Raw genomic sequence first — 453109 nt, forward strand, 5'->3', positions numbered from 1 at the left:
GAAGTCGGTGTGCCAGGCGATCGGCCCGGAGGCCGATTGGTCGGGGTCGTAGCTCGCGATCCAGTGCAGATGCAGAGCCGAGAGCTCCCACACCAGTTCGGGGTGCCGGTGCCAGAACGGAGGCACGACCGATGCAGGCAGACCGTAGGTGCGGCGGAGCCAGTCAACCCACTGGTTCAGCGCCAACCATTCCGCTTCGGCATCGCCCGAGGAGAGGAGATTCCAATTGATCGGGCGCGGCGGCTCCGGGAGCGCCGTACCGGCCATGAGCTGGTCGTACAGGTCGTCTTCCTCGATCTCGGAATCGAACTCTGCCTCGGGCTCATCGCTGGGCGTCGGAGGCAACGGGATCTCACTCACGCTGGTCACCGCCCCAGCACTATCGCGGCCGGCGCACGAAATTCGACCGCCGCCGACGGGGACGATGCAGGCAGCGTAGGCGCGGCGTCGACGGGGCGAGGGCTTCGCGTTACCGTGTAGCGCGGATGCGAGGTATCGAAGAGAAGCTTGTCGGCGCGGAACTGGATCTGTTCGACGCTCTCTCCGCGACGCTCGAACGTCCGCGAGTGGAACTCGCCGAGCGCGACCACATCGTCGCCCTCGGTGAACAACTCGAAGGCGGTCTCGGCTCGGTCACCCAGGACGGTGAGTCCGACATAGGCGGTTCCCGTGAGCGTGAAGGTGCCGTCGTCCTGGCGCTGATACTGCTTCTGCCCGAGCTGGGTCACGAACAGCAGTAGCCCGTTCTGCAGCCGCTTCAACTGCGGGGTTCGGGCGAGATACCCAGCCGCTGAGGTCTTGGATCGCATGTCCAACGCACTTCTCCTACCTGCACCGCGCCGGTCGCGGCTCTACTCCGTAGGTGCGCCGCCGTCACCCACGGCCCCGCGGTAGTGCAGCTGCGCTTCGACTTCGGTACGGTCTGCGATGAGCTGCGCCCTGTCGGTGCGCTCGGTCCAGCGGCGGAGCCGAGTGACGATCGGTGGCGCCGCGCGGAGGAGCACGAGGCCGGTGCCGAACGGGAGGCGGCGGATCGTGTCGGGCGGCATGATCGGAACCCGTCGGATGGAGCGTTGTGCGGAGCGGGAGCCGTGGTCGCCGACGGTCGTGGAGTCGGTGATCTCGTCGCGTTCCCCGATGAGGGTGGAGAGGTCTTGGAGGTCGCGGCTGTTGGAGGCGCCGCCGAGGATGATCTTCACGATCGCGGCATCCCAAATCGCGTGCGCCGCGTTCTCGGACCACCGTTCGCGGGCTTGGGCGAGGGACTGCAGGACGGGCATGGTCGTGATCCCGGTGCCGCCGCCCTCGGCCATGAGCGTCGGCAACGACGGCAGCGGGGACAGGTTCGCGACCTCGTCGAGCGCGAGCAGTAACGGTGGGTCGAGCCGGGCCCCGGAGCTTCGGGCTGCGAGTCGGCGCGCAGCTTCCACCACGTCTTCGATGAGTGCCGCGACCAGGGGTGCGCTGTTGTTCGCCCCCGCAGCCGTCGCGAGGAGATACAGCGTGCCCCGCTGCTCCAGAAACGCTTGGGGGTCAAAGGTCTCGTCTGGGTCGGGTGTCACGGCGTCGAGCACGCGCGGGTCCGCGAGGGCAGCAAGTGCGAGAGAGACGCCCTGCCAGATCGAATCCCGGGTTCGCGGGTCGGCGTCGATCATCGCTTGCAGTGCTTCCGCCCAGCCGCCGGCCGCATCGGGGTGTGCGGCGAGGATCGACACGGCGTCACCGGCGGCGGCGGGGTCGAGTGTCCACCGGAACAGGTCGGCTGGCTGTCTATGGTCGAGGGCGGCGGCATGGAGGAGGCACTGGAGCGCGACCCGGGTCTTCGCTTCCCAGAAGTCGCCCCCTTCCACGCCGCCTTTCCCGAGCCCGGTCGCAGACGCGAGCCCGGACGCGCGGATCATTGCCGTCAACGGGTCCGCGCAGCCGCGAACGGGCGACCAGCGTAGCCCTGCAGGGATGCCATCGGCGAGATGCTGCGGATCGAACACCGCGACCGGCCCGACCTTCTGGCGGGCGCGGATCGTCGCGGTCACATTGTCGGGCCGGGTGCTGGTGGTGATGACCGCGCCGGGCGCGTCGAGGATCGTGTTGATGACGATGTGGACGCCTTTCCCGCTCCGAGGCGGCCCGATCAGCAGGATCGAGTCCTCGACCGATGCCCACACCTCGACCCCGCGGGAGGCCCCGATCCGATATCCGACATCCGCCGGCTCCGGGTGGTCGAGGGAGGGGCGCAGGTTCCCGGCCCGGGCGCGCAGTGCCCGCGGCGAGCCGGCGTGGGCGACTTCGGTGCGGGTCGCGATCCCGGCGATCCGGTACGGGTCCATCGCCTGCCGCCGCAAGTGAAGGCGGAACAGCACCCAGACCCGCCACGCAGCAGCCCCGGCGCCGAAGATCAGCACCCCGGCGATCAGCCAATACACGACCGGGTTGAGACCGGGAGCGCCGAGCACACTTGCGGGATCGCCCGGCCGCAACAGCACCCCGGCCCCGGCCCCAAGTCCAGCCACTGGTTGCGGAATCCCGGTGACGAACGCGGCGATGCTGCCCGCGGCGCGGAGGAGCACGGCGATCATTCCGAGGGCGGCGAGGAGGACGAGGGCGGCGTTGGTGAGTTCGTCGCCGAGCGTCCCGGTTGGACGGATCGGACTGCTCATGTGGGTTGGCCGATGCAGATGGTGCCGGAGATTCGGCCGAGCAGGACCACTTCTCGTGTTGGCGCGTGATCGAGGTAGCGGGCATCGATCAGCGTGCGCGAGATCCCGTCCGGTCCGGTCTCGGTGTGCGCAATCACAATCGCCACGGCCACGTCTTCACCAGGAACGAACCCCGACCCCGCGAACTCTGCCAGTCTCGGTCGCACCGGCTCGGGCTGGGGCTGTACGGTCTCGACGGTCTGGCTGACGTGCTGTTGCGCCGGCGCGGGGGCCGGCGCTGGTGCCGGAGCCGTACGTCGCGGTTTGGATGGGACGCGGTAGTCGGTGATGACCCTGCCGTCGGTCTCGACCACGTCGACGCGGAGCGTCTGCCCGGGCCGCTGATCGCTGATCGCATCCACGATGTGCGGGAAGGAGGCGCGCCGCCACGGTGGCGCGAACTCCACCGGAAGATACGGGGCGCCGTCGACGGTGACGTGCAGGGTGCCGTCATCTTGGACGGCCATTCGCACCATCACCACCACGGACGAATCAGTTTTCGCTCGGGCACGCTTCGACATACGGTTCTCCTTCGAGATCACAGAGGGGCGCCGCCCGCCGCGCGGTCACTGGCGGGCCGCAGGGGGTGGTTCAGAGGGCGGTGCGCCTCGCGGCCTTGCCGGCATCCGGGGCCGCGCGGCGGGCGACTTCCTGGATGGCGGGGCTGAGGAACGATGCCGGGGCGGGGTCGAGGAGTTCGGTGATGTCGCCGGCATGGGTGATGACCTCGGCGAGGCCTTCTCGCAGCAGCCGGTGACAGCCGGATGACGCGGCGGAGGTGATGGGGCCGGGGACGGCGCCGACGGGGCGTCCGAGCTCGGTCGCGCGGGCGGCAACCAACAGCGACCCGGACCGATACCCGGCCTCCGGGATGACGGTCGCGCCGCCGAGTGCAGCGAGGAGGCGGGCGCGGGCGATGAACCGCCACCGGGTGAGCACCGTCTCCGGCGGTGCCTCACTGATCTGGACTCCACCAGCATCGACAACGTCCTGGAACAGTTCCGCGTGCCCGGACGGGTACGGGCGATCCAGGCCGCCGACGGCGACGGCGATCGTGGATGCGGGGCGCGCACCGAGAGCCGCACGGTGCGCGGCCGCATCGATCCCATACGAGCCGCCCGCGACGACGATCCGCGGCTCCCGGGCGAGATCCGAGACGATTTCCCTGGTGACGTGCTCGCCGTATGCGGAGGAGGCGCGCGCCCCGGTGAACGTCACCCGCGACGCCAGCGACGAGGTGAGCAGCTCGGGATTCCCTTTCGCCCACAGCATCACCGGGGCCCGATCGCCGAGATCCGCGAACGAGACAGGCCACCCGAGACTGCCGGGCGTGAGGACGCGAAGCTGATGCTGGTCAGTGAGACGGGCCACCCGGTCGGCGAGACCATCAACCAGCCGGGCCGCGGTCGCCTCACGCCACTGAGTCCCCAGCACCGGGTCAATCTGTGAAGGCAACGGAATGCGCGGGTTCTGGAGCAGATCAAGCGTCTCGGCCAGGCCGATGATCCGGAGCAGTTGCCCGGTGACGGTATGCCCGGGTTCGGTGAGCGCGGCGATCTCCATCCGCGCCCGCACGTCGTAGCTGTCCAGCATGCTCTCTGCCCTCCCAGTGGTTGTTGCTCAGAGGTCAGGTGCGCCAGGCGGACATAAGACAACGGGCGGAACCATGCCGGCCCTCGGGGGAAGGGGCGGCGCGGTTCCGCCCGTCGTATGGGGGTGCGCTTACTCGTTCATCAGGTCATCGAGACCGGTCTCCTCCTCTCTGACGTCTCCGTTGCGCTCCCGGTAGAGCGCGAGCCTGCGCCCGAACCAGAGCGTGCCACCGGTCGCGAGCAGCGCAACTGCGATCCCACCCCAAACGAGGCTCATCCACCCGTCACTACCCGTCTCCGCCAGGGACGTCGGCGGCTTCGGCAGCGGCGGCCGCGTGCTCGGCGGCGTGGGTGGGGTGCCCGGAGGGCGCTCGGTCACAACCGTCGTCTCACCCGGCGCACCGCACTTCCCAGCGGCGAGCACCTTCCCGTCCTTGTCGTACAGGGTCTCGACCCAGTACACGTTCCCCGGCTTGTTCACGGTCGTCTCGCCGGAGCGGTAGTGGCCGGCCTGCGTGACCGGAACCTTCGCCGAGGTGAAGAACGGCACCTCGCACACCGGGGCATCGCCAGCGGGCTGGGGGCCGTAGGCGCGGAACACCAGGTAGGCGCCCTTCGGGATGTCCGTGCCCTGCACGAGCGCGGTGTCCGAGAACGGGTCGCCCACGAACGCGGACTCCTGCGCCTGCGTCACCACCGACACCGGCTGCTCCAGTCCGGGGACGAAGAACCGCTCCCAGATATCCGCCGGCGAGCTCACGAACGGCTGCACCCGATCATCGCCCTCGAACGAGGTGATTGTTGCGTAATAGCCGGGCTTCGCAGGCCGGATCGCATCCTCATCGGTGTAGCCGATGTCATAGATCCCGTTCTTCGCGGGCGTCGTGATCCGCGTCAGCACCGGAGCATCCTCGAGCGGCAGATCCTCGGTCAGTTCCGTGTCGGTGGCGAAGGGGCCGTAGACGGTGTGCGTCAGCTCCTTCGCGTCGGGGCCCCAGTAGCCGTCCCCGGTGAAGTCGGGATGGTTGTCGGGGTACCCGGTGACGGTGATGCGGTCGAACGCCCGCCCGCCCTCGTGCACGTTGTACTCGCGCACCTCCGACATGATCGTGACCGGCCACCGCACGGAGTGGGTTTCGACGTTGATGCCGTAGGTGTCGCGCCAGTCGGTGGCGAGGAACGGGCGCACCCATTCCGGCTGCGACGCCTTCTTCACCTCCCACACCCACGTCACGAACCCCGCATCCGGCAACGTCACCGCCGGCGACGTATACGTGCCGGGGCCTTCAGCGACGACCTGCACCGACCCCACCGGCACCGCGCCAGCGGGGACCTCCGAACCCTGGACGGGAGGAAGCGTGTCGGGCACTTGATAGGCGATGCCCTCGAACACGACCGGGATCGGAGCCCCGTTCTGCTTCAGCCACGCCCCGTTCGTCGACGACACCGTGATCGTATCCGTGACGGCATCGCCGGGCTTCACGAGCCTGCCGTTCGCCTTCGATACCGCCTCCGGCTGGAACGGCGCCACGCTGGTTTCCGCGACCCTGCCGAAACGGTCGGTGAACGAATCGGTGAGGTACCTCGCGTTCTCGCCCTGCTTCTGCTTGTCGATGCTCCACACCCACGTGTAGAACCCCGACGACGGGGCCACGAGTGTCCCCAGCGACACATAGGTCCTGGAATGCGTGAGCGTCAGCGACTCCGTGCCGAGCACGGGCGCGCCGGACGGGGCGCGTTCGCTTCGGCGGGTTGCGCGTCGAACGGCCCGTACAAGATGCCCTCAGCGAGCACCGGCACCGGGCTCCCGTTCACCTTGATCCACGAATGCTTCGTCACCGTCACCGCGAGCTGGTCGACGAACGGGGCGCCGGCCTGCACGAACTTCGACGACACCTGCGTTTCGATGACCGGCTGGAAGTCCAACGGGATCACCGGCGACTCAGCCTGCGCCAACAACGGCTTGAACGAAGCCGCGGCGAGGATGCGCTGCGAACCGGGCGTGTAGAACAGGTCCACACCGGCACCCAGCCCGGTCGAGGATGCGGTGAACGTGGCACGCACTCGGTAGTCGGGTGCTCCCTCTGCCGGGGTGCCGAGGATCTGATGCGTGCACGCACCCAGCGTCGCCGACGTGGAACCGTCCGTGAACGTCGCATTCGACAAGCTCACCGTGCCGGACAGGGACGCCGGGTCCGGGGCGATCGTGAGGGTCCCGTGGTACTGGTCGGTCATCGCGATCGACAGTGAGACTGCGGGGTCTTTGACCGCGCTGGATGCGCCGGCATCGTGCATCGCTGCCAGGTGCGACAGAACCGTGGCCTGATCACCAGCGGGGACGCGGGTGATCAGCCCACCATCACCGCCCTTGCTCAGGTACACGTCGTGGTCGGCGACGTCCCAGACGAACATCGCGACCGCGGAGGTGATGTTCGGATCACGGGATTCGCCCCACCGGCCCATCACGTAGTTGAGCTGTGCGAGCTGCGCACGGGAGAGCGCGTCGAGCGTGGTCTTCAGCTCGGGCGGCTCCGTCGTCCCCCCACGGGCCGACCGCATCGAGATCCATGCAGTACGTCTGCCGACCGTGCGAGGAGAACGCACCGATGAACAGATTCTCATCTCCGTACCCGGTGCCGAGCGTCGCAGCCTGCGCCGGCGACGGGAAGAACACCCCGCCGAACAGTAGAAGCAGCGCCGTGAGGAACACCGCGATCCGTGCCGCGGCACGGGCAGGCGGTGGAGGTGAGGTATCTGGTGGAACGCGAGAGGTGCTGGACATGCGCAGGGCCTTCCTGACGAGATCGGAGACCATCGCCGGGACGGCGACGGCCACCAGTCAGGTGCGCTCGCTGCGACTCTGAGGCGCTAGACGGTTCGCCAGCCTTGGGCGTCGAGAGCGGCCAAGACCCGCCCAGGGTCTGTTACGAGCCGCACAAGTCCGAGTACTCGTGCCGGGAAACCGCTGGGATCAGAAGCGAAGGTTTCTTCATCGATCTCCAGACCGAACCGGTCTCGTAAGTTCACCGGCAACTCTGCTCCAGCCTCCTTCACCAGTTGACGTCCTTCGGTCGCCAACGCTGGTATCGTCCGAGGCCGAAATCGTTGGAGCGTGGAGGTCATGGGCTCGGGCGGTCGCGCGCTCGCACAGTGTAGGCGTGCCGTTGCATCGGTAATCCAAGGGTCGCTTGTGTCGATGGGGAGCGGTATCGGGATGCTTTGTACAGCATCGATCGCGTCGACGTCGAGGGCGAGGGAGATTCGGGAGGCGTCCTCGTGGACATTCACGTAGCGGAGCACGTTCACGCCCGGGGCGCAAACTTCGGTGAGGTATGCGTTGCCAACGAAATCGGTAGGCTCAGGGTGCACGCCCGGCTCGATCATGCAGTCCTGGCGGAGCCGCACTCGGTGGAGAAAGAACTGATCTGCTGGCCCGCCTTCGTCGTCGATGCGGCGGAACATGTTCTCGATCGCGGCCTCGTAGGTACCGACGTGCACGGCTTTCGACTTCTGGCGTGCGGCCCATCGTTCAACGGCGCCGGGGCGCGCACTCATCGATTCCATGCGCTGCCTGGTCTCTTCCGTCAGATCAGCGGCTGGGTCGAAGTCGCGGTCAGGCCATATCGGGTGCGTCGATGAGTGATACCAGGCCAGGTCGCGAGTTGCGGCCTCGTCGTGTGCCTGATCATCCGGAGCGGCGGTGAAATCGGGACGGTCTTCGCCTCGGCAGTCCGTGCCGCATGCCGGGCAGCCCTCCTTGCCTTGGTCGAAGCGGTCCAGCCAGTCGGCAGTCGCATCCCATTCGTGAGGGCAGGCGCCACACCTCATTCGCCTCGGGCGAGCGAAGTCAACTGGTCGTTCGGACACGGCGCCAGCATCTCACGAGCTACCGACATGTCCAGCTGACCGCACCCGGCAAAGTGAACCTTCAGCAAACACCGGCCTGAAAGCACCGGGTCAGCTTGCAGCATGATTCGATGTTCGTCAATATAGATACATGTCGAATCAAGAGGTTGAGTTGGTCATCGTCGGGTCCGGTCCCGCGGGGTACACCGCGGCTGTCTACGCTGCCCGTGCGGGTCTTGCTCCGATCGTGATCGCGGGCTCGGTCACCGCGGGTGGTGCGTTGATGACGACGACCGAGGTGGAGAACTTCCCGGGCTTCGTCGATGGCGTGCAGGGGCCGGAGTTGATGGAGTCGATGCGGGCTCAGGCTGAGCGGTTCGGCGCTCGGATCGTTTACGACGACGCGATCCGCCTCGATCTCCACGGCGACGTGAAGACCATCGAGACCCCCGCCGAGGTGACGTATCGGGCGCGGGCGGTGATCCTGACGATGGGTTCCGCGTACCGCAAGCTCGGCCTCACCGAGGAAGAGCGCCTGTCGGGGCACGGAGTGTCCTGGTGCGCGACCTGCGACGGGTTCTTCTTCCGGGATCAGGAGATCATCGTGGTCGGCGGCGGGGACTCCGCGATGGAGGAGGCCCTCTTCCTCACCCGGTTCGCGTCGAAGGTGACCGTGGTGCACCGCAGGGACGAGTTCCGGGCGTCGAGGATTATGGCACAGCGCGTGCTGGACGATCCGAAGATCGAGGTGGCCTGGAACAGCGAGGTCGCTGCGATCCTCGGCGACGAGCAGGTCACCGGGCTCACGCTGCGCGACAGGATTACCGGGGCCGAGCGGAGGCTCGACGCGACGGGGGTGTTCGTCGCGATCGGGCACGACCCGCGCTCCGAGCTCGTGACCGGGCAGGTCGACACCGACGCGGACGGGTACGTGCGGGTCGCGCACCCGTCAACAAAGACGAACCTGGCCGGGGTGTTCGCGGCCGGGGATCTCGTTGATCACACGTACCGGCAGGCGATCACCGCCGCGGGCACCGGTTGCGCGGCCGCGCAGGACGCCCAGCACTACCTGTCGAACCTCGCACCCGCCACCGTTTCCGAGCCTGTTCTGGAGGTCTCCGCATGAGCACCGTCACCCCTGTCACTGACGCCACCTTCCAGGCGGAGGTGCTCGAGTCCGAGCTGCCCGTCGTGGTCGACATCTGGGCGACCTGGTGCGGCCCGTGCAGGGCGATCGCCCCGATCCTGGACCAGCTCGCCAGTGAGTACGCGGGCCGGGTGAAGATCGTGAAGGTCGACGCCGACCAGAACCCCGAGACCATCACCGCGGCCGGCGTGACCTCGATCCCGACCCTCGGCTTCTACCGGAACGGGGAACGTGTAGACGTGCTGATCGGCGCGCACCCGAAGCCCGTCTACACGGCAAAGATCGAGGAGCTGCTCGCATGACCGACACCCTGACCCGCACCGCCCCGAAGCGGCTCTCCACGCTCGACAAGTGGCTGCCCCTCTGGATCGGCCTCGCCATGGTCGCGGGCCTCCTCCTCGGCCGTTTCGTGCCCGCGCTCTCGGACGCACTGTCTGCGTTGGAGGTCGGCGGGATCTCGATCCCGATCGGCCTGGGTTTGTTGGTGATGATGTATCCGGTGCTCGCGAAGGTCCGCTACGACAAGGTCGCCGCCGTCACCGGTGATAAGAAGCTCCTCGTCTCCTCGCTAGTGCTGAACTGGCTCGTGGGGCCCGCGGTCATGTTCGCGCTCGCGTGGATCTTCCTGCCGGATCTACCGGAGTACCGGACCGGGCTGATCATCGTGGGTCTCGCCCGCTGCATCGCGATGGTCGTGATCTGGAACGATCTCGCCTGCGGCGACCGCGAGGCGACCGCGGTGCTGGTCGCGATCAACTCGGTATTCCAGGTGGTCGCTTTCTCCCTACTGGGCTGGTTCTACCTCACCGTGCTGCCCGGCTGGCTCGGACTGGATGCGCAGGGGCTGGAGATCTCGGTCGCGCAGATCGCGCTCAACGTGCTCGTGTTCCTCGGCATCCCGCTCATCGCGGGCTTCGCGTCCCGCTTCATCGGCGAGAAGCGCAAGGGGCGCGACTGGTACGAGGAGAAGATCCTCCCGAAGATCGGACCGTGGGCGCTCTACGGGCTGCTCTTCACGATCCTGCTGCTGTTCGCACTGCAGGGCAAGCAGGTCACCTCCCACCCGATGGACGTCGCCCGCATCGCGCTGCCGCTGCTCGTCTACTTCGCGCTGATGTGGTTCGCCGGCATCCTGCTCGGCAAGGCTCTCGGCCTGGGCTATGCCCGGTCGACGACGCTCGCGTTCACCGCCGCGGGAAACAACTTCGAGCTCGCCATCGCGGTCGCGATCGGCACCTTCGGCGCCGCCTCCGGGCAAGCCCTCGCCGGAGTCGTCGGCCCCCTCATCGAAGTACCCGTGCTCGTGGGCCTCGTCTACGTCTCGCTCTGGGCTGCACGAGCCTGGTTCCGCACCGACCCCTACGCCACCGCGACTGAATCGAGGATGTCATGACCGACACCACCGTCATCTCCGACGCCGACGCGTGCGCACCGTCCACGGCGCACGCCATCGGGACCGAGGCCGCGACCACCGTGGCCGGAGCATTGAAGGCGCTCGCTGACCCGCTGCGGCTGCGGATGCTGTCCGCGATCGCGACCGACCCGCGGGGCGAGTCCTGCGTGTGCGATCTCGCCGAACTCGCTAACGTGTCCCAGCCGACCGTCTCGCACCATCTGAGGGTGTTGAAGGAGACCGGGATGCTGTTGTCCGAGCGACGCGGCACCTGGGTGTACTACCGCATCGCCCCGGGCAAGCAGCGCGCCGTCGCGGCCCTCCTCGACGCGTTCGCTCCCGCCGCTGCCGCAGCGGACGAGCCCGAAGACACCGCAGCACGGGCCGAGGTCTTGCAGCAGATGGACGCCCGGGTGACCCGTCTCGCCGAGGAGCTCGCGGACGAGCTGACCGGGCTGAACCGGGATCTCGTGATCGCGATCGTGCGCGAGTCCTACGCCGGCCTGGTGCGATCGGCGAAGCTGACGGCGCACATGATTCCGCTGACCGAGCGGTTCGCCCGGCAGCGCCTGGCCGATCTGACCCGTGATCGGTCGGCCGGGGTGCCGCAGGTGCTGTTCGTATGCGTGCAGAACGCGGGCCGCTCCCAGCTCGCCGCCGCGGTCGTCAACCAGCTCGCCGACGGCCGCGTCGTCGCCCGCTCCGCAGGATCCACCCCTGCGTCGGACGTGCACCCGCACGTGCGTTCTCTGCTCACCGAGATCGAGGGCGAGCAGGAGGCCGAGACGGCATTCCCGAAGCCCCTCACCGACGATGCCGTGCGCGCGGCCGACGTGGTGATCACGATGGGCTGCGGGGACGTGTGCCCGATCATCCCTGGCGTCCGCTACGAAGACTGGGCCGTCGGCGACCCGGCCCTCGCTTCCCCTGAAGGGGTCGACGCGATCCGCCACGATATCGAGGGCCGCGTCCGCGGCCTCCTCGCCACCCTCACCAGCAAGGCTTGAAGGAGCCCGTCATGACCGAAACTCAGAAGCCGTCCGTCCTGTTCGTCTGCGTCCACAACGCCGGCCGCTCCCAGATGGCCGCCGGCTATCTCCGCGAGCTCGCGGGCGACCGCGTCGAGGTCCGCTCCGCCGGGTCCATGCCCGCGGACCAGATCAACCCGGTCGCCGTCGAGGCCATGCGTGAAGAGGGCATCGACATCACCGCCGAGCAGCCCAAGGTGCTCACCACCGAGGCCGTCCAAGACTCCGACGTCGTGATCACCATGGGCTGCGGGGACGCCTGCCCGTTCTTCCCGGGCAAGCGATACGAGGACTGGAAGCTCGACGACCCCGCCGGGCAGGGCATCGAATCGGTCCGTCCGATCCGAGACGAGATCAAGGGCCGCATTGAAACGCTGTTGACGGAACTGCTGGGCTGAGCAGCACCGCACGCGCGAAGGGGCAGGAACCGCCTGGTTCCTGCCCCTTCTTCGTGTGTTGTTCGCGACTCAGCGAGCGGCGGGGGCCATTCCAAGCTGGATGAGCTGCGGTGCAGGGGCGCAGCAGGACTCGGCCGCGGACTGCTCGTCGGGCGCATCGAAGAGCCCCGAGCCGCCGCACACGCCGGTGTCCGGCAGAACAAGGTCCACGCGCTCGGCCGCCTCGCGGTCCCCGGCGATCGCGGCGACGACGCTGCGCACCTGCTCGAAGCCGGTTAGAGCGAGGAATGTCGGCGCACGGCCGTAGGACTTCGCTCCCACGATGAAGAACCCCGGCTCAGGCTGCTCAAGATCCGCCGCACCGGTGGCCCGGACGGAGCCGCAGGAGTGCAGGTTTGGGTTGACCTCCGCAGCGATCCTCGACGGGGCTTGCAGGCGCACGTCGAGATCGAGCCGGATCTCGGACAGGAATGACAGGTCGGGGCGGAACCCGGTGGCGACAAAGACCCGAGCGGCCGGCTCCAGCCGGCGTCCGTCCTCCGCAATGAGTACCGCTCGCCCGTCCTCGTGGGCGACTTGCTCGGTGCGGAACCCGGTCACGAGGCCCACGAGCCCGTCCTCGACAGCCTTCTTGGCCCGCTGACCCAGCGCGCCGCGCTCGGGCAGCTCGTCCGCGCTGCCGCCACCGAAGGTGTTACCGACCGCGCCGCGGCGCAGCACCCACGTGATCCGCGTCCCCGGCTCGCGCTTCGCCACCCTGGACAGGATCCCGATCGTCGTCGCCGCCGAATGCCCGTTGCCGACCACCACGACGTGCTGACCCGCAAGCGCGCTCGCCTCCTCGATCGCGGGCATACGGTAATCCAAGAGACCCGCCTCAACTGCCGCACGCTCACCGAGCGCGGAGAGCCCGTCAGCCCCGGCGGGGCTGGGCGTTCGCCATGTGCCCGAGGCGTCAATCACGGCGCGCGCTTCGATCCGCTCCTCGCTACCGTCCGCACGCTCGACGTGCACGACGAAGGGCTGCTCGGCGCGCCCTGCATCGACCGAGAGATCGCGACCCTTGCGCCCCACGCCGACCACCCGCGCCCCATAACGGATGCGATCACCGAGCGTCTCCGCGAGCGGCGCGAGGTACTGCTCGATCCACTGCGCCCCGGTCGGATACCCCTGGATCGGTGCCACCCAGCCGGTTGGCTCAAGCAAGCGACACGACGCCGCATCGGTGAGCTCCGTCCACGGCGAGAACAGCCGCACATGCCCCCACTCGGCCACCCCCGAGGCTGGCCCAGTGCCGGCTTCCAGGACCAGCGGGTTCAGGCCACGCTCCAGCAGGTGCGCAGCCGCTGCGAGTCCCTGCGGGCCCGCACCGACGACGACGACGGAATCCATACCAACCTCCACACATCGACGTTCTTCGATATGTCAAGCCTGCCCAACGCATCGACATCTGTCAATACGTGAGGCAGAATGGAGGCATGACAGTTGTCCCCGTGACGATCGACGCGACACCCGCGGGAGTATCGTGCTGCGACCCTGCGGGTGATGCGATGGTTGATGACGCGACCGCGCAGCAGCTCGCGAAGGTGTTCAAAGCGCTCGGCGACCCGAACCGGATCAAGCTGTTCTCGCTTATCACCGCGAGTGCGAGCGGGGAGATGTGCGTGTGCGATCTCACCGAACCCGTCGGGCTGTCGCAGCCGACCGTGTCGCACCATATGAAGCTCCTCGTCGAGGCTGGGCTCGTCACCCGTGAGCAGCGCGGCAAATGGGCGTACTACCAGCCCACGACCGGCACCCTCGCCGACGCAGCCCGAGCATTCACGGCCTGATGGAGTCGCTCCGCTTCCGGCCGATGGTCGAGGCTGACTGGCCCGAGGTCGAGAACATCTACCGGGCCGGAATCGCCACCGGACACGCCACCTTCGAAACCGCTCCACCCGAAACCTGGGCCGCATTCGCCACCGGCAAACGCCCGAATCTCAGCCTCGTCGCTGTTAGCTCCGAAGAGCAGGTTCTCGGGTGGGCCGCGGCCTCACCCGTCTCGGCGCGGGCCGTGTACGCGGGCGTCGTCGAGCACTCGATCTACATCCACTCGGATGCTGCAGGGCACGGAGTCGGCTCGGCTCTCCTGACCGCGTTCCTCGACCTCACGGACCAGGCCGGGGTCTGGACGGTCCAATCGTCGATCTTCCCCGAGAACACCGCGAGCCTGCGCCTCCATGAACGGGCCGGGTTCCGCGTCGTCGGCAGGCGAGAACGCATCGCCCGCATGGAGGCCGGCCCATATGCCGGACGCTGGCGCGACACCCTCCTCGTGGAACGCCGCACCGCAACAGACTCCGCAGAAAAGTGAGGTGGGGGTGCATCTTCCGTGATCATGCACCCGCACCCGCACTCCAGCGACCTGTCGACCCGCATCTTCACGCTGAATCGCCTTCAGAAATCCTGAACTTACGGGGAACTGTCTCTACTGCTACGGGTTCGTCACGCGTTCTCATGCCGTGTAGGTACGCCGCGCCCGCCCGCTTGATGGGTTCCCGGTGCTGTCGGGATCGAGTGACGGTGCTTCGGGATTTCCGAAGGTTTTGCTGTAATCTCGAAGAGTGACCGGGATTCCTGAAGTGGCATGCTCATGGCGGTGAGTCAGTTGCGGATCGTGTCGGGGTCGCAGGTCGCCGTGCTGGCCTCGCCGCAGGCGCTGGAGGACTTCGAGCAGGAGCTGATCGACCAGTACGCGCTCGCCCTGGCGGCGGCGGGTGTCTCGGACGGCTTCGTCACGAGTTCGCGGTCGGTGGTGTTCGAGTTCGCCCGGTCGCTGACGGGTCCTATCTGGACGGCTGGCTACGCGGACGGCGACAGGTTCCTCGCCGAGCAGCGCCGCCTGGGCCGGGCGCAGACGACCCGGGCGGGGAAGGCCGGCGCGATCGCGCAGTTCTACGACTTCCTCATCTCCCGCTACCTCGGCGACATCCGGGCCACGACTGGGGTGGTTGTCGAGCAGCCGATCGACGAGTGGAACCGCCCGTCGGGGGTGTCGCTCGGCAAGGTGCGGGTGCCGCCGTCGGATGCCGAGGTGGCCGGGTTCTTCGACGGGTGGCGGGAGTCGGTGGCGGACTCGCGGAAGTATCTGCCCGCGGCCCGCGACTACTTCGCCGCGTCGCTCTGGCGGAGGCTTGGGCTGCGGATCAGCGAATCGGTGATGCTCGACATCCGCGACTGGCGGCCGGACCTCGGGCAGATCGGAAAGCTGCACGTCCGGTTCGGGAAGGGCTCGCGCGGCCGCGGCTACAAGCCCCGGCTGATCCCGGCGATCAACGGCGCTGCCGAGCTGATCGACTGGTGGCTGGCCGAGGTGCGCCCGCAGTTCGGATCAGACTGGAGCGACCCGGACGCGCCGCTGCTGCCGAGCGAGCGCCTGGATCGAGAGCGGGACCGGCCGTTGCGGGTCGGCCCGAACGCGCTGCGCCGGGCGCTGGCCGAGCAGACGACGCTCTGGCTGCCGTCGTGGGCGGGTCGGATGACTCCGCACGTCCTGCGGCACTACTGCGCGTCGTCGCTCTACGGCGCGGGGATGGACCTAAAGGCGTTGCAGGAGTTGCTGGGCCACAACTGGCTCTCGACCACGAGCCAGTACATCCACGTCCGCAGCGAGCACATCGAGAACGCCTGGCAGCAGGCCAACGCTCGCATCGAACGACGCCTGGGAGGAGAAGGCTGACATGCTCTGGAACCTGCGGTTGAAGGCCGCCGAACGCGGCATCTGGAAGTCCGCCGAGCTGCGGCGGATGCTCGCCGACGCCGGGCTGGAACTGAGCCTGGGCAAGATGTCGGCTCTGTGGACGGGCACGCCGACCACGGTCCGGCTGGACGACCTCGACGTGATCTGCGTCGTGCTGTCCTGCCAGCCCAGCGACCTGCTCGTGCCGGAGCCCGACAAGGTTGCGGCCCGCAAGCCCGCCCGAGAGATGACAGCCGGCGCCGACACTCCGCCGATTGTACGGCCGCGGCCCGGGAACCCGCGCTCGACGCCGCCGCTGTGAGCACCAAGCCGGGGATCACGTCACGATTCCGGCCTCCGAAGTCCTGCTTCGCCTGCGGGGTGAACCGCGCGGCCTGGCGCTGGCCGAGCGTCGACTACTGCTACGGCTGCCTGCCCGGCGGACCGTTCACGCCGCCGCCTTGTGAGCGGTGCGGCTCGAGCTCCTACTTCAGCCAAGGGCTCTGCGAACGCTGCCATCCCGGCAGCCCCGACTATCTCGGCACCTGCAAGGACTGCCTCGCCTGGGGCGTCTATCGTCGCCACAACTGGCTCTGCTGGACCTGCCGCTGGTGGCGCCAGCACAACCCGGTCGGCGACTGCTCCTACTGCGGCCGCCACGTCACGATCGGAGTGCAGGGAGCCTGCCGGCTCTGCCTCGAATCCGCCCGCCGCGTCACCGAGCCCGGCACGGCTCCCGACCCGGCAGACGGCATCCGATACGGACTGCAGCTGTTCTTCGCCAACATGCCCGCGCCCCGCAAGCCGAAGCCACCGAAGCGCCCGACCCGCGCGTCCCGAATCGTCCTCGACGCCGCAGCGGTCGAGGCCTCGCAGTGGGAACAGCCCGAGCTGTTCCACCTCGACCCCGACCCGGAGCTGCTGCGCCGGGCCACCACCGCCGGGGCGCGGGACTGGGCCGACCTGACCGACGGGATCGTGTTCGAGCACGCCGAACGTTTCGGCTGGTCGACCCGGCAGACCAATCAGGTCCGCCGCTCGCTGAAGATGATCCAGTTGATCCGGCCGGTCGGCTCCACGTCGATCCGCGCCAGCGAGGTCCTGCGGCTGCGTCGCTACGACAACAACACGAACCGCGTATCCACCCTTGACGTCCTTGCCGCCGCAGGCCTGCTGGTGGATGACCGAGTGCCGGCCATCGAACGCTACTTCGCCGCTAAGACCGCCAGGCTCCCGCCGGCGGTCGCCGAGCAGATCGCCGTCTGGTTTGACGTCATGCGGCACGGCTCCGCGACCCCGCCGCGCCGCAAGCCTCGCGATGACGAGACGACCCGCACCTTGATCCTCGGGATCGCGCCGATCCTGCACGCCTGGGCCGACGCGGGCATCGAGTCTCTCGCGCAGGTCACCCCGCGCATGGTCGACGACGCTCTCCCGGTCGCCCCCTCCCAGCGGCACTGGGCCGACCGGGGCCTGCGCTCGGTCTTCCTGGTCCTCAAGGCCCGTAAGCTCGTCTTCGCCGACCCGATGCGGAGGCTGCCCGCCGTCGGCACGCGCTCCTCGATCCCGCTGCCGCTGGACCCGGCCGCAGTTCGCGCAGCACTGGACCATCCCGACCCGGCCACCGCGCTCGGCGTCGCACTCGTCGCTTTCCATGGTCTCACCAATGGGCAGACCCGTAGTCTCCAGCTCACCGACATCGCCGACGGCCGCCTCACCCTGCCCGACGGGCGCGTGATCCCGCTGGCTGGCCCCGTGCGGGTCCGGCTCGCCGCCTGGCTCGACCACCGCGCGGAGAAGTGGCCGCGCACTCTCAACACGCACCTGTTCGTCACCCAGTTCACGGCGCCCCGGCTCGGCGCGCCCGGCGCAACCTTCCCCTGGAGCAAGGCCGGCATCAACCCCAGATCGCTGCGCACTGACCGCATCCTCGCCGAGATCCACGCCACCGGCGGCGACGTCCGCCGCATCTGCGACCTGTTCGGCATCGGCATCGAGGCCGCGATGCGATACGCGGCAACACTTGGCCAACCGACCTTCCGTGAGGAGACACCGCCTGGTCGCTCTCTCCTTTCGGACCAGCCGTGAACACGGCCCCGCTTCTGCAGCGCTGTTGGCGTAGGCTTGCGCACGGCGCGTCGGGAAGTCTGGTCGACATCGACGCCGGCCTGTTTGGTCGGCGGTGCGACCAGAGGAGAACCATGACTTGTCAGGATCCTGCCGAGGCGCGGCGCGTCCGATCTTCTTCCGGGGCGTGGGCGGAGACCCCGGTAGCTCGGCGCTTCGTGGAGAAGCAGCGTGGCTGAGGCATCGGTCGAGGGTGGGCCGATGCGCGTTCTCTTGGCGACGGCTGGCAGCCGTGGTGATGTGGAGCCCTTCTTCTCGCTGGCGGTGGTGCTCCGTGAGGCGGGGCACGTCGTTCGGGTCGCGGCTCCCGACGATCCGGATGCCGGGGGCGGCGTGGATGCGGTGAGTCTGGGGGTGAGCTTCGCCGACCTCGCTCAGGCCGTTGCTGCTGCCGGTGGGGTGCGGGCGTTCCGTGAGCACATCCGGCCGGCGATGAGCACGATCCTGGGGCGCGTGGTGGAGGAGGCTGTGCGGTGGCAGCCGGATGTGATCGTCGCGCATCCCAAGCTCCTGACCGTGCCCGTCGTTGCCGCGCATCTGGGAGTCCCGTATCTCACGGTAGAGCTGACTCCGGTGCTGACGCCGACGAGTGAGTTCCCGGCCGCCGGTGTGCTGAATCGCTCCTTCGGCCCTGTGATCAACCGGCTCAGCTATCGGGCTGCAGCTGTGGGCGCGCGCATGTTCGCCGCGGATATCCGTGCGGCGAAGGAACGTCTCGGCGTCCCGGGCTCGCAACAACTCCCGTCCCCGGCGGGGTCGCTGGTCGCGGTGAGCCCGACGCTGCTGCCGCGCCCCGCGGACTGGCCGTCCACCGCCCACCTCACGGGCGACTGGCCGCGGCCACCGGACCGCGAGAGCACGCTGGATGAGACGGTGCGGGATTTCCTCGCCGACGATGCTCCGTTCCTGTATGCGGGGTTCGGGTCGATGCGTGGCGGCGACGCGGCGACCCGGGCCGAGGCGATCGTCGACGGCGCCCGCCGGGCGGGCCTGCGGGCGCTGCTGTCGACGGGGTGGGGTGGTCTGGAACCTCCGCACCGGTGTCTCGGGGGCGACGTGCTAGTCGTCTCGTCGGTGCCGCACACCGTGGTGTTCCCTCGCGCGGCGGTCGCGATCCATCACGGCGGAGCCGGCACCGTCCATGCCGCCGCCCGCGCGGGCACCCCGTCGGTCCTGGTCCCGTTCCTCGCGGACCAGCCGTTCTGGGCGCGGCTGCTTCGCCGGACCGGGCTGACCGGTGCGCCGCTGCACCGTGACCGTCTCACCGCGACCGGCGTTCAGGCGGCGGTCGCGGACGCGGCCGATCGGCGTGCCGCCGTTGAGCGGGTTGCCGAGCGGATGCGTGCCGAGAACGGCGCGGCAACCGCAGCCGCCGTCATCGTCAAGGTCGCCGTGGGCGCGAGCGCGTCATGACCGGTGCGGTCCTGTTCCTGGGCGACCTGCTCGTGCCGCAGCCGACCCGCAAGCCCGCGCAGCCGGAGCCGGCGCGAACGATCCTGTGGACGAGCGATCTCCGCGACACGACCGGCGGACGCGCAACTCGGCTGGCGTTGAAGGCCGCAGCTCACGCGGCGTTCGAGGTCTGCCGCACTCGTCCCGGTATCCGCCATCTGGTGCTGGCGTATCGTGCGGACTCGGCGGTGATCCCGGCGCTGCATCGGCGGGCGCCAGCGGTCGCGATCCGCCTGCACGCGGAGATCGAACAGCAAGCCGGCCGTGATGTTGATGTCGTCCTCCTCGACATCTCCGATCTCGACGACCCGGGACTCCTGCACGAACGGCTGGAGGAGCTGTCCCGGCAGCCGGCCGGGCTCGCCGGGGCGGCCGCGCTCGACTGGCGGGAGATTCGGGAGGAGAGCATCCGCCACGCCGCGAACAGCGACTACATCTGAGCGGCCACATCCCCGGCCGCACAGGTGGCGCGCGGTAGGCTGGGCGTGGCGCGTCGGGAAGTCTGGTCGACACATTCTGCCCTCTGTCGACCCTGATCGGACTTGCCTATGACTTCTCGCCCTGGCCCTCGCACGCCCTCGACCTTCCCTGCCCGTGGCACGTACTCCGAGGCGCGGCGCATCGGCTCCCTGCTGCGGAAGGAGACCGTCGGCGGCGCGCTGCTCGTGCTCATGGCGGCGATCGGCATCGTGTGGGCGAACTCGCCCTGGGCCGAGGGGTACTTCGCGCTGCGGGACTTCGAGATCGGGTACGAGCCCTGGCACCTGCAACTGAGCCTGGGCGCGTGGGCGGCCGACGGGCTGCTGGCGATCTTCTTCTTCCTGATCGGTCTCGAGCTCAAACGCGAGTTCGTCGCCGGGGACCTGCGCCGCTTCTCCACCGCGATCGTCCCCGTCGCCGCGGCCGCGGGAGGCGTGGCGGTGCCGGCGCTGTTCTACGTCGCGATCGTCGCCCAGGACCCGGAACTGCTGCGCGGGTGGGCGATCCCCACCGCCACCGACATCGCCTTCGCCGTCGCGGTGCTCGCCCTGATCGGCTCCCACCTGCCGAGCCCGCTACGGATCTTCCTGCTCACCCTCGCCGTCGTCGACGATCTCATCGCGATCACCATCATCGCGGTCTTCTACACCGACACGATCGACATCGTCCCGCTGCTGCTGGGCCTGGGCACGATCGCCGTGTACGCGGTGCTCGCGCAGCGGTACCGGCAGTTCTTCAACCTCAAGCCCGCCGCGGCGTGGCTGATCCTGCTGCCCATCGGCATCGTCGCCTGGGGGTTCGTGCACGCCGCGGGCATCCACGCGACCATCGCCGGGGTCCTGCTCGGCTTCACCATCCCCGTCCTGCACCGCCGCCGCGACCACGTCCCCGAAACCGAGCCGGGACTGGCGGAGGTGTTCGAGCACCGGTTCCGGCCGCTGTCGGCCGGGTTCGCTGTCCCGGTGTTCGCGTTCTTCTCCGCCGGGGTCGCCCTCGGCGGCGTCGACGGGTTCCTCTCCGCACTCACCGACCCGGTGACCATCGGCATCGTCGTCGCGCTGGTGGTCGGCAAACCGGTCGGCATCGTCGCGACCACCTGGCTCACCACCCGTATCCGCGGCATCCGGCTCGACCCGGCGCTGAAGTGGGTCGACCTGGTCGGTGTCGGGCTGCTCGCCGGCATCGGGTTCACGGTGTCGTTGCTGGTCACCGAGCTCAGCTTCACCGCGACCGATCCGCACCATGACCACAGCAAGGTCGCGATCCTGCTCGCCTCCGTGATCGCCGCGGCGATCGCGTCCGTCCTGCTCACCAGCCGCAACCGCCGCTACCGCCGGATCGCACTGGCCGAAGCCGTCGATGAGGACGGTGACGGCATCCCCGACGTCTACCAGCAGTCCTAGCCGGGCCCGCTCTGGGGCGTCAGCGGACGAGCTGGAGACGCGACCAGCTGAGGCACACCAGCCCAGCGAACACGAGGGCGAAGGCGACCGGAAGGGCGAGCTGGAGGGTGTTGACGGCGGTGCCGTCTGACATGGCCCACAGTGCGGGCGCGGCCAGCGGCATCCAGCCCCCGGCCCCCGCCAGTGCGCCGATCTGCGCGATCACGACCAGCGCGATCGTGCCGCTGACCGCGGCGAGCAGGGAGCGGGTGAGGGTCGCGATCCACGCGACCGGGACGGCGATGCCCGCCGACAGCACCGTCAGCACCCACAGTCTGCCCAGCGACGCCCATGCCTCGGCGGTCGGCGTCCCGTATCCGGCCAGGAGCCCCAGCACGAGCACGCCGAGCGTGACGGCGGCGCCGGCCAGCGCTGCCCACACCGCGTAGACCACGAGCTTGCCCAACGCGATCGTACGGCGCGGGATGGGGAGGGCGAACAGTGCGGTGATCGTGCCGTCGGCGAACTCCCGGCCGAACATCCACGCCAGCACGATCCCGAACCCCAGGAGCGAGGCGACGGCGGCGATCTGCGCCGCCCCCGCGAGCAACCCACCCCAGTCCAGGGTCGCCGCGGGCCCGGCCTGGGCGATCAGCTCGGCGTTTCCGGCGGCGACGCCCGTGGTGATACCGGCGAGCAGGGCGAACACTCCGACGACGATCGCGAGCGTGGAGATCACCCCGACCGGGGAACACACCAGCTTGAGCGCCTCCACCCGCACCACCGCCCTCACCGCGAGGCCTCCTCGTCAGTGCGACGGTGTTCGTCGTCGGCGCGGATGCGCTCGAAGAATGCGCGTTCGAGGTCGTGTCCGGTGGTGTCGAGCTGCCCGATCAGCCGGCCCGCGTTTATCAGCAGCACCCGGTCGGCGATCCGGGCCACCTCATCCAGGTGATGGCTGCTGATTAGCACCGCGGCGCCGGCCTGCGCCCGCCGGGTCACCTGTTCTCGCAGCAGGATCGCCGATGCCGGATCGAGGGCGTTGCTCGGCTCGTCCAGCACGATCAGCCGGGGGTCGTGCTGGAGCGCTGCGGCCAGGCCGACACGCTGCCGGTTCCCCAGCGACAGCTGGCGGAACCGGCGATCCGCGACCGGCCCGAGCCGCCACGCGTCGACAGCGCCCTCCACGATCCCCGGCGTGCTGCCGCGGAGCAGGCTGGAGATGCGCAGGTTCTCCCGCACGGTCAGCTCCGGGTACGCCAACGGCATCTCGACCAGCGCACCAACCTGTCCCCACGCACCCGCGGGCAGATCGTCCAGCGGCTCCCCGAACACGCGCACCATCCCCTGCTGCGGGCGGAGCATCCCCAGCGCGAGGCGCATCAGCGTCGTCTTGCCCGCCCCGTTCAACCCGATCAACGCCACGATCTCACCAGGCTCGACCTGGAAGGAGAGGCCGGTCACACCGTCGCCGCCCCGGAACCGGCGTGTGACGTCCTCGAACGCGAGCACGTCACACGCCTCCCAGCACATCGAGGGCCGAACCCAGCGCGGCATCCACTGCCGTCTCCTCGGATCGAGCCCAGCCCAGCAGCGCCGCGCTCAGCCCGGCGATCACCGCCGAGGCCGCGACCCGCGCCTGTCCCACACTCACACCGCGCTCCACCAGCGCACCGGTGAGGGCAGCCACGGTCTCTTCGCTGCCCCGTTCAACCGCCCCGCGCAACGACGGCGTCAGCGCGACGATCCGCAGCCGCTCCCGCAACGCCTCAACACTCGCCGCGTCCACCTGCGCCCACGCCTGCCGGATACCTTCTGTCAGAGCCCGCATCGCCGTCTCCCGCGCCGGGCGGGTCCGCACCCGCTCCGCCATCAGCGGATCGAACGGATCGGCCAGCAGCAACGCCTCCTTGGTCGGGAAGTGCCGGAACAGGGTCATCTCACTTACCCCCGCACGCGCCGCGATCTGCGCTGTGCCCGTCGCCTCATATCCACGCACCGCGAACAACTCCAACGCCGCCCGGCTCAGCGCCTCATGCGTCCGACCCCACCGCTCCACAGCATAATGTTAGTCACTAACAGAACTGCCGGAGGATTCGTCTGCCGCGAACCCCCAGGAGCACCATCAACATCGCCGATGCGCCGGCGCGACCCGCGACGGGATGCGGGTTCCACGAACCCGCGCGCTCAACTAGCCTGAAACCGGTCGTGAGCACTCAGGTTCCCGAGATTCCCGAACGAGAACCGCGGAACCCGTTACCTTCCTAGATCATGCGGGTGGTGGTGTCGAAGAGGGCGAACTCGTCGGGGTGCATCTGGTGCTGCACGACGAAAGAGCGCTCCTTGATGCGCCACAGGCCCTGCCCGGTGCCGAGCCCGGGCAGGAGGCGTTGTTCGGTGCCGGTCAGGCCGAGAGCGTTCGCGGTAGTGGAGAGCTGGTCAGATTCCTGCCGGTAGATCACCCGCGTTTCCGCGTTGGCGAGCAGACTGTTCGCCAGAGACCGCATGGCCGAGCCCTGATCGCCGACGTTGTCCAGGTCGGAGAGCTTGTGGAAGATGAGCATGTTTGCCAGCCCGTAGTGCCGGGCGAGTCTCCACTGTGCGTCCATCCGGCGTAGGAGGGCGGGGTGGGCCATGAGGCGCCAGGCTTCGTCGTAGATCATCCAGCGTTTTCCGCCGGCGGGGTCCATGAGCGCGGCTTCCATCCACGCGGACGCGCAGGTCATCAGCACTGACAGGAGCGCGGCGTTCTCGGCAACGCGGCTGAGGTCGAGACTCACCATCGGCAGCGACGGGTCGAACCGCACCGTTGAGGGTCCGTCGAAGAGCCCGGCGAGGTCGCCGCCGACGAGACGGCGCAGCGCGTGGGCGACGAGTCGGCCATCTTCCGCGAGACGATCGTCGGCGTGGGCAGGCGGGGCGAAGAGGCGGTCAACGATCATCGGCACGATCGGCACCTCCGCGTCCTGGACGGCGGCGGTGAGGGCGGTGTCGATCGCGGTGTGCTCCACGGGTGAGAGGTCGCGGCCGAGGACTGTTTCCGCGAGCGCTCCGAGCAATTCACGGCGACGCGAGGCGAGGGTGCTGGCCCATTCCTGGTTCGAGAGCCCGGAAGGGCGGTGTCCTTCATCGAGCGGGTTGAGTCGCGCCGCGAGTCCGTGCCCGAGGATGATCGCTTTCCCGCCGACCGCTTCCGCGACCGCGCTGTGCTCACCTTTGGGGTCGCACGGCACGTACACGCGACGCCCAAACGGCAGGGATCGCGTGTAGAGCGACTTCGCGAGGCTCGACTTCCCGGAGCCGACGATGCCAGCCAAGATCATGTTCGGCGCGGTGATGACGCCTCGCCGGTAAAGTTCCCACGGGTCGTAGACGAAGCTGCCGCCGGAGTACATGTCTTGTCCGACGAACACGCCCTGACTGCCCAGGCCGCCTTCGGCGAGGAACGGGTACTGCGCCGCGAGCACGGCGCTGGTGTCCTGATGCCTCGGCAGCCGCAGTCCGCCCGGTGAACGCAGAGACGCCGGCCCCGCCTCGCCCGCCTTTGGGAGATAGGTGACTGAGCGTCGTTCGGCCTGTTCGGCTGCGGCTTTTGCTTTCGCTGTGTCCCTGTCGATGCGGTGTTGCTCCGCAATCAGTCGGGCGGCGGCCTCGCGACGCTGTTTGCGGTACTTGCGGCGCTCCGAGGCTGGCTCCACCAGCACCGCGGTGTGCAGCTTCTCCCGCTCGGTACTCATCGCGTCAGGCCTCGCGCCTGCTTGACCGCGGTGATCGCAGCAGGCTCGAACCACGACCTATCCCGCTTCGCAGGCTGAACTGATGCCCGCTTCGGTGCGTCAGACGACGAGTACGACGCCAGCAGTTCGGAACCATCCATCGCCGGTGGCGCGAGCGTCTCGACTTCTTCAGCCTCCGGGGCGGGCTCGGTCCGGCGGAGAAGTGAGACGTATCCCACGTGCGGATTGATGACCAACGCATAGTCGCCCGAGGTGACCACTTGGTCGTTGGTGCCGGCTCCGGGTTCGTCGTAGACGTACCCGTTCTCGAGCGCGGCCTGGGTGGTCTCGTCGCCGTAGTCCCACTGGGCGAGGTAGTCCACTGCGTCGACGTGGCCCAGCTCGCCGAGGAGGCGCAGCGGCCGGTCAGCTTCCTCGCCCTGGAGGAACACGACCGTGATCCACTGCTCGGCCGGGGCCGGGCTCGGGTGCCAGACGATCCGGCCCGACTCGGCGAACGCGGCGGAGAGCTGGTCGTCGGCCTGATCGATCAGCGCCGCCGCCTGCTGGAACCCGGCGGCAGCAGCGGCCGCGGCCTGCGCGCCGGATGCGCGGTCGCCGTCGTCGGCACTCACGTGGTCCCGGCGGGCGGTGTGGACGGTGGCGAGCTGGCCGAGTATCTGATGCAGAGACCGGATGCCGGCGGCGAGTTCGCCGATGACCCCGTAGGTGTCGGCGGGGTCGTTCCAGGTCCGGGTCGCGTGGGCCAGGCCACGGAGCGCTTCGGAGGCTTCAGCAGCGTCGGCGAGGGGGTTCTCATAGCTGGGCATGGCACGCCTCCATGGCTCGTATCGGAAGTGCTGATCAGGTGCACGCGCCCGATTGGTGTCGGTCATCCTCCGTAGGCTTGGAGGTATGCCGTATGTCGCCACCGTGCTCCGCGTGATGATTGCCTCACCGTCCGATGTGCCTGAAGCGCGCGACGCGGTGGAGAAGGCGGTATATGGCTGGAACGACGCCAATGCAAAGACGAAGGGCGTGATCCTGCAGCCGTGGCGTTGGGAGACATCCGCGGTTCCTGTCATGGGCGCCCATCCGCAGAAGCTCATCAACGCCCAGGGCGTCGATGATTCAGACATCGTGTTCGCACTGTTCGGCGGTCGACTAGGTTCGCCAACCCCCGATGCAATCTCCGGGACTGTGGAAGAAGTGGACCGCGCCGTGGAACTGGGGCGGCCGGTGCATATGTACTTCTCGACCGCACCGCTTCCTCATGACGTTGACACCAGTCAGCTCGATGCAGTGCGCGCCTTCAAGAAGGGCATGCAGGATCGTGGCCTGCTCGGCGAGTTCAGCAACGTCGAACAGCTCAATCACGAGGTCTGGAAGGCGATTGAACACGACATCGCAGCAATGTCACTTCAGAGCGTCACAGCGCCTTCGTCCGAGCCAGTCGGCGTCGACTTCTTTGTCCAGCCTCGGCAGGAGCGCGAGATGTCTGGTCTGAACTCCAAAGGGGCTCCTCGCTACAGCACCAAGCATTGGGCGGAGGTCACGAATACGGGAGATCGAGATGCCGAGAGCGTCACGTTCGAGAGTCCCGCGGAGAATGGCGGCATGTTCGTCGCCGGAGCCGACGAACCCACGATCATCCATCGCGGCCAGATGCGGCGGGTGCCACTGATGTTCACGTGGGGCGGGTCCAGTGATCCCATCCTCCGGATTCACTGGATCGAGGATGGCGAGAGCCGGCACCGGGACTTCCACGTCGGCTAGTTTGTGCCCATCAAACCGAGCGGCACAGTGGGAGTGCGGCGGCGGTGAACGCGGCGGCCTGCTGGCCGACCAGCCGCCTGGTTTCGCAGGAACTCTGGATCGCAGCCTGGGTGATCGCTGCAACCGCGGCTTCCAGCTCGTCGACGGTAGGCGCGGACACGCTGATCAGGGCGGTCACGCGCAGGACTCCGTGGCCCGCGGTGAGGTCCGCTTCCTGTTGCAGCACGTCTTGGAACCCCGCGGTTTGGGCGGCGTCTTCGATCTGCCCGAGTCTGGAACGCTGGGCGGCGTCGCTGATGTACTCGACCTTCTTGCGGCGGATGTCGCGGGCGGCCCGGTCGGAGCGCATCGGGGTGTAGATCAGCGACACGGCTCGCTGGATGCCGGTGGACAGCAGGATGGGGGCGGTGAATCCGGGGTAGACGAGGCTGCGGGGCCATTCGGAGACCCAGAGCACGGCGTGGTGGGCGGAGTCGGTGCGCAGGTTCCCCCAGGTCTCGGTGACCGCCACCGGGCCGGCGGTGGCGAGGTCGCGGCCGATCTTGCCGTGCCGTTCCAGCGCGGACGCGACGGCCGGGTCGTAGGCGGAGCGGAGGATGACGGCGATCTGCCCGGCGTCGAGCCACTCGGACGGGGCAAGGTCGGCCGACCGCAGCGCCGATGTGAGGGTGGACATCTCCTGCCGCAGTACCCCGGCGGCGCCCTTGATCCCTCCGCCGGCGGTTCTGATCTGCCGGGCTGCGGCCTTCATGTCCAGGCTCAGGCTGATCGTGGTGGCGTGCCGTTCTCCGGCGGGGCCAGCGCGTTCGATCAGCTCGGCGTAGGTGTCGGCGGCCCAGGAACCGTCCGGCGTGCCATGCGTGGCCCACCACTCCACGAGTCCTGTGCCTGAGTCGGGCAGGGTGCGTTCGAGGACTTGCAGGGTCGCGATCCGCCCGGACCGGCACACCGTCGCCAACGCGCGACCCCAGGTGGTGACGCGGCGTTCCTGCTCGCCAGGATCGAGGAGCACGAACGCGGGATGCGTCACCTCACAGACCACGGTCAAGGTGGCGGCGTGGGGGTCGTGGATCATGCACGCCCCGGTCTCCGGATCGCTGTATTCGCGGAGCCGGGCCATGTCGCCGGGCAGGGCGAGGGTGCCGGCTGGGCGGGGCTTCACGATCCGACGGCGGTAGAGCAGTTGCCCGCCCGTCACCTGCCACAGCCACCAGAACGCGACCGGCAGCCACTCAACCACCGGGCGCCCGCCGACAGGGATCCACGTCAGTGCGGCGCTGAGAACCCAGATCGGGGCCGTGTAGGCGAGCAGCATCCCGCCGCCGGCGTAGAACGCGGCGATCAGGGTGAGGCCGCCGATGCCGAGGGTGATGAGCTGAGCGACCGACAACCCCAACAGCACGCCCCGGCGCGTGAGGCGGGAGAACTTCACCGGCACGAGCTCGCCCGGTGCGGACTCTTTCGCATGACTGACCATCGGTCACTCCTTCGTCGCCTTGGGCGGGGTTTGGGGTGCCGGTCGCGGGCTTGCGGTCGGTGCCGGTGCCGAAGGCGGCGGCGGGGCGCTGGCTTGTCCGGCGCCGGCGCCGGTGGCGGCCGTCTCGCCCTGCCCGGCCAATGCCGCACCGGCCCTCGGTCCCGCGGTGGCCGCGGCTTTCACGGCCTGCGCGCCGGCGACGACGGCCGCCGCTGGGCCGGCCGCCGCGGCGCCAGCACCCGCCACTCCTGCTCCTGCTCCCGCACTTGCGCCTGCCCCGGCGCTTCCGCTCGCCCCAGCGCCCGATCCCGCAGCGGTCGCCCCTGCTGAGGCGCCGCCCGTCGGGGCGGGCTTCGGCGCCGCCGCACCACCGCCTCCAGAGCCACTATCACTGCGGCTGCCGGATTGACCGTCGAGTACCTTCTTCGGCCCGTCACCGGACGGCTTCGACGGGATCGGGATGGGCCGGTTCAGGGCGCGTTTCGCGTCGTCCTCGGCGCCGGCCTGCCCGTAGTAGTCGGTGCCCACGAACGCGAGGAACCGATACGTCAGGTACGGGGCGAACCCCGCCAACGCCATCAGCACGATCCCTGCGAGCGGATCGGACACGGAGGCCAGGTCGAGGTCGATGGGGGCGGCGACCTGGGTGATCGCGACGAGGAAGATCACGACGAGCACGAGCTTGGACAGGATCAGGGCGATCACGAACATGGCCCACTTGCTCACCCAGCCGCGGGCCGCGTCCCACGACGACCCCGAGAATGCGAGCGGGGCCAGAGCGACCGCGACCAGCAGCAGCGATTTGCGGATCAGCAGCGACAGCCAGACGATCGCCGCCGATGCGATCGCGAGCCCGGCGAGGAAGATCATGATGATCGCCCCCACCCCGGGCGCGGGGATGGACAGCGCGGAGAGCCCAACGACGAGGGCGGCGATCTTGTCGCCCATGGTCTTGGCGGTCTCGCCGGCGGCTTGGATGATGCCGACGCAGAGCTGGTCGGTGATCTCCAGCAGCAACGCCACCAGGGTGACGACCACGAAGGAGCCGATCACGGCTTTCCCGAGGCCGAGCGCTGCCCGGGTGAGGGCTGTGGGGTCGCGGCGAATCATGCCGGTGATCAGTTGCAGGCAGAAGAACAGCAGCATCACGAACACGGCGATGCCGAACACGAGGTTGAACACGGACAGGAACCCTGGCCGCTGCACGTTCACCAACGTGGTGGTGTCGAACACGGTCCAGACGGCGGTGAACAGCCAGCTTGCCGCGCCGCCCATCGCTTGGGCGAGCCAGTCGAATGGCGCCGCTACCAGCGATGCGGCCGCCTCACCGGCAGTGTCGCAGACGGTGGAGATGACGGGGACATCGCATATGCCCATCACAAGACCTGCTTTCTGACGGACCGGGTTCTAGACGCTCTGGCCGACGCCCCAGAAGAAGTTCACGAGCGCGACGCTCGCGCCGCAGACGATGGCGGCACCGCAGGAAACGAGGACGCCGACCTTGCCCCGACCGGCCAGATGCGGGTTGCTGGAGTTCGCGCCATAGGCCCATACGACGGCAGAGACGATCAAGGCCAGGACGGCCAGGATCAGGCCGACTGTCATCACCGCACCGACGACGGTGCGGAGGGCCGCGATCCCAGGAAGACCGGAGCTGTTGGGGGGAATGTCGATCACGATGGTGTCTCCTTCAGGCGAGAGGTGGCTTCTGCCCACAGGTGCACCTCGCCTGCCACCGTGTCCTCGCCCGCCGCATCCCCAGGCACGCCTCCACGGGTGAGTCCGGGAGGTGCGTCAGAGTCGTTGGCCGAGAGCGATGAGCCAGTTCATCCACGCCACCCCGCCACCGGCGAGCACGGTGGCGCCGAGCGCGACGAGCACCCCGGCCCGACCTTTCGTGGCGGCGGAGTAGTTGCCGTGCGCGGCGGCGATCGCCCAGCAGATGACCGAGACGATCAGCATGAGCACGGCGATGACGAGCACGAACATGAATAGTGCGCCGACGACCTGCTTCAGATCACCGCTCCCGGCCAGGCCGCCGAAGTTCGGAAACACGCCCATCACGCGCCCCTGCGAGAAACGGGTGCCGTGATCGGGCCTGCCTGCACCGGCCAAGCCACAGCTGTAGTCCCGTGGGCCTCACATCCGGTCGTGGGGCCGGTGGTCGCGGTGGGGAGGTTCGCGGCGCCGTGCTGAGTGAGCCAGGCGGCGGCGTCGATCGCGGTGCCGTTGGTGCCGCCGGGGCGGACCTCGAAGTGCAGATGCGGGCCGGTGGACATGCCGTCGGAGCCGACGTCGCCGATGTGCTGGCCGGCGGTCACCCGGTCTCCGACCTGGACGAGGATGCCGGTGTCCCACATGTGCCCGTACGCGGTCGCGACCGTCCGCCCGTCGATGCGATGCTCGATGACGATCAGGTTCCCGTATCCGGCGACCGGCCCTGCGACGGTCACGACACCGTCCGCGGCGGCGAGGATCGGGGTCCCCGCAGGGGCGGCGAAGTCGGTGCCCGTATGGAACGACACTTCCCCCGTGATCGGGTGGATACGCGCGCCGAACGGCGACGCCAACACCCAACTCCCCGCAGGCAGCGGGAACACCATATGCGACGAGCCGTCCGCAAAGGTCGGTCCGACGGTGGCGGAGTCAGCCCGCGAGACAGTGGTGCTGATCAGGGCATTGAGGATCGCATCCGCGACGGGTGCGTTGTTGCGGTAGCGGTCGGGGAACGCGGACACCTCGACGGACTGGGCGGCTTCCCCAGGGTCCATCGTCTGCCAGCCGAGAATGTCGAGGAGCCCCTGGGGGGAGCCATGATTCGGGCCGGTCGGCCCACCGAAGAACGCGCGGGCTTGGTAGGCCGGATCCATGAGGTCGGCGACGGTGCCCCACCCGGATTGCGGGCGCATCTGGAACAGGCCGAGGGAATCGTGGTCGCCGCCGTTGCCGTCGTTGGGGTAGTCTCCCGACTCAGGGTAGGTGCCGGTGTTCGCGAGCATCCGCAGCGTGGACTCGGTGAGCGCCGCCATCAGCGCGATCTTCACCCCGGGACGGCCAACCCCGTCGATCTTGTCGCCGACCGTGATGATCGTCGCCGCGTGCGTGAGCTGCGCCTTGCTCAGGGTGAAGGTACTGCCGTCCGCAGTGGTGACCCGGAGGTTGTCGGGCACGGTGCCTACCGAGAGCGACCCGGTGGTCGAGCATGCGGCATTAGCGGCCGGGTTCATCAGCACCCCAACCGACAGCAGCAGAGTCGCCGGCGCGAAGAAGAGCACGGCGAGCGCGAGAACGGCGAGCTTGCGGAACACGAGAGCCTGCTCTCAGCGCAGCGGGTTGTCGACCTGAGACAGCCGCAGCAGATGGCAGGTCGGGTGGGTCGGTGCGCAGACGATAAACACGGTGAACGACACTGCGTGCTCGCTGGACACAGGCTCCCCGTTCCACACGCCATCGCGGTGCCGGATGCCCTCGATCGTGTACGCCCTGGTGCCCGGTGTGATCTGACCGGGCTGGGCCTGTGCCACGGCGTCGGCCCACGCCGCGGGCACGAACACTCGATCGATCACGAGGCGTTGCCGGGTTTCGTGCTTGCGCAGCTCGATCCACGCGTCTCGCGTCGGCAGATACGCCGAGACATCGGAGGCCAGACCGGCCTGTTCGCTGCCGGTCGGGTCACCGGCGTCGAGGATGATGGACGTGTAGTCCAGAGGCATCAGCCCGCTCGTGGTGTCCCACGCGAAGATCGCCTTCGCGACATTGCGGGCGAACGTCTCCGGGTCAGCGGATCGCACCACAACCGGCAACCGCGGTGACGCCGGTCCCGGCATGGAGGGTGCGGACGGCGGGGACGCTGAAAGCTCCGGGTGCGGGGCGCTGGCGCTGCGCGGGCCGGCGATGAGGCCGTAGATGCCGACCCCGGCAAGGAGCAGCAGCACAACCCCCGCGGCAATCAGCGCGATCAGGCGGCCACGCGAAGGCGACGGAGAACGAGAGGTCTTCATGCCCCTCAGGTGCACCCCGACCGCCACAGGCCACGGCTTCACACGGCGCGCAGGTGCGGAATTCCAGCCTGCTCGCGCGCGGCGCGGAGGTCGCTGGCGAACCGTCGGGTGCCTTCCGCGGTCGCGTAGAATGCCTCGGCTTGCTCGTCGGTGAGCTGCGCGGCGAGTTCGTCGAGGTCGTAGTGCAGCCACCACGAGTCGAGCTCGGCCCAGGTCAGCGCGAAAGCCCGCACCGCGTACCGCGCCTCCGGTCCGGCCTGCGTCGGCGCCTTGGGTCTTTTCGTCTTCTTCGAGCGGTTCTTCGGCTCGGCGCCCACCCGTGCGAGGGCCTGTTCGGCCAGATCGTGCAGATGAGCATCGCGGGCGGCGCCGCCGGTCCGTTCGAGGTCGCGAGCACGCTGATACGCCGGATCGACCGGACCACCGGCCTCGATGGCCGCCATCCCGGCTCGTGCTTCGGCACGTACCGCATCGGGCGTTTCAGGGTCCGCGACAAGGCGTTCGAGGTAGCCGATCTGCTCCAGCCGCGTATAGGACGCGGCTCCGGTGACCATCTCCGCTGCCTGCCTGCGCGCATCCCCAGCCGGTGTGGTCAACGGCTCCGCCGATTCGGCGGAGCCGTTCGACCACCGCGGCTGATAGTCACTCGTGAACTGCCCGGCGACCTCGCGACGTTTCGCGTCCTCGGCCATCAGCGTCTTGATCTCCCGATACAGGCCGGCGGCCTCCAGCGGGGTGAGGGTCTTGTGGAGCTGGTTGTCGTCCTGCTCGGCCAACAGGTGTCCCAACCGGTCCGAGATGGCGGATCGCACCCAGACGTTGACGGTCCGCCAGCCGAGGTTCTTGATCGCCGCGAGCCGACGCACCCCGCACACCAGCAGCCCGTCCGGGGTGATCGTGATGGGTTGCAGCAGCCCGTCCCGATCGATAGACGCCGCGAGGGCGTCCAGGTCACCGAGGTCCTGCCGGTGTCGATGGCCGACCTGGATCGACTCGACCGTCCGGTCGAGTTCAATGTGCCCGGTCGCCGTGGACATCACGCACCCCGCCCGGTCCCCGTACGAGGTGCGGCCTGGCTGATGGTCGCCACGAGCCCGTCATCGCCCAACAGGCTCGGCAGGCCTTCGCCGATCAGGAGGCGCAGCAGGATGCCGCGTCCTTCACCTGTCGCCGCGTAGCCCGGAGTGGTGCGTCCCAGCAGTATCCGCAGCAACACGGTCCACGACACGGCCGGGACATCGAGCAGGGCGCGGGCGTGCCGGTCGCGGCGGAGCGCCTCATACGTGGCGGTGCGTGATCCGATCCGGGCGAGGGCTTCGCAGATGTGCTCGATCGCTGGGCGGGCGGTGCCCTCCGGCCAGCCCAGCAGTAGGAACAACAGAATCGTGTCCTCCACCGCGCCTGTCACCGACGCAGGCTCGCCCGCATCCGCATCCACCTCGTCGCCGTCGTGAGGGTCGGTGATGTGGAACGCCGGGTGGTAGTCCGACAGGTTGTTCTCGCGCTCGGAGAGGCGTTCGGGGTCGTGGAAGCAGGAGACGTGCGGGCGCCTTGCTTGATGCACCGAGCACAGCAGCCCTTGGCCGCGTTCTTCGGCGATGCAGGTGATCCGCACCGCATGGGTGACGACAGCCCAGGGATCGTCGGCTTCGCGGGCGGCGCGGGTGCGCATCACGTCGAACGCTGCCGACGCGGCCTCCCACGGGTCCAGGCCGTGCTTGCGCGCGAGCGGCGCGTACTTGTCCGCGGCGTAGGTCATCAACGCGGCGGCTACCGGGTCGTGCTCCCATGCGCCGGGGCCGGCGTCGTGGAGCCTGCGCAGCAGGGCGCGCAGGCCCTCCCCGTTGGTGTAGTCCTCACCGGCAGGATCGATCGCCGTCGTTGTCGTGGTGGTCATGGTCAGGGCACCTCCTGGCAGGCAGGTGCGCCGGTCGCTCCTGGCGACCGTCACCCCGCCGTCCTGGGTGTCCATGACCCATCACCACCCCGGGCTACCTCATCCCGACCCCGGACCGTGCCGGGCCTTCGACGTGCTGACCGCGACGACCGAACGCCGACACGGGCGGCAACCGCTTCGCACGCTCCGACACCGACCGTGCCCCCATCGCGAGGGTCGAACGGAAACGGCGGCCCTGCACGGCTTGGAACTCGATCCCGCGCCCCGCGAGATTTCCGCTCGAGCGGACGAACAGATCGGTCGGGCGCACCCAGTCCACGCCCCTGCCGCGTACCCGATTCAGGCGCTCCTGCAGCGCATCGCGGCGGGCGGACTTCTGCTTGATCGCATCAGGCGTCCCCGCCTCCAAGGCCTCGGCTTCAGGCTTGGACTGGTCGTGCTCAGGGATGCCCTTCGGTGACCGTTCGCGCATCAGGTGGTCGGTGCTCATGCTGTCGCTCCCTCCGGCAACGGCGCAGAGTCCCGTTGCGCTGGTTCATCGGATTGGTGCGCGTCGGCGAACCAACGCCCAACGGTCGAAGGATGCACATCCAGGGCGCGCGCGATCTTCTTGTTCGACAGCCCCGACTCCCGCAGTTCCACCGCCCTCTCGCGTCGGCCTGCCGCACGCTCGGACATTGACGGGGTGATCGCGACCGTGTCGGCTTGCATGGTGGTCAACGGCGCCAAAGCAACCGATACGGCCCCCGCGGTCTTTGCGGTCTGGTCGGCTGGCTCGCTGGGACGGGCGCGGGTGAGGATGACGGTGAGGTGCGTGATCGCGAGCAGCACGACCGGTGGCACCGCCGCGACGGAAGCGGCCAGCCCTGCGGGGACGTCCGCGTCGGCCGAGACGACCGCGTGCAGCGAGTTCGCCGTCACCGACACCGCCGCCGAGCCAGCGAGCAGCGTCCACGGATACCAGGCGACCCGCTCTCCGCCGAGCGCGACGACCGCGACCGTGGACACCACGATCACGCCGTCCACGATCAGCGGCCACGCCCAGGCTTGTCCGTCGTCGATCCCGGACCGGCGCGCCAAATCCGCGAGCGAGGTGAACGACAGCCAGAACGCGCCCGCGGCGATGAAAACCGTGCCCGCCGCCGAGGTGATGACCGCCCACTGGCGGCCTGGCCACGCCCTCACGAGAGCCCCCGCGCCGACACCCGCTGCCGAGCGGCGCTAGGCGCAGCAGGAGCTGCGCGGTCGTCTCGGATCGCGACCGCGTGAACGCGGCGATAGGCGCTGTCGACAGTCCGGACGATCTCACGCTCCTCGAAGCCAGGCTGCACCGCAGCCGCCACCAGCACCTCCCGTGCGTCCGCGAGGGAGACATCGTTCTCCGCCAAGCGGCACGCCGCCCAGAACAATGAACGATTCCGTTCACCCTCGCCCTGCCGGCCGACCCACGACGCCAACCGCTCGACCTCCGCGACATTGATGCTTCGCGCCGAGACCGCAAACCTCATCGATGCCGTTCGGGGAGGAGTGAGGAAGTCGCGCAGACGCACAGCATCCACCGGCACACGCTCGTTCTGTTCGGCGATGACGTGGTAGCGGGTCGGGGCTCCATCGATCGTGCGGATCGAGGGCGGAGCGACGATGTAGCCGCCGTCGCCACGGAAATCGATACCGGCGCCGGCCGACTGCCACGACCGCTGCTCAACGCCCGAGGTCGCCGAGAAGTAGACGTGCAGACCGCCGGTCGGCGTGCGCACCATCAGCCCCCACCCCTCGACCAGCCCCGCGGCGTCGACGCGGGCGAACGCGGCGGGCCCGTCGACCGGACCGTGCACATCGACATCGACCACGACCAGGCCCGACGCACCACCTGTCGGGATGCCGATGTTCGCCGCCGGGACCGCACGCCACCACGCGCGAACCTGTGTCGCGTCCGTCGTCGCGTCCAGGAACCCGCGCCCGTCCCGGATCAGCGGTGTCTTGCCGCCAGGTGCACAGGGGAACACCGGCACCCCTGCCAGCACGAGAGCCAACGCCGCACCGGGCAACCGCCACCCACGGCTGACCGCGGCCAGTACGGTGAGCGCATCGTCGCCGACCATCACAGCCCCCGCCCGACCATGACCGGTTCCGTCACCGTCTGGCGTTCCGGCATCGGTGCTGATGCACGAGACGATCGCTCGGGCGCTGCGGTTTCCCGGATAAGGCCTGGCGGTGTTCCGTTCGCGATCTGAACGGTGTCGAGTCCGTCGAGGATGCCCAGGGCGGTCTTCCGCACCCGTTCCCCGGTGGCCTGCACGACCTGCACCGGGTCTCTCCCGTCGACGCGGGCGGCCCAGGTCGAGACATACGGGATCGTGTATCCGGTGGTGTCCATGCCGTGCGCGGCACCGATCATCAACGCGACGGACTCGGCCTCGACCTCGCCGATACCGCGATGCTGCCGGGCGTCCTCGTCGTCGGGATCGTGCATCAGCACATGCGCCAGCTCGTGCGCGAGCGTCTTGACCTGCGCGGCCGGGTCTATGTTCTCCCGCACCGCGACCTGACGCGCACCCCAGCCCGTCATGCCGTTCGCGCCGTGGATCATGCCCTCATGCGGCACCCGCAACAGCGTGAACCCCGCCGCCGCGACCTGCGCGGCCAGGCCATCCCACAACCCGGAGGGCGCTTCGCCTTCCAGCAGCGTCGGAGCGGGTGGCTCCGGGATCGGATCGCCGGCGGTCTGGGACACGTCCCACACATAGGCGGGTCGGGCACCGACCATTCTCGAGCGCACGACCTCACCAGGGTGCGGCTTCTCCCGCGGATCGAGCCGACGCCATGAGCTCGCATCCGCGGGCGTCGAGGACGCGAACCGCCCGGTGACCGGGGCGAAGATCATGTAGCCCGACTGGCCCTTCTCCACCTGCCGGCCGAGCTGCTGCCACTGCCGGTAGCCGGCGACATATGACGGCATCGGCTCGGGCACACGTCCGGCCCCGAATGCGGCCTCGTGCTGAATCCAGATCAGCAGCATGTTGTTGAACGAGCGCGACCGGAACCTGGCCGCGAACGCCAGCGCCCGTGCCCAGTCCTGCCCGGTCACCAGCATCTCGACGGCGCCGGTCAACCGTTCGTGTAGTTCATCGAGCTTCGCATCCCGCGCCGCCCGCACTTCCTCCGTCACAGCCATCGTCAGACCTCCCTCCGCGAAGACCACGCGAAGTGGTCGTGCGACTGCGAGGTACGCCGAGAGGATCAGGAAGACAGCACGGACAAGAACCGAGACGGCGACCAGCAGGCTCCGTGACGAACCCGACGAGTCCTTACCGGCCTACAGGACAGGGACAGACTTTGACGACGATGGGCGTCGATCTTGCGGCTATCGCCAGGGCGGATGCGTGTTTCACCCGGTCGCTTGCGGAGCCTGCACGCGATTCAACGCCCGATAGCCACTGGGGCTGACACCAACACTACGGCGGAACTGTCGGGCGGCGAAGTCAGGATCGCCCCAGCCCACCTCCTCGGCGATCACGGTGATTGGTGCATCCGTGGTGCGCAGGAGTGCCGCCATCCGCTCCGTCCTGAGCATCGTTAAGTAGGCGATCGGTGACTTGCCGAAAGCTTCCACGAACAAGCGCCCAACCTGCGACTTTGACAGGTGCACCTCGTCGGCCAGCTCGGTTACAGACCAGCGCCGATCCAACTCGGATCGCAGCAGGTCAGCGACGTGGTGTGCCTCTGCGCGCAGCGGGCCGAACCGTCGAATCCGCGGCGAAGTCGGACACGTGGTGGCCCGTTGCGTCGGGGAGGTTCGGACTTGTGAGGTCTTGATGAACGGCGCGATCACATGCGCGATGCTGAACCACAGCGCTTGCATCCGATAGAAGTTGGCTACCGGCTCGTGCTCGATACTCAGCGCCACCAACTCGTCCAGCCATGGCATCAACGTTCTGACGCGGTCCTCACCCAGCCGGAGAATTTGAGCAGGCTCGGTGTAGACGGCGGCTGCGAAGTCCTGCGCATCGAGGCGGTCCCCGAGGTACCCGACGTACTGCCAGAAGACTTGGTCGACCAAGTAGTCGGTGTCGGCGTAGATCGTGGTCACGGTGATACGACGTTCAGGCTCGCTGCCGCAGAGGGTGTTAGCACCGAGGAGCACCACATCGCCGATCTTGACGGGTTGTTGCCCGAACTCGCTAAACAAGATCGCACTGCCATCACGAACAACGATCACCTTCACACAGTCGTACGTGAGCGGACCCACGGGCGTCTTGATGGTCGTCGTGCGCGCAAGAAGCGGAGAGAACCTGGCCATGCTAGAGCGGCTATCCGGTGACGGAGTTGTCCCGTGGAGGAGTTCGGCCCTTCAACGAGTTCTGTCGCCGTAGGCGAGGTCAACCGATGTGTTGGGCGAGAGAAACGATGAGGCCTTCGGGGCCGCGGACATAGGCCATGCGCCACGTGTTCTCGTATTCGCCGATGCCGCCGACGAGTCCGTATCCGTCGGCGGCAAGCCGGTCGACGAGGGCGTGGAGGTCGTCGACCACGAACGCGACGTTGCGGATGCCGAGTTCGTTCGCCATCGCTGAGGGGGAACCCGGTTCGTGGTCGGGGCGGACGAAGCTGGAGAGCTCTACAGTTGTGCCGCCGTCGGGCGCGTGGAGCATGGCAATTTCGGTGCGGGAGTCGGGGATACCGCAGACAGTGTCGAGGAACTCGCCCTCGACGAACATACGGCCGTCCACCTCTAGGCCGAGGCCGACGAAGAAGTTGATCGCGGTGTCGAGGTCAGCGACGGTGATGCCGACGTGGTCGAAGCGCTGTATCTGGGCCATGATGCGCCACTCCTTCTACGAGACAGGTGTTGTCATGCTCAGCCTTGCCGTTTCGTCTCGCACCATGTAGTGCCTGGTGCAGGACACGACCATGCAATCTGCACATCGTGCTCCGTCGGCCCGCGAGGGTCGGAAGCTATTCGAGCCAGCCATTCTCTCGGGCGATGAGCGCAGCGTGGGTGCGGTTGCGGGCACCGAGCTTGTCGGTGGCAGCGGCGAGATAGTTGCGAACGGTGCCGTAGGAAAGGAACAGCTCAGCAGCCGTCTCCCGGGGGTCGAGTCCTCGCGCATGCAAGCGGAGCACATCGATCTCACGGTCCGTGAGCGGGTTCGGCCGGGCCTCGATGGCCGCGAGCGCCACGGACGGATCTACGACGCGGCGCCCGTCGGCGATCGCTCGGATGGCGTCGATGAGCTCGGAGGCGGAGGCGTCCTTGGGGAGGAACCCGGCGACATGAGCGTCGAGGGCCGCCCGCAGGTTGGCGGGTTGGGCGTGCGCGGTGAGGATGAGCACCCGGCAGTCCGGGACGTCGGTCGCGAGCACTGCGGCTGCTTGGATGCCGGTGATCTCGGGGAGGTCGAGGTCGAGAACGGCGACGTCGGGGTGGGTGTCGCGGGCGGCGGGCAGGATCTGCCCTCCGGTGGCCACGGCGGCGGCGACGTCGATGTCGTCTTGCAGGTCGAGGACGGCGACGAGGGTGTCGCGGAGGATGGTGGAGTCTTCGGCGAGGAGTACGCGGATCATCGGACCTCCACATGATCAGGTTCGCCGGGGGCGGCGACTAAGGTGCGTGGGACGGATGCGGTGAGTGTGAACACATCGTCTCTTCGCTTGACGTCGAGTTCTCCTCCGAGCGCTGCGATCCTGGAGCGGATGTTCGCCAGACCGTGGCCGCCTTCCCGTTCCGTCGCGGGCTCTCTGGCGGCGTTGTTGGTCACCGCGATGCTGAACGAATCGGCGGTTCCGTACAGCCGGATCGTGCAGGCGCTGGCGTCGCTGTGCCGGAGTACGTTGGCGATCGTCTCCCGCAGGACTGCGGCGAGGGCGGCATCTGCCCGCGTTGGGATGCCGCCCAAGTCTGCCTGGACGAGCAGGGTCGTGCCTGCAGCACGCAGGGCATCCCGAGCTGTGGTCAGCTCGGTAGAGAGGCTGAGCCTCAGCGTCCCGGTCACGATCGAGTCGGCGTCGGTGGCGACGGTCTGCGCGAGGTGCAGCGCCTGCACGATCTCTCGGCGGGCGCGGACCGGATTCCCGTCGAGCAGCGCCTCGGCGAGATCGGTCTTCAGGGCGATCGTGGACAGCGTCAGTCCGAGCGTGTCGTGGGTGTCGCGGATGAGGCGGACGCGTTCGCGGGTGGTGGCGGCGTCCACGAGACTGCGGCGCGCTTCTGCGAGCCGTGTGGCCGTCGCGGGGAGCCGGCCGAGTCCGAAGAATAGGAGTCCTGCCGCAGCCATGGTCGCTGCGGCGTAGATCGACCATTGCCAGAGGATCTCGGGGGCAAGGTCGGCCGGTTCACGCAAGGCGAGTAGCGGCACGCTTGCCACCGTGGCCCCGTACACCAGCCAGCGGGCCGAGCCGGTGATCAGTAGGAGTGCGCTGCCTCCGACGAAGGCGAGCAGTCCCATGCTCACGACTCCGAACACGGGGTACAACGCGAAGCACAGCACGGCCTGAAGTGCCAGCGTCCACGCCCATCCCGCCGGGCGACGATCGACGTTCGGTCGGGAGTGCCGCAGTTGCAGGACGACCATGACGACGGCGATTGTGATCGCGGCGAGGGTGGTCGCGAAGGTCGGCTCTCCGCCGCCGGGTACGGGCATGATCGTGTTGACGAGGTATTGCGCGGCGAGGAGGACGACGACTGCAGCGACGATCCGGAACGCGATTCGCGGGGAGAGATCTCTTCCGGCTTCGCTGGCCGGCGTCGATGCTGGAGTCGCGGGAACCATCCGACGTGCGGAGACGGCGGCTGCACGCGCGGCGAGACCGACCTGGGTCAGGAACCTGCGGGCGTCGTCGATCCCTGGCGTGGCGAGAGCAGATTCCGCGTTCCGGCGGATGTCGTCGAGGCGTCGGGTGATCGTGACCTGGAGTTCCTGTGCGACGGTAAGGCGCTGCCGGTCCACGGCGGCGTCCGCGAGCAGCTCCGCGGTCGATTCGAGGCGCTCCAGCAGCACGGGGGCGGTCGCCATCCCGTACAGGCCGAGGCCGAGGTTGAGGTAGGCGACCAATATCCAGGTCGTCGCGTTCACCGCTGGCGCGTACGGCAGCCCGACCAAGAACCACGCGACCACCTCGATGACGGCGAGGCCTGCGAACAGCCACCACCGAGTAGGGGAACGGAGCAGCAGGAGCACGAGGGCGCCGAGGAGCCCATCGACACCGCCGACCCACCCGGAGCCGAACAGGACCAACGGGAGATAGCTCACGATTGCCTGCGCCATCAGGAGCGCCCACGGCGCGCGTTCCCATGGTTCGCGTTGCCATCCGCTGAGCCACCAGATGGGGAGCGCATAGCAGGCGAGCACCCAGGGAACGTGCCAAAGATCGGGGTGGGCGTTCGCGTCGGCGACCTTGCTGACCAGGGTGAGCGCCAGGTAGACCCACAGCAGGATGCGGGCGGCGCGGCTGGACGCTGCTCCTCGAAGCAGGTCACCACCGTCGGTCACGCTCATACGACAACCCTATGGCGCCCTGTCGCCGGCATCCCGGGGATCTGCGCGCGGGTGCGCGACCCACCGGGAAGACATGCAGAATGCACGATCCGATCGCGCCGTCTCGCACTACCGGGAGCCGTCCGCAGCGACTGACGATGGTGGGCGAGGGCATCAGACGTCCGCGTTCGGCGCGGATCGGCCGGCGAGAGGAGCGAAACATGTTGAACCTGGACGAGTTCCGTGCGTCGCTCGACGGCGCCCTCTACGAACCCGGATCGGCCAGTTACGAGGCAGCCCAGATGTGCGACGGTGCAGGGGTTGTGGGTATCCGTCCCCGGCTTGTGGTGGCGTGCGGCTCCGAGGCAGACGTCACCTCTGCTATCGCCTACGCGGCCGGGGCGGGCCTGCGTCTGGTGCCGCGCGGCGGCGGACACGGCTTCGCCGGACGGTCATCCACCGATGGCATCCTCCTCGATGTCTCCGCACTGAACGACATCGCCGTCGATGTCTCAGGCACCGTGCGGATCGGCGCCGGTGCCCGGCTTGGCGACGTCTACCGATCCCTCCACGCCCACGGTCGCAGCCTGCCCGCCGGATGCGGGGCAACCGTCGGGATCGCTGGGCTCGCCCTCGGCGGTGGGATCGGGCTGCTGGGCCGCCGATTCGGACTCACGTGCGATCGCCTGCTCAGCGCGCGCGTGGTCCTCGCCGACGGCGAGATCGCAGAGTGCGACGAACGACGGGAACCGGATCTGTTCTGGGCGTTGCGCGGTGCTGGCGGAGGCCAGTTCGGCGTCGTCACCGCACTCCGGTTCGCGACCGTCCCCGAGCCTGACGTCGTACGCATCGACGCCCGCTGGGCAGACACCGACATCGCGGAGCTGATGACCGCCTGGCAGGGCTGGGCACCCGACGTGCCCGACGGACTCACCCTGAATCTGGCCATCGAGAAGCACCCGCACGAACCTCGGCTTCACGCCCAGGCGTTCGGCGTCTCGGCGCTATCCCGCCTCGAAACGACCACCTTGCTGCGCAGGTTCCTCATCGACCGTGCCGTGCCGGACGAGCTGCGGCTCAGCGAGCCGATGCCGTACTCGGCGGTGAAGGAGACGCTGGCGGACGAATCCCGCTCATCGTCCGTCGGGCCCATCCGGCTGCGGTCGGAGTTCTTCGAGAACACCATCACCCAGCACACGCTCTCGACTGTCCTGGCGCTTCTCCAGGAACCAGGTCCCGTCGCCGGGGAGGGCGTGCGAAGGCTCGCGTTCACGGCGATGGGCGGAGCATACAACCAGGTTTCCGAGGAGGCGACAGCGTTCGCACACCGCGACACGCGCTTCATGCTGGAACATGTCGGCGACCCCGACAACCCATGGATCAACGCGTCCTGGGAGGCCGCCCACGCGGACGGGTCCGGGCGGGTGTACCCGAACTTCCCCGACCCGCTCCTGGACGACCCGCTGCACGCCTACCACGGCGTGAACACGCCGCGCCTGGCCAGGGTCAAACGGAGCTACGACCCCGGACAGTTCTTCGACTTCCCACAGGCCATCCGGCCCACACCATCGGCCGGCGTCTCCCGCGCCGGCAGCAGAAGAAATGAGGTTCCATCATGAGCAAGGTCATCTGCGGTCTGTCGGTTTCCGTCGACGGCTACATCACCGGACGCGACCCCGGCCCCGGACGGGGGCTCGGCGACGGCGGGACGCTGTTCGACTGGTACGGCAGCGGGAACGTCCCCAGCAGAGTGTTCAGCGGGTTCCGGCTCAGCGCGCCCAGCGCCCGGATCTTCGACGAACTCGCCTCCCGCGTCGGGGCGAGCCTAGCCGGGCACGCCACCTACACCGACTCGAACGACTTCGCCGACGGCGCCCCCCACCCCACCGCGCCGCTGGTCGTGCTGTCCCACACATCGTTCCCGCCCGCGAACGACCGGCAGACGATCGTCAGCACCGGCATCGCTGACGCCGTCCAGACGGCGAAAGACCGCGCGGGAGGCAAGGATGTCGGACTGATGGGTGGAGTGCTCGTCACAGAGGCGCTGAAGGCCGGCCTCGTGAACGAGCTGATCCTGCACCAGATCCCGATCCTCTTGGGCGGTGGACGGCCGTTCTTCCACGAGTTGCCCCACCACATCCGGCTCAGCATCCTCGAAGTGGTCGCAGCCCCCGATGTGACGCACCTGCACTACCAGGTTGAGGGCGCCACCGAGACCGCGGAGGCGGCACGATGATCCTCGTCACCGGCGGCCTCGGCATGATCGGCGCGAACACCGCCGCCGCACTCGCTGACCTCGGCGAAAACGTGCTCATCACCGGACATCGCCGCTCCGAGGTGCCGTCCTTCCTGGCAGACAGAGTCGCCGTAGAGACCCTGGACCTCACCGACACGGCCGCCTTCCTGGCACTCGGCGATCGCTACGACATCGACGGCATCGTGCACCTCGCCGGCAGCATCCCGGAGCCTGACCCGATGGACTTCTTCCGCCGCGACACCGCTGCACTGTTCAACGCGCTCAATGCGGCCCGGCAATGGCGCGTCCGCCGATTCGCGGTCGCGAGCAGCATCAGCGTTTACGAGGGCCGCTCCGAGATCCCCTACAGCGAAGACCTCGCGCTGCCACTCGCCGACATCCCGCACGCGATCGGCGCGTTCAAGAAGGCCCTCGAACCCCTCGTCCAATTCGCCCTCGCCGACACCAACGTGCAGCCCGTGCTGCTGCGCATCGGCTCCACCTGGGGGCCGCTGATGGACCCCGAATCACCGTTCAATCCCATCCCGCGGACCGTGAGCGCCCTGCTACGCGGGGAGCGTCCCCCCGCCATGCACGCGGACGACGGCGGCGACTTCGGCTACGCCCGCGACACCGGCCGCGCCATCGCCCTCCTCGCGACCGCGCCAACCCTCCGCCACACCGCCTACAACGTCGGCGGCGGCTTCCGATACACGAACCGCGAACTCGCGGACGCGCTCAACGCCGCGCTGCCCGGCCAAGGCATCGAGGTGGTCAACGGTCGATCGACAGGTCCCGGCGAAGACCCGTACCTGGACACCTCACGCCTGACGACCGAGACCGGCTTCGCACCGCGCTTCGACCTGGCCGGCGCCATCACCGACTACGTGGCATGGCGCAGGAAGAACCCGCGCTGAGCGACGCAACGGGGCGAACTGTCGGGAAGGCTTGCGTAAATTACTTGAGTAAGTAAATATGGACGTATGACACCAGCTACCCGCAGCTACCGATCCACCGAGGAGCGCCGAGGTGAGATCGTCGACGCGACCATCCGGGTGCTGGCCGAGCAGGGTTTCACCGCCACATCGTTCGCTCGGATCCGCGAGGCCGCAGGGCTCAGCAGCACCCGGATGATCTCGTACCACTTCGCCGACAAGGCAGCACTCATGCAGGCCGTCGTTGAACGGGTCGTCCAGCAGGCCGCCGCGGTGATGGTGCCTGCCATGGAGGCCGAGAGCACATGGCGCGGCAAGCTCGCGGCCTACATCGGCACCAACCTGCACTATCTCGCGAACAACCGGCTCGCAGCGCGCGCCGTCATCGCCGTCATTCAGAACGCGCCTCACGCTGACAACTCTTTGCGTGAGGACACCTCAGCGCTGCTGCTCTCGCTGCTGCTGACCCAGGGGCAGCAAGCTGGGGAATTCCGTGCATTCGACTCGCTCGTCGTCGCACGCTCGATCCGGGCCACGATCGATGCATTCGCCGTCGCCATGCCCACAGACGCTTACACCACCGAAGCGGCGATCACGGAGATCGTCGCGCTGTATCACCGAGCCACCCGCCCCGAAGGAGCATCATGACGCTGATCGCCAACCACACGGAGCAGACCCGCTCCACCTTTAGAAGTGTCGCCCGATTGTGGTGGCTGTGCGCCGCCGTCTCCGTCCTTGCGCTGGTCGCCGCCGCGATCCTCGCGATCGTCGATCCCGCAGAGGTCAACTGGGTCGTCTGGCTTCGCGGATCCGTCGTCGCGGTTGCGAGCGTGATCTTCGTCTTCGTCACCAAAGCCGCTGCCCGAGGCAGTTACCGCGCCTACACCCGGATGCGATGGATCTCGATCCTCGCCCCAGTGGGGATCGTGCTCATCCTCGTTGCGCCCGACACCGGTTACCCGATCTGGATGAAGGTCGAGCAGGGTGTTGTCGGCATTACTATCGCGGCCGTCGCAGTACTCCTCAACCGGCCCTCGACGCGCCGAGCCTTCCCGAAGAGCCGCTGATAGACCCGAAGACGGCCGCTTGCCAGCAAGAGGCTATGGCGATGTCGGAAGAGTTCTTGCCGATCCAGTACTTCGGTGATTCGGCGGCAGAACCGGGACGAAGGCGATGCACAGATGGACTGGACATTATGTGAGCTGCCGGAGTGCAACCGCTGCCTGCAAGGGAAGGACACCGTTGCCGAGTGCTGCGGTCAGCTGGTTCGCCGTCAGTCCGTGCGCGGGGTCGGTCACCCAGCCGGTTGGAAGGCCCATGAGCCATTCCACGAATGCCGGTTCCGGCCGTGGACCCGCTTGATCGCTTAGGAGGGCCGGGGCGGGTGCGGCGCAACCGGTGATGTGTTCCCACTGGGCGATGGCGTCGGCGTAGCGTCCCCAGCGTCGAAGATGTTCTCGATCAGCGACCACAGCGTCTCCGACTCGCTGCGCTTGTTCCGCGAGCCAGTCGGTCCGTTGAGCGCGAGGTCGATGATCTGGTGTGAGAGTGCGATCGTTCCTCGTCTGGCCCGCACTTGATCCAGGGATTCGCCGCCACGGGTCGAGTCCGTGGCCAGCGGAGTCCGGAATTGTGCGCCGGGCGAGGATGAAGATGCGAAGCCGTTGGTGAGGAGCGCCGACAAGGGACGCTGGTAGGCCGATCCATTGCGCGTCGTACCGCAGGTCGGCCAGATCGCCGAGTACGGCGCCGGCCGCCCGGAGAGGTCGAGCTGCGCTGTCTCCCAGACTCCACAGGTCGGGTTCCAGGTCGCGAAGGGTTGCAGGGGCGGGGGTTGCATCGTCGGGGTTGCGTTGCTCATCGTCGTCTCCTTCCAAGGGTGAGCGGATCGCCGGTGAGGAGAGGAGGCCGCGTACGTTCTCGATGACGACGAGGGCGGGTTGTAGTGCGTCGATGGCGGCGGCCATGTGCGACCAGAGTCCGGAGCGGGTGCCGGGTGCGAGGCCGGCCCGTTTGCCCACGGTCGATACGTCTTGGCAGGGGAACCCGCCGCACAGCACATCGATCGGTGGCACTGCCTGCCAGTCGATGGCGGTGATGTCGCCAAGGTTTGGGATCTCGGGCCAGTGGTGGGCGAAGACGCGGGACACGTGCGGGTTGTTCTCGGAGAACCAGATGGTCTCAGAGTTGAGGGTGTGTTCGACGGCGAGGTCGAGTCCGCCGTAGCCGGAGAACAGCGACCCGACTCTGAGCGGGCGGTCGCGCTGGGTGGGGTCGTGCATGAGGGCTCCGGCCGATGGGTGATCCCCGGCCGGACTTCATGAGCGATGTCGTTGCCGGGCTGGTCACCGGGCAGGTGCACGAGCACTCCGAAATCGCGATCCGTCGATCCGTGGCGCGCCGAGGCGATCCGCGCCCCGCGCACCTTCGAGCACCGCGACGTTGACGAACTGCCGACCGCGTCCCACCGGACCCGCCCAGCCCCATCTGAGCCACCACACGTCTTTCTGTAGAGGCGCGACCGCGCATTATCGCGGTCGGCAGCGGCGGCTTCCGGCCCACCTTGCGGGCACGGGAAGGAGGCTGCTGATGACGGTTTCGATGCGCGTGATGACGGCTGGTGATGGTTACAAGTACCTGCTCCGCTCGGTCGCGGCCGGCGACGGTGATCGCTCCCTCTCGACGCCGTTGACGCGCTACTACGCCGAGGCGGGGAACCCGCCGGGGTTCTGGATCGGCCAGGGCCTCGCTGCTCTTGGGCACGGCGAGTTGACGGCCGGTTCGGAAGTGTCTGAGGCACAACTTGAGCTGCTGATCGGGTCGGGTCGTGATCCGATCACCGGTGACCCGCTCGGCAAGGCGTACCCGACGTTCGCGCCCGTGGCCGAGCGGATCGAACGCCGCGTCAAGGCCCTCGACGCCGGTTTGGGGCCGGCGGCGCGGGCGGTCGAGACGGCGCGGATCGAGGCCGAGGAAACCGAGCGTGGCACCCGGCGTGCGGTGGCGGGGTTCGACTTCACCTTCTCGGTTCCCAAGAGCGTGTCGGCGTTGTGGGCGGTCGCTGACGCTGGGACGCAAGCGTTGATCGCGGACGCGCATCATGCGGCGGTTGCAGAGCTGGTTGTGTTCATTGAAGGCGAGGTTGCAGTCACCCGTGTCGGCGCGGACGGCCCCGAGGGCACGGTTGCACACGTCGATGTCCTCGGCGTCGCCGCAACCGCGTTCGACCACTACGACTCCCGGGCGGGCGATCCGCAGTTGCACACCCACGTCGTCATCAGCAACAAGGTCAAGACCGCGCAAGACGGCAAATGGCGCGCGCTCGCGGGGCGTCCGATGCACGCCGCGGTCGTCGCGGTTTCCGAGCTCTACAACGCCGCCCTGGCCGACCAGCTCACCCGCACAATCGGCATCGAGTGGGAGACCCGCGACCGAGGCCGGGACCGCAACCCCGCCTGGGAACTCGTCGGCGTCACCGAATCGCTGATCTCTGAGTTCTCCACCCGGTCACGGCACATCGAGGCCGAGAAAGACCGCCTCATCGCTGAGTACGTCGCCACGCACGGCCGGCAGCCCTCCGCCCGGATCGTGTTGAAGCTCCGCGCCCAGGCCACCCTGGCGACCCGGCCGGAGAAGCACATCCACTCGCTCGCAGACCTGACCCGCCAATGGCGAGAGCGCGCCGGCCGGGTGCTCGGACAGGATGCGACCGGCTGGGCACGGACCCTCACCCATCAGGTAACGGACGCACCGGCTCGGGTGTTGCGGGCCGATGACGTGCCGCTGGATGTCGTGCGCGAGGTCGGTCTGTCGGTGATGGCGGTCGCGAGTGAGAAGCGGTCGACGTGGACGCGCTGGAACCTGCACGCCGAAGCCTCCCGGCAGTTGATGGGCTGGCGGTTCGCCTCGATGCTGGATCGGGAGGCGATCACCGGGCTCGTGGTCGATGCCGCCGAACAAGCCTCGCTCCGCCTGACTCCGCCCGAACTCGCGTCCAGCCCGGTGCAGTTCCGCCGGCCCGATGGCACCTCACGGTTCCGGCCGCACGCCGCGGTGCTGTTCTCGTCCGAAGCTCTGCTCGCCGCCGAAGACCGGCTCCTTGCCCGCGCCGGCTCTCTCGCTGGGCCGGTGGTGGGGTTGGAGACGGTCGAGCAGATCACGAGCCGCCCCGACCCGCGAGGTCGGATGCTCGGCGAGGATCAAGCCGCAGCCCTGGCCGCGATCGCCGTCTCCGGCCGTACCCTCGACGTGCTGGTCGGCCCCGCCGGCGCAGGCAAGACCACCGCCATGAACGCGCTCCGCTGCGCATGGGAGAAGGAGCACGGACCCGGCTCCGTCGTCGGCCTAGCACCATCCGCCGTCGCGGCGCAGGTCCTCGCGGACGATCTGGGCATCACGACCGAGAGCACGGCGAAGTGGTGGCAGAACCACCTCATGCACGGCACCACGTTCGAGGCCGGCCAGCTCGTCATCATCGACGAGGCATCCCTGGCCGGCACCGCCTCCCTCGACCGAATCACCGCCGAAGCCGAACATGCCGACACGAAAGTCCTGCTGGTCGGTGACTGGGGGCAACTCCAATCGGTCGACGCCGGCGGCGCGTTCTCGATGCTCGTCCACGCCCGCGACGACACCCCCGAACTGCTCGACATCCACCGCTTCACGCACGAGTGGGAGAAGTCCACATCGCTGCAGCTCCGCCACGGCCGGCCCGAGGCAATCGACACCCTCGCAGGCCACGACCGCATCACCGGCGGCGAACAGGAAGCCATGATCGACGCCGCCTACGGCGCGTGGCTGCGCGACCTCGCCGCCGGGCGCGCGTCGATCCTCGTCGCCGAAACCCACGAGACCGTCACCGCCCTCAACACACGGGCACGGGCAGACAGGATCATCGACGGCACCGTGCACGGCACCCGTGAAGTCGGGCTGCATGACGGCACCGCGGTGTCCGAGGGCGATCTGGTCATCACCCGCCACAACGACCGCCGCCTACGCAACGGCCGATCCTGGGTCCGCAACGGCGACCGCTGGACCGTCAGCAGCGTCCACTCGGATGGATCGGTCAGCATCCGCCCCGTCGGCCGCCGGCTCCGTGGCGGGATCGTCCTGCCTGCCGACTACGTGGCCGAACACCTCGACCTCGGCTACGCCATCACCGCCCATAGAGCGCAAGGCGTGACCACCGATACCGCGCACGTCATCGCCACCGCGACGACGACGCGGGAGAACTTCTACGTCGCCATGACCCGCGGCGCGGCCGGGAACTATGCCTATGTCGTCCTGGATCGGCCTGACGACAGCCACGGCGTGCCGCACCCCAGCGACAACCCCGATGCCACCGCCCGGTCGGTGCTCTACGGCGTGATCCAGCACATCGGCGCTGAGCTGTCGGCGCACGAAGCGATCACCGCCGAGCAGGAACGGTGGAGCAACATCGGCCAGCTCGCCGCCGAGTACGAAACCATCGCCCAAGCCGCCCAACACGACCGCTGGGCCACGCTCCTCGCCACCGCCGGACTTACCGGCGGGCAGGTCGATGCCGTGCTCGACTCCGACGCCTACCCAGCCCTGTCAGCCGAACTGCGGCACGCCGAGGCCAACCACCACGACCTTGACGCTCTGCTGCCGCGCCTGATCGCAGCACGCGGACTTGAAGATGCCGACGACATCGCTTCGGTGCTTCATGCTCGTGTCGCTCGCGCGACTGCGCGGCCTGCCGGGTCTGGCCGCACCCGCAGGCAATCTCGGCTCATCGCAGGGCTCATCCCATACGCGGACGGGCCGATGGCCGACGACATGCGCCAAGCCTTGGATGAGCGCCGCCAACTGATCGAAACTCGCGCCGACGCCGTACTCACCGGCGCGCTTATCGACAAGGCTCATTGGACGACCCAGCTCGGCCCGGAACCGCAGGGCGCGAAGTCGGGGGCAGCCTGGCGGAGGGCCGCCCTCATCGTCGCCGCCTACCGGGACCTTTACCAGATCACCGACGATCGAACTCCGCTCGGGTCGGCCCCGCAGAGCACCAGGCAGAAGATTGACCGTGCACGCGCCGAAGCCGCGCTCAGTGCGCTCACCGCGGGCACGTCGTCTGAGCCTGCACGCCAAGTAGCGCAGGTCGCAGACCGCGGCCTGCGCCTCTGAGGACGGTCGGTCCGACTCGCCATGTAGTACGGTGCCGGTGCCGGTGCCGGACCAAGCACATCGGCTAGATCGAGCGAGGCGGCACTTCGGGGACTGAACGATCGACCCGGCGCTCCCAGCCAAGTCCGGAACGGTTCGTCGCGTCGTGAGCTGTCACGTCTGCGTCGAGAAGCGCGATGACGTCGCTGGCCTGGGTGATGACGGACGCGAGCCCCTGCTTGATGAGTTCGTTCGGGCCGGCGCTGACGACGCTGGTCACAGGGCCGGGCACCGCACCGACACCCCGCCCAAGACCTCGGGCATTGCGCACGGTCGTCAGCGAGCCGGATCGTACTCCGGCTTCCGGGACGATGACGGCGCCCGAAAGCGCAGCCATCAGCCGATTGCGAGCCTCGAACCGGTGTTTGGTCGGCGCGGTTCCAGGAGGCAACTCGCTCACCAACAGACCGGCATCCCCGACCCGGTCCAAGAGTTCACTGTGCCCAGCTGGGTACCGTCGATCCAGGCCCGTCGCGAGCACGGCGATCGGCCGGCCCGCTGCTGCGAGAACGGCACGGTGCGCAGCTCCTTCGATGCCGTAAGCGCCGCCTGCAACAACCACCCGCTGCTCATCGGCGAGGCCCGTCGCCAGTTCGCGCGTGACATGCTCCCCGTAGCCGCTGGACGCACGGGCACCGGTGATCGCGACCCGATCACTCAACGCCGCCGTCAGAATTGACGACGCACCCGCTGTCCACATTAGGTAAGGGGCGCGCTCGCCCAGGCCATCCAACCCTGCGGGCCATTCCCGATCCGTCGGGATCAGGATGCCGGACCCTCGTTGCTGCGCCTCAGCGACACGATCCAGCAGATCAGGTGCGATCCGCGCTCGCAGATGCTCGCGCCACAGAAGCAGGTCCGCGCGGGCAAGCCCGGTCACTTCGCGGTCGGACTCGGCGAGGCCCAGCGTGGCAACGCCACCGTGCCGCGCCAGGATGTAGCCCGTGATCGGGTCGTCCGGCTCCGCGATCATCGACAGCACGATCCGCGCCATCCGCTCGCCCTGCACCTGCTCTTCCAACATCGCCATGATCGGTGTCCTTCCGCTCCCAGGTCACCGATGAGGTGCGCTCCGGCGACGCCACCGACAGGGGTTCCGCTCGTCGCAGCCCCGCCGTATCGTTGAAGTCGAGGCAGGTTCTCAACTCTGCGGGTCCTTCGGGACGGCCCCTTACGGGCGCTCATTCATAGCTGCCTCCGCGACGCGAGGTCGTCGCGCTATGACGATGACGAGAGGCCCGCTATGTTTCGCCTGTTCCTGGCCCTGAGCGCACGCGTCTACGGCTTGCTCCGCTACGCTCCCACCAACCTCCTCCTCGACGCGATCCGCACTCGACGAGGCCTGAGATGGGGCGTCCCCGCGATGCTCTTGGCCCTGCCTTACCTCTATGCCGCCGCAATCTGCACCGCGATCATCAACGACGGCGGGCCAGGGTGGCTCTACCTGTTCGTCCTGCTGTTCATCTGGACCGCTCTCAAGTTCATCTGGATCGGTCCGGCGAGCCTCGTCCAGCTCGCCCGTGCCCGCTCGGCAGAGCGGAAACGCCCGTGTCAGGCCCAGTACACCGTGTAGGACTCAGCCGCTGCCAGGACGACCGGCGAGTCCCGCAGGTGCTGTCTGCGGTGGCCGATACGGTTAGAGCGGAGGTTCCGTCGAGAGGAGGCGTTCGTGGTTGTTCGATACATGGGTACGAAGCGCCATATGGCGGACCATGTACGCGACGCCATCGCTGAGCTGGAACCCGCGGGACGTGTGGTTGACCTGTTCTCTGGCATGGGGAGCGTAGCTGAGAGCCTGCAAGAAACAGCGTCAGTTGTTACCAACGATGCGATGAGCTTCACCGCCGCGTTGTCGCGCGCGCGTTTCACGGGTTCAGATCGCGAAACTACCTCGGCGGATGTGATCAAGCGACTCAAGCCGGCATACGAAGCACGGCGTCGGGAGTTGGAATTGGTGTATGCGACTGAGCTGAATAGCGAGGTTACAGCGCTGGAAGGTTCACGTACAGACCTACTCAACTACATGGACAAGGCGCAGCACGTCGGAAACTCCACTGCGCAGCGACGCACCGCGAAGGCTGCCGCGGAGTCGAGCGGATCAGACCACTACGCCCTGGCGAGCCTGTACTTCTCCGCTGGATATCTCAGCCTCCGCCAGGCTGTTCAGTTGGACGCCGCGCGCGCGGCAATCGATGCGGACTCGCACCTGGAAGATCGTGACTGGATGTTGGCAGCCTGGATCGCCGCAACATCCGTTCTCGTCAATGCGCCCGGGCACACTGCTCAATTCCTTCGCCCGAACTCCGATTCGGCACACACTCGAATTGTCCGCACATGGACGCGTTCAATCTGGGACGAGTTCACTCTGGCGCTCGACACGGTTTCCCAGGTTGGCACAGAGTCCTGGCGGCGAGATAACTCCGTCTACGTTGGGGATGCCCTCGACCTTGTAAGCGCGGGGGAGCTTCGCGATATCGGCACGGTGTATGCAGATCCGCCGTACACGAAGGATCAGTACAGCCGGTACTACCACATGTACGAAACGCTTTATCGCTACGATTTTCCGGACTCTAGTGGCGCTGGCCGAAACCGGTCGGATCGATTCACAACCGGCTTTTCGCTGAAGTCTGCTGTTGTTGCCTCATTCCATGACCTCTGCCGTAACGTCTCTCGCATGCGTGTCCCTTTGGTCATCAGCTATCCGTCGAGCGGACTCCTCGATGATGCGGGCGTAACGGTTCCCGAGATAGCCCGTCAGTACTTCGGCAACGTGCAGACTCGGTCATACAACGCGAATCACTCAACGATGGGTGCCTCCACGGGCGCATCCAAGAAGTCGGCAACGGAGAATCTCTATGTCTGTCTCGTCTGAAGCAGAAACGCAAACTACTGCGCCCCAGAATGTCACTGCGGAGCTACGCGAGCTGAACGTCTCCGATGTGGTTCCCAACGCCCAGAACCCGCGCCTTGACTTTCCGCAAGACGAATTGGACAGGCTCACCGACTCCATCGACCTTGAGGGCGTGCTCGTTCCCATCGTCGTCTATCCCAAGGACAACAAGTACGTTCTCGTCGACGGGGAACGCCGCTTCCGCTGTGCCCGTGATCTCGGCCACAGCAAAATCCCTGCTCTCATCACCACCGAACGCAGCGAGCGCGAAGTGCTCCAGCAGATGTTCAACATCCACCTTATTCGGGAGCCCTGGCGCGATATTCCGACGGCGAAAGCCCTCCAAAGGCTTGCCGAGGAGATCAAAGAATCGAGCGGCCAGGAACCCAATGACAACGAGCTGCGCGACCTCACAGGCTTGTCTATCGAACGCGTGCGCCAACTCCGCTATGTCGTTACGTTGCCAGACCAATGGCAGGATTACATCCGCGATGAGACGATCCCTCTCAACTTCTTCTGGGAGTTGAAGAAGAACGTCATCGATGCCCTGCGCAACAATCGACCCGCGATCCTCGACGAGTACGGCGAGGATCGCGTAAGCAGCGCCTTCGTTCAAAAGCGCCTCGATCAGGTGATCACGGACACGGTCAGCCTACGTAAGGTCTCGCCGATCATTAAGTTCGCGGCTCAAGATGCAGAGTCGAATGGCACTGGTAGCTCGACTCTCGACACTTCAATTCGCGACCTAATCGAGAAGCCTGAGGCGACGATCGACGACGCCTACGAAGAGACCGTCCAGATGATGGTAGAGGTCGACAAGCTCGGACGTCGCACTTCGACGATGGTAGCGGTGTTTGCGCGGCTGCTGACGAAGACGGCCGGCACATCGGACCACGACGAGGTACGCCGTCTCGGACGCGAACTCATTCAACAGGTCACGGCGCTGATCGACGCGGATGAGCAGAACGGCTGAGGTAGAGGGCGCGCTCGTGGAAGAGATCGTCGACGAACCATCCCAAGGAAAGCCTGTAGGTGTCGCTGACGTTGAGGCGGCAGCGGCACGGATCTACGCGAACACCAAAGGACAGGACTGGGTCGAAGACACGGAGCTGGACCTCGGAAGCAAACGTTGGAAGCCCAATGCGGTCTCGAATGATGGCACGCGACTCCTGTACGTATTTCTGCAGGATGAACTTCCGCGATACGTGCGCGATCGCCTCGGTCTTGCCGCGGAGCGGGGCATCAGGCCAACTCTGGCATTGAACCTTGCCACCCTGTTCAAGCCGGAGCTTGTGGAACTGCTGGTCGGCGTTGACGCGGATGTGATCGTGCTCGACGACTATGTCACGACTAGGCAACTCGACGCCAAGTCCGTTCTCGTTGCGCTTGCGGACGTCGAGGTGCCAGTTTCGCCGGAGCTCCGGAGGGGCGTCGCCAAGGTCGTTTGGTCGCGCATCGGCGACGGAACGTCACAGGAGAAAGGCCGACGGCTGGAGGCTCTGCTCGCGTTCACCTTCGCTCAGATACGTGATCTGAAGGTGGTCGAGCGCAACTACCGGAACGAGACGGAGGAGATCGATCTGGTTCTCCAGATCGACAACTTTAGTTCCCGAGTCTGGCAGAAGTCCGGAGTCCCGTTCATTCTCGTCGAAGCGAAGAACCGGTCGGACAAGGCATCCCAGCCGATGGTCTCCACGCTGATCACGAAGCTTCAGACCAAACGGGGGACCGCGCGCATCGCGGTGTTGGTGTCACTGGGTGGCTTCACCGATGACGCCCGGATGCAAGAGCTACGGTTCTCGACGCAGGACATCTGCGTTGTGATGATCGATCGCGCTCAACTAGAGAACCTGCTCTCAGCAGATGATGTCGATGCGGAGTTTGAGACCATCGTCCGACAGGCCATGCTTCGGTAGGGGGACCAGAAGGGGACCACAACCATGCAAACCATGCAATCCATGACGCGCGATGAGGGCTCCTGAGCCGCAGAACTACGCGGAAAGCGAGGCCGAGCGGCCTCTTTGGACGCCTGGGGGTCAGGGGGTCGCAGGTTCAAATCCTGTCAGCCCGACAAAAAAGCCCTGATGAGAAGCCATTTTCATCAGGGCTTTGTCATGTCTTCCGACGGGTTTTTGTTGGTCCCCCTTTGGTGGCTCTTCGGAATCAAGGGTGTAGGGAGGGTCTGAAACCTCCGGCCTCGAGCAGGCTCCTGGCTGTGTAGTTCGCGAGGTTGCGGAAGCCGAGCGCGGAGCCGCGGAGATGCTCGAGTCGGCCGTTGATCGCCTCTGTCGGACCGTTGCTCGTGCCGGCCAGGTCGAAGAACGCGAGGACGTCCGCGGCGCGCTGCTTCAACGTCCGACCGAGCCGGCAAATCTCGGCCAGCATCGCGGGGACGCCACTGCTGACGGAATCGATCACCGCCCGCATCATCTCCTTCGCCTTGTTCTTGTCGGGTTCGCGGTAGGCGGCGACGATGCGCTGGTAGATGCCCCAGGTCGCTTCGACCTCGACGTGCTCCTCGGCGGCGAACACCGCGTCGAGCCGCGCGGTCTGCTTCTCGGTGAGGAAGCTCGCGCCGGTGTGGAGGGTGCGGCGGACCCCGTAGAGCGGGTCGCCGGCGTGACCGCGGTGCCCGAGGGTGTCTTGCTGGACGCGCTGCCGGGTCCGGTCGAGCGCGTCGCCGGCCAGGCGGACGACGTGGAACGGGTCCATCACCGGAACCGCGTCGGGGAGCTCTTCGGCCGCGGCCGTCTTGAACCCGGAGAACCCGTCCATCGCGACCACCTCGATCCGGCTCGACCACTCCGCAGGCCGGGCGGCGAGCCACTCCTTGAATACCTGCTTCGACCGGCCCTCGACCATGTCCAGCAGCCGTGCGGGACCTGTCTTGTTGCGGGCGGGCGTGAGGTCGATGATCACGGTCACGTACTTGTCACCGAACCGGGTGTGACGCCAGACGTGCTCGTCGACGCCGATCGTGGTGACGCCGTCGAACCTGGCCGGATCGTCGATCAGCCGCCGCTTGCCCTCGGCGAGGATCGCGGTGTTCGCGGTGTGCCACGACACCCCCAGGCCTGCCGCGGCGCGGGAGACGGTGAGGTGGTCGACCACGATCGCCTTCAGCGCCCACCCGACCCCGCCGCGGGAGATCTTCGCCCGCCGCGCCGCCGCGTTCGTCGTGTCCTGCCGCCAGGTGCGGCGGCAGTGGCCGCACCGGTAGCGGCGCACCCGCACCAGCAGCGTCGTGGGCCGGTGACCGAACGGCTCGTGCGCGAGCGGACGCGTCACGGTGTCGCGCGGCACGCCCTCGGCGCCACACTTCCGACACCACGGGTCATCGTCAACGACGCGGCACTCGAGTACCGCCCGGTCGGGCTCGATCAACTGGCCGATGGCTTCGAGGCCGAGCTCATCGAGACGGCAGAACGTGGTGAGGTCAGGGGTCGCGAACGTAGGGTGGTGCAAGTCGAGGTCTTCCGGCAGATGGGCAGTGTGAGAACTTCCATCCTGGAAGACCTCGACGTCTATCCGCGAACCAGCCGCCGACCCTCGACTACACCCTCAACTGCGAAGAGCCCCTTTGGTCCCCTCGCCAAGGCATTGATGCCGGCTCACAGACGTCGGAGGGCGTATCTGGCTTTCTGGAGGCCGTCGCCTGTGGATAAGGGGACCAAAAGGGGACCAGAGCCTCCGATCGTGGCTCCTGGCTACCCGTCACAGTGACCTCGAGGTCTCGCGCCGGCTCGGTCTGCTGGCTTTGGCGGATCGGGCAAGAAAGGCGTTGGCCTGCTCTGCGGCTGATGCGAGGTGGCGGTCGTCGGGGTGCAGGTATCCGCGTGTGGTCTCCACGGAGGCGTGTCCGAGGATGTCCTGGAGGACGTGAAGCGGGATGCCTGCATCCGCCATCCAGGTCGCGCCGGTGTGCCGGAGGCCGTGCCGGGTGAGATCGGGCAAACCAAGATCGCTGACGATCTGGTCCCAGTTCGTCGCGTCCCGCACCGTCGCGGTCGTGAGCGCGCCGCCCTTCGGGCCGACCAGCAGCCGGTCCTCGGGCTCCTTGCCTTCCGCGAGGCGTTTCAGGATCGGGCGGAGCGGGTCGAGGATCGGGACCCGGCGCTCTCTGCGGCCCTTGGTCTGCTTCGTGATAAGCCCGCCTTTGCCGGGGTAGGTCTGCCGGGCGATCACCACGATGTTCTTGTCGAACCGGACGTCACCGGCCTGGAGGCCCGAGACCTCGGAAGAACGCGCTGCGAGGAGCGCTGCGAGCATGACGAAGTCAGAGTAGGACTGGTGAATCCTCCCGCAGGCTTCAGCGAGTCTCGTCAGCGTGCCCATGTCCGGGATCGCATGGGCACGTGGGGAAGTGTCCTCCGCGGGCTGGAGGCGGAAGGCGTTGCGGTTCAGGCTGCGCTTGGCGCGGTTCTTCGCCGGGTTGATCGCGATCAGCCCGTCCCGAACGGCCTCGTCGAGCACACGCACCAGCGGCGCGATCGAGTTCTTGATGGTCGAGGCCCCGTGGCGTTTCTCCCAGGCGTCGATGGTGCGGTCGATGATCCCGGCGGTGATTTGCGTGACGGGCAGGTGCCCGAGCGCGGGCAGCACGCGGAGCTTGAGCCCGTACCCGTAGGTCTCCCCGGTCGAGGTCGGGTCCAATCCCCGTGCCCATCTGTCGCCGATCGCGGTGACGAACTCGGTCAGGGTCATGGACACGTCCATGCCCTTCGCGACGGACTGCCGCAACGAGTCGAAGAACACATGCGCGGCGGCCTCGTCTGGCACGATCTCCGAACGGATCACGCGGCGCTTGCTGATCGGATCGGTCCACCGGGCGCGGGCGCGAATGCCGTAGGAGCGGCGCTCCAGATCGGTGGAGATCCGCACGCCGACCGGCGGGACAGGCTTCGGCTGTGCCTGGGGAAGCGGTTCAGCCTTCCGGGGCATTGTCGTGCTCCAGGCCGGCCAGCCAGGCATCGACCGCGTCGATGCGGTACCGGGCGATCCCGCCCAGCCGCAGGAACGGCGGCCCCTGACCGGCCGAACGCCACCGGGACAAGGTCGACTCGGACACCTTGAGGTAGGCGGCGATCTCGCGACTGTCCATCAGCGGAGGCACCACGCTTGATCGTTGGCCTCATCCCCGAAGCCACCGGCACCGTGCCTTCCGAGATGCGGCAGGCGCTGACCGAGCGACGTGACCTCATCGAGTCCCGGGCCGATGTCCTCCTCGACACCGCGCTCACCGAGAAGCACGAGTGGATCACGAAGCTCGGCGTGCAGCCGAAGCGGGCACGAGCGGCCCAAGCATGGCGGAACGCCGCGCGCACCATCGCTGCCTACCGCGATCGCTACGGCATCACCGGGTCGGCACCGCTCGGGGCACCCGCTGAAGCCGACACGCAGAAGCTCGACGCTGCCCGTGCCCGCGCCGCGCTCGACCGGGCGCAGAGCCTCGCCCAGACTGAACAACCCGACCAGGAACGCCCGCGCCGCATGGGAGCACAGCGAGTCGGACCGTCGTTGTAGTCGGTGCCGTCCGGGAGGCCGGGGCGCTCAGGCGGTGCGCGGGTAGTCGATGGTCAACAGCGAGTCGTCCTTCAGGCCGCAGAGCACCTGCTCAGTCACCTCGCTGATCGGCACGCCTTTCGCATGCCGGGGAGCCACGTCATCGTCTTGCGGGCTCCATGCCCGCAGAACGGCCAGACGGCTGACGTGCGGAACCTGGGCCGGCAGTTCACGGAGCCAGGTCAGCAGGTGCCGACCGACCCGTCACGGTTGCCGTGAGCCGTCGTTCCTATGCGCTGGCCGCTGGGCCCGTGGAGTCACGGACCAGGAGAGCAGTGCTCAACCTCCGCCGATGCGCATCGACGCTCGTGCCCTCCGATGCCGCGATGGCTTCGACCAGATATTCGGCAGCGAGCCGACCCTTCGAGACGATCGGCTGACGCACCGTGGTGAGTGCGGGGCGCGTCCACCCGGCCTCGATGAGGTCATCGAACCCGGAGACGGACAGCTGAGCCGGAACCGATACGCCCGCCTCGCGGGCGCCGTCCAGCACCCCCACGGCGAGGATGTCGCTGAACGCGACGACGGCGGTCGGTCGGGGGGATGCCCCCCAGGCGCGACGGAACGCCGATGCTCCGCCCGCACGCGTGTTGGGCGCTTCGACGACCTCGATGCCGTCATCGGACAGGTCGATGCCGGCCTTGCGCAGTCCACGCATCGCCCCGTCGAGGCGTTGCCGGACGGCGCCGCGCCAGGACGCGGGGCCGCCCTCGGCATCCGTCTCGAAGGCGACGAACGTGAACCGGCGATGGCCGAGACCGACGAGATAGTCGACGACTTCCTCCATCGCGGCTCCGTCGTCGATGTCCACGCTGGACACGCCGTCATGATCCTCGCTGTCGACGAGGACGAAGGGCACTCCGCGCTGCTGCAACGCCGTCACCTCTCCGCGATCGAACTCGAGTCCGCAGACGATGAAGCCGTCCACAGCCGCGTAGGGGATGGCTCGGAGCATGGATCCCCGCAGCGGCGGTGCCAGCAGCAGAGTGAAGCCCTCCCGCTGACAGACCTGCCCGATGCCCTGCATGAACAGCGTGTAGTACGGGTTCTCCAGGACGCGATCGAGCTGCTGCGGCAGGAGGAGACCGAGACTGTCCGTCCGTCGCCGACGCAGCATGCGCGCGGCCGGATCCTGCGAGTAGCCGAGTTCCGCCGCCGCCGCTCGAATGTTCCCGAGCGTCGTCTCCGAGAGCTTTCGCGGGTCGTTGTACGCCAACGACACGGCCGACTTCGAGACCTTGGCGCGGTCCGCGACGTCCTGCATCGTCGGACGCCGTTTCATGCGGCTGCTCCACGCAGCGCGCGACGCGCCATCACGACACCCTGTGCGGGTACACGCCAGGACGCGGTCGAGACGTCGCTGTCGGCGGTCCAGGCGTCATCTCCACGCAGCTCGGGGTGGACTGTCGTATCGACGACGACCCCCTGCCCGCGATGGACGATCGTCGCCACCTGCTCATCCTCCCAGAGCCGCGACACGAGGACCGTGTCGGCATCCAGCGCCGAGACCTGCTGCGTCCCGCGTCGCAGCGCCGGCCACTCCGCTCGTCGTCGCGCGAGTGCGCCGACGCCCTCGAACAGGACCGTCGACCAACGAGCTCGCTCCCACACCATGCCCGCTCGACATCCCGGGTCGTTCTGCCCACGCATGCCGATCTCGTCGCCGTAGTACAGCATCGGCGCGCCCTCCGCGGAGAACAGGAGGGAGAGAGCGCCGAGTGTCGCTGTCTCGTCACCTGCATGTCGCGTCAACAAGCGCTCGGTGTCGTGGCTGCCGAGCAGGTTGAGCATTCCGCGATGGTATCCCTCCGGGATGCGCGCTCGGAGGCGGTTCATCCCCTCAGCGAACGTGAAGGCGTCGATGCTGCGGTCAGCGGTGAACCCGAGAATCAGATCGCGCAGCGTGTAGTTCATCGTCCCGTCCGTGAGGTCGCCCGTGAGCCACTGCTCCGGCTCGCGCCACTCCTCGGCGACGATGTAGAGGTCGTCGTCCCGTTCCTTCACGACGCGATGGAACTCTCGCCAGAAGCTCGAATTGATGAAGTACGGGACATCAAGCCTCCAGCCGTCGATCCCCTGGTCGATCCAGTACCGCGCGACATCGAAGTGGTGCGCGCGGACCTCGGGGTTGTACGCATTCCACTTCGGCAGGTACCAGCAGCCGGAGCACGTCCGGTAATTGGGACGGTCCGGCTCGACGCGGACCGGGAATCCCTCGACGGAGAACCAGTTCACGTGCGGGGACCCCGCCTCGCGCCGCACGACATCCTGGAAGGCCCAATGGCCGTCGCCGCAGTGGTTGAGCACGGCATCGAGCACCACGCGGATGCCGCGGGCGTGCGCCTCGTCGATGAGCGCACGGAAGGCGTCGAGGTCACCGAGGCGATGGTCGATCCGGAAGTAGTCGACGGCGTCGTAGCGATGGTTGGTGCGCGCTTCGAAGATCGGCGTGAGATAGATCGCGTTCGCCCCGACGGCGACGATGTGGTCCAGGTGCGCACGGATGCCGGCGAGGTCACCGCCGAAGAAGTTGTCGCGGGTCGGCTCCGTCTCCCACGGGACGACGTCGGGCGGGTCGAGAGAAGGATCCCCGTTGGCGAAGCGGTCGGGGAAGATCTGATAGAAGACGGCGTCGGCGAGCCAGTCGGGAGCGGTCATGGTCAGTCCTTGAGTCCTGTGGTGGAGATGCCGCGCACGAGCGCGCGCTGGAAGACGAGGAACACCACGATGGCGGGGATGGTCGCCGTGAGCGTGCCCGCCATGAGGTAGTTCCAGCTGGTGCCGTAGCGGCCGACGAAAGAGGATAGACCGATCTGGATCGTCCGGAACTCGTCGGTGTTTGTGACCAGCAGCGGCCAGAGGAAGTCGTTCCAGGCGAAGAGGAAGCTGAAGATCGCCAACGTGGCGAACGCCGGTGTGGACAGCGGGACGATGATGCGGAAGAAGGTTCCGACGCGACTGCACCCGTCGATGCGCGCCGCATCCTCGAGCTCGACCGGGATCGTCGAGAAGTACTGCCGCAACAGGATGATGCCGAAGACATCCGCCAACCGCGGGACGATCAGCCCCGCGTACGAGTCGATCCATCCCAGATCCGCGACGATCGCGTACGCCGGGATGACGGTGACGAATGTCGGGATCAGCAGCATCGCCAGCAGGAGCACGAAGAGCGTGTTGCGCAGCGGGAAGCGCAGACGGGCGAACGCGTACGCAGCGAGAGCGTCGAGAACGAGGTGCCCGATAACGATCGCTACGGTCATCACGATGCTGTTGAGGTAGTACTGCGCGAAGGGTGCGGCCTGCCAAGCCTTGACGTAGTTCTCCCAATGCCACGACGTCGGCAGGATCGAGGTGTTGGTGTAGGTCTCGGCGCGGCTGAGCAGCGACGTCGTGAACATCCACAGAAAGGGCACGACCACGACGACGGCACCGACGATCAAGACGAGGTGACGGGCCGCGCGTGTACCGAGCGATTGCCTCATCGCGAGTCCTTCCCCGAGCCGCTGACACGCCACTGCACGAGAGTGACGCCGAGGACCAGCAGGAGCGTGACGAACGCGATGGCCGTGCCGTACCCGAAGTCTCCCAACCGGAAGGCCGTGCGGTACATGAACATCCCGAGCACGTCGGTGCCGCCGCGAGGGCCTCCCTCGGTCAGCACGTAGACGAGGTCGAAGGCCTGGAAGCTGGTGATGAGGGCCTGTACGACGACGAAGAACGTCATCGGTGACAGGAGCGGGATGGTGAGGAACCGTAGTCGCTGCCGGGCAGAGGCGCCGTCCAGCTGCGCGGCTTCATAGATGCCGTGAGGAAGCGCCTGCATCGCCGTGAGGTAGAGGACGGCGTTGAACCCGATGTTCTTCCAGACCGTCAGCAGCGTCAGCGCGCCGAGCGCCAGCCACCGGTCCTGAAGCCAGTCGGGCCCGTCGATCCCGACCTGAGCCAGGAGCGCGTTCACGAAGCCGGACGGATCGAGCATGTAGCGCCACACGATCGCCGCGGCGACCGACGATGTGACGGCCGGCAGGAAGTAGATGCCGCGGTAGATGCCACGACCGCGCAGAGGTGCGTCGAGGAGGAGGGCGACCGTCAGACCGGTCACGACGCTCAAGACGCACACCCCCGCGGCATAGAGCACGGTGACCAGCAGACTGTTCCAGAACTCCGGATCTTGAGCCAGTCGGACGTAGTTGCCGAACCCGATGAACTCCTTTACCGGGTCGAAGCCGTTCCAGGCCGTCAGGCTGATGTAGCCCGCGGAGACGATGGGGTAGAGGACGAAGATCGAGAGCACGCAGAGCGCCGGCGTCAGGAACAACGCGGCGGTGAGCACCTGCTCGCGATCATAGCGCCGCCGCGCGCGGCGGCGGGATCCGCCCGGCGCCGTCGGCGCCGGGCGGATCCCTCGGGTCGTAATCGTCACCGGCGCGCTCAACCCTTCGCGATGACGGCGTTGACGGCCTTCTCAGCGGCCGCCAAGGCGTCGGAGACCGATGCCTCGCCAGCGAGCGCCTTCTCGATCTGCTGAGCGAAGGCGAGCGAGATCTGCGGGTAGAGCGGCGTGTTCGGACGTGCGTGGGCGACAGCCATCTGCTCGACGAACGGACGCAGTCGCGGCTGCGTGTTGTCGACCCACGAGAGGTAGTCATCGCCGGTGGCGACCGAGGTCAGCACGGGGAGCATCCCGGTCTTCTCGCTCCACTCGGTGACCTGCGCCGGCTCCAGGAACCACGCAAGGAAATCGGCCGCGGCCTTCGCCTTGGCATCGGAGTTCTGGAAGACCATCGCCTGCTCGCCGCCGAGGTTGGTCGCCGGAGTACCGTCCTTCGGATACGGCACCTGCGCGGTGCCGAACTCGAAGGGCGGATCGGCAGCCCAGATGCCGACCATCCACGAACCCTCCTGTGCCGACCCGCCCTGGCCCTTCTCGAACTCACCCCACCGGGCGTAGGGACTGACCCCGGATGAGATCAGATCGACCCAGTACTGCAGCGCCTTCTGCCCCTGGGGCGTGTTGAACGCCGCCGCGGAGTTGTCCGCCGTGAGGAACTGGCCGCCCGCCTGCCAGAGGTTCACCTGGAAGTTCCACGTGAGTCCTTCGCCGTTGTCACCGGCCTGCGTGTACAGGTCGTATCCCGGCATCCCCGTCGCGTCGAGGATCTTCTTGGCGTCCGCCTTGAGCTCGTCCCACGTCGTGGGCGGCTTGTCGGGGTCGAGGCCGGCCTTCTCGAAAAGGGTCTTGTTGTACATGTACCCGAGATTGTTCGCGGAGACCGGCACCGAGACCTGCGACCCGGCGATCGTGCCGAACCCGGTGAGCGCCGGATTGATGTCGGACACGGTCTCGGCCGGGAGCAGATCCGACAGATTCGCCAGCGAGCCGATCTGAGCGATCTGCGGCACCCACACGAGATCACCGATCGCGACGTCGGGCAGGGTCTTCGACGTCGCGGATGCGCGGAGCTTCGTCAGGAAGTCCGCGTTGGGGACGTTCGTCGTCGTGATCTTCACTCCGGAATGCGACGCGTTGTAGGCATCGACCATCGCGTCGAACGTGTCGGCGTTCGTGCCATCCCAGTAGTGCCAGATGGTGACGGTCGTGGCCTCGCCGGATCCTCCTCCCGACGAGGCGCATCCGGCGAGGGCGAGGGCGCCGGCCATTCCCATGGCGACGGCGGCGAGTTTTCTGCGGTGCATCATTGCTCCTATCGATTGCATTCGGGTGATGTCGGTGCGGAAGAGAAGTCGGTGACGGGGACGGCGTGCCAGGCGGCACTGTCCGCGGCGACGATGCCGATGGATGCCGGCGCCGTCGCCAGGAGTCGCTCCCCCGCCCCCCAGGCCGCGGGCAGTCGGAACTCCGTCGACCCCGTGTTGACGACGCACAGCGTTCGGCCGCGCGTGAAGGCCAGGACGTCGTCGGAGCCGGTGTCGAGCCAGACGAGCAGATCGCTCGGCTCGAAACGCTCCCGACGCAGGCGGATGAGGGTGCGGTAAGTGGAGAGCATCGAGTCCGCGTCGGCGTCCTGGACGGTGCGTGCGTAGCGGCCGAACCACGCCGGCTGCGGCAGCCAGGCCGGGGAGGTTCCCCACCCGAAGCCGAAGTCCGGCGAGCCGTCGTCCCACGGCAGCGGCACGCGGCATCCATCACGGCCCAGCTGCGCCCCTCCGGAGCGCACCCAGATCGGGTCCTGTCGCGACGCGGCCGGGAGCTCGAAGACCTCGGGCAGCCCCAGCTCCTCTCCCTGGTAGAGGTACGCGGTGCCGGGGAGCGCGAGCAGCAGCGCCGCCGCCGCGGCGGCGCGTCGCGTTCCGCGATCGAGATCGACCGGCCCCGTGCGACGTGCCGCGGAGATCATGTCCGACGGATCGACGGGCTCGCCTGCCTGCTCCTGTCCGTAGCGGGTGACGGTGCGGTGCACGTCGTGATTGGACAGCGTCCAGGCCGGGGGATTTTCCGACGACGCGAGGCCGGAGATGATCGCCGCGCGCAGACGCGCGGCGTCCCAGGGTTGGACGAGCAGGTCGAAGCAGAACGCCTGGTGGAGCTCGTCGGCCCGGAGATAGTCGGCCAAGCGGCTCGGCGCCGGCACCCAGACCTCACCGACGAAGTACTTGGGTCCGGGGTAGGCGTCGCCCACGGCCCGCCAGTCTCGGTAGATCTCGTGCACCTCCGGCTGGTCCCACATCGCTGCATTGTGGCCGCCGGTTCCGTCGTCGGCCCCGGGCCAATCGGGCAGACCCAGCGCTTTGACGTGGCCGTGCGCGACGTCGATCCGGAAGCCGTCGACCCCGCGGTCGAACCAGAACCGCATGACGTCGCGGAAGTCCTCGGCGACGTCGGCGTTGCGCCAGTTGAGGTCGGGCTGCGCGGAGTCGAACGAGTGCAGATACCACTCGCCCGGGCGCCCGTCGGCTTCGACGATGCGCGTCCACGCCGCTCCGCCGAACACGCTCAGCCAGTTGTTGGGCGGGATCTCGCCGTCGACGCCGGTACCGGCGGCGAAGTGGAAGCGTCGACGCTCTCGGCTGCCCGGGCCCGCCGCCAGCGCCGCCTGGAACCAGGCGTGCTGGACGGAGCAGTGATTGGCGACCATGTCCATGAGGACACGGATGCGGAGGCGGTGCGCCTCCGCCACGACGGCGTCGAAATCCTCGAGCGTGCCGTAGGCGGGATCGATCGCCCGGTAATCCGCGATGTCATAGCCGTGATCGGCCTGCGGCGAGACGTAGCAGGGGTTGAGCCAGATGGCGTCACAGCCGAGGGCGGCGATGTCGGCGAGACCGGCGAGCAGTCCGCGGAGGTCGCCGATGCCGTCTCCGTCGCTGTCGCGGAACGACCGCAGATACACCTGGTAAACGACGGCGTCCTGCCACCAGGCGGGAGCGGGAGAGGTGGTGTCGGTGACGACGCGTGGTTCGAGAAGAGTCATGCCGATTCCTGAGGTGGTGGTGTCTTCACGGATCATGCGGTGTACTCCTTACGACTTCGCTGTCGGGGTGCGTACCGGCCGCCAGGCCTGCACGTGTTTACTGGATCGATGCAACACCGTCGTAAGCACCGATGTCAAGAGCCAATTCGGACGTGTCAGCGCCGGCGCGGCAACCGCTCGACCGCGTCGAGCAGCACGTCGGCCGACCGCCGCCACGAGAAGCGCGCGATGTGCGCGGCGCCCGCGGCGATCACGGCATCGCGGAGCGCGGGGTCGTCGAGCGCACGGACGGCGGCCGCGAACGCGCCGGCGTCCGTCCCCGCTGCATAGAGTGCGCCGTCCCCGGCGACCTCGCGGAAGATCGGCATGTCGGTGACGACGGCCGGCACGCCGAGTGCGAGCGCCTCGGCGACCGGCAGGCCGTATCCCTCGTCGAGGGATGCCGAGACCAGTACGGCCCGATCGGCCAGCAGCGCCGCGTACTCGGCATCCGTCACACCGTTGTGGAAGCGCACCGCGCCCCCGCCCACATCGATGAGACGCTCGAGCTCGGCGCGACGGACGGGTGAGATGCGCGACAGCAGGTGCAGCACGCGACCCGGCAGCTCGGCCATCGCGCGGATGAGGGCCTCCACGTTCTTGTAGCCCATGAACGAGCCCATGTAGACGAGGTTCTGCGCGCCGGGCTCGACGCGCCCGCCCTCGGGCAGAAGGTCGGCGAGCAGCTGCGGCGCGTTCGGGATCACGACGACGGGTCGCTTCGTCAGCCGGACGCGGGCGAACTCGGCGGCGCTCGTCTCACTGACGGTCGCCACCAGATCGGCGGCGTTCAGCGTCAGCCGCTGCGGAATGTACGACAGATGGAACAGCCGCCAGCCGACGCGCACGTACCAGGGCAGATTCCGCGGCGGCGTGCGATGGCGGTAGTAGATCGTGTCGTGGAGGGTGAGGATCAGCCCGTAACGGCGGCCGAGGGCGCCGATCGTCTGCATCGGGGAGAACACGGCATCCGCTCGGTGCCCGTTCAGCAGCAGCGCCGTGAACGGCTCGCGCACCGACGTGGGGGCGTGAATGCGCAGCACGCGCGCCCTCTCCGGCAGGAAGGCCCGCTGCGCCTCGTCGTGGATCAGGAACGCGACCTCGACGCCTCGAGACGGCGCCGCCGCGGCGACCGCCGCGGCGAGCTCCGCCGAATACCGGCTGATGCCGTCGTGGAAGTCGGTGCGGATGTACCGCGCGTCGAAGAGCAGGCGCATGTCAGCTCTCGAGCGGCTCGCCGCGGTAGAGCTTCTCGAACGTGTCGAGGGTCTTGTCGATGTCGTGGATCTCGACGCCGTCGAGGGAGGCCTGCTGCATGCGGGGACTGTCAGCAAAACGGTGGATCTGGGACTGGCCTGGCCGAAAGGAAGGGCTATGAGCCAGACCATCGAGATGATCGATCCTGTGACGGGAGAGATCATCGATCAGCAACAGATCGCCGAGCAGCTGCTTGCGCAGGCGAAGGAGCAGGGCGTCAGCCTCGTGGGGCCGGGAGGCCTGCTGGGCGGGCTGACGAGGACCGTGCTCGAGACCGCGCTCGAGGCGGAGATGACCGAGCATCTCGGCTATGAGAAGCACGCGTCATCGAACGGCGAGAACGCGCGCAACGGGACCCGGTCCAAGACCGTGCTCACCGAGGTCGGTGCCGTCGAGATCGACGTGCCGAGAGATCGTGACGGGTCGTTCCAGCCGAAGATCGTGCGCAAGCGGCAGCGGCGGTTGGACGGGATCGACGAGATTGTCCTGTCGCTGACCGCGCGCGGGCTGACGACTGGTGAGGTCGCGGCGCACTTCGACGACGTCTACGGGGCGAGTGTCAGCAAGGACACGATCTCGAAGATCACCGACAAGGTGATCGAGGAGATGACCGAGTGGCAGCACCGTCCACTGGACCGGGTCTACCCGGTGGTGTTCATCGACGCGATCGTGGTGAAGGTCCGGGACGGGCAGGTGCGCAACAAGCCGTTCTACGTCGCCGTCGGCGTCACCACGGCCGGGGAGCGCGACATCCTCGGGATCTGGGCCGGCGATGGCGGCGAGGGCGCGAAGTTCTGGCTGGGCGTGCTCACCGAGATCAAGAACCGCGGTGTCGAAGACGTGTGCATCGTGGTCTGCGACGGGCTGAAGGGCTTGCCGGAGTCGATCACCACGACGTGGGAGCTCGCGGTCGTGCAGACGTGCATCATCCACCTGATCCGCAACACGTTCCGCTTCGCGTCGCGCAAGTACTGGGACCAGATCGCCCGTGACCTGCGCCCTGTCTACACCGCGCCGACCGAAGCCGCCGCGAAGGCGAGGTTCGAGGAGTTCGCCGAGAAGTGGTGCACGATGTATCCCGCGATCCGCAAGCTCTGGGAGAACGCCTGGACGGAGTTCATCCCGTTCCTGGACTACGACGTCGAGATCCGCCGCATCATCTGCAGCACCAACGCGATCGAGTCCCTCAACGCCCGCTACCGCCGCGCGGTCAGGGCGCGTGGGCACTTCCCGAACGACGCCGCCGCGTTGAAGTGCCTCTACCTCGTGACTCGGTCGCTTGACCCCACTGGCAGGGGTCGGGCACGCTGGGTGACGAGGTGGAAGCCCGCACTCAACGCCTTCGCGATCACCTTCGAAGGCCGAATCAACTGAAATGCGCCAGGCCAGATCCACCGTTAATCTGACACACCCCGTGCCCCGGCTTCCCGGACGGTCGGGGTTGGGTGGCTGTGATGTCGCTGCGTCTTCGTCGAGAGCATCAGCAGACCCGATCAGAGTCGATTGGGGTAAGAGGCGAAGGCGGTCAGGTCAGGGCGGCCGAAGCCGGCCGGCGGGGTAGCGTCGGACACGTCGAGGTCTTTCGGATGGATGGCGTAGGAACCTCCATCGTCGGGAGACCTCGACGTCTACCTGCGGACCGACGCGCCCGGCCGACCTACACCCTCATCTGGGAAGAGCCAGTATGTTCGCTGGTGAACGGCGGTTCTGTGGTCGAGATCAGGAGGACCAAAAGGGGACCAGAATCATGCAAACCATGCATCTTGTGACGCGCTCCGCATGATCCGACGCGCGGAATCACGCGGAATCTGGCCTCGTCGAGGCTGTCTGGACGCCTGGGGGTCAAGGGGTCGCAGGTTCAAATCCTGTCATCCCGACGGTCAGAAGCCCTGATGAGCCAAAGCTCGTCGGGGCTTCGTCGTTTCCGGGAATGATCACTGGCTGGTCAGCGCGCCGGGTGGGAGACATGATGCGGGGTCAGTCGTAGAACCTCTTAGGTGAGCAGCTGACGCGAATCCCGGGGCCGCGAGAAGCGCGGGTGCTGCGTGGCAACCCGTCTCGGACACTGGACGCGCACACTGCGGGGCTTGGCGCGCCACAAACGTGGCGGCGTGGCCCGGCGCAGGTACGACGGTCCCGGCGGGTTTCGGGCGAGAGGTGCGCGTGATATTGATGACCACCGTATTGAGCGTCGCTCATAGCTTGGTCGATATGTCTTTGAAGCGCCCTGGGTCTGATGGAGACTCGCGCTATTTGATTCCCGGCGCAGCAACCCGTTCGTGTTCTCGTTCGTGCCGCGCTGCCAGGGGGACTGCGGGTCAGCGAAGAACACGGGGATTCCCGTTTCAATGCGGAACTGCGCGTGCGCAGACATTTCCTTCCCTCGGTCCCAGGTCAGCGACCGCGCCAGCTGAGCTGGGAGTGTCGACATCGTGTTCGCGAGAGCGTTCTTCTCGTGAGTGCGCCGTAATCGGCCAATGCGGGCCGGTTCTTCGGGGTGGCTTTGTGTCGGTAGCCCTCCTCGCGGGGGAGATTGAATCGGCCTGACTTTCGTTCCTATCGGAAGCCTTGTCCTGTGATGTGTCAGGACTTCGGTGACGAAAGTGGATCAGGAGATCGGTGATACTCGACGTGTCAGGACATCGGTGACGGTTGAGTCTGCGGGGTTTTCCGGGGACCGCGTGGCCTGCCGTTGCTGACGTAGCGGACGCCGGGCTCGGGCCAGGGGTGTTCGATGAGGAATTCGCCGGTCGTGACGTCGTAGAACGCGATCGTGGCCTCGTCTCGGGCGATGGTGACGAGTGTCCCAGCGAGATGGCTGCCAATCATCTGGAACTCCACGCCTTTGACCTTGACCCCGCCGCTGACAGTGACGCGGCGTGTATTCTCCGGCAGCAGCGCGCCTGCGGCCGTGACCGGCGAAGGAGACGGATAGGCAGGAACGAGCGGTCGGTGCGGCTCGGCCACCGATGTCATGTCCCAGGCCTGCTGCGCGGTGACATGCCCCGGTAGCCCCTGATGGGGACGTTCGGAGTTGTAGATCCGGTCGAACTCATCGACCTGCGTCTGCCGTTCCTCCGACGTCGACGCGATCGGCTGCTTGTCGAGGGACCGAAACAGGGTCTGATGGAAACGTTCGTTCTTGCCCTGCGTGGTCGGCGTGTAGGGCTTCCCGGTGATCGCCGTCACGCCGAGCCGGGTGATGTAGTCGACGAGGTGCCCAACGATCCCGCGACGCGACGGGTTCAACGCAACACCGTTGTCGGTGAGCAGTCGCTGCGGGACGCGTGCGCTGCGATGCCTTTCGCGACAACATGCACTGCGGCGTCGGAGGTCTCACCGGCGGCGACGTGGGATGCGACAGCGAGACGGGAGTGATCGTCGATGAGTTGGAAGATCACGCCCTTGCGGCCGCCGGTGAGGACGTACTCGGTCGCGTGCAGCTGCCAGCACGCGTTCGGCGCCGGGTAGACGAACCGGCGATACGCCGCGCGCGGCTTCTTCTTCGGCTCCACGCGGGCAACGCCAGCCTCTCGGAAGATGCGCGCCAACGACGCCGTCGATGGCACCGGGTCCATGCCCAGCGACCGCATCTTGTCGTGCACGCTCATCGGCCCGTGGTCCAGCCCGGACCGCTCCAACGCGGCCCGCACACCGATCGCCTCCCGCTTCACTTCGTCGCTCAGCTTCGACGGGCTCGACTTCGGGCGACGCGACCTCGGCTCGAGTGCCGCGGCAGGTCCTTCTTCGACGGCTCGCTTGCGGATCGCGTAGAAACGTCTTGCGGGAGATGCCATGCTCGGCGCAGAACGTGCTCACCGCCCCACGCGGGGCATCATCGGGCCACTGCGTGATGGTGAGGCGGACACGAGGATCAACAGGCCCAGACGGGGTCACACAGCCCATCACACCGGCCGATGCGTCACCACCAAGACCCACGCAAGCGTCACCGAAGCTCTGACGCAGAACTGTCACCGATGTCCTGCGAGATGACATCGGGAGCCTTGTCCGGCAGGAGCCTGCTGGCCTGATTCTTGGTGAGCGTAGTACGCGGCCTCGACCTCGATGGGGGTGCGCATATCGAGTTCGCAGTGGAGGCGCGGGTTGTTCCACCACCACACCCATTCGAGCGTCGCGAGCTCGACCTGCTCGACGATCTGGTCGGTGTAGACCATCGCCATGTAGTTCGAGCCGTGGTCCGAATGATGAGTCAGTCCGCTGAGGTCATCGCCGGCGCCCCACGCGGCCATATCCAGCGCCATGGTGCCGTTCCGGCGCGACGTGATCGAATGGCGGCATGTTCATCAGAGGGAACCATGACGGTCGCTGGAATCTGCCGCTCTGCGTGAACTACCGTCGCGACGGGAACGGTGTCTTCCACCTCGTCTTCCCACAGGTCGCCGGGGGGAATCTGAAGGTCGGTCCGGACCACCCGCAGTACCGACAGATCGCCGACCACCTCCTGGGTGCGACGCTGCCGGACGACCCCGCCGAGCCCTGATTCGGGGTCGCGTGTGGTCGCTCCCCGGGGTCTCGTCGGGGTTCGGGGTCGCGTGTGGTCGCGGTGGGAGGTGCGAGGCGACCACCAGCGACCCCGAACCCGATCGGGGCGGGTGCGCGGGCGCGCGGCCGGGCGAGGTCACGGGCATCCCGGCCGGATTGCGGGTTTCAGCGTTCGATTCGTCCCGCGCCGTCGGCGATGCGCGGCATCCGCTTCTCGAATCGGAATGAGCGGTCGGGACCCTGGTGATCGCCGTCGCCTTCCTCTTCGCGCTGGTGGCCGGGGTGGAAGAACTCGACGGCCTGGAAGCCGCACCGGTTGATATAGAAGTGAACGTTGCGCTGGTCGAAGTACGGGGTGTCCGTCTCCCACACGTCGGTGTCGGGGTAGCGGGCTTCGATCGCGGCCCACGCGCGGGCACCGATTCCGCCTCCGTGGCGGCCGGCGTCGATGAAGAACAACTCCAGGCGCCGCCGCCCTGCGTGATTCGCGCCGATCATCGCACCGCCGACGATCTCGTCGTCGCACACGATCTGGAACGTGCTCACGTCGGGGGACCGGAGCTCGGGCTCCATCTCCGCCGCCGTGGGGATCGGCTCCTCGCCGGGCGCGATCCCGGCGTCGTGGAGGCCGGCCGTGAAGGCATCCTCCATGCGCGCCAGCCACTGCGAGCGTTCTGTCGGATCGAGTTCGGCGAGACGGACCGGGGACGGCGTCGAGGTCATGAGTGTCCTTCTTTCGTGAGGGGTGCGCAATCGCGCTCCACCGGGGGCTGGGCGTGCGGGCGGGGCTCGCGCGTGCGGCGGGAGAGGAGCCCCCGACGTCGGAAGATGATCTCCAGGGGGATCGTCGCCAGCGGCGGGATCGCCGCGAGCAGGGCGATCGCGGCGACCCACCACGACCAGCGGAGGACGACCGCCGCCACGACCGCCACGGCGATGTAGATCACGAACATGTAGCCGTGGAGGGGGCCGAAGATCGTCACGCCCCGTTCGGTGGATCTCGTGACGTACTTCAGGAACATGCCCCTGAGAAGTCCCACCCAGGTGACCGCCTCGAGGACGGCTGCCACCGCGAAGACCTTTCCCATCGGCGCCAGCGCCGCGGGGGAGCGCGTGCGCGACCGCGTCGGCGCCGCGTCCGCCGAGCGCGACGGACTCACAGGACCGTCTCCATGATGAGATCGCGGATGCTGTCGCCCGCCAGCCTGCGCGAGGGGATGACGGTGCCGTTGCCGATGTTCGTGGAACGCATCAGGTGCTCACTGACGCGTTCGGCGACCAGCTCGCGGTGCGCGGGATCGTCGAGGACGACACCGAGCGCCGTGACCTCCTTTCCGAGCAGGTTCGTCGAGAGGAACGACGCCTCTTCGACCAGTCCTGACGCGATGCCCATGATCGTGGCGCGATCGTACGATCCGTCGATGACCACCACGAGCAGTCGGGGGCGGTACCTGTTCAGGGCGTCGTGAAGGTCTTCGCGAACGCCGTCGACCCATGCGTGCGAGTGCGTCGGCACGCTCCCGTGCACCCGAAGGGTGACCACGAGCGCGTCACGTCGGTGCTGAGACTGATCTGTGCGCACGAGGATCTCGGTGATCTCCGAAGCGGATCCGATGACGTACATGTCTGCTCTTCCGCTCGAAGCATGTGTGAGCGCCGAGCAGAATTACTATACCTGCTGGACGGTATAGTAATTCGTGAGTGAGTCGAGAGGATTCGGGTCGACGAAGGGGAACGATGGCGCGTCCGAGTAGCAGGAAGAAGATCATTGCGGCGGCGAATGCGGTGATCGAGCGCGACGGTATCGCACACCTCACGCTGGAGTCCGTCGCCGCCGAGGCGGGGCTGACCAAAGGGGGTCTGCAGTACCACTTCGCGTCGAAAGAAGAGCTCTTGGATGCGGTCGAATCTGATGTCTGGACGCAGGTGGATGCCGCTGCGACCCGCGCCCTCGGAAAAGATGTCGATCTGTCCACGCCCGATGAGCGCCTTGCCGCAATGATCCGCAGCTTCGCGCATGCCGACGTACGGACGGCGGAGTTGCAGATCGTCCTCAACGGCGCCGGCGAGGGGCCGGTGCGCGACAATCGAGAGGCGTTGTTCCGGCGGTGGTCCGGCGAGGATGAACGCCCGCTCAGCCCGAGGCAGTGGGTGGCGCTCCTCGCCTCGGACGGGTTGTGGACTCGTGACGCTCTCGGGCGTGGTTTCTCCGAAGGGATGCGTGAACGGATCGTCGCTGCCATGCTCGACCTCGCGGAAGGATGACGCGAGGACTGCGACTGCGCAGCCACCGATGAGACACCGGTCGGCGGTCGATGAGAGCGGCGGGATCGCGCCGATCGGCGTCGGCCGCATCTGATTTTTCGACGACGTCCATCCGTCGGGAGCGATCGGTGCGGCCAAACCCGAACCTGCGTTCTACGAGACCGTCGGACGTGGGCACACGACTGGTGGCAGACGGGGCGGCGCTCTCTGTCGGTCTTCCCTGACGTCGCCGCGATGGCCGGCGATCTACCGGATGCGCTGGTCCAGGCGACGGCGGCGGCGCTCACCCGCCCCGACGTCGAGGAGCTCGACATCTGAGAGGCGTGCGAGCCCTCACGGCGCGTGTGACACGCCCGCATCCGCATCCGCCGCCCACGCCATGCCCAGCGCGAACAGCGTGGACACGCCGTAGTGGGTCATCGCCTGCGCCACGCGCCGCCGACCCGTGCGGGGATTCACCCCGATTTGACGGGATGCGGTGTCGAGGGTCATCCCGGTGCGCATGAGGGAAAGCAGAGGCGTCCACGGCTCCGTGGTCGGCACGCCGGGTGTGGCACGTCGCCAGAGTGAGGCGAAGTATGCCGAGATCATGCCCGCCAGTGCCGCGTTCCGCACGCTGATCACGCTCGTCGGACGCCCCTCGCCCCACTCAAACGGGATGGCGAGCTGCTCGCCGTCCACCCAGAACCAGCTCGGCGGATCGTCGAGGAAGCGGTACTCCATACCGGCCGCGGTGAAGGCGACGAGCAAGGGCTGCACGACGGGGTCCTTCGCGATCGTGGTCGGCAGGATCACGCGGACGGCATCCTTGCGACGGAAAGCCTCGGAGAAGCGGGTGACCCGCTCGTGGGGGCTCGTCAGGAATCGGCTGATGTCGGGCAGGACGGCATCCAGCGTTCCTGCGTCGCGCCGGCCGAACTCGAACCAGACGTCCTCCGATGCGCGCGGCCCGTGGCGGGTCACGACGGGCATCGGGTCTGCCGACGTCTGCCCGATCGACCAATGGTCGATCATCCGAGGGAGGTCCGCGACCACCCGCTCGATCTCGCCGAGCAGGTCGCGCGCGGTGCGGCGGAGGTCGCCGGCGCGCGCGGCGACCGTCTCTGCGGCCCAGTCGCCGGGGTTCACATAGGTGATGTGTCCATCGTGGCCGCCGAGCTGGCCGCGCGCGCGAAGCCGGGTCACCGCGACGCGTGCGTCTGCGAGCGGGAGATGCGACAGCGTGGCCAGTTCGTCGATCGTCGCCGGTCGCCCACGGTAAGCCAGTGCGAGAAGAGACTCGTCATTCACGCGCTCAGACTGTCCTCTTGCGGACACGTCCGCAAGAGGTTCTTGTTCGCGCCCGGCCGTTTCAGGACACTGAGACGAAACGCGATCGACGTGCGGTGACATGCCGTCGACACGCGAGGGGTGCGAATCAGAGGCCGCCCCCGACGAGGAGGAGTGTCATGCCCGATTGCCTCGCCCCCACGGGCGGGGGCGCGTCGAACTCGCTGATCGTCGTCGCCGCTCTCTGCCTTCTCGCCGTCGGGATCGTTCTGATCCTGCGTCGTCGAGAAGGCCGGCGTCGTCGCGGCGGGGGTGCGTGGGGGCTGGTGGCGGCACTCCTGATCGGTGCGGCCGCGAGTGGGGGCGCGGCCGCACCGCCCGCCGCGGCCGTGCCGGCGTGCGGCGCGATCGCGGCCGACACCGACATCGCTTTCGTCAGCGGCGGCGTCACGTATCACGGCAGCTACCGTGGGCCGCGTGAGGCGGACCCCATGGTCGCCGCCCCGTCATCATCGGCGGCACCGGCGACGTGGATCGCGACGGCGACGGCGCGGGGATCTCGATGGGGGAGTATCGCTGGCTGGCGGACCTCCTCGCGGCCGAGGGCATCGCCTCGCTGCGGTTCGACAAGCTCGGCACGGGCGAGACGGGGCTCGGCCCGTACGCCGCCGATCCAGGTCTGCTCCTTCCCCTCACGTACGACGGACTGCGCGTGCAGCCCGTGCGCGACGCCCTCTCGTTCCTTGCGGCGCAACCCGGCGTCGACGCCACACGGCTTCTCCTCGTCGGACACAGCGAGGGCGGTGCGGTGGCGACTGTGGTGGCTTCCGACCCGAGCGGCGCGCCCGCACCGGCGGCGCTGCTGCTCATCGAGCCGGCCTACGGCCGCATCCTCGACATCGTCTCCCACCAGTTCTCCGCACAGATCGACGCTGCGGTCGCGGCATCCGCGATGGCGTCCGCGGATGCCGCGAGCCTGACGACCTGGATCGCGGACGGCGTCGAGGAGATCCGCTCGGCCACGCCGCCGTACCCGGCACCCGGTCCCGCGCCGCTGCGTGACGCGACCGGATACACGGCGGTCATGCAGTCGACGATCCAGAGCAACATCTTCGGCTCAGACCCCGCGCAGATGGTGATCTCGCACGCGTACCGCACGCTCTACGGGCGGCAGTTCGACGAGATCGATCCGGCCGCTCTCGCCCCGCAGGTCACGATCCCTGTGCTCGTGACCTGCGGCACGAAAGACTCCAACACCCCCTGCGGTGACGGCTCTCCGGGCTCCGGTGTGGCGTGGCTGGCGTCGGGATTCGCGGCGGGCGGCACCCGCTTCGTCGAGCTTCCGGGCGTCGTGCACATCCTCCGAGACGTGGGCGCCACCGATGTCCCGGCGCTCGTCGATCAGGTGACGCATCCGTTCTCGACGCAGCTCGCGCGCGAACTCGCCGCGTTCGTCGCCCCGTTCCGTGGTTGATCGACGTTCCGCACCCGAGGGGGAGATGACCGTGCGCCGAATCCGATGGACGATTCTCACGGGCGCCGCGCTGCTCATCGCTGTGCTCGCCGCCTGCACCGCTGTGCCCGCGCCCGTCCCGACCACGACGGAACCGTCCGACGCCGTGTTCGGCGACCGGATGGCAGCCTCGCTGCTGCAGTGGCGCGCATCGCCGTCGACCGGGCCGTTCGCGTACACGATCCCGGGCGTCGCCGTCGCCGCTTCGCGGGGCGACGGAGCCGTGGTGGTCGCGGTGAGCGGCGACGGCGACGCGGGTGTGGCGCTCGACCCGGCCGCGACCTTCCATATCGGGAGCATGACCAAGCTCTTCACCGCGGCGCTGATCATGCAGCTCGATCAGGAGGGCGTGCTCGCGCTCGGTGACACGATCGATCGCTGGTTCCCTGCGGCGCCCGGTGGTGATCTGATCACGGTGCGGATGCTGCTGCAACACGAGAGCGGGCTGAGCGAGCTCGACTTCGCCCGTGTCGGCACGGCGACTCCGCAGCAACTCATCGACGACGTCTTCACCCGCGTGCCGGCGTTCGTACCGGGCACGGCGTACGAGTACCTCAACGCGGGGTACATCGTGCTCGGCCGCATCGCGGAACTCGCAACGGCGACGCCGTACGAGCAGCTGGTGCGTACGCGCTTCATTCAACCGCTCGGTCTCGCGCACACCTACCTCGACGGCGTGGGCACCGGTCCGGAGGCCGTGAACGGATTCGTGCTCACGTGCGCGGACGGCGAGGGCGCCGCGTGCGCCGGCAAAGGCGGCACGGTCGGTGCGCAGTCGCCGTCGCCGCAGTGGCCGGGCGCGTGGGCGGCAGGCAGCATGGTGAGCTCCGCTGCGGATCAGGCGGTCTGGATTCGTGCGCTCGTCGGAGGCGATGTCGTCGACGCGGGCCACCTCGGCGAGATGCTGCAGGTCACGCCGCTGTCTTCGCAGTACTACTCCGCCGCGTACGACACGTCCGGGGTTCCGCACGTGCAGCTCGGGGAGGGTGCCGGGATCGCGACCTGGATGGTGCCGGGCGTCGGCACCTGTCATGGGCACGCGGGGGCGATCCCCGGCTCCAATGGGATCGCGGCGTACTGCCCGGACTCGGACCTCGCGATCGTCATCCTCAACACCATCCAACCCGCGGGGCTGACTCCCGGCTACCCGGGATTGACGCCGCTGACGGCCGGCGTGCTGTGGGCGTTGGGCGGCTGACCGCCGCGATCAGCGACAGCCGGGCGCCGGTCCACGTCTGCCGGAGCGATTCACTGCGCGCCTGAGCGCGGCGATCGCGCCGGTGCGCCCATCCGCTAACCTGGGGCCAACACGTGACACGGGGTGCCCTGCGGGGCTGAGATCACACCCGTCGAACCTGATCTAGTTCGTACTAGCGAAGGGATGTCGCGCATGACGCGCACGCCAGAACACCTGCTCCGTTCCACCGTCGAGGCCTGGGAGGCGGTGCGTTCGCATGCGCCGCTCGTGCAGTGCCTCACCAACTCGGTCGTGACCACCATCACCGCCAACGTCCTGCTCGCCCTCGGCGCCTCGCCCGCGATGGTCGACATCCCGGGCGAGGCGGGACCGTTCGCCCGCGTCGCATCCGGCGTGCTCATCAACCTCGGCACGCCGACCTCCGAGCAGCGCGAGGCGATGCGTGAGGCGGTGTCCGCCGCGGACGACGCCGGTACGCCCTGGGTGCTCGATCCGGTCGCCGTCGGCTCGCTGCCGGTGCGCACGGCGCTCGCCGCCGAGCTGCGCCGGCAGCGTCCCGCCGTCGTGCGGGGCAACGCGTCGGAGATCATCGCGCTCGACGGGTCGGGGGCGGGAGGGCGCGGGGTGGATGCCACCGACGGCGTCGACGATGCGGTCGCCGCCGCACGGCGCATCGCTCGGGCGACCGGCGGCGTCGTCGCCGTTTCGGGGCCGGTGGATGTCGTCACCGACGGTGCCGAGGAGGTCCGCCTCGGCAACGGAGACGCGCTGCTGACCCGCGTCACCGGCGGCGGGTGCGCGCTGGGAGCCGTGATGGCGGCGTTCGCGGGTGTCCATGACGACCGGTTCGAGGCGACGGTCGCCGCCGTGACGGTCTACACCGTCGCCGCGGAGGTCGCGGCGACGCGTGCGGGGGGACCGGGCAGTTTCGCGGTCGCTCTTCTCGACGCACTCGATGGCCTCGATGCCGACACGCTCCGCACGCGGGCGGTGATCGCGTGAGCGTGGACCTGTCGATCTACCTCGTGACGGATACGGGGGTGGCGGCCGCGGCGGGCCACGACGTCGTCGAGGTGGTGCGCGCCGCGACGGCGCAGGGTGTCTCGGGTGCGCAGGGCGTCTCGGCCGTGCAGGTGCGCGAGAAGGATGCCTCGGCGCGCCGGTTCCTCGACACCGTGCTGCGGGTGGCCGATGCGGTGCCGGACGGTGTCGCGGTGCTCGTCAACGACCGGGTCGATGTCTTCCTCGCCGCACGTGATGCGGGCGCGCGGGTCGCGGGCGTGCACGTCGGTCAGTCCGACCTGCCGCCCGAGACCGTTCGGAACCTCATCGATCCGGGCGCCGTGCTGGGGCTGAGTGCATCGACGCCGGAGCAGCTGGCGGCGGCATCCGCGTGCGGCGTCGTCGACTACGTCGGCATCGGGGCGCTGCACGCGACCTCCACGAAGCGAGACGCGCCGCCACCCCTCGGGCACCACGAGTTCGCCCGACTCGTGGCGGTGAGCGCTCTGCCCGCCGTCGCGATCGGCGGCGTGACCGCAGCCGACCTGCCGATGCTGCGCCGTGCCGGTGCTGCGGGTGCCGCGGTCGTCTCGGCCGTCTGCGGCGCGGTCGACCCGGGCCGGGCGGCCGTCGATCTGCGTGCGGCGTGGAGCGTCGCATGAGCGGGCGGACGGCCTCGAGGGTGCCGCGCGTGCTGAGCATTGCGGGGACCGACCCGACCGGCGGAGCAGGCATCCAGGCCGACCTCAAGAGCATCGCCGCGAACGGCGGCTACGGCATGGCCGTCGTCACCGCGCTGGTCGCGCAGAACACGCGCGGGGTGCGGTCGGTGCACGTGCCGCCCGTGGCCTTCCTCGTCGAACAGCTCGACGCGGTCTCGGACGACGTCGAGATCGACGCCGTGAAGATCGGGATGCTGGGGACGGTCGACGTGATCCGGGCGGTCGCCTCATGGCTCGATCGGGTGCGTCCACCGGTCGTCGTGCTCGATCCGGTGATGGTCGCCACCAGTGGCGACCGCCTGCTCGAGGCGGATGCCGAAGAGGCGCTCCGCGACCTTATGTCGCGTGCGGACCTCGTGACCCCGAACCTTCCCGAGCTCGCGATCCTCGCCGGGGAACCCGTCGCGGAGGCGTGGGACGACGCGCTCGCGCAGGCCGGTCGCGTCGCCGGGCGACACGGCGTGCGCGTCCTCGCCAAGGGCGGGCACCTGGCGGGCGAGCGGATGCCGGACGCCCTCGTCGAGCAGGCCGGGGGCGACCTCGCCGTGACCGAGTTCCCCGGAGAGCGGATCGCCACCACGAACACACACGGCACCGGATGCTCGCTGTCGTCGGCCGTCGCCACCCGCGTCGCTCTGACGGGAGAGTGGGAGCGGGCCGCGGCCGAGTCCAAGCGCTGGCTCGCGGAGAGCATCCGGCACGGTGCGAGTCTCGGCGTCGGGTCCGGGCACGGGCCGGTCAGCCACTTCGCCGGGCTCTGGACCCGCGGCGGCACGACGACCGCGCCCACCGTGGCAGAAGTCGAAGAGGACTGGTGGGAGCACGTCGGCGGCATCCGGGCCGAGATCGACGATCTCGCGTTCGTGCGCGGCCTGGGCGACGGGTCCCTCGAGCGCGACGTGTTCCTCGGATATCTCGCGCAGGATGCGTTGTACCTGCGTGACTACGCGCGGGTGCTGGCCGAGGCGGCGCGGCTGGCGCCGACCGGCGACGAGCAGGCGTTCTGGGCCGGGGCCGCCCAGGGGGCGATCGCGGGCGAACTGCAGCTGCACGAGAGCTGGCTCGGGCCCGCGAACAGACACGACACCCGCGCGGACGCGGTCACGACGGCGTATCTCGACCATCTCCTCGCCGCCGGAGCCCGCGGCGACTACCGCGTGCTCATCGCGGCGCTGCTGCCGTGCTTCTGGATCTACCAGGACGTCGGAGACCGCCTGCACCCGCTCTCGCATGCGGAGCATCCGTACCGCTCCTGGCTCGACACGTACGCCGATCCCGCCTTCGCCGCCTCGACTCGGCACGCCATCGACATCGTCACCCGCGCCGCGGCGACGGCGGACGAGAAGGTGCGCACCGCGATGCGCGACGCGTTCCGCCGATCGGCCGTGCACGAAAGGGACTTCTTCGACCGGGGCAGGTGAGCGGCCGCGCCGGCGGCACCCGGCACGCTCTCGTCATCACGAGGCTCCCACCGCGCGCGCGGCGATCGCGTTCGCCGCGCGCGCGACGGCGTCGACGGTCGCCGTGAGTACCGACCCGTCGCGCCCCGCCGTCCAGGCCGGGCCGTCGGGGCCGCGGTACTCGACGATGCTGAGCGCCTCGGCATCCGCGCCCGAGCGGAGCGAACTCTGGTGCAGCGACAGGATCTCGACCTCGATGCCCGCGTCGGCCAGCGCGCGGACGACGGCGTCGACGGGGCCGACGCCCGCGTGCGAGGAGCGGTACTCGTGGCCCTCGACCTGGATCACGACATCCGTCGAGGCCTCATCGACGCGCACGGTGCCGACGCGCACCCGGGCGTCGTTCGTGTCGGGCAGGTAGGCGTCGGCGAAGATCGCCCAGATGTCGTCGGCGGTGACCTCGCCGCCGCTGGCGTCGGTGTGTCGCTGCACATGCCGCGAGAAGTCGATCTGCAGACGCCGCGGCAGCTCGACGCCGTGTTCGGTCTGGAGCAGGTAGGCGACTCCGCCCTTGCCGGACTGCGAGTTCACCCGGATGACTGCGTCGTAGCTGCGGCCGATGTCGGCGGGATCGATCGGCAGGTACGGCACCCGCCACGCGATCTCGCTCTCGTCGCATCCCTCCTCGGCGGCGCGGGCCCGGTGCTCGGCGAACCCTTTCTTGATGGCGTCCTGATGAGTGCCGCTGAACGCGGTGTGCACGAGGTCACCGACGTAGGGGTGACGAGGGTGGACCTCGATCCGGTTGCAGTATTCGACGGTGCGGCGGATCTCGTTGATGTCGGAGAAATCCACCATCGGATCGACGCCCTGCGCGTGCAGGTTCAGTGCGAGCGTGGCGAGATCGACGTTCCCGGTGCGCTCGCCGTTGCCGAAGATGCATCCCTCGACGCGCTGCGCCCCGGCGAGCACGGCCAGCTCGGCGCAGGCGACGCCGGTGCCCCGGTCGTTGTGGGGATGGACCGAAAGGATCACGCCGTCGCGGCGGGCGAGGCGGGTGTGCATGTACTCGATCTGGTCGGCGTACACGTTCGGAGTGGCGATCTCCACGGTCGCGGGGAGGTTCAGGATGACGGGGCGCTCGGGGCTGGCATCCCACAGCGCGGTCATCGCGTCGCAGATCTCGAGCACGTAGTCGGGCTCGGTGAGGGTGAAGACCTCGGGACTGAACTCGAAACGCACGTTCGGCAGGTCACCGGCGAGCTCGAGCACGTCCTGCCCGCCAGCGAGGATCAGCTCGCGCAGTTCGTCTCGACTCTTGCCCAGCACTGTGTTTCGCCACGCCGGCGCGGTCGCCGTGTAGAGGTGGATGACGACGTCGTTGCGGATGCCTCGGATCGACTGCACCGTTCGTTCGATCAGGTCGCGGCGGGCGGGGGTGAACACGACGATCGTGACGTCGTCGGGGGCGATGTCGGTGTCGGCGATGAGCCGGACGAAGTCGTAGTCGGTCTGGGATGCCGAGGGGTAGCCGACCTCGATCTCGGTGTAGCCCATCCGCACCATGAGCTCGAAGAATCGTCGCTTGCGCTCGGGATCCATGGGCTCGGCGAGCGCCTGATTGCCGTCGCGCAGATCGACCGGCACCCATAGCGGTGCTGCGGTGAGCCGGCGACTCGGCCATTGGCGTTCGGTGTCGGTGAGGGGGATCTGCACGCGAGAGTACACGTCGGTGTAGCGGTGCGAGGGCATGCCTGAGGGGCGCTGCCGGTTCCAGGGGGGCGTGGTCATGTCGGTTGTCCTTCGGGGGTCTCTTTACGAGCGAACGACCGGCGCACCGTGCGGCTCCACGTCGGGGAGCCGGTCAGGCTAAGCCCCGCCGTGGCGGCGAAGAAGAAGGAAAGCGAGCGATGACACGGGGATGACAGTAACATAAGTCCTCAGACAAGTAGAGGAGTTTATCGTGACGCGACTCGTGCGGGTCCCGCTGGCCGACCAGGTTGCCGATGTGCTGGCCGAGCGCATCCGCGCCGGGGAGTGGCCCCTGGGGGCGAAGCTCCCCGGCGAGACCACGCTCGCCCTCCAGCTCGGCGTGGGGCGCTCGACCGTCCGCGAGGCGATTCGGCGGCTTGCGGGTCGCGGCGTCCTCGATTCCCGGCACGGGGCGGGTGTCTACGTCACGGCGCTCGACGCCCCCGAGGACTGGGATCAGGTGCTCCGCCGGGCCGATATCGTCACCGTCATCGAGGCGCGCACGGCGATCGAGGTCGAAGCTGCCATGCTCGCAGCCGAACGTCGCACGCCCGCAGATCTGCGGGCGATCCGAGGCGCGCTTCTGGCGCGCGATGAGTCGGGCCGCAGCGTGGAGGACCACGTCGACGCCGACACGGCTCTGCATCGCGCGATCGTCGTGGCTGCGCACAACGAGGTGCTCACCGAGATGTTCGACGGCTTCACCGCGAGGGTTCGCCGCGCGATGGTCAACATGCTCCGCCTCCGCCCCGTGGCGGACGAGAAGATGGACCAGGATGCCCACGCGATGCTCGTCGATGCGATCGTCGCCCGTCGGCCGCACGCCGCCGCGCAGGCCAGCCGCGAGCATCTCTCGGCGCTGAAGGCGGGGTTCGCCTGAGCGCGACGCTCCTCGCCGTTCCCGTCGGTCGCGGCGGCGACGTCTGATCGCGGACCGCGCGGGCTGTGCGTGGTGGCGTCACCGAGGGACAATGTGGCCCATGTCATCTTCCGCCGACGGCACCTCGCCTCGTGATGATCCTCGCCGTCGCGGTCGGCGCCCGTCGCCCGACCTGCCCGCGGGGGAGGTCCGGGAGTGGCTGTCGTCGTACGTCTACGGCAACATCACCCTGCTCAGTGCAGCGATCGCGGTCGGGCCGGAGCAGATCGAGCACGGCGCCGCGGTCTGGGCGGTGCTCGCGACGGGCTTGTTGACCTTCCTCGCGCACGTGCTCGCTCACATCGTCGCGGAGGGATATGGCGAAGCGGGCGTCGCGCGTCGCCCTGCCGCGCGTCGCGCGGCCATGCGCGAGGTGGTGCGCACCGCGCGCCCCATCGCGACCTCGTCGCTGATCCCCGCGGCGCTGTACGTCGTGGCGTGGATCGGGTGGCTGCCGGCGGCGTGGATGCAGACCGCGGCCATCGTCGTGCTCGCCGTTCGTATCGGCTTCGTCGGTCTGTCGATGCAGCGCTTCAGCGGCAAGCCCCTGACCGTCGGGGCGCTCTGGGCCGGCGTGATGCTCGCGCTCGTCAGCTTCGGCATCGGCTTCGCGAAGGTGCTGCTCACGCACTGACGGCCCCTGTGTCGATCGAGCCTGATCACGGTCCGTCGTGTGCACGTGGCCCTCCGTCCGTCCGGTGTGACGCGAGGTCCCGCAGCGCGGATACGAATGCTCGCGTCGCGCCGGGCGAGAGGGCCTCGAAGAAGGCGGTGTCCGCAGTCTCGACGTCGATGGTCGCTCGATTGGCCAGCTCGATTCCGGTGGGGGTGGGCTCAAGCGCGAACGCACGTCCGTCGAAGGGGTGGGGCTCGCGTCGGACGTAGCCCTTCGCCTCGAGAATCCGAATCACCTGTGACGTCATCATGACATCGAGCGCCGCGTGGTCGGCGAGTTCGCGCTGGCTGACGGGGGCGGATCGGTCCATCCAGGTCAGCGAGGCGAGGAGGACGTACTGCGTATGCGTCAGGTCGTGCGGTGACAGGGCGGCGCGCACCTGGCGCTGCCAAGCATTCGTCGTCCGCCACAGCGCCAGGCCGGGGCTGGAGTTTGCGTCAGGATAGCTCGACGCCAGCCGGTCGCTCACCGAGATTCGGCGGCGGCGAGCAACTCTGCCATCGCCACCGGGAAGTCGCCGCTGATCTGCGGGCCGAGGTCGGGTCCCACCTTGTCCGCATCCGTGCCGTCGATGATCAGTGTGTGCGTCACCGCTGTTCCACCCTCGTCGGTTGGCGCGAGGTCGTGCCGGAACGTGAGTGAGAGACCTCCGAACAGCGTGCGGTCGGCGTAGCGGCGTTCGGGAACGAGGTCGACGATTGTGGATTGCATGGGCTCCTGTCCCTGGGGGGTGATCGTGAGCACGGTGCCCACGGCGAACGGGCCGTGCAACTCGAACGAGTCGGACTCCGGTCCGAGCGGTTGTCCCGAGTGGAGGGCTCGCAAGGCATCCCACACCGCCGCGGGAGTCGCTGTCGTCGTCGCTCGGTATTCGGTGATCCACATGGTGTGCTCGCAATCTGATAAGTGTGCTTATTAGTACTGTACATGAACCATGAGTCGCCGTTCCCGCCGGAGCGCAAGCGTGAGGGCGCCGCCGACAAGCACGACCCGGCTCACGCGTCGCGGATGCGCAGCGTGAGGTGTGCGGCCAGCATCGTCCACACGGTGAAGACCGTCATGACGGCGATCCCACTGAGAGGGGAGGAATCGGCGGTGATCGTGTACGACGCCTGCCCGGCGGTCAGCGGCCAGGCGGTGCGGAGGACCTCTCCCACCGTCCCGGGAACCCCGGGCGCGAGCGCGGGGACGAGAAGCGCGATCGCGACCACGACGGACAGGGCGCCCGTGCCGCTCCGGGTGATCGTGCCGAAACCGAGTCCGATGAGGGCGGTCAGCACGAGGTAGAGCGTCGCGCACGCGGCGGCACGCAGGGTGTCGGGATCGCCGATGTCCGCGGACGGGAGGCCTCCCGCGGCGAGTGCGGCCTGCGCGGCGGCGAAGGTCGCGGCGACGGTGACGACGGCGGTGACGAGGGCCACGAGGCCGGTGATCGCGGCCTTCGTCCCCAGGAGCGCGCCGCGTTTCGGGACGACCGTCAGGGTCGACAGGATCTGGCCCGTCGCGTACTCTCCGGTCATCGACTGAGCACCCAGCATGGCTATGAGGATCTGACCCACGAGGATGCCCTTGAATCCGGCTCCCACCGGGTCGAATTCGGCGGGGGAGGCGGCGCCGCTGCCGGCGAGCGCACTCACTCCGAGGAGGCTGACGGACACCGTGACGACGACCGTCGCGGCGGCGAGGACCCAGGTGCTGCGGACGCTGCGGGTCTTGATCCATTCGGAGGCGAAGAGGTTCATCAGGCGGCTTTCTGCCGTAGCGGCGAGACGGGCGCGCCGGGCGAGTCGGGGGACGGCGCGGCCGGGGCGGTGAGAGAGAGGAATGCATCCTCGAGGGAATCGCGGATGAGGGTCAGCTCGGACAGCTCGACGCCGGCGTCCGCGGCGATTCGGCCGATCCGGTCCGTGGTCTCGTGCGGGATCGTGAGGACGGCTCCGTCCGCTCCGACGTCGTCGACCCCGTGCTTCGCGAGCGCACCGCGCAGCAGTGCCGTCTGCGGCGTACGCACCCGCACGCGCGCCGTGGTGTGGTTCGCGACGACGTCCGGGAGCGGGGCGTCCGCGACGAGGCGTCCGCGGTGGATCACGATCAGATGGTCGGCGGTGAGCTCCATCTCGCCCATCAGGTGACTCGAGAACAGCACCGTGCGGCCCTCATCGGCGAGCCGCCGCATGAGCGAGCGGGCCCAGCGGATGCCTTCCGGGTCGAGGCCGTTGAGCGGCTCGTCGAAGATCAGGATGCCGGGGTCTCCGACGAGTGCCGCGGCGATGCCCAGGCGCTGCTTCATGCCCAGGGAGAAATCGCCCGCCGCGCGGTCGCCGGCGCCTCCCAATCCGACGAGGTCGAGCACCTCCGCCGCGCGGGACCTCGGCATGCCGCCGGCGCGCGCCACGGCGGCGAGGTGGTCGATCGCCCTCCGCCGCGGATGGATCGCCCGCGCATCCAGGAGCGCCCCGACGACCCGCATCGGGTGCGGCAGCTCCCGGATCCGGAGCCCGCCGATCGTCGCGGCGCCACCGGTCGGGCGATCGAGTCCGAGGAACATGCGCAGAGTCGTGGACTTGCCCGCTCCGTTGGGGCCAAGGAAGCCGGTCACGGCACCCGGGGGAACCGTGAACGACAGTCCGTCCACGGCCGTGGTGGCGCCATAGCGCTTGATCAGATGGTGGGCCTGCAGCTCCGCCGATGAGACGTTCATGAATGGCACACTACACCGTGCAGTGTAGTCTCCTACACTCTCCGGTGTAGGATCGATGCGCGGGGCCGGGCCGGTCCCGCCCGTTGATCCGGAGGGGGGCGGGATGACCACGGATACCGTGTCGAGACCTCTGCGTCAGGGGCAGGCGCACAAGCGCGCCGCCATCCTCACGGCGGCGCGCGAGCTCTTCGGGGCGGCGGGCGTCGAACGGACGAGCATGGATGCCGTCGCGCAGCGCGCCGGCGTCTCGAAGCGGACGGTTTACGACTACTACGGCGACAAGCGCGGTCTGCTGCTCGGCACGATCGAGGATGCGGGCGAGGCGGCTCTCGCCACGCTGCGCCGACTCATCGCCGAGCACCTCGGAGACGACGCCGACATCCGCGGTTCCGCGGGCCTTGAGCGCGCACTGGGGGCGTTCGCGGCGGATCTGGGCACATCCCTGCTCGCGTCGTCCGACTATCGCGCGGTCGTCACGCTCATCGCCGAGAACGAGCCGCTCCTCCCGGAGCTCGAGGACCATCCCCTCGATGCGGCGCACGCACACGCGCTCACCGAGCGGATCCGCAGCCTCGCCGCCGCTGGGCTCGTCGACGTCGACGACCCGGCGCTCGCGGCGGAGCACTTCGTCGCCCTCACGATCCTGCGGGTGCTCAACGAGCCCCCGTCCCGGCGGAGCGACACCCGTCGCATCCGGCAGATCATGTCCGACGGGACGCGGGCGTTCCTGCGTGCCTACGCCGCACGCCCGGGGGAATCGGCCGCGCCGAGCGGGGCGATCCGTCCTACGATGGAAGATACCCCCTAGGGGTATCCATCGAGGAAAGGTCCACCATGACGACCACGCAGTTCCAGGTCTCCGGGATGACGTGCGCGCACTGCGAGAGCGCCGTCCGCGAGGAAGTGTCCAAGATCGCCGGCGTCGACGCGGTCGACGTGAGCGCCCAGTCGGGCCTGCTCGCCGTCTCCACGGCCGGCCTCGTCGATGAAGCGGCGGTGCTCGCGGCTGTCGAAGAGGCTGGATACGAAGCCGTTCGCGCCTGATGTCGCTGGTGCTCTACGCGTCTCCGGTGGCGTGAGCGAGATGAGCCCCACTCGATCTCGTCCGTGCCGGCGAAGGGCTGTAGCGCGGGGTGTACGCGGCTCGTCACATCGGTCGAGGCCCATGCTGATGGCGACCGGCGTCGGGTGATCCCGCCGAGGCGTCGAAGCGCTCCCGAGCGCCGAGGACGTCCGGCATGTGCTCGCGCGCCCAGTCCTCGACGCTCAGCAGCACAGGGCCGAGCGATGCGCCGGCTGCGGTGAGGCTGTAGACGACTCGGGGTGGGACTTCGGCGTAGGCGCGGCGCTCGATCAGGCCGTCGCGCTCGAGGGCTTTGAGGGTCTGCGAGAGCATTCGCGGCGAGATGCCGCCGACGCGGGTGCTCAGGTCGGTGTAGCGGGCGGGGCCCTCCGAGAGGACGCCGATCACGAGAATGGTCCACCGGTCGCCGATGCGATCCACGAGCTGCCGGCTGGGGCAGTTCGGGCTGTACGGGTCGAACGGCAGGTCCTCGGTCACGGCGTCCCCTTCGGGTTCGGTCAGTAGGCGACGGAGAGACGGGCGCGCGGGTGGGCGGCCTTCTCGATCTCGTCGACGTAGGCGGTGGCGTAGTCGGCGCCGCTGATGCTCGAGTTCCCCTCGGCGTCGGTCAGCAGGATATCGCCGCCCACGCGGAACGTGCCGGTGCGCTCGCCCGGCACCCAGGATCCGAACACGGCGGCGGGGCTGACGTAGAACCAGTCGAGCTTCTCGTCGGTCGTGCGCAGCCAGTCGAGGATCGCGCCGTGCGCGACGGCCTCGGGCTTGTACTCGGCGGGGAACTCCGCGGTGTCGAACAGGCGAGGGCCGCCCTCGCTGACGTTCAGCGATCCGGCGCCGCCGACGAAGCTGAGGCGGGCGCCCTCGCTCTGGGCGACCTCGGCCAGAAGCGGCAGGGCTTCGGCGAGCTGGGGGCCGTCATCGACGTGCGCGTGGAGTGCGACGACGATCTGGTCAGCGCCGTGCGCGACGCGGCGGACGAGCTCGGCGTCGTGGATTGAGCCGGCGACGTATTCGATGCCGTCGCCGTTCTCGGGGACGGTGCGGGCGACGCCGAGAACAGCGTGCCCGCGCGAGACGAGCTCGCGGGCGATGTGGCCACCGGCGTAACCGGTGGCGCCGAAGACGACGATCTGTGCCATGGGATTCTCCTCACTATGGATGATATAGCCACTATACATTCAATAGTTTCTGCAACGCGCCATCCGCCGGAATACGTGCGGGCGGACGGCGGCGGGATGCCGCCGCGTTCGTGCCCTCGCGGATCCGACGAGAACGGCGGTGCCGGGACGAGCCCGACACCGCCGTTCGGACGAGGGCAATCAGCCCATCGCGGTGATGGACTTCACCGAGCCGTCCTCGTTGAGCAGCACGCGCCGCCCGTCATACGCGCCGAAGTCGAACAGCGTCGCGAGCGACGTCGCACCGGCATCCAGCGAATCCGCACCGGTCTGACCTGTGCTCCAGTTGTCCTCGATGAAGCGCAGGATCGAGGGCTGCGACACGAGGTCGTGCGAGACGTTGTTCTCGTGCACGTAGGGCGAGATCACGAGCAGCGGCAGGCGCTGGCTCGGACCGCACCGGTCCTGCAGGCCGCCCAGCGTCGGTGCGCGGGCTGCCGAGCACAGCGCCGTGTCGTTCTTCGCGCTCTGCGAGCCGTTCGTGATGGTCGGCGCGACGTGGTCGTACCAGCCGTCCGAGTCGTCGTACGCGATGACCACGGCCGTGGATGCCCAGTCCTTGGAGCTTTGGATGGCGTTGATCTGGTCGACCAGGAAGTGCTGCTCGTCGATCGGGTCGGAGTACCCGGCGTGTCCGTCCTGATACTCGGGCGCCTTCAGGAAGCTGACGGCGGGCAGGTTGCCGGCGTTCAGGGCATCGGTGAAGTCGGACATGTCGTACTGGTGGTTCGCTTGGTCGGTCTGACCGATCGCCGCAACGGACGTCGGCGGCAGGTGGTGCGGGTTCGACGTCGACGGGTAGTACGCGAACGGGTTGTGATGCGGGCTGTAGTCGACGACCGAGGCACCCGCGATGTTGGTGTGCTTCGCTCCGCAGACGGCGTACGTCGTGTCGCCGCCGGCGGCCGTCGTCGGTCGGAACCCGCCCTGGAACCAGCCCCAGGTCACGCCGTGGGCGTTCAGCAGGTCGCCGATGTTCGTGTTGCCCGCCGCGGCGCCGGCGAGTGTGTTGGTGGCGGTGTGGTTCTTGTCGGAGCAGTCGTCGAAGGCCGGATCGGGATCGTTGATGACGGTGCCGACGCCCTGGGCGTCGGGGTCGGCGAGCGTGTAGGTGTCGGGCGTCGCGACCTGCGCGCCGGTCTTCGAGTCGTACTCGAGGAAGCCGTGCGTCTGGCCGGAGATGAGGTTCAATGCGCCGGGGGTCGACGGGCCGAAACCGGCGTCCCACGCGTTGTCGGACATCGTGTACTGCTGGGCGTAGTTCCACAGGCCCGTGACCGTGTTGCCGTCGAAGTAGCCCATCGCGAGGCCCGGCGCGCCGTAGAGGCCCGTGCAGGTGTCGACGGAGGTGTTCTGGACGAACTGGTCCATCGCGCCGCCGTTCACGGCCTTCTGCTCAGGGGTGTACCCGTGATTCTGGTCGCACGTGGCCGCCTGCGATGGCGTGAGCCGCATCGGCGGGTACTGGTTGGGGTTCGCCGTGAGAAGGTTCGCGCTCGACAGGTTGTCGTTGCTCGGCGTCGTGGCTGAGGCGGTGAACGGGGTGCCGTCGGTGTTGGCGGCCTTGGGGTACGTGCCGAAGTAGTGGTCGTACGAGACGTTCTCGTCGAAGATGACCACGACGTGCTGGATAGGGGTGGTGGTCGCGCCCGACGGGGTCGCGGCATCCGTTCCTCCTGCGCCATGCGAGAGCTGGCTGGCACCGATGCCGACGGCGACGGCCGCGACGGCGACCACCGCTCCGGTGACGATGATCCACCGGCGGGACCTGGGGGCTGCGGATTTCATCGACGATCCTTTTCTGTGGGGAATCAGACGGTCGGATCGAGGGGTGCCGAGACGACCGCGCACACTCTGTGCGTCGTGACGCTACGACCGCGCGGAGCGGTCTGCGTGCCGAGATCGCAAACGCAGACTGAACGGGGCCGAGGGATCTCGGCTGAGGAGCAGATGTGTTCGCTGAGAGTGCGCGGTCGTGCCATCGGCCGCGCGGCAGGTCGGCTCAGGCGAAGATGCCGCGCCCCAGCCAATCGGATGCGTCGCGCACGCCGGGCAGTGCGAAGAAGTACCCGCCGCCGACGGGGGAGATGTAGTCCGCGAGCGGCTCGTCCGCGAGGCGTTTTTGAACCGTGACGAACTGCCGGTCGAGGTCCTGCTGGAAGCAGGTGAAGACGAGGCCCATGTCCAGGTTGCCGTTGACGTCGGTGCCGCCGTCGTAGTTGTACCCGCGACGCAGCAGCCGCGTGTCGTCGGTGTCGGCGCTGCGGGGGTTCGCGCGGCGGATGTGCGCATCGAGCGGGATCGCCGACCCGAGGGGATCGTCGGTGTAGTCGGGCGCATCCGTCTCGGACGATCCCGTGAGAGGGGCGCCGCTGTCGCGGCGGCGCCCGATCATCCGCTCCTGCTCCGAGAGCGTCACGCGATCCCAGAACTCCACGAGCATGCGGATGATCCGGGTCACCTGATAGGAGCCGCCCGTCGCCCACGCCGGCTCGATGCCGCCCGCACCGACCCAGAGAAGGGCGTCGGCCTCTGCCGGTGCCGGGTTCGCGATGCCGTCTTTGAAGCCGAGGAGGTTCCGTGAGGCGCCGCTCGGACGCGACGGCGACTGGAAGCCGTCGACGCGCCAGCGCACCTGCATGCCCCCCCGCGTGTGCCGGGCGATGTCGCGCAGCGCGTGCAGGACGACGTCGGTGCTGTCGGCGCAGATCTGCAGCAGCAGGTCGCCGTCGCAGCGCGCGCGGTCGAGGTCGTCGTTGACGAACGTGTCCATCGGGCGCAGCCGCGTCGGGCGGCGAGCGGCGAGGCCCCACCGGTCGAAGAACGACGAGCCCACGCCGAGGGTCACCGTCAGGCCCGCAGCGGGCAGGTCCGGGCCGAGGATCCCGGAGTCGGAGGGCGGTGCCGAGATGCCGAGGTTCGCGGGGGTGCCGCCCGCGGTGAGCGCCCGTGCACGGTCGGTGATCGTCTGCAGAAGCGCCGCGGTGTCGGCGACGGATCCGGTCGTCAGATCGAAGGCGACGAACGCGGCTGCGGCCTGCGGGGGAGTGAGGATGCCGGCCTGATGGATGCCATGGAAAGGGATCGCGCGACCCGCGTCGGATGCCGGGGCATCCGTCTGCGCATGCGCCGCCGTCGCGAGCGCGCCGCCACCGAAGCCTGCGAGGGCAGCCCCCGTGGCGAGACCCGTGCCGAGCGCTCCGCGCAGAAACCCGCGCCGCCCGACGCCGGAGACGGGGCACGATGCGGGCGGGAGGGGGGTGTTCGTCACTGGTCGACTCGTCTCGGATCGAGGAGGGCTGCCACGGGGGCGAGGTCTTCGGCGAGCTGCGACAGGTCGGCATCGAGCCGCTGTCTCGTCGCCAGAGGCAGCGCACGCAGATCGGACCCGGCGGCCGGCACGTCGGCGCGGGTGCTGTCGAGGTGGGCGCGCATTCGCGAGAAGCCGGGATCGCGCGACGCGAGCAGCGGCGCCAGGATGTCGATCACCGTCGTCGTGCCCTCGAGATTCGCGGAAATCGTCGCGAGGTTCGAGTCGCTGCCGAAATCCGTCGCCGAGGTGAGCTCGAACTGAACGGCGTTCTCGGTGATCTCGTGCGCACGGAGAGAGATCTGGAGTGGATCGATCTGGGCGTGCGCGAACGTGTCGGAAAGATCCGAGACGGCGCTGGCGAGGTCGTCGCCGAGCGGGGCGAGGGTGGATGCCGCCTCGCCGTGCCACAGGCCGAATTCGACGCGGTGGAAGCCCGTCCACGCCGGGTCGGCGGGGCCCCGAGGCAGCCCGTTCGGGAGTCCGTCGATGCGATCGTCGAGGTCGCCGAACGCGCCGTAGGCTGCGCCCAGCGTTTCGTACTCGACATGTGCGGGAAGCCAGTCCGCCCTCGCCGCCTCCAGATCGCCCGCGGCGAGGTCGGCTCGCAGGGTGCTCGTCAGCCGAGCCAGCACGGGGAGGCGATCGGTGACGTACTTCTCGTACTGGAGCGTGGCGGGCACGAGGTCGGCCTGCGAGACCGCGGCGACCGGCGTGGCGGCGTCGGTCGCGGTGCCGACGACGGTGGCGGTCGGGCCGGTGACGGTCCCTTCGTCCTCCATCGCACAGCGGAAGGCATAGGCGCCCGCGGTCAGCGTGATGTCCATCTCGGTCTGCGTACCCGGCCCGATCGGATCGATGTCGGCGTACACCGCACCTGACTGCGCATCGGTGAGATACACCTCGCCCGCGCGTGAATCGACGTTTCTGATCGTCATGCGCTGCGCACCCGCCGTCGGCGTCGTCCACCCTTGCCCGCACGAGTCCACCGACACCAGCACCGTGGGCTCCAACGGGTCGGCGGGCGCCGGCGAGGCTGTGCAGCCGGCCAGCGCCATGATGGTGCAGGTCGCCACGCTCACCGCGGCAACGGGGCCGATCGCGCCGCGGATGGCGGCGCGTCGACGGGGGAGAGACCGGCGCAGCACGGGGGCGAGCATAGGCGGTCGACATCGGCGGGGTCTGAGTCTGGTGTCGGACAATCGCGGTGTTCTCCCGCTGTTCACCGGGGCGTCGCCGTTCACATCTGCCTGATAGCGCGCGCAGAGCCCGACCTGAATGGGCGAGGCTACCTTCTCGATCGTGCGTGAAAAGCCCGTCCTGCCCCGCTGGTGGTCCGAGCCCTGGTGGGCTCGTCTCTCCCTGGCGCTCATTGTCGTCGTGTCGACCTCGCTCACGGCGTGGAACCTGGCCCGTGGCGGTGACTTCTCGTTCTACGAGGCATCCGCCCGCTCCATGTCGGAGTCGTGGCAGGCGCTCTTCTTCGGCGCCTTCGACCCGGGCGCGACGGTCACGCTGGACAAGCTCAGCGGGTTCGCGGTGCCGCAGGCCCTCAGCATCCGCCTGTTCGGGCCGACGACGTCGGCCCTCGCGTTGCCGCAGCTGATCGAGGGCGTCGTCACGACCCTCGCCTGCGCCGTCGTGGGCCTGCGCTGGCTCGGACGTGCGGGCGGTCTCGTCGCCGCCGCGGCCGCCGCCTTCACGCCCATCTTCGTGTCGATGTTCGGCCACCCCATGGAGGACGGCATGCTCACCATGGCGCTCGCCGTTGCGCTCGTGTGGTGGCAGCGCGCGGCGCTCACACAGCGGCTGTGGCCGCTGCTGCTCGCGGGGCTGTTCATCGGCGTCGGGTTCCAGGCGAAGATGATGCAGGCGTGGTTCGTGCTCCCCGCTCTCCTCGTCGGCACCGTGCTCGTGGGCGGTGCGTCCTGGGGTCGCCGGTTCGTCCGCGCGGGCATCCTCGCGGCGGTCGCCGTCGTCTCGTCGATCGCGTGGATACTCGTCATCCAGCTCGTGCCGGCCGCGTCGCGCCCGTTCGTGGACGGGTCGACCGACAACGACGTGTTCGCGATGGTGTTCGGCTACAACGGCATCGATCGACTGGTCCCGAACGCGGTTCCCGGCGCCGTGCAGGCCGGCGGTGGCATGTCCGGCGGGCCGCAGGGCGCCTACCTGAAGCTGCTCGATCCGACGTACGCGACCCAGGTGGGCTGGCTGTACCCGGCGGCGATCGCGGCGATCGCGCTCGGGGTGTGGCGGTGGTGGCCGCGCCGCACGACGGTGGCTGAGGCAGGCGCGTCCTCGCCGAGCGGCGTCGACGGAACAGGTCGTGCCACGTTCGTCGTCCTGACCATCTGGCTTCTGACGGCTGCCGGCGTGCTCAGCGTCGCCCGCATGCCGCACACCGCCTACCTCGCCGCGATCGGCGTGCAGCTGGCACTGCTCACCGCGTTCGCCACGACCGAGGCCCTGCGTCTCGCGCGGTCGACGCGACGCGTGGAGCGCGCGATCCTTCCCGCACTCATCGCCGTGCAGGGCGGCTGGTGGATCCTCCTCGCCGTCGCGGGACGGATGCCCGTCGTGCTGTCGGTGCCGATGTGCGTGCTGCTGGTGGTGGGGTTCGGGGCGAGCATGTTCGTCGCGGCCGGACGCACCATCGGCCGATCGGTGCTGGCCATCGCTGCAGCGGCCGCCCTCGTGGCCGGCCCCGCGCTCTTCAGCGCCCAGGTGCTCGACTCGTCGCGCGACGGATCCGGTGGCGACGCGTCCGTCGGCATCCGCCGCGACGGGCACACCGGCGGGGTGTCCGCCGGATCGCCCGACCCGGCCTTCGCCGTGTCGGCCCCGGCGGTGTGGGGAGGCTCCTCCGCGTTGTCAGGCGCCGATGCCGAACTGCTGACGGCGGTGCTCTCCGCCGGGGGCGGTACCGACGGGCATCCGCTCTTTCTCACCGACACCTGGAACATCGCCGCACCGCTCATCGACGCGACGGGGCGGGAGGTGCTCTCCGACGGCGGGTTCTCAGGTCAGGCGCAGGTGTTCACATCGGCGCAGATCCGTGGCTTGATCGATTCGGGTGAGGTGCACCTGCTCGTCGTGAAGCAGTCCGCGCCGCAGAACGACCCCGTGCGCGCGACAGCGCAGAGCAACGCCTGCACGGAGGTCAGATCGTGGGCGTCCGGCGTCGGTGCATCCGACGCCGGACGCGGCGCCGCCGAAGCGATCGCTCCGTCCGCTCCCGGCCGCGGCTCCGAGAGCGCGCAGAGCGCTGAGAGCGCGCACGGTGCCGAGAGCGCGCATGGCGAGGACGGAACGCATACGGGCGGCGAGTCGGCCCGTGAGGGCGCCGACGCCGGCGGTGCGTCCGCGGGCCCTCGCGGTGGCTACGCGGCCGGCGACGCGCGCGACTCCGGCTTCACTCTGTACTCGTGCAGCTGACCTCGTGCAGCGCGGCGTCCAGGTCGTCGAGGATCCGTCCGCACGCCTCGACGTCCTCCGGTGTGCCGGAGAGCTCGAACTCGAACAGGACGGGGCGCCCCGAGGCGACTGCGAGCTCGCGCGCCGCCGCCTGGTAGTACTCGCCGAAGTTGCGGTTCCCCGAGCCGATGATCCCCACCAGACGGCGTCGGGTCGTCGGCGACCGCAGAAAGGCACGCACGGGAGCGGGGAGAGTCACCTCGTCGGCGTTCCCCGCTTTGTACGAGGGGGTCAGCAGCACCCAGGGGCCGTCGGGCTCGCTGTGGCGCACCGCGGCATCCGCCAGCTGGAATACGGCGCGACCCGTGCGCGCTGCCAGGCTCTCGGCGAACCGTCCCGTGAGGTTCGACACCGACGAGTAGTAGTAGACGGGAATGGATGCCACCCCTCCAGTCTGCGCGCGCGCCGGTGGCCCCGCTCGGGCCCGCGCCGTCGAAACCGCCGTTTCGCGTCGAGACCGCGACTCGTGACCGGGGTCTCGACGCGAGGTGTGGGTCTCGACGAGCCGGGCACTGGCGGGCACGGGCGGCCACGTGCGCGGGCAGACGCGGGTGGGTCCAGGCGAGGACGCCACCCCGCCCAGCAGCGACATACGGATGACGGGCACAATGGGCGCTATGCGCGACCCGATCTGGAAGAACGAGCCCGACGACCACGACTTTCCCGCTGCCGCCGACTATCTCGCCCTCGTCGCCGCCCCGGAACGCGTGAGCTCGATCGTCGCCGCCCTGCACGCCGCCCCCACGGTGCTGAAGAAGGCGAAGGACGTCCTGCGCGCCGCGCGGCTTCCGCTGCTGCCGAAAGACAATCCGCACGTCGCGGCGGATCTGGCGAAGGTGCACGCGGGCACTCCGCTGTCGCCGGTGCTGCTCGTGCGCGGCGAGCTGACGACCGGCACACCGGCGCAGATCGCCGACGGATACCATCGCGTGTGCGCGAGCTGGTACCTCGACGAGAACACCCAGATCCCGTGCCGCATCGTCACCCCCACTGCGTGATGGAATGAGCCTGTCGATCCTCGCCCTCGTCGGGGCGGTCGCCCTCCTCGGGCCGGCGTTGGCCGCCGTGACGAGATGGCGTGTGCCGATCGTCGTCGGCGAACTGGTCGCAGGAGTGCTGATCGGCTCGTCGGGGTTGCGGCTCGTCGACGCGACCGACCCCACCTTCGCCTTCCTGGCGACGCTCGGGTTCGGGCTCACGATGTTCGTCGCGGGAACCCACGTGCCGCTGCGCGACAGTCGGCTGCGCCCGGCCCTCGGGCGCGGCGCGCTGCAAGCGGTCGCCGTCGGCATCGTCGCGGCGTTCGCCGGTGGGGGCCTCGCCACCCTGTTCGGCACGGGGCACGGCGCGGTCTACGCGGTCGTGATGGCCTCGTCGTCGGCGGCCCTCGTCCTGCCGGCCGTGCAGCAGCTGCGGCTGGGCGGGGCGCAACTGCTGACCACGATCGCGCAGGTTGCGATCGCCGACACCGCATGCATCGTGGCGCTGCCTCTCGCGATGGATCCGCAGCACGCCGTCGGATCCGCCCTGGGTGCGCTGGGCATCGCGGCGGTCGCGACAGCGCTCGCGTTCGCGCTGCGGTGGATGCAGCGGCGCGAGCGCGCATCGCGGGTGCGCACGATCAGCAAGACGCACCGGCTCGCGCTCGAGCTGCGCCTCAGTCTCATCCTCGTCTGCGCGCTGGGCGCGCTCGCCCAGGTGTCGCACGTGTCGGTGCTGCTGGCCGGCTTCGCCGCTGGGCTCGCCGTCGCGAGCGTCGGCGAGCCGCGCCGGCTCGCGCGACAGCTGTTCGCCGTGACCGAGGGCTTTCTCTCGCCGCTGTACTTCGTCTGGCTCGGGGCCTCGCTGTCGCTGTCGAGTCTGCGCGACGACCCGGCGTACCTGGGGCTCGGCCTGCTTCTCGGGGTCGGTGCCCTTCTCGCTCACCTGATCGGCGTCGTGTTGCGCCAGCGCTCCCTCTGGTCGGTCATCGCCGCCGCACAGCTCGGGGTGCCGATCGCCGCGGCCACCGTCGGCGCCGAGACCGGACTGCTGTCGCCGGGGGAGCAGGCGGCCCTGGTGCTGGGGGCGCTCCTGACGATCGGCGCCCTCGCGGCATCCGCCGCCCTCGCGTCGCGTCGCGCGGACTTCCGGGATCCCGACCCCGTGGGCCCGGCGCGGCCGGTCGGCGATGCGCCCGGCCCTACCTCGCCATCGCGCTGACCGCGCCCGCGACGTAGGGGATCAGCCACAGCGCCCACACCACGATGCTGAAGCGGTGGAACGCGCGCTTCTCCGTCTCGCGGCCGCGCACCAGCACCACGACCGCCCAGACCAGGTGCACCGCCATGAGGACGATCGCCGCGGTTCCGGTCCAGGTCATGAGCGTCCCGGCGGCGTTCTCGGCGATCCCGTCGGCGCGTCGATCGGCCGCGATCCGCGTCATGAGGATCGTTCCGCCGGTGTCGCATGCGAGACCGAGCGCGAACATGCCGGCGTGCCACCAGCGCAGGGTGCGTTGGATGCGTTCGGCCCAGACGCCGACGCTGTAGAAGACGCTGTAGAAGACGAGTGCTGCGGTGATGATCGCGATCGCGAGGGGGAGCATGTCGTCACTGTACGCCGAAAGCTTCAGCATTACTGAAGGGTGCCCGAACCGGATGCCCGCGCTCGCGGGGTGTGCCGACGGCTGCCGTCCCGCACGCACCGAGACCGCGTTCTCGCGTCGAGACCGTGACTCGGAACGGCGGTCTCGACGCGTGGGGTGGGTCTCGGCATCCGTCGGCGGCGCGGCGCGGCGGCGCGGCGGCGCGGTGCGGGGATGCCTGCGCTCGGGTGGATTCGGGGAGGTGGGCCCCGAATCGAGAGTGCCGCTTGTGTGGTCAGACCACAGGTGGCATACTGGTCTCAGACAGGCCCGAGAGCCCCTCGGACCCGGAAAGCGATGACGCGGACGACGTGTCCGCGCCGGGTAGGAGACCCATCATGTCCACCTCGATCGATGCTCAGGTCGATGTCCTCGTCGATGGCGCGCTCGCCGCTCTCGCGGAGTACGCGTCCTTCACTCAGGAGCAGGTCGACCACATCGTGCGAAAAGCCAGTGTGGCCGCGCTTCACTATCACGGAGAGCTCGCCGTCATGGCGGTCGAAGAGACCGGCCGCGGCCTGTTCGAAGACAAGGCCGTGAAGAACATGTTCGCGTGCGAGCACGTGACGAACTCGATCATCAACCAGAAGACGGTCGGGGTCATCTCGCACGACGAGATCACCGGCATCACCGAGATCGCCGACCCGGTCGGCGTCATCTGCGGTCTGACGCCCGTGACGAACCCGACGTCCACGGCGATCTTCAAGTCGCTCATCGCCCTGAAGACCCGCAACCCCATCGTGTTCGGCTTCCACCCGGCTGCGCAGAAGTGCTCCGTCGCCGCCGCCAAGATCGTCCGTGACGCGGCCATCGCCGCCGGCGCCCCCGAGAACTGCATCCAGTGGATCGAGGAGCCGTCGATGGAGGCATCCGGCGCCCTCATGAACCACCCGGGCGTCGCGCTCATCCTCGCCACGGGTGGCAACGCCATGGTCCGCGCCGCGTACTCCTGCGGCAAGCCCGCCCTCGGCGTCGGCGCCGGTAACGTGCCCGCCTTCATCGAGCGCACGGCGAAGGTCGGACGCGCGGTCAACGACATCGTGCTGTCGAAGTCCTTCGACATGGGCATGGTGTGTGCGAGCGAGCAGGCCGTCATCCTCGACGAGCCGATCGCCGCCGAAGCACTCGCCGAGTTCGCCCGCCTGCACGCCTACCTGGCGACCGCCGACGAGAAGCGGATGCTCGAGGAGTTCATCTTCGGCGTCGCGGCGAACAGTGAGAACTGCGCCGGCGCGAAGCTGAACCCCACCGTCGTCGGTCAGTCCCCGCAGTGGATCGCCGAGCACGCCGGCTTCACCGTGCCGGAGGACACCTCGATCATCCTCGCCGAGGTCTCCGGTGTCGGCCCGCACGAGCCGCTGACGCGCGAGAAGCTCGCCCCGGTGCTCGCCGTGCTCCGCGCCAAGACTCCGGCCGAGGGTATCGACCTGGCGCGCCAGATGGTCGACTTCGACGGTCTCGGCCACTCGGGGGCGATCCACTCCAACGACCAGGAGGTCATCGCCGAGTTCGGCAAGGTCGTCAAGGCCGTCCGCATCATCGAGAACAGCCCGTCGGCTCTCGGCGGCATCGGCGACATCTACAACGCCTTCATGCCGAGCCTGACCCTCGGCTGCGGCTCCTACGGACACAACTCCGTCTCCAACAACGTCTCGGCGGTGAACCTCGTGAACATCAAGCGCATCGGTCGGCGCAACAACAACATGCAGTGGTTCAAGGTGCCCGCCAAGACCTACTTCGAGCCGAACGCGGTCCGCTACCTCACCGACATGCGGGGCGTCGAGCGGGTCTCGATCGTCACCGACGAGACGATGACGAAGCTCGGCTACGTCGACAAGATCATGGACGTGCTGAACCGCCGCGAGAACCGCGTCCAGGTGCAGCTGATCAACACGGTCAAGCCCGAGCCGAAGGTCTCCGAGGTGCGTGCCGGCGCCGAGCTGATGCGCCAGTTCCAGCCCGACACGATCGTCGCCCTCGGCGGCGGTTCGCCGATGGATGCCGCCAAGGTCATGTGGCTGCTCTACGAGCACCCCGACATCGAGTTCTCCGACCTCGGTGAGAAGTTCTTCGACGTGCGCAAGCGTGCGTTCAAGTTCCCCGAGCTCGGCAAGATGGCCAAGCTCGTCTGCATCCCGACCACCTCGGGCACCGGCAGCGAGATGACCCCGTTCGCCGTCATCACCGACGACGAGAGCGGCATGAAGTACCCGCTCGCCGACTACGCGCTGACCCCGTCGGTCGCGATCATCGACCCCGTGCTGACCAAGATGCTGCCCGGGTTCCTGGTCGCCGACGCCGGCTTCGATGCCCTGACCCACGCCACCGAGGCGTTCGTCTCCGTCTACGCCAACGACTACACCGACGGCCTGTGCCTGCACGCGATCAAGCTCATCTTCGAGAACATCGAGCGCAGCACCACGGCGCAGCCGAACTCGACCGACGCCGACGACATCAAGGCGCGCGAGAAGATGCACAACGCGGCATCCATCTCGGGCATGGCCTTCGGCAACGCATTCCTCGGGATCGTGCACGCGATGGCCCACGTCACGGGTGCGACGTACCACCTGGTGCACGGCCGGACGAATGCCGTCTACCTGCCCCACGTGATCCGCTACAACGGCACCGTGCCGACGAAGCTCACCAGCTGGCCGAAGTACGAGCGCTACGTCGCTCCCGAGCGCTTCCAGGAGATCGCGAAGCACCTCGGCCTTCCGGCCTCCACGCCGGAAGAGGGCGTCGAGAGCTACGCTCGGGCCGTCGAGGAGCTGCGCGACCGGGTGGGCATCGAGCGCTCGTTCCAGCAGCAGGGCGTCGACGAGACCACCTTCATCGCGGGTCTGCACGACCTCGCCCTGGCCGCCTACCGCGACCAGTGCGCACCGGCGAACCCCCGCATGCCGATGATCGAGGACATGAAGACCCTCATGGAGGCCGCGTACTACGGCACCTCCTTCGCCGAGGTCCGCGCCGCCCGCAAGGTCGCGCAGGTCGAGAGCGACGCCGTCACCGGCACGGTGCCGACGGTCAAGGCTGCGAAGGGCGCGCGCCGCACGAAGACGACAGCCTGACGCATGGCGCGGTCCCGTTCGCGGGACCGAACGTCGAGTCACATCGACGAGGGGGCCGGGGGAGCATACCCGGCCCCCTTCGCCGTGCGCGTGACGAGTTGCCCGCGGGCTCTGCACCCCCGACGATGAGAGGGTGCATGCTCGTTCCCGACCCACGGCGCCCGCCCCCACTCCGGGGGCGTGGGCGCCGTGGGTCGTCACCGCGCTCGCCCTCGCCGGGATCGCGGTGCTCGGCGTCGGTGTCGCTCTTGTCCCGGTGCCCGATCGCACGGCACCGATCCCGGCGATGCCGCTCGTCGTCGACGAGTCCGTGGCGGATGCCTCGGAGAGTCCCTCGTTCGCCTCGCGGCAGATGCGCGAGTCGGGCGCCGCGGCGAACACCGCCGTCTACGACGTGAGCGCGCTGGCGCAGATCGATGTGTGGAGCGTCGACCCCGCTCTCCCGGTCGACGATGACCCGTTCGGCGCGATGACGGGGGAGCTCGCCCGCCCGCTCTCGACGGCCCCCGTGTTCGCCGATCCCGCCGGCGCACCCATCGGGTACCTGCCGCGCGACGCGGCGTACGGCGGCACGACCGTGCCGGTGGTGGTCCACGACACGCACTGGGTCAAGGTCTTGCTCGCCGGCCGGCAGGGGACTCCTCCCGAGGGGAACCCCGCGCAGAGCACCGGCTGGCTGCGCGTGGCCGATGTCGAGCTGACGCGCGCTGCCTCGTACGTCGAGGTCCATCTCGCGGCGCACACGATCGACATCGTGAGCCGGAGCGGCCGCGAGCGGGTCGCGAACGACTTCGCGTGGGGCAAGCCGTCGACGCCGACGCCGGTCGGGCGCACGTTCGTCATGCTGACGCGTGTGGTCCCCGACTTCGCCTACACCGACGGGCATCCACTCGTCTATCTCGGCGTGCAGTCGCCCACCCTGCCCGGGTTCGATGGCGGCACGGTCGCCGTCACCGCGTTCCACTACTATCGCGAGCGCTCGGGCCCGAACTCCTTCGGCTGCATCTACCTCGACGGGGCGGCCACCGACCGGCTCGCGGCCCTGCCCGAGGGCAGCCCCGTGATCATCCACCCCTGAGGATCGTTTCGACGCGCCCCCGCGCCCGCCGCCTACCATGGCCCCGTGCGAATGGCGTTCGAGGGGCCGATCTTCCGATGGACGGCACGTGAGCAGGAGTGGTACTTCGTCGCGCTGCCCGAGGAGCTGAGCGCGGACATCCGCGAGATCCCGCGACCTCCGCGCGGCTTCGGTTCCGTGCGCGTCGAGGTGCGGATCGGATCGTCGCGATGGCGCACCTCGATCTTTCCGGATGCCTCCCGCGGCGCGTACGTGCTGCCGCTCAAGCGCGCTGTGCGTGAGGCCGAGGGGATCGGCGGCGAGGGGACCGTCTCGGTCCGGCTCGAGGTGCTCGATGGGTGAGTCGCCGTCGATTCTCTGGATCGCCGTGGCCGCACTCGGTGGCGCATCGGTGGGAGGGGCCGCCGGGCACGCCGTGCACGCCGCCATCCGGGGCGTCGGGATCCTCGCGCGGCGACCCGTGGCGGGGGCGGCGACCGCGCTCGTGTGCGCTGCGGCGTCCGCGCTGTGCACCGCGACCGACGCCTACGGCACGGCGTCGCCGGTCTCTCGTCCCCTCGCCTTCGCGCTCGTGCTCGCCGCGTCGCTGTATCTCGCCGCCCTCACGGTGGCGCTCACCGTGATCGACGTGCGGATCCATCGTCTGCCGAACGCGATCGTCCTGCCCGCCTACCCGGTGCTCGCCCTCGCGTTCGCCGCCGCCTGCCTCGCCGGGGCGCCGTGGGGCGGGCTCGTGCGCGCAGCGCTCGCCGGAGCGGTGCTGTTCGCCTTCTTCGCGGCGCTCCGTCTGGTGCGGCCGGGCGCCATGGGCGGCGGCGACGTCAAGCTCGCCGGTGTCGTCGGTGCGGCTCTCGGCTGGATCGGCTGGACGGCGGTCGTGGTCGGCACGCTCGCGGCCTTCGTCGCCGGCGGCCTCGTCGGTGCCGTTCTCATCGGCACCCGCCGCGCGACCGGTGCGACGGCGATTCCGTTCGGCCCGTTCCTGCTGTTCGGCCTGTGGGCGGGGGCCGCACTGTCGCTGATGGCGTGATCCGGCACAGTCCGGCCGAGGCCCGGCGGTTGTCAAGTCCCAGCGCCGATCGCCGCGCGTGCCTATTGTGGGCGGCATGGACATCGCGCGCATCACCGCCTGGGCCCTGTCACTGACTGCTGTCCGGGCGTTCCTGCGCTACAGCGAGCGGCGTGGCGCCATGCTCGCCGACAGCGTCACCTACCGGGCCTTGTTCAGCGTGTTCGCGGCGGTGCTGCTCGGCTTCTCGATCGCGGCGCTGTGGCTGGGCAGCGACCCGGTGGCGTGGCAGGCGCTGATCGACGCCGTCGACCGCGCCGTACCCGGGCTCGTCGGCGAGGGCGGGCTCATCGATCCCGACAAGATCTCGGCTCCCGGTGGGCTCACGGTCGCGGGCGCCATCGCCGCGGTCGGTCTCGTGGGGGCCGCGATCGGGGCGATCGGGTCGCTCCGCACCGCGATGCGGGTCGTCTGCGACCAGGGTGCTGACGACGTCCCCTTCTGGCTCGTGATGCTGCGCAACCTCGCCCTCGCGGTCGGCGCCGGTGGCGCTCTCGCTGCCTCTGCCGCGGTGACGGTGCTCGGCACGGCCGGCCTCGGGACGCTCGCCGGGTGGTGGGGCCTCGCGCCCGATGACCCGCTGATCACGTGGGGCAGTCGTCTGCTGGCGATCCTCGTGACCTTCGCGCTGGATGCCGTCGCGATCGCCGTGCTGTTCCGCGTGCTCTCCGGGGTGCGCGCGGGAGCGAAGGCGCTCTGGACGGGGTCCGTGCTGGGCGCGGTGGGACTCGCCGTGCTCCAGCAGCTGTCGGGTCTGTTCGTCGGCGGCGCCACCTCGAACCCTCTTCTGGCCTCGTTCGCGGCGCTGATCGCGCTGCTGCTGTGGTTCAACCTGTCGGCTCAGGTGATCCTGATCGCGACTGCCTACATCGTCACGCTGGTCCGCGAACGCGACGATCGCGTGCGCGAACGGTTCGGTGCGGCGACGTTCGCGCAGCGCCGCGTGCAGCAGGCCGAGAACGCCGTGGCCCGTGCATCCGCCGAATACGACGCCGCGCGCGCCGCGCTCGCCACGGAGCGTGAGCGCACCCGCGCGTAACGAGGGCGTGAATTCTGCCGTTCTCCCGGCAGGCGTCGGTCACGGGCGCGACGCGCAGTGTGTAGTTTCGACTACGTGACAGCATCCGACACCTCGCCCGCCGCCCCGACGCACCCGCTCGGCGCGACCCATCCGCTCGCCCTCGCCCCGGTCACCGGACCGGCGAGTTCCGTAGACGGATTCGTCCGACAGTTCCTGCGCAATCTCAACTACGAGCGGGGCGTCGCCCTGTCGGTCTCCAGCGCCACCGACCGGTACTACGCGTTCGCGATGACCGTGCGCGACTACCTCATGGCGCGCTGGCTCGAAGACGTCAAGCGCCAGCGCGAGGCGCAGGCCAAGGGTGTCGCCTACCTGTCCGCCGAGTATCTCCTGGGTCGTCAGCTCGACAACAACCTGCTCGCGGGCGGCCTCACGGAGATCGCGACCGAGGCCATGGCCGCGTGCGGCATCGACATCGACGACCTGCGCGCGCAGGAGGTCGAGCCCGGTCTCGGCAACGGCGGCCTCGGTCGTCTCGCCGCCTGCTTCATCGACTCGCTCGCGACCCTCGGCGTGCCCAACACCGGCTACGGCATCCGCTACGAGTACGGCATCTTCCGCCAGACGTTCGTGGGCGGCCAGCAGGTCGAGCAGCCCGACGCGTGGCTCACGCTCGGCTCGCCGTGGGAGTTCCCGCACCCCGAGGCATCCCGCCGCATCTCGTTCGGCGGACACACCGAGACCTACGACGACGAGGGCACGACCCGCACCCGCTGGGTTCCGGGCTGGTACGTGCAGGCGGTGCCGTACAACTACATGGTGCCCGGCTACCTCAACGGCCGTGTCAACACGCTGCGGCTGTGGAGTGCCAAGGCGACCGACTCGTTCGATCTGCGCGTCTTCAACTCCGGCGACTACGAAGAGGCCGTCCGGGCGCAGACCTACGCCGAGAACATCTCCAAGGTGCTCTACCCCGAGGACTCCACGCCGCAGGGCAAGGAGCTGCGACTGCAGCAGCAGTACTTCTTCGTCGCGGCATCCATCGGCGACTTCCTCGAGCACACGCTTCCCGCGGACTTCGACCTCGCGAAGCTGCCCGACCGCGTCATCTTCCAGCTCAACGACACGCACCCGGTCATCGGCGTGCCCGAGCTCATGCGCGTGCTCGTCGACGAGAAGAAGATGGACTGGGATGCCGCGTGGGCGATCACCCAGAAGTGCTTCGCCTACACGTGTCACACGCTGCTGCCCGAAGCGCTCGAGGTGTGGTCGGTCGACCTGCTCGGGCGGCTGCTGCCGCGGCACCTGGAGATCATCTACCGCATCAACGAGGAGTTCCTCGCCGCGGTGCGCGAGCGCTTCGGCGACGACGAGATGCGCATCCGCAACATGTCGATCATCGGCGACTTCCCCGAGCGGAGCGTCCGGATGGCCTTCCTCGCCACCGTCGCCGGTGCGAAGGTCAACGGTGTCGCGGAGCTCCACTCCCAGCTGCTGCGCGACAAGGTGCTGCCCGACTTCAGCGAGTTCTTCCCCGACAAGTTCACGAACGTGACCAACGGCGTGACGCCGCGCCGCTTCGTGAAGCTCGCCAACCCGAAGCTGTCCGATCTCATCACCGAGGCGATCGGCCCCGGCTGGGTCACGGACCTCGAGCGCCTGCGAGAGCTGGAGACCTACGCCGAGGACCCGCAGTTCCGTGCGGCGTTCGCAGCGGTCAAGGCCGCGAACAAGCGACGGCTCGGTCAGGTGCTGCACGCGCGCGACGGCTTCGAGGTCAGCGACGACCACCTGCTCGATGTGATGGTCAAGCGCCTGCACGAGTACAAGCGGCAGATGCTCAAGGTCCTGCACATCGTGACCCAGTACGAGTCGATCGTGTCGGGCCGCGTCGCGGCATCCGACATCCAGCCGCGCACCGTCATCTTCGGTGCGAAGGCCGCGCCCGGCTATGCGATGGCCAAGCGCATCATCCACCTGATCAACGCCGTCGGCTCGGTCGTCAACGACGACCCGCGCGTCGAGGGACGCCTGAAGGTGCTGTTCCCGCCGAACTACAATGTCACCCTCGCCGAGCGCGTGATCCCTGCCGCCGACCTGTCGGAGCAGATCTCGCTCGCCGGCAAGGAGGCGTCGGGCACGGGCAACATGAAGTTCGCCCTCAACGGCGCGCTCACCATCGGCACCGACGATGGGGCCAACGTCGAGATCCGGGAGCTCGTCGGCGACGAGAACTTCTTCCTCTTTGGCATGAGCGAGCCCGAGGTCGAGGCGCTGTGGGCGCGCGGCTACAAGCCGGCGGAGTTCTACCAGGGCGACGACAACCTGCGCCGTGCGATGGACCTCATCGCGTCGGGGGCCTTCTCGGGCGGCGACCGGAGCGTGTTCGAGCCGATCGTGTCGAACCTGCTGTACGACGACCGCTTCATGGTGCTGGCCGACTACTCCTCGTACATCGCCGCGCAGGAGCGCGTCGACGCGGCGTACGCCGACCAAGACGCGTGGACGCACGCCGCCGTCCTGAACGTCGCCCGGACGGGCTTCTTCTCGTCGGATCGATCGATGCGCGACTACATCGACCGGATCTGGCACACGCCGCCGGTGATCTGAACCGCGGACTCCGGCCCGGTGCGCCTCGGCGTGCCGGGCCGGAGTCGTCCGCGTCAGCGCGCGTAGCGCTCGACGAAGGCGCGCAGGATGCCGCCGGTGTGCGGCACCGGCAGGCGACGCACGGCGGCGAGCGTCGGGTCGAGCTCGCCGCCGCCGAAGTAGCCGTGGTGCGCGTACGCACGGATGCGCGTGGAGATCCCCTCGACGTCGCATTCCGGGTGGAACTGGGTGGCGTAGACGTTGTGCCCCACGCGGAACATCTGTACGGGGCACGCCTCTCCCCGTACGAGGAGCGTCGCCGCGGGTGGCAGGACGGTGATCGCCTCTTTGTGGCCGACGAACGCCGTGAACCGATCGGGAAGGCCGCGGAGCAGGGGATCGGCGCGCCCGGCCTCGGTGCGGCAGACCTCCACGACGCTGATCGGCTCCCGATGGGTGCCGTCGATCGTCGCGCCGAGCGCCGTGCCGACCGTCCCGACGCCGTAGCAGGCGCCGAAGAACGGGAAGTCGCGGGCCAGCACGTCGACCAGGAGCGCGGCGATCTCGGATTCGACCCGTTGCTGGACGGCCGACTTCTTCTCGATCGGGTCGGACGCGTTGAAAGGCCCGCCGCCGACGAACACGCCCGAGTAGTCGTCGAGGTCCACCGGGCCGAGCGGCTCGGCCTCCAGTCGCCGGCGGACGAGAGAGCTCTCGTCCAACCCGGTGAAGCGCTGGAAGAGTGCGTACTCCTCGTCGGCGGGCACGTCCTCGGCACGCGTCGCGAGCAGCAGGAACGGCTTCATCGCGCCGCTCCCGGAGAGTGGCGGAGGGAGGGGGAGCGCGGGGTCATCCGGGCAGTGTGCATCACCGCGTCGCAGACGTGCAAATCGGTCCGCGCGGATAGGCTGGGCCTACTTGTCCGCACCCATCGTGGAGGTACCCCATGGCGATCGCAGCACTGCACGGAGGCCCGCTCGACGGGCAGGTCATCCCCCTCGACGACGAGTCCCAGACGCAGCTGATCCTGCCGTACAGCGAGACGCAGATCGTGTACGAGCGTGCGGGAGAGCCGGAGAACACCGGCGAGGGCGACGGGCCGACGACAGCCGCGTTCCACTACGTCGAGGTCGAGGACGACATCGATCCCGACCCCGACGGTCGCGACGAGTGAGCGACGAACCCACCACGTCGCTCGAGATCGAGCTCACCTTCGACGTCGTCGAGGACACACCGCTCCCGCTGCTGATGACGCTTCCGGGCGTCGCGTCGATCACCGGGCCCGAGATCCGCGATCTCGACGCACGGTATCTCGATGTCCCAGACCTCGCGCTCGGGCGGGCCGGGTATGCCGTGCGCCGCAGAACCGGCGGGCCCGACGAGGGGTGGCACATCAAGGGCCCCAAGGACACGGGCGGCGGACGCCTCGAATCGCACTGGCCGCTGGACGAGGGGCCCGCTGGTACGGTCGTCGTCCCCCCGGATGTCGACGCCGCGGTCGCCGCGATCCTGAGCGACGTCGGGGTGACACCGGCCGGCGCACCCGACCTGACGCCTCTCGCCCGCATCCGCAACGAGCGGCATGCCTACGTCCTCCTCGGGCACGACGGGGGAGTGCTGGCCGAGTTCGTGGACGATCACGTCACCGCGACCGATGAGCGCCGCGGCGCGAACACGGCGTGGCGGGAGTGGGAGTTCGAACTCGGCCCGTCCGCGCCCCCACCCGGGCCCGCGCGCGACGCGCTTCTGGGCGCGGTGTCCGCAGCGGTCGCCGATGCCGGCGGGCGCCCGGCGGCATCCGATTCCAAGCTCGCACGCTCGCTCGGCCTCTGAATCGAGCCTTTCCGCCGGACGACTCCGCCCCTGCAGGTGATCACCTGCAGGGGCGGAGTCGTCCGAGCGCGAGAACTCAGAGGTTGATCATGTGGCCCGCGAGGCCGTGGAACGCCTCCTGCAGCGCCTCCGACAGCGTCGGGTGCGTGTGCACGTTGCGGGCCAGTTCGAGCGCCGTGAGGTCCCACTTCTGCGCGAGCGTCAGCTCGGGGAGGAGCTCCGACACGTCGGGGCCGATGAGGTGCCCGCCGACGAGCTCGAGGTGCTCGGCGTCGGCGATGAGCTTGACGAAGCCGACGGGCTCGCCGAGGCCGTGTGCCTTGCCGTTGGCCATGAACGGGAACGTCGCGACCTTGTACTCGCGGCCGGTCTCCTTGTACTGCGCCTCGGTGTAGCCGAACGAGGCGACCTGCGGCGAGCAGAACGTGGCGCGCGGCATCATGCGGTAATCGCCCAGGGTCATCGTCTCCGCGCCGCCGATCGTCTCGGAGGCGACGACGCCCTGCGCCTCGGCCACGTGCGCGAGCTGCAGCTTGGCGGTGACGTCGCCGATCGCGTAGATCCCCGGAACGTTCGTGCGCATGTGGTCGTCGATGTCGATGGCACCGCGCTCGGTGAGCTTCACGCCGGTGTTCTCGAGACCGAAGCCCTCGACGCGGGGGGCGAAGCCGATCGACATGAGGACCTTGTCGGCCTCGATCTGGTTCTTCTCACCGGTCTTGTTGTCGCTGAAGGACACCGTGACCTTGTCGCCCGAGTCGACGACCGACTCGACCTTGGTGCCGACCAGGATGTCGACGCCGAGGTTCTTGTACTGCTTCGCGATCTCCTTGGAGACATCCGCGTCCTCGTTGGGGAGCGCCCGGTCGAGGAATTCGATGATCGTGACCTTCACGCCGTAGTTCGTGAGGACGTAGGCGAACTCCATGCCGATCGCGCCGGCACCGACGATGACGATCGAGCCGGGCAGGTCGCGCGTGAGGATCTGCTCCTCATAGGTCACGACGTTCTTGCTGAGGGTCACACCGGGCAGCAGACGCACGGTCGAACCGGTCGCGATGATGACGTTGTCGAAGGTGACCTCTTCGGTCGACCCGTCGCTCTTGGTCACCGTGAGGGCCTTGGGGCCCGTGAACGAGCCGCGCCCCTCGTACTCGGTGACCTTGTTCTTCTTCATCAGGTAGTGGATGCCCTTGACGCGACCGTCGGCGACGACGCGCGAGCGGTCGAAGGCCTTGCCGAAGTCCAGCGTGAACTCACCCGAGATGCCGAAGAAGTCGGCTCTGTGCGTCAGGGTGTGCGCGATCTCGGCGTTCTTCAGGAGAGCCTTCGAGGGGATGCAGCCGACGTTCAGGCAGACACCGCCCCAGTACTTCTCTTCGATGATGGCGACGGACTGCCCGAGCTGGGCTGCGCGGACCGCCGCGACATAGCCACCGGGGCCGGCACCGAGGACGACGACGTTGTAATGAGGCATGGCTCCCAGCCTAGTCCTCGCGGCGCCCCCTCGACCGCGCGAGCAGCACGGCCACCACGGCGCCGCCGGCACCGACGAGCACGATCGCGACGACAGCGACGGGCCACCCCCACGCGGAGTCGCCGTTCGTCGATGACGGGTCGGGCTGCGCGGTGAGCGAGGCGGTCGGCACGACGGATCCGTCGCCGTAGCTGAACGAGAACTCGTTCGAGATCGGATGCCCGTCGCTCGAGACGACGCGCCAGCGCACCGTCACCGGCCCGGGCCGCGCCGCCTGCGTGTTGAGCGGCTGGGTGAGCCGGGTGCCGCTGAGGACGGCCGGGCCGTCGGTGAGGTCGGTGCCGGAGGCATCCGTCACGACGACCTCGGTCGCTCCGGGCTCGTCCATCAGCACGCCACTGAAGGTGAGGACGAGGTCCGCGGGCAGCTCGGCCACCGCCGTGTCGGCCTTGGGGCTCGTGCCCAGCAGCTCGTCGTGCGCCGCGGCGGGGGAGGCCACGGTGAGCGCGCCGAGTGCGACCAGGGCGGCGGCGGCGGCGGTGGCCGTGCGGAACGAGAGTCGGCGGGGACGGCGGGCGGGAGCGGACTGTGCAGACATCCTCTTCAGCGTAACCGCGGCGTGGACGCGTCGCCCCCGAACCGACGGGACGTGTGACGAGCATGTGAAATGCGGCTGAGCGCGCCGCAGGAGCCGTGACGGCACGGGCGGATCGGGGTAACGTGCCCAGCAGGCGGGTACGTCTCTCGGATTCGAGTCGGTGTCCGCCGCGACAATGACGGCTGGACACGGAACGAGGTACGTGATGGACGCGATGATGATGGGCGCGATGACCGACGACATGATGTCGATGGAGGGCATGCCCGCGATGGACATGGCCATGATGCAGGCGTGCATGGACGCGTGCGCCGCCTGCGAGCAGGCCTGCACCGTCTGCTCGGTGCAGATGATGGACGGTCGGATGATGGACTGCGCTCCGGCCTGCATGAACTGCGCCGACATGTGTCACACGATGATGCGGACGATGCTGCGGATGCAGGGCATGACCCCCGCGGTCATGATGTCCATGCTCGACGCGTGCATCGCGATGTGCCAGATGTGCATGGACGAGTGCATGGCGCACGCCGACATGAGCCCGGTCTGCAAGATGTGCGCGGATGCCTGCACGGCGTGCATGGACGCATGCTCGACCATGCGCGACGCTCTCGCCGCGGCCTGAGGTTACCCGCAGGGACGCGGCTCGGCTCGCTACGGCCAGGCCGTGGCGGGTTCTTCGCGCTCGATCAGACGACGGCGGCGTTGTACAGCCGCCCGCCGGCGGACAGTGCGTGGTAACGCTCGTGCACGGCGACGGGCGTTCCCGGCGTCGTGGTCGTCGCGGCGCCGGCGCTCCACAGCTGGAGGACACGTCCGTCGAGCGTGCGCAGGATGAGTGCGCCGTCGACGTCGTCCACCGCGTGGACGATCGCGTCGACCCACTCGGTCGGCGTCGAGGCGACCAGCCGCGCCTGGATCAGATGCAGAGCGTGTCCCGGTGCGAAGGAGGAGCAGGGCTCGGCGTGCGCGCACATGCAGACCGCGTCCTGACGCACCGGGGTGGTCGTGAAGCGGTTCTGCGGCGTGGACACGGGATCTCCTTCGTGAGTCGGGCCGTCGCGGCGGTGCCGTGCAGCTTGGGATTCAGGCTAGGTCGACGGTGGCGGGGGCGCGCGGTCGCCGACACACGCTGCAACAATCCCGACCCGGTCGCCGCTCCGCGCCGTCCCGAGGTGCGGTGATCGGTCGGGATCGGGGACGCCGGGCCGTGGCCGATCCGTTAGGCTGACACGAAGAGGAGGACAGTGTGAACGAGAACGATCGCGACGCCGGGGCCGGCGCCGGGGACATCCGACGCGGTGCGGATGCCGGGCGTTCCGTCGACACCACCCAGACCTTCGGTCACGACTCCGACCTCTCCTTCGTGCCGTTCGGCAGCGACCTCACCGACGCCGAGCTCGAGTCGATCGCGGCGCTGCCGTCCCGTGCGGCGTTGCTGCTCGTGCGGTCGGGGCCGACCGCCGGTGCCCGCTACCTTCTCGACAGCGATGTGACGACCGTGGGTCGCCACCCCGAGGCGGACATCTTCTTCGACGACGTCACGGTCTCGCGGCGGCACGCGGAGATCACGCGCACCGGCGGATTCTTCGAGCTGATCGACCAGCGCTCCCTCAACGGCTCCTACGTCAACGGCGAGCGGGTCGACCGCGCCGTCCTCGACGACGGCGCCGAGGTGCGCATCGGCAAGTTCCGGCTCAACTTCTTCGTCTCGCCCGCTGACCGCGCGTCGGTGACGGGCGCGTGAGCCCGGCCGCTGCACCCCGCGGACGCCAGGCGTCGGCGGGGTACCTGAGCATCGGCCAGGTGCTGGCGCGGCTGATGCCCGAGTTCCCCGACCTCAGCGCCAGCAAGCTGCGCTACCTCGAGGAACAGGGACTCGTCACGCCGCTGCGCACCGAAGCCGGGTATCGCAAGTTCTCGCCCTCGGACGTCGTGCGCCTGCGCACGGCCCTCGTGCTGCAGCGCGACCACGATTTCAAGCTCGCGCGCATTCGCGAGTACCTCGACGCCCATGACGGCGAGACCGAGATCTCCGTCCCGCCCTCGATCCTCGAGGCTCCGCGTCGGTATCGCCGCGATGAGCTGCTCGGCGCGGCCGGAGCATCGGCGGCCCTGCTCGACCAGGCCGTCAGTGCCGGGCTGGTCGTCGCATCGGATGCTTACGACGAGCGCGCTCTCACGGTGCTTCGGGCTCTCGTCGCCCTCGACGCTCACGGCATCCAGCCTCGTCATGTGCGCGGCATGCGCCAGGCCGCCGAACGCGAGGTCGCGCTCGTCGCCAGCGCTCTCGCGCCCCTGCTGAGGCGCACTGACGTGTCCTCGCGCGCCCGCGCCCATGAGCTCGCTCCCGAACTCTTGCGCCGATTGGACGAGGTGCGCGCGGTGTTCCTCACGTCGGCGCTCGATCGTCTCGCGCCGTGAGAGGTGCGCGACACGCCGGGACGATCGACGCGGATGTCGTTGCCGGTGGGGTCCCCCTGATCTACCGTGGAAGAACACCCGAGTCCGGCTGGAGGCGAGAATGAGCGCGCGAGACGTGCCCCGTGACGCGCAGTTCGCCACAGAGCTGCTGTTCACCGACGGATTGCCCCAGATGGACGACGAGGTCGGCTACCGCGGGGCGGTCGCGGCCCGTGCCGCAGGCATCACCTACCGCCAGCTCGACTACTGGGCTCGCACCGAGCTCGTCCAGCCCACCGTTCGCGGGGCGAGCGGCTCGGGATCGCAGCGTCTCTACGGCTTCCGAGACATCCTCGTCCTGAAGCTCGTGAAGCGACTGCTCGACACCGGGATCTCGCTGCAGCAGATCCGCACCGCCGTCGACCAGCTGCGCGCCTCGGGCATCCGCGATCTCGCCGGCACGACCCTGATGAGCGACGGGGCGTCGGTGTATCTCTGCACGTCCAACGACGAGGTCATCGACCTCGTCAGCCGGGGGCAGGGCGTGTTCGGCATCGCCGTCGGCAAGGTCCTCCACGAAGTCGAGTCGACCCTCGTCGATTTCGACCCGCAGGCGCCGGATCCGGTCGACGAACTCGCCGCGCGCCGATCCGCCAAGTCCGCCTGAGCCTCGCGCTCCGCGCCGGAGCGACGATGCGGGCCCGTCCGGCCTGCGCGCCGCGAAACCGCGCGTATGTCACGTATGCGCCCTTCGGACCGCACACACCGGCAGTCTCGCGGGCGAGCATGCTGCGTGAGACCTCGCTTGTGTACCGCGTACGGCCCTCGAGGCGTACACGCGGGCGGTCTCGCAGGGGAGCGAGGCGAGCACGCGCGGCTGGTAACGAGGGCCGCGCGGGCGATCGCCCCGCTCCTCTCCCGAGGAACGCTGTCAGGCGCGCTGTTCGCCAGCCGTGATACGGCCGGTGCGCATGATGCGATCCAGCAGGGCGTCGAAGTCGCCGGCGAGTTCCTGCGCCGAATCGCCGGGCCAGATGTGCAACGGCTTCGCTGCACCCTGCGCCTGCTGCAGCGATGTGCGCTCGGGCAACTGGGGCGAGAGGACGAGGGGGCCGAACATGTCGCGGAGCTCTTTGATGCGGAACTGGTGCTCGATCGACTGGGGCCGCACGCGGTTGACGACGATGCCGAGCGGCTGCAGGCGCGGAGACAGTCCGCGGCGGATCTCCTCGATCGCGCGGAGCGCCCGGTCGGCGGCGGCCACCGAGAACAGCCCGGGCTCCGTGACGACGACGACGCGATCCGACGCCGCCCATGCGGTGCGCGTCAGGGCATTGAGCGAGGGCGCGCAGTCGATCAGCACGAGGTCGTAGTCGGCCTCGATCGTCGCGAGCGCCTCTTCGAGTTTCCAGACATCGCGCACGCTCGGGTGCGGTCCGTCGAAGTTGATGGCCGACGGGCTGCCGATCATGACGTCGATCGTTCCGGCGTGCACCTTCGCCCAGCCGCTCGAGGTGATCGCCTGGCGGACGACCTTCTCTTTGGGATTGGCGAGGACGTCGGCGATGTTCAGCCGGCCGGCGACCTGGATGTCCAGCCCCGTCGACACGTCGGATTGCGGGTCGAGGTCGACGACGAGGGTCCGGACGCCGCGGGCGAAAGCCGCGGAGGCGAGCCCGAGCGTCACGGTCGTCTTGCCGACCCCCCCCTTGAGTGAGGAGACGGAGAGTACGTGCACGAGGCTCTACGTTACCGTCCCCTAGGCTGTGAGGACACTCAGGCACGTCCGGTCGTGCGACGCCGCGCACCGGTCTCTCCGTAAGAGGTGAGCATGTTCCGAAAGATCCTGGTCGCGAACCGTGGCGAGATCGCCATCCGCGCCTTCCGCGCCGCCGTCGAGCTCGGTGCCCGCACCGTCGCCGTCTTCCCCTGGGAGGACCGCGGGTCGCTGCATCGGCAGAAAGCGGACGAATCCTACGAGATCGGCGAGCAGGGGCATCCCGTCCGTGCCTACCTCGACGTCGACGAGATCATCCGTGTGGCACTGGCCTCGGGAGCCGACGCGATCTACCCGGGCTACGGATTCCTCTCCGAGAATCCCGAGCTCGCGGCCCGCGCCGCCGAGAACGGCATCGTCTTCATCGGGCCGCCCGCCCGGGCACTCGAGATGGCCGGCAACAAGGTGACCGCGAAGCACCACGCGATCGCCGCGGGCGTGCCGGTGCTGCGCTCGACCGAGGCGTCCGACGACGTCGACGCGCTCGTCGCGCAGGCCGAAGAGATCGGATTCCCGATCTTCGTCAAGGCCGTCGCGGGCGGCGGCGGGCGAGGCATGCGACGCGTCGAGACCGCGGGGGAGCTGCCGCCCGCGATCGCGGAGGCCTCTCGTGAGGCCGCGGCCGCCTTCGGCGACGGACGGGTCTTCCTCGAGCAGGCCGTGATCCGTCCCCGCCACATCGAGGTGCAGGTGCTCGCGGATGCCGCGGGCGAGACCGTGCACCTGTTCGAGCGCGACTGCTCCGTCCAGCGACGGCATCAGAAGGTCATCGAGATCGCGCCCGCCCCGAACCTCGATCCTGCGATCCGTGACGCGCTGCACGCGCACGCGGTCGCCTTCGCGCGCTCGATCGGCTACGTGAACGCGGGCACCGTGGAGTTCCTGCTCGAGACCGCCGGCCCGCGCACCGGCGAGGTCGTGTTCATCGAGATGAACCCCCGCATCCAGGTCGAACACACGGTCACCGAAGAGGTCACCGATGTCGATCTGGTGCAGTCCCAGATCCGCATCGCCGCGGGCGAGACCCTCGCCGATCTCGGCCTGCATCAGAACGACATCCACCTGCGCGGCGCGGCCCTGCAGTGCCGCATCACGACGGAGGACCCGTCGCAGGGGTTCCGGCCCGACACGGGGCGGATCACCACCTACCGGTCGCCGGGCGGGGCAGGCATTCGTCTGGACGGCGGCACGACTGCCGCGGGATCGCAGATCAGCCCGCACTTCGATTCGATGCTCGCCAAGCTCACCTGCCGCGGACGCGACTTCCCGGCGGCGGTCGCCCGCGCCCGCAGGGCGCTGGCCGAGTTCCGCATCCGCGGCGTCTCGACGAACATCCCGTTCCTGCGCGCCGTCCTCGACGACGCGGCGTTCACGGCCGGCGATGTGTCGACCTCGTTCATCGACGAGCGCCCCGAGCTGCTGACGCGCAACCCGTCGCGCGACCGGGCGACGAAGCTGCTCAAGTGGCTCGCCGACGTGACGGTGAACCAGCCGTACGGCGAAAAGCCGCTCTCGGTGTCGCCGGGCAGCAAGCTGCCCGCGATCGACCTGTCCTCGCCGCCGCCGCGCGGCGGTCGCGATCTGCTGCGCGAACTCGGCCCGGCCGGCTTCGCTCAGGCTCTGCGAGCCCAGACCGCGCTCGCCGTGACCGAGACGACCTTCCGCGACGCGCATCAGTCGCTGTTGGCGACCCGTGTGCGCACGCGCGACCTCGTCCGGGTCGGTCCGCACGTGGCCCGCATGACGCCGCAGCTGCTGTCGGTCGAGGCCTGGGGTGGAGCGACGTACGACGTCGCGTTGCGTTTCCTCGCCGAGGATCCGTGGGAGCGGCTGGAGGCCCTCCGCGACGCGATGCCGAACATCCCGATCCAGATGCTGCTGCGCGGTCGGAACACGGTCGGCTACACGCCGCGGCCGACGGCTGTCACCGACGCCTTCGTGACGGAGGCGGCGGCGACCGGCGTCGACATCTTCCGCATCTTCGACGCCCTCAACGACATCGATCAGATGGTCCCCGCGATCTCGGCCGTGCTCGAGACCGGCACGGCCGTCGCCGAAGTGGCGCTGTGTTACACCGGCGACCTGCTCGATCCGGCCGAGACCCTGTACACGCTCGACTACTACCTGGGGCTGGCGGAGCGCATCGTCGACAGCGGCGCGCACATCCTCGCGATCAAGGACATGGCGGGGCTGCTGCGGCCCGCCGCGGCGGCGCGCCTGGTCGGAGCGCTCCGCGAGAGGTTCGACCTCCCGGTCCACGTGCACACCCACGACACCGCGGGCGGTCAACTCGCCACGCTGCTCGCCGCCAGCGCGGCCGGTGCCGATGCGGTGGATGCCGCCGCCGCGCCGCTGGCCGGAACGACGAGCCAGCCCTCGCTGTCGAGCCTCGTCGCCGCCCTCGCACACACCGACCGTGACACGGGGCTCGACCTCGACGCCGTCGGCGCGCTGGAGCCCTACTGGGAGGCCGTGCGTCACCTGTACCGGCCGTTCGAGTCGGGACTGCCGGGCCCCACGGGGCGCGTGTACCACCACGAGATCCCCGGTGGACAGCTGTCGAACCTGCGCCAGCAGGCGATCGCCCTGGGGCTTGCCGACGACTTCGAACGCATCGAGGACATGTATGCGGCCGCCGACCGGATCCTCGGGCGGATCCCGAAAGTGACCCCGTCGTCGAAGGTCGTCGGCGACCTGGCGCTCGCCCTCGTCGCCGCGAACGCCGACCCGGCCGACTTCGAGCAGAATCCGCAGGCGTACGACATCCCCGACTCGGTCGTCGGCTTCATGGCGGGCGAGCTCGGCGATCTGCCGGGCGGATGGCCCGAGCCGTTCCGTAGCAAGGTGCTCGCCGGGCGCGAAGTCACGATCGAGATCCCGGCGCTCACACCCGACGAGCGGGAGGGGCTCGCCGGCGATGCGGCGACGCGCCGGCAGACGCTCAACCGGCTGCTGTTCCCGGGGCCGGCCACCGAGTTCGAGGCCATGCGCGCCGCGTACGGCGATCTGTCCGCGCTCGGCACCCCCGACTACTTCTACGGTCTCAAGCCCGGCGAGGAGCACGTCGCCGAGATCGATCCCGGCGTGCAGCTCTACGTCGGCCTCGAGGCGATCGGTGAGCCGGATGCCGCGGGTATGCGCACCGTCATGACGACCCTCAACGGCCAGCTGCGACCCGTGTTCGTGCGTGACCGCAGCATCGCCGTCGAATCCCGCCAGGTCGAGAAGGCCGACACCTCCCGGCCCGGCCAGGTCGCCGCGCCCTTCTCGGGCGTCGTGACCCTCAAGGCGCAGGTCGGTGACCGAGTCCAGGCCGGACACGCGGTGGCATCCATCGAGGCGATGAAGATGGAAGCGGCCATCACGGCACCCGTCGACGGGGTCGTGGAGAGGCTCGCCGTCTCCGCGACGGCATCCGTCGAGGCGGGGGACCTTTTGCTGGTCATCCGACCCGCCGACTAGCCTGGGGCGGGGGCGCTCGGCGTCCCTGAGTCATCAGGAGTGTGGAACGTGGCGCACGAGCGCAATGAGAACAGCGGCGACGACGCCGACAACGGCATCCTCGCAGACCCCGTGGGGGCCGAGACCACAGGTATCGGCATCGTCGACGGCGCGACCGCCCAGATCGACGTCATGATCCCGGCCGTCGTCGACGACGACCTCGTCGACGACGATGTGGTGCTCGACGACGACGCGTCGCTCGTCGAGTGGGGCAGTGCACCTGCGACGCTCGAGCCTCGCGCCGCAGCGACGGTGACGGAGGCAGCCGCCGACGCGAGCCACGCGCCCGAGGAGGAGGTGCCGGAGGTCGAGCAGGTCGAGGACGCCGCGCAACCATCCGCCGCAGACGCGATCGAGGCGCCTGACGCCGACGCGGAGGAGCCGTCGTCGGCGCACGAGATCCCCGCTCACGAGGCGCCTGCGCACGATGACCTCGTCGACGACGATGCCGGGCAGGTCGAGGTCGCCGCGTCCGCGGATGCGGCCGACCAGGTCCCGACGGCGCACGCGGCAGACGCGCGACTCGGGGACGAGGCCGTTCCCGTCGCGCCGCGCGCCTCCGACGCGGTCGCGGAGGCAGGCGCGCCGCTCACGCGCGAACCGGTGGCCGCCGCTGTGGCGGTGCCCGCCCACAACCCCCGTCCGGTGCGCGTCGCCGCCCCTGCAGAGATCGACCATCACGAGCGGATGCGCCCGCGCACGTCCGAGATCGCGCTGCAGTCGCGTCGTGTGGGCGACTTCGAGGCCGACCGCGAGAGTTCGGATCTGCTCACCGCCGATCGCCTGCTCGACCCGGCGCATGTCGTGCGTCCCGAACCCGAAGGCGCCTGGCAGCACCTCGTCTACACCTTGTCGGGCCGCCGCATCCATCTGGGCGACAGTAAGCGCGCGCAGGCGCGCAAGGACCTCGACCGCCGCATCGCCGCACCGCTGTCGGGAGGCGCTCGCTTCGTGCCGGTCCTCTCGCGCAAGGGTGGCGTGGGTAAGACCACGGTCACGACGCTCCTCGGCATGGCCCTCGCGGATGCGCGTGAGGACCGCATCATCGCCGTCGACGCGAACCCCGATCGCGGCACGCTCGCCGAGCGGATCGGTCGGCCGAGCGGCAAGACGGTGCGCGACCTCGTGCGAGCGCGCGCCGACGTGCACGGCTTCAACGACATCTCCCAGATCGTCACGCGCGACGACACGCGGCTGGACGTCCTGGCATCCGATGCCGACCCGCACGTGTCCGAGGCGTTCAGCGACACCGACTACCGCGACGTCGCCGAGGTCGCGGCGCACTACTACTCGGTCGTCCTGACCGACACCGGCACCGGCATCGTCCACTCGGTGATGGCGTCGACCCTCGAGCAGGCGGACGAGCTCGTCATCGTCGCGGGCCTCAGCGTCGACGAGGCGCGGCTCGCGTCCGAGACGCTCACCTGGCTCGAGTCGAACGGCTACGCCGATCGTGTGCGGGCCGCCGTGGTCGTTCTCAACACGGCCCGGCCGGGTGCCCCGCTGGTGCGCGCCGACCAGCTGGAGGCGCACTTCCGCAGCCGCGTCCGCGCGGTCGTCCGACTGCCGTACGACCCGCACATCGCCTCGGGCAGCGCCATCTCGTTCCGCGACCTGCAGCCCGAGACCCGCGCCGCCGCGCGCGAGCTCGCCGCGATCGTCGTCGAGGGGCTGCGTGCGGGGGTCACGGCCTGATGGCGGTCCGTGAGATCCGCCTCTTCGGCGACCCCGTGCTGCGCGCCGTGTGCGCCCCGATCGACACGGTCGACGACGGCACGCGAGCGCTCGTCCAGGACCTCCTCGACACCGTCGAGCTGCCGGGCCGTGCCGGCGTCGCCGCACCCCAGATCGGCGTGGGCGTCCGTGCGTTCAGCTACAACATCGACGGCGACATCGGCTACGTCTTGAATCCCGTGCTCGCCGAGGTGCGCGGTGAGCCGTCGCCGGTGGGGGAGGGATGCCTGTCGGTACCCGGTCTGTGGCACGACGCCATCCGCTACCCATGGGCTCGTGTGACCGGCGTCGACCTCGACGGGAATGACATCGTGCTCGAAGGCGACGGTCTGCTCGCGCAGGCGCTGCAGCACGAGACCGATCACCTCGACGGTATGCTCTATCTCTCCCGGCTGAGTCCGGAGAACCGCCGCGCCGCGATGCGCGAGGTGCGCGAGAGCTCCTGGTTCTGACTCTCGTCTCCGCCGGGGCGCGGCCGTTCCCGGAACGAGACCGCGTCAGCCCAGTGAGACGTTCGTGGTGTTGACCGGCACCGTGTAGATCTCCTCGATGGCATCGGCGAAGTCGTCGAGGATGACGCCCCGCTTGATGCTCATCTTCGGGGTGAGGTGCCCGCTCGCCTCCGTCCATTCGGTGTCGAGGATGGTGAACTTGCGGATGGACTCGGCGCGCGAGACCCCCTTGTTCGCGATGTCGACGGCGCGCTGGACTTCGGCGCGCACCGCGGGGTTTCTCGCGGCATCCGCCAACGACATGTCGCCGGGCAGCGAGTTGTTCGCGAGCCAGGCGGGCAACATCTCGGGGTCGAGAGTGATGAGGGCCGAGATGAACGGGCGCTGATCGCCGACCACGACCACCTGACCGACGATCGGATTGGCGCGGATGGGGTCTTCGAGCGCGGCGGGGGCGACGTTCTTGCCGCCCGCCGTCACGATGATCTCTTTCTTGCGGCCCGTGATGGTGAGGAACCCCTCGTCGTCGAACGATCCGATGTCCCCCGTGCGGAACCACTCGCCGTCGAAGGCGGCGGCGGTCGCCTCGGGGTTGCGCCAGTACTCCTTGAACACGTTGATGCCGCGGACCTCGATCTCGCCGTCGTCGGCGAGACGGACGCCGACGCCCGGAAGCACCGGCCCGACCGTGCCGATCTTCGCCTTCGAAGCCTGGTTCACCGTGGCCGGGGCGGTCGTCTCGGTGAGGCCGTAGCCTTCGAGGATCGTCACACCGAGGCTGTGGAAGAAATGGCCCAGTCGTGGGCCCAGCGGCGCCGAGCCCGACACGGCATAGGTGACGCGTCCGCCCATGGCGGCGCGCAGCTTGCTGTAGACCAGCCGGTCGAACAGGGCGAACTTGATTCTCGTGCCGAGCGGCACCCGCGCGCCCTCCTGGAGCAGTGTGGAGTGCTCGATCGCGGTGCGTGCGGCCGCGCGGAAGATCTTGCCCTTGCCCCCGGCCTCGGCCTTCTGCTCGGCGGAGTTGTAGACCTTCTCGAACACGCGCGGGACCGCGAGCAGGAACGTCGGCTGGAACGAGCCGAGCGCGGGCAGCAGCTGCTTGGTGTCGGGCTGATGCCCGGTCTTCACGCCCGCATGCACGTCGAGGATCGAGATGAAGCGGGCGAAGACGTGCGCTGTGGTGATGAACAGCAGCGTGGACGCGCCCGGCGTGTTGACGACCTCTTCGAGCGCACGCGCCGAGTTGCGGGCGAGCTCCACGAAGTTGCTGTGGGTGAGCACACAGCCCTTGGGGCGGCCCGTCGATCCCGAGGTGTAGATCAGGGTCGCGATGTCGGATCCGACGGCGAGCGAGCGGCGGCGCTCGATCTCGGCGTCCGTGACGCCCGTGCCCTGCGCGCGCAGCGAGTCCAGCGCGCCGGATGCCATGGTCCAGACATCGCGGACGAGGGGGACCTCCGAGCGGATCTCCTCGACCCGCGCGGCGTGCTCCTCCGACTCGGCGATGACGGCGATCGCGCCCGAGTCGGAGAGGATCCACCCGATCTGCGACGCCGAACTCGTCTCGTAGACGGGAACCATGACCGCTCCGGCGAAGAACAGGGCGAAATCGACGAGGGTCCACTCGTAGGTGGTGCGCGCGACGAAGGCGACCTTGTCACCGGGCTCGATGCCGGCGGCGACGAACCCCTTCGCCAGGGCGATGACGTCGCGTTCGAACTCGGCGGCGGTGATATCGCGCCAGCCGGCGCCGTCGGGGACGGCGAACAGGGCGAGCGACGGGGTGGCTCGGACGCGGTCGACCAGCAGATCGGCGATGTTCGCGGACGGGTCGGCGGGGACGATGGCGGGAATGTCGAACTGTGCGGCGCTCATGAGCGGCAACTCCTTCGGTACCGGTTGGCGTCGAATGACGGCGTGAGATCGAGTCTATCTCTTCGTGACACTCAGTCCCACGAGGGCTCGATTCTCCTTTTCCGGCTCAAGAGCCCGTAGGACTTCCCCCTCCACACTAGACTCTCCGATGCCGCGCCGTCCTTCGAGGACCGACCCGGGCCGGCCAGGGAGGAGTGGCGTGCGTAACGTCGGCATCGACATCGGTGGGACGAAGATCGCCGGAGGCGTCGTCGACGCGGACGGGACCATTCTGGAACGCCTGCGCGTCCCCACCCCGACCGACACCGCGGCGCTCGCTGCCGCGGTCGGCGAGATGGTCCTCGAGCTGGCCTCCCGCCACGACATCCACGCCGTCGGTGTCGCCGCGGCCGGCTTCATCGACCGCACGCGCTCGATCATGCTCCACGCCCCCAACATCGACTGGCACGATGAGCCGCTGCGCGCCGAGTTCGAGGCGCGGATCGGCCGACCTGTGACCCTTGAGAACGACGCGAACGCCGCCGGGTGGGGCGAGTACCGCTTCGGCGCGGGTCGAGGCTCCACCGACATGGTCATGATCACCCTCGGCACCGGTGTCGGCGGAGCCGTCGTCGGCGACGGCACCCTGCTCATCGGCGCGAACGGCAGTGCGGCCGAACTCGGTCACATGCGCTTCGTCCGCGGCGGGCGCGCCTGCGGATGCGGTCAGAGCGGATGCCTCGAGCAGTACGCCTCGGGGCGTGCGCTGCAGCGCGAGCTCGGCGACATCGCCGATGCCGGCGGCATCGGCGAGCGACTCGCCGCCCATCGCCGGCCCGACGGCATCGTCCCGGGACGCGATCTCGCGATGCTCCTCGCCGAAGGCGATGCCGGTGCTCTCGAGGCCGTCCGTCGCGTCGCAACGGCTCTCGGCGAGGCCTGCGGCGCGTTCCAAGCCGTGCTCGACCCCGACGTGTTCGTCATCGGCGGCGGTGTCGCAGAGCTCGGCGAGGTGCTGCTGCAGCCCACCCGCATCGCGTACGACACGTCGCTGCCGGGCTTCGGCGACCGGCCGACGGCGCGGTTCGCGATCGCGGAGCTCGGCAACGACGCGGGCCTCGTCGGCGTCGCCGACCTCGCCGGCCTGCGGACGGTGTGAGTCCGGGAGCCTCTGGTGTTCTACTGGGTCATGAAGTACATCGTGATCGGACCGATCGTCAAGGCGATCTTCCGACCATGGATCGTGGGTCGGGCGAACGTCCCGGCATCCGGTGCGGCGATCCTCGCGTCGAACCATCTGTCGGTCAGTGACTCGATCTTCCTGCCCCTCATGATCGACCGGCCGATGAGCTTTCTCGCGAAGAGCGACTACTTCACCGGGACCGGTCTGTCGGGCTGGTCCACGCGCATGTTCATGAAGGCGACCGGCCAGATCCCCATCGACCGCACCGGCGGCAAGGCGTCCGAGGCGTCTCTCAACACAGGACTGCAGGTGCTCGGTCGCGGCGACCTGCTCGGCATCTATCCCGAAGGCACGCGCAGCCCCGACGGCAAGCTGTACCGGGGGCGCACGGGCCTGGCGCGGATGGCGCTCGAGGCGCGCGTTCCGGTCGTGCCGGTCGTGATGGTCGACACCGGCGAGGTCATGCCGATCGGCCGGACGATCCCGCGGATCGGACGTGTCGGGATGGTGATCGGCGAGCCGCTCGACTTCTCGCGCTTCCACGGCATGGAGTCCGACCGCTACGTGCTGCGGTCGGTGACCGACGAGATCATGGTCGCGCTGCAGCGGCTGGGTGAGCAGAAGTACGAGGATGTCTACGCCTCGACGGTCAAGGATCGCCGCCCCGCGTGAGGCGCGGATGACCCCTCCGCTGCGGCGCCGGGTGTTCCCCCGTCACCACTAGACTGAGCCGATGCCCACCCTGCACGCCGACTTGGATCACTGGCGCTCCCTCCCGATCAAGCAGCAGCCCGTCTGGACCGACCTCGACTCCGTTGCGGCCGTCTCGGACGAGATCGCGTCGCTGCCGCCGCTCGTTTTCGCGGGCGAGGTCGACAACCTGCGCGACCGTCTCGCCCGCGCCGCGGCCGGGCAGGCGTTCCTGCTGCAGGGCGGCGACTGTGCGGAGACGTTCGCGGGTGCGACGGCCGAACAGATCCGCAACCGCATCAAGACGGTGCTGCAGATGGCGGTCGTGCTCACGTACGGCGCGTCGATGCCGGTCGTGAAGATGGGGCGGATGGCGGGCCAGTTCGCCAAGCCCCGCTCGAGCGACACCGAGACGCGCGGCGACGTGACGCTGCCGGCGTACCGCGGCGACATCGTCAACGGCTACGACTTCACCGAGGCCTCGCGTCAGCCCGACCCGCAGCGTCTGCTGAAGGGTTACCACACGGCGGCATCGACCATCAACCTGATCCGCGCCTTCACGCAGGGCGGCTTCGCGGACCTCCGCGAGGTGCACAGCTGGAACAAGGGCTTCGCGCAGAACCCCGCCAACCAGCAGTACGAGCGCCTCGCGACCGAGATCGACCGGGCCATCAAGTTCATGGAGGCCGCGGGCGCCGACTTCGACGAGCTCAAGCGCGTCGAGTTCTACACGGGCCACGAGGGTCTGCTCATGGACTACGAGCGCCCGATGACGCGCATCGACTCGCGCACCCACACGCCCTACAACACGTCGGCGCACTTCCTGTGGATCGGGGAGCGCACGCGTGAGCTCGACGGTGCGCACGTCGACTACTTCTCGAAGATCCGGAACCCCATCGGGGTGAAGCTCGGTCCGACGACGTCTCCCGAGACGGCGCTCGAGCTGATCGACAAGCTCGACCCCGAGCGCGAGCCCGGTCGCCTCACGTTCATCACCCGCATGGGCGCCGGAAAGATCCGCGACGCGCTGCCGCCGCTGCTGCAGGCCGTGAAGGATGCCGGCGCGACGCCGCTGTGGGTCACCGACCCCATGCACGGCAACGGCATCACGACGCCGACCGGGTACAAGACGCGCCGCTTCGACGACGTGGTCGACGAGGTACGCGGCTTCTTCGAGGCGCACCGCGCCGTGGGCACCTTCCCGGGTGGCATCCATGTCGAGCTCACCGGCGACGACGTCACCGAGTGCCTGGGCGGCTCGGAGCACATCGACGAGGCGACCCTCGCGACCCGTTACGAGAGCCTCTGCGACCCGCGCCTGAACCACAAGCAGTCGCTCGAGCTGGCCTTCCTGGTGGCCGAGGAGCTCGAGAAGCGCTGACCTCCGCGCCGCCCGGTCTCCGACGTCGGGACATCCGGGTCCCCGCGAGACCTCCCTTATGTACGCCTTTTCGGCCTTTTGCGTGACATAGGCGAGGTTTCGCGGGCGGTTGTGGACGATCGGCGAGGACCCGGCGGGGCGAGCATGATCAGCGCATGCCTCGTGTTCCTCCGCCGCTCCCCGCGCACCTGAGGGGCGCCGCGTTCTCCTTCGCCGACGCGACCGTCGCCGGGGTGGGGCGCCGCCGGCTTCGGGCGAGCGACGTCATCCATCCGCACCGCGGCGTCTACACGTCCGATTCTGCGGACGGTCTGCACGGCGCCTGCGTCGCTGCGGTACCCCTGCTCGGCGACCGCCGGTTCTTCAGCCATCTGACCGCGGCGCGCCTGTGGGGCATACCGACGCCCGGTGAATGGATGCCGGGCGAGCCGCTCCACATCGTGACGCTGGTGGGTGCGGAACCGCTACGGCGCCCCGGCATCCGCGGGTGGGAGAGTGCGACGTCGCCCGGGGTCGCGGTGATCGACGGGCTGCCGGTCGCGGACGCGGCGGATGTCTGGGCGCAGCTGTCGATCCCCGGGTCGGTCGGCACCGACCCGGGGACGGGGGCGCGGCGCGCGTTGTCGCCCGAATGGCTCGTGGCGGCGGGGGACTACCTGCTCACCGGCCCCCGGATCGGCAGTACGCGAACTCCTCTCGTCACCCTCGACCGGCTCGCCGAGGTGACGCGCGGCCATCGCGGCAAGCGGGGATCGAAGGCGCTCGCGTGGGCGTTCGAGCGCGTGCGGCCCGGGCCGCAGTCGCCTCGCGAGAGCCTGCTCAGAGTGGCGCTCGTCGATCGCGGGCTGCCGGAACCCGAGGTGCAGGTGGCCGTCCGCACGGCTGCGGGTCTGCGGCATGCCGACCTGGGGTACGCCGCGGCCCATGTGCTGATCGAGTACCAGGGTGACCACCATCGCACGGACCGACGGCAGTGGCTGGAGGATCTGACCCGGCGTCAGCTGTTCGAAGAAGCGGGCTATCGGGTGATCGAGGTCGGCATGGATGCCTTCGAGGACGGCTGCGTCGTCCTCGCACAGCGCATCCGCCAGGCCCTCCGCTGACCGAGACGCAGCCTTGAGTGGCATCCGGCTCCCCGCGAAACCTCCCGTATGTACCGCAACACGCCGAGAAAGCGTACACAGGCGAGGTTTCGCGGGGAGGGGCGAGTGGCCGGGGCGGGCTCAGCCGGTGGAGCGGACGGTGATCTTCGTACCCGGGAGCTGCATCGTGCCGGCTGCGGGGCTCGTGCTCGACACCGTGAAGATGCTCCAGACGATCTCCGGCAGCGCCGTCCCGGGCTCGAAGCCGGCCTTGCGCAGCGCGTCCATCGCAGCGGCGACGGTCTGACCCGTGACGTCGGGCACCTTGATGGGCGCCGGGCCCTTCGAGACGACGAGGGTCACGGTCTGCCCCGGCTGCAGACGTGCCCCGTCGGAGGTCGGGGCGATGCGGATGACACGGCCGCTGGCGATGTCGTCGTCGTATTCCTCGGTGGTCGTCGCGTTCAGGTCCACCGCAGAGAGTGCGGTGCGCGCCGAGTCGAGGCTGCGACCGGACACGTCGGGAACCGGTCCGGCCGACACCTCGAACGCGACGGTCGCACCTTCGAGCGCGCTGCACCCTTCGGTGCAGTCGACGGCGTCCCCGCCACCGGGCGGTGTGATCATCGCTCGGGTGACGGTGCCCGACGCCGCGTCCTCGAAGTAGCGGACGGGGTCGCCCGACGGTGTGATGTACGCGTCGCCCAGCAGCCGCGTCGCCTGGGTGATGTCCACGCCGGAGAGCGTGCGGATCTCGTGCGTCGCCGGACCGAGCGAGACGATCACGGTGACGGGACTGTCTTTGGCGACCCGCTCGCCGATCGCCGGGTCGGTGCGGATCGTCTGGCCGGTCGGCACCTCGCGGCTGTTGTCTTCGCCCGGGGATGCCACGAGCGAGGCCCCGGCGAGGACGCCTGCCGCTTCGTCGAGTGACATGCCGCTCACGTCGGGAACCGCGACGAGCGATCCCGGTCCCGATCCGAACCACCATCCCGTGCCGCCGGCCGCACCGGTCAGCACGAGCACGAGCACGATCAGCCACCAGCCGCGCCGGGTGCGCGCGCGTGCGCGGCGCCGTAAGAGGGTGGCATTGTCGGTGGCCTCGGTGACGATGGGGGCCGTGAACGTCCCCGGCATGACCTTGGTGACCTCGCCCGAATCGATGCCGTCGTCGACGGCGACGATACCGGGAGCGGGCGCGCGGACGACGTGCGGGAAGACCCCGAGTTCCTTCTCGACCTCTCGAAGCCGGTCGAGCATCGCCCGTGCGTCGGCGGGACGCTCCTCGGGGTCGCGTTCGGTGGCCCACATGACGAGCTCGTCGAGCGACTCGGGAACACCCGGATTCTTCGCGGACGGCCGGGGAACCGAGTCGGTCGCGTGCTGATAGGCGATCTGCATGGGCTGCTCGCCCTTGTAAGGCTGCTCGCCGACGAGCATCTCGTAGAGCATGATGCCGAGCGCGTAGATGTCGCTGCGGGCATCCGCCGTGCCGCGCGTCACGAGCTCGGGCGCGAGGTAGGCGATCGTGCCGAGCAGCATCTGCCCGGTCGCCGTGTTGGCGCTCGTCGCACGGGCCAGGCCGAAGTCGCCGATCTTGATGCGGCCGTCTTCGGCGAGCAGGACGTTCTCGGGCTTCACGTCGCGATGGACGATCCCGGCGCGGTGCGCGGCGGCGAGGCCTGAGAGCACGGCATCCATGATCGTGATCGTCTGCGGGATCGACAGGCGGCGCTGCTCGCGCAGCAGGTCGCGCAGCGTGATGCCCGGCAGGTACTCCATGACGAGATACGCCATCTCGCCGTCCTGCCCCTGGTCGAACACGTTCACGACGTGGGGATCGGCCAGGCGCGCCGCGGCACGGGCCTCTTGGATGAAGCGCCCCTGGAACACGGTGTCGTCCGAGAGGTGGCTGTGCATCACCTTCAGGGCGACGCGGCGCTCGAGTCGCAGGTCGGTGGCGACGTAGACGGTGGCCATGCCGCCGCGGGCGATGCGAGCACGCACGCGGTACCGACCGTCGACCAGACGGCCGATCAGCGGGTCGGTCTGCTGGCTCGTGCTCACGCGACGAGTCTACGGAGCGGATGCCGTGAGACCGCGGAGCGCCTCACCCCTGCGACGCCGCGGCTCGGGTGCGCGGTCGTCGCCGGACAGTGCGATAGTGGAGGGGTGACCGATGCCTCCGCCCCTTCGTACGCCACCGACTGGCTCGCCATGCCCGATCTGGTCGAGGCGCTCGGTGAGCCGCTCGGCCGGGTCCGCCGTCTCATCGATGAGCGTCACCTCATCGGATCGACGCGCACCGGTGTCTTCGCCGTCCCCTCCGTCTTCCTCGTCGACGGCGCGCCGCTGTCGTCGCTGCGCGGCACCGTGAACGTGCTGCAGGATGCCGGGTTCTCCGCCGACGAGGTCATCGACTGGCTCCTGGAAGAAGAGGAGTCGATCGGCGTCGCCCCGATCGAGGCGCTCCTCCGGGGCCGCAAGAGCGAAGTGCGGCGCGTCGCGCAGACGCTCGCCTGATCCGACGGGCGCGCCGGCTCGCGCCGGGATCACGCCGTGCGGGCCGTCGCGTCGCGTGCGAGCGCGCGGAGGGTGTCGATCGTGGTCGCTGCGAGCGGGGCATCCTGCAACGCGGCATCGGCTTCGAGGGTGTAGCCGGCGATCAGCTGCTCGACGCGCTCGAGGGCGCCCGTGTCGATGATCGTCTGCTGCAGGTCGGCGATCTGCGTGTCGTCGAGCCCGGTGTCGCCCAGGAGCGCGTCGAACCCGACGACGGCCGACGCGGTCATCCGCTCGCGCGCGTAGGCGATCAGCACGGTCCGTTTCCCCTCGCGCAGGTCGTCGCCGGAGGGCTTGCCGGTCACCGCGGCGTCGCCGAACACGCCCAGCACGTCGTCGCGCAGCTGGAAGGCCAGCCCCAGCGGATGGCCGAACTCCGACAGCGCCGCGGTCTGCGAGGCGTCCGCTCCGGCAAGTCGAGCGCCGAGGAGCAGCGGGTGCTGGACCGAGTAGCGGGCGGATTTCAGGGATGCCACGCGCAACGCGCGCTCCGCGTGGTCGGCCGCGGGAGCGGTCACGAATGCGGCTTCCTCGGCGATGTCGAGGAACTGGCCGACCGTGACCTCGCGCCGCATCAGCGCGTAGACCTCGCGCGCTCCGGCGGCGTGCGCGGCCTGCGTGAGCCCCTGCTCCAGCAGATCGTCGCTCCACGCGACGAGAAGATCACCGAGCAGGATCGCTCCGGAGCGGCCGAATGCCACCGGATCGCCGGCCCACCCGGCGCCGCGGTGGTGGGCTTCGAGTCCGCGGTGGGCGGCGGGTCGGCCGCGGCGTGTGTCGGAGTTGTCGATCAGATCGTCGTGCACCAGTGCGGCGGCGTGGAAGACCTCGAGCGCCGCCGCCGCCGCGATGACGTCGGCCCCGGGCTGTGCCGACGGGGCCGTCCGGTGCGCGACGGCCTCCCAACCGGCGAGGCAGAAGCGTGCGCGCAGGCGCTTGCCGCCATCCACCGCCGACGCCGCAGCGGTCAGGAAGGATGCCGTCTCTGCGCCCGAGCCCTGCCATCTGGCCGTCTCATCTGCCACGAAGCTTGCCAGACGCTGGGAAACTGCCGCGATCGGGTCGGAGGGGGAGGTCACGGGCCTAGCCTAGTTCGCGAGTGCACGCGTAGAATCGTGGGCACAGACCCGCCAGTAATACCCGTCAGGGGGACGCATGCCGCTCTCAGAACAGGAGCAGCGCCTGCTCGATGAGATGGAACGCCATCTCATGAACAAGGACGCCGACGTCGTGAGCGCCCCGCGTGAAGGGCAGACGCTCAGCTACCGCAACATCGTGTACGGCACGGTGCTCGTCCTTCTCGGCCTCGGTGGGCTGATCGCCGGCGTTTCCAGCAACCTCGTCGTCGTCGGCGTCATCGCGTTCGTCGTGATGGTCGCGGGTGTCGTTCTCGCTGCGACGCCGGCCAAGGGTGTCGCGTCCTCCCTGTCTGACGGGGCAGCGGCTCCCGCCGGTGCGGGACCGGCGCGCAAGGCCTCCGGATCGTCGTCGTCCTCTTTCATGGACCGCATGAACGACCGGTGGGACCGTCGGCAGGGCGACCGCTGATCATCTGACTCCCTCCGCGCTCCGGCGCGGTCGATAAAAGAGCACCGACCTTCGGGTCGGTGCTCTTTTTCGTGCGCCGGGAGCGGCCGCGCGGCGGGGTGTCCCCGGCGCCCGCTCGGCGAACCTCGCGCCCTGACACGCCGTCGCCGAGTCGAGTGGGAGCTCGGGGGAGGGATTCCGCAGCAAACCCCCAGTGAAGTGGAGCGAAGTGGAGTAAAGTGGTGCGCACCGGAGGCGGGGCCGAGTGAGAGGGGGTGGTTGTGGATGCTGTTGGGCACCTACACCCCCAAGCTCGATGACAAGGGCCGAGTGATCCTTCCCGCGAAATTCCGCACCGATCTCGGTGACGGCGTCGTGGTGACCCGCGGGCAGGAGCGCTGCCTCTATGTGTTCAGCACCAAGGAGTTCGAGCGCGTCTACGAGAAGATCCGCGAGGCGCCCCTGACGAACAAGCAGGCGCGCGACTTCCAACGCATGTTCCTGGCCGGCGCCAGCGACGAGAAGCCCGACAGTCAGAGCCGGATCACCATCCCCCCGCATCTGCGCACTTACGCGAACCTCGACCGCGAACTGATCGTCACCGGTGTCGGCGCCCACGCCGAGATCTGGGATGCCGAGGCATGGAACACCTATGCCGAAGGCAACGAAGACGTCTACTCCGACATGGAGCAGGAGGTGATCCCGGGACTGTTCTGATCCGTGGCCGTGACTCCCAGCCGCACGCCCTGGCGCACTTCCCCGGTGCCAGGTCAGGCGGATGGGGATCTCGGCTCCGGATCCCGTTCCGCCGCATCATGACTCACGCCGACATCCACACTCCTGTTCTGCTCGATCGCTGCGTCGAACTGCTCGCTCCCGCCCTCTCGCGGCCGGGTGCGGTCCTCGTCGACGCGACCGAGGGCATGGGCGGGCACTCCGAAGCACTTCTGACGCGCTTCCCGGACATCCGTCTGATCGGCCTCGACCGCGACACCGACGCCTTGCGCATCGCGGGGGAGAGGCTCGCCCCGTTCGGCGACCGCGTCACCCTGGTGCACACCGTCTACGACGGGATCGCACAGGCCGTGGCCTCCGCAGGCGTCTCGCGCATCGACGGCGTCCTCTTCGATCTCGGCGTCTCGTCACTGCAGCTCGACGAGGCCGAGCGCGGCTTCGCCTACGCGCAGGACGCGCCCCTGGACATGCGCATGGACCAGACCTCCGGCGCGACGGCGGCCGATATCGTCGCGACCTACGGCGAAGGAGACCTGCGCCGCATCTTCGAGCGCTACGGCGAAGAGAAGCTCGCCGGTCGATACGCCCGCGCGATCATCGCGGCGCGTGCCGAGGCCCCGATCGAGCGATCGGGTCAGCTCGTCGACATCCTGATCGCCGCGACCCCGGTCGCCGTGCAGCGCGAGGGGCGCGGCCACCCCGCGAAGCGCGTGTTCCAGGCGCTGCGCATCGAGGTGAACGCCGAGCTCGCGGTTCTCGAGCGGGCGGTGCCCGCCGCTCTAAACCTGCTGCGGGTGGGCGGACGCATCGTGGTCATGAGCTATCAGTCGCTGGAGGACCGTCTGGTCAAGCGCGTCTTCGCCGACGCCTCCTCCTCGACCGCACCGGCGGGTCTTCCCGTCGAGCTCCCGGAGCACGCCCCGCGCTTCCGGCTTCTGGTCAGGGGCGCGGAACTGGCATCCGAGGACGAACGTGCACGCAACCCGCGTGCGACACCCGTGCGGCTGCGTGCTGCCGAGAGAGTGGCGGAGGCGGTATGAGCATTCCCGCAGACCTCGATGTGCGGGCGGGCCTGCCCGCGCCGGCAACGCGACCGGGGCACGAACGTCGACTGCATGTCGTCGAGCAGCCCCAGCCGCGGCGGCGTCCGCGTCTCGTGTACGGGATCGTCGCCGTCGCCGGTGCGGTGCTGATCGGCGCCGCGCAGATGGGCCTGTCGATCCTGACGACCCAATCCTCGTATCAGCTGGCCACCCTCACCGAGCAGCAGCGCGCACTCGACTACGACAAGCAGGCGCTCACCGACTCCCTCGCCGGTCTCGACTCGCCCCAGAACCTGGCCGCCAATGCGTCGGCGCTGGGCATGGTCACCGGCCAGGCCCCGTCGTTCCTGCGGCTGAGTGACCACGCGATCATCGGCACGCAGGTCGGATCGACCGGCCCGAGCGCGATCAACGCTCTGACCCACGCCGCCGTCGCCAACGAGCTCATCGCCGGGCATCCGCTCGCGAGCGATCCGTCCGCGAGTCTCGGCGGGGGCGCGAGCACCGCCGACCAGGCCATCGCCGCGGCCGCCACCCCCGCGACCAATGCCTCGACACCCCCGGCGATCGCCGACGGTCTCCCGGCCCCGACCACACACTGAAGCCATGACGACTCGAGTATCCCGCAGCCCTCGGCGGCGCACCGTGGTCGCGCTGGCCGTGGTCCTCGCCGTCCTCGGCGTGTTCGTCGTCCGACTCGTCGACATCCAGGTCGTCAACGCGAACGACCACGTCAACGACGCCGAGGAGTTCGCCACCGGCGCCTCTCAGACCCTCTACGGGGCGCGCGGCGAGATCGTCGACGCGAACGGCTCGGTCCTGGCCTCCAGCACCGTCCTTTACGACGTGCAGATCGACCCCATGCTGGCTGCGCAGGGGATCGACCGGACGGACGCCGACGGCAACACCGTGCTCGATGCCGACGGCAATGCGCTGAAGGTGCCGTGGCCCGAACTCGCCGCGCGCATCGGCGCCGTCACCGGCCAGTCCGCGGCGGACGTGCAGAAGATCGTCGACGACGCGCTCGCCCTCGACCCCAAGAAGCGCTACGCGCTCATCAAGCAGTTCGTCTCGACGCAGGAGTATCAGGCCCTCGCCGCCCTGAAGCTGCCGTTCCTGACCTTTCCGTCGCATCCCTCGCGCACGTATCCGAACGGTGCCGTGGCGGGTAACATCCTGGGATTCGTCGGCTCGGACGGGACGCCCTTGGAGGGCATCGAGGACTTGCAGAACGCCTGTCTCGAGAAGACCGACGGCAAGATTACCTATCAGAGCGGTGCCGACGGCGTGATCATCCCCGGCACCGAGGTCGAGAAGCCCGCCGTGAACGGCGGCACGCTGAAGCTGACGATCGACACCGACCTGCAGTGGTACCTCCAGCAGCTCATCGCCGAGGAGACCGCGCACTACCAGGCCAACTGGGGCGGCATCATCGTCATGGAGGCCAAGACCGGCAAGATCCGGGCGATCGCCGAGACGCCGACCGTCGACCCCAACGACCCCGGTGCGTCCGCACCGGCGGATCGTGGATCGCGTCTGCTGCGCGTCGCGTACGAGCCCGGGTCGACCTTCAAGCCCATCACAGCGGCGACCGCCATCGAGCAGGCCGGACTGACCCCGACCTCGAGCGTCGAGACCCCGGATCGCATCACATTCCCCAACGGCGCGGTGATCAACGACTCCGAGAGCCACCCGACCCAGAACCTCACCCTCACCGGGGGACTCGTCGAGTCGTCGAACGTCGCCATGTCGCAGTTCGGCACGCTCGTTCCGCCGCAGGTGCGTCAGGACTACCTCACCCGCTTCGGCGTGGGCGGCGGCGATGCACTGGGGTGGTCGGGTGCACCCGATGCCGGGTTCAGCTCCAACGCGCCCGACTGGGATCCGCAGACGTACTACACGACGACGTTCGGCCAGGCCTTCACGGTCACCCCGGTGCAGGTCGCGAGCGTCTTCCAGACGATCGCGAACGGCGGTGTGCGGATGCCGGCGCGGCTGGTCGAGTCCTGCACGAAGGCGGACGGAACGGTCGTGACGCCCGACGAGCCGGCGCCGGTCCAGGTCATCAAGCCCGACACCGCGTCGCAGGTGTCGCAGATGCTCGAGAACGTCTACGCGCAGGGCACCCTCGCCGACGACATCAAGATCCCCGGCTACCGCCTCGCCGTCAAGACGGGCACCGCCCAGGTGCCCGACGGTCACGGCGGCTACAAGGACAACCTGTACATGACCTCGCTCGCGGGTTTCGCGCCCGCCGACGATCCGCAGTACGTTGTTCTGACGCTGTTCGACGAGCCGAAGACGAACACGATGTCCTCCGCGAACCGATCCGTCTTCAAGAAGGCGATGATGCAGGTGCTCACCCACTACCGCGTGATGCCCTCGAACTCCGCGACCCCCCTGCTGCCCATCACGAATTGACGCGCTCCGGCGCGTGAGGAACTCCAGCCCATGATCCGAATGACCCTCGGAGATATCGCGGACGCCGTCGGGGGAACCCTCGACCCGTTCGGCGGCGACAGCGCAGACACCCTGGTCTCGGGTGCCGTCGACACCGACTCGCGCCTCATCCAGCCCGGCGATGTGTTCGTCGCCAAGCCCGGCGAGGTCACCGACGGTCACCGCTTCGTCGGAACCGCCGTCACCGCGGGCGCGGCGCTGGCGATCGTCGAACACCGCGTCGACGCGCCCGTGTCGCAGATCGTCGTGGCCGACGCGGTGGACGCTCTGGCCGACCTGGCGCAGACGGTCGTCGCCCGTGTACGGAACCGCGGCGACCTGCGGATCACCGGGATCACCGGCTCCAACGGCAAGACGACGACGAAGAACCTCCTCGCCCGCATCCTGGAGGACGAGGGCGAGACCGTGGCGCCGCGCGGCTCGTTCAACAACGAGGTGGGCGCGCCGCTGACGATGCTGCGCGTGGAGGAGGGCACCCGCTACCTCGTGAGCGAGTTCGGGGCATCCGGTCCGGGCGAGATCGCGCGCCTCGCCGGCCTGGTCACCCCCGACGTCGGCGTCGTCCTCATGGTCGGCCTCGCCCATGCGGGCGGGTTCGGCGGCGTCGAGGCGACGCTGAAGGCGAAGACCGAGCTCGTCGAGGCGATCCGCCCCGGGGGAGTGGCCGTCCTCAACGCCGACGATCCCCGCGTCGTCACCATGGCCGCCGTCGCTGCGGCCCGCGGCGTCGAGGTGCGGTGGTTCGGGCGCGGCCCCGGCGCCGACATCCGCGCCGAAGAGGTCGAGGTCACCGCTGCGGGAACCACCTGCGTCGTCGTGGTCGACGGCGAGCGGATGCCGCTGCGCCTGCAGGTGCTCGGCGAGCACCATGTCATGAACGCGCTCGCGGCGATCACCGCGGCATCCGTGCTCGGCGTGCCGCCTGCCGTCTCGATGGCACGTCTGGAGACAGTGCAGATCGCGGAGCGCTGGCGGATGCAGCCGCTCGGTTCCGACCGGGTGCGCATCATCAACGACGCCTACAACGCGAGCCCCGACTCGATGGCGGCGGCACTTCGCACGCTCGCCCAGATCACCGAGCCGGGACAGCGCAAGGTCGCCGTCCTCGGTGCGATGAGCGAGCTCGGTGAGGCGGCGGGCGAAGAGCACGACCGCATCGGTCTGCTGGCCGTGCGCCTGCGGATCGAACGCATCGTCGTCATCGGGCCGGATGCCCGTCGGCTCTACCTCTCCGCGATCGGAGAAGGGTCGTGGGACGGCGAAGCGGTCTTCTTCGAGACGCCGGACGAGGCGTTCGACTACCTGCTGACCGAGCTGCGCGACGGCGATCGGGTCCTGGTGAAATCGTCCAACTCGGCCGGCCTGCGGCACCTGGGCGATCGTCTGGGAGAATCGTTCTCGTGAGATCCCTGCTGACGTCCGCGACGATCTCGCTCGCCTTCACGCTCTTCCTGACGCCGCTGTTCATCCGGCTGTTCGAGAAGATCGGCTGGGGGCAGGTGATCCGCACCGAGGACGGGCACAACCCGCAGCACGCCGCCAAGCGCGGCACGCCCACGATGGGCGGGGTGGTCTTCATCCTCGCGACCGTCGTCGGCTACCTGATCGGGACGTTCACCGGTGGCTCGCCGCCATCGACCTCGGGGCTTCTGGTCATCTGGATGATGGTGGGGCTCGGTGTGGTCGGCTTCGTCGACGACTTCATGAAGGTGCGCCAGCAGCGCAGCCTCGGGCTCTCCGGCTGGCGGAAGGTCGTCGGCCAGGTGCTGGTCGCCGTGCCGTTCGCGATCTTCGCGCTGAACTTCCCCGACAAGTACCAGCAGACGCCGGCATCCCCCTACATCTCGTTCTTCCGCGACGTTCCGATGCTGTCGTTCATGGCGCTCGGAGCGATCGTCGGATGGATCGCCTATCTCATCTGGGTCTCCTTCCTCTCGGTGGCCTGGTCGAACGCGACGAACCTCACCGACGGACTCGACGGACTCGCGACCGGCGCGGGCATCTTCACCGTGTCGGCCTACAGCCTCGTGACCTTCTGGCAGTTCCAGCAGCGCTGCATGTCCGAGGCTCTCGTCACCGCGTATCAGTCCGCCTGCTACGACACGCGCGATCCGATGGACCTCACGATCGTCGCCGCCGCCTTCGTGGGGGCGCTCGTGGGCTTCCTCTGGTGGAACGCGCCGAAGGCGAAGATCTTCATGGGCGACGTGGGCTCCATGGCCATCGGCGGTGTCATCGTGGCGATGGCGATCCTCTCGCGCACCGAGATCCTGTCGGTCATCATCGCGGGTGTCTTCATCATCGGCCCGGGCTCGGTGATCCTGCAGCGCATCTACTTCAAGGCGACCGGCGGCAAGCGCCTGTTCCTGATGAGCCCGTTCCACCACCACCTCGAGATGCGGGGGTGGCCGGAGATCACGATCGTCGTGCGGATGTGGATCATCTCCGGCATGCTCGCCGTGTCCGGAGTGGGACTCTTCTACGTCGAATGGCTGGCCGCCCAATGAGCGAGGACGTCTCCGCACCCGAGGATCCGCGCCCGGCCGGACGCCCCGACCTCGACGGCCTGCGCAGCTGGAACGCGGACTGGCGCGGCCTGCGGGTCGCCGTCCTGGGCCTGTCCATGACGGGATTCTCCGCGGCCGACACGCTCGCCGAACTCGGTGCGGACGTGCTCGTCGTCACCGAGAAGGCGGACGAGGAGTACGCGCGTCTTCTCCCGGTGATCGGGGTGCCGCTGTGGGCGGGATCGCTCGCCGAGCCGCCCGCCGAGCTCGTGGCTTTCGCCCCGGACGTCATCGTCGCCTCGCCCGGGTTCGCCCCGCACCACCCCGTGATCCAGTGGGCCCGTGGGCGCGGGATCGCCCTCTGGGGCGACATCGAGCTCGCCTGGCGCGTGCGCGACAAGGTTCTCCGCCCCGACGGCACACCGGCGGCGTGGGTGCTCATCACCGGCACGAACGGCAAGACGACGACGACCCGTCTCACCGCCGCCATGCTCGCCGCGGCCGGGCTGCGCGCGGCCCCCGTCGGCAACATCGGTGTGCCGGTGCTCGACGCCGTCCGCGATCCGGCGGGATTCGACGTGCTGGTCGTGGAGGTCTCCAGCCATCAGCTCTGGTACCTCTCCCTCGCGAGCGGCCCCGAGGCGCTCTCGCCCCACGCCGCCGTCTGCCTGAACCTCGCCGACGACCATCTGCAGTGGCATGGCTCGGCGCAGGGGTATCGCGACGCCAAGGCCGTCGTCTACCGGAACACCCGCGTCGCGTGCGTCTACAACAAGTCCGACGTGGCGACCCGTGAGATGGTCGAAGAGGCCGACGTCATCGACGGATGCCGGGCGATCGGCTTCGACCTGGGCGTGCCGGGTCCGAGCGACCTGGGTCTGGTCGACGGCATCCTCGTCGACCGCGCCTTCCTGGCGGAGCGACGCACCAGCGCGCTCGAGCTGACCACGCTCGACGAGCTGGCCGCTCGCGGACTAGGGGCGCCGCACGTCGTGGCCAACATCCTCGCAGCCTCCGCTCTGGCACGCTCTCTCGACGTGGCGCCCGCGGCGATCGCCGCCGCGCTGGCGGACTTCCGGCTCGATCCGCACCGCATCGAGGTCGTCGCGACCGCGTCCGGCATCACCTGGGTCGACGACTCCAAGGCGACGAACCCCCATGCGGCGGCCTCGTCGCTCGCCGCGTTCCCGGGCGCCGTCTGGGTGCTCGGCGGACAGCTCAAGGGCGTGGACATCTCAGAGCTCGTCGCCGCGCGCGGCGCAACCGTGAAGGCCGCGATCGTCATCGGCGTCGAGCGTGCCGAGATCGCACAGGCGTTCGCACGACACGCGCCCGCCATTCCCTTCTTCGAGGTCGACCACGCCCAGACTGAAGACGTCATGGCGCAGGCTGTCGAACTGGCGGCGGGGATCGCCCGTGACGGAGACGTGGTGCTCCTCGCTCCGGCCGCGGCATCCCTCGACCAGTTCGAGTCCTACGCAGATCGCGGGCAGAGGTTCGCGGCGGCGGTCCGGGCACGGGTCGACGGCGCGGGGGGCGCCGGAAACGCGACGACGACACACGACGCAACGAACGATGGGGGAGCCAGTGGCGACGACCACGACGGGACACTCCCGCCCAGCGCCGATCGTCGCTGAGGCGGCCGAAGGCTCGGGCGGTCAGCCGCCGTCCTCGCGCGGGTTCGCGGCGCGTGTATCGCTGGGCAAGGTGTTCGCTCCGGTGTCGAGCGAGTTCCTGTTGATCGCCTCGACGGCGCTGCTGCTCACGGGTTTCGGGCTCGTCATGGTGCTCTCGGCGACGATGGCGGCTTCGCTCGCCGCCGGCGAGGGGCCCTTCGAGACGGTCATGAAGCAGGCGGTGTTCGCCGTTCTCGGCATTCCGCTCATGTTCATCGCGAGCCGGATGCCGGTTGCGTTCTGGAAGAAGATCGCCTGGCCGGCGCTGATCCTCGCGATCGCATTCCAGCTGCTGGTGTTCGTTCCCGGGCTCGGCGTCACCAACGACGGCAATCAGAACTGGATCCAGATCGGGGGACTGCAGGCGCAGCCCTCCGAGTTCCTGAAGCTCACACTCGCCCTGTGGCTGGGGTACGTCATGTTCCGCAAGCAGAGTCTGCTGAGCTCGTGGAAGCACGTCTTCATCCCGGTGGTGCCCGTCGGCGGACTGGTCATCGGCATCGTCGCCGTCGGCAGCGAGGACCTCGGCACCGGCCTCATCCTCATGGCGATCCTTCTCGGATGCCTCTTCTTCTCGGGTGTGAAGCTGCGTCTGTTCCTGATTCCGGCCGCGCTGGTCGTGTTCGCCGCCGCGTACTTCGCTGTGACGAGTCCGAACCGCATGGCCCGCATCATGAGCAGCCTCGTGAACTTCGACTCGATGGCCTGCTACAACGCTGCCGAGGGCGACTGCTACCAGGCGGTGCACGGGGTGTGGGGCCTCGCCGGCGGGGGAGTGTTCGGTCTGGGCCTCGGGAACTCGCGCGAGAAGTACGGATGGCTTCCCGCCAAGGCGAACGACTACATCTTCTCGATTCTCGGCGAGGAGCTCGGGCTCGTCGGTTGCCTCACAGTGCTCGTGCTGTTCACGCTGCTCGCGATCGGCGTGTTCCGGATCATCCGCAAGACCGACGACCCGTTCGTCCGCATCGCCTCGGGCGGCATCATCGTCTGGATCATCGGCCAGGCCATCGTGAACATCGGCGTCGTGCTGCGACTTCTGCCCGTGCTCGGCGTGCCGTTGCCGTTCATGTCGCAAGGCGGTACCTCGCTCATGTCCGTGCTGATCGCCTGCGGTGTGCTGCTGTCGTTCGCGCGGACCCTCCCCGTGGGCGCCATGTCGCCGAGCCCGGCCGACGCCCGTCCCCGCCGCCGCTGACTCGCTGACCGCCGCTCTCGGCCCTCGGGCTCGCCGGTAGGCTCGGAGCGATGACCGAGAACGCTTCGACGACCTATCTCCTCGCCGGTGGCGGCACCGCGGGGCACGTGAATCCGCTCCTGGCCGTCGCCGACGGCCTGCGTGCCCGTGACCCGCGCGACACCGTGCTCGTCCTCGGCACGCGCGAGGGGCTGGAGTCGCGGCTCGTCCCCGACCGCGGCTACGAGCTTCTCATCGTCGCGAAGGTGCCGTTCCCGCGGCGGCCCGACGCCGCGGCGCTGCGGTTCCCGTCCGCCTTCCTGCGGGCGATCGCACAGGTGCGGGCGTACATCCGTGAGCGCGGTGTCGATGTCGTCGTCGGCTTCGGAGGCTACGCATCGGCCCCGGCGTACCTGGCGGCGCGGCGTGAAGGCATCCCGTACGTCGTGCACGAGGCGAACGCCCGCCCGGGCCTGGCGAACGTCCTCGGCGCCCGCCGCGCCGCCGCCGCGGGAGTCGTGTTCGAGGGCACGCCGCTGCGCGGAGCCCGCGTGGTGGGCATGCCGCTGCGCACGGAGATCTCGGAGCTGGATCGCGACGCGACGCATGCGGAGGCGGCCGCGGCGTTCGGGCTGGATGCCGCCCGCCCCGTGCTGCTCGTCTTCGGGGGTTCCCTCGGCGCCCAGCGCCTCAACGCGGCCCTGGCAGAATCCTGGCGGGACATCGTCGATGCCGGATGGCAGATCCTGCACGCTGCGGGGGAGCGGAATGCGATCGTCGATCCGGGGCATCCGGACTATCGCGTCGTGCCCTACCTCGACCGCATGGACCTCGCCTTCGCGCTCGCGGATGCGATCGTCTCGCGATCGGGGGCGGCGACCGTCGCCGAAGTGAGTGCGCTGGGGATTCCCGCCGTCTACGTGCCCTACGCCGTCGGCAACGGCGAGCAGGCGCTGAACGCCGCGTCGGCCGTGCGCGCCGGTGCCGCACGCATCGTCCCGGACGCGGAGCTCACGGGCGACCGCGTCCGCACCGAGATCGTCCCCCTGCTGCGTGATGCCGATGCTCTCCGGGCCATGGGGGCGGCCTCGACGGAGGTCGGCACGCGCGCCGGCACGGCGAACGTCATCGCGCTGATCGACGACGCGCTGCGCCGCTGAGCGGGCGGGCTCACCGCAGCCCCTGCAGCGCGGCGGCGGCGAGCGCCAGAGCCTGCTCGGGGTCGATATGCAGGACGTGCATCTGCGCCGCGAACTCCCGCGCGGCCTGCTGCGCCTGACGCAGAGCTGGGTCTCCCTGCGCGGAGACGAACGTGCCATGGCGGCCGCGGGTCTCGACGAAGCCCGCGGTCTCGAGCTCGCGGTAGGCACGGGCCACCGTGCCGGGGGCGATGCCGAGGTCTTCCGCCAGCCGCCGGACCGTCGGCAGCCGGGTGCCGGCGACGAGGTGTCCGGCGGCGATGTCGTCGACGATCTGCGTGCGCAGCTGTTCGAACGGGGGGAGGGAGGACGCGGGGTCCAGCACGATCATGCGCTCACCGCGGTGCCGCCGGGAGCCCCGTCCGGGTAGAGCGGCCGAGGGAGACGCGCCCCCGTCGTCGGGTAGACGTAGAGCAGGGGCAGCTGGCACCAGACGAACAGGGTGTAGCCCCATCCGATGTCTCCATCCGCGGACGCGGTCACCGCGGCGACGGCCAGGAACAGCGCCACGACGAACAGGACCGCCGAGGTCTGACGGCCCGCGTTCAGCGCCGATGCACGAAGGGCATCGTCCCAGGCGAGCTCGAGTTCCGAGCCGGCCGGCTGGCCGGTGTCGAGGATGCGCCGTTCGAGGCGAGGGAGCGCCGCACCGAGGATGCCGGCCGGCACAGCGGCCGTCAGGGCGGCGACGGCGAACGGGACGGGGGCGATGTCGCCCCGGATGAGGGCGACGGCGACCCACACCGCGCCGACACCGGCGGCGGACGCCAGGACCCAGGTGAGGGCCCGTGGCCCGCGTCCGAGGTAGTCGGACGTGCGGGTGACGCGCAGTCGCGCCAGCCGCGCAGCGCCGGCGGCCGGCGCGAACAGGCGCGCGCGCAGCGCCGACACGGCCGCGATCACCATCATGACGGCGAACAGGATCGGGACCGCGACGAGAACCGGGAAGGCCTGGATCCCCCCGAGCGGAGTGAGCAGGAGCGCACCGCACCCCAGCACGGCGACCGCCAAAGCCCAGCGCTCGACGACGGTGCGGGTGCGCAGGAAAGCCTCCAGGCGCGGCTGCACATCCGCGGACACGCGCAGACCGCTGCGCTCAGCGAAGCGCGAGAGCGCGCGTTCCGTGGGACCGGGGCGGCGTGCGGCGACGATCGCCGACACGGCGCAGACCACGGCGATCGCGGCGAACAGCGCCGCCATGGCGAATCGGAACTCCGGGGTGGTCGTCATCGCTCTTTTGTATCGAACATCGTATCAATGTGTCAATACAGACAGTGGATGACCGCTCCGCGCGCCGCGGGCGGGCGCTCAGCCGCCCTTGCCTAGAATTGACGCGCCATGATTCGACCCGACCTCAGCCTCCCCATCCCCGACGACATCACCGTCGCGCACTTCATCGGCATCGGAGGCTCCGGCATGTCGGGTCTCGCGGGCATGTTCCTCGACCGCGGCATCCGCGTGTCGGGATCGGACCGGGCCGACAGCGCGGCGCTGCGGGCACTCGCGGCGCGCGGTGCCGACGTGCACGTGGGGCACGATGCGGCGAACCTCCCGGACGACGCCGACACCGTCATCCACACCGGTGCGATCTGGCCGGAGAACCCCGAGTTCCTCCTCGCGAAGGAGCGTGGCCTGCACGTGATCCACCGCTCCCAGGCCCTGCACTGGCTCGTCGGAGGGCGCCGCCTCGTGAGCGTCGCCGGAGCGCACGGCAAGACCACTTCGACGGGCATGCTGGTCACGGCGCTGAGCACCCTCGACACCACCCCGACGTTCGTCAGCGGGGGAGTCATCGCCGATCTCGGTGTCTCGAGCGGCACCGGGTCGGACGACCTGTTCGTCATCGAGGCCGACGAGTCGGACGGCACGTTCCTTCTCTACGACACCTCGATCGCCCTGATCACCAACGTCGACCCCGACCACCTCGATCACTGGGGCACCCGCGACGCGTTCTACGACGCGTTCATCCGCTTCGGTGACGATGCCGCGGAGGCCGTCGTCATCAGTGCCGACGACGCCGGCGCGCGTCGAGTGCGTGCGGCGCTCGGGCATCCGCGTGTCGTCACCTTCGGCGAGGATGCGGCGGCGGACGTGCGCGTCTCGGACATCGTGACGCACGGTCCGGTCTCGTTCACGCTGACGTTTGCGGGCGAGTCCGTCACCGGCAGCCTCGCGGTGCCGGGAGCGCACAACGCCATCAACGCCGCCGGTGCGGTGGCGGTCCTGCTGACCCTCGGCCACGAGCTCGAACCCGCCCTCCGTGCGGTCGAGGGATTCGCGGGAACCGTGCGGCGCTTCGAGTTGCACGGGGTGCAGCGCGGTGTGAGCGTCTTCGACGACTACGCCCACCACCCGACCGAGGTCGCGGCTGCCCTGGCCGCCGCGCGCACGGTCGTCGGTGCGGGGCGCATCATCGCCATCCAGCAGCCGCACACCTACTCGCGCACGCAGGAGATGTATCGCGAGTTCGCGGAGGTGCTCGAGTCGCACGCCGATCACACCGTCATGCTCGACGTCTACGGCGCCCGCGAAGACCCGGTGCCGGGCGTCACGGGCGAGCTCGTGAGCGGAGCGTTCGCCGACCCCGACCACGTGCACTTCGTGGCCGACTGGCAGCAGGCCGCGGACTACACGGCGTCGATCGCGCGCGAGGGCGACTACGTCATCACGCTCGGCTGCGGCAACGTCTACCAGATCATCCCGCAGGTGCTCGAGGCCCTCGCCGAGACCGAGGTCTGACCGTGCGGCGTCCGGTTCCGCTGCCGACGGACGGCCAGGCCGCGGATGCCCGCCCCGCGTCCGGGTCGCGCGCGCGGGACACGGCCGCGCCGACCGTCGAGCACACGGATTTCGGTGGACCGGATCTGCTTCCCGCTCCCCGCTCCGGTCGGGCCGCGCGTCCGTCCGAGGGGGCGACCGGAGGATCGCCGACGGATCGCCCGGCTGCGCGGGACGCGTCCGGCAAGGTCACTCCCGGGCGTGCCGCCGAACAGAGCGAGACGGTCGGGGTGCGCGAGGTCTGGGCCGCCGCGCGGGCGCGACGCAAGGCGCTGCGCAGCGAGGTGCGTCGCTTCACGGTCCGTCAGCGTCGCCGCCGCATCCTGTGGCTGAGCGTCGTCGGGGCCCTCGCCCTGCTCATCCTCGGCAGCATCGGCGCCGCGTACAGCCCGCTGTTCGCCGTGCGGCAGATCCGCGTCGTGGGGGCCGCGACGCTCGACCCCGCCACGGTCGAGACGGCTCTCGCCGGTCAACTCGGGACGCCGCTGCCTCTCGTCGATTCGTCGGCCGTCAAGGCGGCCCTCGTCGCGTTCCCGCTCGTGGAGTCCTACACGCTCGAGGCGCGTCCGCCGCACGAGCTCGTCGTGCGGATCGTCGAGCGCACGCCCATCGGCTCGATCTCGTCCCCTGCCGGGTACACGCTCGTGGATGCCGCGGGAGTGGCGCTGTCCACGACGCCGGAACCTCCCGCGGGGCATCCGGTCATCACGGCGGCCGGAGGAATCGGATCACCGGCCTTCGCCGCGATCGGCACGGTGTTCCGCGCCCTCCCGGACGACATCCGTGCCCAGGTGACCGCGATGACGGCGACGACCGGGAACGACGTCGCGCTGACGCTCGGGCCCGGGGGCACGAAGGTCGTCTGGGGCAACGCCGACGAGTCGGCGTACAAGGCCGTCGTCCTCGCGACGGCGATGGCCGCGCGCCCGCCGGGAGAGGTCTCGAGCTACGACGTCTCGGCGCCCGACGCCGTCGTCATGCGCTGAGCGGCGACCGATCTTCGATCCGATTGCGCGACACGCCCGCGGCCTCGAAGGGTTGGGGGATGCCTCCGCATACGTTCAGTCCAGGAATTGCATACTCGGCAATTCTTTAAGCCTCAACTTGAGGGTCAAGGTTTGAGGATCAAGGTTTCGGGCGGTTCGGGACAGATGGAGGTCGGCATGAGCCAGAACCAGAACTACCTCGCGGTGATCAAGGTCGTGGGTGTGGGCGGCGGCGGCGTGAATGCCGTCAATCGGATGATCGAGCTCGGGCTGCGGGGTGTGGAGTTCATCGCGGTGAACACCGACGCCCAGGCACTGCTCATGAGCGACGCGGACGTCAAGCTCGACGTGGGTCGCGAGCTCACGCGAGGGCTCGGCGCCGGTGCCGACCCCGAGGTCGGGCGTCGCGCGGCGGAGGATCACGCGGAAGAGATCGAAGAGGCGCTCGCCGGCGCCGACATGGTCTTCGTCACCGCCGGTGAGGGCGGCGGCACGGGCACGGGTGGCGCACCCGTCGTGGCTCGGATCGCCAAGTCCATCGGCGCCCTCACGATCGGTGTCGTCACCCGTCCGTTCTCCTTCGAGGGCCGCCGCCGCCAGAGCCAGGCCGAGGCGGGCGTCAACAAGCTCAAAGAAGAGGTCGACACCCTCATCGTCGTCCCGAACGACCGTCTGCTGGAGATCAGCGACCGCGGCATCTCGATGATCGAGGCGTTCGCGACCGCCGACCAGGTTCTCCTCGCCGGTGTCCAGGGCATCACCGACCTGATCACGACCCCGGGTCTCATCAACCTCGACTTCGCCGATGTCAAGTCCGTCATGCAGGGCGCAGGCTCGGCGCTCATGGGCATCGGTTCGGCACGCGGCGCCGATCGCGCGATCAAAGCAGCGGAGCTCGCCGTCGAATCTCCGCTGCTCGAGGCGTCGATCGAGGGTGCGCACGGCGTCCTGCTGTCGATCCAGGGCGGGTCGAACCTCGGCATCTTCGAGATCAACGACGCGGCGCAGCTCGTCCGAGAGGCCGCCCACCCCGAGGCGAACATCATCTTCGGAACGGTCATCGACGACACCCTCGGCGACGAGGTGCGCGTGACGGTCATCGCGGCGGGCTTCGACGGCGGCGAGCCCCAGGCGCGCATCGAGCCGATCACCGCGCAGCGCCCCGTGGCCGCGCCTGTGCTGCCGGCGATCCCCGCGGACGAAGCAGCACGCGAGGTCACCGGGGCCGGAGAGCGCGAAGCCGTCGTCGTGCCGGCGTCGACCGACTCGTACGACTCGGTCTACGGCTCCGACGACCTGGACATTCCCGACTTCCTGAAGTGACGGATGACGTGGCGGGGCGGCTCGCCGATCTCGATGCGCGCATCAGCGCCGCGGCGAGAGAGGCGGGCCGCGATCCCGCGACGCTGACGCGAATCGTGGTCACGAAGTTCCACCCGGCCGGGCTCGTGGAGCGCCTGCACGGACTCGGTGTCCGTGACGTCGGAGAGAACCGTCAGCAGGAGCTCACCGCCAAGCGCGCCGAGTTGCCCGACCTCGACGGGCTGCGGTGGCACTTCATCGGACAGGTGCAGACCAAGAAGGCCCGGGCGGTGCGTGCCGCCGCCGACGCGGTGCACTCCGTCGACCGGGACCGACTGGCCGACGCGCTGCACGCCGCCGACCCCGACGGCGTGCCGTTGGAGGTCTTCGTGCAGGTGAACCTCACCGATGACCCGGCGCGCGGCGGGGCGGCGCCCGGCGACGTCGTGCGGCTGGCCGATCACATCGCCACCCGCTGCCCCTCGCTGCGCCTGCGCGGGGTGATGGCCGTCGCGCCGCTGAGCGGCGCACCCGCCGCGGCGTTCGAACGGCTGGCCGCGAGTGCACAAGCCGTGCGGACGGTCGTGCCCGATGCAGCCTGGATCTCCGCCGGAATGTCCGGGGACTTCGCCGACGCCATCGCCGCCGGTGCGACACACCTGCGGATCGGCACGGCAATCACGGGCCCGCGGCCCGCGCACGGTTAACCTCGACACAGACGAGCAAACGGAGGATGCGATGTCGAACCCGCTCAAGAAGACCATGGTGTACCTGGGCCTCGCCGACGAAGAAGAGGTCTACCAAGAGCCTGCCGCCGAGACACCCGTTCGTCGCGAACGGGCCGTCGAAAAGGTGACGGCGCCGGTGACCCCGCTGCACCGCCCCGCCGTGGTGCGCCAGCCGACCGCCGGCGCGGTGAGCGAGATCCTGACCGTCCACCCCAAGCAGTATCGCGACGCGCAGATCATCGCCGAGAACTTCCGCGACGGCATCCCGGTCATCATCAACCTCTCGCAGATGAGCGACGCCGATGCGCGCCGGCTGATCGACTTCGCCAGCGGTCTGTCCCTGGGTCTCTACGGGCGTATCGAGCGGGTCACCAGCAAGGTGTTCCTGCTCTCTCCCGAGAACGTCGCGATTTCGGGTGACGGCACGCTTGCGCCGGCCGACCCCGAGGCGGCGCCCTTCAGCCAGTAGACGTGGAGATCGTGCGTCTGGCGGCATCCGTCGTCAACCTGCTTCTCCTCTTCTATCTCCTCGCGATGATCGCGCGCCTCATCCTCGAGTACATTCCGCTGTTCAACCGGGAATGGCGTCCGCGCGGGTTCGGCCTGGTCCTCGCGGAGGTCGTCTTCACGGTGACGGACCCGCCGTTGCGACTGTTCCGTCGCCTCGTCCCGCCGCTTCGTCTCGGGCCGATCGCGCTCGATCTCGGTTTTCCGCTGACGATGCTGGTCGTGTTCATCCTGCTGTCCGTCACGGGCGCCATCGCGCGTTCGTGACAATCCGCCGATCGGCGGGGCTTCTCGCACCCCGCGGACAGGCGGACTATGCTGTCTCATTACGGGCCCGCTGACCGCGGCCTGCCCCGATCGGTTCGCGTCGTGAGCCCCCGAAAGAGGTAACACCATGGCTTTGACCCCCGAAGACGTCGTCACCAAGCAGTTCCAGCACGTCCGATTCAAAGAGGGTTTCGACCCGGACGAGGTCGACGACTTCCTCGACGAGATCGTCGTCGAGTGGCGCAAGACGATCGCTGAGAACGACGAGCTGAAGGCACGGGTCGCCGAGCTGGAGGCCGGCTCGGCGTCGACGCCCGCCGCCGAGGCCGCACCTGTCGCGCCCGAGCCCGAGGCCGTCGTCGAAGAGGTCGTCGAAGAGACCCCCGCCCCGGCCCCCGTCGCGGCAGCTCCGGCCGTCGGCGGTGCTGCGGCATCCGCCGGCATCATCGAGCTCGCGCAGCGTCTGCACGACGAGCACGTCGCCGAGGGTCAGGCCCAGCGCGACAAGCTCATCTCCGACGCCCAGGCCCAGGCCGCGTCCATCCTCTCCGAGGCCCAGTCCAAGGGCCGCGACGAGATCGCCCGCCTCGAGAGCGAGCGTGCGACCCTCGAGACGCGCATCAGCGAGCTTCGTCAGTTCGAGCGCGACTACCGCTCGCAGCTGCGCGGCTTCATCGAGGAGAAGCTCCGCGACCTCGACGTCGCCGGCGCCACCTCGGGCACGTCCGTCTCGGCGTCCTGAGCAGGACGGTGAACGGCCGCACACCACTGCGTGCAGCGACGGCCGGCATCCTCATCGCGATCCTCTCGGTGACGGTGCTGGCCGTCGATCAGTTCACGAAGTATCTGGCGCTGCAGAACCTGCCGTACCAGACGTCGGTGCGCGTGTGGGGCGACGTGCTCCAGCTCTACCTGACGCGTAATCCGGGCGCGGCCTTCTCGCTGGGGGAGGGCGTGACCTGGCTCTTCACCCTGGTCCTCGCTGGGGCGGCCGTGGCGATCGCGGTGCTCGGTGTCCTGCGCATCCGCGGGCGGGCATGGGCGGTCGTCCTCGGTCTGCTTCTGGGCGGCATCCTGGGAAACCTCACCGACCGCCTGGTGAGAGATCCGGGGTTCGCCGTCGGACACGTCGTCGACTTCATTTACACGCCCTGGATGATGCCCGCGATCTACAACGTCGCCGACATGTTCATCGTCACCATGATGATCGCGGTGGCGCTCCTGGTCCTCATCGGAGTGCGGTTCGACGGCTCGCGTGAGTCCCGAACGCAGCGTACGTCCGAATCCGCAGCGGATGTCGACGGCGTGCGGGAGAACGAGATGGATGCCGGCCCGGAGACACCCGGCGCCACCGGTACGCGTCCGGTGGACGCCTGATGCCCTCGCGTACCCTGCCGGTGCCCGACGGGCTCGACGGCGTGCGGGTCGACGCGGCCCTGGCCAAGCTGCTCGGGTTCTCGCGCACCTTCGCCGCTGAGGTCGCCGAATCCGGCGGCGTGCGTCAGGGCGGGAGGCTCCTCGGTAAGAGCGACCGCCTGCGCGCGGATGGCTGGCTCGACGTCGAATGGGAGGATCGGCGCGAGCCGGAGATCATCCCGGTGGCGGTCCCCGACCTCGGGATCGCCTACGACGACGACGACATCGTCGTCGTCGACAAGCCCGCCGGCGTCGCGGCGCACCCGTCGATCGGATGGGAGGGGCCCACCGTTCTCGGCGCCCTCGCCGCCGCTGGATTCCGGATCGCGACGACCGGTGCCGCCGAGCGCCAGGGTGTCGTGCACCGGCTCGACGTCGGCACGAGCGGGCTCATGGTCGTCGCCAAGACCGAGCGCGCCTATATCGCCCTCAAGCGCGCGTTCAAGGAGCGCGAAGTCGACAAGATCTACCACGCGGTCGTGCAGGGCCACCCCGACCCGCTCGCGGGCACGATCGATGCGCCCATCGGGCGGCATCCGTCGCACTCGTGGAAGTTCGCCGTCACCCCCGACGGCAAGGACTCCATCACCCACTACGAGACCATCGAGGCGTTCCCCTCGGCCTCCTTGCTCGAGATCCACCTCGAGACGGGGCGCACACATCAGATCCGCGTGCACATGGCGGCGCACCGGCACCCGTGCGTGGGCGACCCCCTGTACGGCGCGGATCCGACGCTCTCCGCGCGACTCGGGCTCCGCCGGCAGTGGTTGCACGCGCACGAGCTCTCCTTCGCCCATCCCGCCACCACGGAGTGGGTCACCTTCACGAGCGACTATCCCACCGACCTTGCGCACGCCCTCGAGGTGCTGCGCGGCTGAGGGCCTGCACCCGTTCCCGGCGTGATCGCATGCCGTGCGGCGTACGGACGGATGCCTAGCCTGGAGGGATGACCGACCTCTCGACCCGGCCGTGGCTCGCCTCGTATGCGGACGGGGTGCCCTCCGACATCGCACCGGTCGACCAGACCCTCGCCGACATGCTCGACGACGCGGTGATTCGCTACCCGAAGCGCCCCGCCCTGGAGTTCTTCGGTGCCGTCACCAGCTACGGCCGGCTCGGCGAGGAGGTGGCCCGCGCTGCGGAGGGGCTCCGCCGACTCGGCGTGCGGCACGGCGACCGGGTCGCGCTGATCCTGCCGAACTGTCCGCAGCACGTGGTGGCGTTCTACGCCGTCCAGCGCCTCGGCGCGATCGTCGTCGAGCACAATCCCCGGTACACGCCGCCCGAGCTCCGGCATCTGTTCGAGGTGCACCATGCCCGCGTGGCCGTGGTCTGGGATGCGGTCGCCGACACGATCGCGGAGTTCCCCTCCGACATCCGTCCGGATCACATCGTGGCCGTGACGATGACCGATGCGATGCCGCGCACGACACGTGCCCTGTTGCGGCTGCCGCTGCCGAAGGCGCGTGCATCGCGCGCCGCTCTGACGACACGCCCCACGGCCAAAGGCATCGTGTCGTGGCCGACGCTCATCGGTGGGCGCCGGGTCTCCCGACGTGTGGAGCGACCGGTCCTCGACGACATCGCCGTGCTGCAGTTCACGAGCGGAACCACCGGTCGACCCAAAGCCGCTGTTCTCACGCATCGCAACCTCCGCTCCAACGCGGCACAGTCCGAGGCATGGGTGCCGGACCTTCGCCGGGGCGAGGAGGTCTTCTACGGCGTCCTCCCGCTCTTCCACGCCTACGGATTGACGCTGTGCCTGACCACCGCGATCTCGATCGGGGCGCGGATCGTGCTGTTTCCGACCTTCGATGTGGGACTCACTCTCACGGCGATGCGGCGCACACCGCCCACGTTCCTCCCCGCGGTGCCGCCGATCTACGACGCGCTCGCGCGGGCGACCGCCCGAGCCGGTATCGACCTCACGAGCCTGCGCAACGCGATCTCAGGCGCGATGTCTCTGCCCGAGGCGACGGTGGAGCGCTGGGAGCAGGCGACCGGAGGCATCCTCGTGGAGGGCTACGGCATGACCGAGTCCTCGCCGATCAGCATCGGCAACCCGATGGGGCCGCTGCGTCGACCGGGGACGGTGGGCGTGCCGTTCCCGAGCACCGAGATCCGCATCGTCGATCCGGACGACCCGTCGCTCGATCGGATGCCCGGTGAGGCGGGCGAACTCCTCGTTCGCGGCCCGCAGGTGTTCCGCGGGTACTGGAACCAGCCCGACGAGACAGCGCGCACCCTGCTGGCGGGAGGATGGCTGCGCACCGGCGACATCGTCGTCGCGGATGCCGACGGCTTCGTCACGGTCGTCGATCGGCTGAAGGAGCTGATCATCACGGGTGGTTTCAACATCAGCCCGAGCGAGGTCGAGAACGCACTGCTGCTCGACCCCGACGTGGTCGACGCCGCGGTCGTGGGGATACCTCGCCCGGACGGGAGCGAGGCGGTCACCGCCGCCGTCGTGCTGAGCGAGGGGGCGACGTTCTCCGCGGACCGTCTGCGCGAGCACGCGCGACAGCACCTGACGGGCTACAAGGTGCCGCGCTCGTTCGAGCAGTTCGACGTGCTGCCGCGCTCCCTCGTCGGCAAGGTGGTTCGCCGCGAGGTGCGCGAAGAGATCGTCCGCCGTCGTCAGGCGTGACAGCGCTGCGATACGGTGCCGCCCGTTCCCGGCGAGGCCATTCGGCATCGCTAGGATGTGGCCGCGGGCGACCGGCGAGACAGATCGGATCGCGGGTCGCGCCATCGACCGGGGGAGAACCATGCGCCACGACGCTGTGGGGCGGCGTGCCGCCCTGCTCGCGCTCGGCGCCGTCGGGCTGACCGCGCTCTCGGCGTGCGCAGCCCGCCCCTCCCGTGCACCGCGCCCGCGAGCGTCGCCCACGTCGATCATCGCCCCGCCACGCCCGAGTGCGTCGACGCAGCCGTCGGGGGCTCCGACCGCCGTTCCGATCCACTCGCCGGCCAGTGCGGGACCGCCGCGGCACCCCGATCCTTCGACGGCTCCGCCCGACCTCGATGCGCTCGCCGCCGGGGTGGCGGGGCGCACCCCGACGGCGTGGGGCACGGATCTGCCGGGCATCCGCCGCACGCTCGACGCCCCATACGACACCGACGGTGCGGCGCGGATCGCCCTCACTTTCGACGCCTGCGGCGGCTCGCGGGGCCGCGGGTACGACTCCGCGCTCATCGAGGGGCTGATGGCGGCACAGGTCCCCGCGACACTGTTCCTGAACTCGCGATGGATCGCCGCGAACACGGCTGTCGCCGCACAGCTCGTCGGGAATCCGCTGTTCTCGATCGGCAACCACGGGACCGCCCATGTGCCTCTGTCGGTGACGGGTCGGGCTGCCTACGACATCCCCGGCACCGGGTCTGCACGGGAGGCGCTGGACGAGGTCTGGGGGAACCACGAGAACCTGCGCCTGCTCATCGGGCGCCCGCCGACGATGTTCCGTGCGGGGACGGCGCACTACGACGACATCGCGGTCGGGCTCGTCCGCGCACTGGGGGAGCAGCCCGTGGGCTTTTCCGTCAACGGCGACGGGGGCGCGACGTACTCGGCGGCGACCGTGCGCTCCGAGGTGGGAACCGCCACGGCGGGTGCGATCGTCCTCGCGCACATGAATCAGCCCTCGTCGGGCACCGCCGCCGGGATGCTCCGCGCGATCGGCGACCTCCGGGCGCGCGGGGTCCGGTTCGTCCACGTGGACGCCTGAGCGAGCCCGCCGCCCTGTCGGATGCCCGCCGTAGACTCGACGGGTGGCATCCGATTCCTTCGTTCATCTGCACGTGCACAGCGAGTACTCGATGCTCGATGGCGCCGCGAAGATCGGCGCGATGACGCAGGCGGCCGCCGACTACGGGATGCCCGCGATCGCCGTCACCGACCACGGCAACACCTTCGCGGCGTTCGAGTTCTACAAGGCCGCAAAGGCCGTCGGCGTGAAGCCCATCATCGGCCTCGAGGCGTACGTCACACCCGGCACGCACCGCAGCGACAAGTCCCGTGTGGCCTGGGGTTCGCCCGACCAGAAGAGCGACGACGTCTCGGGTTCCGGCGCCTACACCCATATGACGCTGTGGAGCCAGTCGACCGAGGGCATGCACAACCTCTTCCGACTGAGCTCGCGATCGAGCATGGAGGGCTACTACTTCAAGCCGCGCATGGACCGCGAGCTGCTGCAGACCTACGGCAAGGGTCTGATCGCGACGACGGGATGCCCGTCGGGCGAGGTCCAGACCCGTCTGCGCCTCGGGCAGTACGACGCGGCGCGCGCGGCGGCGGCGGAGTTCCAGGACATCTTCGGCAAGGAGAACTACTTCGCCGAGATCATGGATCATGGGCTCTCCATCGAGCGTCGTGTCATGACCGACCTGATCCGTCTGTCGAAAGACCTCGACATCCCCCTGGTCGCCACCAACGACTCGCACTACACCCATCAGCACGAGGCCGATGCGCATGAGGCGCTGCTGTGCGTGCAGTCGGGCTCGACGCTCGACGACCCGAACCGGTTCAAGTTCGACGGCGACGGCTACTACATCAAGACCGCAGGCGAGATGCGCCAGCTCTTCCGCGACCACCCGGAGGCCTGCGACAACACCCTGCTCATCGCCGAGCGGTGCGAGGTCGAGTTCAACACGTCGGCCAACTACATGCCGCGCTTCCCGGTTCCCGACGGCGAGACCGAGGACAGCTGGCTGATCAAAGAGGTCGAGAACGGACTGCAGTACCGGTACCCCGGCGGCATCCCCGACAAGGTCCGCGCTCAGGCCGAGTACGAGACCGGCATCATCCTGCAGATGGGGTTTCCGGGGTACTTCCTCGTCGTCGCCGACTTCATCAACTGGGCCAAGAACAACGGCATCCGGGTGGGACCGGGGCGCGGCTCGGGGGCCGGCTCGATGGTCGCCTACGCGATGCGCATCACCGATCTCGACCCGCTCGAGCACGGCCTGATCTTCGAGCGCTTCCTCAACCCCGACCGCGTCTCGATGCCCGACTTCGACGTCGACTTCGACGACCGTCGCCGCGGCGAGGTGATCGAGTACGTCACCGAGAAGTACGGGTCGGAGCGCGTCGCGCAGATCGTCACCTACGGCACGATCAAGTCGAAGCAGGCGCTGAAAGATGCCGGTCGCGTGCTCGGCTTCCCGTTCAGCATGGGGGAGCGGCTGACCAAGGCGATGCCGCCGGCGGTCATGGGCAAGGACATGGAGCTCGGCGGCATGTTCGACCCCGAGCACAAACGGTACAAAGAGGCGAGCGAGTTCCGTGCGCTGATCGAGAGCGACCCGGACGCGAAGACCGTGTTCGACCGCGCGCTCGGTCTCGAAGGCCTGAAGCGCCAATGGGGCGTGCACGCCGCCGGTGTCATCATGTCGAGCGCCCCGCTGCTGGACATCATCCCGATCATGCGCCGTGAGCAGGACGGCCAGATCGTCACGCAGTTCGACTATCCGTCGTGCGAGACGCTCGGTCTGATCAAGATGGACTTCCTGGGGCTGCGCAACCTCACGATCATCTCGGACGCCCTCGAGAACATCCGGATGAACCGGGGCGAAGAGCTCGACCTCGAACACCTGCCGCTCGATGACCGTCCCGCGTACGACCTGCTCACGCGCGGCGACACTCTGGGGGTGTTCCAGCTCGACGGCGGCCCGATGCGCGCGCTGCTGCGGCTCATGAAGCCCGACAACTTCGAGGACATCTCGGCCGTCATCGCGCTCTACCGCCCCGGCCCCATGGGCGCGAACTCGCACACGAACTACGCGCTCCGCAAGAACGGGCTGCAGCCGATCACCCCGATCCACCCCGAGCTCGAAGAGCCCCTCAAAGAGATCCTCTCGACGACCTACGGCCTGATCATCTATCAGGAGCAGGTCATGGCGATCGCTCAGAAGGTCGCCGGGTTCTCGCTCGGCCAGGCCGACATCCTGCGCCGCGCGATGGGCAAGAAGAAGAAATCGGAGCTCGACAAGCAGTACGAGGGCTTCTCGGGCGGTATGAAGGAACGCGGATTCGGCGAGGACGCGATCCAGGCGCTCTGGGACATCCTGCTCCCCTTCTCGGACTACGCGTTCAACAAGGCGCACTCCGCCGCATACGGTCTGGTCTCGTACTGGACGGCGTACCTCAAGGAGCACTATCCCGCCGAGTACATGGCGGCGCTGCTGACGAGCGTCGGCGACTCGAAGGACAAGATGGCGGTCTACCTCAACGAGTGCCGTCGCATGGGCATCAAGGTCCTTCCTCCGGATGTCGGCGAGTCCATCCGGTTCTTCGCCGCCGTCGGGGAGGACATCCGCTTCGGGCTCGGTGCCGTCCGCAACGTCGGTGCCAACGTCGTCGACGGCATCGTCGCAGCCCGCGAGGACGGGGCATACGCGTCCTTCCACGACTTCCTCGACAAAGCGCCGATGCACGTCGCCAACAAGCGCACGGTCGAATCCCTCATCAAGGCGGGGGCGTTCGACTCGATGGGTGACACGCGCCGTGCCCTCATGGAGATCCACGAGGACGCCGTCGAGGCGGCTGTCGATCGCAAGCGCAACGAGGCGCAGGGTGCGATCGGCTTCGATTTCGACAGCCTCTACGACGCTGCGGAGGAGGCGGTGCCGGCCAAGGTGCCGGCTCGTCCGGAGTGGACGAAGAAGGACAAGCTGGCCTTCGAACGCGAGATGCTCGGGCTCTACGTGTCGGACCATCCTCTGGCGGGCCTCGAGATCCCGCTCGCCAAGCACGCGTCCACGTCGATCCACGATCTGCTCTCCGATGAGGCCGTGGACGACGGCGACATCGTGACGGTCGCGGGGCTCGTCACCAGCGTGCAGCACCGTGTCGCCAAGCAGAGCGGCAACCCCTACGGCATGATCACGGTCGAGGACTTCAACGGCGAGGTCACCGTGATGTTCATGGGCAAGACCTACACGGAGTTCCAATCGCTGCTCGTCGCCGACAGCATCCTCGTTGTCCGCGGGCGGGTGTCGCGGCGCGACGACGGGCTCAATCTGCACGGTCAGTCGGCGTTCGTGCCGGATCTCGGTTCGATGGATGCCTCCGGCCCGCTCGTTCTGCTCATGCCCGAGCACCGCGCCACCGAGACCACGGTGGGCGAGCTCGCGCGGGTCTTCGAACGTCATCCCGGCGAGACGGAGATCACTCTGAAGCTCCACAAGGGCGGTGTCGCCAAGGTTTTCGATGTCCCCGCCCGGGTGGGTGTCTCCGTCGACCTGTACGGCGAGCTGAAGGGCCTGCTCGGGCCGCAGTGCCTCGGCTGAGTCCGAGGCGCGCCCGCCGCGACGATCGGTGCGGCGGATGCCCGAGAGCGCCAAGGCTCGACGGGTAAGATCTCACACGACCAGACCGTCGCGGAAGGACCGATCATCGTGACCGACGAGAAGTACGCCCCCGAGTCCGCAGAGACTCCCCAGGACTCCGCTGCGGTGACGTCCGTTCCCGAGGAGACCCCGGACCCCGATGTGACGTTCGCATCCGTCGCGAACGCCTTCGCGGCCGCCACCGACGGCCCGGATGGTGTCGATCAGAGTGCCCCGCCGCAGTACGGCGTGGGTCCGTTCTCCGTCCGCGAAGTCGCGCTCGGCGGGGTCTGGGTCGTCGCGTTCATCGTCTCGTTCTTCCCCATCTTCGGCGAGCTCGTCGGGAGCCGCACGGTGTGGAGCGGGGGCATCGACTGGGTGCTCACCATCGGCACTCCGACCGTGGCGGTGTTCCTGCTGCTCCTGCGTCGCCTCTCCCCTCAGGGCATCCGGCGCGTCGGCTCGCTCGGCATCGATCAGTTCGCCTCGGTCGCGTTCTCGGTGTCCGCCATCATCTGGCTCGGCATCCTCTGGTCGGCGTTCGTGTCGCTCGCGGGGCAGAGGCTGTTCGTGGCGACCTGGGTCGTGTGGGTCGAGTTCATCCTCATGCTCGCCGGCGTGCTGCTGACAGTGTTCGCGCCCCTGTTCCCCACGATCGGCGAGGACTTCCGCCACCGTCCCGAGGTCGTCGCACACCGCTTCGCCAGCCCCGCGCGCCCCGTCGTCGCGCGCCCTGTGACCGAGCGCCCGACGCACGCCGCCGCGCCCGCTGCGACCGCGCCGACCGAGGGCGAGCCGTCGAGCTCGGTGTCGGACGAGACCGTCGCCTTCTCGCCGCAGGACACCGCCGCTGTCGCCGAGGTGATCAGCGCGCCGCCCGCGTCGCAGGCGTTCTGGGCGCTCGCCCCCGTCGACCGCGCGGTCGTCGACGACGCAGGCCAGCCGCTCTTCACGATCGGTCCCACCGCATGGGCGCTGGTCATCGAGGACCGCGGCGACAGCTTCGTGGTGCGTCACGAGGACGGCCGCATCGGCTACCTCACCGACGTCTCCGGTGTGACGCGCGGCTGATCGCCGACGCCGTAGCGCTAGCCTGGACGGATGCTCCGCACGATCGATCTCCGCGGCCGTGACCTCACGACCGCCGAGCTGCTCGCCTCCGTTCCACGCGCCCAGGCGGCGCGCTCCCAGGCGTTGAGCGCCGCGGCCGACATCGTCTCCGATGTCCAGCATCGTGGTGAGGAGGCCCTGCGCGAGCAGGCCGATCGTTTCGACGCCGTGACGGGACACGAGATCCGTGTGCCCGCAGAGCACTTCGACGAGGCGCTCGAACGTCTCGACCCTGGTGTGCGGGCCGCGCTCGATGAAGCGATCCGTCGCGTGCGGATCGCGTCGGCCGCCCAGGTGCCGCCGCCGTCCACGACCGAGCTCGGTCCCGGCGCGCGCGTCGAACAGCGGTGGCAGCCGGTCCGGCGCGCCGGGGTGTACGTGCCGGGCGGCAAAGCGGTCTACCCGTCGAGCGTCGTGATGAACGTCGTGCCCGCACAGGTCGCGGGCGTCGGCGAGGTCGCGCTCGCGTCACCGCCGCAGGCCGAGTTCGGCGGTCGTGTGCACCCCGACATCCTCGCCGCCGCGAAGCTCCTCGGCGTCACCGAGGTGTACGCCATGGGGGGTGCGGGGGCCGTCGGCGCCTACGCCTTCGGCGTCGAGAGCATCGGACTGGAACCGGTGGACGTCGTCACCGGGCCGGGGAACAACTTCGTCGCCGCCGCCAAGCGTGCCGTCGCTGGCGTCGTCGGCACGGACTCCGAGGCCGGCGCGACCGAGATTCTGATCGTCGCCGACGACGCCGCCGACGCCGCTCTGGTCGCCGTCGACCTCATCAGCCAGGCGGAGCACGACGAACAGGCATCCGCGGTGCTCGTCACGCCGTCCGAGGATCTCGCCCGCGCGACCCGGGCCGAGGTGGAGCGTCGGGTCGTGGCCACCCGCAACGGCGCCCGTGCCGCCGTGGCGCTCGACGGCGCCCAATCGGCGATCGTCCTGGTCGACGATCTCGCCGCCGCGACGGCGTTCAGCAACGCCTACGCCCCCGAGCACCTCGAGCTGCACCTGCGCGATCCTCACCCGGAGGAGTTCGTGAACGCCGGTGCCGTCTTCGTCGGCGCGTTCTCGCCGGTGAGTCTCGGCGACTACCTCGCGGGCAGCAATCACGTGCTGCCGACGGGAGGCCAGGCGCGGTATGCCTCGGGATTGTCCGCGTCGACGTTCCTGCGACCGCAGCAGGTCATCGCGTACGACCGTGCCGCGCTCGAGGCCGTCCACGACGACATCGTGGCTCTCGCCGTCGCCGAAGCGCTGCCCGCGCACGGTGAGGCCGTCACGGCGCGCTTCGCCGGAACGGAGCACTGAGACCGTGCACTGCCCGTTCTGCCGTCACGCCGACTCGCGCGTGATCGACTCGCGCACGAGCGACGACGGCTTGAGCATCCGGCGCCGCCGCCAGTGCCCGCAGTGCGGTGGACGCTTCACGACGATCGAGACGGCGAGCCTGAACGTCATCAAGCGATCCGGAGTCATCGAGCCGTTCAGCCGCGAGAAGGTCATGTCGGGCGTCCGCAAAGCGTGCCAGGGGCGGCCGGTGACCGAGGCCGACCTCGCCGTCCTGGCGCAGGTGGTGGAGGAGGCGGTGCGGCAGACCGGTGCCTCGCAGATCGACACCAACGAGATCGGTCTCACGATCCTGGGCCCGCTGCGTGATCTGGACGAGGTCGCCTACCTGCGCTTCGCGAGCGTCTATCAGGCGTTCGACTCCCTCGAGGACTTCGAGGCGTCCATCGCTCAGCTGCGCGCGGATCACGAGGCGGCGGCGCGCGGCGAGGCCGGCTGACCCCGCGTCTTTTCTCCGGGGCGGTGCGTCGTCGGAGGTGCTGGCGATCCCTCTAGGCTGAGGGGCGATGTATCCGCTCATCTTCCGCACCGTCTTCGCGCGCATGGACCCCGAGACGGCGCACCACCTCGTCATCCCCGTCATCCGCCTCTTCGGCGTCTGGCCGGTCGCGCCCGTCGTCCGGGCATTGACCCGGCCGGATCCGCGCCTGCGGACGCGGGCGCTCGGCCTGGAGTTCGATTCGCCCTTCGGTGTCGCCGCCGGGTTCGACAAGAATGCCGTCATGAGCGAGGGGCTCTATGCGCTGGGCTTCGGTCACTCCGAGATCGGCACCGTGACGGCGATCGCCCAGGACGGGAACCCGAAGCCGCGCCTCTACCGGCTGATCGAGGACCGTGGGCTGATCAACCGCATGGGGTTCAACAACGCGGGAGCCGCGGCGGCGGCGGCGCGACTCGCGCGATCGGGGAGGCGCCGGCGGCGCGCGATCCTCGGCGCCAACATCGGCAAGAGCCGCGTGGTCGATGTCGCGGAGGCGACCGCGGACTACGTCACGAGCACGCGTCAGGTCGCGCCGGTCGCCGACTACCTCGTCGTGAACGTCTCGTCGCCCAACACACCAGGCCTGCGCGGCCTGCAGGCCGTCGAGACCCTGCGGCCCCTGCTCGAAGCGGTGCGCGACGCCGCCGGATCCACGCCGTTGCTGGTCAAGATCGCTCCCGACCTGCCCGACGACGAGATCGAGGCGATAGCCCGACTCGCGGTCGACGCGGGGCTGTCCGGCATCGTCGCGACCAACACGACGATCGCGCGCGAGCCGCTCTCGACCGACGCAGAGAAGGTTGCTGCGATGGGGGCCGGTGGCCTGTCCGGCGCCCCGTTGCGCGCACGGTCGCTCGCCGTGCTGCGCACGGTCCGCGCGGTGGTCCCGGCCGACTTCTGCGTCATCTCCGCAGGCGGTGTGGAGACCGCCGCCGACGTGCAGGAGCGGTTGGATGCCGGTGCCGACCTCGTCCAGGGATACACGGGCTTCATCTATCGCGGTCCGCTCTGGGCGCGGCAGATCAACCGCGGTCTGAGCGCGCGTCTCCGCCGGGCCTAGTCGGCGCCGTGCTCTCCTTCGGTTCCGCCGTGGCGTGATCCGGGCGCCGGAAGCGAACGACGCCGCGCCGCTCGCTGCGGACGAGGCCCGCGTTCTCGAGGGCACGGTTCATCGTCGCTGTCAGCGCCGGTAGCTCGGAGGACGCGCCGCCGTCCTGGCGCAGCATCCCGACGAGGAAGACCTCGTGGCGGTGCGCCGTGTGCAGTTCGACCCGTGCCGTATCGCCCCCGTCCCGCCAGACGAAAGCGACGAGGGCCGACAGCGGGAGTGTCCGGGTATCCGGCGGCTCGGCACCGAGGGCCCGCGGATCGCTCATCTGCACGTCGAGCGCGCCGTGCTTCCAGCCCAGCGACAGTTGCACCCGGTGGACGCGCACGACCGCTCGCACGAGCGCGGAGAGCGGCAGCGCGACGACGATCCCGAGCACCAGGATCAGGAGCAGAGGGGCGAGACGAGTCACCCATCGCTCGCCCGCGACGAGCAGGACCACGATCGCCGCACCGCCCGTCACGACCGCACCGAGGATGAGCGCGCTGAGGCGTCCCGTCGTCATCCGGGCGGCGAGGACGGTGAGCCGTGGGTAGGCCGGGTCGTCGCCCCACGTGAGATGCGGCATCGTCGCCGCGCGCCGGGCCGCCGTGCGCTGCGTGCGGTCGGTCACCCGGCCGAGCAGTGTCAGCAGAACCCAGCCGCAGGCCGGCGGGATGGCCAACGCCGCGGCGGAGAGAGGTCCCCGCAGCGCCGCGGGCAGGTCGGCCAGCGAGCGCAACAGGGGATCGATGCTCACGAGCACCGCGACCGCGAGCGCGCCGAGACCCAGGTGGATCAGCCAGGCGCGTCCGCCGGCGACGTCGTCGAGGGCGTTCACGACGGCGAACGCGAGCGCCCATCCGCCGGTCAGTGCCGACAGGAATGCCGGGAAGTCCGCTCCCGCGCCGGACGCGCCGAGGGCGGACGCGACGCCGACGAGGGCGATGCCTGCCGCCGCCGGGGCTCCGACGAACCGGACCCGCATGCGCCTCGCGAAGGTGCGATCGGAATCGCTCATCACGAGGTCACCGGCGCGAGCGGGTCTCGGTCGATAGAAGGATTCAGGCGGGGCGCTGGCCGCGCTTGACCTGGGGCTTCGGCAGGCGCATGAACCGCATCTGCACGGTGCGCATCGCGGCGTACCAGCCGAGACCCTTCTCGGTGCGGTCGCCGAATGTCGCCTTGGCGCGCTTCTTCGCGTTGTGGCTCGTGATGATCATGTCGCCGACGACGACGAGAATGTACAGCCAGAGGGCCACGAAGGCGAAGTACACGATGCTCTGGTTCTGCACGAGGCTGACCAGGATGACGACGAGCATGAGCGGCATGAGCAGCTCTCCCGCGTGTCAGCCGGAGTCCACCAGGTCGCGCACGAACTTGCGCTGCGGTCCCTTGTCGCGCGCCGGAAGATACCGCTCGTCGCCGTTGGCCATGCCGACGCGGGCCTTCTCGCGCTGCGCGGCCAGCTCGGCCTTCGCGCGGGCGCGTGCCTCCTTGGTGTCGGCGACGAGCGGGCGCTTGCGCGCCGCCTCCTGCTCGGCGCGGGACGGCGTCGGACGGTGCTTGCCCGGCCCGGTCGGCGCGTCGGGAGTGGTGTCGGCTGCTGCGGAGTTCTTGGCCACGGGGTGGGTCCTCGATATCTGGACGAGAGAGGGAGCGCGAAAGGCGCCGTCCTAAGATTACCCGCATGACCTCTGAGCTGTCCCGATCCGCATCCGTTCGAGAAGCCGCGATCGGGGGAGTGCCGGCTGCGCTGGCCGACCTCGGCCGCCTCGTGCGCATTCCGTCGGTCGCGTTCGCCGGGTTCGATCGCGCCGAGGTGGAACGCAGTGCGGCCGCGGTGAAGTCGCTGCTGGACGACCTCGCGTTCTTCGACCGGGTCGAGGTGCGGACGGCGACGATCCCCGAGACCGGGGTGGAGGGGATGCCCGCGGTCCTGGCATCCCGTGCGGCACGCAACGGACGCCCGACGATCCTTCTCTACGCGCACCACGACGTCCAGCCCGTCGGCGACGAGGACCTCTGGGACACCGCTCCCTTCGAGCCCACCGTGCAGGGCGGTCGTCTGTACGGACGTGGCGCAGCCGACGACAAGGCCGGCGTGATGGCCCACGTGGGTGCGCTCCGAGCTCTCGTCGCCGCGCTCGGCGACGACATCGATCTCGGTGTCAACGTCTTCATCGAGGGCGAAGAAGAGGCGGGGTCGGCATCGTTCGCCGCCTTCCTGCACGAGAACGCCGATGCGCTGCGCGCCGATGTCATCGTGGTGGCGGACTCGGGCAACTGGGATGCCGCGACGCCGGCGCTCACGGTCTCGTTGCGCGGGAACGCCCGCTTCACGCTGGGTGTGCGCACCCTCGCGCACGCGTCTCACTCCGGCATGTTCGGCGGTGCCGTGCCGGACGCGATGCTCGCCACCGTGAAGCTCCTGGGCACGCTGTGGGACGACGACGGCGCGGTCGCCGTCGCGGGACTCGCCGAGCGGGATGCCGCGACACCCGAGTACACCGAGGAGACGCTCCGCGACGAAGCGGGCCTGCCTGAGGGCGTTCGGCCGATCGGGCGGGGGACGATCCTCAGCCGGATCTGGAACAAGCCGTCGATCACCGTGACCGGGATCGACTTCCCGACCGTTCGGAACGCCTCGAACACGCTCACGCCGGAGCTCTCCGCCGTGCTCAGTGTGCGGGTCGCGCCGGGGCAGAGCGGGCGCGACGCCTACGACGCGATCGCCGCCCACCTGCGCGCGCACGCTCCGTTCGGCGCGGAGCTCACGTTCTCCGACGTCGAGGTGGGCGACCCGTTCTTGGCGGATACGAGCGGCACGGCGGCCGCCCACGCGCGCGCCGCCCTCGCCGAGGGGTACGGGACGACGCCGGTGGACATCGGGATCGGCGGATCCATCCCGTTCATCGCCGACCTCGTCGGCCAGTTCCCCGCCGCTCAGATCCTCGTGACGGGCGTCGAAGACCCCCACGCCCGCGCCCACAGCCCGGGGGAGTCGCTGCACCTGGACACCTTCCGACACGCGCTGGTGTCCGAGGCGCTGCTTCTCGAGCGGCTCGACCGCGAAGGCCTCGGCACAGCCGACTGAGCACGATGCGCAGGTCGGAGGGATACGCGCAGTACCGGCCCTCCTGTGCGCCGGCGTCGTAGAATCGTGGCATCCAGCCGGATGACACCGGCCCGACTCTCCGGGGAGAACGCCATGACCGACACCGCCCTCACGACTGCCGACGCCGACGCCCAGGCCGCCGACGCGAAGGCCCACGGCGTGGGACTCACCGACGCCGCCGCCGCGAAGGTCAAGAGCCTGCTCGAGCAGGAGGGACGCGATGACCTGCGCCTGCGCGTCGCCGTGCAGCCGGGCGGATGCTCGGGCCTGATCTATCAGCTCTACTTCGACGAGCGCTTCCTCGACGGCGACCAGGCTGTCGACTTCGACGGCGTCGAGGTCATCGTCGACGACATGTCGGTGCCCTATCTCGACGGCGCGACGATCGACTTCAAGGACACGATCTCGGAGCAGGGATTCACGATCGACAACCCCAACGCAGCGGGCAGCTGCGCGTGCGGCGACAGCTTCCACTGAGCACCCGCACGCTCCCCGATCCGACCGGATCAGCGGGCGAAAACCCCTCCGTCGGTGGGGGACATCCTGGGCGGATGGCCTGAATCGCGTGGGAGGTTGCCCTAGACTGAACGGTGTTCGACCTTCATGACTCCGAAAGGTGCCCCGTGCGCGTCACACGCCGCCTCCGGCTCGCCGCCATCCCCCTCGGGATCGCTGCCGCGATCACCCTCGCGGGCTGCACGCCAAGCCAGCTGAACGGATTCCTCCCCGGCTTCACCGAGGACGGCACCCAGGCCACCAACCACACCTCGATGGTCTCGGGACTGTGGGTGAACTCCTGGATCGTGCTCCTCGTCGTCGGGATCATCACGTGGGCACTCATGGGTTGGGCGGCGATCGCCTACCGTCGCCGCAAGGGCCAGACCGGTCTTCCGGTCCAGCTGCGGTACAACATGCCGATCGAGATCTTCTACACGATCGTCCCGCTGATCCTGGTGCTGGGCTTCTTCGCCTTCACCGCCCGCGATCAGACGGCGCTCGAGACGCAGTACGACGAGCCCGACGTGTGCATCACCGCGATCGGCAAGCAGTGGGCGTGGGACTTCCAGTACGCGCAGCAGGACTGCGACGATGCGAGCAACGCCGTGTGGACCATGGGCGTCCAGGCGCAGACCGATGCCCAGGGCAACATCACCAGCGAGCTGCCCACGCTGTACCTGCCGGTCGACAAGAAGGTGAAGATCAAGCTCACCTCGCGTGACGTGATCCACTCGTTCTGGATCGTGGACTTCCTCTACAAGAAGGACATGTACATCGGCAAGGACAACTACTGGTCCTTCACTCCGACCCGTGTCGGCGAGTACAACGGCCGCTGCGCAGAGCTGTGCGGTCAGTACCACTCGATGATGCTGTTCAACGTCAAGGTCGTCGAGCAGCCCGAGTACGACGCATACGTCGAGAGTCTGCGCGATCGCAAGCAGACGGGTGACATCAACGAGGCGTACAACCGCCTGCAGAACCTGGCCGGAACCGGCGCTACGTCCGAGGGAGAACACTGATGGCGACGACGCTTCCTCTTCAGGGTGAGGCTCCGCACCGCCCGTCCACGCTGCCGCCGCGGCAGGCTGCTCTGCTGAGCACGTCGCGCGTCGAGCAGAAGGGCAACATCCTCGTCCGGTGGATCACCTCCACCGACCACAAGACGATCGGGTACATGTACCTGATCGCCTCGGTGATCTTCTTCCTGCTCGGCGGCGTGATGGCTTTGATCATCCGTGCCGAGCTGTTCGAGCCGGGCATGCAGATCCTTCCGACGAAGGATCAGTACAACCAGCTGTTCACGATGCACGGCACGATCATGCTGCTGATGTTCGCGACTCCGCTGTTCGCCGGCTTCGCCAACGCGATCCTGCCCCTTCAGATCGGTGCGCCCGACGTGGCGTTCCCGCGTCTGAACGCTTTCGCGCTGTGGCTGTTCATCTTCGGGTCGATCATCGCGATCGCCGGATTCCTCACGCCGCAGGGTGCCGCCGCGTTCGGCTGGTTCGCGTATCAGCCTCTGGCCGGCGCGAGCTTCTCGCCCGGCGCGGGTGGAAACCTCTGGATGCTGGGACTCGGCATGTCCGGTTTCGGCACCATCCTCGGCGCGGTGAACTTCATCACGACGATCATCACGATGCGTGCGCCCGGCATGACGATGTGGCGCATGCCGATCTTCTCGTGGAACACGCTCGTCACGAGCATCCTGATCCTGATGGCGTTCCCCGTTCTCGCGGCCGCCATCCTCGCCGCCGCAGCCGACCGCGTGCTCGGTGCCCACATCTACGACCCGGCCAACGGTGGCGTGCTTCTCTGGCAGCACCTCTTCTGGTTCTTCGGACACCCCGAGGTCTACATCATCGCGCTGCCGTTCTTCGGCATCGTCTCCGAGATCCTCCCGGTGTTCAGCCGGAAGCCGATCTTCGGATACAAGACCCTCGTCTACGCGACGATCGCGATCGCCGCACTCTCGGTGTCGGTCTGGGCGCACCACATGTACGTGACGGGTGCGGTTCTGCTGCCGTTCTTCTCGCTCATGACGATGCTGATCGCCGTTCCGACCGGTGTGAAGATCTTCAACTGGATCGGCACGATGTGGCGGGGGTCGGTGACCTTCGAGACACCGATGCTGTTCACGCTCGGCTTCCTGGTGTCGTTCGTCTTCGGTGGTCTGACCGGTGTCATCCTCGCGTCGCCGCCGCTCGACTTCCACCTGTCGGACTCGTACTTCGTCGTCGCGCACTTCCACTACGTCGTGTTCGGCACGGTCGTGTTCGCCATGTTCGCGGGCTTCTACTTCTGGTGGCCCAAGTGGACGGGGCGCATGCTCAACGAGCGTCTCGGCGTCGTGCACTTCTGGCTGCTGTTCATCGGCTTCCACATGACCTTCCTGATCCAGCACTGGCTGGGTGTCGAGGGCATGGTCCGCCGGTATGCCGACTACTCGGGTGCGGACGGCTTCACCTGGCAGAACCAGGTGTCGACGATCGGCGCGATGATCCTCGGCGCATCGATGATCCCGTTCTTCCTGAACGTCTGGATCACGTCGCGCAAGGCGCCCAAGGTCACCGTCAACGACCCGTGGGGCTACGGCGGTTCGCTCGAGTGGGCCACCAGCTGCCCGCCGCCGCGTCACAACTTCACGTCGATCCCGCGTATCCGCAGCGAGCGCCCCGCCTTCGACCTCAACCACCCCGAGGCGGCTGTGCCCGTCGGCGTGGGCCCGGCGAAGGATGCCCCCGACGCCCCCGTCGTCGACCTGGCCGATGGAGAGGTCAAGTAAGTGAAGACCAACATCAATCTCTGGTGGATCCTGTCGGCGTTCTTCCTGCTGATCACGGGCGTCTACACCGGCTGGAACATCATCGAGCACTCCGGTCGCCCGTGGTACCACGCGATCGAGTGGGTCGGCACCGTCGCCCTGCTGTTCACGGTGTTCATGTCGCTGATGATCGGCTTCTACGTCGACCGCGTGCACCGCGCGCAGGGCGGCGAGCTTCCCGAGGACTCGCTGACGGCCGACATCGATGACGCCGATCCCGAGATCGGTGAGTTCAGCCCGTGGTCGTGGTGGCCGCTGGTGCTGGCGTTCTCCGCCTCGCTCAGCATTCTCGGCCTCGCCGTCGGCACCTTCATGCTGCCGATCGGGCTCGCTGTCTTCGTCGTCGCGATCGTCGGCTGGGTCTACGAGTACTACCGGGGCTACTTCGCCCGCTGAGCCCCACGTCGTTCAGAACCGGCGGCCTCCCTGCAGACACTGTTCTGCGCGGAGGCCGCCGTTTCGTGTGAGGTGGATCAGCGTCCGTAGCGCTGCGCGTCGGCATCCATCCCACCCGTCGGACGCTCCGTGCCTGCTCGGGTAACGCCCCTGACGGCGATCAGGCGCCCTCAGACGAGCTCCGCGGAAACAGTGGGGCAATCACCCACACTGGGTCATTACCACACTGCAGGGGCGCCGAGCTCATCCCGCGTCGGCAGCTCATCCCTGGCGCCTCGCTCGTCGAACGGCGTGCGAGGACATCGCGTCCACGCTCGTCAGCTCGCCGGGCGCACCACCGAGACCAGAGGGTCGACGACCCGGGGGAGGGGACCGTCGGCGGTCTCCACGGGGAAGCCCTCGCGCGCCCAGTACTCGAAGCCTCCGATCATCTCGCGCACGACGAACCCGAGCCGTGCGAACTCGATCGCTCCCTTCGCGCCGGCGTTGCACCCGGGACTCCAGCAGTACACGACGACGGGGACACGGGGATCGAGCTCACGGGCGCGCGCGGCGATCTCCCGGTAGGGCATATGAACGGCGCCACGGGCGTACCCGTGGGCCCAGGCGTCGCCGCTGCGCACGTCGATTAGCGTGAGGGCGTCACCGGCCTTCTGCGCGGCGTAGACGTCGGCAGGGTCGGTCTCGTGAGTGAGCTTGGCGGAGAAGTAGTCGAACGCAGAAGAGGTCATGCGCAGAAACGTACGGGAACCACGAAGCGGCGAGGAGGACCGGAACGGTCACTCCTCGCCGCTGGGCTGCCAGAGTCGGCTCAGCTCTTGTCGCCCGCGTCGTCGCGCTTCTCGGCGGATTCGATCTCGGCCTGCCTCTCGTGGGCCTCGTGCTCGACCGCGTGGTGAGCGTGGGCCTCGGCGGCGTCGATCTCGGCCTGTGTGACCGGAACGAGACGATCCTCGAAGAACCAGCGCGAGAGCGAGGAACGGAGGTTCTCGTGCCACGGGATGCGGCCCTGGTCGTTGGGGCGCACGACGAGAGGCTCGAAGGTGCCGTAGTCGACGAGCTTCACGCGCTCGTAGGCATCCACCGGCTGGTGGACCTCGATGTACTCGCCGCCCGGAAGGCGCACGATGCGACCCGACTCGTAGCCGTGCAGAGCGATCTCGCGATCCTTCTTCTGCAGTGCGAGGGCGATGCGCTTCGTGATGAAGTAGCCGACGACGGGGCCGATGATCAGCAGCGCCTGGAGCGCGTGGATCACGCCCTCCATGGTGAGGTGGAAGTGCGTCGCGATGATGTCGGACGAGGCCGCGGCCCAGAGCATCGCGTAGAAGATGACGCCGGCCACACCGATCGCGGTGCGCGTCGGAGCGTGGCGCGGACGCTGAGCGATGTGGTGCTCGCGCTTGTCGCCCGTGATCCATGCCTCGATGAAGGGGTAGATGAGCACCAAGACGATGAAGATCCCGATGATCCCGAGCGGCAGGAGGATGTTGAACGACCAGGTGCGGTCCCAGAGGACGAACTCGAGGTGCGGCGGTACGAGACGCAGGGCGCCGTCGGCGAAGCCGATGTACCAGTCGGGCTGCGTACCTGCTGAGACGGGGGAGGGGTCGTACGGTCCGTAGTTCCAGATCGGGTTGATCGTGAACAGTGAGGCGATCAGCACGATCACGCCGAACGTGATGAAGAAGAAACCGCCCATCTTCGACATGTAGACCGGCATCATCGGGAAGCCGACGACGTTGCTGTTCGTGCGGCCGGGGCCGGCGAACTGCGTGTGCTTGTTCACGATCATGAGCATGAGGTGAACCGCGAGCAGCGCGATCAGGATGGCCGGCAGCAGCAGGATGTGCAGCGTGTACAGGCGACCGACGATCTGGGTTCCGGGGAACTCGCCGCCGAAGAGCAGGAACGACGTCCACGTGCCGATGAGCGGGATGCCCTTGACCATGCCGTCGATGATTCGCAGGCCGTTGCCCGAGAGCAGGTCGTCGGGGAGCGAGTAGCCCGTGAAGCCCTCGGCCATGGCCAGGATGAACAGGATGAAGCCGATCACCCAGTTGAGCTCGCGCGGCTTGCGGAACGCGCCCGTGAAGAACACGCGGAGCATGTGCACGCCGATGCCGGCGACGAACACGAGCGCAGCCCAGTGGTGGATCTGACGCACGAGGAGGCCGCCGCGGATGTCGAACGACAGGCGCAGGGCGGAATCCATCGCGGCGGACATCTCCACGCCGCGCAGGGGCAGGTAGGCGCCGTTGTAATGCGTCTCGACCATGGAGGCCTGGAAGAAGAACGTCAGGAACGTGCCCGACAGCAGCACGGCGACGAAGCTCCACAGGGCGATCTCACCCAGCATGAACGACCAGTGGTCGGGGAAGATCTTGCGCCCGAGCTCCCGCACGAGGCCGGAGATGCTCGTGCGCTCGTCGAGGTAGTTCGCCGCGCCGGCGACGAAACGTCCGCCGAGGGGCTTCTCTGCGTCCGCCTTGGTGGCGGGTGTCTCAGTGACGGTCGCGGTGCTCAATGACGCTCCCAGAAGCTCGGGCCGACGGGTTCATGGAAGTCGCTCTGCGCGACCAGGTAGCCTTCTGCGTCCACCGTGATCGGCAGCTGCGGCAGCGGGCGGGCGGCGGGGCCGAAGATGACCTCCGCCGAGCGCGACACGTCGAACTGCGACTGGTGGCAGGGGCACAGCAGGTGGTGCGTCTGCTGCTCGTACAGTGCCACGGGGCATCCGACGTGGGTGCAGACCTTCGAGTACGCGACGATGCCGTCGTACGACCACTCGAGCTTGTTGTGCTCGGCGGGCAGCTGCTCGGGGAGCAGGCGCATCAGCAGCACGATGGCCTTCGCCTTCTCCTCGAGGTAGCCGTCGTGGTGGCTGACGTCGGCGAGCGACGCCGGGATGACGTGCACGGCCGAGCCGAGGGTCAGGTCTGCGGCCCGGATGGGCTCACCGGACGGGTCGTGGGCGAGGCGCTCGCCCTTCTTCCACATGGTGTGGCTGAGGAGGGCCACCGGGTCGCCGGCGATCGGGTTCTCGGGGGAGCTCTCCGGGGCGAGGCCGCGGAAGAGCGTGATGCCGGGAAGGATGGATGCCACGAGCGCGGCGATGAGCGAACCACGGATGGCGGTGCGGCGTCCGAAGCCGGACTCGTCATTCGCGGCCCGGAAGACCTCGACGGCGCCCTCGCGGGTCGTGTCACGACCGCGGGTCGCATGACGCGGCTCGATGAACTCCTTGTCGCTCATCACGGCCTTCGACCAGTGGATCGCGCCGATGCCCAGGGCGAACAGGGCGAGGGCGATACCGAGGCCGACGAACAGGTTGTTGTGCCGGATGTCGATGAGCGAGCCGCTCTCGATCGGGAACAGCATGTAAGCGGCGATCGCCCAGATGCTCCCGGCCAGCGAGAGGTAGAAGAGGGTGTAGACCGTGCGGACCGCGCGCTTCATGGCGGCGGGGTCCTTGTCGGTGATGCGCTCCCGGTGCGGCGGCAGGCCGGGGTTCTGCACGGGGTCGGGGACGGCGACGGCGAGCCCGGGAGAGGGCTTCCATGATGCCCTCTCGTGCTCGAGAGCGTCTTCCTCGTGTGCCATGGTTGTTCCGTTCGCTACGTCAGTGCCGTCGTTGTCCACAAATGCCCGATCAGTTCGACTTCGCCGTGATCCACACGGTGAGGCCGATCAGGCTGCCGATGCCGAAGATCCAGATGAACAGACCTTCGGACACGGGGCCGAGAGATCCGAGCGAGAGTCCGCCGGGGGAGTCGTTCTGCTGCAGGAACAGCAGCGCCGAGATGATGTCGCGCTTCTCGTCCTGCGTGAGTGTCATGTCGTTGAAGACGGGCATGTTCTGCGGGCCGGTGGCCATCGCCGCGTACATGTGCAGGGCGCTCGTGCTGGTCAGAGCCGGAGCGTACTTGCCCTCGGTGAGCGCGCCGCCGGCGCCGGCGACGTTGTGGCACATGGCGCAGTTGATGCGGAACAGCTCGGCTCCGTTGGCGACGTCGCCCTTGCCGTCGAGCACGCTCTTGCTCGGGAAGGCGGGGCCGGGGGAGGTCGACTGCACCCAGGACGAGATCGCGAGGATCTGGTCCTCGGTGAACTGCACGGGCTTCTGCGGCGCCTGGGGGCCCTGCATCTGCAGGGGCATGCGACCGGTCGACACCTGGAACTCGACGGCGACCTCGCCGACGCCGTACAGCGACGGGCCGTCGGCCGTTCCTTCGAGGTTCAGACCGTGACAGGTGGCGCAGTTGGCCTGGAACAGCTTCTTGCCGTCCTCGGCCGTGAGCGCGGTGGTCGCCGTCGTGGGTTCGGTGGCGGCCATCGCGGTCGAGGCGCCGGCGTAGACGCCACCGGTGACGAGGAGTCCGATGCCGATGAGGGCGGCGGCAGCCCAACGGCTGCGGCGGCCGGTCTTCTGACGCGGGGTCTTCGAGGACATAGAGGGAGTCAGCTCCGCTTCTTACTTGACGACGTAGATGACGAAGAACAGGACGATCCAGACGACGTCCACGAAGTGCCAGTAGTACGACACGACGATGGCGGAGGTCATCTCCTTGCGTCCGAAGTTCTTCACGGCGAAGGCGCGACCGATCACCAGGAGGAACGCGATGAGGCCACCCGTGACGTGGATGGCGTGGAAGCCCGTGGTGATGTAGAACGCGGACGCGTACGAGTTCGCGCTGATCGGCATGCCCTCGGCGATGAGGGTCGCGTACTCCCACACCTGGCCCGAGACGAACACCGCTCCCATGAGGAAGGTGAGGAAGAACCACTCGACCATGCCCCACTGCCGGAACTGCCAGAACGATCCCTTGCGGTACGGCTGGAAGCGCTCGGCGGCGAAGACGCCGGCCTGGGCGGTGAACGACGAGAGCACCAGGATGACGGTGTTGACGGCTGCGAACGGAACGTTCAGATCCTTGGTCGCCTCGGCCCACAGATCGGGCGAAGAGTTGCGCAGCGTGAAGTAGATCGCGAACAGGCCAGCGAAGAACATGACCTCGCTGCCCAGCCACACGATGGTGCCCACAGCCACCGGATCCGGGCGCTTCACGGATCGCAAGGCTTGGGAATAGGTCGCTGGAGTCGTCGTCACGCTCCCCATTATGGCGGATTCGGCGTCCAGTTTTCGCATCCCTGAAGGTGTCATCGAACAGGACCGGACTTTCGGAGGCATGCGTGCGCGCTCTGAACCGCCCGCGAGTGTCCTGTCAGTCTGCCGATAGGATCGGCTCTCGTGGCGGACCTCTACTCATGGCCGGAGATTCTGACGGCTGTCCTCGATCGTCGTGACCTCAGCGTGTCGGAATCCACCTGGGCGATGCGGCAGGTGATGGCGGGCGCAGCGACGCCGGCGCAGCTGGGCGGATTCCTGTTGGCGCTGCGGGCCAAAGGCGAGACCGTGGACGAGATCGTCGGCTTCCGCGACGCGATCCTCGAAGCGGCTCTGCCTCTCCCCGTCCCTGCGGAGGTGCTCGACATCGTGGGCACCGGCGGCGATCGCTTCGGCACCGTCAACATCTCGACGATGTCCGCCGTCGTGGCGGCGGCCACCGGCATCCCGGTGGTCAAGCACGGCAACCGTGCGGCGAGTTCCGCCTCGGGTTCCTCCGACGTGCTGAGCGCGCTCGGCATCGACCTCACCCTTCCTCCGGAGCGTGTCTCGGAGGTGCTCGGCGAAGTCGGGATCACCTTCGCGTTCGCCTCCGCCTTCCACCCCGGCTTCCGTCACGCGGGACCGGCGCGCACCGAGCTGGGCGTTCCGACGGTCTTCAACTTCCTCGGCCCGCTCTGCAACCCCGCCCGCGCGGAAGCGAACGCGGTCGGCGTCGCGAACCTCGACCGCGTGCCGCTGATCACCGGCGTCTTCCAGACGCGCGGAGCGACCGCGCTCGTCTTCCGCGGCGACGACGGGCTCGACGAATTGACCACGACCGGTCACAGCCGTCTCTGGGAGATCAGCCGCGGAGACGTCCACGAGCACGATCTCGACCCCCGCGACCTCGGCATCCCGCTCGCCGACATCGACGACCTGCTCGGCGGCGACGCGGCGCACAACGCGGCGATCGTCCGGCGGGTCTTCGACGCCGAGCCGGGCCCTGTGCGCGACATCGTGCTGTTGAATGCCGCGGCGGGGATCGTCTCGTACGAGCTGTTCCGCGACGCCGCCCAGGTGCAGCGACCGATCGTCGAGCGTCTCGCCGACGCGGTGCAGCGCGCAGGCACGGCGATCGACGACGGCGCCGCAGCGGGAGTGCTCGATCGGTGGGTGGAGGCGACGCAGCGCCCGTCGGTGTGATCCGGCGAGGATTATTCTGCTGAATGGGTTTTCCCCGGCGAACGACTCTGTTCGACTCTCGGCCTCGCCGTTACGGTGAAGGAAGCAGACACGCACCACACCCCGATCGTCTGCACGACTGAGAGGACATCCCCCCATGTCAGAACACACCGCCGCCACGGTCGACACGATCGAGCCCCCGCAGAAGAAGGTCGGATTCGTCAAGGTCGCCGGAATCCTCGGCATCCTCGGCGGCATCGCCCTGATCGTCGTCGGGGTCGTCGTGTGGGTCGCCGTGTCGACGCAGCTGCGCGCGGAGAACATCACCGTTCCCGATGACGCGATCGCCTTCCAGGGGCAGACCGTCGACGGGCCGTTCACGGCCTACGTGCAGGCCGACATCATCCAGCACCACGCGATGAAGGCATCCGGCGGCAAGACCTATGCCGAACTCGACAAGGACGACCCGGTGCGTGCCACGGTGATGAACGCGTCGTTCCTGCGCGCCTCGCTGTTCACCTCGGTGGTCTCCTACGGCGTCGCCACGTTCGCGATCGGCGTCGGCATCCTGTCCATCCTCTTCGGCACGGCCCTCGCCCGGCTGGCCGCGGTTCCGGTCATCGTCCGTCGCTCGAGCGTCACGAGGTCCTGACGCCGCTGCTGCTCCACGCACCGAACGGGCTCGCGCGCGATGCGGGCCCGTTCGGTGTGTCATAGGCCCTCGCACGAGACGGGGCGGTTCGCGTGACGCCCTGCGGTCTGACCGAGCGAGAGGGCGCGGACGTCAGCGCGCGGCGGCGGACGCCACCGCGGCGACGGCGCGATCCAGTGACGCCCCCAGACCCCAGGTCGTGGCGAGAGCATCGACAGCCCCGGCATCCGGAATGCGCAGCCGGGCATCGACGGGGGGAAGATCGAGCGTGCGGACCACCTCGACCACCCGGGGAGCGACCGCGAGGTAGTCCGCGGCGGCGAGGATCTTCGCGCGGACCCCGGCGGTCATGCCGGAGCCGGACTGGGCGGTCGAGCGGATGCCCGCGAGGTCGCCGTGAGCGGCGAGCAGCGCGGCGGCGGTCTTCTCGCCGACGCCCGCGACCCCCGGCAGCCCATCGGAGGCATCGCCCCGGAGAACGGCGAAATCGGCGTACTGGCTCGGAAGCACCCGGTACTTCGCGGTGACAGCGGCATCGTCGAGCACCTCGAGGTTGCTCATGCCGCGCCCGGTGTAGATCACGCGGATGCCGCGGGCATCGTCGACGAGCTGGAACAGATCTCGGTCGCCGGTGACGACGTCGACGGCCAGCGAGGACTGCGACGCGAGACTGGCGATGACATCGTCGGCCTCGTGCTCCGCGGCGCCGACGACCGGGATCCCGAGTGCGCCCAGTGCCTCGCGGATGATCGGGACCTGTGCGTCCAGTGCGTCGGGAACCTCTTCGACGTCGGGACCGGTCGGTACCGTCTCGACGACGCGGTGCGCTTTGTAGCTCGGGATCAGATCGACGCGCCACTGCGGGCGCCAGTTGTCGTCCCAGCAGGCGACGAGATGCGTCGGCTCGTACGCCGACACCAGCTTCGCGATCATGTCGAGCAGCCCACGCACCGCGTTCACCGGCCGTCCGTCGGGTGAACGCACCGTGTCGGGGACGCCGTAGAACGCCCGGAAGTACAGGCTCGCGGTGTCGAGCAGCATGAGACGATCGGTCACGGCATCATCCTGGCATGCGACGCGCTCAGCACCCCGGGCCGCGGGGGCTCTCGAGGCACGTCTTGTCCACCAGAGCGGTGCGCACCTCGAAGACCTGGATGCTCATGGCGCCGGTCGGGATCTCGAGCACGCCCGGGACCGCCACCCATCCGCCGCCGAAGTTCACGGCGGCGCCGTACCGCACGGTCGCCGACGCGGTGTAGGTGCCGCGGGCGCCGTACGCGTGGCTGGTAGGCGTCGCGCTGAACTGCGCGAGTCCGAGTGCGGTCCACGTGCTGCCGCCGTCGCCTGCGGACCTGCTGGATCCGTCGCCGTACGTGAAGACGACGGACAGCGGGGCGAAACGCACCGTGACCGGTCGGTCGAAGAGCGTTCCGGTCTGCTCGTGCGGACGGGCGTCGACGACGAAGTTCATCGGCATGCCGACGATTCCGACGCCGTCCGGTTCGTCGAGCAGCGGCACGGATGCCGGTGCGAACGACGCCAGGTCGCTCAACGTCGGCTGGCGCTGGACCTCGACCGTGTAGACGATGCCGTTCCGACACAGCGGATCGACCACCCGGTCACAGGGAGCCACCGACGGGCCCTTCGGAGGTGCGGTGTTCGCGGACTCGTCCCCGTCCGAGCCGGAGTGGTCCGCCCCGCCGCCGCCTCCGCCTCCGCCGCGGGTGCCCCCGATTTCGACCGTTGACCCGGTGTTGGTGATCGAGCAGAGCCCCGCAGCAATCTCTGCAGTTGTGCATTGATTGTCCGCGGGCAATGCCGAGAGAACTGCGCTGAGCAGAAGTTCGGTCAGCATTGGCTGATGCTCGCTGAGGTGCTCGAAATGTAGGCGCCTTCGTTGGACCAGACGACGATGATCGTTGCAGTCATTTGGGCGCTGCGATCGGTCGGTGTTACATCGACGCCTTCACTGTTCATGACTCGAGTGCCAGTCACGTCGAGGCAAGCCTCGATCTTTGCCTTGGTGGAGGAAGCTTCAAGTTGGCGAATCGACGCGATTAGGACGTCGCCTGTCAACTTGACGCCAGCATCGGAAAACTTCCGTTCGCTCGCCATCTCGGCGTTTAGTGCCTCGCCCGTCAAGAAGTCGGTGGGTCTTGGAGTCGATGTCGGGTCTTTCCGTGATGCGTTGTCGGCATTGACGTACGCACGATAAGTGCTCTCGGCGGCGGCGAAGGCCTCTTCGTCCGAGGCGAAGCCCGTGGGTGTGGGCGTCGGGGCGGGTGCGGGTGTGCACGCGGTGACGACCGTGAGCGCGAGCAGCAGCCCCGCTCCCGTCTGGAGCCCTCGCCGCCACCGTCGTGCCATGTGCCTACGCTAGCCAGCGACGCCGGTCGCGCGTGTGCTTATCCACAGGCGCGTATCCTCGTCGGCATGTCGTTCGGAGCAGCCGCGGATCGCGGACGCACGCTCGCTGCCTCCGCGCCGTGCCCGTGCGGCGGGGGCGAGTACGGCTCGTGCTGCGGTCCTGTTCTCGCCGGAGGTCCGGCCGCCAGCCCCGAGGCACTCATGCGGTCCCGGTTCACGGCGTTCGCCCTGGGCGATGTCGGGCACCTGCGCGCCTCGTGGCATCCGGCGACGGTGCCGGACGCCCTCGACCTCGACGACGCCGTCCGCTGGGAGCGGCTGGAGATCCTTCGCGCCGACGGCGGCCGAAACGCCGACCGGCGCGGCACGGTCGAGTTCCGAGCGCACTGGCGCGACGTCCGCACGGGTGAGCGCGGCGTGCTGAGCGAGATCAGCCGATTCCGGCGCGCGGGGGAGTCGTGGCTGTATCTGGATGGTGCGATCGAGCCGACGGGGCGCGCATGACCTCCGTTCGCCGGCGTTCGGCGGGCACGCCGCCTGCGGGATCGGAGTCGCTCGTCACGGTGCTCGTCGCCCTCGGCGCGAACCTGGTCATCGCGGTCGCGAAGACCGTCGCCGCGATGCTGACGGGCGCGGCGTCGATGGTCGCCGAGGCGGCGCACTCGTGGGCCGACACCGGCAACGAGGTGTTCCTGCTCATCGCCGCGCGCCGGAGCGTGCATCCCATCGACGCTCGCCACCCGGGTGGCTACGGGCGCGCCGCCTACGTCTGGTCGCTGTTCGCGGCGTTCGGTCTGTTCGTGGTCGGCGCGGGCGTATCGATCACCCACGGTGTGCAGGAGCTGCTCCACCCCGAGCCGGCCGGGCTGTTCGGCGTGTCTTATGCAGTACTCGCCATCGCCTTCGTGCTCGAGGGCACGTCGTTCTTGCAGGCGACCCGGCAGTCCCGTCGCGAGGCCGTCGCATCGCACCGCGATCTGCTCGACCACGTCATGAGCACATCCGACCCGACCGTGCGCGCGGTGTTCTTCGAGGATGCCGCGGCGCTCATCGGTCTCGTCATCGCGTTCACCGGCATCCTTCTGCACCAGCTCACCGGCTCGAGCACCCCCGACGCGGTGGGCTCGATCCTGGTCGGACTTCTACTGGCGGTCGTCGCCGTCGTGCTCATCCGCCAGAACGTGCGGTTCCTGGTCGGGATGACCGTCGACCCGGACGTGCGCCGCGCCGCCGTCGAGCGGCTGCTGGCCTACTCCGCGGTCGCACAGGTCACCTACCTGCACCTCGAGTACGTCGGTCCCCGTCGAGTGTTCCTCGTGGCCGCGGTGGACCTCGCCGGCGACATGGCCGAGCACGAGGTCGCCGCCGAGCTCAACCGCATCGAAGACGAGCTGCAGAGCGGTCCGCGTGTCGCGTGGGCCGTCCTCACCCTGTCGAGACCGGGAGCCCCCGCGCTCGACCCGCGTGACCCCGCCGATCCGCTGCGGGGGTGAGTCCGGGGAGGGATCTGCTGCCGTGCTTGCGGTTCTGATAGCATGAAATGTCACGCGCATGGATGTTTCGTCGTGCGCGCGTGGCATCGCAACACAATCCAACCGCCGCAGTTCTGCCTCATGGCATCCGCCCGCCCACGTGGACGGGCGCGGCCCGACATCCCAACCATCCAAGGACAACCCACTACATGACTACCGCAACGACCGTCCCGGCCACCAAGCAGGTCGCCATCAACGACATCGGATCTGCTGAGGACTTCCTGGCCGCGGTCGAGAAGACCCTCAAGTTCTTCAACGACGGAGACCTCATCGAAGGCACCGTCGTGAAGATCGACCGCGACGAGGTCCTCCTCGACGTCGGCTACAAGACCGAGGGCGTCATCCCCTCGCGCGAGCTCTCCATCAAGCACGACGTCGACCCGAACGAGGTCGTCAAGGTCGGTGACGAGGTCGAGGCCCTCGTCCTCCAGAAGGAGGACAAGGAAGGCCGTCTGATCCTCTCCAAGAAGCGTGCGCAGTACGAGCGCGCCTGGGGCGACGTGGAGCGCATCAAGGAGAACGACGGCGTCGTCACCGGTTCGGTCATCGAGGTCGTCAAGGGTGGTCTCATCGTCGACATCGGCCTGCGCGGGTTCCTCCCCGCGTCGCTCATCGAGCTGCGCCGTGTCCGCGACCTCACGCCGTACCTCGGCCAGGAGATCGAGGCGAAGATCCTCGAGCTCGACAAGAACCGCAACAACGTCGTGCTCTCGCGCCGCGCCCTGCTCGAGCAGACGCAGTCCGAGTCGCGCACCACGTTCCTCAACAACCTGCACAAGGGTCAGGTCCGCAAGGGTGTCGTCTCGTCGATCGTCAACTTCGGTGCGTTCGTCGACCTCGGCGGCGTCGACGGTCTGGTGCACGTCTCCGAGCTGTCCTGGAAGCACATCGAGCACGCCTCCGAGGTCGTCGAGGTGGGCCAGGAGGTCACCGTCGAGATCCTCGAGGTCGACCTCGACCGCGAGCGCGTCTCGCTGTCGCTGAAGGCGACGCAGGAGGACCCGTGGCAGGTCTTCGCCCGCACGCACGCGATCGGTCAGGTCGCGCCGGGCAAGGTCACCAAGCTCGTTCCGTTCGGTGCGTTCGTTCGCGTCGCCGACGGCATCGAGGGCCTCGTGCACATCTCCGAGCTCTCCGGCAAGCACGTCGAGCTCGCCGAGCAGGTCGTGTCGGTCGGCGAAGAGGTCTTCGTCAAGATCATCGACATCGACCTCGAGCGTCGCCGCATCTCGCTCTCGCTCAAGCAGGCCAACGAGTCGGTCGACCCCAACGGCACCGAGTTCGACCCGGCCCTGTACGGCATGGCGACCGAGTACGACGAGAACGGCGAGTACAAGTACCCCGAGGGCTTCGACCCCGAGTCGGGTGCCTGGCTCGAGGGCTTCGACGCTCAGCGCGAGAAGTGGGAGCAGGACTACGCCGCTGCCCAGGCTCGTTGGGAGGCGCACAAGGTCGCCGTCGCCAAGGCTCTCGAGGCCGAGGCGAACGCGCCGACCGAGACGTCCACCGCGTCGTCCTCGTTCTCCTCGGACAGCAACGGCGGCGGTACCCTCGCCGACGACGAGGCTCTCGCGGCGCTCCGCGAGAAGCTCTCGGGTCGCTGATCCGCACCCGTTCGCTCGAACGAATCCACGACAGGGCCGCCGGCCGGGACATCCCGACCGGCGGCCCTGTCGCATGCCGGAGCACCGACGATCACGATCCGCGAATGCCGAGGTAACCTCGTGCGCATGGCGATCCCTCCGCGCGCGACATCAGGCGGCGGCGGCGATGTGCGTGAACGGATCGTCGCCAGCAACCAGCTGTTCCTGTGCGCGGTCGTCGGGATCCTGTTCCTCGTCGGCGTCGCCACCGGCGGCCTGCCCGACGCCGCGACGTACGGATGGGGCATGCTGCTCATCGTCGCCGGCGGTGTCGCGGCGCTGAGCGTTCCCTGGTCACGTGTGGCCCTCGGGTGGTCGGCTGTGATCCCGACGATCGACGTCGTCGCCATCGCGCTCCTGCGGGCATCCGATCCGTCGGCGGGATTCCCGCTGCTATGGGCCTTTCCCGCGATCTGGCTCTCGTCGATCGGGCGGATCGGCCTCGTCGTCTCCTGCGTCGGCCTGCCCGGCCTGTACTGGAGCATGCTCGCGGCGGGGTCGACACCGCGCGGCACGTACTCGGTCTTGCTGCTTCCTCTTCTCCTCGTCGCGATCAGCGCGGCGAGCTACACCGTGGCGCGGCGGCACGAATCGCAGCGTCGACTCCTCGATCGCCAGACCGAGAGGTTCGCGGCCGCTCACCGCGAGGCACTACGACAGGAGCAACTCGTCACCGAGGTGCTCGACGTCGTCGATTTCGGGGTGATCCGACTGTCCGACAGCGGCGAGATCATTCTCGAGAACGACGCCCTCACGCGCTTCGGAGACATCCCGGGATTCTGCGGGCGCACGGACGACGGCGAACTGCTCGACGCGCGCCTGGTACCCGTGCCCGCCGACCGGCATCCGCTCGCGCGGGTACGTGCCGGCGAGTCGTTCGCCGACGTCGTCGCCTGGTTCCATCGCCCCGACGGCCGGCGCACCGCGATGAGCTTCACGGGCCGTCAGCTCTCCGATCACCACGGGGCTCCTGCCGGCGCGGTTCTGATCGCGCGGGACGTGACCGTCGAGCACGATGCGCAGCAGGCGCGCGACGACCTCGTCGCCTCGATCTCGCACGAGCTGCGCACACCGCTCACCTCGATCCTCGGTTATCTCGACCTCGCGCTGGAGGGAGGCGGCCTCTCCGACGAGGCGCGGCGCCAGATCGACACGTCGTATCGGAACAGCGAACGCCTTCTCGGCATCGTCACGGACATCCTCGCGGCGTCGTCCCGATCGAGCGCGTCGGTCGACACGCGGCTGCGTCCGCGCGCGGTCGACGTCGTCGAGGTCGCGCGATCGGCCGTATCGGGTCTCACCCCGGTGGCGCAGGAGCGCTTCGTCTCGATCGGTGTGGTGCGATCCGGCTTCGCGGTCGCGTACGCCGACCCAGCGCGGCTGCGTCAAGTGCTCGACAATCTGATCGCGAACGCGATCAAGTTCAACCGCGACGGCGGCACCGTGACGGTGCGGACGTCCACCGACGGCGTCCACACGGTCGTCGAGGTCGCCGACACGGGTGTCGGCATGACGCCCGGCGCGGCGGCCCGCGTGTTCGACCGCTTCTTCCGCGCGGCGCCGGAGATCGCCGGCAACGGTCTCGGGCTGTCGATCACGCGCGACCTCGTGAACGCGCACGGCGGGACGATCGCCGTCGCCTCGGTCGCGGGCGAGGGAACCACGTTCACCGTCACCCTCCCGGCGACCGAGGCGGTTCAGCGTCGCGAGCTCGAGGAACGAGCACAGGCAGAGCTGTCATGACCCTCGATCTTTTCAGCGTGACGGTGATGACCGCCGTCGTCGCCTCGGTGGCCGGTGTCACCGTCATCGTCGACACACTGCTGCGACGCGACACCGGACCCGGACGGCTGTGGGCGGTCGCGTTCTTCTGCGGACTCACGACGACCTTCGCCTACCTGGCGTGGTCCTCGGGTGTCGGGGGCGCCGTCGCCGTCGCCGTCGGGAACACCCTGTTCGTCGGGGTCCCGGGTTTCATGCTGCTCGGCTGCCGACAGTTCAACGACCGCCCCATCCGCCCTGCCGCGATCCTGTTCGCCGCGCTCGAGATCGGTGCGTTCTCGGCGGCACTCATCGAATACCCGACCCGCGGCAGTTGGGGCGGGTGGTGGATGATGGCGCTCGCGCACGTGATCCTCTTCGGCGCCGGAGCCGTTGAATCGTTGCGCAACCCCATGCGGGGACTTCGCAGCGCATGGGCGCTGTCGACGGTGCTCGGGGTCGCGAGCGCCTTCTACGGCGTGCGCCTGGTCGTCCTGATCGTGTCGGGGCAGGACAGCGAGGTCTTCACGCGCTGGTTCGGTTCGATCACGGCGAACATCGTGACCGTGGTCCTCACCGTGGTCGCCGCCGTCGTCACCTCGGTGCTGCGCTCGCACCGGACCGCACTGCAGCGATACGAATGGCTGACCTCCGACGGCGTGGCATCGGACGGAGTGATGCTGACGCGGACGTTCCGCGGCGCGCTCGACGACATCGTGGAGCGGGCGTCCTGGCGACGCGAAGGCGTGGCGATCATCGTGCTGCGCTCCGACGGCGTGGACGAGCTCGTCGGCGCGTTCGGCGGCGAGGTCGTCGAGGCCATCGCCGGCGCCTACCGCCTCGCCGCCCGCCGGTTCGCGCCCGCCGCAGCTCTGGTCGGCGAGGACGGCGACGCGCAACTCGTCATCTGCACGCTCGCCGAGACGACGGCCGACGCGCGTCGCATCGGCGGTGCTCTCTACCGCGGGGTCCTGGACGAGCTGGCGGAGGTCCCGCAGGGCAGGCTCGCCGCCATCGGCATCGGTGTGGCACTGTCGGGCATCGTCGGGCACGACCCCGATGTGCTGCTGCGGACCGCCCGAGATGCCGCGCACCGGGCATCGCAGACGGCGGAGGCCTCGGTCATCGTGGCGAGCGCCCCCGCTGCGGCGGACGGCGGGTCCGGGACCGTGGCATCCTTCTAGGCATGCCTCTCGTCGCGCTCACCGGAGGAATCGGCTCCGGCAAATCCACGATCGCCCGCCGGCTCGCCGAGCACGGTGCCGTGATCGTGGATGCGGACGCCATCGTGCGCGACGTCCAGAGCCCCGGCTCGCCGGTCCTGAGCCGGATCGCGGATGCCTTCGGTGCCCACCTCATCGGTGCGGGCGGGGTACTCGACCGGGCCGGTCTCGGGTCGATCGTCTTCGGCGACGATGAGGCCCGAGCGCGCCTGAACGCGATCGTGCACCCTGCCGTCCAGCGGGAGTCGGCGCGGCGGTTCGCGGATGCCTTCGCCGCCGATCCTGCGGCGGTCGTGGTCTACGACGTGCCGCTGCTCGTCGAGGCGCGGGTCGAGGACCCGTGGGACCTCGTGGTCGTCGCCGACGCCCCGGCGCCGGTGCGCGCGCGGCGCCTCGTCGAGCTGCGGGGGATGAGTGTCGCCGACGCCGACGCGCGGATCGCCGCGCAGGTCAGCGATGAGCGCCGGCGGGAGGTCGCCGACATCGTGATCGACACGTCGGGCACGCTCGATCGCACACTGTCGCAGACCGACGCGCTGTGGCGCCGCCTCGCCTCATCGACGACGTCCGGGGCGTCGGATGCGCTCGGTTCGGGCGGTCGGTAGCCGCCTCGCATTCCGGCCGACGGCGAACACCGCGCCCGGTGTCTGAGGCCCCGCCTACGCTGGGTGCATGCAGACCACGCGATCCGTCCGTCCGTTCGAGGTCGTGAGCGAGTACTCTCCGAGCGGTGACCAGCCGAAAGCGATCGCCGACCTCGCGGCGCGGATCAACGCCGGCGAGACCGATATCGTGCTGCTCGGCGCGACGGGAACCGGAAAGTCCGCCACGACGGCGTGGCTCATCGAGCAGGTGCAGCGCCCGACGCTCGTCCTGGCGCACAACAAGACCCTCGCGGCCCAGCTGGCGAACGAGTTCCGCGACCTCATGCCGCACAACGCGGTCGAGTACTTCGTCAGCTACTACGACTACTACCAGCCCGAGGCGTACGTCCCGCAGACGGACACCTTCATCGAGAAGGACTCGTCGATCAATGCCGAGGTCGAGCGCCTGCGTCACTCGACGACGAACTCGCTGCTGAGTCGCCGCGACGTCGTGGTGGTCAGCACGGTCTCGTGCATCTACGGACTCGGTGCGCCCGAGGAGTACCTGCGTGCCATGGTCGCACTGCAGGTGGGGGAGCGCTACGACCGCGACGCGCTCATCCGCAAGTTCATCGCCATGCAGTACAACCGCAACGATGTGGATTTCTCGCGCGGGAACTTCCGCGTGCGCGGCGACACGATCGAGATCATCCCGGTGTACGAGGAGTACGCCGTGCGCATCGAGCTGTTCGGCGATGAGATCGAAGCACTGTACATGCTGCATCCCCTCACCGGCGACATCGTGCAGAAGCTCGACTCGGTGCCGATCTTCCCCGCGTCGCACTACGTCGCGGGCACCGACACGGTGCACCGCGCCATCGGAACGATCGAGGAGGAGCTCGGGGGGCGTCTGAAAGAGCTCGAAGGCCAGGGCAAGCTGCTGGAGGCCCAGCGCCTGCGCATGCGCACCACCTTCGACCTCGAGATGCTCCAGCAGCTCGGCTTCTGCTCGGGCATCGAGAACTACTCGCGCCATATCGACGGACGGGAGGCGGGCGAACCCCCGCACACGCTCCTCGACTTCTTCCCCGACGACTTCCTGATGGTCATCGACGAGTCGCACGTGACGGTCCCGCAGATCGGCGCGATGTACGAGGGGGATGCCTCGCGCAAGCGCACCCTCGTCGACCACGGCTTCCGGCTGCCGAGCGCGATGGACAACCGTCCGCTCCGCTTCGACGAGTTCAAGGAACGCGTCGGCCAGACGGTCTACCTCTCGGCGACCCCCGGCCGGTATGAGATGGGTATCGCCGACGGCGTCGTCGAGCAGATCATCCGTCCGACGGGCCTCGTCGATCCGCAGATCATCGTGAAGCCCTCGAAGGGTCAGATCGACGATCTGCTCGAAGAGATCCGCATCCGTGTGGGGCGTGACGAGCGCGTGCTCGTCACGACGCTCACCAAGAAGATGGCGGAAGAGCTCACCGACTTCCTCGGCGAACACGGTGTGCGCGTGCGCTATCTGCACTCCGACGTCGATACGCTGCGGCGCGTCGAGCTGCTCACCGAGCTGCGGCAGGGCGTCTACGACGTGCTCGTCGGCATCAACCTGCTGCGCGAGGGGCTCGACCTGCCCGAGGTCTCGCTCGTCGCGATCCTCGACGCCGACAAGGAGGGGTTTCTGCGCAGCGGCACCTCCCTCATCCAGACGATCGGTCGCGCCGCCCGCAATGTGTCGGGCGAGGTGCACATGTACGCCGACAACATGACGGACTCGATGCGCGCCGCGATCGACGAAACCGACCGCCGCCGAGACAAGCAGATCGCGTACAACCTCGAGCACGGCATCGACCCGCAGCCGTTGCGCAAGAAGATCGCCGACATCACCGACGCTCTGGCCCGCGAGGCATCCGACACGCAGGATCTGCTGGGCGGGCGCGCGACCGCGAAGAACAAGTCGGGCAAGGGCAAGAGCCCCACGCCCCAGCTGCGCCGCGAAGGTCTCGCCGCCGAGGGCGCCCAGCAGATCGAGGCGACCATCGAGGACCTCACCGCGCAGATGCTCGCTGCGGCGTCCGAGCTCAAGTTCGAGCTCGCGGGGCGCCTCCGCGACGAAGTGCAGGATCTCAAGAAGGAGCTGCGGGCGATGGAGCGTGCCGGGCACGCCTGATCCGAGGCTCCCGGGGCTCCGGGCGCGACTCGCGCGCTGCGGACCGGACGCCGAGTGGGGGGACACGGGGCCGGTCGCGGGGCGCGTGGTGTGCGTGCTTGGTAAAGTCACGGAGTGAGTGATCCGACCCAGAACGATGCACGACCGCGGCGCGAGACTCCGCACGGCCTGGGCGAGATCGCTCGAGAAGTCGGTGCCTCCGACGTGCGCGGAGGGGCGGTCGCCACCGGTGTCGCACTGAGCACGCAGACCGTCGTCCCGGGCGATCTGTTCATCGCGTTGCCCGGTGCACGGACGCACGGGGCCGCCTACGCCGATGAAGCCATCGCCCACGGTGCTGTCGCGGTGCTCACCGACACCGCCGGTGCCGCCCTGCTGCCCGACGGTGTGCCGACCGTGGTGGTGGCCGACGTGAGGCCCGTCCTCGGCCCCCTCGCCGCCTGGTTCTACGGCTTTCCCGCCGACACGCTGAAGACCATCGGGATCACTGGCACGCAGGGCAAGACCTCCACCAGCTACCTGGTCGATGCCGCGCTGGGCTCCCGGCACAGCGGCGTGATCGGATCGATGGGGGCCCGCATCGACGGTGAGCCGCTCCCGTCGAAGCTGACGACGCCCGAGTCGGTCCAGTTCCAGGCGCTCCTGGCCCGAATGGGCGAGCTCGGCGCGCAGGTCGTCGTCTCGGAGGTCTCGAGTCATGCGATCGCGATGCACCGGCTCGACGGCATGGTCTTCGACGTCGGGATCTTCCTGAACCTCGGCCACGACCACCTCGACTTCCACGGCACCCAGCAGGCCTACCGTGACACCAAGCGCGAGCTGTTCACGTCACGGATGTCGCGGCGGGGGCTCGTGAACATCGACGACCAGACCGGGCGTCGGTTCCACGCCGATCCCGAGTTGAACGTCGAGTCGTTCTCGATCGAGGGGCGCGACGCCGACTGGAGGGCGATCGACATCGACCTCGGGCCCGACGGGTCGTCGTTCACCGTCGTCGGTCCGGAGGGACAGTCGGCTCGATTCACGACGCCCATTCCGGGCACCTTCACCGTGAGCAACATCCTGTCGGCCGTCGCTGCGCTCGACCGCGTCGGACACCCGCTGGAGGCGTCGGTCGCCGGTATCGCGCGCTTCACCGGGGTGGAGGGGCGCGTGCAGTTCGTGCCCGTGGATGCGGATTTCCGTGTGGTGATCGATGCGGGGCACAAGCCCGAGGCGATCAACGCACTGCTGTGCGCGCTGCGACCGTCGGTGCCCGGCCGCCTCATCACCGTGATCGGATCGAACGGGGATCGCGACGCGCACAAACGGCCGCTCATGGGTCGCTTCTCGGCCATGGCATCCGATGTCGTCATCGTCACCGACGACAACCCGGCCAGCGAGGATCCGGCTCTGATCCGGCGCGCCGTCGTACGGGGAACGCGTGGATCGAGCGCCGAGGTGCATGACGTCGCCGGCCGGGCGGAGGCCATCCACGTCGCCGTCGACCTCGCGCGGGCGGGCGACATGATCGTGATCGTCGGCAAGGGCGACGAGCGTCACCAGATCATGGCCGACGGCATCGTTCCGCACAGCGACCCCGACGAGGTCGAATGGGCTCTGGCGCGTCGCCGCGCCGCCGCCGACTGACCGCGAGCGGCGTCGCGTTCGTCGGCGGCTGTGCGCCGCCGACGAGGCTGTCACGGACAGTGCATCAGAGGCTTCGGTCCGGATCGGTCGAACTCGTGCGCCGACATCGGATGACCGCACAGCGGGCAGGCGCGTTCGGTGCGCACGGGTTCGGCGTCGGTCTCGTAGGGGCCGACCGAGGCGGGACCGGCGAAACGGATGAGGCGGGTGTTGAGGTAGGAGTACCAGCCACCGGCGTCGCGCACACGCTCGCGCAGATGAGGTCGCTCCGGATCGCTTCGTGTCATGATCATTAGTGTACTAAATAATGACTAGGATGGATGCGTGGACCCCCGAGACGATCTGTTGAAGCTCGAGAACCAGCTGTGCTTCGCTCTGGTGACGGCTGCCCGCAACGTGGTGTCGATCTACCGGCCGGTTCTGGAGCCGCTCGGGCTGACCCACCCGCAGTACCTGGTGATGCTGGCGCTCTGGGAAGACTCGCCGCGCTCGCTCGGCGAGCTCGCCGAGGAGCTGGCGATGGAGCCGGCCACGCTCTCGCCGCTCGTGAAGCGTCTCGAAGCGCAGGGCAGGGTCACCCGATCGCGTCGACCGGACGACGAACGCGTGCTCGACATCGCCCTAACGGAGGAGGGGGCGACGCTGCGGGAGCGCGCCCTCGAGGTTCCGGAGCAGATCATGGCGCGTGTCGGCATGGACGTCGCGTCGATCGCGGGTCTGCGCGATGCGCTGGCTCCTTTCGCCGGTCCTCGTCCGGCGTAGCTCTGCTCGCAGCCCCACCGGGCCCCGTGTCGGAGGCCCCGCCTAGACTTGTCGGGTGCCTATCGTCCCCGTCGCAGCCTCGAAACTCAGCGTCCGCGGAGCCCGCGTCCACAACCTGAAGAACGTCGATCTCGACATCCCGCGCGACTCGCTCGTCGTGTTCACGGGACTGTCCGGATCGGGCAAGTCGAGCCTCGCGTTCGACACGATCTTCGCGGAAGGGCAGCGGCGCTACGTCGAGTCGCTGAGCGCGTACGCTCGCCAGTTCCTGGGCCAGGTCGACCGCCCCGACGTCGACTTCATCGAGGGGCTGAGTCCGGCCGTCTCGATCGATCAGAAGTCGACCAACCGCAACCCTCGGTCGACGGTGGGCACGATCACCGAGATCCACGACTACATGCGACTGCTCTGGGCCCGCATCGGGGTGCCGCACTGCCCGGAGTGCGGCGCGGAGATCCAGCGCCAGACGGTGCAGCAGATCGCCGACCAGCTGATGGAGCTGCCCGAGCGCACGCGCTACCAGATCGTGGCACCGGTGGTCACGCAGAAGAAGGGGGAGTTCGTCGACCTCTTCAAGGAGCTGTCCGCGAAGGGGTATGCGCGCGCCGTCGTCGACGGTGACCTGATCCAGCTGTCCGAGCCTCCGACGCTGAAGAAGAGCTACAAGCACGACATCGCCGTGGTCGTCGACCGTCTCGTCGCGGCCCCCGACATCCTCAGCCGCGTGACCGACTCCGTCGAGACCGCGCTGGGGCTCGCCGGCGGCATCATGCAGGTGAACTTCGTCGACGAAGAAGGCGACGACGCCTGGCAGAGTTTCAGCGAGAAGCTCGCGTGCCCGAACGGTCACCCGCTGCAGCTGACCGAGATCGAGCCGCGGACGTTCTCGTTCAACGCCCCGTTCGGTGCGTGTCCGGCCTGCTCGGGCCTCGGCACGCGCATGTCGGTGGATGTCGAACTCATGCTCGGCGACGAGGACCTCTCGATCAACGAGGGTGTCATCATTCCCTGGACGACCCAGGGCAAGGGCCTCTACCAGTACTACGAGCGGCTTCTCGTCGGTCTCGCCGACGACCTCGGGTTCTCCCTGGACACGCCATGGCGCAAGCTCCGCGCCGAGGTGAAGGACGCTGTCCTGCGCGGAGAGAACTACAAGGTCACCGTCAAATGGCGAAACCGCTACGGACGCGAGATGCGCTACTCGTCTGGCTTCGAGGGTGTCGTCCCCTACATCGAGCGCCAGTACACGCAGGCGGAATCCGATGCACAGCGCCAGCGCTGGTCCGAGTATCTGCGCGAAGTGCCGTGCCCCGTCTGCCACGGCGATCGCCTCAAGCCCGAGGTGCTCTCGGTGCTCGTCCACGGCCGGTCCATCGCGGATGCCTCGCGCATGAGCCTCGGCGACGCGCAGGTCTATTTCGCCGACCTGGAGCTCACCGATCGCGAAGCGAAGATCGCCGCCGCCGTCCTGCGTGAGATCCGCGCGCGCCTCGACTTCCTGATCCAGGTGGGACTGAACTATCTGAGCCTCGGACGCGCGGCCGGTTCGCTCTCGGGCGGTGAAGCCCAGCGCATCCGTCTCGCGACGCAGATCGGCTCGGGCCTGACGGGTGTGCTCTACGTGCTCGACGAGCCCTCGATCGGCCTGCACCAGCGCGACAACCGTCGCCTCATCGAGACCCTCGTGCGTCTGAAGAGCCTCGGCAACACGCTGATCGTCGTGGAGCACGATGAAGAGACCGTGCACGCTGCGGACTGGATCGTCGACATCGGGCCGCGAGCCGGCGTCGATGGCGGCGAGGTCGTGCACTCGGGCCCGCTCGCCTCGCTTCTCGAAGAGGAGCGCTCGCTCACGGGTGCGTACCTCAGCGGACGCCGACGGATCGAGACACCGACCACCCGTCGCAAGATCGACAAGAAGCGGATGCTCACCGTCGTCGGCGCGCGCGAGAACAACCTGCAGAACGTGACGGCCGAGTTCCCGCTGGGGGTGCTGACCTCGGTGACCGGCGTCAGCGGATCGGGCAAGTCGTCGCTCGTCAATGGCATCCTCTACGAAGTCCTCGCGACCAAGCTCAACGGCGCCCGTCGCGTGGCCGGCAAGCACACCCGTGTGACGGGGCTCGACAACCTCGACAAGGTCGTGCACGTCGACCAGGCGCCGATCGGCCGCACCCCGAGGTCGAACCCGGCGACCTACACGGGTGTCTTCGACCGCATCCGCACCCTCTTCAGCGAGACGGCCGAAGCCAAGGTGCGCGGTTACCAGCCCGGCAGGTTCAGCTTCAACGTCAAGGGCGGGCGCTGCGAGGCGTGCTCGGGCGACGGCACCATCAAGATCGAGATGAACTTCCTGCCCGACGTGTACGTCGACTGCGAGGTGTGCCACGGCAAGCGGTACAACCGCGACACGCTGAGCGTGCACTACAAGGGCAAGAACATCGCCGAAGTGCTCGAGATGCCGATCTCCGAGGCAGCCGAGTTCTTCGAACCGATCCAGGCGATCCACCGCTACCTGAAGACCCTGGTCGACGTCGGTCTCGGCTATGTGCGACTCGGGCAGTCGGCGACGACGCTCTCGGGCGGCGAGGCGCAGCGCGTGAAACTCGCCACCGAGCTGCAGCGGCGTTCCAACGGTCGCAGCATCTACGTGCTCGACGAGCCCACCACCGGACTGCACTTCGAAGATGTCTCCCGCCTGCTGCAGGTGCTCAACGGGCTCGTCGACAAGGGCAACACCGTCATCGTGATCGAGCACAACCTCGACGTGATCAAGTCGTCGGACTGGATCATCGACCTCGGCCCGGAGGGCGGTGCCGGCGGTGGCCGCATCGTGGCGACGGGAACGCCGGAGAAGGTCGCGACGGTCGAGGGCAGCCACACCGGCGCCTTTCTCGCCGAAGTGCTCGCCGACGGGTCTCGGGTCGCTGTGGAGGCCATCGCCGCGGCGGCAGACAAGAGCGAGGCTCGGGAACAGGTCCGCAAGGCGGGCTGATGGCGAACGCACTGCCGTACAAGCCGAAGCCGGGGGAGATCCCGACTCAGCCCGGCGTCTACCGTTTCCGCGACGCGGACGGGCGCGTGCTGTACGTCGGCAAGGCGAAGAACCTGCGTGCGCGGCTCTCGAACTACTTCGCCCCGCTGCACACGCTGCACGAGCGCACGCGTCGCATGGTCACGACGGCGACCTCGGTGGAGTGGACCGTCGTCGGCAGCGATGTCGAGTCGCTGCAGCTCGAGTACATGTGGATCCAGGAGTTCTCGCCTCCGTTCAACGTGCGCTACAAGGACGACAAGTCCTATCCGTACCTGGCGATCACGCTCGCCGACGAGGCGCCGCGCGTCATCGTGACCCGCAACCGCCGGATCCCGGGTGCGCGCTACTTCGGTCCGTATCCGAAGATCTGGGCCGTGCACGACACGATCGACCTCATGATCAAGGTGTTCCCGATCCGCACGTGCTCGGATGCCTCGTACAAGAAGGCCATGGCGACCGGGAGACCCTGCTTTCCCGGGCAGATCGGTCGCTGCGGCGGCCCGTGCTCCATGAAGGTCACGATCGAGGAGCACAGGGCCATCGTGAACGACTTCGTCTCGTTCATGGCGGGCGGCGACGCCCGCTTCACGCGCGAGCTCACGTCGCGCATGCGCGAGGCATCCGCGGCGATGGACTACGAGTCCGCGGCGATGTACCGGGACCGGCTGCACGCGATCGACGCGGTGCTCAGTCGCAGCGCCCTGGTGCTCTCCGACGACACCGACGCCGACCTGTTCGGCATCGCCGAAGACGAGCTGTCGGCAGCGGTCCAGCACTTCGTCGTCCGCGGCGGGCGGGTTCGCGGAGTGCGCGCGACGACGATCGACAAAGAACTCGACATCTCGGGTGCCGACCTCGTCGACCAGGTGATCCAGCGCACCTACGGCGGGGCGACGCCGGCCGAGATCCCGCGCCAGGTGCTCGTGCCCACGCTTCCCGATGATGCCGCCGAGCTCGAACTCTGGCTGCAGGAGAGGCGCGGCAAGCGCGTCAGTCTGCAGATCGCCCAGCGCGGGCCGAAGGCCGATCTGCTGCGTACGGCCACGCTGAACGCGCAGCAGGCGCTCCTGCTGCACAAGACGCGGCGCACCTCCGACTACACGGCGCGCACCAAAGCGCTCACCGATCTGCAGACGGCACTCGACCTCGACGAAGCGCCGCTGCGCATCGAGTGCTACGACGTATCGCATCTGTCGGGGACGAACGTCGTGGCATCCATGGTCGTCTTCGAAGACGGGCTGCCGCGCAAAGACCAGTACCGCTCGTTCGGGGTTCCCGAGACGACGGACGACACCGACTCGCTGTATCAGGTTCTGATGCGCCGCCTCGCCCACGTCGACCGCGACGACGCCGTGGCCGACGGCGACCCGCCCGGTGACACCCGTGGCGACGAATCGTCCGGCGCAGCGGCCTCCGGCGCTTCCGATGGGGATCCGGATGCCGCGTCCGATCTCGACGAGGCCCCTGTCGTGACCGAGCGCAAGCGTCCGCGGTTCGCCTATCGTCCGCAGCTGCTGGTCGTCGACGGCGGTGCGCCGCAGGTCGCCGCGGCCGCGCGCGCCCTCGAAGACAGCGGCCACACCGAGATCGCGCTGTGCGGCATCGCGAAGCGTCTCGAAGAGATCTGGCTGCCGGGGGAGGAGTACCCCGTGATCCTTCCGCGCACCTCCGAAGCGCTGTACCTGTTGCAGCGGCTGCGCGACGAAGCCCACCGATTCGCGATCACGCACCAGCGCAAACGTCGCAAGCGTGACATCACGACGGTCCTCGGCGAGGTGCCCGGACTCGGCGATGCCCGGATCAAGGCGCTGCTGAAACACTTCGGCTCGGTCGCCGCCCTCAGCAAGGCAGGTGCCGACGAGATCACCGAGCTGCCGGGGATCGGTCCGAAGCTCGCGGCGGCCATCGAACAGCGACTCGCGGCCCGCTGACGGCGCCCGGGGGTGCCTCGCGACGCGCACGCGGGCATCTGTAGGCTGAGAGAACACCACCACGCGCGACGGCTCTGGGGAGAACACGTGACAGAGGACCAAGCGCCCGGCGAGATCCTGATCGTGACCGGTATGTCGGGCGCCGGCCGGACGACCGCGGCCAACGCGCTCGAAGACCTCGACTGGTACGTCGTCGACAATCTGCCGCCGCAGATGCTGCGTCCGCTTCTCGAACTCAGTGAGCTCGCCGCGGGCGCTCTACCGAAGATCGCCGCCGTCGTCGACGTGCGCGGTCGCGACCTCTTCGGGGACCTGCCGGCGATCGCCCTGTCACTGCGGGACGGTCGTTCGCTGCACATGCTGTTCCTGGATGCCTCCGACGACGTGCTCGTCCGGCGGTTCGAGGCGGTCCGACGGCCGCACCCGCTGCAGGGCGACGGCACGATCCTCGACGGCATCCGACGAGAACGAGAGCGCGTGGCGGTCATCCGGGAGAGTGCCGACGTCATCATCGACACCAGCTCGCTGAACATCCATCAGCTCGCGACCCGCGTCGTCGACATGTTCAGCGAGGAAGGGCAGGCCCGGCACACCGTCACGGTCATGAGCTTCGGGTTCAAGTACGGGCTTCCCACCGATGTCGACCTCGTCGCCGACATGCGCTTCCTGCCGAACCCGTTCTGGATTCCCGAGCTGAAGGGGCGCACCGGCGAAGAGGCACCGGTGCGCGACTTCGTGCTCGCGCAGCCGGGTGCCCTCGAGTTCATCGACGCCTACGCCCATGCCCTGCGCCCCGTTCTGGAGGGGTACCAGCGCGAGAACAAGCGCCACTCGGTGGTCGCGGTCGGCTGCACGGGCGGCAAGCACCGCTCGGTCGTGACCGCGATCGAACTCGCCGGCCGTCTCGCCGACGTGCCCGGCGTCGCCGTGCGAGTGAAGCATCGCGACCTCGGACGCGAGTAGGCTAGACGTTCGTCCCTATTTCGCTTCGACCGAAGGATAGCTGTGTCGCCTACCGCTGACGTGAAGTCTGAGCTGGCCGCGGTTCGCGACCCTCGTCCCACGGCACGGGTGGCCGAACTCACCGCGATCCTGCGTTTCTCGGGTGGTCTCCACTCCATCGCGGGGCGCGTCGCCGTCGAGGCAGAGCTCGAGTCCGACCTGCTCGCGCGTCGAGTGGCCCGCGACATCATGGAGCTCTACGGCGTCCGTCCAGAGCTTCACCGGGTGCAGGCATCCGGTGGTCGCACCGGCGGGTCGTTCGCTGTCCGTGTGATCGATGGGGGAGAGACCCTGGCACGTCAGACGGGCCTCCTCGACCAGCGCCGCCGCCCCGTGCGCGGCCTTCCCAACAAGCTGACGACCGGCGCCCGTCCCGATCTCGCTGCCGTGTGGCGCGGCGCGTTCCTGGCGGCGGGAAGCCTCTCCGACCCGGGCCGCTCCGCAGCCCTGGAGATCGCCTGCCCGTCGGGTGAGGCCGCGATGGCTCTCGTGGGCGCTGCCCATCGCCTCGGGATCGCCGCGAAGGCGCGCGAGGTGCGCGGCGTGCCGCGCGTCGTCGTGCGCGAGGGCGAGGCGATTCGGGTCGCCCTGGCCGAGATGGGTGCCGTCCGCACCGCGCATGCGTGGGAGGAAATGCGCCAGCGCCGCGAGGTGCGCGCCGGTGTGAACCGCCTCGTGAACTTCGACGATGCGAACCTGCGCCGCTCGGCGCAGGCCGCCGTGGCCGCGTGCGCGCGCGTCGAGCGTGCGCTCGAGATCCTCGGCGACGACGTGCCCGCCCATCTGCGCGAAGCCGGCGACCTGCGTCTGTCGCACCGCGACGCGAGCCTGGACGAGCTCGGCCATCACGCCGATCCGCCGCTGACGAAGGATGCCGTGGCCGGCCGCATCCGTCGCCTGCTCGCCATGGCCGACAAGAAGGCCGTCGCCGCGGGCATCCCCGGTACCGAGTCGGCCGTGCCTGAGGGCTTCGAGGACTGACGCACCCGCGGTCCGGCTCGCCCGGAGCGGTCTGAGCGTGTCCCGGGACGGGTCCGTTTCGCCCGACCCTTCCCATGTCTGCGCGGGCGGGGGCACTCGCGCCGCCGCATCCGCGGCGCTGCGTCGGCCTGTCTCGCCGAGACCGCCGTTTCGCGTCGAGACCGTGACTCGTGCCCCGAGGTTCGACGCATGGGCGTGGTTTCGGCGCGCCGCGTGAGTCGGGGATGCCGGCCCGCAACCGCCGTGTTGGCGCCCGCTCCTCGCCGGCCTGTCGTCCCGAGACCGCCGTTTCGCGTCGAGACCGTGACTCGTGACGTGCGTTTCGACGCGTGGACGTGGTTTCGGTGCGCCGCGCGCGCGGACGGGCGGCGCGGCGCGAGAGGGACGGTGCAGGGCACGGGGTGGGAGGCTCGCCCCCTGGGAAGCCGCGTCGGCGATTGTGGCGTGGCGTCAGCGGGGCGCGTCGGCGCCGCGCAGCGCGGCGGCCAGGGTATGCAGCGGAGCCGTCGAGGCGGGACGTATGATCGGCAGACCAGCCGCGACGAGCGCTGCGCGCAGCTGTGCGGATGCCGCCACATCGCGCCATCCCCAGTGCGCCGTCGCACGCACACCCCGCGACAGCAGCACCGCATCCCGGGCGTTGCGCGCGGCAAGAGCCTCGCGGGCGTCACCGTACGCGCCGCTGTACTTCACGACACCGTCGCTCTCGCCGGCGACGCGCCAATCGTCCCACCAGAAATCGACGCGCGCGTCGTCTGCCGGCGTCGGGCCGCGAAACCACGGCTGCAGGTCGGGGGTCGGGAAGCCCAGCCACTCGATCGCGGCCGCGCTGACGCTCTCCAGCGCCGTCTCGCGCGTGCCGTCGGCGCGAGCGAGAACCCAGCGCGCCGATCGGATGCCACGCCGACTGGGCCTGTCTGCGGCGAGTTCGATCAGATCATCCGTCCTCACGCCGTCGTCTGCGCGCAGCGCCGCATCGGCGACGGCGAGGGCGACGGCCGCATGCCGCGTATGCGCGATGTCGACCGCGAGCTCGTCGAGCGCCGCGACGCGGATGCCGCCGATCTCCTCATGCCGCGGCATCCGGACACTCGTGTGCACGCGCATTCCCTGCGCACGTCGCGACGTGGCGGGTGCAGGCAGCATGACATGCACGTCAGGCGGCTCGCCGAAGACCGGCAGCCCGCGCAGAGCGCACCCCGATTCGCCCACGAAGATCGCGTCGGGGTAGCTCAACGCGACGGCATGCACCCGGGCCAGATACCGTTCCCCGGGGCTCAGCGCGGTCCATGCGTCCGTCGGGGAGTAGATGCCCCGCGCCACGCGCACGAGGATGCCGCAGCGCACGCGCCGCGCCGCGTTCGTGTCGTCCGCGCGCCGGAAGAGCGGCACCGGCACCGGCCTGACGTCGGATCTCGGTCAAACGGGCATGCTTCAGTCCACCGGGTCGTGCCATCCCGCCGGGCATCTTCAGGCCCAGCTGTGGACGACTCGCACGATTCTCGTTCCTGGGGAGGGGCGGAAGCACTCGGCATCCGCCGCACCCGCCACCGCCCCGCTCCCGTCGAGACCGCGCTTTCGCGTCGAGACCGTGACTCGCATCCGCGGTCTCGACGCGTGATCTCGGTTTCGGCGCCCCAGCGGTCGGCGTCGGCGCCGGCGTCGGCGCCGACCGCAGCCGGGCGGCGCGCGACGGCACGAGGGCAATCGACGGGGGAGACACGCACGAGCGGATGCCACAGCGCACGACCGGGAACAACCCCCTGCCGCGGGCGTTGGACCTCAATAGGATGAAAGTCGTCCCCTCGCCGCGTGCGCAACGCGGCGCCGACAGGAAGAAGAGATGATGGCGAAGTACACCCTGCCCGACCTCCCCTACGACTACTCGGCTCTCGAGCCGTACATCAGCGGCAAGATCATGGAGCTGCACCACGACAAGCACCACCAGACGTACGTCACCGGTGCCAACACCGCCCTCGAGCAGCTCGCCGAGGCCCGTGAGTCGGGCAACCTCGCGAACGTCAACAAGCTCGAGAAGGACCTCGCGTTCAACCTCGGCGGTCACGTCAACCACTCGATCTTCTGGACGAACCTCGCCCCGGCGGGCAACGGCGGCGGCGGACAGCCCGAGGGCGAGCTGAAGGCCGCGATCGACGACAACTTCGGCGGCTTCGACAAGTTCCAGGCGCACTTCACGGCGGCGGCGACCGGCATCCAGGGCTCGGGCTGGGCCGTGCTCAGCTGGGACTCGATCGGCGAGCAGCTGATCATCCAGCAGCTGTTCGACCAGCAGTCCAACACGGCGCAGGGCACGGTGCCGATCTTCCAGCTCGACATGTGGGAGCACGCCTTCTACCTCGACTACCTCAACGTCAAGGCCGACTACGTCAAGGCGGTGTGGAACATCGCGAACTGGGGCAATGTCGCAGAGCGCTTTTCGACGGCGCGCGACAAGACGGCGGGCCTGCTCAAGTAGTAGTGTCGTGACCAGGTGAGGATGCCGGGTCCCGCCCGGCGACGGGGGAGACCCGGCATCCTTTTCTCATCAAGCGTTCGCGTCACGGTGCGTCCACACGGCGACTCCGGCGCGACAGGAACCGGGAGACAACGTGTCTGTCAAGATCGGAATCAACGGCTTCGGCCGCATCGGACGTAACTTTCTCCGCGCGGCCCTCGAGCAGGGTGCGGACCTCGACATCGTGGCGGTGAACGACCTCACCGACAACAAGACCCTTGCCCACCTGCTCAAGTACGACTCCGTGGGCGGCCGCCTCGACGCCGAGGTCTCGTACGACGCCGACTCGATCACCGTCAACGGCAAGGCCATCAAGGTCTTCGAAGAGCGCGACCCCGCCAACCTCCCCTGGGGCGACCTGGGTGTCGACATCGTCATCGAGTCGACGGGCCGCTTCACCAAGGCCGTGGACGCCAAGAAGCACATCGACGGCGGCGCCAAGAAGGTCATCATCTCGGCTCCCGGCACCGACGTCGACGGCACGTTCGTCATGGGCGTCAACGACGGCGACTACGACGCCGAGACGATGCACGTCATCTCCAACGCGTCGTGCACCACGAACTGCCTCGCGCCCCTGGCCAAGGTCTTCAACGACGCGTTCGGCATCGAGCGCGGCTTCATGATGACGGCTCACGCGTACACGGCCGACCAGAACCTGCAGGACGGCCCCCACGGCGACCTGCACCGTGCCCGCGCCGCCGCGCTGAACATCGTCCCGGCCTCGACCGGTGCCGCCAAGGCGATCGGCCTCGTGCTCCCCGAGCTCAACGGCAAGCTGTCGGGCTCGTCGTACCGTGTTCCGATCCCCACGGGCTCGATCGTCGACCTCACGATCATCACCCCGACCGAGGGCCTGACCGTCGACACGATCAACGCCGCCTACGAGAAGGCTGCGGCCGAGGGCGAGCTCGTCGGCTTCCTGAAGTACAACACCGACCCGATCGTGTCCACCGACATCGTCCACGACGCGCACTCGTCGATCTTCGACGCCGGTCAGACCAACGTCTCGGGCAACCTGGTCAAGGTGTCGGCGTGGTACGACAACGAGTGGGGCTACTCGAACCGCCTCGTCGACCTCGCCGAGCTCGTCGCCGACAAGCTCTGAGGTTTCACCATGGCTCTGCGTACCCTCGATTCTCTGGGTTCGCTGGCCGGTAAGCGTGTCATCGTCCGTGTTGACTTCAATGTCCCTCTCAAAGAGGGCGTCATCACGGACGATGGCCGTATCCGGGCGGCTCTTCCCACTCTCAACCACCTGATCAACCAGGGCGCCCGCGTCATCGCGTGCTCGCACCTGGGCCGCCCCGACGGTGCTCCCGACCCCAAGTACAGCCTCGAGCCGGTCGCCCAGCGACTGTCCGAGCTGCTGGGCAAGCCGGTCGCGTTCGCCCGTGACACCGTCGGCTCGTCCGCTCAGGACGCGGCCGCGGCGCTCGAGGACGGCGAGATCGCGGTCATCGAGAACCTCCGCTTCAACGCGGGCGAGACGGCGAAGGATGCCGGTGAGCGCCGCGCCTTCGCCGAGCAGCTCGCCGCGCTCGGCGACGCTCTCGTGTCGGATGGCTTCGGTGTCGTGCACCGCAAGCAGGCGTCGGTCTACGATCTCGCCGAGATCCTGCCGTCCGCGGCGGGCTTCCTCATCGAGAAGGAGGTCGATGTCCTCGACCGCCTCACCGAGAACCCGGAGCGTCCGTACGCGGTCGTCCTCGGCGGTTCGAAGGTCAGCGACAAGCTGGGCGTCATCGAGCACCTGCTGCCGCGTGCCGACAAGATCCTGGTCGGCGGCGGCATGCTCTTCACCTTCCTCGCGGCCCAGGGCCTCAAGGTCGGCAAGAGCCTGCTCGAAGCCGACCAGATCGACACCGTCAAGGGCTACGTCGCCGATGCCGTCGAGCGCGGGGTCGAGCTGATCCTGCCGGTGGATGCCGTGATGGCATCCGGCTTCGCCGCCGACGCCGACCACGTCGTGGCCGCCGCCGATGCGCTGGAGGACACCCCCTTCGGTGCGGACGGCATGGGCCTGGACATCGGACCCGAGACGGCGAAGATCTTCGCCGACGCGATCCGGGGATCGAAGACGGTGTTCTGGAACGGCCCGATGGGCGTGTTCGAGATGCCGGCGTTCGCCGCGGGCACGAAGGCCGTCGCACAGGCGCTGACCGAGGTCGACGGCCTCTCCGTCGTCGGCGGCGGCGACTCGGCCGCGGCCGTGCGTCAGCTCGGTTTCGCCGATGACCAGTTCGGTCACATCTCCACCGGTGGTGGAGCAAGCCTGGAGTTCCTGGAGGGCAAGAAGCTCCCGGGTCTCGAGATCCTGGGATGGGAGAGCTGATGGCGCGCACACCGCTCATCGCCGGCAACTGGAAGATGAACCTCGACCACCTGCAGGCGGTCGCCTTCGTGCAGAAGCTGCACTGGACGCTGAAGGATGCCGGTCACGAAGACGGTTCCGTCGAGGTCGCCGTCTTCCCGCCGTTCACCGACATCCGTACGGTGCAGACTCTGATCGACGCCGACAAGATCCCGTTCGCCCTGGGCGCACAGGACCTGTCGACGCAGGACTCGGGCGCCTACACGGGCGAGGTCTCGGGCGTGTTCCTGAACAAGCTGGCGTGCAGGTACGTCATCATCGGGCACTCCGAGCGTCGTCAGTACCACCACGAGACCGACGAGCTCGTCGCAGAGAAGGTCCAGGCGGCCCTCCGCAACGGACTCGTCCCGGTCATCTGCGTCGGCGAGACCCTGGAGCAGCGCGAGGAGTCCGGTCCCACGGCCGTCTCTGTCGCGCAGCTGCGCGCCGCGCTGGAGAGTGTGCCCGCCGATGCGGACATCGTCGTGGCCTACGAGCCGGTGTGGGCGATCGGCACCGGTCAGGTCGCCTCGCCCGAGCAGGCGCAGGAGGTCTGCGTCGCGCTCCGCGAGGTGCTCGCCGATGTCCTCGGCGCCGACGCCGCAGCCCGCACGCGCGTGCTGTACGGCGGCTCGGTGAAGTCGGGCAACGTCGCGAGCTTCATGCGCGAGCCCGATGTCGACGGCGCCCTGGTGGGCGGCGCGAGCCTCGTCGCGGACGAGTTCGCGGCGATCATCCGCTACCAGAAGCACGTCGGCGTCTGACGCCTTCTCGACGGGCTCGGGGACCGCACGTCGGTCTCCGAGCCCGTCGTCGTCTTCGGGGGAGCGGGGGCGACGCGGCATCCGCAACGTCACACGCGACATGACGCGGAAGTGAACGTACGCAGACCGGTATACTCGACTCGGTGCGCCCGTCGACGGCGCCACGAAAGGCTTCATCCACTGTGGACATCCTCGAGTTCGTGATGCAGGTGGTGCTGGGCATCACCAGCCTCCTGCTGACGCTGCTGATCCTGCTGCACAAGGGCCGCGGAGGCGGTCTGTCCGACATGTTCGGTGGTGGCATGAGCTCCGCGATGGGCTCATCCGGTCTCGCAGAACGCAACCTCAACCGGTTCACCGTGGTTCTCGCCCTGGTGTGGTTCGTCGCCATCGTCGCACTCGGCCTCATCACGAAGTTCCAGGGCATCTGATGGCGACCGGCGGCAACGCGATCCGCGGCACCCGTGTCGGTGCCGGCCCCATGGGCGAGCAGGACCACGGCCACCACGCCGAGCGTCTCGCCGTCTCGTACTGGGACGCTCTCGGCAACGAGACCGTCCGCTACTTCGCCGACGAAGAGATCCCCGAGACGATCGACTCGCCGCACTCCGGCCTCCCCGCCGGTCGCGACAAGGAGAACCCTCCGGCGATCGCGAAGAACGAGCCCTACAAGACGCACCTCGCCTACGTGAAGGAGCGTCGCACCGAGGAAGAGGCGGACGCCCTTCTCGACGACGCGCTGCAGCAGCTGCGCGAGCGCCGCGGCCAGGCCTGAGCCGAGTCCTCCCCGCGCGCGTCGCGGTATCGGCTCCGCGGGCGCGCGGAGCCTCGCTGCGGGCGCGTCCGGGCGAATGCGCACGGCGCGAGCGCCGAGCGGGAGGACACACCCCGGAGGACGGCGCCCGGGAAACCCGAACCCCGGTGCGGATCGCTCCGAACGGCATTCTTTCCGCGCGCGCTCAGAACTCCTGATCGATGAGCTCGAGCGGCACGTTCGTCGCGGCATCCTGATCGACGAAGAACATCGTGCGCCGACGACCCTTCGCGCCCGCCGCCGGGACCGTTTCGTAGCTCGCTCCCGCGAGGGCGAGGCCGAGCGCGGATGCCTTGTCGACGCCCGAGACGACGAGCCAGACGCAACGCGCCGAGTTCAGCACGGGGCGGGTGAGGGTGATCCTGCTCGCCGGGGGCTTCGGGGCGTCGCGCACCGGAACGACCGAGCGATCCGTGATCTGGATCTCGGCGCGATCGGGGAACAGCGACGCGATGTGGCCGTCGGGACCGACGCCGAGGAAGCAGAGATAGAACGCCGGCCAGTCATGCTCGTCGTCGCCGTACCGGGCCAGCTCGGCCGCGTAGGCCGCCGCGGCGGCGTCCATATCGGGCGCCTCGTCGACGGTGGCCATGGCGTGGACGTTCTGCGCCGGGATGTCGATGTGGTCGATCAGCGCACGCCGCGCGGCGAGATCGTTACGATCCTCGTCGTCCGGCGCCAAGAAACGCTCGTCGCCCCACCAGAGGTGCACGGTCGACCAGTCGACCTCCGCGCGCCGCGGATGCGAACCGGCCGCTCGCAGCACCTCGGTGCCGATCCCGCCGCCGGTGAGTGCCAGGTGCGACACCTTGCCCACCGACGATCGACGGATCAGCCGTACCAGCAGTCGCTCGGCGACATCGTGCGCCAACGTCTCGGCGTCGGAGCTGATCACGACCCGCTTCTCTGTCCACAAGTGCGCCATCGGAACTCCTACGACGGGGAAGTGGTGGGCGGTCCGAGGAGCTCCCAGCCTTCCGTGATCACTCGACCATACAGGACGTCCGGGTCGAGTCTGCGGAGCTCTTCGGCGAGGCATTCGCGCAGCGTCCGGCGCGGCAGCACGATGTCGTGCGAGGGCTGCCCGGGCTGCGTGAGGGTGGCGTCGATGTCGTTGGTGCGCTGCAGCAGGATGTCGCCGCTCGCCCGGCCCAGCCGGACGCTCTGGATGCCGTGCTCCCACTCGTCGCGAGCGGAATACCGCCAGACGACGGGCACCCCGAGCTCGAGGCGCAGCCACGCCGCGAGCAGGCCCGTCGAGGGGGACGTGCCGGCTCCGACGACCTCGACGGTCGTGATCGGCTCGTACGGTGGCTGGTCGAGCACCGCCGCGAGCTGCTCGCGCCAGTGGGTCAGTCGCGTCCACGCGAGGTCGGTGTCGCCGGGTGCGTACGAGGAGCCCAGCTGCGACAGGCGGTCCTTCGCGAAGGGGCGCGTGGAGGCATCCGTGATGCGACGCTGTGCCATGCGGCCCACATCGGATGCCGCGGGGTGGGCCGGGGGATAGTCGGGCCACCAGGCGACGACGGGGGCGTCGGGCAGCAGGAGCCCCGTGATGAGGCTCTCCTGGTTGCTTCCCGCCGCGCCGTGCGCCCGCAGGACGACGACCTCGCTCGCGCCGGCGTCGCCGCCCACGCGGATCTGGGCGTCGAGGCGTGCATCGCCCTCATCGTCCGTGATCAGCACGATGACGCGCATCGGGTGCTCGCGGGAGGCGTCGTTGGCCGCCTCGATGGCTTCTTCGTGCAGACCGTGCGTGGTGACGATGACGAGCGTGAGCACCCGGCCGAGGGCGACGGCGCCACCCTCTTCGCGGACGCTGACGAGGGAACGGGCGATCTTCGACACTGTGGTGTCGGGCAGGTCGACGATCACGGGCGCCTCCAGACGCGGCCATCGCGGGCCAGTAGTTCATCGGCAGAGGGGGGACCCCACGAACCGGGGGAGTACTGCTCGAGCGGGCCGCCCTGAGCGGTCCAGTACTCCTCGACGGGGTCGAGGATCTTCCACGACAGCTCGACCTCCTCGTGTCGCGGGAACAGCGGCGGGTCGCCGAGCAGAACGTCGAGGATCAGGCGCTCGTAGGCCTCGGGGCTCGATTCGGTGAACGCGTGACCGTAGCCGAAGTCCATCGTGACGTCGCGCACCTCGTTCGCCGCGCCCGGCACCTTCGAGCCGAAGCGGATCGTGACGCCCTCATCGGGCTGCACGCGGATGACGAGGGCGTTCTGGCCCATCTCCAGCGTCTGGTTGCGCTGGAAGAGATGCTGCGGAGCACGCTTGAACACGACGGCGATCTCCGTCACGCGGCGGCCCAGACGCTTGCCGGTGCGCAGGTAGAACGGCACCCCGGCCCAGCGGCGGGTGCCGATCTCGAGCTTGACGGCCGCGTAGGTCTCGGTGGTGGACTGCGGGTTCATGCCGTCCTCGTCGAGGAACCCGGTGACCTGCTCACCGCCCTGCCACCCTCCGCCGTACTGCCCGCGAGCGCTGGCCGTGGACAGGTCCTCGGGCAGGCGTACCGCCGCCAGCACCTTCTCCTTCTCGGCGCGCAGGTCCGTGGCATCCATCGAGATGGGCTCTTCCATCGCGGTGAGGGCCAGCAGCTGCAGCAGGTGGTTCTGGATGACGTCGCGCGCGGCGCCGATCCCGTCGTAGTAGCCGGCGCGGCCGCCGACGCCGATGTCCTCGGCCATCGTGATCTGCACGTGGTCGACGTAGTTCGCGTTCCAGATCGGCTCGAACAGCTCGTTCGCGAAGCGCAGCGCCAGGAGGTTCTGGACCGTCTCCTTGCCGAGGTAGTGGTCGATGCGGAAGATCGAGTCGGCGGGGAAAGCCACCTCGAGGGCCGCATTCAGCTCCCGAGCGGTCTGCAGATCGGAGCCGAAGGGCTTCTCGATGACGACGCGACGCCAGGCATCCGGGTTCGTCGACTTGTCATCGACGAGCCCCGACTCCTTGAGCTGCTTCGCCACGATCGGGAAGTCCCGCGGCGGGATCGACAGATAGAACGCGTGGTTTCCCATCGTGCCGCGTTCGACATCGAGCTCGTCGACCGTCTCGCGCAGGCGGCGGAACGCGTCGTCGTCGCCGAACTCGCCCGAGACGAAGCGGATGCCCTGGAGCAGCTGCTTCCAGGTCTCCTCCCGGAACGGCGTGCGCGCGTACTGACGCACCGCGTCGTGGACCACGTTCGCGAAGTCCTGGTCGGCCCAGTCGCGACGGGCGAACCCGACGAGCGCGAATCCGGGCGGCAGCAGACCGCGGTTGGCGAGGTCGTAGACCGCGGGCATGAGCTTCTTGCGCGACAGGTCTCCGGTCACGCCGAAGATGACCAGCGCGCTCGGACCGGCGATGCGGTTCAGGCGGCGGTCATCGGCGTCGCGCAGCGGATTGTGTCCGCGCGAGATCTCGACAGGCATCGGTGAGGACTCCTATTGGGCTGCTTCGAACAGTGCGAGCACGTCCGACTGCGGGTCGGTGAGGGTCAGGGTCACGACGGGACGTCCATGCTCGACGAGCACGGCGGCGTCTCCGGCCGCCTGCGCGGCGATGAGCTGACCGAAGGTGAAGGGGCGACCGGGGATCTCGAGGTCGACATCGTCCGATCCGAGGATCTGGAGGAAGACGCCGACCGCCGGGCCGCCCTTGTGGTACTGCCCCGTGGAATGCAGGAACCGCGGGCCCCAGCCGAAGGTCGTCGGACGGCCGCTGTCAGCGGCGACCAGTTCGCGCAGGCCCGCGAGCTGCGGGACCGCGACACGGTCGACGTAGGCCTGGATGGCGACGTACCCGGTCGGTCCGAGCTGTGCCCACAGAGCGTCCAGGACCCCCGCGAGGGTTCCCGACGAGGCCAGAGCGGGGTCGGAGACGCGCACCTCGACGTCGCCCTCGACGAACGCGGGCGAGCCGCTGTCCGGGCGGGCGTCGAGCAGACCGCGCGCGGCCTGCTTCGCCGACTCGACGTCGGGCTGATCGAACGGATCGATGCCGAGCAGGCGCCCCGCGATCGCGGTGGCGTACTCCCACACGACGAACTGCGCCCCGAGCGAGCCGCTCAGGAGCACCTCGTCGGGGTTCTGCTCGATGAGACGGAAGTGCTCCGCATCATCGACGAGACGCACGATCTGCAGATCCGAGGGCGTCTCGTCCAGCTCGGGCGAGACCGGCAGCAGCACGACGGGCAGGATGCCCGTGCCGTTCTTCCCCGTCGACTCGGCGACGAGCTGTTCGATCCAGTCGGGGAGCCCCACGATGTGGGTGCCGTCGGAGACGAGGCCGATCTTGTCGCGGCGGGTCGCGCCGGGTGCGGTGCCGGCGATCGCGGCTGCCAGCACCAGCGCAGGATTGCGCGGGTCGTCGATCGCGACCTCGAGGAGCGTGGCCTCCGCCTCGTCGAGGAGCTCACCGATGTCGGCTCCGGCGAGGCCGGCGGGGACCAGCCCGAAGGCGGTCAGCGCCGAGTAGCGACCGCCGACGGTCGGGTCGGCCGAGAAGACGCGGTAGCCCGCCTCGCGGGCCGAGGTTTCGAGCGGCGAGCCCGGGTCGGTGACGACGACGATGCGCTCCGCCGGATCGATCCCGAGGTCGCGCCAGGCCGCCTCGAACGCGCGACGGGCGGAGTCGGTCTCGACGGTCGATCCCGACTTGGAGGAGACGACCAGGACCGTGTTCTCGAGGTCGCCCTGTTCGGCGTCGCCGTCGATCGCGGCGAGCACCTGGCCGGGTGCGGTCGAGTCGAGCACGACGAGCGGAACTCCCGCCGTCGCGGCGATGACCTCGGGCGCCAGCGATGAGCCGCCCATGCCCGCGAGGACGACACGCGTGATGCCGCGCTCCACGAGCGTCGCACGCAGCTGCGAGATCTCGGCCACCAGCGGGCGGGAGACGGTCACTGCATTCACCCAGCCGAGGCGGCGAGCCGCCTCGGCGGCCGCGTCCGGACCCCACAGGTCCGCGTCGCCGGCGGTGATACCGCTGGCGACGAGGTCGCCGACGAGCACCGGAAGGGTGTGCTCGACGACGACCTCGACGTGACCCGAGACGTGGATCTCGAAGCTCACCGGGTGGTCTCCGCGAGTGCCGCGGCGACGGTCTTCTGCAGGTCGTGCCAAGAAGCGATGAACTTCGCGACGCCCTCGTCCTCGAGCAGTTGGGTGACATCTGCGATGTCGATGCCGAGGTCGGCGAGCTGGGCGAACACCAGGCGGGCGTCCTCGTAGCCGGTCGTGATGGTGTCGCCGGTCACGACGCCGTGGTCGAACGTCGCCTCGAGCGTCTTCTCCGGCATCGTGTTGACGGTGCCGGCTGCGACGAGCTCCGTGACGTACAGGGTGTCGGGGAGGGCCGGGTCCTTGACGCCGGTCGAGGCCCACAGCGGGCGCTGGACGTTGCCACCGGCCGAGATGAGCTCCTGCGCGCGCGGCTCGGCGAAGCGCTTCTCGAACAGCTCGTAGGCGAGGCGGGCGTTGGCGACGCCGGCCTTCGACTTCAGGGCCTCAGCCTCTTCGGTCTCGAAGGCCGAGAGGCGCTTGTCGACCTCGGTGTCCACGCGCGACACGAAGAACGAGGCGACGGAGTGGATGCCGGACAGGTCGTGCCCGTTCGTCTTGGCCTGCTCGAGGCCCGCGAGGTAGGCGTCGATGACCTCGCCGTAGCGCTCGAGGGAGAAGATCAGCGTCACGTTGACGGAGATGCCCTCGGCGAGCGTCGCCGTGATGGCGGGCAGGCCCGCCTTGGTGGCGGGGATCTTGATCAGGGCGTTCTCGCGGTCGACCTTCTGCCACAGCTTCTGGGCCTCGGCGCTCGTGCCGTCGGTGTCGTGGGCGAGGTCGGGGGAGACCTCGATCGACACGCGGCCGTCCACACCGCCGGTCGCGTCGTAGACGGGACGGAAGATGTCGGCCGCGTCGCGCACGTCGGTGGTCGTCAGCTCGAAGATCGCCGTGTCGACGTCCGCGCCGTCGGCCGCGAGGGCGGCGAGCGGCGCGTCGTACGAGTCGTCGTTCTGGTTGCCGATGGCCGCCTGGAAGATCGACGGGTTCGTCGTGACACCGGAGACGTTGCGCGACTCGATCAGCTCGGCGAGGTTGCCCGAGTCGATCCGCGAGCGGGAGAGGTCATCGAGCCAGATGCTGACGCCGGCCTCGGTGAGCTGCTGAGTGGGGGTGCTCATGATGTGTGTTCTCCTCAGTTGTTGTCCGCGTCGGCGGACACGGCGGCGATGGTTGCGCGGGCCGCGTCGACGACCGCGTCGGCGGTGACGCCGAACTTCTCGAACAGGGTCTTGTAGTCGGCGGAGGCGCCGAAGTGGTCGATGCCGACCGAGCGACCGCGGTCGCCCACGATGCTGCGCCACAGGGGCGTGGAGCCCGCCTCGATCGACACGCGCGCCGCGACGGATGCCGGGAGTACCGACTCGCGGTAGGCGTCGTCCTGCTCGGCGAACCACTCCAGCGACGGTGCCGAGACGACACGCGCCTGGATGCCCTCGGCGGCGAGGGTCTCGCGCGCCTGCACGGCGAGCTGGACCTCGGAGCCGGTCGCGACGAGGATGACGTCCGGGGTGCCGTCGGCGTCGACGAGGACGTAGGCGCCCTTGGCGACACCGTCGGTGGTGGCGAAGCCCTGCTCGCCGCGGGGGAACGTGGGCACGTTCTGACGCGTGAGCGCGATACCGACCGGCGAGCCCGAGGTGCGGCGCACGATCTCCAGCCACGCGGCCGAGGTCTCGTTCGCGTCGGCCGGGCGGACGACGGTGAAGTTCGGAATGAGACGCAGCGTGGAGAGCTGCTCGATCGGCTGGTGCGTGGGGCCGTCCTCGCCGAGGGCGACGGAGTCGTGCGTCCAGACGAAGATCGACGGGATGTCCATGAGCGCGGCCAGACGCACCGGCGGGCGCATGTAGTCGCTGAAGATCAGGAACGTGCCGCCGAACGGGCGGGTGTGCCCGTGCAGCTTGATGCCGTTGACGATCGCGCCCATGGCGTGCTCGCGGATGCCGAAGTGCAGCACGCGACCGTAGGGGTCACCCGACCACTCGTGGGTCGACCACTCGGCGGGGATGAAGCTCTTGGCATCCTTGATCGTCGTGAGGTTCGACTCGGCGAGGTCGGCCGAACCGCCCCACAGTTCGGGCAGCTGGGCGGCGAGGGCGTTGATGACCTGACCCGACGCGGCACGCGTCGAGACGTCCTTGCCGGACTCGAAGACGGGCGCCGCGAGGTCGGTGGGCAGCTCGCCCGCCTCGAGGCGATCCAGCAGCGCCTTGCGCTCGGGGTTCGCCGACGCCCACGCGTCGAAGTCCGCCTGCCAGGCGACGCGCGCCTCGGCGGCGCGGTCCTTCAGAGCGCGCGTGTGGGCGATGACGTCGTCGGCGACGGCGAAGGAGCGCTCGGGGCCGAAGCCGAGGACCTTCTTGGTCGCGGCGAGCTCGTCGGCACCGAGAGCGGAGCCGTGGATCTTGCCGGTGTTCTGCTTGCCGGGGCTCGGCCAACCGATGATCGTCTTGAGGATGATGAGCGAGGGCTTGTCGGTCTCGCCCTGGGCGGCCTCGATCGCGGCATACAGCTCCGCGGCGTCCTCGACGTACTCGCCGGTCTTCTTCCAGTCGACGGTCTGCACGTGCCAGCCGTACGCGTCGTAGCGCTTCGCGACGTCCTCGGTGAAGGCGACGTTGGTGTCGTCCTCGATCGAGATCTGGTTGGAGTCGTAGATCGCGATCAGGTTGCCGAGCTCCTGGTGGCCCGCGAGGCTCGATGCCTCGGAGGTCACACCCTCCTGCAGGTCGCCGTCGCCGGCGATCACGTAGACGAAGTGGTCGAAGGGCGAGGTGCCTGCTGCCGCCTCGGGGTCGAAGAGGCCGCGCTCGTAGCGCGCGGCGTAGGCGAAACCGACCGCGGACGCCAGGCCCTGGCCGAGGGGGCCGGTCGTGATCTCGACGCCCTTGGTGTGCCCGTACTCGGGGTGGCCGGGGGTCAGCGATCCCCACGTGCGCAGCGCTTCGAGGTCGGACAGCTCGAGGCCGAAGCCGCCGAGGTAGAGCTGCACGTACTGCGTGAGCGAGGAATGGCCGGCCGACAGGATGAAGCGATCACGACCGAGCCAGTCGGTGTCGGTCGGGTCGTGGCGCAGCACCTTCTGGTACAGCAGGTAGGCGGCGGGGGCGAGGCTCATCGCGGTACCCGGATGCCCGTTGCCCACCTTCTCCACAGCGTCCGCCGCCAGCACGCGAGCGGTGTCCACCGCGCGCCGATCGATCTCGTCCCAAACCAGTTCCGACACGAAGTGCCCTTTCATACGAGGGGGAGTGCGGCGAACATGTGCACCGGATCCGCGATGTTCGATCGGGGAGGGCCGGCGCTCGGGCCGCATACGAAGTCAGCTTATCGAAACGGGATGCGCGCGCGGCCATGTGACGGTGATGAGACGCGAAATTATGGCGAAGCCGGCAACAAACCGTGTGCGCGGGGACCACATCCTTACGGCGGGGGGGTCGACGCCGCCACCCGAAAACGGTGGCCTACACTGAATGGGGCCGAAAAGAGGGGGACCCGGGCATGGTGCAGACGAGCGTCACGGGATCCGCCGTGCACTCCCGCCGGGGTTCGGTCACCCGCAAGGTCCGCGCCTACGTCGAGCTGACGAAGCCGCGTGTGCTGGAACTCCTGCTGGTCACGACCGTGCCGGTGATGATCCTCGCCCAGGGCGGCGTGCCGAATCTGTGGCTCGTGCTGGCCACCGTCGTCGGCGGCGCGATGAGCGCGGGCTCGGCCGCGGCGTTCAACATGTACCTCGACCGCGACATCGACGCCCACATGCGGCGGACCGAGAAGCGTCCCATCGTCACCGGTGAGGTGTCGCCGCGCGCGGCCCTCGTGTTCGCCTGGACTCTCGCGGTGGCATCCACCGTATGGCTGCTGCTGACGACGAACTGGCTCGCGGCGACGCTGAGCGCCGTCGCCATCTTCTTCTACGTCGTGATCTACACGATCATCCTCAAGCGCCGCACCGAGCAGAACATCGTGTGGGGTGGGATCGCAGGATGCTTCCCCGTGCTGATCGGCTGGTCCGCGGTGACCGGATCGCTCACGTGGACGCCGTTCATCCTGTTCCTCCTCGTCTTCCTCTGGACGCCGCCGCACTACTGGCCGCTGTCGATGAAGTACAAGGGGGACTACCAGGAGGCGGACGTCCCGATGCTCGGGGCCACGCGCGACGGACTGCAGGTGGGCCTTCAGGTGATCCTGTACGCGTGGGCGACGGTGGCATCCTCGCTGCTGCTGATCCCGGTGGCCGGCATGGGGATCGTGTACACCGCGTCGGCGCTCGTCTTCGGCGGCTGGTTCATCGTGGAGTCCCACGTGCTCTACAACCGGGCCGCTCGGGGCGAGCAGATCCGTCCGATGCGCGTGTTCCATGCGTCGATCACGTACCTGACGCTGCTGTTCGTCGCGATCGCGGTCGACCCGCTGCTGCCGTTCTGAGGCGTCGCACCGATCGAGCCTGAGGCATCGCGCCGATCGACGTCACGGTGACCGTACTCGTGCTCGTCGTGACCTCGGAAGAGTGATGAGTGGGTCCGCCGCACGCGCCCGCCGGAGCCGTGCCCCGTGGGCGAGCGATGCGCGCGCACAACGCAGAAGCGGAGACCTGCGAGGGCAGGTCTCCGCTTCTGCGTTGAGATGAGGCGGTGCGGCTCAGCGCTGCGTCGGCGCCTCGGGGCTCGTCGGCTCGGCGGCCGGGTCGACTGCCGCCTCGAACGCGACGGTCGGCTCGGCGGACTCCGTCGCGGCGGCGCGGGCGGACGCGCGCGTCTCGGGTGCGTCGACGACCTCGGGGGCCGGCGCGGCGGCCGGGGTGTACGCGGGGGTGTCGACCACCTCGACGACCTCTTCGGCCCAGACCGGCGCCTCGACGATGGTGGCCGCGGGAGAGACCACGGCGCGCAGGGCGCCGAGGGTCAGTGCGAGGGCGAGACCGATGACGCCCGCGCCGATGAGGATCGCGCCGAGCACGGCCCAGATCTGACCGGCGTAGACCTCGACACCGGTGGCGGTACCGTCGGTGAGGGTCGACGCCATGAGGGTCAGCTTCGAGATGAGCAGGTAGGCGCCGCCGGCGATGGTGACGACGGATCCGCCCACGAGCACCCAGAACGGGGTGCTGCGGATGAGGCGGTTGGTGGGCATGCGGGACTCCTTCTGTCGTGCCGACGCGCGCGCGACGGCTCTTCGACTATCTGCGAACCGCCCGAGTGCGAGCGATGCGCTACCTATGATCCCGCTGTGCGCCCTTCATCGGAAGTCGATGACGCGCGAGTCCTTCAGACGCAGGACGACCACGGTCATCAGCGACGCGGTGATCGCGGCGAGGATCATGTGCGCGCCGACGGCGAGCGGTGGCACGCCGTTGCGGGCCTGATAGAGGCCGAGCGCGATCTGCACCAGCTCGACCACGAGCAGGGCGGTGATCCAGCGCCGGGTCGGCAGAGCGCTCCGCCACGCCACCGCCGTGAGCACGATCGTGAGGGCGAACAGCGCGTAGCCCGGCCAGGCGTGCACGTGCTCGAGGATCGTCGCGTCGAATCCGTTCCGCCCGGCGGTGGCGTCGCCCGAGTGGGGGCCCGCACCGGTCGTGAGCACACCGAAGGCGATCGTGGCAGCGAGGACGAGCGTCGTCACATGCGTCGTGATCGCGTACCACCGCGGCACCGCCCGCGCCCGGAGGCCGGGTGCCGTGTACAGGCGCACGACCAGGGCGGTGCACACGCACACGAGGATCAGCGAGGCGACGTAGTGGAAACCGACGATGAAGGGGTTGAGCCCCGTCCACACCGTGATCCCGCCGACGAACGCCTGGGCGAGGATGCCCGCCATGACGATCCACGCAAGGACGAACAGGTCCTTGCGGGCGCGCCGCTCACGCCACACCAGGACCAGCAGCGCGAGAGCGAGCAGCCCGAGCACCGGGCTCATCATCCGGTTGCCGAACTCGATCAGGGAGTGGAAGCTCTCGCTCACCAGCGCCGGGGTGGGGGTCAGCGAGCCCGCCGTGCACAGCGGCCACGTGTCGCAGCCGAGTCCCGACCCCGTGAGCCGCACGGCGCCACCGGTGCCGATGATGATCACGTTGCCGAGCAGGTTGAGCCACGCCACGACGCGCAGCACGCGGCCGGGGGCCGTGGGGGTCGTCGTCGGGGCGGGGGAGGACGTGGTCGTGCCGGACATGGGGAGAGGACCTCCTGGGACGCGCCTTCGACGGGCGCCGGCCGCGCCCGAGGGGAGCGTTGCCTGTAGACTCGGATGGTGGGACCGGCTCCGCGCTGCGGGCCGGATCCACTCACAGTCTAGGCGCGCGAACCGCGCGCGAATCCCTGACGCACACGGCCCTGAAAGCGGCATCCCACCCCCGTGCACGACCCTCCATCGTGAGTCACACGAGGTCCTGGGAATGCCGGAGCGGATGACACCGCCGGGCACGAAGGAGGCAAGCGATGTCGGATGTGCTCATCGACCGACCGGAGCTGGACGGACTCGGCGTCTACGAGTTCGGCTGGCACGACCCCGACGCCGCGGGTGCCAGCGCCAAGCGCGGGCTGTCCGAGGCGGTCGTCCGCGACATCTCGGCGCTGAAAGCCGAGCCCGAATGGATGCTGAAGACGCGCCTCAAAGGCCACCAGCTCTTCGGTCGCAAGCCCATGCCCACGTGGGGCGCCGACCTGTCGGAGATCGACTTCGACAACATCAAGTACTTCGTGCGCTCGACCGAGAAGCAGGCGCAGTCCTGGGAGGACCTCCCCGAGGACATCCGCAACACGTACGAGAAGCTCGGCATCCCCGAGGCCGAGCGTGCGCGCCTGGTCGCCGGTGTCGCCGCCCAGTACGAGTCCGAGGTGGTCTACCACCAGATCAACGAGGAGCTCGAGAAGCAGGGTGTCATCTTCATGGACACCGACACGGCGCTCCGTGAGCACCCCGAGTTCTTCCAGGAGTACTTCGGCACGGTCATCCCGGCCGGCGACAACAAGTTCGCCGCACTGAACACCGCCGTGTGGTCCGGCGGCTCGTTCGTCTACGTGCCGCCGGGCGTGCACGTCGAGATCCCGCTGCAGGCCTACTTCCGCATCAACACGGAGAACATGGGCCAGTTCGAGCGGACGCTCATCATCGCGGACGAGGGCTCGTACGTGCACTACATCGAGGGCTGCACGGCCCCGATCTACAAATCGGACTCGCTGCACTCGGCCGTCGTCGAGATCATCGTGAAGAAGAACGCCCGCGTGCGCTACACGACGATCCAGAACTGGTCGAACAACGTCTACAACCTCGTCACCAAGCGCGCCGTGGCCCACGAGGGAGCGACGATGGAGTGGATCGACGGCAACATCGGATCCAAGGTCACGATGAAGTACCCGTCGATCTTCCTCATGGGCGAGCACGCCAAGGGCGAGACCCTGTCGGTCGCCTTCGCCGGTCCCGGTCAGCACCAGGACGCCGGCGCGAAGATGATCCACATGGCGCCGTACACGCAGTCGTCGATCGTCTCGAAGTCGATCGCCCGCGGTGGCGGGCGCGCGGGGTACCGCGGCGAGGTCCGCGTCGCTCCGGAGGCGCACCACTCGGCCAACACCGTGCGCTGCGACGCGCTGCTCGTCGACACGATCTCGCGGTCGGACACCTACCCCGCGATCGACATCCGCGTCGACGACGTGCAGCTCGGGCACGAGGCGACGGTGTCGAAGGTCAGCGAAGAGCAGCTGTTCTACCTCATGAGCCGGGGGATGCCCGAGGACGAGGCCATGGCGATGATCGTCCGCGGCTTCATCGAACCGATCGCGCGCGAGCTGCCCATGGAATACGCCCTCGAGCTCAACAAGCTCATCGAGATGGGCATGGAAGGATCCGTCGGCTGATGACGACAGCGACCCAGACCCCCGCCGGGACATCGGCGGAGGGTCACATCGACCCTGCGGCCACACTGACCGGCGGCGGCTTCGTCCCAGTGCAGACGCGCTCGGAGCGACCCACGTCGTTCGAGCCGGCCGACTTCGGCGCACCCAGCGGGCACGAGGTCAACTGGAAGCACACCCCGCTCGCCCGCATCGCGCACCTGCTGCGCGACGAGCCCGCCCCCAGCGACGTCATCGGCGTCGAGGTGAGCGCCCCCGCCGGCGTCGAGCAGGCCCGACTGGCGGCCGGCGAGGCCCCGCGCGGCGAGGTGTTCCGGCCTGAAGACGTCGCGAGCGCCATCGCCTGGTCGCAGGAGGCGGAGGCGCCGCTCATCCGCATCCCGGCCGGTGTCGAGCTCGACGAGCCCGTCATCGTCCGTCTCACCGGCCGCGGCGGCGTCGCGCACGCGCACGTCGTCATCGAGGCCCAGCCGCACGCCCGGGGCACCGTCATCCTGCGCCACGAGGGTGCGGCCGAGCAGCTGCAGAACGTCGAGATCATCGTTCGTGACGGCGCGGCCCTCACCGTCGTCTCGGTGCAGCGCTGGGACGACGGGGCCGTGCACCTGGCATCCCACCAGGCCCGCGTCGACCGTGACGCCTCGCTGACCCATGTGGTCGTCAGCCTCGGCGGCGGCGTCGTGCGCGTCAACCCGTCGGTGGAGCTCGCCGGCGCCGGCGCCTCGGGCAAGCTCTACGGCCTGTCGTTCGCCGACTCGGGGCAGCACCTCGAGAGCCAGGTGTACCTGCACCACAAGGGTCCGCACACCGTCGGCGACGTCCTCTACAAGGGCGCGCTCCAGGGTGCGGGCGCACGCAGCGTCTGGATCGGCGACGTGCTGATCGGCCCGGATGCCACCGGAACCGACTCGTACGAGGCGAACCGCAACCTGGTGCTCACCGACGGCGCACGCGCCGACTCGATCCCGAACCTGGAGATCGAGACGGGCGACATCCTCGGCGCCGGCCATGCGAGTGCGACCGGGCGTTTCGACGACGAGCAGCTCTTCTACCTGCAGGCGCGCGGCATCTCCGAGGACGAGGCGCGACGCCTCGTCGTCCTCGGCTTCCTCTCCGAGATCGTGCAGAAGATCGGCATCGACGAGCTGCACGACGAGCTGATCGAGGCGATCGAGGCGGAGCTCGCCCTCACCCAGGGCATCGTGGAGGCATCCGCATGACCGCGCAGAAGGTGCTGAACCTCAGCGAGCTCGAGCAGGACACTGCCGTCCGCGTCGTCGTTGACGACGTGCCGATCGCGGTCGTGCTCGACGCGGAGGGCGAGGTGCACGCGATCGGCGACACCTGCACGCACGGCGACGTTTCGCTCGCCGACGGCTTCGTCGAGGGCGACACCCTCGAGTGCTGGGCGCACGGATCGGCGTTCTCGCTGCGCACCGGTCGCCCCCTGAACCTGCCGGCGTACGAGCCGGTGCCCGTCTACGAGGTCGTGATCGACGGGGACGATGTCCTCATCGACCCGGCCGTCCGCAAAGAAGTGAACTGAAGAGGTATCTGACATGGCTGTTCTCGAGATCCGCGACCTGCATGTGACCGTCGAGACCGAGGCGGGGCAGACCCCGATCCTCAACGGTGTCGACCTGACCGTCCGCACGGGCGAGACCCACGCGATCATGGGCCCCAACGGGTCGGGCAAGTCGACGCTCGCCTACACGATCGCCGGACACCCGAAGTACACCGTGACGTCGGGCTCGATCACCCTCGACGGAGAAGACGTCCTGGAGATGTCGGTCGACGAGCGTGCGCGCGCGGGCCTGTTCCTCGCGATGCAGTACCCCGTGGAGATCCCCGGCGTGACGGTCACGAACTTCCTGCGTACCGCCAAGACCGCGATCGACGGCGAAGCGCCGGCGATCCGCTCCTGGACCAAGGACGTCAAGGAGTCGATGAAGAACCTGCGCATGGACCCGAAGTTCGCCCAGCGCAACGTCAACGAGGGCTTCTCGGGTGGCGAGAAGAAGCGCCACGAGATCCTGCAGCTCGAGCTGCTGAAGCCGGCGATCGCCGTGCTCGACGAGACCGACTCGGGCCTCGACGTCGACGCGCTGAAGATCGTCTCGGAGGGCGTCAACCGCGCCAAGGACGCGACCGACCTCGGTGTTCTGCTGATCACGCACTACACGCGCATCCTGCGGTACATCCAGCCGCAGTTCGTGCACGTGATGGTCGCCGGTCGCATCGTCGAGGAGGGCGGACCGGAGCTCGCCGAGCGCCTGGAGAACGAGGGCTACGATCGCTTCGTCGACCCTGCCGCTCCCATCGAAGCCTAGGATCGAGCCATGACCGCGACTCTCACTCCCGAGAAGTACGACGACGTCACCGAGGCGCTCAAAGACGTGATGGATCCCGAGCTCGGGATCAACGTCGTCGACCTGGGACTCATCTACGACCTCTCCTGGGACGAGGAGAACGACGCCCTCGTCATCCATATGACGCTGACGTCGGCGGGATGCCCGCTCACCGACGTCCTCGAAGAGCAGACCGCGCAGGCGCTCGACGACGTCGTGGAACGCTTCCGCATCAACTGGGTGTGGATGCCGCCGTGGGGCCCTGAGCGGATCACCGACGACGGGCGCGACATGATGCGCGCACTCGGGTTCGCGATCTGAGATCCTCTGCACAGTGCCCACCCGCTTCGGCGGGTGGGCACTGTCGTGTCAGCGGCCGAGCGCGTCGGCGGCCAGATCGACGTCGCCGCTGTCGTTGAAGACGTGGAACGCGACGCGTGCGCATCCGTTGCGGCCCGAGGCGACCACCCCCGCGGCGGTGAGCCGGGCCAGGTCGCATCCCGTGGCATCCGGCCAGGTCACGATCGCGCTGGGGCACTCGGGCTCGGCGATGCCGAGGCGGGCGCGGAAGGCCGCGGCGAGCCCGGTCGCGTGCTCGTACAGGGCGTTCAGGTCGGCCTCGGCGAAGGCGCGCAGCGCCGGTTCCGCGCCGACGAAGGCCTGCCACGCGGGTGAGACGTCGAAGCGGCGGGCGCACGCGGCGAGATCGGCGCCGCCGCCGTAGCACGACTGCCACGGGTCGCCCCCGGCGTACCAGCCCGCCTGCACCGGTCGGAGTGTGCGCGCATAGTCGCGGCCGACCGCCATGAAGGCGACTCCGCGGGGGCAGCAGAGCCACTTGTACGCGTGACAGAGGAGCGCGTCGACCCGGGCGGCGTCGACCGGCATCCAACCGACCGCCTGGGTCGCGTCGCAGACCGTCCGCGCACCGACGCGCTCGGCCGCATCGCACACGGCGTCGAGATCGGCGACCTCACCCGTCGCGGACTGCACCAGCGAGAACGCCACGAGGGTCGTGCCGGGGCGAATCGCCTCCGCGAGACGCGAGAGCGGGGCGGAGCGGACGCGGATGCCGCGCCCGGCGTGCACGAACGGCAGGACGAGGGACGAGAACTCATCGTCGGGCACCAGCACCTCGGCGCCGTCGGGGAGGGCGGCGGCGAGGGCCGAGACCTGCACCGAGGTCTGCGCCCCGATGGCGACGCGATCGGCACCGACGCCGACGAGTCGCGCGAAGTGGGCACGCGAATCCTCGACGGCGACGCTGAAGGACGCGACGTCGGGTGCGGCGGAGAAGGCGGACACGATGGCGTCGCGCGTGGCGGCGAGGGGGAGTCCTGCGGTGCAGGCGGCGAGGTAGCCTCTCGGCGCGTCGAACTGGCGCCGGAGCGGGGCGAGGGCGTCGAGCGTCGCGGTGAGCATGGCATCCAGCCTCGCGCGCGATGATTCATGCGTCTACGGCAAGTATCGCATGAGAAACATGCCGTGAGATGATGAGTGAATGGATGACCTGGCCGCCGATCTCGATCTGCAGAGCCTGCGGATCGTTCGCGCGATCGGCGACACGGGCTCGATCACGGGCGCGGCTGCCGTGCTCGGATACAGCCAGCCGACGATCAGCCAGCACCTGCGTCGGCTCGAGTCGCGCCTCGACATAGCGGTGGTCGAACGGGTGGGGCGCGGCGTGCGTCTCACCGAGGCCGGGCGGATCCTCGCGCGCCACGCGGTCGAGGTGATGCTCGCGGTCGAGGCGGCGGCGGAGGAGCTCGCCCAGCTGCAGGGACTGCGCACCGGTGTCGTGCGGCTGGTCGCCTTCCCGTCGACATCGCCGGTCATCGTGCCGCGCGTGATCGCCGCACTCGCCGCCGCGCACCCGGGGCTGACGCTCACCTACGTCGAGGCCGAGCCCCCCGAGGCCGTCGAGGCGATCCGTGAGGACCGCGCCGACATCGCCCTCACTTTCAGCTATCCCGGAGACCGTGCCGATCCCCATGGCGCGAGTGCCCGGGGCTTGTCGGTGCGGGGCATCGGCAGCGACGACCTCATGCTCGTGTTGCCCTCCGGTCACCCGGCGGCGCGGTCGCTGCCGGGGATGATCGACGTCGCGGCGCTCGCCGATGAGACCTGGATCGCCGGGTGCCCCCGCTGCCGCGGGCACCTTCTGGAACTGTGCGGCAGAGCGGGATTCTCACCGCGCATCGGCTTCGAGACCGACAACGCCGTCGCGGTCGAAGGGCTCGTCGCGCAGGGCATCGGCATCGCCACGCTGCCGCGCATGGCGGTCGAGTCGTTCCCCCCGCTGGCCGGTGTCGTCGCCGCTCCGCTCCCCGCGGTCGAGGCCCGCCGGCTGCACCTGGTGACGGCGCGCGACGCCGAGCGCGTGCCGTCGTTGCGGGCAGCCCTTGACACGGTGCGCGCGGTGCTGGGCGAGCGGCTCGGCGCGGTGGCGCCGGGTCGCGCCGAACCCGGAGAGTCGACGGACGCGGCGACGCGGGCCACGGGGCATCCGGCCGCCGCGAACTAGACTGCAAGGGATGTCTGCCGCGATCCATCCCCGAACCACCACCGCCTCCGGAGCCGACGTCCGCGTGCGGTTCTGCCCCTCGCCGACGGGTCTGCCGCACGTCGGCATGGTCCGCACGGCCCTGTACAACTGGGCCTACGCGCGCCACACCGGCGGCAAGCTCATCTTCCGCGTCGAAGACACCGACGCCGCCCGCGACAGCGAGGAGAGCTACCGCCAGCTCGTCGACGCTCTCACGTGGCTCGAGATCGACTGGGACGAGGGCGTGGAGAAGGGCGGCCCGCACGGGCCGTACCGCCAGTCGCAGCGCTGCGAGGTCTACGCCGAGGCGCTCGACAAGCTCATCGCGTCGGGTGCGGTCTACGAGTCGTACTCGACGGCGGAGGAGATCGACGCGCGCAACGAGGCATCCGGCCGTGCGAAGCAGCTCGGCTACGACAATTACGACCGCGATCTCACCGACGAGCAGAAGGTCGCCTTCCGCGCCGAGGGCCGCGAGCCGGCGTGGCGTCTGCGTGTTCCCGAGCACGACCTCACCTACGTCGACCTGATCCGCGGCGAGGTGACCTTCCCCGCCGGATCCTTCCCCGACTTCGTCGTGGTGCGTGCCGGTGGGCAGGCCCTCTACACGTTCACCAACCCGGTCGACGATGCGCTCATGGGCATCACCCACGTGATCCGCGGTGAAGACCTCATGCCCTCGACCGCCCGGCAGCTGTCGCTCTACGCGGCACTGATCGAGGCGGGCGTGACCGACTTCATGCCGCGCTTCGGACACATGCCGCTCGTGCTCGGCGAGACCGGCAACAAGAAGCTCTCCAAGCGCGACCCGCAGGCGGACCTGTTCCTGCTGCGCGACCGCGGTTTCATCCACGAGGGACTGCTGAACTACCTGTCGCTGCTCGGCTGGTCGCTCGCCTCGGACCGCGACGTCTTCTCGCGCGACGAGCTCGTTGCCGCGTTCGACATCGCCGATGTGAACCCCAACCCGGCCCGCTTCGACCAGAAGAAGGCGGAGTCGATCAACGGCGACCACATCCGCATGCTCGCGCCCGCGGACTTCGCGGCGCGTCTCGTGCCGTACCTCGCCGCGGCGGGTCTCGTCTCGCAGCCGCTCACCGAGAGCGAGCAGGCGATGCTGGATGCCGCCGCGCCGCTCGTCCAGGAGCGGATGCAGCTGCTGGGCGACGCACCGGGCCTGCTCGGTTTCCTCTTCCGCGACGAGGTCGCCTACGAGGACGACGCTCTCGGCGGGCTCCCCGCGAATGCCGGTGAGGTTCTCGTGGCATCCGTGGGTGCCCTCGAACTCGTACCCGAGCAGGGCTTCACCGCCGCCGCCGTGCAGGATGCCCTCGCCGCGGCGCTCATCGAGGGACTCGGTCTGAAGCCCCGCGTCGCGTACGGACCGTTGCGTGTCGCGCTCAGCGGGCGCCGTGTCTCGCCGCCGCTGTTCGAGTCGATGGAGCTGCTCGGCAAGGCCGAGTCGATCCATCGCCTCGACACGCTCGTGCAGCGCATCGGCTGACCGCACCGCGCGGGAGCGGCGGCCTCACGATCCGCAGGAGTACAGATCCGGGACGGCGGGGTCGTCGACGGGCGTGCACGACGCCAGCACCCAGGCGCGGATCTGGCCGGACGACGTTGAGGTGTCGGTCCCGCCCTGCCCACCGGACGGGGCTGCTGTGCGCGCACCGAACCCGTGCGTCGTGCCCGCACCTGTGGCGCCGGCGGTCCCGGCAGAGGCTGGTATCGCGGGGGACATGCTCGACCCCATGAGCACGTAGCGCAGGTGCCCCGACGCGACGAGCTGCTGGAAGGCGTCGAGCGTCGGCACCGGGTCGCGGTCGTCGAAGCCGCCGATCGGCAGGACCGAACCGCCGTCCGAGGCGATGATCAGACTCGCCGCGCTCTGCGCGCCGAAGGTCGCCGCGAGGTAGCTCGTGCCCTGCTGATGAGCGGTCAGCCAGGCGACCGTGCGGGCGGATGCCACGGTGTCGGACTCCATGATCGCGCCGAGGCCGCCGAACCGTGACGTCGATGTGGCACCGCCGGAGGATCCGCTGTGTGTGAGCGCGCCGCCCTGCGACCGGGCGGAGTCGCCGCCGGTGACGCCCTGCGCGGCGCCGCCCGAGCCGCGGGTCGTTCCGGTGCCGTCGCCCATCGTGTGCTCACCGGCGCCGCCCCGCGCTGCAGTGCCTGTCGGCGTCTGGCCGCTTGCGGAGGTACCGGGGGCCCCGCCGCCGCCCGCCGTCCCTCCGGCGCCCTGGCCGTAGGGAAGCGACCCGCGCGCCGAGCCACCGCCGAACCCGCCGTGGCCGCCCATCCCCATGCTGCCCATCGCGGCGACACCGGCGGCGGTCGGGTTGGTGGAGTTGGGTGACCACATGGTGACGACCGACCACGCGGCCGGCGTCAGCAGCAGAGCCACGACGCCGACGGCGGCGGTCACCGGCATCCGCCGACCGCGACGGCTCTCGATGATCAGCAGGACGACCACGCAGGCCTCGAGCACCACCTGCACGATCGCGACCGGCAGACTGAACGTCGCGGCCCCGTCACGCGCGAAAGCGATGCTGATGAGGAGCGCCGTGAGAGCGGCGACACCGGGCAGGGCGATCTGCGCCCACAGCACACCGGCGCGTCGAGCGAGGGCGAACGCCGTGCCGATCAGCAGCGCCATCGGGATCGCGAGCGAGGCCGTGTAGAACTGATGCATGCCGGCGACGACCGAGAACATCGCGGCGAAAGTCGCCAGCCAGACTGCGCCGAACACGAGCAGCGGAGTGCGGAAGCGGAGGATCGCCAGGATCACGATCGCGAGGATCGCGGTGGGGATCATCCAGCCGATCTGGTCGGCGAGCGAGGCGTTGAGCAGCCGCAGGGTCGACGCGCTGCCCGAGAAGGGCGGCGTGAACGAGCGGTAGGCGGTGGCATCCGCCGTGTCGTCGCCGAAGCGGCCGAGACCGTTGTAGCCGAACACCATCTCCCACGGGTTGTTCGTGAGGGTACTGCCGATGTACGGGCGGTCGGATGCCGGGACCAGCGACACCGCGACGATCCAGATGAGCGAGGCACCGAGGCTGAGCGCACCGGCGACCGCGAGGTGCCAGACGCGTCGCCACCAGCTCTGCCGGGTGCAGAGGTAGGCCGCCGCGAGGGCGGGCCACACAGCCCACGATTCCAGCATGTAGGTCTGGAATCCCACGGCGATGAACGCCCCCGACAGCAGCAGCCAGCCGAGACTGGCTCTCTGCAGCGCGCGGGTCGCCGCCCACGCCGTGAGCGAGAGGGCGAGTACGAAGAACGTCTCGGGCTGGTTGGAGCGTGCGACGGCGACGAGGATCGGGGTCGTCGCGACCACGGCGCCGGCGACGACCCCGGCGAGGGGGCCGGCCCAGCGGCGGGCGGTGACGGCGGTCACAACGGCCGCGGCCGCTGCAGCGAGGGCGTTCGGCACGATCACCGCGGCGGGCGAGAAGCCGAAGATGCGCACGGCCAGGGCCGGGATCCAGAAAGATCCCGGGATCTTGTCGAGGGTGACGGTGCCGGCCGGGTCGAACGAGCCGAAGAAGAAGTTCGGCCAGCTCTGGCTCATCGAGAGGGCGATCGACGCGTAGTAGGTCGACATCGATCCGCCGACGCTCCACGCCGTCATGACGAGCGCGACGGCCGCGATGCCGATCATCGCCCAGGTCCACCCGCCGCCGCGCCACCGCCGGACCGCCGAGCGCGCGTGCGCGGATGCCCCGGCGGAGGGGGAGGCGCCGGAGGAGGGAAGAGGAGCAGCGAGCGAGGTCACGTGGACACGGTACGAACCGTCGTCAAGCGCGAATCCAGCGGCGGCTATCAACTCGCCGTGATCGCCACGACCGTCTCGGTTTGGACGACGTCTGATCGTGGGCTAAGCTAGACCCTCGGTACGACTTCGGTCGAATCCCCATGGGGTATGGTGTAATTGGCAACACGGCGGTTTCTGGTTCCGTTGTTCTTGGTTCGAGTCCAGGTACCCCAGCAGTCACGACAAGCCCGGAAACACTGGTCAGACCAGTGGTCCGGGCTTTCGTCTTCTGCATTGCGGGAAGCACTTCTCGGGTCCTCGTGCGCGGGCGCCGACACGGTCGCCTGAGAGGATCGACCCATGCGGGGGAGCGGGCGCTTTCCCGAGGATAGGGGGAAGCATGACCATCCGCACACTCACCCGTGCACTCGTCCCGGCGGCCGCCGCGATGGCGGCGCTGAGCCTGGCCGCGTGCACGTCGTCGGGCTCGACGCCGGCATCGCCGGGCCCGATCGGGGGCACCGTCATCGCGCCGGTGACGATGGCGGCCGGTGAGCTTCAGGGCGCGACGGTCGACCTGATCGTCGGCCAGGTCCTCAACATCAGCACCGGCGACCTCGCGACCGACAGCTACTCCGGAACGGTCGCCGACACCGCGGTGGCGACCTTCACTCCTGGGCGCACCGATGCGGGAGCGGTCTTCAACCCCGGTGTGAAGGCGGTTGCCGTCGGCGCGACGTCGGTGACGCTGAAGAACACCCAGGGCGGCATCCAGCCGCTCGAGTTCACCGTCGTCGTCACGACCAAGAACTGACGCGCACGTCTCCCGCGCGGACGGCTCCGGATCAGAGCAGGGCGGCGAGGCGCTTCTTCCGCTGGTTCTCCCGCACGATCCACGCGACATCGGGGTCGGTCGTGTCGAGAGCCTGGAACATCGACAGACCCGCAGCGGGGTCGGCGGCGACGGCGATGCTCCAGCAGTAGCCGAGTGCCTGCCGCAGTGTGCGCACGTCGTCGGAGCGGCGCACGCTGGCGGGGATGCCCACGAGGTGCGCGGTCGCACGGCGGCAGCAGTCGAGTGCCGCCGCCGCGCCGTTCGGCGTGCGCAGCAGGCGAGGTTCGCAGATCGCGGCGATCGCGGCGCGCATCACCAGCGGATTCGGGTCGTCGACCCAGACGCCGACTGTCTCGATCAGCGCACCGAGGTCGCTGTTGCCGAGCAACTGCAGTCCGGTCGCCACGCCTTCGCGCACGCGCCATCGACCGTCGGTGGCGAGGCTGCGGGCGTGGGCGGCGTCGAGCGGGTCCTGCGCGCGGAGCGCGAGCGCGGCCGCAGCACACATCACGGGGTACTCTCCGCCGTCGTGCAGCAGCGCTTCGATCTCCGCAGGCCCCGCCGCCAGGGCGACATCGTGCAACAGTGCCAGGTTCGCCCGTGGCCCCGGAAGGCCCGAGTTCTCCGTGAGAAAGGCCGGCCACGCCGAGGGTTCGCGCACCGCGAGCTGTGCCGTCCACGGTGACCCACTCGCCATGAGGCGACGCTACTCTCGTGCGTCGACGTGCGGCGAGAGTCGAACCGGATCAAAGCTCCGTGATCGCATCAGGAATGCAGCGCCGTCAGCAGGCCGGTCAGCGCGAACGTAGCGACCGCCGGAAGGCGGGGACGTTGATCGCACTCGTGCCGCGGTGCTTGCGGACTCGCTACTCTCACGGGATGACCGAACGATCGGGGCGGGTCATCACACCCGTGATCACTGCGACTGCGGCATCCGTCGTGTTCGGACTGCTCCTGCTCGCCGTGATCGCGCGCTGGGCCCCGCTCTTCACGCTCGACGATCTCGTCGCGCGGACGGCGCACGACATCGGCGACGCACACCCGTCGTTCGTCGTGTTCTGGCGCGCCGTGTCGCTCGCCTGCGAGCCGCTCGTCTTCCGCATCGTGGCGATCGTCGCCCTCGTCATCGTCTGGGTGCCCGTGCGCCGCCATGGCCGCGGTCGTGCCCGCGACGTGCGGATGCCCGTGACGATCGCCGCGGCGACGGTGCTCGTCGGCGGCATCCTGCCCGTTCTGGTCAAGGCGATCGTCGGTCGCCCGCGACCGGTGGAAGCCCTCATCGCCGCGGCGCAGACGTCATTCCCGTCCGCGCACGCGTTCGGAATCACGACCGCGGCGCTGTGCGGGGTGCTCCTTCTTCGCGTGCTCGATGCGTCGCAGGTGGCTCGCCGATGGGCTGCGCTCGCCGCCGGGGCGCTCATCGCGCTCGTGTGCGTGGCGCGGGTGGCGCTCGCCGTCCACTACGTCAGCGATGTGGCCGCCGGCGTTGCGCTGGCCGTCGCGTGGGTGGCCGGCGTCGACGCGGTGACGAGACGGTGGATCGCGCCGGCACCCCGCCGCGGCTGACGGTGGGTCAGCGCGCCCGTCGAGCTGCGGGGGCGATGACGGTGAGCGCGCGGGGCAGCACGCGGGCATCGATGCGGTCGATCTGTTCGCCCAGCTCACCGTCGCGGGCGATGCGGTAGGGCCCGTCGGGAAGGTCGAAGTGGTACTCGGCGTCGGAGTACTGCTGGTACCGCCGGTTGCGTTCGATGCGCCCGGTCAACAGATCGAGCAGCACCCGCGCGCGCGAGCCGAGCCGACTCACTCCGAGCAGACGCAGATCGAGGCGGCCGTCGTCGAGCGTCGCGCGATGGACCGGCGCGAGTCCCCGTGGCTCGTATCGTCCGTTGCCGAGGAACATCAGGCTGAACCGGGCGTCGACGCTGCCGCCGTCGAGCGCACAGCCTGGGCCGGACCGAGCGTGCGCACCGCCGCGACGACGGCGGCAAGCGGCTTGCCGATCCGGTGTTCGTTCCGCTCGCGGATCGCCACGAAGTCGGTGTAGGCGCCGACCGACGCGGTGTTCACGAAGACCTTGCCGTTGACCTCGCCGAGGTCGACCTTCGCGACGGTGCCCGCCTGCACGGCCTGGATCGCGGTGCGCAGCGGGAACATCCCGAGGTCTTTCGCGAAGTGGTTGAAGGTGCCGGCGGGGAAGACGGCCAGCGGGATGCCCTGGTCTTTCGCCGCGGCAGCCGCGCGCTGCACGGTGCCGTCGCCGCCGGCCACGGCGAGCACTTCGCAGTCCGCCGCGGCCTCGTCGATCGCCGCACCGTAGTCACCGGTTCCGGCGCCGAGCTCCACGATCCGCATCCGAGGGAGCGCCCGTCGCACCTCCGGAAGGATCCTGCCCGCGTGACCCGACCCCGACGCCGGATTGATGACGAGGGTGATCCCGTCGCCGTCGGGACGAGCGGTGCCCGCCCGCACCGTGAGGTCGTCGTGCATCGGGTCGATCCGCTCGACGGGCACGAGCCGCGTCGTGAGCCACGCGACGGCCTCGCCGAGGGCGAAGCCGGCCGCGACGTCCGACGGATAGTGCGCTCCCGTCGCGACGCGCGAGAAGCCCACGAGACCGGCGAGGGCCCGGAGCGGAACCGACAGGATGGGCCATTCCGCCGACACCCCGGCGGCGAACGCCATCGCGCTCGCCGAGTGCCCGCTCGGGAACGAGGTCGACGTCGGGATGCGGTGCGCGAGGCGCTGCTGCGGGAACTGCGCGAGCGAGGGGCGGGGGCGTCGATGCAGGCGCTTGGAGACCTGATTGGCGATGAGGCTGGTGATCCCGATCGAGACGAGTCCGCGCACCGCGCCGCGGCGCGCGCGGGGTCGCCCGGTCAGAGCGAGAATGCCCGCGATCCCCATCCACAGCAGAGAGCGGTCCGCGGCGCGCGTGAGCGGCGGCATCGTGGCATCCAACAACGGGCTCTGCGTATGCGCCACCGCGTCGAACACGGCGATGTCGAGGGCATCGACCTGTCGACGCACGCCTCGCCACCGGCGGGCGTCCGCCGTCGGGGTTGAGCGTCTGCTGTTCTCGCGCCTGGTCGCCATCGAACCTCTCTCAGGGCATCGCGTCGCCGATGTAGCTGTACTTGAGGAAGACCTCAGACGCCCATCCTGCCTCGTCGAGCACGCCCTGCACAGCGGAGAGCATGTAGGTGGAATCCCAGCCCATATAGAGGTAGTGTCCCTCGGCGATCTCGTCCCACTGGCCGTTCCACGCCATCGCCGGGTAGACCGGACCACCGCGGCGCGCGCTGAAGTCGAGGACAGCCTGGCGCGACGGCTCGGATTCCGTCCACAGGCGCCGGAACACCCGGTTGAACAGGTAGCGCACATCGGGAACCTCCCAATGCTCGCCGCGGAATTCGACGTAGTCGAACTCGCGTTCCCAGCCGCGCGGCCACCCGCGACGCTTCTTGGCATCGAGGATGGGGGTGAGGTTGTCGTCGTCGATGCTCACCACCGCGGGCCGGCGCCACACCTCGAAGAAGCGCTCGGTGAGCAGGGCTGTGCGTGCGGCGATCGCCGCCGTGCTCCAGACGGATGCCGCGGCGACCTCTCGCGTCAGGTCTATGCCGCTGGCCGCATACGCGGTGCGCTTGGCGGGGAACGACGCGTCGAAGACACGCTCGGCGAGGTCCTGCTCGAGCACCGTGAGGTTCCCGAGAGTGCGTGCGAGGGCACGAAAGCTGTTCTGCTCGTCGTCGGAGAGCTCGGCCCACCGCCGCGATCCGTCCGGTGACCAGTCGTCCGACGGGGCGATCGGCACCACGTGCTCGACGTCGACGGGAGTCGAGGCGGACACACCCGCGAGCCTTCCCAGCACGTAGTGCGCGTGCGGGAGGTCGCCGTATTTGAGGCCCACGCGGGTGCGTTCGTCCGAGGGTGTGATGCGGGCGATCGCATGCACCAGCTCGCCGCGCCCCTGCTCAGCCGCGCGACACAGCCGCGCGACGAGCCGATCGGTCGTGGTGCCGACGATCTTCCGTCGCAGCAGCAGCGACTGCAGCTGCTCGAGCGAGGCGATGAAGTCGTCAGTCCCGAGGGCACCGTGCGCGTGATCGTGCGACAGCCGCAGCACGAGGGGGAAGATACCGCGACCGAAGGTGCCGACGTAGGCCAGCTGCTGCCCGATCTGCGGCTCGGATGCCGTCTGCGGGTCGAGCAGCACGCCGTAGATCTCCGCGAACTCGCGCCACTGGGCCGCGCGCTCGCGAAGGGTGTCGACGTCGAGGCGAGGGAACTCCTGACGGAACGCGTCGTACACCCCGCGCCCGCCGACCGTCGTGACCTCTCGCCCGGTCAGCATCACCAGGTAGTGGCGCCAGAACGCGCCGATCTGCTCGCCGGTGGCCTGTTCGATCGGCAGCCAGTAGTCGTTCTCGATCTCGCTCTGCTGATCGTGGGTCAGACCCATCAGCACGTAGTTGTGGATGAGCTCGTGATCGCGCAGCGGCTCACCGGTGGAGTTCAGGCTCTCGAACGTCTGCTGCGCGTTCGCATCCGGACCGAGCGTGATCGACACGTGCTCGAGCTTCTGCAGCCCACGCCAGATCGCGGCGGCTTCGCCCGGTCGGATCTGGCTGCGGAAGAACGCGTAGTTGTCGTCGAAGCGCGACTCGCGGGTCGCGTCGGCGGGGGAGCGGCGGTCGAGCACGACGCTCTCGAAGACCTCGGCCCAGGCCCGATGCGGACGCAGCTTCGTGCGGTCCGGATCGCCGGCGCGCACGAGCACACGTTCGAGCTCCGCGGCCAGCGTCGGGTCGTCTTCGCGCAGCGTGTGATGGAGTGCGGCGACGAGCAGCATGAGAGTGGTGAGACGCTGCTGGCCGTCGATGAGAACCAGGTGCGCCGTGGCATCCTCGTCATCGCCGGACGACGCCGTGGAGAGGATCGAGCCGATGAAGTGGGAATCGGTCGCATCGGCCTGGGATACGGCGCGGATATCGCTCAGCAGCTGTTCGCATCCGCCGATGTCCCACCGATACTGCCGCTGGTAGACGGGCACGACGATGGTGGTGTCGGATGCCGCGAGCCACCCGATCGTGTTGACCGCGGTGGCCTCGACGTTCGCGGCGCGAAGGGAGGCGGGGGAGGTGTCGGGGGCCGTTGTCACAGTGCTCATCGTCCGCATAACGCTCCTCAGGAAAACCTCGGTCGAGTCTAATGGCGTCTGCGGACGGCCTCTGTAGGCTTGCCTAAGTCGGGCCTGTAAAAACTTCGCTTGACCGACAGAAAGGGCATGATCCGTCATGGCATACATCAAGAGCGCCGCTCTCGAGGAGACCGGCTACGTCGTCCTCGACATGTACAACAACCCGATCGACCCCAAGGAATGGCTCGACGTCGAATACGTCGACTGGAAGTCCTCGGGCGACACCCGCTTCGCCCCGCTGGCCTCGGCCAAGGGCGAGATCGAGTGCAACGGCTTCTGGAACCACAAGCCGCCGCGCACCGACAAGGACGGCGTCTGGATCGACTCGCAGACCGAGATCGCGCCGACCCTCACCGCCCGCGCCAAAGAGCCCGGCGCGAACGTCGGCCGCTGCCGCATCATCGAACTGCAGCCCAACACCTACGCGGACTGCCTCTACAACCTGCACCAGGACGACAACAACCGTCTGAACCCGGATGGCACCGGCTGGGTCGTGCGCGGCTTCTTCAACCTGACGGACGACAAGACGAGCTACTTCGTCCTGCGCGAGAACCGCACCGACCCGAGCGAGGAGACCCGCATTGCCCTCCCCGCCGGCGCGCAGCTGATCGTCGACACGCAGCGCCTCTGGCACGCCGCCACCCACCCCGGCGACGAGCCTCGCTACTGCCTCATCACGTCGTGGGAGTCGGGCCCCGAGCTCGACGCCTACATCGCCAAGTACAACGGCGTGAACAAGGTCGAGAGCTACCCGGTCGACCAGGAGATCCTCGACGCCGGTCAGATCGAGCAGGAGCGCCGCATCGCCGCTCGTGCCGCTGCGCTCGCCGCCCGCGGCCAGCAGGAGGTCACGGTGATGAGCGAGGCCTGAGCCTCCTCCACCCCCACGAAGGGCCCTCGCCGACCGGCGGGGGCCCTTCGTGCATCCCGGACCCGGTCCTGAGGTTTTCTCCGGCGCACGAGCACGCGAATCTGTGAACTCTTGAGTTTGTCTGTGTTCGTGTTGTAATCTGTGGGCGTCTCAAGGAGGAACAGGTGTACGCGACGGAGCGGCAGCAGCTCATTCAGCACCTCGTCACGGCAGAGGGCCGTGTCGCGGTCGTCGATCTCGCGCGCCGATTCGGCGTCACCACCGAGACGGTGCGCCGCGACCTCGACCAGCTCGAAGGCCTCGGCACGATCCGACGGGTCCATGGGGGTGCGGTTCCCCGCACGCGTGCCAGCACGGCCGAGCTCTCGCTCGCCGAGCGAACCGGTCGTGCCGGCGACGCCAAGCTCGCCATCGCGGAACGCGCGCTTCGGGCGATCCCGGTCGACTTCGAAGGCTCCGTCTATCTCGACGCCGGCACCACGACGGCGGCGATCGCCCATCTGCTGGCCCAGCGCCCCGTCGGCTTCCGCCCCCTCGAAGTGGTCACCCACTCGATGACCGTCGCGCATCTGCTTGCCGGCGCTCCCGGGCTCAGCCTCACCGCGATCGGCGGGCGGGTGCGCGGACTCACCGCAGCCGCCGTCGGAGCCGACACCGTGCGCGCGGTCTCGCGTCTGCGGCCCGACATCGCCTTCATCGGCACCAATGGGCTGTCGACGGCCTTCGGCCTGAGCACGCCCGACCCGGACGAGGCGGCCGTCAAGCGGGCCGTCATCGCCGCAGCGCGCCGCACGTTCGTCGTCGCCGATGCCGACAAGCTCGACGCCGAGCTTCTCGTGTCGTTCGGCGACCTGAGCGACATCGATGTCCTGGTCAGCGACGCGCCGCCCCACGGCGACCTCGCCGACGCCCTGAACGACGCCGACGCGGAGGTCTGGATCGCATGATCGTCACATTCACCGCCAACCCTTCCCTCGACCGTGCGGTCGCCCTGCTCGAGCCGTTGCGCCCGGGCGAGGTGCAGACAGCCGGCTCGGTCCGCGAGGACGCCGGGGGCAAGGGCATCAATGTCACCCGCGTGATCCGCGCCGCCGGCGCCGACAGTCTGGCGGTGCTGCCCCTCGACGAGGGCGACCCCTTCGGGGCGGTCCTGCGCGCGACGCACGTCCCGGTCGTCGCCGTTCCGGTGCCCGGAGCCGCCCGGGCCAACATCACGCTCACCGACGGCGACGGTGTGACGACGAAGGTGAACCTGCCCGGGGTTCCGCGAACCGCCGCCGACGGCGCGGCGCTGATCGACGCGGTCGTCGCCGCGTCGGCCGCCGCGCGCTGGCTCGTCCTCGCGGGCTCGCTGCCGCCGGGCCTGCCCGACAGCTTCTATGTCGACGTCATCGAGGCCGTCCGTGCGACGCCCGATGCCCCGCGCATCGCGGTGGACACCTCCGGGGCCGCTCTGCGTGAGGTCGTCGCCCACGGAGCCCCCGACCTCATCAAGCCGAACGACGAAGAACTCGCAGAGCTCGCCGGCGTCACCCTCGACCCCGACGTGCCCCTCGCCGCGGCGGTCGCCGTCGTCGCCGCCGGCCTCGTGCCCAGCCGCGTCGGCGCCGCCTTCGTGACGCTCGGCGGAGATGGTGCCGTGCTCGTCACCGCCGACGGCGCATGGCAGGGAACACCGCCGCCGACCCGGGTGCGCAGCACCGTCGGCGCGGGCGACAGCTCGCTGGCCGGTTTCCTGCTGGCCGAATCCTCGGGCGCGGAACCCGGCGAATGCCTGCGCAACGGCATCCGCTACGGCTCCGCCGCCGCCTCGCTTCCGGGTACACAGGCACCCGGCCCCGCAGACCTCCTCCCCGGCGACGTGCCGGTGAGGTCGATCCCACGCAACGAAGCCTGAATCCGATACCGACCACTGGAGGTCACCGTGTCCGACATCATCACGCCGGCGCTCGTCAGCCTTGACGAACCGCTCGGCACCGACAAGCGGGCGGTCATCGACGCCCTCGCCGCGCGTGTCGCCCAGACCGGTCGCGCGAGCGACGCGGCGGGCCTCGCTGCGGATGCCTGGAAGCGGGAGCAGACCGATGAGACCGGCCTTCCCGGTGGCATCGCGATCCCGCACGCCAAGAGCGCGGCCGTCCGCGAGGCGACGCTCGCCTTCGCACGGCTGAAGCCGGGCGTCGACTTCGGCGCCCCCGACGGACCCGCCGACCTCGTCTTCCTGATCGCGGCCCCCGACACCGCCGCCGAGGAGCACCTCGCGGTGCTGTCGCGGCTCGCCCGCGCGTTCATGCGCGAGGAGTTCACGAACGGGCTGCGCTCGGCCGCGACGGCGGACGACATCGTCGCCCTCGTCCACGCCGCCGTCAGTGACGCGCCCGCCGCGCCCGCGGCGGCGGCGCCGGCGCCCGTAGCGGTCGACACCGCTCTCGTCGTCGACGGCCGCCCCGCGCGCATCGTCGCGGTGACCGCCTGCGCCACCGGCATCGCGCACACCTTCATGGCGGCCGATGCCCTGACCGCGGCGGGCCAGAAAGCCGGCGTCGACCTCATCGTCGAGCCCCAGGGCTCGTCGGGCTACAAGGCGCTCCCGCAGCAGGTCATCGACGATGCCGACGCCGTGATCTTCGCCGTCGACGTCGATGTCCGCGACCAGCAGCGGTTCGCCGGAAAGCCGGTCGTGCGCGTTCCCGTCAAGAAGGGCATCGAGCAGCCCGCCGAGCTCATCGACGAGGCCGTCGCCGCCGTCGGCAACACCTTGGCCCCCCGCGTGAGCGGCAACGTCGATGCGAGCGCGTCCCGCTCGGAGGCGGGCGGCGGATCGGTCGGCAGTGCCGTCAAGCGTTCGCTGCTCACCGGTGTCAGCTACATGATCCCGTTCGTCGCCGGTGGCGGTCTGCTCATCGCCCTCGGCTTCCTCCTCGGCGGGTACGAGATCGCCTTCAACGCCGACAAGATCCTCGGCGCGTCGACGATCTGGAACCTCGGCGACACCTCGCTGATCGTGTACCTCGGTGCGGTGCTGTTCAAGATCGGTGCGCTGTCGTTCGGCTTCCTCGTGCCGGCCCTCGCCGGATACATCGCCTACGGTCTCGCCGATCGCCCCGGTATCGCACCGGGCTTCGTGGCCGGTGCGGTGGCATCCTTCATGGGCGCCGGCTTCCTCGGCGGTATCGTCGGCGGTCTGCTCGCCGGTCTCGCCGCGTGGTGGCTGAACAGCCTCGATGTTCCCCGCTGGCTGCGCGGTCTCATGCCGGTCGTGATCATTCCGCTGCTCGGGTCGATCGTCGCCTCGGGCCTCATGATCCTCGTTCTCGGCGGCCCGATCGCGTGGCTGACGCAGGCGCTGAACACGTGGCTGGGCGGTCTCACCGGCGCCGGCGTCATCCTGCTCGGCATCATCCTCGGCCTCATGATGTGCTTCGACCTCGGTGGCCCGGTCAACAAGGTCGCCTACGCGTTCGCCACCGCGAACCTCGCTGCCGGCATCGCCGGTGACGTGCGCTACCTGCAGATCATGGCCGCGGTCATGGCTGCCGGTATGGTGCCGCCGCTCGCGATGGCTCTCGCCTCGACGGTGATCGGTCGCAGCCTGTTCACAGAGCCCGAGCGCGAGAACGGCAAGGCCGCGTGGCTGCTGGGCGCCGCGTTCATCTCCGAGGGCGCGATCCCGTTCGCCGCTGCCGACATCTTCCGCGTCATCCCCGCGATGATGCTCGGCGGTGCCGTCACGGGTGCGCTGTCGATGGCCTTCGCCGTCACGAGCAAGGCGCCCCACGGCGGCGTGTTCGTCTTCTTCGCGATCGACAACTTCTGGCTGTGGCTCGTCGCCATCGCGGCGGGGACGATCATCTCGGCGTTCTCGGTCGTCGCGCTGAAGAAGTTCGCTCACCGGCGCCCCACCGAGGCCGTTTCGTCCGGCGCGGCGGGTGTATCGTCCGCTGCCGTCAGCGCTTAGTCTCGAACTCGACCATTCACGAATCCAGGAGGATCTCATGGCAGAACGTCAGGCCACCGTCGCGAGCAGCTCCGGGCTGCACGCTCGTCCCGCGAAGCTGTTCGTGCAGGCCGTGCAGCAGACCGGCGTGCCCGTCACGATCTCGGTGGAGGGCGGTCCCGACCTGAACGCGGGCAGCATCCTCACCCTGATGGGCCTCGGCGCCACGCAGGGCACGGTCGTCACGCTCAAGGCCGAGGGCGAGGGTGCGGATGCCGCTCTCGACTCCCTCGTCGAGTTCCTCGAGACGGACCACGACGCCTGAGGCGAATCCTCGCCGAACGACGGATGCCGCGCACGCCCCGTGAGGGGGTGCGCGGCATCCGTCGTTCGCGGTGTGTGCGTCGCCGTCCTTCCCGTGGCGTCCGCTCAGACCTCGACGGACTCGCCCGGCTCGAGCGCGACGAACTCGCCGCCGTTCTGCTCGGTCGCCCAGGCGAGACGCGCCCGGTGCATGTCGAGGCCGATCCGCGAGAGGGTCATGTCGTGCGTGGCGAACGCGCGGTGCGGTTTCGCGGCCAGCACGAAGTCCATCGCCTCGCCGATCTTCAGCCAGGGGGCCCCGACGGGAGCCGCGAGAAGGCGGATATCGGTGTGGCGCGGCAGCTGGTACGAGTCGCCCGGGTAGTAGAACACGTCGTTGACCAGCACTCCGACGTTCTCGACCACCGGGATCGACTCGTGGATGACGTTGTGCGTTCCGCCGTGGAAGGTCACGGTGAACGGGCCCGCGGTCACGGTGTCGCCGGGCGAGACGACGATGACGTCCGCGCCGGCCGCGGCGACGCCCGCCGTGGCGTAGACGGGCACGTCCCGTGCGGCGGCCCGCAGACGCGTCAGGTGCTCCGGCGTCCAGTGGTCGCCGTGCTCGTGGGTGATGACGACGGCGACCAGGCCGTGCAGGTCATCGAGGGGGAGGGTGAACCCGCCCGGGTCGATGATCATCGTGCGGCCCTCGAGTTCCAGCCGCAGGCAGGCGTGCTCGTGCTTCGTGATGCGCATGGGGAAAGTCAACGCCGGGCGGGTGCGCGAGGCAAGCCGCAAACCCGTTCCGGGCTCGATTTTGCGTGGGGCGATTCGTCATGGCATAATCGAACGGTTGCTTACGCAGCGAAAAGTACGGCCCCATCGTATAGCGGCCTAGTACGCCGCCCTCTCACGGCGGTAACGCGGGTTCGAATCCCGCTGGGGTCACCAACAAGAAAACCCCCGGTCATCCGGGGGTTTTCGCATATCCGGCAGTGGGCCCTGGAACGGCGCTAAGCGGCTTTTGGCAACAGATTGGCAACATCCGATTTCATCGCTGCCTGGTCGAGCGCCGTGGCAACACCGTCGAGGTCGTCATCGAACAGGTCGGCGTACACATCGAGCGTCACGGCGGCCGAGGCGTGCCCGAGCATCCGCTGCACGGCCTTGACGTTCGCCCCGGCGCTGACCGCGAGTGACGCGGCGGTGTGCCGTAGCTCGTGGGGTGTCAGTCCTTTGAGGCCGATTGCGGTTGCGGCGGTGTCGAACCAACCGACGCGGTAGACGTGGTTGCGGAGCCAGGTGCCGGTGCGGATGCCGTAGAACACGGGAGCGTCGGTGTCGCGTCCGGCGATCTGTGCGCGGAGCAGGCGGACGAGGAACGCAGGGATCGGGATGCTCCGGTGCTCGTAGTCCTTCGGTGGCTCGATGCGCTGGTACCCCTTGTCGGCGACGACGGTCTGCGCAACGGTCAGCCGAGGGTGTTTCGCGTCGAGGTCGAGGTCGCAGATTCGCAGCCCGGAGAGTTCGCCCCAGCGCAGGCCGCAGTACGCGAGGGTGAGCACGACGAGGCCGTATCCGTAGTCTCGACCGTCTTTCATCTCGTCAATGGCCTGGGCGAGCGCCGCGACCTGATCGTGCGAGAGATACCGCTTGCGCGTCTTCGTCGGCTTGGGGAGTTTGAGGCGGGATGCGGGGTTCGATGGCAGGCGCTCGTCCTCGACCGCGAACCGTAGCGCTCCTGAAAGTACATTGACGATCTTCCGCACCGTTGCGGGAGCGCCTGGCAGTGCGGACGCCCACTCCTGTACTCGGAGCCGGGTGAGGTTGCCGATGGGAATGCTGCCGAGTTCGGGCGTGATGTGCTTGTCGATGATGTTCTCGACCCGGCTGCGCGTGGTTGCCCGCAGATCGCCTCGGGCGGCGAGCCAAGTTTGGAGCCAGTCGGCGACGCTCACTTTCGCGAGCGAGGGATCGAGGTAGCGACCTTGGGCGATGTTGACCTCGGTCGTTGCGAGGAACAGCTCAGCGGCCTTCTTCGTCGTAAAGCCGCGCTTCTGGGTCTGCTTCTTGTCGGGTCGGCGATAGAGGGCACGGTAACGACGACCTTTCGTCGTCTCGTACGCCTCGATGCTTCCCATGACTCTGTCGCCTACTTCTCCAGCCCGGCGAGGCGCTGCACGTCAATGCGACGGTAGACACGCTTGTGCGGTGTGAGCCGAACCGGTTCCACCGGAGCCTCCCCTGCGAGGGCGAGAGTGCGCAGCGTCGTGCGGTGGATGCCGAGCAGTGCGGCGGTTTCTTCCTCGGAGTAGAACAGCGGGGCACGCGGGCGCTCGTCTGTGGGTGCGGTGCTTTGACGCATCGTGTCCTCCGATCTAGCTCAGATGATAGCTGCCATCGCAGCGAGTATCTTAGATTAGATCACAACACGCCGATAACAGCAAGTGTTTTAGTTGCTCGTCTTGCTCGCTAGAATCGGAACATGCACGCCCCCTCCGGTTATCGCCCCGGCGACCAGTCCTATGACGGACTGCTCGTGCAGGACGATCTGCCAGACGGGTGGCATTTGCCTGACCGCTTTCCGGGGGAGCGCACCGAGGATGCGAGCGCGTTTCTGGATGAAGCGCTTGGCTATAACGATCAGGTCGTGACTGCGGAGGATCGGCAGGCGCAGCTCGACTCGGAGCAGAACGAGACGATCGACGGTCGTTGGCGTTACATCGAGCATTCGGCGACGGCGACGCGCGTGTTCATTCGGCTACAGCGTCAGCAGTTCGCGGTGCCGGAGGAAGTGAAGATCACGGGCGTTGTGTACCTTCCGTGGCGACCGGGCGATCCTATTTCCAGTCAAGACCTTCGCACGTTGCCGACCGCTCGGATCGAGGCGGCGATCAATGAGCGACTGTTCGCCATGAAACGGACGGTGACGATCACGGGCGGAAAGATCGTGTTGCCGTCTGGTCGGAAGATCAGTGAGCGGGATCTGCTCAAGCCGCTCGGGAACCCGAAGCAGACGCCGGACTTCTACGAACTCGTCGCGCTCCAGTACGGCAAGCTCTCATCACAGGGCGATGAGGCACCGGCGGTCACTATGGGGAAGATCAACGGTGTCGCTCACGCCACCGCGCAGGGCTGGCTCGTTCGCACTCGTGCGCGCGGGCTTCTGCCTCCCGGTCGCCGGGGATAGCTCGCTGCGCTGGCCGATTAGAGGTCTTTGAGTCGCTTCCGCCAGTATCCGGGGCGGCGTCTCTCGTGAGCGTACGCGACTACGATGACCTCATCGTCTCGAACGAAGTAGATGATTCCGTAGGGGAACACGTCAGTGCCCTTGCGTCGAAGACGAGGGATGCGCTGGCGGCCACGATAGAGCGGTGCGGACTCTGGCCACTCCCTGATGAAGTCCACGCCGTTATCGAGGTCATCGCCCAGTCGGTCGCCCAACCCGGCTTCCTGATCGTCGTACCAGGCCAGGGCGTCGAGATACTCCTCGCGGGCGGCCGGATGCTCGCGCCAGGGTAGCGCGCTCACTTGCGGCGAGCCGCCAGCATTGCTCGGGCCATGCGCCGGGTCTCTTCGCCGTCAACAAGTTCGACCTTGCCGGTCAGAATCTCATCCACTCGAAGGTCGATCTCTTCATCCCAAGCGGCATCGACTTCTGCCTGCTCCGTGTCACTGATCTGCTGGAGCGCGAGCGCAGCAATCTCGCGCTCATCGGCAGAGAGGGTTCGACCCTCTGCGATGTAGTCTGCGAGCTTCGGCGTCATGCCCAAAGTCTACCGCTGAGGTCTGACATTCAGGGGAAATCTCGCTACAGCCTCGGCACGTCGTCGTGCGGGCCGGTGCGACGACGACTCTCGCTGAGCAGATTATGGGAAGCGTGGAGCTTGTGCGCGCGGGCCTCTCGGGCGAGCCGTGCGCGTTCTACGGCCTCGCGCTGGGCCGTGATCCGGGCAGCGGCGTCTTGTGCCGACATACCTCGCAAGGCGGCTGCTTCTTCCCGTGCAATCACGGCGACACGGTTGGCTTTGGTGGTTTCTCGGTCGGGGTGGGTGAACTCGTACCGCAGTGGGTCGCGCCGTACTTGTTCGGCTCCGAAGATGTCGGCGTGGAGCGCGCGACGTTCGCTCCGGTGTCGCTTGTCCATCTCTGCCCCGGCAGTGCGGGCGGCTTCGGCGCGCTGTTCGGCTTCGATCACGAGCTGGTCGCGCGCGGCGGCCTGTTCTGCCGCGCGCGAGGCCCAGCCGGTGAGCGCGTCGGCGTCTCGGGGCGTTGTGCCCCAACGGTCTGCAATGCGGGCACGGCTTTCTCTCGCGAGCGTGGTCGCGGCCTGATGGTCTTTGCGTGCGGCACGTCTCCCGAACCTTCCGACTGTGTTGACCTTTGCCTGTGCTGCTGCCTCGCGGTCGAGCGTGGCCAGGTGCTCTGTGCCTTCCTGTATGGCGACCACTGTGAGTGGTTCCTGCACCTCGGCGCGCACTCGTTCTGCTGCCTCTATCGCGGAATGGATCACTGCATCCTGGTCGTCTTTTTCTGCCTGCTGCTGCTCGTGCTGCGCGTCAAGACGTGCGCCAACGCGCTCCCACCATGCAGCGCGCTTCTCGGCTTTCTCGGCATGCTGGACGAGTTGCGCGATCCGGGTGTTCACGAGTTTCACGGGGCCGTTGTCTACGAGGCCGTGCACGGCCTCGGCCGCGCGTTCTGTCGCGTCTGCGAGGCCGCGGTCGGCGCGGTCGCGTTCCATCGCGTCGATGAACTGTGCCCGCGCCTCAGCGCGGGTCTCCGCGATGACGTGTAGAGCATTCTCGCCCCGCCCTCTCGTCATGCCGACATAGACCGCCGCGCCGTTGATGCTGTCGGTGAGGATCGTGTGCGAGCTGGGTGCGGTGACGCCTTGCATACCGTACGCGGTCGCCGCATAGGACAGGTGCGCGTGCTCGCTGAGGTATTCGGCGGGAAGGTGCCGCGTGCGCTCGCGCTTGCGTTCGTCATGTGCGTCGCGCACCCAGACCGAGCCATCCGCCTCGACGTGTTGCACGATCCACTGCTGCCGGTTCGCCACACCCAGGCTGGTGTCGTTACGACGAGTCTGGATCAGATCACCCGCACCGATACTCAGCCCGTCACTGCCGGTCGTCGTCGTGCTGTCATCGACCAGGCCGCGAGCGATCCGTTCCGCCCGGATGCGCTCGTTCAGCCGTGCGGCTTCCTTGTTCGAGGCGACGGTGATCGTTTCGCCGTCGCGGGCGTGCTGCGCAATGTACTCGCGCAGCACGTTGTCGTCCGCGTGCAGGCGGATGAGGCCGAGCTGGTCGAGTTGGTCGAATATTCGGTCGGGGTCGTGTCGGTCGCGCATCCGCGTGGTGAGGTTCGCGTATTCGGGGTCGGTGAAGCGGTGTACCTCGGTCATGTCGAAGGTGCGACCGCGAATCTGTGCGGCCATGTCGAGGACACCGCCGCGGCCGACTGCGGCGAGTTGCGCACGGTCGCCTATGAGTGCGACTGTTGCACCTGCTTCTGCCGCGACGGTGAACAGTGCGAGGGCTGTGTCTTGGTCGAGCATCCCGGCCTCATCGACCACAATCCGATCCCCACGCCGCAACACGGCACCGGGCAGCGGGCCAGGGAACGTCACTCCCGTGGCTGGATCAACCTCTCCCGGCGTGAGGCGTGTCCATACGCCGTCATCGTTCCACCGGTAGCCGTGCGCATGCACGAGCGCGGCAACCGACGCGGCAGGCACACCAAGCTCCTGCCGCGCGACATCGGCGGCGCGCTTGGTCGGCGCAACGACGCGGACGCGCCTACCGTGATCGTTCGCGGCGGCGATTGCGGTGGCGAGCATCGTGGTCTTGCCCGCCCCGGCCGCTCCTTCCACGATCACCAACGGATCAGTAGAGGCGACCGCTGCCGCCGCGTTGAGCTGACCCGCGTCGAGACGCTGCCCGAGGCGTGCCGCGACCGGGAGCACATCGGGGTGCTGAGTCTCGTGCTGGGGTGTGCGTTCGGTGAGCAGGTCGCGTAGTTCGGTCTCCACCTGCACGACGCGCAGGGAGGTGTAGTGCGCCACATGCTCCGGCGTCGGTGTGCCGGAGGGGAGGATCGAGAAGCAATCCTGCAACGCGAGCACCGTGGACACCTCGATCAGCTCACGCAACTCTTCCGGCGTCGCACGCACACCGTGCGCGGTGATGATGCGGGTGGCGCGCTCTTGCACGTCGTGCCGCGTCCACGCCGACGATCCGGCGGCGCAACGATCCAGGGCGCGCGATGCAATCTCCTGCACCGACAACTCATCAGAACGTGCCGGCGCAGGGATCGGGCGGCGTGTGAGGCTTCCTGGGTTGTAGCCGGCTTCCCGTAGCTCGGTCAACCAAGCGGCTTCTTCCCGCAGCGTCGTGGGCTTCTTCGCGGGCCGCTCGAACGCCCACGCCTTCGCCGTCAACCGCGACGACACCACCGGCCCCATCGCCTCACCCGGATGCGCCGCCTCCCATTCCTTTTCGAGGCGCTTCAGGTTCTCCTGCACCTGCGCGCCACGCTTACTCATCAGCGCGTTGAACCGCTCCAGCTCCCTCACCTCGCCCGATACCGGGTCGAGGGTGAGACCGTGCGCATCGAGCACTTCTGCAAGATGCGGGTTCGCCGCGATCACGGCAGTGCCGAGAGCACGGATCGCGCCCTGCTGTTTGAGCATCGCCCCAGTATCGAGAGCACGCCACTTACCTGCCGCCCAAACCCTGGTGCCGACCTGCATGTGAATGTGGCGGTGGGGGTCGCCTGCGCGGGAGGTGCGGTGCGTGATCCCGACGACCTGCATCTGCTCGACCGGCACCACCTTCTGCTCTCCGCGCGGGCCGACACGAGTCACCGAACGCTGGCCGAGCCACCGCTGAATCTCCGACAACGCGCCCTGCTGAGCCGCATCCAACGCAGCCGAGACTTCCGGGTGCAGGGCAGCGGCGATGGAAAGCGACTTCGGAGCGTTGATGGCCATCTCCGCGAACCGGGGCGATCCGCGCCGCACATCGCCCGCGTTCCTGGGCGTGCCCATCCGCTCACCCGTATCCGGGTTGAACCAATCCACCCAACCCGCATACTCCCCAGGCTCAAGCGCCCGACAGCTCATCACGCCACCGGAGGAATCGAGCACGCTGTACGAGACGGCGGCGGCATCCCCGAGGTAGTAGTCATCCGCGCGGGCACGGTCACGCTCGACATAGCGCATGGCGCCGGCTCCGGTGCCCCGGAACAGAACCACACCACCATGCATCTCGATTCCTACCTAAGATGACTGCTGTCATCGTAGTATACGTTCATTCGAAGAAACAGGAGGTGATGGTATTTGCTCGCGCAGCGTCTGAGTAGAGGGGGCTCGGAGGCAGGAGCGATAGGAGGGCGAGCGGGTCTGGAGCGGGAGCGCGGGTTCGGCGGGTAGCTCACCCACGCCGCTGTGATTCGGCGATGCGTTCCTCGGATTTCCTCGGTGTACCGAGGTCAAACGTGCGGTCACATCGATCTGCGACCCGGTGGTCGTGGGTGACGATCAGCAGCGTCTTGCCGTAGTCCTTCTGTAGGGCCAGCATTTCCGTGATCGCGATGTCTGCCAGGGCATCGTCGAGAGCGCCGGTCGGTTCGTCTGCGAGGATCAGCTCTCCGGGCTTGAGTAGGCATCGGGCGAGGGCGACGCGCTGCCGTTCGCCCCCGGAGAGCGTCATGACGTTGTTGTGGGCGACCTTGCTCAGTCCGAGTCGGGATAGGAGTTCCAGGATTCGCTTTTCTTTGACTGTGCGGCGTAGCTTCACGCTGTGCAGTCCGATCAGGATGTTGTCCAGCGCGGACGAGGAACTGATCAATGCGAAGGATTGGAAGAGGTAGTTGATTCGGTCGCGGCGCAGGGCGGTCGCGGCCCGGCTGTTGATCTTGGGCAAGGCCGAACCCTGCAGCCGCACCGTGCCGGTCGTCGGGCTGTCGAGCAGCCCGACGATGTTGAGGAGCGAAGATTTTCCCGACCCGGATTGGCCGACGATAGCGACGGACTCGCCGGGATCGACGCGGAGGTCGATGCTGTCGAGGATCGTGCGGGAACCGTAGGCCTTGGTGAGGTTCTCGATGGTGAGCAGTGCGGTCACGTTGGTTCCTATTCTTTGAGCGCCGTGCTGAGTTGCAGTCGTGCGGATCGGCGGGCGAGGAACGCGAGGAACATCGCTTGGAGCGCGAGCATGATGAGGTTGCCGATGATGGCACTGCGGGAGTGGGAGAGAGTGGCCACGATGACGGCGAGCATGCCGGTTGCTCCAACCGTGATGATGGCGGGCGCGAAGAGCCGGGTCAGCGGGTACCCGAGCATCCGTTTGACCGCGAGTGATTCCTGGTAGATGGTGGAGAAGAGTCTTGTGAGGGCCAGCAGGACGATCAAGGAGAAGACGCCGAGGAAGGCGATTACTCCGCCGAACAGTTGTAGGACGGACTGGACGGTCTTGGTGAGTCCGGCGACGAACTCACTGGCGGGCAGGAACTCGACGTTGTTGTCGTCGAGGCTGAACGTAGTGAGGAACGCACTGCTGGTGTAGTTCTGTGCGGCTGTCGCGCTGAGCTTGACGTAGCTGTTCTCTAGGCCGACAGCGTTCAGGCTCTCGCTCTCGGACGGGATCATGTTCTCTGGGGTTGAGAGGAGGATGACGGGATCAGTCACGGCCTGTGGCCGTGTCGGGTCCGCGCTCCAGGTGAACAGCGACGTTGTCGGGGAGTACTCATCGAATCCCACCGACTGCTTGTCGAAGTAAGCGGTGCGAATGGCCGGGTCGTATGCGATCTGACTGTCCTCGGCAAGCCACGCTTGCATCGCCGATTTCGTCGTTGCTGCCCACGTGTCGGGGATTAGGAAGATGCGTTCTCCCTGCCGGGCACGGGCTAGGAGGTCGTCGCTGACCTCGAATCCCTGGGAGGCGAGGTAGCTCGGCGAAGCAGCGAAGTACCAGAACGGCTGCTCCGGAACGGACTCATATGCTCCTCCAGACCATTGGTCGAGAATTTCCTGACCGTAATACTCGGTGTGGATCAGGGAGACGCCGGGCTTATCTGCGATCGAGGCGTACCAGTCGTAGAAGTCGTGGGCATGCTGGGTGGACTGTCCGGTGAAGCTGGCTTGATCATCGCCGATGTTCTCGTGGTAAAGAATCTCCTGGTCCGCGACGCTCGCCCATGACCGGCCGACCTCAGCGAGCGTGCCGGCTTCACGGATCGGGCCGTCGAGGAAGATGAAGGTGGTGGAGAAGCCGGCCACCGCGAGCACGTAGATGCCGGAGGCAGCCCAGAGGAGCAGCTTCTTGGAGAAGCGGCCGAGGATAGCGTCCACCGGTTTCACGGATACGAGGACCGTTCCGGCGATCGCCGCGCATGCCAAAGCCAGTGCTGCGCCTCCCGCGGCGGCTCCTCCCGCGGCAGCCAGGAGGTCCGTCGTGATCGCATAGCCCGGCATCAGCGCCAGAGTGATGGCGACCGAGAGCACCACGGCGACCGCCGCTGTCACGATGACGGGGCTGAACAGTGCGCCCGTGAACCGCCAGGTCGATTTTCCGACCAGGACGTGGACTCCGAGGACGCGGATGGAGCGCAGCGCTTCAAAGAGGAGGAGCAGGAGGAGGAGGACCGCTGCGGCGATCAGGAATCCCAGAAGCAGGACTCCGATTAGCCCGTCGTCCGTGCTCTCGCCGCCCAGCTCGGTGCGCAGTTCATCGGATGAGAGACCGGTTGTGGTTTCGAGGGCGCTCAATAGCTCGGTGACCTGGGCGGGGTCAGCCCCGACGAGACGATACGTGCCGTTGATTGTTCCCGATGTCTCGATCAGGCGTGTCAGTTGCACGACGGTGATCCGTGGAGCGAACGTGATCTCTGGGGTGTCGGCGATCACATCCGCAGCGTTGGCGTCCAGGCCGATCGACTTCGCGGGGTCAGCGGCGAGAAGCCGCGAGATGCCAGTGGTGTCGAAGAGGCTTGTGCCCAGGAAACTCAGCCCGAGCACAGGAGGTGGCGACTGGGGGTTGGCCGCTACACCGATTCGCAGGCTGGTCAGTGCATCGTCCACGCCGCCCAGCTCGTGATCGACGCGAACGACCGCATGACCGTCAGCGGCGGCGAACTCACTGAGAACCGCGAGAACGCCTGCCGCGCGATCCTCCGAAACACCTCGCACATAGACCTGCGTCGCCCCGGCCGGGTACTGATCCACTTCCTCCCGTAGCGCGTTTCCTTGGTTCACCACGAGGAGCACCGCAGCGAGGGCTCCAATGAGCACGACAAGTAGCGCGCTGAGCGACTTCGACCAAATGGACATGAGGGATCCCATCACTCGAACCTGGTCGCGGTGACCGACGTGCTAGTGCGGGCGGTGCGGAACGTGGCAAGGATCGCGAGAGCCGCGAGGGCGACACTGAGCGCGAGGACGAGATAGTAATCAGGACCGGGCCAGTCGAGGTGTCGGCGCCCCTCAGTGAGACCTGAGACGATGACCCACGCGGCGTACCAGCCGAGCCCTGCGGCGGCGAGGAGTACACCGGCGAGCGGGAGTGCGGCCTCGGCGGTGAGGATGCCGCGCAGTGTCCGCACGGGCATCCCTGTCAGGCGAAGTAGCCCGAGGACACGGCGACGGTCGAGGATCCCTGCGATGGTGGAGACGGCAAGCGAGAGCGCGGAGATAAGGGTGGCGACGAGGATGCCAAGGTTTGCAAGCACCGCGTACTCGCCTGCCCAGGTAAGCGCGGCTGATCCGACGATCCATTCGGCGCGCGTCGACGACGCATAGCTGGTGCGGATACCGATGGATGGCAATGCGGTTCGAACCCGCTCGGTCGCGTCAGCATCGCTTGTGCGCACGAGTAGCTGTGTAGCGATGAGGTCGGTGGGCATGGCGGTCGGGGTCGGTGCGAACGGCACGGTAGCGAATTCGGGGCTGATGCGGGCCCCGTCGGTGGGCACGGGGTGGCCGAGCGCGGCAGCATCCGCTGCTGAGAGGAACAGTCCGCTTGGTTCAGATTCGCTCCACCCGAGTGCAACAACTGCTTGGACTCCCTTGACGTGGCGGAGACGATCGATCTGCGCGAGCAATGCCGGATCGTCCATTGGACCGGTAATGCTGAGCGGGATGAAGAGGGTCGAGGCTGGGAGATACTCGGGGCCTTCTGCGACGTCGGGATTGCTCACGGTGGTTGCGGCGCCTGCGAAGGTGGAGGCGAGGAAGACAGCGATTACGATGCCGCTCACAGAGCGGAAGGTTTGCCGGGGATGCTCACGGATACGCCCCACGGCGATCACTCCGACCGCCCGCTGCACCACGGGAGCGGCCAGGCGTGCCGCCCACAGGGTCAGCAGTGGGCCGGCGATGAGGAGCCCCAGCACCGTCAGGACGAAGCCGCCGAGCACGAGTGGGCCCGCGAGCGAGGCGGGCGCGACCTGAGCGATCACACTCGTGAGCGCAGCGAGTCCCACTCCGAGCGGGAGAAGCCCCCACCCGCGTGGCGGATACTCGCGCCGTTCGCGTGAGGCACCAAGCGGACCGACGTCCGTGAGCGCTGCTCGGATTACCGCAACGCCGATCGCGAGTACGACGATGCCGAGGGCGATCACGAGGGTCGCGACTGGACCTGCGCGTAGGTCGTCGGGGAAGAACTGCGCCCCGGCGACCTGAACCCGCGCAGCCAGCGGGGCCAGCAGCCACGCGGCCAGGATGCCGACCGCCGCACCAAGTGCGCTGGTGATTGCGGTTTCGCCCCCCGAGAGTACCGCGAGCTTGCGGGGGGTTGCGCCGATGAGGCGGAGGGTTGCGAGCCGTTCGGCGCGTTTGGCGGAGCCGAGTGCGGTGACCACGGCGAGAAGCACGAGGACGGGCACGAGCACGGCGATGGCCCCGATGATCGCAACGATCTGGTAGTTGTCCGTGGCGTACGCGGTGCCGCGGAGCTGAGTGACGACGTTCGCTAGGTTATGCAGTTCGGCGGGTTCGGCTCCGACGACGGCGACCAAGGAATCCGGCCCGGCGAGCGCGGTGTCACCGATGGTGCCGACGATCGTGCCGTACCGGTCGCCGAGCAAATCATCTGGGGTGCTGTCGATCAGGGTTCGCAACGCCGGAGAAACGAACGATTCCCCAGGCGCGGGAACGGTCTCCACTCCGGGCACTTGCACCGTGGTTTCCGGGTTCGCAGTGATGCGCAGCACCGTGATCGGCTGTCCGCGATAGTAGTCAACGTCGCGGGCGACAGCGGCCTCACCATCGGCCAGACCCGCCTCGGCGTCGTAGTGCGTGACCGCACCGGTCTGTCGATCCGGGTCGGTCCAGGTCGAACGTTCGCTGCGCTCGGCCAGCGCGGTATAGCCAGCCCACAGCAGCAGGGTCAGCAGCACCCCAATCGCTACACCAGCGGCGATGCCCGCCAGCCGGAGACGGTCGCCGCGATTTTGTGCGAGCAGCAGCCGCGACAGGGCGAGAACGCTCATACCGTTGCGCCCGACAGTCGCCCGTCGCGCACGACGACCTCCCGATCCGCGTAGGCGGCGGTTCGGGGATCGTGGGTGATGATGACCACCGTCGTCCGACGCTGACGTGCCCGCTCAGTCAGGGAGAGCAGTACCTTCTCCGCCGCTAACGAGTCCAGCGATCCCGTCGGCTCGTCGGCGAACAGCACGCGAGGCTCGGTGACCAGCGCCCGCGCTACCGCAACCCGTTGCGCCTGTCCACCGGACAGCTGGGCCGGAAGTTTGCGGGCATGGTCGGCGAGCCCAAGCTCAGCCAGTGTCTCATCCGCACGAACGAGTGCGTTCCCGCGCCGCACGCCTGCAAGCAGCAGCGGAATGGTCACGTTGTCGCGAGCCGACAGGTCCGGGAGCAGCTGGCCGAACTGGAACACGAAGCCGAACTCGGTCAGCCGCAGCCGGGCCCTCGCGGCCTCACCGAGATCGTCGATGCGTCGGCCGTCCAGCTCTACTTGCCCCTGGTCCGGACGGATCACCCCGGCCAACACATGCAGCAGTGTTGATTTTCCGGACCCGGACGGCCCCATGACCGCCAGAATCTCCCCGGCAGCCACCTCCAGGTCGATGCCTCGTAGCGCGCGGGTCAGCCCGAACGAACGATGTAATCCCTGCGCTCGGAGCACAATCTCGCCGGTCTCCGGGCGATGTACCGGGGCGACCGTCGACGCCTCGGCTCTCACGCGATCACCTGCTCACGGAGTTCAGTCAGCCGTGCGGCAGTGAGGTCGATCCATCGCAGGTCCGCCTCGATATGGAACAACGCGTGATCGCACAGCAACACCGTTGCGAGGTCCGCGCCCCGCTTGCGCCGCGTCAGCTCCCGCATCCGCGCCAGATGCTCGGTGCGCTGCACATCCAGCAGCCGCTCCGCGTTGTCGCCGAGCAGCAGCGCGATCACCGTCTTGGCGAACAGGTTGCTCTGCAACATGCCTGAAGGTGCCTCTGGCGCGAACAACCATTGCGCTACCCGATCACGCCCCGTTGGAGTGATCGCGTAGCGCTTCCGGTCCGGCCCCGCCCCCGACTCGTCTCCGAGCAAGTCAATCAGGCCATGCTTCAGCAGTCGCGCGAGCGTCGCATAGACCTGCCCGAATGCCAGCGGCTTCTCCCGTCCGAACCAACGGTCATACCCCTGCTTGAGGTCGTACCCATGGCTGGGTTGAGTACCGAGCAACCCTAGGAGCACTTGCGAGCTATCCACTTGACTCATGCGCTAAGCGTATACGCTATGTGTATAGCTCGCAAACCGTGAAGGCGAAGACTCCTTTCCTGGCTCGGAGGCGATAGCGGCTGATCGAGTTCAGCTCATTGAATTCGACTCCGAACCGTTTACCCACTCGCATGAGGTGCAAGCCCTTGGATCCGATCCTCGCCGTGCTCGGTAGGCGCTCGCAGGCACCGAAATCAGCCGCCTCCACAGGGCGGAGACGTGGCAACATTCTGGCAACGAACGCTGGCGACAAGACTTTTCGTCTCGCACTCGACGCACTCAGAACCCCTGCAAACACAGGCGAGAGCGCGGTCGGCCACGCCGTTCCGGGGGAGCCGATTCCCCTCTCACGGCGGTAACGCGGGTTCGAATCCCGCTGGGGTCACCACAGAAAGCCCGGTCCACTCGGACCGGGCTTTCGTCGTTCTCGCGTGACGGCGGCGCGGCGACCGGCGTCAGTCGGCGTCGTCGGTCGACGCCGCCCGGCGGGCTCGGCGACGCCGGGCGATGCGGCGGATGCCCCACACCGCCAGAACCACGATGCCGGCGACGACGAGCCAGGGGAGGAGGAACCCGATCCCGATGACGAGCCCGTTGAGGGTCGCGATCAGACCGTTCCAGCCTGCGGCCAGGCCGTCGCCGAATCCGGCGGGGTCGGGCGCCGTGGTGGCAGCGGTCTTCTCGACGAGGTTCACGGTGAGGCTCGACATGTCGACCTGGCCGTCGAGCGACGCGAGCTGCTGGCGCAGGGATTCGAGTTCGGCCTGCCGCTGCGAGAGCGCGCTCTCCGCGGCGATCAGGTCGGCCGTCGATGCGGACTGGCCCATGAGCTCGGTGAGGCGCGCGACGGATGCCTCGAGCGACGCGACGCGGGCGCGAAGATCGACCGCCTCGGTCGTCACATCGCGGCGATCCACCTGCGAGGCGGTGACCTCGCCGATGCCGGCGAGGGCATCGATCGTGGTCGAGAGCTTCTCCGAGGGGACGCGCACGCTGATCCACGCACCCGACGGCGGCGGGAACGAACCCGAGATCACCAGGCCGTCGCGGCCGGCGCCGCCGGGCACCGCATCGGAGGCATCCGCCCCGCCGCTGAGGCTCAGTGACTCGACGTAGCCTCCGACCGACGTCGCGCTCGCGGTGACGGCATCGGCGGCGGCTCGGGCATCCGCCACGCGCACGGTCGCGGATGCCGTCGCCGCGATGTCGCGTCCGTCGGCGGTGGTGCGGGCGCCCGCCCCCGTGCCGATGGCCGCGACGGCAGAGTCGGCGGAGAGGCCTTCATTCACGCCGCTCTCCGGCGCGGTGGATACGCCCGACGTGCCGCGGGTCACGCTCGAGCCGAACGACGCGGGTTGCTCGGCGGTCGATACCGCCGACCCGCCCGAGCCGACGACCTGCGGCCCCACGATGGCAGCGATCGCGACGACGGCGGCGACCGAGGCCGCTCCCATCCAGAGGCGCCCGCGACGGGCGGCACGCGCGCGGCCGCGTTCGGCGTCGGCGAGGGCATCGGCCAGCGTACGGCGACGCTCCTCCTCGATCCGCGCCATGAGGGCACGCTCCATCTCGTCGACGCGCTGGTCGGACAGCTCGGGCAGAGTGAGGTCGTGGGCGGTCATGTCCCCTCCGGTTCGATCGAGGCGCGCAGATGCGTGCGCATGCGGGACAGACGATTGCGGACGACCCCGTGGGTCACCCCGAGGTGCTCCGCGGCCGCGGCGTAGGCATACCCCTCGGCCGCGCACAGCCGGAAGATGTCCTGGTCGAGGGGGCTCAGCGCGCTGACCTCGGCGAGGATCCGCTCGACGAGCGCCCCGTCCACGACCTGCTTCTCGACGTCGACGGTCGCGGGCAGCGTCTCGTCGACCGCGGCAGCCGCGTGCAGGCGGTCGCGTTGCTGTCGCCGGATGCGGTTGGCGCACTGGAAGCGGCAGATCGTCACGAGCCACGGCAGCAGCGACTCTCCCGCCAGCTCCAGCCCCGGCAGCTTCCGCCAGGCGGCGAGGAACGTCTCCTGCGTCACGTCCTCGGCGTCGGGTGTCGTTCCCACCAGCGAATGCGCGAGCCAGTAGACGGGCCGCGCATAGGCGCGATAGAGCGTGCGGAACGCGTCGTCGCTGCCGCGCGCAGCGGCCGCGACGAGTTCCGCATCGCTCGAGAGGGTCGTGTCGGTCATGGTCTCCTCGTCCGGTCCCACCCTGCCAGTGTCCGGGGCGGCGTGATCGTCTCGGATCCGAATCGGCCTTCGCGCCGCGGGTGTACGCGAGACCTGTATCCTTGTGCGAGCGAGAGGGAGTATCCCACCTCGCGTGTCCGTCAGTACGGGCCCCGCCGCCGGGGCTCCGGGCACGCGCCGCCCGGCCGAGGCCGAGACGGGGGAGAGACTTTCGACGTTTCGTCACCCTTTCGAAAGGCGCTCATGGAGCTTCCCGTCTGGTTCGAAGTCGGCTCGCTCGTCGTCCTCGTGCTGATCCTCGTCGGCGACCTGCTGCTGATCCTCAAGCGGCCCCACATCCCCTCCACGAAGGAGTCGACCCTGTGGGTCGTCTTCTACGTGACCCTCGCCCTCGTCTTCGCGGGGCTCCTGTGGATGTTCGCGGGGCACGAGTACGCCGGACAGTTCATCGCCGGCTGGCTGACGGAATACAGTCTGTCGATCGACAACCTGTTCGTGTTCGTGCTGATCATGGGCCAGTTCGCGGTGCCGCGCCGCTACCAGCAGGAAGTGCTGATGGTCGGCATCATCATCGCGCTCGTCCTGCGGGGGCTGTTCATCCTCGCGGGCGCTGCGATCATCGAGCAGTTCAGCTGGGTGTTCTTCATCTTCGGTGCCTTCCTCATCTGGACGGCGTGGCGTCAGGCGTTCCCGCGCGGCGACCACGACGACGATGTGAAGCAGGAGTCGTTCATCGTCCGGACGCTGCGCCGCATGGTCGACATCAGCGACGACTACGACGGTGCCAAGGTGCGCACGGTCGTGAACGGCCGGAAGATCTTCACTCCGATGATCATCGTGTTCGCGGCGATCGGCATGACCGATCTGCTGTTCGCGATCGATTCGATCCCCGCGATCTTCGGCATCACCCAGAACCCGTTCATCGTGTTCACCGCGAACCTCTTCGCCCTGATGGGCCTGCGTCAGCTGTACTTCCTGCTCGGCGACCTGCTCGATCGCCTGAAGTACCTCCACTACGGCATCGCGTTCATCCTCGCCTTCATCGGTGTGAAGCTCTTCCTCCATGCCATGCACGTCAACGAGCTGCCCTTCATCAACGGCGGGCAGCACATCGACTGGGCGCCCGAGATCTCCACCTGGACCTCGCTCGCGGTGATCGTCGCCTCGATGGCCGTCGCCACCATCGCGAGTCTCGTCGCGTCCTCGCGCGAGCGCCGTGCCGCGCCGGTGGATGCCTCGCCGACCACTCCGGGCGCCGCGGCGCAGGCCGTGGCCGACGAGAAGGGCACCCCGCCCACGGTCGACGGGCGCTGACCGTCGGATTCGGCGGGGGCCGCGATCGTGCGGCCGCCGCCGCACCCGGTGGTAGTCTGACCGGGTGCGGATCGCCCTTCTTCTCCTTAGCGGCCGCGACGAGACCTCGTTCTGAGCCCGTCCTCGTCGCGGAGTTCGCCCTGGGCGCGACCCACATCTTCTGGAGAACGAGACAGACATGAGCACATCCATTCCCGACCGTCCGCGCACTCTCGCCGAGAAGGTCTGGGACGACCACCTCGTCGTCAAAGGCGAGAACGGCGAGCCCGACCTGATCTACATCGACCTGCACCTGGTGCACGAGGTCACGAGCCCGCAGGCCTTCGACGGTCTGCGCGCCGAGGGTCGGCCCGTGCGCCGGCTCGACCTGACGATCGCCACCGAGGACCACAACACCCCGACGCTCGAGATCGACAAGCCGATCGCCGATCTGACGAGCCGCACGCAGATCGAGACGCTGCGCCGCAACGCCGCGGAGTTCGGCGTGCGCCTGCACTCGCTGGGTGATAAGGAGCAGGGCATCGTCCACGTCGTCGGCCCCCAGCTGGGGCTCACGATGCCGGGGATCACCGTCGTCTGCGGCGACTCGCACACCTCCACCCACGGCGCCTTCGGGTCGATGGCCTTCGGCATCGGCACGAGCGAGGTCGAGCACGTCATGGCGACCCAGACGCTGCCGCTCAAGCCCTTCAAGACCATGGCGATCACCGTCGAGGGCGAGCTGAAGCCCGGTGTCACGGCGAAGGACATCATCCTCGCGATCATCGCCGAGATCGGTGCCAACGGCGGTCAGGGCTACGTGCTCGAGTTCCGCGGCAGCGCGATCCGCTCCCTCTCGATGGAGGGCCGGATGACGATGTGCAACATGTCGATCGAGGCGGGTGCCCGCGCCGGCATGATCGCGCCCGACGAGACGACCTTCGCCTACGTGCAGGGGCGGCCCCATGCCCCGACCGGCCAGGACTGGGACGATGCCGTCGCCTATTGGCGCACGCTCCCGTCTGACGAGGGCGCGGTCTACGACGCCGAGGTCTTCCTCGACGCGAACGAGCTCGAGCCGTTCGTCACGTGGGGCACGAACCCCGGCCAGGGGGTGTCGCTGAGTGCGTCCGTGCCCGACCCGGCCTCGTTCACCGATCCGAATGAGCGCGCTGCCGCCGAGCGTGCGCTCGAGTACATGGACCTCGAAGCCGGCACGCCGCTGAAGGACGTCGCCGTCGACGCCGTGTTCATGGGGTCCTGCACCAACAGTCGCATCGAAGATCTGCGCGCGTTCGCGTCGGTGATCGAGGGGCGCACGAAGGCCGACGGCGTCCGCGTCATGGTCGTGCCGGGGTCCGCGCGCGTGCGACTCGAGGCCGAGGCCGAGGGCCTCGACAAGGTGTTCACGGACTTCGGCGCCGAGTGGCGTTTCGCCGGGTGCTCGATGTGCCTGGGCATGAACCCCGACCAGCTCGCTCCGGGGGAGCGCTGCGCCTCGACGAGCAATCGCAACTTCGAGGGACGTCAGGGCAAGGGCGGTCGCACCCACCTGGTGTCACCGCTCGTCGCGGCCGCGACCGCGGTGCTCGGCCGGTTGGCGAGTCCGAGCGACCTGGCGCAGAAGGTGGAGGCCTGACATGGAGAAGTTCACGACGCACACCGGTGTGGCCGCGCCTCTGCAGCGCTCCGCCGTCGACACCGACCAGATCATCCCCGCCGTCTACCTCAAGCGGGTGACCAAGACCGGGTTCGACGACGCTCTCTTCGCGAACTGGCGGCAAGACCCCGAGTTCGTGCTGAACCAGCCGGCGTACGCGGGGGCATCCATCCTCGTCGCCGGTCCCGACTTCGGCACGGGTTCGAGCCGCGAGCACGCGGTGTGGGCGCTGCGCGACTACGGCTTCCGGGTCGTGCTGAGCCCGAAGTTCGCCGACATCTTCCGCGGCAACGCGGGCAAGCAGGGTCTCGTCACCGGTGTCGTCTCGGAAGAGGGCATCGAGGCGCTGTGGGCGGCGATCACCGCCGACCCGGGCGCCGCGATGACGGTCGACCTGGTGGAGCGCACGGCGCGCATCGGCGACCTCAGCCTCGCTTTCGACATCGACGATTACACTAGGTGGCGGCTCCTCGAAGGGCTCGACGACATCGGGCTCACCCTGCGCAACGAAGACAAGATCTCGCAGTTCGAGGCGCGCCGAGAGGCGTGGCGGCCGCGGACGATCCCCGTTCGCTAGCCCGAGCCCGGCGCCCCGCACCCGGGGACACCCAGGCCCGCCCTCGAGATACAAGTGAGGTTCGATCGATGAACACCCTCGTCAACGACGCATCGTCCGCGAACGGCGACACCGACCACGACAGTGCCGAGCACGTCGATCAGGTCCTGACGATCCGCGGCGGGCATCCCCTCGTGGGGCGCGTCGAGGTCAAGGGCGCGAAGAACCTCGCGACGAAGGCGATGGTGGCCTCACTCCTCGGCGAGACCGAGAGCGTGCTGCGCGACGTGCCCGACATCAGCGACGTGCAGGTCGTGCGCTCGCTGCTCGAGGTGCACGGGGTGCTCGTGAACGACGACGAGGACGGCGTGCTGCGCCTCGACCCGCGCGGGGCCGTCTCCGCGCACATGGAGGAGATCGACGCCCACGCCGGCGCATCGCGCATTCCGATCCTGTTCTGCGGACCGCTGCTGCACCTGCTCGGCCAGGCGTTCATCCCGGACCTCGGCGGATGCCGCATCGGCGACCGTCCGATCGACTTCCACCTCAACGCGCTGCGCGCGTTCGGCGCGACCGTCGACAAGCTGCCCAGCGGCATCCGTCTGTCCGCTCCGGAGGGTCTCCACGGCGCGAACATCACGCTGCCCTACCCGAGCGTCGGCGCGACCGAGCAGGTGCTGCTCACCGCCGTGCGGGCCAAGGGCACGACGGAGCTGCGGAATGCCGCGATCGAGCCGGAGATCATGGACCTGATCGCCGTCCTGCAGAAGATGGGCGCGATCATCTCCTACGAACCGAACCGCGTCATCTTCATCGAGGGTGTCGATTCGCTGCGCGGCTACGACCACCGGTGCATCTTCGACCGCAACGAAGCCGCCTCGTGGGCGTGCGCGGCGCTCGCGACCGACGGTGACATCTTCGTCGGCGGCGCCAAGCAGCCCGAGATGCTGACCTTCCTGAACGTGTTCCGCAAGGCCGGCGGTGATTTCGACATCGAGGAGGACGGCATCCGGTTCCGCCGCGGCGGCGACGTCAAGCCGGTCGTCGTCGAGACCGACGTGCACCCCGGCTTCATGACCGACTGGCAGCAGCCGCTCATCGTCGCCCTCACGCAGGCGCACGGCACCTCCACCGTCCACGAGACCGTGTACGAGAACCGGCTCGGGTTCACCGAGGCGCTCAACAAGATGGGCGCCGACATCGTCGTGCACCCCGAGGGCATCGCGAGCCCCGATCGGCGCGTCGCTCGGCGTGCGCTCGAGCAGGCCGCCGTCATCACCGGTCCCACTCCGCTCCATGGAGCGGACGTGGTCGTGCCCGACCTCCGCGGCGGATACAGCTACGTCATCGCCGCGCTCGCCGCCGAAGGAGAGTCGACCGTGCGCAACGTCGAGATCATCCGCCGCGGGTACGAGAAGTTCTTCGACAAGCTCACCGCCCTCGGCGCCGACTTCCGCGTGTCGTGATGACGACCGCCCCGCGCCCTGCCCGTCGGCGCGCCTCCGCCGAGAAGACCCGGCCGAGCGTCTTCTGGCCGGCCGCGGCGATCGTGGTGCCCCTCACCGGCCTCCTCGCGAAGATCGAGGTCTCCGGCGTCGAGAACCTGCCGCTCGAGGGTCCGTACGTCCTCGCGCCGAACCACTACAGCGAGTTCGATCCGGTCATCATCGCCGTCGCGACGTGGCGCATGGGTCGGGCGCCGCGCTTCATGGCGAAAGAGAGCCTCTTCAGGGTTCCGGTGCTGGGGGCCCTCCTGCGGGCGACGGGCATGGTTCCGGTCGCGCGGGCTTCGTCCGCCGCGGCCGCGAAGCAGACCATCGCGCAGGCGGAGGCCCTCGTCGAACACGGCCGCGGTGTGATCGTCTACCCGGAGGGCACCCTCACCCGCGATCCCGAACTGTGGCCGATGCGCGGCAAGACCGGCGCCGTGCGCCTGGCCCTCGAAGGCGGCATCCCCGTCATCCCGATGGCCACCTGGGGCGTGCAGGGCATCCTGCCCCGGTACGGCAAGCTCAGCCTGTGGCCGTTGCGCAAGCGCGTGACGGTGCGGGTCGGCCCGCCGGTCGACCTCGAGGCCTATCGTCCCGCATCGGGAGCCGTCGTGGGCGGCGCGAACCTGGTCGCGGCGACCGACGTCGTCATGGGGGCGGTTTCGGGCCTGCTGGGCGAGCTGCGCGGCGAACAGCCGCCCGCAGAACGCTGGAATCCCGCCTCTCACGGCCAGAGCGAGACGGGGCGCCTTGACTCCGAGAGCTGACGGTCGCCGCGGCGACACCGGCATGCCGCGCGTCGCGGTCATCGGCGCGGGCAGCTGGGGCACGACGTTCGGCAAGGTGCTCGCCGACGGCGGAGCACATGTCGTGATGTGGGCGCGGCGTGCGGAGCTCGCGCAGGAGATCCAGGCCGTCCACCGCAACAGCGAGTATCTGCCGGGCGTGAACCTGCCGCGCACGATGTCCGCCACGACTCAGCTGGCCGAGGCGCTCGACGGGGCCTCGCAGGTCTACCTCGCGATCTCGAGCCAGGCCCTGCGCCAGAACCTCAAGGCCGTCCGGCCTCTCGTCGCGGCGAGCGACGCTCCGGTCGTCTCGCTCATGAAGGGCGTCGAGAAGCGCACCGGTCTGCGCATGAGCCAGGTCATCGAGCAGGAGCTGCGATGCGACCCGGCGCGGATCGCGGTGGCATCCGGCCCCAACCTCGCCCTCGAGATCGCGCGCGAGCAACCGACGGCCGCGGTGATCTCCTCATCGAGCCGCGAGACGGCCGAAGCGGTCGCACTGCGTGCGCGCAACGCCTACTTCCGGACGTTCGTGAACACCGATGTGATCGGCACCGAGTTCGGCGGCGTGCTGAAGAACCTCATCGCCGTCGCCATCGGCATCGTCGACGGCGTCGGCTACGGCGAGAACACGAAGGCCTCGATCATCACCCGAGGGCTCGTCGAGATGACCGACTTCGCTGTGGCGCAGGGGGCTCACCCCGAGACGCTGCAGGGCCTCGCCGGCCTCGGAGACCTCATCGCGACGTGCCAGTCGCCACTCAGCCGCAACAACACGGCGGGGCGACTGCTCGGACAGGGCTACAGCTACCAGGATGTCGTGAAGCAGATGAACCAGACCGCCGAAGGCCTCGCCTCGGTCGCGCCAGTCCTGCAGCTCGCCCGAGCCTCGGGTGTGCACATGCCCATCGTCGAGCAGGTCAAGATGGTGCTCGACGGCACCATGAACCCGCGCGACATCGCGCCTCATCTGACGACCGACGACGACAAGCCCGCGGGCGAGAGGACCCAGAATGGACAAAGCGGTGGTGGCGGTGCTCTTCGGCGGTCGCTCCAGCGAGCACTCGATCAGTTCCGCAACGGCCGGAGGCGTCCTGCGGGCGATTGATCGCGAGCGGTTCGATGTCATCCCGATCGGGATCACCCGCGACGGCGCCTTCGTCCTCGAGGACGACGATCCCGACAAGTTCGCCCTCGATCCCGCGCATCTGCCCGAGGTCGTCGACAACGGGACGCGCATCGTGTGGCCGGATTCGACGCTGTCACGCGAGCTGAAGGTGTCGGATGACTCCGGCATCCGCTCGCTCGGCGACGTCGACGTCGTGTTCCCGATCCTGCACGGCCGGTTCGGTGAGGACGGCACGGTCCAGGGGTTCCTCGAGCTTCTCGATCTGCCCTACGTCGGCGCGGGTCTGCTCATGTCGGCGATCGGCATGGACAAGCACACGACGAAGAGCATCCTGCGCTCCGCCGGCGTTCCGGTCGTTCCCTGGATCACCGTCACGCGACGCGAGCTCGATCGCGACCGTGACCTGTGGGAGCGCCGCATCCGCTCGCTCGGTCTGCCCGTGTTCGTCAAGCCCGCGCGCGCGGGTTCGAGCGTCGGTGTCTCGAAGGTGTCGGAATGGGACGGTCTCCAGGCCGCCCTCGAGACGGCGTTCGCCGAAGACGGAACCGTGCTCGTCGAACAGGCCGTCGTCGGACGCGAAGTCGAGTGCGGCGTGCTGCAGGGGCGCGACGGTGGTGCACCCCGTGTGAGCGTCGCGGGAGAGATCGTCATCACCGGGCGTGAGTTCTACGACTTCGACGCGAAGTACCTCGACGCCCCCGGAATCGACCTCGTCTGCCCCGCGGACCTCCAGCCGGGGGAGCTTGCGGAGATGCAGCGGATCGCCGCCCGGGCGTTCGAGGCCGTCGGCGGCGAGGGTCTCTCACGCGTCGACTTCTTCTTCACCGGCACGGAGTTCTTCGTCAACGAGGTCAACACGATGCCCGGTTTCACGCCGATCTCGATGTTCCCGACCTGTTGGATCGCGAGCGGCATGGCCTACGAAGACCTGATCAGCGAGCTCGTCGACCTCGCGCTGGAACGCTGAAGCCGGCCCCGGCCGGCGCGCTGAGCGACCCGATCAGGACGTCGGGCGGTCGGTGCAGGTGGACGAGCTCGTCGGCAGCTGCGACACGGCGGTGCCGAGCGCGTCGAGGACCGAGCGGGCGCTCACGACGTCGTAGTCCAGGTACACCTCGACGGCCGGCACGCGGCCGAACGTGGTGAATCGGTAGTTCGGCGCCTGCGAGTCGTCGATGATCCAGTCGACACCGGCCACCGTCTGGCACGGCAGCGGCGAGGGTCCCGGAGGCTGAAGGCCGCAGGTGAGAAGCACCGTCGTCGTGCCGGCGGCGTCGGCCCAGGCGCCGGTGGCCTGGGCATCCGTCCAGCGCCGCTCCTGACCGTCCACGGTTCCGGGAAGGCGCACGGTCACGGCCGCGCAGGCCGGGTCGTTCGCCCCCTTCGCCGACGTCATGGAGACCGTCGTGGAGCAGCCCGTGAGACCGATCACGGCCGCCGCGGTCAGGACGAGAGCGAGGACGCGCGGGCGGAACACTCCTCCAGGCTACCGTGGAGGGATGACGGCTCAGCGCGACATCACCGTGGGCGAACTCGGTGAGAAGGCTCTTCTCGCGCGCATCCTGGATGCGCTCGCCGGGTCGTCGCAGGCGGAGATCGGTCCGGGCGACGATGCTGCCGTGATCGCCGCGCCGGGCGGCCGAGTCGTCGTCTCGACCGACACCCTCGTGCACGGGCCCGACTTCCGACTCGCGTGGTCGAGCGGGTTCGACCTCGGGTGGAAGTCCGCGGCCGTCAACCTCGCCGACATCGCGGCGATGGGTGCCCGGCCCGTCGCACTGTTCGTCGCGCTCGCGCTTCCCGACGACACGACGGCGGGATTCGTCGACGACCTCGCCCTGGGGCTCCGTCGCGCGTGCGAGGCGCTCTCGCCCGACTGCGCCGTCGAGGGCGGCGACCTCACGGCATCCGACACCCTCACGATCGCCGTGACCGCGCTCGGCGTGATCGACCCGGACCTACGGCCGGTGCTGCGCTCGGGCGCCCGGCCCGGCGACGTCGTCGCGGTCGCCGGTGAGCTCGGTGCCGCCGCGCGCGGCGTGGGGATGCTGTTCGACCGGTTCCGCGACGCGTCCGGTCGGCCGATCGCCGTCGACCGCGGGATCCTCACCGATGCAGAGGAAGTCGACCTGGATACGCAGCTGCGGCCGCGTCCGCCGATCGCCGCGGGAATCGCCGCCGCGCGGGCCGGAGCAACGGCCATGATGGATGTCTCGGACGGGCTGCTGCTGGATGCGACGCGGCTGGCGGATGCCTCTCGGGCGACGGTCCGCCTCGCGCCCACCCCGGAGAGCGGCCTCGACGACGACGCACTGCGCGGGGGAGAGGACCATGCCCTGCTCGCCTGCTTCGCTCCGGATGCCGAACTACCCGACGGGTTCCGGGTGATCGGCCGGATCGACCCGCGCGGCGCCGCGGCGGTCACGATCGACGGCGTCGCCGTCACCGGGCACCTCGGGTGGGACCCGCACCGCGACTGGGACGCCGGGCGCGGCTGAGTCTCGTGCCGTTACGGCGCGCCCGGATCAATCCTCGGCGGGCTCGACTGGCTCGACGGGGGAGAGCCACCACAGGGTCGTGTCGCCGTACTTCTTCTCCCGGATCAACTCGAGACCGGCCGGGACGATGGGTCGTCCCGAACGACTCGCGCGTTCCACGACGACGACCGCACCGACCCGCAGACACGGCGCGAGGAGGGCGAGCGTCGTGTCGAGCGCGGCGGCGTCGAGGTCGTAGGGCGGATCGACGAAGACGAGGTCGTAGTCGGTCGAGGCGCTCCGCAGGAAGGCCTCCACCGCAGCGCGGTGCACCCGCACGTGCGCCGCGGGCACGGCCCGCGCGACGGCGCGCACGTTCTTCTCGACGACGGAGGCCGCGCGGGGCGCCCGCTCCACGAGGTCGGCGGATGCGGCGCCTCGGCTGACGGCCTCGAGTCCCAGCGCGCCGGACCCGGCGTACAGGTCGAGCACGGCGGCTCCGTCGATGTGGTCCCCGGCCTCGAGCGCGCCGAAGAGCGACTCGCGCACGCGATCGCTCGTCGGTCTCGTGCCGGCATCGGGGACGGCGAGGGCGAGGGAGCCGGCAGCACCGGCGATGATCCGCGTCACGGAGACACTCTACCGAGGGCTCACCGTCCGGCGGCGTTCTCGTCGGCCAGCCGCGGTTCGGTGCGCCGGTCGGGACGCACCCCGGCCTTGTCGGCGTAGAAGGCGCGGATCCGGTCCATGTCGGCGGCGACGTGGCCGGTGAGCTCGATGGTGGGCCCGAGCCCCGTCGTCATCGTCGTGCGATCCACGTAGCCGAGGGTGACGGGCATGCCGGTCGCACGGGCGATGCGGTAGAAGCCGCTCTTCCAGTGGGTGTTGCCGCCGCGGGTGCCGTCGGGCGTCACGACGAGCCCGAACACCTCGCCGGCGCGCACGAGCGCGATCACCTCGTCGACGACGCGGCTCGCGTCGTCGCGCTGGACGGGGATGCCGCCGAGAGCGCGCATGATCGGCCCGCGCCAGCCGGCGAACAGGCTCGCCTTGCCGAGCCAGCGCACCGGCACCCCGAGACGCCACGAGATCGCGAGCATCAGCACGAAGTCCCAGTTCGATGTGTGCGGGGCTCCGATCAGCACGGTGGGACGCGTCGGGGCGGCTTCGGAGCGGAGTGTCCACCGGCTGAACGCCCAGTAGAGGCGGGCGAGGCTGCGACGGATCATCCGGTCAGCGTACGCGGGCGCGTATGCCTCACCAGGCGTAGGCGGGCCGACCTGCGTCGGTGGTGGTCCCTAAACTCGTCACATGTCCTCCGTCACGCTCGACACGGGCCTCGTCGACGCCCTCGGCGCCAAGACGGCGGGTCTGCTGCAGCGTGCGTTCTCGATGCTGACGGTGGGCGACCTGCTGACCCACTATCCCCGGCGCTACGCTCGGCGGGGCGAGCTCACCCCCATCGCCTCGTTGCCGCTCGGTGAACAGGTGACGATCGTGGCCGAGGTGCGTTCGGTCGCCGAGCGCCCGATGCGCCAGCGTCGCGGCTCGATCGTCGAGGTGGTCATCAGCGACGGGGCCGGGGCGCTGACCCTGACCTTCTTCAACCAGAAGTGGCGCGCCGAGCAGCTGCAGGTCGGGCGACAGGGCATCTTCTCGGGCAAGGTCGGCCAGTTCAAGGGCCACCAGCAGCTCGCCCACCCCGACTACACGCTGTTCGACGACGAGGACGCGGCACGACTCAACGCCGAGGCTCGTCAGAGCACTCCGATCCCCATCTACCCCGCCACGAGCACCGTCGCCAGCTGGCAGCTGCAGAAAGCCGTCGCCGACGTCCTGGAGCGCCTCGCCCCGGTCGCCGACCCCCTGCCGGACGAGTTCCGACACGAGCACGGCCTGCTCGACGCCGACACAGCGCTGCGCCGTCTGCATGCTCCCGCCGAGTTCGACGAGATCGACGCCGCGCGGGCGACTCTTCGCGCGCACGAGGCGTTCGTGCTGCAGACGGCGCTCCTGCAGCAGCGGCACGAGGTGCGCTCGATGGCGGCGACCGTCCGCGCCGCCGGCGGTCTGCTCGAACGATTCGACGCCCGGCTGCCCTTCGAACGCACGCCCGACCAGCATGACGTCGGAGAGGTCATCGCGCGCGATCTCGAGGGCCGGTGGCCCATGAACCGACTGGTGCAGGGCGAGGTCGGGTCGGGCAAGACCCTCGTGGCGCTCCGGGCCATGCTGCAGGTCGCCGAGTCGGGCGGGCAGTCCGCGCTCATCGCCCCGACCGAGGTGCTCGCGGCGCAGCACGTCCGCTCCATCGCACGGATGCTGGGGCCCGATCTGGCGCCCGAGCTCATGCCCACCCTGCTCACGGGTCAGCTGCCGGCGGCAGAGCGGCGGAAGGCCGCGTTGCGCGCGGCATCCGGACAGGCGCGGATCGTCGTGGGCACGCACGCCCTCCTGAGCGCATCGACGACGTTCGCCGACCTCGGGCTGGTCGTCGTCGACGAGCAGCACCGCTTCGGCGTCGAGCAGCGCGAGACCCTGCGCGCGAAGGGAACCGCGCCGCACGTTCTCGTCCTCACGGCGACGCCGATTCCGCGCACCGTCGCGATGACCGTGTTCGGCGACCTGGATGTGTCGACCATCCGGTCGCTTCCGCCGGGGCGCGCGGGCATCGCGACGCACGTCGCACCGCTGGCCGAGAAGCCCGGCTGGTTCGGCCGGGTGTGGGAGCGTGTGACCGAAGAGGTCGCCGCGGGCCATCAGGTGTTCGTCGTGTGCGCCGCGATCGATGCGGAGGCGACCGTCAAGGACAAGGACGCCCCGGAGCCGCCGCCCACGCTGGAGGGCGAGCAGCCTCGGACGCGCTGGGGCGTGGTCCAGGTGCGCGAGATGCTCGCAACGATGCCTTCGTACGACTCGCTGCGGGTCGAGATCCTGCATGGCAAGATGCCGGGCGAGCAGAAGGATGCCGTCATGCAGGCCTTCGCGCGGGGCGAGATCGACGTGCTCGTCGCCACCACGGTCGTCGAGGTCGGCGTCGACGTGCCCAATGCGTCGACGATGGTGATCCTCGAAGCCGACAGGTTCGGCGTCTCGCAGCTGCACCAGCTGCGCGGCCGTGTGGGGCGAGGCGCGGTCGCGGGGCTGTGCCTGCTCGTCACGGAGGCGCCGGAGGGAACGCCGGCGCGCTCCCGGGTCGATGCCGTCGCGTCGACGACCGACGGCTTCGCCCTCGCCGAAGTCGACCTCGAACTGCGCGGTGAGGGCGACGTGCTCGGCGATGCGCAGTCGGGTGCGCGGTCGTCGCTGCGGCTGCTGCGCGTCGTCGCCGACGCCGACCTCATCGCGATCGCGCGCGAGGCATCCGAACGCCTCCTTCAGGGCGATCCCGCGCTCGCCCGCCACCCGGGCCTCGTCGAGGCGCTGACCCGGCGCCTGGGGCAGCAGGAGCGCGCCGCACTCGCCAAGAACTGAGACCCCGCCGGTAGGCTCGACGCATGAACAACCGGATCGCCGTCGTCCCGGGGTCGTTCGACCCGCCGACGCTCGGTCACCTCGACGTCATCCGTCGCGCGGCGGCCCTGTATGACGAGCTCCACGTTCTCGTCGTGCACAATCCCGGCAAAGAGGCGATGCTGCCGATCGCGCAGAGGCTGGCACTGCTCGAGCAGTCGATCGCCGAGCAGGGGATCGAGGGGAACGTCATCATCGCGGCCTGGAGCATGGGCCTGCTCGTCGACTACGCGCAGGACGTCGACGCCGGTGTGCTGGTCAAGGGCATCCGCTCGCAGGTCGACGTCGCCTACGAGACTCCGATGGCGATCGTGAACCGTCATCTGGCGGAGATCGAGACGGTCTTCCTGCTGCCCGATCCCTCGCACGCGCTCGTCTCCAGCTCGCTCGTTCGGCAGGTCGCCTCGCTCGGCGGCGACGTCTCGCCGTTCGTTCCCGGCCCGGTGGCGCGCTTTCTCGACACGGGCGCCGAGCGATCCTGAGAGCCGCTCCCGGTGTCGGCAGATAGCATGTCGGCGTGGTCAGAAAGCATGTGAACGGTCCGTTCGCGTTCCCCGTACGCGACATCCTGCACCGCTCCGGCGAGATGCGGGAGTTCGAGGTCGCGACGGCGGCGCCGGAGAAGTGGGGCGAGGGTCTCGTCTCCGTCGCCGCGGGCGAGCCCGTCGCCGCCGATGTCCGGCTCGAGGCGGTGCACGAGGGCATCCTGGTGACGGCGGAGATCCGCAGCCGCTCGACCGGAGTGTGCGGGCGATGCCTCGACGAGATCGCCGAGCCTGTCGAAGTCGAGTTTCAGGAGCTCTTCGGGTATCCTGGATCGGAAGCGACCGACTTCGAGGTTCAAGACGACCACGTGGATCTTGAAACTCTGGTCAGGGATTCGATCGTCCTGTCGCTTCCGTTCCAACCGGTGTGCCAGCCGGACTGCCCCGGACTCGATCCGGTCACGGGCGAGAAGCTGGCGGAAGGCACCGTGCCGGAGCCCCCGATCGATGCGCGGTGGAATGCGCTGGCCGCACTGCAGGCCGACACCCCAGACCACGAATGACGAGGCCGCGCGCCGCGTCACCCCGAACACAGAGAAGAGCTAGCCATGGCAGGTAACCCCCCGAAGCGGAAGGTCTCCCGCTCCAACACTCGCTCGCGTCGCGCGCAGTGGAAGGCGGAGCCCACGCCCCTCGTCAAGACCGTCGAGAACGGCAAGGTCGTCTACAGCCGCCCGCACCAGGCGAAGGTCGTCACCGACTCGCAGGGCACCGAGCTGTTCCTCGAGTACAAGGGCCGCAAGGTCGCCGACGTCTGATCGCGGATCTGCTGATGGCGGATGCCGCACTCGAGCACACTGTGCTCCTCGACAAGCTCGGGGTCGATCTCGACCCCGAGCTTGTGTCGTTGGCGTTGACCCACCGTTCCTTCGCCTATGAGAACGGGGGAGTGCCGCACAACGAGCGCCTGGAGTTCCTCGGCGACTCGATCCTCGGCCAGGCCGTGACGGTGCATCTCTACACCTCGCACCCCGACCTCGACGAAGGGTCGCTCGCGAAGCGTCGAGCGAGCGTCGTGTCGACGGTCGCCCTCGCCGAAGTCGCGCGGTCGATCGGGCTCGGAGCGCATATCCGACTCGGTCGCGGTGAGGACCGCACCGGCGGACGCGACAAGGACTCGATCCTCGCCGACACGATGGAGGCGATCTTCGGTGCGACCTTCCTGTCGGCGGGTGCCGACGCGGCGGGCGCCCTGGTCCTTCGGCTGGTCGCCCCACTGCTGGCCGACCCCGAGCGCTACGGCGCCGCGATGGACCCCAAGACGAGCCTGCAGGAACTCGCGGCGCACCTCTCGGAGGCGCCACCCGTCTACCTGGTCGAGGCCGCCGGTCCCGATCACCACCGCACCTTCACGGCGACGGTGACCGTGGGCGACACTGCGCGCACCGGCACCGGCTCGAGCAAGAAGCAGGCCGAGATGGCGGGTGCCCTGGCGCTCTGGCAGGCGCTCGCCGAGCGCGCCTGAGCCCCGATGCCCGAGCTGCCCGAGGTCGAAGTCGTCCGTGCCGGTCTGGCACCGGCCGTCGTCGGGGCGCGGATCGCCGCCGTCACCGTCCTCGACGAGCGAGCCCTGACCCGCCACGTCGGCGGTGCGATCTCGTTCGAAGAAGCACTCACCGGCCGCACGGTCGTCGCCGCTGCGCGGCGCGGCAAGTTCCTCTGGCTGCCGCTCGCCGACGACGAGACCCGCGGTGGTGAGGCCGTCGTCGGGCACCTCGGAATGAGCGGACAGCTGCTGCTGCGCGAGTCGGGGGCGCCTGCCGAGCGGCACGAACGCGTGCGGCTCGACATCCGGCATCCGCAGCACGGCGACCTCGCCGTGGTCTTCGCCGACCAACGCACCTTCGGCTCACTCGCCGTCGATCACCTCGTGCCCGCGCCCGACGGCGCGGCCGGGGGGTGGGGGACGGACCTCGCCGCCGTCCCGTCGCAGGTTGCGCACATCGCCCGAGATCCGCTCGACCCCGCGTTCTCCGACGCGCGATTCCGACGCGCGCTGAGCGCGAAGCGGTCCGCCGTCAAGCGCGTGCTGCTCGACCAGACCGTGATCAGCGGCGTGGGGAACATCTACGCCGACGAGGCCCTCTGGGCCTCGCGCCTGCACCCCGAGACGCCGGCGGCGGCCCTCTCCACGCGTGCCGTGAACCGTCTGCTCGGTGAGATCCGTGCCGTGCTGGAACGCGCTCTCGCGGAAGGCGGCACGAGCTTCGACGCGCAGTACGTCAACGTCAACGGGCAGGCGGGGTACTTCGCGCACTCGCTCAATGCCTACGGGCGCGAGGGAGAGCCGTGTCCGCGCTGCGGACGGCCCCTCGTGCGCGCGCAGTTCATGAACCGCTCGTCGCATTTCTGCCCGAGGTGTCAGCGGTCCGTGGCGTGACCTCGATCGTCGGCGTCATGACAGCACCTTCTTCCAGGCGCCGTTGTAGGCGAGCGGTGCGAAGCCGATCGCCTCGTTGATGTCGAGCATGGGTCTGTTCTCCTCGGCGTTGTAGGTGATCATCCGGGGAGAGAGCGGCGCGACCTCGGCCCGCCAGGTGCGCAGGCCGGCGCATTTGACGAGCAGGCCGAGCCGATGCCCCCGGTGCTCCGCGAGGACGAGCGTGTCCTCCTGGTGGCTCACGGCGGTCCGATCCGATCCGATCGTGAGCTCGTTGAAGGCGACCAGGTCGCCCGAGGCGATGTGCTGCGCGGCGGTGACGAGCATCGTCCGGCCCCCGTCGAGGGTCTTCCGGTCGTGGCGCGCGACGCGTGCGGCATCCCACACCTCCTCGTCGAACTCGAGTGCACCGGCGGGGGTGTCGGTGGACATGCGGGACTTCATCCAGGCGTAACCGTCGACGCGCTCCGGCGGTGTCGGTGCCGTCCACTGCACGACGCGGTAGCCCGTCGCTGCGGCTTCGGCCTCGTGCAGCAGCCGCGCCACGTCGTCGACGGATGCCTGCAGATCGAGCGCGCTCTCCCGCTCGATCTGCTCGAGGGTGTAGCCGTGACGCAGGTAGAAGCGGGCCGCGTGGTCTTCGGGGATCGAGCCGAAGCCGGTCGGCGCGCTCAGGCGTCGGCCGGGCGCATCGGGATGCTGTGCCCACGACTGCAGCACGGTGCGACCCTGGTCGCGGGCGGTCTGCTCGACGAGGGCGTACGCCGCGCTGCCGATGCCGCGGCCATGATGGGCCGACAGCAGCTCGATCAGCCAGAACGCGCTGCGCGACCCCTCCTCGAAGGGGACGTCGACGCCGATCCGACCGATGATGCGGTCGTCGTCGAGCACGATCCACGAGTGTCGGATCTCCTCCGGGCTGGGCTGATAGTGCGGCAGCAGTTCATCCGGTGAAAGCGCGTCGTGGTCGCTGCCGGTGATCTCGCGGTAGATCTCGTTGCGCACGCGGGTGGACTCTGCGAACTCTCCGGCATCGGCGGCATCCATCGTTCGAGGAATGGTCAGGGGGCGTGTCGTCACGCCGTCGGGGAAGGTCATATCTGAGCTTTCGTGAATGGTGTGGGGGAGGGTGACCCGGGCGGGCGTCGAAGCGACACCCGCCCGGGTGGCGGATCACAGGAACGGGCGCAGCTGCAGCAGCCGCTGCCAGTCCTGTTCGCGCTGCAGGCGCTCGCGCTGGGCGATGCGGATGCGGCGCTGTTCCTGGTCGGTCGCGTCGAAGGACGACGTGGAGGTGTGCATGGTGATGCTCTTTCGGTGGGGTGGAGAAGTCTCTCGGGGAGGACGGGGCGGGGCGTCGGCGTGCGGGCCGGGCCGCGGACACGAGGCCGATCGTCGGGCGGACGCCGTTCTCGAGGAGCGGACAGTCACCGTGCGCGAAGCGCAACAGGATGTCTGTCGGTCACGGCCGACGTCGACGCGTGGGCCGTGATGCAGCGGATGCCGGGGGTTCGTGCGGGCCTGTCAGCGGCCGACGGGCGTGGCGAAGGAGATCGGCCCCGTGTACGCACGAGTGGGAGCGAACGCTCCGACGGCCAAGATGCTGTCGATGATCATCATTTCGGGACCTCCTTTCTCGACTTCTGACGCGATCTAGGACCCTAGCGGCCGCGCGTGTCGCGCGTCAAGCCCGACCTTCGAAGACCGTCCGCTAGCGTGGGGACGATACCCAGCCGCCGGAGGATCGCGAATGCACTTGAAGAGCCTGACGCTCAAGGGCTTCAAGTCGTTCGCGCAGCCGACCGTTTTCGCGCTCGAACCCGGCGTCACCTGCATCGTCGGTCCCAACGGCTCGGGCAAGTCGAACGTCGTCGACGCGCTCGCGTGGGTCATGGGCGAGCAGGGGGCGAAGACCCTCCGCGGCGGCAAGATGGAGGACGTCATCTTCGCGGGGACGTCCACCCGCGGGCCCCTCGGTCGCGCCGAGGTGCAGCTGACCATCGACAACTCCGATGGCGCGCTGCCGATCGAGTACAGCGAAGTCACGATCAGCCGCACGCTGTTTCGCAACGGCACGAGCGAGTATGCGATCAACGGCGAGAGTTGCCGCCTGCTCGACGTGCAGGAACTGCTCAGCGATTCCGGTCTCGGACGCGAGATGCACGTCATCGTCGGGCAGGGGCGGCTCGACAGCGTGCTGCAGGCGAGCCCGGAGGATCGCCGTGGCTTCATCGAAGAAGCGGCCGGTATTCTCAAGCACCGTCGCCGCAAGGAGAAGACCCTGCGCAAGCTCGAGGCGATGCAGGCGAACCTCACGCGCCTCAGCGACCTCGCCGGCGAGCTGCGGCGCCAGCTCAAGCCACTCGGCAAGCAGGCCGAGATCGCACGCGAGGCCGCGACGATCGCGGCTGTCGTCCGCGACGCGAAAGCGCGACTGTACGCCCACGAGCTGGTGGGCTTGCGCACGCAGCTGGCCGACCACGCACGCGGTGAGCAGGAGCGTCACGCCGAGCGACTCGTCCTGCAGGACGAAGCGGATCAGCTGAAGCAGCGCATCGACGATCTCGAACGCCAGCAGCGCAGCGAAGCGGTCGACGGCGCCCGGGGAGTCGCCTTCGCACTCGAACGGGTGCAGGAGCGCCTACGCGGTCTGTACACGCTCGCCGGCCAGAGGCTCGCCCTACTCGAGGACGACGGCACGCTCTCCCTCGAGGTCTCGACCGTGACCCAGGCCACGATCGACGACGCCCGCACCGAGATCGACGAGATCGCGTCCGGGCTCGACGATGCGCAGGATGCCGCGGCGGCCGCCGGACGCGATGTCATCCGCGCACGGGCGGAGCTCGACGCCCTCGACGCCGACATCGCCGCCCAGAGCGCGCTCGTCTCGGCGCACGACATGCGCCTCACCACGCTGCGCGGCGCAGCGGAGGCAGCGGGCTCTCGGCTCGACGCTCTGCGGGCCGGCCTCGAACGGCAGCAGCGTGCCCTCGACGCCGCTCGTGCGCGGAGGACGGCGGCGGAAGCCGACCTGGCCGACGTCGACCCGGAGCTCGCTCCCGTGGGGTCGTCGGCGGAGCACACCGCCGCCTACGAGCGTGCGCAGCGCGACGCCACCGCCGCCGAGAGCGACGTGGCGTCGCTGCGCGAGCGACTGCACGCCACCGAGCGAGAGATCGAATCGCTGACTGCCCAGGCGGCGGCCCTCGGCCGCGCACTCGATGTGCGAAATGCGGCAGCCGGACTCATCGAGCAGGGCGGCCCGGGCATCCGCGGACTCGTCGGCGACGCCGTCAAGGTCACGCCCGGCTACGAGGCGGCCATCGCCGCCGCCCTGGGCGCCCTCGCCGAAGGCGTCCTCGTGGACGACGTCGACGAGGCCGTCGCCCTCGCGCGGACGGCCCGAGACAGCGATCTCGGGTCGGTGGACATCGCGATCGCCGCGAGTGACGCCGCCGTCATGATCGCCCCGGCGCACGCCGCCGGAGCCACCGCGGCCCGAGAGGTCGTGACCGCCCCCGAGGGCATCCTCGGCATCCTCTCCGACGTCGTGATCGTCGAGACGCTCGATGACATCCCCGCTGCCCGGGCATCGATCCTCGCCGCGGGAGGACGCGCCACGATCGTCACCCGCGGGGGCGAGACCGCCACGGTGTTCACCATTCGAGCCGGGTCGGGCGGCGGCCGCTCTCGCCTGGAGCTGGCGGCGGAGCGCGATGCCGCCACCGAGCGTCTCGCCGAGATCCGCGTCGTGGCGGACTCGTTGCGCGAAGCGCTCGCCGAGGCCCAGCAGAGCTGGGACGCGGCCCGCGCCCGGACGCGGGAGACGCTCCAGCAGCTGCGCGAGCACGATGCCGCACTCGCCGCGCACACCGAGAAGGTCAACCGTGCGACGGTGCGCCACGAAGCCGCCGTCGCGGAGTGCGACCGGCTCCACGCGGGCGTGGCGCAGGCGCAGGCGCAGGTCGTCGACGCCGAAGCCGCGACGCGGACGGCGGAGGAGGCGCTGACCTCGGCGCAGGAGATGCCCCGTCCGATCCTCGACGCCTCCGCGCGAGGCGGCCTGCTCGCCGACCTCGAACAGGCGCGGGATGCCGAGATGCGGGCCCGGCTCGACGTGGAGACCCTCAAGGAGCGCGTGCGCGCCGGCGAGGCCCGCGTCGACCAGCTCGTGCGTCAGCGCGAGCGGGAGCGTGCCGCCGCCGCCGAAGCGGCCCGCCGTGCCGTCATCCGGCGCGCACAGCGTGAGATCGCCGCAGAGGTGGCCGCGACGTTGCCCCCGCTGCTCGATTCGGTCGATCGCTCGGTCTCGCAGGCGCGCGTCGAGTTGCAGCTCGCGGAGCAGACGCGGACGGCCCTCACTGCCGAGCTCGGAGAGCTGCGCACGCGGGATGCCGCGGTGCGCGAGCGTCTCGCGGGCGTCACCGAGAGCGTGCACGGGCTCGAGTTGCAGATGCACGAGAAGCGTCTGCACGTCACGAGTCTGCTCGAGCGGGTGGCATCCGAGCTCAGCCTCGACGAGAATATTCTCGTTTCGGAATACGGCCCCGACCAGCCGGTTCCCGGCGACGATGATCAGCCGCGGTTCTTCGATCCGGTCGCGGGCCGCCGTCGGCTGCAGGACGCCGAGCGCACGCTCGCCCAGCTCGGCCGGGTGAACCCGCTCGCCCTGGAGGAGTTCGCCGCGCTCGAACAGCGGCACGCGTTCCTCACCGAACAGCTCGCCGACCTGGTGCAGACGCGCGCCGACCTCGAGACGATCATCGGCGAGCTCGACGAACGCATGCAGACGATCTTCCTCGCGGCGTTCGAAGACACGAAGACCGCCTTCGGAGAGGTGTTCCCGATCCTGTTCCCGGGCGGTGCGGGCAGCATCTCGCTGACCGACCCCGACCATCCCCTGACGACGGGCATCGAGGTGGCCGTGCGACCCGTCGGCAAGAAGATCGAACGCCTGTCGCTGCTGTCGGGCGGCGAGCGCTCTCTCGCCGCCGTCGCGCTGCTCACCGCGATCTTCAAAGCGCGCCCGAGCCCGTTCTACATCCTCGACGAGGTCGAAGCGGCGCTCGACGACGCGAACCTCGGACGCCTGCTCGGTGTCTTCGAGCAGCTGCGCGCGTCGAGCCAGCTGATCGTCATCACGCACCAGAAGCGCACGATGGAGATCGCTGACGCGCTCTACGGCGTTTCCATGCGCCAGGACGGCGTGTCGGCCGTCGTCGGTCAGCGCGTGCGCGAGCGCGACGCCGTCTGAGCCTCGCACTCCGCACCGCCGCGCGCCGATAGTCTGGGGTGATGGCGGAGAACTCCTGGTCGCTCGGTCGCGCGCTGCGCGGCCTGTTCGTCAAGCCCACGATCGACGAGACGACCTGGGACGATCTGGAGACCGCACTGCTGACCGCGGACTTCGGTCCCGACGTCACCGAGCGGATCGTCGACGAGCTGCGCGAGAAGGTCGACCGTTACCGCACGACCGATCCGCGCGACCTGCAGCGGATGCTCAAGGAGACCCTGGAAGAGCACTTCGCCAAGTTCGACACGACGCTCCGCCTCACCGAGAGGCCCGCTGTGGTGCTGGTGGTCGGGGTCAACGGCGTCGGCAAGACGACCACCATCGGCAAGTTCGCCAAGTTCCTGCAGCGCTACGGGCGCTCGGTCGTCGTCGGTGCCGCCGACACGTTCCGCGCTGCCGCCGTCGACCAGCTCGCGACGTGGGCCGAGCGCGGGGGAGCGACGATCGTCCGCCCCCAGCACGAGGGTCAGGACCCGGCATCCGTCGCCTATCAGACGATCGACTACGCCAAGCAGACGGGCACCGAGATCGTGCTCGTCGACACCGCGGGACGCCTGCACACCAAGGGCGGCCTCATGGACGAGCTGACGAAGATCCGGCGCGTCATCGAGAAGCAGGCGCCCATCAGCGAAGTGCTGCTGGTGTTGGATGCCACGACCGGACAGAACGGCGTGATGCAGGCCGAGGCGTTCCTCGAGCACGCCGGAGTGACCGGCCTCGTCCTCACGAAGCTCGACGGGTCGGCAAAGGGCGGTTTCGTCCTCGCGGTGCAGGAGCGCACCGGCATCCCGGTCAAGCTCCTCGGCCAGGGCGAGGGGATCGGCGACCTGACCGGCTTCACGCCGCACGTGTTCGCCGCCGCCCTCGTCGACTGAGACGGCGACATGCCGCCCCGGGGTCGCGTTCGGGCGGCGAGGATGGTTGCATAAGGCCATGGCGATCGAGCACGACTACTTCGGCCTTCTCGAGTCCGGCCCCGACGGGTCGATCTTCTGGTCCGAGACGGTCGATTTCGCGGACCAGCGCGTCACCGTCGATCTCACCGCGCCCGATCAGGACGACGTGTCGCAGGCCGCGCTCGACGTCGCCGCGGGAATGATCTCGGCACTCGAGGAGATCGATCTGACCGCGCGCAACGCGATGGTCTCGGAACTCGACGACCGCACCAGCGAGGTGACGGAGTACCTTCTGCAGCAGCAGGAGCAGTTCGGCGAGGATCTGCCGGACATCCTCGTCGACATCTCAGGCGACGTGCACATCGACATCATCCGTTCGCTGCAGCTGGTGAGCATGACGATCCTCGCGGACGAGCACGGCGGCACGGATCCTTTCGCCGTGCTCGAGTACGCCCTCGACGCGGATGCCACCGACGACGTCCTCCTCGTGAACCTCGCCAGCGACGGCGCGGTGCAGTCGGTCACCAGCGCCGACTGACGCGCCCGACTCGATCCCGCACCGGAGCCCCCGCGAAACCTCGCTTCTGTACGCCTTTTCGGTGTTTTGCGTGACATACGCGAGGTTTCGCGGGGTGGCGGATGCCGCGGCGCGGGGTACGGGTCCACCGAATGAAGGACCCAGGGTCACCGGATGACGGGTGCCGCCGCGCATCGCCACGGCACCATCGTGGAACCATGGCCACGACAGCGAGCGCCCCCACCATCGTGCGGGGGCTGACCAAGAGATACGGCGACGTCACCGCCGTCGACGACGTGAGCTTCGACGTGTCGCCCGGCGAGGTCTTCGCCTTCCTCGGCACGAACGGCGCCGGCAAGTCGACGACGATCGGTGCGCTCACGACGGTGATCGAGCCGGATGCCGGGTCGCTGACGGTGGCGGGGCGCGACGCCCGTGCCGACGGCGACGCGGTGCGACGATCGATCGGAGTCGTCTTCCAAGACTCTCTGCTGGATGCCGCCCTCACCGTGCGCGAGAACTTGACCGTGCGAGCCCGGCCGTACCTCGGCTCGACCGCGCTCATCCGCGAGCGGATCGCGAGCCTCACCGACCTGGTCGATCTGGGCGAGTTCGTGGACCGCCGCTACGGGCGCCTCTCGGGCGGGCAGCGGCGCCGCGCCGACATCGCACGGGCGCTGTTGCACGACCCCGAGATCGTCTTCCTCGACGAACCGACGACCGGCCTCGACCCGGCCAGCCGTCAGGCCGTCTGGCGCACGGTGCACGAATTGCGCGAACGGATCGGTCTCACCGTCTTCCTGACGACGCACTATCTCGAGGAGACCGAGCAGGCCGACCGGGTCTGCATCATCGATCGCGGTCGGATCATCGCCCAGGGGACTCCGAACGATCTGCGCGCCCGCTACAGCTCGAGCATCCTCACTCTGATGACCGCCGCCGGTAGCGAGCGGATCGTCGTTGCGGACGCCGCCGAGGCTCGACGCATCCTGACCGAGCGCGGTGACGGCATCCTCGACTTCGAGTTCCGGCACGGCCGGATGGACGACGTGTTCCTCGCGCTCACCGGGCGAGCCGCCGACGCAGTCGAGGGGAACGCCCGATGAGGACCGTCATGGCCTACGCCGGCCGGAACCTGCGGCTGTTCGCCCGTGACCCGCTCGGGGTGTTCTTAGCCCTCACCGGCGCCATGGTCGTGTTCCTCCTCTACTCGCTGTTCCTGGGGCAGACGCAGGTCGACTCCCTCGCGTCTCTGCCGGGCGTCGACCGAGGGCAGGCGCGCGATTTCGTCGACGCGTGGATGTTCGCGGGGGTGGTGGCCGTCGCAGCGGTCACAACCCCGCTCGCCGCGCTGTCGGTGTTCGTCGAGGATGCCGCATCGGGACGCTTCCGCGACTTCCTCGTCTCGCCGGTGCGGCGCGCGCAGCTGGTGCTCGGCTACCTCGGTTCCGCCTTCGTCGTCGGACTCGTCATGACGCTTCTCGTGCTGGCGGTAGCGGTCGCCTATCTCGCGGCGACCGGCCGAACGGTGCCGGATGCCGGTTCGCTCTCGGTCATCGTGGGGTGGACCGCGCTCTCGGTCGCCGCCTACACGGCTCTCTGGGCCTTCGTCGTGTCGTTCCTGCCCACCACAGGTGCGTTCTCCGGTCTGTCGACGCTGGTGGGCACACTCACCGGGTTCGTCGCGGGTGCGTACATCCCGCTCGGTGCTCTGCCCGACACCGTGCGCGACGGGGTCGCCGTTCTGCCGTTCGCGCAGTCCGCGATGCTCGTGCGGCGCGAGTTCGCCGCCGCTCCGCTCGAGGCGCTGACGAGGGGAGCATCCCCTGCGACATCCGATCTCGCCCGTGTCTACGGCATCGATCTGACGTTCGGTGGTGGCATCGTGCCGGTGTGGGTCGCCGCGGCCGTGCTGGCGTCGATGGTGCTCGTCTTCACGGCTCTCGCGGTGATCCGCATCCGCGCCCGCATCCGGTGAGGGCAGGATGAAAGAATGATCAGACGCCTCTGGGTCGACATTGCGGTCGCGGCGGCCATGCTGCTGGGCATCGCGATCGTCGTCGGAGGCGGAGACCGCGGAGGGATCGTGGTCGCGCTGAGCGGACTCGCGCTCTTGCTGATCGCGTACGTGTGTGCTCGACCCATGCTCGCCGCCCCCACCGGGCCCCGAGCGGGATGGATCGTGGCGGTCATCGCTGTGTCGTTCGGCGTCATGACGTGGGGGTCGCCCTCGCTCGCCACGATGCAGGTGATCGGCTACCCGCTCGTGTGGATGATCAGCCCGCGCATCCGGGCGGGCGTCGTGGGCTCGTGCGCCGTGGGTGTGGGGATGTTCGCCGGCACCGTCGGCGGGCTCGGCTGGAGCGGCGACGTTCTGCGGGACGCGGGCACCATCGCCGTGCTCTCCGTGGCCTTCGCGATCGTGATGGGGTGGTGGATCACCTCGACCGCGGAGTACGGCGAGGAGCGCGCGCGTCTGGTCGACGAGCTCACGTCCGCGCAACACGAGGTCGCGGCCCTCCATCGTGACAAGGGGATGAGCGACGAGCGGGAGCGTATCGCCCGGGAGATCCACGACACTCTGGCCCAGACGTTGGCGGGCCTCGTGATCCTCGCCGAGCAGGCGGGGCGCCGCTCTCGGCAAGGCGACAGCTCCGGGGCGGCATCGACCACGGCGCGGCTCGAATCCGTGGCCCGCGAGGCCCTCGATGAGGCGCGCGCTCTGGTCGCCCGCACGGCCGCGGTCCCGAGCGACGACGCGCTCGAAGCAGCGATCGAGCGGCTCGTGGCGCGTTTTCGGGATGACACGGGCCTGGAGATCCTCGTCCGCTCCCCGCGCGATGTCGTCGGGCTCGACCGCGACCGACAGGTCGTCATCCTGCGCTGCCTGCAGGAGGCGCTCTCGAACGTCCGGCGGCACGCGCACGCCGACCGGGTCGTGATCGACGTTTCCCGTGACGAGGACGGCGTCGTGCGACTCGTCGTGCAGGACGACGGCCGCGGTTTCGACAGGGATGCCGGTACCGTCGGCTACGGCCTCGAGGGCATGCGCGACCGGGTGGCGCTCGCCAACGGCGTGCTCGAGGTGCGCTCGGCCCCGGGTTCCGGCACGACGCTGAGCGTGGCGCTGCCTGCCGCATCGATGACGATCGGGCGTGCTCGATGATCCGGGTGCTCGTCGTCGACGATCACCCGGTTGTGCGGGCGGGGCTGGCGGGTCTGCTCTCCGACGAGCCGGGATTCGTCGTCGTCGGAGAGGCCGCCGATGGCGACGAGGCGGTGCGTGTGGCGGTCGAGGCATCTCCGGACGTCGTGCTCATGGATCTGCGGATGCCCTCTGTCGACGGAGTGACCGCGACCGCACGCATCGTCGCCGAACGTGCCGGGAGTGCCCGCCCCCGAGTGCTCGTCCTCACGACGTACGAGTCCGACGACCAGATCCTCGCGGCGATCGAGGCGGGCGCGAGCGGATACCTGTTGAAGGCCGCGCCCCAGGCGGAGATCGTCGCCGGGATCCGTGCCGTTCATGCCGGGCAGACCGCGCTGTCGCCGGCCGTCGCCGCGCGCCTCGTCGAACGGATGCTGCGGCCCGAGCCCGAGGCATCCGTCCTCACGACGCGCGAGACGCAGGTGCTGGCGCGCGTCGCGGCGGGCGATGCCAACAAGCAGATCGCGGCGCGCCTCGGCATCGGGGAATCGACCGTCAAGACGCACCTGCTGCGGATCTACGACAAGCTCGGCGTCGACAGTCGCACCCGTGCCGTCACCCTCGCGCTCGAGCGCGGCCTGCTGCCCCGCGGCTGATCCCTCGTCTGCGCAGGATCGCACCGGAGTCCCCGCGAAACCTCGCGTATGTACGCTTTCGGGGCGTTTTTCGTGACATACGCGAGGTTTCGCGGGGACTCGGAACGGTGAGACGTCGCAGCGGAGCGAGAGCGCTGCAGGCGCGGCGCGGGTCAGACGGCCTGAGCGAACTCGGCGTCCTGGCCCAGGTGGGCGAGGTGGGCGGGCAGGTCGCGGCCCTTCGACGCCATCGACTGTGCCCACAGGCGTCCGGCACGGTAGGACGAGCGCACGAGCGGTCCGGCGAGAACTCCCAAGAACCCGATCCGCTCGGCCTCCTCCTTGAAGGCGACGAACTCGTCGGGCTTCACCCATCGAGCCACCGGCAGGTGGCGCGGGGTCGGGCGCAGATACTGCGTGATCGTGATGATGTCCGTGCCCGCGTCGTGCAGGTCGTGCAGCGCCTGGACGACCTCTTCGGGCTCTTCTCCCATGCCGAGGATGAGGTTCGACTTGGTGATGAGTCCCGCGGTGCGCGCCTGGGTCAGCACGTCGAGCGAGCGCTCGTACCGGAACGCGGGGCGGATGCGCTTGAAGATGCGCGGCACCGTCTCGACGTTGTGCGCGAACACCTCGGGGCGGGCGTCGAACACCTCGCCCAGCAGTGTCGGGTCGCCGTTGAAGTCGGTCGCCAGCAGTTCCACACCGGTGCCGGGGTTCACCTCGTGGATCTGTCGGATCGTCTCCGCGTTCAGCCACGCACCGCCGTCGGGCAGGTCGTCGCGGGCGACGCACGTCACCGTGGCGTAGCGCAGCTGCATCCGGCGCACACTGTCGGCGACGCGACGCGGCTCGTCCGTGTCGTAGTCGGCCGGTTTACCGGTGTCGATCTGGCAGAAGTCGCACCGTCGGGTGCACTGCGACCCACCGATGAGGAAGGTCGCCTCGCGGTCCTCCCAGCACTCGTAGATGTTGGGGCAGCCCGCCTCCTGGCAGACCGTGTGCAGGCCCTCGCCCTTCACGAGCGACTGCAGGGCCTGGTACTCCGGCCCCATCTTCGCCTTCGTCTTGATCCACGAGGGCTTCCGCTCGATCGGGGTCTCGGCGTTGCGGACCTCGAGTCGCAGCAGCTTGCGTCCCGCCGGCGCGTTGGCCGGCCCGGACTCGCCGCTGGGCGTCACGCCGCACGCGCCGGCGCTGCTGGACGCGCCTGTTCCGCAGGAGGCGGTGCTGTGGGGGGCGCCTGTTCCGCAGGCGCTCATGCCGCGATCTCCGCCGTCGCCCCGAAGGATGCCCGGAACGCGTCCGCCACGGCATCGTGCACGTCGGCGGGAGTGACGTCGCGCCCGAGCACCTCGCTGATCGTCGTGACGCCGGCATCCGAGATCCCGCAGGGGACGATCTGCGAGAACGGCAGCAGCGAGTTGTCGCAGTTGAGGGCGAAGCCGTGCATCGTCACGCCGCGCTGGACACGCACGCCGATGGCGGCGATCTTGTCTTCGGACAGCGGTCGGCGTACCCACACGCCGCTGCGTCCCTCGACCCGGTACCCGTTGACTCCGAGCCCGGCGAGCACATCGATGAGGATCTGCTCGAGACGGCGCACGTGCGCGACGACGTCCATCGGCTCGGTCAGCCGCACGATCGGGTAACCGACGAGCTGGCCCGGACCGTGCCAGGTGATCTTGCCGCCCCGGTCGACGTCGACGACAGGGGTGCCGTCGGTGGGGCGTTCGTGGCGCGCCGTGCGCGCGCCTGCGGTGAAGACCGGCTCGTGCTCGAGCAGCAGCAGGGTGTCCGGGCGCACGCCCGAGACGACCTCGGCATGGATCTCGCGCTGGAGCGCCCAGGCGTCGGTGTAGGGGATCAGGTCGGGGGCGAGGCCCACCGTCTGCACGTCGAGCATGCCGCTCCTCCGAATCGATTGTTGTACCGCGTCCAACAATACGCCTCGCTACAGTGTCGGGATGAGCACCGGCCGGCCGCGCGCCACCTCGCGCGACACGATCGCCGAGGCAGCCTGCGAACTCTTCCTCGAGCAGGGATTCGCGGGCACGACGGTCGCCGACATCACGCGCCGCGCCGGCGTCAGCCGCTCCAGCTTCTTCAACTACTTCACCTCCAAGTCCGACGTGCTCTGGGCGGGACTCGACTCGCGCATCGCCGCACTCGTCGAGCGCCTCGCGAACGATGCCGTGGCGGATGCCGTGGCATCCGTCACAGCCGCGGTGCGCGATCTCGGTGCGGGATTCGCGCCCGACAGTCTCGCGCTGGCGATCGTGCATGCCGAGGCGATGGGCCTCGGCGACGAGATCGAGCGCGAAGCCGCCCTCCGCCGCTCGCGGATCGCTGTGGCCATCGCCCACAGACTGCGCGTCGCGGGGATGTCGACGCTTCGCGCCGAGGTCGCGGGCGCCGCTCACGCCGGTGCGGTGCTCGCCGCCATCGAGGCGTGGGCGCACGCCGGCGCCGGGGGAGGGCCTGTCGCGCCGATCCTGGAGGAGGCGCTGGATGCCGCCGCCGTCACGCTCGGCGACGGAGGAGCGACGTCGCGCTCGGGCGGGAGTGCGCTCCCGTAGAATCGGGGGATCATGGCGACTTTCGGCACCCTCTCCGACCGGCTCACAGAGACCTTCCGCAACCTCCGCACGAAGGGCAAGCTCACGCCCGCCGACGTCGACGGCACCGTCCGCGAGATCCGCCGCGCGCTTCTGGATGCCGACGTCGCGCTGCTCGTCGTCAAGGACTTCACGGCGAAAGTGCGCGAGCGCGCGCTCGGTGACGAAGTCAACAAGGCGCTGAACCCTGCCCAGCAGGTCGTGCAGATCGTCAACGAGGAGCTCGTCGCGATCCTCGGCGGCCAGCAGCGCCGTCTGCAGTTCGCCAAGAACCCGCCGACGGTCATCATGCTCGCCGGGCTTCAAGGCTCGGGCAAGACGACCTTCGCCGGCAAGCTCGCCAAGCAGCTCGAGAAGGACGGGCACACCCCGCTCCTGGTCGCGTGCGACCTGCAGCGCCCCAACGCCGTCAACCAGCTGCAGGTCGTCGCCCAGCAGGCCGGTGCCGCCATCTACGCTCCCGAGCCCGGCAACGGCGTGGGAGACCCCGTGCAGGTCGCCCGCGACGGCGTCGAGGCCGCGCGCCGTCAGCAGCACGACATCGTCATCATCGACACGGCGGGCCGCCTCGGCGTCGACGCCGAGCTGATGACGCAGGCCGCCGACATCCGCCGGGCTGTCGACCCCGACGAGGTGCTCTTCGTCATCGACGCGATGATCGGCCAGGACGCCGTCAACACCGCGAAGGCGTTCCAGGACGGCGTCGATTTCACAGGTGTCGTGCTCTCCAAGCTCGACGGCGATGCGCGCGGCGGTGCGGCGCTGTCCGTGGCATCCGTCACCGGGCGACCCATCATCTTCGCCTCGACCGGTGAGGGGCTCGACGACCTCGAGGCCTTCCACCCCGACCGCATGGCGAGCCGCATCCTCGACCTGGGTGACATCCTCACCCTCATCGAGCAGGCGCAGCAGGCCTTCGACGAGGACGAGGCCCGCAAGGTCGCCGAGAAGCTCGCCAACGAGGCGTTCACGCTGGAGGACTTCCTCGACCAGCTGCAGCAGATGAAGAAGATGGGCTCGATGAAGAAGATGCTCGGGATGCTCCCGGGCATGGGCCAGATGAAGCAGCAGCTCGAGAACTTCGACGACAAGGAAATCGATCGCACCGAGGCGATCATCCGGTCGATGACCCCCGTCGAGCGTCGGAACCCCAAGATCCTCAACGGCTCGCGGCGCCTGCGCATCGCACGCGGCTCGGGCATGACCGTCACCGACGTGAACCAGCTCGTCCAGCGCTTCGATCAGGCCGCGAAGATGATGAAGACCGTCGCGCGCGGCGGCGTGCCCTCGATCCCGGGCATGGGTTCGCTCGGGGGCAAGCCGGGGGCGTCGAGCAAGCGCGGGAACAAGAAGAAGGCGGGGAGCGGCTCGCGTTCGGGCAACCCCGCCAAGCGCGCCGCGGAGAACGCGGGACTCGCCGCCGCCGCGCAGAGCGCGCCGACCGGATCGGGCTTCGGCCTGGGTGCGGGCGCCGGTGCGCCGCAGCCGAGCGAGGCGGACCTCGCCGAGATCCAGAAGCTCTTCGGCAAGGGCTGATCCCCGCCGCGCCGCTCGGGGGCACGGGTGGACGCTGCCCGGCCTGACGCCCGTCAGTGCAGGATGTGCGCGTCGCTGAGCTTCGCGTGGACCGTCTCTTCGATCGCCTGCTGTCCGCGTGGCGTGGGGTGCACGTCGTCCTCCTGCATCCACGCCGGATGCCCCTGCAGCGGCTGTCCGACGTCGATGAACGTGCCGTCGACGTCGGAGATCGCGCTCTGCAGATCCTCGGAGGTGCTCTCCACCTCGTCGGGAACGTCGGCGTCGTCGTTCCAGATGGTGCTGAGGCCCACGATCACGGCGTGCGGTACGGCGTTGCGCATCTCCTGCACCGTGGTGAGAGTGCCGGCTCGCACATCATCCGGGTCTTCACCGAAGTCGTTGCTCGAGGACTGCACGATCACGATGTCCGGCTGCAGTGCCGCGAGCGCCGGCACGAGGCCGGAGTACGGCGTGCCGCAGTCGCCCGAGACGACGAAGCCCATTCCCCCGCAGGCGAGGTTCGTGAGGGTCACATGGGTCTTGTCGGCGAGGAGCGTCGGCCAGGCCTGGCCGAGATCGAGTCCGTAGCCGGACATCAGCGAGTCCCCGACGGTGACGATGCGCAGCCGGTTGGCCCACTTCGAGGTCGGGTTGGGGGTCGGGGAGGCGACGGCGAACGCGGGGGCCTGCGGCCCCGCGTCGGCGTTCGAGGGGGTGCAGGCCGAGGTCACGAGCGCGGCGGCGGCGAGAGCCGGCACGCCGAGCGCGGCAAGGCGGATCGCGCGCAGACGGCCCGCGCGATCTGTGCGGTGCGCGGCTCGTCGAGACGGTCGTGGCATGCAGCGGACACTACGCGAGCAACCTTAGGACTCCGCCGAGAGCTACGGCGTGCCTGCGGAGTCGCCGTTCATCGCGAGGTCGCGGAGGTGATCGCGCAGCGTCGGACCGCCGCGGAATTCGCGGATGAGATGGTGCACGACCTCGCGCAGGTCGCCGTCGGAGGCATCCGCGACGAGCAGCTGCCGGGTCGAGCTGCCGCCTTCGTCGAGGATCCGGTTCACTCCGGCGAGTTCGCGTGCGCAGTGCAGGTCCTCGGCGACGGGGGCGAGCATCTCGATGGTCTCGCGCAGGTGCTCGGCGACGGGTCGCTGCGTGCCCTCGGGGTCGACGACGACGCGCGCCGCGGTGCCGTACCGCGCGGCGCGCCACTTGTTCTCGCGGGCGAACCACGGCTGCAGCGCGCGCAGCTCGCGTCCTTCGTCGAGCTCGCGCGAGAAGTGCTCGACGAGCACCTGCACGAGCGCCGCGACAGCGGCGAGCTCCGGCAGAGTCGACATCCCGTCGCAGGCGCGCACCTCGATCGTCCCCCAGCGCGGGGCCGGACGGATGTCCCAGCGCACCTCGGTGGCATCCTCCATGACCCCCGTGCGCACCATGTCGTCGAGGTAGGACTCGTACTGCGCCCAGTCCATGAGCGGCCAGGGGAGACCGGCCGTCGGCAGCTGCTGGAATACGAGCGCGCGATTGGATGCGTATCCGGTGCGCTCGCCGGCCCAGAACGGGCTCGACGCAGACAGGGCCTGCAGATGGGGGAGATACGTGCTGAGGGCGCCGATGATGGGGAAGACCTTGCGGACGTCCTCGACGCCGACGTGCACATGGATGCCCCAGATCATCATGTTCCGCCCCCACCACTGGGTGCGCTCGATGAGCTTGTGGTACCGGGTCTTGTCGGTCACGTGCTGGTCGTACCACTGCGCGAAGGGGTGGCTGCCGGCGCATAGCAGTTCGATCTCGCGGGGCGAGGTCAGAGCGCGCACCTGCGCGATCGCGTCGCCGATGTCGTCGACGGCGGATGCCACGGTGTCGCCGATCCCGCTCGTCACCTCGATCGTGTTGGTGAGCAGCTCCCCGGTGACGGTGAACCGTTCGAGTTCGGTGCTCTGCTCGAGTTCGGGCAGGATCTCGGGCGCGCGGCCGACGAGATCACCCGTCGTGCGGTCGGCCAGCATGAGCTCCCACTCCAGGCCCACGGAGGAGCGCGCGGAGGTCGCGAAGGTCACCGTCATGGCGTCAGTCTGGCATGCGTGCGACACGGCGAAGCGCTCGGTTCGCGGCATCCGACACAATCTGGCAAAATAGACCGTTGGACCACCCGCTCGACCCTCTATCCAGCGGCGCGGGTCCACCGCAGAGCTTCCGCCGGGTGTGCACCCCACGCTCCAGGCGACGTTCATCACTTTCCACACCAATCAGGAGAATTGTGGCTGTCAAGATCCGTCTCAAGCGCCTCGGCAAGATTCGCGCGCCCTACTACCGCATCGTCGTCGCCGACTCGCGCACCAAGCGCGACGGTCGTGTCATCGAGGAGATCGGTCAGTACCACCCGACCGAGGAGCCCTCGATCATCAAGGTCGACTCCGACCGTGCGCAGTACTGGCTCTCGGTCGGCGCGCAGCCGACCGAGCAGGTCGCCGCGCTGCTGAAGCTCACGGGCGACTGGGGCAAGTTCAAGGGCGACAAGGACGCCGTCTCGACCGTCAAGGTCGCGGGCGACAAGGAAGAGTTCCAGGTGGACTCGGCCAAGAAGTCGGTCATCAAGCCCAAGGTCGAGAAGAAGGCCGACGCCCCCGCCGCCGACTCTGCCGACGCCGAGGCCCCCGCGGCCGACGCCGAGCAGACCGACGCAGAGTAATCGCGTTGCTGTCCGCCGCGCTCGAGCACATCGTCAAGGGGATCGTCGATCACCCCGATGATGTCGTCGTCCGTTCCTCCACGTCGCCGCGAGGCGACATCCTCGAGGTGCGCGTGCACCCCGACGATCGAGGTCGGGTGATCGGGCGCGGCGGTCGCACCGCGAAGGCCCTGCGCACCCTCGTGTCCGCTCTCGCCGACGGCGCCCGCGTGCGCGTCGACGTCGCGGACGACTGAGATGTCCGCGGCCGAACCCGCCCGCACGCAGTTGCGGGTCGGGCGCCTCGTCAAGGCCCATGGCCTGAAGGGCGCCCTCAAGCTCGAGCTCTACACCGACGACCCGGACGGACGCTTCGTCCCCGGCGCCGTCTTCACTCTGCAGGTGCCCGAGGCATCGCCGTGGCACGGCAAGACCGTGACCGTTCGCGAGTTCCGGTGGATGAACTCGCACCCCGTCGTCTTCTTCGACGACATCGACGACCGCACGGGCGCCGAGTCGATCGTCCGCGCGATCCTCTGGATCGACCAGGACGAGAGCGCACCCGACGAGGACGATGCCTGGTTCGATCACCAGCTGGTCGGACTCGACGTCGTGCGTGACGGTGTCCGCGTCGGTCGCGTCGTCCGTGTCGATCACCTCCCGGCACAGGATCTGCTCATCGTGCAGCCCGCCGGGTCGGGCGACGAGATCCTCGTCCCGTTCGTCGCCGCCATCGTCCCCGAAGTGGACGTGGCCGGCGGGCGCGTCGTCGTGACCCCGCCGGCAGGGCTGTTCGAACCCCTCGACGAGGATGATGAGCCCCAGCCGGCCGACCCCGAGACCGAGACGTCCTCGGCACCCGCCGAGGACGAGCCGAGCGGAGCCTGACGTGCGCATCGACGTCGTGACCATCTTCCCGGCGTTCTTCGACGTGCTGGAGGTGTCGCTGCTCGGCAAGGCGCGCGGTGCGGGCATCCTGGACGTCCGGGTGCACGACCTGCGCGACAAGACGCACGACCGCCATCGCACGGTCGACGACACGCCCTACGGCGGCGGCGCCGGGATGGTCATGAAGCCCGGGCCCTGGGGCGAGGTGATCGACGAGATCGCGGATGCTTCGCATGCCGATCCGATCTTCGTCTTCCCCTCGCCGGCGGGCGAGGTGTTCACACAGGCGACCGCCCGCACGCTCGCCGACGAGTCTCATCTGGTCTTCGGGTGCGGGCGCTATGAGGGCATCGATGAGCGCGTGTTCGCGTATGCCGCGACCCGCGGTCGGGTGCGGCTCGTGAGCCTCGGCGACTACGTGCTCAACGGCGGCGAGGTCGCCGCCATGGCGATGATCGAGGCGATCGGACGCCTGGTCCCCGGCGTCGTGGGCAACCCCGAGAGCCTCGTCGAAGAGTCCCACGAGGATGGTCTGCTGGAGTACCCGTCGTACACGAAGCCGGCGTCGTGGCGGGGCTACGAGGTGCCGGATGTGCTGTTGAGCGGCCACCACGGTCGTGTCGCCGCCTGGCGGCACGAGCAGCAGGTCGAGCGCACGCGCGCGCGACGCCCCGACCTGATCACGGACTGATCCGGAGCGCCCGGGCATCCGCTTCGTTCTGCGGGTTCCGCGGACGCCGGTTCGGTGAGGTGCGGACGCCGGTTCGGTGAGGTGCGGCCGTCGGTTCCTTCCGCGACAGGGGATCCGGCCGGAACAGGACGTTTCCGACCCGCCGCGTCCTGCGTCGGAGGATTCTCCTGTTCTGAGTGGATGCCGCTACGCCCTCCCCAGCGAGCGTCGAGCCGGATCCATCCACAAGCGGCGAGGCTCGGACATCGCGGGCTGCATCATCGCGGGAGGATGCGGGCATGACGATGAGCGATGCGCCGGCACGCCTGGAGAGCGCCATCCGCGCGCGTGGCGGCGCTGCCCACAGCGCAGACCTGCGCACGGCGGGGTTCTCGCCGCACACGATGCGTCGGGCGGTCGCCGCGGGACGCGTGGAGCGGCTGCGCCGGTCCTGGCTGATCGCCGACGGGTGCGATCCGGGCATCCGCCGCGCCGTCGCTGTCGGAGGACGGCTGACCTGTGTGACGGCGGCTGCCGCGCGCGGATTGTGGACGCGTGGCGGCGATGCTGCGGTGCACGTGGCTGTGCCGCGGACGGCCTCGCGTCTGTCGGACGACGGCCTGCGGCTGCACTGGGGCACGGGGCCGCGTCCGGTGCACCGGCATGCCGTCGTCGACGACCTGGTGAACATCCTGTTCCACGTCGCGCAGTGCCTCGATCCCCCCGATGCCCTCGCCATATGGGAATCGGCGATCCGGACGCACCGGGCGGATCCGGCCGAGCTGAGGCGCATCCTCTGGCGCAGCACCGCCGCCGCGCGGTATGCGAACGTCGCATCCCTCCTGTCCGACTCCGGAGTCGAGACGCGGTTCGTCGGTCTGCTGCGGTCGATCGGAGTGCAGGTGCGCCAGCAGGTCCGCATCGACGGACATCGCGTCGATGGCCTGGTGGGAGAGCGGCTCGTGCTCCAGGTGGACGGGTTCGCGCATCACCAGGCGGCCGACCGCCGTCGTGATCTGCGCGCAGATGCCCGCCTCGTCGTGCGCGGCTACACCGTTCTTCGGTTCGATTTCGTGCAGGTGCTGTTCTCGCCCGATGAGGTCATCGCCACCGTGGCGATGGCGATCGCTCAAGGGCTCCATCTGGTATCCCGCGGTAGGTGACCTCCGCCCGTCGGGGACGTCGATACGGACCAGGCCTCCCGGACATCCGAACACCCGCGCGCACGGATGCCTGCGCGCACGCGGTAACAGGATGATCGGCAGGATCAGGACGATGCGCGGGGGAATCGTCCTGATCCGGCCGAATGTCCTGTTCCCGGTGACGGGCGGCCGATGCCCGGCCCGCGGAGCGAACCCCGGCGCGGAGCCTTGGGCTCAGCGGACGCCGAGGAAAGAGCGATCGGTGAGGATGATCGGGCCGTCGGCGGTGATCGCGACGGTGTGCTCCGCGTGCGCGCCGCGCGAGCCGTCGGCGCTGCGCAGCGTCCAGCCATCGGGGTCGGTGACGAGTTCGTCGGTCGTCTGCAGGAACCAGGGCTCGAGGGCCACGACGAGGCCGGGGCGCAGCGGATAGCCGCGGTTCGGCTTGCCGTCGTTGGGCACGTGCGGGTCGCCGTGCATCACACGCCCGACGCCGTGACCGCCGAAATCGGTGTTGATCGAGTAGCCGTCGGCATGGGCGACCTCGGCGATCGCGTGGGAGATGTCTCCGATCCGACCGCCCGACACGGCCGCGGCGATCGCGGCATCCAGCGCGCGCTCGGTCGTGTCGATGAGCGCGAGATCCTCGTCGCGAGGCGTGCCCACGACGAAGGACACCGCCGAATCGGCGACCCATCCATCGACGGACACCGCGAAATCGAGCGACACGAGGTCGCCGTCGCGCAGCGCGTAGTCGTACGGCAGCCCGTGCAGAACGGCGTCGTTGATCGACGTGCAGATCACCTTGCCGAACGGGCTCGCCCCGAACGAGGGGTGGTAATCGATGTAGCACGACTCCGCTCCGGCGGTGCGGATCATCTCGTGCGCGCGCCGATCGATCGTCAGGAGGTTCGTGCCGACCTTCGTGTCTTCCCGCAGCGTCGCGAGAACCTCCGCCACGAAGCGCCCCGCGGGACGCATCGCTTCGATCTCGGCCGGAGTGCGCAGCTCGATCATCGTGATCCTTTCGTCAGCTTCCATTGTGGTGCGTCGGCGTAGCATCGGTGTCATGGCACTGCGCAGTGGGTTCTATCGGTGGCTGCTCCCGGCGGCGTTCGTCCTGCCGCTGTGGCTGTTCGTCGGCTGGATCGTCTTCGGCGCGAACCCGCTCTCACTGCTCTGGGTGCTGATCTCGGCTCCGATCGTGCTGATCGGCGAGCTCGTGCTGAGCCTGCTCGTCCGCGCGCGGGGCACCGCACGTGCGGAGCGCGCCGTGTCGTGGACCGATCTCGCTCTCATCGGCGCATGGCACGTGCTCGTGTTCTCGCTCGGGTTCTTCGCGAACCCGTGGTGGTGGCCGCTGTTCGGTCTCACGGTCGCGGTCGGCGTCGGGGCATTCTGGGGCGTACTCGCGCAGCTGTGGCGTGAGGCGCGGCCGATGGGCGTGGTCCTCCGGACCCCCGGCGGCGTGGGCTACGTCCCCGCGCCGGCACCCGACGAGACGCCGTCTCGGACGGATGCCGAGGTGATCGTCGTGCGCGAGAAGAGTGCCCCGCCGGCGGCGTGACCGGTCTCTGCCCCACCGCTCGTCCCGCCCTGCGGAGGCGTGCGCGGGCGGTTTTGGCATGAGGGTGGCATCCATGGCAGAATGGATGTTTGTGCCCTGACCAGGCTCTGCCTCAGGGGAGCACGGCGTCGCACTCCGACGTCTCGGGCACACTCCACTTTTTCCCTCAACTCTCGCGATCGACCTGTGGCGGTCGCAGGAAGTGACGATCATGCAGATCCTCGACTCCGTCGACGCGGCTTCGCTCCGCTCCGACATCCCCGCCTTCGGCCCCGGTGACACCGTCAAGGTGCACGTGAACATCACCGAAGGAAGCCGTTCGCGCGTCCAGGTGTTCCAGGGCGTCGTCATCGGCCGCTCCGGCGACGGTGTGCGCGAGACCTTCACGGTCCGCAAGATCAGCTTCCAGGTGGGCGTCGAGCGCACCTTCCCGGTGCACTCGCCCGTGATCGACCACATCGAGGTCGTCACGCGTGGCGACGTGCGCCGCGCGAAGCTCTACTACCTGCGCAACCTCCGTGGCAAGAAGGCCAAGATCAAGGAGAAGCGCGACAACTGACGCGCCGCGAGCCACGCTCGCCGCTCCCGAAGCCCCGGACCGCCTCGAGCAGTCCGGGGCTTCTGTCGTCGCGAGGGCGCGCCGGGGACCGTGGCGCGGTACAGGGAACGGTGTGCGATGTGCGACGCTTGTGGATGCGCGGACCGAGGTGCGGTACGCGGGCGAGAAGGACGCGAATGACCTCCGACAACGTGGTGGCCCCCGAACCCGACACCTCGGTGGGACGTCGGCTGCGTACGCGGCGGCGTCGCGGGATCTGGCCTTTCCTGCGCGATGTCCTGGTCATCCTCATCGTCGCGATCCTCGTGTCGTTTCTCATCAAGACGTTCCTCGTCCGGTCGTTCTTCATCCCGTCGGGGTCGATGGAACAGACCCTCATGGTCAAGGACCGCATCCTGGTCGACGAGCTCACGCCCCGCTTCACCGGCTACGAGAGGGGCGACATCGTCGTCTTCCGCGACCCCGGCGGCTGGCTCGAGGGAGTTCCCACGCCGCCGCCCGCGACGCCTCTCGTCCAAGCCGGCGACTGGTTGCTCTCACTTGTGGGAATCACGGCGTCCGACAGCAACGAGCACCTCATCAAGCGGATCATCGGCGTCGGCGGAGACCACGTCGTGTGCTGCAACGCGCTCGGCCAGACGACGGTCAACGGCACACCGATCGACGAGACCCCGTACCTCGATCTCGCCGCCGGGCAGAGTGCACCCAACCCGAAGCCGTACGACGTGACAGTGCCCCAGGGCTCCCTCTGGGTGCTCGGCGACAATCGCGACCATTCTCGGGACTCGCGTTACAACGTCGATCAGCCCTCGAAGGGCTTCGTGCCGATCGGCAACGTCGTCGGACGTGCGTTCCTCATCACGTGGCCTCTGCCGCGATTCGGCGTGCTCGACACCCATCACGGCGTCTTCGAGGGCGTGCCCGCCGGCGGCGGGGGATGACGGTCGTCGCACCCCGACTGACCGTCGAGCGTCGTCTGCTGCGCGAGCACGCACTCGTCATCGCGTGCGACGAGGTCGGGCGCGGCGCGCTGGCAGGCCCCGTCGCCGTCGGCGCCGTCGCAATGGATTTCGCCGGCGCACGACGGCGCGTTCCCGAGGGGCTGCGGGATTCGAAACTCGTCGCCGAGCGTCATCGCCCGGCGGTGGCCGCCCGCGCGGCGGCGTGGGTTCCGGCATCCGCTGTGGGATGGTCGTCCGCCGCGGAGATCGACGAGGTCGGGATCATCCGCGCGCTCGGCCTGGCGGCGTTGCGTGCGATCGCCGGGCTGCGGGAGAGGGGGATCGTGCCCGAAGAGGCGATCGTCATCCTCGACGGCAACCACGACTACATCACGCCCGCCGGCGGAGCCGGACTGCGGGTGCGCCCCATCGTGAAGGCCGACCGCGACTGCGCCTCGGCGTCGGCGGCGTCGGTGCTCGCCAAAGTGGCACGCGACGATCTCATGGTGCGCCTGCACGACGATCTGCCGGTGTACGAGTGGGCGCGCAACAAGGGCTACGCGAGCGCCGCGCACCGCAGCGCGATCCGCTCGCACGGCCTCAGCGTGCATCACCGGGCCTCATGGGCCATCGCCGATGCGCCGACGCTGTTCTGAGCCGCGCCTAGACTGGATCCACCATGGATGACGAAGTCTTCGAGGATTACGATCGCGAGCTCGAACTGGCCCTGTACAAGGAGTACCGCGATGTCGTGTCGCAGTTCCAGTACGTGATCGAGACCGAGCGCCGCTTCTATCTCGCCAACGACGTGAACGTCGTCCGTCGCGACACCGAGCATGATTTCTACTTCGAGATCTCGATGACGGATGTCTGGGTGTGGGACATCTACCGCGCCGATCGGTTCGTGAAGAGCGTGCGCGTGCTGACGTTCAAGGACGTCAACGTCGAAGAGCTTCAGCGTCGCGATTTCGAGCTGCCGGAAGAGCTCTCGCTGGACTCCTGACGGCCGCAGCACTTCTCCTCCCCAGCGCGCCGCTGCGTCGATCTGTCCCCGATCCTCACGATCGGGCCCGTCCGTGTCGCCCGGGGCGGCCACGATGCCTGCATGGCAGACAAGGATGTGCGCGGGCGCGCGGGTGAGGATCGGGCGACGGCATACCTCCGTGAACGGGGGTACGCGGTGCTCGAGCGCAACTGGCGCTGCGCGGCGGGAGAGATCGACATCGTCGCCACGCAGGGCGAGGACCTGGTCGTCGTCGAGGTCAAGACGCGTCGGAGCGTGGGGTTCGGGCACCCGTTCGACGCCGTCGACGCGCGCAAGCGCGACCGGCTCTGGCGTCTCGGATGCGCATGGGCGCGGGAACATCCTGATCCGGCGCGGCGCCGACGGCTGCGCATCGACGTCGTCGGCATCACGGGGGACGACCCGGCGACGGCGACGATCGAGCACCTCGAGGACCTGCGATGACCGTCGGGCGCACGTGGGGCGTCGTGCTGACCGGCCTGCACGGAGACCTCGTCGAGGTCGAGGCCGACCTGTCGAACCAGACGCCCGGCTTCGACATCATCGGCCTGGCCGACAAGGCGATCGGTGAGGCGCATCAACGCGTGCACAACGCCTGCGCGAACAGCGCCCTGCCGCTGCCGCGCCGCAAGCTCACGGTGAACCTGTCGCCGGCGAACCTCCCGAAGCACGGCTCCGGGCTCGACCTCGCGATCGCGGTCGCCGCTCTCGCGACGGAGACGTCGATGGATGCCGCGTCGCTCGCCCGCACCGTGCACATCGGCGAACTCGGGCTCGACGGACGCCTGCGGCCCGTGCCGGGGGTGCTGCCCGCCGTCGCGGCCGCAGCGCGCGCCGGCATGCGGTGCGTGGTCGTGCCGCACGCGCATCGGGCCGAGGCCGAGCTCGTCGCGGACATCGAGGTGGTCGCCGCCGCGTCGCTGCGTGACGTGGTGCGCCGGCACGGTGTGGACGTCGACGAGGTCGACACCGTGCCGGTGCCCCATCCGGTCGCGGCGGAGCCTGACGACGACGCCGTGCCCGATCTCGCCGACGTCATCGGTCAGCGCGAGGCGGTCGAGGCGCTCGTGCTCGCGGCCGTAGGCGGCCATCATCTGCTCATGAGCGGTCCGCCGGGGGCGGGCAAAACCATGCTGGCGCGGCGGCTTCCGGGCATCCTGCCCGACCTCGACGACACCGCGGCCGTACAGGCGGCGTCGCTGCGCTCTCTGGCGGGTCTGCCGGTGACGAGTCTGTGCCGTACGCCTCCTTTCGAAGCACCGCATCACAGTACGAGTGTCGCGGCTCTCATCGGCGGCGGCAGCCGCACGGTGCGGCCGGGAGCGATCGCACGCGCGAGCGGGGGAGTGCTCTTTCTCGACGAGGCCGGCGAGTACGGCGGTCATGCCCTCGATGCCCTCCGCCAGCCCCTCGAGTCGGGACGGATCGAGATCCATCGCGCCGGCTTCCGCGCCGTCTTCCCGGCGCGGTTCCAGCTCGTCCTCGCCACCAATCCATGCCCGTGCGGGAACTACGGGGTGCCCAATGCGGAGTGCGCGTGCCCCTCGCTCGCCATCCGGCGCTACCTCGGCAAACTGTCCGGTCCGCTGCTCGACCGGATCGACATCGAGCTGGGACTGCAACGAGTGGCGGTGGCCCGTCGGAAGCCCGGCGACGACTCGCGTGTGACCACCGCCGAGGCTCGCGGGCGGGTCATCGAGGCGCGCGCTCGCTCGGCGCGCCGGCTCGCGCAGACGCCGTGGCGCACGAACGCCGAGGTCGCCGGATCGTGGCTGCGCGACGGCCCGCTCGCACCCGATGCCGATATCCGCCGCCCCCTCGACACCGCTCTGCATCGCGGCGCGCTGACCCTTCGGGGCTACGACCGCGTGCTCCGACTCGCGTGGTCGCACGCCGACCTCGCCGGTCGAGACCGCCTCGACGTCGTCGACATCGGGCGGGCGCTGTACCTCAAGCGCGGAGCCCGGGCATGAGCGCGCTCGTCCTCGATGCCGGCACGTCGCGTCGCGAGCTGGCCGGAGTCATCGCCCCCGGTGACGACGCGCACGCCCTCGCCGCGTATGCACGGAGCATCTGGGCCGTGCTGGTCGAGCCGGGCGACCGCGTCGCGGGCGAGCTCGTGCGCGCGCTCGGTCCGGTCGCGGCGCTCCGTGTCGCCCTGACCGACTCGCGCGATCCAGGCCATGTCTCCGAGGCCGGTCTCACTGCCGACGAGATCGGCGCGGGGCGCCGGCGCTGGCAGCCGCGGCTGGGTGCGGTCGCATCGACCCTCGCCAACGCGCGTCGCGCGGGGGTTCGGCTGGTGATCCCCGAAGACCGCGAGTGGCCTGCTCGTGTCGATGACCTCGGTCCGTTCGCACCGCTGTGCCTGTGGGTGCGGGGTGAGGTCGGTCTGCTCGCGGCGCCACGACCCGCCGTCGCGATCGTCGGCGCGCGCGCCGCGTCGGGGTACGGCGAGCACGTCGCCGCGGAACTCGCCGCCGAGGCCGGCGCGGCAGGAATCGCGGTGTACTCGGGCGCCGCGTACGGGATCGACGCGGCCGCGCATCGAGCCGCGCTGTCGGCCGTGGGTCCGACGATCGCGGTCATGGCGGGCGGAGTCGAACGCGCGTACCCCTCCGGGAACCGCGACCTCATCGATCGGATCGCCCGGGCGGGTGCGGTCGTGGCCGAGGTCCCCTGCGGCACCGCCCCGACGAAGCATCGCTTTCTGGCGCGAAACAGGCTCATCGCCGCGCTCAGTGACGGCACCGTCGTCGTCGAGGCGGGGTGGCGCAGCGGATCATTGAACACCGCGCATCACGCCCAGGCGATCGGCCGTCCCGTCGGTGTCGTGCCGGGGCCGATCACGAGCGCCTCGTCCCGCGGCTGCCACCGTCTGCTGCGTGAGGGCGATGCCGTGTGCATCACCGGCATCGACGACATGCGCGATCTCGTCGGAGCATCGGTGGGTGGGGCGCTGGATGCCGGTGCGACCGACGCGTATACGGGCGAGCGCACGCGTGTGCTCGATGCACTCAGTCTCCGCAGCCCGCGCTCGACAGAGGACATCGCTCAGCGTGCCGGGTTCTCGCTCGACGAGGCCGCCGCGCTGCTCGGGCTACTGGAGCTCGAGGGCCGCGCCGAGCGTCGGGAGCGGGGCTGGGTGGGTGTCGGAGGGATGGCGCGGCCGGCGATGCTCTGGTGAGACGGCCGCGGGTCGCCGACACCCGACCGATCGCCGGGTCGCACCGCGTCCCGGCGGGCATGCTGGAGGAATGAGACTCGAAGAGGCGGCGCGGCGATACACGGCGCACCTCGCCGATGTCCGGCGACTGTCACCCGCGACGGTGCGTGCGTATGCGGGCGACCTCCGCGATCTCGCCGAAGCCGTCGGTGACGTCGCCCTCGCATCCGTCGACATCGATGCCCTGCGCGACTGGCTCTGGCGTGCGACGCAGCGCGGAGACGCGCGCTCGACCATCGCCAGGCGCACCGCGTCGGTGCGCGGCTTCTTCTCCTGGGCGCTCGACGAGGGCCACGTGTCGGTCGATCCGAGCGTGCGCCTGGTCGCACCGCGTCGCGGACGCACGCTGCCCACGGTCGCGACGGCTCCGGCACTGCAGGGCGTCCTGAACGCGGCAGGTCAGCGCGCCGAGGCGGGCGACCCGATCGCGCTGCGCGACGCCGCGGTGCTCGAACTGCTCTACGCTGCGGCGTTGCGTGTCGCCGAGCTGTGCGCGATCGACCTCGACGACCTCGACCGCGAGCGGCGCGCCGTGCGCGTCGTCGGCAAGGGATCGAAGGAGCGCGTCGTGCCCTACGGTGATCCGGCGGCCCGCGCCCTCGACGCGTATCTGGCCCGAGGTCGCCCCCCGCTCGTGGCGCGCGGCGTCGGCTCGCCGGCGCTCTTCCTCGGCGCCCGCGGCGGGCGGCTGGGCACGCGGGCGGCGTACGACATCGTCTCGCTCACCGTGGCCCCTGCGATGGGGGCGGAGCACGTCGGACCGCATGCGCTGCGGCACTCGGCCGCGACTCACCTGCTCGACGGGGGAGCGGACCTCCGCACGGTCCAGGAGTTGCTCGGGCACGCGAGTCTCGGGACGACTCAGATCTACACCCACGTCTCGGCGGAGCGACTGGCGGCCGCCTACCGTCTTGCGCACCCGCGCGCGTGAGCAGGTCGGCGGGATGCCCCTGCCCTGCCCATCCCTCGCACCGGTTACCCTGAGGGAATGCCGACTCCGCTGCGCAGGGGACCGTCGGCGGCCGTTCTGATACTGGTCGCCGCGCTGTTGCTGTCGGGCTGTGCTGCGGGTGCCGGGCCCCGCCGCACGGTGCTCCCCGACGACGCGCTCGGCACGCCGATGGCCTCGTCGTCGATCAGTCCGTCGCCGACGAGTCCTGTGGTGTCGCCGTCCACCCCGCTGTCTCCGCCGCCGTCTCCGCCGGCGTCGAGCGGTGCATCGCCGACCGGTGAGGCGCCGTGCGTCGGCGGCGTGGCGACGATCAGTGGGGGAGCAAGTTCCTTCACGGTCGCTGCGGGCTGTCCGCGCGTCGAGGTGTACGGCGCGGGTGTGACCGTTCGGCTCGGCGGAGACGCCGACGCGCTGACCGTGCGGGGTGAGAGGAACCAGGTCGAGACTCAGCGGGTGGGCTCCCTCGTCGTGGAGGGCCGGACGAACCGCGTGGCCGCGGCGGGCGAGGTGGTCAGCGCCGCCGTGCGCGGTGACGGGAACACCGTGGATGCCTCCGATCGGGTCGGCTCGCTCGTCGTCGCCGGGAACGACAACACCGTCACGGCGACGGGTGTCGGATCGATCGATGTCAGTGGCGACCGCAACACGGTCCCCGGGCGGTGAGCGTGCTCAACAGCACGGCAGCAGGATCGCGCGGGGGATGCCGCCCAGCAGCAGCATCGGGTTGATGTAGACGCCGTCGCGGCGCACCCCGAAGTGCACGGTACCCACGGACGCATGCCCCCCGGCATCCACTGTGCCGACCTGGTCGCCGGCGTGTACGGGCGCCCCTACCGGCACACCTGCAACGACGGGCTCGAGCGTCGTCACGAGACCGTCGCCGTGGTCGATGGTCACCACTCCTCGACCCGCCACCGACCCGGCGAAGGCGATGAGCCCCGATGCGGGCGCCGCCACGACGTCGCCCGGAGAAGCGGCGAGATCGATTCCCCGATGACCGGGACCATAGGCGTGCGCGGGGGCGACGAACGGCGCGACGATCCGAGCGGGAAGAACCGGCCACCGCCATCTCGCCAGGGCATCGCCGGGGGAGGTCGCGGCCGCAGTGGGCCCGTTCCGGTCCGCGGCGGAGGCGGCGCTCGGCACCCAGAGCGTGGATGCCAGGACCGCCAGCACGAGCGCGGTGTGCCACGGCGATGCGCCGGATCGGCGGTGGGAGCGGATCATCGTCCCACTGTCTCGCGCACCTGCCCGCGCGGCCCCTGCCCGGGCGGGATCCGTGGATCGATCGCCTCACTCGGCTGCTGGGGAGGGCGCTTTCCGACTCTCGTGCGGCAGCGGCCGTGCGCGGGCACGGACCGGGTCGGCTGATACACTGATTGATGCACCTCGCATGTCGGGGTGACTACGCGTGCCCAGATCGCCCACATGGTTCCTCGGATCCGCGGGCGTGGCATCCACACCCAGAGGTCGTCCCGCAGCTGCGGGACGCGGGTGTGCGCCGGGCGCCAGGAAGCATCGGCCGTCCGGCCGAGCGCACAACCCAGAAAAAAGGAGAACGGCCATGGCCGTCGTCACCATTCGCCAGCTGCTCGACAGCGGCGTCCACTTCGGACACCAGACCCGCCGGTGGAACCCGAAGGTCAAGCGCTTCATCCTGACGGAGCGCTCCGGCATCCACATCATCGACCTGCAGCAGTCGCTCGGGTACATCGACAAGGCGTACGAGTACGTGCGCGAGACGGTCGCCCACGGCGGCACGATCCTCTTCGTCGGCACCAAGAAGCAGGCGCAGGAAGTCATCGCCGAGCAGGCGACGCGCGTGGGCCAGCCCTACGTCAACCAGCGCTGGCTCGGTGGCCTGCTCACGAACTTCTCGACCGTGAGCAAGCGCCTCGCCCGCATGAAGGAGCTCGAGCAGCTCGACTTCGACAACCCGGCCGACTCGGGCTTCACCAAGAAGGAGCTCCTGCTCAAGAAGCGCGAGCTCGACAAGCTGCACAAGTCGCTCGGCGGCATCCGCAACCTCACGAAGACGCCGTCGGCCATGTGGGTCGTCGACGCCAAGCGCGAGCACCTCGCCATCGACGAGGCCAAGAAGCTCGGCATCCCCGTGATCGGCATCCTCGACACGAACGCCGACCCCGACGAGTTCCAGTTCCCGATCCCGGGCAACGACGACGCGATCCGCTCGGTGGGCCTGCTCACCCGCATCATCGCCGACGCCGCCGCCGAGGGCCTGATCCAGCGCCACCAGCCCACCGACGAGTCGGCCGACGCCGAGCCTCTCGCGGACTGGGAGCGCGAGCTGCTCGAGCAGGGCGGCTCCGCGGAGACCGCCGTCGTGACCGACGTCGCCGAGGTCGAGACCATCGCGACCGAGTCGGCCGCCGACGAGGCGGGAGCCGAGGCCAAGGCCGAAGGCGACGCCGCGGCTGTCGCCGCCGAGTAAGGCTCACACACCATCCTGGGTGCGGGATCGTCGCGAATCGCGCCGGTCCCGCACCGGTATCCACTCACCGAACCAAGGAGCCACCACCCATGGCAAACTTCACCATCGCCGACATCAAGACCCTGCGCGAGCAGCTGGGCACGGGCATGGTCGACACCAAGAAGGCGCTCGAGGAGGCCGACGGCGACCTCGAGAAGGCCGTCGAGATCCTGCGCCTGAAGGGCGCGAAGGGCAACGCCAAGCGCGCTGACCGCTCCACCAGCGAGGGCCTCGTGACCGCGGTCGCCCACGGCGACAAGGTGACGATCCTCGAGCTGAACACCGAGACGGACTTCGTTGCGAAGAACGAGCGCTTCATCGCCCTCGCCGACAAGGTCCTCGAGGCCGCCGCGGCGGTCGACGCCGACTCCGTCGAGGCCGCCCTGGCTGCTCCGGCCGGCGCGCAGACGGTCGCCGAGCTGATCTCCGACGAGGCCGCGATCATCGGCGAGAAGGTCGAGCTGCGTCGCGTGCGCACGCTCTCGGGCGACAAGTTCGAGATCTACCTGCACAAGACGAGTAAGGACCTCCCCCCGCAGGTCGGCGTGGTCCTCGCCTACACGGGCGACGACGCCGAGACGGCGCGCTCGATCGCGCAGCACATCTCGTTCGCCAACCCCTCCTACCTCACCCGTGAGGACGTTCCCACGGCCGAGGTCGAGAAGGAGCGCGAGATCGTCACCGAGATCTCCCGCAACGAGGGCAAGCCCGAGGCCGCCCTGCCGAAGATCGTCGAGGGCCGCGTCAACGCGTTCTTCAAGCAGGTCGCCCTGCTCGATCAGGACTACGCGAAGGACAACAAGCTGTCCGTCGCCAAGGTCGCCGGCGACGCCGGCATCACGATCACCGACTTCGCCCGCTTCAAGGTCGGCGCGTAAGTCACTGAAGGGGGTTCGCATCACCGGGATGCGGACCCCCTTTTTGGTGCCCGCCTCGAGGGCGGGTGCTGCGATACCCTGCACGTGACGAGAGGATCCCCCTGTGATCGATGAGAACACCGGACGCCGTCGCGTCCTTCTGAAGTTGTCCGGCGAGGCCTTCGGTGGAGGCCAGCTGGGCGTCAACCCCGACATCGTCAGCCAGATCGCTCGCGAGATCGCGGCGGCCGTCGACCGCGTCGAGGTCGCGATCGTCGTCGGTGGCGGCAACTTCTTCCGCGGAGCCGAACTCAGCCAGCGCGGCATGGACCGCGGTCGCGCCGACTACATGGGCATGCTCGGCACCGTGATGAACGCGCTCGCTCTGCAGGACTTCCTCGAGCAGGCCGGTGCCGCCACCCGTGTGCAGTCGGCGATCTCGATGACCCAGGTCGCCGAGCCCTACATTCCGCGTCGTGCCGAGCGCCACCTCGAGAAGGGGCGCGTCGTCATCTTCGGCGCCGGCGCCGGGCTGCCGTACTTCTCGACCGACACGGTCGCCGCGCAGCGGGCGCTCGAGATCGGTGCGGACGAGGTGCTCGTCGCCAAGAACGGCGTCGACGGCGTGTACACGGCCGACCCGAAGAAGGATGCCTCCGCCACCAAGATCGACACGATCACCTATCAGGACGCCCTGCAGCGCGGACTGAAGGTCGTCGACTCGACCGCGTTCAGCCTCTGCATGGACAACCGCATCGACATGCGCGTGTTCGGCATGGAGCCCGCGGGCAACGTCACCCGGGCGCTTCTGGGCGATCGCATCGGCACGCTGGTCACGGCCTGACCGGCACCCCGGCACTAGAATCGTCAAGACGCAACAACGAATGGAGTGACCGTGATCGCCGACATCCTGGCCGACACGACCGGGCGCATGGATCGCGCCGTCGAGGCCGCGAAGGACGACTTCGCTACTGTGCGCACGGGCCGTGCCAACCCGCAGCTGTTCCAGAAGGTGATGGTCGACTACTACGGATCGCCCACCCCGCTGTCCCAGCTCGCCTCGCTGAATGCCCCCGAGGCGCGCACGCTCGTCGTGACCCCTTACGACAAGTCCGCCCTCAAGGCGATCGAGCAGGCCATTCGCGACGTCCCCAACCTCGGCGTCAATCCGACGAACGACGGCAACCTCGTGCGCGTCACGATGCCCGAGCTCACGGCCGAGCGTCGCAAGGAGTACGTGAAGCTGGTGCGCACCAAGGGTGAGGATGCCAAGGTGCACCTGCGCGGCATCCGTCGCAAGTCCAAGGACGAGCTCGACTCCCTCAAGAGCGAGGTCGGCGAAGACGAGCTGGCTCGCGCTGAGAAGGAGCTCGACGCCATCACGCGCTCCCACGTCGAGGAGATCGACGAGGCGCTCAAGCGCAAAGAGGCTGAACTGCTCGAGGTGTGAGCCGATGACCGATCCCTCCGACGAACCCGCCTCGGGCGAGGAGGACGCTCCGACTCGCGCGGTGACGCGCCGACCCACGGACGCGTCCGCGTTCGGCGAGCACGTGCGCGCCGCGCGCAGCGAGTTCGAACACCAGATCGACAAGGCGCGTGCCGACTTTGAGCAGGTGCAGGACCGCATCAACGAGCGCACCGGGCGCAACCTGCTGATGGCGATCCTCATCGGCGTGGGCGTCGGCGTGCTGGTGCTGGCGTCGCTGCTGTTCGTGAAGTGGGCGTTCCTGCTCTTCGCGTTGCCCGTGTGCCTGCTGGGCGTGTTCGAGTTCTCCCGGGCACTGCAGACCGCGGGACACCGTGTCGATGTGGTCCCGCAGGTCGTCGTCGGTGCGTTCGTGATGCTCGCGGGGTACTTCGTCGGATATGCCACGCACTGGGTGATCGTTTTCGCGGCTGTGGCGGTGCTCGTGGTCTGGCGTCTTCTGGCGCAGATGACCGCGGGCGACGGACGTCGGTACGGAGACGTGCTCACCGACATCCTCGTCTCGGGATTCATCGCGCTCTATGTGCCCTTCCTCGGCTCGCTCACGCTGGTGCTGCTGCGGCAGGACCAGGGGGAACTCTGGGTCCTCGGGATGGTGGTGGTCGTCGTCGCGGCCGACACGGGTGCCTACGCGAGCGGACTCGCTTTCGGATCGCACCCGATGGCACCCCGGATCAGCCCGAAGAAGACGTGGGAGGGATTCGCGGGCGGTGCGGTGGCCACCGCCGTGGTCGCCGTGTTCTACGGCATCTTCGTCCTCGGCATCCCGTGGTGGGCCGGAGCGATCTTCGGCATCGTGATCCTGGGGTGCGCGACGGTCGGCGACCTTGGCGAATCGATGATCAAACGCGACCTCGGCATCAAGGACATGAGCTCTTGGCTCCCCGGCCACGGCGGTGTTCTCGATCGCCTCGACTCGATCCTCCCGTCGGCCGCCGCGGCACTCGCCCTGTACTTCCTCTTCTTCCCTCTGGTGACTGCATGACCGATGAGACCATGACCCCTCCCGCCCCCTTCCCGCGCGCTCCCCGCCGGCAGAAGGGCTACCGTCCGGACGAGGTCGACGCCTTTCTGACGCGAGCGCGCGACGCGTTCGAATCGTCCGAGGGGACGGGCATGGACTCCGTGGCCGTCCGTACCGTCGCCTTCCCCTTGGTCCGCGGCGGCTACCAGGTGGCGGCCGTCGATGCGGCCCTCGGCCGCATCGAGGATGCGTTCGCGGCACGCGAGCGCGAACACGCCCTGGGCCGCGCCGGAGCGCGCGCGTGGGTGGGCCAATCGCGCAAGCTCGCCCAAGAGGTGCTCGACCGGCTCACGCGCCCGCGCAAGCGGCGGTTTCGTCGTGTGGGACTGCTGAGCTTCGGTTATCGCGTCGACGAGGTCGACATCGTCGCGGACAAGATCGCGCGGTTCCTCGAGGACGGCGAGCCCGTGACCGTCGAGCAGGTGCGGGGGGTGGCGTTCCGCATGCAGCGCCGCGGCTACAGCGAGGCCCAGGTCGACGCCGTTCTCGATGCCGTCGTGAAGGTCATGCTCGCCGTCGTCTGACCGCCACGCCGCCGTGGCACGGGTGCGTCTCACGCGCGTAGAATCGGAGCACTGTGACCCCCGACGCCGACCTGACCCCGACCGTCGACCGTGCCCCCGTCGCGCGATCCGCCTCGGTCGAGCGCGCAGCCGCGACGAACCGTCGCTGGCGGCGTCGCCGCCGTGTGTCCAGCTTCTTCGCCGTGTTCGCGGTCGCGGGCTTCGCTGCGGCGTACATCGGTCCGCTCGCGTCGTCGCCGCGCGCCGAAGCAGTCACGGTGCCGCCGGTGTCGCTCTATGCGGGAACGCTGGCCGACGCGCAGGCCTACCTCGCCGCCTCGGCGGTGCCGACGACCCTCGATCGGGGGCAGGCGGGGTACACGGTGTACGTGGCGCCGAAGCCCACTCCCACCCCGACCCCGACCGCATCTGCGCCGACGGGGTCGTCCGCAGCGGTGTGGTCGCCCCCGTTCGTGTCGCCCGACCCCGGTTCGGCACAGGCGGTGGCCTACGGCATGCTGCAGTCGAACGGCTGGGGCGAAGACCAGTTCGCCTGCCTCGTCGCGCTCTGGAACAAGGAGTCGGGCTGGCGCGTCAACGCGTACAACGCCGGCAGCGGGGCCTACGGCATCCCGCAGTCCCTCCCGGGCAGCAAGATGGCCTCCGCAGGAAGCGACTGGGAGACGAACCCGGCGACGCAGATCAGCTGGGGCCTCGGCTACATCTCCGGCCGCTACGGCACGCCGTGCGGCGCGTGGGGGCATTCCCAGTCCACGGGCTGGTACTGAGCGGATGCCGCGCGCGAACCGTCGTCGTCGCGAACCCGACGACGGCTCCTTCGATCGACTGCTGAGCGGCTGGAAGCGCACCGAGGTGCGCCGCGGCGTGAGCTGGACGGTGCAGCCCGTGAGCGCGAGCGCCGCCCAGAAGACGTACACGTGCCCGGGGTGCGGACGCGACGTCACTCCGGGAACGGCCCACCTCGTGGCCTGGCGGGCCGACGGGGTGCTCGGCGATGCCGCCGACCTGGCCGCCAGAAGACATTGGCACACGACCTGCTGGAGGATCGGCTGACATGGAGATCCGCGGACCCGTTCTGCTGCCCGCACGACGCGAGGACATCGAGCTCGACACCCTCGACGGCCTGAGACTGGTCGGCGAGCTCGCCGTGCCCGAGACGCGCCCGCCGGTCGCCACACTGGTCACCCTGCATCCTCTGCCGACGGCGGGCGGGTTCATGGATTCGCACATCCTGCGCAAGGCCGCGGCCCGGCTGCCCGCGCTCGCCGACCTCGCGGTGCTCCGCTTCAACACGCGGGGGACGACGTCGCCGCGGGGAACCAGCGACGGGACGTTCGACGGAGGGCGCGCCGAAGCTTTCGATGTCGCCGCGGCGATGGACGTCGTGCGCGAGCGCGGCCTTCCACGTCCGTGGCTGGTGGGCTGGTCGTTCGGCACGGAACTCGCCCTGAAGTACGGCCGCGACCATGACGTCGAGGGTGTGATCCTGCTCTCGCCCCCGCTTCACCGTGCCAGCGCCGAGGAGGTCGCCGCGTGGGCGGGGGATCGGCGCCGCATGGTGGTGCTCGTCCCCGAGTTCGACGACTACCTGCGCCCGGACGAGGCGCGCGAGCGCTTCGCAACGGTGCCGGATGCCACCCTCATCGCCGTCGAGGGCGGCAAGCATCTGTGGGTGGGGGAGAGCCAGACCCGGCGCGTGCTGACCGAGATCGTCGCAGCGGTCAACCCGGACGCACTGCCGTTGCCCACCGACTGGGCGGACTGAGAGGCCCCGCGGGGGAGATCACGCCGCAGGGGCACTCACAGTTCGTTCTGGCGGGGAACGACGACCTGGCGGTAGATGATGAGGATGCTGGCCGCCACCGGGATGGCGACGAGGGCTCCCAGCAGGCCGAGCAGCGATCCGCCCGCGAGCGCGGCGATCACGACCACGGCTCCGGGGACGGACACGGCGCGGTTCATGATGCGCGGCGAGAGGACGTAGGCCTCGATCTGCATGTAGATCGCGTACCAGATGAGCGCGACGAGCGCCGTCACAGGAGAACCCAATCCCGGAATGAGGCAGGTCAGCACGATGATCGCCGAGCCGGTGAGCGTTCCGACGAGGGGGATCAGCGAGAAGAAGAACGCGACGACGGCGAGCACTGCGGGGAACGGGGCCTGGATGATCGACAGGAAGATCGCGCTGAGCACACCGTTGATCGCGCCCAGCGTCACCTGCCCCATGACGTAGTGCCCCACCGACGCGGTGATCTGCTCGGAGAGATCGATGAAGCGGGCGCGCTTGGACGCCGGGACCAGCTGGTAGACGGCCGACTTGAGGTTCGGGGTCGAAGCCGTGAAGTAGATCGTGAGGATGAGGACGATCAGCGCTCCGGTGAAGCCGGAGATGATGCCCGCGCCGATTCCGAGCAGAACGCTTCCGGCGGACGTGCCGATCTTTCCGAAGTCCAGTGTGTTGAACCACTCGGAGATGTATCGGAACACCTCGTCGACGTTCAACGCCGGGAACGTCTGGTGCAGCCAATCGGATGCGGCGGCGACCGGATCCCACTTGCCGTCGACCGCGCTCTGCACCAGCGTCTGGATCTGCGTCACCAACTGCGCGATCTGGCCGACCAGCACGGGGATCACGATCAGGATGATGCCGGCGAACACCGCGAGCACCGCGACGAACGTGATCAGCAGCGCCGCCCATCGCGGCAGGCCGCGCCTCTCGAGCCACGACACGAGCGGGTCGAGGCCCAGCGCGAGGAAGAGAGCCGTGCCGACGTAGAGGAGGATCGAGGACAGCGATTCGATGCTCGTGATGAGGAGGATGCCCACCCCCACGCCCAGCGTCGCGATCAATGCCGTGCGGAACGGGTGGTGCAACTTCACGCGAGCTCCTCGTGGTGCCAGATGGTGATGACAGACTACGCAGAGTATCCCGCGGAGCGGGGGAGGACGCGGGGGTTGACACCCTCCCGGGCGACGCACAGGTCGACTTCGCTAGTCTGAAACGTCGAGAATGCGCCGCCGGACCCGCTCGGTCGGTGCAGGAAGGTGTGATTCGTGCGTTTCGTGTGGGCTGTGGCCGCCTTCGTGTTGGCCGCTCTCATGATCGGTGCGGGCATTGCGCAGCGCACGGTGTTCGTGGGGCCGAAGACCGAGAGTCAGGCGATCGCGGTGGCCGGCGACGCTCCCTACGTGCTCATCGACGGAGCGGTTCTGAACAGCCACGACGGCTCGCAGACGCTGCGAGTGCAGGAGCCGGGTCAGATCTTCGCCGCCTACGGTCGCACGGGCGACATCGAGGCGTGGCTCGCACGCTCCGACTACACGCATCTCTCGCTCAAGGACGGCGCGCTGGTCTCCGACTCCGTCGCGGCGGCGGCGAAGCCGCCTGCGGGCAGCGCGGTTCTGAACCCCGTGGGCTCCGACCTGTGGCTCGACGAGTTCGACCAGCAGGACGAGCTGGTCACCCCGTTGCAGCTGCCCGCGGACATGAGCCTGCTCGTCGCCACCGATGGCGTGAAGCCGGCGCCGTCGTCGCTGAGCCTCACGTGGCCGGTGCGCAACGCCACGCCGTGGGCGGGGCCCCTGATCATCCTCGGCTCTCTTCTGCTCGCCGTCGGCATCGTTCTGTACGTGCTCGGTGTTCGCCACGTGCGACGCTCCCGCGGACCCCGGCGCAAGGGCCTGCCCCTGCCGGTCACGGAGCCCATCGACCTCGCCGTCGAGGGCGCCGACAAGGGCGTCGTCTCGGCGACTCCGCCCCGGCGGCGCCTCACGCGCGGCAGGCGTGCCTTCGTCGTCGTTCCGGCGCTCGCCGTCACGGCGGTGCTCGCAACCGGTTGCACGCCGGATGCCTGGCCGCAGCTGGTCCCCACCGAGACGCCGTCGCCGTCGCCCTCCGTCGTCGTCCCCGAGGACCAGGGGAGCCCCGTCGTCACGCAGGCTCAGGCGGAGCGCATCGTCGGACGCATCGCGAGCGACGTCGCCACCGCCGATCAGAATCGCGACGCCGCGGCGGCCGCGATCCGACTCGACGGCACCGCCCTCGCCACGCGCAAGACGAATTACGTGCTGCGAGGCGCGATCGCCGATCAGGCGGCGCTCCCGGCGGTGCCGAGCGGTCACCTCGAGGTGGTCCTGCCCGAAGCCAATGACGAGTGGCCGCGCGTCTTCTTCGCCGTCGCGGCGGGCAGCGACGCGGGCGGCACGCAGAAGCCCGACGTCATCATGAGCATCACTCAGCAGGACCCGTGGTCTCCGTACAAGCTGTCGACGCTGGCCGACCTGGCATCCGACGCCAAGCTCAATCTCGCACCGGACTACGTCGGGGCCATTCCGATCCCCGCGGATTCGCCCTTCCTCGCGATCGCGCCGAAGAATCTCGCCACCGCCTACGCGGACGTCGTCACCAACGGCACCGGCAGCCAGTTCGCCGCGCTCTTCGACGACGACGAGGATGCCTTCCAGAAGCAGCTCTCCGAGAACCGCAAGAGCCGACTGGACGCGTTCAACCAGACCGGTGCGCAGACCGGTGCGATGACGTTCTCGGCGCAGGCCGCCTCCACTGCGCCGGTCGCGCTCGCAACCCTCGACTCCGGTGCGATCGTCGCAGTCACGGTCGACGACCTCGAGACGGTCAAGCCGACGAACGCCGACGCCGTCATCAAGGTCGACGGGAACCCCGTGGTGCAGAACCTTGCCGGTGCCGCGCAGTCGTCGACGGGGTTCAGCACGACCTACGCGAACCAGCTGTTCTTCTTCGTCCCGAGCCAGAGTTCGAAGGCGCGCATCCAGCTGCTCGGTTACTCCTCGAACGTCCTCGAAGCGAAAGTGGTCGGCTGATGAGCACTCCCCATCCGGCATCCGGACAAAACCCCGCGGCGGTGCTGCGCGGCGCGGTCGATCTGTCGAGTCTCCGTTCGCGCCCGAGCGAACCCGTCGCCGCCGAGGCGCGCGCCCAGGGCGACGCGCCGGGCCTCGTCGTCGACGTCACCGACGCGACGTTCGGCCAGGTGCTCGAGCTCTCCCGCTCCGTGCCCGTCGTCGTCGATCTCTGGGCCGAATGGTGCGGGCCGTGCACGCAGCTGAGTCCCGTTCTCGAGAAGGTGGTCCTCGAACTCGCCGGCCGGCTCGTGCTCGCCAAGGTCGATGTCGACGCGAACCCCCAGCTCGCCCAGGGGTTCCGTGCTCAGTCGATTCCCACGGTCGTCGCTCTGGTGGCAGGGCAGCCGGTGCCGCTGTTCACCGGCGCGGTCCCCGAGCAGCAGGTGCGTGAGGTCTTCGCGCAGCTGCTGCAGCTCGCGGCGCAGCAGGGCGTCACGGGCGTCGTTCCGGTGGCCGGTTCGGATGCTGCGACCCCCGAGGACGCGGAGCCGGAGCTGCCTCCGCTCCATCAGGAGGCGTTCGACGCGATCGAGGCGGGTGACTATGCGCGGGCGGCGACGGCGTACGAAGCCGCTCTCGCGGAGAACCCGCGCGACGACGAGGCGCGCGCCGGACTCGGGCAGGTGCGCCTGCTGGAGCGCGTGCAGCATCTCGATCTTCAGGCGGCGCGCGCCGCGGCGGCCGCGGCCCCGCACGACATCGCCGCGCAGCTCGCCGTGGCCGACCTCGATCTGGCCGGCGGCCACGTCGACGATGCGTTCGGCCGGCTGCTCGACCTTTTCGCGGCGCTTCCGACGGATGAGCGCGGGCCCGTCCGAGAGCGGCTGCTGGAGCTGTTCGACCTCGTCGGCGATGCCGACGCACGCGTGCTCCGTGCACGGGGGCGGCTGTCGTCGCTGCTGTTCTGACACGTCGTCAGTCCAACGAGTGAGGGGCCGGTCGAGACGAACTCGACCGGCCCCTCACTCGTCGTGGTGGATCAGGAGCTGTGACCCAGCCAGAGCACGCCCAGCGGGGGAAGCACCATCGTCGCGCGCCCGTTCTCGTCGGCGTGGACCGTGCCGAAGTTGCCGACCCCGGATCCGCCGTACTGCGTTGCGTCGGAGTTGAGCAGCTCGGTCCACTCGCCGCCCGCGGGCAGCTCGAGGGTGAAGTCGTGCAGCGGCTCGCCCGAGAAGTTGCACACGACGGCCACCGTGTTGCCGTGGTGGTCGACGCGCGAGAAGGCGATGACGTTCGGATTCCAGCTCGGTGCGCCCAGGTGGCGGAACGCGCCCCCGTCGCTGTCGCGCGACCAGAGCGGCGCGTGCTCCTTGTAGACCCGGTTGAGGGCCCCGACGAAATCGAGCAGTTGACGGTGGGGCGGCTGGTCGAGGATCCACCAGTCGAGACTCCGGCTCTCGGACCACTCCGAGAGCTGGCCGAAGTCCTGGCCCATGAACAGCAGCTGCTTGCCGGGGTGGCCCCACATGTACGCCAGGAACGCGCGGACGTTGGCGAGCTTCTGCCAGTGGTCGCCGGGCATCCGTGTCATGAGCGTGCCCTTGCCGTGCACGACCTCGTCATGGCTGATGGGCAGGACGAAGTTCTCGCTGAAGGCGTAGACGAACGAGAACGACAGTTCGCCCTCGTGGTGGGCGCGGTACATCGGGTCGCGCTGGAAGTACACGAGCGTGTCGTTCATCCAGCCCATGTTCCACTTGAACCCGAAGCCGAGGCCCCCGGCACTGGTCGGCGCCGTCACTCCGGGGTAGCTCGTCGACTCTTCGGCGATCATCGCGATGCCGGGGTAGCGCTTGTACGCGGTGGCGTTCACCTCCTGCAGGAAGCGGATCGCCTCGAGGTTCTCGCGGCCGCCGTAGATGTTCGGCTCCCATTCGCCCTCGTTGCGCGAGTAGTCGAGGTAGAGCATGGAGGCGACGGCGTCCACACGCAGGCCGTCGACGTGGAACTCCTCGAGCCAGTACAGCGCGTTCGCGACGAGGAAGTTGCGCACCTCGTTGCGGCCGTAGTCGAAGATGAGTGTTCCCCAGTCCTTGTGCTCGCCGCGGCGGGGGTCGGGGTGCTCGTAGAGGGCTTCTCCGTCGAACCGCGCCAGGGCGAAGGCATCCTTCGGGAAGTGCCCGGGAACCCAGTCCATGATGACGCCGAACCCGGCCCGGTGCAGGCGGTCGATGAGGTAGCGCAGGTCGTCGGGCGAGCCGAATCGACTCGTCGGCGCGTAGTAGCCGGATACCTGGTAGCCCCAGGAACCGCCGAACGGATGCTCGGACAGGGGCAGGAACTCGACATGCGTGTAGCCCAGCTCGGTGAGGTAGTCCACGAGCTGATCGGCAGCCTCGCGGTAGCCGAGCCCCGGACGCCACGATCCGAGGTGCAGCTCGTACGTCGACATCGGCTGGTCGAGCGGCGAGCGCTCGGCGCGCGCGGTCATCCAGTCGTCGTCGCCCCACGTGTACGTCGACTCGGTGACGACGGATGCCGTGGCAGGCGGCACCTCGGCGCGCTGCGCCATCGGGTCGGCCTTCATGATCCAGCCGCCGTGCGGGGTGAGGATCTCGTACTTGTACGCGACGCCGGCGCCGAGTCCCGGCACGAAGATCTCCCAGACGCCGGTCGAGCCCAGGCTGCGCATGGCGTGCGACTGCCCGTCCCAGGAGTTGAAATCGCCGACGACCCGCACCGCGCGCGCGTTCGGCGCCCAGACCGAGAACGCCACCCCGCTCACGCCCGGGAAGCGGCGGACATGGGCGCCCAGAACGTTCCACAGCTGCTCGTGGCGTCCTTCGCCGATGAGGTGCTGGTCGACCTCTCCGAGAGTCGGAAGGTGACGATAGGGGTCGTCGCTGCGGTGCTCGGCGCCGCCGTCGTAGGTGGCGACGAGGTCGTACGCGTCCGGACGCGAGGTGCTCGCCCCCTCCCAGATCCCGGCGCGCACGTGCGTCAGCGGCATCCGGGCACCGGTGTCCGTCACGGCGGTGACGGTCGTCGCCATGGGGCGGCGTGCACGGATGACCCAGGATCCATCGGGCTGCTGGTGCAGCCCCAGCACGTCGTGCGGAGCGTGGTACGACCCGCTCGCGACGGCGTCGAGGATGTGGTCGGGGGTGGTGCTCATCGAGACTCCTTGACGTGCAGGATGTGAACGGGCTCGACGAACGCATCGAGGCGGACGAAGGCGTCCTGATTCCAGGTCCAGGTGGCCCCGGTGACGAGGTCTTCGACCTCGAACGGTGTGCCGGGCTCGACGCCCCAGATGCGGGTGTCGAGGTGCACGGTGGTCTGCCGCACCGAGTGCGGATCGACGTTCGCGACGACGATGATCGTGTCGCTGCGCCCGTCGGGTGACAGCGCGGCATCGAGGTGCTTGGAGTACACGAGGATCGCGTCGTCGTCGCTCCAGTGCGCCGACCAGTTGCGCAGCTGACGGAGCGCGGGATGCGCGGCGCGGATCTCGTTGAGCCGTCGCAGGTACGGGGCGAGCGATTCGCCGCGCTCCTCGGCGCCCTCCCAATCGCGCAGCTTGTACTCGTACTTCTCGTTGTCGATGTTCTCTTCCGACCCGGGGCGCGCGACGTTCTCGATGAGCTCGTAGCCGGCGTACACGCCCCAGATCGGCGCCGCCGTCGCAGCGATAGCCGCACGGACCTTGTACGCGGGACGTCCGCCGTACTGCAGGTACTCGGTGAGGATGTCGTGGGTGTTCACGAACAGGTTCGGGCGCATGTAGTCGCTCGTCTCGTGCGAGACCGATCCGAGGAACTCCTCGAGCTCCTCCTTGGTGTTCCGCCACGTGAAGTACGAGTAGCTCTGCTGGAATCCCACCATCGCGAGGGACCGCATGACCGCGGGGCGGGTGAAGGCCTCGGAGAGGAAGATCACGTCGGGGTCGGCGGCGTTGACGGTGGCGATGAGCCACTCCCAGAACTGCAGGGGCTTGGTGTGCGGGTTGTCGACGCGGAAGATCTTCACTCCCTGCGCGACCCAGTGCTGAACGACCCGCAGCATCTCCGCGTAGATGCCCGCGGGATCGTTGTCGAAGTTCAGCGGATAGATGTCCTGGTACTTCTTCGGCGGATTCTCCGCGTAGGCGATCGTGCCGTCGGGAAGAGTCGTGAACCACTCCGGATGCTCGGCGACCCACGGATGGTCGGGCGACGCCTGCAGAGCGAGGTCGAGTGCTACCTCGAGGCCCTCGGCACGGGCGGCGCGGACGAAGAAGCGGAAGTCCGCCGCCGTTCCCAGCTCGGGATGGATCGCATCGTGCCCGCCCAGCGGCGAGCCGATCGCGTAGGGCGAGCCCGGGTCGTCGGGCATCGCCGTCAGCGTGTTGTTGCGGCCCTTGCGGTTCGTCTCGCCGATCGGATGGATCGGCACGAGGTAGACGACGTCGAAGCCCATGCCCGCGACGGCCGGCAGACGCTTGGCCGCCGTGCGGAACGTGCCGCTCTTGATCGAGCCGTCCTTGCGGCGCTTGGCCCCCTCGGACCGCGGGAAGAACTCGTACCACGCGCCGACGCCCGCGCGCTCGCGCTCCACGAGGAGGACCTCGTCCTCGCCCGCGGTCACGAGCGATTGCAGCGGCCGCTCGCAGAAGAAAGCCGCGAGGTCGGGGTCGCGCACGGTCACGAGCGCATCCTCGTCGGACACTGCCGCATCGCGCAGACGGGTCGCCGCGGCCTTCAGCACGCGGATCTGCGCCGAGCCGCGGTCTTTCTCGGAGGCCGCGCGAAGAAGCAGCCGCGCGCCCATCTCGCGCATGAGCGCGGCATCCACTCCGGCGGCGATCTTCAGATCCGCGGCGTGCTCCCACGTCGCGAAGTCGTCGGCGAACGCTTCGAACCGGAAGGTCCATCGCCCCTGTTCGAGAGGTGCGACGAGTGTCCGCCATCGGTCGAACCCATCGTGCAGGGGCTCGAGTCGGTGCAGGGTCTCGACGCCCGCGGGAGAGGTGAGTCGTACGTGCACGCCGATGATGTCGTGCCCCTCGCGGAACGCCGTCACCTGGAACGGCACCGCTTCGCCGACGAAGGCGGACGGGTCGTACCGTGCATCCGGGACGGACGGATGCGGCAGCGACAGTGGGATCCTGCCGATGCGGGTCTCGGGGGCGCCCGTCCACGTCTGCGGTTCGCGGAGAGGGATCTGCGACGTGCTGCGCACGCTCGGCGCGGCTTCCGTCCGGACGGCGGGTGTTCGGTTCTTCGAGGCCACGTGTCGAACCTACCGCCGCGCCCCACCCGCGCGGAACAGGTGCACAGGCTCGGCGGAGGAGTGCGACGGGTGCGTCACCCGACCAGAGGCTCGACCCGGAACAGCTGGAGGGCGGTCCCCGGCAGGGCGATGACGTCGCCGGGTGCGTGGACGTGTGCGGGAACGTGATCGGGGCGCTCCGGCACGCTCGACCACAGCGCTGTGTACCCGGTGACTCCGTCCAGGCGGGGGAGCGTCACCTCGACCGGGCTCTCGTCGCCGTGCACCACGAGGAGGATGCGGTTGGGGGCCTCGTCCTCGGGCGTGGAGCGTGCGTCGTAGAGGAGGGTGCGGTTCGTGGCATCCGACCAGCGCTCGCCGGACATCGCCTCCCCGTGGCGGTCGTACCAATGGATCACCGATGCGCTCGGCACGACGCGATCCTCCTCGGCGAAGCGGCGCGGCCGCAGCGCGGGGTTCTCCTGCCGCAGCCGCACGAGAGTGCGGGCGTGGGCGAGCAGATCCTCCTGCCAGGCCGCATGCTGCCAATGGACCCAGGTGAGGTCGGAGTCGTGGCAGTACGCGTTGTTGTTGCCGCGCTGTGTCCGACCGAACTCGTCGCCCGCCGCGATCATCGGGACCCCCGCCGACAGCATCAGTGTGCCGAAGAGGTTCCTCATCGCCTTGCGGCGGTTCGCGAGGATCGCGGGGTCGTCTGTGGGGCCTTCGGCGCCGTGGTTGAACGAACGGTTCGTGTCGGCCCCGTCGCGGTTCTGCTCGCCGTTGCCGAGGTTGTGCTTGACGTCGTAGGAGACGAGGTCGCGGAGCGTGAAGCCGTCGTGTGCGGTGACGAAGTTCACGCTCGCGAGCGGGCCGCGCTCTTCGGAGAACGTGTTGGACGACCCGGCCAGCCGCGTCGCGAATCGCCCCACGCCGGCAGGGGGCGACCCGGCGCGGCGCGTGTAGTCGATGTCGCTGAGCCAGAAGTTCCGTACCCGGTCGCGGTAGCCGTCGTTCCACTCCGACCACCCGTCGCCGAAGCCGCCGGTCTGCCAGCCCCCCATGCCCACATCCCACGGCTCGGCGATCATCTTCACACCCTGCAGTCGCGGATCCTCGACGAGCGCGCGCAGGAGCGGATGGTCGGCGTGGAAGGTGTGCTGGGCGTCGCGGCCCAGTGTGGCCGCGAGATCGAAGCGGAATCCGTCGACGCCGACGACCTCGGCCCAGTAGCGCACCGAATCGAGGACCAGGCGCGCTGCGGCATCCGTGGACGTGTCGACCGCGTTGCCGCAGCCGGTCACGTCGATGTAGGTGCCGTCGTCGTGCTGCCGGTAGTAGCCGGAGTTGTCGATGCCGCGCAGGCTCGAACGGGGCTGACCGATGTCGAGCTCGGCGGTGTGATTGTAGACGACATCGAGGATCACCTCGATGCCCGCGTCGTGCAGCGCGGCCACCATCTGCTGCACCTCGCGCAGGATCGCGTCGGGGCCGGCGGCGCGGGCCTCGGCGGTCGCGTAGGCACCGTGGGGAGTGAAGAAGTTGAGCGTGTTGTAGCCCCAGTAGTTCGTCAGGCCGTGGGCGAGCAGCCGCGGCTCGGTCTCGAACGCGTGGATGGGGAGCAGCTCGACCGCCGTGATGCCCAGACCGGTGAGATGCTCGATCATCGCCGGGTGCCCGAGGCCCGCGTACGTGCCGTGCAGCGCCGGCGGAATGCTCGGATGCCGCTTGGTGAGGCCCTTCAGGTGCGCCTCGTAGATCACCGTCCGATCCCAGGGCGTCGCCGGACGACGGACGGGCGCGACCGTCGTCTGCGGATCGACCACGATCGAGCGCCACTCGCCGCGGCGGACCGGCACGAGCCCCTTCGCGTACGGGTCGAGCAGAAGCGTCTGCGCGTTGAAGAGGTTGCGCGCCCCCGTGGGGCCGTCGACGCGCAGCGCGTACCGGGTTCCCGCCGTCAGACGCGGTGTCGTGACCGACCAGATGCCGTCGCCGACGTTTGTGAGGTCCTCCACCGCGGTGATCCAGTCGAGGTCGGTGTCGTCGAAGACGACGAGCTCGACCGAGGATGCCTGACCCGACCAGACGCGCAGGGTGCCACCGTCGGGGCCGAGAGTCACACCGAGGTCGTCGAAGCGTGTGTCGAGGAAGGCGGGGCTGGTCATCGACTGGGGGGTGGCCATGCGCTCTAGAGTAGTAAGCCCGCGCCGGCGTCTCGCCCCGGGCGGGCCTCGGTGTCGCAGGCGGGCGTGCAGGGGGACCATGATCTACCTCGATCACGCCGCATCGGCTCCGTTGCGCGCGAGCGCGCGCGATGCGTGGATCGGTGCGTCCGCACAGGTGGGCAACGCCTCGTCGGTGCACGGATCGGGCCAGGTCGCCCGCCGGCTGCTGGAGGAATCGCGCGAACGTGTCGCCGCGGTGCTCGGCTGCGAGCCGATCGAGGTGGTCTTCACCTCCAGCGGCACCGAGTCGGTCAATCTGGCGCTCAAAGGTCTCTGGTGGGCGCGGGGTGAGGGGACGCAGGCCATCGTGCTGCCGGACGGCGAGCACCATGCCACCCTCGACACGGTCGGCTGGCTGGCGACGCAGGACGCCGAGGTGCGCTCCGTGCCGCTCGACGAGTTCGGGCGCATCACCGCAGCGCCGTTCTCCGATGCCCTCGACGGTGCGGCCCTGGCAACGGCGCTCGTCGTCAACAACGAGGTCGGGACCGTGCAGGATGCGCCCTCGCTCGCCCGCGCCGCCTCCGACGCCGGGGTGCCCCTCCATCTCGACGCGGTCGGGGCGGTCGGGCACGTCCCCGTCGTGTTCGACCGGTGGCGGGGCGAAGCGCGCGGCTCGACGGGGCTCGTCGCGCTGAGCCTGTCGGGCCACAAGTTCGGAGCCCCGGTCGGGACCGGCGCTCTCGTCGTCTCCCGTCACGCCGCCCTCGTCCCGCTGCTGCACGGGGGAGGGCAACAACGGGGGCTCCGCTCCGGCACTCCGGACGTTCCCGGTGCCGCCGCGCTCGCCGCCGCACTCGAGGAAGCCGTCGCCGAGCTGACCGACGAGGCCTCGCGCCTGACGGCTCTCGCCGAGCGGCTGATCACGGGCATCCGCCGGGCGATCCCCGCCGCCGAACTGCTCGGCGACCCGCTCGAGCGGATCCCGGGGAACGTGCACGTGCTGTTCCCCGGCGCGGCGGGGGAATCGCTGCTGTTCCTCCTCGACCAGGCGGGCATCTCGGTCTCCACCGGGTCGGCGTGCCAGGCGGGGGTCGCCGAACCGTCGCACGTGGTGCTCGCGCTGGGACGGGACGAGCGGGCGGCACGCTCGGTCCTGCGGATGACCCTGGGGCGCACCTCCACGGCGGAGGATGTCGACGCCGTGCTCGCCGCGCTGCCCGAGGCCTACGCCCGGGCATCCGGAGCCGGTGCGGCGCGCCGCTCGTAGACTGGAGCGATGCGGATCCTGGCGGCCATGAGCGGCGGCGTCGACTCGGCCGTCGCGGCGGCTCGTGCGGTCGAGGCGGGGCACGACGTCGTCGGCGTTCACCTCGCCCTCTCGCGCGCCGGGGGGACGCTCCGGACCGGCAGCCGCGGCTGCTGCACGATCGAGGACGCGATGGATGCCCGTCGCGCTGCGGATCTCCTCGGCATCCCCTTCTACGTGTGGGACTTCTCGGAGAGATTCCGCGATGACGTGATCGACGACTTCGTCGCCGAGTATCGTGCCGGGCGGACCCCGAATCCGTGCATGCGCTGCAACGAGAAGATCAAGTTCGCGGCCCTCTTGGAGCGCGCCCTGGAGCTCGGGTTCGACGCCGTATGCACGGGGCACTACGCGACGCTCGTCGACGGGCCGGACGGCCGCGAGCTGCATCGCGCGAGCGACGAAGCCAAGGACCAGTCGTACGTGCTGGGAGTGCTGACCGCGCAGCAGTTGGCGCACACCTATTTCCCGCTCGGGTCGACCCCGTCCAAGGCGGTCGTCCGCGCTGAGGCGGCGGCACGCGGCCTCACCGTTGCGCAGAAGCCCGACAGCCACGACATCTGCTTCATCCCCGACGGCGACACCCGCGGGTGGCTCGCCGAGCGGGTCGGCGCCGAGACGGGCGAGATCGTCGACCGGACCGGCGCCGTCGTCGGCAGCCACGAGGGTGCGCACGCCTATACGGTCGGCCAGCGCCGGGGACTCTCGCTCGGTGTTCCCGCCGCGGATGGCAAGCCCCGCTTCGTGCTCGAGGTGCGGCCCGTGTCGAACACTGTCGTCGTCGGCCCCAAGGAAGCCCTCGCGACCGCGGAGATCGCGGGGGAGCGCCTCTCGTGGGCGGGCCGGGCGCCCGAGACGGGAGCGTTCGGATGCCACGTGCAGATCCGGGCCCACGCCGAGCCCGTCCCGGCGCGCGCCGAGCTGAGCGCCGCGGGCATCCGGGTCGTTCCGGACGCTCCGTTCGACGGCGTCGCGCCGGGTCAGACCGCGGTCCTCTACGACGGCACCCGCGTGATCGGCCAGTTCACGATCGACCGCACCGTGTCGGCGGTGCCTGTTCCCGCCTGACCCGCTGCGACGCCGAGACAGGTCCGGGTAGTCCCGGCCGTCATCGGCGCGACGTGCCGAGCGTCGACGTGCAGGTCAAGGGGGCGGGGCATGTCGGAGGTGTCGACCTACACTGTCCGGGTGACCGCAACCGACGACTCTCTCCCGACGACGCTCGACGAGGCGAGGGACGAGGCCGAGCGCCTCACCGGCCTGATCGTCGACGCGCGTGATGCCTATTACGGGCGCGATACCGAACTCGTCGACGACGCCACGTACGACGGGTGGATGCGCCGGCTCGAGGCCGTCGAAGCAGCGTTCCCCGCGGTGCAGGGTCAGGACTCGCCCACGCTCCGTGTCGGAGCGGCCGAGTCGTCGATGTTCGACCCCGTCGAACACGCCGAACGCATGCTGAGCCTCGACAACGTGTTCACCGCAGACGAGCTGCGGGACTGGTGCGTGAAGACGGGGAGCGCGGCGGGGCGCGCCGTCCGATGGCTGCTCGAACTGAAGATCGACGGTCTGGCGATCAACCTGCGCTACGAGCGAGGTGTCCTCGTCTCCGCGGCGACACGCGGCGACGGGCGCGTCGGCGAGGATGTCACGGCCAACGCGGTTCAGGTCGCCGGCATCCCCACCCGGTTGCTCGGGACGGGGCATCCCGACGTCGTCGAGGTGCGCGGTGAGGTGTACATTCCCGTTGCGGCATTCGATCGACTCAACGCGCTGCAGGCGACGATGCGAGAGCGTGTCGCCGACGAGATGCGGGCGCGCAACGTCGACGAGGAGCGGGCCGAACGCAGCGCCGCACGCCGGTTCCCTGCGTTCGCGAATCCGCGCAATGCCGCCAGTGGCGGGCTACGCCAGCAACTCGACAAGAAGAGCGGGCTCGAACTCGAAGCGGGTCGGGCGCGATTGGACTCGTTGCGCCTGCTCGTGCACGGCATCGGCGCGTGGCCCGATCCGCCGGTCGATTCTCAGAGCGAGGTCTACGGGCTGCTCGCGCAGTGGGGGCTCCCCACGAGTCCGTACTTCCGTACGGCCGAGAGCGTCGACGGCGTGCTCGACTACGTCGCCCACTACGGCGAACACCGCCACGACCCCGAGCACGAGATCGACGGCGTCGTCGTGAAGGTCGACGAGCTGGCGCTCCACGACGAACTCGGTGCGACCAGCCGTGCCCCCCGGTGGGCGATCGCCTACAAGTACCCGCCCGAGCAGGTCAACACGAAGCTCCTCGACATCGTCGTGTCGGTGGGGCGCACCGGGCGTGCGACACCGTTCGCCGTGATGGCGCCCGCGCTCGTTGCGGGATCCGTGGTCCGCCAGGCGACGCTCCACAACCAGGACGTCGTGAAGGCCAAAGGAGTGCTCATCGGCGACACCGTCGTACTGCGCAAAGCGGGGGATGTCATCCCCGAGGTCCTCGGCCCGGTGGTCGAGCTGCGCGACGGGACGGAGCGCGCGTTCGTCATGCCGGCGGGCTGCCCGTCCTGCGGGACCCCGCTCGCTCCCGCCAAGGAGGGTGACATCGATCTGCGGTGCCCAAACACGCGGTCGTGCCCCGCGCAGGTGCGGGGGCGCGTCGAGCACATCGGCTCGCGCGGCGCGCTCGACATCGAAGCGCTCGGCGAGGTCACCGCGGCGGCTCTCACTCAGCCGTCCACGCCCACCACCCCACCGCTGGTCACCGAGGCGGGCCTGTTCGATCTCACCCTGGACCAACTCGTGCCGATCGAGGTCGTCGTCCGCGACAGCGAGACGGGAGAGGCGAAGGTCGACGAGACCACCGGCGAGTACGTGCGCCGTGCGCCCTTCCAGAAGCTCGGGCCGGCGCAGTACCCGCCGGGGACCGAGGACCTGGATGCCGCGGAGCGTCGGCGCCGGGGCATCCGCAAGGACCACCGTGAGAGGTTGCCCTCCGAACAGGCGCTGAAGCTGCTGGCCGAGCTCGAGAAGGCGAAGACCAAGGATCTGTGGCGGTTCCTCGTCGCGTTGAGCATCAGACACGTCGGTCCGGTCGCGGCGCGCGCGCTCGCGCAGTGGTTCGGATCCTTGGCGGCCATCCGCGCGGCGAGCCGCGAGGACCTCGCTGCCGTCGAGGGTGTGGGCGGCATCATCGCGGACGCGCTGCGGGAGTGGTTCGAGGTCGACTGGCATCGCGAGATCGTCGAGCGGTGGGAGGCGGCGGGAGCGCGACTGGAGATTCCCGGGCACCCGGGCCCGGGTGCGGCCGCCGCTGCGGGCGGCGTGCTCGACGGGATCACGGTCGTGGCCACGGGCTCGCTCGAGGGGTACAGCCGCGAGGGCGCACGGGAGGCGATCCTCGCCGCGGGGGGCAAGGCGGCCTCGAGCGTCTCGAAGAAGACGAACTTCGTCGCGGCAGGCCCCGGAGCAGGGTCGAAACTCGGCAAGGCGGAGGAGCTGGGCATCCGCATCATCGATGCGGCGCAGTTCCGGATCCTGGTGGAACAGGGCCCGGCTGCTCTCGACGCGCTCGAGCCCGACGCCGGCTGACGCCGGCGTCGCTGCGAGGACCGCGGATCAGTCGGCGACGGATTCCGATCCCGACAGCAGCGACTCCCGCACCTGTCGGCGCAGCACCTTGCCGATGAGCGACTTCGGAAGCTCGTCGACGACGACCACACGGCGAGGCACCTTGTAGGGGGTCAGCACGCCGCGGGCGAACTCGCGGATGGACTCGGTGTCCACCTCGCCCGCGCCGTCGAGCACGACGGCGGCCACGACCTCTTCGCCGGAACGCTCGCTCGGGAGGCCGACGACGGCGGCATCCGCAACGCGGGGATGCTGGCGCAGCGCATTCTCGACCTCGGTCGGGGCCACGTTGAACCCTCCCGTGATGATGAGCTCCTTGATGCGGTCGACGATGCGGACGAAACCGTCCTCGTCGATCTGCACGATGTCACCCGTGCGGAACCAGCCGTCGACGAGCACTTCTTCGGTCTCCTCCGGCTTGCCGTAGTAGCCGTGGAACACCTGCGGGCCCCGGACCAGCAGTTCGCCCCGCTCGCCGGGGGCCACGTCCGTCGTCGGATCGTCGGGATCGACGACACGGCACTCCGTGCCGGGGAGCGGGAGCCCCACCGTGCCGGGTTTGCGGTTCTCGGCGACGGGGTTGGCCATGAGTACGGGCGAGCACTCCGACAGTCCGTACCCCTCGACGAGGTAGCCGCCGGTTGCTTTCTCGAACGGCACGACGAGCTCGTGCGGAAGTGCCATCGCTCCGGAGATCGCGACCTCGGTCCCGGAGAGGGAGATGCCCTCGTCCTGCGCGGCCTTGAGCAATCGGGCGGCGATCGGCGGGACGAGCGGCAGGAACGTCGCGGGGTGCTTCTTCGTGACCTCGAGCACCATCGCCGGCTCGAATCGGGGGAAGAGCACGAGACGCGCCCCCATCGACATCGCGAAGGTGAGGCAGAGCGTGAGGCCGTAGGCGTGGAACATCGGCAGCACGGCGTAGACGACGCAGCCGTGCCCGCGGACGATCGACGGCGTCCACGCCTGTGCCTGCCGGGCGTTCGCCAGGAGGTTCCGGTGCGTGAGCATCGCACCCTTGGGAGTGCCGGTCGTGCCGCTCGTGTACTGGATGATCGCGAGGTCATCCGTGCCGGGGCCGGGGACGGATGCCGGGAGCGCGGCCGTCTGCAGCAGCCGGTCCCACGACAGCGCGCCCGTCGTCCGCTCGGTGAGCGCGTCGCGCGAGGCACGAGCCTTGGCGACGGGGAGTCGCAGGGCGAGGCGCAGCGACAGCGGCATCGCACGGGTTACATCGACGCTGATGAGGTTCGGCACGGCGACGTCGGCGGGGAAGTCCTGCACGGTTCCGACGACCTTGCTCCAGACGATCGCCGTCTTCGCTCCGTGATCCTCGAACTGCTTGCGCAGCTCACGCGGGGTGTACAGCGGGTTGTGCTCGATCGCGATCGCACCAAGGCGCAGGATCGCATAAAACGCGATGATGTGCTGCGGGCAGTTCGGCAGAACGATGCCGACGGTGTCGCCCTTGGTGACCCCGAGCGCCTGCAGGCCCGCGGCGGCGCGTTCGATGGCATCCATCAACTCGCGATACGACGTCGTCCGCCCGAAGAACTGCAGGGCGGGGGCGTCCGGGTAGTCGCGCGCCGAGGCCTCGACGATGTCGAGGAGGTTCCCCTCGACCGGCGCCAGGTCCGCGGGGACCCCGTCGGCATAGCTGCGGATCCACGGGCGGGGCGGGTCGTAACTCGTCACGCGCGTCAGCCTAGCGTCGCCGGTCTTCCCCCGGGCGGTGCCGTCGGAATCGGGGGAGTGGCGCTCGCCCGTAGACTGTCGTGGTGTCTGAAATCACCCCTGATCTCGTCCGCCATCTCGGCGTGCTGGCCCGCATCCAGCTCGACGACGCGGAGGTGGAGCGCCTGACCGGCCAGCTCTCCGCGATCGTCGACAACATCGCGAAGGTGTCGGAGGTCGCGACGCCGGACGTGCCCGCCACGAGCCACCCGATCCCGCTCGAGAACGTCTTCCGCGCCGATGTCGTCGGCGAGATGCTGACGACGGCGCAGGTGCTGCAGAATGCGCCGGACGCCACCGAGGACCGCTTCAAGGTCACCGCGATCCTGGGGGAGGAGCAGTGAGCGACCTCACGCGCCTGAGCGCGGCGGACCTGTCCGCGAAGCTGACCGCCGGTGAGGTCTCGAGCGTCGAGGCGACGCGCGCGCACCTCGACCGCATCGCCGACGTCGACGGCGACGTGCACGCCTTCCTCCACGTGAGCGACCACGCTCTCGAGGTCGCCGAGGGCATCGACCGGCGTCGCGCCGCGGGAGAGCAGCTGGGCGAACTCGCGGGCGTTCCGCTCGCGATCAAGGACGTGCTCGTCACGACCGACATGCCCTCCACGAGTGGATCGAAGATCCTCGAGGGCTTCATGTCGCCCTACGACGCGACCGTCGTCGCGCGCTCGCGCGCCGCCGGGCTCGTGCCGCTCGGCAAGACCAACATGGACGAGTTCGCGATGGGCTCCTCCACGGAGCACTCGGCGTACGGCCCGACCCGCAACCCGTGGGACCTCGACCGCATCCCGGGCGGATCCGGCGGTGGCTCGGCCGCCGCCGTGGCGGCTTTCGAGGCGCCGATCGCGCTCGGCTCCGACACGGGCGGCTCGATCCGCCAGCCCGCGCACGTCACCGGCACGGTCGGCATGAAGCCCACCTACGGTGGCGTCAGCCGCTTCGGTGCGATCGCGCTGGCCTCCTCTCTCGACCAGGTCGGCCCCGTCTCGCGCACCGTGCTCGACTCGGCCCTCCTGCATGACGTCATCGGCGGGCACGACGCGCACGATGCGACGTCGTTGACGGATGCCTGGCCGTCCTTCGCCGCCGCGGCCCGCGAGGGCGCGACGGGCGAGGTCCTCAAAGGGCTGCGCGTCGGCGTCATCCGCGAGCTCCCCGACTCGGGCTTCCAGCGGGGAGTCTCCGCGTCGTTCCGCTCCGCGCTCGCGCTGCTCGAGGCGCAGGGCGCCGAGATCGTCGAGGTCAGCGCGCCGCACGTCGAGTACGGCGTCGCCGCCTATTACCTGATCCTTCCCGCGGAGGCATCCAGCAACCTGGCCAAGTTCGACTCGGTGCGTTTCGGTCTGCGGGTCGACGTGCCCGGCGGCACCGTCGAGGACGTCATGGCGCGCTCGCGCGAGATCGGCTTCGGCGACGAGGTGAAGCGCCGCATCATCCTCGGCACGTATGCCCTGTCGGCCGGCTACTACGACGCGTACTACGGCAGCGCGCAGAAGGTGCGCACGCTCATCCAGCGCGACTTCGATGCGGCGTTCGCCCAGGTCGACGTCATCGCGACGCCGTCGGCGCCGACGACCGCGTTCAAGATCGGCGAGAAGATCGACGACCCGCTGCAGATGTACCTCAACGACGTCACGACGATCCCGGTGAACCTCGCGGGAGTTCCAGGGATCTCGATCCCGTCGGGTCTCGCCGAGGAGGACGGCCTGCCCGTGGGCATCCAGTTCATCGCCCCCGCCCGCGAGGACGCGCGCCTCTACCGCGTGGGAGCCGCCGCCGAGGCACTGCTCGTCGACTCGTGGGGCGGTCCGCTGCTGGACCGTGCCCCGCTTCTGGGAGGGAACCGCTGATGGCCAAGGCCGCACTCATGGACTTCGACGAGGCACTGAAGCTGTACGAGCCGGTGCTCGGCTTCGAGGTGCACGTCGAGCTGAACACCCGCACGAAGATGTTCTCGCCCGCGGCGAACCCCGCGCACGAGTCGAACCACGACGCGGCACCGAACACGCTGGTCGCGCCGGTCGATATGGGCCTTCCCGGCTCGCTGCCGGTGGTCAACGAGCAGGCCGTGCGTTTCTCTATCAGTCTGGGGCTGGCGCTCGGGTGCTCGATCGCGCCGTCGAGCCGGTTCGCGCGTAAGAACTACTTCTATCCCGACCTCGGCAAGAACTACCAGATCTCACAGTACGACGAGCCGATCGCGTTCGAGGGGCAGGTCGAGGTCGAGCTCGAGGGCGGCGACATCGTGACCGTGCCGATCGAGCGCGCCCACATGGAAGAGGATGCCGGCAAGCTCACCCACGTCGGGGGCGCTACCGGCCGCATCCAGGGCGCCGAGTACTCGCTCGTCGACTACAACCGTGCCGGTGTGCCGCTCGTGGAGATCGTCACGAAGCCGATCTTCGGGGCCGAGCATCGGGCCCCCGAGCTGGCCGCCGCGTACGTGCGGGCGATCCGCGACATCGTGCTGTCGCTCGGGATCTCCGAGGCCCGGATGGAGCGTGGCAACCTGCGCTGCGACGCGAACGTCTCGCTCCGCCCGCGGGGCCAGGAGAAGCTCGGCACGCGTACCGAGACGAAGAACGTCAACTCCATGCGTTCGGTCGAACGGGCGGTCCGTTACGAGATCCAGCGGCAGGCCGCGATCCTCGCCGCCGGCGGCACCATCACGCAGGAGACCCGGCACTGGCACGAGGACACCGGGACGACCTCGCCCGGGCGTCCGAAGTCGGATGCCGACGACTACCGCTACTTCCCCGAGCCCGACCTGCTGCCGGTCGCGCCGCCCGTCGAGCTGATCGAGTCGCTGCGCGCCGCCCTGCCCGAGCCGCCCGCGGTGCGTCGTCGCCGCCTGAAGGGCGACTGGGGCTTCACCGACCTGGAGTTCCAGGACGTCGTCAACGGCGGGCTGCTCGCCGAGCTCGAGGCGACCGTCGCTGCGGGCGCCACCCCCGCCGCCGCCCGCAAGTGGTGGACGGGGGAGATCACCCGCATCGCCAACGCGCAGGGCGTCGAGCCCGGTTCGCTCGTCGAGCCGGCATCCATCGCCGCCCTGCAGCAGCTCGTCGACGCCGGAACGCTCACCGACAAGCTGGCCCGTCAGGTGCTGGAGGGCGTCATCGCCGGGGAAGGCACGCCGCAGGAGGTCGTGGATGCGCGGGGGCTCGCGGTCGTCTCGGACGACGGTGCCCTGATCGCCGCGATCGACGAGGCACTCGCCGCGCAGCCCGACGTGCTCGCGAAGATCCGCGACGGCAAGGTGCAGGCAGCCGGCGCCGTCATCGGCGCCGTCATGAAGGCCATGAAGGGTCAAGCGGACGCCGCCCGGGTGCGCGAGCTCGTGCTGGAGCGTGCCGCCGGCTGACGCAGCCGCTTCCACGATGCCGCGCCTCGGGTCCACCGGGGCGCGGCATCGTGCATGTCGGGGGTCTCGACCAGAATGGACGACGTGGGACGAGGCGACGGCAGTGGGCGGCGGGTATCGCCCGACGACGCCGATGACACCGGCACGCGCATCCTGCATGTCGACATGGATGCCTTCTACGCGTCCGTCGAAGTGCTCCACGATCCCGCCCTCGCCGGTAAGCCGCTGATCGTCGGGGGCATGGAGGGGCGCGGGGTCGTCTCGAGCGCGTCGTACGAGGCGCGCCGGTACGGCGTGCGATCGGCGATGGGCGTCGCGCAGGCGCTGCGGCTGTGTCCGCAGGCGATCGTCGTCGTGCCGCACTTCGAGCGCTACTCCGCGCTGTCACGTCAGGTGATGGGGATCTTCCAGGAGATCACTCCGCTCGTCGAGCCGCTGTCCATCGACGAGGCGTTCCTCGACGTGTCAGGCGCACGGCGGCTGTGGGGATCGCCGGGCGAGATCGCGCGGATGCTGCGGGCGCGGGTCCTCGCCGAGACCGGACTCGTCTGCAGCGTCGGAGTCGCAGCGACCAAGCATGTCGCGAAGATCGCCTCGACCATGTCGAAGCCCGACGGTCTGCTGATCGTGAGCGAGCCCGAAACCGCCCCCTTTCTCGCGGCGCTTCCGGTGCGGGCGTTGTGGGGCGTCGGACCCAAGGCGGCGGAGGCTCTCGAGGCGCGGGGCATCCGACTCGTCTCCGACATCCTCGCGTCGCCTCAGCGCGTCATCGAACGTGCGCTCGGACCCACCGGCGGCGAACGGGTCTGGCTCCTCGCGCACGGCCAGGATCCGCGCGAGGTCGAAACCGAGCGGGTCGAGAAGAGCATCGGCCATGAAGAGACGTTCCTGCACGACATCGCCGACCGGGCGACGTTGCGCAGCGAGCTGCGCCGTCTCGCCGACCGGGTAGCCGGGCGCCTGCGCGGTGGCGGCTGGGAGGCGCGCACCATCTCTCTGAAGCTGCGGTACGCAGACTTCACGACGCTGTCGCGCGCGAGCACTCTGGCCGAGCCGACCGACGTGGGGCAGCGGATCGGCGACGTCGCGATCGGTCTGTTCGACGAGCTCGAGCTGGCCCAGCCCGTCCGCCTCATCGGTGTGCGCGCCGAGAAGCTGCGCCCCGGGGGCGGTGCCGCCCTCACCCTCTGGGACGACGACGAGGACTGGCGCCGCGTCGACGCCGCGCTCGACGACGCGCGCGACCGATTCGGCGGCGGCGCCGTCACCCGCGCGAGCGTCCTCGGACCGCGCCGTGACGTCAACGCGCTTCCGACGAATCCACGGCTTCCGCGCGAGTGAGGGCCGTCGCGCCCGCGCACGGCACCGGCTACGGTGGTCGTATGCCCAATCTCGCACTCGAACTCGCCAAGCAGACCGCGTCCCTGGGCGTCACGAGCGTCTACGGCGAACAGCAGGACGTCGACGGCGTACGCCTCGTCCCCGTCGCGGTCTCGTGGTCGGGGTTCGGTGCCGGAGACGACGGCAACGGCGCTGCCGGTGGCGGCGGCGGAGGGGCGGCGTTCCCCGTCGGGGCCTACATCCGACGCGGTGACGGCGTGAGCTTCGAGCCCAACATCGTCTCGCTGCTGGCCGTGGGCATCCCCTTCGTCTGGGTGACCGGTCGGGCACTCAGCCGCATCATCCGTGCCCTCAAGCGCTGACGGCGTCGACGCCGCGATAGAGGCCGTGCTCGTCCGCGTGCGCGCGGATGTCGCCCGTCTCGAGGCCACGCCCGGAACGGCGCCGGTCGCCATCCTCATCGACGGCCAGTCGGGAGCCGGCAAGACCACGCTCGCGGCCCGCCTCGCCGCGGCATGGCCGGGCGATGTGAACGTCGTCGCCCTCGACGACGTCTACCCGGGCTGGGACGGGTTGGACGCCGGTGCCGAGACGGCGCGCACACAGATCCTCGAGCCGTGGTGCGCGGGGCGCACGGCACGCTGGCACCGCTGGGACTGGGCGCGGTCCGCGCCGGGCGCCGAGATGACGACCGCTCCCGAAGTTCCCCTGATCATCGAGGGATCCGGCGTGCTGACCGCGGCGTCCGCCGCCCTCGCACCCATTCGCGTCTGGCTGGAGAGCCCCGCCGGTACCCGACGTGCGCGCGCACTGGCCCGCGACGGCGACACCTACCGACCGCATTGGGATCGGTGGGCGGATCAGGAGCGCCGGCACCTCGACCGCGACCGACCACGCGACTTGGCGACGCTGGTGGCCGAGATCCCCTGACGGTGCCGGCCGACGACCTGTTGCGGCTCAGTCTTCGAGGGCCTGCAGCAGCCCTTCGAGGCGGAAGCCGAGCCAGTTGTAGATCCCGAAGCGCGGGTCATCGGACTCGCCCTGCTCATCGTCCGTGACGCCGAGTCGTGCCGCCATGACCAGGCGCAAAGCGGTGAGGGTGCGCAGCCACGCGGCGACGGATGCGTCGTGCAGCTCGACGACGACGGGCGCCGTCGCGTCCTCCGGGGCGACCTCTTCCGGTCTGAGAGTGCGACCGTCGCGTTGCAGAGTCGAGAGGACGACGGCCGCGTCATCGCGTCGCCGGTCGAGCAGATCCGCCTGCGTGAGCCTGCGGAACTCGTCGGCCGCGGCGGGATCGTCCCGGTAGGCGTCCGGGACGAGACGCACGATCGCGGGATCGTCGAGCGCCACGTCATCGACGGTCTCGCCGATGAGCTCGCCGAACTGCGTCACCAGGTCGGAGAGGTGCGCAGCTTCCAGCAGCGACATCTCCAGCAGCACACGTGTCATGATCCGCCTTCCCGCACGGTGGCCCAGAGCCCGTAATCGTGCATGGCCTGCACGTGCATCTCCATCGGTTCGCGCGCGCCTTCGGCCACCACGGCGTGCCCGACGTGGTGAACGGCGAGCATCAAGCGCTCCGCGTGCTCCCGCGAATAGCCGAAGTGCTCGCGGAACACGTGCACGACATAGCTCATCAGGTTCACCGGGTCGTTCCAGACGACCGCCTGCCAGGGGCGGGAACTCTGTGAGGCGGATGCCAGGTCGACGTCCTCGAGGGGCAGAACGGCGGACACCGCGGTCACGCCCATCCGAGATCGTGCAGACGCGCATCGTCGATGCCGTAGAAGTGGGCGATCTCGTGGACGAGCGTGGTGTGCACCTCGTCGCGCAGTTCGTCGAGGTCGTCGCAGACGTCGAGGTGCGGATCGCGATACACGATGATCCGATCCGGCAGGTCGCCGATGCCGTAGCGGTCGCGCTCCGTGAGGGCGAGGCCGTCGTAAAGGCCGAGGAGGTCGAGCGAGCCGTCCTCAGGGCGGTCCTCGACGACGAACACCACGTTGTCGAGCCCGTTCAGCATGTCTGCCGGGAGGGCATCGAGTTCGTCGGCGACGAGATCGTCGAACGCGTCGGCATCCATCTCGATCATGCAGTGCCTCCGGAGGAGGAGAAAGTGGGGTGGCTAACGGGGCTTGAACCCGCGACCCCCGCGACCACAACGCGGTGCTCTACCAACTGAGCTATAGCCACCATGTGCCCGTCGCCGGGCAACCAGACGAGTCTATTACACGTCCGAGGCATATGTTGACACAGCCGCTGCCGCCGCGTCACGTGCCTCGTCGCTCGTGGGGCCGGGCGCAGGCACGAAAACGGCCTGGCGGTAGTAGGCCAGTTCGCGGATCGACTCGCGGATGTCGGCCAGAGCGCGATGCCCGCCGTCCTTCGTCGGCGCGTTGAAGTAGGCCCGCGGATACCAGCGGCGTGACAGCTCCTTCACGCTGGACACGTCGACGTTCCGATAGTGCAGCCACCGGTCGATCCGCGGCATGTACTTCGCGAGGAACATGCGATCCGTGCCGATCGTGTTGCCCGCCAGGGGGGCCTTGCCTTCCGCCACGAATCGTTGGATGTACTCCAGAGCCTGGAACTCGGCGTCGGCGAGGCTGACGCCGTGGGGGATCTCTTCGAGCAACCCGGAGGTCTCGTGCATCTTCGTGACGAACTCGCCCATGTGCTCCAGCGCGGAATCGTCGGGCTTGATCACGATCTGGAAGCCCTCGTGCACCGGTGTGAGCTCGAAATCGGTGACCACGATCGCGATCTCGACGAGCTCGTCGACCTCGAGATCAAGGCCCGTCATCTCGCAGTCGATCCAGACGAGACGGTCATTCTCCGCGGCGTTCACCATGGACGCCATCCTACCGAGCAGTGCGGACGCCGGCCCGTGCGGCGCTACGCTGGATGGGCGCCTCCGTAGCTCAGCGGAAGAGCAACGGCCTTCTAATCCGTTGGTCGCAGGTTCGAATCCTGCCGGGGGCACCACAGCAATCGTTCTCGAGCGCATCCTCTTTCCGGTGGGTGGCGTTCGGTCGATGCGCGGCGTACGGTCGAGGCAGACGAAGGAGTCACCATGAGCACCGTTCCGTCCGCTGTGTGGGTTGCCTACGGATCCGAGGGCCGGGTCGTCGGCACGATACGTCGCGGCGACGAGGGCTACACTGCCACCGTCGCCGGAGCCGACGCCAGCATCGGCACCTACCCGAGCATGGACATCGCCAAGAACGCCTTGCACGGGCATCTGACCCCGGGGTCGGAGTGGCCGACCTTCCGCGAGCACTGACGACCTCACGCCGGCGGTCTCCCGGCGGCAACGGGCGCGGGTGACGCGGTGCGCTCTCGGAGCGCGCGACGACGCCGGTCGAAGAGCGGAAGTGCGCGGTGCACCAGCGGCCCGATCCCTGCGGCGAACAGCACGGTGCCGAGTCCGACCGAGCCGCCGAGTAGCCATCCGACGAACAGGACGGATGCCTCGACGACGAGCCGTGCGATCCAGATCGGCCACCCGAAGCGTGCGTGAAGTCCGGTCATGAGCCCATCTCGAGGTCCGGCGCCGAAGTCGGCCCCGATGTACAGGCCCGAGGCGAGGGCGAGCAGCAGCATCCCGGCGACGAACACCGCGATGCCGAGCGGAAAGCCCTCGACGATCGGTATCACGGCGAGCGATGCCTGCATGCTGGTGCCCACGAGGAGGATGTTGGCCACGGTGCCGATACCCGGGCGTTGCCGTAGCGGAAGCCACAGCAGCAGCACGAGGAAGCCGACGATGTTCGTGATCCACCCGATCCCGATTCCGGTGTGTGCGGCCACGCCCTGAGCGAAGACGGTCCACGGGTCGACGCCGATGCCGGCGCGGACCATGACGGCGCAGGCGGTGCCGTACAGGACGAGGCCGATGAGCAACTGGGTGATTCTGGCGGGCATACGGACATCTCACCGCAGAATTGGCACTGAGGCTCCAGTCCACTTCGACTATCGTGGCTTCATGGACTCCCGGATCACCGCTCGGGCCCTCGCTGCGGCGCTGGGCGGGTGGCGCACGCGCGAGCCCGCGTACGAGGCGCTGGCGGACGGCATCCGTCTGCTCTGTCTCGACAACCGCATCGCCGCTCGTACGGCGTTGCCGGCGGAGCGGGAGCTCGCCACCGCGGTCCGGGTGAGCCGCACCACGGTCGCTGCCGCGTACCGCAGCCTGCGTGGCAGTGGTCACATCGCGAGCAGGCGCGGATCGGGCAGCGTCACGGTGCCGCAGCGCGGTCGTGAGCCGGGGCGCGTGGTGGCGGGGGAGGGTGACATCGATCTGCAGCAGGCGAGCCCCGCGGCCTGGCCGGGGCTCGCAGGCCTGATGAGCGAGGTCGGCGCCGACGCTGCGTCGCTCGTCGCCCGGGCCGGGTACGACATCCGCGGCTCGCTGGCCCTGCGATCCGCGATCGCGGATCGCTATCGACGTGCCGGCGTTCCGACCACGCCCGACGAGGTCATGGTGACGACGGGCGCCCAGTCCGCGATCCACCTGTTGGCGCACGCCCTCATGCGCCGGGGAGACCGCGCGCTGATCGAGACACCGACGTATCCCCATGCGGCCGAGGCGCTGCGCGGGGCCGGCGCCCGACTCGTCGGCGTGCCGGTGAGCGCCGCCCACGGATGGGACATGGATCGGGCGACCCAGGCGTTCTCTCGTGCCGCTCCGGTCGTGGCCTACCTCATGCCTCGTTTCCAGAACCCCACCGGACGCTCGATGAGCTTCGACGAGGAGGAGGCGTTGGCTCGAGCCGCGCGACGGGCCGGCACCGTCATCGTCGTCGACGAGACCACGGCAGACCTCGTCATCGATGGCGGCGCGGCAACGGCCCCGGCCTTCACCCGACACGACGTCGTGCGCGTCGGATCGCTCGGCAAGTCCGTCTGGGGCGGACTGCGGATCGGGTGGATCCGGGCCGACGGAGATCTCGTGGCACGTCTCATCGCCTCCCGACCGCCACGAGATCTGGGTACGCCCGAGTTCGAACAGGCCGTGGCCGTGCGGGCGCTGGAGCGGATGCCCGAGGTGCTCCGACAGCGCGCCGATCTTCTGGGCGAGGGTCGCGACGCCCTCGTCGGCGCCCTGGCCGAGCGGTTGCCCGCGTGGCGCGTCCCGCAGGTCGCGGGTGGCGTGTCGCTCTGGGTGGAGCTCGACGCGCCGCTGAGCTCGGGCCTCGTCCTCGCCGCGCGCGCAGACGGCGTCTATCTCTCCGCCGGCTCTCGCTTCGCTGTGGACGGCACGCATGATCGTCATCTGCGCATCCCGTTCACGGCGCCGGTCAGCGACCTGCGTCGCGCCGTCGATGTGCTTGCCGAGCGGTGGCCGCACGTGCGTGCGTCGGCTCCCGTCGATCACGACGATCTCGTCGAGGGTCTCGTCTGAGCGAGTGCTCCTCCGGGGGTGGGCGATGCCCGCAACCGGTCTCGCATCGCGCAGACACGCGCGCTCGTCATCGGAGATAGCGCAGGCAGTCGACCGCTTCGCGCGCGGTCCAGAACGAGCCGAGAGCACGCAGTCGCGCGGCGGCCAGGTCGAATCGCTCGGCGTGGAATCGCACTCCCTCCGGCTGGCATTCCGTGCGCAGATGGCCCAGCACCCGACCGGCGCGGTCGAGCACTCGCCATCTCGTCGCCGAGACGGAGCGAAAAGTGACTCCGCGAACGTGCGGTGTCGTGTCATCCGTGGTCGTCGTGGTGGTCATGTCTTCCTCCTGATTCGAACATAGCTTCGATGTCCGACAGTGCTCGTCCCCGTCCGTCTCGGCGGCCGATCCGGCCCTCCCCAGGGCAGCGGATGCGTCATCCCTCCACATTCGGCGCCCTCGCCCCACATGGCAGCAGACCCGGCCGACAAGCTGATCCTGCTCCGGCGCCCGACGTGGGCACGCGGGTGCCGGAGCGGCATCGCAGAAACACTGCGACCGCGAAGCACGAGGAAAGGTGCGTCATGTCAGATCTCATCGCCGTCACCGGCAACATCACCTCATCGCCGACCAGGCACGACATCGCCGGCAACGTGTCGATGGTGACCTTCGGCGTCGCCAGCACCGAGCGTCGCTGGGAGAACGGCTCATGGAGCGACGGTCACACCAACTTCTACAACGTGTCGGTGTTCCGCTCCCTCGCCGAACACGCGTTCGCGTCGCTCGGGAAGGGCCAGCGCGTGATCGTCGCCGGCAAGCTCCGCGTCCGCCGCTGGGAGGCGAACGGACGGAGTGGAACGAGCGTCGATCTCGAGGCGACGAGTCTCGGTCCCGATCTGATGTTCGGAGTCGCGTCGTTCGTCAAGGACGCCCGGGCCACCGCCGACGACGGACGCCCACGGGGGACCGAGGACTGGGCGCCCGACGGCTCGGTCGAGGGCCCGGTCGACGGCTCCACAGGAGAGATCCTGTCGTCCGGCTCCGAGGCCGACGCCGTCGCGCCCGAGACGCACGGCGAACTCGTCACGGTCTCCGGCTGGGGAGCGCCGTCGGAGCAGACGAGCACGCCGTTCTGAGCGGGAGGGGGTGTCGAGACGCCGCCCCGACGGCGAGGGCTCCGCGGCGAGCGCGCCGCTCGGTGCGCAGGGCGGCTCTCCCGCCGGGCGGCGCTCATCGCACCGCCTAGACTCGACGGGTGCGCCTTCTCGCTCTCCACCCGTCCCGATTCGCCGTCGCGTGCACGATCGGACTGGTCGCCGCGCTCGGCGTGGCCGGATGCGCACCGACGCCGACGCCCCTGCCGGCTCCGTCGACATCGGCCACCCCGACGGCGACTCCGACTCCGACCGCCACCGCGCCGGTGCTCGTGCCGGAGGGGTCCGCGGCGGACAATCTGCCGCTGTTCCGCGAGGTGATGAACGCCGTCGCCGCTACCGACGCGCGCGTGCAGGGCCGCGCCTACATCGACGCGCTCGTCGCGGCAGGGTTCCCGAAGACCGCCATGGAGCTGACGAATGACCAGACGACGGTGGGGAACCCCGCCGACTCGATCCAGTTCTCGGTGAAGTGGGCGGGGGAGTGTCTGGTCGGTCAGGTGGGGCCGTCGACGCCGGCGCCTACCGCGCTCGTTCTTCCGCTCGTTCCGGGCGACACGTGCCTGGTCGGGCAGACCCGCCCCATCGACTGGTGAGGTGTACGCGGTCGCGGTGATCCGAGGTCCGGCCGCACCGTAGACTTGGCGCGTTATGGCCGAATACATCTACTCCATGGTCCGTGCCCGCAAAGCGGTGGGCGAGAAGCTGATCCTCGACGACGTCACGATGTCCTTCCTGCCGGGCGCGAAGATCGGCATGGTCGGTCCGAACGGCGCCGGTAAGTCCACGATCCTGAAGATCATGGCCGGGCTCGACGCGCCCTCCAACGGAGAGGCCAAGCTGACCCCCGGATTCACCGTCGGCATCCTCATGCAGGAACCGGAGCTCGACGAGAGCAAGACGGTGCTGGAGAACATCCAGGAGGGCGTCGCGATCAAGGCGAAGCTCGACCGCTTCAACGAGATCTCCGCCCTGATGGCCGATCCGGACGCCGACTTCGACGCCCTGCTGGCTGAGATGGGCGTACTGCAGGAGGAGATCGACGCCGCGGACGGCTGGGACCTCGACTCGCAGCTGGAACAGGCGATGGATGCCCTGCGCACGCCTCCCGGCGACGAGCCGGTCACCAAGCTCTCCGGTGGTGAGCGCCGCCGCGTCGCTCTTGCGAAGCTGCTGTTGCAGAAGCCCGACCTGCTGCTGCTCGACGAGCCCACCAACCACCTCGACGCCGAGAGCGTGCTGTGGCTCGAGCAGCACCTGCAGTCGTACAAGGGCGCGGTCATCGCCATCACCCACGACCGGTACTTCCTCGATAACGTCGCCGAGTGGATCGCCGAGGTCGACCGCGGTCGGCTGATCGGCTACGAGGGCAACTACTCCACCTACCTCGAGAAGAAGGCCGAACGCCTCGACATCCAGGGCAAGAAGGACGCGAAGCTCGCCAAGCGCCTGAAGGACGAGCTCGACTGGGTCCGCTCGAGTGCGAAGGGTCGTCAGACGAAGTCCAAGGCCCGCCTTGCGCGATACGAGGAGATGGCTGCCGAGGCCGAGCGCACGCGCAAGCTCGACTTCGAAGAGATCCAGATCCCGGCCGGCCCGCGCCTGGGCAGCGTGGTCATCGAGGCGAAGAAGCTGCAGAAGGGTTTCGGCGACCGGTCGCTCATCGACGGCCTCAGCTTCAGCCTGCCGCCGAACGGCATCGTCGGCGTCATCGGCCCCAACGGCGTCGGCAAGACCACCCTCTTCAAGACGATCGTCGGCCTCGAGCCGCTCGATGGCGGTGACCTCAAGGTGGGCGAGACCGTCAAGATCAGCTACGTCGACCAGAGCCGCGCGAACATCGACCCGAACAAGACGCTGTGGGAGGTCGTCTCGGACGGCCTCGACATCATCACGGTCGGCAAGATCGAGATCCCCTCGCGCGCCTATGTCTCGAAGTTCGGCTTCAAGGGCCCCGACCAGCAGAAGAAGGCCGGTGTCCTCTCGGGTGGCGAGCGCAACCGCCTGAACCTCGCCCTCACCCTCAAGGAGGGCGGCAACCTGCTGCTCCTCGACGAGCCGACCAACGACCTGGACGTCGAGACGCTGAGCTCTCTCGAGAATGCGCTGCTCGAGTTCCCGGGATGCGCCGTGGTCATCACCCACGACCGGTGGTTCCTCGACCGCATCGCGACGCACATCCTGGCATACGAGGGCACGGACGAGAACCCCGACCGCTGGTACTGGTTCGAGGGCAACTTCGAGGCGTACGAGGCGAACAAGATCGAGCGCCTCGGACCGGACGCGGCCAACCCGCACCGATCCACGCACCGCAAGCTGACGCGTGACTGACAGAGCCCGACTGCACGTCCCCATCCACCTGCGGTGGGGCGACCTCGATGCGTTCAACCACGTCAACAACGCGACGATGCTGAAGCTCCTGGAAGAGGCGCGGGTGCGCGTCTTCTGGGAGCCGATCGTCGGCGAAGAGGCACCCGACACCGCGGTGATCGAGGCCGGGGCGGATGCCGCGGCGCTCACCCTCATCGCGCGGCAGGAGATCGAGTATCTCGCGCCGGTTCCGTACCGGCGCGAGCCGCTCGACGTGCAGATGTGGTTCGGCAAGATCGGCGGATCGAGCGTCGAGGTCTGCTACGAGGTCTACAGCCCCCGCAGCGACGACGAGCAGACGCTGTACGCACGAGCATCCTCGGCCGTCGTCCTCGTGGACGCGCAGAGCTTCCGCCCGACGCGGCTCACCGAGCGCATGCGCACCGCGTGGGCGCCGTACCTGGGCGAGCCGGTCGCATTCAGTCGCCGCTGATCGCGGACTCCGGCACGCGCACGGTGATCTCCTGCGCGGTGGTCGCCACGAGCACGCCGCCGCGGGTGAAGATCCGACCGGTCGCCAGCCCTCGGCCGCCGCGCGCGCTCGGCGACTCCTGTGCGTACAGCAGCCAGTCGTCGACGCGCCCCGGGCGATGCCACCACATGGCGTGATCGAGGCTCGCCACCTTGAGCCCGGGCAGCGCCCACGGCACGCCGTGCGCCCGCAGGACCGACTCCTGGATGGTCAGATCGCTCATGTACGCCAGAGCGGCCCGGTGCAGTGCCGGGTCATCGCCGATCGGGCGGCGCGTGCGCATCCACACGTGCTGGCGCGGCACGTGCGGTCCGGCCACCCGATCGTAGACCGCGCTCTCGGCGTGCACGACCTCGATCGGGCTTTCGTCGAGAAGTCGGCGCGAGAGCGGGTGCAGCTGCACATCGGCGGCGCGTGCGGCGGCATCCTCCGGCGACAGGACGCCCTCGGGGAAAGGTGCCGCGTGCTCGAGGCCCGCATCCTCGCGTTGGAACGAGGCGATCATCGAGAAGATCGGCACGCCCTGCTGGAACGCCTGCGTGCGCCGCGTCGAGAACGACCTGCCGTCGTGGATGCGGTCGACCGACAGGGTGACGCCCCGCGTCGCGTCGCCCGGGCGCAGAAAATAGCCGTGCATCGAGTGCGGCACACGATCGTCGTCGGTCGTGCGGTCGGCGGCGATGATCGCCTGCGCGAGCACCTGGCCACCGAAGATCCGGCCGCTCGGCATCGGGTGCGACGATCCGGTGAAGATGTCTTCGGTCGTGCGCGCCGTGCTGGAATCGAGGTCCAGCACGTCAAGCATCGTGCCCACGGGGTCGGTGATCGCGGGCGGTGCGGCCTCATCGACTGATCTGCCGGCCTCGCTCACACTGCCTCCCCGTCCGCCGCATCTCGGACGATGCGAACGCTTGGTAGTTTAGGGCGGATGTCGCAACGCCTGCTCTTTCCCGACGGACCCACCGCCGCCGACGCGCTCACCTTCGCCCAGCGGGCATCCCGTCTCGGGGACGGTGCCGTTCGGCTGGTGGCGCGGGACGGGGTGCTTCTGCTGACCGCCGCCCCGCTCGCTCCGCGCACCCTGCTCGAACCCACCCCGACCGTGCTCGGCATGCGGGCCGTGTCCGTCGATCCGGAACTCGTCTGCGACCTGACCGTCGACGCCGCCGCTCTCGCGGCAGACGTCGACTCCTCCTCGCTCCGGCTGCCTGATTCCGCCGTCACCGCGACGTGGGCGGGGGTGTCGCCTCCCCGCGCGGGCTGGAGCGATGAGGGGACGATCCCCGCCGCGACGCTCGCCGAACGCGCCCAGTGGGGGATCGCCACCGTCGCCGAGGGCGTACCCACGGATGCCGGTGACGACGCCGTGCACACCGTTCGAGCGGCCGTGTGGGGCGCACCCGACGACGCCCTGCAAGGTCTGCCGCTCGGAGTGGCTTTCGCGGCCTTCGCTCTCGGCTTCATCGCCGGCGAGGAGGCGGCCGTGGTCCGACGGAACGGCCCCTGGGCGCGCATCAGCTTCGTCCGCGGACACGTCCTCACTCGCGGAACCGTTCGCTCCGGTCTGACGGCCGTCCGCCCGACGGGCGCCTGAACACGGGTGTGACGCCGAGCGTGCGGCGCGGAGGGCTCAGTCGGTGCGGGGATGCACGGGCAGGGACGGCGACTGCGCGCCCCGGGTCGGGCCGATGCCGCTCGGTTCGAACGTGTTGACCATCGCGTGTGCCGCGCGCTCGAGGTAGTCCCACAGCGTCGCTTCGTGCAGGGGCGTGAGTCCGATCTCGCCGACGGCGGTGCGCATGTGCTGCAACCAGCGATCGCGGGCATCCGGGTTCACGTGGAAGGGCGCGTGCCGCATGCGAAGCCGGGGGTGGCCGCGCTGCTCGCTGTAGGTCGTCGGACCACCCCAGTACTGCTCCAGGAACATCGTCATCCGCACGGCGGCCGGGCCGAGATCCTCTTCGGGATACATCGGCTTCAGCACCTCGTCGGCGGCGACGCCGCGGTAGAACGCGTCGACGAGGCGGACGAAGGTCTCGTGGCCGCCGATCTCGTCGTAGAAGCTGCGCGGGTCTGTGTCGGTCACGATGTCGGCTCCTCGCTGGTCGGCGACGTGGGGTGCGCGTCGGCGGATGTCCCGCCCGTGCTGCGCTTGGGCTTCCACACGGGTTTCGCCTCGGCGACGGCGATCCGGGTCGGCTTGGTCCGGGGCGGGTTGGCGCCGCGGACGCGCTGGGCGCCCTCGAGCCCGCTGAGGGTGATCGAGTTCAGGGCGGGCAGGGTGATGCCCATGTCATCCATCGCGTGCTTCAGACGCATGCGCAGCTCTCGTGCGACGTCGTCCTTCGCGTTGGCGCGGGTCTTCATCACGATCCGGATGACGAGCGCGTCGCCGCTGACCGACTCGAGCCCCCAGATCTCGGGAGACTCGACGACACGCGACCGCCACTTCGGGTCCTTCTGGATGCCCTTGGCGGCGTTCAGCATCGCCTTCTCGACGGCGGGGATGTCGGCGTCGGTGGGAACCGCGAGATCGATGATCACGCGTGACCAGCCCTGCGACATGTTGCCGATGCGTGTGATCTCGCCGTTGCGGACGTACCAGAGAGTTCCGTTGACGTCGCGGACATGAGTGATGCGAACGCTCACGTACTCGACGATGCCGGTTGCGAGCCCGAGATCGACGACGTCTCCGATGCCGACCTGATCCTCGGCGACGATGAAGATGCCGTTCAGGACGTCTTTGACGATGTTCTGCGCGCCGAAACCGAGGCCGGCGCCGATCGCCGCCGACAGCAGCGCGAACGAGCCGAGCGCGTTCTGATCGATCGCGTTGACGATGAGCAGGGTCGCGATGATCACGAGGGTGACGTTGACGATGTTCTGCAGGATCGAGCCGAGCGTCCGGGTGCGCTGCACGACGCGGACGGCGGCCAGCGGCGAACGCTCCAGCGCCTGGGTGTCGTCGACGTTCGCCTTCGACTTCGCACCCGAGACGATCCGGTTCACGACGCGTCGGATGACCAGTCGCAGCACCCACGACGCGATGAACGCACCCACGATGATGCCCGCGATCGCGGCGACTTTGAGTCCGGCTTCGCCGAGCCAGTCGAAGATGCGGTGCCACAGGTCGGAGTCGAAGATCGACGGGTTCGTTTCGCCGTCGGGCGAGGTGAAGTACAGCATCTCCTCGATCCTAACGAGCGCCCCTGTGCGTCGCCTCGGACGCCGGGCGGTCGTCGCCCCAGCCGCACCGATGGGCGATGATGACCGCCTGGATGCGGTCGCGGGCGCCCAGTTTGGCGAGGACGCGACCGACATGCGTCTTGACGGTCGTCTCGCCGAGATACAGTTCCGCCGCGATCTCGGCGTTGCCGAGGCCGCGTGCCAGGGCGCGGAAGACGTCGGCCTCGCGCGGAGTGAGAGTCGCGATGCGGGCGAGTTCCTCGCGCGCGGTGGCATCCGGCGCGGCACGCGCGGTCCGACGCGCGATCACCTCGCGGGTGACGCGGGGAGAGAGCACGGCGTCGCCGCCGGCGACGGCGCGTACAGCGGCGACGAGCGCATGGCGATCCACATCTTTCAGCAGGAATCCGCTCGCTCCGGCGTCGAGGGCGGCGAAGGCGTACTCATCGAGGTCGAACGTCGTGAGCACCAGGACCCGGGTGTCGGGGAGTGCGGCGAGGATGTCGGCGGTGGCGGCGATGCCGTCCACGCGCGGCATCCGAACGTCCATCAGGACGACATCGGGCTGCAGCCGCACGCTCTGCGCGAGGGCATCCTGCCCGTCGCCGGCTTCGCCGACGATCGCGATGTCGGGTTCGGCGTCGAGAACCATCGCGAATCCCAGACGGATCAACGGTTGGTCGTCGACGAGGAGGACACGGATGGGTTCGGTCACGCGGCGCTCTCCGGATCCATGTCGGCGGCGGCGGTCGGGATCTCCAGGCGTACGTGCCAACGCCCGTCGGCGCGCAGCCCGGCACGGGCGGTGCCGCTGAGGCGCGCAGCCCGTTCGTGCAATCCCCGCAGACCGAAGCCGCCGCCGGACGGCGCGGCGATGACGCCGTCGTTGACGACTTCGACGACGGTCGCGGTGGATGTCCGCGCGATCGCGACCTCGACGGTGCGCGCCTGCGGCGCGTGCCGCAGCACGTTCGTCAAACCCTCCTGCACGACGCGCGCGACGGCGAGACGGGCGTGGCGCTCGGTGATGGGCTGGCCCGTCGTGCGGAGGGTCACGGGGAGCCCTGCGCTGCGCGCGGCGGCCACCGCGGAACCGACCGCGTCGGCGTCGAGGGGCACGAGCGGGGCCTCCGGGTCGGTGTCGTCTCGAAGCACGCCGAGCATCGCCCGCATCTCGTCGAGCGCGCCGCGTGCGGTCGTCGCGATGCGCGCGGTCGCGGCACGGCTGCGGTCCGCATCGGACGTGGCGGTCGCGCCCTCCGCGAGCGCGACGACGACCGTCAGCGAGTGCGAGACGACATCGTGCATCTCGCGCGCGATGCGCGTGCGTTCCGCGGAGGCGGCGAGCCGGGCGTGATGCTCGCGCTCCTCCCACAGCTGACGCGAGGTGTCGAGGATGGCGGCCACGTACCGTTTGCGGTTGCCGATGTTCACCCCCACCAGAGTCGACACCAGAAGGGCGGTGCCGAGCGAGAAGAACGCGTTGAGGGATGCCTGCAGCGACATCGCGCCCGTCGACGCCGTCACGAGCGCGGCGGCCGCCGACAGCACGGCGGCCGTGACGGCGGCGAGGATGCCAGTGCGCGAACTGCGGTAGACGGCGACGGAGTAGGCCGCGACGACGAGGACGACGATGCCGATGCCCCCGCCGGCGGGCATGCCGACGATCGCGCCGATCGCCGCGACCGAGAAGGCCAGCAGGGGGTGTCGACGGCGCAGCATCAGGCACACGCAAGCGAGAGCCAGGAGGATGACCGTCGCGGGCCGCACCGCGTCCCACGCGGCGTTCGTGCGGGTTCCCACGGGCGGAGCGAACGTGAGCACCGCGCTCAGAAGCGCGATCAGGGTGTCGGCGAGGCGTGGGTGGCGAGCCCAGAACAGACGGATGACCCCCGGCGGACGAGGCAGGCGCAGCTCACCCGACGCGGGGTCGGGCGAGCTGCGCGCATCCGGGGAAGGACGGCTCACGTCATGCGTCGCGGCGGCGGACTACCGCCCACGAGCCGAGCAGGAGCACCGCGGGCCACGCGGCGAGGGTCGCGAATCCGCGCCCGATGTGCTCGCCCGCGACTGTCGTGGCGTTCTGAGCGCCGGTCATCGGCAGGTAGTTGCTGGCATCGACCAGCCACCGCCAGCTGTCGCCGGCGAACGAGAACATGCCGAGGACGACGGGCAGCACGAACAGCACGCCGACCGTCGCTGCGATCGCGCCGGCGCCGTTGCGGATGAGGAAGCCGAAACCGAGCCCGAGAAGAGCGAAGGTCGTCATCGCGAACACTCCGGCAAGGAGCGGGACGAGGGACTCGGATGGGGTGGACCAGTCGATCGGCGTGGCCAGGATGGGAGCGGTCGCGCCGACCGCGATGGCATACGTCAGCGCGGTCGTGAGAGCGATCAGCGCCGTCAGCACGACCGCTTTGGCCACCAGAACCGTGCCGCGGCGTGGCTCGGCCGCGAACGTCGAGCGGATCATCCCGGTCGAGTACTCGCCGGTGATGGAGATCGCACCGAGGATGCCGGCCACGAGCATCGTGAACTGCATCGGCATCACGATCGTCATCACCGGAGCGAACCCGACGGAGAAGTCGCGGGATGCGCTCGCCATCAGCAACGAGATCCCGACGGAGAGCGCGACGGTGATCGCCAGGGACCACCAGGTCGACCGCAGCGACAGGAGCTTCTGCCACTCGCTGCGGACCACGCGCGCGAAGCTGAGACGGTACGGCGACGCTGCGCGGGCGGTGCGGGAGGCGAGGGGCGGGGCGGGGGAGGTCGCGGCGCTCATGCGATGTCCTTGCTCTTGTACTCGACGGAACCCTCGGTGAGGGCCATGTAGGCCTCTTCGAGGGATCCCGTGCGCGGGGTCAGTTCGTGGAGGGGGATGCCACGATCGGCGGCGATGTCGCCGATCCGGCTGGCGGGGAGGCCCGCGACGACGAGGGCGCCGCCTCCGGCGTCTCCGACGGTCACGTCGGCGGCACCGAGCGCGGCGGCAAGATCGGCGGCGCGCGGCGTGCGCACCAGCACCTCGGAGCGGGTCCAGGCGTGCACGAGGTCGGCGAGTGAGGCATCGGCCAGCACGCGGCCGCGTCCCAGCACGATCACGTGGTCGGCGGTCTGCGACATCTCGCTCATGAGGTGGCTCGAGAGCAGCACCGTGCGGCCTTCGGCGGCGAGGTGGCGGACGAGCTCGCGCACCCAGCGCACTCCCTCGGGATCGAGGCCGTTGACCGGCTCGTCCAGGATCAGCGTGCCGGGGTCTCCCAGGAGGGCGGCGGCGATGCCGAGTCGCTGCCCCATGCCGAGTGAGAACTTGCCGGCGCGCTTGCGGGCGACCGATTCGAGGCCCGTCAGCGCGATGACGTCGTCGACACGTGTGTTCGGGATGCCATGGGTGGCGGCCATGGCGCGCAGATGAGCCCGTGCGGAACGTCCGGTGTGCACCGCCTTGGCGTCCAGCAGGACGCCGACTTCGGTCAGTGGCGAGCGGCTCCTCGCGTAGGGATGCCCGCCCACCGTGACCCGGCCCGCGGTCGGGGCATCCAAGCCCACGATCATCCGCATCGTGGTGGACTTCCCGGCGCCGTTCGGCCCGAGGAATCCGGTCACCTGACCGGGACGGACCGTGAACGACACATCGTCCACGGCGGTACGCGATCCATATCTCTTCGTGAGGTTCTCAGCGACGATCATGCTCCGACGCTACGGGGTCGGTCCCGGTGGGGCATCCTGCCTGAGGATGAGATCGGCCGCGCATCCTGTCGTCCCTCCGGTGGATGCGCGGCCGATTTCGGCTCCGGCGTCGCGGGTCAGCTCTCCCCGTCGCGCTCCTGAACGGACAGAGCACGTTCGACGCCCGCGAGGTTCTCGTTCACGAGGCGACGCAAAGCCGCGGGGGCGTCGGCGTGCGCGGCCAGCCACCGTCGCGTCGCATCGCGCAGCGCCGTCGAGGCGAGCGGGGCCGGGTACAGGCCGGTGATGAGGTAGTTGGCGATCTGGTACGTGCGCGACTCCCAGACCGGGAGCAGCATCTCGAAGTAGCGATCGACGAACGCGTCGAGCACGTCCACGCCGGCCGGGTGCACGAAGCCGAGAGCGGCCGAGCGCACCACGGTGTTCGGGAGGTCGGAGTTCTCGACCAGCGACGCCCACGCGACGCGTTTGGCGTCGACCGTCGGCAGCGCGGCCTTCGCCTGAGCGGCGAACTCCCCGCCCTTGGACGTGTTGTCCGCGGCGAGTGCGCTGTCGATCTGCTCGGCCGTCACGAGGCCTCCCGCGGCGAGCGAGACGAGCAGCGTCCACGACAGATCTGCGTCGATGTCGAGTCCCGCGAGGACGGTCTCGCCGTCGCGGAGCGACCGCACCTGCTCCCAATGCTTCGGAGCGGCGGCGGCCGAGGCGAACGCGGTCACGAACTGCAGCTGGCTGTCGCTGCCCTGCTCGGCACGCGTCGCCAGCTCCCACAGGCCGTCCGCGACGCGTTCGCGCGCGGCGGTCCGCTTCTCAGGGGCGACGTACGCGTTTGCGGCGAGCTGGAGCTGCCCGAGCGTGGTGCGAACGGTGGTCGACTCGGTCTCGGAGCCGATGTTGCTCAGCACCAGGTCGATGTAGTCCGAGGCCGACGCCTCCGCATCGCGGGTCTGGTCCCACGCGGCGCCCCACACGAGCGATCGCGCGAGCGGGTCGCTGATGCCGGCGAGGTGGTCGACCGCGGTCGCGAGCGAGCGGGCATCGAGACGGATCTTCGCGTAGGCGAGGTCGTCGTCGTTCAGCAGGATGAGGTCGGGCTGACGCTCGCCGATCAGCTCGGGAACCTCGGTGAGGTCTCCGTCGACGTCGAGCTCCACGTGATGGGTGCGCACGAGCGACTGGCCCTCCAGGGCGTAGAAGCCGACTCCCAGGCGGTGCGGACGGATCGTGGGATAGTCGGCCGGCGCCGTCTGCACGATGGCGAAGCGGGAGATGACGCCGTCGTCCCCGACGCGCAGCTCCGGCGCGAGCGTGTTCACCCCGGCGGTCTCGAGCCACTTCTTCGACCACTCCGACAGCTCGCGCCCGCTGGTGGCTTCGAGCTCCACCAGCAGGTCGCTGAGCTCGGTGTTGCCGAACGCATGCTTCTGGAAGTACTGCCCGACCCCGGCGAAGAAGGCGTCGATGCCGACCCACGCGGCCAGCTGCTTGAGCACCGACCCGCCCTTGGCGTAGGTGATGCCGTCGAAGTTGACCTGCACGTCGTCGAGGTCGTTGATCGTCGCGACCACCGGGTGGGTCGACGGCAGCTGGTCCTGGCGATATGCCCAGGTCTTCTCCATCGCGTTGAAGGTGGTCCAGGCCTCGGTCCACTCCGTGGCCTCGGCCGTCGCGATCGTCGACGCCCACTCGGCGAACGACTCGTTCAGCCAGAGATCGTTCCACCACTTCATCGTCACGAGGTCACCGAACCACATGTGGGCCAGTTCGTGCAGGATCGTGACGACGCGGCGTTCCTTGACGGCATCCGTCACCTTGCTGCGGAACACGTACGTCTCGGTGAACGTGACCGCTCCCGCGTTCTCCATCGCACCCGCATTGAACTCGGGCACGAACAGCTGGTCGTACTTCGCGAACGGGTACGGAACCCCGAACTTCTCCTCGTAGTAGGCGAAGCCCTCACGGGTCTTGTCGAAGATGTAGTCGGCGTCGAGGTGCTGCCACAGGCTCTTGCGCCCGTACACGCCGAGGGGGACGACCCGGCCCGACGCGCTCGTGAGCTCCGAGAAGGTGGACTCGTAGGGTCCGGCGACGATCGCCGTGATGTACGAGGAGATGCGCGGGGTCGCCTCGAAAGCCCAGGTCGCCGCGCCGACCGCTGCGGGAACCGGCTCGGGAGTCGGGGAGTTGGAGACGACCTTCCAGGCCTCGGGTGCCGTGATGGTGAAGGTGAACTCCGCCTTCAGATCGGGCTGTTCGAACACCGCGAAGACGCGCCGGGAATCCGGCACTTCGAACTGCGAATAGAGGTAGACCTCGCCGTCGACGGGGTCGACGAAGCGGTGCAGGCCTTCGCCGGTGTTCGTGTAGAGGCAGTCGGCGTCGACGATGAGTTCGTTCTGCGCCGCGAGTCCGTGAAGCGCGATGCGCGAGTCGGCGAACACCGCAGACGGATCGAGAGTCGCGCCGTTGAGGGTGATCTCGTGCACGTCGCGCGCGATCAGGTCGATGAAGGTCGACCCGCCGTCGACGGCCGCGAAGCGGACGACGGTGCGCGAGCGGAACACCTCGGGACCGGTCGTGAGGTCGAGGGCGATGTCGTAGGTCATCCCCGGCGAGGGGTCGACGACGGCACGGCGCTCCTGCGCCTCGGTGCGGGTGAGGTTCTGTCCAGGCACTGCGATTCTCCCGAGGGTGAGGGTGGGATGCCGCGGACCGACGCTGCTGGCGCCGACGGCAACCTGACCAGCCTACGCGCTCGCCGATTCGCGCCGCACGTGGCGGCGCGCATGGGCGATCGCGGAGGGCAGATCGATGAAGAGGTGGTTGTGGTGGCGGAGCGAGCCGAGCACGCCGACGGTCCGGAAAAGCCCCTCGTGACGCGGCTGCACGCCCTTGATGAGGACGGTGACCCCCCGCCGTTCGAGCGTCTGCACGATGTCGCCGAGCGCGCGAGCGCCGGTCGCATCGACCAGTTCGAGCCGGCTCATGCGCAGGATGACGACCGACACGTCGCGCACACCGTCGATCTCTGCCGCGACGCGGTCGGCAGCGGCGAAGAACAGCGGACCGCCCAGGCGCAGGATCGCGATGCGCTCGTCTCCCGGCTGAGGCGTGCCGAGGATCTCGTCGCGTCGCACGGTGGAGGCGCGCGACATCGAGCGCAGCGCGACGACACCGGCGAGCACGACACCGATGATGACGGCGACGATCAGATCGAACGAGACGGTGACGACCGCGGTGACGACGAACGCGAGGGCATCCGCACGGGTCGAGCGCATCACCGCGCGCACCGTCCCGGGGTGCACCATCCGCACGGCCGTGACCATGAGTACGCCGGAGAGCGCTGCGAGGGGGATCTGGCCGATCGGAGCGGCGATGACGAGGACGACCAGCAGCAGTACGACGGCATGGACGATCGCGGCGAGCCGGCTTCGGCCCCCCGAGCGGACGTTGACCGCGGTGCGCGCGATCGCGCCGGTCGCGGGCATGCCGCCGAACAGCGACGAGGCGATCGAGGCGAGCCCCTGACCCACGAGCTCGCGATCGGGGTCGACGTCGCCGGTGTCGGCGAGTGTCGAGGCGACGCGTGCGGACAGCAGCGACTCGATGGCCGCAAGGGCAGCGACGGTCGCCGCGGGCGCGACGAGCGCGCCGACCAGAGCGGGATCGAGGTCGGGAAGAAGTGGAGCCGGAAGGGTCGACGGCAGGGCGCCGATGCGGGCCAGCGGGGCACCCACGACGAGTCCGAGGATCGTCACCACGACGATGCCGACGAGGGAGCCCGGGATCGCGCGGTGCAGGAGCGGTGCGCCGAGCATGGACGCGGCGACGACGGCGACGGCGCCCAGGGCCCAGAAGGCGTACCCCGCGTCGAGGCGCGCGAAGGACTGGATCGCGGCGACGATCGCGTTGGACGAGTGCTCGCTCGCTGCCGCGACGTGCGGGGAGACCAGTGCGGGGATCTGCTGAGCGAAGATGATCACCGCGATCCCGAGGGTGAACCCCTCGATCACGGGCCACGGGATGAACGAGACGGCGCGGCCGATGCGCAGGGCCCCGGCGACCACGATGATCACTCCGGCCATCAGTGTCACGGTGACCACCGCCCCCGCGCCGTGGGCGGCGACGATCGGGACTAGAACCACGACCATCGCGCCGGTCGGCCCCGACACCTGCACGTGCGAGCCCCCGAACACGGCGGCCACGAGACCCGCGACGATCGCGGTGATCAGCCCGGCTTCAGCGCTGAGACCCGAGCTGACCCCGAAGCCGAGGGCGAGCGGCAAGGCGACGATACCGACGGTGAGGCCCGCGAGCAGATCGCCGCGCCACGTGCGGCCGACCTGGGCATAGTCCGCCCGGCCCGGAAGAAGCGATCGTGCACGTGAGAGCAGGCGCGTCGTCGCGGTGACGCTCACGGGCGCGGGCCGATCGCGGGAAGGGAGTGGGCATCGCGCAGGAGCGCATCATCGGCTTGCAGCACGCTCACCAGCAGCACGCGTGCCGACGCGAGCAGGTCGGCCACCTTCGGGTCGGCGAGTCGGTAGTACACGTGGCTCGCGCGGCGCTCCGACTCGACCAGCCGGTGCCGGCGCAGAACGGAGAGGTGCTGGGAGAGGTGGGATGCCTCGAGTCCGGTCTGCGACTGCAGGTCGGCGACCGAGCGCTCTGGCGCCTCGGCGAGCAGTTCCAGGATGCGAATGCGGAAGGGGTGCGCGAGACCTTTGAAGAGGTTCGCCTTGACCTCGTACAGCGGAAGCTGTCCCTCAGTGAATGGCATGATGGAACCATCATATCGCCGACATCGGCACTGCCGAGCCCGGAGGCGGTGCGCGGGCTCGCAACGCTCCGCCGCTCGGTGCCGCGCTCATAGGATGGACGCATGCGCATCCACATCGCGACCGATCACGCGGGGCTCGAGTTCTCCACGCAGCTGCAGCATCACCTGGCCGAGGCCGGGCACGAGGTCATCGACCACGGTCCGATCGCGTACGACCCGGTCGACGACTACCCGTCGTTCTGCATTCGAGCCGCGCAGGCCGTGGTCCGCGATCAGGCGGACGGTATCGAGACGCTCGGCGTCGTCTTCGGCGGCTCGGGCAACGGCGAGCAGATCGCGGCCAACAAGGTCGAGGGCATCCGCGCCGCGCTGGTGTGGAGCATCGCGACCGCTGAGCTCGCCCGCGAGCACAACGACGCGAACGTGATCTCCATCGGCGCGCGCCAGCACACGGTGGAGGAGGCGATCGGATTCATCGACCGCTTCATCGCGACGCCGTTCTCGGGCGAGGAGCGCCATGCGCGGCGCATCGCGCAGCTCGCGGACTTCGAGCGCGATGGATCGCTGCTCCCCGACCCGCGGGCCGCACGCCCGGGTGCGGACGCTTCCGGCGTGGTCCTCGGCGGCGAGTCCGCCGAGGCGTTCGACCCTGAAGCCGGCTGATGCCCGAGGGTCATTCCGTCCACCGGATCGCCCGCCAGTTCGATCGCAACGTCGTCGGCCATCGCGTCTCGGCGTCGAGTCCGCAGGGGCGCTTCGCCGACGGGGCGAGTCTGCTCGACGGGCGTGAGGCGACCAGCGTCCGCGCGGTCGGAAAGCAGATGTTCCTGGAGTTCGACGACGACCTCTGGCTACGCGTGCACCTGGGCATGTACGGGGCGTGGGACTTCTCCGGCGAGATCCTCATCGATCCCACCATCGCCTCGGCGAACGGGCGGATGGGGCACACCAATCAGCGGGGCACGACTCTCGCCGCGGACGATGTCGTGCTCGACGCGGCGCGGGAGAACTCGCTCTCCTCCATCGGCGCGCCGCGTGTCGCGCGCGGGCGTGTGCGCATGAGCGAGCAGACGCGCGGACTCGACGAAGACGGTGCGGGGGACTGGCCGCCACCGGTCGTCGGTCAGGTGCGTCTGCGGCTCTTGACCGATCGGACCTGTGCGGACTTGCGCGGGCCGACGGCCTGCGAGCTGCAGTCGCCCGATCAGGTGCAGGCATCCATCGCGAAACTCGGCCCGGACCCTCTCGTCGATGATCTCGCCGAGGGCGAGGAGCGCTTCACCTCGGTGGTGCGCCGCAAGCCCACCGCGATCGGTCTACTGCTGATGGACCAGAGCGTGGTCAGCGGCATCGGCAACGTGTACCGCGCCGAACTGCTCTATCGGGCGCTCCTGGACCCGCACACGCCCGGCAAGCTCGTTCCCGAGGAGGTCGTCCGATCGATCTGGCGGGACTGGGCGCGGCTGCTGGTCATCGGCGTCGAGACGGGTCAGATGATGACGATGGACGACCTCGACGACGAGGCGTATCGGAAGGCGATGGCGCATCGCGACGAGCGCCACTGGGTCTACCACCGCGCCGGTCTGCCGTGCCGCGTGTGCGGCACGGAGGTCGTGCTGGAGGAGATGGGTGCGCGAAAGCTCTACTGGTGCCCGTCGTGCCAGAAATGACGCCCGGGCCGGGTTCTAAGGGAGTGCCGGCCGCGCTGAGACCGCAGACACGATGGGAGCGACGCCTGTGACCGACCAGCTCGCGCAGGGGGAACGCCCTGCCGTCATCGCCGACGCACGGCTGACCGGCGCCGGCCGGCTCGATCCTTTCGGCTCCGACCCGGTCGACGTGCACCTCGACGATGGCGTCATCGTCGACATCGCTCCGGCCGGCGCGCTCGCACGACGCGGTGCGGTGATCGACGCGGGCGGAGGGTGGGTCGTCCCCGGCCTCTGGGACCATCACGTCCACACCGTGCAATGGGCCCTGGTCGCGCAGCGCGAGCCGCTCGGCCAGGCCGGATCGGCCGCCGACGCGGCGGCGCGGATGGCGCATGCGCCTGGCTTGGGAGACGGGCGCCGTGTCGGCGCCGGATTCCGCGACGCGCTGTGGCCGGATGCCCCGTCCCTCTCCCTGCTCGATGAGCGCACCGGCGAGATCCCGACGTACCTCATCAACTCCGACGTGCACAGCGTGTGGATGAACACCGCCGCGTTCCGACGTGAGGGCATGACGCTCGATGCCTCCGGTCTCGTCCGCGAGGAACCGGCGTTCGAGATCTCACGGCGACTGAACGCGGTCGATCCCGCGACAGGCGATCAGTTCGTGGCTCAGGCGCTGGCCGAGGCCGCCACCCGCGGCATCGTGGGCGTCGTGGACTTCGACATGGCCTGGAACGCCGAGGCCTGGGCGAGACGGCTCGACGCCGGATTCGACACGACCCGCATCCGTTTCGGGCTGTACCCCGCGCACCTGGACCGTGCCCTCGCCGAAGGACTCGCCTCGGACGATGCGCTCGATCCCGCGGGGCTCGTGCGGGTGGGCCCGCTCAAGGTGATCACCGATGGGTCGCTCGGCACCCGCACCGCGGCCTGCTCGCATGCCTACCCCGGCGATCCGCGCAACCACGGTGTGCTCACGGTCGCGCCCGAGGAACTGCTCGACCTGATGACCCGCGCCACCGCGGGAGGTTTGGCGTGCGCGATCCACGCGATCGGCGACGTCGCGAACTCGCATGCTCTGGACGCGTTCGCCGCGACGGGCGCGGTCGGCACCATCGAGCACGCCCAACTCGTCGCGCACGCCGACATCCCGCGCTTCGCGCGGCTCGGCGTGGGGGCGAGCGTCCAGCCCGAGCATGCGATCGACGACCGCGACATGACCGACGTGTACTGGGCGGGTCAGACGGCGCTCGCCTATCCTCTGCGTGCGCTCGCCGAGGCCGGAGCGAACCTGCTGTTCGGCTCGGATGCCCCGGTCGCCGCGCTCGATCCGTGGGCGGCGATGGCCTCGGCGGTGCACCGCACGCGCGACGGCAGAGCGGCGTGGCATCCGGATCAGGCGATCGATGCCGCCACGGCTCTCGCCGCCTCGACCGCCTCGGGGTCGCTCGCGCGCTCGACCCTGCTGCCCGGCGATGTCGCCGATCTCGTCGTCGTCGACCGCGACCCGCTCACGGCCGACGAGCCGTCGTTGCGGAAGACCGCCGTGCAGATCACGCTTCTCGGCGGGCGGCTCACGCACCTCGCGTGAGGACGGTCGCGATCCTCTCATGGTCGGGTTGTGCCCGTTCCGAGGCGCCGATGCGCGGGTCGCTGGCTGCACGACCCATCATTCGGCGCCTCCGAACGTCGAGGTGAGGCGCCTCGGGCGAAGCCCCGCGAACGCACGGATGCCCCGGACCCTGCGGTCCGAGGCATCCGTCTGATCGATGCGTTGCGCTCAGGCGGCGAGGTGCGCCGAGAGGAACCAACGATCCTTCTCGAGGCCGGCCTTGATCGCGATGGCGACGTCCTGGCTGGTCAGGTCGGTTTCGTCCAGCCCGTCGATCGCTGCCTGCACGTCGGCGATGACGACGTCCATGTCGGTGACGACGGCGCGGACGATCTCGTCCCACGGGGTGAAGCCGGCGGGGACGGTCGTGGGCGCAGCCTTCTCGGCGACCGTCGACACACGCGCGTCGATCGGCAGTCCCAGGGCGACGATGCGCTCGGCGGCGAGGTCGGCGAAGCCCTGCGCGTTCGCGACGACCTGGTCGAGCAGCTCGTGGATGGCGATGAAGTTCGTGCCGCGCACGTTCCAGTGGGCCTGCTTGCCGTTGACGGCCAGCGCCTGGAGGCCGAGCACGACGGGGGTGAGGAACTGGGCCGTTCCGGCGGAGGCCTCGGGGCCTGCTGCGGTCATCGAGATCGTCTTCGTTTCGGTCATGGTCTGATCCTCCTCGGTTCCTGCGGGCGTCGTGCACCCGCATCATGTTCAACGGTACTCAGCACGGATTGTTCCGCAAGCAAGAGAAGGCTCGGCTTAGCGCCGCGCTATCGTCGGGGCATGACGATCGCCGACGATGCCTCGATCCTGTCCGTACGCGGGTTCACTCCGCGCCTCGACCCCACGGCCTTCGTCGCATCGGGTGCCCGGATCGTCGGAGACGTCGTGCTCGGCGAGGGTGCGAGCGTCTGGTACAACGCCGTCGTGCGCGGCGACGGCGCCTCGATCACACTCGGTGCCGGCAGCAACCTGCAGGACAACGTGTCGGTGCACGTGGACGCCGACTCGCCGGTCGTCATCGGCGAGAACGTATCGGTCGGACACAACGCCGTCGTGCACGGCTGCACGATCGGCGACGGTTCGCTCATCGGGATGGGCAGCGTCGTGCTCTCGGGTGCGCAGATCGGTGCGGGATGCCTCGTCGCCGGTGGCGCGCTCGTGCTCGGCGGCACCGTGGTGCCCGACGGCTCGCTCGTCGCCGGCGTCCCGGCGAAGGTGCGGCGCCAGCTCACCGACGAGGAGCGGTCGGGCATCCTTCGCAACGCCGAGGTGTACCGCGCCCACGCCGCAGCGCACGCCGAGGCATCCGACGCGCGGTGACGGATGCCGGCGGGGCAGGCGCCCGCGCACCCGCAGCGACGGTGGCCTCGACTCGATCGTTCCCTCGGTGTGAAACCCCGCTGGGGTCCCGCGAGACCGCGATCGCGCGTCGAGACCGCCGTTCCGATTCTCGGTCTCGACGCGAGATGCCGGTTTGGGTGCAGGGGGCCGGCGGAGCCAGGCCCCCGCGCGACCGACGTCGACGAGAAGCCCCGCCGCAGGCCGGGAGGCGTACGACGGGGCAGCGGAGGGGATGACGGGAATCGAACCCGCGCCATCAGTTTGGAAGACTGAGGCTCTACCATTGAGCTACATCCCCGAGGCCGCGTGGCCGCGGCATCTCGAAGAGTCTACTAGCTCTTGTCGGCTAGACTGACCACCGGCCGTAATTCGGCGCTCGCACGCGTGCGCGCCCGGGGCGTAGCTCAGCTTGGTAGAGCGCCCGCTTTGGGAGCGGGAGGCCGCAGGTTCAAATCCTGTCGCCCCGACCACCGGCCCCACGAACCCAGACCCAGACCCCGGACGCGCGTCTGCGCGGTCGAATCAGAGGAGAACGAACAGGCATGGTCACCAGCACCGTCGAGAAGCTGACCCCCACCCGGGTGAAGCTGCACATCTCGGTCACCCCCGAGGATCTCAAGCCCGCGATCGCGCACGCGTACGAGCACATCGCCCAGGACATCCAGATCCCCGGCTTCCGCAAGGGCAAGGTGCCGGCCCCGATCATCGACCAGCGTGTGGGCCGCGGCGCGGTCATCGAGCACGCCGTCAGCGAGGGCCTCGACGGGTTCTACCGCGAAGCGGTCACGGCGAACGAGGTGCGCACGGTGGGACGCCCCGCCGCCGAGGTCATCGAGTGGCCGAACGAGAAGGACTTCTCCGGCGACCTCAAGGTCGAGGTCGAGGTCGACGTCCGCCCCGAGTTCGATCTGCCCGAGCTGTCGGGTCTGACCGTCACGATCGATCCCGTCGAGACCGACGAGGCCGCGATCGACGCCGAGCTCGACCGTCTGCGCGCCCGCTTCGGCACGCTCGTCACGGTCGACCGTCCGGCCGCCACGGGCGACTTCGTCGAGCTGAACCTGGTCGCGACGATCGACGGCGCCGAGATCGACCGCGCCGAGGGCGTGTCGTATGAGGTCGGCTCGGGCGAGCTGCTCGAGGGCATCGACGAGGCGATCGACTCTCTCACCGCCGGTGAGGACACCACCTTCCGCTCGAAGCTGGTCGGCGGCGACCACGCCGGTGACGAGGCCGAGGTCTCGGTGACCGTCACCGCCGTCAAGGAGCGCGAGCTGCCCGACGCCGACGACGACTTCGCGCAGATGGCGAGCGAGTTCGACACGATCGGCGAGCTGCGCGACAGCCTCACCGAGCGCGTCTCCGAGCAATCGGTCTTCGTCCAGGGCGCCGCGGCGCGCGACAAGCTCGTCGAGGCTCTCATCGAGGCCGCCGACATCCCCGTTCCCGCACAGCTGGTCGAGGACGAGGTGCACACCCACCTCGAGGGCGAGGGTCGCCTCGAGGACGAGGAGCACCGCGCCGAGGTGACCGCGGCGAGCGAGAAGCAGTTCCGCACGCAGATGATCCTCGACAAGCTGGCCGAGGCGCACGAGGTCCAGGTCTCGCAGGAAGAGCTCACCCAGTACCTCATCCAGTCGGCTGCGCAGTACGGCATGGCGCCGCAGGAGTTCGTCGACGCGCTGCAGAGCCAGAACCAGCTGCCGCTCATGGTCGGCGAGGTCGCTCGCAACAAGGCGCTCGCGATCGCTCTGGGCAAGGTCACGGTTCTCGACACGAACGGCAAGGCGGTCGATCTGACCGGTTTCGTCGCGGTCGACGAAGACGACGCCGACGACGCTGCTGCTCCCGCCGAGCAGGCACCCGCCGAGGAGGCTGCCGCTGAGGAGGCTCCCGCCGAGGCGAAGCCGGCCAAGAAGCCGGCGGCCCGCAAACCCGCCGCCAAGAAGGCCGATGCCGGCGAGGCGTCGGACAAGCCCGCCGCCAAGAAGCCGCGCGCCAAGAAGGCCGACGCCGAGTAATCCTCCGCGTCGAATCGAAGGGTCGGATGCCACGGCATCCGACCCTTCGTCGTCGATGTGGACGTGCCGGCGCTGCGGCGTCGGACACGCACTCCGCCGACGGCGAACACGGGCGGGACCGCCTGCGCGCATCGGTAGATTCGATGGCATAGTCACCCGAACAGGAGCACACACATGGCTGGCGAACCACTGGTCGCGACGAGCGTCTTCGACAGGCTGCTGCGAGACCGCATCATCTGGTTGGGCTCGGAGGTGCGCGACGAGAACGCGAACGAGATCTGCGCCAAGATCCTTCTCCTCGCCGCGGAGGACTCCGAGCGCGACATCTACCTCTACGTGAACTCGCCCGGCGGATCGATCACCGCAGGCATGGCGATCTACGACACGATGCAGTTCGTCCCGAACGACATCGTGACCGTCGGCATCGGCATGGCCGCGTCGATGGGTCAGCTGCTGCTGACCGCCGGCACCAAGGGCAAGCGCTACATCACGCCGAACGCGCGCGTGCTGCTGCACCAGCCCCACGGCGGTTTCGGCGGCACGGCCAGCGACATCCAGACGCAGGCGCAGCTGATCCTCGACATGAAGAAGCGGCTCGCCGAGATCACGGCGTCGCAGACGGGCAAGTCCGTCGAGCAGATCAATGCCGATGGCGACCGCGACCGCTGGTTCACCGCGCAGGAAGCCCTCGAGTACGGCTTCGTCGACCACATCCGCGAGTCGGCCTCCGACGTCGTGGGCGGCGGCGGCACCGAGACCACCAGCGCGAACTGATCCGAAGGAGAACCACGAATGAACACCCCCGCCTTCGGCACCCCGCAGGGACTCGCGCTGCCGGGTCTCATGCCGCAGAGCCGCTACATCCTGCCGCAGTTCGAGGAGCGCACGGCGTACGGCTACAAGCGCCAGGACCCGTACAACAAGCTGTTCGAAGACCGCGTGATCTTCCTCGGCGTGCAGGTCGACGACGCGTCGGCCGACGACGTCATGGCTCAGCTGCTCGTTCTCGAGTCGCAGGACCCGGACCGCGACATCATCATGTACATCAACTCGCCCGGTGGCTCGTTCACGGCCATGACCGCGATCTACGACACGATGCAGTACGTGTCGCCCCAGATTCAGACGGTCGTGCTCGGCCAGGCCGCCTCGGCCGCGTCGGTGCTGCTGGCCGCGGGCGCGCCCGGAAAGCGCCTCGCGCTGCCCAACGCCCGGATCCTCATCCACCAGCCCGCCGTCGGCGAGGCCGGTCACGGGCAGGCATCCGACATCGAGATCCAGGCGGCGGAGATCCTCCGCATGCGCACCTGGCTCGAAGAGACGATGGCGCGGCACACGAACCGCACGCAGGAGCAGGTCAACAAGGACATCGACCGCGACAAGATCCTCTCGGCGAACGAGGCACTCGAGTACGGCATCGTCGACCAGGTGCTGACCTCGCGCAAGCGTCAGCCGGCCGCGATCACGTCCTGATCCGGCACCTCGACACCTGCGGCCCCGACGGTCGGACGTTGTTCCGGCTGTCGGGCCCGCGCTGTGAGGGATGAGAGGTCGCACCGACCGGTGGCGCGTCGCACGTCTCCATCCGGCGACTCAATCCGCCGATGTGTCGGTGGGAGCGGTTAGGCTCGGAGAGCATCCTGAGTGGGACCTGAAGGAGGGGCGTCATGGCTCGGATAGGTGAGAGCGCCGATCTGTTCAAATGTTCCTTCTGCGGCAAGAGCCAGAAGCAGGTCCAGCAGCTGATCGCCGGTCCCGGCGTATACATCTGCGACGAATGCGTCGAGTTGTGCAACGAGATCATCGAAGAGCGCATGGCCGAGTCGGCCGATGGTGCGGTCGCCGAGTTCGACCTGCCCAAGCCCCGCGAGATCTACGCGTTCCTCGAGGAATACGTCGTCGGGCAGGATGCCGCCAAGAAGGCGCTGTCGGTCGCGGTATACAACCACTACAAGCGCGTCCGCGCGCACGGCACCCTGCAGCCGGCCGAGCAACGCGCCGACGAGGTCGAGATCGCCAAGAGCAACATCCTGCTGCTCGGCCCCACCGGTTGCGGTAAGACCTACCTCGCGCAGACGCTGGCGAAGCGCCTCAACGTGCCGTTTGCGGTGGCGGATGCCACGGCGCTCACCGAGGCCGGATACGTCGGCGAAGACGTCGAGAACATCCTCCTGAAGCTGCTGCAGGCCGCGGACTTCGACGTCAAGCGCGCCGAGACCGGCATCATCTACATCGACGAGGTCGACAAGATCGCCCGAAAGGCAGAGAACCCCTCCATCACGAGAGATGTCTCCGGCGAGGGGGTGCAGCAGGCGCTGCTGAAGATCCTCGAAGGCACCGTCGCCTCGGTGCCGCCGCAGGGCGGGCGCAAGCACCCGCATCAGGAGTTCATCCAGATCGACACGACGAATGTCCTCTTCATCGTCGCGGGCGCGTTCGCCGGACTCGAAGAGATCATCTCGTCGCGCGTCGGCAAGCACGGTGTCGGGTTCGGCGCGCCGCTGCAGCAGAAGGGCAAAGAGCTCGACCTGTTCAGCGAGGTCGAGCCGGAGGACCTGCACAAGTTCGGTCTCATCCCCGAGTTCATCGGTCGCCTGCCTGTCGTCACGTCGGTGGCCCCCCTCGACCAGACGGCGCTCATCGAGATCCTCACCGGGCCGAAGAACGCGTTCGTCAAGCAGTATCAGCGCATGTTCGAGCTCGACGGTGCACAGCTCGAGTTCGAGGACGATGCGCTGCGCGCCATCGCCGACCTCGCCGTGGCCCGCAAGACCGGAGCCCGAGGGCTGCGGGCGATCCTCGAAGACGTGCTGGGTCCGATCATGTTCGAGATCCCGTCGCTCGAGGACGTCGCGAAGGTCATCGTCACTCGGGCCGCCGTGACCGACGGCGCAGAGCCCACCCTGGTGCTGGAGCGCAAGCGCAAGAGCGCCTGATCGCCGTGGCGTGGTGACAGCGCAGCCGGAGATCGCGGTTCCGCGAGGATGTCGGAGGCCCGCGCTAGCGTCCACGGCATGACGCGCATCATCTTCGACACCGCCGTATCGCTCAACGGCTGGATCGCCGACGAGGGCAATTCGCTGGACTGGCTCCTCTCCCTCGAGGCGCCGATCGACGCGGAGGTCGCGTTGTTCCCGGATGCCGACGTGTTGGTGGAGGGGTCGACCACGTACGAGTGGGTTCTCGACCACGAGGACCTTCTCGCCCGCCCTGAGAGGTGGCGGGCGCTCTACGGTGATCGGCCCATCTATGTCTTCACGACCCGTGAGCTGCCCGTGCCCCGCGGTGCGGACGTGCGGCTGCGGTCCGGCTCCGTCCTCGACGTGCTGGATGAGATACGCGTGGCGGCAGGTGAGGGGGATGTCTGGGTCGTGGGCGGGGGTGACCTCGCGGGCCAGTTCCTCGACGCCGGGGTGCTCGATGAGATCGCCGTCTCCATCGCGCCGGTGCTGCTCACCGGCGGTGCGCCGCTGCTCCCGCGTCGGCGGAGTGCTGACGGGCTCCGTCTGCGCTCCGCGCAGAGCGTGGGTCCGTTTGCCCGACTCGTCTACGAGGTCATCCGGGAGGCGACCGGCGGAGCGTGTCGCACGTCGCCGTGAGCGCACAGGGGCGGGCGCCCACGGCGACGGGCGTTCAGTCGCCGAGTCCGCGGCGTTTCAGCAGCGGCGCGATCTCGGCATCCCGCCCGCGGAAGTCGCGGTACGCCTCGAGCGGGTCTTTCGAGCCGCCGACGCCGAGAAGGCGCTCGCGGAACCGCCGGCCGTTCTCGCGCGTGAGGCCGCCGGTCTCGCCGAACCATTCGACGGTGTCGGCATCGAGGACCTCGCTCCAGATGTACGAGTAGTAGCCGGCGCTGTACCCGCCCGAGAAGATGTGCTTGAAGTACGTCGACGAGTACCGCGTCGGCACGGCCGGATTGTCCAGACCGATGGCCGCCAGTGCGGATGCCTCGAATGCGGCGACGTCATCCACGGCCGCAGCGTCTTCCGCGCTCAGCGAATGCCAGGCCTGATCGAGCCAGGCCGCGGCGAGGTACTCGCTCGTCGCGAAGCCCTGGTTGAAGGCCTCCGATGCGCGCATCCGCTCGATGACGTCGGTGGGCAGCGCGTCTCCGGTCTCGATGTGCCTCGCGTAGTTCTCGAGGACCTCGGGCCACATGATCCACATCTCGTTGACCTGGCTCGGGAACTCCACGAAGTCGCGGAAGACGGCGGTCCCCGAGAAGTGCGGGTACGTCGTGACGGCGAACAGTCCGTGCAGCGCGTGGCCGAACTCGTGGAACAGCGTCGTCACCTCGTCGAGGGTGAGAAGCGTCGGGCCCGTCGCGGGCCGGGGTACGTTCAGGTTGTTGACGACGACCGGCGCGGTCCCGCGCAGGCGGGACTGCGCGACCAGGGAGTTCATCCAGGCACCACCCTGCTTCGTGTCGCGGGTGTACAGATCGAGGATGAACAGCCCGAGCGGCGAACCGTCGGCGTTGGATACTTCGAACACGCGCGCATCGGGATGATATGCGACAAGATCGGTGCGCTCGTCGAAGGTGATGCCGTACAGCGACGTCGCGGCGAAGAAGACGCCGTCGCGCAGCACGCGCTCGGCCTCGAACCATGGTCGGAGGGCAGCGGTGTCGATGTCGTAGGTCGCCGCGCGCACCTTCTCGGTGACGTACGCCCAATCGTGCGCCTCGACCGGGAACGGCACCGGTTCGGTGTCGTCGACGATCTGCTGCAGCGCGGTCTGCTCACGGCGTGCGTTGGCGGCGGCCGGTACGGCGAGCCGTCGGAGCATGGTCTGCACGGCCTCCGGGGTACCCGCGGTCTCGTCCGAGGTGACGTACGCCGCGTGTGAGGCCGCGCCCAGCAGTTCCGCGCGTTCGGCGCGGAGCCGAACGATCTCGAGCACGGTGTCGCGGTTGTCGTTCGGTCCGCCCCGTGACGCGCGTGAGCGCGACGCCTCGAGGAGGCGGGCACGGCTGTCGCGTCGGGTGAGGCGGGACAGATAGGGATGTCCGGTGAACAGGGTCAGGGTGACGACGTACGCGCCGTCGTGACCGCGATCGGTCGCGGCCTGCGCGGCAGCCGACAGGGCGCCGTCATCCAGCCCGTCGAGCTCGTCGGCCGTCTCGAACAGCACGGCGAGATCGTTCGTATCGGCGAGCAGGTGCTTCTCGAAGGTGCTGCTGAGGGTCGCGAGTCGCGCGTTGAGGTCGCTGAGTCGTGCTTTCGCCTCGTCGTCGAGAGCGGCGCCGGCATGCGTCATCTCGCGGAACCGGCGCTCGACGAGGTAGCGGTCCTCGCCGGTGAGGCCGAGCTCGTCGAGCCGGTCGTGCACGGACTTCACGCGCTGGTAGAGGGCGGCGTCCAGCTGCACCGCGTCGTGATGGGCAGACACCAACGGAGCGAGTCTCTCGTCGATCTCCTGGATCTCCGGAGTGCCATCGGCCGACGACACGGTGTAGAAGGCGCGCGCAACGCGGTCGAGCAGTTCCCCCGAACGTTCGAGAGCGACCATCGTGTTCTCGAACGTGGGCATCGACCTCACCCGCGTGATCGCCGCGATCTCTCGGCGCTGCTGCGCGAATGCTTCGTCGAACGCAGGCAGATAGTGCTCGGGGCGGATGGCCGCATAGTCCGGAAGTGCGTAGGGGAGGGTGGGGGGTGTCAGGAGGGGGTTTTCTGCGGCCATGCATCCAGCCTAGGCCTGAACAATGAAAAGAAATGCTTGCAAAGAATGCGTTGCATAACTATCTTTGCACCATGACATCCCACGACGCCGCTCCGGAGCAGTTCGACTCAGCCCGGCAGGATCGACAGCTCGACACGGGCGCGCTCCGCGCCCTCGCGCACCCCCTGCGAATCGAGATCTACGACCTTCTCTCGCAGCGCGGACCGCAGACGGCGAGCTCGCTGGCGGCCATGACGGGGGAGTCGTCGGGCGCGACGAGTTACCACCTGCGCGAATTGGCCAAGCACGAGCTGATCCGCGAGGTCGACGGACGCGGAACCGGTCGGGAGCGCTGGTGGGAGCGCCCGACGGGCGGGGTCTCGCTCACCAATCCCGAGGCGCTGAGGACTCCGGCGGGCAAGGCTGCCACACAGCTCGTGATGAGCGAGTTCCTGACGCGCAGACACCAGCAGCTGATGCGCTATGTGAATGAGGCCCTTCTGTCCGCGGAGGCGCTGGACGAGTCCGAGGCGATGATCGCGACCTCGACGCTCCGACTGACACGGGAGCAGACCGAGGAGCTTTCGACCGAGCTTCGTGCCCTCATCACGCGCTTCAGCGATCTGTACCGTGACCAGGAGGGCGATGGCGTGCGGGTCGTCAGCGTCCGTACCGATGTCTTCCCCCTTCCCGAGGGTGGGGTCGGATCATGAGCGCATCGTCGGTGTTGGCCACCGGCTCGGCGCCGACTCCGCCGAACGAGAGCGCGCGGCGCCCGCTGGGCCGGGGTTTTCGGACGCTCTGGTCGGCGGCCGTGTTCAGCAATCTCGCCGACGGGCTCGGCCGCACCGCCGTCCCCCTCGTAGCCATCACCCTCACCTCCGATCCCTTCGTCATCTCCGTGCTGACAGCACTCGCGTTCGTGCCGTGGCTGCTGTTCGGTCTGCCGGCCGGCATGATCGTGGACCGTCTGGACCGGCGCTACGTCATGGCATCCGCCAACGTCATCCGCGGTGGTGTGGCGCTCTGGCTGGCAATCCTCGGTGCCTCGGGAGAGCTCGCCCTGTGGGCGCTGTTCGTCGGCACGCTGATCTTCGGGCTCGGTGAGACGCTGTTCGACAACGCCACCAATGCCGTGATCCCGGGCGTCGTCGCTCGCGACCAGCTCGACCGGGCGAACGGCTGGATCCAGGCGGCACAGGGGACGGTCGACAACTTCGTCGCGGCGCCCATCGCCGGTGTGCTGTTCTCCGTCTCCCTCGCGCTGCCGCTGTGGATCGGGTCGGCCGGCTACCTCGTGCCTGTCGTTCTCGCGGTCCTGCTGCCCCTCTCGGCCGCGCGCTCCGTCAGCACGGCGCCCCGATCGTCGACCGATTCCACCTCGCCCGTCAGCACCCGGAGTGCGCTCGCGCATCTGTGGGGTCACCGCTACCTGCGCGCGATGGTGGTGTTCACCTCGCTCACCGGCAGCGCGCTCTCGTTCGCTCAGGCGGCGCTCGTCCTCTTCTTCGTCGACACGATGGCCGTGCCCGCAGCAGGCATCGGCTTCGTGACGGCGGGCATCGGCATCGGAGCTCTGTGCGGCTCGCTCCTCTCGCCCCGCCTCGTCGCACGGTGGGGCCGTGGGCCGGTGATGCTCGCTGCAACATTCACCGGCGGCGTCGGAATGCTGCTGACGGGACTGGCGCCCTCGGTGTGGACGGCCGTGCTCACCTTCGCCCTCGCCGCCTGCACAGTCTCGATCTGGAACGTTCCGTGGGGGAGCCTTCGCCAGCAGATCGTGCCCGCTCAGATGTTCGGCCGCGTCCTCGGCGTGATCCGCACGGTCACGTGGGGGCTGTTCCCCGTCGCGACCCTGCTCGGCGGTCTGGTCGCTCGTGTCGACCTGCGGCTGCCGTTCCTCATCGGCGGGGTCGTGACGTCGCTCGTCGCGCTCGCCGGCGCGCGACTATTGGTGACGGGCACGCGCCGGGCCGGCGCCGAGCGCTGAGACCGCGAGCGTCTCGTCAGGCGAAGTCGTCGTCTTCGTCGTGACGCACCGACACCGAACCATCCGCGCCGAGCTCCACGATGACGCCGGTGTCGAGTTCGGCGACCGGCCGGCCTTCGAGGAAGGTCAGCGTCCACCGGGGGCGTGGCTGCCCGAGGTCGTCGTCCGGGAGGGCGCGGTCCACCGCGGCGATCTGCGGGCGGATCGCCGCGGGCACGGCCGCAGGAGGCTCGTCGCCGCTCGTCCAGCGTGTGCCGAGCTGCATCTCAGGCCTCCGGCGCGAGTTCGACGGAGTCGACCGTGAGGCCGACCGAGCGGGACTCGTCGGTGTGGATCGCGAGCTCAGCGATCCGGCCCACGGCCTTGAGGTCTCCCTCGGCGACGCGCAGCAGATCGGCGGTCACAGGATCGGCCGTGAGGCTGAGCCGCGCGACGGGCGTCTTCTGCGAGGCCTTCGCCTCGGTCTTCGCCCGGCGGATGCCGATCAGCGCCTCGCTGGCGACGCTCAGCACGCGCTCGTCGCCCCAGCCGCCGCGAGGGGCGGGCCATTCGGCGGTGTGGATGGACCCGTCCTCGAACCACGACCAGGCCTCTTCCGCGGCGAACGCGAGCACGGGCGCGAGGAGGCGCAGGAGCGTCGACAGCGCCAGGCGCAGTGCGAGGGCGGCAGATGCCTGATCCGCGTCGGTCTGGTTGTACGCGCGCTCCTTGACGAGCTCGAGGTAGTCGTCGCAGAACGTCCAGAAGAACGCCTCGGTGACTTCCAGCGCCCGCGCGTGGTCGTACGCCTCGAACGCCTTCGTCGCGTCGGCGACCACCCGGTCGAGGGTCGTGAGCATCGCGGCATCCAGTGCGTGGGTCACCTCCGCCCCGTCGGGGACGGGGAAGGACAGCACGAACTTCGCCGCGTTCAGCACCTTGATCGCGAGGCGCCGGCCGATCTTCACCTGTGTCGGATTCTGCGGGTCGAACGCCGCATCCGCCCCGAGCCGGCTGGAGGCCGCCCAGTAGCGCACCGCGTCGGTGCCGTGCTGGTCGAGGATGTCGGCGGGGGTGACGACGTTGCCCTTCGACTTCGACATCTTCTTGCGGTCGGGGTCGACGATGAAGCCGCTGATGGCGGCGTCGCTCCACGGAGCGCGGCCGTCTTCGAGGGCGGAGCGCACCATCGTCGAGAAGAGCCAGGTGCGGATGATGTCCTGGCCCTGCGGGCGCAGGTCGAAGGGAGCCACGAGGTTCCACAGCTCGTCGTCGCGCTGCCAGCCGCCCGCCAACTGCGGGGTGAGGGAAGACGTCGCCCAGGTATCGAAGATGTCCTTCTCGCCCTCGAAGCCGCCGGGAACCCCGCGCTGCGACTCGTCGAAGCCGGGAGCGGTGTCGGTCGTCGGGTCGACGGGCAGCGCCGCCACATCGGCAGTGATGACGCCGCCCTCGATGCGGTCGCCGTTCTCGTCCAGCGGGTACCAGACCGGGATCGGCACGCCGAAGAAGCGCTGGCGGCTGATCAGCCAGTCGCCGGTGAGGCCGTTGGTCCAGTTCTCGTAGCGCACGCGCATGAAGTCCGGATGCCAGTCCATGCCCTGCCCGAGCTCGATGAGCTTCTCGCGGAACGCGGCATCCCGGGCGCCGTTGCGCAGGTACCACTGCCGCGTCGAGACGATCTCGAGGGCGCGATCGCCCTTCTCGTAGAACTTCACGGGGTGGCTGAACGGCTTCGACACCTCGAGCAGCTCGCCCGAGGCCTCGAGCAGCTCGACCATCTTCTTCTTGGCGCTGAAGACCGTGAGTCCGGCGATCTCGGCATAGGCCGCCGTTGCGGCATCCGTCTGGAGGGCGTCCGGCGCCTCGGCGAGGATACGCCCGTCCTTGCCGAGGATCGTGCGGTTGGGGAGGTCCAGCTCGCGCCACCAGATGATGTCGGTCACGTCGCCGAAGGTGCAGACCATCGCGATGCCCGAGCCCTTGTCCTGCTGCGCGAGCGGGTGGGCGAGCACCGGCACCTCGACGTCGAAGACGGGCGTGCGCACGGTCGTGCCGAAGTACGGCTGGTAGCGCTCGTCGCCGGGGTTTGCCACGAGGGCGACGCAGGCGGCGAGCAGCTCGGGTCGCGTCGTCTCGATGTGGATGTCGCCCGAACCATCGGTCTTGTGGAACGCCAGACGGTGGTACGACGCCTGCTGCTCGCGGTCCTCGAGCTCGGCCTGCGCGATCGCGGAGCGGAAGTCGATGTCCCACAGCGTCGGGGCCATCGCCTGGTAGGCCTCGCCGCGCTCGAGGTTCCGCAGGAACGCGAGCTGGCTCGTCCGGATCGTGTCATCGGAGATCGTGCGGTAGGTCTGCGTCCAGTCGACCGACAGGCCGAGCTGGCGGAAGACGTCTTCGAAGGCCTTCTCGTCCTCGATGGTCAGCGCCTCGCACAGCTCGATGAAGTTGCGACGGCTGATCGGCACCTGGTCGGCAGGCTTCAGGCTCTTGGCATCACCGTGGAACGGCGGCTCGAAGTCGGGGTCGTAGGAAAGCGAGGTGTCGCAGCGCACGCCGTAGTAGTTCTGCACGCGGCGCTCGGTCGGCAGGCCGTTGTCGTCCCAGCCCATCGGGTAGAACACGGTCTTGCCGCGCATGCGCTCGAAACGGGTCTTCACATCGGTGTGGGTGTAGCTGAAGACGTGGCCGATGTGGAGGCTGCCCGACGCGGTCGGCGGGGGAGTGTCGACCGAGAAGACACCCGCGCGACCCTTCGCCTTGGCGGCGTCGCGGTCGAACAGGTACGTGCCGGCGGCACTCCACGCGGCATCCCACTTCTGCTCGAGGCCTTCCAGGGCGGGCTTGTCGGGAATCTGCGCGTTCGACATGGGTCTCCTCGAGCGATATGTGCGGCACCGTGTGAGCGTGCCTGAGTGTGTGGGTGCCCAGAAGTCTACCCGCGCCGCGGCCCTGGGCGCGGCGGATGCCCCGCAGGGCGGACTGTGTCGTGGGGCGGGTGGTGCGGCGTCGGATGCCGAGGAGGTGGCGGATTCTGAGGGCGAGATCCCGGCATCGGCTCCTCAGATCGCGTCACTTCCTCGGCATCCGTCGCACATCGCCTCCTCCACAACAGTCTGTTCTCGGTTGTGGCTCACAGATGTGCCCGCGCCACAGAGCGCCGGGGCGCGTTCGGGCCACAGTCGGGTGATGGGCATCGAGCAAGATCTGCGGCGAGCGGGCGGGGTGATGCGCGTGCGTCAGCTGCGCGAGAGCGGTTGGAGTGAGCGCTCGGTGCGCACGGCCGTGACGCACGAGCGACTGCTGCGCCCGCGCAAGGGCTGGGTGGCGCTTCCGGACGCGGATGCACACCTCGTCGCGGCCGCGCGAGCCGGCGTCGTGGTCTCGTGCGTCACTCAGGCCGAGCGCTGGGGGCTGTGGATGCTGCGACCGAGCGAGATCCCGCACGTGGCCGCCCCGCCGCGTTCCGGCGGGGTCCGGGCTCCCCGCGCGGTCGTGCACTGGGCGGAGCCGGTCGTGCCGCGGCATCCGGACGCCCTCGTCGACGAGATCGAGAACGTCCTGTCGCTCGTGGCGCATTGCTTGCCCTTCGAAGAGGCGCTGATCGTGTGGGAGTCCGCCCTCGACAAGAAGTTGGTGTCGCTGCCGGCGCTGCGTCGGCTGCCGTTCCGCGGGGCGGCGCGAGCCGTGTGCGAGCGCGCGAGTCCGTATTCCGGGTCCGGGCTGGAGACCCTCGTCGTCCCGCGCCTGCGATGGATGGGGATTCCGATCACCCCTCAGGCGTGGATCGCGGGGCACCGCGTCGACTTCCTCATCGGCGATCGACTGGTGCTGCAGATCGACGGCGGCACACACGTCGGTGCGCAGCGCACGAGCGACATCGCGCACGATGCCGAGCTCATGCTGCTCGGCTACCACGTCATCCGCGTCGGCTACGCACAGATCGTCGACCGGTGGCACGAGGTGCAGGGCGTCATCATGCGCGCCGTCGCCCAAGGGCTGCACCGGGCGTGAGAAGCGCGCGGTATGTGCGTGGGGCGTGGCGCGGAGGGTGCCCGGGCGTCGCCGATCTCGAGGAGATGACGCGTCGTGAGGAGCCTCAACCCACATTCCCTCCTCGGAACGCGTCATCTCCGCGGCATCCGCCGCCCGCGTGCCCCGACTTGGACTGCCACGCGGTGCGCGAGATCGCGAAGGCGAGGTGAGGCATGTCGACACCGCGGTAGTGGGTGACGAAGGTGCGGCGGACGGTCATCCCGAGACGGATGGCGACGTTCATGGATGCCACGTTCGTCGAGCGCACCTTCGCGTAGACCTCGTCGGTGCCGAGCGTGCGGAACGCCCAGTCGCGACTGGCGGCGGCCGCTTCGACCGCGTAGCCGTTCCCCCAGTGATCGCGCCGGAACAGGTACCCGACTTCGATCGCCTCGTCATCGTCGATGCGCTGCCGTGTGATGCCGCACTGGCCGATCATCTGTCCGCTGGAGCGCAGCACGACGGCCCACATGCCGAATCCGTCGCGGCGATAGCTGTCCTGCATCCGGCGGAGCCAGGCGAGCGACTCGTCGTCCGAGAACGCGCCCTCGTAGGCGACCATCACCTCGGGATCGTGCAGGATCGCCCGGAGCGCGGGGAGGTCTGCGTCGGTCATCTCCCGCAGCGAGAGCCGGTGTGTCTCGAGAACGGCCGTGTCGGATGCGTCGCCCGGCTCGCCGGGGATGACGGGGGTCACTCCGCCACCCGGATGCCGAGAGCCTCGGCCCACGCGGCGGCGTGCCGCTCGAGCTGACCCGGTGAGAACCAGACCCCTGCGAGAGAGCGTGCGTCCGTGAACGCGAGCGCCTCGAGTCCGCGGAGGTCGAGATGTGTGGTGCGCAGTCCACGCGTGTCGACGTCGTCGGCGCGGCATCCCTCGAACGAGACCCGGTTCACACGCGCCTCGGGAAGGTCGATCGTGCCGAAGCGGCAGTCGACGAAGCGGACGTCCTCGATCTCGCCGGACGCGAGGGAGAGATAGTCGATGTGCACGCCGCGGAGCACGACGCTCTCCCACCGGGTGCGCAACCCGTCGATCGAGGCGATCCGCCCGCCGGTGATCGCCACGTTCCGCCACCTGCCGTCGCGGGCACCCAGCGCGACGGCGCGCAGATCGTCGATCTCGACGTCGACGAGGCTCGCCCCGGTCACATCAAGCCGTCCGACGGATGCCGCAGCGATCCGCGCCTCCGCGAGACGGCCGTGCGAGGCATCCACATCGCCGCTCAATCCGATGACCTCGACCGCGAGCAGGTCCGCCCGCGGCTCGAGTCCGACGTGCTCCTCGAGGTGATGCGGGATATCGGGCGTGCCGACCCGCGGTGCGGCGGGGAGAACGGGGCGAGCTGCCATGTCCCGAGCCTAGGTGCGCGTCGGACGAGGCCGGTGCGCCGGGGAGGGATGGAGTGCGTGCGAGAGTGCGTGCCTGCGCTGCGTGAGCGTGTGTCGGATGCTGAGGAGGTGTCGGATGCCGAGGAGGTGTCGGATGCTGAGGAGGTGTCGGATGCTGAGGAGGTGTCGGATGCTGAGGAGGTGTCGGATGCCGAGGATAGAAAACCGGGCGCGGCTCCTCGGATGGCGACATCTCCTCGGCATCCGTCCATCTCGGGCGCGCCACGAGCCCCCCGCGCTCCTCGACCGCGCACCTCCGGCGCACCCTGCCCGCGCGCTGGGCCACCCACCCCCAGCCGTCCACAGCCCCGGTATGATGGGCTGACCAGTATCGATCCGGCCATCACCGGGGAGCTCGCGGAAGAACGCCCCTCGGGGCCGGTAGAACCGCGCGGGGCAGGCCCGTCACAGCCGTTGCACGAGAGACCGGCCCGGATGCCCGGGGGCGGTAAGCGGGGTGGTACCGCGGTCGACGCGAAAGCGCAGATCGTCCTCGCAGGAAGCACTGCACACGCACGAGCCCCTGCTGGAGTGACATGACCTACCCCCGCCCCTCGACCGCCGCGTCGTCGGAGTCGGCCTTCGGGCCGGCCGCCGATGTCGTCTCGCCGAGCCCCCGCTTTCCCGACATCGAGCGCGAGGTGCTCTCGTTCTGGGAGCGCGACGACACCTTCCGCGCCTCGATCGCGCAGCGCGACGGCGCTCAGGAGTGGGTGTTCTACGACGGGCCGCCGTTCGCCAACGGCCTGCCGCACTACGGGCACCTGCTCACCGGGTACGCGAAGGACCTGTTCCCGCGGTTCCAGACGATGCGCGGCAAGAAAGTCGACCGCGTCTTCGGGTGGGATACGCACGGCCTTCCCGCCGAGCTCGAGGCGATGAAGCAGCTCGGCATCACCGAGAAGAGCGAGATCGAAGAGATGGGCATCGGCGTGTTCAACGCCAAAGCCCGCGAGTCGGTGCTCGAGTACACCCAGCAGTGGCAGGACTACGTCACCCGCCAGGCACGCTGGGTGGACTTCGAGCGCGGCTACAAGACCCTCGACACCGGCTTCATGGAATCGGTCCTCTGGGCGTTCAAGAGCCTGTGGGACAAGGGCCTCGCCTACGAGGGGCACCGCGTTCTGCCGTACTGCTGGCGCGACGAGACCCCTCTCTCGAACCACGAGCTGCGCATGGACGACGACGTCTACAAGATGCGGCAGGACCCGTCGGTCACCGTCACGTTCCCGCTCGTCGGCGCGAAGGCCGAGGCTCTCGGCCTCACCGGAGTCCGCGCCCTCGCCTGGACGACGACCCCCTGGACGCTCCCGACGAACCTCGCGCTCGCCGTCGGGCCCGAGATCGAGTACGTGGTCGTGCCCGGCGGCCCGAACGGCGCCGCCGACGTCTACGACGACGCGGTCGAAGCCGAGGCGCACCGCTACCTCTTGGCATCCGATCTGCTGGGGAACTACGCGAAGGACCTCGGCTACGAGAACGCCGCCGAGGCGGCGGAGGCCGTCGAGCGCACGCTCGTGGGCGCCGATCTCGCCGACGTGCACTACGACCGGCTCTTCGACTATTACGCGGATGCCGAGGTGTGGAACACCGGCGATGCCTGGCGGATCCTCGTCGACGACTACGTCACCACGACCGACGGCACGGGCATCGTCCACCAGGCTCCGGCCTACGGTGAAGACGACCAGCGCGTGACGGCGGCCGCGGGCATCCCGCTCATCATGAGCCTCGACGACGGGGGGCGCTTCCTGCCGCAGGTGTCCGATGTCGCGGGCGAGCTGTGGATGGATGCCAACCGCCCCCTGATCCGTCTGCTGAAGGCGGAAGGACGTCTGCTGCGCGAAGCCTCGTACGAGCACTCGTACCCGCACTGCTGGCGCTGCCGTAACCCTCTCATCTACAAGGCGGTCTCCAGCTGGTTCGTGCGCGTCACCGAGATCAAGGACGATCTGCTCGCGGCCAACGAGCAGATCACCTGGGCGCCGGAGAACGTCAAGCACGGCCAATTCGGCAAGTGGCTCGAGGGCGCGCGCGACTGGTCGATCAGCCGCAACCGCTTCTGGGGTTCGCCGATCCCGGTGTGGAAGAGTGACGACCCGGAGTATCCGCGTGTCGACGTGTACGGGTCGCTCGCCGACCTCGAGGCCGACTTCGGGACCCTTCCCCGCAATGAGGCGGGCGAGGTGGACCTCCACCGCCCGTACATCGACGACCTGACGCGCCCGAACCCCGACGACCCGACCGGGCGCTCCACGATGCGCCGCATCGAGGACGTGTTCGACGTGTGGTTCGACTCGGGCTCGATGCCCTACGCGCAGGTGCACTACCCGTTCGAGAACCAGGAATGGTTCGACGCGCACGCCCCGGCCGACTTCATCGTCGAGTACATCGGGCAGACGCGCGGCTGGTTCTACGTCATGCACGTGCTCTCGGTGGCACTGTTCGGTCGCCCGGCGTTCTCGGGCGTCGCGTGCCATGGCATCGTGCTCGGCAGCGACGGGCAGAAGATGTCGAAGTCGCTGCGAAACTACCCGGACGTCAGTGAGGTCTTCGACCGCGACGGGTCGGATGCCATGCGCTGGTTCCTCATGGCATCCTCGGTCCTGCGCGGCGGCAACCTCGTCGTCACCGAGGAGGGCATTCGCGCGGGCGTCCGCGAGTTCCTGCTGCCGCTGTGGAACACGTGGTACTTCTTCGCGACCTACGCCAATGCCGCGGCCGGCCCCGACGGCGCCGGCTACGAGGCCCGCTGGCGCACCGACTCGACCGACGTGCTCGACCGGTACATCCTCGCGCTCACCGGCGATCTCGTCCGCGACGTCGCCACCGACCTCGAGGCGCTCGACTCGACGACCGCCGCCGCACGCCTGCGCGACTTCGCCGAGGCGCTGACGAACTGGTACATCCGCCGCTCGCGGGACCGCTTCTGGGTGGGCGTGGGCTCGGACGAGGCATCCACCGAGGCATTCGACACGCTCTACACGGTGCTCGAGACCCTCACCCGCGTCGCCGCGCCGCTGCTTCCCCTCGTCTCCGAGCGGGTCTGGCAGGGGCTCACCGGCGGACGCAGTGTGCACCTCGAGGACTGGCCCGACGCGGATGCCTTCCCCGCCTCGCCCGAGATCCGCACGGCGATGGACGCTGTCCGCGAGGTCTCGTCGGTCGCGAACGGCCTCCGGAAGAAGGAGGGCAAGCGCGTGCGCCTGCCCCTCCCGAAGCTCACGGTCGTCGCGACCGATGCGGGCGCCCTGGCGCAGTTCGACGCGATCCTGCGGGACGAGCTCAACGTCAAGGGCGTCGAGCTCATCGAGTTCACCGGGCAGTCGTACGAGCAGTACGGCGTCGCCGAGCGGCTCGTCATCAACGCGCGCGCCGCCGGGCCGCGCCTGGGCAAGCGCATCCAGCAGGTCATCCAGGCCGCGAAGGCGGGCAACTGGCGCTGGGAAGACGGCCGCGGTTATGTCGTGGAGACCGCCGACGGCGAGGTCGAGATGCTCGAGACCGAGGCATCCACCGATACGGATGCCTCCGGACGCCCCGACGGCGAAGCGCTCGGCATCCTCTCGCTCCGAGACGGCAGCGGCTTCGTCCTGCTCGATACGACGACGACTCCCGAGCTCGAGGCCGAGGGACTTGCGCGCGACGTGATCCGCGCCGTGCAGGACACCCGCAAGGCCGCCGATTTCGCCGTCAGCGACCGCATCCGGCTGCAGCTGCTGTTCTCGGCGCACGAGGACGCGGATGCCGTGGCATCCGCCTTCGCGGTCGCCGACGTGGCGGGGGAGACCCTCGCGGTCGACTACGCGGTGGTGTCGCCGGACGGCGTGGCCCTCCACGGCGAGGGATCGGTGCTCGCCTCGGCGCAGACCATCGACGCCGACCACACCGCCGTCGTGGCGGCGGGCACCTATGCCAACGCGGGCGAGTTCACGATCGCCGTGACCCGGATCGGAGGAGCGGTATGAGCAACCGCGATCGTGCCGACGCCGTGTACGCGGCGCTGCTGACCCGGCAGGGCGAGCAGTGGGTGCAGCCGCGCGTGGAGCGCACCCGGCGGGTGCTCGAGCTGCTCGACGATCCGCAGCGCACCTATCGGGTGATCCACGTCACCGGGACCAACGGCAAGACGTCGACGGCGCGGATCGCGGAGTCGATCGTGCGCGCCCACGGTCTGCGAACGGGGCTGTTCACGAGCCCGCATCTGGAGCGGTTCACCGAGCGCATCATGATCGACGGCGAGCCCATCGACGACGCGCTGATCGCGGATGCCTGGAACGAGATCGAGCCGTTCGTCGACCTCGTCGATGCGGAGCTCACGGCCGCGGGCGATGCGCAGCTGACCTTCTTCGAGCTCCTCACGGTGCTCGCCTTCGTCGCGTTCGCCGATGCCCCCGTCGACGTCGCGGTCGTGGAGGTCGGCATGGGCGGGTCGTGGGATTCGACCAACACCGCCGACGGTGACGTCGCTGTCTTCGCACCGATCGACATCGACCACGCCGACAAGCTCGGCGAGACGATCGGTGAGATCGCGACCGTGAAGTCGGGGATCATCAAGGACGGCGCCGCGGCGGTGTCGGCGGTGCAGGATCCGGCGGCGCTCACGGTGCTGCAGCAGGCGTCCGTCGCGTGCGACGCATCGCTCGCGGTCGAGGGCGATGCGTTCGCCCTCACGTCGCAGCGGCTCGCGGTCGGCGGTCAGCAGATCGGCGTTCGCGGGCTCGCGGGCTCGTACGAAGATCTGTACCTGCCGCTCTACGGCGCGCACCAGGGTCACAACGCGGCGCTCGCGATCGCGGCGGTCGAATCTCTCATCGGCGCCGGATCACAGCCGATCGCCGGGGACGTGCTCGCGGACGGCCTCGCCCAGGTCACCTCGCCCGGGCGACTGCAACTCGTCGGCGTCGCGCCGACCGTGCTGGTCGACAGCGCGCACAACCCGCACGGCGCACGCGCTCTCGTCGCGGCGCTCGGCGACTCGTTCGATTTCGACGAGTGGGGCGTCGTCCTGGGGGCGTTCGCCGATAAGGACATCGCGGGCATCGTCTCGACCATCGCACCGGCCGCGACGCATGTGTTCGCGACGGCCCCCGACTCGGAGCGTGCGGCCGAGGCCGACGCGGTGGCCGACCTCGTCGAGGTCACAGGCACCCCCGTCACCGTGCACCGCGATCTGGCGGAGGCCGCCGAGGCCGCGCGCGCATGGGCCGCGAGCGGGCAGCGGCGAGCGGTGCTGATCGCCGGCAGCGTCCTGCTCGCCGGTGAGGCACTCCAGCTCGCCGCCGAAGAGGACTGGAAGAGCGGACTGGCGACATGACGGATGCCACGGAGGATGAACCCGCCGCACGCGCGCCGCGTGTGCGCCGCCGCCGCGGCGCCGCCGAGTCGCTCGCCTCGGTCGTGCTCGGGTTCGAGTCGATCATCGTCTTCCTCGGCGGGCTCGCCGTGTACGGGCTCGGGGCGCTTCCCGATGCGATCCCCGATGTCTGGGGAATCGTCGGGGGAGTGGCCCTCGCCGTCTTCATGGTCGCGACGACCGCGGTGCTGCGGCACCGGTGGGGAATCGCGCTCGGGTGGGTGTGGCAGGCGCTGATCGCGCTCGCGGCGTTCCTCGTGCCCGCTCTGGTGATCGTGGCGGTCATTTTCGGTGCCATGTACGCGTATGCGACGATCAAGGGCGGAACGCTCGACCGCCGAAACGCGGCCCCCGCCGCACCGAACAACGGAGACTGACATGCCCACCGAAGAGACCCTCGTCCTCGTCAAGCCCGACGGAGTCGCGCGCGGCCTCACCGGCGCGATCCTCGCCCGCATCGAGGCGAAGGGATACGCCCTCGTCGACATCAAGCTCGTCGAGCCCGACCGTGACGTGCTCGAGCAGCACTACGCCGAGCACGCCGGCAAGCCCTTCTACGAGCCGCTCGTCGAGTTCATGATGTCGGGCCCGTCGGTCGCGATCCGCCTCGCCGGCAACCGCGTGATCGAGGGCTTCCGCTCGCTCGCCGGCACGACGGACCCGACGACGGCCGCCCCCGGCACGATCCGCGGCGACTTCGGCCGCGACTGGGGCCTGAAGGTCCAGCAGAACCTCGTGCACGGCAGCGACAGCCCCGAGTCGGCGGCGCGAGAGCTCGCCATCTGGTTCTGACCTCTGCCGTGTCGCGCCGGTGAGCGGCGCGACACGCACGGACGAGGCGCCGCGAGTCGAGAGGGATGCCACGGCATCCGTCCGACGCTCGGCGCCTCTTCTGTGCATGCGCGCGGAACGTTGCGCGAGGAGATGCGCGGAGCCCCGCGCGGAGGCGTGTCAGATGACGCCTCGCGTCAGAAGATCACGTCGAGCAGCTGCGGCACGGCGTCGAGCCGCAGCTGGGCGAGCAGCAGGACGAGCGCGTACGTCACGAACGCCATGAGCGGCACCCACGGCGCGAGTCTCGCCCCGACGGCGCGGACGCGGGGCGAATCCGACACGACACCCGAGCGGAACAGGTGCACGACGACGGCGTAGAACGTCGGGATCGTCACGAGCCACGTGACCATGCACCACGGGCAGAGCGTGCCGAGCACATAGATGCTCTGGCCGATGAGCCACAGCACGAAACCGAAGGCGAAGGTGATGCCCGCCGCGAACGCCCACCAGAACCAGCGGGCGAATCGCGCGCCGGCCAGCACGGCGGCGCCGACGACGATGGGCGCTATCCATCCGGTCAGCCCGATGAGGGGGTTCGGAAAGCCGAACACGCTGCCCTGCCACGAGTTGAGGTTCGCGGTGCACTGCACGACGATGCTGAAATCGCAGGTCGCCCCACCGGCATCGGGGTTCATCAGCGCGTGGAACTTCTCCGTCGTCAGTGCGAACGCGGCGATCCAGCCGATCAGCCCGGCGACGATGAGCCAGATGGCCAGGGCGGTCGGACGGCTCTCGACGGTGCGGTGGGGCATGCCGGAATTATCCCATCGGGCGGCTATGCAGCGGCCGAACGCGGCAGCGATGCGGAATGCCTCCGCACAATATCCGGCCGGAAGTGCGATAATGATGCCCGATGACCGCGCGGCCGCGCCGCGCACGGGTCATCACCGAAGACTTCAGGGCGATGAGCGCCCTTCGCAGTACGAGCCCCGCCGCAGAGCGGGTGAGGCTGCAGACCGTATGAGTACGCGGCACCTCCGGACCGGAGCGTCACCGCCAGATTCGCCCGGGCCGGCCCGCGGAGCCGCCCGCAAGGAGTGAGCCAGAGAATGGCCGATGAGCACAACGATCACACCGACACCACGCCGACCGCGGAGCAGCCGCTGACGACGGAGACCGCGCCCACCACGGACGAGACGGAGGTCGTCGCCGAGGCGGACGCCCTCGTCGCGGCCGAGGAGAGCGCCGACACGGCCGCCGTCGCAGACGCGGAGAGCATCGTCGACGACGCGGCGATCACCGAACAGGTCGATGAGGAATCCGTCGTCGCCGACGCCGAGCAGATCACGGATCAGGCCGCCGAGACCACCCAGGTCGAAGCCCAGCCCGAGGTCGAGGCCGACCCCGTCGTTTCCGAAGAGACAAGCGCCGTCCGCACAGACGACGCGCCGGTGACGGCTGAGCCGTCGCCTGCGGATGCCGAGGCGGAGACGGACCCGACGGATGCCGCGGATCCGGGCCCCGAGGGCGCCGTCGCCGAGCCGGCGCCGAAGCCCGAGCCCGTGACGGCGGTGTCCCTCGGCCTGCTGCCGGCGGAGTTCGTGTCGCAGGTGTCGACGCAGCTGATGTTCTACGCGCCCGAGATCGTGGCGCTGCCCGCTCGGCCCGGTCGCCCCGTCGAGGACCGCGACGACCAGGCATCCGAGTCGGGATCGAGCGCACGTCGTCGCAACCGGCGCCGCGGCGCGGCGAGCCCCGCGGAGAACGAGGATCAGCCCGCGGCTCCCGAGCGCGGCGGGCGTCAGCCCCGCCAGCGCGCGGTCGAACTCATCACCGAGCCGCAGCGCATCAAGGGCTCGACGCGCCTCGAGGCCAAGAAGCAGCGTCGTCGCGACGGGCGCGAGGCCGGTCGCCGTCGCACCGTCGTCACCGAGGCCGAGTTCCTCGCCCGCCGTGAGGCCGTCGACCGCGACATGATCGTCCGCTCGAAGAACGGTCGCATCCAGATCGCGGTGCTCGAGGACAACGTCCTCGTCGAGCACTACGTCGCCCGCAGTCAGGAGTCCTCGCTCATCGGCAACGTCTACCTCGGTCGCGTGCAGAACGTGCTGCCGTCGATGGAGGCCGCGTTCGTCGACATCGGACGGGGTCGCAACGCCGTCCTGTATTCCGGCGAGGTCGACTGGGACGCCGTCGAGACCGGCAACCAGCCGCGCCGCATCGAGCTGGCGCTGAAGTCCGGCGACCGGGTGCTCGTCCAGGTGACGAAGGATCCGGTGGGCCACAAGGGTGCACGCCTGACGAGTCAGATCTCGCTGCCGGGCCGCTACCTCGTGTACGTGCCGGGCGGGGCGATGAACGGCATCTCCCGCAAGCTCCCCGACACCGAGCGTGCGCGCCTCAAGCGGATCCTCAAGGAGGTGCTGCCCGAGTCGAGCGGCGTCATCGTCCGCACGGCGGCCGAGGGTGCCACCGAAGACCAGCTGACCCGCGACGTGCAGCGTCTCACCTCGCAGTGGGAGCACATCTCCGCACAGGTCCAGTCGCAGCAGGCTCCGGCGCTGCTGCATTCCGAGCCCGACCTGCTGGTCAAGATCGTCCGTGACGTCTTCAACGAGGACTTCTCGAAGATGCTCATCCAGGGCGAGGACGCGTACCAGACCATCACGTCGTACCTCACCGGTGTCGCCCCCGACCTCCTCGAGCGCATCGAGAAGTACGAGGACGATCAGGACCCGTTCGACCGGTTCCGCGTGACCGAGCAGATCGAGAAGGCGCTCGATCGCAAGGTGTGGCTGCCCTCCGGTGGCTCCCTTGTGATCGACCGCACCGAGGCGATGACCGTCGTCGACGTCAACACCGGCAAGTTCGTCGGCTCGGGCGGCAACCTCGAAGAGACCGTCACGAAGAACAACCTCGAGGCGGCCGAAGAGATCGTGCGCCAGCTGCGGCTGCGCGATATCGGCGGCATCATCGTCGTCGACTTCATCGACATGGTCCTCGAATCCAACCGCGACCTCGTGCTGCGCCGGCTCATCGAATGCCTGAGCCGCGATCGCACGAAGCACCAGGTCGCCGAGGTGACCTCCCTCGGCCTCGTGCAGATGACCCGTAAGAAGCTCGGGCTCGGTCTTCTCGAGACTTTCAGCGAGGCCTGCGACGTCTGCGCGGGACGCGGCGTGGTCGTCCACCACGACCCGGTCGTCAAGCACCGCAGCACCACGCCGTCGAACGGCTCGTCCGGGGGCCGCCGCTCCCGGGGCGCGTCCGCGCCCTCGTCCGCACCGGCCACCGGGGGCACGCACGTCATCACCGAGGGGGCGAAGTCCGCTCTCGCGGCGATCGCCGCCTCCACCATCCACCCCACGCCCGAGGAAGCGGCCGCTCCGGTCCTGATCGACCTCGAAGAGCCCGTCGAGCGTCCCAAGAAGGTGCGTCGCAAGCGCGGCGAGGGATCGCGGTCGACGGCCGCGGCAGATCGTGCCCCGCGCGCGGATGCCGATGCGCCCAAGACCGAGAAGGATCTGCTTCTGGATTCGGTGCTCAGCGCTCTGCCCGAGCCGAAGGCGCCGGGCCAGGGGCGTGCGCGTCGTCGCGTGACGACGGCGGCCCTCAGCGGCACGCCCGTGTCGGCTACGCCCGCACCGGAGCCCGACGCGCAGAGCTGATCGACGGAACCGAGCGTCGGAGGGGAAGGCGGCATCCGTGTCGTCTTCCCCTGCGACGCTCGCGCGAGTTCGCGCCGCCATCCGGCGGGTCGTTCTCGGCGTCGGCGCTACAGGCCCCTTCGCTCACGTGCGGTCACGCGGAGGCCGGACGCGATGAGTCGCTTCACCAGCTCGTGTCCGCTCACGCGGACGGCTCCGGCGGTCACGAGACGGTCGATCGAGTCCTCGGGCACGTCGTAGTGATCCCGATCGAACGCGCGACGCGGGATGCCGGTGACGGCAGCGAACGCATGCAGCTCGTCCAATGAGGCGTCGCTGACCAGATGGGCCCACAGGCGGCCGTGCGCGGGCCAGCGGGGGTCATCGACCAGGATCGTCATGCAGCCATGCTAGGGCGGCGCGCCCGACCCGGGGCGGGTGGCGCGGCCCGGTGGCGTCGCAGGTCGAGCGGAGATCGCGAGCCGTCCGCGACACGCGCGTCGGCTTCTTTTGCCTCATGCTCGACCATCCGGTAAAGTAGTCCCTTGGTGCGTCGTGTCGCAGGCTCGTTTCTGCGGCGTCCGTCCAGACCCCGCCCCGCCGGCGGGCATCCGCACCGCGACTTTCCCTCAGGGCGTCCGCGCTCGTGGAGGACAACTCGGAGCGCAGAGCTCCACAGAAGAAACAGGTGTGAAGTGGTTTACGCAGTTGTGCGCGCCGGTGGCCGGCAGGAAAAGGTCGAGGTCGGCACGATCGTCGTTCTCGATCGCCAGAAGGCGAAGGTCGGCGAGAAGCTCGAGCTCCCCGCCGTTCTGTTCGTCGACGGTGAGACCGTGACGACCGACGCCGACAAGCTCGCGAAGGTGACCGTCACCGCCGAGGTCCTCGGCGAGGAGCGCGGTCCGAAGATCGTGATCCAGAAGTTCAAGAACAAGACCGGTTACAAGAAGCGCCAGGGCCACCGCCAGGACCTCACGCGCGTCAAGATCACCGGCATCAAGTAAGACTCGGGAGACGCAGAGATGGCACACAAAAAGGGCGCAAGCTCCACCCGTAACGGTCGTGACTCCAACGCCCAGCGACTGGGCGTGAAGCGCTTCGGCGGCCAGCAGGTCCTCGCCGGTGAGATCATCGTCCGCCAGCGCGGCACGCACTTCCACCCGGGCGCGAACGTCGGCCGCGGTGGCGACGACACGCTGTTCGCCCTCGAGGCCGGCGCGGTCGAGTTCGGCACGAAGGGTGGCCGCAAGGTCGTCAACATCGTGGCGGCTGCGGAGTAATCTTCCACAGACTCAGGTGCCGGGCATATCGCTCGGTCCCGACGGCGAGGGGCGAGCGTGTGCTCGCCCCTCGCCTTTTTCGATAAGGAGACCGACATGGTGACGTTCGTCGACCGAGTCACGCTGCACCTGCGTGCCGGCAAGGGCGGCAACGGCTGCGTGTCGGTCCGCCGCGAGAAGTTCAAGCCGCTCGCCGGCCCCGACGGCGGCAACGGCGGGCACGGCGGCGACGTCGTGCTGGTCGCCGACCCGCAGGTGACGACCCTGCTGTCGTTCCACCACTCGCCGCACCGGAGCGCCGGCAACGGCGGCTTCGGCATGGGCGACAACCGTTCGGGTGCGCTGGGTGAGGGCCTCGAGCTGGCCGTTCCCGTCGGCACCGTCGTGAAGGACGCGAGCGGCGAGGTGCTCGCCGACCTGGTGATCCCCGGCACACGTTTCGTCGCCGCGCCCGGAGGGCAGGGCGGCCTCGGCAACGCCGCGCTCGCGAATCCGAAGCGCAAGGCCCCCGGCTTCGCCCTCCTCGGCACGCCCGGGTGGGAGGGCGATGTCCTGCTCGAGCTGAAGACCGTCGCCGACGTGGCGCTGGTGGGCTTCCCCTCCGCGGGCAAGTCGAGCCTCATCGCCGCGGTCTCCGCGGCGCGGCCCAAGATCGCCGACTACCCCTTCACGACGCTGCACCCGAATCTCGGCGTGGTCGAGGCGGGCGACATCCGCTTCACGGTCGCCGACGTGCCCGGCCTCATCGAAGGGGCGAGCGAGGGCAAGGGGCTCGGTCTCGAGTTCCTGCGGCACGTGGAGCGCTGCACGGCGCTCGTGCACGTTCTCGACTGCGCGACCCTCGAGCCGGGGCGCGACCCGCTGAGCGATCTCGACGTCATCCTCGACGAGCTCGGGGCCTACCCCGTCCCTGAGGGGCAGACACCGCTCCTGGAGCGCCCGCAGCTCGTCGCCCTGAACAAGGTCGACGTTCCCGAGGCCAAGGATCTGGCCGATCTCGTGCGCCCCGAGCTCGAGGCGCGCGGCTACCGCGTGTTCGAGATCTCGACGGTCAGCCACGAGGGCCTGCGCCCGCTGACCTTCGCCCTCGCCGACATCGTGGCCCGCCATCGCACCGAGCAGGCTGCAGCGCCCGCACCCGAGCGCGTCGTCATCCGCCCGAAGGGATCGGAGCGAGAGTTCGACATCCGCGTCGAGGGCGGGACGTACGGCAACATCTACCGCATCGTCGGCGCCAAGCCCGTGCGGTGGGTGCAGCAGACCGACTTCCAGAACGAAGAGGCCGTGGGCTTCCTCGCCGACCGGCTCGAGAAGCTCGGCGTCGAGGACGAGCTGTTCCGGGTGGGGGCCGTCGCGGGGTCGACCGTCGTGATCGGCGAAGGCGACGGGATCGTGTTCGACTGGCATCCGTCGCTGTCCTCTGCGGCCGAGCTCATGACCGCTCCGCGTGGCACCGACCCGCGTCTCGATCTCAACCCGCGCCGGACGACGTCGCAGCGCCGCGAGCGCTACCACGAGCGCATGGATGCCAAGGCGGAGGCCCGGGCCGAGCTCGAGAATGAGCGCCGTGCAGGCGACACGGCATGGGAGATCGACGGGGTGGAGGACGACGAGTCGTGAGCGTTCGGGATCGTGCGGCGCTGAACGGGATCCGGCGCGTCGTCGTCAAGGTCGGCTCGTCGTCGATCAGCGGCGAGAACGCCGGCAAGATCCAGCTCATCGTCGAGGCCCTCGCCGACGCGCATGCGCGGGGCACCGAGGTCGTCCTGGTCTCATCCGGCGCCATCGCGACGGGCATGCCCTATCTCGCGCTGGACGCTCGTCCGGTCGATCTCGCCACGCAGCAGGCGGCCGCCGCGGTGGGGCAGAACGTTCTCATCTACCGGTACCAGGACGCACTGCGACCGTTCGAGATCGTCGCGGGTCAGGTTCTGCTCACCGCCGGCGACCTCGAGAACGTCACGCACCGGTCCAACGCCCGCCGGGCGATGGAGCGCCTCCTCGGCCTGCGCATCCTGCCCATCGTCAACGAGAACGACACCGTCGCGACGCACGAGATCCGCTTCGGCGACAACGATCGGCTCGCCGCCCTGGTCGCGGAGCTGATCGGCGCCGACGCGCTGGTGCTGCTCAGCGACATCGAGTGCCTCTACACCCGCCCGCCCGGCGAGCCCGGCGCCGAGCCGATCGACACCGTCGCCTTCGGCGACGACCTCTCGGGGCTCGATTTCGGCTCTGTCGTGGTCAACAGCGTCGGCACCGGGGGAGCGGCCACCAAGGTCTCCGCCGCGCGCCTGGCGGCCTCGGCGGGAATCGGCGTGCTCGTCACGAGCGCCGACCGCGTCGCCGACGCGCTGAGCGGCGCCCCGATCGGCACGTGGTTCGCGCCCGATCCCGCGATCGTCCCGACCTCGCACACGGGCACCATCCGGCCCGCCATGCCCGTCTCTCGCTGATGCGCCGTCGATAGACTGACCCCATGACGACCACTGCGACCACGGCGACGACCGCCCGCGAACGCATGCAGCGGGCGAAGGATGCCTCCCGCACCGTCGGCCTGCTGAGCGACGCCGACAAGGCCGAGGCGCTGCGCGCGATCGCGACGGCGCTCGAAGCCGAGACCGCGGCCATCGTCTCCGCCAATGCCGACGACCTGGCCCGCGGGCGCGAGTCCGGGCTGTCGGAAGGGCTCCTCGACCGGCTCCGCCTGGACGGCGCGCGGGTGGCGGCCCTGGCATCCGCGGTGCGCGACGTCGCCGACCTGCCCGACCCTGTCGGGCGCGTCCTCGACGAGCGCATCCTGCCGACCGGCGTCTCGCTGCAGAAGGTGTCGGTGCCGTTCGGTGTCGTCGGCTCGATCTACGAGGCCCGCCCGAACGTCACGGTCGACATCGCCGCGCTCGCGCTGCGGTCGGGCAATGCCGTCGTCTTGCGCGGCGGGACGGCCGCGCAGTCGAGCAACGCAGCGCTCGTCGAGGTGATGCGCGGTGCCCTCTCGGCTCGGGGCATCGATCCCGAGGCGATCCAGACCGTCGACGACTTCGGGCGCGACGGCGCGAACGCGCTCATGCAGGCGCGCGGGCTCGTCGACGTGCTCGTGCCGCGTGGCAGCGCGCAGTTGATCGAGACCGTCGTCACCCAGTCGTCCGTCCCCGTGATCGAGACCGGCGCCGGGGTCGTGCACATCGTGCTCGACACGACCGCTCCGCTGGAATGGGCCGAGCAGATCGTCGTGAACGCGAAAGCGCAGCGGCCGAGTGTGTGCAACGCGGTCGAGACGGTGCTCGTGCTGAAGGATGCCGCGGAGCGCCTGATCCCGCCCGTGTCCGCCGCGCTCGAGAGCGCGGGCGTCACCATCCACGGCGACGAGACCGTGCGCGCGCTCGTGCCCACGGCTGTTCCCGCCGTCGACGAGGACTGGGCGACCGAGCACATGAGCCTCGACCTGTCGATGCGCGTCGTCGACGACCTCGATGACGCCCTCGAGCACATCCGCCGGTACTCGACGCATCACACCGAGTCGATCATCACCGCCGACGACGCGCGCGCCGAGAGGTTCCTCGCCGAAGTCGATTCCGCCGTCGTGATGGCCAACGCGTCGACCCGGTTCACCGATGGTGGCGAGTTCGGGTTCGGTGCCGAAGTCGGGATCTCGACCCAGAAACTGCACGCGCGCGGCCCGATGGGGCTTCCCGAGCTGACGAGCACGAAGTGGCTCGCCCGCGGCTCCGGGCAGATCCGCGCGTGAACCGCCTAAACTTGACTCACCCGAACCGAACGGAGTCCGCATGACCCTCGCCACGATCCTCGTCCTCGCCGCAGAGGGAGCGGAGCACCACGGCAACGTCCAGGCGGAGACCTTCATCTTCGGCGCCATCGCCTTCATCGTCTTCATGGCCCTCGGCCTCGTGACGATGTCGTACCGCAACGTGGCCAACCGCCACGCCCACAAGGCCGAGGCCTATGCGAAGGCGCACCCCGTCGACCAGGCGCAGGTGGGCCACGGCCATCACTGAGGCCGATTCGATGGTCTCGGCACGCGCGCCTCGCATCGGCGTGATGGGTGGGACGTTCGATCCGATCCACCACGGTCACCTCGTGGCGGCGAGCGAGGTCGCGCACTCCTTCGATCTCGACGAGGTCGTCTTCGTCCCCACGGGTCTGCCGTGGCAGAAGGACAAGGTCACCGAGGGTGAGCACCGCTACCTCATGACGGTGATCGCGACGGCCTCCAACCCGCAGTTCACCGTCAGCCGTGTCGACATCGACCGCGACGGCCCGACGTACACGATCGACACGCTGCGCGACCTGAAGGCGTCGCGCCCCGACGCCGAGCTGTTCTTCATCACCGGGGCGGATGCCATCACGCAGATCCTCGGCTGGCGCAACCACGACGAGCTGTGGAGCCTCGCCCACTTCGTCGCCGTGTCACGCCCGGGGCATGTCCTGAGCACCGAAGGACTGCCCAGTGAGGACGTCAGCCAGCTCGAAGTGCCGGCTCTGGCGATCTCCTCGACGGACTGTCGCGCGAGGGTGCGTGAGGGAAACCCGGTGTGGTACCTCGTTCCCGACGGCGTCGTCCAATACATTGCGAAGCACCACCTGTATCGGAGCGAGCCATGAGCACACCCGAAGAATCCGGATCGCAGCCGCTGACGCGTCGTCAGCTGCGCGAGATGCGCAACACCGCATCGACCCCGGTCATCACACCCGAAGAGGCCACCGCGGCCAAGGAGGCCGCCGAGGCCGCCGAGGCCGCCGAGCCCATCGTCGCCCCGGCGCCGCCCGCCGCGCAGCCCGTCGTCGTCGACGAGCCCCCTGTTGCCGCTGACGTCGACCTCGCCGCTCCGGCCCTCACCCGACGCTCGGCGCGTCGCCAGGAGCGTCTGCGCACGGGATCCGTGCCCGTGCAGGACGACGGCGCGCACGACCAGCCCGCCGACGCTCACGAACCCGCGGACGCGCCCGTCGACTCGTCGGCGACCGGTGCCGACGAGGCGCAGGCGACGCCCGAGAGCCTCGTTCACGAGGCCGCCGCCGCGCAGGCGGCTGACGACCTCGCGGCCGCGCAGAGCGAGGCGCCCGACGTCGAGATCCCCTCCTCCGACGACGAGGTTGCCGCTCCGAACGAGACCGCGCAGCGGACCGAGTCCGTTGAAGCCGAAGCCGACGAATCCGAGCGGCCGCAGGTCGCGTCGACGTTCGGCTCGGGCCTGCTCGCGGGGGAGGGCGTGGAGCTGGAGCTCCCGGCATCCTTCGATCAGCTCCTGACGCGTGGATCGGCCGCCACCGGCGCGATCGCCGCGTCGAATGCGCTGATCCTCTCGCAGACGCCCGAAACGGGCTCGTTCTCGTCGCCGGTGACGGCGACCGGTGAGGTGCTCATCACGGGAACGTTCGTCCTGCCCGAGTCGCTCGGCTCCGCCGGCACCACGGCCGGATCGTCCGACGGCAAAGAGATCGACGCGGTGCTCGTCGACGGCGAATTGCCGGCATCGTCCTCGCCGACGCCGATCGCGGCGAGCTCGGCGATCAGCACCATCAAAAGTGCCGACGACATCATCAAGCCTCCGGCGCCCGAGAAGGGCGGCCGGCTGATGCTGGTGTTGGTGATCACCGCGGGGGCGCTCGCTCTCGCACTGACGGGCGCGCTGGTGGCCGCGCTGGTGACAGGAGTCTTCCGATGACGGCGACCACGCGGACGCGCGAGCTGCTCGAGATCGCTGCGGCGGCCGCCGACGGCAAGGGAGCGGAGGATCTCGTCGCATTCGACGTCTCCGAGCCGCTGCCACTGGTCGACGCGTTCCTTCTCGCGACCGGCAACAGCGAGCGCAACGTGGCCGCCATCGCCGATGCAGTGGAGGAGGCGATGCTCGAGGAGGGTGTGAACCGTCTGCGCCGCGAGGGAAAAAGCGAGGCGCGGTGGATCCTGATCGACTTCGGTGACGTCGTCGTGCACGTGTTCCACGAAGAGGAGCGGGCGTTCTACGGTCTCGAGCGACTGTGGAAGGACTGTCCCGTTCTCCCGGTCGGTGTCACGGCCGACGCGCCCGAGTGACCGGGCCGATTCGTCGCCCGCGTCGGGATGTAGTAGCATCGAAGGGTTGCCGCGGAACGGTGACAACCCAAAGATTGGGCCTGTGGCGCAGCTGGTAGCGCACCTGCATGGCATGCAGGGGGTCAGGGGTTCGAGTCCCCTCAGGTCCACCAAATAGCCGCCTGCTCCGAACGATGACATCGTCGGGGGCAGGCGGTTTTCGTCTTCTCCGTCCAGGATGCCATTCGATCCTCGCCCGCCGCGTACAGAGTGAGTACCGCTGCGTCTACCTTTTCTCCTCCATCGTGGAGATCATCCCGCTGGCGGTGTGTCTGGTGGGCGAGCTCGCCGGCTCCGTGTGGGGTGACCCGGGTTCACGGTGCGCCGGAACCGGCGGCGCAGGCTCCACCCACGGCGATGATCCTCTGAGGTCTGGCGCGCGCACCGCACCCGAACTCCTGGCTCGGTCGTTCACCTCCTGGCGCCGTTCAGGGCCTGGGCGGCCTGCGCTTTCGCAATCTCCCGGCGCCCGCGCTGCATGCGCACGCTCGGCTGCCAGATTCTCGTCCGCGCGGTGGGTCAGCGGCGCTTCGCCGGCAGGGCGAACGCCGGGATCAATGCCGCGATGCACATCCCGACGGCCCACCAGAACGCGGTGTGGAAGGCATCCACGGCACCGCGGTCCATCGCGCCCTGCAAGACGACCGCGACGATCGCGGTGCCGAACGAGGCGCCGACCTGCTGCAGGATGCGGGTGTTCATCGTCGCGTGCGGGATGCCCTCGCGCGGGACGTCCTGATACGCGCCCGCCATCGCGGGGATCATCAGGGCGCCGATCGCGAAGCCGCGCACGAGGAGGACCGCCCCCAGCCACCACAGACTGGTGTTCTGGTCCGCGTACGCGAAGGGGACGGTCGCGAGGGCAGCGAGCACGAAGCTGGACGTCGTCACGAGCCGTGCGCCGAATCGATCGACCAGAGCGCCGACGACGAAGCGGGCGGCGAGAGCTCCGATACCCTGCGGGATCAGCATCAGACCGGCATCCAGCGGGCTCATGCCGCGGATTTCCTGGAAGGAGAGCGGGAGCAGGAACATCGCCGCGTACAGTACGGCGCCCGAGGTGAACAGGACCGACGAGGCGGTCAGCAGCGACCGCAGTCGCAACAGGCGGATGTCCACGATCGGGGAGCCGTTGCCCGATCGAGTCGCCCAGAAGCCGAAGGCGACGAGCAGGGCGACACCCGCGGCGAGCGGACCCCACACGTCGGGGTGTGCGATGCCGCCGTCTTCGGCGAGTTGAGATAGGCCCCACAACACGCTCGCGAGGCCCGGGGCGAGGAGGAGCAGGCCGACGATGTCGAGCCGCATTCGTGCCGTGCCGGGGACGGGACGGTCGTCGGGGAGGAATCTCCGCGCGAGGATGAGCCCGACGGCGATGAGCGGCACGTTCACGAGGAACAGCCAGCGCCAGCTCAGCCAGGTGAGGATGACGCCGCCGACGACGGGACCGAGGATGGGGCCGAGGGCGATCGGCAGGCTGACCGTCGCCATGAGGCGACTCGTGACCTGGCCGCCGGCCGCCCGCACCGCGAGGGTCTGCATCAGCGGCATGATCAGGCCGCCGCCGAATCCCTGCACGACGCGGAACGCGATCAGGCTTCCGGCATCCCAGGCGGTCGCGCACAGGATCGATCCGACGACGAAGATCAGGAGCGCCGCGATCCAGACGCGCTTTCCGCCCCAGCGGCTCTCGGCCCAGCCTGTCAGCGGCACGGCGATGGCCAGCGCGAGCAGGTAGCCGGTGGTGACCCACTGGATCGCGCCGCTGTCGACGTGGAGATCGGCCGACAGTGTGTGGATGGCCAGGGTCACCATCGTCGAGTCGAGGATCGCCGCGATGCCGCCGACGATCAATGCGGCGATCGCCCGGCGGACCGTCGGGTCCAGCTTCGTTTCGGTGCCCTGCGCCATGTCGCGCCTCCGTAAGAGTCGAATTATTCTCTTGGAGAGTAAGCCACCTTGTTAAGGAATGCAATCCTCTCTATCGTGGAGGACGTGTCCGACCCCGTCCGCCGCCGTCGCCACGGCGAAGAGCTCGAATCGGCGTTGCTGCAGGCGGCGTGGGACGAGCTCGTCGCGGTCGGCTACGCGAACCTCACGATGGAGTCCGTCGCCGTACGGGGGCGGACCGGAGTGGCCGTGCTGTACCGCCGGTGGCCGAACAAGGATGTCCTGGTCATCGCCGCGATCGAGCGTTACCGCGCATCGCATCCGGTGGAGCTTCCCGACACGGGAACGCTCCGCGGTGACCTCATCGCGCTGCTGAACGGCATGGGGCGCGCCCAGGCGGGCTTCTTCGTGATCGCGATGGCCACGGCGCTCAGCGGCCTCCGCACCGAAAGCGGGCTCTCGCTCGCCGAGGTGCGCGAGAAGGTGCTCGGCGATGCTGCGACGGCTCGGATGAACAGGATCTACGGGCGTGCGCAGGAGCGCGGCGAGATCGATCTGCGCGTCGTCCCCGCGGGCGTGCTCGCTCTGCCCTTCGACATGGTCCGACACGACCTCTTCATGAATCTGAAAGCGGTCGAACCGTCGCGGGTCGAGTTCATCGTGGACGCCCTGTTCCTGCCCCTCGTCGCGCGGTACATGAGCGGCGACGCGGTCATCAGGCGACGGGGGCGATGAGCTCCGGTCCGTTGTTGCGGACGTTGCCGACGGCGGCGCCCACCTCGCGCATGCTCAACGAGTCGACGATCTCGGGAGCGGCGTCGACCGTGGCATCCAACAGGTCGCCCACGTTCTCGGTCGTCGGGTCGAGCCAGACGTCGGCGTAGTCCGCGTCGATGAACAGGGGCATCCGGTCGTGCACCGAGCCCAGCGCTCCGGTCGCGGCGCGCGTCATGATCGTGAAGCTCAACAGCCACCGCGACGGGTCGTCGTCGCGCTTGGACGGGTCGCGCCACCACTCATAGAGGCCGGCGAAGAAGAGCGGCGCGTCGTCGGCGGGGTGGATGAAGTACGGCGTCTTGGCGCCGCCTTCCGTGTGCCATTCGTAGTAGCCGGATGCCGGGACCACCGCCCGACGGGCGAGGAGGGCCTGCCGGAACATCGGCTTGTCCTCGACGTCTTCGGAGCGCGCATTGATGGCACGGGCGCCGATCGATGGATCCTTCGCCCACGCGGGAACCAAGCCCCAGCGTGCCGCCTCGAGTCGACGCGTCGGCGGCTCCGTCTTCGACGAATCCAAGACGATCGCGACACGGTCGGTCGGGGCGACGTTGTAGGACGGTGCCGGCAGATCGTTTCCGACGAGATCGACCCGGAGGACTCCGACGAGCTCAGATCCGCTCGCGGCAACAACGAAACGTCCGCACATGCGGCCAGCCTACGTGCCGTCGCCGACACGCTCAGTCCGATTCGACGACACCCGCTTCATGCAGTCGGTCGAGCAGGCCCGCACCGTCCGATTCCGACACCCAGGGCACGTCGGCGGCGGCGTGGTCGTTGACGGCGGTGCGCCCTCCGGCGAGCACGGCTTCGGTCGGGGAGAGCCGCCGGATGGCGACCGCGGTGACGTGCTCGGGGAACTCGTCGGTGAACGCGGTGTAGAGGTCGTCGTCGTGCTGGCCGTCGTCGCCGATCAGCAGCCACTTGATGTGCGGGAACTCGCGCGCGAGCCGGCGCAGACCGGCCTCTTTGTGCTCGCGTCCGCTGCGGAACCAGCGGTCGTGCGTGGGCCCCCAGTCGGTCAGGAGTAGTGCCCCCGGCGGGTACAGGTGGCGGCGGAGGAAGCGCTGCAGCGTGGGAGCGACGTTCCACGCTCCCGTGGACAGGTAGATGACGGGCGCGCCGGGATGATCGCGCACGAGCCGCTCGATCAGGACCGACATGCCGGGCACGGGCTGGCGGGCATGCTCGTCCAGCACGAAAGAGTTCCAGGCCGCGACGAACGGGCGGGGAAGAGCGGTCACCATCACGGTGTCGTCGACATCGGAGATGACGCCGAAGCGCACCTCGGGGCCGACGATGAACACGCGGGTCTCGAACGGTTCCGAGCCCTCGACCGACATCGTCACGGGCTGCCAGCCCGACGCAAGACGCGCGGGCAGCACGGCGTCGACGACGCCCCCGCGGTCGGCTCGCACCTCGTGAGCCGTGCCGTCGATGGTGACCGTCACACGGGCGAAGCCGACCGGAACCGACGCGAACGAGCGCCATCCGCGGACGCTCGCATACTCGCCGCGGTGACGGGTGGGCAGCGGCGGAACGATGAGCACGCGGCCGAGCACGCGCACCCAGTCCTCGCCGCCGTAGCCGGGGTACGCGGCGACGCTCGGACGATTGCCGCGGGCGCGAGCGCGCCGCTCGCGCCAGGTGTTGAAGCGGTAATCGAGACGTGCGATCCACAGCGGCTTCGCGACGGGAGCGGATTCGAGAGGCATCCCCCTCAGTCTCCCACGCCACCCGCCGTCGTGTCGTCCGATGCGGGCTCATCGTCCATGTGACGAGCCTCGCCACGGATCAGCGCCCGCTTGATCAGATACGCCACGATCAGGAACACGACGATGATCGCCACGAAGAGGTAGCCCGCCTCATGCAACTGCGACGACAGTTCGCGATACGTTCCCGCAGCGGCGGCTCCCACGCCGACGTAGGCGATCGCCCAGACGGTGCACGCCGGCGCCGTCCACGCCAGGAATCGGCGATACGAGAACCCGCTCATGCCGACCGTGAGGGGCACGAGCGAGTGCAGCACCGGCAGAAAGCGCGACAGGAAGATCGCCGGACCGCCGCGGCGACGCAGGTAGAGCTCGGCGCGCACCCAGTTGTGCTCGCCGATGCGCCGACCGACGCGTGAGAAGCGGATGCGCGGGCCGAGCCATCGACCCAGCCAGAATCCGATGCTCTCGCCGATGAGCGCGCCGACGATGACGACGGCGACGAGCACGACGGCTTCGCCGAAGGAGCCGACGGCGGTCGACGAGACGATGACCACCGTGTCGCCGGGCACGACGAGACCCACGAGCACGCTGGTCTCCAGCATGATCGCGATGCCGGCGATGAGCGTTCGCACGACGGGATCGACGTTCTGCACGGCATCCAGCAGCCACGTCAGGAACTCGTTCACCGCACCAGCGTATGCGGGCGCCCGGGCCGTAGCCTGAGAGGATGCAGGCCCGCCCGACCGCCGTCCGGATCGACTGGATCGACCCGGCAGATCTGTTCCGTGCGGGTCCTGCCCACGAATCGAACGCGTTCTGGCTCGACGCCGGGCCGGACGCCGCCGAGGGCTGGAGCTGGATGGGCGTCGGCGCCGCGGCATCCCGCGCCCCTCGTGACCTCGCGCTGGCGGGGCGCTCCGCCGAGCTAGGCGGAGGAGACGACGGCGTGCCGGGTGGCTTCGCCGGCGGCTGGGTGGGGTGGATCGGCTACGACGGGGGAACCGGCGCCGTGGGCGCCCCGGCGCAGATGGATGCGGACGCGCCGGACGAGGCGGGAATCGACGCTCGGAGCCTCATCGCCTTCGACCATATGCGGCGCGAGGCATGGATCATCGCGCCGGAGGCAGATCTCGCCGACGCGCGGCGCGAGGTCGACCGGTGGCGCCAGCAGGCGGGGGACCAACCGCCCTTCCGTGACCTGGATGCCACGGACATCCGGGTCTCGTCGGCGAGGCACACGCCGGCCGTGTACGCCGCGCTGATCGCCCGTTGTCGCGAGGCGATCCGTGCGGGGGATGCGTATCAGCTGTGCCTCACCACGCGGTTCGAGGTCGCGCGCGACGAGCCCATCGACCCGGTCGAGGCGTATCTGCGCCTGAGGCGAGCCCTCCCTGCGCACCACGGCGGATGGGTGCGGGTGGGGGAGCATGCGCTGCTGAGCTCGAGCCCCGAGCGTTTTCTGCGCGTCGCCCAAGGCGTCGTGCGCACCCATCCGATCAAGGGTACGAGGCCGCGATCGCACGACCCGGTGCCGGATGCTGCGGCCGCCGCTGCACTCGTCGCGAGCGAAAAGGAGCGGGCCGAGAACGTCATGATCGTCGACCTCATGCGCAACGACCTGCAGCGGGTGTGCGAGCCCGGAAGCGTCGCCGCCGAGCGCCTGCTCGAGGTCGAGTCGTATTCGGCGGTCCATCAGCTGGTGAGCACCGTCGCCGGGCGCCTGCGCCCCGGGTGCACGGTGGGCGATCTGCTCGATGCGACCTTTCCCGCCGGCAGCATGACCGGTGCGCCGAAACGGTCGGCGATGACGATCCTGCACGACCTCGAGAGCGCGCCGCGCGGAGTCTATGCGGGATGCTTCGGCTGGATCGGCTCGGACGGCGCTCTGGATCTCGCCATGACGATCCGCTCGATCGTCGTCCACCCCCGCGGCGCGTACGTCGGGGCCGGCGGGGGCATCACGTGGCTGTCGGAGGCCGAGGACGAGCTCGCCGAGGTCGCCGTCAAGGCGCGCGGTCCGCTCGCCGCGCTCGGTGCGGCCCTCCCGGCTGGGTGGGCGGGCCTGCGCGGCGCGGACGCATCCGCGGCGGTCGAAAGCGCGCTTCCGCCGGTCCGGTAACCTGGAAAGACGCGCCTGCGCGTTCCCGAACCCCACGATTGGTGACCCGTGTCCACGATCCCCGCATCCCCCGAAGCCACGCCCGGCGAGGGTTTCGACCCCCACGCCATCCAGCAGAAGTGGCAGGCGCGCTGGGCGCAGGACGACCCGTTCCGCGCGGGCGGGGACGATGACACGCGCCCCCGCAAGTACGTGCTGGCGATGTTCCCGTACCCGTCCGGCGACCTGCACATGGGTCACGCGGAGAATTACCTCTACTCCGACATCGTCGCCCGCTTCTGGCGCCACCGCGGCTACAACGTGCTGAACCCGATCGGGTGGGACAGCTTCGGGCTGCCGGCCGAGAACGCCGCCATCAAGCGCGGCGTCGAGCCCCGCGGTTGGACCTACGACAACATCGCCCAGCAGCGCTCGAGCATGCAGCAGTACGGCGTCTCGTTCGACTGGTCGCGGGTGCTGCACACCTCCGACCCCGAGTACTACCGCTGGAACCAGTGGCTGTTCCAGCGGCTGTACGAGAAGGGGCTCGCGTACCGCAAGGATGCGCTGGTCAACTGGGACCCGGTGGACCAGACCGTGCTCGCCAACGAGCAGGTGCTGCCCGACGGCACCTCCGAGCGCAGCGGCGCCGTGGTGGAGAAGAAGAAGCTCACGCAGTGGTTCTTCCGCATCACCGAGTACGCCGACCGGCTGCTCGACGACCTGAACCAGCTCGAGGGCTTCTGGCCGCACAAGGTGCTGCAGATGCAGCGCAACTGGATCGGGCGTTCGGTCGGCGCCGACATCGACTTCGAGATCGAGGGCCGCGAAGACAAGGTCACGGTCTTCTCCACCCGCCCCGACACGCTGTACGGCGCGACCTTCATGGTCGTCGCCCCCGACTCCGACCTCGCGGCGGAGCTCGTGTCCGCGGCATCCCCCGAAGCGCGCATGCGCTTCCAGGACTACCTCGACACCGTGCAGAAGACGAGCGAGATCGACCGTCAGACGGCCGACCGCCCGAAGACCGGTGTGTTCCTCGAGCGCTACGCCATCAACCCGGTGAGCGGCGAGCGGCTGCCGATCTGGGCCGCCGACTACGTGCTGGCCGGTTACGGGCACGGCGCCGTGATGGCGGTTCCCGCCCACGATCAGCGCGACCTCGACTTCGCGCGGGCGTTCGACCTGCCCATCCGGGTGGTCGTCGACACGACGGCACCGGTGACCGGCGTGATTCCGGTGATCGAGGTCGACGAGAACGGCGAGCCGATCCTGGACGAACCCATCGAGTCGATCGATCCCGCGATCACCGGGAAGGCGCTCACCGGCGAGGGGCGACTCATCAACTCCGGCCCCTTCGACGGGCTGAGCAAGCGCAACGCGATCGCGCGCGTCGTCGAGCAGCTGCAGGCGACCGGCACCGGCCGCGCCGCGAAGACCTTCCGCCTGCGCGACTGGCTGATCTCGCGCCAGCGCTTCTGGGGCACCCCCATTCCGATGATCCACACGTCCGACGGGCGGATCGTGCCGGTCCCCGACGAGCAGCTGCCGATCGAGCTGCCGCCGGTCGAGGGTCTCGACCTCAAGCCCAAGGGCTCGTCGCCGCTGGGTGCGGCGACGGACTGGGTGACGACGGTCGACCCCGTGACGGGTGAGCCGGCGCTGCGCGATCCCGACACGATGGACACGTTCGTCGACAGCTCGTGGTACTTCCTGCGATTCCTGTCGCCGGGGGATGCCACCGAGGCGTTCTCGTCGCGCGAGGCGAACCGCTGGGGTCCGGTCGACTTCTACATCGGCGGCGTCGAGCACGCGATCCTGCACCTGCTGTATGCGCGCTTCATCACCAAGGCGCTCTTCGACATGGGGCTGGTGGAGTTCACCGAGCCGTTCTCGAACCTCATCAACCAGGGCATGGTCATCCTCGACGGCGCCAAGATGAGCAAGAGCAAGGGCAACCTGGTGCTGTTCCAGGACGAGCTGAACCTCTACGGTGCCGACGCACTGCGGGTCGCCCTCGCCTTCGCCGGTCCGGTCGAGGACGACAAGGACTGGAGCGACGTCTCGACGACGGGAGCGCAGAAGTTCCTCGCGCGTGCACTGCGGATCGCGCAGGACGTCTCGAGCGCGCCCGACGTGGTCTGGGCCGAGGGCGACAGCGCGCTTCGGCGCGTCACCCACCGACTGTGGGCGGATGCCCCCGGGCTCATCGAACAGACGAAGTTCAACGTCGTGGTCGCGCGCCTCATGGAGCTCGTCAACGCGACCCGCAAGACGATCGACGGCCCCGCCGGTGCCGGCGACCCGGCGGTCCGTGAGGCGGCCGAGGCGATCGCGATGATCCTCGATCTGTTCGCGCCGCACACCGCGGAGGAGATGTGGGAGATCCTCGGGTACGAGCCGTTCGTGGGTCTCGTCTCGTGGCGCCAGGCCGACGCGACGCTGCTGGTCGAAGAGACGGTCACCGCGGTCGTGCAGATCGACGGCAAAGTCCGCGGCACCCTGTCGGTGCCGGCGCGGATCTCGGCTGACGAGCTCGAAGCCCTCGCTCGCACCGACGAGAAGATCGTCCGCTCTCTCGCCGGTCGCGAGATCGCGCGTGTGGTCGTGCGTGCCCCGAAGGTCGTGAGCTTCACCACCGCGTAGCCCGGATCATCGCGCGACGTCGCCGGGGAGGGCCCTTGGGCCCTCCCCGGCGATGCTGTTTCGGGATCTGTCCACGGATCCCGGACGGCCCGTCGGCGGGTATCGAGCGCCCTGACAGGGTGTCGGTGTGACCGGAGCGACGATCGACAAGCCCGCACGGCGGCGCCTCGGCGTGGGCGCCGCGATCATCCTCGTGCTCGTGCTCGCGGCCGTCTCGGTCGTCATCGGCATCGTCCGCTCGGCGGGCGCCACCGGATCCGCGGGGGAGCGGATCGCGCTGGCGACCGGCGCGCCACAGCTGCCGGCCGTCTACGTGCACGTGTACGGCGCCGTCGTGCATCCGGGCCTGTATCGGTTGGACGAGGGTGCACGGGTGGTCGATGTGATCGCAGCGGCGGGCGGTCTGACGCCCGAGGCCGATCGCACCGCGGTGAACCTCGCGCGCCGCCTGACCGACGGCGAGCAGCTGCGGCTGCCGGCGGTCGGCGAAGCGCCCGGCTCCGGAACGGTCGGCGCGTCGGGAGCGCCGCCCGGCATCGCCTCGGACGGCCGGGTGAACCTCAACACCGCCGACGTGGCGGCTCTGGACACCCTGCCCCGCATCGGTCCCGCGCTCGCGCAGCGGATCGTCCAGTGGCGCGAGGACAACGGCGCGTTCACGAGCGTCGACGATCTGCTGTCGGTGCCGGGGATCGGCGACAAGATGCTCGACGGCTTGCGCGACCTGGTGACGGTGTGAGCGTCGCATCCACGACGTCGGCGGGCGCAGCGCCCAGGGGAGGGAGTCTGCGCCGCGCGCGTCGTCGCGATGCGCGTCTTGTCCCGGTGGCGGCGGGAGTCTGGCTGGTGGCAGCACTGATGATCCTCGCGCCTGCCTGCGCGGGCACCGTGGCAGTCGCGCTCTGGATCGCGGCCGTGGCGGCGCTGGCGCTCGCGCTGCGCGCCGGCACGCCGCACCCGCGTGCCGCGGCTGCTCTCGTCGCCGTCGTCCTGGCCGCGTCTGCGGCCGCGGCGACGCAGGTCGCGGCCGCGCAACCGGCACGGGAGGCGGCGGCCTCGCTCCCCGTCGACGGAGGACGAGCCCTCGTCGTCGAGGGCGTGGCGGTGGGCAAGATCGAGCGCGGCGGCGACGGGAGGCGCTTCGATGCTCTGATGGATGTCGCGCGCCTCGGCACGCGCGCGGATGCGGAGTGGGAGGGAACCTCGATTCCAGTGCTCGTTCGCGCGAGCGCGGTTCCCGCGGCACTCGACCTGGGCGCGCGCGTGCGCGTTCGCGGCACGGCGTGGCGGCCGGACGCCGGAGACCGCGCCGTGCTGGTGGTCGACGCCGCGGAGGTCGAGGTGATCGACCCGCCGAGCGGGGTGTTCGCCGTGGCATCCGCGCTCCGCCGTGGCCTGCTCGACCGGGCCGTCGGCCTCCCGGCTCCCGGTGGCGGGCTCATCGCCGGGCTCGCCGTCGGCGACACGAGCGCCGTGACGCCAGAGCTCGATGGGGCCATGAAGGCGTCGTCGCTGTCGCATCTCACGGCGGTCAGCGGGGCGAACTGTGCGCTCGTCGTCGCGCTGGCCTTCGGCGGGGCGGCGCTGTGCCGGGTGCGGCGGGCCGTGCGGGTGCTGGTCGGGCTCGCGGCGCTCACGGGATTCGTCGTGCTGGTCTCTCCGGAGCCCAGCGTCGTGCGTGCGGCGGCGATGGCGGCGATCGCCATGCTGGGTCTGCTGCTGGGCCGGCCCGGCGCCGGCCTGTCGTTGCTGACGACCGCTGTCGTCGTGCTGTTGATCGCAGACCCCTGGCTCGCGCTGTCGCTCGGATTCGCGCTGTCGACTGCGGCGACGGGCGCGCTGCTGGTCGGCGCCGGACCCCTCGCCGACGGGATGGCACGGTGGATGCCCCGCCCGCTCGCCCTCGGGATCTCCGTTCCGCTGGCGGCGCAGCTGGCCTGTGGCCCGCTGATCGTGCTGATCTCGCCGCAGGTGTCGCTCTACGGTGTGCTGGCGAACGTGGTCGCGGCGCCGGCCGCGCCGGTCGGCACCGTGCTGGGCCTCGCGGCCTGCCTCGCCGCCGGGGTCCCCGCCCTCGGCGCGGGGCTGACGGCGCTCGCGTGGCTGCCGGCCGCGTGGATCGCGGCGACGGCGACCATGATCTCGGCGGTCCCCGGCAACGCGATCCCGTGGCCCGAAGGTCCGGGCGGCCTCGTGGTTCTCGCCGTCGTCGGTGCGGCCACAGCCGCCCTCATCGTCCGTACCCGTCCGCTGCTGCGCGTGTCGGGGGCGGTGTTCCTGACGGGCGCTGTCGTCATCGTGGTCGGAACGGGCCCGGTCGCCGACATCGTCGAGCGGTCCCGAATGCCCGCCGACTGGGCGATCGCCGCGTGCGACATCGGGCAAGGCGATGCCGTGCTCATCCGCTCCGGCGGAACGGTCGCCCTCGTCGACACCGGTCCCGATCCGGTGGCGCTGACGCGCTGCCTCCAGCAGCTGTCGATAGACAGGATCGATCTGCTGGTGCTGACCCACTTCGACCATGATCACGATGGAGGAACGCCTGCCGTCGTCGGGCGCGTGGACGTCGTGCTCCACGGTCCGACGGCGGCACCCGACGACGAGCGCACACTGCGACGACTCGACGAGGGCGGTGCGCGACTCGTGCGGACGGTCGCCGGGATGTCGGGCGCGCTCGGCGACGCCCACTGGCGCGCGCTCTGGCCGCAGAACGGAACACCCGCGGGGAACGACGGCAGCGTCGTCGTCGAGGTGACAGGCGGCGACGTGCCGAGCTCGCTGTTCCTGGGCGACCTGTCCGCGCGCGGGCAGAAGACCATGGCGGCCCGATCGTCGCTGCGCACCTCCTACGTCGTCGTCAAGGTCGCCCACCACGGCAGCGCGGATCAGGATCCCGGCCTCTACGCGCGCATCTCACCCGCTGTCGCGCTCGTATCGGTGGGGGAGAACACCTACGGCCACCCGCGCCCCGAAACGCTGGATATGCTCACCCGGCTCGGTGCGCGCATCGATCGCACGGACGAGGAAGGCCTCGTGGTGCTGTGGGCGGATGCCGACGCGCTACGGATCTGGCATGAGCGAACACCGCCGTGATGTCTCGGCACGATCGATCGCCCGTTAGCGGACATGTCCGCAAGAGGAGCTGGGCGTCTCGCCGGCTGCTCATCACAATCGTGACTGTCAGAAGGAGTTCTCGATGTCGGACGGTGGACGCGTCGATCAGGTCATGCCCGCCCTACCCCGGGCCCGGAGAGCGTGGAGCTGAAGCGCACGCTGGGCGGCTTCCAGGTCTTCGCCGTCTCGTTCGCCTTCAGCTCCGTCGCCGTCGGCGTCTTCGCCACCGATGGTGAGATGCTGCAGACCGCGGGGCCGGTGGGGATCTGGCTCTGGATCGCCGCCGCGGTGGGTCAGATCCTCGTGGCGTTGGTGGTGGCGCAGTTCGCCGCGCGGATCGCCCCGAGCGGCTCCTCATTCCAATGGGCGTCGCGTCTGGCGAACCCCCGCGTCGGCTGGCTCTTCGGATGGCTGAGCTTCTGGTACCTCGCGATCACGGCGGTCATTCTCGCCAACGCTCTGGTCAGCCAGGCCCTCATGCCTCTTCTCGGCATCCCGGTGAGTGAGGGCACCGCCCGCGTCCTGACGTCGGCACGGTCTACTTCCTCTGGCTTCTCCGCCTCCGCCCGAGCGCATTGCGCGACAACGAGGGCGGGGGTCTCGTCCAGGGCATCGCGCCGACCTCGTCGCCGCACGGAGGTCGGGTGTCTCACGCGCTCGATAGGCTTGTTGTATGCCGCCTGCTGACCGTCGCCCCGCATCTCGCGGGGGAGCACGCGCGGCAGCGTCCGTCATCCCGCAGATCTCGTGGCGTTCTCCGCAGCCGGCGCCGATCGTGCTCGTCTCGGGTCCTGAAGAGGTGTGCGCGGAGCGCGCGATCGCCGGCATCCGTGACTACCTGCGCGCCGAGGACGACAGCCTCGAGGTGTCGGATCTGCGCGCCGACGATTACGCCGCGGGGAGCCTTCTCGGCCTCACGTCGCCGTCGCTGTTCGGCGAGCCGCGCCTCGTGCGCGTCTCGGGTGTCGAGAAGTGCTCCGACGCGTTCCTGAGCGAGGCGATCGCCTATCTCGACGCCCCCCAGGACGGCGCGACGGTCGTGCTGCGCCATACCGGAGCGAGCGTCCGGGGCAAGAAGCTGCTCGATGCGATCCGCGCCGGCACCGGCGGCGGCGTCGAGATCGCGTGCGCTGCCGTCAAGCGCGATTCCGACCGGTTCGACTTCGCCGCCGGGGAGTTCCAGGCCGCGCACAAGCGGATCGCACCGATCGCGCTGCGCGCTTTGGTCGGGGCGTTCTCGGACGACCTGACGGAGCTCGCCGCGGCATGCCAGCAGCTCATCGCCGACGTTCCCGGAGACATCACCGAGCAGATCGTCGAGCGCTACTACGGCGGCCGGGTGGAGACCTCGGCGTTCACCGTCGCCGACACCGCCATCGCCGGACGGTACGGCGACGCGCTCGTCGCGCTGCGTCACGCGCTGGCCAGCGGCGCCGATCCCGTTCCGCTGGTCGCGGCGATCGCCTCGAAGCTGCGGACCATGGCGCGGGTCGCGGGCTCGCGTGAGCCGGCGCGCGCCCTCGCGACGCGGCTCGGGATGAAGGACTGGCAGGTCGACCGCGCGCGTCGGGATCTCACCGGCTGGAACGAGACCTCACTCGGGATTGCGATCCAGGCCGCTGCGCGCGCCGACGCCGAGGTCAAGGGTGCCTCGCGCGACCCGGTGTTTGCCGTTGAGCGACTCGTCACCGTCATCGCCACTCGGGAACCCTTCGGCGCCTGACTCGCTGATCGGTCGAGCACGGCGCCGCCGCCCCCCCCGAGATATCGGAGGGTGGGGTCGTCTTTCGTACTCACGGCGTCGCCGTGGTCACGCGATCGCCCGACGAGGCCCGCGCACGACGAAGGCCCGCCCCTGAGGGGACGGGCCTTCGTACGAGTCTCGGTGAGAGGAGGCTCAGAGAGCGGCGACCTGCTTCGCGATCGACGACTTGCGGTTCGCGGCCTGGTTCTCGTGGATGACGCCCTTGCTCACGGCCTTGTCGAGCTTCTTGGACGCCTTGACGAGGGCCTTCTCGGCAGCGGCCTTGTCGCCGGCGGCGATGGCCTCGCGGGTGCGGCGCACCTCGGTCTTCAGCTCGCTCTTGACGGCCTTGTTGCGCTCGCGCGCCTTCTCGTTGGTCTTGTTGCGCTTGATCTGCGACTTGATGTTCGCCACGTTCGACGGCTCTTTCGTTCGGAGTTTTCGATGGATGTGCCGGTGTGGCGGTAGAGGGGCGCCTCCGGCGGCGCCTGAGGTGGGACCCAGACGCAAGCCAAGGACCGAGTCTATCAGGTCCCCGCTGTCGACCCGGAATCGACGGGGTCGGTGGGGGAGCGCCGCGGTGCGGCATCCATCGTCGCCAGAGCGAGGTCGAGCACGGCGTTGAAGACCCGCGGACGCATGGCGGTGACCAGATGCGAGGTCCGCGGGACGACGATCAGCTCGGCCTGCGGGACCAGAGAAACGAACAGCTTCTCGTTGACGCGCAGCTGGTCGTACTGCCCGTTGACGAACCACGTCGGCACGTCGATGCGGCGGAGCGCGGCGAGCAGGTCCAGCACCGAGAGGCTCCGCAGCGCCGTGTCCTGCGCATCGTAGGCGTAGCCTCCGGCCCCGAAATCCTCGCGGGTCTCCAGGGGAAGGGTGCGGTCGAGGACCCACTCGGCGATCGCGGAGCCGCGACCCGGCAGGCGGTCGAAGCCCCCCGCGAGCGCGCGATACGTGGCCAGCGCGAGGCCCCGGGGGATCGCGGTGCACGACGCGGCGATGAACGCGTCGACGGGAGGACGCGCGTCCTGCCCCATGTACGCGGTCGAGACGAGCCCGCCCATCGAATGCCCGACGAGCAGCACCGGCCCCGCCTCCGCGGCGCGGCGGACGGCGTCGTCGATCGTGGCGAAGGCGCCCTCCAGGGTGAAGGTCTCGCCCATCCGCGTGCCGTGCCCGGGAAGGTCGACCGCGACGGCAGGGATGCCTCGGGCGGACAGGTGCTCCACCTGCGCGCGCCACATCGTGGCGGAGGTCCGGATGCCGTGCACCATCACCACTGTCGTCACGATGCCAGCCTAGACAGTGCGAGATCTCCGCCCACCTCGTGCACGTGACCGTGCTGTGGTGCGCGAAAGGCCCCGGCGCCCGCCGAAGCGGGGCCGGGGCCTCGTGCGCGATCGATCAGCCGATACGGGTGCGGCGACGTGTCATCGCGAGCACCAGGCCGGCGGCCAGGAGGAACGCGCCGCCCAGCGCCAGGCTCCAGGGGAGCTCGGCACCGGTCGTGGCGAGGGTGCCCTCGCCCACGACCTGGAGCGGCAGGTTCACCAGCACCCGTCCGTCCGCGCCCAGCACGATGAGGTGGTGGGTTCCCGTGGCGAGGGTGCGGGGAACGTTCACCGTGAACGTGACCGTGCCGTTCGCGTCCGCTGCCGGAATGCCGGTGATCACGATCGGGTCGCTGTTGAGCGTCGCGGCGACCTGCTCGTATGCGGCGAGACCCGTGAGGGTGACGGTGAACGACGACCCGCGCTCGATGCGGTTGCCCGAACCGAGTCCCGAGGTCGACACGCCGACCGTGGAACCACCGGTCGAGGGCAGCGTGCCCGACGGGTTCGGCGACGGGACCCCCGTCGGTGCACCGGTGGGAGCGCCGGTCGGCGACGTGCTCGAGGACGGATCCGGCGTCGTTCCGGTCACGAGCTTCGCCCGGCCGAGCGCCGACGGTGCGATCGGCGTGATCGCCTTCGCGTACGCGAGCGTGGCGTCCAGGTCCACCTGACCGGTGTCGGTGCGGTCGGTGCCCTGCGCGAACGGCGTGAAGCCGTCGCCGCCGTTGGCCAGGAACGAGTTCGTGACCACCGTGAACGTGTCGGTATCGGCGATCTTCGTGCCGTTCAGCGACATCGACACGATGCGACCCGAGCGCGACGCGGTCTGGCCGGCCGGGGGAGCATCCTCGGTGTACTCGTAGGTGAAGCCCTGCGAGACGCCCAGGTGAAGCTTCGGGCGGTCGCCCGTCGCCTGCCACTGGCGCGTGAGGATGTCCTTGAGCTGAGCACCCGTGAGCGTGACCGTCACCAGGGTGTTGGCGAAGGGCTGCACGTCGGCGATCTGCTTGTAGGTCACCGTCCCGTCGCCGGTGCGGATGAGGTCGGCCCGCAGCCCGCCCGGGTTCATCAGCGCGATCTGCGCCTTCTTGCCCGCATAGGCCGGGTTCGTGCTCGTGGCCCACAGATAGATGTCGGCGACCGTGTTGCCCATCGTCGACTCCACGCCCCGGTCGGAGCCGCGCGTGCCGCCGCGAAGGATGTCGGCGGTGATCTTGCCGACCGGCTGCGCGCCGATCACGTTCGCGGTCGCGGCGAAGCCGGCCACGAGCGCTGCGACATCCGCATCCGCGGGGTACGCCTTGGCGAGCGGCGACGTCGAGCCCGCGATCGAGACGAGCTCGTGCGCCTGCGTGTCGTACGTGATCGAGAGCTGACCGAGCGCCTTGCCGTACTCGGACGCCTGGATGACCGGGCGCAGCTTTCCGGTCGAGGCGACTTGCACCTTGCACGCGTAGGTCTGGTGCGTGTGCGCCGAGACGATGGCGTCGATGCTCGCCGAGGCGCCGCGGACGAGGGTCCCGAAGTCCGACGGGTCGGTCGCGACGGCGTCGCAGTTGTTCGACACCGACGAGCCGGAGTGCGTCAGCAGCACCGTGACATCGGCGAGGTGGCCCTTGGCGATCGTCGCGGCGACACGGTTGGCCGCCTCGAGCTGGTCACCGAAGTCGATGTCCTCGATGCCCTTGGGGTCGACCATCCGCGCCGTGTCCGTCGTCACGGTGCCGATGAAGGCGACGCGCACGCCGTCGATCGTCTTGATCGTGTACTCCTGCAGCGCAGGGGTCTTCGTGCCCTTCTTGTAGACGTTCGCGCCCAGCGCGTAGGGCGAACCTGCCGCGATCTGCTCGGGGGTCGCGCTCGCCGGATCGGTGTTGCCGCCGAAGCGGGGGATCACGCGCTTCGTCAGATCGGCGAAGCCGCGGTCGAACTCGTGGTTGCCGACCGCCGAGACTTCCAGTCCCGCAGCCTTCAGCGAGTCGATCGTGGGCGAGTCCTGCTGGATCAGCGAGGTGAAGGTGGAGGCCCCGATGTTGTCGCCAGCCGAGACCAGCAGCGTGTTCGGGTTCTTCGCCTTCTTGGCCTTCACGGCGCCCGCGAGCACGGCAGCACCGGCTTCGCCCTGGCTGCCTGCTTCGATACGACCGTGGAAGTCGTTGATCGTCAGGATGTCGATCGTCGTCGGAACGGCGGTGCGTGCCGAGAGGCCGACCTTCAGCGGGTCGTGGTCGCTCGAGCGGTACGGACCGTCCTGCCAGAACAGCGTGCCGTGGTTGTTGTAGCGGCTGTACTCGAGGGCGACCGACTCACCGGAGTTGATGTTCCACACGTCTCCGCCGGTGACACGCTTCTGCGCTGCCGCGTTGTACAGCACGTGGTCGAGCGAACCGGACAGGCCGTCGAACGAGTAGGTCGACCGCCCGACCTTCAGCGCCGATTCGGCGTCGACGTAGCCGGCGTCGTAGAGCACCTGCAGCGGGTCCTCGTGGGTGTACGAATTGAAGTCGCCGACCAGGATCGTCGCTTCGTCCGACGTGGTGATCGAGGACACCCAGTCACGCAATGCCGCGGCCTGCGCGATGCGAGCCGGGTTCCACGCGCCCTGCCCGTCCTTCTGGTCGGCTTGCGCGCCCGAAGCGCCGCTCGAGCTCTTGGACTTGAAGTGGTTCACCACGAACAGGAACGGCGCACCGCCCGCCGTCGGGGCGAACCTCTGCGCGATCGGCTCGCGGGCGTTGCCGAACGCCTGACCCGATGCCGACTGCGTGCCCAGTGCGAGCGCGTCACCCACACGCTGCACCAGCGCGGGCTGATAGATGATGGCGTTGCGGATGACATCCTGCTGCGATGCGTCGGGCAGCTGGGCGGACGCCGGAACGTAAGCCCACTTGGTCGTTCCCGCGGCGCTGTTCAGCGCGTCGACCAGGGTCGAGACAGCCTTGTCGGGCGTGCTCGGGGTCGACTTCGACGAGTTCTCGATCTCCATGAGCCCGACGACCGAGGCATCCAGCGTGTTGATCGCCGAGACGATCTTCGACTGCTGGCGGGTGAGGTCGGCTGAGCTCCACGCACCGCGCAGGTCGCAGCCCGTGCGGACGTTCGTGCCGTTGCCGGCGCGGTCGGTGTAGGGCTGGCACGCGGTGTTCGAGGATCCGAGCGTCGTGAAGTAGTTCAGGACGTTGAACGAGCCGACGCTGAGGTCCCCGCCGACCGCGGCGGGAGCGCTCGTGCGCGGGTTCGTGAACGTCGCCTGACCCTGTGTCGTTCCGTCACCGGGCAGGAAGGACGCCGGGTTCAGCTTCCACCTGTTGTTGCGGTAGTCGAGGACGAACGAGCCGCTGAGCGTGGCCGTGCCGCCGACGACGACCGGGTGCTCCAGCGAGACATAGGCCGGGGTCGCGTTGCCGTTGAGGAGTGCGCCGGTGCCGTTGTTCGCGCGGGCCGCGTAGTCGAGGGATCCGCCGTCGTCCAGGACGACGCCGCGCGCAAGGTTATCGGCGGCGACCGCAGCGGCTTCAGCCGAACCGGGGCGGCCGACGTCGGTGGGCTGACGCAGCACGCCGTTGCCGGCGGCCAGTCCTACCTCGCCGTAGCGGCTGGTGTTGTTCGTGTTCGTCACGGTGAACGAGCCCGAGACGCTCACGAGCATCGACTCGAGGCTTTCGCGCTGGGCGACCGAGGTAAGCCAGGTCGTGAGGACGACGGGCGCCGGCTTTGCGGCGTCGGCGATCTTCGTCGCCATGCCCGCATTCACGCTGAGCTGCGTCAGGCCGTTGAACTCGCCGGCCGTGCCCGTGACGCGCACGGTGTCGCCCAGGGCGACCTCGCTCGCGACGGCGGCTGTCTTCGTGTAGACGAACACGGCGTCGGATGCCGCGTGGGTCGACAGGTCGAGGGTGCCTCCGGTGCCGGGGGTCTGAATGACGTACCCGTTGTAGCCGCCCGTCGCGTAGTGCGCCGTGACGACGCCCTCGGTGGTGACCGTCTGGCCGTTCAGGGGGGTGCTGTCGCCCGTGCCCTGGATCTGCGCGATGGGCGTGATCGTCTGGGGGCTGGGCGTCTGGGTCTGCGTGGGAGTCGGGGTCGGCGAACCGGTCGCGCTCGCCGACGGCGACGGTCCGGTCGATCCGGACGGCGACGGTTCGGGCGAGGGCGTGCTGCTGCCGGAGTTCTGCGGCGTCGGCTCGGCGACGGTGAAGTCCGCGCTGTTGACCGCCGTGTTCGTGTGGGCCGCGTCACGCGTGATGCTCGTCGTGTTCGTCGTCTCGTGCGCGGGCGAACCTGCGGCCGGGGCGGCGGAAGCGCCCCACGCGACGTAGTCGACCACCGCGTCGTCGTTCGGCCCGGTGACGGCCGTCGTGGTCGAGGCGAGCGCGACCTTGCCGGTCTTGCCGCTCAACGCGAGAGTGCCCGTGGCGTCGGGGGTCGGCAGGGGCGTGGTGCCGCCGTCGCCCTTGGCCTCTTGCACGAGGAAGGTCGCTCCGGCGGGGATCGTGCCGCTCAACGCCTGCGGCGCGAACGTCTTTCCGGATGCCGCCGCCGCGTACTGCAGGCTCCAGCCCTCGAGGCTCACGGGGGCGGAAGACACATTGACGAGTTCCACGAAGTCGTTCGTGTACGTCGCGCCGCTGTTGCCGCCGCCGCCGTAGACCTCGTTGATGAGCACGGGGGCGCCGGTGCTGACGGCTGCTTCGGCGGGAAGCGCGATGACGCCGGCGCCGCCGATGGCGAGGGCTCCTGCGGTGATGGCGGCGACGAGCGCGCGGGGCGTCCGCCGTCCGGCCGTGGGACGCGGGGCGCCCGGTGTCGGATCTGACACGTGTTCTCCCTGGTTTCGTATACGTGGGGGGTGAGGTCGCTGCCGCGACCTATGGGTGTGATGAGAGTTCATCCTGCGCAGGCTGAGCGTCGATCGCGTTGCGAGCAGGTGAACACGAGGAGTCGCCCGGCACGCCCTCACGGCGCGGCGCGGCTCACGACGCGGCGGCGATCGTGTCGGCGTCGGTAGAATGCTCGGAATATGTCCCCGCGCGCCCTGAAGCCTCTCGAGCCGTCTGCGACCCCTCCGGAGCAGATCCGCAATTTCTGCATCATCGCCCACATCGACCATGGCAAGTCGACTCTGGCCGACCGCATGCTGCAGATCACCGGTGTCGTCTCCGACCGCGACATGCGGGCGCAGTACCTCGACCGGATGGATATCGAGCGCGAGCGCGGCATCACGATCAAGTCGCAGGCGGTGCGCATGCCGTGGGCGACGGATGCCGGGACCTTCGCGCTCAACATGATCGACACCCCCGGCCACGTCGACTTCACCTATGAGGTGTCGCGGTCGCTCGCCGCGTGCGAGGGGGCGATCCTGCTCGTCGACGCGGCGCAGGGCATCGAAGCGCAGACGCTCGCGAACCTGTATCTGGCGCTCGAGAACGATCTGCAGATCATCCCCGTCCTCAACAAGATCGATCTGCCCGCGGCCGACCCCGAGAAATACGCGGCCGAACTCGCGAACCTCATCGGCGGCGACCCCGCCGACGTCCTGCGTGTGTCGGGCAAGACCGGCATGGGCGTCGAAGAGCTCCTCGACCGCATCGTCGAGCAGATCCCCGCTCCCGTGGGAGACCCGACCGCGCCCGCGCGTGCCATGATCTTCGACTCCGTCTACGACGCCTACCGCGGCGTCGTCACCTACGTGCGGATGGTCGACGGCACGCTCGAACCCCGCGAGCGCATCCAGATGATGTCGACCCGTGCGACCCACGAACTGATCGAGATCGGCGTGTCGAGCCCCGAGCCGGTGCCCACGAAGGGTCTCGGCGTCGGCGAGGTGGGCTACCTGATCACCGGCGTGAAGGACGTCCGCCAGTCCAAGGTCGGCGACACGATCACGAACCACCGCAAGCCCGCGAGCGAAGCGCTCGCCGGCTACACCGACCCGAAGCCGATGGTCTTCTCGGGGATCTACCCGATCGACGGCAGCGACTACGCGGATCTGCGCGAAGCCCTCGACAAGCTGAAGCTCTCGGATGCCTCGCTGCAGTACGAGCCCGAGACCTCCGTCGCCCTCGGCTTCGGTTTCCGCTGCGGCTTCCTCGGCCTTCTCCACCTCGAGATCATCACCGAGCGGCTCTCGCGCGAGTTCGACCTCGACCTCATCACGACGGCGCCCTCGGTGACGTACGAGGTCTTGACCGACACCGGTGAGACGGTGGTCGTGACGAACCCGAGCGAGTACCCCGACGGGCGCGTGGCATCCGTGTCCGAGCCGGTCGTCAAGGTCGGCATCCTGCTGCCGAAGGACTACGTCGGAACCGTGATGGAGCTGTGCCAGCAGCGGCGTGGCACGTTGCTCGGTATGGAGTACCTCTCCGAGGACCGTGTCGAGCTGCGCTACAACATGCCGCTCGGCGAGATCGTCTTCGACTTCTTCGACCAGCTCAAGTCCAAGACCCAGGGCTATGCGAGCCTCGACTACGAGCCCGCCGGTTCACAGGAGGCCGACCTCGTCAAGGTCGACATCCTGCTGCAGGGCGAGAAGGTCGATGCGTTCTCGTCCATCGTCCACCGCGAGAAGGCCTACGCCTACGGCACGCTCATGACCGAGCGGCTGCGCAAGCTCATTCCGCGCCAGCAGTTCGAGGTGCCCATCCAGGCCGCGATCGGCGCGCGCATCATCGCCCGCGAGAACATCCGCGCAATCCGCAAGGACGTGCTCGCCAAGTGCTACGGCGGTGACATCACCCGAAAGCGCAAGCTGCTCGAGAAGCAGAAAGAGGGCAAGAAGCGCATGAAGATGGTGGGCCGCGTCGAGGTGCCGCAGGAGGCCTTCATCGCCGCCCTCTCCGGCGACGTCGAGACCAAGAAGTAGTCGGCCGCCTCAGTCTCACGGACGCGCGACATCGAGGGGTCGGTATCCTGGAGGACATGCGTCGCGGGAACTTCCAGGCCGGAACGGTCGATTACGCGGCGGTCGGCGCCACGAGCGCGCACGACCTCATGTCGTACCCGCCCGAGCAGAGCGTGCCCGCCGAGGCATCCTGGCGCATCGGCAGCGGGCAGGAACGCTTCGAGACCTCGGCAGACGCGCTGCTCTCCTGGGCCGCGCTGCGCGGCGCCGGCCTCGAGATCACGGACGTGCGCCCCGCCTCGGGCCCGATGTACTCCGGCGTCGGCTTCGATGCCGAAGGGCTGCCGGTCGCCCCCAGCCGTCTCGAGGCCGATCAGCGCTTCGACGCCGACGGGACGCCGTACGTCGCCGCCGGCACGACCATCCGCGTGCACGGACACATCAAGGGCATGAACGCCGACGGTGAGCTTCGCGTCATCTCCGCGATCGAAGAACCACGCCGCGTCGCGTTCGCCCTCGGCACGGTCGGCGGCTCCGTCGTCAGCGGCGAGGAGTCGTTCGCGATCGAGTGGCTCGACAACGACGAGGTGCGCTTCGTCGTGCGGGCCTTCGACCGTCCCGTGGCTCTCGCCTACCGCCTCGTCCCGCCGCTCGTGAAGCGCCGGCGTCGCGAGCTGTTCCAGGGCTATCTGCGCGCGATCTCGCCGATGTTCACGACGCCCGCCTGATGGGTTCGGCTCTTCCACTCGGTGATCCGGCACCCGCCGACGGTGCTCTGCCCGGTGACATCGTTCTGGAGGGAACGGTCGACTTCGGCGTCTACCTGCACGTGCCGTTCTGTCGTGTGCGGTGCGGTTACTGCGACTTCAACACCTACACCGCCTCCGAACTGCGCGGCGCACGGCAGGATGCCTACGCCGACGAGGTGCTGCGCGAGATCGATCTCTCCCTCGCGGTCCTCGAGAGCCGCGGGCCGCTCCGGCCCGCGCAGACGGTGTTCTTCGGCGGCGGCACGCCCACGTTGCTGCCCGCCGGCGACCTTGCCCGGATGCTCGCGGGCGTCCGTGACGGCTTCGGTCTGGCTCCGGGTGCCGAGGTCACGGTCGAGGCCAACCCCGACACGGTGACGGCGTCCGTCGTCGACGAACTGGCGCGCGCCGGAGTGACGCGCATGTCGATCGGAATGCAGTCGACGGTGCCGCACGTGCTCCGCACGCTCGATCGGACCCATGAGCCCGCGGCCGTCGCACGCGCCGTCGAGGCGGCCCGCGCGGCCGGTCTCGATGTCAGCGTCGACCTCATCTACGGGACGCCCGGAGAGTCGCTGGCCGACTGGGAGGCGTCGGTACGGGCCGCTCTGGAGCTGCGCCCCGACCACGTGTCCGCCTACGCCCTGATCGTCGAGGAAGGTACGAAGCTCGAGCGCGAGATTCGTCGGGGCGTCGTCGCCGCCCCCGACGACGACCTGCAGGCCGACATGTACGAGCTGGCGGATGAGGCCTTCGGCGCCGCGGGCTTCGCCTGGTACGAGGTGTCGAACTGGGCGACCGCACCCGAACACCGATCTCGGCACAACCTCGCCTATTGGCGGGGGACGGACTGGTGGGGCTACGGACCGGGCGCCCACAGCCACGTCGCGGGGCTGCGCTGGTGGAACGTCAAGCACCCGGCCGCCTATGCACAGCGCCTTGCGGCCGGCGAGTCTCCGGCGGCGGCGCGCGAACGGCCGGATGCCGCGGCGCGCCGACTCGAGAGCGTGCTGCTGCGCTCGCGTATCGCGGGGGGGATCGCCGTGGGGGAGCTCGTGGGCGAGGGGCGTCACGCCGTGGCATCCCTCATCGCCGACGGCCTGATCGACGGATCCGCCGCGGTGCGCGGTCGGGTCGTGCTGACGCGGCGGGGCCGCCTGCTCGCCGATGCCGTCGTTCGCGCGCTCACGGCGTGAGCGGCATTCGGCGCGGAGGCCGGGCGGCGGGCGCGGGGGTGCGTCATCGGCGCGCCGTCGTCGCCTCGCGGTAGGATTGGCACTCGATGGCACGGAGTGCCAACAATCCGACGAGGTTCGACACAAGGAGGGACGATGGTTTCGGAGCGCGGCCTGCAGGTCCTCCGCGCGATCGTGCAGGACTACGTCGACACGAACGAGCCCGTCGGCAGCAAGACCATCGTCGACCGTCATCAGTTCGGAGTGTCGGCAGCGACGATCCGCAATGACATGGCACTGCTCGAGGACGAAGAGCTGATCGTCGCTCCGCACACCTCCTCCGGGCGGGTGCCGACCGACAAGGGGTACCGCGTCTTCGTCGACCACCTGGCGGAGCTCCGCCCCCTCTCCGGAGCGCAGCGCGCGGCGATCTCCACCTTCCTCGCCGATCCGGTCGATCTCGACGATCTGCTCATGCGCACCGTGCGTGCGCTCACACGACTCACCGGTCAGGTGGCGATCGTGCAGTACCCGTCGTTCGCGCGGGCGAGCGTCTCGCACGTGGAGTTCGTCCATCTCGGCGGCACGCGCATCGTCGTGATCATCGTCACCGACACCGGGCGCGTGTCGCAGCGCGTGGCGTTCCTGCAGGGCGAGCTGGACGAGAGCGACGCGGCCCGCGTGAAGGTCGCGATCGCGGCTCTGGTCACCGGAAAGCCGGTCGCGGATGCCGCGCAGGCGATCTCCGACCTGTGCGCCGCTCCCGCGGGGGCGTCCCGTGTCGACGACGCCGTGCGCACGGTGGCGCGCATCGTCGCCGAAGAACTCGACGACTTCCGCCAGGACCGGCTCGTGCTCGCCGGAAGTGCGACCCTCGCGCGCCGCGAGGGAGATTTCCGCGGCAGCATCTCGCCGCTCCTCGAGGCCATCGAAGAGCAGGTGACCCTGCTGAGCCTCATGGGCGAGATGGTCGCCGACGAGCAGGGACTCGCGGCGAGCATCGGCCGCGAGAACGCCTCGTTCGGCCTCGGCGAGGCATCCATCGTCACGAGCGACTACGACGGCGCGGGCACCCGCGCCCGGGTCGGGCTGCTCGGACCCACCCGCATGGACTACCCCACCAACCTCGCGGCGGTCCGCGCCGTCGCGCTCTACCTCACCCGACTGCTCGACGAGGACGACTCGTCCCGCTGAGCGGTCCGACACGTCCGACATCCACCGCGCCCGCTGGGCGCCGAAAGGCGATTGTGGCCGATCACTACGAAGTCCTGGGAGTCTCCCGCGACGCCACCCCCGACGAGATCAAGAAGGCGTACCGGCGGCTCGCCCGCGAACTGCACCCCGACGTGAACCCCGGAGCCGACGCCTCCGAGCGGTTCAAGCTCGTCACGCACGCCTACGACGTCCTGTCCGACCCCGAGCAGCGGCAGCGCTACGACCTCGGCGGCGACGGATCGGCATTCGGCGGCGGCGCCGGGAACTTCGGCGGCTTCGGCGACATCTTCGAGACCTTCTTCGGCGGCGGAGGCGGCAGCCGCGGCGGACGTCCCCGCTCGCGGCGCGAGCGCGGACAGGACGCGCTGGTGCGCGTCACCCTCGACCTGAGGGACGTCGTGTTCGGCGCACACCGCGACATCGACGTCGACACGGCCGTGCTCTGCGAGACCTGCGACGGATCGTGCTGCCAGCCGGGTACCCAGCCCGTGACGTGCGACATCTGTCACGGCTCGGGGCACGTGCAGCGCACCGTCCGGAGCCTGCTCGGCAACGTCGTCACCGCCCAGCCGTGCACCACCTGCCAGGGCTACGGCACGACGATTCCCTATCCCTGCGCGTCCTGCCAGGGACAGGGACGGGTGCGTGCCCGACGGACCGTCTCGGTGGACATCCCCGCCGGTGTCGAGACCGGGCTGCGCCTGCAGCTTCCCGGCTCGGGCGAGGTGGGCCCTGCGGGCGGACCGAACGGCGACCTGTATCTCGAAGTCACCGTCGCGCACGACGACGTGTTCAGCCGCGACGGGGACGACCTGCTCGCCACCCTCGAGGTCTCGATGCCCGACGCCATCCTCGGCGCGCACACGACCATCACGTCGCTCGACGGCGACGTGGATCTGGAGGTACGCGCGGGCGTGCAGTCCGGGGATGTGCTCACGATCAAGGGCCGTGGGATCACGCCGCTGCGCGGGGGCACCCGCGGAGATCTCCGCGTCGGCGTGCAGGTCGTCACACCGACGAAGCTCGATGCGCGCTCGCGCGCGCTCATCGAGGACTTCGCGAAGAAGACGAAGGCCCCCGAGCCGCAGCTGGCGCAGTTCCATCAGGGACTGTTCTCGAAGCTGCGCGACAAGTTCCGCGGCTGAGTCGTGGCGCTGCACTTCCTCGCCGACCCCGACGCGTCGAGCATCGCGCGCGCGGCCGGGTCGCCGCGCGACGACGCGGAATCCGCGCTGCGGATCACGGTCGCCGATGCACGCCCCGGTGACGAGGTGGTGCTCACCGGGTCCGAAGCGCACCACGCCGCGGTCGTCCGCCGCGTGCGCGTGGGCGAAGAGGTCACCGTCGGCGACGGAGCGGGCACCTGGCTGAGCGGAACCGTCGTCGAGGCGGCACCGAAGCGCGTCGTCGTGCGTATCGCGGAGCATTCCGTCGTGCCCGCGCACACGCCGCGGATCGTTCTGGCCCAAGCGCTCGCGAAGGGCGACCGAGACGAGCTGGCGGTGCAGGCGGCCACGGAGCTCGGGGTCGACGAGATCGTGCCGTGGCAGGCATCCCGCAGCGTCTCCCGGTGGGATGCCGTGAAGGCGGCGAAGGGCGTCGCCCGCTGGAGCACGATCGTTCGCGAGGCGGCCAAGCAGGCGCACCGCGCGTGGGTTCCGCACGTGGCGGGTCCCACGACGACCGCGGCACTGGCGGCGTTGTCGGCGGGTGCTCGCGTGTGGGTGCTCGAGCCCACGGCATCCGCTCCTCTGTCGCAGATCGACCTCGACGAGGACGATCAGCGCGACATCGTGCTGGTGGTCGGTCCCGAAGGAGGGATCTCACCCGAGGAGCTCGCGGCTCTCGCGGCGGCGGGCGCCGAACACGTCCGCCTCGGCGACACCGTGCTGCGCACTTCGACCGCCGGGCCCGCCGCCCTGGCCGTCCTCAACGCGCGCCTCGGGCGCTGGTGAGGCCGGCGCGCGCCACCTCCGTGCGCCGCCTGCCCGCCCGTAGACTGGGAACATGAGCGAGCCGTCGATCTTCACCCGCATCTACCAGGGCGAGATCCCGTCCGAGATCCTCGCCGAGACCGAGCACGCTTTCGCGATCCGCGACATCGCACCGCAGGCGCCCGTTCACCTGCTGGTGATCCCGAAGACCGCGCAGTATCGCGACGTCGTCGAACTCGCCGCGGGCGACCCCGCGCTCCTCGCCGAGATGGTGGCGCTGGCCCGCACGCTCGCCGAGGAACACGCGAATGGACAGTTCCGTCTCGTCTTCAACACGGGCGCCGCGGCCGGGCAGACCGTCTTCCACGTCCACGCGCACGTGCTGGCCGGCGACCTGGACGAAGGGAACCTCGGTGCCTGACGATTCCTCGTCCGAGGCCGACATCGTCGAGACGATCCACGCCGACGGCGTCGCGATGGTGCAGCTGCTCGGTCCGCAGGACCGGCTGCTGCGGGTCGTCGAGCGCGAGCATCCGCAGGTGCGCGTGCACGTGCGGGGCAACGAGATCACGCTCAGCGGTGCGCCCGCCGACGTCGCCCGGGCGCGCGCCCTCGTCGACGAGCTGCTGGCGCTCTCGCGCACGGGGCAGGGCCTCGACCCGTCCGACGTCGTCTCGAGCGAGCGGATCCTGCGCGGTGACAGCGGCCAGCGCCCGTCCGAGGTGCTCGGCGAGGCGATCCTGTCCTCCCGCGGCCGGATCATCCGCCCCAAGACGCTCGGTCAGAAGAGCTATGTCGACGCGATCGACGAGAACACGATCACCTTCGGCATCGGTCCCGCGGGAACCGGGAAGACCTACCTCGCGATGGCGAAGGCCGTGCAGGCCCTGCAGCGCAAAGAGGTCAGCCGCATCATCCTCAGCCGTCCGGCGATCGAGGCGGGGGAGCGGCTCGGGTTCCTGCCCGGCACGCTCACCGACAAGATCGATCCCTACCTGCGGCCGCTCTACGACGCGCTCAACGAGATGATGGACCCCGAGATCGTCCCGAAGCTCATGGCCTCGGGCACCATCGAGGTCGCCCCCCTCGCGTACATGCGCGGGCGCACGCTCAACGACTCGTTCGTCGTGCTCGACGAGGCCCAGAACACCACGCCCGAGCAGATGAAGATGTTCCTCACACGTCTCGGCTTCGGCACGCGGATGGTCGTCACCGGTGACATCACGCAGATCGACCTGCCCCAGGGCGCGTCCGGCCTGCGACTCGTCACGCGTGTGCTCAAGGACATCGACGACATCTCGTTCAGCTACCTCACGAGCGACGACGTCGTTCGCCACACCCTCGTGGGACGGATCGTCGACGCGTACACCGAGTACGACGAGCAGCGGCTCGCCTCGCGGCGCGAGCGCGACGAGGCATCCGCTTTCATCGCCGCCAACGAGGGCACCCGCGCTCAGCGCCGCGGTCAGCCTTCCCGACCGGGCGGACCCCGCGACCATCTCCCGAAGCGAGGAATGTCATGACGATCGAGATCACGAACGAGTCGGGCGTCGAGGTCGACGAGACGGTGCTGCTGCGCCTCACCGAGCACAACCTCGCCGAGCTGCACGTGAGTGCGGATGCCGATGTCGCGATCCTTCTCGTCGACGAGGGCGCCATGGAGGCGCTGCACGTCCAGTGGATGGACGAGCCCGGCCCGACCGATGTGCTGAGCTTCCCCATGGATGAGCTGCGCCCGGGAACGCAGGAGCAGCCGACGCCTCCGGGCCTGCTGGGCGACATCGTCCTGTGCCCGCAGGTCGCCGAGACGCAGGCACAGGCCGCGAACCACTCGACGCTCGACGAGCTGATCCTCCTGACGACGCACGGCACGCTGCACCTGCTCGGCTTCGACCATGCCGAGCCGGACGAGGAGCGGGAGATGTTCGGTCTGCAGCGCGACCTCATCGCCGCGTTCCGCAGCTCCGAGCGTCGACGGCGCGCATGACGGCGACGCTCCTCCTGGTCGCCGCCGCGCTCCTCGTCGCGCTCGGCGGCCTGATGGCGGCGCTCGACGCAGCTCTCGGCGTGACGTCTCGCGCCGACCTTCTCGACATGTCGCAGACCGGTCGCGGCGGTGCCGCGCTGGGAAAGATCGCCGCCGACCCTGAGGCTCACGGCAACGCGGTCGTCTTCATCCGCATCCTGGCAGAAACCACGGCGGCGGTTCTCGTCACGGTCGCCTTCACGATCGCTCTCGACAGCATCTGGTGGGCGATGCTCGCCGCCGCGATCCTGATGACCGTCGTGTCTTTCGTGCTCGTCGGGGCGAGCCCCCGCGCCGTGGGGCGCCAGCACGCCCGGGGGCTCCTGCGAGGGGGCGCGCCCATCGTCCGCGGCGCGCGGGTCGTGCTGGGGCCGCTGGCTCATCTGCTCGTGCTGCTGGGCAACCGTGTCACGCCGGGCGTGCATCGCAGCACGTCGTTCGCCAGCGAGGAACAGCTGCTGTCGATGGTCGACGAGGCGGCCTCGCAAGACCTCATCGAAGAAGACGATCGCGAGCTCATCCACTCGGTGTTCGACTTCACCGACACGTTCGTCCGGGCCGTGATGGTGCCGCGTACCGACATGGTGACGATGGATGCCGCCGCCACCACTCAAGAGGCGATGGGCCTCTTCCTCGACAAGGGCGTCTCACGGGTGCCCGTCGCCGACGCCGACGACATCACGGGGGTCGTGTACCTGAAAGACCTCGTGCAGTTCGCCTTCCGTGACGAATCCGCGTGGCGGGACGCCCCCGTGGCGCAGATCGCCCGGCCGGCCGTCTTCGTGCCGGAGTCGATGAAGGCCGAGACGCTGCTGCAGCAGATGAAGCGGGATGCCGTGCACGTCTGCCTCGTCGTCGACGAGTACGGCGGCGTGGCGGGCCTCGTCACCCTCGAAGACCTCATCGAGGAACTCGTCGGTGAGATCGCCGACGAGTACGACCCGCGTCAGAGCGAGATCGTCGATCTCGGCGACGGACGATTCCGCGTCAGCGCCCGCCTCGGGCTGGACGAGGTCGGAGAGCTCTTCGGCATCGAACTCGAGGATGACGACGTCGACTCGATCGGAGGCCTTCTCGGCAAGCAGCTCGGACGCGTGCCGCTGCCGGGCGCACAGGCGGAGTACGACGGGATCGTGATGACCGGTGGGACCTCCCGAGGCCGCGGGCGCGGCCTGGCCACCGTCTTCGTCGAGGCATCCGATGCCCTCACGGCCGCCGATGCGGCGTTCGGGGGACGCACACCGCGCACGGGACCCGTGCCGACCCAGAAGGGCGACGACAGATGAGCGCGCACAGATCCGGATTCGTAACCTTCGTCGGTCGGCCCAACGTCGGCAAGTCGACGCTGACGAACGCGCTGGTGGGCGAGAAGGTCGCCATCACCTCCGACAAGCCGCAGACGACGCGACGCGCGATCCGCGGCATCCTGAACCGCCCGGGCGGGCAGCTGATCATCGTGGACACCCCCGGCATCCACAAGCCGCGGACCCTTCTCGGGCAACGTCTGAACGACCTCGTGGAGCAGGTGCTCGGCGACGTCGATGCGATCGGGTTCCTCGTGCCCGCGACCGAGAAGGTCGGCCCGGGCGACCGCCGCATCGCGGCCTCGCTCGACGGCTATCCGCGCGCGAAGAAGGTCGCGATCGTCACGAAGACCGACATCGCCTCGCGCGAGGAGATCACCGAGCGTCTGATGGAGGTCGACAGTCTGCGAGAGGACTGGGACGCCGTCATCCCGCTGTCGGCCGTCGCGGGGGAGCAGCTGGACGTCCTCGCCGACGAGCTTCTCTCGCTCCTGCCCGAGGGGCCGGCGCTCTACGAGGACGGCGTGGTCACCGACGAGTCGCTCGAGGACCGGATCGCCGAGATCATCCGCGAGGCCGCACTGGAAGGCGTCCGCGACGAGCTGCCGCACTCGATCGCCGTCACCATCGAAGACATCGCCGAGCGCGACACCGGCTCGATGACCGACATCTACGCGAACCTCGTCGTCGAGCGTGACAGCCAGAAGGCGATCATCATCGGGCACAAGGGGTCACGCCTCGCGGCGGTCGGCGCGCGCGCGCGGGCGCAGATCGAGCCGCTCGTCGGAACGAAGGTCTTCCTCAAGCTCCACGTGCGCGTCGCGAAGGAATGGCAGCGCGACCCGAAGCAGCTCGGACGGCTGGGGTTCTGATGCGTGGTCGACGGATGCCCGGCGCGCGGTGCGCCGTCGCGCGCTGGCACGCGGCACCGTCGGCGTGATGAGCGGAATCGGCGACGGGGGAGCACCCGACGCCCGCGTCGCGTCGGTTCCTGCCGGGTGGGTCGGATCCCGTGCGTCTCGCGCGCCCCTGCAAATGCTCACCGCCGAAGTCTTCAACCGCAGCTTCACCCCCTCGCCCGACGCCACGATCCACGTCGCGCCGCTGCGCAGGCCACCGGCGACGCTCACGGTCGTCGTGGGCCTCATCGCCGCGTTCCTCGTGTGGGTCGTGGTGTGGATCCTCGTGCAAGCGGGCACGACGCCGTCGACCGAGGGCCCCGTGCCCTACCTGATCGCCGGATTCTTCGGCCTGGTCGGACTCTACTTCGTGATCAGCTTCGTCAATCTGGTGATGGCGGGACGTGATCGCCGTTCCTGGAGCAACCGCGAATGCGTCGCGCTGGGGCGCTCGGGCGTCGTGATCCGCACGCAGGGCGAAGCCGTCGACATCCCGTGGTCGGAGGTCACCGCGATTCGCGCCACGGTCACGAACTCCGACCGTGCCGCGCGCACGGGCCGCGTGCGGATTCCCGTGCTGCGGATCGAGCAGGGGGCGAGGCACTGGGACTTCGCCTCGTTCATCCTGGGTGCATCGCCGCTCACCGTGTACACCGTGCTGCACTACTACTGGACGCACCCCGCGGCCCGCGCGGAGCTCGGCACGGCGGCCGCTCAGCGGAAGATGGATGCCCAGGCGGGGGCATCCGTGCCCTCCTCCGACCCTGCGGACGCGGGTCCTCCGTCACCCGCGGGGTAGCGGTCTCGACGCTCCCGTCGGAGCATCCGGTCGCGGGTGCCCCGCGGATGCCCGCGTTCATCGCACCTCGGGGCGGGGTGTACGCTGTCCCCATGCGCTTCGGCCAGCTCCTTCTTAGCTGCCGCGACGAGGCCTCGATCTAGGGCCTTCCTCGTCGCGGAGCTTGTCGTTTCTCGACGCCGCTGGCCCGCCCTCATCTGACGAGAGAAGCCACATCATGGAGAACACCCAGAAGACGTCCGGCATGCCGGTCCACAAGTACCGCCCGTATCACGAGCAGATCCGCGTCGAGTTGCCCGATCGCACGTGGCCCGACGCTCGCATCACGCAGGCCCCGCGGTGGTGCGCGGTCGATCTGCGCGACGGCAACCAGGCCCTCATCGACCCGATGAGCCCCGAGCGCAAGCGCGTCATGTTCGAGCTGCTCGTGCAGATGGGGTACAAGGAGATCGAGGTCGGATTCCCCTCCGCCTCGCAGACGGACTTCGACTTCGTGCGACAGCTGATCGAGGAGGGGCTGATTCCCGACGACGTCACGATCCAGGTGCTGACGCAGGCGCGTGAACACCTCATCGAGCGGACCTACGAGGCCATCGCCGGCGCCAAGCAGGCCATCGTGCACCTCTACAACTCGACGAGCGTCCTGCAGCGCGAGGTCGTCTTCCGCAGCGACAAGCAGGGGATCATCGACATCGCGCTGAACGGTGCGCGCCTGTGCCGCGAGTTCGAGAAGCGGATCCCCGAGACCGCGGTGTACTACGAGTACTCGCCCGAGTCGTACACCGGCACCGAGCTGGAGTTCGCCGTCGACGTCTGCAACCAGGTGATCGAGATCTTCGAGCCCACCCCCGAACGCAAGGTCATCATCAACCTGCCTGCCACCGTCGAGATGGCGACCCCGAACGTCTACGCCGATTCGATCGAGTGGATGAGCCGACGCCTCGCCCACCGCGAGAACGTCATCCTGTCGCTGCATCCGCACAACGACCGCGGCACCGCGATCGCCGCCGCCGAGCTGGGGTACATGGCCGGCGCCGACCGCATCGAGGGATGCCTGTTCGGCAACGGCGAGCGCACCGGCAACGTCGACCTCGTCGCGCTCGGCATCAACATGCTGACCCAGGGCATCGACCCCCAGATCGACTTCAGCGACATCGACCACGTCAAGCGCACCGCCGAGTACTGCAACCAGCTGCCGGTGCACGAGCGCAGCCCGTGGGCCGGCGATCTGGTGTTCACCGCGTTCAGCGGTTCGCACCAGGACGCGATCAAGAAGGGCTTCGAGTCCATGGCCGCGCGGGCCGAGGCATCCGGCGTCACGGTCGACGATATCGAGTGGGCCGTGCCGTACCTGCCCATCGACCCCAAGGATCTGGGGCGTTCGTACGAGGCCGTCATCCGCGTGAACTCGCAGTCCGGCAAGGGCGGCGTCGCGTACCTGCTGAAGACCGACCACGCGCTGGATCTGCCCCGCAAGCTCCAGATCGAGTTCTCGGGTGTCGTGCAGGCCAAGACCGATGCCGAGGGCGGCGAAGTGTCGAGCGACCAGATCTGGGCGATCTTCACCGACGAGTACCTGCCCGCGGCGGCCCACGACGACAAGTGGGGCCGGTTCGAGTTGCTGTCCACCCGCACGGCCAGCGACATGTCCGGCGAGGTCGCGCTCGATGTCACGCTCCGCGACGGCGACGAGACGGTCGCGACGCGCGGAGTCGGCAACGGTCCGGTCTCGGCTTTCCTCGAGGTCGTCCGCGCGCAGGGCTTCGACGTCACGCTGTACGACTACGTCGAGCACACGCTCAGCGCCGGCGGCGACGCACAGGCCGCCTCGTACGTCGAGCTGCAGGTCGACGGCGAGCGCCTGTGGGGCGTCGGGATCGACGGTGACATCTCGACGGCGAGCCTCAAGGCCATCGTCTCGGGGGTGAACCGGGCGATCCGCACCCGCTCGCACGCGGGTGCTCTCGCCGGCGTCTGACACAAGTCGCATCCCCCATGGGGAACGCACAGCGCCCGGGGCCGTCGTCGCCCCGGGCGCTGTGCGTGGGGGCGGTCTGCGGCTCCGCGCTCCGGTGCCGCCGCATCAGGGTTTGATGATGGGGATGGCGGATGTCTCGAGAGCGACCTTGCGGCGGTGCAGGGCACGCTGCTCGGGCAGCGAGATGTCGAAGATCACGGCGAGCAGGCGAATGACGGTGGTCACGACCACGCAGGCGACGGATGCCGCGGCGATCGGCGCACCGAGCGCGTGCGCTCCGACCAGCACGGCACAGCCGGCGCCGGCCGCGACCGCGTAGAGCGAGCCGACGTGCATGACCGACACCGGAAGTCCCATGATCACGTCGCGCAGGATGCCTCCGCCGACGGCGGCGCACACGCCGATGAAGACGGCGGGCACCACGGGAACGCCCATCGCGAGTGCCTTGGCGGTTCCGAAGGCCCCGAACAGCCCGATCACGATGGCATCCAGCGCCACGATCAGGCCGTTGAGCCGCTGGAAGATGTTCGCCAGCAGCATCCCGACCAGTGCTGCCCCCGTCGCCGTCAGCAGGTACCAGTTGCTCTGCAGCGTCGCCAAGGGGGTGTTCAGCAGCAGGTCGCGGATGATTCCGCCGCCCATCCCCATCATGATGCCGATGAGGGCGACGCCGAGCAGATCGAGGCGCTGCCGACCGACGAAGCCGGTCGCGAACAGCGCCCCCTGCACGCCGCCGAGTCCGACGGCGAGAAGGTCCGCCCACAGCGGGATCACGAAGAGCTGGTCGTCCACCTCTCCATTCTCCCGCCTGCGGTGCGGATGCCCGGCTCCGGTGGGGCGGCGCACCTGTGCACGACGCGTCCGCGGTGGCATCCGCACCACCGTGCGCCGCGCGCGCCGCGGCTGCGAGCCTCCAGCCCGTGTCGGACAGGGCGGAGATAATGGAGGGGTGCCCACCTACCGCGACGAAGTCGTGGTCCTGCGTACCCACAAGCTGGGGGAGGCGGACCGCATCGTGACGATGCTCAGCCGTCGTCACGGCAAGGTGCGTGCGGTGGCCAAAGGCGTGCGGCGCACATCGTCGAAGTTCGGCGCGCGGCTCGAACCGTTCATGGTCGCCGACGTGCAGCTCTATCAGGGACGCACGCTCGACATCGTGCAGCAGGCGGAGTCGCTCGGCTCGTACGGGGCGCCCATCGTCGCCGACTACGACCGGTACACGGCGGCCCACGTCATGGTCGAGACGGCCGACCGACTGAACGAGGCCGAGGCGACCGCGCAGCAGTACCTTCTGCTGGTCGGCGGATTGCGCACCCTCGCTCAGGGTGGGCGCGCGCCGCGCGGAGTGCTGGATTCGTATCTGCTGCGGGCGATGGCCCTGTCCGGATGGGCTCCCGCGCTCGACGCGTGCGCCCGGTGCGGCACCCCGGGGCCGCATGAATGGTTCGTCGCCCCGCTCGGCGGAAGCGTCTGCCGCGCCTGCGCACCCGCGGGCTCTCCCCGCATCCACCCCGAGACGCTGCTCCTGATGCGGGCGCTGATCGCGGGGGAGTGGGAGATCGTGGATGCGGCATCCGCACACGCGCGGTCCGCGGCCTCCGGCCTGGTGGCCGCCTACACCCAGTACCACCTCGAGCGGGGCATCCGCTCGCTCTCGCAGATGGAGACCCGTCGGTGACGCCGAAGCCCTACACGCACCGCGATGCCGTGCCGTATCGTCCCCTCGACTGGACGGGACTCCCGGCCCCGGCCTTCCCGAAGGGGCGCGTGCCGCGGCACGTCGCGATCGTCATGGACGGGAACGGGCGCTGGGCCAACCGCCGCGGCCTCACTCGGATCGAGGGGCATCGGGCGGGCGAAGAGGTGCTGCTCGACGTCGTCGCCGGGGCGATCCAGGCGGGCGTCTCGCACCTCAGCGTGTACGCGTTCTCGACGGAGAACTGGGCGCGCTCGCCCGAGGAGGTGCGCTTTCTCATGGGCTACAACCGTGACGTGCTGCACCGCCGCCGCGACCAGCTCAACGAATGGAACGTGCGCATCCGCTGGGCCGGCCGCCGGCCGCGTCTGTGGGGCTCGGTCATCAAGGAGCTCCAGTACGCCGAGCAGCTCACGCAGGGGAACACAGGCCTCACCCTGACGATGTGCATCAACTACGGCGGCCGTCACGAGATCGTCGACGCGATGCGCGCGATGGGCGAGGAGATCGCCCGCGGCCGGATGAAGCCGTCGGCGATCACCGAGAAGACGCTGCGCCGACACCTGTACATCCCCGACATGCCCGACGTCGATCTGTTCGTCCGATCGAGCGGTGAACAGCGCACCTCGAACTTCCTGCTGTGGGAATCGGCGTACGCCGAGATGGTATTCCTCGACACGCTGTGGCCGGATTTCTCGCGCAGCGACCTCTGGCATGCGATCCAGCTGTACCTGGACCGGGACCGCCGCTTCGGGGGGGCCGTCGACGCCCCGACCGCGTAGGCATCCCGCTCGCCGTCATACCACGGTGGGAATACTCCCGCGCGGGACCGCGTTGTCGACGGTGTGACCAATGCCATCAAGATCGACGTGTGGAGTTTGTCAAACTAGCCTGTCAGTAGCAGGTTGCCTCTGTCAGCCGAAAGCTATCTCCGTTGCTCGTGTGATCCGTCAGTGTGACCAGAGCTTCTTCCATTGGGCGGAGGGCTGTTGTTAGGTCGTTGGTCATGCCGACCTGCGTGCTACCGGAGATGATTGCGGCTTCGATATAGAGGGAGTTGGGGCACCCATCTACCGAGATGACGCGGAGCTTGCTGCACGACCAGTAGTCGCAGGTGTAGCTACTCTTCGGCTCCCATTTCGCAAAAATCCCACGCTTGACCTCCTGGTAGCCGTCAGCCTCGAGCTTCTGTGTTGGCGTCTTCTCGATTGGCTTCTGCGCCTGCGGCTCGCCGGGCGATTGCGTGGCGCTTCCGGCTACTCGCGGTGCGCTCATGGCGCCGACCACAGCGACCGCTCCGATACCTAAAGCCACGGTGACGATCAGTGCCGCTGCCGTGATACCCAGAGCTAGCCACACGCCGCCATTCTTCGACTTCCGCGCGCGTGCCGCGGTCCATGTCGTGCCGTCCCAGTACAGCTCTTGAGAAGGGTTCTGCGGGTGCGGATACCAGCCGGGGGATGCCATTCATGCAGGCTAGCGGAGGGGCATGCTTCCGATCACCCTGCCCGCCTCGACACGGCGGCATTGTTCGCGCCGCTCACGGTGGCCTGTAGTGTCTGGCTGCCGATGGTGAGGCCGACTCGATCGGCGATCTCGGTGAGCAGTGAGCGGTCGTACTGCGAGAGTTGGACGACGCTCGACTCGGGCGCGGATACGGTGCGTGTCGGCGCTCCGATGCGGTAGTCACTGCGCACGCGCTGGGCGCCGAGGGAACCGAATGGCGCGGCGCTGAGCGAGGCATCGAATGCGCCCGAGGTGGTGTTGGCGATTCGTCCCATCTGGCGAGTGAGGTCGCCTTCCCCGCCGCGGAGGCCCTTCACGAGGCCGTCGATAACGTTGCCGCCGTAGCCTGCGAACAGGCGGCTGGGCGAGTGGATGCCAAGCAGTGAGAGGAATCCACCGATAGCACTCTTGGCGATCTCGATGAGAGCCGATCCGACCGATCCTGCCGCGTTCCAGAGTCCCTTGACGAGGCCGGCGATGAGGTCGATACCGGCCTTGATGAGGGCGGGCACGAGTCGCGCGAGCGCATCGATCATGACCGGGGCGAGCGTGATCAGTGCGTCAACGAGTTGCGGGATGATCTGCGGAATCGCGGTCACTATTCCAGTGAACAGCTCGACTGCGGCCGTGATGAGGCGGGGGAGCATCCCCACGACAGATGACACGAGACGGGGGAGCAACGTGACGATGCCCTGCACGAGTGGCGGAATGATCTGCGGGATTGCCTCGACGAGTGACATGAACAGCGAAAGCGCCGCTTCGGCGAGTCGGGGGAGCAGGGAGAGAATCGCGCCGAGCAGCGTGGGGAGCAGGCCGACGAGGGCGTCCACGAGGGGCGGGATGATGACCGGCACGGCCTCGATGATTGAGGTCAGTACCTGGACGGCGGCGGCGAGGATGCCGGGGGTGAAGTTGCTCAGCGTCTGCACGATGTCGGGGAGCAGTGTGGCGAGGCTTGCGATCAGCGGTGGGACGACTTGAACGACGGCCTGCACGATCCCAGTGAGTGCGGTCAGCGCGGCGCCGAGGAGCATCGGCGCGTTGTTCGCGAGGAACGTCACGACCGTCGTGATGAGGGTTGCCGTCGATTCGACGACTCGGGGAAGGATCTCGCCCGCGGCGTCGAGGATGCCGCTCAGAGCGCGGAGGGCGGCGTCGACGATCGCGCCGCGGGCGTCGAGCAGGGTGTCGGCGATGCCCGAGATGTCGAACCCATCGCCGGAGAGCAGCGAGGCGAATGCCTCTCCGATGCCCCCGGCGATCGCCTGGAAGGTGGGCGAGTCCGCCAGCGAGACGAAGAGGTCGTTTACCTTGTTGAGGCCGTTGGTGATGGGCGGAAGTAGGTCGGTGACGAACATCTCGGTGAGGGCGCCGAAGCTGTTCTTCACTTTCTCGACGGTGCCGAGGAACGTGCCGCCGAACGCTTCGGCGCTGCCGCCGAATTGCTCTTGCAGGACGCCCAGGATGATGCCCTGAGCGCCCGCAACGTCGCCCACGGCGGTCATTTGCTCGACCATGGCCTTCTGGTCGGCGGTGAGCTGCACGCCGACCTTCGAGAGCGCGCCGACGCCTTTGATCGGATCGTTTAGCGCCTTGCCGACGAGGGTGGCAGCCGAGGTCATGTCGGTACCCATCGCGACAGACATGTCGAGGGCGCTCTTGGTGGCGGCGTCGAAGTTGGTGCCCTTGATGTTGGTGAACGTCAAGAGCATGTTCTGCCCGGCCTGGATCGTCTCGGCCTCGACGCCGGACATGCGCTCGAGCGAGTCGGCGAGGCCGGTGATCTGGTCGATCGAGCGCTCCGCCGCGCCGCCTGTGGAGGTGAGCGCGGCGGAGGTCTGGGCGTTTAGTCGCTCAACCTCGGCGACCGCCTTGAAGGCCTCGACGCCGAGCGCGCCGATCGCGACCCCGGCGCCAACAGCCATCGCGCCGACCGCCACGCCGATGCCGGCGAGGCCCTTACCGAATGCGCCCAGCCCGCCTGCGGCGTCGTCGAGGCCGCTCTTGAGCTGTTTGGTGTCGGCGAGTACGGAGATCGCGATGGTCTGCCCGGCCATGGGTTAGCCCTTCTTGGCTCGCTTGTTGTGCGCGCGGATGAGTGCCTCGCGCTGGGAGAGGGTGAGCGCCCAGAACTCGGACGGCGAGAGGGAGAGACTCACGACGAACGTCGCGAGGTCCTCATCCCACGCCTCGGGGTCTACTCGGTAGGCGTTGCCGGGGAGGTCTTGGCGGAGCGGGACGCTTTTGGGGCCTTGTCCTCCGTCGTTGCGATCGCGTCGGAGGCCTCCGTGGTCTTGATGCCGAGGATCTCGTACGCCTCGGTTATCGTCAGCGCGGTCGCCTCGTTCCACGAGAACTCGGGGTGTCCCTGGCGGCGCCTGTAGACGAGCGCGAGAGCGGCGAGCATGTTGCCCTTCGGCGCGCTCGAATCGTCGAGCGAGGCGAGCGAGTACCCGCCGAGCTTCTCGACGGTGGCGATCTCGCCGAGGGTGAGGGATGCGGAGTCGATAGCCATGATGGCGGTCCTTTCAGGTGAGGTCGTGCTGTTTGAGGAGGTCGGCGATCCCGGCATCGAGTTGCTCGAAGATGCGGGATCGGTTGGCTTGGAGGGCGTCCGTGAGGAACGGGCGCGCCGGGATGCCGCGTGCGGGCCATCCGTAGTGGACTACGCCGGCGTAGGGCGCTTTCGCGCCGCCCGCGCGCACGACGGCTTTTGTCTTCCCGCGCCCGGCTCGGATGGTGGATGCGAGGCGCCCTGACTGCTGCGGGGGCGCTGCGGCGTCGACGACGATCGAGCCGATCGCGTGCATTAGGTCTTTGAGGTCGTCGGCGGAAGCGCCCGCCGCTGCGAGCTGGCGCTGTGCGGTGCGCAGGCCCTCGACGCGGATGCGGCCGGGGCCGTTTGTGATTTCGAAGGAGTCGCCCATTACGCGCTCCCGAAGGCCGAGAGGCCGTAGGGCGAGACGCCGAACCCGTTCAGCACGGTTTCCGCTGTGAGTTCTTCAGGCTCGCCAACGACGAGCCACGCAAACTCGAAGATGAACGCGCGATCGCCCGCCGCGCCGCCGAGAGCGGGCCGCGGGCCGATCTGCAACTCGCCGACGTAGTGCGGCGCGTCGGCTGTGGGGGTCGCGTTGCCGTTGGGGGCGAAGACGTAAGGCACGGTGTCGCCGGACCTGTCCCACGCGAAGCGCCAGAGCGCGCCCGTGCGGGTGTTCTGATACGCCTCGCCGCTGAGAGTCCACTGCTGGACGGGGAACGGCAGGGCGAGCGAGTCGTCGTCACTGTCCTCGGGCGCGAGGTGCCCCTCCGTCAACTCCGCCCAGCGCTCTACGCCGTCCAGCCAAAGGGCGGGGCGCATGCGCGGGGCGGAGTAGACGGGCAGCATGGATCAGGCGGAGGGGAGTCGCGCCGGCTCGCCGACGACATCGAACTCGAAGTCGAACTCGTACCCGGAGCTACCGGCGTCGCCGCCGATGCTCGGACGCTTGCCGACGCTGAGCGTTCCGGCGTAGTGCGGCTGGGTGGCGCTGGCGGTCGTGTTGCCGTGCGGGGCGACAGTGAAGGCGACATCCTTACCCGCGTTGGCCCACACGTACTCCCAGAACGATCCGGAATCGTTGGACTGGATCGCGGTGCCCGAGAGCTTCCACGCGGCGGCGCCCGTAGCGATCTCGCCGAAGGTGGGGCCGTCGAGGTCTTCCGGCGCGAGCGTCCACGTCTTCACGTCCTGCCAGACCTGGACGCCGGGCGAGCCGAGAGTGAACGAGAGCTTCTTTCCGCGAATGCGATTCGACATGAGGGGGTTTCCTTTCAGGAAGTGGGCGCGGGAGGTCGGACGAGTACCCGCGCGGAGATGATCGTGACGAGGAATGACGAACCGGAGGCGGGCGCCCATGTGATCGGCTGGGCGACGCTTTCGACCGCGATCTCGTCGGACTCGAGGGCGGTGACGGCTGTGGCGATCAAGTCGTCTAGGGAGTCGCTCAGGGCGGCGTTGTCGCCCTGCCCTGCGATGATCCAGATATCGAGGCGTAGCGCCCGCTCGCCGAACAGCTCACCCGGGCCGAGGTAGGGGTCTCCGGGGAGGACCATGGCCACGGTCCCACGCGGGGCGCTCGGCACGCTGATCGTTCCGGTGATGCCCGCGGCGGTGAGAAGGTCAGCGACCTCCTGCCGCTCGGCGGTGAGCCAGCTCATGCGATCCCCCTCGGGAGGAACGGCGCGAGCATGTCGCGAGCAGCGATCATCGGATCGCGGGCGACGCGGATACCGCCGCCGTTGCCGTCGGGCGTGGCGAATTGCGTAATCCCATTCGGGGCGCGGCGTCGGTGGTACAGCTCGGCGCCGACCTCGAGTACAGCACGATCCCGGATCGCCTCGGGGACCGGCACCGACCCGACGTGCTGGGCGATGAGCGCGATCGCCTCCTCCCAGCACGCCGCGACGAACGACTCATCCTTCGATGCGAATGCGAGATCCGATGAGACGTAGGCCTTGAGGTCGGCGACGGTCATACCCATGGCGGAGCCGATCAGCTCGCGGCGAGCTTGACGGGGACGAGGCCGACGGGCACCTCGGCAGCTACGGCGCCGTAGCGGTAGACGGCGAACGCCTTGGAGAGGTTGACGATGTTCTCGTCAGTGAGCGAGACGAGTGCCGAGTCGTAGGCCTTGATCGCGCGCTTGTTCACGATCACGGCCTTGTCGCCCGTCTGGCCCTCGTCGAGTCGAACGTCGATGCCGGCGAAGTCGCCGCGGAGGCCGGGGAGGTCGAGCGTTCCGCTCGCGTTCTTGTCGTGCACCTGGAAGACGCGCTCGCCCGTGACGGTCAGCGCTCGCAGCGCCTTGAACACAGATGCGGAGACGAGGATGCGATCGATGGTGAGGTTCTCGCCCTCGAGCTTGATCGCGGCATCGATGAGCGCGTTCTCCCAGTTGCCCGCGGTGGAGGCCGCCAGGGTTGCGCCGAGCACGACAACTCCGCCATTGGAGGCGACGCCCTCGCGGGCCGTGATGAGCGAGTTGTATGCGGCGCGCATGACGGCCTTCTTGCGAGCGCCGGCTGCGGTGGCGAGCGCCTCGAGCGAGGTGTTCAGCACATTGACCGTGGAACGCTCGATGCTCTGGCGGGTGAGCTGCGTTCCGCCCGCGTAGGTCTTGACCGGGGTGGTGCGGGTCGTCAGCGAGACCTTACCGAACGTGATGTCGTCGCCTTCGGCGGCCTGCTCGTTCACGGTGATCGTGTTGGGGCCGACCTCGACAAACTCGAGCGTGTTGCCCGTCTCGCCGAGGGTGCCGGTCGCGAACGTCTCCGCCAGTGCGCCCGAGGAGGCGTCGAAGATGCGCACGAGGTCGATAAGGCCCTGCGGCTTGACGACGGTATCGGCGGAAGTGCCGCCCGTGTAGGCACGCTCAGCGAGAGCGGCCTCGTAGGTGCGGACTGTCGCCTCGTCGCCCGAGGCGATGGCCTTGAGGATCTCGCCTGCGGTGCGGTTATCGACAGCGGGCGTCTCGTCGCGGTCGGCGGTGCGGAGGCCCTCGACAGTGCGGCCGAGATCCTCGATGGCGCCGCGAAGTTCGGTTACTTCGGCGGCGGTGATGGTGTCAGTCATGGGGGACTGCCTCTCTGCGGCGCGGGCCGCGGGGTTGGGTGCCGCCGCGTGGCGGACATCAGTGACGACGGCATCGCGGGAGTACGCGCCGAACGGAACAAGGGAGGTTTCGCGGACTTCGATGCGAGTGCGCGTGATGTCGCCGGTCTCGTCGTCCTCGCGGTGCTCAAGCGGGAGAAACCCGATCGACAGTTCGTCCACGACGCCATCGCGGAGGAGCGTGTACGCCTCGTCACCGCGTGGCGTCTCGGAGATTCGGGCCGTGATCTCCCAGCCCTTATCGGTGTCGCGATGTGCAGTGAGGAGGCCGATCGGCTCGGAGTGGCGCCAGTAGAGGAGCACTTTGCCCGAGGTGGGGAGGTTCACGGCGCCGCGCTCGATCGTCTCGCTATAGATGCCCGCGATGTCGGCGGGGGTGTCGTACGGCACGGCGATGCCGGTGAAGGTGCGCGCCTCGGTTTCGTCGGCGCGCACTTGGAAGGATCGATACTCGAGTTCGGTCATGCGGCGGCCTTCTCATTGGTCGGCGCCGCTGCCGGCGCGGGGTGCGGAGAGAGTGGGGGGCGATCGTCGATGCCGGCGACCTCGGGGAGGTTCTCGATCTTGCGGACCTCAGAGGGGAGCAGCCAGCCGGCGGCGATGCCGGCCGCGTGGGCGGCGTAGCGGCTCTGCGTGTCGAGTCGAAGGAGCGATTCGGGGTTGAAGCGTGCGCGCTGGCCCCGCGGGAGGACGGCGGTGAATGCGTCCTCGATCTCACGGAGATCATCGGCAAGCCCGAACTTCACCCACGAGGCGAGTTCCTGGCCGATGTTCGCGTACGTCATCGAATTGCCGTCGAGGGCCGCCATCATGAGCGTGAGCGGCACGCCGAACAGGCGGGCGACGCTTGTCGTGCTCCACTGCTGCGCTTCGATCCACTGCGCGTCGGCGGGTGACAGGTTGAATGGCTTCAGCTCGAGGCCGCCATCCACGACGATCGCGCCGTTGGTGTGGTCTGCCGTGGCGGCGTGCAGTGCCTTTCGCGACTCGACGGCGCTTCCGGGGCCGAGCTGGGGGAGGCGTTGGTCGGTCGACCAGTAGCCGCCCGTAGGGAGGCCGCTGTCGCGGAACCACGCCGCGGCGTAGTCACGCACGTCGAGCGCGCCGCGCAACTCCGCTCGGGCCGCATCGATCGGCCCGAGGCCATAGGGCGTTCCCGGCACGCGGAGTTTGCTCAAGTGCTGGATCTCGGCGAGGGCGAGGTCGTAGCCGCGATACGCGTAGCCGGTGACGCGCCCGCCGCTCGTCGTGCGGATCGTAACCTCGTGCGGGTCGAGCACCTCGAGCGAGTTGACCGATCCGGCCGAGTCACGGCGAATGCGCCAGTATGCGTTCCCGGCAAGGTTGAGGCTCACGGCCGTGCGCTCGATGAATGGGCCGAGAGCGAGGCCGGTCAGGGGGTCCGGCGTGCGGATGATGGCGGGGGTTGCGATGATCTCGCCGCCGCGTTCCACGTCGACAGACATCTGTCGAAGCGCCATCGCCCGGATAGACACCGCCCGGTAAACGGCGATGAGGGTGAGCGCCTCATTCGAGGTGACGGCGATGGTGCTACTACGGCTGGGGATCGTCAGGCCGTCGCCGGACGCCTCACGGCGCTCGGGGGCGCTGCCGAACAGATATTCGGCAATCCGATCCAATGTCTTACCCATTGGTTAGATTTTATGATCGATTCCGGGGTATAAAACGAGGTTCTTTACCCCACCTGAATTCCGATCGCATCCGGGGTCTGATCGAGCACGAGAGCACCGAGCGCGATTGCGTTTAGCGCGTCTACGTGCGTCGCGGAGTCCGCGCGCGAGATCCGGAATCCGTCGCCAGCAGTCTTCCGTACAGCTCGCGGCACCTGTGCGCTAAGGAGAGGCTCGCCGCTGTGGCGGAATCGCCCTGCCCGGATCAGGCCGTGCAGCAGGGCGGCGGCGTTAGTGGCGTCGGCGAGCGTGCCGATGTGCACGGGGTACCCGTACTCGCCGATAGTGCGGCCGAGCTTCCGGAGAGTGTAGCTGTCCATCGCGAACGCGACGGGGGAGAGGCGGGCGAGGTCGAGTGCGATAGTGCGGAGTTGCTCGAACGTCGGTCGGACGAGGCTCGCGACGAGGCGCTCGTGAATGCGCCCCCCCTCGTCGCGGGCGATCAGCGCGAACGTCGCATAGGTCCACCCTGGGGTCGCGTCGATGGCAACGACTGGCGGAGATGAGGGAAACGCCTCGCCATCGCTGCGGCGTGCGGCGTGCCAGTCTTCGGCGTCGATAAACGGCGCGGTGACCGACGAGAGGAACTGATTCAGGTGGTACCGGATCACGTCAGGCTTCGATTTGCTACGGACGATGCTCACGAGTGCGGCGAGGTCAGTGCGCCCACTCGCGACGGCGGGGTTAGCCATCGCGAGCCAGCGCTTCAGGGTTGCGTCATCGTCCGGGATGCGCGCCTCGGGCGCTTCCCATACCCAGAACCCGACTCGGTTTACGCCGCCGTCCGCGATCGCTTCGGCGCCGAGCTTGTAGAGGTCGATGAGCAGTTCGGACGATGCGTCCCCCGCGGTCGTGATGCCGACGACGAGGCAGTCGGGGCGCGCGCCCGTTCCCGACACGAGGTCGCCCCAAAGCGCGCGGCGGAGGATATGCAGTTCGTCGACGAGTCCGAGGTCGATCGGTAGACCCTGGAGGGCTGCGGACTTTGCGGCCTTGATCTCGTATCGTCCGCCCGACTTTGTGCGGATGCCGCGGGTATCGGTCAACCGATGGAACAGCTCAGATAGCTCGGGGTTGGCCGCTACGGCGTCCATTGTGCGGCGGTACACCAGGCCCGCCTGCTCGGCGCTGGAGGCTATGCCGATGACGAGCGCGCGGCGTGAGCGGAGCAGGCGCCACAGTCCGAGGGCTGCCGCGATCTCCGTCTTGCCATTCTGTCGGCCGAGAGAGACGACGGCCTGCTGCCAGCGCAGTTGCCCGGCGCGCTCGTGGCCTTCGGGGAAGACTTCGAGGATCGCGCGGATCAGGTGGATTTGCCACGGCTCGAGCGCGTAGCCGAACGCGCATGCCCAGATGATCGCGAACGCCCTCGCGTACGGGTCGAACGCACTCTTGAAGTCGGGCGCGAGCGGCGGCGTGTGGCGCGTTGGCGGCCACGGGGCGATGTCGGCGAACGGCTGCGCCGTCACTGTGCGACCTTCCGAGAGCGCTTGAGGCCCAGCTTCCGCGCCCACACGTAGGGGCGCGATGCTTCTACGCCGAATGCCGCGCCGATGTCGGCGGCTCGCGCGCCCGCCATCCACATCGCGCGGAACTCATCCTCGCGACCGTCCAGCGCGCTCGGCAGGCCGGGGCGCTTGGCAGTCTTACCTCGTCGGCGAGGCTCGGCCGGTGCGGACATCCATTCACCGGTCGGCAGCTCTCTCGACATGCGCGTACGCGGCCACGAGCCGCCAGGCGGGGGCGTAAAGATGCGATCGACCTCCGCGTCGGTGAATCCGACGCCTCGGAGCAGCGCGCGCGTCATCGCGCTTGGTTCAGACATCGCGGGTCTCGCGGGGTCGGCGTCCCGCTCGGCGCTGGGGGAGGCCGAGGCGCTTAGCCGCGCATCGAACTCCGCTGTACGTGAGGCCGACGGCGGTGGCGATGTCGGCGCAACGCGCGCCAGCGTTCCACATGGCCGCGATCTGGGCGTCTCGCGCCTGGATGCCGTGGGGGCGGGCGAGGTGCGGGGCGTACTTATTGACGACGAACGAGACGTACGCGTGCGTGCAAGCAACCTCGGCGGCAATCTCGACGAAGGTCAGGGTCGAGGGTGCGAGTTCGATGATGCGCGCGCGGCGAGCGCGAGCGTCGAGATGCAATCCGAACGGTGGCCGCTGCCTCCCATTGGCGCAAGCCACGTTCGATACGGTCCTCGTGCTGCGCCCCACCTCTGCGGCGATCTCGGCATGAGACCTGTCGGCGTCGAGTAGCTCAAGGATGCGTTCGCGCTCGACCTCGGTCACGCGCCCGCGCGGCATCAGCGAGCACTTCCGGCCGGCGCCATCGGGATCTCGTAGCCGAGTCGCTCGAGGCCGAGTCGCGCGGCCTCGAACCTCATGAGGTGAGGATCAACCTGCGCGGCGACGCGCGCCGCCACCTCTTGGGGTGCGCGCATCGATTCGGTGAGCCATCGCACGCCCGCGACGCGCCCGATTGCCTGCCCCGCCTCGAAGGCGAGCGCTACAGCCTCGTTCGTGGTCGTGTCGGTCATGCCATCGCCTCCTCAAGCGCTGCGCCGAGCGGCGACTTCGACGGGGCTGCCTGCGGTGCTCGTGCGATCAGTGCGCGGTAGGCGACGCCGTACGCGTTGTGCAGTGCGGCGGTCGGCTCGGCGTCGATCAGCGCCGCGAGCGAGCGAAGCATCGCGAGTGCGGGGGCGTCAGCGGGGGAGAGCCAGGCTTTCCCGCCACGAATCATGGCCTCCGTCGCCGCTGTGAGTGTCTTTCTGGACGAAATCGTCAACCTTCGACCTCTCCTTGAATGTTTGCGAGTCGTTTGTGCAAAGAAGAGGTGGGGGCGGGGCTGGCGTGCATCCGCTCAGAAAAACGAGTCAGCACGGCAGACCGTTCGGGAAGATCTCGCGGTCCCACCACGTCACGCGAACGAGGGGGCGGTCACCTTTCGCCGAGTTGCACGAGCGGCACATCGATGCGAGTTCGCTGTCGTCGTAGACCTTGCCCGCGTTATGGATGACCGCCTCGATGTGATCGACGGTTGCGTCGTGCCGCGGATCGGGATGATCGAACGCGAGCCACGATCCGCACGAGGTGCACACCCAGCCATCGCGATCCAGCACGCGCCGGCGCTGAGCGTTCCACGCGGCACCGCTGGCACTCGCGACGCTCATGCGAGCGCACCCATGCCGGACGGGCGAGGGGCGCCATCCGGGGTCACTGCCGAGCGGAGGGTGGGCATCCGCACGAGGGGGGCACCCGGTAATTGCATACTCGACATGCAATAAGACTACGGGCGTAACGAGGGGTGTTCCCGAGGTGGAATCAACACGGGTGGAAAGGTGGAAGGTGGAAGCCCTTCACTCGGTGAGTGGCCACCTTCGATTGAATCGAGCGATGGTGTGAATTAGAGCCTGACCAGGCATTTAATGATTGAACAAGTCGATTCTAGATATTGTCCATCGTCCACCTGAATGAGGCGTTTCCACCTTCCACCTTTCCACCTTTGAGGGTCGGGGTGGAAACGACCGACGGGCACGAGTCGTTGGCCTGACTCGTGCCCGTCGGTGTATTCCGTCGTCACCAGGACTCGGCGGCGCCGGTCGCGAGCAGTCCGTCCCAGAGGGTTCGCTGGTATGCGCCGAGGCTCTTTCGTGCTGCGCCCATCGTCATCCCCTGTGCGCGCTTCTTGCGCATCTGCGCCAGGACGGTCTGTTCGCGGAGCACATCGCCGGCGCCCGCTGCCTCTTGGTCTGCCTGCGCGATCGCGCGCAAGACCTTGCGGCGCGTCCGACGCGAGTGCTCGATGACGAGTCCGGCGAGGTCCCAGTCCTCGTCGACGAGCGCCGCACGCCCAGCCATCGCCATGAGGCACGCGGCGACCTTTGCGCGGAGCATCGCCGAGTGCGACTCCATCGGGTCGAGAGCGCCAGCGAGCGAGAGGTCGCGCTGCCGGTCGAACTCGGCCTCCATGTCTCCGGTCGCCTCGATCGTTTCGATGCCGCGCCAATCCGGGCGCCCGAGGCGCATGCGCTCGGGGTAACGACCGTCGCGACGGAGGCCGACGAACGGGGCGTATTCGCTGTCGAGCCATAGCATCCGGCCCGGCAGACCTCCCGCCGCTTCGTCTGCCGACATGATGAGGTGCGCGCGAGCGGGCTGGACGTTCAGCGTCGCCACGAGTCGGTACGCGTTCGGCGGGATCTCGATACCGTCGCCCGCGGCCAGCTTGCGGCCGAGCGGTGCGCCGGACTCGCCCGACTTGAGGTACTCGAGGACCGTCGCCCCCTGGCGGGCCTGCACGGCGTTCAGGCGCCCCACCTCATCGAAGATCACGCGGGCCATGTGGTCCGCGGAGCGCCAGATGAGGTCGCCGCGCTTCACGTCGAGTTCTTTGTCGTCGCGGGTCGCGATGTGTCCGAAGAGGGAGGCGATGGCCTCGCCCGACCCCACCTCGTGCGCGTAGCCGAGGTCGCGTCCGAAGTCGAAGATCTCCGCCACAGCGTTCTCGGTGGCCGTTTTTCCACCGCCCGTCGATCCGACGACGGCCAGCAGCAGGTTCACCGGGCGCCGGCCAAGGAACGAGCGGAACGGGATGTCGTACGGGATCGACGCCGCCGCACGGCCGAGCGTGCCGCCGAGCATCGCCCAGGGGCTGAGCTTGAACCGACGCGCCTGCGCCATCAGGTGCTGGATCTCTCGACGGTCGGACGCCCAGAAGCCCTCCGGGTCAACAACGCCCGCCGACGCGGCGGTGAGGCCGTCGGTCGCCTCCGCTGCCGCGGCACGCTCGGCCTTAAGGCTTGCGTCTCGGTACGCGCGCTGCCACATCCAGCCGCCGGATTGGATCGCCGGATGGCCGGCTGCCACGACGCCGGCAGCGACGGCCTGCGTCATCATTTCCGCGGCGTGGGCGGCGGCCTCTTCGTGCGTCGGCAGGCTATCGAGGGTGGCCGCGCTCACGCGGCGTTCTCCGTGCGGAGGCGCTCGAGCACGGCGATGGCCACGCGGCGGGCGAGGTCATCGCGTAGTGCTTCCAACTCGGCGTCCAGCCGGTCGTTCTCCGCGGCCAACTCGGCAACGTGCTCGCGCCAACTCTCCACCTCGGCGCGGAGCGCGGCGATCTCCTCGGCGTGCTCCGCACTCCGGTACTCGGTCAGCACCGAGATCACGGCATCAGCCTCGGCGTCGGATTCGAGGTACAGAAAGCGCCGATGACTCAGCGACAGTCCAGCGGATTGGCCGGTGCTGATGAGGAGGGTCACGCCATCGCGCGTGAGGCTCTCGCCGCCGTGGTACGCGCTCACGCCGCCGCCCCCTTCACGTGCGAGCCGAGTTCGATGCGCCCGATCGCAGTGAAGGGGATCACCGACTGCCGCTGCCGCTCGGTGTCCTCGACGAGGATGGTGATGTCATCCTCTGCCAGCACGACGCCGCTGATCGGCGCCCAGCCTCCCGAGCTTGCAGGGAACACGCGGACCCGTCTCCCGGTGATCGAGGTGCTCTGTTCGGTCATTCTCTTTCCTTTCCTAGTGAGGTCTGTCCTCCTTGCTGCGTATTTACTTGTGCTGTCACAACCAGGCTATGGCCGCTTTTGGGGGTCTTTCCGAGGTCGCGGTGAGAGTGTTTATGCCCTCTAATCAGGCTCTACGCATTCCGGCCACGTTTGTGCGTGATCTCCGATATCTCCCCGCGGAGGCTGGCGATCTGCGCCTCGATCTCATTCAGGCCCAGCGCGATCGTCGCGAGATCGTGGGGCTGGATTGTGATCTCCCGCATGCGGAGCAGTTCGCCCCTATCTGCGTCGAGCTGGGCGATGCGGGCCTGTAGTTCCACGATCTGCCGCGCCTTGCGGATTGCGTGCGCGGTCGCCATTTCGACCGCGCCGTCGCTCGGGAGGCCGTACGGGGCAGCATCGCGGAGCGGCTTGAGGGCGATGTTCATTGCAGTGTCGAGGGCATCGGCGTACCCGCGCCAACCCAACTCGTGCCGGATCGCCTCATCAGCGACGCCCTCCATCAGGCCACCTCGCAGAACCAGTCAGCGGCCAATCCTTCGGCGATGCACGCGGCAGGCGCGGGTGCCCCGACTGATTGGCGCCAAGCCCGATGCTCCGCCTGTGCCTCCTTCCATTCATCCCTCACGATGGCCTCGGCCCACCAAAGGGCTGCGGTCGTCTCTTCGTTCATAGCTATCTCCTTCGTTGTCGGCGGTCGTACTGCGCGCCCCCGGCAGGATTTGAACCTGCGACCAACGGATTAGAAGGCCGTTGCTCTTCCGCTGAGCTACGGGGGCATGTTGCGGCGCTACGTGGTCGACTTCCTCGCGGCGGCCCTCGCTTTGGCTGCCTCGTGATCGCGTACCTCTTGGTGCGTGATGACTTGGATGCGCCCATGCGGGTCACCCGGCTGATTGACGCGAACGGCGGCGAGGGTCGCGCGCACGAGGTTGCGCCGCGCGTCCGCGCCGAGCGACGCCCAGTGGTCGAAGAACACTTTGCGGGCAGTACCCATCGACTCCTCCGCTGCCTCGAAGGCCGCGTCGTCGGCTCCGAAGGAGTGCCACCACTCGTCCACTGCGGCGAGCGCGGCGCGCGCTGCGGCGATGACGGCGAGCTGCCCGGTGTCGGCACGTAGGGCGTCGATTCGCTCGCTCAGGTCGTCATGCTCGGCCTGCAAGCGGCGCGCGCGTGCGAGGTCGCTTGGATCGCCAAACTCTGAGTACATCTCTTTCGACCGGGCGACCTGTTCGGCAATTGCCGCGCGTTGCACGATGAGGTCACGCTGAGCCTCGCCCTCCGTATCCGCGGGGGACTCATGTCGGAGTGCATTCAGCACATCGATCGGGACGCGCTCCTCGAGCAAATCGGCTTTGATTCGTGCGTGTCCAGATGGGACGCGGCGCCCCGGTGTACGCGTAGCTTGCGCAATCTCTTGGCAGACATACGCGGGGCCGCTCTTCCCGTGTGATGCCCAGCGTCCCACGACGAGGTGCGCGCCGCATGAGCATGACGCGACGCCCGACAGGAAGCGGTCAACTGTTGGGCGCCCCTTGCACTCCGGTCGGGCCGTGGTCAGGATCGCCCGAGCTGTCTCGAAGGTCTCCGTATCGATGATCGGCTCGATCCTCGATACGGGCTGAACCTTCCCGTTGGCGACCAGAACGCCCGCGTTGCGCTCACGTAGGAGAGTGTTTCGCACCGTGACGGCAGACCACTCATTGCCGCGCATCGACCGCCAGCCGGTGTCGTTCCACTCGCGCGCGATCTCGCGCACGGGGGAGCCGTCGAGCACGGCGACGTAGGCCTCGCGCAGCAGGGCGGCCTCGCTCTCGCGCGGCGTCATGCCATCCTGCTCGAATCCGAAGACTCGCGGGCGTGGCGCGGGCTGGCCGCTCTTTACGCGCTCGGCATTTCGTGCACGCTTGCGTTCGCCGGCGCGTCCAGCCTCGGCGGCATCCCAGACCGCGATCGTCAGTGCGACCGCGCGGCCGTCCTCGGTGTTGAGGTCGTACTCGGGCGATGCCTCGAACTTGAAACGGAGTCCGCGCGTCCGCGCGAGGTCGATGAGCTGAACCCACTCAGCGGCGCGGCGGGTGAGGCGGGACATGCTGTAAGCGACGATCACTTCGAACTCTCCGCGATCGGCCGCTGCGAGCATCGCGTCGAAGCTCGGACGAGGCTTTCGGGAATTGCTCGATGCGCTTACGTCGTTGTCCTCATAGATGGCCACAACCTCGAGGCCGTTGCGATCGGCAACGCGGCGCCCGATGGCGACCTGGGCGGCAACGCCTTCGCCTTCGCCCTTGTGATCGGCGGAGATCCTCGCATAGAGAGCAGCTTTAAGTGACACATCAAAAGATTACAATCGACGTGTGGAGTGACATCGCCTGCCCCTGGTGCTACATCGGCAAGCGCAACCTCGAGAAGGGCCTCGCCGAAACGGCGGCGGATGCCGACGCCCCGGTGGTGGACGTGACCTTCCACTCCTTCGAGCTGTCGCCGGACACCCCGGTGGACTTCGACGGAGACGAGATCGACTTCCTCGTCGGGCACAAGGGCATGCCGCGCGAGCGCGTGCAGGAGATGCTGGGACATGTGACCGGCGTCGCCGCCGACGCGGGCCTCGCGTACGACTTCGACTCTCTGCAGCACACCAACACGGTCAAGGCGCACGAGCTCCTCCACTTCGCGAAGGAGCAGGGTCTGCAGGATGCCATGACCGAGCGCCTCATGGCCGCGTACTTCACCGAGGGGCGCCACGTCGGACGCGTCGACGACCTCGTCGAACTGGCCGCGGACGCCGGGCTCGACGCCGATGCCGCGAGAACCGCGCTCGAGTCGGGCCGCTATCTCTCGGACGTGCGCGCCGACCAGGCGCAGGCGCAGGCCTACGGCATCCAGGGCGTTCCCTTCTTCGTCATCGACGGCAAGTACGGCGTGAGCGGCGCCCAGCCGCCCGAGGCGTTCGCGCAGATCGCCCGCCAGGTCTGGGCGGAACGCGCCGAGGCCTGACCGCCGCTCCGGCCCCGCGTGTCAGCCGCGGCTCTCCGCCCTGGCATCCGCCGCACCGACGGGCCGACGCATATCTCCGCCGTGTCCCACTTTCGGCGAGGCATGTCCCACTATCTGTCGCCCGGGGCCCCTCGAAACGACAGTTTGTGGGACATGGTTCGCGGGGGAGAGCTAGGTTCTGACTCCCGCAGTTGAGCCCCGCTGAGGTGACCCTGCCCCGGTTTGTGCAGGCCATGTCCCACTTTGAGCAGGGCATGTCCCACTATCTGCGAGGCGTGTCCCACGATCTGTCGTCTGGGGCCCCTCGAAACGACATTTTGTGGGACATGGTCGGAAGGGCGCCGCGGGGTTCCGGCTTTCGTAGTCGTGCGCCGGCGTGCGACCATGTCCCATTTTGTGCAGGCCGTGTCCCACTTTCGGCGGGGTATGTCCTGGATTGTGTCGTTCGCAGGCATCCGGAACAGCACAATCTAGGACATGGCCCGTCGCGCGACGCCGGATGCCGCGCGACGCCGGATGCCGCGCGACGCCGGATGCCACGCGAGGGCGGATGCGGCCGTCGCCGACATCGCCGACGTCGCGGCCGATGTCTCAGGCCGGCAGGCCGGCCTCGATCGCTGCGATGATCTCCGGGGCATCCGGCTTCGTCTGCGGGCGGAAGCGGTGCACGTCGCCGTCGGCCGTCACGAGGAACTTCTCGAAGTTCCACATGATCGGCCCGCGGGCGCCCTCGGCGTTCTTCGCCTTCTTCAGTGCCTTGTACAGGGGAGCGGCGTGCGACCCGTTCACGCGGACCTTGTCAGCGATCGGAAAGCTGACCCCCCACGTGACCGCGCAGTAATCGAGGATCTCGTCCATCGACCCCGGCTCCTGCCCCATGAACTGGTTGCACGGGAACCCGATCACCTGAAGGCCGCGCTCGCCGTAGCTGCGCTGCAGCTGCTCGAGCTGCTCGTACTGGGGCGTGAGGCCGCACTTCGATGCGACGTTGACGATGAGCAAGGCCTTCTCGCCGAACTCGGCGAGCGTGCGCTCGGTGCCGTCGGAGCCTTGGAAGGGGATGTCTCGGATGTCCACAGCGGGGGAGTCGGCCATGCTTTCCACGATAGGCCTGCTGAGGGCGCCGGGTCACGTCGTGGTCTGGGAGAATGAACAGGATGTCCCTGCTCACCGGATCCGCACCCTCCTCTGAGGCGTCCGTGCCGCACGCCGCGCATCCCCTGCGGATCGGACCGATCACGCTGGATGCCCCTGTGGTCCTCGCGCCGATGGCCGGCATCACGAACACGGCGTTTCGCCGGCTGTGCCGCGAGTACGGCGCCGGCCTCTACGTCAGCGAGATGATCACGACGCGCGCTCTCGTCGAGCGGAATGCGACCACGATGCGACTGATCACGCACCACGAGTCGGAGACACCGAGGTCGATCCAGCTCTACGGCGTCGACCCCGCGACGACCGAGGCCGCCGTGCGCCTGCTCGTCGACGAGGATCGCGCCGACCACATCGACCTGAACTTCGGATGCCCCGTGCCGAAGGTCACACGCAAGGGCGGCGGCGCCGCCCTGCCGTGGAAGCTCGGCCTCTTCCGTGAGATCGTCACCCGTGCCGCCCGTGCCGCGGGCGATGTGCCCCTCACGGTCAAGATGCGCAAGGGCATCGACGCGGATCATCTGACGTTCCTCGACGCCGGACGCATCGCGGAGGATGCCGGTGTCGCCGCGGTCGCGCTGCACGCGCGGACCGCCTCGGAGTTCTACTCGGGCACCGCCGACTGGGAGGCGATCGCACAACTCAAGCAGGCCGTCACCGACGTGCCGGTGCTCGGCAACGGCGACATCTGGTCGGGTGAGGACGCCGTGCGCATGATGGCGGAGACCGGCTGCGACGGCGTCGTCGTCGGACGAGGGTGCCTCGGCCGCCCCTGGCTGTTCGGCGACCTCGCGGCGGCGTTCGGGGCCCCGGGCATCCGACCCGACGCGACGCTTGGCTTCGTCGCGGGCGCGTTCCGGCGCCACGCGGAGCTGCTCGTGGAGTTCTTCGAGGACGAGGGGCGCGGGTGCCGCGACATCCGCAAGCACGTCGCGTGGTACTTCAAGGGGTACCCGGTGGGCGGCGAGACGCGCGCGGCGCTCGCGACGGCATCCACGCTCGCCGAGATCGACGACCTGCTGGCGAGCATGGACCTGGAAGCCCCGTATCCCGGAACGCCTGCCGAGGGGCAGCGGGGGCGCGCCGGGACTCCGAAGCGCCCCGCCCTTCCCGACGGTTGGCTCACCAGCCGCGAGATGACCGGTGACGCCGCGCGCACGCTCGCCGATGCGGAGCTGGACACCAGTGGGGGCTGAACCGGGGTCGATCGGCGCCGTCTCGGGTCGTCCCTCGGGGTACGCGGACCACGACGCCGAACGCTACCTCCCCGAGACGCATCGGTCGCAGCGCGACAGCTTCGCGCGCGACCGTGCGCGCGTTCTGCACTCGGCCGCGTTCCGACGGCTGGGATCGAAGACCCAGGTGCTGAGCCCGGCGAGCCCGGCGGATTTCGCCCGCAACCGCCTGACCCACTCGCTCGAGGTCGCACAGGTGGGGCGCGAGCTCGCCGTCGCGCTGCAGCTCTCGCCCGACGTCGTCGACACTGCCTGCCTCAGCCACGACATCGGGCATCCGCCCTTCGGGCACAACGGCGAGCGCGCCCTCAACGAGTGGGCCGCGGACATCGGCGGCTTCGAGGGGAACGCGCAGACGCTGCGCATCCTGTCGCGGCTCGAGCCGAAGGTGATCGGCCCGGACGGGACGTGCGTCGGGCTGAATCTGACCCGCGCGAGCCTGGATGCCACGTGCAAGTACCCGTGGACGGTCGAGCACGCCGTGCCCGACCCGGGCGGCCGCGACAAGTTCGGCGTCTACCCGGACGACGAGCCGGTCTTCCGTTGGCTGCGCGACGGTGCGCCCGGGCGGCTCCGGTGCATCGAGGCGGAGGTCATGGATCTCTCCGACGACATCGCGTACTCGGTCCACGATTTCGAGGATGCCGTCCTCAACAGCTACCTCGATCCGCAGCGCCTGTCCGACACGCGCGAGCGCGAGGCCCTGTTGACCGCGATCCAGACCTGGGTCGGGTACGGCTTCTCGCGTGACGAGCTCGCGGACGGCCTGTACCGACTCACGCTGCTGCCCGAGTGGCTCACGTCGTTCACGGGCGATCGCGCCTCGGTCGCCGGATTGAAGAACCTGACCTCCGCGTTGATCGGCCGTTTCGCCCGCGCGGCGACGACCGCGACCCGGGAGACGTACACGGCGCCGGTGCTCACGCGGTTCCGCGGTCGCGTCGTCGTGCCGCGTGTGATCGAGGCCGAGATGGCGGTGCTCAAGGGCATCATCGGAGCGTTCGTCGTCTCGATCGACGGACGCAAGGGGCTCTACAAGGAGCAGCGGCGCGTGCTCGCGCGCCTCGCCACGGCGCTGGCCGAGCGCCCCGAGCACCTCGACCGGCTGCACGCGGAGGAGTTCGCCCTCGCCGACACGGATGCCGCGCGTAAACGCGTCATCGTCGACCAGGTCGCGAGCCTCACCGATCGGTTCGCCATCGACTGGCACGCGCGACTCGTCGGCCCGGTCGACCTTCGCGAGCTGGGGCTGTGGTCGAACGCGCGCCGCGCGGTCGTCGATGCCGATTTCGCCCTCCCCGAACCGATCGCCGGTCTCTGGCCCGTCGAGGGCGTCTGATGCCCCGCATCGCGCAGGCCGACGTCGATGAGGTGAAGGCCCGCACGAACATCGCCGACATCATCGGCGAGCGTGTCGCCCTGAAATCCGCCGGTGTCGGTTCGCTCAAGGGCCTGTGCCCGTTCCACGACGAACGCAGTCCCAGTTTCAACGTGCGCCCGCAGGTGGGGTACTACCACTGCTTCGGGTGCGGCGAGTCCGGCGACGTCTACTCCTTCCTGCGCGCGATGGACCACCTCACGTTCACCGAGGCCGTCGAACGGTTGGCGGCCCGCATCGGCTACAGCCTGCACTACGAAGATGGGGGAGCGGCGCCCGAGACGAGCGGGCGCACGCGGCTGTACCAAGCCAACACCGCCGCCGCGGAGTGGTTCCGCAGTCAGCTCTCCAGCCCCGAAGCCGAGGCGGCACGACGGTTCCTGGGCGAGCGCGGCTTCGATGCCGGTGCCGCCGCGCACTTCGGCGTCGGCTATGCGCCGAAGGGATGGAACGGCGCCCGCGACGCGTTGAAGGCACAGGGGTTCACCGATGAGGAGCTCCTGGCCGCGGGCATCCTCTCGCAGGGTCAGCGCGGCGCCTACGACCGGTTCCGGGGGCGCGTCATCTGGCCGATCCGCGACGTGACGGGTCAGACGATCGGGTTCGGTGCGCGACGTCTCTATGACGACGACAAAGGACCGAAGTATCTCAACACCCCCGAAACGCCCGTCTACAAGAAGGCGCAGGTGCTGTACGGCCTCGACCTCGCCAAGAAGGACATCTCGCGGTCGCACCGCGTCGTCGTGGTCGAGGGGTACACCGATGTGATGGCCTGCCACCTCGCGGGCGTCACGACGGCGATCGCCAGCTGCGGCACCGCGTTCGGGACGGAGCACATCACGGTTCTCCGACGTGTGATGGGCGACGACAGCGCCTCGGGCGAGGTGGTGTTCACCTTCGATCCGGATGCGGCCGGCCAGAAGGCGGCGCTCCGAGCCTTCGGCGAGGAGAAGCGCTTCGCGGCGCAGACGTACGTCGCCGTCGCGCCCGATGGGCTCGACCCGTGCGATCTGAGGCTGAACAAGGGCGACGGTGCGGTGCGCTCGCTGATGGATGCCAAAGCTCCCATGTTCGAGTTCGTGATGGACCAGCGCCTCGCCGGCTTCGATCTGCGCACGGTCGAGGGGCGCGTCGGCGCGCTGCGCGCGGCGGCGCCGATCGTCGCCGACATCCGCGACTCGGCTCTGCGCCCCGGGTACACCCGCGTGCTCGCACGCAAGCTCGGCCTGGATCTCGGTGAGGTCCGCAGCGAGGTCGAACGCGCGGCGCGCGCCACCCGGGCGGCGACGTCGTCGGCGGGGGGCGACCGGGCCGGGCTCGAGCCCGGTATGCACCGGGCACCTGCGTCGACTCCGGCCGCGGAGGACGCCGAACCGATGACGCGAGTCACGATCGCCTCGCTGCCGCGAACAGCGGATGCCGCGATGGAGCGCGACGCGCTGATGGGGATCCTGCAGTACGGCCATCTCGTCGACGGTGCCGACATCGACGCCGCCCTGGTGCTGCCGATGATCGTCCCCGCGCTCGACGCGGTGCGTCAGAGCGTGCAGGCGCAGCCGGATCGCTCGCGCATCGGCTGGGCCTCCACCGCCGTCGAGTCGGTTCGCGAGCCGTATCAGTCTCTCGCGGTCGAGCTGCTGACGGCTGCCTTCCCGGCGCTCACGGAGGACGAGGCGATATCGTCCACGGGCGCGCTCGCGCGCCGGCTCCGCATCCGTGCCCTCGACCGCGAGAAGGGGGAGCTGCTGGGGGCCATCCAGCGGCTGCCGGCGGAATCGGCCGAGGGCCGCGAAGTGAGGATCGCCCTGCGCGACCTGGACGCCCGCCGTCGGGCGCTGGCCGAGAGCACCTGAGTGCGCCCGAAACGTCACGGTGCCGCCCGTGCCGGCGCTGGCGATCTGGCGTCGAACGCGGCAGGATGAAACCCATGCACGGTCGAGCCCCCAGTGATACCGCGATCATCTGCGACGACCTGACGGTCGCCCGCGGCGGTCTGCGCGTCGCCGAGGGGATCACCGTGCGCGTCGGGACCGGGCGGGCATTGGCGGTCATGGGTCCCACGGGCGCCGGCAAGTCGAGCCTCGTGGCGCTGCTGGCCGGCGCGGACGAGCCCGGTCTGACCGTGGCCGGAGGCTCCGCCTTCGTCGAGGGCATCTCGGTGAGGAAGCGCGGTCGTGCCCAGCGGGTGCGCTCCTATGTCACGGGGTATCTCCCCCAGGGCGCCGGAACGACGCTTCCCGCACGGCTCACCGTCGCCGAGGTGATCGGCGAACCGGTGACGTCGCGCGATCGTCGGGTGAATGAGCGGGCGCTGTCTTTGCGGGTCGCGAGCCTGCTCGACGAACTGGAGCTGCCGCTCGGCGCAGCCACCAAGTATCCGTACGAACTCAGCTCGGGCATGCGGCAGCGCGTCGCGCTCGCGCGCGCGCTCGTCCTCGAGCCGCGGCTGTTCATCGGCGACGACCCCTACGCGAACCTCGACCTCGAAGTCCGTGTCGCGGCGCGCGACGCCCTCCTGCGCCGGCGTGCCGATCGGGGGATGGCGATCGTCATCGTCACGAACGAGAGCGAGGCCGTGCGCGAGCTGGATGCGGACGTCCTGGTGCTGCGCGCGGGGCATCCGGTCGCCTATGGTCACGGCACGGCAGATCTGCTGTGGACACCCGACGAGACGACACGCCTCGCATCCTGATCCCGCGATTGTGCACGAGCACCCCTGGACCTTTGCTAATATGGACGGGTTGCCCGCTCGCGGGTGATTGATCCTCGGTAGCTCAATTGGCAGAGCAGCCGGCTGTTAACCGGCAGGTTCTTGGTTCGAGTCCAAGCCGGGGAGCGAACGGCCCCAGACTCCACTCTGGGGCCGTTTTCGTTTCTCCGAAGATGACACGGGCCGCCCTTCGGGAAGGACGGCCCGTGTCATCGATGTGGTCGTGCCCTCAGGCGTCGAGGTCGTCGATCCCCGGAGTCCAGGATGCGCCCGGTCGACCCCACCCGCGCTTGCGTGAGATCTTCTGCACCGTCTTCCAGTCGCCGTCGTCGAGGCGATCGACGTAGAGGATGCCGTCGAGATGATCGAACTCGTGCTGCATGATGCGTGCGCGCCAGCCGTCGACCTCGATGCGCACCGGTGCTCCCTCGAGGTCGATGCCGGTCACGATGACGCGATCGGAGCGACGGAGAGGAAAGCGCTCGCCCGGGAACGACAGGCAGCCCTCGGACTCCTCATCGGGGTCCGGCGCGCCCGGCTCGAGCGGTACCATCCACAGCTCGGGATTGATGATCTCGCCGCGCCACGGCGCCCCGTCGTCGTCCTGATACGTGTACGTGTAGATCCGCAGGCCCACCCCCACCTGAGGGGCGGCGAGCCCGACACCGGGGGCGGCGTCCATGGTCTCGTACATGTCGGCGACGAGCTGACGGATGTCGTCGGTGATCTCGGCCACGGGAGCCGCGGGGGCGTGCAGGACGGGGTCGCCCATGATGCGAATCGGAAGAACAGCCACGTCCTGAGCCTACCGACCGGCCTCGGCGGTTAGTGTCGAGTGATGCACGCCGCGCCCTCGCTCGATGACGTCGCCGACCAGCTCGTCGGTGTGTTCGCCGATCCCGGCATCCTGATCGGCATCCCGCTCGCCCTGCTCGGGGCGGTCTTCATGTCGTTCGGTGCGCAGTACCAGCACCGTGGCGTCCAGAAGGTCGAGCGGCTGACCCGCACCGACGGGGGAACGGGGCTGACGGGCGGACAGCTGTGGAACCTGCTGCGCAGGCCGTCATGGGTCGCCGGCACGGTCATGCTCGGGCTCGCCATCGTCTGCCAGCTGACCGCACTCTCGTTCGCTCCGCTGATCCTCGTCCAGCCGCTCGGTGCGATCTCGCTGGTCATCACGACTCTGCTGAACGCCCGGATCAGCGGGCACAAGCCCACCGGGCGCTCCATCGCCGCGATCTCGCTGTGCGTGGCGGGCATCCTCGTCTTCGTCACCGTCGCGGCTCTGTACGCCACCGAGACCCCGGTCAGCGACGGTCAGCTCATCACCGTGCTCGTCATCCTGCTCGTCGTCGCGGCGATCCTCACGGCGCTCTGGCTGTGGCTGCGCAGCCGCATCGGCGCACTGTTCTACATCGTGGCGGCGGGGATCATGTACGGCTTCGTCGCCACACTGGCCAAGGTCGTCATCAGCCGCATCCAGTCGGGCGATTTCGAATGGCTCACCGTGCTGTGCGTCGTCGGAGTGATCGCGGGCACCGGCATCGGCGCGTACTTCGTGCAGACCGCGTATGCCTCCGGTCCGCCCGACCTGGTGATCGCAGGCCTCACGGTCATCGACCCGATCGTCGCGATCGTCATCGGCCTCGCCGTTCTGCGAGAGGCCGAGAACGCGCCGTGGTGGGCCTACATCGGGTTCGTCGCGGCCGGGGCTCTCGCGGTCGCGGGTGTCTTCCAGCTCGCGCGGTACCACCCTCAGGTCGTGAGCGACAGCCAGGAACTGCCGATCGAACGCGGGAGCGCGGGCGGTCCGAAGTCGGGAGCGGCCCGCCTCGACGAGGCCGTCAAGAAGGTCTGGCCCGAGCCTCCCGTGCGCGACCGGGACGACCGCGCGCCCCGCTAGGCTGCCGGAGCCCCGCTAGACTTCCGGGGCAGGGGGCGGTGGCCAAGCTGGTTAAGGCAGCGGGCTCATAACCCGACGATTCGTGGGTTCAAGTCCCACCCGCCCTACATCGCGTCCTCCCCTCGAGGGCGCCTCGAGCGTCACACCGGCGCCGCCTCTCATCACTTCGTCGCCGCGCGGCGAGAGGCGAGAAGCGCGCGCAGATCCTCGGCGATGGCTCGCTCGTCCGCCCCGACGAGGGCGCCGTCCTCGACCACGCGGCGCCCCGCGACGAACACATCGCGCGGGCGGCGGCCCGGCGCGGCCCACAGGAGTCCCGCGATCGCGTCGTCGACGCCCGCATCGGCGACCCCCGACACGTCCCACACGCAGAGGTCCGCGGCGGCGCCGACGCGCAGGTGACCCAGCTCGGGTCTGCCGAGGCCACGTGCCGAACCCTCGGTCGCCATCCCCAGCACCTGACGCGCCGACAGTGCGGGGCCGCGCAGCCCCGACACCTGCATCGCCAGTCGGGCATCCGCGAGCAGGTGTCCTGCGTCGTTCGAGCCGCCGCCGCTCGTCCCCAGACCGACGACGACACCGGCATCCGCCAACTCGGCGACGGGCGCGACGCCCCACCCCATCGGCACATCGCAGCCGGGGGCATGGGTGGCGGTGACTCCACGCGCGGCCGCGCGCGCGATCTCCGCGGGTGAGACGTCGCACAGGTGCGCGAGCGTGACATCGGATGCCAGCCATCCCCACTCATCGAGCAGGTCGATCGGGCGTCGCCCGTACCGTTCGAGGGCGATGGCGACGTCGACCTGCTCATTGGCCTGCGTGCGTCGCCGGAGGCCATACCGCGCGGCGACCTCGCTCAGGAGCTCGAACGTCTCGCGTGAGTCCGAGTGCACGCCCGCCGGCCCCACCGCCACCTGCAGCATGCCGTCGGCCGACACCCCTGCCACGGCATCCGATCCGCCCAGCAGCGAGGCGACCACGGCCTCGGCGCCGGCCGCGGCGCGCTGAGGATCGTCGCGTGCGGATCCCCGCACGAACGCCAGCCTGCCGCCGAGACGGCGCGCGGCTGCCGCCGTCGCCCCCGCGAGCGCCGCGTCGTCGCCATCCGCCGGCCAGGTGAGGTGGTGGTCGGCGACGGTCGTGACCCCGCACAGCAACCCCTCGGCGACGGCGACGGATGCCGCGGCGTCGGCGAGCTCGGCATCGACGCCGACCCGGGCGTAGGCCGCGGCCATGGTGGGCAGCCACACGTGCATCGGAACGCTGCGGGTTCCCGGCAGCGTGCGGAACGCGCTCTGCAGGAGGTGATGGTGGGCGTTGACGAGGCCGGCGGTGATCACGCACCCCGTCGCGTCGACCTCGATCTCGTCGCCGCGGGCATGCTCCTGCACGATCCCGTCGCGGACGACGAGCTCCGCCGAGGCATTCGGGCCGCTTCCGACGAGCTCGGTGTGCGAATCGATCATCACCGCCGTCGCTCCGACGAAACGGTAGCCGTGGGTGTTCATCGGTGGCCCTCCAGCCGTCGTGCGATCTCTGCCAGGTCGCGCGCATGTGCGACCTCTCGTCCCGGGGCGGCGCCGCCGGACAGGTTCACGCCGACGACCCCGTCGATCGCGAGCATCTCCGCCGACAGTGCGACGGCGGCGGTGATCCCCGCTTCACGCGGATCGTCGGCGGCGAGGATCGCCTCGACGTACCCGGGCGGAAGGACCAGCGTCGTGAACGTACGCAACAGTGCGGCGGACCCCGCATCGAGGACGACGGGGATGCAGGGGAGGAAGTCGACCTGCGAGCCCAGAGCCCGCGCTTCGGCGATGAACGCGGCCACCGGAGCCGCTCCACCGCAGTGGTTCACGAAGCACAGCTGCGCACCGGCGCGCTCCTTCTCGCGCAGCCGCGCCGCTCGGCGATCGACGGGCGGCGTCGTCGGCGACTCGCCGACCGACACGAGGTGGCCGGCCTCGCGTGCCAGCGCGGCCAACTGCGTCGAGTCGATGTCGAACACCGGGCGGGTGTCGGGTCGGCTGCCGGTCTCGGTGTGATCACCGGTCACGCAGTGCACGGCGCCGGCGCCGGCGTGCGCCAGTCCGGCGAGCTCTCCTTCGAGCGCGACACGATTGCGATCGCGGCAGTTGAGGCCGATGAACGGGATCATCCCGGCATCCGCGATGAGACGGGCGCGATACGTCGGCGCGAACTGGACGCGCGCAGGACCGGCATCCCCCGAGAGCACGGCATCGACCGGGCCCGCCATCGCCGTGATGCACTCCTCGATCGACCGCGCGTCCAGTGCGCGCGCCGGCAGATCGGCGACGACGATCCGCCGAATCCCGAGCAGCGAGCGGACGCGCGCAGCTCCAGGCGCGGGTGCCGACGGTGGAACGGGATCGGCTGTGCGCGGCGCGCGGGACGCGACGACCCCGTGCCACCGCACGGTCTCGACGGCGACGAAAGGGCAGGGCAGCGCGGCGTCGATCTCGCACGACCCGTCGAACCCGACGCCGCCGCACGGGCCGTACTCCATGTGCTTCGGGCACGCGGCATCCGTCCGGACCCGCACGTCAGCCGGCAAGGATCCGCCTGACCCATCCATCGCCCTCGCGCACGTATTCCATCCGCCGACTGGCCGTGAGAGGCCCACCGAACCAGAACACGAGCCGTGCAGGGCGCACGCGGAAGCCGATCCACGAGTCTGGTGCCGTCAGCCCGCCCGGGTGTTCCCGGGCGAACTCCTCCCACTGCCGGATCCGTTCATGCTGAGGCAGCGCGGCGAACTCCGGTGTGTTCTGCCAGGCGAGCTGCTGCAGATACGGCGGACGCGCCGCATAGGCACGCTGCTGCTCCTGTACGGGGGCGACCTCGGCGCGCCCGGCGACGACGAGCTGGTGCGAGACGCCCGCCGAGGGCACGCCGAGCAGGGGGATGCACAGCGCGACCTCGGGGCGCGATCGCACCTGAGCCACCTTGCGCGAACGCTCGTCCGTATGCCAGTAGAAGCCCTCCCTGTCCCACTCGGACAGCAGCAGGGAGCGCGCATCCGGGGCGCCGGAGTCGTCGAGGGTCGCCACGGTCATCAGCGGCCGGGCGGGATCGTCGTTGTGCGGCAGCCACGCGACGAGCAGCTCGAACGGATCGTCGGGCAGGGCCTCCCACTCGTCCGCGCTCATACCGACCTCGCCCCGACGGGCCAGCGGACGATCTCCGCGATGGTCGCCACGCCGGCCGCCGTCAGTTGCTCTGCCAGCTCCGCGCCGATCTCGGCTGTCGCCGTCGTCGGATCGCCGATGACGCCGGAGGGATCCAGGTCGTCGGAGCACCAGCCGAACTGCACCGGGCGCCCGGCGAATCCGATGCGCTCGAATCCGGCGATCTGCGTGGGAACGGCGGGGGAGGCATCCGTCATGCTGACGAGCTCGGGGCGCAGGTGCCGCAGCAGGGAGGTCTCGCCATGACCGCCGTGGATGCCGAAGCCCTGCTCGGTGGGACCCGGCGGCACCACGACGCCGTCGAGGAACGTCCGCAGCCCGAATCGTCGACGTAGTTCGCGCAGCGCGACGTTCAGCGGGGCGATGTTCCCGCCGTGACCGTTGTAGAAGAGCACCGTCCGGGCGCGTGTGGTCGCGATCGAGCGGCCGAGGTCCACGAGCACGCGCGAGAACGTGTCCGCTGAGAGCCAGAGCGTCCCCGGTGCCCACGCGTGTTCATCCGACTTCGTCACCGCCAGCGCCGGCAGCAGCCACGCGTCATGCCCCTCCGCGACGGCGGCGTCGACGATCCGGGACGCGAGAGATTCCGCCATGATGACGTCGGTGGCCAGCGGAAGGTGGGCGCCGTGGTGCTCGACGGCGCCCACGGGGATCACCAGCACCGAGAACTCGTCGAGTCGCTCCGCGAGCGCAGGGCCCGACCAGTCCGCCCACCGGCGCGACGCGGCGTTCACATCTGGCTCCCGGTGCGGAACGTGCCCGGTTCGACGAGCTTGCCCGGATTCATGAGTCCCTCCGGGTCGGTCCGAGCCGCGAAGGCGATCGTCTCGGCGGGCTCGTAGTCGACGTACCACTGATGGGGGTTGTGCCAGCCGACACCCAGTTCTTCGATCCTCGGAAGACCCGCGTAGACGCCGTCGGCGCCACGATAGATTCCCGCGAGCATGCCGATCGGCCGTCCCTGTTGCGCCTCGATGTGCAGCATCCCGCCCTCGTACACCGCCTCGAGCTCATCGATGCGGTCGACGATCGACTGACCCCACACCTCCACGTGGAAGTAGGTGTCGGGATGCGCCTTCTGCAGCCACTCGATCGGGTGGTTGTAGCTGGTCATCGACAGCTTCACGCAGGCCTGCGCTCCGTCACGCACGTCTTCCACGCGTCCACCGGCCGCCTCGACGAGTGCCGTCGCCGCGGCGACGCTGGCCTCGTCGAGGATCGCGCGCAGACTCGCCCGACCCGCAGGGATGGCCGGATCCGCGGGAAGCGCTTCGGCGAGCGGTGCCGGATCTCCCGACACGAGTCGCGGCGTCGGGGTGAGCTCTCCGATCGGCATGAGGACGCGGAGCAGATCGTGATAGTCGTCGAAGCTCGCGAAGAAGGCGCGCCACGGCTGCAGCGGCTCCAGGCGCACGGTGACGGTCGCGATCACCCCGACCGTCCCGTACTTGTGCAGGTAGGGCTCGGTCTCCTCGCCCGTCACGTGCACGAGATGCGCGTCGGGTACGGCGTGCACCACGTCGAGTGCGGTGACGAATCCCGTGTGGATCATGCCGTGGGCGATCGATCCGGTGCCGCCCGAGCCGCCCGAGACGAACCCGCCGACGGTGGACTGGGCGGTGGACGGGTACTGCAGCACCTGCTGGCCGGAGCGGATCGCGGCCTGCTCGATCGCGATCATGGTCGCGCCGGCCTCGGCGCGCAGCCAACCGTCGCCGACCTCGAGGACGCGCCGTGCGCGCGACGTGTCGAGCACGAGGCCGCCGCCCATCGGCAGGGTCTGGCCGTAGTTGGCGGTGCCCTTGCCGCGCGGCGTGATCGGAACGCCGTGACGCACGGCCGCGCCCACGACGGTGGCGATCTCCTCCGCGGAGGTGGGATAGGCGACGAGCTGGGCGCGCCCCAGCGGCAATTGCTCGGCGATCACGGGCGACAGATGCGACCCGTCGATGGATGCTCGGTCGAGCGCGCCGGGTTCGTCGCTGACGGCGTCCGGTCCGAGACTCGTGCGCAGCTCGGCGGCCAGCGCCTCGATCCGCGTGGGATCCACGACATCGTTGGGCATAGGAGGGGTTCCTCTCGAAAGTGTGGGACGGGGATGCGGCAGGGTCAGTGCATGACCATGCCGCCGGTCACGTTGAGGGCCTGACCGGTGAGGTAGCCGCCATCGGTGGCGAGGTAGGCGACGAGACCTGCGACATCGGCGGGTTCGCCGAGGCGGCCGAGCGGCGAGCGCGCGGTCCACTGCGCCACCTGTTCGGGGGAGCGGGTCGCCGCTCCCATCTCGGTGAGCACGTAGCCGGGGCAGATCGCGTTGACGGTCACCCCGTGGGCACCCCATTCGATCGCCGCCGCGCGGGTGAGGGCGACGACCGCCGACTTGGATGCCGCATAGTGCGCCTCCATCGCGCCGCCCGCCTTCGCCGCCATGCTCGCGAGGTTCACGATCCGCCCGCCGCCGCGCTCGATCATGAGCGGTGCGACGGCCTGCATCGTGGCGAGGGTTCCCCGGGCGTTGATGTTCATGACGCGATCCCACTCGGCGTCGTCGATCTCGAGCAGTGGCACGAGGCGGAAGACGCCCGCGCAGTTGACCAGGAGATCGACGCCGCCCAGCAGCTCCGCCGCCTCGGCGACGGCTCGCTTCGTGTCGGTGGAGTCGGCGAGGTCGACACCGCACAGCCGCGCGCCGAGCTCGGCGGCACGGGCGGAGGCCGCATCGGTCTCGAGGTCGAGGATGACGACCTCGGCGCCCTCATCGACCAGGCGGCGTACGATCGCGGCGCCGATCCCGCCGACCCCTCCGGTGACGATGGCCGTGGTCCCGGTCAGGCGTGCATGGGTGATCGTCATCGGAGGGGTCTTCTCTCTCGGGCGTTCGGAACGGATCAGAAGGTGATGGACGGGTCCAGGAACTTGTCCGTCCAGATGTCGTCGACACTCAGACCGGCCTTCACGGGGAGACCCTGCTGCGTGTAGATCGGGGTGACCAGGCTGAACAGATCCGACATGCGCTTCGGGTCGACGGTGCCCATCTTGCCGTTGGCGTCGTTGCCGGCGATCTTGTCGCTCAGCATGGTCTTCACCGAGAAGTCGGCGACACCCTGGCTGTACACCCAGCCGGTGTCATAGGCGTCGACCAGCTTGAGGATCAGGTCGATCGTCGGCTGCGGGTCGGCGAAGAAGTCGACCGTCGCCTTCTGCAGGACGGGGACGAGTGCCTTCAGGCAGGTGTCGTACTTCTCGATGTTGGCGGGGATCGCACTGAGGACGGCCGCGTACTTCGGGTAGCCGGCATCGTTGATGAGCTGGTAGCTCACCGGCTTGCCCCACTGCGAGACCTCGTTCTTGTAGATGTAGGGCTCGGCCGAGGCGAACCCCTGCTGAGCGATCTTGCCGCCCTCCGACACGAACACCGCCGGGGTGCCGTCGTACGTGGAGTCGATCTGCGAGGCCTTCAGCACACCCTGCCCGACGAAGGCGTCGATGTAGGTGCCGCCGGGGAAGACGCGCACTGTGACGTTCTCCTTGCCGAGATCGGCGATGCTCTTCACGTTCGGGTAGGTCGCCGGGTCCCACATCAGCATCTGCGGGTCTTTCTGCAGCGGCGCGAAGACACCGACGGTGGGAAGATCCGAGGAGTGCGCGATGGCCTCGTCGGTGCCGACGTACGCCAGGAAGATCGACGGGTCGTTGTACATCTGCGCGTTCGGCTGGGTGAAGCCGGTCGCCGGCCCACCGGACAGGACGGTGACGTTGACGCCGGTGTACGAACCGGAGGCCATGAGCGGGCCGGTGACCGACTTCTGCTTGTCGTCGATCGTGTAGCCCGGGCCGACGAGCTGGTAGAGGTGGCCGTGCTCGGACTCCGGGTTCCAGTCGGTCTGGATCTTGATGTCGGCCGGGCAGCCGGCGGCGGCCAGATCGACGGCGCCGATCGCGAGGTCCGAGGCGGAGCCCGCGGGCGTGGGGGACGAGGCAGAGCAGGCGGCGAGCGTCAGAGCGCTCGCGACGGCGAGTCCGGCCGTGACGGCGATGCGTGTGCGTGCGGTT

432 protein-coding genes, 10 tRNA genes, 4 pseudogenes and 1 riboswitch (2 of these 447 only partly in view) are annotated in these 453109 nt (G+C 69.3%); of the genes and pseudogenes, 254 read left to right on the forward strand and 192 right to left on the reverse strand.

The window, feature by feature from the left end; genetic code table 11:
* The 8 genes from JOE64_RS04860 to JOE64_RS04890 form a co-directional block, all read right to left on the reverse strand.
* On the reverse strand, window positions 1-267 hold the 5' portion of the coding sequence (locus JOE64_RS04860) for a hypothetical protein (RefSeq protein WP_239531948.1). 246 nt of this gene lie to the left of the window's left edge; the window shows 267 of its 513 coding nt (coding positions 1-267); its start codon is at window positions 265-267; its stop codon lies beyond the left edge, outside the window.
* Window positions 268-365: 98 nt separating this feature from the next.
* Entirely contained in the window at window positions 366-809 is a 444-nt protein-coding gene (locus JOE64_RS04865; protein WP_204963209.1) for a single-stranded DNA-binding protein, read from the reverse strand.
* Window positions 810-851: 42 nt separating this feature from the next.
* Window positions 852-2657 carry a type IV secretory system conjugative DNA transfer family protein gene (locus JOE64_RS04870; protein WP_204963210.1) on the reverse strand — a complete coding sequence of 602 codons (1806 nt, stop codon included), beginning with the start codon at window positions 2655-2657 and terminating at the stop codon, window positions 852-854.
* Window positions 2654-3217, reverse strand: a complete 564-nt coding sequence (locus JOE64_RS04875) for a hypothetical protein (RefSeq protein ID WP_204963211.1) — start codon at window positions 3215-3217, stop codon at window positions 2654-2656. The genes JOE64_RS04870 and JOE64_RS04875 overlap by 4 nt, the downstream gene beginning before the upstream one ends.
* A 70-nt stretch (window positions 3218-3287) precedes the next feature.
* A complete protein-coding gene (locus tag JOE64_RS04880; RefSeq protein ID WP_204963212.1) occupies window positions 3288-4289 on the reverse strand; it encodes a DNA-processing protein DprA in 1002 nt (333 codons plus the stop codon).
* 129 nt (window positions 4290-4418) lie between these two features.
* Window positions 4419-6005: an LPXTG cell wall anchor domain-containing protein gene (locus JOE64_RS14480; RefSeq protein WP_239531705.1), complete on the reverse strand. Its 1587-nt coding sequence runs from the start codon at window positions 6003-6005 to the stop codon at window positions 4419-4421.
* Complete coding sequence (locus JOE64_RS14485; RefSeq protein ID WP_239531706.1) at window positions 5984-6847, reverse strand: hypothetical protein; 864 nt, start codon at window positions 6845-6847, stop codon at window positions 5984-5986. The genes JOE64_RS14480 and JOE64_RS14485 overlap by 22 nt, the downstream gene beginning before the upstream one ends.
* Before the next feature lie 309 nt (window positions 6848-7156).
* The gene (locus JOE64_RS04890; RefSeq protein WP_204963213.1) at window positions 7157-8155 is read right to left on the reverse strand and encodes a hypothetical protein; all 999 of its coding nucleotides are present in this window, start codon (window positions 8153-8155) and stop codon (window positions 7157-7159) included.
* Window positions 8156-8285: 130 nt separating this feature from the next.
* Between JOE64_RS04890 and trxB the strand changes: the two genes are divergently transcribed.
* Genes trxB through JOE64_RS04915 form a run of 5 tightly spaced genes read left to right on the forward strand, consistent with a single transcriptional unit; the run spans window position 8286 to window position 12100 of the window.
* Window positions 8286-9260, forward strand: a complete 975-nt coding sequence (gene trxB, locus JOE64_RS04895) for a thioredoxin-disulfide reductase (RefSeq protein ID WP_204963214.1) — start codon at window positions 8286-8288, stop codon at window positions 9258-9260.
* Window positions 9257-9583 (forward strand): thioredoxin, encoded by a 327-nt coding sequence (trxA, locus tag JOE64_RS04900; protein WP_204963215.1) that lies wholly within the window; start codon window positions 9257-9259, stop codon window positions 9581-9583. Before trxB ends, trxA begins: the two co-directional genes overlap by 4 nt.
* On the forward strand, window positions 9580-10674 hold the full coding sequence (gene arsB, locus JOE64_RS04905; RefSeq protein WP_204963216.1) for an ACR3 family arsenite efflux transporter: 1095 nt from the start codon (window positions 9580-9582) through the stop codon (window positions 10672-10674). The genes trxA and arsB overlap by 4 nt, the downstream gene beginning before the upstream one ends.
* A complete protein-coding gene (locus JOE64_RS04910) occupies window positions 10671-11681 on the forward strand; it encodes a metalloregulator ArsR/SmtB family transcription factor (RefSeq protein ID WP_204963217.1) in 1011 nt (336 codons plus the stop codon). The genes arsB and JOE64_RS04910 overlap by 4 nt, the downstream gene beginning before the upstream one ends.
* Window positions 11682-11692: 11 nt before the next feature.
* Entirely contained in the window at window positions 11693-12100 is a 408-nt protein-coding gene (locus tag JOE64_RS04915; RefSeq protein ID WP_204963218.1) for an arsenate reductase ArsC, read from the forward strand.
* A gap of 69 nt (window positions 12101-12169) precedes the next feature.
* On the opposite strand, the gene JOE64_RS04920 is transcribed toward JOE64_RS04915, so the two are convergent.
* On the reverse strand, window positions 12170-13492 hold the full coding sequence (locus JOE64_RS04920) for an FAD-dependent oxidoreductase (RefSeq protein WP_204963219.1): 1323 nt from the start codon (window positions 13490-13492) through the stop codon (window positions 12170-12172).
* Between the two features lie 86 nt (window positions 13493-13578).
* On the opposite strand from JOE64_RS04920, the gene JOE64_RS04925 reads away from it, so the two are divergent.
* The 8 genes from JOE64_RS04925 to nhaA all read left to right on the forward strand — a co-directional run bounded on the left by JOE64_RS04925 (window position 13579) and on the right by nhaA (window position 21283).
* The gene (locus JOE64_RS04925; RefSeq protein WP_204963220.1) at window positions 13579-13932 is read left to right on the forward strand and encodes an ArsR/SmtB family transcription factor; all 354 of its coding nucleotides are present in this window, start codon (window positions 13579-13581) and stop codon (window positions 13930-13932) included.
* Window positions 13932-14456, forward strand: a complete 525-nt coding sequence (locus JOE64_RS04930; RefSeq protein ID WP_204963221.1) for a GNAT family N-acetyltransferase — start codon at window positions 13932-13934, stop codon at window positions 14454-14456. Before JOE64_RS04925 ends, JOE64_RS04930 begins: the two co-directional genes overlap by 1 nt.
* 285 nt (window positions 14457-14741) lie before the next feature.
* A complete protein-coding gene (locus JOE64_RS04935; protein ID WP_271202573.1) occupies window positions 14742-15821 on the forward strand; it encodes a tyrosine-type recombinase/integrase in 1080 nt (359 codons plus the stop codon).
* 1 nt (window position 15822) lies between these two features.
* Window positions 15823-16143 carry a helix-turn-helix domain-containing protein gene (locus tag JOE64_RS04940; protein ID WP_204963223.1) on the forward strand — a complete coding sequence of 107 codons (321 nt, stop codon included), beginning with the start codon at window positions 15823-15825 and terminating at the stop codon, window positions 16141-16143.
* Window positions 16144-16202: 59 nt separating this feature from the next.
* Window positions 16203-17909: a site-specific integrase gene (locus JOE64_RS04945; RefSeq protein WP_204963224.1), complete on the forward strand. Its 1707-nt coding sequence runs from the start codon at window positions 16203-16205 to the stop codon at window positions 17907-17909.
* A 240-nt stretch (window positions 17910-18149) separates the two neighbouring features.
* Window positions 18150-19361, forward strand: a complete 1212-nt coding sequence (locus JOE64_RS04950) for a glycosyltransferase (protein ID WP_204963225.1) — start codon at window positions 18150-18152, stop codon at window positions 19359-19361.
* A complete protein-coding gene (locus JOE64_RS04955) occupies window positions 19358-19840 on the forward strand; it encodes a hypothetical protein (RefSeq protein ID WP_204963226.1) in 483 nt (160 codons plus the stop codon). Before JOE64_RS04950 ends, JOE64_RS04955 begins: the two co-directional genes overlap by 4 nt.
* Window positions 19841-19948: 108 nt before the next feature.
* Entirely contained in the window at window positions 19949-21283 is a 1335-nt protein-coding gene (gene nhaA, locus JOE64_RS04960; RefSeq protein WP_204963227.1) for a Na+/H+ antiporter NhaA, read from the forward strand.
* Between the two features lie 19 nt (window positions 21284-21302).
* On the opposite strand, the gene JOE64_RS04965 is transcribed toward nhaA, so the two are convergent.
* The 5 genes from JOE64_RS04965 to JOE64_RS04985 all read right to left on the reverse strand — a co-directional run bounded on the left by JOE64_RS04965 (window position 21303) and on the right by JOE64_RS04985 (window position 25808).
* A complete protein-coding gene (locus JOE64_RS04965) occupies window positions 21303-22055 on the reverse strand; it encodes an ABC transporter permease (RefSeq protein WP_204963228.1) in 753 nt (250 codons plus the stop codon).
* On the reverse strand, window positions 22052-22774 hold the full coding sequence (locus tag JOE64_RS04970; RefSeq protein ID WP_271202574.1) for an ABC transporter ATP-binding protein: 723 nt from the start codon (window positions 22772-22774) through the stop codon (window positions 22052-22054). Before JOE64_RS04970 ends, JOE64_RS04965 begins: the two co-directional genes overlap by 4 nt.
* Before the next feature lies 1 nt (window position 22775).
* Window positions 22776-23321 carry a TetR/AcrR family transcriptional regulator gene (locus JOE64_RS04975; protein ID WP_204963229.1) on the reverse strand — a complete coding sequence of 182 codons (546 nt, stop codon included), beginning with the start codon at window positions 23319-23321 and terminating at the stop codon, window positions 22776-22778.
* Between the two features lie 205 nt (window positions 23322-23526).
* A complete protein-coding gene (locus JOE64_RS04980; RefSeq protein ID WP_204963230.1) occupies window positions 23527-24999 on the reverse strand; it encodes a VirB4 family type IV secretion system protein in 1473 nt (490 codons plus the stop codon).
* Window positions 24996-25808: a hypothetical protein gene (locus tag JOE64_RS04985; RefSeq protein WP_204963231.1), complete on the reverse strand. Its 813-nt coding sequence runs from the start codon at window positions 25806-25808 to the stop codon at window positions 24996-24998. The genes JOE64_RS04980 and JOE64_RS04985 overlap by 4 nt, the downstream gene beginning before the upstream one ends.
* 85 nt (window positions 25809-25893) lie before the next feature.
* Here JOE64_RS04985 and JOE64_RS04990 point away from each other — a divergent pair, with 85 nt between their 5' ends.
* Window positions 25894-26754 (forward strand): DUF4062 domain-containing protein, encoded by an 861-nt coding sequence (locus JOE64_RS04990; protein ID WP_204963232.1) that lies wholly within the window; start codon window positions 25894-25896, stop codon window positions 26752-26754.
* Window positions 26755-26764: 10 nt separating this feature from the next.
* Here the strand turns inward: JOE64_RS04990 and JOE64_RS04995 are convergent, their stop codons facing one another.
* The 16 genes and pseudogenes from JOE64_RS04995 to JOE64_RS05070 form a co-directional block, all read right to left on the reverse strand.
* Window positions 26765-28231, reverse strand: a complete 1467-nt coding sequence (locus JOE64_RS04995) for an SCO6880 family protein (protein WP_204963233.1) — start codon at window positions 28229-28231, stop codon at window positions 26765-26767.
* A gap of 3 nt (window positions 28232-28234) precedes the next feature.
* The gene (locus tag JOE64_RS05000; RefSeq protein ID WP_204963234.1) at window positions 28235-29608 is read right to left on the reverse strand and encodes a conjugal transfer protein TrbL; all 1374 of its coding nucleotides are present in this window, start codon (window positions 29606-29608) and stop codon (window positions 28235-28237) included.
* A gap of 30 nt (window positions 29609-29638) precedes the next feature.
* A complete protein-coding gene (locus JOE64_RS05005; RefSeq protein WP_204963235.1) occupies window positions 29639-29908 on the reverse strand; it encodes a DUF6112 family protein in 270 nt (89 codons plus the stop codon).
* A 117-nt stretch (window positions 29909-30025) separates the two neighbouring features.
* Entirely contained in the window at window positions 30026-30292 is a 267-nt protein-coding gene (locus tag JOE64_RS05010) for a DUF6112 family protein (protein WP_204963236.1), read from the reverse strand.
* A gap of 62 nt (window positions 30293-30354) precedes the next feature.
* Window positions 30355-31539: pseudogene (locus JOE64_RS05015) on the reverse strand (M23 family metallopeptidase); the annotation flags it as partial.
* Window positions 31540-31551: 12 nt separating this feature from the next.
* On the reverse strand, window positions 31552-32232 hold the full coding sequence (locus tag JOE64_RS05020; RefSeq protein ID WP_204964971.1) for a flagellar basal body-associated FliL family protein: 681 nt from the start codon (window positions 32230-32232) through the stop codon (window positions 31552-31554).
* A 38-nt stretch (window positions 32233-32270) separates the two neighbouring features.
* Window positions 32271-33269: a ParB N-terminal domain-containing protein gene (locus JOE64_RS05025; RefSeq protein ID WP_204963238.1), complete on the reverse strand. Its 999-nt coding sequence runs from the start codon at window positions 33267-33269 to the stop codon at window positions 32271-32273.
* Entirely contained in the window at window positions 33269-34129 is an 861-nt protein-coding gene (locus JOE64_RS05030; protein WP_204964972.1) for a hypothetical protein, read from the reverse strand. The genes JOE64_RS05025 and JOE64_RS05030 overlap by 1 nt, the downstream gene beginning before the upstream one ends.
* Before the next feature lie 94 nt (window positions 34130-34223).
* Complete coding sequence (locus JOE64_RS05035) at window positions 34224-34619, reverse strand: hypothetical protein (protein WP_204963239.1); 396 nt, start codon at window positions 34617-34619, stop codon at window positions 34224-34226.
* Window positions 34616-35314 carry a helix-turn-helix domain-containing protein gene (locus tag JOE64_RS05040; RefSeq protein ID WP_271202575.1) on the reverse strand — a complete coding sequence of 233 codons (699 nt, stop codon included), beginning with the start codon at window positions 35312-35314 and terminating at the stop codon, window positions 34616-34618. Before JOE64_RS05040 ends, JOE64_RS05035 begins: the two co-directional genes overlap by 4 nt.
* Complete coding sequence (locus JOE64_RS05045; protein WP_204963240.1) at window positions 35311-36231, reverse strand: bifunctional DNA primase/polymerase; 921 nt, start codon at window positions 36229-36231, stop codon at window positions 35311-35313. The genes JOE64_RS05040 and JOE64_RS05045 overlap by 4 nt, the downstream gene beginning before the upstream one ends.
* Window positions 36231-37304, reverse strand: a complete 1074-nt coding sequence (locus tag JOE64_RS05050; protein WP_204963241.1) for an ArdC-like ssDNA-binding domain-containing protein — start codon at window positions 37302-37304, stop codon at window positions 36231-36233. The genes JOE64_RS05045 and JOE64_RS05050 overlap by 1 nt, the downstream gene beginning before the upstream one ends.
* A gap of 213 nt (window positions 37305-37517) precedes the next feature.
* On the reverse strand, window positions 37518-38429 hold the full coding sequence (locus tag JOE64_RS05055; RefSeq protein ID WP_204963242.1) for a helix-turn-helix domain-containing protein: 912 nt from the start codon (window positions 38427-38429) through the stop codon (window positions 37518-37520).
* 79 nt (window positions 38430-38508) lie between these two features.
* Complete coding sequence (locus tag JOE64_RS05060) at window positions 38509-38949, reverse strand: VOC family protein (protein WP_204963243.1); 441 nt, start codon at window positions 38947-38949, stop codon at window positions 38509-38511.
* A 136-nt stretch (window positions 38950-39085) separates the two neighbouring features.
* Complete coding sequence (locus tag JOE64_RS05065; protein WP_204963244.1) at window positions 39086-39694, reverse strand: response regulator transcription factor; 609 nt, start codon at window positions 39692-39694, stop codon at window positions 39086-39088.
* Entirely contained in the window at window positions 39691-41625 is a 1935-nt protein-coding gene (locus JOE64_RS05070) for a sensor histidine kinase (RefSeq protein ID WP_204963245.1), read from the reverse strand. The genes JOE64_RS05065 and JOE64_RS05070 overlap by 4 nt, the downstream gene beginning before the upstream one ends.
* 200 nt (window positions 41626-41825) lie before the next feature.
* Between JOE64_RS05070 and JOE64_RS05075 the strand changes: the two genes are divergently transcribed.
* The 5 genes from JOE64_RS05075 to JOE64_RS05095 all read left to right on the forward strand — a co-directional run bounded on the left by JOE64_RS05075 (window position 41826) and on the right by JOE64_RS05095 (window position 45842).
* A complete protein-coding gene (locus JOE64_RS05075; RefSeq protein WP_204963246.1) occupies window positions 41826-43223 on the forward strand; it encodes an FAD-binding oxidoreductase in 1398 nt (465 codons plus the stop codon).
* Window positions 43220-43840, forward strand: coding sequence for a dihydrofolate reductase family protein (locus JOE64_RS05080; RefSeq protein ID WP_204963247.1), 621 nt, complete (start codon window positions 43220-43222; stop codon window positions 43838-43840). The genes JOE64_RS05075 and JOE64_RS05080 overlap by 4 nt, the downstream gene beginning before the upstream one ends.
* Window positions 43837-44757 (forward strand): NAD-dependent epimerase/dehydratase family protein, encoded by a 921-nt coding sequence (locus tag JOE64_RS05085; RefSeq protein ID WP_204963248.1) that lies wholly within the window; start codon window positions 43837-43839, stop codon window positions 44755-44757. The genes JOE64_RS05080 and JOE64_RS05085 overlap by 4 nt, the downstream gene beginning before the upstream one ends.
* Before the next feature lie 66 nt (window positions 44758-44823).
* Window positions 44824-45423 carry a TetR/AcrR family transcriptional regulator gene (locus tag JOE64_RS05090; RefSeq protein WP_204963249.1) on the forward strand — a complete coding sequence of 200 codons (600 nt, stop codon included), beginning with the start codon at window positions 44824-44826 and terminating at the stop codon, window positions 45421-45423.
* Complete coding sequence (locus JOE64_RS05095) at window positions 45420-45842, forward strand: hypothetical protein (protein ID WP_204963250.1); 423 nt, start codon at window positions 45420-45422, stop codon at window positions 45840-45842. The genes JOE64_RS05090 and JOE64_RS05095 overlap by 4 nt, the downstream gene beginning before the upstream one ends.
* 126 nt (window positions 45843-45968) lie before the next feature.
* On the opposite strand, the gene JOE64_RS05100 is transcribed toward JOE64_RS05095, so the two are convergent.
* Window positions 45969-47057: a DNA cytosine methyltransferase gene (locus JOE64_RS05100; protein WP_204963251.1), complete on the reverse strand. Its 1089-nt coding sequence runs from the start codon at window positions 47055-47057 to the stop codon at window positions 45969-45971.
* 307 nt (window positions 47058-47364) lie between these two features.
* Between JOE64_RS05100 and mobF (JOE64_RS05105) the strand changes: the two genes are divergently transcribed.
* Complete coding sequence (gene mobF / locus JOE64_RS05105) at window positions 47365-50922, forward strand: MobF family relaxase (RefSeq protein WP_204963252.1); 3558 nt, start codon at window positions 47365-47367, stop codon at window positions 50920-50922.
* Window positions 50923-50986: 64 nt separating this feature from the next.
* Here the strand turns inward: mobF (JOE64_RS05105) and JOE64_RS05110 are convergent, their stop codons facing one another.
* Window positions 50987-51991, reverse strand: a complete 1005-nt coding sequence (locus JOE64_RS05110; RefSeq protein WP_204963253.1) for a DNA-processing protein DprA — start codon at window positions 51989-51991, stop codon at window positions 50987-50989.
* 213 nt (window positions 51992-52204) lie between these two features.
* On the opposite strand from JOE64_RS05110, the gene JOE64_RS05115 reads away from it, so the two are divergent.
* The 4 genes from JOE64_RS05115 (at window position 52205) to JOE64_RS05130 (ending at window position 55767) form a co-directional block, all read left to right on the forward strand.
* Window positions 52205-52534, forward strand: coding sequence for a sulfate permease (locus tag JOE64_RS05115; protein ID WP_204963254.1), 330 nt, complete (start codon window positions 52205-52207; stop codon window positions 52532-52534).
* A 96-nt stretch (window positions 52535-52630) separates the two neighbouring features.
* Window positions 52631-53833 carry a DNA adenine methylase gene (locus tag JOE64_RS05120; RefSeq protein WP_271202577.1) on the forward strand — a complete coding sequence of 401 codons (1203 nt, stop codon included), beginning with the start codon at window positions 52631-52633 and terminating at the stop codon, window positions 53831-53833.
* Window positions 53817-54824, forward strand: a complete 1008-nt coding sequence (locus tag JOE64_RS05125; protein ID WP_204963255.1) for a ParB/RepB/Spo0J family partition protein — start codon at window positions 53817-53819, stop codon at window positions 54822-54824. Before JOE64_RS05120 ends, JOE64_RS05125 begins: the two co-directional genes overlap by 17 nt.
* Window positions 54808-55767 carry a restriction endonuclease gene (locus JOE64_RS05130; RefSeq protein ID WP_204963256.1) on the forward strand — a complete coding sequence of 320 codons (960 nt, stop codon included), beginning with the start codon at window positions 54808-54810 and terminating at the stop codon, window positions 55765-55767. Before JOE64_RS05125 ends, JOE64_RS05130 begins: the two co-directional genes overlap by 17 nt.
* Before the next feature lie 247 nt (window positions 55768-56014).
* Here the strand turns inward: JOE64_RS05130 and JOE64_RS05135 are convergent, their stop codons facing one another.
* The 3 genes from JOE64_RS05135 to JOE64_RS05145 form a co-directional block, all read right to left on the reverse strand.
* Entirely contained in the window at window positions 56015-57316 is a 1302-nt protein-coding gene (locus JOE64_RS05135) for an ISL3 family transposase (RefSeq protein ID WP_204962472.1), read from the reverse strand.
* A 249-nt stretch (window positions 57317-57565) separates the two neighbouring features.
* Window positions 57566-58822 carry a tyrosine-type recombinase/integrase gene (locus JOE64_RS05140; RefSeq protein WP_307821476.1) on the reverse strand — a complete coding sequence of 419 codons (1257 nt, stop codon included), beginning with the start codon at window positions 58820-58822 and terminating at the stop codon, window positions 57566-57568.
* Window positions 58776-58967, reverse strand: a complete 192-nt coding sequence (locus tag JOE64_RS05145; protein WP_307821477.1) for a helix-turn-helix transcriptional regulator — start codon at window positions 58965-58967, stop codon at window positions 58776-58778. The genes JOE64_RS05140 and JOE64_RS05145 overlap by 47 nt, the downstream gene beginning before the upstream one ends.
* Window positions 58968-58969: 2 nt before the next feature.
* On the opposite strand from JOE64_RS05145, the gene JOE64_RS05150 reads away from it, so the two are divergent.
* Window positions 58970-59374 carry a hypothetical protein gene (locus JOE64_RS05150; RefSeq protein ID WP_204963257.1) on the forward strand — a complete coding sequence of 135 codons (405 nt, stop codon included), beginning with the start codon at window positions 58970-58972 and terminating at the stop codon, window positions 59372-59374.
* A gap of 268 nt (window positions 59375-59642) precedes the next feature.
* On the opposite strand, the gene JOE64_RS05155 is transcribed toward JOE64_RS05150, so the two are convergent.
* The 7 genes from JOE64_RS05155 to JOE64_RS05185 all read right to left on the reverse strand — a co-directional run bounded on the left by JOE64_RS05155 (window position 59643) and on the right by JOE64_RS05185 (window position 68102).
* Window positions 59643-60695 carry a LacI family DNA-binding transcriptional regulator gene (locus tag JOE64_RS05155; protein WP_204963258.1) on the reverse strand — a complete coding sequence of 351 codons (1053 nt, stop codon included), beginning with the start codon at window positions 60693-60695 and terminating at the stop codon, window positions 59643-59645.
* A complete protein-coding gene (locus tag JOE64_RS05160) occupies window positions 60692-62071 on the reverse strand; it encodes a glycoside hydrolase family 13 protein (RefSeq protein ID WP_204963259.1) in 1380 nt (459 codons plus the stop codon). Before JOE64_RS05160 ends, JOE64_RS05155 begins: the two co-directional genes overlap by 4 nt.
* 2 nt (window positions 62072-62073) lie before the next feature.
* A complete protein-coding gene (locus JOE64_RS05165; RefSeq protein WP_204963260.1) occupies window positions 62074-62895 on the reverse strand; it encodes a carbohydrate ABC transporter permease in 822 nt (273 codons plus the stop codon).
* Complete coding sequence (locus JOE64_RS05170; protein ID WP_307821479.1) at window positions 62892-63746, reverse strand: carbohydrate ABC transporter permease; 855 nt, start codon at window positions 63744-63746, stop codon at window positions 62892-62894. The genes JOE64_RS05165 and JOE64_RS05170 overlap by 4 nt, the downstream gene beginning before the upstream one ends.
* A gap of 98 nt (window positions 63747-63844) precedes the next feature.
* A complete protein-coding gene (locus tag JOE64_RS05175) occupies window positions 63845-65110 on the reverse strand; it encodes an ABC transporter substrate-binding protein (RefSeq protein WP_204963261.1) in 1266 nt (421 codons plus the stop codon).
* 8 nt (window positions 65111-65118) lie between these two features.
* Window positions 65119-66846, reverse strand: a complete 1728-nt coding sequence (locus tag JOE64_RS05180) for a glycoside hydrolase family 13 protein (RefSeq protein WP_204964978.1) — start codon at window positions 66844-66846, stop codon at window positions 65119-65121.
* Between the two features lie 155 nt (window positions 66847-67001).
* On the reverse strand, window positions 67002-68102 hold the full coding sequence (locus tag JOE64_RS05185) for a glycosyltransferase (protein ID WP_204963262.1): 1101 nt from the start codon (window positions 68100-68102) through the stop codon (window positions 67002-67004).
* 175 nt (window positions 68103-68277) lie between these two features.
* Between JOE64_RS05185 and JOE64_RS05190 the strand changes: the two genes are divergently transcribed.
* Window positions 68278-69516, forward strand: a complete 1239-nt coding sequence (locus JOE64_RS05190) for an IS256 family transposase (protein ID WP_372432883.1) — start codon at window positions 68278-68280, stop codon at window positions 69514-69516.
* A gap of 886 nt (window positions 69517-70402) precedes the next feature.
* Here JOE64_RS05190 and JOE64_RS14495 read toward each other — a convergent pair.
* From JOE64_RS14495 to JOE64_RS05205, 3 genes and pseudogenes are all read right to left on the reverse strand, one after another.
* A pseudogene (locus tag JOE64_RS14495) lies at window positions 70403-70570 on the reverse strand (IS30 family transposase); the annotation flags it as partial.
* Between the two features lie 206 nt (window positions 70571-70776).
* A pseudogene (locus JOE64_RS05200) lies at window positions 70777-72048 on the reverse strand (integrase core domain-containing protein).
* A 65-nt stretch (window positions 72049-72113) separates the two neighbouring features.
* Window positions 72114-72404 carry a hypothetical protein gene (locus JOE64_RS05205; protein WP_204963264.1) on the reverse strand — a complete coding sequence of 97 codons (291 nt, stop codon included), beginning with the start codon at window positions 72402-72404 and terminating at the stop codon, window positions 72114-72116.
* 35 nt (window positions 72405-72439) lie between these two features.
* Here JOE64_RS05205 and JOE64_RS05210 point away from each other — a divergent pair, with 35 nt between their 5' ends.
* Window positions 72440-72643 (forward strand): hypothetical protein, encoded by a 204-nt coding sequence (locus JOE64_RS05210; protein WP_204963265.1) that lies wholly within the window; start codon window positions 72440-72442, stop codon window positions 72641-72643.
* A 167-nt stretch (window positions 72644-72810) separates the two neighbouring features.
* Here the strand turns inward: JOE64_RS05210 and JOE64_RS05215 are convergent, their stop codons facing one another.
* The 3 genes from JOE64_RS05215 to JOE64_RS05225 are packed head-to-tail and all read right to left on the reverse strand — an operon-like array spanning window position 72811 to window position 74269.
* Window positions 72811-73368, reverse strand: a complete 558-nt coding sequence (locus JOE64_RS05215) for a GNAT family N-acetyltransferase (protein ID WP_204963266.1) — start codon at window positions 73366-73368, stop codon at window positions 72811-72813.
* Window positions 73365-73805 carry a DUF3817 domain-containing protein gene (locus JOE64_RS05220; protein WP_271202564.1) on the reverse strand — a complete coding sequence of 147 codons (441 nt, stop codon included), beginning with the start codon at window positions 73803-73805 and terminating at the stop codon, window positions 73365-73367. Before JOE64_RS05220 ends, JOE64_RS05215 begins: the two co-directional genes overlap by 4 nt.
* On the reverse strand, window positions 73802-74269 hold the full coding sequence (locus JOE64_RS05225) for a hypothetical protein (protein WP_204963267.1): 468 nt from the start codon (window positions 74267-74269) through the stop codon (window positions 73802-73804). The genes JOE64_RS05220 and JOE64_RS05225 overlap by 4 nt, the downstream gene beginning before the upstream one ends.
* Before the next feature lie 113 nt (window positions 74270-74382).
* Here JOE64_RS05225 and JOE64_RS05230 point away from each other — a divergent pair, with 113 nt between their 5' ends.
* Window positions 74383-74910 carry a TetR/AcrR family transcriptional regulator gene (locus tag JOE64_RS05230; protein WP_239531709.1) on the forward strand — a complete coding sequence of 176 codons (528 nt, stop codon included), beginning with the start codon at window positions 74383-74385 and terminating at the stop codon, window positions 74908-74910.
* Between the two features lie 333 nt (window positions 74911-75243).
* Here the strand turns inward: JOE64_RS05230 and JOE64_RS05235 are convergent, their stop codons facing one another.
* Window positions 75244-76200, reverse strand: a complete 957-nt coding sequence (locus tag JOE64_RS05235) for a hypothetical protein (RefSeq protein WP_204963269.1) — start codon at window positions 76198-76200, stop codon at window positions 75244-75246.
* A 508-nt stretch (window positions 76201-76708) separates the two neighbouring features.
* On the opposite strand from JOE64_RS05235, the gene JOE64_RS05240 reads away from it, so the two are divergent.
* The 5 genes from JOE64_RS05240 to JOE64_RS05260 all read left to right on the forward strand — a co-directional run bounded on the left by JOE64_RS05240 (window position 76709) and on the right by JOE64_RS05260 (window position 82035).
* Window positions 76709-77653 carry an alpha/beta hydrolase gene (locus JOE64_RS05240; RefSeq protein ID WP_204963270.1) on the forward strand — a complete coding sequence of 315 codons (945 nt, stop codon included), beginning with the start codon at window positions 76709-76711 and terminating at the stop codon, window positions 77651-77653.
* Between the two features lie 25 nt (window positions 77654-77678).
* Entirely contained in the window at window positions 77679-78890 is a 1212-nt protein-coding gene (locus JOE64_RS05245; RefSeq protein WP_204963271.1) for a serine hydrolase domain-containing protein, read from the forward strand.
* A gap of 109 nt (window positions 78891-78999) precedes the next feature.
* A riboswitch (TPP riboswitch) is annotated at window positions 79000-79091 on the forward strand.
* Entirely contained in the window at window positions 79083-79892 is an 810-nt protein-coding gene (gene thiM, locus JOE64_RS05250) for a hydroxyethylthiazole kinase (protein ID WP_204963272.1), read from the forward strand. It overlaps the preceding riboswitch by 9 nt.
* Window positions 79889-80554, forward strand: a complete 666-nt coding sequence (locus JOE64_RS05255) for a thiamine phosphate synthase (RefSeq protein WP_204963273.1) — start codon at window positions 79889-79891, stop codon at window positions 80552-80554. The genes thiM and JOE64_RS05255 overlap by 4 nt, the downstream gene beginning before the upstream one ends.
* A gap of 29 nt (window positions 80555-80583) precedes the next feature.
* Window positions 80584-82035: a bifunctional hydroxymethylpyrimidine kinase/phosphomethylpyrimidine kinase gene (locus JOE64_RS05260; RefSeq protein ID WP_271202563.1), complete on the forward strand. Its 1452-nt coding sequence runs from the start codon at window positions 80584-80586 to the stop codon at window positions 82033-82035.
* Window positions 82036-82071: 36 nt separating this feature from the next.
* Here the strand turns inward: JOE64_RS05260 and JOE64_RS05265 are convergent, their stop codons facing one another.
* Window positions 82072-83805: a 2-isopropylmalate synthase gene (locus tag JOE64_RS05265; RefSeq protein WP_239531710.1), complete on the reverse strand. Its 1734-nt coding sequence runs from the start codon at window positions 83803-83805 to the stop codon at window positions 82072-82074.
* Window positions 83806-83977: 172 nt separating this feature from the next.
* Here JOE64_RS05265 and JOE64_RS05270 point away from each other — a divergent pair, with 172 nt between their 5' ends.
* Both JOE64_RS05270 and JOE64_RS05275 read left to right on the forward strand, forming a co-directional pair.
* Window positions 83978-84646: a FadR/GntR family transcriptional regulator gene (locus JOE64_RS05270; RefSeq protein WP_204963275.1), complete on the forward strand. Its 669-nt coding sequence runs from the start codon at window positions 83978-83980 to the stop codon at window positions 84644-84646.
* Window positions 84647-84746: 100 nt separating this feature from the next.
* Entirely contained in the window at window positions 84747-85319 is a 573-nt protein-coding gene (locus JOE64_RS05275; protein WP_204963276.1) for a hypothetical protein, read from the forward strand.
* Between the two features lie 25 nt (window positions 85320-85344).
* Here the strand turns inward: JOE64_RS05275 and JOE64_RS05280 are convergent, their stop codons facing one another.
* From JOE64_RS05280 to JOE64_RS05295, 4 genes are all read right to left on the reverse strand, one after another.
* Entirely contained in the window at window positions 85345-85830 is a 486-nt protein-coding gene (locus JOE64_RS05280; protein ID WP_204963277.1) for a MarR family winged helix-turn-helix transcriptional regulator, read from the reverse strand.
* The gene (locus JOE64_RS05285) at window positions 85827-86246 is read right to left on the reverse strand and encodes an SRPBCC family protein (protein WP_204963278.1); all 420 of its coding nucleotides are present in this window, start codon (window positions 86244-86246) and stop codon (window positions 85827-85829) included. The genes JOE64_RS05280 and JOE64_RS05285 overlap by 4 nt, the downstream gene beginning before the upstream one ends.
* A 110-nt stretch (window positions 86247-86356) precedes the next feature.
* A complete protein-coding gene (locus tag JOE64_RS05290) occupies window positions 86357-87103 on the reverse strand; it encodes an ABC transporter permease (RefSeq protein WP_204963279.1) in 747 nt (248 codons plus the stop codon).
* Complete coding sequence (locus JOE64_RS05295; RefSeq protein ID WP_204963280.1) at window positions 87103-88062, reverse strand: ABC transporter ATP-binding protein; 960 nt, start codon at window positions 88060-88062, stop codon at window positions 87103-87105. Before JOE64_RS05295 ends, JOE64_RS05290 begins: the two co-directional genes overlap by 1 nt.
* Window positions 88063-88165: 103 nt before the next feature.
* Between JOE64_RS05295 and JOE64_RS05300 the strand changes: the two genes are divergently transcribed.
* Together JOE64_RS05300 and JOE64_RS05305 are read left to right on the forward strand one after the other, a co-directional pair.
* Window positions 88166-88870 carry a TetR/AcrR family transcriptional regulator gene (locus JOE64_RS05300; RefSeq protein ID WP_204963281.1) on the forward strand — a complete coding sequence of 235 codons (705 nt, stop codon included), beginning with the start codon at window positions 88166-88168 and terminating at the stop codon, window positions 88868-88870.
* Window positions 88871-88896: 26 nt separating this feature from the next.
* On the forward strand, window positions 88897-89106 hold the full coding sequence (locus tag JOE64_RS05305) for a heavy-metal-associated domain-containing protein (RefSeq protein ID WP_204963282.1): 210 nt from the start codon (window positions 88897-88899) through the stop codon (window positions 89104-89106).
* 103 nt (window positions 89107-89209) lie between these two features.
* Here the strand turns inward: JOE64_RS05305 and JOE64_RS05310 are convergent, their stop codons facing one another.
* The 5 genes from JOE64_RS05310 to JOE64_RS05330 form a co-directional block, all read right to left on the reverse strand.
* Window positions 89210-89623 carry a winged helix-turn-helix transcriptional regulator gene (locus JOE64_RS05310; RefSeq protein ID WP_204963283.1) on the reverse strand — a complete coding sequence of 138 codons (414 nt, stop codon included), beginning with the start codon at window positions 89621-89623 and terminating at the stop codon, window positions 89210-89212.
* Between the two features lie 20 nt (window positions 89624-89643).
* Complete coding sequence (locus JOE64_RS05315) at window positions 89644-90285, reverse strand: NAD(P)-dependent oxidoreductase (protein WP_204963284.1); 642 nt, start codon at window positions 90283-90285, stop codon at window positions 89644-89646.
* 180 nt (window positions 90286-90465) lie between these two features.
* Entirely contained in the window at window positions 90466-92112 is a 1647-nt protein-coding gene (locus JOE64_RS05320; RefSeq protein WP_204963285.1) for a phospholipase C, read from the reverse strand.
* A gap of 214 nt (window positions 92113-92326) precedes the next feature.
* Complete coding sequence (gene efeB / locus JOE64_RS05325; RefSeq protein WP_204963286.1) at window positions 92327-93595, reverse strand: iron uptake transporter deferrochelatase/peroxidase subunit; 1269 nt, start codon at window positions 93593-93595, stop codon at window positions 92327-92329.
* Window positions 93592-94782 carry an EfeM/EfeO family lipoprotein gene (locus JOE64_RS05330; RefSeq protein ID WP_204963287.1) on the reverse strand — a complete coding sequence of 397 codons (1191 nt, stop codon included), beginning with the start codon at window positions 94780-94782 and terminating at the stop codon, window positions 93592-93594. The genes efeB and JOE64_RS05330 overlap by 4 nt, the downstream gene beginning before the upstream one ends.
* 154 nt (window positions 94783-94936) lie before the next feature.
* Between JOE64_RS05330 and JOE64_RS05335 the strand changes: the two genes are divergently transcribed.
* Window positions 94937-97072, forward strand: a complete 2136-nt coding sequence (locus JOE64_RS05335) for an ArnT family glycosyltransferase (RefSeq protein WP_307821481.1) — start codon at window positions 94937-94939, stop codon at window positions 97070-97072.
* Here the strand turns inward: JOE64_RS05335 and nrdI are convergent.
* On the reverse strand, window positions 97050-97496 hold the full coding sequence (nrdI, locus tag JOE64_RS05340) for a class Ib ribonucleoside-diphosphate reductase assembly flavoprotein NrdI (RefSeq protein WP_204963289.1): 447 nt from the start codon (window positions 97494-97496) through the stop codon (window positions 97050-97052). The two genes, JOE64_RS05335 and nrdI, sit on opposite strands and share 23 nt — an antisense overlap.
* Window positions 97497-97728: 232 nt before the next feature.
* On the opposite strand from nrdI, the gene JOE64_RS05345 reads away from it, so the two are divergent.
* A complete protein-coding gene (locus tag JOE64_RS05345) occupies window positions 97729-98109 on the forward strand; it encodes a hypothetical protein (RefSeq protein ID WP_204963290.1) in 381 nt (126 codons plus the stop codon).
* A 4-nt stretch (window positions 98110-98113) separates the two neighbouring features.
* Window positions 98114-99313, forward strand: a complete 1200-nt coding sequence (locus JOE64_RS05350) for a cation:proton antiporter (RefSeq protein ID WP_204963291.1) — start codon at window positions 98114-98116, stop codon at window positions 99311-99313.
* Here JOE64_RS05350 and JOE64_RS05355 read toward each other — a convergent pair.
* Window positions 99294-99698 carry an HsmA family protein gene (locus JOE64_RS05355; protein ID WP_204963292.1) on the reverse strand — a complete coding sequence of 135 codons (405 nt, stop codon included), beginning with the start codon at window positions 99696-99698 and terminating at the stop codon, window positions 99294-99296. The genes JOE64_RS05350 and JOE64_RS05355 overlap by 20 nt on opposite strands.
* Window positions 99699-100075: 377 nt before the next feature.
* On the opposite strand from JOE64_RS05355, the gene adhE reads away from it, so the two are divergent.
* From adhE to JOE64_RS05385, 6 genes are all read left to right on the forward strand, one after another.
* Window positions 100076-102808: a bifunctional acetaldehyde-CoA/alcohol dehydrogenase gene (gene adhE, locus JOE64_RS05360; protein ID WP_204963293.1), complete on the forward strand. Its 2733-nt coding sequence runs from the start codon at window positions 100076-100078 to the stop codon at window positions 102806-102808.
* A gap of 133 nt (window positions 102809-102941) precedes the next feature.
* Entirely contained in the window at window positions 102942-103886 is a 945-nt protein-coding gene (locus JOE64_RS05365; RefSeq protein ID WP_204963294.1) for a L,D-transpeptidase, read from the forward strand.
* 51 nt (window positions 103887-103937) lie between these two features.
* Window positions 103938-104228 (forward strand): DUF1905 domain-containing protein, encoded by a 291-nt coding sequence (locus tag JOE64_RS05370; RefSeq protein ID WP_239531963.1) that lies wholly within the window; start codon window positions 103938-103940, stop codon window positions 104226-104228.
* Window positions 104221-104916: a prepilin peptidase gene (locus tag JOE64_RS05375; protein ID WP_204963296.1), complete on the forward strand. Its 696-nt coding sequence runs from the start codon at window positions 104221-104223 to the stop codon at window positions 104914-104916. Before JOE64_RS05370 ends, JOE64_RS05375 begins: the two co-directional genes overlap by 8 nt.
* A 76-nt stretch (window positions 104917-104992) precedes the next feature.
* Complete coding sequence (locus tag JOE64_RS05380; protein ID WP_204963297.1) at window positions 104993-105994, forward strand: YihY/virulence factor BrkB family protein; 1002 nt, start codon at window positions 104993-104995, stop codon at window positions 105992-105994.
* 75 nt (window positions 105995-106069) lie between these two features.
* Window positions 106070-108586 carry a glycogen/starch/alpha-glucan phosphorylase gene (locus JOE64_RS05385; protein WP_204963298.1) on the forward strand — a complete coding sequence of 839 codons (2517 nt, stop codon included), beginning with the start codon at window positions 106070-106072 and terminating at the stop codon, window positions 108584-108586.
* Between the two features lie 53 nt (window positions 108587-108639).
* On the opposite strand, the gene JOE64_RS05390 is transcribed toward JOE64_RS05385, so the two are convergent.
* Window positions 108640-109371, reverse strand: coding sequence for a glutamine amidotransferase (locus JOE64_RS05390; RefSeq protein ID WP_204963299.1), 732 nt, complete (start codon window positions 109369-109371; stop codon window positions 108640-108642).
* Between the two features lie 140 nt (window positions 109372-109511).
* On the opposite strand from JOE64_RS05390, the gene JOE64_RS05395 reads away from it, so the two are divergent.
* Together JOE64_RS05395 and JOE64_RS05400 are read left to right on the forward strand one after the other, a co-directional pair.
* A complete protein-coding gene (locus tag JOE64_RS05395) occupies window positions 109512-109739 on the forward strand; it encodes a response regulator (protein ID WP_204963300.1) in 228 nt (75 codons plus the stop codon).
* Window positions 109736-110398, forward strand: coding sequence for a CYTH domain-containing protein (locus JOE64_RS05400; RefSeq protein WP_204963301.1), 663 nt, complete (start codon window positions 109736-109738; stop codon window positions 110396-110398). The genes JOE64_RS05395 and JOE64_RS05400 overlap by 4 nt, the downstream gene beginning before the upstream one ends.
* Window positions 110399-110474: 76 nt before the next feature.
* Here JOE64_RS05400 and lpdA read toward each other — a convergent pair whose 3' ends face one another.
* Together lpdA and JOE64_RS05410 are read right to left on the reverse strand one after the other, a co-directional pair.
* Window positions 110475-111875, reverse strand: coding sequence for a dihydrolipoyl dehydrogenase (gene lpdA / locus JOE64_RS05405; RefSeq protein ID WP_204963302.1), 1401 nt, complete (start codon window positions 111873-111875; stop codon window positions 110475-110477).
* Between the two features lie 10 nt (window positions 111876-111885).
* The gene (locus JOE64_RS05410) at window positions 111886-112473 is read right to left on the reverse strand and encodes a copper resistance CopC family protein (protein WP_204963303.1); all 588 of its coding nucleotides are present in this window, start codon (window positions 112471-112473) and stop codon (window positions 111886-111888) included.
* 229 nt (window positions 112474-112702) lie between these two features.
* Here JOE64_RS05410 and JOE64_RS05415 point away from each other — a divergent pair, with 229 nt between their 5' ends.
* The gene (locus JOE64_RS05415) at window positions 112703-113092 is read left to right on the forward strand and encodes a four-helix bundle copper-binding protein (protein ID WP_239531711.1); all 390 of its coding nucleotides are present in this window, start codon (window positions 112703-112705) and stop codon (window positions 113090-113092) included.
* 64 nt (window positions 113093-113156) lie between these two features.
* Here the strand turns inward: JOE64_RS05415 and JOE64_RS05420 are convergent, their stop codons facing one another.
* Window positions 113157-113501, reverse strand: coding sequence for a hypothetical protein (locus tag JOE64_RS05420; RefSeq protein WP_204963305.1), 345 nt, complete (start codon window positions 113499-113501; stop codon window positions 113157-113159).
* Between the two features lie 215 nt (window positions 113502-113716).
* Here JOE64_RS05420 and JOE64_RS05425 point away from each other — a divergent pair, with 215 nt between their 5' ends.
* The 3 genes from JOE64_RS05425 to JOE64_RS05435 all read left to right on the forward strand — a co-directional run bounded on the left by JOE64_RS05425 (window position 113717) and on the right by JOE64_RS05435 (window position 115537).
* Window positions 113717-114214: an FHA domain-containing protein gene (locus JOE64_RS05425; protein ID WP_204963306.1), complete on the forward strand. Its 498-nt coding sequence runs from the start codon at window positions 113717-113719 to the stop codon at window positions 114212-114214.
* Window positions 114211-114891: a transcriptional regulator FtsR gene (gene ftsR / locus JOE64_RS05430; RefSeq protein ID WP_204963307.1), complete on the forward strand. Its 681-nt coding sequence runs from the start codon at window positions 114211-114213 to the stop codon at window positions 114889-114891. Before JOE64_RS05425 ends, ftsR begins: the two co-directional genes overlap by 4 nt.
* A 100-nt stretch (window positions 114892-114991) precedes the next feature.
* Window positions 114992-115537, forward strand: coding sequence for a MerR family transcriptional regulator (locus tag JOE64_RS05435; RefSeq protein ID WP_204963308.1), 546 nt, complete (start codon window positions 114992-114994; stop codon window positions 115535-115537).
* 264 nt (window positions 115538-115801) lie between these two features.
* Here the strand turns inward: JOE64_RS05435 and JOE64_RS05440 are convergent, their stop codons facing one another.
* Window positions 115802-116608, reverse strand: a complete 807-nt coding sequence (locus JOE64_RS05440) for a ParA family protein (protein WP_204963309.1) — start codon at window positions 116606-116608, stop codon at window positions 115802-115804.
* A 93-nt stretch (window positions 116609-116701) separates the two neighbouring features.
* Between JOE64_RS05440 and JOE64_RS05445 the strand changes: the two genes are divergently transcribed.
* From JOE64_RS05445 to def (JOE64_RS05455), 3 genes are read left to right on the forward strand one after another with little or no spacing between them, the layout of a single operon-like run.
* Complete coding sequence (locus tag JOE64_RS05445) at window positions 116702-120109, forward strand: pyruvate carboxylase (RefSeq protein WP_204963310.1); 3408 nt, start codon at window positions 116702-116704, stop codon at window positions 120107-120109.
* Between the two features lie 48 nt (window positions 120110-120157).
* Complete coding sequence (locus tag JOE64_RS05450; RefSeq protein ID WP_204963311.1) at window positions 120158-121843, forward strand: MinD/ParA family ATP-binding protein; 1686 nt, start codon at window positions 120158-120160, stop codon at window positions 121841-121843.
* Window positions 121843-122334: a peptide deformylase gene (gene def, locus JOE64_RS05455; protein ID WP_204963312.1), complete on the forward strand. Its 492-nt coding sequence runs from the start codon at window positions 121843-121845 to the stop codon at window positions 122332-122334. The genes JOE64_RS05450 and def (JOE64_RS05455) overlap by 1 nt, the downstream gene beginning before the upstream one ends.
* A gap of 45 nt (window positions 122335-122379) precedes the next feature.
* Here def (JOE64_RS05455) and JOE64_RS05460 read toward each other — a convergent pair whose 3' ends face one another.
* Complete coding sequence (locus tag JOE64_RS05460) at window positions 122380-124212, reverse strand: AMP-dependent synthetase/ligase (protein WP_204963313.1); 1833 nt, start codon at window positions 124210-124212, stop codon at window positions 122380-122382.
* 199 nt (window positions 124213-124411) lie between these two features.
* Here JOE64_RS05460 and JOE64_RS05465 point away from each other — a divergent pair, with 199 nt between their 5' ends.
* The 4 genes from JOE64_RS05465 (at window position 124412) to JOE64_RS05480 (ending at window position 128548) form a co-directional block, all read left to right on the forward strand.
* Window positions 124412-125350: an ROK family glucokinase gene (locus JOE64_RS05465; RefSeq protein ID WP_204963314.1), complete on the forward strand. Its 939-nt coding sequence runs from the start codon at window positions 124412-124414 to the stop codon at window positions 125348-125350.
* 15 nt (window positions 125351-125365) lie between these two features.
* Window positions 125366-126046: a lysophospholipid acyltransferase family protein gene (locus tag JOE64_RS05470; protein WP_204963315.1), complete on the forward strand. Its 681-nt coding sequence runs from the start codon at window positions 125366-125368 to the stop codon at window positions 126044-126046.
* 61 nt (window positions 126047-126107) lie between these two features.
* A complete protein-coding gene (locus tag JOE64_RS05475) occupies window positions 126108-127445 on the forward strand; it encodes a class II 3-deoxy-7-phosphoheptulonate synthase (protein ID WP_204963316.1) in 1338 nt (445 codons plus the stop codon).
* A 155-nt stretch (window positions 127446-127600) separates the two neighbouring features.
* Window positions 127601-128548, forward strand: a complete 948-nt coding sequence (locus JOE64_RS05480) for a putative endonuclease domain-containing protein (RefSeq protein WP_204963317.1) — start codon at window positions 127601-127603, stop codon at window positions 128546-128548.
* A gap of 120 nt (window positions 128549-128668) precedes the next feature.
* On the opposite strand, the gene pknB is transcribed toward JOE64_RS05480, so the two are convergent.
* The gene (gene pknB / locus JOE64_RS05485) at window positions 128669-130594 is read right to left on the reverse strand and encodes a Stk1 family PASTA domain-containing Ser/Thr kinase (protein WP_204963318.1); all 1926 of its coding nucleotides are present in this window, start codon (window positions 130592-130594) and stop codon (window positions 128669-128671) included.
* A gap of 105 nt (window positions 130595-130699) precedes the next feature.
* On the opposite strand from pknB, the gene JOE64_RS05490 reads away from it, so the two are divergent.
* Window positions 130700-131050 carry an Rv2175c family DNA-binding protein gene (locus JOE64_RS05490; protein ID WP_344674131.1) on the forward strand — a complete coding sequence of 117 codons (351 nt, stop codon included), beginning with the start codon at window positions 130700-130702 and terminating at the stop codon, window positions 131048-131050.
* A gap of 29 nt (window positions 131051-131079) precedes the next feature.
* Here JOE64_RS05490 and JOE64_RS05495 read toward each other — a convergent pair whose 3' ends face one another.
* Window positions 131080-132168: a polyprenyl synthetase family protein gene (locus JOE64_RS05495; RefSeq protein ID WP_204963319.1), complete on the reverse strand. Its 1089-nt coding sequence runs from the start codon at window positions 132166-132168 to the stop codon at window positions 131080-131082.
* Between the two features lie 76 nt (window positions 132169-132244).
* On the opposite strand from JOE64_RS05495, the gene JOE64_RS05500 reads away from it, so the two are divergent.
* From JOE64_RS05500 to JOE64_RS05545, 10 genes are all read left to right on the forward strand, one after another.
* Complete coding sequence (locus JOE64_RS05500; RefSeq protein ID WP_204963320.1) at window positions 132245-132637, forward strand: SCO2097 family morphological protein; 393 nt, start codon at window positions 132245-132247, stop codon at window positions 132635-132637.
* Between the two features lie 264 nt (window positions 132638-132901).
* Window positions 132902-133333, forward strand: a complete 432-nt coding sequence (mraZ, locus tag JOE64_RS05505) for a division/cell wall cluster transcriptional repressor MraZ (protein ID WP_204963321.1) — start codon at window positions 132902-132904, stop codon at window positions 133331-133333.
* A 98-nt stretch (window positions 133334-133431) separates the two neighbouring features.
* Window positions 133432-134391: a 16S rRNA (cytosine(1402)-N(4))-methyltransferase RsmH gene (gene rsmH, locus JOE64_RS05510; protein WP_204963322.1), complete on the forward strand. Its 960-nt coding sequence runs from the start codon at window positions 133432-133434 to the stop codon at window positions 134389-134391.
* A complete protein-coding gene (gene ftsL, locus JOE64_RS05515; protein ID WP_204963323.1) occupies window positions 134388-134996 on the forward strand; it encodes a cell division protein FtsL in 609 nt (202 codons plus the stop codon). The genes rsmH and ftsL overlap by 4 nt, the downstream gene beginning before the upstream one ends.
* A 4-nt stretch (window positions 134997-135000) precedes the next feature.
* Window positions 135001-136815 carry a peptidoglycan D,D-transpeptidase FtsI family protein gene (locus JOE64_RS05520; protein WP_204963324.1) on the forward strand — a complete coding sequence of 605 codons (1815 nt, stop codon included), beginning with the start codon at window positions 135001-135003 and terminating at the stop codon, window positions 136813-136815.
* Window positions 136816-136845: 30 nt separating this feature from the next.
* Window positions 136846-138258, forward strand: a complete 1413-nt coding sequence (locus tag JOE64_RS05525; protein WP_204963325.1) for a UDP-N-acetylmuramoyl-tripeptide--D-alanyl-D-alanine ligase — start codon at window positions 136846-136848, stop codon at window positions 138256-138258.
* Window positions 138255-139361 carry a phospho-N-acetylmuramoyl-pentapeptide-transferase gene (gene mraY, locus JOE64_RS05530; protein ID WP_204963326.1) on the forward strand — a complete coding sequence of 369 codons (1107 nt, stop codon included), beginning with the start codon at window positions 138255-138257 and terminating at the stop codon, window positions 139359-139361. The genes JOE64_RS05525 and mraY overlap by 4 nt, the downstream gene beginning before the upstream one ends.
* Window positions 139358-140998, forward strand: coding sequence for a UDP-N-acetylmuramoyl-L-alanine--D-glutamate ligase (gene murD / locus JOE64_RS05535; protein ID WP_239531713.1), 1641 nt, complete (start codon window positions 139358-139360; stop codon window positions 140996-140998). The genes mraY and murD overlap by 4 nt, the downstream gene beginning before the upstream one ends.
* Window positions 140937-142235 (forward strand): putative lipid II flippase FtsW, encoded by a 1299-nt coding sequence (ftsW, locus tag JOE64_RS05540; protein ID WP_204963328.1) that lies wholly within the window; start codon window positions 140937-140939, stop codon window positions 142233-142235. Before murD ends, ftsW begins: the two co-directional genes overlap by 62 nt.
* A 50-nt stretch (window positions 142236-142285) precedes the next feature.
* Window positions 142286-143374, forward strand: a complete 1089-nt coding sequence (locus JOE64_RS05545; RefSeq protein WP_204963329.1) for a UDP-N-acetylglucosamine--N-acetylmuramyl-(pentapeptide) pyrophosphoryl-undecaprenol N-acetylglucosamine transferase — start codon at window positions 142286-142288, stop codon at window positions 143372-143374.
* 10 nt (window positions 143375-143384) lie between these two features.
* Here JOE64_RS05545 and JOE64_RS05550 read toward each other — a convergent pair whose 3' ends face one another.
* On the reverse strand, window positions 143385-143744 hold the full coding sequence (locus JOE64_RS05550; RefSeq protein WP_204963330.1) for a GntR family transcriptional regulator: 360 nt from the start codon (window positions 143742-143744) through the stop codon (window positions 143385-143387).
* Entirely contained in the window at window positions 143741-144643 is a 903-nt protein-coding gene (locus JOE64_RS05555; RefSeq protein ID WP_204963331.1) for a hypothetical protein, read from the reverse strand. The genes JOE64_RS05550 and JOE64_RS05555 overlap by 4 nt, the downstream gene beginning before the upstream one ends.
* A 108-nt stretch (window positions 144644-144751) precedes the next feature.
* Here JOE64_RS05555 and murC point away from each other — a divergent pair, with 108 nt between their 5' ends.
* The 16 genes from murC (at window position 144752) to JOE64_RS05635 (ending at window position 162715) form a co-directional block, all read left to right on the forward strand.
* The gene (gene murC / locus JOE64_RS05560) at window positions 144752-146152 is read left to right on the forward strand and encodes a UDP-N-acetylmuramate--L-alanine ligase (RefSeq protein WP_204963332.1); all 1401 of its coding nucleotides are present in this window, start codon (window positions 144752-144754) and stop codon (window positions 146150-146152) included.
* A gap of 2 nt (window positions 146153-146154) precedes the next feature.
* Window positions 146155-147177 carry an FtsQ-type POTRA domain-containing protein gene (locus JOE64_RS05565; protein WP_204963333.1) on the forward strand — a complete coding sequence of 341 codons (1023 nt, stop codon included), beginning with the start codon at window positions 146155-146157 and terminating at the stop codon, window positions 147175-147177.
* Window positions 147178-147354: 177 nt separating this feature from the next.
* The gene (ftsZ, locus tag JOE64_RS05570; protein WP_204963334.1) at window positions 147355-148500 is read left to right on the forward strand and encodes a cell division protein FtsZ; all 1146 of its coding nucleotides are present in this window, start codon (window positions 147355-147357) and stop codon (window positions 148498-148500) included.
* Window positions 148497-149186 (forward strand): YggS family pyridoxal phosphate-dependent enzyme, encoded by a 690-nt coding sequence (locus tag JOE64_RS05575; RefSeq protein ID WP_204963335.1) that lies wholly within the window; start codon window positions 148497-148499, stop codon window positions 149184-149186. Before ftsZ ends, JOE64_RS05575 begins: the two co-directional genes overlap by 4 nt.
* A 31-nt stretch (window positions 149187-149217) precedes the next feature.
* Complete coding sequence (locus tag JOE64_RS05580; RefSeq protein WP_204963336.1) at window positions 149218-149676, forward strand: cell division protein SepF; 459 nt, start codon at window positions 149218-149220, stop codon at window positions 149674-149676.
* A gap of 2 nt (window positions 149677-149678) precedes the next feature.
* Window positions 149679-149981: a YggT family protein gene (locus JOE64_RS05585; RefSeq protein ID WP_204963337.1), complete on the forward strand. Its 303-nt coding sequence runs from the start codon at window positions 149679-149681 to the stop codon at window positions 149979-149981.
* Between the two features lie 127 nt (window positions 149982-150108).
* Window positions 150109-150723: a DivIVA domain-containing protein gene (locus JOE64_RS05590; protein WP_204963338.1), complete on the forward strand. Its 615-nt coding sequence runs from the start codon at window positions 150109-150111 to the stop codon at window positions 150721-150723.
* 8 nt (window positions 150724-150731) lie between these two features.
* Window positions 150732-151358, forward strand: coding sequence for a signal peptidase II (locus tag JOE64_RS05595; protein WP_204963339.1), 627 nt, complete (start codon window positions 150732-150734; stop codon window positions 151356-151358).
* Entirely contained in the window at window positions 151358-152275 is a 918-nt protein-coding gene (locus JOE64_RS05600) for an RluA family pseudouridine synthase (RefSeq protein ID WP_204963340.1), read from the forward strand. Before JOE64_RS05595 ends, JOE64_RS05600 begins: the two co-directional genes overlap by 1 nt.
* A 68-nt stretch (window positions 152276-152343) precedes the next feature.
* Complete coding sequence (locus JOE64_RS05605) at window positions 152344-154044, forward strand: long-chain-fatty-acid--CoA ligase (protein WP_204963341.1); 1701 nt, start codon at window positions 152344-152346, stop codon at window positions 154042-154044.
* A gap of 121 nt (window positions 154045-154165) precedes the next feature.
* Window positions 154166-155122, forward strand: coding sequence for a polysaccharide deacetylase family protein (locus JOE64_RS05610; RefSeq protein ID WP_204963342.1), 957 nt, complete (start codon window positions 154166-154168; stop codon window positions 155120-155122).
* Between the two features lie 91 nt (window positions 155123-155213).
* Entirely contained in the window at window positions 155214-158684 is a 3471-nt protein-coding gene (gene dnaE / locus JOE64_RS05615) for a DNA polymerase III subunit alpha (protein ID WP_239531975.1), read from the forward strand.
* A 108-nt stretch (window positions 158685-158792) separates the two neighbouring features.
* Window positions 158793-159794, forward strand: a complete 1002-nt coding sequence (locus JOE64_RS05620) for a hypothetical protein (protein ID WP_271202560.1) — start codon at window positions 158793-158795, stop codon at window positions 159792-159794.
* Between the two features lie 30 nt (window positions 159795-159824).
* Window positions 159825-161135: a histidinol dehydrogenase gene (gene hisD, locus JOE64_RS05625; RefSeq protein WP_204963344.1), complete on the forward strand. Its 1311-nt coding sequence runs from the start codon at window positions 159825-159827 to the stop codon at window positions 161133-161135.
* A 4-nt stretch (window positions 161136-161139) separates the two neighbouring features.
* Entirely contained in the window at window positions 161140-161613 is a 474-nt protein-coding gene (gene nrdR, locus JOE64_RS05630) for a transcriptional regulator NrdR (protein WP_204963345.1), read from the forward strand.
* 67 nt (window positions 161614-161680) lie between these two features.
* On the forward strand, window positions 161681-162715 hold the full coding sequence (locus JOE64_RS05635) for a quinone-dependent dihydroorotate dehydrogenase (protein WP_204963346.1): 1035 nt from the start codon (window positions 161681-161683) through the stop codon (window positions 162713-162715).
* On the opposite strand, the gene JOE64_RS05640 is transcribed toward JOE64_RS05635, so the two are convergent.
* Together JOE64_RS05640 and JOE64_RS05645 are read right to left on the reverse strand one after the other, a co-directional pair.
* A complete protein-coding gene (locus tag JOE64_RS05640) occupies window positions 162678-163763 on the reverse strand; it encodes a hypothetical protein (RefSeq protein WP_204963347.1) in 1086 nt (361 codons plus the stop codon). The two genes, JOE64_RS05635 and JOE64_RS05640, sit on opposite strands and share 38 nt — an antisense overlap.
* Before the next feature lie 43 nt (window positions 163764-163806).
* A pseudogene (locus tag JOE64_RS05645) lies at window positions 163807-164367 on the reverse strand (DUF3043 domain-containing protein).
* A 65-nt stretch (window positions 164368-164432) separates the two neighbouring features.
* Between JOE64_RS05645 and JOE64_RS05650 the strand changes: the two are divergent.
* The 5 genes from JOE64_RS05650 (at window position 164433) to JOE64_RS05670 (ending at window position 169575) form a co-directional block, all read left to right on the forward strand.
* Window positions 164433-165839, forward strand: coding sequence for a dipeptidase (locus JOE64_RS05650; protein WP_204963348.1), 1407 nt, complete (start codon window positions 164433-164435; stop codon window positions 165837-165839).
* A 114-nt stretch (window positions 165840-165953) separates the two neighbouring features.
* A complete protein-coding gene (gene erpA / locus JOE64_RS05655; protein ID WP_204963349.1) occupies window positions 165954-166337 on the forward strand; it encodes an iron-sulfur cluster insertion protein ErpA in 384 nt (127 codons plus the stop codon).
* Window positions 166338-166483: 146 nt separating this feature from the next.
* Window positions 166484-167377 (forward strand): aa3-type cytochrome oxidase subunit II, encoded by an 894-nt coding sequence (ctaC, locus tag JOE64_RS05660; protein ID WP_204963350.1) that lies wholly within the window; start codon window positions 166484-166486, stop codon window positions 167375-167377.
* Entirely contained in the window at window positions 167377-169140 is a 1764-nt protein-coding gene (gene ctaD, locus JOE64_RS05665) for an aa3-type cytochrome oxidase subunit I (protein WP_204963351.1), read from the forward strand. Before ctaC ends, ctaD begins: the two co-directional genes overlap by 1 nt.
* Entirely contained in the window at window positions 169141-169575 is a 435-nt protein-coding gene (locus JOE64_RS05670; protein WP_204963352.1) for a cytochrome c oxidase subunit 4, read from the forward strand. It begins immediately after the preceding gene.
* Between the two features lie 317 nt (window positions 169576-169892).
* Here JOE64_RS05670 and JOE64_RS05675 read toward each other — a convergent pair whose 3' ends face one another.
* The 5 genes from JOE64_RS05675 to ctaE form a co-directional block, all read right to left on the reverse strand.
* On the reverse strand, window positions 169893-170306 hold the full coding sequence (locus tag JOE64_RS05675; protein WP_204963353.1) for a rhodanese-like domain-containing protein: 414 nt from the start codon (window positions 170304-170306) through the stop codon (window positions 169893-169895).
* Between the two features lie 80 nt (window positions 170307-170386).
* A complete protein-coding gene (qcrB, locus tag JOE64_RS05680; protein ID WP_204963354.1) occupies window positions 170387-172102 on the reverse strand; it encodes a cytochrome bc1 complex cytochrome b subunit in 1716 nt (571 codons plus the stop codon).
* Window positions 172099-173178 (reverse strand): cytochrome bc1 complex Rieske iron-sulfur subunit, encoded by a 1080-nt coding sequence (qcrA, locus tag JOE64_RS05685; RefSeq protein WP_204963355.1) that lies wholly within the window; start codon window positions 173176-173178, stop codon window positions 172099-172101. The genes qcrB and qcrA overlap by 4 nt, the downstream gene beginning before the upstream one ends.
* 49 nt (window positions 173179-173227) lie before the next feature.
* Window positions 173228-174028 (reverse strand): cytochrome bc1 complex diheme cytochrome c subunit, encoded by an 801-nt coding sequence (gene qcrC / locus JOE64_RS05690; protein ID WP_204963356.1) that lies wholly within the window; start codon window positions 174026-174028, stop codon window positions 173228-173230.
* A gap of 21 nt (window positions 174029-174049) precedes the next feature.
* The gene (ctaE, locus tag JOE64_RS05695; protein WP_204964983.1) at window positions 174050-174694 is read right to left on the reverse strand and encodes an aa3-type cytochrome oxidase subunit III; all 645 of its coding nucleotides are present in this window, start codon (window positions 174692-174694) and stop codon (window positions 174050-174052) included.
* Between the two features lie 132 nt (window positions 174695-174826).
* Here ctaE and trpD point away from each other — a divergent pair, with 132 nt between their 5' ends.
* Both trpD and JOE64_RS05705 read left to right on the forward strand, forming a co-directional pair.
* A complete protein-coding gene (trpD, locus tag JOE64_RS05700; RefSeq protein WP_204963357.1) occupies window positions 174827-175888 on the forward strand; it encodes an anthranilate phosphoribosyltransferase in 1062 nt (353 codons plus the stop codon).
* 136 nt (window positions 175889-176024) lie between these two features.
* Complete coding sequence (locus JOE64_RS05705; protein ID WP_204963358.1) at window positions 176025-176519, forward strand: aromatic ring-opening dioxygenase LigA; 495 nt, start codon at window positions 176025-176027, stop codon at window positions 176517-176519.
* A 132-nt stretch (window positions 176520-176651) separates the two neighbouring features.
* Here the strand turns inward: JOE64_RS05705 and JOE64_RS05710 are convergent, their stop codons facing one another.
* The 3 genes from JOE64_RS05710 to JOE64_RS05720 all read right to left on the reverse strand — a co-directional run bounded on the left by JOE64_RS05710 (window position 176652) and on the right by JOE64_RS05720 (window position 178886).
* Window positions 176652-177575 carry a 5'-3' exonuclease gene (locus tag JOE64_RS05710; RefSeq protein WP_204963359.1) on the reverse strand — a complete coding sequence of 308 codons (924 nt, stop codon included), beginning with the start codon at window positions 177573-177575 and terminating at the stop codon, window positions 176652-176654.
* A gap of 25 nt (window positions 177576-177600) precedes the next feature.
* Window positions 177601-178152 carry a hypothetical protein gene (locus JOE64_RS05715; protein ID WP_239531714.1) on the reverse strand — a complete coding sequence of 184 codons (552 nt, stop codon included), beginning with the start codon at window positions 178150-178152 and terminating at the stop codon, window positions 177601-177603.
* Between the two features lie 215 nt (window positions 178153-178367).
* Entirely contained in the window at window positions 178368-178886 is a 519-nt protein-coding gene (locus JOE64_RS05720; protein ID WP_204963361.1) for a hypothetical protein, read from the reverse strand.
* A 66-nt stretch (window positions 178887-178952) separates the two neighbouring features.
* Between JOE64_RS05720 and JOE64_RS05725 the strand changes: the two genes are divergently transcribed.
* The 8 genes from JOE64_RS05725 (at window position 178953) to JOE64_RS05760 (ending at window position 189428) form a co-directional block, all read left to right on the forward strand.
* Window positions 178953-179390 (forward strand): YchJ family protein, encoded by a 438-nt coding sequence (locus tag JOE64_RS05725; RefSeq protein ID WP_204963362.1) that lies wholly within the window; start codon window positions 178953-178955, stop codon window positions 179388-179390.
* Window positions 179387-180379 (forward strand): cation diffusion facilitator family transporter, encoded by a 993-nt coding sequence (locus JOE64_RS05730; protein WP_204963363.1) that lies wholly within the window; start codon window positions 179387-179389, stop codon window positions 180377-180379. The genes JOE64_RS05725 and JOE64_RS05730 overlap by 4 nt, the downstream gene beginning before the upstream one ends.
* A gap of 188 nt (window positions 180380-180567) precedes the next feature.
* Window positions 180568-182022 carry a 30S ribosomal protein S1 gene (gene rpsA, locus JOE64_RS05735; RefSeq protein ID WP_204963364.1) on the forward strand — a complete coding sequence of 485 codons (1455 nt, stop codon included), beginning with the start codon at window positions 180568-180570 and terminating at the stop codon, window positions 182020-182022.
* A gap of 126 nt (window positions 182023-182148) precedes the next feature.
* The gene (locus JOE64_RS05740) at window positions 182149-183804 is read left to right on the forward strand and encodes a sensor histidine kinase (RefSeq protein WP_204963365.1); all 1656 of its coding nucleotides are present in this window, start codon (window positions 182149-182151) and stop codon (window positions 183802-183804) included.
* On the forward strand, window positions 183801-185006 hold the full coding sequence (locus tag JOE64_RS05745) for a diguanylate cyclase (protein ID WP_204963366.1): 1206 nt from the start codon (window positions 183801-183803) through the stop codon (window positions 185004-185006). The genes JOE64_RS05740 and JOE64_RS05745 overlap by 4 nt, the downstream gene beginning before the upstream one ends.
* A 2-nt stretch (window positions 185007-185008) precedes the next feature.
* The gene (coaE, locus tag JOE64_RS05750; protein ID WP_204963367.1) at window positions 185009-185650 is read left to right on the forward strand and encodes a dephospho-CoA kinase; all 642 of its coding nucleotides are present in this window, start codon (window positions 185009-185011) and stop codon (window positions 185648-185650) included.
* 67 nt (window positions 185651-185717) lie between these two features.
* The gene (gene uvrB, locus JOE64_RS05755; protein WP_204963368.1) at window positions 185718-187799 is read left to right on the forward strand and encodes an excinuclease ABC subunit UvrB; all 2082 of its coding nucleotides are present in this window, start codon (window positions 185718-185720) and stop codon (window positions 187797-187799) included.
* Between the two features lie 114 nt (window positions 187800-187913).
* Window positions 187914-189428, forward strand: coding sequence for a UDP-N-acetylmuramoyl-L-alanyl-D-glutamate--2,6-diaminopimelate ligase (locus JOE64_RS05760; RefSeq protein ID WP_204963369.1), 1515 nt, complete (start codon window positions 187914-187916; stop codon window positions 189426-189428).
* A 50-nt stretch (window positions 189429-189478) separates the two neighbouring features.
* On the opposite strand, the gene JOE64_RS05765 is transcribed toward JOE64_RS05760, so the two are convergent.
* Window positions 189479-189721: a hypothetical protein gene (locus JOE64_RS05765; RefSeq protein WP_204963370.1), complete on the reverse strand. Its 243-nt coding sequence runs from the start codon at window positions 189719-189721 to the stop codon at window positions 189479-189481.
* Between the two features lie 31 nt (window positions 189722-189752).
* Between JOE64_RS05765 and JOE64_RS05770 the strand changes: the two genes are divergently transcribed.
* The 5 genes from JOE64_RS05770 (at window position 189753) to whiA (ending at window position 197141) form a co-directional block, all read left to right on the forward strand.
* Window positions 189753-190190: a MarR family winged helix-turn-helix transcriptional regulator gene (locus tag JOE64_RS05770; RefSeq protein WP_204963371.1), complete on the forward strand. Its 438-nt coding sequence runs from the start codon at window positions 189753-189755 to the stop codon at window positions 190188-190190.
* A 55-nt stretch (window positions 190191-190245) separates the two neighbouring features.
* Window positions 190246-193185 (forward strand): excinuclease ABC subunit UvrA, encoded by a 2940-nt coding sequence (uvrA, locus tag JOE64_RS05775; RefSeq protein WP_204963372.1) that lies wholly within the window; start codon window positions 190246-190248, stop codon window positions 193183-193185.
* Window positions 193185-195158, forward strand: coding sequence for an excinuclease ABC subunit UvrC (uvrC, locus tag JOE64_RS05780; RefSeq protein WP_204963373.1), 1974 nt, complete (start codon window positions 193185-193187; stop codon window positions 195156-195158). Before uvrA ends, uvrC begins: the two co-directional genes overlap by 1 nt.
* Window positions 195159-195245: 87 nt before the next feature.
* Window positions 195246-196121 (forward strand): RNase adapter RapZ, encoded by an 876-nt coding sequence (gene rapZ / locus JOE64_RS05785; protein ID WP_204963374.1) that lies wholly within the window; start codon window positions 195246-195248, stop codon window positions 196119-196121.
* A gap of 42 nt (window positions 196122-196163) precedes the next feature.
* Entirely contained in the window at window positions 196164-197141 is a 978-nt protein-coding gene (gene whiA / locus JOE64_RS05790) for a DNA-binding protein WhiA (RefSeq protein WP_204963375.1), read from the forward strand.
* Between the two features lie 450 nt (window positions 197142-197591).
* Here the strand turns inward: whiA and JOE64_RS05795 are convergent, their stop codons facing one another.
* A complete protein-coding gene (locus JOE64_RS05795) occupies window positions 197592-198533 on the reverse strand; it encodes a hypothetical protein (protein WP_204963376.1) in 942 nt (313 codons plus the stop codon).
* A gap of 454 nt (window positions 198534-198987) precedes the next feature.
* On the opposite strand from JOE64_RS05795, the gene JOE64_RS05800 reads away from it, so the two are divergent.
* The 6 genes from JOE64_RS05800 (at window position 198988) to JOE64_RS05825 (ending at window position 203545) form a co-directional block, all read left to right on the forward strand.
* Complete coding sequence (locus tag JOE64_RS05800) at window positions 198988-199617, forward strand: superoxide dismutase (RefSeq protein ID WP_204963377.1); 630 nt, start codon at window positions 198988-198990, stop codon at window positions 199615-199617.
* 133 nt (window positions 199618-199750) lie between these two features.
* On the forward strand, window positions 199751-200761 hold the full coding sequence (gene gap, locus JOE64_RS05805; RefSeq protein WP_204963378.1) for a type I glyceraldehyde-3-phosphate dehydrogenase: 1011 nt from the start codon (window positions 199751-199753) through the stop codon (window positions 200759-200761).
* A 9-nt stretch (window positions 200762-200770) separates the two neighbouring features.
* Complete coding sequence (locus JOE64_RS05810) at window positions 200771-201988, forward strand: phosphoglycerate kinase (protein ID WP_204963379.1); 1218 nt, start codon at window positions 200771-200773, stop codon at window positions 201986-201988.
* Window positions 201988-202770: a triose-phosphate isomerase gene (gene tpiA, locus JOE64_RS05815; protein ID WP_239531715.1), complete on the forward strand. Its 783-nt coding sequence runs from the start codon at window positions 201988-201990 to the stop codon at window positions 202768-202770. Before JOE64_RS05810 ends, tpiA begins: the two co-directional genes overlap by 1 nt.
* Window positions 202771-202952: 182 nt before the next feature.
* Window positions 202953-203201, forward strand: coding sequence for a preprotein translocase subunit SecG (secG, locus tag JOE64_RS05820; protein ID WP_204963381.1), 249 nt, complete (start codon window positions 202953-202955; stop codon window positions 203199-203201).
* Window positions 203201-203545: an RNA polymerase-binding protein RbpA gene (locus JOE64_RS05825; protein ID WP_204963382.1), complete on the forward strand. Its 345-nt coding sequence runs from the start codon at window positions 203201-203203 to the stop codon at window positions 203543-203545. Before secG ends, JOE64_RS05825 begins: the two co-directional genes overlap by 1 nt.
* A 184-nt stretch (window positions 203546-203729) precedes the next feature.
* Here the strand turns inward: JOE64_RS05825 and pgl are convergent, their stop codons facing one another.
* From pgl to tkt, 6 genes are read right to left on the reverse strand one after another with little or no spacing between them, the layout of a single operon-like run.
* Window positions 203730-204509: a 6-phosphogluconolactonase gene (gene pgl / locus JOE64_RS05830; protein WP_204963383.1), complete on the reverse strand. Its 780-nt coding sequence runs from the start codon at window positions 204507-204509 to the stop codon at window positions 203730-203732.
* Window positions 204510-204517: 8 nt separating this feature from the next.
* Window positions 204518-205459: a glucose-6-phosphate dehydrogenase assembly protein OpcA gene (locus tag JOE64_RS05835; protein WP_204963384.1), complete on the reverse strand. Its 942-nt coding sequence runs from the start codon at window positions 205457-205459 to the stop codon at window positions 204518-204520.
* Entirely contained in the window at window positions 205456-207006 is a 1551-nt protein-coding gene (gene zwf, locus JOE64_RS05840) for a glucose-6-phosphate dehydrogenase (protein WP_204963385.1), read from the reverse strand. The genes JOE64_RS05835 and zwf overlap by 4 nt, the downstream gene beginning before the upstream one ends.
* A 12-nt stretch (window positions 207007-207018) precedes the next feature.
* Window positions 207019-208647: a phosphoglucose isomerase-related protein gene (locus tag JOE64_RS05845; RefSeq protein WP_204963386.1), complete on the reverse strand. Its 1629-nt coding sequence runs from the start codon at window positions 208645-208647 to the stop codon at window positions 207019-207021.
* Window positions 208644-209759, reverse strand: a complete 1116-nt coding sequence (gene tal, locus JOE64_RS05850) for a transaldolase (RefSeq protein WP_204963387.1) — start codon at window positions 209757-209759, stop codon at window positions 208644-208646. Before tal ends, JOE64_RS05845 begins: the two co-directional genes overlap by 4 nt.
* Window positions 209760-209773: 14 nt before the next feature.
* Window positions 209774-211867, reverse strand: a complete 2094-nt coding sequence (gene tkt, locus JOE64_RS05855; protein WP_204963388.1) for a transketolase — start codon at window positions 211865-211867, stop codon at window positions 209774-209776.
* Between the two features lie 275 nt (window positions 211868-212142).
* Here tkt and JOE64_RS05860 point away from each other — a divergent pair, with 275 nt between their 5' ends.
* Window positions 212143-213069 (forward strand): heme o synthase, encoded by a 927-nt coding sequence (locus JOE64_RS05860; RefSeq protein ID WP_204963389.1) that lies wholly within the window; start codon window positions 212143-212145, stop codon window positions 213067-213069.
* A gap of 213 nt (window positions 213070-213282) precedes the next feature.
* Here JOE64_RS05860 and JOE64_RS05865 read toward each other — a convergent pair whose 3' ends face one another.
* On the reverse strand, window positions 213283-213774 hold the full coding sequence (locus tag JOE64_RS05865; protein ID WP_239531717.1) for a dinucleotide-utilizing enzyme: 492 nt from the start codon (window positions 213772-213774) through the stop codon (window positions 213283-213285).
* Between the two features lie 105 nt (window positions 213775-213879).
* Window positions 213880-214812, reverse strand: a complete 933-nt coding sequence (locus JOE64_RS05870) for a COX15/CtaA family protein (RefSeq protein ID WP_204963390.1) — start codon at window positions 214810-214812, stop codon at window positions 213880-213882.
* A 266-nt stretch (window positions 214813-215078) separates the two neighbouring features.
* Here JOE64_RS05870 and sufB point away from each other — a divergent pair, with 266 nt between their 5' ends.
* From sufB to JOE64_RS05895, 5 genes are read left to right on the forward strand one after another with little or no spacing between them, the layout of a single operon-like run.
* Window positions 215079-216497: a Fe-S cluster assembly protein SufB gene (gene sufB, locus JOE64_RS05875; RefSeq protein ID WP_204963391.1), complete on the forward strand. Its 1419-nt coding sequence runs from the start codon at window positions 215079-215081 to the stop codon at window positions 216495-216497.
* Entirely contained in the window at window positions 216497-217714 is a 1218-nt protein-coding gene (sufD, locus tag JOE64_RS05880) for a Fe-S cluster assembly protein SufD (protein ID WP_204963392.1), read from the forward strand. Before sufB ends, sufD begins: the two co-directional genes overlap by 1 nt.
* Window positions 217711-218040, forward strand: a complete 330-nt coding sequence (locus tag JOE64_RS05885; protein WP_204963393.1) for a non-heme iron oxygenase ferredoxin subunit — start codon at window positions 217711-217713, stop codon at window positions 218038-218040. The genes sufD and JOE64_RS05885 overlap by 4 nt, the downstream gene beginning before the upstream one ends.
* 13 nt (window positions 218041-218053) lie before the next feature.
* Entirely contained in the window at window positions 218054-218824 is a 771-nt protein-coding gene (gene sufC / locus JOE64_RS05890) for a Fe-S cluster assembly ATPase SufC (RefSeq protein ID WP_204963394.1), read from the forward strand.
* 9 nt (window positions 218825-218833) lie between these two features.
* The gene (locus JOE64_RS05895) at window positions 218834-219163 is read left to right on the forward strand and encodes a metal-sulfur cluster assembly factor (protein ID WP_204963395.1); all 330 of its coding nucleotides are present in this window, start codon (window positions 218834-218836) and stop codon (window positions 219161-219163) included.
* Window positions 219164-219211: 48 nt separating this feature from the next.
* Here JOE64_RS05895 and JOE64_RS05900 read toward each other — a convergent pair whose 3' ends face one another.
* Window positions 219212-220264: an aminotransferase class V-fold PLP-dependent enzyme gene (locus JOE64_RS05900; RefSeq protein WP_204963396.1), complete on the reverse strand. Its 1053-nt coding sequence runs from the start codon at window positions 220262-220264 to the stop codon at window positions 219212-219214.
* 79 nt (window positions 220265-220343) lie between these two features.
* Here JOE64_RS05900 and JOE64_RS05905 point away from each other — a divergent pair, with 79 nt between their 5' ends.
* Window positions 220344-221366, forward strand: a complete 1023-nt coding sequence (locus JOE64_RS05905) for a LysR family transcriptional regulator (protein ID WP_204963397.1) — start codon at window positions 220344-220346, stop codon at window positions 221364-221366.
* Window positions 221367-221376: 10 nt separating this feature from the next.
* Window positions 221377-222891, forward strand: a complete 1515-nt coding sequence (gltX, locus tag JOE64_RS05910; protein WP_204963398.1) for a glutamate--tRNA ligase — start codon at window positions 221377-221379, stop codon at window positions 222889-222891.
* Between the two features lie 24 nt (window positions 222892-222915).
* On the opposite strand, the gene JOE64_RS05915 is transcribed toward gltX, so the two are convergent.
* Entirely contained in the window at window positions 222916-225165 is a 2250-nt protein-coding gene (locus tag JOE64_RS05915) for an ArnT family glycosyltransferase (protein WP_204963399.1), read from the reverse strand.
* A 141-nt stretch (window positions 225166-225306) separates the two neighbouring features.
* Between JOE64_RS05915 and JOE64_RS05920 the strand changes: the two genes are divergently transcribed.
* Together JOE64_RS05920 and JOE64_RS05925 are read left to right on the forward strand one after the other, a co-directional pair.
* Window positions 225307-225378: transfer RNA gene (locus JOE64_RS05920), tRNA-Gln, on the forward strand.
* 166 nt (window positions 225379-225544) lie between these two features.
* Window positions 225545-225958, forward strand: coding sequence for a hypothetical protein (locus JOE64_RS05925; RefSeq protein ID WP_204963400.1), 414 nt, complete (start codon window positions 225545-225547; stop codon window positions 225956-225958).
* Window positions 225959-225989: 31 nt separating this feature from the next.
* Here JOE64_RS05925 and JOE64_RS05930 read toward each other — a convergent pair whose 3' ends face one another.
* Entirely contained in the window at window positions 225990-226676 is a 687-nt protein-coding gene (locus JOE64_RS05930; RefSeq protein WP_204963401.1) for a HEAT repeat domain-containing protein, read from the reverse strand.
* Window positions 226677-226858: 182 nt separating this feature from the next.
* Between JOE64_RS05930 and JOE64_RS05935 the strand changes: the two genes are divergently transcribed.
* Entirely contained in the window at window positions 226859-227545 is a 687-nt protein-coding gene (locus tag JOE64_RS05935) for a phosphatase PAP2 family protein (RefSeq protein ID WP_204963402.1), read from the forward strand.
* A gap of 7 nt (window positions 227546-227552) precedes the next feature.
* On the opposite strand, the gene JOE64_RS14500 is transcribed toward JOE64_RS05935, so the two are convergent.
* Genes JOE64_RS14500 through JOE64_RS05945 form a run of 3 tightly spaced genes read right to left on the reverse strand, consistent with a single transcriptional unit; the run spans window position 227553 to window position 231152 of the window.
* Window positions 227553-227882, reverse strand: coding sequence for a diacylglycerol/lipid kinase family protein (locus JOE64_RS14500; protein ID WP_239531718.1), 330 nt, complete (start codon window positions 227880-227882; stop codon window positions 227553-227555).
* Entirely contained in the window at window positions 227882-229075 is a 1194-nt protein-coding gene (locus JOE64_RS05940) for a bifunctional phosphatase PAP2/diacylglycerol kinase family protein (RefSeq protein ID WP_239531719.1), read from the reverse strand. Before JOE64_RS05940 ends, JOE64_RS14500 begins: the two co-directional genes overlap by 1 nt.
* Window positions 229076-229085: 10 nt before the next feature.
* Window positions 229086-231152: a DUF262 domain-containing protein gene (locus JOE64_RS05945; RefSeq protein WP_204963403.1), complete on the reverse strand. Its 2067-nt coding sequence runs from the start codon at window positions 231150-231152 to the stop codon at window positions 229086-229088.
* 127 nt (window positions 231153-231279) lie between these two features.
* Here JOE64_RS05945 and JOE64_RS05950 point away from each other — a divergent pair, with 127 nt between their 5' ends.
* The 5 genes from JOE64_RS05950 to JOE64_RS05970 all read left to right on the forward strand — a co-directional run bounded on the left by JOE64_RS05950 (window position 231280) and on the right by JOE64_RS05970 (window position 236315).
* Window positions 231280-232053, forward strand: a complete 774-nt coding sequence (locus JOE64_RS05950) for a hypothetical protein (protein ID WP_204963404.1) — start codon at window positions 231280-231282, stop codon at window positions 232051-232053.
* Window positions 232054-232217: 164 nt separating this feature from the next.
* Complete coding sequence (locus JOE64_RS05955; protein ID WP_204963405.1) at window positions 232218-233000, forward strand: DeoR/GlpR family DNA-binding transcription regulator; 783 nt, start codon at window positions 232218-232220, stop codon at window positions 232998-233000.
* A complete protein-coding gene (locus tag JOE64_RS05960) occupies window positions 232997-233950 on the forward strand; it encodes a 1-phosphofructokinase family hexose kinase (protein WP_204963406.1) in 954 nt (317 codons plus the stop codon). Before JOE64_RS05955 ends, JOE64_RS05960 begins: the two co-directional genes overlap by 4 nt.
* Before the next feature lie 27 nt (window positions 233951-233977).
* Window positions 233978-236011, forward strand: coding sequence for a PTS fructose transporter subunit IIABC (locus JOE64_RS05965; protein ID WP_204963407.1), 2034 nt, complete (start codon window positions 233978-233980; stop codon window positions 236009-236011).
* Between the two features lie 37 nt (window positions 236012-236048).
* The gene (locus JOE64_RS05970; protein WP_204963408.1) at window positions 236049-236315 is read left to right on the forward strand and encodes an HPr family phosphocarrier protein; all 267 of its coding nucleotides are present in this window, start codon (window positions 236049-236051) and stop codon (window positions 236313-236315) included.
* Window positions 236316-236419: 104 nt separating this feature from the next.
* Here JOE64_RS05970 and JOE64_RS05975 read toward each other — a convergent pair whose 3' ends face one another.
* Window positions 236420-237052: an MBL fold metallo-hydrolase gene (locus JOE64_RS05975; protein ID WP_204963409.1), complete on the reverse strand. Its 633-nt coding sequence runs from the start codon at window positions 237050-237052 to the stop codon at window positions 236420-236422.
* A 119-nt stretch (window positions 237053-237171) separates the two neighbouring features.
* On the opposite strand from JOE64_RS05975, the gene JOE64_RS05980 reads away from it, so the two are divergent.
* Window positions 237172-237247, forward strand: a tRNA-Glu gene (locus tag JOE64_RS05980).
* Between the two features lie 62 nt (window positions 237248-237309).
* Here the strand turns inward: JOE64_RS05980 and JOE64_RS05985 are convergent.
* Window positions 237310-238437 carry a site-specific integrase gene (locus tag JOE64_RS05985; protein WP_204963410.1) on the reverse strand — a complete coding sequence of 376 codons (1128 nt, stop codon included), beginning with the start codon at window positions 238435-238437 and terminating at the stop codon, window positions 237310-237312.
* A gap of 11 nt (window positions 238438-238448) precedes the next feature.
* A complete protein-coding gene (locus JOE64_RS05990; protein ID WP_204963411.1) occupies window positions 238449-238661 on the reverse strand; it encodes a helix-turn-helix transcriptional regulator in 213 nt (70 codons plus the stop codon).
* 120 nt (window positions 238662-238781) lie between these two features.
* On the opposite strand from JOE64_RS05990, the gene JOE64_RS05995 reads away from it, so the two are divergent.
* Window positions 238782-239486 carry a hypothetical protein gene (locus tag JOE64_RS05995; RefSeq protein WP_204963412.1) on the forward strand — a complete coding sequence of 235 codons (705 nt, stop codon included), beginning with the start codon at window positions 238782-238784 and terminating at the stop codon, window positions 239484-239486.
* A 17-nt stretch (window positions 239487-239503) separates the two neighbouring features.
* On the opposite strand, the gene JOE64_RS06000 is transcribed toward JOE64_RS05995, so the two are convergent.
* The 10 genes from JOE64_RS06000 to JOE64_RS06045 form a co-directional block, all read right to left on the reverse strand.
* Window positions 239504-239827, reverse strand: coding sequence for a type II toxin-antitoxin system RelE/ParE family toxin (locus JOE64_RS06000; protein WP_204963413.1), 324 nt, complete (start codon window positions 239825-239827; stop codon window positions 239504-239506).
* Window positions 239824-240063: an addiction module protein gene (locus tag JOE64_RS06005; protein ID WP_204963414.1), complete on the reverse strand. Its 240-nt coding sequence runs from the start codon at window positions 240061-240063 to the stop codon at window positions 239824-239826. The genes JOE64_RS06000 and JOE64_RS06005 overlap by 4 nt, the downstream gene beginning before the upstream one ends.
* A 44-nt stretch (window positions 240064-240107) precedes the next feature.
* On the reverse strand, window positions 240108-243569 hold the full coding sequence (gene mobF / locus JOE64_RS06010) for a MobF family relaxase (RefSeq protein WP_204963415.1): 3462 nt from the start codon (window positions 243567-243569) through the stop codon (window positions 240108-240110).
* Window positions 243570-243735: 166 nt separating this feature from the next.
* Window positions 243736-244428: an ABC transporter ATP-binding protein gene (locus JOE64_RS06015; protein WP_204963416.1), complete on the reverse strand. Its 693-nt coding sequence runs from the start codon at window positions 244426-244428 to the stop codon at window positions 243736-243738.
* An 8-nt stretch (window positions 244429-244436) separates the two neighbouring features.
* Window positions 244437-246632 (reverse strand): bacteriocin-associated integral membrane family protein, encoded by a 2196-nt coding sequence (locus JOE64_RS06020; protein WP_204963417.1) that lies wholly within the window; start codon window positions 246630-246632, stop codon window positions 244437-244439.
* Between the two features lie 11 nt (window positions 246633-246643).
* Window positions 246644-248791 (reverse strand): FtsX-like permease family protein, encoded by a 2148-nt coding sequence (locus JOE64_RS06025; protein ID WP_204963418.1) that lies wholly within the window; start codon window positions 248789-248791, stop codon window positions 246644-246646.
* Window positions 248788-249507, reverse strand: coding sequence for an ABC transporter ATP-binding protein (locus tag JOE64_RS06030; RefSeq protein WP_271202558.1), 720 nt, complete (start codon window positions 249505-249507; stop codon window positions 248788-248790). Before JOE64_RS06030 ends, JOE64_RS06025 begins: the two co-directional genes overlap by 4 nt.
* Entirely contained in the window at window positions 249504-250037 is a 534-nt protein-coding gene (locus JOE64_RS06035) for a PadR family transcriptional regulator (protein ID WP_239531720.1), read from the reverse strand. The genes JOE64_RS06030 and JOE64_RS06035 overlap by 4 nt, the downstream gene beginning before the upstream one ends.
* Window positions 250038-250492: 455 nt before the next feature.
* Entirely contained in the window at window positions 250493-251659 is a 1167-nt protein-coding gene (locus JOE64_RS06040) for a DUF4349 domain-containing protein (protein WP_204963419.1), read from the reverse strand.
* Complete coding sequence (locus JOE64_RS06045; RefSeq protein ID WP_204963420.1) at window positions 251656-252216, reverse strand: RNA polymerase sigma factor; 561 nt, start codon at window positions 252214-252216, stop codon at window positions 251656-251658. Before JOE64_RS06045 ends, JOE64_RS06040 begins: the two co-directional genes overlap by 4 nt.
* 243 nt (window positions 252217-252459) lie before the next feature.
* On the opposite strand from JOE64_RS06045, the gene JOE64_RS06050 reads away from it, so the two are divergent.
* The 7 genes from JOE64_RS06050 to JOE64_RS06080 all read left to right on the forward strand — a co-directional run bounded on the left by JOE64_RS06050 (window position 252460) and on the right by JOE64_RS06080 (window position 260099).
* Window positions 252460-253530: a TerC family protein gene (locus JOE64_RS06050; RefSeq protein ID WP_204963421.1), complete on the forward strand. Its 1071-nt coding sequence runs from the start codon at window positions 252460-252462 to the stop codon at window positions 253528-253530.
* A 178-nt stretch (window positions 253531-253708) separates the two neighbouring features.
* Window positions 253709-255148: a 3-isopropylmalate dehydratase large subunit gene (leuC, locus tag JOE64_RS06055; RefSeq protein WP_204963422.1), complete on the forward strand. Its 1440-nt coding sequence runs from the start codon at window positions 253709-253711 to the stop codon at window positions 255146-255148.
* Between the two features lies 1 nt (window position 255149).
* Window positions 255150-255746, forward strand: a complete 597-nt coding sequence (gene leuD, locus JOE64_RS06060) for a 3-isopropylmalate dehydratase small subunit (RefSeq protein ID WP_204963423.1) — start codon at window positions 255150-255152, stop codon at window positions 255744-255746.
* A gap of 68 nt (window positions 255747-255814) precedes the next feature.
* Window positions 255815-257191 carry a UDP-N-acetylglucosamine 1-carboxyvinyltransferase gene (murA, locus tag JOE64_RS06065; protein WP_204963424.1) on the forward strand — a complete coding sequence of 459 codons (1377 nt, stop codon included), beginning with the start codon at window positions 255815-255817 and terminating at the stop codon, window positions 257189-257191.
* Window positions 257191-257982, forward strand: coding sequence for a lysophospholipid acyltransferase family protein (locus tag JOE64_RS06070; RefSeq protein WP_204963425.1), 792 nt, complete (start codon window positions 257191-257193; stop codon window positions 257980-257982). The genes murA and JOE64_RS06070 overlap by 1 nt, the downstream gene beginning before the upstream one ends.
* A gap of 22 nt (window positions 257983-258004) precedes the next feature.
* On the forward strand, window positions 258005-259111 hold the full coding sequence (locus tag JOE64_RS06075; protein WP_204964986.1) for an NAD(P)H-dependent glycerol-3-phosphate dehydrogenase: 1107 nt from the start codon (window positions 258005-258007) through the stop codon (window positions 259109-259111).
* Window positions 259017-260099: a D-alanine--D-alanine ligase family protein gene (locus JOE64_RS06080; RefSeq protein WP_204963426.1), complete on the forward strand. Its 1083-nt coding sequence runs from the start codon at window positions 259017-259019 to the stop codon at window positions 260097-260099. The genes JOE64_RS06075 and JOE64_RS06080 overlap by 95 nt, the downstream gene beginning before the upstream one ends.
* A gap of 33 nt (window positions 260100-260132) precedes the next feature.
* Here the strand turns inward: JOE64_RS06080 and JOE64_RS06085 are convergent, their stop codons facing one another.
* Entirely contained in the window at window positions 260133-260609 is a 477-nt protein-coding gene (locus JOE64_RS06085) for a DUF3515 family protein (protein ID WP_204963427.1), read from the reverse strand.
* Between the two features lie 22 nt (window positions 260610-260631).
* Between JOE64_RS06085 and thiL the strand changes: the two genes are divergently transcribed.
* A complete protein-coding gene (thiL, locus tag JOE64_RS06090; protein WP_204963428.1) occupies window positions 260632-261630 on the forward strand; it encodes a thiamine-phosphate kinase in 999 nt (332 codons plus the stop codon).
* A 27-nt stretch (window positions 261631-261657) separates the two neighbouring features.
* On the opposite strand, the gene rsmD is transcribed toward thiL, so the two are convergent.
* Window positions 261658-262239, reverse strand: a complete 582-nt coding sequence (gene rsmD, locus JOE64_RS06095) for a 16S rRNA (guanine(966)-N(2))-methyltransferase RsmD (RefSeq protein ID WP_204963429.1) — start codon at window positions 262237-262239, stop codon at window positions 261658-261660.
* 20 nt (window positions 262240-262259) lie between these two features.
* Window positions 262260-262838 carry a 1-acyl-sn-glycerol-3-phosphate acyltransferase gene (locus JOE64_RS06100; RefSeq protein ID WP_204963430.1) on the reverse strand — a complete coding sequence of 193 codons (579 nt, stop codon included), beginning with the start codon at window positions 262836-262838 and terminating at the stop codon, window positions 262260-262262.
* A gap of 82 nt (window positions 262839-262920) precedes the next feature.
* Here JOE64_RS06100 and JOE64_RS06105 point away from each other — a divergent pair, with 82 nt between their 5' ends.
* The 6 genes from JOE64_RS06105 (at window position 262921) to mutM (ending at window position 268047) form a co-directional block, all read left to right on the forward strand.
* A complete protein-coding gene (locus tag JOE64_RS06105; RefSeq protein ID WP_204963431.1) occupies window positions 262921-265083 on the forward strand; it encodes an ATP-dependent DNA helicase RecG in 2163 nt (720 codons plus the stop codon).
* A gap of 23 nt (window positions 265084-265106) precedes the next feature.
* Window positions 265107-265604, forward strand: a complete 498-nt coding sequence (gene coaD, locus JOE64_RS06110) for a pantetheine-phosphate adenylyltransferase (RefSeq protein WP_204963432.1) — start codon at window positions 265107-265109, stop codon at window positions 265602-265604.
* Window positions 265605-265708: 104 nt separating this feature from the next.
* The gene (locus JOE64_RS06115; RefSeq protein ID WP_204964987.1) at window positions 265709-266170 is read left to right on the forward strand and encodes a YceD family protein; all 462 of its coding nucleotides are present in this window, start codon (window positions 265709-265711) and stop codon (window positions 266168-266170) included.
* Window positions 266171-266215: 45 nt separating this feature from the next.
* The gene (gene rpmF / locus JOE64_RS06120) at window positions 266216-266425 is read left to right on the forward strand and encodes a 50S ribosomal protein L32 (RefSeq protein ID WP_127095660.1); all 210 of its coding nucleotides are present in this window, start codon (window positions 266216-266218) and stop codon (window positions 266423-266425) included.
* A 14-nt stretch (window positions 266426-266439) separates the two neighbouring features.
* The gene (rnc, locus tag JOE64_RS06125; RefSeq protein WP_204963433.1) at window positions 266440-267132 is read left to right on the forward strand and encodes a ribonuclease III; all 693 of its coding nucleotides are present in this window, start codon (window positions 266440-266442) and stop codon (window positions 267130-267132) included.
* Between the two features lie 6 nt (window positions 267133-267138).
* Window positions 267139-268047, forward strand: coding sequence for a bifunctional DNA-formamidopyrimidine glycosylase/DNA-(apurinic or apyrimidinic site) lyase (mutM, locus tag JOE64_RS06130; protein ID WP_204963434.1), 909 nt, complete (start codon window positions 267139-267141; stop codon window positions 268045-268047).
* Window positions 268048-268062: 15 nt separating this feature from the next.
* Here the strand turns inward: mutM and JOE64_RS06135 are convergent, their stop codons facing one another.
* Together JOE64_RS06135 and JOE64_RS14685 are read right to left on the reverse strand one after the other, a co-directional pair.
* On the reverse strand, window positions 268063-269145 hold the full coding sequence (locus JOE64_RS06135; protein ID WP_204963435.1) for a GNAT family N-acetyltransferase: 1083 nt from the start codon (window positions 269143-269145) through the stop codon (window positions 268063-268065).
* Window positions 269146-269220: 75 nt separating this feature from the next.
* Window positions 269221-269349 (reverse strand): hypothetical protein, encoded by a 129-nt coding sequence (locus JOE64_RS14685; protein ID WP_271202557.1) that lies wholly within the window; start codon window positions 269347-269349, stop codon window positions 269221-269223.
* Window positions 269350-269797: 448 nt separating this feature from the next.
* Between JOE64_RS14685 and smc the strand changes: the two genes are divergently transcribed.
* From smc to JOE64_RS06170, 7 genes are all read left to right on the forward strand, one after another.
* Window positions 269798-273301: a chromosome segregation protein SMC gene (gene smc, locus JOE64_RS06140; RefSeq protein WP_204963436.1), complete on the forward strand. Its 3504-nt coding sequence runs from the start codon at window positions 269798-269800 to the stop codon at window positions 273299-273301.
* 41 nt (window positions 273302-273342) lie between these two features.
* The gene (ftsY, locus tag JOE64_RS06145; protein WP_204963437.1) at window positions 273343-274215 is read left to right on the forward strand and encodes a signal recognition particle-docking protein FtsY; all 873 of its coding nucleotides are present in this window, start codon (window positions 273343-273345) and stop codon (window positions 274213-274215) included.
* Window positions 274216-274273: 58 nt separating this feature from the next.
* Complete coding sequence (locus JOE64_RS06150) at window positions 274274-274774, forward strand: DUF2004 domain-containing protein (RefSeq protein WP_204963438.1); 501 nt, start codon at window positions 274274-274276, stop codon at window positions 274772-274774.
* A gap of 197 nt (window positions 274775-274971) precedes the next feature.
* Window positions 274972-275859 (forward strand): ABC transporter ATP-binding protein, encoded by an 888-nt coding sequence (locus JOE64_RS06155; protein WP_204963439.1) that lies wholly within the window; start codon window positions 274972-274974, stop codon window positions 275857-275859.
* Complete coding sequence (locus tag JOE64_RS06160; RefSeq protein ID WP_204963440.1) at window positions 275856-276731, forward strand: ABC transporter permease; 876 nt, start codon at window positions 275856-275858, stop codon at window positions 276729-276731. The genes JOE64_RS06155 and JOE64_RS06160 overlap by 4 nt, the downstream gene beginning before the upstream one ends.
* A 15-nt stretch (window positions 276732-276746) precedes the next feature.
* Window positions 276747-277919: a sensor histidine kinase gene (locus tag JOE64_RS06165; RefSeq protein ID WP_204963441.1), complete on the forward strand. Its 1173-nt coding sequence runs from the start codon at window positions 276747-276749 to the stop codon at window positions 277917-277919.
* Entirely contained in the window at window positions 277916-278557 is a 642-nt protein-coding gene (locus tag JOE64_RS06170) for a response regulator (protein WP_204963442.1), read from the forward strand. Before JOE64_RS06165 ends, JOE64_RS06170 begins: the two co-directional genes overlap by 4 nt.
* 152 nt (window positions 278558-278709) lie before the next feature.
* Here the strand turns inward: JOE64_RS06170 and lipA are convergent, their stop codons facing one another.
* Both lipA and lipB read right to left on the reverse strand, forming a co-directional pair.
* Entirely contained in the window at window positions 278710-279666 is a 957-nt protein-coding gene (gene lipA, locus JOE64_RS06175; protein WP_239531993.1) for a lipoyl synthase, read from the reverse strand.
* Window positions 279667-279794: 128 nt separating this feature from the next.
* Window positions 279795-280457, reverse strand: a complete 663-nt coding sequence (gene lipB / locus JOE64_RS06180; protein ID WP_271202569.1) for a lipoyl(octanoyl) transferase LipB — start codon at window positions 280455-280457, stop codon at window positions 279795-279797.
* A gap of 46 nt (window positions 280458-280503) precedes the next feature.
* Here lipB and JOE64_RS06185 point away from each other — a divergent pair, with 46 nt between their 5' ends.
* Both JOE64_RS06185 and ffh read left to right on the forward strand, forming a co-directional pair.
* Window positions 280504-281115 carry a TetR/AcrR family transcriptional regulator gene (locus JOE64_RS06185; RefSeq protein WP_204963445.1) on the forward strand — a complete coding sequence of 204 codons (612 nt, stop codon included), beginning with the start codon at window positions 280504-280506 and terminating at the stop codon, window positions 281113-281115.
* A 12-nt stretch (window positions 281116-281127) separates the two neighbouring features.
* Window positions 281128-282690: a signal recognition particle protein gene (ffh, locus tag JOE64_RS06190; RefSeq protein ID WP_204963446.1), complete on the forward strand. Its 1563-nt coding sequence runs from the start codon at window positions 281128-281130 to the stop codon at window positions 282688-282690.
* Between the two features lie 53 nt (window positions 282691-282743).
* Here the strand turns inward: ffh and JOE64_RS06195 are convergent, their stop codons facing one another.
* Together JOE64_RS06195 and JOE64_RS06200 are read right to left on the reverse strand one after the other, a co-directional pair.
* Window positions 282744-283511 (reverse strand): SGNH/GDSL hydrolase family protein, encoded by a 768-nt coding sequence (locus JOE64_RS06195; protein ID WP_204963447.1) that lies wholly within the window; start codon window positions 283509-283511, stop codon window positions 282744-282746.
* A 42-nt stretch (window positions 283512-283553) separates the two neighbouring features.
* Window positions 283554-284741, reverse strand: coding sequence for a glutamate--cysteine ligase (locus JOE64_RS06200; protein WP_204963448.1), 1188 nt, complete (start codon window positions 284739-284741; stop codon window positions 283554-283556).
* Between the two features lie 194 nt (window positions 284742-284935).
* Between JOE64_RS06200 and rpsP the strand changes: the two genes are divergently transcribed.
* From rpsP to JOE64_RS06225, 5 genes are all read left to right on the forward strand, one after another.
* Window positions 284936-285367: a 30S ribosomal protein S16 gene (gene rpsP / locus JOE64_RS06205; protein WP_204963449.1), complete on the forward strand. Its 432-nt coding sequence runs from the start codon at window positions 284936-284938 to the stop codon at window positions 285365-285367.
* Between the two features lie 5 nt (window positions 285368-285372).
* Window positions 285373-285603 carry an RNA-binding protein gene (locus JOE64_RS06210; RefSeq protein WP_204963450.1) on the forward strand — a complete coding sequence of 77 codons (231 nt, stop codon included), beginning with the start codon at window positions 285373-285375 and terminating at the stop codon, window positions 285601-285603.
* A 1-nt stretch (window position 285604) separates the two neighbouring features.
* The gene (gene rimM, locus JOE64_RS06215) at window positions 285605-286234 is read left to right on the forward strand and encodes a ribosome maturation factor RimM (RefSeq protein ID WP_204963451.1); all 630 of its coding nucleotides are present in this window, start codon (window positions 285605-285607) and stop codon (window positions 286232-286234) included.
* 1 nt (window position 286235) lies between these two features.
* The gene (gene trmD, locus JOE64_RS06220) at window positions 286236-286925 is read left to right on the forward strand and encodes a tRNA (guanosine(37)-N1)-methyltransferase TrmD (RefSeq protein ID WP_204963452.1); all 690 of its coding nucleotides are present in this window, start codon (window positions 286236-286238) and stop codon (window positions 286923-286925) included.
* A 278-nt stretch (window positions 286926-287203) separates the two neighbouring features.
* Entirely contained in the window at window positions 287204-288067 is an 864-nt protein-coding gene (locus tag JOE64_RS06225) for a DUF559 domain-containing protein (RefSeq protein WP_239531722.1), read from the forward strand.
* A 213-nt stretch (window positions 288068-288280) separates the two neighbouring features.
* On the opposite strand, the gene map is transcribed toward JOE64_RS06225, so the two are convergent.
* Window positions 288281-289063 carry a type I methionyl aminopeptidase gene (gene map / locus JOE64_RS06230; RefSeq protein ID WP_204963453.1) on the reverse strand — a complete coding sequence of 261 codons (783 nt, stop codon included), beginning with the start codon at window positions 289061-289063 and terminating at the stop codon, window positions 288281-288283.
* A 52-nt stretch (window positions 289064-289115) separates the two neighbouring features.
* On the opposite strand from map, the gene JOE64_RS06235 reads away from it, so the two are divergent.
* From JOE64_RS06235 to JOE64_RS06280, 10 genes are all read left to right on the forward strand, one after another.
* The gene (locus tag JOE64_RS06235) at window positions 289116-289613 is read left to right on the forward strand and encodes an MFS transporter permease (protein ID WP_204963454.1); all 498 of its coding nucleotides are present in this window, start codon (window positions 289116-289118) and stop codon (window positions 289611-289613) included.
* 211 nt (window positions 289614-289824) lie between these two features.
* Window positions 289825-290172, forward strand: coding sequence for a 50S ribosomal protein L19 (rplS, locus tag JOE64_RS06240; RefSeq protein WP_204963455.1), 348 nt, complete (start codon window positions 289825-289827; stop codon window positions 290170-290172).
* A gap of 176 nt (window positions 290173-290348) precedes the next feature.
* Window positions 290349-291113, forward strand: a complete 765-nt coding sequence (lepB, locus tag JOE64_RS06245) for a signal peptidase I (protein ID WP_204963456.1) — start codon at window positions 290349-290351, stop codon at window positions 291111-291113.
* Window positions 291110-291769 carry a ribonuclease HII gene (gene rnhB / locus JOE64_RS06250; protein WP_204963457.1) on the forward strand — a complete coding sequence of 220 codons (660 nt, stop codon included), beginning with the start codon at window positions 291110-291112 and terminating at the stop codon, window positions 291767-291769. Before lepB ends, rnhB begins: the two co-directional genes overlap by 4 nt.
* Before the next feature lie 23 nt (window positions 291770-291792).
* The gene (locus JOE64_RS06255; protein ID WP_204963458.1) at window positions 291793-292116 is read left to right on the forward strand and encodes a DUF2469 family protein; all 324 of its coding nucleotides are present in this window, start codon (window positions 291793-291795) and stop codon (window positions 292114-292116) included.
* 102 nt (window positions 292117-292218) lie between these two features.
* The gene (locus JOE64_RS06260; protein WP_204963459.1) at window positions 292219-292581 is read left to right on the forward strand and encodes a YraN family protein; all 363 of its coding nucleotides are present in this window, start codon (window positions 292219-292221) and stop codon (window positions 292579-292581) included.
* Complete coding sequence (locus JOE64_RS06265; RefSeq protein ID WP_204963460.1) at window positions 292578-294110, forward strand: YifB family Mg chelatase-like AAA ATPase; 1533 nt, start codon at window positions 292578-292580, stop codon at window positions 294108-294110. The genes JOE64_RS06260 and JOE64_RS06265 overlap by 4 nt, the downstream gene beginning before the upstream one ends.
* Window positions 294107-295324 (forward strand): DNA-processing protein DprA, encoded by a 1218-nt coding sequence (gene dprA, locus JOE64_RS06270; protein ID WP_204963461.1) that lies wholly within the window; start codon window positions 294107-294109, stop codon window positions 295322-295324. Before JOE64_RS06265 ends, dprA begins: the two co-directional genes overlap by 4 nt.
* A gap of 70 nt (window positions 295325-295394) precedes the next feature.
* A complete protein-coding gene (locus JOE64_RS06275) occupies window positions 295395-296294 on the forward strand; it encodes a tyrosine recombinase XerC (protein WP_204963462.1) in 900 nt (299 codons plus the stop codon).
* Window positions 296295-296351: 57 nt separating this feature from the next.
* Window positions 296352-296978: a DUF3060 domain-containing protein gene (locus JOE64_RS06280; protein ID WP_204963463.1), complete on the forward strand. Its 627-nt coding sequence runs from the start codon at window positions 296352-296354 to the stop codon at window positions 296976-296978.
* A gap of 6 nt (window positions 296979-296984) precedes the next feature.
* Here the strand turns inward: JOE64_RS06280 and JOE64_RS06285 are convergent, their stop codons facing one another.
* Window positions 296985-297542 (reverse strand): murein hydrolase activator EnvC family protein, encoded by a 558-nt coding sequence (locus JOE64_RS06285; RefSeq protein ID WP_204963464.1) that lies wholly within the window; start codon window positions 297540-297542, stop codon window positions 296985-296987.
* A gap of 337 nt (window positions 297543-297879) precedes the next feature.
* Between JOE64_RS06285 and rpsB the strand changes: the two genes are divergently transcribed.
* The 9 genes from rpsB (at window position 297880) to JOE64_RS06330 (ending at window position 304465) form a co-directional block, all read left to right on the forward strand.
* Complete coding sequence (gene rpsB / locus JOE64_RS06290; RefSeq protein WP_204963465.1) at window positions 297880-298767, forward strand: 30S ribosomal protein S2; 888 nt, start codon at window positions 297880-297882, stop codon at window positions 298765-298767.
* Window positions 298768-298856: 89 nt separating this feature from the next.
* Complete coding sequence (gene tsf, locus JOE64_RS06295; RefSeq protein ID WP_204963466.1) at window positions 298857-299684, forward strand: translation elongation factor Ts; 828 nt, start codon at window positions 298857-298859, stop codon at window positions 299682-299684.
* Between the two features lie 103 nt (window positions 299685-299787).
* Window positions 299788-300507 carry a UMP kinase gene (gene pyrH, locus JOE64_RS06300; RefSeq protein ID WP_204963467.1) on the forward strand — a complete coding sequence of 240 codons (720 nt, stop codon included), beginning with the start codon at window positions 299788-299790 and terminating at the stop codon, window positions 300505-300507.
* A gap of 51 nt (window positions 300508-300558) precedes the next feature.
* Window positions 300559-301113 carry a ribosome recycling factor gene (gene frr / locus JOE64_RS06305; RefSeq protein ID WP_204964989.1) on the forward strand — a complete coding sequence of 185 codons (555 nt, stop codon included), beginning with the start codon at window positions 300559-300561 and terminating at the stop codon, window positions 301111-301113.
* Window positions 301114-301117: 4 nt separating this feature from the next.
* The gene (locus JOE64_RS06310) at window positions 301118-302137 is read left to right on the forward strand and encodes a phosphatidate cytidylyltransferase (protein WP_204963468.1); all 1020 of its coding nucleotides are present in this window, start codon (window positions 301118-301120) and stop codon (window positions 302135-302137) included.
* A complete protein-coding gene (locus tag JOE64_RS06315) occupies window positions 302134-302700 on the forward strand; it encodes a DivIVA domain-containing protein (RefSeq protein WP_204963469.1) in 567 nt (188 codons plus the stop codon). Before JOE64_RS06310 ends, JOE64_RS06315 begins: the two co-directional genes overlap by 4 nt.
* A gap of 53 nt (window positions 302701-302753) precedes the next feature.
* Complete coding sequence (locus JOE64_RS06320; RefSeq protein WP_372432884.1) at window positions 302754-303467, forward strand: aggregation-promoting factor C-terminal-like domain-containing protein; 714 nt, start codon at window positions 302754-302756, stop codon at window positions 303465-303467.
* Between the two features lie 4 nt (window positions 303468-303471).
* Complete coding sequence (locus JOE64_RS06325) at window positions 303472-303753, forward strand: Rv1322 family protein (protein ID WP_204963470.1); 282 nt, start codon at window positions 303472-303474, stop codon at window positions 303751-303753.
* 1 nt (window position 303754) lies between these two features.
* Complete coding sequence (locus JOE64_RS06330; RefSeq protein WP_204963471.1) at window positions 303755-304465, forward strand: alpha/beta hydrolase; 711 nt, start codon at window positions 303755-303757, stop codon at window positions 304463-304465.
* Window positions 304466-304500: 35 nt separating this feature from the next.
* Here JOE64_RS06330 and JOE64_RS06335 read toward each other — a convergent pair whose 3' ends face one another.
* Window positions 304501-305580, reverse strand: coding sequence for an AI-2E family transporter (locus tag JOE64_RS06335; RefSeq protein ID WP_204963472.1), 1080 nt, complete (start codon window positions 305578-305580; stop codon window positions 304501-304503).
* A gap of 174 nt (window positions 305581-305754) precedes the next feature.
* Here JOE64_RS06335 and JOE64_RS06340 point away from each other — a divergent pair, with 174 nt between their 5' ends.
* Both JOE64_RS06340 and JOE64_RS06345 read left to right on the forward strand, forming a co-directional pair.
* Complete coding sequence (locus tag JOE64_RS06340) at window positions 305755-307539, forward strand: DUF8094 domain-containing protein (RefSeq protein WP_204963473.1); 1785 nt, start codon at window positions 305755-305757, stop codon at window positions 307537-307539.
* Complete coding sequence (locus tag JOE64_RS06345; protein WP_204963474.1) at window positions 307539-308489, forward strand: tetratricopeptide repeat protein; 951 nt, start codon at window positions 307539-307541, stop codon at window positions 308487-308489. Before JOE64_RS06340 ends, JOE64_RS06345 begins: the two co-directional genes overlap by 1 nt.
* A gap of 71 nt (window positions 308490-308560) precedes the next feature.
* Here JOE64_RS06345 and glgB read toward each other — a convergent pair whose 3' ends face one another.
* The 3 genes from glgB to glgX form a co-directional block, all read right to left on the reverse strand.
* Window positions 308561-310699 (reverse strand): 1,4-alpha-glucan branching protein GlgB, encoded by a 2139-nt coding sequence (glgB, locus tag JOE64_RS06350; RefSeq protein ID WP_204963475.1) that lies wholly within the window; start codon window positions 310697-310699, stop codon window positions 308561-308563.
* Window positions 310696-312795: an alpha-1,4-glucan--maltose-1-phosphate maltosyltransferase gene (locus tag JOE64_RS06355; RefSeq protein WP_372432885.1), complete on the reverse strand. Its 2100-nt coding sequence runs from the start codon at window positions 312793-312795 to the stop codon at window positions 310696-310698. Before JOE64_RS06355 ends, glgB begins: the two co-directional genes overlap by 4 nt.
* 74 nt (window positions 312796-312869) lie before the next feature.
* On the reverse strand, window positions 312870-314960 hold the full coding sequence (gene glgX, locus JOE64_RS06360; RefSeq protein WP_204963476.1) for a glycogen debranching protein GlgX: 2091 nt from the start codon (window positions 314958-314960) through the stop codon (window positions 312870-312872).
* A gap of 79 nt (window positions 314961-315039) precedes the next feature.
* On the opposite strand from glgX, the gene JOE64_RS06365 reads away from it, so the two are divergent.
* The 3 genes from JOE64_RS06365 (at window position 315040) to ligA (ending at window position 319815) form a co-directional block, all read left to right on the forward strand.
* The gene (locus tag JOE64_RS06365) at window positions 315040-316212 is read left to right on the forward strand and encodes a cysteine desulfurase family protein (RefSeq protein ID WP_204963477.1); all 1173 of its coding nucleotides are present in this window, start codon (window positions 315040-315042) and stop codon (window positions 316210-316212) included.
* A gap of 9 nt (window positions 316213-316221) precedes the next feature.
* Window positions 316222-317319 carry a tRNA 2-thiouridine(34) synthase MnmA gene (mnmA, locus tag JOE64_RS06370; RefSeq protein WP_204963478.1) on the forward strand — a complete coding sequence of 366 codons (1098 nt, stop codon included), beginning with the start codon at window positions 316222-316224 and terminating at the stop codon, window positions 317317-317319.
* A gap of 90 nt (window positions 317320-317409) precedes the next feature.
* Window positions 317410-319815 carry an NAD-dependent DNA ligase LigA gene (gene ligA / locus JOE64_RS06375; protein ID WP_204963479.1) on the forward strand — a complete coding sequence of 802 codons (2406 nt, stop codon included), beginning with the start codon at window positions 317410-317412 and terminating at the stop codon, window positions 319813-319815.
* Between the two features lie 27 nt (window positions 319816-319842).
* On the opposite strand, the gene JOE64_RS06380 is transcribed toward ligA, so the two are convergent.
* Window positions 319843-321549, reverse strand: coding sequence for a long-chain-fatty-acid--CoA ligase (locus tag JOE64_RS06380; RefSeq protein WP_204963480.1), 1707 nt, complete (start codon window positions 321547-321549; stop codon window positions 319843-319845).
* Window positions 321550-321632: 83 nt separating this feature from the next.
* Between JOE64_RS06380 and gatC the strand changes: the two genes are divergently transcribed.
* From gatC to JOE64_RS06410, 6 genes are all read left to right on the forward strand, one after another.
* Window positions 321633-321932, forward strand: a complete 300-nt coding sequence (gene gatC, locus JOE64_RS06385) for an Asp-tRNA(Asn)/Glu-tRNA(Gln) amidotransferase subunit GatC (protein WP_204963481.1) — start codon at window positions 321633-321635, stop codon at window positions 321930-321932.
* Window positions 321929-323440, forward strand: a complete 1512-nt coding sequence (gene gatA, locus JOE64_RS06390; RefSeq protein ID WP_204963482.1) for an Asp-tRNA(Asn)/Glu-tRNA(Gln) amidotransferase subunit GatA — start codon at window positions 321929-321931, stop codon at window positions 323438-323440. The genes gatC and gatA overlap by 4 nt, the downstream gene beginning before the upstream one ends.
* A complete protein-coding gene (gene gatB / locus JOE64_RS06395; RefSeq protein WP_204963483.1) occupies window positions 323440-324954 on the forward strand; it encodes an Asp-tRNA(Asn)/Glu-tRNA(Gln) amidotransferase subunit GatB in 1515 nt (504 codons plus the stop codon). The genes gatA and gatB overlap by 1 nt, the downstream gene beginning before the upstream one ends.
* Window positions 324955-325038: 84 nt before the next feature.
* Window positions 325039-326295, forward strand: a complete 1257-nt coding sequence (dinB, locus tag JOE64_RS06400) for a DNA polymerase IV (protein ID WP_204963484.1) — start codon at window positions 325039-325041, stop codon at window positions 326293-326295.
* A 41-nt stretch (window positions 326296-326336) separates the two neighbouring features.
* Complete coding sequence (locus tag JOE64_RS06405; RefSeq protein ID WP_204963485.1) at window positions 326337-326657, forward strand: hypothetical protein; 321 nt, start codon at window positions 326337-326339, stop codon at window positions 326655-326657.
* Window positions 326641-327225, forward strand: a complete 585-nt coding sequence (locus tag JOE64_RS06410) for a zeta toxin family protein (RefSeq protein WP_204963486.1) — start codon at window positions 326641-326643, stop codon at window positions 327223-327225. The genes JOE64_RS06405 and JOE64_RS06410 overlap by 17 nt, the downstream gene beginning before the upstream one ends.
* A 27-nt stretch (window positions 327226-327252) precedes the next feature.
* Here JOE64_RS06410 and JOE64_RS06415 read toward each other — a convergent pair whose 3' ends face one another.
* From JOE64_RS06415 to orn, 5 genes are all read right to left on the reverse strand, one after another.
* Window positions 327253-327747: a DUF2017 family protein gene (locus tag JOE64_RS06415; RefSeq protein WP_204963487.1), complete on the reverse strand. Its 495-nt coding sequence runs from the start codon at window positions 327745-327747 to the stop codon at window positions 327253-327255.
* Window positions 327744-328049 (reverse strand): ATP-dependent Clp protease adapter ClpS, encoded by a 306-nt coding sequence (clpS, locus tag JOE64_RS06420; RefSeq protein WP_204963488.1) that lies wholly within the window; start codon window positions 328047-328049, stop codon window positions 327744-327746. The genes JOE64_RS06415 and clpS overlap by 4 nt, the downstream gene beginning before the upstream one ends.
* Entirely contained in the window at window positions 328040-328390 is a 351-nt protein-coding gene (locus tag JOE64_RS06425) for a metallopeptidase family protein (RefSeq protein WP_204963489.1), read from the reverse strand. The genes clpS and JOE64_RS06425 overlap by 10 nt, the downstream gene beginning before the upstream one ends.
* A 25-nt stretch (window positions 328391-328415) precedes the next feature.
* Window positions 328416-328491 (reverse strand) — tRNA-His (locus JOE64_RS06430).
* 34 nt (window positions 328492-328525) lie between these two features.
* Complete coding sequence (orn, locus tag JOE64_RS06435; protein ID WP_204963490.1) at window positions 328526-329149, reverse strand: oligoribonuclease; 624 nt, start codon at window positions 329147-329149, stop codon at window positions 328526-328528.
* Between the two features lie 59 nt (window positions 329150-329208).
* Between orn and JOE64_RS06440 the strand changes: the two genes are divergently transcribed.
* Window positions 329209-329283: transfer RNA gene (locus tag JOE64_RS06440), tRNA-Arg, on the forward strand.
* Between the two features lie 88 nt (window positions 329284-329371).
* On the forward strand, window positions 329372-329581 hold the full coding sequence (locus JOE64_RS06445) for a methyltransferase (protein ID WP_204963491.1): 210 nt from the start codon (window positions 329372-329374) through the stop codon (window positions 329579-329581).
* Between the two features lie 5 nt (window positions 329582-329586).
* Here the strand turns inward: JOE64_RS06445 and yczE are convergent, their stop codons facing one another.
* Window positions 329587-330222 (reverse strand): membrane protein YczE, encoded by a 636-nt coding sequence (gene yczE, locus JOE64_RS06450; RefSeq protein WP_204963492.1) that lies wholly within the window; start codon window positions 330220-330222, stop codon window positions 329587-329589.
* 61 nt (window positions 330223-330283) lie between these two features.
* Here yczE and yczR point away from each other — a divergent pair, with 61 nt between their 5' ends.
* Window positions 330284-331702: a MocR-like transcription factor YczR gene (gene yczR, locus JOE64_RS06455; RefSeq protein ID WP_204963493.1), complete on the forward strand. Its 1419-nt coding sequence runs from the start codon at window positions 330284-330286 to the stop codon at window positions 331700-331702.
* 67 nt (window positions 331703-331769) lie between these two features.
* Here yczR and JOE64_RS06460 read toward each other — a convergent pair whose 3' ends face one another.
* Window positions 331770-332021 carry a DNA mismatch repair protein gene (locus JOE64_RS06460; RefSeq protein ID WP_204963494.1) on the reverse strand — a complete coding sequence of 84 codons (252 nt, stop codon included), beginning with the start codon at window positions 332019-332021 and terminating at the stop codon, window positions 331770-331772.
* Between the two features lie 245 nt (window positions 332022-332266).
* Here JOE64_RS06460 and JOE64_RS06465 point away from each other — a divergent pair, with 245 nt between their 5' ends.
* The 4 genes from JOE64_RS06465 to JOE64_RS06480 all read left to right on the forward strand — a co-directional run bounded on the left by JOE64_RS06465 (window position 332267) and on the right by JOE64_RS06480 (window position 335639).
* A complete protein-coding gene (locus JOE64_RS06465) occupies window positions 332267-332818 on the forward strand; it encodes a single-stranded DNA-binding protein (RefSeq protein ID WP_204963495.1) in 552 nt (183 codons plus the stop codon).
* 119 nt (window positions 332819-332937) lie between these two features.
* The gene (locus JOE64_RS14505; protein WP_271202555.1) at window positions 332938-333432 is read left to right on the forward strand and encodes a DUF6993 domain-containing protein; all 495 of its coding nucleotides are present in this window, start codon (window positions 332938-332940) and stop codon (window positions 333430-333432) included.
* Window positions 333433-333487: 55 nt separating this feature from the next.
* Entirely contained in the window at window positions 333488-335167 is a 1680-nt protein-coding gene (gene ettA / locus JOE64_RS06475) for an energy-dependent translational throttle protein EttA (RefSeq protein WP_204963496.1), read from the forward strand.
* Window positions 335160-335639 (forward strand): acyl-CoA thioesterase, encoded by a 480-nt coding sequence (locus JOE64_RS06480; protein ID WP_204963497.1) that lies wholly within the window; start codon window positions 335160-335162, stop codon window positions 335637-335639. The genes ettA and JOE64_RS06480 overlap by 8 nt, the downstream gene beginning before the upstream one ends.
* On the opposite strand, the gene JOE64_RS06485 is transcribed toward JOE64_RS06480, so the two are convergent.
* Window positions 335626-336483 carry an acyl-CoA thioesterase gene (locus tag JOE64_RS06485; protein ID WP_204964993.1) on the reverse strand — a complete coding sequence of 286 codons (858 nt, stop codon included), beginning with the start codon at window positions 336481-336483 and terminating at the stop codon, window positions 335626-335628. The genes JOE64_RS06480 and JOE64_RS06485 overlap by 14 nt on opposite strands.
* Window positions 336484-336606: 123 nt before the next feature.
* Between JOE64_RS06485 and JOE64_RS06490 the strand changes: the two genes are divergently transcribed.
* Window positions 336607-337272 carry a DUF8185 domain-containing protein gene (locus JOE64_RS06490; RefSeq protein WP_204963498.1) on the forward strand — a complete coding sequence of 222 codons (666 nt, stop codon included), beginning with the start codon at window positions 336607-336609 and terminating at the stop codon, window positions 337270-337272.
* 36 nt (window positions 337273-337308) lie between these two features.
* Here the strand turns inward: JOE64_RS06490 and JOE64_RS06495 are convergent, their stop codons facing one another.
* From JOE64_RS06495 to JOE64_RS06535, 9 genes are all read right to left on the reverse strand, one after another.
* The gene (locus tag JOE64_RS06495; RefSeq protein ID WP_204963499.1) at window positions 337309-337764 is read right to left on the reverse strand and encodes a globin; all 456 of its coding nucleotides are present in this window, start codon (window positions 337762-337764) and stop codon (window positions 337309-337311) included.
* Window positions 337761-338864 carry a mechanosensitive ion channel family protein gene (locus JOE64_RS06500; protein WP_204963500.1) on the reverse strand — a complete coding sequence of 368 codons (1104 nt, stop codon included), beginning with the start codon at window positions 338862-338864 and terminating at the stop codon, window positions 337761-337763. Before JOE64_RS06500 ends, JOE64_RS06495 begins: the two co-directional genes overlap by 4 nt.
* A gap of 10 nt (window positions 338865-338874) precedes the next feature.
* Window positions 338875-339579 carry a response regulator gene (locus JOE64_RS06505; protein WP_204963501.1) on the reverse strand — a complete coding sequence of 235 codons (705 nt, stop codon included), beginning with the start codon at window positions 339577-339579 and terminating at the stop codon, window positions 338875-338877.
* The gene (locus JOE64_RS14785) at window positions 339576-340832 is read right to left on the reverse strand and encodes a sensor histidine kinase (protein WP_204963502.1); all 1257 of its coding nucleotides are present in this window, start codon (window positions 340830-340832) and stop codon (window positions 339576-339578) included. The genes JOE64_RS06505 and JOE64_RS14785 overlap by 4 nt, the downstream gene beginning before the upstream one ends.
* Before the next feature lies 1 nt (window position 340833).
* On the reverse strand, window positions 340834-341649 hold the full coding sequence (locus tag JOE64_RS06515; RefSeq protein WP_204963503.1) for an ABC-2 transporter permease: 816 nt from the start codon (window positions 341647-341649) through the stop codon (window positions 340834-340836).
* Entirely contained in the window at window positions 341646-342557 is a 912-nt protein-coding gene (locus JOE64_RS06520) for an ABC transporter ATP-binding protein (protein ID WP_204963504.1), read from the reverse strand. Before JOE64_RS06520 ends, JOE64_RS06515 begins: the two co-directional genes overlap by 4 nt.
* A 116-nt stretch (window positions 342558-342673) precedes the next feature.
* On the reverse strand, window positions 342674-345232 hold the full coding sequence (pepN, locus tag JOE64_RS06525) for an aminopeptidase N (RefSeq protein ID WP_204963505.1): 2559 nt from the start codon (window positions 345230-345232) through the stop codon (window positions 342674-342676).
* Between the two features lie 72 nt (window positions 345233-345304).
* Window positions 345305-346975 (reverse strand): SulP family inorganic anion transporter, encoded by a 1671-nt coding sequence (locus tag JOE64_RS06530; RefSeq protein WP_271202554.1) that lies wholly within the window; start codon window positions 346973-346975, stop codon window positions 345305-345307.
* On the reverse strand, window positions 346972-347337 hold the full coding sequence (locus JOE64_RS06535) for an ArsR/SmtB family transcription factor (RefSeq protein WP_204963506.1): 366 nt from the start codon (window positions 347335-347337) through the stop codon (window positions 346972-346974). The genes JOE64_RS06530 and JOE64_RS06535 overlap by 4 nt, the downstream gene beginning before the upstream one ends.
* Before the next feature lie 102 nt (window positions 347338-347439).
* On the opposite strand from JOE64_RS06535, the gene JOE64_RS06540 reads away from it, so the two are divergent.
* The 3 genes from JOE64_RS06540 (at window position 347440) to JOE64_RS06550 (ending at window position 350580) form a co-directional block, all read left to right on the forward strand.
* The gene (locus JOE64_RS06540) at window positions 347440-348000 is read left to right on the forward strand and encodes a ribose-5-phosphate isomerase (RefSeq protein WP_204963507.1); all 561 of its coding nucleotides are present in this window, start codon (window positions 347440-347442) and stop codon (window positions 347998-348000) included.
* Entirely contained in the window at window positions 348000-349007 is a 1008-nt protein-coding gene (locus JOE64_RS06545; protein WP_204963508.1) for an Fpg/Nei family DNA glycosylase, read from the forward strand. The genes JOE64_RS06540 and JOE64_RS06545 overlap by 1 nt, the downstream gene beginning before the upstream one ends.
* A 67-nt stretch (window positions 349008-349074) precedes the next feature.
* On the forward strand, window positions 349075-350580 hold the full coding sequence (locus tag JOE64_RS06550; RefSeq protein WP_271202553.1) for an amidohydrolase: 1506 nt from the start codon (window positions 349075-349077) through the stop codon (window positions 350578-350580).
* A gap of 189 nt (window positions 350581-350769) precedes the next feature.
* On the opposite strand, the gene JOE64_RS06555 is transcribed toward JOE64_RS06550, so the two are convergent.
* On the reverse strand, window positions 350770-351255 hold the full coding sequence (locus JOE64_RS06555; protein ID WP_204963510.1) for a Dps family protein: 486 nt from the start codon (window positions 351253-351255) through the stop codon (window positions 350770-350772).
* A gap of 120 nt (window positions 351256-351375) precedes the next feature.
* Between JOE64_RS06555 and JOE64_RS06560 the strand changes: the two genes are divergently transcribed.
* Window positions 351376-351915 carry a gamma carbonic anhydrase family protein gene (locus JOE64_RS06560; RefSeq protein ID WP_204963511.1) on the forward strand — a complete coding sequence of 180 codons (540 nt, stop codon included), beginning with the start codon at window positions 351376-351378 and terminating at the stop codon, window positions 351913-351915.
* Between the two features lie 248 nt (window positions 351916-352163).
* Here JOE64_RS06560 and JOE64_RS06565 read toward each other — a convergent pair.
* A tRNA-Gly gene (locus tag JOE64_RS06565) sits at window positions 352164-352234 on the reverse strand.
* Window positions 352235-352329: 95 nt separating this feature from the next.
* Here JOE64_RS06565 and JOE64_RS06570 point away from each other — a divergent pair.
* The 6 genes from JOE64_RS06570 to JOE64_RS06595 all read left to right on the forward strand — a co-directional run bounded on the left by JOE64_RS06570 (window position 352330) and on the right by JOE64_RS06595 (window position 357553).
* Window positions 352330-352406 (forward strand) — tRNA-Pro (locus tag JOE64_RS06570).
* Window positions 352407-352478: 72 nt separating this feature from the next.
* Complete coding sequence (gene tig, locus JOE64_RS06575; RefSeq protein ID WP_204963512.1) at window positions 352479-353957, forward strand: trigger factor; 1479 nt, start codon at window positions 352479-352481, stop codon at window positions 353955-353957.
* 174 nt (window positions 353958-354131) lie between these two features.
* Complete coding sequence (locus tag JOE64_RS06580) at window positions 354132-354731, forward strand: ATP-dependent Clp protease proteolytic subunit (protein ID WP_204963513.1); 600 nt, start codon at window positions 354132-354134, stop codon at window positions 354729-354731.
* 18 nt (window positions 354732-354749) lie between these two features.
* Entirely contained in the window at window positions 354750-355427 is a 678-nt protein-coding gene (locus JOE64_RS06585; RefSeq protein WP_204963514.1) for an ATP-dependent Clp protease proteolytic subunit, read from the forward strand.
* 194 nt (window positions 355428-355621) lie between these two features.
* On the forward strand, window positions 355622-356890 hold the full coding sequence (gene clpX, locus JOE64_RS06590) for an ATP-dependent Clp protease ATP-binding subunit ClpX (protein ID WP_204963515.1): 1269 nt from the start codon (window positions 355622-355624) through the stop codon (window positions 356888-356890).
* Between the two features lie 78 nt (window positions 356891-356968).
* A complete protein-coding gene (locus JOE64_RS06595) occupies window positions 356969-357553 on the forward strand; it encodes a dihydrofolate reductase family protein (protein WP_204963516.1) in 585 nt (194 codons plus the stop codon).
* A gap of 34 nt (window positions 357554-357587) precedes the next feature.
* Here JOE64_RS06595 and JOE64_RS06600 read toward each other — a convergent pair whose 3' ends face one another.
* Window positions 357588-359639, reverse strand: a complete 2052-nt coding sequence (locus tag JOE64_RS06600) for a M3 family metallopeptidase (protein WP_204963517.1) — start codon at window positions 359637-359639, stop codon at window positions 357588-357590.
* Between the two features lie 71 nt (window positions 359640-359710).
* On the opposite strand from JOE64_RS06600, the gene JOE64_RS06605 reads away from it, so the two are divergent.
* Both JOE64_RS06605 and JOE64_RS06610 read left to right on the forward strand, forming a co-directional pair.
* Window positions 359711-360331 carry an ArsR/SmtB family transcription factor gene (locus tag JOE64_RS06605; RefSeq protein WP_204963518.1) on the forward strand — a complete coding sequence of 207 codons (621 nt, stop codon included), beginning with the start codon at window positions 359711-359713 and terminating at the stop codon, window positions 360329-360331.
* Window positions 360328-361608, forward strand: coding sequence for an MFS transporter (locus JOE64_RS06610; RefSeq protein ID WP_204963519.1), 1281 nt, complete (start codon window positions 360328-360330; stop codon window positions 361606-361608). The genes JOE64_RS06605 and JOE64_RS06610 overlap by 4 nt, the downstream gene beginning before the upstream one ends.
* 16 nt (window positions 361609-361624) lie before the next feature.
* Here JOE64_RS06610 and JOE64_RS06615 read toward each other — a convergent pair whose 3' ends face one another.
* Both JOE64_RS06615 and valS read right to left on the reverse strand, forming a co-directional pair.
* The gene (locus JOE64_RS06615; protein ID WP_204963520.1) at window positions 361625-361873 is read right to left on the reverse strand and encodes a hypothetical protein; all 249 of its coding nucleotides are present in this window, start codon (window positions 361871-361873) and stop codon (window positions 361625-361627) included.
* Between the two features lies 1 nt (window position 361874).
* Complete coding sequence (gene valS / locus JOE64_RS06620) at window positions 361875-364460, reverse strand: valine--tRNA ligase (protein ID WP_204963521.1); 2586 nt, start codon at window positions 364458-364460, stop codon at window positions 361875-361877.
* A 319-nt stretch (window positions 364461-364779) separates the two neighbouring features.
* On the opposite strand from valS, the gene JOE64_RS06625 reads away from it, so the two are divergent.
* Window positions 364780-365604 (forward strand): DUF559 domain-containing protein, encoded by an 825-nt coding sequence (locus JOE64_RS06625; RefSeq protein WP_204963522.1) that lies wholly within the window; start codon window positions 364780-364782, stop codon window positions 365602-365604.
* 85 nt (window positions 365605-365689) lie between these two features.
* Here JOE64_RS06625 and JOE64_RS06630 read toward each other — a convergent pair whose 3' ends face one another.
* Together JOE64_RS06630 and JOE64_RS06635 are read right to left on the reverse strand one after the other, a co-directional pair.
* Window positions 365690-366322, reverse strand: coding sequence for a GNAT family N-acetyltransferase (locus JOE64_RS06630; protein ID WP_271202552.1), 633 nt, complete (start codon window positions 366320-366322; stop codon window positions 365690-365692).
* Window positions 366319-366978: a hypothetical protein gene (locus JOE64_RS06635; protein ID WP_204963523.1), complete on the reverse strand. Its 660-nt coding sequence runs from the start codon at window positions 366976-366978 to the stop codon at window positions 366319-366321. Before JOE64_RS06635 ends, JOE64_RS06630 begins: the two co-directional genes overlap by 4 nt.
* 575 nt (window positions 366979-367553) lie before the next feature.
* On the opposite strand from JOE64_RS06635, the gene ileS reads away from it, so the two are divergent.
* From ileS to ndk, 4 genes are read left to right on the forward strand one after another with little or no spacing between them, the layout of a single operon-like run.
* Window positions 367554-370982, forward strand: coding sequence for an isoleucine--tRNA ligase (gene ileS, locus JOE64_RS06640; protein WP_204963524.1), 3429 nt, complete (start codon window positions 367554-367556; stop codon window positions 370980-370982).
* Window positions 370979-372331 (forward strand): bifunctional folylpolyglutamate synthase/dihydrofolate synthase, encoded by a 1353-nt coding sequence (locus JOE64_RS06645; protein ID WP_204963525.1) that lies wholly within the window; start codon window positions 370979-370981, stop codon window positions 372329-372331. The genes ileS and JOE64_RS06645 overlap by 4 nt, the downstream gene beginning before the upstream one ends.
* The gene (locus JOE64_RS06650; protein ID WP_204963526.1) at window positions 372328-372747 is read left to right on the forward strand and encodes a DUF4233 domain-containing protein; all 420 of its coding nucleotides are present in this window, start codon (window positions 372328-372330) and stop codon (window positions 372745-372747) included. Before JOE64_RS06645 ends, JOE64_RS06650 begins: the two co-directional genes overlap by 4 nt.
* Before the next feature lies 1 nt (window position 372748).
* Window positions 372749-373162 (forward strand): nucleoside-diphosphate kinase, encoded by a 414-nt coding sequence (gene ndk / locus JOE64_RS06655; RefSeq protein WP_204963527.1) that lies wholly within the window; start codon window positions 372749-372751, stop codon window positions 373160-373162.
* A gap of 176 nt (window positions 373163-373338) precedes the next feature.
* On the opposite strand, the gene JOE64_RS06660 is transcribed toward ndk, so the two are convergent.
* Entirely contained in the window at window positions 373339-373956 is a 618-nt protein-coding gene (locus JOE64_RS06660; RefSeq protein WP_204963528.1) for a vitamin K epoxide reductase family protein, read from the reverse strand.
* A 297-nt stretch (window positions 373957-374253) separates the two neighbouring features.
* Here JOE64_RS06660 and JOE64_RS06665 point away from each other — a divergent pair, with 297 nt between their 5' ends.
* Window positions 374254-376812, forward strand: coding sequence for an Rne/Rng family ribonuclease (locus JOE64_RS06665; protein ID WP_204963529.1), 2559 nt, complete (start codon window positions 374254-374256; stop codon window positions 376810-376812).
* A 107-nt stretch (window positions 376813-376919) separates the two neighbouring features.
* Here JOE64_RS06665 and JOE64_RS06670 read toward each other — a convergent pair whose 3' ends face one another.
* On the reverse strand, window positions 376920-377192 hold the full coding sequence (locus JOE64_RS06670; RefSeq protein ID WP_204963530.1) for a DUF4031 domain-containing protein: 273 nt from the start codon (window positions 377190-377192) through the stop codon (window positions 376920-376922).
* Between the two features lie 294 nt (window positions 377193-377486).
* Here JOE64_RS06670 and rplU point away from each other — a divergent pair, with 294 nt between their 5' ends.
* From rplU to JOE64_RS06720, 10 genes are all read left to right on the forward strand, one after another.
* Window positions 377487-377795, forward strand: coding sequence for a 50S ribosomal protein L21 (gene rplU, locus JOE64_RS06675; RefSeq protein ID WP_204963531.1), 309 nt, complete (start codon window positions 377487-377489; stop codon window positions 377793-377795).
* An 18-nt stretch (window positions 377796-377813) separates the two neighbouring features.
* Window positions 377814-378071, forward strand: a complete 258-nt coding sequence (gene rpmA, locus JOE64_RS06680; RefSeq protein WP_204963532.1) for a 50S ribosomal protein L27 — start codon at window positions 377814-377816, stop codon at window positions 378069-378071.
* A 96-nt stretch (window positions 378072-378167) separates the two neighbouring features.
* Entirely contained in the window at window positions 378168-379691 is a 1524-nt protein-coding gene (obgE, locus tag JOE64_RS06685; protein WP_204963533.1) for a GTPase ObgE, read from the forward strand.
* Window positions 379688-380527 (forward strand): glutamate 5-kinase, encoded by an 840-nt coding sequence (gene proB / locus JOE64_RS06690; protein WP_204963534.1) that lies wholly within the window; start codon window positions 379688-379690, stop codon window positions 380525-380527. The genes obgE and proB overlap by 4 nt, the downstream gene beginning before the upstream one ends.
* 23 nt (window positions 380528-380550) lie before the next feature.
* On the forward strand, window positions 380551-381819 hold the full coding sequence (locus JOE64_RS06695) for a glutamate-5-semialdehyde dehydrogenase (protein ID WP_204963535.1): 1269 nt from the start codon (window positions 380551-380553) through the stop codon (window positions 381817-381819).
* Between the two features lie 40 nt (window positions 381820-381859).
* Window positions 381860-382087: a hypothetical protein gene (locus tag JOE64_RS06700; RefSeq protein ID WP_204963536.1), complete on the forward strand. Its 228-nt coding sequence runs from the start codon at window positions 381860-381862 to the stop codon at window positions 382085-382087.
* Window positions 382088-382097: 10 nt separating this feature from the next.
* The gene (gene nadD / locus JOE64_RS06705) at window positions 382098-382694 is read left to right on the forward strand and encodes a nicotinate-nucleotide adenylyltransferase (RefSeq protein ID WP_204963537.1); all 597 of its coding nucleotides are present in this window, start codon (window positions 382098-382100) and stop codon (window positions 382692-382694) included.
* The gene (locus tag JOE64_RS06710) at window positions 382691-383758 is read left to right on the forward strand and encodes a hypothetical protein (protein ID WP_204963538.1); all 1068 of its coding nucleotides are present in this window, start codon (window positions 382691-382693) and stop codon (window positions 383756-383758) included. The genes nadD and JOE64_RS06710 overlap by 4 nt, the downstream gene beginning before the upstream one ends.
* A complete protein-coding gene (gene rsfS, locus JOE64_RS06715; protein WP_204963539.1) occupies window positions 383755-384129 on the forward strand; it encodes a ribosome silencing factor in 375 nt (124 codons plus the stop codon). Before JOE64_RS06710 ends, rsfS begins: the two co-directional genes overlap by 4 nt.
* 76 nt (window positions 384130-384205) lie before the next feature.
* Window positions 384206-384281, forward strand: a tRNA-Ala gene (locus JOE64_RS06720).
* Between the two features lie 406 nt (window positions 384282-384687).
* Here JOE64_RS06720 and JOE64_RS06725 read toward each other — a convergent pair.
* A complete protein-coding gene (locus JOE64_RS06725; protein ID WP_204963540.1) occupies window positions 384688-386079 on the reverse strand; it encodes an MDR family MFS transporter in 1392 nt (463 codons plus the stop codon).
* A gap of 84 nt (window positions 386080-386163) precedes the next feature.
* Here JOE64_RS06725 and JOE64_RS06730 point away from each other — a divergent pair, with 84 nt between their 5' ends.
* Entirely contained in the window at window positions 386164-386793 is a 630-nt protein-coding gene (locus JOE64_RS06730) for a TetR/AcrR family transcriptional regulator (RefSeq protein WP_204963541.1), read from the forward strand.
* On the opposite strand, the gene JOE64_RS06735 is transcribed toward JOE64_RS06730, so the two are convergent.
* The 3 genes from JOE64_RS06735 to JOE64_RS06745 are packed head-to-tail and all read right to left on the reverse strand — an operon-like array spanning window position 386774 to window position 389236.
* Window positions 386774-387484, reverse strand: coding sequence for an SOS response-associated peptidase (locus JOE64_RS06735; protein ID WP_204963542.1), 711 nt, complete (start codon window positions 387482-387484; stop codon window positions 386774-386776). The two genes, JOE64_RS06730 and JOE64_RS06735, sit on opposite strands and share 20 nt — an antisense overlap.
* Window positions 387485-387515: 31 nt before the next feature.
* The gene (locus tag JOE64_RS06740; RefSeq protein ID WP_204963543.1) at window positions 387516-388550 is read right to left on the reverse strand and encodes an App1 family protein phosphatidate phosphatase; all 1035 of its coding nucleotides are present in this window, start codon (window positions 388548-388550) and stop codon (window positions 387516-387518) included.
* Between the two features lie 5 nt (window positions 388551-388555).
* On the reverse strand, window positions 388556-389236 hold the full coding sequence (locus JOE64_RS06745; protein ID WP_204963544.1) for a DedA family protein: 681 nt from the start codon (window positions 389234-389236) through the stop codon (window positions 388556-388558).
* Window positions 389237-389277: 41 nt separating this feature from the next.
* Here JOE64_RS06745 and JOE64_RS06750 point away from each other — a divergent pair, with 41 nt between their 5' ends.
* The 6 genes from JOE64_RS06750 to holA all read left to right on the forward strand — a co-directional run bounded on the left by JOE64_RS06750 (window position 389278) and on the right by holA (window position 398131).
* Complete coding sequence (locus tag JOE64_RS06750) at window positions 389278-390669, forward strand: anthranilate synthase component I family protein (protein WP_204963545.1); 1392 nt, start codon at window positions 389278-389280, stop codon at window positions 390667-390669.
* Between the two features lie 48 nt (window positions 390670-390717).
* Window positions 390718-393294, forward strand: coding sequence for a leucine--tRNA ligase (leuS, locus tag JOE64_RS06755; RefSeq protein WP_204963546.1), 2577 nt, complete (start codon window positions 390718-390720; stop codon window positions 393292-393294).
* A 127-nt stretch (window positions 393295-393421) separates the two neighbouring features.
* Window positions 393422-394033, forward strand: coding sequence for a ComEA family DNA-binding protein (locus tag JOE64_RS06760; protein WP_271202551.1), 612 nt, complete (start codon window positions 393422-393424; stop codon window positions 394031-394033).
* Between the two features lie 107 nt (window positions 394034-394140).
* Window positions 394141-396387 carry a ComEC/Rec2 family competence protein gene (locus JOE64_RS06765; RefSeq protein WP_271202550.1) on the forward strand — a complete coding sequence of 749 codons (2247 nt, stop codon included), beginning with the start codon at window positions 394141-394143 and terminating at the stop codon, window positions 396385-396387.
* Window positions 396388-396549: 162 nt separating this feature from the next.
* On the forward strand, window positions 396550-397095 hold the full coding sequence (locus JOE64_RS06770; protein WP_204963547.1) for an amino acid permease: 546 nt from the start codon (window positions 396550-396552) through the stop codon (window positions 397093-397095).
* Entirely contained in the window at window positions 397082-398131 is a 1050-nt protein-coding gene (gene holA, locus JOE64_RS06775; RefSeq protein ID WP_204963548.1) for a DNA polymerase III subunit delta, read from the forward strand. Before JOE64_RS06770 ends, holA begins: the two co-directional genes overlap by 14 nt.
* Window positions 398132-398305: 174 nt before the next feature.
* Here holA and rpsT read toward each other — a convergent pair whose 3' ends face one another.
* The 3 genes from rpsT to JOE64_RS06790 all read right to left on the reverse strand — a co-directional run bounded on the left by rpsT (window position 398306) and on the right by JOE64_RS06790 (window position 404311).
* Entirely contained in the window at window positions 398306-398566 is a 261-nt protein-coding gene (gene rpsT / locus JOE64_RS06780; RefSeq protein WP_204963549.1) for a 30S ribosomal protein S20, read from the reverse strand.
* A 113-nt stretch (window positions 398567-398679) separates the two neighbouring features.
* Entirely contained in the window at window positions 398680-399450 is a 771-nt protein-coding gene (locus JOE64_RS06785) for an alpha/beta fold hydrolase (RefSeq protein ID WP_204964998.1), read from the reverse strand.
* A gap of 112 nt (window positions 399451-399562) precedes the next feature.
* Entirely contained in the window at window positions 399563-404311 is a 4749-nt protein-coding gene (locus JOE64_RS06790) for an ExeM/NucH family extracellular endonuclease (protein WP_204963550.1), read from the reverse strand.
* Window positions 404312-404512: 201 nt separating this feature from the next.
* On the opposite strand from JOE64_RS06790, the gene lepA reads away from it, so the two are divergent.
* From lepA to leuA, 13 genes are all read left to right on the forward strand, one after another.
* Window positions 404513-406357, forward strand: coding sequence for a translation elongation factor 4 (gene lepA, locus JOE64_RS06795; RefSeq protein WP_204963551.1), 1845 nt, complete (start codon window positions 404513-404515; stop codon window positions 406355-406357).
* A gap of 56 nt (window positions 406358-406413) precedes the next feature.
* Complete coding sequence (locus tag JOE64_RS06800) at window positions 406414-407064, forward strand: DUF1990 domain-containing protein (protein ID WP_204963552.1); 651 nt, start codon at window positions 406414-406416, stop codon at window positions 407062-407064.
* Window positions 407064-408281 carry a radical SAM family heme chaperone HemW gene (gene hemW, locus JOE64_RS06805; RefSeq protein WP_204963553.1) on the forward strand — a complete coding sequence of 406 codons (1218 nt, stop codon included), beginning with the start codon at window positions 407064-407066 and terminating at the stop codon, window positions 408279-408281. Before JOE64_RS06800 ends, hemW begins: the two co-directional genes overlap by 1 nt.
* A 135-nt stretch (window positions 408282-408416) precedes the next feature.
* Window positions 408417-409454: a heat-inducible transcriptional repressor HrcA gene (gene hrcA, locus JOE64_RS06810; RefSeq protein ID WP_204963554.1), complete on the forward strand. Its 1038-nt coding sequence runs from the start codon at window positions 408417-408419 to the stop codon at window positions 409452-409454.
* Window positions 409455-409507: 53 nt separating this feature from the next.
* Window positions 409508-410620 carry a molecular chaperone DnaJ gene (gene dnaJ, locus JOE64_RS06815; RefSeq protein ID WP_204963555.1) on the forward strand — a complete coding sequence of 371 codons (1113 nt, stop codon included), beginning with the start codon at window positions 409508-409510 and terminating at the stop codon, window positions 410618-410620.
* Between the two features lie 87 nt (window positions 410621-410707).
* Window positions 410708-411430, forward strand: coding sequence for a 16S rRNA (uracil(1498)-N(3))-methyltransferase (locus tag JOE64_RS06820; protein ID WP_204964999.1), 723 nt, complete (start codon window positions 410708-410710; stop codon window positions 411428-411430).
* 52 nt (window positions 411431-411482) lie between these two features.
* Window positions 411483-411830 carry an HIT domain-containing protein gene (locus JOE64_RS06825; protein WP_204963556.1) on the forward strand — a complete coding sequence of 116 codons (348 nt, stop codon included), beginning with the start codon at window positions 411483-411485 and terminating at the stop codon, window positions 411828-411830.
* A 55-nt stretch (window positions 411831-411885) separates the two neighbouring features.
* Window positions 411886-412932, forward strand: a complete 1047-nt coding sequence (locus tag JOE64_RS06830) for a PhoH family protein (RefSeq protein WP_239532012.1) — start codon at window positions 411886-411888, stop codon at window positions 412930-412932.
* Complete coding sequence (gene ybeY / locus JOE64_RS06835; RefSeq protein WP_204963558.1) at window positions 412929-413396, forward strand: rRNA maturation RNase YbeY; 468 nt, start codon at window positions 412929-412931, stop codon at window positions 413394-413396. Before JOE64_RS06830 ends, ybeY begins: the two co-directional genes overlap by 4 nt.
* Window positions 413393-414721 (forward strand): hemolysin family protein, encoded by a 1329-nt coding sequence (locus JOE64_RS06840; protein ID WP_204963559.1) that lies wholly within the window; start codon window positions 413393-413395, stop codon window positions 414719-414721. Before ybeY ends, JOE64_RS06840 begins: the two co-directional genes overlap by 4 nt.
* Window positions 414718-415611 (forward strand): GTPase Era, encoded by an 894-nt coding sequence (era, locus tag JOE64_RS06845; RefSeq protein ID WP_204963560.1) that lies wholly within the window; start codon window positions 414718-414720, stop codon window positions 415609-415611. The genes JOE64_RS06840 and era overlap by 4 nt, the downstream gene beginning before the upstream one ends.
* Window positions 415612-415678: 67 nt before the next feature.
* The gene (locus JOE64_RS06850) at window positions 415679-416437 is read left to right on the forward strand and encodes a hypothetical protein (protein WP_204963561.1); all 759 of its coding nucleotides are present in this window, start codon (window positions 415679-415681) and stop codon (window positions 416435-416437) included.
* Between the two features lie 217 nt (window positions 416438-416654).
* Complete coding sequence (gene leuA / locus JOE64_RS06855) at window positions 416655-418415, forward strand: 2-isopropylmalate synthase (RefSeq protein WP_204963562.1); 1761 nt, start codon at window positions 416655-416657, stop codon at window positions 418413-418415.
* A 105-nt stretch (window positions 418416-418520) separates the two neighbouring features.
* Here leuA and JOE64_RS06860 read toward each other — a convergent pair whose 3' ends face one another.
* On the reverse strand, window positions 418521-419207 hold the full coding sequence (locus JOE64_RS06860; protein WP_204963563.1) for a trimeric intracellular cation channel family protein: 687 nt from the start codon (window positions 419205-419207) through the stop codon (window positions 418521-418523).
* A gap of 157 nt (window positions 419208-419364) precedes the next feature.
* On the opposite strand from JOE64_RS06860, the gene recO reads away from it, so the two are divergent.
* Window positions 419365-420093 (forward strand): DNA repair protein RecO, encoded by a 729-nt coding sequence (gene recO, locus JOE64_RS06865; RefSeq protein WP_204963564.1) that lies wholly within the window; start codon window positions 419365-419367, stop codon window positions 420091-420093.
* Complete coding sequence (locus tag JOE64_RS06870; protein ID WP_204963565.1) at window positions 420090-420893, forward strand: isoprenyl transferase; 804 nt, start codon at window positions 420090-420092, stop codon at window positions 420891-420893. Before recO ends, JOE64_RS06870 begins: the two co-directional genes overlap by 4 nt.
* 112 nt (window positions 420894-421005) lie before the next feature.
* On the opposite strand, the gene JOE64_RS06875 is transcribed toward JOE64_RS06870, so the two are convergent.
* The 23 genes from JOE64_RS06875 to JOE64_RS06985 all read right to left on the reverse strand — a co-directional run bounded on the left by JOE64_RS06875 (window position 421006) and on the right by JOE64_RS06985 (window position 436810).
* On the reverse strand, window positions 421006-421578 hold the full coding sequence (locus JOE64_RS06875; RefSeq protein ID WP_204963566.1) for a DUF2510 domain-containing protein: 573 nt from the start codon (window positions 421576-421578) through the stop codon (window positions 421006-421008).
* A 32-nt stretch (window positions 421579-421610) separates the two neighbouring features.
* Complete coding sequence (locus JOE64_RS06880; RefSeq protein ID WP_204963567.1) at window positions 421611-423674, reverse strand: phage tail protein; 2064 nt, start codon at window positions 423672-423674, stop codon at window positions 421611-421613.
* A gap of 140 nt (window positions 423675-423814) precedes the next feature.
* On the reverse strand, window positions 423815-424132 hold the full coding sequence (locus JOE64_RS06885; protein ID WP_204963568.1) for a hypothetical protein: 318 nt from the start codon (window positions 424130-424132) through the stop codon (window positions 423815-423817).
* A 13-nt stretch (window positions 424133-424145) separates the two neighbouring features.
* A complete protein-coding gene (locus tag JOE64_RS06890; protein ID WP_204963569.1) occupies window positions 424146-424544 on the reverse strand; it encodes a phage virion morphogenesis protein in 399 nt (132 codons plus the stop codon).
* On the reverse strand, window positions 424544-424978 hold the full coding sequence (locus JOE64_RS06895) for a hypothetical protein (RefSeq protein WP_204963570.1): 435 nt from the start codon (window positions 424976-424978) through the stop codon (window positions 424544-424546). The genes JOE64_RS06890 and JOE64_RS06895 overlap by 1 nt, the downstream gene beginning before the upstream one ends.
* A gap of 30 nt (window positions 424979-425008) precedes the next feature.
* On the reverse strand, window positions 425009-425416 hold the full coding sequence (locus tag JOE64_RS06900) for a hypothetical protein (protein WP_204963571.1): 408 nt from the start codon (window positions 425414-425416) through the stop codon (window positions 425009-425011).
* A 14-nt stretch (window positions 425417-425430) separates the two neighbouring features.
* Entirely contained in the window at window positions 425431-425817 is a 387-nt protein-coding gene (locus tag JOE64_RS06905) for a hypothetical protein (RefSeq protein WP_204963572.1), read from the reverse strand.
* Window positions 425814-426140, reverse strand: coding sequence for a hypothetical protein (locus tag JOE64_RS06910; protein ID WP_204963573.1), 327 nt, complete (start codon window positions 426138-426140; stop codon window positions 425814-425816). Before JOE64_RS06910 ends, JOE64_RS06905 begins: the two co-directional genes overlap by 4 nt.
* Before the next feature lie 11 nt (window positions 426141-426151).
* Window positions 426152-427735, reverse strand: coding sequence for an HK97 family phage prohead protease (locus tag JOE64_RS06915; protein WP_204963574.1), 1584 nt, complete (start codon window positions 427733-427735; stop codon window positions 426152-426154).
* A complete protein-coding gene (locus JOE64_RS06920; RefSeq protein ID WP_204963575.1) occupies window positions 427732-428922 on the reverse strand; it encodes a phage portal protein in 1191 nt (396 codons plus the stop codon). Before JOE64_RS06920 ends, JOE64_RS06915 begins: the two co-directional genes overlap by 4 nt.
* A 44-nt stretch (window positions 428923-428966) precedes the next feature.
* Window positions 428967-430430: a terminase large subunit domain-containing protein gene (locus JOE64_RS06925; RefSeq protein WP_204963576.1), complete on the reverse strand. Its 1464-nt coding sequence runs from the start codon at window positions 430428-430430 to the stop codon at window positions 428967-428969.
* Window positions 430427-430672, reverse strand: a complete 246-nt coding sequence (locus tag JOE64_RS06930) for a hypothetical protein (protein ID WP_204963577.1) — start codon at window positions 430670-430672, stop codon at window positions 430427-430429. The genes JOE64_RS06925 and JOE64_RS06930 overlap by 4 nt, the downstream gene beginning before the upstream one ends.
* Window positions 430673-430778: 106 nt before the next feature.
* Window positions 430779-431264: a helix-turn-helix domain-containing protein gene (locus JOE64_RS06935; protein WP_204963578.1), complete on the reverse strand. Its 486-nt coding sequence runs from the start codon at window positions 431262-431264 to the stop codon at window positions 430779-430781.
* On the reverse strand, window positions 431264-431497 hold the full coding sequence (locus tag JOE64_RS06940) for a hypothetical protein (RefSeq protein WP_204963579.1): 234 nt from the start codon (window positions 431495-431497) through the stop codon (window positions 431264-431266). Before JOE64_RS06940 ends, JOE64_RS06935 begins: the two co-directional genes overlap by 1 nt.
* Window positions 431494-431703 carry a hypothetical protein gene (locus JOE64_RS06945; protein WP_204963580.1) on the reverse strand — a complete coding sequence of 70 codons (210 nt, stop codon included), beginning with the start codon at window positions 431701-431703 and terminating at the stop codon, window positions 431494-431496. The genes JOE64_RS06940 and JOE64_RS06945 overlap by 4 nt, the downstream gene beginning before the upstream one ends.
* 133 nt (window positions 431704-431836) lie before the next feature.
* A complete protein-coding gene (locus tag JOE64_RS06950; protein WP_204963581.1) occupies window positions 431837-432133 on the reverse strand; it encodes an HNH endonuclease in 297 nt (98 codons plus the stop codon).
* Between the two features lie 406 nt (window positions 432134-432539).
* The gene (locus tag JOE64_RS06955) at window positions 432540-433922 is read right to left on the reverse strand and encodes a P-loop NTPase family protein (protein ID WP_204963582.1); all 1383 of its coding nucleotides are present in this window, start codon (window positions 433920-433922) and stop codon (window positions 432540-432542) included.
* Window positions 433919-434266 carry a hypothetical protein gene (locus JOE64_RS06960; protein ID WP_204963583.1) on the reverse strand — a complete coding sequence of 116 codons (348 nt, stop codon included), beginning with the start codon at window positions 434264-434266 and terminating at the stop codon, window positions 433919-433921. Before JOE64_RS06960 ends, JOE64_RS06955 begins: the two co-directional genes overlap by 4 nt.
* On the reverse strand, window positions 434263-434475 hold the full coding sequence (locus JOE64_RS06965; protein ID WP_204963584.1) for a hypothetical protein: 213 nt from the start codon (window positions 434473-434475) through the stop codon (window positions 434263-434265). The genes JOE64_RS06960 and JOE64_RS06965 overlap by 4 nt, the downstream gene beginning before the upstream one ends.
* A 131-nt stretch (window positions 434476-434606) precedes the next feature.
* Window positions 434607-434978 carry a hypothetical protein gene (locus JOE64_RS06970; protein ID WP_204963585.1) on the reverse strand — a complete coding sequence of 124 codons (372 nt, stop codon included), beginning with the start codon at window positions 434976-434978 and terminating at the stop codon, window positions 434607-434609.
* Window positions 434978-435148 (reverse strand): hypothetical protein, encoded by a 171-nt coding sequence (locus JOE64_RS06975; RefSeq protein ID WP_204963586.1) that lies wholly within the window; start codon window positions 435146-435148, stop codon window positions 434978-434980. Before JOE64_RS06975 ends, JOE64_RS06970 begins: the two co-directional genes overlap by 1 nt.
* Window positions 435149-435182: 34 nt before the next feature.
* Window positions 435183-435254: transfer RNA gene (locus JOE64_RS06980), tRNA-Arg, on the reverse strand.
* An 11-nt stretch (window positions 435255-435265) separates the two neighbouring features.
* Window positions 435266-436810, reverse strand: a complete 1545-nt coding sequence (locus JOE64_RS06985; protein WP_204963587.1) for a recombinase family protein — start codon at window positions 436808-436810, stop codon at window positions 435266-435268.
* 20 nt (window positions 436811-436830) lie between these two features.
* Between JOE64_RS06985 and JOE64_RS06990 the strand changes: the two genes are divergently transcribed.
* Entirely contained in the window at window positions 436831-437472 is a 642-nt protein-coding gene (locus tag JOE64_RS06990) for a DsbA family oxidoreductase (RefSeq protein ID WP_372432886.1), read from the forward strand.
* A gap of 591 nt (window positions 437473-438063) precedes the next feature.
* Here the strand turns inward: JOE64_RS06990 and JOE64_RS06995 are convergent.
* A complete protein-coding gene (locus JOE64_RS06995) occupies window positions 438064-438567 on the reverse strand; it encodes a glutathione peroxidase (RefSeq protein WP_204963589.1) in 504 nt (167 codons plus the stop codon).
* Between the two features lie 62 nt (window positions 438568-438629).
* Here JOE64_RS06995 and dusB point away from each other — a divergent pair, with 62 nt between their 5' ends.
* The 5 genes from dusB (at window position 438630) to JOE64_RS07020 (ending at window position 444070) form a co-directional block, all read left to right on the forward strand.
* Window positions 438630-439817 carry a tRNA dihydrouridine synthase DusB gene (gene dusB, locus JOE64_RS07000; protein WP_239531725.1) on the forward strand — a complete coding sequence of 396 codons (1188 nt, stop codon included), beginning with the start codon at window positions 438630-438632 and terminating at the stop codon, window positions 439815-439817.
* On the forward strand, window positions 439789-441195 hold the full coding sequence (locus JOE64_RS07005) for a deoxyguanosinetriphosphate triphosphohydrolase (protein ID WP_204963590.1): 1407 nt from the start codon (window positions 439789-439791) through the stop codon (window positions 441193-441195). The genes dusB and JOE64_RS07005 overlap by 29 nt, the downstream gene beginning before the upstream one ends.
* Window positions 441195-443087, forward strand: a complete 1893-nt coding sequence (dnaG, locus tag JOE64_RS07010; protein ID WP_204963591.1) for a DNA primase — start codon at window positions 441195-441197, stop codon at window positions 443085-443087. Before JOE64_RS07005 ends, dnaG begins: the two co-directional genes overlap by 1 nt.
* A 74-nt stretch (window positions 443088-443161) precedes the next feature.
* Window positions 443162-443926 carry an ATP-binding cassette domain-containing protein gene (locus tag JOE64_RS07015; RefSeq protein WP_204963592.1) on the forward strand — a complete coding sequence of 255 codons (765 nt, stop codon included), beginning with the start codon at window positions 443162-443164 and terminating at the stop codon, window positions 443924-443926.
* Window positions 443927-443997: 71 nt separating this feature from the next.
* Window positions 443998-444070 (forward strand) — tRNA-Asn (locus tag JOE64_RS07020).
* 103 nt (window positions 444071-444173) lie between these two features.
* Here the strand turns inward: JOE64_RS07020 and def (JOE64_RS07025) are convergent.
* Window positions 444174-444740 (reverse strand): peptide deformylase, encoded by a 567-nt coding sequence (gene def, locus JOE64_RS07025; protein WP_204963593.1) that lies wholly within the window; start codon window positions 444738-444740, stop codon window positions 444174-444176.
* A 42-nt stretch (window positions 444741-444782) separates the two neighbouring features.
* Here def (JOE64_RS07025) and JOE64_RS07030 point away from each other — a divergent pair, with 42 nt between their 5' ends.
* The gene (locus JOE64_RS07030; RefSeq protein WP_204963594.1) at window positions 444783-445847 is read left to right on the forward strand and encodes a DMT family transporter; all 1065 of its coding nucleotides are present in this window, start codon (window positions 444783-444785) and stop codon (window positions 445845-445847) included.
* 32 nt (window positions 445848-445879) lie between these two features.
* Window positions 445880-445954 (forward strand) — tRNA-Ile (locus tag JOE64_RS07035).
* A gap of 54 nt (window positions 445955-446008) precedes the next feature.
* On the opposite strand, the gene JOE64_RS07040 is transcribed toward JOE64_RS07035, so the two are convergent.
* The 7 genes in view from JOE64_RS07040 to JOE64_RS07070 are tightly spaced (at most 44 nt apart) and all read right to left on the reverse strand, a layout consistent with a single transcriptional unit that may run on beyond the window.
* Window positions 446009-447355 carry an amidohydrolase family protein gene (locus tag JOE64_RS07040; protein WP_204963595.1) on the reverse strand — a complete coding sequence of 449 codons (1347 nt, stop codon included), beginning with the start codon at window positions 447353-447355 and terminating at the stop codon, window positions 446009-446011.
* A complete protein-coding gene (locus JOE64_RS07045) occupies window positions 447352-448422 on the reverse strand; it encodes a methylenetetrahydrofolate reductase C-terminal domain-containing protein (protein WP_204963596.1) in 1071 nt (356 codons plus the stop codon). The genes JOE64_RS07040 and JOE64_RS07045 overlap by 4 nt, the downstream gene beginning before the upstream one ends.
* Window positions 448412-449017: a pyridoxamine 5'-phosphate oxidase family protein gene (locus JOE64_RS07050; protein ID WP_204963597.1), complete on the reverse strand. Its 606-nt coding sequence runs from the start codon at window positions 449015-449017 to the stop codon at window positions 448412-448414. The genes JOE64_RS07045 and JOE64_RS07050 overlap by 11 nt, the downstream gene beginning before the upstream one ends.
* A complete protein-coding gene (locus JOE64_RS07055) occupies window positions 449014-449790 on the reverse strand; it encodes a creatininase family protein (RefSeq protein ID WP_204963598.1) in 777 nt (258 codons plus the stop codon). The genes JOE64_RS07050 and JOE64_RS07055 overlap by 4 nt, the downstream gene beginning before the upstream one ends.
* Complete coding sequence (locus JOE64_RS07060) at window positions 449787-451121, reverse strand: FAD-binding oxidoreductase (protein ID WP_204963599.1); 1335 nt, start codon at window positions 451119-451121, stop codon at window positions 449787-449789. The genes JOE64_RS07055 and JOE64_RS07060 overlap by 4 nt, the downstream gene beginning before the upstream one ends.
* Before the next feature lie 44 nt (window positions 451122-451165).
* Window positions 451166-451909 carry an SDR family NAD(P)-dependent oxidoreductase gene (locus JOE64_RS07065; protein WP_204963600.1) on the reverse strand — a complete coding sequence of 248 codons (744 nt, stop codon included), beginning with the start codon at window positions 451907-451909 and terminating at the stop codon, window positions 451166-451168.
* Between the two features lie 35 nt (window positions 451910-451944).
* Window positions 451945-453109 carry the 3' portion of a substrate-binding domain-containing protein gene (locus JOE64_RS07070; RefSeq protein WP_204963601.1) on the reverse strand. Its footprint extends 5 nt past the window's final position, so the window shows 1165 of its 1170 coding nt (coding positions 6-1170); its start codon lies off the right edge, out of view; it ends in the stop codon at window positions 451945-451947.

The organism is Microbacterium dextranolyticum, assembly GCF_016907295.1.
GTDB lineage: Bacteria > Actinomycetota > Actinomycetes > Actinomycetales > Microbacteriaceae > Microbacterium > Microbacterium dextranolyticum.

What these genes read in the sequence shown, in the direction of transcription:
- leuC (WP_204963422.1), top strand. Translation starts at nt 253,709, where the DNA reads ATGAGCACATCCATTCCCGACCGTCCGCGCACTCTCGCCGAGAAGGTC.
- JOE64_RS06485 (WP_204964993.1), bottom strand. Translation starts at nt 336,483, where the DNA reads ATGCTTGACGTGCTGGACCTCGATTCCAGCACGGCGCGCACGACCGAA.
- JOE64_RS04880 (WP_204963212.1), bottom strand. Translation starts at nt 4,289, where the DNA reads ATGCTGGACAGCTACGACGTGCGGGCGCGGATGGAGATCGCCGCGCTC.
- JOE64_RS06895 (WP_204963570.1), bottom strand. Translation starts at nt 424,978, where the DNA reads ATGCGCCCCGCCCTTTGGCTGGACGGCGTAGAGCGCTGGGCGGAGTTG.
- JOE64_RS06225 (WP_239531722.1), top strand. Translation starts at nt 287,204, where the DNA reads ATGACGATGAGCGATGCGCCGGCACGCCTGGAGAGCGCCATCCGCGCG.
- JOE64_RS05500 (WP_204963320.1), top strand. Translation starts at nt 132,245, where the DNA reads ATGCCGCTCTCAGAACAGGAGCAGCGCCTGCTCGATGAGATGGAACGC.
- JOE64_RS06625 (WP_204963522.1), top strand. Translation starts at nt 364,780, where the DNA reads ATGGGCATCGAGCAAGATCTGCGGCGAGCGGGCGGGGTGATGCGCGTG.
- JOE64_RS06665 (WP_204963529.1), top strand. Translation starts at nt 374,254, where the DNA reads ATGGCCGATGAGCACAACGATCACACCGACACCACGCCGACCGCGGAG.
- JOE64_RS05070 (WP_204963245.1), bottom strand. Translation starts at nt 41,625, where the DNA reads ATGAGCGTGACCGACGGTGGTGACCTGCTTCGAGGAGCAGCGTCCAGC.
- glgB (WP_204963475.1), bottom strand. Translation starts at nt 310,699, where the DNA reads ATGAGCACCACCCCCGACCACATCCTCGACGCCGTCGCGAGCGGGTCG.
- JOE64_RS06520 (WP_204963504.1), bottom strand. Translation starts at nt 342,557, where the DNA reads ATGATCGTCGCTGAGAACCTCACGAAGAGATATGGATCGCGTACCGCC.
- JOE64_RS06445 (WP_204963491.1), top strand. Translation starts at nt 329,372, where the DNA reads ATGAGCACCGTTCCGTCCGCTGTGTGGGTTGCCTACGGATCCGAGGGC.
- JOE64_RS06830 (WP_239532012.1), top strand. Translation starts at nt 411,886, where the DNA reads ATGGTGCAGCTGCTCGGTCCGCAGGACCGGCTGCTGCGGGTCGTCGAG.
- JOE64_RS06315 (WP_204963469.1), top strand. Translation starts at nt 302,134, where the DNA reads ATGACCGATGAGACCATGACCCCTCCCGCCCCCTTCCCGCGCGCTCCC.
- JOE64_RS06280 (WP_204963463.1), top strand. Translation starts at nt 296,352, where the DNA reads ATGCCGACTCCGCTGCGCAGGGGACCGTCGGCGGCCGTTCTGATACTG.
- JOE64_RS05580 (WP_204963336.1), top strand. Translation starts at nt 149,218, where the DNA reads ATGTCGAACCCGCTCAAGAAGACCATGGTGTACCTGGGCCTCGCCGAC.
- JOE64_RS05895 (WP_204963395.1), top strand. Translation starts at nt 218,834, where the DNA reads ATGACCGCGACTCTCACTCCCGAGAAGTACGACGACGTCACCGAGGCG.
- JOE64_RS06460 (WP_204963494.1), bottom strand. Translation starts at nt 332,021, where the DNA reads ATGACCACCACGACGACCACGGATGACACGACACCGCACGTTCGCGGA.
- JOE64_RS04990 (WP_204963232.1), top strand. Translation starts at nt 25,894, where the DNA reads ATGCCGTATGTCGCCACCGTGCTCCGCGTGATGATTGCCTCACCGTCC.
- tig (WP_204963512.1), top strand. Translation starts at nt 352,479, where the DNA reads ATGGTCACCAGCACCGTCGAGAAGCTGACCCCCACCCGGGTGAAGCTG.
- JOE64_RS06260 (WP_204963459.1), top strand. Translation starts at nt 292,219, where the DNA reads ATGGCAGACAAGGATGTGCGCGGGCGCGCGGGTGAGGATCGGGCGACG.
- dnaG (WP_204963591.1), top strand. Translation starts at nt 441,195, where the DNA reads ATGCCCCGCATCGCGCAGGCCGACGTCGATGAGGTGAAGGCCCGCACG.
- JOE64_RS06330 (WP_204963471.1), top strand. Translation starts at nt 303,755, where the DNA reads ATGGAGATCCGCGGACCCGTTCTGCTGCCCGCACGACGCGAGGACATC.
- JOE64_RS05355 (WP_204963292.1), bottom strand. Translation starts at nt 99,698, where the DNA reads ATGCTCCCCCTCGCGATCGCGATCATCACCGCAGCACTCGTCTTCTAC.
- JOE64_RS06135 (WP_204963435.1), bottom strand. Translation starts at nt 269,145, where the DNA reads ATGACCTTCCCCGACGGCGTGACGACACGCCCCCTGACCATTCCTCGA.
- JOE64_RS05975 (WP_204963409.1), bottom strand. Translation starts at nt 237,052, where the DNA reads ATGCGCATCACGAAGCACGAGCACGCCTGCCTGCGGCTGGAACTCGAG.
- JOE64_RS06050 (WP_204963421.1), top strand. Translation starts at nt 252,460, where the DNA reads ATGGAGCTTCCCGTCTGGTTCGAAGTCGGCTCGCTCGTCGTCCTCGTG.
- JOE64_RS05190 (WP_372432883.1), top strand. Translation starts at nt 68,278, where the DNA reads ATGATCGATCCTGTGACGGGAGAGATCATCGATCAGCAACAGATCGCC.
- JOE64_RS05610 (WP_204963342.1), top strand. Translation starts at nt 154,166, where the DNA reads ATGCGCCACGACGCTGTGGGGCGGCGTGCCGCCCTGCTCGCGCTCGGC.
- JOE64_RS14485 (WP_239531706.1), bottom strand. Translation starts at nt 6,847, where the DNA reads ATGCGGTCGGCCCGTGGGGGGACGACGGAGCCGCCCGAGCTGAAGACC.
- mobF (WP_204963415.1), bottom strand. Translation starts at nt 243,569, where the DNA reads ATGCATGGTGGTGTGGTTCTGTTCCGGGGCACCGGAGCCGGCGCCATG.
- JOE64_RS05245 (WP_204963271.1), top strand. Translation starts at nt 77,679, where the DNA reads ATGACCGTGCGCCGAATCCGATGGACGATTCTCACGGGCGCCGCGCTG.
- JOE64_RS05110 (WP_204963253.1), bottom strand. Translation starts at nt 51,991, where the DNA reads ATGGCGATGTTGGAAGAGCAGGTGCAGGGCGAGCGGATGGCGCGGATC.
- JOE64_RS05605 (WP_204963341.1), top strand. Translation starts at nt 152,344, where the DNA reads ATGACCGACCTCTCGACCCGGCCGTGGCTCGCCTCGTATGCGGACGGG.
- JOE64_RS05640 (WP_204963347.1), bottom strand. Translation starts at nt 163,763, where the DNA reads ATGAGCGATTCCGATCGCACCTTCGCGAGGCGCATGCGGGTCCGGTTC.
- JOE64_RS06825 (WP_204963556.1), top strand. Translation starts at nt 411,483, where the DNA reads ATGAGCGAGCCGTCGATCTTCACCCGCATCTACCAGGGCGAGATCCCG.
- JOE64_RS05905 (WP_204963397.1), top strand. Translation starts at nt 220,344, where the DNA reads ATGGATGACCTGGCCGCCGATCTCGATCTGCAGAGCCTGCGGATCGTT.
- JOE64_RS07060 (WP_204963599.1), bottom strand. Translation starts at nt 451,121, where the DNA reads ATGCCCAACGATGTCGTGGATCCCACGCGGATCGAGGCGCTGGCCGCC.
- tal (WP_204963387.1), bottom strand. Translation starts at nt 209,759, where the DNA reads ATGAGCACCCCCACTCAGCAGCTCACCGAGGCCGGCGTCAGCATCTGG.
- JOE64_RS05140 (WP_307821476.1), bottom strand. Translation starts at nt 58,822, where the DNA reads ATGCCTGGCTGGCCGGCCTGGAGCACGACAATGCCCCGGAAGGCTGAA.
- adhE (WP_204963293.1), top strand. Translation starts at nt 100,076, where the DNA reads ATGTCCACCTCGATCGATGCTCAGGTCGATGTCCTCGTCGATGGCGCG.
- JOE64_RS05275 (WP_204963276.1), top strand. Translation starts at nt 84,747, where the DNA reads ATGTCATCTTCCGCCGACGGCACCTCGCCTCGTGATGATCCTCGCCGT.
- JOE64_RS14500 (WP_239531718.1), bottom strand. Translation starts at nt 227,882, where the DNA reads ATGTTCCTCGGCAACGGACGATACGAGCCACGGGGACTCGCGCCGGTC.
- valS (WP_204963521.1), bottom strand. Translation starts at nt 364,460, where the DNA reads ATGTCGAACGCGCAGATTCCCGACAAGCCCGCCCTGGAAGGCCTCGAG.
- JOE64_RS06545 (WP_204963508.1), top strand. Translation starts at nt 348,000, where the DNA reads ATGCCCGAGGGTCATTCCGTCCACCGGATCGCCCGCCAGTTCGATCGC.
- JOE64_RS05165 (WP_204963260.1), bottom strand. Translation starts at nt 62,895, where the DNA reads ATGAGGCAATCGCTCGGTACACGCGCGGCCCGTCACCTCGTCTTGATC.
- JOE64_RS05940 (WP_239531719.1), bottom strand. Translation starts at nt 229,075, where the DNA reads ATGGCGACCAGGCGCGAGAACAGCAGACGCTCAACCCCGACGGCGGAC.
- JOE64_RS06660 (WP_204963528.1), bottom strand. Translation starts at nt 373,956, where the DNA reads ATGCCCCACCGCACCGTCGAGAGCCGTCCGACCGCCCTGGCCATCTGG.
- JOE64_RS05160 (WP_204963259.1), bottom strand. Translation starts at nt 62,071, where the DNA reads ATGACCGCTCCCGACTGGCTCGCCGACGCCGTCTTCTATCAGATCTTC.
- sufB (WP_204963391.1), top strand. Translation starts at nt 215,079, where the DNA reads ATGTCGGATGTGCTCATCGACCGACCGGAGCTGGACGGACTCGGCGTC.
- JOE64_RS06595 (WP_204963516.1), top strand. Translation starts at nt 356,969, where the DNA reads ATGACGCGCATCATCTTCGACACCGCCGTATCGCTCAACGGCTGGATC.
- holA (WP_204963548.1), top strand. Translation starts at nt 397,082, where the DNA reads ATGCCGCCTGCTGACCGTCGCCCCGCATCTCGCGGGGGAGCACGCGCG.
- JOE64_RS06035 (WP_239531720.1), bottom strand. Translation starts at nt 250,037, where the DNA reads ATGAGTCAAGTGGATAGCTCGCAAGTGCTCCTAGGGTTGCTCGGTACT.
- trxB (WP_204963214.1), top strand. Translation starts at nt 8,286, where the DNA reads ATGTCGAATCAAGAGGTTGAGTTGGTCATCGTCGGGTCCGGTCCCGCG.
- JOE64_RS06345 (WP_204963474.1), top strand. Translation starts at nt 307,539, where the DNA reads ATGAGCACTCCCCATCCGGCATCCGGACAAAACCCCGCGGCGGTGCTG.
- lepB (WP_204963456.1), top strand. Translation starts at nt 290,349, where the DNA reads ATGACCTCCGACAACGTGGTGGCCCCCGAACCCGACACCTCGGTGGGA.
- JOE64_RS06700 (WP_204963536.1), top strand. Translation starts at nt 381,860, where the DNA reads ATGACCCTCGCCACGATCCTCGTCCTCGCCGCAGAGGGAGCGGAGCAC.
- JOE64_RS07005 (WP_204963590.1), top strand. Translation starts at nt 439,789, where the DNA reads ATGCGGAGCTGGACACCAGTGGGGGCTGAACCGGGGTCGATCGGCGCC.
- JOE64_RS06940 (WP_204963579.1), bottom strand. Translation starts at nt 431,497, where the DNA reads ATGACCGACACGACCACGAACGAGGCTGTAGCGCTCGCCTTCGAGGCG.
- JOE64_RS06255 (WP_204963458.1), top strand. Translation starts at nt 291,793, where the DNA reads ATGGATGACGAAGTCTTCGAGGATTACGATCGCGAGCTCGAACTGGCC.
- JOE64_RS05745 (WP_204963366.1), top strand. Translation starts at nt 183,801, where the DNA reads ATGACCCTCGATCTTTTCAGCGTGACGGTGATGACCGCCGTCGTCGCC.
- JOE64_RS06325 (WP_204963470.1), top strand. Translation starts at nt 303,472, where the DNA reads ATGCCGCGCGCGAACCGTCGTCGTCGCGAACCCGACGACGGCTCCTTC.
- JOE64_RS04915 (WP_204963218.1), top strand. Translation starts at nt 11,693, where the DNA reads ATGACCGAAACTCAGAAGCCGTCCGTCCTGTTCGTCTGCGTCCACAAC.
- rpmA (WP_204963532.1), top strand. Translation starts at nt 377,814, where the DNA reads ATGGCACACAAAAAGGGCGCAAGCTCCACCCGTAACGGTCGTGACTCC.
- JOE64_RS05065 (WP_204963244.1), bottom strand. Translation starts at nt 39,694, where the DNA reads ATGATCCGCGTACTCCTCGCCGAAGACTCCACCATCCTCCGCGACACC.
- JOE64_RS05520 (WP_204963324.1), top strand. Translation starts at nt 135,001, where the DNA reads ATGACGACTCGAGTATCCCGCAGCCCTCGGCGGCGCACCGTGGTCGCG.
- JOE64_RS05725 (WP_204963362.1), top strand. Translation starts at nt 178,953, where the DNA reads ATGTCGTTCGGAGCAGCCGCGGATCGCGGACGCACGCTCGCTGCCTCC.
- JOE64_RS06580 (WP_204963513.1), top strand. Translation starts at nt 354,132, where the DNA reads ATGGCTGGCGAACCACTGGTCGCGACGAGCGTCTTCGACAGGCTGCTG.
- JOE64_RS06910 (WP_204963573.1), bottom strand. Translation starts at nt 426,140, where the DNA reads ATGGGTATGACCGTCGCCGACCTCAAGGCCTACGTCTCATCGGATCTC.
- JOE64_RS05020 (WP_204964971.1), bottom strand. Translation starts at nt 32,232, where the DNA reads ATGAAGACCTCTCGTTCTCCGTCGCCTTCGCGTGGCCGCCTGATCGCG.
- JOE64_RS06880 (WP_204963567.1), bottom strand. Translation starts at nt 423,674, where the DNA reads ATGGCCGGGCAGACCATCGCGATCTCCGTACTCGCCGACACCAAACAG.
- JOE64_RS06365 (WP_204963477.1), top strand. Translation starts at nt 315,040, where the DNA reads ATGATCTACCTCGATCACGCCGCATCGGCTCCGTTGCGCGCGAGCGCG.
- JOE64_RS06070 (WP_204963425.1), top strand. Translation starts at nt 257,191, where the DNA reads ATGACGACCGCCCCGCGCCCTGCCCGTCGGCGCGCCTCCGCCGAGAAG.
- JOE64_RS05445 (WP_204963310.1), top strand. Translation starts at nt 116,702, where the DNA reads ATGTTCCGAAAGATCCTGGTCGCGAACCGTGGCGAGATCGCCATCCGC.
- JOE64_RS06650 (WP_204963526.1), top strand. Translation starts at nt 372,328, where the DNA reads ATGACGGATGCCACGGAGGATGAACCCGCCGCACGCGCGCCGCGTGTG.
- JOE64_RS06975 (WP_204963586.1), bottom strand. Translation starts at nt 435,148, where the DNA reads ATGAACGAAGAGACGACCGCAGCCCTTTGGTGGGCCGAGGCCATCGTG.
- JOE64_RS06710 (WP_204963538.1), top strand. Translation starts at nt 382,691, where the DNA reads ATGAGCACACCCGAAGAATCCGGATCGCAGCCGCTGACGCGTCGTCAG.
- yczE (WP_204963492.1), bottom strand. Translation starts at nt 330,222, where the DNA reads ATGCCCGCCAGAATCACCCAGTTGCTCATCGGCCTCGTCCTGTACGGC.
- smc (WP_204963436.1), top strand. Translation starts at nt 269,798, where the DNA reads ATGCACTTGAAGAGCCTGACGCTCAAGGGCTTCAAGTCGTTCGCGCAG.
- ndk (WP_204963527.1), top strand. Translation starts at nt 372,749, where the DNA reads ATGCCCACCGAAGAGACCCTCGTCCTCGTCAAGCCCGACGGAGTCGCG.
- ftsY (WP_204963437.1), top strand. Translation starts at nt 273,343, where the DNA reads ATGGCGGAGAACTCCTGGTCGCTCGGTCGCGCGCTGCGCGGCCTGTTC.
- JOE64_RS05045 (WP_204963240.1), bottom strand. Translation starts at nt 36,231, where the DNA reads ATGGTCGGCGACGATGCGCTCACCGTACTGGCCGCGGTCAGCCGTGGG.
- JOE64_RS06515 (WP_204963503.1), bottom strand. Translation starts at nt 341,649, where the DNA reads ATGAGCGCCGCGACCTCCCCCGCCCCGCCCCTCGCCTCCCGCACCGCC.
- JOE64_RS05130 (WP_204963256.1), top strand. Translation starts at nt 54,808, where the DNA reads ATGAGCAGAACGGCTGAGGTAGAGGGCGCGCTCGTGGAAGAGATCGTC.
- JOE64_RS07050 (WP_204963597.1), bottom strand. Translation starts at nt 449,017, where the DNA reads ATGAGCGCGGACGAGTGGGAGGCCCTGCCCGACGATCCGTTCGAGCTG.
- JOE64_RS05265 (WP_239531710.1), bottom strand. Translation starts at nt 83,805, where the DNA reads ATGACCACGCCCCCCTGGAACCGGCAGCGCCCCTCAGGCATGCCCTCG.
- JOE64_RS05810 (WP_204963379.1), top strand. Translation starts at nt 200,771, where the DNA reads ATGGCTCTGCGTACCCTCGATTCTCTGGGTTCGCTGGCCGGTAAGCGT.
- thiM (WP_204963272.1), top strand. Translation starts at nt 79,083, where the DNA reads ATGACGCGCACGCCAGAACACCTGCTCCGTTCCACCGTCGAGGCCTGG.
- JOE64_RS06875 (WP_204963566.1), bottom strand. Translation starts at nt 421,578, where the DNA reads ATGGCATCCCCCGGCTGGTATCCGCACCCGCAGAACCCTTCTCAAGAG.
- JOE64_RS04875 (WP_204963211.1), bottom strand. Translation starts at nt 3,217, where the DNA reads ATGTCGAAGCGTGCCCGAGCGAAAACTGATTCGTCCGTGGTGGTGATG.
- JOE64_RS05885 (WP_204963393.1), top strand. Translation starts at nt 217,711, where the DNA reads ATGACCGCGCAGAAGGTGCTGAACCTCAGCGAGCTCGAGCAGGACACT.
- mutM (WP_204963434.1), top strand. Translation starts at nt 267,139, where the DNA reads ATGCCCGAGCTGCCCGAGGTCGAAGTCGTCCGTGCCGGTCTGGCACCG.
- thiL (WP_204963428.1), top strand. Translation starts at nt 260,632, where the DNA reads ATGACGGCTCAGCGCGACATCACCGTGGGCGAACTCGGTGAGAAGGCT.
- JOE64_RS06080 (WP_204963426.1), top strand. Translation starts at nt 259,017, where the DNA reads ATGGACAAAGCGGTGGTGGCGGTGCTCTTCGGCGGTCGCTCCAGCGAG.
- JOE64_RS06950 (WP_204963581.1), bottom strand. Translation starts at nt 432,133, where the DNA reads ATGAGCGTCGCGAGTGCCAGCGGTGCCGCGTGGAACGCTCAGCGCCGG.
- JOE64_RS04980 (WP_204963230.1), bottom strand. Translation starts at nt 24,999, where the DNA reads ATGAGTACCGAGCGGGAGAAGCTGCACACCGCGGTGCTGGTGGAGCCA.
- hrcA (WP_204963554.1), top strand. Translation starts at nt 408,417, where the DNA reads ATGGTTTCGGAGCGCGGCCTGCAGGTCCTCCGCGCGATCGTGCAGGAC.
- JOE64_RS05320 (WP_204963285.1), bottom strand. Translation starts at nt 92,112, where the DNA reads ATGAAATCCGCAGCCCCCAGGTCCCGCCGGTGGATCATCGTCACCGGA.
- JOE64_RS05925 (WP_204963400.1), top strand. Translation starts at nt 225,545, where the DNA reads ATGACCATCCGCACACTCACCCGTGCACTCGTCCCGGCGGCCGCCGCG.
- rsfS (WP_204963539.1), top strand. Translation starts at nt 383,755, where the DNA reads ATGACGGCGACCACGCGGACGCGCGAGCTGCTCGAGATCGCTGCGGCG.
- ettA (WP_204963496.1), top strand. Translation starts at nt 333,488, where the DNA reads ATGGCCGAATACATCTACTCCATGGTCCGTGCCCGCAAAGCGGTGGGC.
- JOE64_RS05230 (WP_239531709.1), top strand. Translation starts at nt 74,383, where the DNA reads ATGGCGCGTCCGAGTAGCAGGAAGAAGATCATTGCGGCGGCGAATGCG.
- JOE64_RS05370 (WP_239531963.1), top strand. Translation starts at nt 103,938, where the DNA reads ATGGCGTTCGAGGGGCCGATCTTCCGATGGACGGCACGTGAGCAGGAG.
- JOE64_RS06500 (WP_204963500.1), bottom strand. Translation starts at nt 338,864, where the DNA reads ATGCTGTACTTCACCTCGCCCGACGGCGAAACGAACCCGTCGATCTTC.
- JOE64_RS07030 (WP_204963594.1), top strand. Translation starts at nt 444,783, where the DNA reads ATGCACGCCGCGCCCTCGCTCGATGACGTCGCCGACCAGCTCGTCGGT.
- tsf (WP_204963466.1), top strand. Translation starts at nt 298,857, where the DNA reads ATGGCAAACTTCACCATCGCCGACATCAAGACCCTGCGCGAGCAGCTG.
- JOE64_RS05060 (WP_204963243.1), bottom strand. Translation starts at nt 38,949, where the DNA reads ATGGCCCAGATACAGCGCTTCGACCACGTCGGCATCACCGTCGCTGAC.
- JOE64_RS05550 (WP_204963330.1), bottom strand. Translation starts at nt 143,744, where the DNA reads ATGATCGTGCTGGACCCCGCGTCCTCCCTCCCCCCGTTCGAACAGCTG.
- JOE64_RS07015 (WP_204963592.1), top strand. Translation starts at nt 443,162, where the DNA reads ATGCACGGTCGAGCCCCCAGTGATACCGCGATCATCTGCGACGACCTG.
- JOE64_RS05000 (WP_204963234.1), bottom strand. Translation starts at nt 29,608, where the DNA reads ATGGGCATATGCGATGTCCCCGTCATCTCCACCGTCTGCGACACTGCC.
- murD (WP_239531713.1), top strand. Translation starts at nt 139,358, where the DNA reads ATGAGCGAGGACGTCTCCGCACCCGAGGATCCGCGCCCGGCCGGACGC.
- JOE64_RS06600 (WP_204963517.1), bottom strand. Translation starts at nt 359,639, where the DNA reads ATGGCCGCAGAAAACCCCCTCCTGACACCCCCCACCCTCCCCTACGCA.
- JOE64_RS05480 (WP_204963317.1), top strand. Translation starts at nt 127,601, where the DNA reads ATGCCTCGTGTTCCTCCGCCGCTCCCCGCGCACCTGAGGGGCGCCGCG.
- JOE64_RS06200 (WP_204963448.1), bottom strand. Translation starts at nt 284,741, where the DNA reads ATGACGGTGACCTTCGCGACCTCCGCGCGCTCCTCCGTGGGCCTGGAG.
- JOE64_RS05305 (WP_204963282.1), top strand. Translation starts at nt 88,897, where the DNA reads ATGACGACCACGCAGTTCCAGGTCTCCGGGATGACGTGCGCGCACTGC.
- JOE64_RS05025 (WP_204963238.1), bottom strand. Translation starts at nt 33,269, where the DNA reads ATGTCCACGGCGACCGGGCACATTGAACTCGACCGGACGGTCGAGTCG.
- rnhB (WP_204963457.1), top strand. Translation starts at nt 291,110, where the DNA reads ATGACGGTCGTCGCACCCCGACTGACCGTCGAGCGTCGTCTGCTGCGC.
- rnc (WP_204963433.1), top strand. Translation starts at nt 266,440, where the DNA reads ATGGCGGATGCCGCACTCGAGCACACTGTGCTCCTCGACAAGCTCGGG.
- JOE64_RS05095 (WP_204963250.1), top strand. Translation starts at nt 45,420, where the DNA reads ATGACGCTGATCGCCAACCACACGGAGCAGACCCGCTCCACCTTTAGA.
- JOE64_RS06840 (WP_204963559.1), top strand. Translation starts at nt 413,393, where the DNA reads ATGACGGCGACGCTCCTCCTGGTCGCCGCCGCGCTCCTCGTCGCGCTC.
- JOE64_RS05125 (WP_204963255.1), top strand. Translation starts at nt 53,817, where the DNA reads ATGTCTGTCTCGTCTGAAGCAGAAACGCAAACTACTGCGCCCCAGAAT.
- JOE64_RS05285 (WP_204963278.1), bottom strand. Translation starts at nt 86,246, where the DNA reads ATGTGGATCACCGAATACCGAGCGACGACGACAGCGACTCCCGCGGCG.
- JOE64_RS05055 (WP_204963242.1), bottom strand. Translation starts at nt 38,429, where the DNA reads ATGGCCAGGTTCTCTCCGCTTCTTGCGCGCACGACGACCATCAAGACG.
- rplS (WP_204963455.1), top strand. Translation starts at nt 289,825, where the DNA reads ATGCAGATCCTCGACTCCGTCGACGCGGCTTCGCTCCGCTCCGACATC.
- JOE64_RS05175 (WP_204963261.1), bottom strand. Translation starts at nt 65,110, where the DNA reads ATGCACCGCAGAAAACTCGCCGCCGTCGCCATGGGAATGGCCGGCGCC.
- JOE64_RS05395 (WP_204963300.1), top strand. Translation starts at nt 109,512, where the DNA reads ATGGCGATCGCAGCACTGCACGGAGGCCCGCTCGACGGGCAGGTCATC.
- sufD (WP_204963392.1), top strand. Translation starts at nt 216,497, where the DNA reads ATGACGACAGCGACCCAGACCCCCGCCGGGACATCGGCGGAGGGTCAC.
- JOE64_RS05995 (WP_204963412.1), top strand. Translation starts at nt 238,782, where the DNA reads ATGCACGCCCCCTCCGGTTATCGCCCCGGCGACCAGTCCTATGACGGA.
- JOE64_RS05205 (WP_204963264.1), bottom strand. Translation starts at nt 72,404, where the DNA reads ATGGCGCTGGATATGGCCGCGTGGGGCGCCGGCGATGACCTCAGCGGA.
- JOE64_RS05435 (WP_204963308.1), top strand. Translation starts at nt 114,992, where the DNA reads ATGAGCGCGCGAGACGTGCCCCGTGACGCGCAGTTCGCCACAGAGCTG.
- JOE64_RS05765 (WP_204963370.1), bottom strand. Translation starts at nt 189,721, where the DNA reads ATGATCATGACACGAAGCGATCCGGAGCGACCTCATCTGCGCGAGCGT.
- JOE64_RS06995 (WP_204963589.1), bottom strand. Translation starts at nt 438,567, where the DNA reads ATGGCCGACTCCCCCGCTGTGGACATCCGAGACATCCCCTTCCAAGGC.
- JOE64_RS07065 (WP_204963600.1), bottom strand. Translation starts at nt 451,909, where the DNA reads ATGACGATCACCCATGCACGCCTGACCGGGACCACGGCCATCGTCACC.
- JOE64_RS06425 (WP_204963489.1), bottom strand. Translation starts at nt 328,390, where the DNA reads ATGATCGAGATGGATGCCGACGCGTTCGACGATCTCGTCGCCGACGAA.
- ctaD (WP_204963351.1), top strand. Translation starts at nt 167,377, where the DNA reads ATGGCGACGACGCTTCCTCTTCAGGGTGAGGCTCCGCACCGCCCGTCC.
- uvrB (WP_204963368.1), top strand. Translation starts at nt 185,718, where the DNA reads ATGCAGACCACGCGATCCGTCCGTCCGTTCGAGGTCGTGAGCGAGTAC.
- JOE64_RS05970 (WP_204963408.1), top strand. Translation starts at nt 236,049, where the DNA reads ATGGCAGAACGTCAGGCCACCGTCGCGAGCAGCTCCGGGCTGCACGCT.
- JOE64_RS05390 (WP_204963299.1), bottom strand. Translation starts at nt 109,371, where the DNA reads ATGAAGCCGTTCCTGCTGCTCGCGACGCGTGCCGAGGACGTGCCCGCC.
- JOE64_RS06075 (WP_204964986.1), top strand. Translation starts at nt 258,005, where the DNA reads ATGCCGCGCGTCGCGGTCATCGGCGCGGGCAGCTGGGGCACGACGTTC.
- ffh (WP_204963446.1), top strand. Translation starts at nt 281,128, where the DNA reads ATGGCGACTTTCGGCACCCTCTCCGACCGGCTCACAGAGACCTTCCGC.
- JOE64_RS06235 (WP_204963454.1), top strand. Translation starts at nt 289,116, where the DNA reads ATGGCACTGCGCAGTGGGTTCTATCGGTGGCTGCTCCCGGCGGCGTTC.
- JOE64_RS05555 (WP_204963331.1), bottom strand. Translation starts at nt 144,643, where the DNA reads ATGACGACCACCCCGGAGTTCCGATTCGCCATGGCGGCGCTGTTCGCC.
- JOE64_RS04865 (WP_204963209.1), bottom strand. Translation starts at nt 809, where the DNA reads ATGCGATCCAAGACCTCAGCGGCTGGGTATCTCGCCCGAACCCCGCAG.
- def (WP_204963312.1), top strand. Translation starts at nt 121,843, where the DNA reads ATGGCGGTCCGTGAGATCCGCCTCTTCGGCGACCCCGTGCTGCGCGCC.
- ftsW (WP_204963328.1), top strand. Translation starts at nt 140,937, where the DNA reads ATGGGGGAGCCAGTGGCGACGACCACGACGGGACACTCCCGCCCAGCG.
- JOE64_RS04940 (WP_204963223.1), top strand. Translation starts at nt 15,823, where the DNA reads ATGCTCTGGAACCTGCGGTTGAAGGCCGCCGAACGCGGCATCTGGAAG.
- ileS (WP_204963524.1), top strand. Translation starts at nt 367,554, where the DNA reads ATGACCTACCCCCGCCCCTCGACCGCCGCGTCGTCGGAGTCGGCCTTC.
- ftsZ (WP_204963334.1), top strand. Translation starts at nt 147,355, where the DNA reads ATGAGCCAGAACCAGAACTACCTCGCGGTGATCAAGGTCGTGGGTGTG.
- JOE64_RS06920 (WP_204963575.1), bottom strand. Translation starts at nt 428,922, where the DNA reads ATGGGTAAGACATTGGATCGGATTGCCGAATATCTGTTCGGCAGCGCC.
- murA (WP_204963424.1), top strand. Translation starts at nt 255,815, where the DNA reads ATGAACACCCTCGTCAACGACGCATCGTCCGCGAACGGCGACACCGAC.
- rpsA (WP_204963364.1), top strand. Translation starts at nt 180,568, where the DNA reads ATGACTACCGCAACGACCGTCCCGGCCACCAAGCAGGTCGCCATCAAC.
- JOE64_RS05215 (WP_204963266.1), bottom strand. Translation starts at nt 73,368, where the DNA reads ATGACCTCGACGCCGTCCCCGGTCCGTCTCGCCGAACTCGATCCGACA.
- JOE64_RS06635 (WP_204963523.1), bottom strand. Translation starts at nt 366,978, where the DNA reads ATGGCAGCTCGCCCCGTTCTCCCCGCCGCACCGCGGGTCGGCACGCCC.
- JOE64_RS05410 (WP_204963303.1), bottom strand. Translation starts at nt 112,473, where the DNA reads ATGTCTGCACAGTCCGCTCCCGCCCGCCGTCCCCGCCGACTCTCGTTC.
- JOE64_RS06285 (WP_204963464.1), bottom strand. Translation starts at nt 297,542, where the DNA reads ATGATCCGCTCCCACCGCCGATCCGGCGCATCGCCGTGGCACACCGCG.
- JOE64_RS06020 (WP_204963417.1), bottom strand. Translation starts at nt 246,632, where the DNA reads ATGTCCATTTGGTCGAAGTCGCTCAGCGCGCTACTTGTCGTGCTCATT.
- JOE64_RS05990 (WP_204963411.1), bottom strand. Translation starts at nt 238,661, where the DNA reads ATGCGTCAAAGCACCGCACCCACAGACGAGCGCCCGCGTGCCCCGCTG.
- arsB (WP_204963216.1), top strand. Translation starts at nt 9,580, where the DNA reads ATGACCGACACCCTGACCCGCACCGCCCCGAAGCGGCTCTCCACGCTC.
- nhaA (WP_204963227.1), top strand. Translation starts at nt 19,949, where the DNA reads ATGACTTCTCGCCCTGGCCCTCGCACGCCCTCGACCTTCCCTGCCCGT.
- murC (WP_204963332.1), top strand. Translation starts at nt 144,752, where the DNA reads ATGATTCGACCCGACCTCAGCCTCCCCATCCCCGACGACATCACCGTC.
- JOE64_RS06560 (WP_204963511.1), top strand. Translation starts at nt 351,376, where the DNA reads ATGACGATCGCCGACGATGCCTCGATCCTGTCCGTACGCGGGTTCACT.
- JOE64_RS07040 (WP_204963595.1), bottom strand. Translation starts at nt 447,355, where the DNA reads ATGAACACCCACGGCTACCGTTTCGTCGGAGCGACGGCGGTGATGATC.
- JOE64_RS05080 (WP_204963247.1), top strand. Translation starts at nt 43,220, where the DNA reads ATGAGCAAGGTCATCTGCGGTCTGTCGGTTTCCGTCGACGGCTACATC.
- JOE64_RS06535 (WP_204963506.1), bottom strand. Translation starts at nt 347,337, where the DNA reads ATGCCATTCACTGAGGGACAGCTTCCGCTGTACGAGGTCAAGGCGAAC.
- rpsB (WP_204963465.1), top strand. Translation starts at nt 297,880, where the DNA reads ATGGCCGTCGTCACCATTCGCCAGCTGCTCGACAGCGGCGTCCACTTC.
- clpS (WP_204963488.1), bottom strand. Translation starts at nt 328,049, where the DNA reads ATGGGCGTGACCGCGGTGTCCGCCGTTCTGCCCCTCGAGGACGTCGAC.
- JOE64_RS05155 (WP_204963258.1), bottom strand. Translation starts at nt 60,695, where the DNA reads ATGAAACGGCGTCCGACGATGCAGGACGTCGCGGACCGCGCCAAGGTC.
- obgE (WP_204963533.1), top strand. Translation starts at nt 378,168, where the DNA reads ATGGTGACGTTCGTCGACCGAGTCACGCTGCACCTGCGTGCCGGCAAG.
- JOE64_RS06275 (WP_204963462.1), top strand. Translation starts at nt 295,395, where the DNA reads ATGAGACTCGAAGAGGCGGCGCGGCGATACACGGCGCACCTCGCCGAT.
- JOE64_RS04870 (WP_204963210.1), bottom strand. Translation starts at nt 2,657, where the DNA reads ATGAGCAGTCCGATCCGTCCAACCGGGACGCTCGGCGACGAACTCACC.
- JOE64_RS05035 (WP_204963239.1), bottom strand. Translation starts at nt 34,619, where the DNA reads ATGAGCACCGACCACCTGATGCGCGAACGGTCACCGAAGGGCATCCCT.
- JOE64_RS06150 (WP_204963438.1), top strand. Translation starts at nt 274,274, where the DNA reads ATGGCGATCGAGCACGACTACTTCGGCCTTCTCGAGTCCGGCCCCGAC.
- JOE64_RS04930 (WP_204963221.1), top strand. Translation starts at nt 13,932, where the DNA reads ATGGAGTCGCTCCGCTTCCGGCCGATGGTCGAGGCTGACTGGCCCGAG.
- JOE64_RS05300 (WP_204963281.1), top strand. Translation starts at nt 88,166, where the DNA reads ATGACCACGGATACCGTGTCGAGACCTCTGCGTCAGGGGCAGGCGCAC.
- JOE64_RS06970 (WP_204963585.1), bottom strand. Translation starts at nt 434,978, where the DNA reads ATGGAGGGCGTCGCTGATGAGGCGATCCGGCACGAGTTGGGTTGGCGC.
- JOE64_RS05010 (WP_204963236.1), bottom strand. Translation starts at nt 30,292, where the DNA reads ATGGGCGTGTTTCCGAACTTCGGCGGCCTGGCCGGGAGCGGTGATCTG.
- JOE64_RS06885 (WP_204963568.1), bottom strand. Translation starts at nt 424,132, where the DNA reads ATGGCTATCGACTCCGCATCCCTCACCCTCGGCGAGATCGCCACCGTC.
- dusB (WP_239531725.1), top strand. Translation starts at nt 438,630, where the DNA reads ATGTCCCTGCTCACCGGATCCGCACCCTCCTCTGAGGCGTCCGTGCCG.
- JOE64_RS06740 (WP_204963543.1), bottom strand. Translation starts at nt 388,550, where the DNA reads ATGCCTCTCGAATCCGCTCCCGTCGCGAAGCCGCTGTGGATCGCACGT.
- JOE64_RS06040 (WP_204963419.1), bottom strand. Translation starts at nt 251,659, where the DNA reads ATGACCGCCCACGACCTCACTCTGCCCGAGCTGTCCGACCAGCGCGTC.
- JOE64_RS06610 (WP_204963519.1), top strand. Translation starts at nt 360,328, where the DNA reads ATGAGCGCATCGTCGGTGTTGGCCACCGGCTCGGCGCCGACTCCGCCG.
- orn (WP_204963490.1), bottom strand. Translation starts at nt 329,149, where the DNA reads ATGGTGAACGCCGCGGAGAATGACCGTCTCGTCTGGATCGACTGCGAG.
- JOE64_RS05210 (WP_204963265.1), top strand. Translation starts at nt 72,440, where the DNA reads ATGTTCATCAGAGGGAACCATGACGGTCGCTGGAATCTGCCGCTCTGC.
- JOE64_RS05950 (WP_204963404.1), top strand. Translation starts at nt 231,280, where the DNA reads ATGGCATACATCAAGAGCGCCGCTCTCGAGGAGACCGGCTACGTCGTC.
- JOE64_RS05415 (WP_239531711.1), top strand. Translation starts at nt 112,703, where the DNA reads ATGACCGACGACATGATGTCGATGGAGGGCATGCCCGCGATGGACATG.
- JOE64_RS06465 (WP_204963495.1), top strand. Translation starts at nt 332,267, where the DNA reads ATGTCAGATCTCATCGCCGTCACCGGCAACATCACCTCATCGCCGACC.
- trxA (WP_204963215.1), top strand. Translation starts at nt 9,257, where the DNA reads ATGAGCACCGTCACCCCTGTCACTGACGCCACCTTCCAGGCGGAGGTG.
- JOE64_RS06165 (WP_204963441.1), top strand. Translation starts at nt 276,747, where the DNA reads ATGATCAGACGCCTCTGGGTCGACATTGCGGTCGCGGCGGCCATGCTG.
- JOE64_RS05185 (WP_204963262.1), bottom strand. Translation starts at nt 68,102, where the DNA reads ATGCGCCTGCTCTTCGACGCGCGGTACATCCGCACCGACTTCCACGAC.
- JOE64_RS06005 (WP_204963414.1), bottom strand. Translation starts at nt 240,063, where the DNA reads ATGACGCCGAAGCTCGCAGACTACATCGCAGAGGGTCGAACCCTCTCT.
- JOE64_RS05935 (WP_204963402.1), top strand. Translation starts at nt 226,859, where the DNA reads ATGACCGAACGATCGGGGCGGGTCATCACACCCGTGATCACTGCGACT.
- leuA (WP_204963562.1), top strand. Translation starts at nt 416,655, where the DNA reads ATGGAGAACACCCAGAAGACGTCCGGCATGCCGGTCCACAAGTACCGC.
- JOE64_RS05825 (WP_204963382.1), top strand. Translation starts at nt 203,201, where the DNA reads ATGGCGACCGGCGGCAACGCGATCCGCGGCACCCGTGTCGGTGCCGGC.
- coaE (WP_204963367.1), top strand. Translation starts at nt 185,009, where the DNA reads ATGCCTCTCGTCGCGCTCACCGGAGGAATCGGCTCCGGCAAATCCACG.
- JOE64_RS05705 (WP_204963358.1), top strand. Translation starts at nt 176,025, where the DNA reads ATGTCAGAACACACCGCCGCCACGGTCGACACGATCGAGCCCCCGCAG.
- JOE64_RS06405 (WP_204963485.1), top strand. Translation starts at nt 326,337, where the DNA reads ATGCCCAATCTCGCACTCGAACTCGCCAAGCAGACCGCGTCCCTGGGC.
- JOE64_RS05985 (WP_204963410.1), bottom strand. Translation starts at nt 238,437, where the DNA reads ATGGGAAGCATCGAGGCGTACGAGACGACGAAAGGTCGTCGTTACCGT.
- JOE64_RS06935 (WP_204963578.1), bottom strand. Translation starts at nt 431,264, where the DNA reads ATGCCGCGCGGGCGCGTGACCGAGGTCGAGCGCGAACGCATCCTTGAG.
- tpiA (WP_239531715.1), top strand. Translation starts at nt 201,988, where the DNA reads ATGGCGCGCACACCGCTCATCGCCGGCAACTGGAAGATGAACCTCGAC.
- JOE64_RS05860 (WP_204963389.1), top strand. Translation starts at nt 212,143, where the DNA reads ATGGTGCAGACGAGCGTCACGGGATCCGCCGTGCACTCCCGCCGGGGT.
- JOE64_RS06025 (WP_204963418.1), bottom strand. Translation starts at nt 248,791, where the DNA reads ATGAGCGTTCTCGCCCTGTCGCGGCTGCTGCTCGCACAAAATCGCGGC.
- rsmH (WP_204963322.1), top strand. Translation starts at nt 133,432, where the DNA reads ATGACTCACGCCGACATCCACACTCCTGTTCTGCTCGATCGCTGCGTC.
- ybeY (WP_204963558.1), top strand. Translation starts at nt 412,929, where the DNA reads ATGACGATCGAGATCACGAACGAGTCGGGCGTCGAGGTCGACGAGACG.
- JOE64_RS05460 (WP_204963313.1), bottom strand. Translation starts at nt 124,212, where the DNA reads ATGAGCGCCGCACAGTTCGACATTCCCGCCATCGTCCCCGCCGACCCG.
- JOE64_RS05635 (WP_204963346.1), top strand. Translation starts at nt 161,681, where the DNA reads ATGTATCCGCTCATCTTCCGCACCGTCTTCGCGCGCATGGACCCCGAG.
- JOE64_RS06045 (WP_204963420.1), bottom strand. Translation starts at nt 252,216, where the DNA reads ATGACCGACACGACCCTCTCGAGCGATGCGGAACTCGTCGCGGCCGCT.
- ligA (WP_204963479.1), top strand. Translation starts at nt 317,410, where the DNA reads ATGTCGGAGGTGTCGACCTACACTGTCCGGGTGACCGCAACCGACGAC.
- hisD (WP_204963344.1), top strand. Translation starts at nt 159,825, where the DNA reads ATGCTCCGCACGATCGATCTCCGCGGCCGTGACCTCACGACCGCCGAG.
- JOE64_RS06900 (WP_204963571.1), bottom strand. Translation starts at nt 425,416, where the DNA reads ATGTCGAATCGCATTCGCGGAAAGAAGCTCTCGTTCACTCTCGGCTCG.
- JOE64_RS06195 (WP_204963447.1), bottom strand. Translation starts at nt 283,511, where the DNA reads ATGCCACGACCGTCTCGACGAGCCGCGCACCGCACAGATCGCGCGGGC.
- JOE64_RS05180 (WP_204964978.1), bottom strand. Translation starts at nt 66,846, where the DNA reads ATGACTCTTCTCGAACCACGCGTCGTCACCGACACCACCTCTCCCGCT.
- JOE64_RS05375 (WP_204963296.1), top strand. Translation starts at nt 104,221, where the DNA reads ATGGGTGAGTCGCCGTCGATTCTCTGGATCGCCGTGGCCGCACTCGGT.
- JOE64_RS06555 (WP_204963510.1), bottom strand. Translation starts at nt 351,255, where the DNA reads ATGACCGAAACGAAGACGATCTCGATGACCGCAGCAGGCCCCGAGGCC.
- pgl (WP_204963383.1), bottom strand. Translation starts at nt 204,509, where the DNA reads ATGGCGCACTTGTGGACAGAGAAGCGGGTCGTGATCAGCTCCGACGCC.
- glgX (WP_204963476.1), bottom strand. Translation starts at nt 314,960, where the DNA reads ATGGCCACCCCCCAGTCGATGACCAGCCCCGCCTTCCTCGACACACGC.
- JOE64_RS05870 (WP_204963390.1), bottom strand. Translation starts at nt 214,812, where the DNA reads ATGTCCGGCACGACCACGTCCTCCCCCGCCCCGACGACGACCCCCACG.
- mnmA (WP_204963478.1), top strand. Translation starts at nt 316,222, where the DNA reads ATGCGGATCCTGGCGGCCATGAGCGGCGGCGTCGACTCGGCCGTCGCG.
- JOE64_RS05800 (WP_204963377.1), top strand. Translation starts at nt 198,988, where the DNA reads ATGGCGAAGTACACCCTGCCCGACCTCCCCTACGACTACTCGGCTCTC.
- JOE64_RS06645 (WP_204963525.1), top strand. Translation starts at nt 370,979, where the DNA reads ATGAGCAACCGCGATCGTGCCGACGCCGTGTACGCGGCGCTGCTGACC.
- JOE64_RS06800 (WP_204963552.1), top strand. Translation starts at nt 406,414, where the DNA reads ATGCGTCGCGGGAACTTCCAGGCCGGAACGGTCGATTACGCGGCGGTC.
- JOE64_RS05090 (WP_204963249.1), top strand. Translation starts at nt 44,824, where the DNA reads ATGACACCAGCTACCCGCAGCTACCGATCCACCGAGGAGCGCCGAGGT.
- JOE64_RS06170 (WP_204963442.1), top strand. Translation starts at nt 277,916, where the DNA reads ATGATCCGGGTGCTCGTCGTCGACGATCACCCGGTTGTGCGGGCGGGG.
- qcrA (WP_204963355.1), bottom strand. Translation starts at nt 173,178, where the DNA reads ATGGCACACGAGGAAGACGCTCTCGAGCACGAGAGGGCATCATGGAAG.
- JOE64_RS05600 (WP_204963340.1), top strand. Translation starts at nt 151,358, where the DNA reads ATGCCCTCGCGTACCCTGCCGGTGCCCGACGGGCTCGACGGCGTGCGG.
- gatB (WP_204963483.1), top strand. Translation starts at nt 323,440, where the DNA reads ATGGCCAAGGCCGCACTCATGGACTTCGACGAGGCACTGAAGCTGTAC.
- map (WP_204963453.1), bottom strand. Translation starts at nt 289,063, where the DNA reads ATGATCGAGCTGCGCACTCCGGCCGAGATCGAAGCGATGCGTCCCGCG.
- JOE64_RS04985 (WP_204963231.1), bottom strand. Translation starts at nt 25,808, where the DNA reads ATGCCCAGCTATGAGAACCCCCTCGCCGACGCTGCTGAAGCCTCCGAA.
- JOE64_RS05115 (WP_204963254.1), top strand. Translation starts at nt 52,205, where the DNA reads ATGTTTCGCCTGTTCCTGGCCCTGAGCGCACGCGTCTACGGCTTGCTC.
- JOE64_RS04920 (WP_204963219.1), bottom strand. Translation starts at nt 13,492, where the DNA reads ATGGATTCCGTCGTCGTCGTCGGTGCGGGCCCGCAGGGACTCGCAGCG.
- dnaE (WP_239531975.1), top strand. Translation starts at nt 155,214, where the DNA reads ATGCTCGATGGCGCCGCGAAGATCGGCGCGATGACGCAGGCGGCCGCC.
- JOE64_RS06850 (WP_204963561.1), top strand. Translation starts at nt 415,679, where the DNA reads ATGAGCGGAATCGGCGACGGGGGAGCACCCGACGCCCGCGTCGCGTCG.
- ftsL (WP_204963323.1), top strand. Translation starts at nt 134,388, where the DNA reads ATGAGCATTCCCGCAGACCTCGATGTGCGGGCGGGCCTGCCCGCGCCG.
- JOE64_RS06905 (WP_204963572.1), bottom strand. Translation starts at nt 425,817, where the DNA reads ATGAGCTGGCTCACCGCCGAGCGGCAGGAGGTCGCTGACCTTCTCACC.
- JOE64_RS06695 (WP_204963535.1), top strand. Translation starts at nt 380,551, where the DNA reads ATGACGACCACTGCGACCACGGCGACGACCGCCCGCGAACGCATGCAG.
- JOE64_RS05960 (WP_204963406.1), top strand. Translation starts at nt 232,997, where the DNA reads ATGATCGTCACATTCACCGCCAACCCTTCCCTCGACCGTGCGGTCGCC.
- JOE64_RS05290 (WP_204963279.1), bottom strand. Translation starts at nt 87,103, where the DNA reads ATGAACCTCTTCGCCTCCGAATGGATCAAGACCCGCAGCGTCCGCAGC.
- JOE64_RS05380 (WP_204963297.1), top strand. Translation starts at nt 104,993, where the DNA reads ATGGACATCGCGCGCATCACCGCCTGGGCCCTGTCACTGACTGCTGTC.
- JOE64_RS05315 (WP_204963284.1), bottom strand. Translation starts at nt 90,285, where the DNA reads ATGGCACAGATCGTCGTCTTCGGCGCCACCGGTTACGCCGGTGGCCAC.
- JOE64_RS06490 (WP_204963498.1), top strand. Translation starts at nt 336,607, where the DNA reads ATGTCGCAACGCCTGCTCTTTCCCGACGGACCCACCGCCGCCGACGCG.
- JOE64_RS05730 (WP_204963363.1), top strand. Translation starts at nt 179,387, where the DNA reads ATGACCTCCGTTCGCCGGCGTTCGGCGGGCACGCCGCCTGCGGGATCG.
- JOE64_RS05650 (WP_204963348.1), top strand. Translation starts at nt 164,433, where the DNA reads ATGACCTCTGAGCTGTCCCGATCCGCATCCGTTCGAGAAGCCGCGATC.
- JOE64_RS06945 (WP_204963580.1), bottom strand. Translation starts at nt 431,703, where the DNA reads ATGATTCGTGGCGGGAAAGCCTGGCTCTCCCCCGCTGACGCCCCCGCA.
- nadD (WP_204963537.1), top strand. Translation starts at nt 382,098, where the DNA reads ATGGTCTCGGCACGCGCGCCTCGCATCGGCGTGATGGGTGGGACGTTC.
- JOE64_RS05545 (WP_204963329.1), top strand. Translation starts at nt 142,286, where the DNA reads ATGACCGAGAACGCTTCGACGACCTATCTCCTCGCCGGTGGCGGCACC.
- JOE64_RS05930 (WP_204963401.1), bottom strand. Translation starts at nt 226,676, where the DNA reads ATGGCGAGTGGGTCACCGTGGACGGCACAGCTCGCGGTGCGCGAACCC.
- JOE64_RS05085 (WP_204963248.1), top strand. Translation starts at nt 43,837, where the DNA reads ATGATCCTCGTCACCGGCGGCCTCGGCATGATCGGCGCGAACACCGCC.
- JOE64_RS05675 (WP_204963353.1), bottom strand. Translation starts at nt 170,306, where the DNA reads ATGACCTCTTCTGCGTTCGACTACTTCTCCGCCAAGCTCACTCACGAG.
- era (WP_204963560.1), top strand. Translation starts at nt 414,718, where the DNA reads ATGAGCGCGCACAGATCCGGATTCGTAACCTTCGTCGGTCGGCCCAAC.
- sufC (WP_204963394.1), top strand. Translation starts at nt 218,054, where the DNA reads ATGGCTGTTCTCGAGATCCGCGACCTGCATGTGACCGTCGAGACCGAG.
- JOE64_RS06105 (WP_204963431.1), top strand. Translation starts at nt 262,921, where the DNA reads ATGTCCTCCGTCACGCTCGACACGGGCCTCGTCGACGCCCTCGGCGCC.
- JOE64_RS06735 (WP_204963542.1), bottom strand. Translation starts at nt 387,484, where the DNA reads ATGTGCGGACGTTTCGTTGTTGCCGCGAGCGGATCTGAGCTCGTCGGA.
- JOE64_RS05050 (WP_204963241.1), bottom strand. Translation starts at nt 37,304, where the DNA reads ATGGCTGTGACGGAGGAAGTGCGGGCGGCGCGGGATGCGAAGCTCGAT.
- JOE64_RS05225 (WP_204963267.1), bottom strand. Translation starts at nt 74,269, where the DNA reads ATGTACGTCATCGGATCCGCTTCGGAGATCACCGAGATCCTCGTGCGC.
- JOE64_RS06585 (WP_204963514.1), top strand. Translation starts at nt 354,750, where the DNA reads ATGAACACCCCCGCCTTCGGCACCCCGCAGGGACTCGCGCTGCCGGGT.
- JOE64_RS06890 (WP_204963569.1), bottom strand. Translation starts at nt 424,544, where the DNA reads ATGGGCGACTCCTTCGAAATCACAAACGGCCCCGGCCGCATCCGCGTC.
- JOE64_RS06415 (WP_204963487.1), bottom strand. Translation starts at nt 327,747, where the DNA reads ATGACACGTGTGCTGCTGGAGATGTCGCTGCTGGAAGCTGCGCACCTC.
- JOE64_RS05030 (WP_204964972.1), bottom strand. Translation starts at nt 34,129, where the DNA reads ATGACCACCACGACAACGACGGCGATCGATCCTGCCGGTGAGGACTAC.
- erpA (WP_204963349.1), top strand. Translation starts at nt 165,954, where the DNA reads ATGACCGACACCGCCCTCACGACTGCCGACGCCGACGCCCAGGCCGCC.
- JOE64_RS06615 (WP_204963520.1), bottom strand. Translation starts at nt 361,873, where the DNA reads ATGCAGCTCGGCACACGCTGGACGAGCGGCGACGAGCCTCCTGCGGCC.
- JOE64_RS04925 (WP_204963220.1), top strand. Translation starts at nt 13,579, where the DNA reads ATGACAGTTGTCCCCGTGACGATCGACGCGACACCCGCGGGAGTATCG.
- JOE64_RS06185 (WP_204963445.1), top strand. Translation starts at nt 280,504, where the DNA reads ATGAGCACCGGCCGGCCGCGCGCCACCTCGCGCGACACGATCGCCGAG.
- dprA (WP_204963461.1), top strand. Translation starts at nt 294,107, where the DNA reads ATGAGCGCGCTCGTCCTCGATGCCGGCACGTCGCGTCGCGAGCTGGCC.
- mraZ (WP_204963321.1), top strand. Translation starts at nt 132,902, where the DNA reads ATGCTGTTGGGCACCTACACCCCCAAGCTCGATGACAAGGGCCGAGTG.
- uvrC (WP_204963373.1), top strand. Translation starts at nt 193,185, where the DNA reads ATGGCGAACGCACTGCCGTACAAGCCGAAGCCGGGGGAGATCCCGACT.
- JOE64_RS06725 (WP_204963540.1), bottom strand. Translation starts at nt 386,079, where the DNA reads ATGGCGCAGGGCACCGAAACGAAGCTGGACCCGACGGTCCGCCGGGCG.
- JOE64_RS06670 (WP_204963530.1), bottom strand. Translation starts at nt 377,192, where the DNA reads ATGACGATCCTGGTCGATGACCCCCGCTGGCCCGCGCACGGCCGCCTG.
- clpX (WP_204963515.1), top strand. Translation starts at nt 355,622, where the DNA reads ATGGCTCGGATAGGTGAGAGCGCCGATCTGTTCAAATGTTCCTTCTGC.
- JOE64_RS06160 (WP_204963440.1), top strand. Translation starts at nt 275,856, where the DNA reads ATGAGGACCGTCATGGCCTACGCCGGCCGGAACCTGCGGCTGTTCGCC.
- JOE64_RS05475 (WP_204963316.1), top strand. Translation starts at nt 126,108, where the DNA reads ATGCCCACCCTGCACGCCGACTTGGATCACTGGCGCTCCCTCCCGATC.
- JOE64_RS14685 (WP_271202557.1), bottom strand. Translation starts at nt 269,349, where the DNA reads ATGCACACCTCCACGTCGTCCTTCGACGCGACCGACCAGGAACAGCGC.
- coaD (WP_204963432.1), top strand. Translation starts at nt 265,107, where the DNA reads ATGAACAACCGGATCGCCGTCGTCCCGGGGTCGTTCGACCCGCCGACG.
- qcrC (WP_204963356.1), bottom strand. Translation starts at nt 174,028, where the DNA reads ATGTCCTCGAAGACCCCGCGTCAGAAGACCGGCCGCCGCAGCCGTTGG.
- JOE64_RS06750 (WP_204963545.1), top strand. Translation starts at nt 389,278, where the DNA reads ATGCAGGCCCGCCCGACCGCCGTCCGGATCGACTGGATCGACCCGGCA.
- JOE64_RS05720 (WP_204963361.1), bottom strand. Translation starts at nt 178,886, where the DNA reads ATGGCACGACGGTGGCGGCGAGGGCTCCAGACGGGAGCGGGGCTGCTG.
- JOE64_RS05865 (WP_239531717.1), bottom strand. Translation starts at nt 213,774, where the DNA reads ATGCCCACCAACCGCCTCATCCGCAGCACCCCGTTCTGGGTGCTCGTG.
- JOE64_RS05350 (WP_204963291.1), top strand. Translation starts at nt 98,114, where the DNA reads ATGAGCCTGTCGATCCTCGCCCTCGTCGGGGCGGTCGCCCTCCTCGGG.
- JOE64_RS04950 (WP_204963225.1), top strand. Translation starts at nt 18,150, where the DNA reads ATGCGCGTTCTCTTGGCGACGGCTGGCAGCCGTGGTGATGTGGAGCCC.
- JOE64_RS04995 (WP_204963233.1), bottom strand. Translation starts at nt 28,231, where the DNA reads ATGGTCAGTCATGCGAAAGAGTCCGCACCGGGCGAGCTCGTGCCGGTG.
- mobF (WP_204963252.1), top strand. Translation starts at nt 47,365, where the DNA reads ATGACGGTTTCGATGCGCGTGATGACGGCTGGTGATGGTTACAAGTAC.
- JOE64_RS06965 (WP_204963584.1), bottom strand. Translation starts at nt 434,475, where the DNA reads ATGACCGAACAGAGCACCTCGATCACCGGGAGACGGGTCCGCGTGTTC.
- rpmF (WP_127095660.1), top strand. Translation starts at nt 266,216, where the DNA reads ATGGCAGGTAACCCCCCGAAGCGGAAGGTCTCCCGCTCCAACACTCGC.
- JOE64_RS05740 (WP_204963365.1), top strand. Translation starts at nt 182,149, where the DNA reads ATGGCGATCCCTCCGCGCGCGACATCAGGCGGCGGCGGCGATGTGCGT.
- leuD (WP_204963423.1), top strand. Translation starts at nt 255,150, where the DNA reads ATGGAGAAGTTCACGACGCACACCGGTGTGGCCGCGCCTCTGCAGCGC.
- JOE64_RS06310 (WP_204963468.1), top strand. Translation starts at nt 301,118, where the DNA reads ATGACCGATCCCTCCGACGAACCCGCCTCGGGCGAGGAGGACGCTCCG.
- yczR (WP_204963493.1), top strand. Translation starts at nt 330,284, where the DNA reads ATGGACTCCCGGATCACCGCTCGGGCCCTCGCTGCGGCGCTGGGCGGG.
- JOE64_RS05525 (WP_204963325.1), top strand. Translation starts at nt 136,846, where the DNA reads ATGATCCGAATGACCCTCGGAGATATCGCGGACGCCGTCGGGGGAACC.
- JOE64_RS06930 (WP_204963577.1), bottom strand. Translation starts at nt 430,672, where the DNA reads ATGTCGAGAGAGCTGCCGACCGGTGAATGGATGTCCGCACCGGCCGAG.
- JOE64_RS05075 (WP_204963246.1), top strand. Translation starts at nt 41,826, where the DNA reads ATGTTGAACCTGGACGAGTTCCGTGCGTCGCTCGACGGCGCCCTCTAC.
- JOE64_RS04910 (WP_204963217.1), top strand. Translation starts at nt 10,671, where the DNA reads ATGACCGACACCACCGTCATCTCCGACGCCGACGCGTGCGCACCGTCC.
- zwf (WP_204963385.1), bottom strand. Translation starts at nt 207,006, where the DNA reads ATGCCTGTCGAGATCTCGCGCGGACACAATCCGCTGCGCGACGCCGAT.
- rimM (WP_204963451.1), top strand. Translation starts at nt 285,605, where the DNA reads ATGTCCGCGGCCGAACCCGCCCGCACGCAGTTGCGGGTCGGGCGCCTC.
- ctaE (WP_204964983.1), bottom strand. Translation starts at nt 174,694, where the DNA reads ATGGGGAGCGTGACGACGACTCCAGCGACCTATTCCCAAGCCTTGCGA.
- JOE64_RS06155 (WP_204963439.1), top strand. Translation starts at nt 274,972, where the DNA reads ATGGCCACGACAGCGAGCGCCCCCACCATCGTGCGGGGGCTGACCAAG.
- JOE64_RS05100 (WP_204963251.1), bottom strand. Translation starts at nt 47,057, where the DNA reads ATGCACGACCCCACCCAGCGCGACCGCCCGCTCAGAGTCGGGTCGCTG.
- lepA (WP_204963551.1), top strand. Translation starts at nt 404,513, where the DNA reads ATGTCCCCGCGCGCCCTGAAGCCTCTCGAGCCGTCTGCGACCCCTCCG.
- JOE64_RS06115 (WP_204964987.1), top strand. Translation starts at nt 265,709, where the DNA reads ATGCGGGAGTTCGAGGTCGCGACGGCGGCGCCGGAGAAGTGGGGCGAG.
- JOE64_RS06605 (WP_204963518.1), top strand. Translation starts at nt 359,711, where the DNA reads ATGACATCCCACGACGCCGCTCCGGAGCAGTTCGACTCAGCCCGGCAG.
- JOE64_RS05295 (WP_204963280.1), bottom strand. Translation starts at nt 88,062, where the DNA reads ATGAACGTCTCATCGGCGGAGCTGCAGGCCCACCATCTGATCAAGCGC.
- JOE64_RS06100 (WP_204963430.1), bottom strand. Translation starts at nt 262,838, where the DNA reads ATGATCCGTCGCAGCCTCGCCCGCCTCTACTGGGCGTTCAGCCGGTGG.
- lpdA (WP_204963302.1), bottom strand. Translation starts at nt 111,875, where the DNA reads ATGCCTCATTACAACGTCGTCGTCCTCGGTGCCGGCCCCGGTGGCTAT.
- hemW (WP_204963553.1), top strand. Translation starts at nt 407,064, where the DNA reads ATGGGTTCGGCTCTTCCACTCGGTGATCCGGCACCCGCCGACGGTGCT.
- JOE64_RS05945 (WP_204963403.1), bottom strand. Translation starts at nt 231,152, where the DNA reads ATGAGCACTGTGACAACGGCCCCCGACACCTCCCCCGCCTCCCTTCGC.
- JOE64_RS04955 (WP_204963226.1), top strand. Translation starts at nt 19,358, where the DNA reads ATGACCGGTGCGGTCCTGTTCCTGGGCGACCTGCTCGTGCCGCAGCCG.
- JOE64_RS06540 (WP_204963507.1), top strand. Translation starts at nt 347,440, where the DNA reads ATGCGCATCCACATCGCGACCGATCACGCGGGGCTCGAGTTCTCCACG.
- JOE64_RS06265 (WP_204963460.1), top strand. Translation starts at nt 292,578, where the DNA reads ATGACCGTCGGGCGCACGTGGGGCGTCGTGCTGACCGGCCTGCACGGA.
- JOE64_RS06915 (WP_204963574.1), bottom strand. Translation starts at nt 427,735, where the DNA reads ATGACCGAACTCGAGTATCGATCCTTCCAAGTGCGCGCCGACGAAACC.
- JOE64_RS05590 (WP_204963338.1), top strand. Translation starts at nt 150,109, where the DNA reads ATGGCTTTGACCCCCGAAGACGTCGTCACCAAGCAGTTCCAGCACGTC.
- JOE64_RS05345 (WP_204963290.1), top strand. Translation starts at nt 97,729, where the DNA reads ATGCGCGACCCGATCTGGAAGAACGAGCCCGACGACCACGACTTTCCC.
- JOE64_RS05900 (WP_204963396.1), bottom strand. Translation starts at nt 220,264, where the DNA reads ATGCTCACCGCGACGCTCGACGCCCTCGCCCCGCTCCGGCGCCAGTTC.
- gltX (WP_204963398.1), top strand. Translation starts at nt 221,377, where the DNA reads ATGTCTGCCGCGATCCATCCCCGAACCACCACCGCCTCCGGAGCCGAC.